Source organism: Aromatoleum bremense (genome assembly GCF_017894365.1).
Lineage (GTDB): Bacteria > Pseudomonadota > Gammaproteobacteria > Burkholderiales > Rhodocyclaceae > Aromatoleum > Aromatoleum bremense.
Genome location: NZ_CP059467.1, coordinates 1,479,371 through 1,937,717 on the forward strand (window position 1 = coordinate 1,479,371; position 458,347 = coordinate 1,937,717).

Sequence of the window (458,347 nt, forward strand, 5' to 3'; positions counted from 1 at the left end):
CCGCTGCTGTTCGAGGCCGAGCAGCCCGGCACCGAGATCCTGCATCCGGTCGCGGTCGTGATCTTCTCGGGCCTGATCAGCTCGACCCTGCTCGACACCTTTCTGACGCCGGCGATGGTCTGGCTCTTCGGCCGCAAACCGATCGAACGCCTCGTCGATGATTCGGGCAAGGATGCCTACTGATGTTTGCTTCGATTTCCATCCCCCGACACTCAAGGAGAAAATCATGAAAGCCCTGCACGCCCCTCTCGCCACCCTTCTCGCCACCGTCGCGATCCTGTCCGCTCCCGCCACCTTCGCCGGCGCCGGCCACGACCTCACGCCGAAACATGGCGGCACCGTCGTCGAAGTGAAGGAAGTCGTATACGAACTGGTGGCGACACCGGAGGCGCTGAGCCTTTACCTCGACGACCACGGCCAGAAGATCGACACGACCGGCGCAACGGCAAAGGTCACGCTATTGAACGGGACCGAGAAGAGCGAAGCGACCCTCGCGCCCGCTGGCGACAACAAGCTGGAAGCGAAAGGCACATTCAAGGTCACCTCCGGCACCAAGGCCGTCGCGGTGGTCACGCTGGCGGGCAAGGCGCCGGCGACGGTGCGCTTCGCGATCAAGTAAGGACGCGATCCGGGACCGGCTGTCGACGCTTCGCGCGGCTGCGGGTCATGATGACCGAAATGTAATCTTCGCGTCAGCCTCCCGTCGACCGGCGCGGGCTATGATGAATTCATCTTCAGCACGGGGAGTGCATCATGCACTTGCATCACTCGCCTGCCCACGCAACAGCCGAACGGGTTGACCCGGCCTGCACAAGTTCCCTGTTTGGTTCCGGCTACGCAGACTTAGGAGACAAATCATGAAAACGATCCTGACCGCACTCGCGATATCCCTGGTCGCGGCCCTTCCCGCCTACGCGGACGATGCGCATCACCCGGATCAGCCCCCGGCCGTCTCCGCCTCGACGCCTGAAACGACAGTGCAGAAGATGCGAGACAACACGACCACGATGCAGTCGCAACTCGAGGCCCTCGCCGCAGCCAAGAATCCCGAGGAGCGGCAGAAACTGCTGATGGAGCACATGCAGACCATGCGCGAAAACATGATGCTGGGCCAGCAGATGGCGGCGGGCCAGATGGGCTGCCCGATGATGGGTGACATGGGCATGATGCAGGGGATGGGAATGATGGGTCCGGGCGCGCCCTCAGCCGAGGCCCTCGCCAAGCGCATGCATCAGATCGAGCAGCGCATGGACAGGATACAGATGAGGATGGAACAGACGCCCTGACGCGCCAGGGAATGATCGTCGGTGGGCGGGGCGCCGTTTCATCGAGGACGGCGGTTGCTCCGCCCCCGCACGCACGGTTGAACGGAGGCCGCGATGCTCGACACGCTGAAGGACCTGCTGCTGCGATTACGGGCGTGGATGTCGGAGAACGAGCGCGCCCACCGGAACGCGAAGGCGAGCGCGTGCTGCAGCACACCGTCTGCCATCTACGCGGCGCAATACCGGGCGCGCGGAGAAAATCATCATGAGTAAAATCCGTCCCGCCCCGGCGCACGATCATCATCGCCATGACCGTCCCGAACATGCTACGCCCCCGCCTGCCCCGGCGACCGACCCGGTGTGCGGCATGACTGTGAAACCCGATTCACCGCACGTCGCGACGCACGACGGGCAGACGTACCGCTTCTGCAGCGCGAAATGCCGCGACAAGTTCGAGGCCGAGCCCGAGCGTTATGTGCGCCCCGGCGCGGAGAGCGCGCCGCCGATGCCGGTGGAAGTCGCGCCGGGCACCGAGTACACCTGCCCGATGCACCCCGAGATCCGCCAGATCGGACCGGGCACGTGCCCGAAATGCGGCATGACGCTCGAACCGGTGCTGCCGGGCGCCGAAGAGGCCGAGAACCCCGAGCTCACCGACTTCCGCCGGCGCTTCTGGTGGCCGTTGCCACTGACCGTGATCGTTACGGTGATCGCCATGTCGGGCGGGGCGTTCGATACGCTGCTCGGCGGCGCGCGCCCGTGGATCGAGATGTTGCTCGCGACACCGGTCGTGCTGTGGGGCGGCTGGCCGTTCTTCGTCCGCGGCGTGCAATCCCTGATTAACCGCAGCCCGAACATGTGGACGCTGATCAGCCTCGGCACCGGCGCCGCATATGTCTATAGCGTGATTGCTACCGTCGCGCCGGATATGTTTCCAGCGTCGTTCAGGATGGGCGAACACGTCGCGGTCTATTTCGAGGCAGCCGCGGTGATCATCTCGCTGACCCTGCTCGGCCAGGTGCTCGAACTGAAGGCGCGCTCCGAGACCGGGGCAGCGATCCGGGCATTACTTGGCCTCGCGCCGAAGACTGCACGTCGCATCCGCGACGACGGCACCGAAGAGGACGTCCCGCTGACGCACGTGCATCCGGGCGACCGGCTGCGCGTGCGTCCCGGCGAGAAGGTACCCGTGGACGGCGCGGTCGTGGACGGCTCGAGCTCGGTCGACGAATCGATGCTGACCGGCGAGCCGATGCCGGTGACGAAGCGCCCGGGCGACAAGGTCATCGGCGCGACGCTCAACACGAGCGGCGCGCTCGTGATGATTGCCGAGAAAATCGGCTCGCAAACCGTGCTGTCGCAGATCGTGCAGATGGTCGCCCAGGCGCAGCGCTCGCGCGCCCCAATGCAGCGGATGGCCGACCGCGTTGCCGGCTTTTTCGTCGTCGGCGTCGTCGCGATCGCGCTCGTGACGCTGTTCGTCTGGGGCTTCTTCGGCCCGCAGCCAAGTTGGGCGTATGGCCTGATCAACGCGGTCGCGGTATTGATCATTGCGTGCCCGTGCGCCCTCGGCCTCGCGACCCCGATGTCGGTGATGGTCGCGACCGGCAAGGCCGCAACCCAGGGCGTGTTGTTCCGCGACGCGGCCGCGATCGAGTCGATGCGGAAGGTCGACACGCTGATCGTCGACAAGACCGGCACGCTGACCGAGGGGAAGCCGGCGTTCCACAGCGTCGCGGCAGCGGCGGGGTGGACCGACACCGAAGTGCTGCGCATCGCCGCTAGCCTCGACCGGGGCAGCGAGCATCCACTCGCGCATGCGATCGTCGCGGAGGCGAAGAAGCAGAGGCTTCCCCTCGGCACTGCCGACGCATTCGAGTCCTCGTCCGGCATCGGGGTGCGCGGGAGCGTCGAGGGCCACTCGATCGCGCTCGGAAACACCGCGCTGATGGAAGACGAAGGCGTCGACTGGCGGCCACTCGAGGTGCGCGCGGAAGCCCTGCGCCAGGAAGGCGCGAGCGTGATGTTCCTCTCGGTCGACCGCAAGATCGCCGGACTGCTCGCGGTCGCCGATCCGATCAAGGCGACCACGCGGGACGCGCTCGACGGGCTGCGCGCGACCGGCCTGCGGATCATCATGGCGACCGGCGACGGGCACACGACCGCGCGCGCCGTGGGTCGCCAGCTCGGCATCGACGAAGTGCACGGCGAGGTCAAACCGAAGGACAAGGACGACCTCGTCGCGAAGCTGCAGGCCGACGGTCGAATCGTCGCGATGGCGGGCGACGGCATCAACGACGCGCCGGCACTTGCGCGCGCAAACGTCGGCGTCGCGATGGGCACCGGCACCGATGTCGCGATGAGCAGCGCGCACCTGACGCTCGTCAAGGGGGACCTGCGCGGGATAGCGACCGCCCGTGCGCTGTCGGTCGCGACGGTGCGCAACATGCACCAGAACCTGACGTTCGCGTTCCTCTACAACACACTTGGCGTGCCGATCGCGGCCGGCGTGCTGTACCCGGCCTTCGGGCTGCTGCTGTCGCCGCTGATCGCGGCCCTGGCGATGAGCTTCAGTTCCGCATCGGTCGTCGGCAACGCGTTGAGACTGCGCCGCGCGAGGATTTGAGCAGTGCGGTGAGGCCGGGGCCACCTGATGCAGCGACCGGCGCTCCGGGCGGCATCTCCCATCGGCTGCGAGGAGAAGGGTCATGAGAAATGGACACGAGCGAAGCGCTGGCCGTGTTCTTGCTTTTCACTGAGCACCGCGCCCACGTGCTCGGCTTCCTCCCCTGGCTGATATTGCTCGCGTGTCCGCTGATGCATCTGTTCATGCATGGCGGGCACGGCGGGCACGATCACGGGACAAAGCCGAAAAGTGTGGAAGGAGATGAAACATGAGCGACACACCCGCCTATGGCCTGTGGTCGCTGGTCGTGATCAATTCGCTGTTCTTCATCGCCTTCGCGTTCAGCTTCGCAAGGCCTCGCAGCAAGCGCGACTGGCGCTCGTTCGGTGCCTACTCGGCCTTCATCGTCGCCCTGTTCACCGAGATGTATGGCTTCCCGCTCACGATCTACCTGCTTTCCGGCTGGCTGTCGTCGCGTTTTCCGGGGGTGGATTTCCTCGCCCATGATTCCGGGCACCTGCTCGAGACGATGTTCGGCTGGCGCTCGAATCCGCATTTCGGCCCCTTCCACCTGCTCAGCACGGTATTCATCGTCGGCGGATTCTGGCTGCTCTCCAAGGCCTGGCCGGTGCTCTACGAGGCCCAGCGCGAGCACCGGGTGGCCGACAGCGGTCCCTATGCCAGCATCCGACATCCACAGTACGTCGCCTTCGTTCTCGTGATGTTCGGCTTCCTGCTGCAGTGGCCGACGCTGATCACGCTCGTGCTGTTCCCGATCCTGCTCGTCGTCTACGCGCGGCTCGCACGGCACGAGGAGCGCGACGCGGTCGCCGAACTCGGCGATGCGTACCGCCGCTACCTCGAACGCACGCCCGCGTTCATCCCCCGCCTGGGTACGCAGCAGTCCGGGGTGCCGCGGAACTGACGAAACGGGGTTTCGATCACACGGCCATCGAGGGAGATTGCGGCTTTGAACGATTCACGCACTTCGACCACTTCAGCGGCAACATGCAGTTGCTGCGGCGCGCTCATCGCGTCGCGGGACCGGCCGGAAACCGGCGATCCGCTCTGTGAGCGCTGTTTTCTCGAACCGCTCGCAGCGGGGTGTTCGACTTGCGGCGACCTGAACGCCAGTTTCGCCGAAGCGCTCGCCGAGGCGCTCGATCTGCGCGAACACGAGACTGTTCGCCAAGGCGGGCACTCTGCTGGAGACCGCCGGTGGCGCCGGCGATCCGGCTGCGCGCTTCAAGTACGAGGCCTTCATGTCCCTGCGCCAGTTGCCTTCGGACCTGAGCCGGGTGCTGCACGGCATTCGCAATCGCGGCATGGAGGTGTCGGTGGCACACCACGGTCTGGAGCCGCTCCAGGAGGAAATCGGCCGCAGCAGCCGGCGCGTGGCGCTGGCGCTGGTGACCCTGGGCCTGTACATCGCCGCCTCGCTGCTCATGCAGCACAGCCTGGGGCCGCGCTGGGGCGAGGTGCCGGTGCTGGCCGGCCTGGGCTATGTCCTCGCCCTGTGGCTGAGCTGGCGCCTGGTGCGCGACATCGGTGAGCATGACTGATGGCCGAGCGAAATGGCCCGCGATGCCTGCGGGCCATCCGGAACATGGCGCGCCGCGGCCGCGCCCCTTCTTTTCAGTTGCCGCGACGATCGTGATTCAGCACATCGTCGAGGCGCCAGACCTCGTTGCCCTTCATCATGATTTTCTGGCCATCCTTCGTCTCCATCGCATGGCCCTCCTTCATCGAGACAACCAGGCCGGCCTTGTTTTCCATGGCCATCTTGCCGTCCTTGAACACATACACCATGGAACCGTCCTTCAGTTCGTAGGACTTGGCGACGTTGACCTTGTCGGCGGCGAAAGCCGAGGTGGCAATCAGCACGGACGCGGCGGCAGCGGCGATTTTCATCAACATGATTTACTCCTTGTGAGTTGTGTTACTTCGGATCAAACCGGACGGGTAACGCCGTGTTCGAATCAGGCACTCGCGTTCGAGCGGCCCTGGACACATGCTAGGCGGACGCCACTGACCACAAGATGACTAGAGCATTACTTTTGCTTCACCTTCCGGTCATCTCCCGGACAGGCGGGGCGGGGCGTGACCCCGCGCATTCGGGAACGGCGGGATGGACCACGGTGTCCATAAACCGGATACCGCAGCGACGTGTCATTGCCGTTTCCACCGCTCAAACAGATACCGATCCGCGGCGGGAGCCGGAATATTCCGATGCAGTTAGAATGTCAGTCAGTCTGCATCCCCCGTACAGTGGTCTAGACTGACAGGAAACAAGGAGCTTGCGATGACCACCATCGGTCGGTTCCAGGTCGACTACACGCGCTTCCTCGATCCCCGGGGCGAAGCGACCCAGCCCTTGCCGGATTTCGCGCTCGATCCGGAAAAACTGATTCCCCTGTACCGCGCGATGGTCCTGACGCGCACTTTCGACACCAAGGCGATCGCGCTGCAGCGCACCGGCAAGCTCGGCACGTTCGCGTCGGCGCTCGGGCAGGAGGCGATCGGCATCGGCGTCGCCAGCGCGATGCGCGCCGAGGACGTGCTGGTGCCATCGTACCGCGACCACGCGGCGCAGCTGATGCGCGGCGTCACGATGGCCGAAAGCCTGCTCTACTGGGGCGGCGACGAGCGCGGCAGCGATTTCGCGGGACCGCGCGACGATTTTCCGATCTGCGTGCCGATCGCGACGCAGGTATGCCACGCGGCTGGCGCGGCCTATGCATTCCAGTTGCGCGGGGAAGCGCGCGTCGCGGTGTGCTTTCTCGGCGACGGCGGGACATCGAAAGGCGACTTCTACGAAGCGCTGAACTTCGGCGCGGTGTGGAAAGCGCCGCTGGTCGTGGTCGTCAACAACAATCAGTGGGCGATCTCCGTTCCGCGCAGCATGCAGACCGCGGCGCAGACGCTGGCGCAAAAGGCGATCGCGGTCGGGATCGAAGGCTGCCAGGTGGATGGCAACGACATCGTCGCCGTGCACCACGCGGCGCGGCAGGCGATCGAGAAAGCGCGCAGCGGCGGCGGCCCGAGCCTGATCGAGGCGCTCAGCTACCGCCTCGGCGACCACACCACCGCCGACGACGCGAGCCGTTACCGCGATCCGGCAGTGGTACAGGAGCACTGGACGTTCGAACCGCTCGGGCGCCTGCGCAACCACCTCGTGCGACTGAATGCGTGGGATCCGCAGCGGGAAGAACAACTCGTCAGGGAATGCAGCGAGGCGGTCAATGCGGCGGTCGAGAGGTATCTCGCGACGCTGCCGCCTACGCCCGAAGCCATGTTCGATCACCTGTACCGCACGCTGCCGGCGGCGCTGCAGGAACAGCGCGACATGGCACTGCGGTTCGCACCGCACGAGGGAGGCGGCCATGGCTGAGCTCAATCTGGTCGAAGCGATCAACCACGCGCTGGCGTACGAACTGGCCCAGGACCCGGCGGTCGTGCTGCTCGGCGAGGACATCGGCGTCAACGGCGGCGTCTTCCGCGCCACCGCGGGGCTGCAGCAGCGCTTCGGCGCGGCGCGCGTGGTCGATACGCCGCTCGCGGAGACCGCAATCGCCGGCACCGCCATCGGCATGGCGGCGATGGGGCTGAAGCCGGTGGCGGAGATCCAGTTCTCGGGCTTCATCTACCCAACGCTCGATCACCTCATCAACCACGCGTCGCGCCTGCGAAACCGCACGCGCGGCAGGCTGTCGTGCCCGCTGGTGCTGCGCTCGCCGTGCGGCGCCGGCATCCACGCGCCCGAACACCACTCGGAAAGCCCGGAGGCGCTGTTTGCACACGTGCCCGGGCTGCGCGTCGTGATCCCGTCATCGCCGTCGCGGGCCTACGGCCTGCTGCTGGCGGCGATACGCGACCCCGATCCGGTGATTTTTCTCGAACCGACGCGGCTGTACCGCCTGTTCAAGCAGGAAGTCGCCGACGACGGCGAAGCGTTGCCGCTCGACGTGTGCTTCACGCTGCGCTCAGGCAGCGACGTGACGCTGGTCAGCTGGGGCGCGATGGTGCACGAAACGCAGGCCGCAGCCGACGCGCTGGCGCAGCAGGGAATCATGGCCGAGGTCATCGACGTGGCGACGCTCAAGCCGCTCGACATGGCGACGATACTCGAATCGGTGGGGCGCACCGGGCGCTGCGTGATCGTCCACGAAGCCGCACGCACGGCCGGGTTCGGCGCGGAAATTGCCGCCAACCTCGCCGAAGAGGGCCTCTACACGTTGCTCGCGCCGGTGCGACGCGTCACCGGATACGACACGGTCGTGCCGCTGGCGCGCCTCGAATACCAGTACCTGCCGAGTGTCGAACGCATCGTCGCGGCAGTCCACAAGACGCTGGAGGGCGCATGAAGATCTTCAAACTGCCCGACCTGGGCGAAGGCCTGCAGGAAGCGGAGATCGTCGAATGGCACGTCGCGGCCGGCGACGAGATCGAGGCCGACCGGCCGCTGCTGTCGGTGGAGACGGCCAAGGCGATCGTCGAGATCCCTTCGCCGCATTCGGGCCGCATCGAGAAGCTGTTCGGACAGCCGGGACAGATCGTGCATGTCGGCGCGCCGCTGGTCGGCTTTGCCGGCACCGCCGAAGACAGCGACGCCGGCACCGTGGTCGGTGAAGTGCAGGTCGGCCACCAGCTCGCGCAGGAAGCGCCGGCAGCCGTCGGCGGCGGCGCGGCGGCGATCAAGGCGACGCCGGCGGTGCGCGCGCTCGCGCGCCAGCTCAATGTCGAGCTCGAGATGGTCACGCCCTCCGGTCCCGACGGCCTGATCACGACATCGGACGTGCAGCGGGTCGCGAAGATCCTCGCGGATGTGGGGCCGCCGGAGATCCTGCGCGGCGTGCGGCGGGCGATGGCGCGCAACATGACGCTCGCACAGAACGAAGTGGCCGGGGCGACGGTCGTCGACGACGCCGACATCGACGCGTGGCTGCCGGACAGCGACGTCACGATCCGCCTCGTGCGCGCGCTGGTCGCGGGCTGCCGCGCCGAGCCGGCGCTCAACGCGTGGTACGAGAGCCACACCATGGGACGCCGCGTGCTGGCGAAGATCGACGTCGGCATCGCGATCGACCTCGCGGAGGGGCTGTTCGTGCCGGTATTGCGCGACGTCGCCAACCGCGACGCCAACGACCTGCGCCGCGGCCTGGACCGCATGCGCGCCGACGTCATCGCGCGCAAGATCCCGGCCGACGAACTGCGCGGCAACACGATCACCCTGTCGAACTTCGGCATGATCGCCGGCAAGTACGCGGCGCCGATCGTCATGCCGCCGACCGTGGCGATCCTCGGCGCCGGCCGCGTGCACCAGCAGGTGCTCGCGATCGATGGCGCACCGGCCGTGCGCCGCGTGCTGCCGCTGAGCCTCACGTTCGACCACCGCGTCGTGACCGGCGGCGAAGCGGCCCGCTTCCTGGCCGCGGTGATCGCGGACCTCGCGCTGCCGGAGTGACTTCAGGACGCCGGCGCGTTGCCGTGCAGCTTGCCGTAGGCGGCAAGCAGGCGCTGGTGCATGTCGCTGCCGGCGAGGTTCAGCCCGAGCGCGGGCTGGTCGAAGAAGCGCAGTTCGCCGTCGAGCAGCGCGCTGGCCTGGCGCAGCGTGTCGGCGCCGTAGAGGCTGTGCAGCGCGGACGCGTAACGCCCGCCGTCGCTGTCGCTGTCCTCTTCGTCGAGCTTCAGCAGGCATTCGACGCAACGGTAGACGCGGCGCCGTGCCGCGTCGATCTGACCGAAATGGCGGATCCACTCGCAGCCTTCGGCGATCGCGTCCTCGTCGCCGACCGCGAGCGCCAGCAGCGTCTTCAGCTCGCCGACGCGCAGATCCTGCCAGAACGCGTCGTCGCCCGGCGCCAGCCCGATCAGCGCCGCGACCAGGCGCTCGTCGGCGAGACCGCTGTCGTTGAGCGTGTCGAGCAGCTCGCCGCATTCGTCGTCGTCGAGCTCGGACAGGTGCAGGATCGCTTCGCGGATGTCGTTGGCGACGCTGTTGTTCTCGAATTCCAGCTCGTCGATCGGGTAGATCTCCGACATGCCGGGGACGAGAATCCGGCATGCATAGACGCCGAGATGCGTGAAATCGGCGACGTAGATGTCGCGGCCGTCGGCGTGCAGACGGTCGACGAGCCACGCGTAGTCCTCGGCGGTCGTGGTGCCGAAGTTCCAGTCGTGGAACGCGAAATCCGGCTGCGTGCCGAGGAAGTTCCAGCTGATGATGCCGCTCGAGTCGACGAAGTGGATCTCGATGTTCGGCGAGCTGGCGATTTCGTCGAGGTCGAAGCCGGGTTCGGGGAAGCCGCCGAGCGCGTCGAGCGCGCGCCCCTGCAGCAGTTCGGTGAGCGCCCGCTCGAGCGCGATCTCGAAGCGCGGGTGGGCGCCGAAGCTCGAGAAGCAGCCCTGGTCGTGCGGATGCAGCAGCGTCACGTTCATCACCGGGAATTGCCCGCCGAGCGAGGCGTCCTTGACGAGGATGCCGAAGCCGGCCGCGCGCAGCCCGGCAATGCCGGCGGCGATGCGCGGATAGCGCGCGATGACTTCCTCCGGCACGTCGGGCAGGCACAGCCCTTCGCTGATGATGCGGAACTTGATGTGGCGCTCGAAGATTTCCGACAGCGCCTGGGTGCGCGCCTCGGCCGGCGTGTTGCCGGCGGACATGCCGTTGCTGACGTAAAGGTTGCCGATGATGTTGACCGGGAAATGGACAACCGCGTCGTCGCGCAGGCGCACGTACGGAATCGCGCAGATGCCGCGCTCGGCGTTGCCGGAATTGAAGTCGACGAGCGCAGCCGCGTGGATGCTGCCGTTCGGGTTGTAGAACTTCTGCAGCGCCGGCGTCAGCAGCGCTGCCGGCCATTGGCCATCGGCGCCGTGCTCGAACCACCGCTCCTGCGGGTAATGCACGAAACCGCGCCCCCCTTCGGCCAGGGCGCGCTCGGCATACTGTTCGCCGAGGTAGTAGTGGTTCCAGAAGTAGTTGCACGACAGGCGCTCGAAATACTCGCCGAGCGCACTGGCGAGCGCCGCGAGCTTCGAGGCACCCTTGCCGTTCGTGAACATCAGCGGGCAGTCGCGGTCGCGCACATGCACCGACCAGACGCCATCGACCGGATTGAGCCACGAGCGCTCCTCGATGTGGAAACCGGCGGCTTCGAGCCGGGCCTGCATCGTGCCGATCGAGGATTCGAGCGAGGCATCCTTGCCCGCGATGAAGCTTTCTGATTGCATGGGTACGTCCTGCTGAGTGCTGCGTGACAAGGAGAAGAAAAGCCCGCGGGCGCCGCCCGGGAGAGATTGCGGCGGGAGCGGGCCCGCGGAGGCCCCGCATTCTGGCGTGCTTGGCGACGCTCTACAATGAAAAGCCGATCCGGCCCGCCAGCCGTGCGTTTTGGCGCCTGTCGGCAAGGGCCGATAATCACTGCGGCGACCGATCGGGACGCGCTGCGCTCAACCGGCGGTTCGAGCCCCCAACCTGCATGAGGGACAAGCATGAATTACGAGACGATCCTTTACGACATGAAGGACGGCATCGCCGAGATCCGACTGAACCGCCCGCACCGGCTCAACGCCGTGACCCGGCAGCTGTATGACGAACTCAACGCGGCGCTGAGCCGCGCCGAAGCCGACGCGCAGGCGCGCGTCGTGCTGCTCACCGGAGAAGGCCGCGCGTTCTGCGTCGGCGCCGACCTCAAGGAACACAAGGCGGGCCGCACGCCGTTCGAGCGCCGCCAGTACCTGCAGGGCGAGCAGAAAGTGTGCAAGCGCCTGCTGCAGCTCGGCAAACCGGTGATCGCCGCGGTCAACGGCTTCGCGCTCGGCGCCGGGGCCGAGATGGCGATCGCGTCCGACTTCGTGCTGATGGCCGAAAGCGCGCAGATCGGCCTGCCGGAAATCTCGATCGGCAACTTCCTCGGCGGCGGCGTCACCTACCTGCTGCCGCGCCTGGTCGGGCTGGCGAAAGCGCGCGAACTGGTATTCCTCGGCGAGCGCATCGGCGGCGCGGAAGCCGTGCGCATCGGGCTCGCGAACCGCGCGCTGCCCGACGAAGGCTTCCTCGACGCCGCGCGCGACTTCGCACGCCGGATCGCGGGCAAGGCGCCGTTCTCGATGCAGCTCGCGAAGGAGCAGCTGAACATGGCAGCCGAGCGCACGCTCGACGCCGCCTTGACTGCCGAGCTCGAAGGCATGATGTTCGTCGGCACGACGCGCGACTGGCAGGAGGGCGTGGACGCTTTCGCCGACAAACGCACGCCCGTTTTCAGGGGAGAATGAGATGGACCTCGCCCCGCCCTTGCCCAGAACCAGCCCGCTGCACGATTTCCTCGCCCCCGGCTCGATCGCGATCATCGGCGCCTCGACCGACCCCACCAAGCGCGGCTACAAGGCGATGGTCGGGCTGATCAAGGATGGCTACCCGGGCGCGATCTACCCGATCAACCCGAAGGTGGACAATGTGCTCGGCGTTAGGACCTACGCGACGCTCGACGACGTCCCCGGCCCGGTGGACCTGGCGCTGATCTGCACGCCGGCCGCGACGGTGCCGGGCCTCGTCGCCGATTGCGGCCGGAAAGGCGTCAAGGGCGCGGCCATCCTCGCGAGCGGTTTCCGCGAGACCGGCCCGGCCGGCGCGCGGCTCGAACAGCAGGTGCTGGCCGCGGCGCGCGAAGGCGGCGTGCGCATCATCGGGCCCAACACCTCGGGCATGTTCAATCTGCACAAGAAGGTCAATCTGCTCGCACTGGCGAACGTCAAGCCGGGCAACATCGGCTTCATCTCGCAGTCCGGCAACATGCTGCTGTCGCTGGTGCTCGAAGCCGAGCACAACGGCCATGTCGGTTTCAGCACCTATGTCGGTCCGGGCAACCAGACCGATATCGGCTTCAACGACTATCTGCGCTACCTCGGCGAGGACCCGGACACGCGGGTCGCGACGTTCTACGTCGAAGGCTTCCGCGACGGCCAGCGCTTCCTGCACAACGCGCGCGAGATCACCGCCGTCAAGCCGGTCGTCGTGTACAAATCCGGCGCGACCGAGCAGGGCAAGAAAGCGGCGAGTTCCCATACCGGCGCGCTCGCCGGCAGCTACGCGATGACGGTCGACCTGCTGCGCCAGGTCGGCGTCAGCGTCGTGCAGCATTCCAACGAGATCCTGCCGGTCGCCGAAGGGCTGGGCCTGTTGCAGCAGGCGCCGGGCAAGCGCGTGGCGGTGGTCTCGGACGGCGGCGGCCAGGCGACGATCGCCTCCGACCGCCTCGTCGAAGCGGGGCTGGAGCTCGCGGAACTGGGCGAAGCGACGAAAAAGCGCCTCGGCGCGATCCTGCTGCCGCAGGCTTCGCTGGTGAACCCGGTGGACGTGGCCGGCAGCAGCGACGCCAACCCTGCGCTGCTTGCCGACTGCATGGCGATCGTCGCCGACGATGACAACGTCGACGCGGTGTTCCTCGTCGGCATGTTCGGCGGCTACCACATCCGCTTCGCCGAGGACCTGCTGGGCGGCGAAATGCGCGGCGCCGAGTCGATGATCGAGCTCGCCCGCCGGATCGACAAGCCGGTCGTGGTGTATAGCCTCTACGCGCCGGTCAAGCCCCCCGCGCTGCGCCGCCTGCACGAAGCGGGCCTGCCGGTGTACACATCGATCGAATACGCGGTGCGCGTCCTCGCGGCGCTCGGCGAACGCGGCGTGTATCTCAGGGATGCCGCAAGCCAGGCGCCGCTGCCGGCAATGGTGCCGAACGACACGACGCAGGCGATCTTCGCCGCCGCCCAGGCGGAGGCCCGCGACCTGTTCGAGTTCGAAGCCAAGGCGCTGTTGCGGGCGCACGGCGTCGCCGTGCCGTCCGAAGCGCTGGTCCACGATATCGACGAGCTCGACGAGATCGCCGCCCGCTTCGGCGACCAGGCGCTCGTGATGAAGGTCGTGTCGAAGGACATCCTGCACAAGTCCGACGCCGGCGGCGTCAGGCTGAACCTGCGCGGCAGGGCGGCCTTGCGCGAAGCCTTCGACCAGATCATCGGCTCCTGCCATGCGTACAAGCCCGCCGCCGACATCAAGGGCGTGCTGGTCACGCCGATGGCGCGCAAGGGCACCGAAGTCATCATCGGCGTCAGCCGCGATCCGATCTTCGGCCCGGTGCTGATGTTCGGCCTCGGCGGCATATTCGTCGAGATCCTCGAAGACGTCGCCTTCCGCGCGATTCCGCTGTCGCGTTATGCCGCCCGCTCGATGGTCGATCAGATCAGGGCGCGCAGGATCCTCGAGGGCGCGCGCGGCGAAGCGGCCGTCGACAAGGAAGCGCTCGTCGACCTGCTGCTGAAGGTGTCGAGCATCGTCGCCGCCTATCCGCAGCTCGCCGAGCTCGATCTCAACCCGGTCATCCTCTACGAGGACGGGTACGCGATCGTCGACGCGCGCGTGATCGTCAACCAGGCCGTGCTGAACCCGAAGGACGATGCCTGAAGACGCTGACGGCCTCCATCGAGGCGCGGCGCTGCGCCGAAAACCCCGGGCGTGACGAGGATCAACGCCAAATCGCGAGCCGGGGCTTGGTATTACGGCGCAAGCCCTTACACTCCCACCCTCCGGAGGGGCCCATCGCACTGCCGGCCTGTTCGCCCCCGTACATGTTCGGCGCCCTGCGCCGGACAGTTTTTCTTCCGCAGGTTTTCAAAGGTTATTCGATGCACCCCGTCCACGATGTTGATGCGCTCCTCTTGCTCGCCCTGGCCCTGTCTTCGAAACGACGGCCGGCCGAACTCGCCGAAATCATGGCCGCGGCCGATCTGATCCAGGGCGCCATTCCGTCCGAAACGAAACTGGGCGAGGCCTTTCACCGCCTCTCGACACACGGCCTGATCGGCGAGGTGGACGGCCGCTTTACGCTGACGCCGGACGCGCAGAAGATCATGGCCGGCCAGCCGAGGAAAGCCGAGACGGCAGAACGCATCTTCAATGTGCGGGAAAAGCTCTCGGCGTACGAGCCCGCGGGGAAACACGCACCGATCGTGCTCACCGAGGAGCAACTGGCGCAAGCGATCCTCGCGCACCGCAGCGCCGGACAAGACGCGGGCAAGAACATGCTGGTGCCCAAGCCCAAACCCAAGACCGCGGACGACGACGACAAGCGTCCGGACAAGCGCCCCGGTCAATGGCGCCGGCCCTTCGCGTCGCGCAAACGCAAGGCTTGAAGAGTTTCGTCCTGCACAACCTGCAGAGGGAACTCGCTCGCGCGCCCGAGTCCTGTCAATGCGACTGCTGGATGCCGGCGACAACCCAGCCGCGGCTGCCGTCGAGGGCTTTCGCGAGATGCCACCGCTCGTCGAACTCGACCGGCGCCGCCCCCGTTTCTTCGCGGATCAGGCCGTGGAAACGTACGCTGACGAGGTGACGCTGCGCCTCCTCGGCGTAGCCGACGACCTCGGCATGCAGGTCGACCACTTCGGTGCGCTGGACTGCGTCGCCGCGCTCCTGGATCTGCATTTGCAGCTCCGCAAACATCTCCGGCGCGACGAACTCCCGCAGGTCGTCGAGGTTGCGCGCGTCGTTCGCCGCCTGCAGCCGCACGAAGTTGAGCTTCGCCTGACGCACGAAGGCCTCCGCATCGAAACCCGCCGGAAGCATGCCGGCGCCGGAATGCGCAGCCGCCGCCACAGCCGGTGCCCCTGAAGCCTGGGCGGGCATCGCGACCGTGCCGCCGCCCGCCCCCGCTCCGGCGTACTGCATCGCCGGCGCTGTCGAGCGTTTGCGCATCACGAGACGGAAGACGGCGAAGGCGGCCATCGCCAGCAGCGCGATCATCAGGATGTTCGCAAGTCCTTCGCCCATGCCCAGATGCGAAGCGAGCGCCGCGAGACCGAGGCCTGCGGCAAGGCCGGCCAGCGGACCCATCCAGCTGTTCTTCTTCGCGGCCTGCCCCGCCGCCGCGGCGGCATTCGGGGCCGTGTCGGCGCTACGGGCCATCGGCGCGGCCGGAGCCTGCGTCGTCGCATCACGCTGGGTGCCGAAGGATTTCCCGCTGCCGAGACGTTTTGCCTCGGCGTCGGGCAGCGTCAGGCCCACGCTCAGCACGAGGGCGAAAAGGGTGAGGAAAAAGCGTTTCATGTAGCAGGCACTCCTGTGGGTGGAATTCGGGAAAACTGCAGGGCGCGATCCGCCTTCGCGGCGCATCGATCGCCCGTCATGCCGCGTACGTGCGCCGGTATTGCCGCTCGAGCCGGCGCGCCGCGCCTTTCAATGCGTCGTCGATCGACTGCAGCCAGTCGCGCGCGATGGCGCTGACCACGACATCCCGCGTGCCGACCACCTTCAGTCTGACCTCGCAGCACTTGTCCGGGCTTCCGGCCTCCCGCTCCAGGTCGGACAGGCGCACGGTCGCCTGGGGAACGAGCCATGACAGGCGGCGCAGCGCAAACCGCAGCCGGGCCTCGATCACGTTCCTGAACCGCACGCCGGCAGCGCGCCCGGATTCGACATGCACCTCCATCGCAATCCTCCTGTTGGGTGATGACCGGATGACGATAGTTCACATCGAACTTCCTTTGAAGCTTAATTTGACGTAGTTTTACTTCGTAAAAAAGGAAGTCCACGATGCATCCCCTCAACTTTCGCCATCTCTACTATTTCTGGGTCGCGTCCAAGGAAGGCGGGATCGCACGCGCCGCGGAGCGCCTCGACATGGCCATCCAGACCGTCAGCACGCAGGTGCGGGAGCTCGAGCATTCGCTCGGCCACGCCCTTTTCCGCTCGGCGGGCCGCGGCATCGAACTCACCGAAGCCGGTGCGACCGCCGTGCGCTACGCCGAGCAGATTTTCCAGCTCGCCGAAGCGCTGCCGGAGGCGGTGCGGGAAGCGGCCGCGGAGCCCGGCATCCGGCTCAGCGTCGGCATCGCCGACAGCCTGCCGAAGCTCGCGGTGCGGCACCTGCTGCAGCCGGCGGTGCAGACTCCCGGCCTGCGGCTGCTGTGCCACGAAAGCAGCTTCGACGATCTGCTCGCCGACCTCGCCCGTCACCGGCTCGACGTCGTGCTCGCCGACCGCCCGGCACCGACGAATCCGAACCTCAGGGTGTTCAGCCATCGCCTCGGAAAAGCTTCGCTCGCGTGGTATGCGCCGGCGACGCTGCTCGACGGTCGCGAAGGCGACTTCCCGGCCTGCCTCGCGCATTTGCCGCTGCTGCTGCCGACGACCCACTCCGCAGTGCGGGCGCGGCTCGACGACTGGCTCGCGCGGCACGGAATCCGCCCGAGGATCGTCGGGGAATTCGAGGACAGCGCGCTCCTCGCCACCTTCGGCGAAAGCGGGCTGGGCGCTTTCCCGGCACCCGAATGGTCGTTCGACGAACTGCCGCGGGCACGCGGACTCACGCTGCTCGGGCGCTGCCCCGACGTCGTCGAACATTTCTATGCAATCCTCGCGCACCGCAAGGTCGAACACCCGGTGGTGCGCAAACTGCTGCTTCCCGCCGAGCGGTCCTGACATTCGATCCCCGAGACGTTCGCTTCCCCGAGACGTTCGCTTCCCCGAGACGTTCGCTTCCAATTCCGCGTTGATTCCGCAATTCAGCTGTGCCAGATTGAACCTCCGCACTTTCGCCTGCATCGATTCCGGGACGCGTGCCCGGGCATTTCAGGAGGAATCGTCATGGGCATGAAGCAGCAGTTGAAACGCATGGCGCGCAGCGCGCTGGTGCCGCTGATCTATCGTTATCCACCCTTCGTGCTTGCCCCGGAACGTCTCTACCTGCTGCTGCATCACCTCATCGAGACGAAGGACGTGCCGGGCTCGGTGGTCGAAGTCGGCTGCAACCTCGGCGGCACGACGGTCATCGCGAAGAAGATGCTCGATCGGCTCGGCATCGCCAAACCCTATGTATGCATCGACACGTTCGACGGCTTCGTCGCGGAGCAATTCGCCAGCGACGTCGAACTCGGAACGCCGCTTTCCGACCAGGAAATGTTCTCCGGCAACTCGAAGGAACTCGTCGCGAGAATCCTGCGCCAGCACCAGTGCGACGACGTGGAGCTCATTCAGGGCGACATCGCGACGCTCGCGGTCGAGGCGCTGCCGGCCAAATGCTCGGTCGCGCTGATCGACGTCGACCTGACGGAACCGACGTACGTCGCCCTGAAGCGCCTGTGGCCGCGTATGGCCCCCGGCGGCGTGATTCTTGTCGACGACTGCCCGCCGGCTTCGAGCTGGAAGGCGCGCGATGGATACATGCGTTTCTGCAACGAATACGGGGTGGAGCAGAAATATCTCCACGGGATGGGAATCGTCGCGGGCTGAGAATCGGACGGTGAGGACACCCGACACCGCCCATCTGATGCCTGGCGAGACCGGGGTCAGGCTACCGGGATCGGCAAGGGCGCAAGGCATGCTGCATTGAGTCTGCCGATACGGCGCTGCCGCCGGGCCGGCGGAACCGGTCCGGCAAAACAGGTCGCAACAACGACACTCGCAGCTACTGCTGCTGCCGCGTTAGGTGTTGCCCCGACTCGACTTCCCTTGTCCCTGTTCCTGGCCGGGCTGCCTTTGAGTGCCCTGGCTTTGCTCTTCCTGCCTTTGACCACCCTGGCCGGCTTGCCCCTGGCCGGGTTGCTTGTGGGTGCCCATGCCTTGCTCGTGCTGTTGCTGGCCGCCCTGACCGCCTTGTCCCTGGCCGGGCTGCTTCTGGGTGCCCTGGCTTTGCTCCGGCTGCCTTTGCCCACCCTGCGTCTGGCCGCTCTGACCCTGGCCGGGTTGTTTCTGGATGTCCTGCTGTTGCTGCTCGCCCTGGTTCTGACCACGCTGCTTCTTCTGTTCCATGATTCTCTCCATGCACTGGGGCGACGGGAACGTCGCCTGTGGAACTCGCAGCAATGCACGGGCCCGGGAACGCGGATGTTTTGTTTCCTCACTGTCGCCGCCCCAGGAACAAGCTGACCGTCCCCGCCGGAGGTGTCGTCAGGACTGCCCGGACCGTGGCGTGAACTCGCGCTCCTTGGCCTCGAGCGAGCGGATCAGGCCGTCGATCCCGCCGAGGCGTATCTGCTGCGAGAACGTCCCGCGATAATTCGTCACGAGGCTGACGCCGGTTACGACGATGTCGAAAATCTTCCATCCGTCGGCGCGCTGCTCAAGGACGTAGTCGACGGTCACCGGCTGCCCTCCCGGCTGGCGGATCTCGGTCTGGACCTTGACGATCTTGTCCGAAGGACTCGCGCGCAGCGGGCGAACCTGGACCGTCTGGTCGCGATACTGCGTCAGCGCATTCGAATAGGTCCGCACCAGCATGTTGTAGAACGCATCCATCAGCCGCTTCTGCTGCTCGGGCGACGCATCGCGCCAGTCGCGGCCGACTGCCAGCATCGTCATTCGCCGGAAGTTGAAGTGCGGCAGCACCACCTGTTCGACGAGCCCGACGACCTGCGTCGTTTCGCCCGCGCGAAGCGACTCGTTGGTCTGGAGGATTTCCAGCACATCGCCGGAGAGTTTGCCGATCAACTGGTCGGGAGCCGGCCCGCCCGCCGAAACGCCGCTCGGCAGGAACGAGAGAACCGAGAAGTACAGTGCAAAGAAAGTCGATTTCATGTTGATTACCTCATCGTGAGCAAGGCCGGAAGCGGAATCGTTCCGGACATGCGGGTCAATCAGAGACGCTCGGCAGCCGAGCGCTCGTCACTTTTGGGTTGCGTCGCGGCAGGCACGAGCGATGCTTCCCCGTCGGGTTCGAAATCCTCGTATTCCATCGGCGGCTTGCCGTCGTGCACCTTGGCGCGGCGCTGCTGCAGATGGAAATTGCGGGTAAAGGTGTATTTGTCCAGCGTGCCTTCGTCGAGCGTCTTCTCGAATCCGAGCAGGCGGGCGCGTTTGTCGGCAATGCGCAGGCCGGCCAGCGTATTGCGCGTCGGGACGTGAGCCATCCGCCACACCGGGTCACCCGCGCCATCGAGCGGAAGCACCGCCGCGTCGCGCAACGTGCTCGGACCGAAAAACGGCACGACGAAATACGGCCCTTCGCCCACGCCCCATACGGCGAGCGTCTGGCCGAAATCCTCGTCGTTCTTCTGCAGCTCCATTTCGGACGCGACGTCCAGCAGTCCGAAAATCCCGAGCGTCGAGTTCACGAGAAAACGCATCCAGTCGGACACGCCGGCACCGACCTTGCCCTGGAGAATGTTGTTGAAACCGATCCAGATATCGGCGAGATTGCCGAAGAAATTGCCTACGCCGGTCTGCACTGGGGTGGGCGCGAGCGTGTCATAGACTGTCGCGAGCGGCCGGGCCACCGCCTTGTCGACCCGCTCGTTGAAGCTGAACATCACCTGGTTGTAGCGCTCGAGCGGATCGTCCGGGTTGCCCGGTACGCTCGCACATCCGCCCGCGACCAGCACCGCACAAGCGATGAGTAGCGCAAAAGCCCGCGACCGCGATTGGAATGCTCTCATGCTGATCTCTTCTTGTTCCGTTCATCACTTGAAAGGGGTAGCCGCAGATCTGGTACAGCGAGATGCATGCCAGAACATACAAATCGTTGATTTGCAATATATTGCCTAGATACATCTGGCAATGCACGATAATGCATCGTCGATGAGGACGTTCAATCTTGAACGTTCAGCGTTCAGTTCTGAACGTTCAGTCCGATATCGGCGGATGCACCGGCGTCGGCGGGCCGGGCAACGAGGGCCGCCAGGCGAAAGCTCACAAATTGGCAGGAATTCCCCGCGTCTGCCGTGGTCTCTTTGCACAGGCGAGCATCACGCCGGCAGTGGTCGCATAGCGACGAGGAGGTCAGATGAAATCGCGCAAGGGCGCTCTCGCTCTGGCCCTGCTGTTGGGATTGGCGGTACCCGAGGTGGCGTCGGCCGATCATGGCCGCGGCACTCATTCCTTCCAGCCGCGGCATGAGGCGTTCAAATACCGCCACGACAGGTTCGGATCCCGCGACGATTTCGCCAGACACCGTGGCCACAGCTTCAGCCGTAGCCACGACACGTTCAGGCGCGATCGTCGATCGCTGCATGCCCACCACAGCCACTCCCGCCTCGGGCTGTCCATCGGCGTGCCGCTATACTGGAACTGGCCGCCGCCGTATTACGCTTATCCGCCTGTCGTGACGATGCCATCCCCGCCGCCCGTGTACATCGAGCGCGGTTACGACGAGGCCGCGCGGGCCGAAGGCTACTGGTACTACTGCTACAGTCCCGAGGGTTACTACCCTTACGTCAGACAATGCCCCGGCGGCTGGGAACGCGTCTCGCCGACGCCGCCGCGCTAACGGAGAACCTCAGTGTCCGCACCGCTGAAAATCGCCCCATGGGTGGCCTTGCTCCTGGGTGGCTGCGTGTCGCTGCCTTCCGGCCCGAGCATGCTGGTGCTGCCCGGCACCGGGAAGAGCTTCGAGCAGTTCCGCGTCGACGATTTCTCATGCCGGCAGTATGCTCATGAGCAGATCGGCGGGCGCTCCGCCGAGCAGCTCGCGAGCGACAGCGGGGTGCGCAGCGCGCTGCTCGGCACCGCGATCGGTGCCGCGGCCGGAGCTGCCTTCGACGGCAGCCGGGGCGCCGCGGTCGGTGCGGGCACCGGCCTGCTGTTCGGCAGCGCCGCGGGAACAGGCGCCGCGCAGACCTCTGCCTATGGAGCCCAGCGCCGCTACGATTTCGCCTACCAGCAATGCATGTATGCGAGCGGGCACCGGGTACCGGTGTCGGGGCGGTATGTCGTCCAGCGCCCGGAAGGATACCGGCCCCCGCCTCCGCCTCCACCCCCGGGCACGCCGCCACCGCCACCGCCGGGAGTGCGCTGACTCGACCGGCGCACATCCTTTCCGCTCAGAACGGCACCGCGCTGTCGAAACTCGCCGGCACTCGCGTTTCCGGGTGGATGAAGGCGATGCCGGCGGCGTGCAGGTGCATGCGCGCGTGACGCGCCGCACTCTCGTCCGCAGCGTAGAGCGGGTCGCCGAGGATCGCGTGACCGATCGACATCAGGTGCACGCGCAGTTGGTGGGACCGGCCGGTGACGGGCTTGAGTTCGACGCGCGAAACGGCCTCGGCGCCTTCGCCGCTGCGCGCGATGACGCGATAGCGGGTCAGCGCGCGACGGCCGCGCACCGGGTCGACGATCTGGCGCGGGCGGTTCTCCGGGTCGTCGGCCAGCGGCAGGTCGATCTCGCCGCTGTCGTTCCCGATGTGACCATGCACCAGCGCGACATAGCGCTTGCCGACGATTCGTTTCTCGAAGGCGAGACTCATGCGCCGCAGCATCTCTTCACCGCGCGCGAGCAGGATCAGGCCCGACGTGGCCATGTCGAGACGGTGCACGATGAGCGCATCCCGATAGAGCGCCTGCACACGGATCGCCAGGCAATCCTGCCGCGCCTCGCCCCGTGCGGGGACGCAGAGCAGGCCGGCAGGCTTGTCGGCGACGATCAGTGCCTCGTCGGCGTAGAGGATGGTGGGCGTGAGGTGCGGCACGGCGTCGGAAGCGATGGCACGGCGGGGCGCCGATTGTACGGTGCGGATCCCGCCGCTTCCGCTCAACGGGTCATCTCCAGATATCGGTCGGAGATGTGCCCTGTCACTGCGTCGCGTCCGGGGTCGACGGGGACGGGCTCTGTTCGCGCATCGGGTCCGTTGCCGGGGTACCGCCCGGCGACGGCGTCCCGCTCCGGGGCTTCGACTCGTCCGGGGTCGGTTCAAACGCCGAAAACTCGCTGATCGGCCGGTCGGTCGGTTCCAGCTCGACATACTGCTCCGACTGGTACTCGGGCTTCGCCTTCAGTTCGTCCTCGGTGGCGCCGATGCGCAACTTGCCGTCCTGGTAGCTCAGTTGATCGAGCGGCACCGCGACCTTCTTGTCACCCATCCCGAGCACGCCGCCAACAGAAATTACTACCTGGATGTTCCGCTCGTCACGGCTGCGCACCACTTCCTTCACGGAGCCGATCTCTTTGCCGGTCTGACTGACGACATCCTTGCCTTCCAGCTCACGCGGCGTCATGTTCTGCAGCTGGGTGGCCGCGGCGGTACTCGCTCCGGTTCCGGCTGCCGCACCGGTCCTGCCCGGCTGGTTCATCTGCTGCGACGACGTGCCCGTTTCCGGGGCCTTTTCCGCCTTATCGCCTCCCGCCCAGACGGGCGTGGCGACGAATACGGAAATTGCACCGGCTATCAGCGACTTACGATAGATTGAGTTCATGTCACTCTCCTCTGTCAAGGTTTCCTGATCCGACCGGTCCACCCTGCGCAGGTTACGAAGGGTGCGGAACCGATCCGCGGGGAGTGTTGCAAAAACCGCTCCCGACCCTGCTCCGCCGCAGTACCGACGCCTGCAAAATGGGGGCCCGACCCGCGCGGAGCAAGCTGCCCCGCCAGTGCCCGGCGGCAGTGGGCTCATTAGTTCTGCCTTATGCGAAGCTTTCCATAAGGCCGGGATGGCTGCAGCGGAGGATCACCAAAAATGAATCGCAGTGTTGTGCATGCCCTCCTCGCGGCTGCCCTGTTCGGGGCGAGTACGCCCTTCGCCAAGTTGCTGGTCGGCGAGCTACTTTTCCACTGCGCCGTTCATCGGCGCGGCGGTCGCGCTGGGCCTGCCCGGTGAAACGGCTTCACCGGCCTTCTGGCTGGCGAGCGGACTGATGGGCTGGGGCGTCTGGCTGCATCTGACGGAGCACCATGAACACGAGCACAGCCATGAGCCGATGGCGCATGACCATCGCCACGTCCATGACGAGCACCACCAGCATGCCCACGACTTTGAATGGGAGGATGACAAGCCCCATGAGCACTGGCACCACCATGTCGCCCTGGTGCACAAACACCCGCATTTTCCGGATATCCATCACCGTCACCCGCACTGACGAACCGCCCGGACGGTAACAATCACTCCCCTGCTCACATCGTTCGCTGGAGTTGGGTATCCCTTTGTTTCCATGATGAAACGGCCGGATGGTGCGAAAGTACAATCGCCAACCGCGGCGTGGTCGCCGGTGATTCATGTGGAATGAGGAGAAACCTATGAATAGATCAATGATGCTGGGCATCGGACTGGGAGCGTTGAGCGTTACCGCAGGCGGTGCCGTCGCAACCTACAGTCTGGTTGACTTTGGCCCGAAATATGCCGATGTGCTTGAAGTGCAGCCACTCAAGGAATCGATCCGTACGCCGCGTGAAGTCTGCGAGGACGTCGCAGTAAGCCACCGAGCCCCGGTCAAGGATCAACATCAGATCGCCGGAACGGTGATTGGCGCGTTGGCAGGGGGTCTGCTGGGCAATCAGATCGGAGCAGGTAGCGGCAGGAAGATCGCCACCGTTGCCGGGGCAGCCGCCGGCGGTTATGCGGGAAACAAGGTGCAAAAAAACATGCAGGCCAGCGATGTCTACACCACCACCGAAACCCGCTGCAAAACGGTGACGGACACCAGTGAAAAGGTGGTCGGCTATGACGTCGAATATCGACTTGGCGAACAGATCGGACGCGTGCGCATGGACTACGAGCCCGGCCCGCGCATTCCTGTCAAGGATGGCCAGCTGGTCCTAACTGCAGGGCACAGTGCGACGGGGCGATAGTGCAGTGCTCGCGGTCATTGGTTTCGGCAAGCGGATAAGGCGATGCCCGGATGATTCGCTTTAACGGAAACCGGGACATGACAGGGAACTTCGATTTTGTCGTCGTCGGTGGCGGACTGGCCGGCGCGATGGCAGTGGAAACCTTGCGGACCGAGGGCGCGGAGGGGAGCATTTTCCTGCTGGCCACCGAGCCGCATCGCCCCTATGCGCCTTCTATTTGATCGCATTCGGCTTCCGCGATGCGCCAATCATCGGTCAATTTCCCCGAAATGGCGGCACTCAGCACCGTCTGCCGAAACCGCTTGAGCAAGGCAGGAATGGCGGCGATACGGTCGTTGCACGCCTGGATGAAAGCTTCGAGCTGGCGCAGGATGGCGGTTTCCAGGTCGGCTTCGTCGTGGCCCTGGCGCAGGCCGAGGAAGTCGAGGAAGTACGGGGCCTTGAAGACGACGGCCGGTGCTGTTTCGTCGGCACTCGGGGCGGTGAGGGCAGTGCCTTGTGCGCCGGCTATTTCGCTGCGCTCGAAGGCCTTTCGTTCAATCTGCCGGTGCAGTTCGCGCACGCTCCAGCGTTCGGCCATGCACTGCCCGGCGTAGAAGTGGCGGGCGGGCTCGGTCTTGAGCGGCAGCAATTGCAGGAAGTGGGTCCAGCTCAATTGTCGCATCAGTGATGCGACTTTCTCGGGGTCCGGAAAAGCCTGGGTGAACTGCACCATGCGGCGCAGGTTCTTGGGCTCGAAACCACGGCCAAATTCCTGGGCCAAGCGTTCGCCAAGGCGGTCCATCAGGTGGGTGCCGTAGCGGGCGCGCTCGCCGCCCAGTACTTCCGTTGCAAGACGCTGACCGATGCGCCAGTAGAGCAGCGTGAGTTCAGCATTGACCGTGGCTGCCAGACGTTGACGGCTGGCGGCGATCAGGTCGCGCAGTTCGTCGTGCAGGGGTCACCGCATCGTCCTCGACGCTGACCTCTTCACCGACTCGCCAGGTCATGCCGTGGGTGGACAGCTCAGTATGGATTTGCACCGGCGGTTCTCCAGCCAGATTGTGGTTTGCGTCGTTGCCGGCTTTGCGAATTTCGTGGAAGAGCCCGCCGACTTCGCGCGGTACGATGCCGTGGTCTTGCAGGCGGCGCAGCAGGTCAATCTGCCTTTCGTCCGCAGAAGTGTATATGCCGACCCGGGACGCCACCGACTGGGCCATGCCCTCCGCAAGCTGGCGAAGTTTCAGGAGGCAGGTATTCGGATCATCGGCGAAGTAACGCTCGGCAAGCAAGCCCAGTCGTTCAAGCTGCTCGTCGTGGGCCTTGAGTTGCGAAAAATTGCTTGGTTGACGAATACCGGGCATGCGTTTTCCCCTATCGCAACTCGTACCAGACGCCCCGGCCGGCGCCGTGCTGACTCAGGCCCGGAAATGTTGCTTGAGCGTGTTGCGATTGCCGTTGGTAAGCCGAATCGCCTCGCCCATGGTGATGCGCCCATGCTCGCGCGCGAACTCGACAATCTGCAATCACGTTTTCGAGCAAGCTATAGGGCACGTAGGCGTAGCCGGCTACCTCCCGTTCGTCCCGGGTTGAGAAAGACTTGATCTGCAGATTCGACAGCAGGCGCTCGACCTCGCGATCAGACAGCCTGCCACCTTCGATGCGGGTGGAGCAACTGATTAGCGACAGGCCTGAAGGCCGGGGTATTCAACCTCCGCACCTCCCTGAAGAGCGGGGTTTCAAACCGGAGTCAGTTTTACGATGAAGTCCTGCCAGGGTTACTCCACCGTGACCGACTTCGCGAGGTTTCTCGGTTTGTCGACGTCCGTGCCCTTCACGAGCGCGGCGTGGTACGACAGCAACTGCAGCGACACGACGTGCAGCACCGGCGACAGCATGCCGTAGTGTTCGGGCATCGGCAGGATGTGCACGCCTTCGGACTCGGCGATCTCGCTGCCGGCGTCGGCGAAGACGTAGAGTTCGCCGCCGCGGGCGCGGACTTCCTGCAGGTTCGACTTGAGCTTTTCGAGCAGTTCGTCGGCCGGCGCGATCGCGATCACCGGCATGTCGCGGTCGACGAGCGCGAGCGGGCCGTGCTTGAGCTCGCCGGCGGCGTAGGCCTCGGCGTGGATGTACGAGATTTCCTTGAGCTTCAGCGCGCCTTCCATCGCGATCGGCCAGTGGCGGCCGCGGCCGAGGAACAGCGCGTGGTGCTTGGCGGCGAAGCGCTGCGCCCAGGCTTCGATCTGCGGTTCGAGTTCGAGCACTTTCTGCACCGCGACCGGCAGGTGGCGCAGCGCAATGAGGTAGCGCGCCTCTTCGGCTTCGGGCAGGCGGCCGGCGAGCTTCGCGAGCGCGAGGGTCAACAGCGCGAGCGCGGCGAGCTGCGTCGTGAAGGCTTTCGTCGACGCGACGCCGATCTCGGGGCCCGCTCGCGTGATGAAGCGCAAGCAGGCTTCGCGCACGATCGCGGACTCCGGCACGTTGCAGATCGCCAGCGTGCGCGTCATGCCGAGGCTCCTCGCGTGCTTCAGCGCGGCGAGCGTGTCGGCGGTCTCGCCGGACTGCGAGATCACGACGACGAGGGTGTCGGGGTCGGGCACCGATTCGCGGTAGCGGTATTCGCTCGCGATCTCGACGGTGCACGGCACCTTCGCGACCGACTCGAGCCAGTAGCGCGCGACGAGGCCGGCGTGGTAGCTCGTGCCGCACGCGAGCATCAGCACGCGGCGCACGCCGGCGAACACCTCCGCGGCCTGGCTGCCGAAGAGCTGCGGGCTGATCGAACCGCCGCCGGCGATGATCTCGAGCGTGTTCGCGAGCGCCTGGGGCTGCTCGAAGATTTCCTTCTGCATGTAGTGGCGGTACTGGCCGAGTTCGACCGCGTCGGCCGACAGGCTCGACACGTGCACGTCGCGCTCGACCGGCGTACCGTCGGGCCGGACGATGCGATAAGCATCGACGTGCAGTTCGGCGAGGTCGCCGTCCTCGAGGTAGATCACGTTGCGCGTCACCTGCAGCAGCGCCGCGGTGTCGGACGCGGCGTACATGCCGCTGTCGCCGACACCGAGCAGCAGCGGCGAGCCGCGTCGGGCGACGATGACGCGCTCGGGCTCGGCTTCGGCGATCACGCCGATCGCGTAGGCGCCGACGAGCTCGTTCGTCGCCAGACGCACCGCTTCGAACAGGTCCGCTCCCGATTCGAGCTTGGCGTGGACCAGGTGGGCGATCGCCTCGGTGTCGGTCTCGGATTCGAAACGGTAACCGCGCGCCTGCAGCGCCTCCTTGATCGCCTCGAAGTTCTCGATGATGCCGTTATGCACGACCGCGAGCCCGCCGGAGATGTGCGGATGCGCATTGCGCTCCGAGGGCACGCCGTGTGTTGCCCAGCGCGTGTGCGCGATGCCGACGCTGGCCCGGAGTTCCTTCGACTCGGCGAGCGCCGCGAGTTCGGCGACGCGCCCGGTCGAGCGCAGGCGCTTCAGCCCGTCGCCGAGCACCGCGAGGCCGGCCGAATCGTAGCCGCGGTATTCGAGCTTGCGCAGGCCTTCGAGGAGGACCGGGACGACGTTGCCGGTCGCGATCGCAGTGACGATGCCGCACATGGTTATTCTCCCGCCCGTTTTTTGACCGGCCGCTTCCAGCCGGGAATGCTGATCTGTTTCGCGCGCGACACCGTGAGCTGGTCTTCGGGCGCATCCTTCGTCAGGGTCGTCCCGGCCCCCAGCGTCGCGCCGCGCCCGACCCGGACCGGTGCGACGAGTTGCGTGTCGGAGCCGATGAAGACGTCGTCCCCGACCGTCGTGCGGTACTTGTTCGCGCCATCGTAGTTGCAGGTGATCGTGCCCGCACCGACGTTCACGCGCCGGCCGATGTCGGCGTCGCCGATGTAGGCGAGGTGGTTGGCCTTCGAGTCGTCGGCGATCGCGCTGTTCTTGACCTCGACGAAGTTGCCCAGATGAACGCCGTCGCCGAGCGTCGTGCCCGGGCGCGTGCGCGCATACGGCCCGATGACGCAGTCGCGCCCGGTCACCGTGTCCTCGACGTGCGAGAACGGCGCGAGACGGGAGCCGGCGCCGATGCGGGCGTTGCGGATCACGCAGTTCGCGCCGATCTTCACGTCGTCGGCGAGCTCGACGCGGCCTTCGAACACGCAGTTGACGTCGATCTCGACGTCGCGGCCGCATTTGATCTCGCCGCGCACGTCGATGCGCGCCGGGTCGAACAGCGTGACGCCGTCCTCCATCAGCCGCGTCGCGATGTTGCGCTGGTGGATGCGTTCGAGTTCGGCGAGCTGCGGCTTGCTGTTGACGCCGAGCGTCTCCCACACCGCATCCGGCTGCACGGTGGTGACCTCGACGCCTTCGGCGACCGCCATGCCGATGATGTCGGTGAGGTAGTACTCGCGCTGCGCATTGTCGTTGCCGAGCCGCTCGAGCCAGCCGCGCAGACGCGCGACCGGAGCGACGAGGATGCCGGTGTTGACCTCGCGCACGCGGCGCTCGTCGGCGCTCGCGTCCTTTTCCTCGACGATGCGCACGACGCGCCCCGCGGCATCGCGCAGGATGCGGCCGTAGCCGGCCGGATCGGGGAGTTCGACCGTCAGCAGCGCGAGGCGCTCGCCGCCCGCGGCGGCTTCGAGCCGGCGCAGCGTCGGCACGCCGATCAGCGGCACGTCGCCATACAGCACCAGCGCCATGTCGCCGTCGGTCAGATGCGGCAAGGCCTGTTGCACCGCGTGGCCGGTGCCGAGCTGCGGCTCCTGCAACGCCCACTGCACGGGGACGTGTTGCAGCCGTGTCCGCACCGCTTCGCCACCGTGGCCATGAACGACGCAGATGCGCCGCGCCTCCAGCGTTTGCGCTGCGGCAATCACGTGCTCCAGCATCGGCCGGCCGGCAATCGGCTGCAGCACCTTGGGCAATGCCGATCGCATCCGCTTGCCCTGCCCTGCGGCGAGAATCACGACTTCCATGAACACTCCGGTAAGCGTCGAAAACCGCGCGGATTCTATCACGCAGCCCCACCCGGCCCCGGTTACCATGTGCGTCGCGAATGCCGCGTGCGACATTTTTTCCGCACCGCACCAGAAATAATCGCGAATGTCGCATGACGCCTGAACGCGCCCGCTAGAATTCCGCTTTTGCACCGCCAAAAGGACAGGACCGATCATGACGCAAGTCGCCACCCAGTTCATCCAGAACCGCGTCTTCGACGAGATCCAGGTAGGCGATCGCGCGGAGCTGGTGCGCACGCTGCGCCCGGATGACATCCATCTGTTCGCGATCATGTCCGGCGACGTCAATCCGACCCACGTCGATACCGAATACGCGCGCTCCAGCCAGTTCCGCGAAGTCGTCGGCCACAGCATGTGGGGCAGCACGCTGATCTCGACCATCCTCGGCACCGAGTTCCCCGGGCCCGGCACCGTCTATGTTTCGCAGGGGCTGAATTTCTGGCGCCCGATCACGATCGGCGACACGCTGACGATCACCGTGACCTGCCGCGAAAAGTTCGAGCACAACCACCACATCGTCTTCGACTGCCTCGCACTCAACCAGGACGGACTGAAAGTCATCGACGGCGTCGCCGAAGTCCAGGCGCCGACCGAAAAGGTCAAGCGGCCGCGCATCATGCTGCCGGAAGTGACGATTTCCGACCGCGAACTGCGCTACGGCCACCTGTTGTCGATCACTGCCGGCAGGGCGCCGATCCCGATCGCGGTGGCCCATCCGTGCGACGCGGAGTCGCTGCGCGGACCGCTGCAGGCGGCCGCGGCAGGACTCGTGGTGCCGGTGCTGGTCGGCCCCGAGGCGAAGATCCGCGCCGTCGCGGAACAGGAAGGACTGGATCTGAAAGGCTTTCGCATCGTCAATGTCCCGCATAGCCACGCCGCCGCCGAAGCGGCCGTCGCCCTCGCGCGCGACGGCGTCGTCGAAGCGCTGATGAAAGGCTCGCTGCACACCGACGAACTGATGAGCGCGGTGCTGTCGAAAGTCGGAGGTTTGCGCACCGCGCGCCGCATCAGCCACGTTTTCATGGCCGACGTGCCGACCTACCCGCACCCGCTCTTGATCACCGATGCGGCGATCAACATCGAGCCGACCCTCGAGGACAAGGCCGACATCGTCCAGAACGCGATCGATCTCGCGCACGTGCTCGGGCTCGCTGAGCCGAAAGTCGCGATCCTGTCGGCAGTCGAGACCGTGACCTCGAAGCTGCGCTCGACGATCGACGCCGCGGCGCTGTGCAAGATGGCCGACCGCGGCCAGATCAGGGGCGGCCTGCTCGACGGGCCGCTTGCGTTCGACAACGCGATCTCGCTCGTCGCCGCCAGGACCAAGGGCATCCACTCGCTGGTCGCCGGCAACGCCGACATCCTCGTCGTGCCCGACCTCGAATCCGGCAACATGGTCGCGAAGCAGCTCGAATATCTCGCCAACGCGCTGATGGCCGGCGTGGTGCTCGGCGCGCGCGTGCCGATCGTGCTGACGAGCCGCGCCGACACCGCCGAGACGCGCACCGCGTCGTGCGCGATCGTGCAACTGATGGCGCACAAGAAGCGCGAGGCAAGGCTCGGATGAAAGCGATCCTGGTCATCAACGCGGGCTCGAGCAGCGTCAAGTTCGCGCTGTACGCGACCGAACCGGAACTGGCCGCGAAACCCGCGCTGTCGGGGCAGATCGAGGGGATCGGCGCAACGCCGATGCTGTCCGCGCAGGACGCCGCCGGCCTTCGCTACCGGGAGCCGGTGCACACCGCGGGCGGGCAGGCCGAGCAGCATCGCGACGCCCTCAATCACCTGTTCGCATGGCTCGCCGCGCACAACCCGGCACTCGACATCGTCGCGGCCGGGCATCGCATCGTGCATGGCGGCGAACTCCACAGCGCGCCGGTGCGGCTGAACGAGTTCGTGCTGCGCGACCTCGACGGCTTCGTGCCGCTCGCGCCGCTGCACCAGCCGCACAATCTGCGGGCGGTGCGCGCGGTGGCCGTGCTGCTGCCCGGCATCCCGCAGGTCGGCTGCTTCGATACCGCCTTCCATCGCACGCAGCCGGCGCTCGCGCAGGCGTTCGCGCTGCCGCGTGCGATCACCGCCCGCGGCGTCAAGCGCTACGGTTTCCACGGCCTGTCGTATGACTACGTCGCCCGGCAGCTGCCCGACGTCATCGGCGCGCGGGCGAGCGGCGCGGTGCTGATTGCGCATCTGGGCAACGGCGCGTCGATGTGCGCGCTGCGCGACGGCAAGAGCGTCGCCTCGACGATGGGCTTCACCGCCGTCGACGGCCTGATGATGGGCACGCGCACCGGCAGCCTCGACCCGGGCGTGCTGCTGTACCTGATGGAACAGCAGCACATGGACGCGAAGGCGCTGACGAACCTGCTGTACAAGGAATCCGGCCTGCTCGGCGTGTCCGGCATCAGCCAGGACATGCGCACGCTGCTGGCGTCCCCGGCGCGCGAAGCGAAAGAAGCGGTCGACCTGTTCTGCTACCGCATCGCGCGCGAGATCGGCTCGCTCGCGGCCGCGGCGGGCGGGCTCGACGCGCTGGTATTCACCGGCGGCATCGGCGAGCACGCCGCGCCGGTGCGCACGCAGGTCGCGGAACTGTCGGGCTGGCTGGGAGTGAAAATCGACGCGCAGGCGAACGCCGCCCACGCCACCCGCATCGACGCCACGGACAGCCGCGTCGCGGTCGCGGTCGTGCCGACGAACGAGGAAAGGATGATTGCGCGCTACACGGCGGAGTTGCTTGCGCTGTAGCCGTTGACGACGAAGGCGGCCTTGCGGCCGCCCTCTCGTCGTTGCCTTCGCAGCGATTCCCGCCTCAGCGCGGCAACACGCTCTCGCCCATCAGGAACTGGTCGACTTCGCGCGCACATTGACGACCCTCGCGGATCGCCCACACGACCAGCGACTGCCCGCGGCGCACGTCGCCCGCCGCGAACACTTTCGGCGACGTCGTCGCATAGCAGCCTTCGCCGTCGGTCGTCGCCTTCGCGTTGCCGCGGCCGTCCTTGTCGACGCCGAACGCTTCGAGCAGGCTGGCGGCCGGGTTCGTGAAGCCCATCGCGAAGAACACGAGGTCGGCCCTGACGTCGAACTCCGAACCCGGCACTTCCGACATCCGGCCATCCTTCCATTCGAGGCGAACCGCCTGGAGACCCTCGACCTTGCCGTTGGCGCCGTAGAACGACTTCGTCGCAACCGCGAAGTCGCGCTCGCAGCCTTCCTCGTGCGACGACGAGGTGCGGAACTTGATCGGCCAGTACGGCCACGTCAGCGCCTTGTTCTCCTGCTCCGGCGGCATCGGCATCAGTTCGAACTGCGTCACGCTCGCCGCGCCGTGGCGGTTCGACGTGCCGACGCAGTCGGAGCCGGTATCGCCGCCGCCGATGACGACGACGTGCTTGCCGGTCGCCGAGATCGGGTTCGGCGCGCCGCCGGCGATCGCCTTGTTCTGCGGGATCAGGAATTCCAGCGCGAAATGCACGCCGTCGAGCTCGCGCCCGGGGACCGGCAGGTCGCGCGGCACTTCCGAGCCGGCAGCGAGGATCACCGCGTCGAATTCCTTCGTGATCGCCTCGGCACTGACGACTTCCTTCGCGTCACTGGCGATGCCGGCGGGCAGGTCCGCCGAGCCGACGACGACGCCGGTGCGGAAAGCCACGCCCTCGGCCTGCATCTGCTCGACGCGCCGGTCGATCAGCGACTTCTCCATCTTGAAGTCGGGGATGCCGTAGCGCAGCAGGCCGCCGATGCGGTCGTTCTTCTCGAACACCGTCACGTCGTGCCCGACGCGCGCGAGCTGCTGCGCGGCGGCGAGGCCGGCCGGGCCGGAGCCGACGACCGCGATCTTCTTGCCGGTCTTCGACTTCGGCGGGCGCGGCTGCACCCAGCCCTCTTCCCACGCTTTGTCGATGATCGCGTGCTCGATCGACTTGATGCCGACCGGGTCGGCGTTGATGTTCAGCGTACAGGCGGCTTCGCACGGCGCCGGGCAGATGCGCCCGGTGAATTCCGGGAAGTTGTTCGTCGAGTGCAGCACCTCGATCGCCTGACGCCACTGGTTGCGATAAACGAGATCATTCCAGTCCGGAATGATGTTGTTCACCGGGCAGCCGGTGTTGCAGAACGGGATGCCGCAGTCCATGCAGCGCGCGCCCTGCACCGCCGCCTGTTCGTCGCTCAGGCGCATGACGAACTCTTTGTACTTCTTCACCCGCTCCGCAACCGGCTCATAGGCCTCGGAAAGACGCTGGTACTCCAGAAATCCGGTGGGCTTCCCCATTTTTTATGCGGCCTCCAGTTGCTTCTGCTTCTGCGCGGCCATCTCGGCCAGCGCCCGACGGTATTCATGCGGCATCACCTTGACGAACTTGCAGCGCCAGGCGGTCCAGTTTTCGATAATCTCGCGCGCATGCGCGCTGCCGGTGTAGCGCACGTGACGCTCGATCAGGCCCTTCAGGATCAGCTCGTCGCCCATCTCGAGGTGATCGATGTCGACGCGCCCGTGCGACTCGAGGTCGTCGCCGGATTCGGAGCCCTTGCGCGCCTCGAATTCCTCCGGCACCGGCTCCAGCGCGACCTGCGCCATGTTGCAGCGCTGCTCGAACGTGCCGTCCTCGTCGAGCACGTACGCGACGCCGCCCGACATGCCGGCAGCGAAGTTGCGCCCGGTGGGCCCGAGCACGACGACCGTGCCGCCAGTCATGTATTCACAGCCGTGGTCGCCGACGCCTTCCACGACTGCGGTCGCGCCCGAGTTGCGCACTGCGAAGCGTTCGCCGCCGACGCCGGAGAAATACGCTTCGCCTTCGATCGCGCCGTACAGCACCGTGTTGCCGATGATGATGTTCTCGGTCGACGCGCCGCGGAACGACGACTGCGGGCGCACGATGACGCGCCCGCCCGACAGCCCCTTGCCGACGTAGTCGTTGCCTTCGCCGACGAGTTCGAGCGTCACGCCGCGCGCAAGGAAAGCGGCGAAGCTCTGGCCTGCCGTGCCGGTCAGCGTGACATGCACGGTGTCGTCCGGCAGGCCGGCGTGGCCGTATTTCGCCGCGACGCGGCCCGACAGCATCGCGCCGACAGTGCGGTTGATGTTGCGCACGGGAAGTTCGATCCGCACCGTCTCGCCGCGCTCGAGCGCCGGGCGCGCGAGCTCGACGAGGTGGTTGTCGAGCGCCTTCTCCAGGCCGTGGTCCTGCGTCTCGACCTGGCGGCGCGACACGCTCGCCGGCACGTCCGGGCGATGGAAAATGCGGCTGTAGTCGAGGCCGCGCGCTTTCCAGTGCTCGATGCCTTTCTTCATGTCGAGCAGGTCGACGCGACCGATCAGCTCGTCGAACCTGCGGATCCCGAGTTCGGCCATCAGCTCGCGCACTTCCTCGGCGACGAAGAAGAAGTAATTGACGACGTGTTCGGGCTGGCCGGTGAAGCGCTTGCGCAGTTCCGGATCCTGCGTCGCGACGCCGACCGGACAGGTGTTCAGGTGGCACTTCCTCATCATGATGCAGCCGCCGACGACGAGCGGCGCGGTCGCGAAGCCGAACTCGTCGGCGCCGAGCAAGGCACCGACGACGACATCGCGGCCGGTCTTCATCTGGCCGTCGACCTGAACGCGGATGCGGCTCCGGAGGCGGTTCAGCACCAGCGTCTGCTGCGTCTCGGCCAGACCGAGTTCCCACGGCGAGCCGGCGTGCTTGATCGAACTCCACGGCGAGGCGCCCGTGCCGCCGTCGTGGCCGGCGATCACGACGTGGTCGGCTTTCGCCTTCGCGACGCCGGCGGCGACAGTGCCGACGCCGATTTCGGACACGAGCTTCACGGAAATCGACGCCGCCGGATTCGCGTTCTTCAGGTCGTGGATCAGCTGCGCCAGATCCTCGATCGAGTAGATGTCATGGTGGGGCGGCGGCGAGATCAGGCCGACGCCCGGCACCGAATGGCGCAGGAAGCCGATGTACTCGCTGACCTTGTGGCCCGGCAGCTGGCCGCCTTCGCCTGGCTTCGCGCCCTGGGCCATCTTGATCTGGATCTGGTCGGCGTTGACGAGGTACTCCGCCGTGACGCCGAAGCGGCCCGACGCGACCTGCTTGATCGCCGAACGCAGGCTGTCGCCGGCCTTCAGTTCGAGGTCGCGCGCAATCCGGCCATCGCCGATGATCTGCGACATCCGCATCGCCTGCGTGACCGGCTTGAAGCGCATCGGGTCCTCGCCGCCTTCGCCGGTGTTCGACTTGCCGCCGATGCGGTTCATCGCCACTGCCAGCGTCGTGTGCGCCTCGGTCGAGATCGAGCCGAGCGACATCGCGCCGGTGGCGAAGCGCTTGACGATCTCCTTCGCCGGCTCGACTTCGTCGAGCGGGACCGGGGCCGCCGCGGGCTTGATCTCGAACAGGCCGCGCAGCGTCATGTGGCGTCGCGTCTGGTCGTTGATCAGCTGCGCGTATTCCTTGTAGGTGTCAGTCTTGCCGGAACGCGTCGCGTGCTGCAGCTTCGCGATCGCGTCGGGCGTCCACATGTGCTCGTCGCCGCGCACGCGGTAGGCGTAATCGCCGCCGGCGTCGAGCATGTCGACGAGCACCGGGTCATCGCCGAAAGCCCGCTTGTGCAAACGCAGCGCCTCTTCCATGACTTCGAACACGCCGATGCCTTCGACCTGGCTCGTCGTGCCGGTGAAGTACTTGTCGCACAGCGCCTGCTGCAGGCCGACCGCCTCGAAGATCTGCGCGCCGGTGTAGGACATGTAGGTCGAGATGCCCATTTTCGACATCACTTTCATCAGGCCCTTGCCGATCGCCTTGACGAAATGCTTGATCGCCTTGTCCGCCGCCTCGGCCGGATTTGGCGACTGGGCAGCAAGCTGCTGCAGCGTCTCCATCGCGAGATACGGATGCACCGCTTCGGCACCGTAACCGGCAAGCACGGCGAAATGATGGACTTCGCGCGCAGTGCCGGTCTCGACGACGAGGCCGGCGCGCGTGCGCAGGCCTTTCGTCACCAGGTGCTGGTGGATCGCGGACGTCGCGAGCAGCGCGGGAATCGCCGCGGTCTGCGCGTCGATCTTGCGGTCGGACACGATCAGGATGTTGAAGCCCTGCAGCACCGCGTCTTCAGCTTCGGCGCACAGCGTCGCGAGCCGCGCCTCGACGCCTTCCTTGCCCCACTCGGCCGGGTAACACACGTCGAGCTCGGTCGAGCGGAAGCGGCTGTCGGCGTACGCGGCGATGTTGCGGATCTTCGCCATGTCGGCGAAGTCGAGCACCGGCTGCGTGACTTCGAGGCGGTACGGCGGGTTGATCTCGTTGATCTCGAGAAGATTCGGCCGCGGTCCGATGAAGGACACGAGCGACATCACGAGCTGCTCGCGGATCGGATCGATTGGCGGGTTCGTGACCTGGGCGAAAAGCTGGCGGAAGTAGCTGTAGAGCGTCTTTTCCTTCGCCGACAGCACTGCGAGCGGCGAATCGTTGCCCATCGAGCCCGTCGCCTCTTCGCCGGTCTTGCCCATCGGATCGAGGATGAACTTGATGTCTTCCTGCGTGTAGCCGAACGCCTGCTGGCGGTCGAGCACCGATGCGGCGCACTGCGGCGCACCGGCGTCGGCAGGCGCCTGCAGCTCGTCGAACTTGATGTTGATGCGGCGAATCCATTCGCGGTAGGGCTTCGCCGTCGCCAGCGACTCCTTGAGCTCGCGGTCGTCGATGATGCGCCCCTGCTCGAGGTCGATCATGAACATCTTGCCCGGCTGCAGACGCCATTTCTTGACGATCTTGCTGTCCGGGATCGGCAGCACGCCGGATTCGGATGCCATGACGACGAAGTCGTCGTCGGTAACGAGATAGCGCGCCGGACGCAGGCCGTTGCGGTCGAGCGTCGCGCCGATCTGGCGGCCGTCAGTGAAAGCGACTGCGGCCGGGCCGTCCCACGGCTCCATCATCGCTGCGTGGTATTCGTAGAACGCGCGACGGCGCTCGTCCATCAGCGTATGCGACTCCCACGCTTCGGGGATCATCATCATCATCGCGTGCGCGAGCGAGTAGCCGCCCATCACGAGCAGCTCGAGCGCGTTGTCGAACGACGCCGAGTCGGACTGGCCCGGGTAGATCAGCGGCCAGATCTTCTCGAGATCGGCGCCGAGCAGCGGCGACGAGACGCCTTTCTCGCGCGCGCGCATCCAGTTGTAGTTGCCGCGCAGCGTGTTGATTTCGCCGTTGTGCGCGATGTAGCGGAACGGGTGTGCGAGGTTCCACTTCGGGAACGTGTTCGTCGAGAAGCGCTGGTGCACCAGCGCCAGCGCGGAGACGGCGCGCGGATCGGTGAGGTCGTCGTAGTATTCGCCGACCTGGGTCGCGAGCAGCAGCCCCTTGTAGTTGATCGTCCGCGCCGACATCGAGACGACGTAGAACTCCTTGCCGTGCTTGAGGTGCAGCGCATTGACCGCGTTCGCGGCGCGGCGGCGGATGACATAGAGCTTGCGTTCGAGGGCATCCGTAACGGTGACGTCGGGCCCGCGGCCGATGAAGACCTGTCGCATCACCGGTTCCTTGGCCTTCACGGTTGGCGACATCGGCATGTCGGGGTTGACCGGCACGTCGCGCCAGCCGAGCACGACCTGGCCTTCGGCGCGTACCGCGCGGCGGATCTCTTCCTCGCAGGCAAGGCGCGAAGCCTGCTCTTTCGGCAGGAACACCATGCCGATGCCGTACTCGCCGGCGGGGGGCAGCGTCACGCCCTGCTTCGCCATGTCCTCGCGGTACAGCGCGTCAGGGATCTGGATGAGGATGCCCGCGCCATCGCCCTGCAGTTCGTCGGCGCCCACCGCGCCGCGGTGATCGAGATTCTTGAGGATCTCGAGCCCTTGCGTGATGATTTCGTGGCTCTTGCTGCCCTTGATGTGGGCAATGAAACCCACGCCGCAGGCGTCATGTTCATTGGCCGGGTCGTACAGACCCTGCTTTTGGGGGAGATCCATCTCGTTGTTCCTCGACACGACACGTTTGCCGGACAAAACCGGCGTTCATCGGGCGACGGGCGGCGCCGCATGCAAAAAACGCACCAAAACTGTGCAGACGTCAAAAAAAGCCGGGTGCACTCGCACACCGGCTCTGTTCAGCCCGTGCGCACGCACACGGCCGCTACGTACCATCCAGCGGGCTAAAGAATATACCTGCCTGAAACTTGTGATTCAAGAATTTTTTGCGCTGCGGTAAGACTATGATGATTCAATGAATTTCGCCTACGGCGAAGAGCCGGCGATGCTCCTTCATTGCATAGCGATCTGTCATGCCGGCGATGTAGTCGGCGATCGCCCGCGGCTGGTCGGCCCGGGCGCGGAGCTGGTATTGCGGCGGCAGCAGCCTGACGTCGCTCATGAATGCGTCGAACAGGTCGCGCACGATGCGCCGCGCCTTGTCGGTCATCCGCAACACCTGGTAATGCAGATAGAGCTGGTCGCGGAGAAAAGCCTTCAGTTCCCGAAGCTGCGGCAACAGCGCGTCGGAGTACGCGACGAGGGGCGGCGCCCGGTACACGTCGGCGAGAGTGACGATGCCGGCGGCAGCGATGTTCGAGCGGGTCTTGTCGATCAGGTCGAGCGCCATCGCGTTGATCATGCGCCGGATCGTTTCGTGGATCAGCTTGCGCCCGGCGAGCTCCGGCCACTGCGCTTCGACTTCCCGCCTGCGGGTCGCGAAGATCCCGACCGCGTCGAGGTCGGCGAGCGAAATGAGGCCCGAACGCAGGCCGTCATCGACGTCGTGGTTGTTGTACGCGATTTCGTCGGCGAGGTTCGCCAGCTGCGCTTCGAGCGAAGGCTGGGTGCCTTCGATGAAGCGCCGCCCGAGCTCGCCGAGCTGCGCGGCATTGGCCCGTGAACAGTGCTTGAGAATGCCTTCGCGCGTTTCGTAGGTGAGGTTGAGCCCGTCGAACGCCGCATAGTGCTCCTCGAGCACGTCGACGGTGCGCAGTGACTGGAGATTGTGTTCAAACCCGCCGTACGCCTTCATGCACGCGTTGAGCGCGTCCTGTCCGGCGTGGCCGAAAGGGGTGTGTCCGAGGTCGTGCGCAAGAGCGATGGCTTCGGCGAGGTCCTCGTTGAGCGCCAGCACGCGCGCGATCGTGCGCGTGATCTGCGCGACTTCGATGCTGTGCGTGAGCCGCGTGCGAAAGAGGTCGCCTTCGTGATTGACGAACACCTGCGTCTTGTATTCCAGCCGGCGAAACGCCGTGCAATGGACGATGCGGTCGCGGTCGCGCTGGAACTCGCTGCGTATGCCCGGCGACGGCTCGGCGTGGACGCGTCCGCGCGAATTGCCTTCGCTGACCGCATAGGACGCGAGCGCGATCACCCGCAACGCGCCTCGATCGACGCGCCGATCACGTCCGGCGCCGCATCTGCATGAAGCACCGCCTTGCCGATCGAGCGCAGCAGGACCAGGCGCAGGCGCCCCTCTTCGACTTTCTTGTCGTTCGCCATCAGCTCGAGATAGGTCGCGACCGGCAGCGGCGGTCCGAGCACCGGCAGTCCGGCGCGCACGTGCAGCGCTTCGATGCGCGCGACGTCGGCAGCGCTCAACCAGCCCAGCCTGCGCGACAGCTCCGCAGCCATCATCGTGCCGGCAGCGACGGCTTCGCCGTGCAGCCAGTTGCCGTACCCCATGCCGGTCTCGATCGCATGGCCGAACGTGTGGCCGAGATTGAGCAGCGCGCGTTCGCCCTGTTCGGTTTCGTCTGCCGCGACGACTTCGGCCTTGTTCGCGCACGAACGCTCGATCGCGAACGCGAGCGCTTCGGGTTCGCGCGCGAGCACGCGCTCGAGGTGCGCTTCGAGCCAGTCGAACAGCGCCGGGTCGCGGATCAGCCCGTACTTGATCACTTCGGCGAGGCCGGCTTTCAGCTCGCGGTCCGGCAGCGTGTCGAGCGTTGCAGTGTCCGCAAGCACGACGCGAGGCTGATAGAACGCCCCGATCATGTTCTTGCCGAGCGGATGGTTGATGGCGGTCTTGCCGCCGACCGACGAATCGACCTGCGACAGCAGCGTCGTCGGAACCTGGATGAACGGCATGCCACGCTGGTACGTCGCCGCGGCGAAACCCGCCATGTCGCCGACCACGCCGCCGCCGAGCGCGATCAGCGTTGTCGAGCGCTCGCAGCGCGTCGCCAGCAGCATGTCGAAGACGAGATTGAGCGTCTGCCAGTTCTTGTGCGACTCGCCATCGGGAAGGATGACCGCGTCCACCCTGACGCCCCCCGCCTCGAGCGCGCGCTGCAGCCGCGCCAGGTAAAGCGGACCGACGACGTCGTTCGTGACGATCGCGACCCGCGCCGTCCTGAGGAAAGGCCGGATCAGGCTGGCATCGTCGAGCACGCCCGGTCCGATATGGATCGGGTAGGCACGGTCTCCGAGGGCGACGTTCAGTGTTCGCATGTTTTCTTGTGGAAATTCTGGATCGCTTTCTCGACCTGCCTGACCATTCCGCCCGGGTTGCCGCGCCCGCCATCGACGATGATGTCGGCGACTTCACGATACAGCGGATCCCGTTCGCGATACAGGCTCTCGATGCGCTCGCGCGGGTTCGACACCTGCAGCAGCGGCCGGTTGCGGTCGTTGCGCGTACGTTCCCACAGCACCTGCGTCGGCACGTTCAGGTATACGACGATGCCGCGCGCCGCCAGAACGGCACGGTTCGCCGGATCGAGCACGACTCCGCCGCCGGTCGCCAGGACCAGTCCCGTCTCATGGCTGAGCTCGTCGAGGAGCTGGCTCTCGCGACGCCGGAAACCCGCTTCTCCCTCGATTTCGAAGATGGTCGGGATCTTCACGCCGGTGCGAGCTTCGATTTCGTGGTCGCAGTCCACAAAGCGCATCTGATGCCGCTTCGCATACTCGCGTCCCACGGTGGTCTTTCCGGCACCCATCATGCCCACGAGAACGACTAACACGAAACCAGCATCCGAAACGTTGCGGGATCGGGCCCGCGCCCAGTGACGAGCACGCGAGCCTAACGCAGCGTCAGTGAGTCCGCAACTATCCGCGGTGTGATGAAGATCAGCAGTTCGGAGCGATTCGAGATCTTCGTCGTATTGCGAAACAGCGCACCGACGACCGGGACTTCACCGAGCAACGGAATCCGGGCGACCGAATCCGTTTCCTCCTCCTCGTAGATGCCGCCGATGACGACCGTGCCGCCATTCTCGACGAGCACCTCGCTCTGGATGTTCTTCGTTTCGATCGGCGGCACGCCGTTCACGCTACGGGAAAAGTCGGGACGATCCTTATGCACGATCACGAACAACTGCACGCGACCATCCGGCGTGATCTGCGGCTTTACTTTCAGCGACAGCACGGCTTTCTTGAACTTCGTGCTCGTCGCTCCAGAACTGGTTGACTCTTGGTACGGGATTTCCGAACCCTGCTCGATCGCCGCTTCGACCTGGTTCGCGGTCAGCACGCGCGGGCTTGAAATCACCCTGCCGCGTCCGTCCGACTCCAGGGCCGACAATTCCAGGTTCAGGAAGCGGGTCGCGGCGTTGTTCCACAACACTGCGGACAGCAGGCCCGATCCCGTCTGCGCAGGAAGGTTTACATTCAGACCGCCCGGCACTGCCGTCACCGGACTCTCCGCGTCGAAAGTTCCGGTTCCGACAACTTGCCCGGCATTCGCGGCCGTGCTTTCGAGACCGCCGCCGATTGTCGCCCGCCTGATCGGCCGGCCGTTCGCGTCGAACCCTACCGTCCTGCCGCCGACGCCGCCGACTCCGAGGCGCACGCCGAGGTCGCGCGCAAAGTCTTTGTTTGCCTCGACGATGCGCGCCTCGATCATGACCTGGCGCGGCAGCAGGTCGATTTCTCCGACGAGCCGCCGGATGGCATCGAGGCGCGACACGACGTCGGTGACGAACAGCTTGTTGCTGCGCTCGTCCATCACGACGCTGCCGCGCTTGGACAGCATCGTCTGGTCCTTGCTCTTCAGGAAATCGAAAATCTCTTTCGCCTTGTGGTAATTGATCTGGAAGCTCTCGGTCTGGACTGGCTCGAGGTCGCCGATCTGGGCCTGCGCCTCGAGCTGCAGCTTCTCGCGCATCGCGAGCTCTTCGCTGGGCGCAATCCAGATCACGTTGCCCGTCTTGCGCATGTCCAGGCCCTTCGCCTGCAGGATGATGTCGAGCGCCTGGTCCCACGGCACGTCCTTCAAGCGCAGCGTGAGGTTGCCCTGGACGGAGTCGCTGGTGATGATGTTGAAGTTCGTGAAGTCCGCGATGACCTGCAACACCGACCGGACGTCGATGTTCTGGAAATTCAGCGACAGCTTCTCGCCGCTGTACTGGCCGCGGCCGCCCTGGACCAGCTTGTTCGGATCCTCGACGACGCGCCGCACTTCGAGGACGAACTGGTTGTCGCTCTGGTACGCGTTGTGCTCCCACAAGCCGGTCGGCGCGACCAGCAGCCTGACGTTGTCGCCTTGCGGTTGGGCGGTCATCGACGTGACCGGAGTGGCGAAGTCGGTGACGTCCGAACGCCGCCGCAGGTGTTCGGGCAAGGACGTCCCGAGGAACTCGACGACGAGGTTTTCGCCTTGCCGGCGGATGTCGATGCCCGTCTCCGGACTCGACAGCTGCACGGCGATGCGCGCTTCGCCGTCCTTGCCGCGACGGAACGTGATGTCCCTGATGCTCCGCGTTTCAGCTGCGGCATCCTCTGCTTTCGGCGCCGCGAAGTTCGCCAGCGCCTGCGACACCGGCGTCGAGGCCACCGCATCGGGCGCGATCGGCGACAGCGTGATGATGACGTTGCGCCCTTCGACGCGCGCCTCGTACGGCGTCGCACGGGTCAGGTTGAGGACGAGCCGCGTGCGGTCGCCCGCCTGGACGATGTTCGCGCTGCGCAGGTCCCCCTGGCCGATGTCCTGCTGCGTGCGCCCGAGTCCGTTCGCGGTGCCGCGAAAGTCGAACGCGATGCGGGGCGGAGTCGCGACGCTGAAACTCGGCGGCGGGCTCGCCGGCGGTTTCGTGAGCGTGAGCCGGACATAGACGCTGCCGCCCTGCCGGGAAACCTCCATGCCCTCGATCCGGTTCGACATCTCGGCCACCGCTGCCGGCGCCTGGGCGAGCGCCATCGGGACGGTCGCCATCAGCGCCAGCACTGCGTAAAACAGCGCCATCATGCTCTTGCGTTTCATCGTTTCGCCTCCTGGCGCTCCTGCAACAGCAACTTGCTGGTGCGTTCCACCCAGTCGCCATCCAAGTCTTCAACGAGTTCTTTCAGGGTGAGCTCAGCGTCGGAAATGCCGCTCACCACACCGAAGTTCTGTCCCATGTAGTTGCCGACCCTGACCTGGTAGAGGCTCTTGTCGACTCGCACCAGTGCGTGCACCCGTTCGCCCTGCCGCATCACGCCCACGAGTTCGAGCGACTCGAGCGGAAATGCCTCGAGCGGTTCGCGCCGGCGGTTCAGGTCCGGTCCGCTGCCCGGCCCGTTTTTCGTTTCGGGCTCGAGCCGTTCCGGGGCGAACGGGGGTGTCCGGTCGGCCACGGTATATTCGACGACGGGAAAAGGCCTGACTTCGGGAAGCGGCTTGACCGAGCTGCGCATCCCTTTTTCCTGCTCCGTCATCCAGCTCCGGATGTCTTCCTGGTCGCTCGAACAGGCCGCGAGCACCGCCGCGCAGGCGAGAATCAGAAGGCGCTTCATAGACTTCTCACTCACTTGCGTCCCTTGGCGCTTTCGGCGGCCTTGGCCTGCTGCCGCTGCAGGGCGAGCTCCTCCTCGTCCAGGTAACGGTAGGTCGTCGCCCGGGCGTCGAGCTTGAGCGTTCCGTCCTTCTGCCCTTCGATCGCGATATTGTTCAGCGTGACGATGCGGGGCATGCTCGCCACGTCCTCGGCGAACGTCCCCAGGTCGTGATAGGCGCCGACGATGCGCACTTCGATCGGCATCTCGGCGTAGAAGTCCTTGACCACTTCGGCGCCGGGCTTGAACAGCTCGAACTGCAGCCCGCGCCCGAGCCCGGCCTGATTGATGTCGGAGAGCAGCGAGTCCATTTCCGCGCGGTTCGGCAGCTGCTTGAGGAGTGCGCCGAACTGGCGATCGGTTTCCTCGAGCTGAAGCTTGTAGGCGTCGAGATTGACGGCCAGCTTCTTCTTCGAGACCCAGCTCTGCCGCAGCTCGGCCTCCTCGGTCTCACGCGTCTCGAGCAGCGCGGCCTGGTCGCGCCAGTCGAACCACCAGGCTGCCGCGACCGTCGCGACCAGCAGCGCGACGAATACCGCGATGCGCGGCGCAAGCGGCCAGGCACCGGGATCGTTCGGGTCGAGCCCGCGGAAGTCCTGGGACAGGCGTTCGAAGTCGATTTGCCGCAGCCTGTCGAGTTTCACGGCTTCGCCCTCTTGTCTTCTTCGGCCGACGGGCTTTCGATGCCGATGTTGAGCGCGAACTCGCTGACGCGGCGATTGTTCAGCGTTGCCGATTTCACTTCGACCAGCCCCGGCTGCTCGAGAAACGGCGACTCGTCGAGATTGCGCATCAGGTGCGAGACACGCGAGTTCGACTGTGCATACCCGAGCAGCCCGATTTTCGGGCCGTTCTGCTTGATCGATTTCAGATACACGCCCTCCGGCATGTGCACGGCGAGTTCGTTCAGCAGGTGCACGGACTGCGCGCGCGTGCCCTGCAGCGACTCGATTACCTGCTTGCGCGCGACGAGCGCGTCGATCTGCTCGCGCAGGCGCTTGATCTCGGCGATTTCGGCGTCGAGTTTCTTGATTTCCGCGCTGAAGAAAGCGTTCCTTTGCTCCTGGCGCTCGACGCGGTCGACCATCACGACATGCACGAGCAGGCCGATTGCCAGGCCCGCGCTGACCATCAGGGCGGAAAAGACGTAGAACTGCTGGCGCCGCTCGCGGCGCTTCGACTCGCGGTGCGGCAGCAGATTGATTCGAATCATGGATCGAATCTCCGGAGCGCCAGTCCGCATGCGACCATCAGCGACGGGGCATCGGCAAGCAGGTTCCTGGCCCTCACGCGCGGCGACAGCGACATGGCGGCGAAGGGATTGGCGACGGTGGTGTCGACCTGGGTTCTGCCGCTCACGACTTCCGGCAGTCCCGCAATGACGGCACAGCCGCCCGCCAGCACGATCCGGTCGACCTGGTTGTACTGGGTCGATGTGAAGAAGAATTGCAGCGCCCGCGAGACTTCGAGCGCGAGGCTGTCCATGAACGGGCGCAGCAGGTCGCGCTCGTAATCTTCCGGCAGCCCGCCGGCGCGTTTCGCGGCTTCGGCGTCATCCGGGCTCATGCCGTACTGCCTGGCAATCTCCTGCGTGAGCTGATTGCCGCCGAACGCCTGCTCGCGGAAATAGATCTGCTGGCCGTTGCGCAGCACCGTGACATTCATGACGTTGGCGCCGATGTCGACGACTGCGACGATCAGATTCGCCGCGCCTCCGGGCAACTGTCGGGCGACGAGCTCGAAAGCCGCTTCGGCGGCAAAGGATTCGACGTCCACGACCACCGCCTTGAGGCCTGACGCCTCGACGACCGCGACGCGATCCTCGACTTTTTCCTTGCGCGACGCGGCGATCAACACCTCGACTTCGTCCGGACTGGCCGGCGAGGGGCCGACCGTCTGGAAATCGAGATTGACTTCGTCGAGCGCGAAGGGGATGTACTGGTTCGCCTCGGACTCGACATGGATCTCCATTTCCTGGTCCCGCAGCCCGGCCGGCAGAATCATTTTCTTCGTGATCACCGCGGACGCGGGCAGCGCGACCGCGACCAGCCTGACGCCCGAGCCCATGCGGCGCAGCGCGCGGCGGATCGACTCGCTGACGCCATCGATGCTGTTGATGTTGCCGTCGACGACCGCGTCGCGAGGGAGCGATTCGATCGCGTAGCGCTCGATCCGGTAGCCTTCCTTCTCGCCCCCCGACAGCTCGACCATCTTCACTGATGAAGATGAGATATCGAGCCCAGCCAGCTGGCGTACCTTAGGACGAAACAGGGATAGGTCGATCACAAGGAAAAAGCCTTGAATTTCTTCATGTTACGTACGATCGTCGAACAGATTCCAGGATGCTAGCAACAAGGGTGAAAGGTGTAAAGAAGTGTAACCCGGAAGGTGGCGCAAGGGCAGCCGGAACCGGCGCGTAGGCGGGCGATCGTATAATCGTTTCCCCACACCCTAATCTGGACTTTCGATGCGTTGGGTTTTCTACCCCGTTGCCGCGCTGATCGTTTTGGTCATCCTCGGCGTTGCAACCCTGGGAGCGATGTCTGCACTGGTCTGGCCAAACCTCCCGTCGCTGCGGGCGCTGACCGATTACCGCCCCAAAATTCCGCTCAGAGTATACACGGCGGACGGCCACCTCCTCGGCGAATTCGGCGAGGAACGGCGCGCGGTCGTGCGGATCGAGGCCGTCCCGATGCAACTCAAGCAGGCGATCCTCGCGGCGGAGGACGAGCGCTTCTACGAGCATCCGGGAATTGACGTGATCGGCATCGGCCGGGCAGCGCTGGCGAACGTGGTATCGGGCGGGCGCGGACAGGGCGCTTCGACGATCACGATGCAGGTCGCGCGCAACTTCTTCCTTTCGCGCGAAAAGACCTACAACCGCAAGCTGTACGAAATCCTGCTCGCGCTGAAGATCGAACGCAGCCTGGCCAAGGACCAGATTCTCGAGTTGTACATCAACCAGATCTACCTCGGGCAGCGGGCCTACGGCTTCTCGACCGCGTCCAGGACGTACTTCGGCAAGTCGCTGCAGGAGCTCACGCTTCCCGAGTCGGCGATGCTCGCCGGGCTGCCGAAGGCCCCTTCCGCATACAACCCGATCGCGAACCTGCGCCGCGCGACGCTGCGCCAGCAGTATGTGTTGCGCCGCATGGTCGAAGCCGGCTACATCGACAACGAGACCTACGAAAAGGCCCGCGACACTCCGCTGCAGATCACGACTGCGCGCTCCGCAACGAACCCGATGCGCGGCGATTACGTGTCGGAGATGGCCCGGCAGATCGCCGTCGAGCAGTTCGGCGATGAGGCCTACCACGCCGGCATCCGCATCATCACGACGGTGATGCACGAAGACCAGGTCGCGGCGCATCGCGCGGTGCGCCAGGGCGTGCTCGATTACGACCGCCGCCGCGGCTACCGCGGCCCTGAAGGCTTCGTCGATCTCGCCGGGGTCGCAGCCAACGACGAGGAGCGCCTCGACGAGTTGCTGTCGGAGTTCGAGGAGTACGACGACCTGCTCCCGGCGCTGGTTCTCGAGGCTTCGCCGAAGCGCGTCCGCGTCTATCGCCACGGCGAAACGATCACGATCAGCGGCAGCGGACTGAGTTTCGCGGCGCCGATGCTCAACCAGCGCGCGCCACAGAGCAGGCGGATCCGCCCGGGCGCCGTCGTTCGCATCCGCGACAACGGCGAGAAAGGCTGGGAAATCCTGCAGGTACCCGAAGTCCAGGCGGCGCTGGTGTCGCTCGACGCGAACACCGGCGCGGTTCGGGCGCTGATCGGCGGCTTCGACTTCGGCCACAGCAAGTTCAATCACGTGACGCAGGCATTGCGCCAGCCGGGCTCGAGCTTCAAGCCGTTCATCTATTCGGCCGCGCTGGAGCGGGGTTTTTCGCCGAGCAGCGTCGAAGACGACGCGCCGCTCTTCTTCCCTGCCGGCGTCACCGGCAGCAAGGACTGGGAACCGCGGAACTACGACGGCAAGTATGACGGACCAATGACACTGCGCGACGGCCTGGCGCGCTCGAAGAACATGGTCTCGATCCGCCTGCTGCAGTCGATCACGCCGCACTATGCGCAGGACTACGTCACGCGCTTCGGCTTCGACGCGGAACGCCATCCGCCGTACCTCACCATGGCCCTGGGCGCAGGCAGCGTGACGCCCTGGGAAATGGCGGGAGCCTATGCCGTGTTCGCCAATGGCGGCTACCGCATCGATCCGTACATCGTGAAGGAGATCATCGACGGCGACGGCCGCGTGGTGGCGAAAGTCGATCCTCCGGTCGCCGGCGAAAGCGCCCCGCGCGTCATCGACCCGCGCAATGCGTGGCTGATGAATTCGATGCTGCAGGACGTGATCCGGCGCGGCACCGGCACCCGCGCCCTGGCGCTCAAGCGCGGCGATCTCGCCGGCAAGACCGGCACCACGAACGATTACGTCGATGCGTGGTTCACCGGCTACAACCCCGACCTCGTCGCCGTAAGCTGGATGGGCTACGACCAGCCGCGCAATCTCGGCCGCGGCGAAACCGGCGGTTCCGCCGCCCTGCCGATATGGGTGAACTACATGCGGACGGCGCTCAAGGGAGTCCCGGAAAAGGCCCTCGCGCAGCCCGACGGACTGCTCGCGATCCACTTGCAAGGCAGCGGCCGCGAAGAGTACATCTACCGCGAAAACCTGCCGTCGCAGCCGCTGGAGGTTCCGACGCTGCCCGTCGGGCTCTTCCCGCCGGCCGAAGCGCCCGACGAGGCAGTGCCAGTGCCGCTCGCCTCGCCGGTCGAACCCATCTACGCTCCCGCGCCGGTCGTCGAACGCACGCCGACGCCGGTGAAGCGCTGAGCGGCCCGGGCCCTGTTCAGCCTCAGCCAGCCGAAAGGCTGACGGCGACTCCGGACTGCTGTCGCACCAGTTCGGACAGCATCGCGTACAGTTCCGCCCCGTCGCGCGTCGCCAGCCAGCGACCGCTGTCGGGGCGGAAGTGGAAGCATCCCGACTTCGCCGCGACCCAGATCTCGCGCGCCGCCGTATGGCGGTTGATGATCATCTTCGTGCCGTTCTCGAACTCGATCTCGAGCACGCCGCCAGGCTTCGGTTCGATGTCGATGTCGGCGCCGCAGCTTTCGAGGGCGGCTTCGATGCGCGCGAGTTCCGCATCGGCAAGAGCGTTGAATGCGGCTTCTTCCATGATCTCTCCTTCTGTTAGGATTCCCGTTTTTCCGATCGGCGACACCATGCGAGCGACTCTCATTGCGGCGGTGCTGGGCAGCACGCTGTTCCTGTCCGGGTGCGGCATCAAGGGGCCGCTGTACCTGCCCGAGATTCCGGTCGCACCGCCGCGTGCGGCACCCGCGATCGACGCCGATCATAGCAAAGCCTCTTCCGCCCCGAGCGACTCGAAATGAATTCCGACTTTCCGATCCCCACGCTGCGCCCCGGCCCCGACGGGCTGCAGATCGAAGACGTTCCGCTCGCGGCGATCGCCGAGCGCTTCGGCACGCCGATCTACGTCTATTCGCGCCAGGCACTCGAGCAGGCTTTTGACGCGTACCGTCACGCGCTCGCCGGACGCCGCGCGCTGGTGTGCTACGCCGTCAAGGCGAACTCCAACCTCGGCGTGCTCGCAATGTTCGCAAAACTCGGCGCCGGGTTCGACATCGTTTCGGGCGGCGAGTTGTCGCGCGTGCTGGCGGCGGGCGGCGACCCGGGCAAAGTGGTGTTTTCCGGCGTCGGCAAGAGCGGGGCCGAGATGCGCGAGGCGCTCGCGGCCGGCATCCGCTGCTTCAACGTCGAATCCGAGGCCGAGCTGGAGCGGCTCGACATGCTCGCGGGCGAGCTCGGCACGCGGGCGCCGATCGCGCTGCGCGTGAACCCGGACGTCGACCCCAAGACTCACCCCTACATTTCCACCGGACTGAAGAACAACAAGTTCGGTGTCGCGTTCGACACCGCGCTCGCGCTGTACCGCCGTGCCGCGGGGATGGCGAATGTCCGGATCAGCGGCATCGCCTGCCACATCGGGTCGCAACTCCTGGACTCCGGGCCGATCGCCGAAGCGGCCGAAAAAGTGCTCGGACTCGTCGATGAGCTCGCAGCGGAAGGGATCCATCTCGACCACATCGATCTCGGCGGCGGCCTCGGCATTCGCTACCGCGACGAGGCGCCCCCGTCGGTCGCAGCCTATCTCGCGCCGCTGCTGCGCCTGCTCGACGGCCGCAGCGAGGAGCTCTGCTTCGAACCGGGCCGCTCGCTGATCGGCAACGCCGGCCTGCTGCTGACCCGCGTCGAATACCTGAAGCCGGGCGCCGAGCGGAATTTCGCGATCGTCGACGCGGCGATGAACGACCTCGCGCGCCCCGCCCTCTACGACGCCTATCACGAAGCGGTCGCGGTGGCGCCGCGCGACGTGCCGGAATGCAATTACGAGATCGTCGGGCCGATCTGCGAAAGCGGCGATTTCCTCGCGCACGACCGCCCGTTGGCCGTCGCGGCCGGCGACCTGGTCGCGCTGCTGTCGGCCGGCGCATACGGCATGGCGATGAGTTCGAACTACAACACGCGCCCGCGCGCCGCCGAAGTCATCGTCGACGGTCCCCGCACACACCTCGTGCGACAGCGCGAAACAGTGGAGTCGCTCTACGCGCTGGAGTCGCCGCTACCCTGAAAAGGGGCCGCGCCGGGACTCTTCGATCAGCGCCCGGCCGAACGCTTTCCAGGCCGGCCCGCCATGCGTGTGCAGGCCCGTTTCAGCACTCTCCGTCATCGTGCGCAGCATCAGGACCGCGAACGCGAACAGCTCTCCCCTCGCCTTGTGCTGCGGGTCCGGATCGTGCAACAGCGCGGTGGTATGCTCGGCGCCGCCGTCGAGCGCCTCGCGCGCGAGCTGCCGCATCGCCGCCGCGTCCGCCCAGTCGAGCCCGAGCAGGATGCCGCGCTTCAGGATCTCGCGCTCGAGTTCGATCGCATCGCGCGCAAAGTGCTCGAAGCCGCTCATCGCGCCGCCCTCCCGGTGACGCTTCCGTCACCGCGCGCGCCTCCCCGCCGCTCACCGCCGGCGAGATCATCGAGGCAGCGCGCGAGCGCATCCTCCCATCGCGGCATGACGATACCGAAGCGCGCCTGCAGCTTGCCCGGGGCGAGGCGTGAATTGGCCGGCCGCGCGGCCGGCGTCGGATAGGCGGACGAGGGAATCGGCGTCACCGCGGCGACTTTCAGGCCGATGCCGGGCAGTTGCGCTCGCGCGGCGGCGAAGATTGTCTCGGCAAAACCGTGCCAGCTGGTCTCTCCGCGGGACGCGAGATTGAACACTCCCGACGAGAAACTGTGCTGCTGCCGCTCCGCCTGCGCCCGGGCGACCGCAAGCGCCGTCGCATCGGCAATGTTGCGCGCCCAGGTCGGCGCGCCGATTTGATCCGCGACGATTTGCAGGCTGTCGCGCTCGCCTCCCAGACGCAGCATCGTGCGCACGAAATTGCCGCCGCGCGCCGCGAACACCCAGGTCGTACGGAAGATCAGGTGGTCACAACCGCTTTCGCGAATTGCGAGCTCGCCCGCGAGTTTGCTGCGGCCGTAGGCGTTGATCGGCGCGACCGGGTCGTCCTCGTCGTACGGCGCGGGCTTTGTGCCGTCGAACACGTAGTCGGTCGAGTAATGCACCAGCAGTGCACCGCTACGCTTCGCGACGCGGGCCAGTTCGCCCGGCGCGGCGCCGTTGATCAGCGTCGCCGCCGTCTCGTCGCTTTCGGCGCGGTCGACGGCGGTGTAGGCCGCGGCGTTGACGATGACGTCCGGCGCGAGCTCCCCAATCAGCGCTGCGAGCGCAGCCGGCCGGGACAGATCGCAGCGGCTGCGGTCGAGCGCAATCACATCGCCGAGCGGCATCAGGCTGCGCGCGAGTTCCCAGCCGACCTGGCCGTTCGCGCCGGTCACCAGCAGCTTCATTCGAACACCTCGCAGGCGGCGAGCGGCTTGCCTTCGCGGTCCTTCCCCGACAGCAGCGGGGCGTCGAGCGGCCAGTCGACACCGACCGCCGGGTCGTTCCACAGCAGGCAGCGCTCGTGCTCCGGCGCGTAATAGTCGGTGGTCTTGTAGAGAAAATCGGCCGATTCCGACAGCACGACGAAGCCGTGCGCGAAACCGGGCGGAATCCACAGCTGGCGGTGGTTGTCCTCGGACAGCTCCACCCCTGCCCAGCGGCCGAAGCTCGGCGACGCCCGGCGCAGGTCGACCGCGACGTCGAACACCGCGCCGCGCACGACCCGCACGAGCTTGCCCTGCGGCTGGCGGATCTGGTAGTGCAGGCCGCGCAACACGCCGCGCGCCGAGCGCGAATGGTTGTCCTGCACGAAGGTCTCGTCGAGCCCGGTCGCGTCGCGAAAAGCCCGCGCGTTGAAACTCTCGAAAAAGAAGCCGCGCGCATCGCCGAACACTTTCGGCTCGATCATCAGCACGTCGGGAATCGAGGTCGGCACGGCCTTCATCAGAACACCCGCTCGTCGAGGAGCCGCTGCAGATACTGGCCGTAGCCGTTCTTCGCCAGCGGCCGGGCGAGCGCCTGCAGCTGGTCGGCATCGATCCAGCCCGCGCGCCACGCGATTTCCTCCGGACACGCAATCTTCAGCCCCTGGCGCTTCTCGATCGTCTGGATGAACAGGCTCGCGTCGAGCAGGCTCTCGTGCGTGCCGGTGTCGAGCCACGCATGGCCCCGCCCCATGACTTCGACATCGAGCGCGCCGGCCTCGAGATACTCGCGATTGACATCGGTGATCTCGAGTTCGCCGCGCGCGCTGGGCCTGAGCGAGCGGGCGATGTCGACGACGCGCTCGTCGTAGAAGTACAGGCCGGTCACCGCGTAACGGCTCTTCGGCCGCGCCGGCTTCTCCTCGAGGCTCACCGCCCGGCCGTCGGCGTCGAATTCGACGACGCCGTAGCGCTCCGGATCGTGCACCGGATACGCGAACACCGTCGCACCCTGCGCCCGCTGGCCCGCTTGCCGCAGCGAGTCGGAAAATTCGTGGCCATAGAACAGGTTGTCGCCGAGCACCAGCGCCGAGCGGCCGCCGGCGAGGAACTCCTCGCCGATCAGGAAGGCCTGCGCGAGCCCGTCCGGGCTCGGCTGCACCGCATACCGCAGGCTCAGCCCCCAGCGCTTGCCGTCGCCGAGCAGCTGCTCGAAACGCGGCGTGTCCTGCGGCGTCGAGATGATCAGGATGTCGCGGATGCCGGCCAGCATCAGCGTGCTGAGCGGGTAATAGATCATCGGCTTGTCATAGACCGGGAGCAGCTGCTTGGATACCGCGAGGGTGGCCGGATGCAGCCGGGTGCCGGAACCGCCGGCGAGGATGATGCCTTTGCGTGCGCTCATCGCGTCAAGTCCTTCCTATCGTTGGCCATAGTTGCGGTCGACCCACTCACGGTAGGCGCCGCTCTGCACATGCGCGACCCAGTCCTGGTGATCGAGGTACCACGCGATGGTCTTGCGGATGCCCGATTCGAACGTCTCGACGGGCCGCCAGCCGAGTTCGCGTTCGATCTTGCGCGCGTCGATCGCGTAGCGCCGGTCGTGTCCGGGCCGGTCGGCGACGTAGGTGATGAGCCGCGCATGCGGGCCGGCGGGGTCGGGGCGCAGCTCGTCGAGCAGCGTGCACACCGTATGCACGATGTCGAGGTTCGGCTTCTCGTTCCAGCCGCCGACGTTGTAAGTCTCGCCTGCGCGCCCGCGCGCGAGCACTTCGCGGATCGCCGCGCAATGGTCGCCGACGTACAGCCAGTCGCGCACGTTCTGCCCGTCGCCATAGACCGGCAGCGGCTTGCCGGCGAGCGCATTGGCGATCATCAGCGGGATCAGCTTCTCGGGGAACTGGTACGGGCCGTAGTTGTTCGAGCAGTTCGTCGTCACCACCGGCAGGCCGTAGGTGTGATGCCAGGCCCGCACGAGGTGGTCGGAAGCGGCCTTGCTCGCGGAATACGGGCTGTTCGGCTCGAAGCCTTTCGTCTCGGTGAACGCCGGGTCGGCGGGGCCGAGCGAGCCGTACACCTCGTCGGTCGACACATGCAGGAAGCGGAATCCCGCTTTCGCGTCGCCGTCGAGCCCGGACCAGTACGCGCGCGCCGCCTCGAGCAGCGTGAAGGTGCCTTCGACGTTGGTGCGGACGAACGCCGCCGGCCCGTGGATCGAGCGGTCGACGTGGCTCTCGGCGGCGAAATGCACGATCGCGCGCGGGTGATGTTCGGCCAGCAGGCGGTCGAGCAGCGCGCGGTCGCAGATGTCGCCGTGGACGAACACGTGGCGCGCATCGCCCGTCAGCGAAGCGAGGTTCTCGCGGTTGCCGGCGTAGGTCAGGGCATCGAGATTGACGACCGGTTCGCCGGTCTGGCCCAGCCAGTCGAGCACGAAGTTGGCACCGATGAAGCCGGCGCCGCCGGTTACCAGAATCATGGAACTCCCCTATGGACGGAATCGTCGTCCGCGCGGCAGCGTAGAATGCCGGGCCCGCGAACGATCAGGAGGCCGAATTGTATCCTGCCGACAAGCGGCACGCGCCGCGCCGGCCGCCAAAGCACCGCAATCCGGCATTCCGCCGATGACGAGCGCATTGTTGCGCGTGCTCGGCGCGCTGTTCCTCGGCGGCTGGCTCGCCACCGCCCACCCCTCCCACGCTTCCGCGCTGCCGGAGCCGGTCGCACAGGCCCTCGCTGCCGCGCACATTCCGCAATCGGCCGTCGCGCTGTGGGTGCAGGCCGTCGACGACGGCGAACCGCAACTGCGCGTAAACGCCGAGCGGCCGATGAATCCGGCGTCCGTGATGAAGCTCGTCACCGCGTTCGCCGCGTTCGAGCGCTTCGGCCCGGCGCACGTGTGGACGACTCGCGTCGCGGCGACCGGGACCATCCGCGCCGGCGTGCTCGAAGGCGACCTCTACCTGATCGGCGGCGCGGACCCGCTGCTGAGCGTCGAGCGGCTGTGGACGCTGCTGCGCAAGATCCGCGCGCTCGGCATCGAGACAATCCGCGGCGATCTCGTGCTCGACGGCTCGGCGCTGCGGCTGCCGCAGCACGACCCGGCGGCGTTCGACGATCGCGCGCTGCGCCCGTACAACAGCGGCGCCCACGGCCTGCTGGTGAATTTCAACACGCTGAATTTGACGCTGCTGCCCGCAGGCAGGCCGGGCGAGCGGGTCACGGTCGCGGCCAGCCCGCCGCTGAAAGGGCTCGACATCGACAACCGCATCGTCATCGCAGCGGGCGAGTGCGGGGTGTGGTACCGCGACCTCGACGCGTTGCTCGAAGCCGCGCCGGGCGGTCCGCGCCTGGTGCTGCTCGGCAGCCTGCCGGCGAGCTGCGGCCAGCGCGACTGGGCGACGGCGCCGCTGCCGCCGGAACGCTTCGGCGTCGCCGCCGTCGCCGCGCTGTGGGCGGAACTCGGCGGCAAGCTCGAAGGCGTCGCGAGGCCGGGCACAGTGCCCAGTGATGCCGCGCCGCTGCTGACCGGCAGCTCGCCGCCGCTCGCGGACGTCGTGCGCGAGATGAACAAATGGTCGAGCAACGTGATCGCGCGCCAGCTGCTCGCCACCCTCGGCGCCACCGACGCGACATCGCCCGACATGGTCGCCGGCGGCGCGGCGCTCACGCGGGCGCTGCTCGACGCGGCGGGCATCAGCACGGCCGGGCTGTTCGTCGAGAACGGCTCCGGCCTGTCGCGCAGCGAGAGCGTCAGCGCCCGAACCCTCGGCGAAATCCTGCTCACTGCGTGGCGGCGACCGTACATGCCGGAATTCATCGCCGCGCTGCCGGTCGCCGGCCTCGACGGCACCGCGCGCGGCCGGCTCCACGACAGCCCGGCGCGCGGCCAGGCGCATATCAAGACCGGCTCGATCAACGGCGTACGCGCGATGGCCGGCTACGTGCTGGACCGCAACGGCCGCCGCCATGTCGTCGCGATGCTGGCCAACGATGTCGCGGCGGGCAGCAGCCAGGCGGCGCAGGACGCGCTGCTCGAATGGGTGTGGGACGCGCGCTGAGCCTCGCCTCCCTGCCGCCGCCTCGCGCTGTCACCCCGGCGGCATCGGCATCATGCCGCGATGCAGGAGGCTCCACCACCCGCGCGCGACGCGGTAGACGACCCACAGGCCGGCGCCGGCGACGAGCGCCAGCGCGAGCGGGATGCCGATGATCGTGAACGCCAGCAGCAGGCCCGCGACGATCCACAGCGCCGCGAACCAGAACGTGCGGATCTGCCAGCGAAAATGGCTTTCCAGCCAGGTGCCGCGGACTGCGCCGCGCTTGAGATAGTTCAGCACCACGGCGACGATCGACGGCACGCTGGCAACGAAGCTGCCGATGATCGTCGCGCTGCCGACGACTCCGGTGACCACCGCGAACGCGTGCAGCGCGTAGATCAAGTGCGTCAGCGTGACGAGGTTGCCGAGATCGGCGCTGCGCACCGGGCCGCCGTCGGACGAATACTGGGTCATGCGGAACTCCTTTGCTGTTGAAGCGCATCGAGGATGCGACTGCGGACGGTGCGGTCCGTTCGCGCAGGCGCCCGATTTGTCCGCTACAGGCCGAGCTCGCCCCACATCGCGTCGACGCGCACCTTCACCGCGTCGTCCATGACGATCGGCCGGCCCCATTCGCGCGTCGTCTCGCCGGGCCACTTGTTCGTCGCATCGAGCCCCATCTTGCTGCCGAGGCTCGCGACCGGGCTCGCGAAGTCGAGGTAGTCGATCGGCGTGTTATCGACGAGCACCGTGTCGCGGCTCGCGTCGACGCGCGTCGTCAGCGCCCAGATCACTTCCTTCCAGTCGCGGATCGCGACGTCGTCATCGACGACGATGATGAACTTCGTATACATGAACTGCCGCAGGAAGCTCCAGATGCCGAACATCACGCGCTTCGCGTGGCCCGGGTACTGCTTCCGGATGCTGACCACTGCGAGCCGGTACGAGCAGCCTTCCGGCGGCAGGTAGAAATCGACGATCTCCGGATACTGTTTCTGCAACAGCGGCACGAACACTTCGTTGAGCGCGAGCCCGAGCATCGCCGGCTCGTCGGGCGGCTTGCCGGTGTAGGTCGAATGGTAGATCGGGTCCCTGCGCATCGTGATGCGTTCGATCGTGAACACCGGGAACTCCGAGACCTCGTTGTAATAGCCGGTGTGGTCGCCGTACGGCCCTTCGGCCGCGGTGTCGCCGGGGTGGATCACGCCTTCGAGCACGATCTCGGCCGACGCCGGCACCTGCAGGTCGGAGCCGAGGCATTTGACCAGTTCGGTCTTCGCGCCGCGCAACAGCCCGGCGAACTGGTATTCCGACAGCGAATCCGGCACCGGCGTCACCGCGCCGAGGATCGTCGCCGGGTCGCAGCCGAGCACGACCGCGACCGGGAACGCTTCGCCCGGATGCGCCTGTTGATGATCGCGAAAATCCAGCGCGCCGCCGCGATGCGCGAGCCAGCGCATGATCACCCGATCGCGGCCCAGCACCTGTTGGCGGTAGATGCCGAGGTTCTGCCGCTTCTTGCCCGGCCCGCGTGTCACGACAAGGCCCCACGTGATCAGCGGCGCGACGTCGCCGGGCCAGCAATGCTGGATCGGCAGCCGCGCCAGATCGACCTCCGCGCCTTCCCACACCACTTCCTGGCAGGGCGCCGAACGCACCTCCTTCGGCGCCATGTTCAGCACCTGGCGGAACACCGGCAGCTTCTCCCACGCGTCCCGGAATCCTTTCGGCGGCTCGGGCTCCTTGAGGAACGCGAGCAGCCTGCCGACTTCACGCAGCGGCGTCTGCCAGTCGCCGTCCGCGAGTTCCTCGCCCATGCCGAGCGCAACGCGCTGCGGCGTGCCGAAGAGATTCGCGAGCACCGGGATCGCCTGCGCCACCCCGCGCGTCACCGGCTGCTCGAACAGCAGCGCCGGCCCCCCGGCACGCAAGACGCGGTCGGCGATCTCGGTCATCTCGAGATGCGTGTCGACAGCAACGGCAATGCGCTTGAGTTCGCCGCGCTCTTCGAGCTGGGCGATGAAGTCGCGAAGGTCGTGGTATTTCATACGGTTTTTTTACTCGCCAGTGCGCGTTTCGAGCACGAAATGCCATCGCGATTCCGCCGTTTCAGTGCCCACTGTTGTCGGCGTGGTTGTCGAGTCGATCAAGAATGCCGAGCGCCTGGCGGACATCGCCCTGTGCGGCGAGCGCACGAAAGCGGTTTTCCGTGTCCCACGCGGCGAGCGCCTGCGCGCTCATTTCCTCGACGAGCTTGTTCACACTCAATCCTCGGCTGCGCGCCAGCGACTTCAGCCGCTCCGCCGTGTCATCGGGCAGCCGGATCGTCAATGTACTCATCGCAATACCTCCAAGCATTCGGCCGGCGTCATTACCCGCAACCCGCCCCACTTCAATTCACCTCGCCCGACATCCCGGATGTTGTGTGTCACGACAGCCGTCGCACCGCCCGCGAGAGCCAGCTCGATGAGATGGTTATCTGCCTCGTCAGGCAGATTGGGGCGCCAGCCGTAATACACCGTCACCCAACGTCCTACCCGGGCCAATGCGGCGAGCACCTGACGGCGCTCTTCGGGCGTCGTCGCGTCCGTCCACACCGGCCTGCCCAGCAGATCCTCGTATTCCAGCCACAGCGCATTACCAAACAACGGCTGACAAACCCCTCTCAGCGCAAGCCGAAGCACTTCACGCGAAGCGCCGCGCTCGGAGCGCATCGCAGCAACGAATACGTTGGTATCGATTACGATCGGGATCATGAGTGATAGCGTATACGCCATCATCGAGAAGCGCAATTCGCTTCCGTCGCCACGGCGCATTCATAGAAAAACCCCGCCTTCTTCCGAAGAGCGGGGTTTGAACAAGCGGGATGCGGGACTCGTTTAATTACGTGATCAAACCCTGATGTACTCTAAGGATTAACTGTCAGAGTGAAGGCCCTGCTTGCTGTCGAAGCACCCCGGACAACGGTCACATCCACCACGAAGGTACCCGCTTGTTCCGGCTTCCCAGAAATACCGCCGGCAGCGCTCATCGTCAGGCCCATGTCATTAGCCTGAATCACACCACCTTTAAAGAACTTCACGCTCCATGTGGTGGACTGACCTTCCTCACCGCCGGTTGCAGAAAACACGTGGACATAGTCTTGACTCACTTTCCCTGCAGTTATGTCATTGGCCCCATCGATCGTCAACTCAGCCGGCGGCTCGGGCGCGGGTTCTGGCTCGGGCTCTGGTTCGGGCTGAATCAGGATCGTATAAACGGCCTCCACCTCCTGCGCAGGGATCCCGGAATCTTTGACCCGCACGGCAAAACTGAAAGATCCTGCCTCCAATGGCATCCCCGTGATCACCCCATAAGGCTGCAAGGTTAAGCCAGACGGCAGATTGCTGCCGGGAGCTTTCGACCACTCGAAAGGCGGAATCCCTCCCGATGCATTCAGAATTACAGGCGAATAGTGAGTGCTCTGCTCAGCCTCCGGCAACGCCCCTGCTCCACTTATGGCTAAAGCCGCCTGCCCCACCGATTCAACCACCGAAATCTTTCTCATATTCGAGGTCAATTGGCTGATGCCATTATCCACGTTATTGTCGAGGCGGTCGGTCACCACTTCGACCAGCACATCGCCAATCGCCGCACCGCTAATCAGGCTGAACTGTGCTTGACCGTTGATCGAGCGCGCCCTCACCCAAGTATTGTCTCCACCCGTACCGCGCAGTTTGGCGTCGTCGTCTGCTGCACTACCCGTCGGAACGATACGTGCATAAAGATTGTTCACTCCGATCGCCGGATCTGGAACCCGCTGACCCACATCATCGAGAAGCTGTGCCTGAAGCAGCAACTGGGCAGGGCCGTTCGTGTTCTGCGCGAACAGGAAATTCGGCGCGCTCGTATTGATCACGATCTGCGACGCCTTGCCGGTCGCCTGGCCAACCGCCACCTGGAATTGCTCGCGGATATAGGAGATCGGAGTGCCGGCAAAGCGGGCGCCGATTTCGATCTTGTCGTCGTTGCAGGTGACGGTGGCGGTGTTCGGGTTCGGCACCGCGACTTCGATCGTCACGGTTCCGGCCTTGTTGGTCGAAGTCAGCAGCACGTTCCAGTTTCCGGACGACGAGCTGGTGAAAAACGTCGTGCTGCCACTCGTGGCGCCGGCGAGCAGCGGTGGAACCAGGAAGCCAGAAGCTGCGCCGCTGATGATGTTGAATTCGGCCGACCAGCAGTTGCCGCCCTCGGTGCCGCCGCCCGGCACGAAGCTGCCGCGAAGATTGATCGTCGAAGTGTAGGGGCTGCCGATCGCGGCGGCATCGCCTGCGATGTTCAGCGGCAGGGAAGTACGGTCCGCCGAGAATGTCAGCTTCAGCGTCTCTGCCGGATTGGGTATGAGAGGTGAATTGCCGCCGCCGTCGCTACCGCCTCCGCCACCCCCGCCGCCACATGCCACCAGCAGCGACGCCGTGACGCCGAGCGCCAGGCCCCTGAATATCCCTTTTGCCATTGAACGCACTGAACCCCCTTCGAGAAATTGCCAGCGGCCGACCTGTAACGAATCGTGAATCGGCCGGAATTGGACCGCATATTACCCACATTTGCAACCGCGATGGCGGCGGCATCATGGCATGCGCGGGCGATGCAGAACCGGGGGCGGGGATTCAGCGGTGGCGGTTGATGGCGTCCCGCGTGTCGAGGGCGGCGCGGCGGGCGGCGGCGGCGAAGTCGTGGTCCGCGCCGGCGTACAGGATCGCGCGCGACGAGTTGATCATCAGCCCGCTGCCGTCCGCGCTGCGCCCGGCCTGCACCGTCGCGGCGATGTCGCCGCCCTGCGCGCCGATGCCGGGCACCAGCAGCGGCATGTCACCGACGAGTTCGCGCACGCGCGCGATCTCGGCCGGGAAGGTCGCGCCGACGACCAGGCTGCAGTTGCCGCTGGCATTCCACTCGTCGGCAACCAGGCGGGCGACGCGCTCGAAGAGGCGCTCGCCGCCGCCGACGTCGAGGAACTGCAGGTCGCTGCCGCCGGGGTTCGACGTGCGGCACAGCAGGATCACGCCCTTGTCGGCGTAGTCGAGATAGGGCTCGACCGAGTCGCGGCCCATGTACGGATTGACCGTGATCGCGTCGGCGCCGAAGCGCTCGAACGCTTCGACGGCGTACTGCCCGGCGGTGCTGCCGATGTCGCCGCGCTTCGCGTCGAGGATCACCGGGGTGTCGGGATGACGGGCGTGGATGTGCGCGATCAGCGCTTCGAGCTGGTCCTCGGCGCGCTGCGCGGCGAAGTACGCGATCTGCGGCTTGAAGCAGCAGACGAGATCGGCGGTCGCATCGACGATCGCGCTGCAGAAGCGGAATATGGCGTCCGGTTGCCCGTGCAGGTGCGCGGGGAAACGCGTCGGGTCGGGGTCGAGGCCGACGCACAGCAGGCTGTTGCGCGTGCGCCAGGCGGCCCGGAGGGCGGTCATGAAATGCATGGAAGCGTCCAGAATGGTCCGGGCCGAATGATAAGCCGGCCGGCGGCTAGGGCGCACGACCGGCTTATCGATGCGCTGCGCGGCGAAAGACGCTGGGTGCCGCGCAACGCGGCCCCCATCTGGCGCCCGATCCGGCCCGATCAGGTTTCGATCTTCAGGATTTTCTTCGCTTTCTCGAGGGTATCGAGCGCTTCCTGGTGCTTGCCGGCCTTGTGCAGCGTTTCGCCTTCGGCGCGCAGCTGCTTCACTTCGGTCATTTGTTCGGCAGTGAGCATCGGGTTTTTCGCGAGTGCCTCGTCGATCTTTTTCATCTCGGCGGGACAGTGGAACGCGAATGCGCTGCCGGACAGCGCCATCGCCAGCAGGCCCGCAATCAGGCTCTTTTTCATCATGGTCTCCTTGGGGATCCGCGCGGTTTTCCGCGCCGTCATTCGACCGTGTGATCGCGGTCGGTTCACCCTAGTTCAGGCCGCGGGAAACGCAACGTAGTCGATGACGAGGGCGACGAACAGCGCCGCGCCGACCCAGTTGTTGTGCAGGAAAGCCCTGAAGCAGCGCGCACGGTCGCGGTGGCGGATCAGCGTGTAGTGGTAGATCGCGATCGCCGCTGCGACCGCGATCCCGCCGAAGAACCACGGCCCGCGCCCCGCCGCGACGCCGACGGCGGCGATCAGACCGAACGCGACCGTGTAGCACAGCATCACCGCGGCGACGTCGAAGCGGCCGAACGTGATCGCGGAAGTCTTGATGCCGATCTTCAGGTCATCGGGACGGTCGACCATCGCGTATTCGGTGTCGTACGCGATCGCCCAGAAGATGTTCGCGAGCAGCAGCAGCCACGCGAGCGCCGGCACTTCGCCCTGCACCGCGGCGAACCCCATCGGGATGCCGAAACCGAACGCGATGCCCAGGTAGGCTTGCGGGATCGCGAGGAAACGCTTCGTGTAGGGGTAGCTCACGGCGAGAAACAGCGCCGGCAGCGACAGCCACCGCACCAGCGGATCGAGCGGCAGGATCAGCACGAAGGACACCAGCGACAGCGCGGCGGCGAGCAGCAGCGCCTCGCGGATCGTCACCGCGCCGGTCGCCAGCGGCCGCGTCCGCGTGCGCTCGACGTGGCCGTCGAAGTCGCGGTCGGCGTAGTCGTTGATGACGCAGCCGGCCGAGCGCATCAGCGCCGTGCCGAGGACGAAGATCGCGACCACGTGCAGCGGCGGAAACCCGTCGGCGGCGAGCCACAACGCCCACAGCGTCGGCCACATCAGCAGCAGGATGCCGATCGGCTTGTCGAGACGCATCAGCCGCAGGTACAGCGGCAACCGGCCGGACAGCGTGGCGGGGGCAATCATCATGTCGGCAACTCCAGAATCGTGGGCAGGAACACTTCGCTGACCAGCAGCGTGCGGCCGCGCAGGCCGAACAGCGACCGGCGCGCCCACAGCGCGGGCGGCAGGCGGCGCGGCGCGACGGCGGCCGAAGCGCGATGATAGCGCGCGTCCCGGCGATCGAGACAGCTGCAGGCCAACGGCTGGCGGCGGATGCGCGGGTCGGCGAACAGCGCGGCGCCGAGCGGACGGGAGCCGAGCCCCTGGAACAGGATCCATGCTCCGCGCACGTTGTGCCGCGGCAGGATGCTGCGCGCGAACACTACCGGGACGCCGTCGGCGGCGAGCAACACTTCGCGCAGCCACGCGAGTTCGCCGCGGCGCAGCCCGAGCAGCGCGGCCTCGTCCGGGTGCGGGACGGCGAGGCGCTGGGCGAGCACCTCGACCGAAAACAGGCTGCAGCGACTGCGGATGCGCGCGGTCAGCGAACCTGGATCGGTGAGCCAGGGGCGCAGCTGCGGGAGCACCCGGGCGCGCGGCGGGCGTTCGAGCCAGGTTTCGGGGTGAGGTCGGATGCGCATGGAAAAGGACGCCGGCAGGACGCCGCGGGGCCACGCATGATACCGGGAACGGCAGGCCGGCCCAATCGCGGGACGTCGCGGGACGTCGCGGGACGTCGCGGGACGTCGCGGGACTTGGCGGCGGCGGCGGGACAGGGCGGGCGGCTGGCACCTCAGGCCCGCAGCAGCCCCTCGCGGCCGCCAAGCCAGCGCTCCATCACGCGCGCGGCTGTCTGCGGCGCTTCATCGAGCAGATGTTCGGCGAGCGAGCGTGCCGGCCCGAGCAGCTCCGCGTCGCGTTCGAGGTCGGCGTAGCGCAGCAGCGGCGTGCCGCTCTGGCGGGCACCGACGAATTCGCCCGGGCCGCGGATGTGCAGATCCTCGCGTGCGATCGCGAAGCCGTCGCTGTGTTCATAGATCACCTTCAGGCGCGCACGGCCGTTTTCCGACAGCGGCTGCGCGAACAGCAGGATGCACACGGACTCGGCGGTGCCGCGCCCGACGCGGCCGCGCAGCTGGTGCAGCTGCGCGAGACCGAAGCGCTCGGCGTGCTCGATGACCATCAGGCTCGCGTTCGGCACATCGACGCCGACTTCGATGACCGTCGTCGCGACCAGCAGATGCAGCTCGCCCGCAGCGAACGCGGCCATCGTCGCTGATTTTTCTTCGCCCTTGAGGCGCCCATGGACGAGGCCGATTCTCAGCTCCGGCAGCGCGGCGGTGAGGGTGTCGAACGTCTCGAGCGCGGTCTTCAGCTGCAGCGCCTCCGACTCCTCGATCAGCGGACACACCCAGTACGCCTGGCGCCCGGCCAGACACGCGTCGCGCACGCGGGCGACGACCTGGTCGCGGCGCAGGTCGGACACGAGCTTGGTGAGGATCGGCGTGCGCCCCGGCGGCAGCTCGTCGAGCACGGTGACGTCGAGATCGGCGTAGTAGCTCATCGCCAGCGTGCGCGGAATCGGCGTTGCCGACATCATCAGCATGTGCGGATGGCTGCCGCCCGCGCCCTTGTCGCGCAGCGCGAGGCGCTGGCGCACGCCGAAGCGGTGCTGCTCGTCGACGATCGCGAGGCCGAGCCGCGGCAGCAGCACCGGGTCCTCGATCAGCGCGTGGGTGCCGACCGCAAGCAGCACTTTGCCGCTCGCAAGACGCGCGAGCTCGGCGTCGCGTTCGCGCCTCCGGCGGCCGCCCGACAGCCACGCGATGTCGACGCCGAGCGGTTCGAGCCACGCGGCGAGTTTTTTCCAGTGCTGTTCGGCGAGGATCTCGGTGGGCGCCATCAGCACCGCCTGGAACCCGTTTTCGGCGGCCTGCAGCATCGCCAGCGCGGCGACGATCGTCTTGCCGCTGCCGACGTCGCCCTGCAGCAGGCGCTGCATCGGGTGTGGCACGGCGAGGTCGTGCGCGATCGCGGCGACCGCGCGGGCCTGCGCGCCGGTGAGACGGAACGGCAGCCGGGCGAGCAGCGCATCGCAGAGACGACCGGTGGCCTGCAGGGCCGGCGCGCGATGCGTGCGGCGGGCGTTGTACGCGCGGCGCAGCGACAGCTGCTGGACCAGCAGTTCCTCGAACTTGATGCGCCGCCACGCCGGGTGGTCGCGATCTTCGAGCGCGGCCGCGTCGACGTCCGGCGGCGGGTGGTGCAGCGTGCGCACCGCGTCGGCGAAGCCGGGCAGCCCGAGCCCGGCGAGCACCGCCTCGGGCAGGTACTCGTCGAGCGGGACGGCGTGCAGCGCGCGGGCGACGAGCTTGCGCAGCGCCGACTGCGCGAGCCCGGCGGTGGTCGGGTAAATCGGCGTCAGCGCCTGCGGCAGCGGCTCGCCGTCATCGACGGCATGCAGCCGCGGGTGCACCATCTCGTCGCCGAAGAAACCGCCGCGCACTTCACCGAACAGGCGCACGCGGCGGCCGGCGGCGATCTGCTTCTGCTGCGACGGGTAGAAATTGAGCCAGCGCGCGACGAGCATGCCGGACGCATCGCGAACGCGGGCGATGAGCTGGCGGCGCGGCCGCAGCACGATCTCGCTCGATACGACCTCGCCTTCGATCTGCACCGCGGTGCCGCCTCGCGCCGCAGCGATCGGCGTCACCCGGGTCTCGTCCTCGTAGCGCAGCGGCAGGTGCAACACCAGGTCCTGCGGCCGGCGCAGATCGAGCCTTGCGAGCCGGCCGGCCAGTTGCGGACCGACGCCGGCCCATCCGGCCAGCGCCGGTCGCGTTGCGGCATCAGGAGGCGACGGACCTTCGTGGATCAGCCAAGCACCAGTATCGCGTCGGCCTCGACGAGCGCGCCTTTCGGCAATTCCTTCACGCCGACCGCGGCCCGGGCCGGGTACGGTTCGGCGAAGTAGCGCGCCATCACTTCGTTCACCTTGGCGAAGTTCGCGAGGTCGGTGAGGTAGATCGTCAGCCGCGTCGCGTCGGCGAGCGAGCCGCCGGCCGCTTCGGCGACCGCCTTGAGGTTCTCGAACACGCGCACGGTCTGCGCTTCGAAGCCCTCGACCATCTGCATCGTCGCCGGGTCGAGGCCGATCTGGCCAGAGCAGTAGACGGTGCTGCCGGTCTTGACGGCCTGCGAATAGGTGCCGATCGCTGCGGGGGCGTTGGGGGTCGAAACGATGCTGCGGCTCATGGGCGGAATCCTTGAGTGGTGGGTGCCGGGCGACTCACAATGAGGCGATTGTAAGCCAGGTCGGCCGGAGGCCACATCATGAGCAGCTCGCAGCTTTCACGGATGCTTCCGCTCCTGCGCGAGGGCGCGCACCAGCGCAGCTTCGGCAACCGTGATGCCGCAGCGTTCGGCGATCGCCTCGACATCGAGTCCGCGTCGCGCAAACACCAGCGCCTCGTCATACTCAGGCGATGCGCCCGCTTTGGCGACGCCGCCGTCGAACTGCTCCTGCTGCGCCTGCTGCACCTGCAGCCGGGCCGTCAGGCTGGCGACCTCCCGGCGCTGCTCGGCGAGTTCGGCGCGCAACTGGGCGACGTCCCGGCGCAGCTGCTGCACCTCCAGCTCGACCTGGAAACCGTCGCGCCGCGACGACGGCGGCGGCCGCTCGAAGACGAATACCTCCTCATCGCCCGACGCACCGTCGGCTGAAGCCGGATGGCGCCGGGCGCCACGTGGACGGCGCAAGCGGCTGCGCAGCGCCTGGTACAGCCGGATCGCGACGTAGACGGCCAGCAGCGCGGCTGCGGACCACAGGATTTCGCTAATACCCATCGCGGACTACCTCGCCGCCCGTGCAGACGGCCGACGGCGCTCCGGCATGACGCGGGCGGGCGGCGGGGAACATGACGCGTGGATTGTCGCGGATAATACCCGCCTCATCCCCCTGCAACGACGCAACTGCTGACTCATATGACTTTCGACCTCGCTCTGATGCTGCTCTTCTGGCTGAAGAAACTCGTTTCGGCCTTCATGCTGCCGCCGCTCGCCCCGCTGCTGCTCATCGCACTCGGCCTGCTGCTCGTCCAGCGCTGGCGCCGCGCCGGACTGGCGCTCGCGTGGACGGGGCTCGCCGTAGCGCTGCTGCTCGTCTTGCCCGTCACCGTCGGCTGGATGCTCGACGGGCTGGAGACCGATCCGCCCCTGACGGCGACACCCGCCCGCCGCGCCGAGGCGATCGTCATCATCGGCGGCGGCAAGCGGCGCCACGCACCCGAATACGGCGGAGAGACCGTGAACCGGCTGACGCTCGAACGGCTGCGCTACGGCGCGCGCCTCGCGCACGGACTGCGCCTGCCGGTGCTCGTCAGCGGCGGAGCGGCGACCGGCGAGCGCCCGGAAGGCGAGCTGATGAAAGCCGCGCTCGAGACGGACTTCGGCATTATCCCGCGCTGGGTCGAGGCGAGCTCGCTCGACACCGGGCAGAACGCGGAATTTTCCGCGCCGCTGCTGAAAGCGGCCGGCGTGCGGCGTGTCCTGCTCGTCACGCACGCCGCGCACATGCGACGCGCCCGCGCCGAGTTCGAGGCCCGCGGCATCGAGGTGATCGCCGCGCCGACCGCCTGGCTCGGCAAGCACGACGCGAACGACCAGGTGCTGAGCGCGCTGCCGAGCGCGACCTCGGCCTATGCCGGCTGGTACGCGGCGCACGAATGGCTGGGGCTGCTCGCGCTGCGCCTGTCGCGCTGAACGCCACGCAGGGGATCGTGGCGTTCCCGCGGCAACTTCGGCAAGCCCGATCCCGCAAAGGCGGCTGCCAGCCGGGCCCGCAGCTCGCGAATCCGCAGGACGCGTCGGCGCTGTTCTACCCGGCGAGCGTTGTCGTCAGGCCGCCCTGCCCCGCGCGAGCGCGCTCGCGATCTCGGCGACATGGCGGCCCTGGAACTTCGCCATCTCGAGTTCGAGCTGGCTGGGCATGCGGCTGCCGTCGCCGCCGGCGATCGTCGCCGCACCATACGGCGAGCCGCCCAGGATCTCGTCCATCCCCATCTGCCGCTTCTCGCTGTAAGGCAGGCCGACGAGGACCATGCCCTGGTGCAGCAGCGTAATGTGCGTCGACAGGACCGTGCTCTCCTGCCCGCCATGCTGCGTCGCGGTGCTGGTGAATACGCTGCCGACCTTGCCGATCAAGCTCCCCTTCATCCACAACCCGCCCGTCTGGTCGAGGAAGTTGCGCATCTGCGCGCACATGTTGCCGAAGCGCGTCGGCGTGCCGAAGATGATCGCATCGGCCTCGGGCAGCTGCCCGGTCGTCGCCACCGGTACGTGCGCGAAGGCCTGCTGCGCCGCCTTCGCCCCGGACTTCTCGAGCACTTCGTCGGGCACCAGTTCCGGGACGCGAAACAGGCCGACTTCGGCACCGGCGACGCTGCGCGCGCCTTCCGCGACCGCTTCCGCCATGCGGAAAATGTGGCCGTACATGCTGTAGAAAATGATCTGGACTTTCATGTCGCAGCTCCGTGGGTGAAGGACAGAATGGCAGGGCACCGCTGCCGTTAGGCCAGCCTAGTCAACGGATCCGCCGCGTTCAACCGCGGCAATGGCGGGCCGCAAGCATGCCGCCGAGGTTTCAGTCTGCGGATCGCGCGAACCACACGCGGGCAGCGTGGGTCTCCTCAAGGACTGGCCGGGACGCGCGAACGAGCGTCCCGGCCGTGCCCGCCGTAGCGCCGGGCCCCGCGCCCGTATCGCCGTATTGGCCCGTATCGCCGCATCGTTATCTCACGTCGAGGAGAGCAGATGAACCCGAATGCATCGACATCCCCGCAGGACCCGCTGCCCGTCGAGACCGTCGTCGTGCCGCACGCGAGTGATCTGGGCGGCGGCTTCAAGGTGATGCGCGCGCTGCCGTCCGTGCAGCGGCGCATGGTCGGGCCTTTCGTGTTTCTCGACCAGATGGGGCCGGTGGAGCTTGCCGCGGGCAGCGGCCTCGACGTCCGGCCGCATCCGCACATCGGCCTCGCGACGGTGACCTATCTGTTCGACGGCGAAATCCTGCACCGCGACAGCCTCGGCAGCGTGCAGCCGATCCGGCCCGGCGAGCTGAACTGGATGACTGCGGGACGCGGCATCGTGCATTCCGAGCGCACGCCGCCCGAACTGCGCCCGTCCGGCCCGCGCCTCGCCGGACTGCAGGCGTGGGTCGCGCTGCCGGCGCGCGACGAGGAGAGCGAACCCGCGTTCGCGCACCACGGCGCGGCGGAACTGCCGGTCATCGACGCGCCCGGCCTGAGCGTCCGGCTGATCGCCGGCGAGGCTTTCGGCGCGCGCTCGCCGGTCGCGACGTGCTCGCCGCTGTTCTACGCCGACGTCACACTCGCCCCGCCGGCGCGCCTGCAGGTGCCGAGCGAGCATGTCGAGCGGGCCGCGTACATCGTCGCGGGTTCCATCGCCATCGACGGTGTGGCGTATTCGGCAGGCCAGCTGCTGGTCCTGCGGCGCGGCGCCGAAGTCGTCATCACGGCGTCGTCGGCGACGCGGCTGATGCTGCTCTGCGGCGAACCGCTCGACGGGCCGCGTCACGTGTGGTGGAACTTCGTCTCGAGTTCGCGCGAGCGCATTGAGCAGGCGAAGGCCGACTGGCGCGCCGGCCGCTTCGCGCCGGTGCCGGGCGAGACCGAATTCATCCCGCTGCCGGACAACCACCCGCCCCCGGTCCGGTATCCCTGAGGCCGGCACGGGCACCCCTCTCATCGGGCAAACCCTCGCGGAACGAGCACTCAGTCTGCTAGCTGACGCTGGCCGCCCTACATTCTTCGTCGCGTGATCGGCCTTTGCTCAAGGATGCGGTCGCGGGTTTCGGGGCAGGCTGACGAGCGGCGGGATCGCGCTTGAATGGCGAGAACGGTTGCCTATGTTGAATCATCGACCTGAAGTAGCCGCTTTCCTTGCGACGGCCGCGTCAGGACATTGAGCGACGAAGCTGGAGAAGGCAATGGCGACAAGACATGCAGCAGGATGGGCGGCATTCGTCAGTATGCTCGGCTTGGCGCCCAGCGATACGTTTGCGGCCGACGCTGCGGCCGCCGGGCTGAGCGACGCCGACACGCGTGCCGTCTTCAAGGCGGCCGGAGCGGTGCCACGCAAAGGGGGCTGGGTGATATGCACGGACGACCCCAACGCGTCCGACGCCATGATCGACAGCGTCCGCGATCTGAACGGCGACGGGCTTCCCGAGGTGGTGCTGACGGAAGGCGGCACCTATTGCTACGGCCACGCGGGAACGGGCTTCCAGCTATTGAGCAAGCAGCCCGGCGGCGGATGGAAGGTGATGGCGAAAGACAGTGGCATCCCCGAGTTTCTGAAGACCCACGGAGCGAATGGCTGGCCCGACCTTTCCGTCGGCGGCCCGGGCTTCTGCTTTCCGGTGCTGCGCTGGAACGGCAAACAATACACTCATCATCGCTTCGAATATGAAGGCAAGCGCTGCAAACCGCCGCGTTAGCGACGGCCAGCCACCCAGCCGCGTCAGGCCTTGCCGGCCGCCCCGCGATCACTCGGACTGAACGGCAGGTCTCGATTCCCTCGAACTCACCCTTTCGGCCCAAACAGCCGGTCCCGGCCAACACACGCGAACGCTCGGTCGCGGCGATGGGGGCCGGGCCGGCATCGGGAGCGTCAGCCGCGCCGAGCCGCTTCGATCGCAGCAATGTCAATCTTTCTCATCCCCATCATGGCTTCGAACGCGCGCTTGGCCGCCGCTGGATCAGGATCGGCGATCGCGTCCGTCAGGGCGCGTGGCGTGATCTGCCACGACAGTCCCCACTTGTCCTTGCACCAGCCGCATGCGCTTTCCTGCCCGCCGTTTCCGACAATCGCGCTCCACAAGCGGTCCGTTTCAGCCTGGTCGTCGGTTGCAACCTGGAACGAGAAAGCCTCGTTGTGTTGGAACGCCGGGCCCCCGTTCAGGCCGAGACAAGGGATGCCCATCACCGTGAACTCGACCGTCAAGACATCGCCCTGCTTGCCCGCGGGATAGTCGCCCGGCGCACGATGGACAGCTCCCACCGCGCTGTCCGGGAACGTCTCGGCGTAGAACTTCGCGGCGTCCAACGCGGTGCCGTCGTACCACAGACATATCGTGTTCTTGCTGACCATCATCTTCGTCCTCCTGAATTGGGAGAGATACGCGCATTCAAGCCGCGCAGGCAGCCACTACTTCAGCAACTTGCGTACCTTGGGGGGCGCGCGCATTGCTCAATAACCGATGAAGAGAGTAATACCGGCCATCTGCGGCCGTTGGTCATTGATGCCCGATAGCAGCCTGTCGCCGACACCTTGGACGTCAGAGCGGCCCCGTGGCAACGACGCGGCCCCGCGTGAGAGCCCCGTAGGTGCAGCGAGGTCGTTGCAAGGAAATTTTTCGGCGAGTTGCGGCGAGATGGCGAACTCGTTTATAAACCGTTTCCGGATATCGCATTTCCGATCGCCGCTGCGATCATTCCACGCACCCGCTGCATGCCCTGCGCTTCTGCAACCCGAGTTCGAGTTTTTCGCCGTCACGCGCCGCTTTTGGCGAGGCTGATGGTCGTGCTCGTGGCGCTGTTTCATGGCTGGGTGGCGTATGCGAGCGTTGTCTCCACCTCGCACGATCCGGTCAGCTGGCCCGAGCACCGCAGCGCACCGCTTGCGGCGCAATTCGACGACCACGGACACAGCCACGACGAGCCGGCGTCCGATGACCACGACCCCGGACATCGGCACGGTCACAATGCGGCGGACCACAGCCACGACAAACTCAATCTGCCGCGCACTGGCACGTACGCTGCAGGGATGTCGACGGACGTCTGGAGCACAGTGAATCAGGTGCAGGTCCATCCGGGCCCCTATTTCCCCTTCGAGCGTCCGCCCAAGGCCATTCCGATCCTCTAACGAAGCTGGTCCGTTGTTTGCGTAACAACGTGGCCCGTCCTCAATTTGATCGGAACTGACACATGACCCGACTGTTTCCCGTCGAGGGCCAGCCCATACGGCTGTCCCGTTTCGGAGCATTCCCGTACGCCCTTGCCGGCGTGCTGCTCTACCTGTTCTTCAGCGCGGCCGCCTACGCCCACGGCGTGGCCGAAGGCGACAAGGGCTATATCCAGGAGATCTCGGGCACGCAGCTCTTGCCCTTCACCTATCTCGGTGCCAAGCACATGGTCACCGGCTACGATCATCTGCTGTTTCTCGCCGGGGTGATCTTCTTCCTCTACAAGCTGAAGGACATCGCGCTCTACGTCAGCCTGTTCGCGATCGGCCACTCGGTCACGATGCTGTACGGCGTCTACGCCGGGGTTAACGTGAACGCTTACGTGATCGACGCGATCATCGGTTTGTCGGTGGTGTACAAGGCGCTGGACAACCTCGGGGCCTATCAGCGCTGGTTCGGCGTGCAGCCCGACACCAGGGTCGCGACGCTGGTGTTCGGCCTGTTCCATGGCTTCGGCCTCGCGGCGAAGATCCAGGAATTCGAGATCGCGCGTGACGGTCTCCTGCCCAACCTGCTGGCCTTCAACGTCGGTGTCGAGATCGGCCAGTTGCTCGCACTCGGCGCGATCCTGATCGCGATGGGCTACTGGCGGCGCACGACCGCTTTCCTCAAGCACGCCTACACCGCCAACGTCGCCATGATGTGCGCCGGCTTCATGCTGATCGGCTATCAGCTGACCGGCCTGTTCGTTTCCTGAATTCTGCGGAGTCCCGACCCATGTACAACACCGATCTTCCGACTCGCGCCGAACTGCCGGGCACGGGCAAATTGCTGCGTTCCACCGCCATCGCCGCGCTGATCGCGACCGGCCTGCTCATCACGACCATCCTGCCGGCGGAGTACGGCATCGATCCGACCGGCGCCGGCCGCGCCCTCGGCCTTACGCAGATGGGTGAAATCAAGATTTCGCTCGCGTCCGAAGCCAACGCCGGAGAAGCGGCGCCTGCAGGCGGCGTCGCGCCGACCGTGTCATCGCCCCCCCGGGCAGCCATAGCGGTCGCGACAGCCCCCGCTCCCCATGGTCACGAACATGAGCACTCAGCCGCTGCGGCGCCCGTCGTGACATCACGCTCCGAGCCGGCAGCAGCCGAGGTGGTCCCGGCGCGGCAACATACCGTGACGATCAGCCTCAAGCCCGGCAAGGCCGCGGAAGTCAAGCTGACGATGCAAAAGGACGCCAGCGTCCGTTACGAGTGGTCAACTGTCGGGGGAGCAGTCAATTACGATACGCACGGTGACCCAGTCAAAGCGCCAAAAGGCTTCTACCACGGCTACAGCAAGGGCAAGAACGAAACCGCCAATGCGGGCACGCTGCAAGCGGCTTTCGACGGCAAGCACGGCTGGTTCTGGCGTAACCGCTCGGCAGCCGAGGTTACCGTGACGTTGAAGACCAGTGGGGACTACGCGCAGATCGAACGCGTGCTGTAAGTCCTGCGTTCCCCCTCTCCATTCAGGCTGTTTGTCGCCGGCGCTGGGCCTGCTGCTCATGCGCGCGCTGCTGTCGCAGATGGACGTGCCGACCCGCTCAGCCTTCGTGATGGCGGTGGTCACGCCGCCGGAACGGGCGGCGGCGGCCAGCTTCACCGCCGTGCCGCGCAGTCTCGCGGCGGCGTTCAGCCCTTCGCTGGGGGGCGTGCTGTTTGCCGCCGGTTGGCTGGCAGCGCCGCTGGTGGCTTGCGGGATGCTGAAGATCGGCTACGATCTGGCCTTGTTCGCGGCCTTCCGCCGCAGCCAGAGCCAAGACGAGGCGCCTGACTGACCGCCGAAGCTGTGAGGGGCATGATCCTGTCAATGAGATCTAACGGTTATCGAAACGATGCATAGCGCCGTCGTCTATGCCCTGCTGGCTGCAGCCCTGTTCGGCGCAAGCACGCCATTCGCCAAGTTGCTGGTCGGCGAGCTTCCGCCCATATTGCTTGCCGGCCTGCTTTATCTGGGCAGCGGCACCGGTCTCATGCTTATTCGCCTCGTCCGGGATAGGGGCTGGAAGCCCTCCGGCCTTGCCCCCTCGGAATGGCCCTGGCTCTTGGGTGCCATCCTCTTTGGCGGGGTGCTTGGTCCAGTGGCCCTGCTGTTTGGTCTGACCTCGACGAGCGGTTCGGCCGCTTCCCTGTTGCTGAATCTGGAAGCAGTGCTCACCGCGGTTATCGCCTGGGTCGTGTTCAAGGAAAACGCCGACCGCCGCATTGTGCTGGGCATGCTCGCCATCGTTGCTGGAGGCGTCGTACTGTCGTGGCCGACTGGGGATGGAGGCATGACCGGTTGGATCGGCCCGCTCGCGATTGCGGGTGCCTGCCTGTGCTGGGCGATCGACAACAATCTGACCCGCAAGGTCTCGGCGTCGGATGCCTTGTTCATTGCGGGAAGCAAAGGGATGATTGCCGGCGCGGTGAACACTTCACTGGCGCTGTCGCTCGGGGCCGCGGTGCCAAACGCGACCATCGTGTTTGCGACGATGGGCGTCGGGCTCCTCGGCTATGGCATCAGCCTCGTCATGTTTGTGCTGGCCCTGCGAGGGCTCGGCACCGCGCGGACGGGGGCCTACTTTTCCACTGCGCCATTCATTGGCGCCGCGATGGCGCTGGTTTTGCTCGGCGAATCGACTTATCCGGCGTTCTGGTTGGCGGCTGGCCTGATGGGCTGCGGGGTGTGGCTGCACCTGACGGAACACCACGAACACGAACACGCGCACGAACCACTCGAGCACAGCCATCGTCATGTGCATGACGAACACCACCAGCATGAGCACGATTTCGATTGGGACAGTAGCGAACCGCATGAACATCGGCACAGTCACGGTGCCATGATCCATAAGCACCCGCATTTCCCGGATATTCACCACCGACACGCACATTGAAATGCCGTATGAGTTTGTCGTCCTGGGTACGGTGACCGCCGTTTCATCGCCTTGAGCGTCTGCTCTTTGCCGTAGCGACTGTCGACTGCCTGGCGAACGCAAACTGCGTGCTCGACCAGCTGATGGAAGCCGTGGAAAGCCTGGCACAGTTCCCCAAGCGAGGCAGCTACCCGAAGGAGTTGGTGCCGCTGGGCATCAAGGAATACCGGCAAACCACGTTCAAGCCTTACCGGGTGATTTACCGCGTGACGGGCAGCCAAGTCGTCGTTTACCTGATCGTCGATGGGCGCCGGGACATGCAGTCGGCGCCGGCTCGCCGATTGCTCGGCGCGTGAAGCCGCAGCAACCCGCGCCTGTGGACATGCGGCCGGCCTGTCACATCCCGCGGAACGCCGGCTTGCGCTTATCGAGGAAGGCGGTGATGCCCTCGACGAAGTCGCCGGTCGCGCTGCAGCGGCCGAACGCTTCGGCTTCGCTCTCCAGTTGCGATTCGATCTGGGCGTCGTACGAGCTCGCGACCAGGCGCTTGATTTCGCCATAGGCTTCGCGCGGCCCCGCCTGCAGCCGGGCGACGAGCTTGTCGGTTTCGGCGTCGAGCTCGGCGGACGGCAGGACGCGGTTGACGAGGCCGAGGCGCAGCGCTTCGGCGGCATCGAAACGCTCGGCGAGCAGCAGCAGTTCCAGCGCCTTGCGGCTGCCGACGATGCGCGGCAGGAAATACGTCAGGCCGCCGTCGGCCGCGAGGCCGATCGATGCATACGCGGTCGTGAATTTGGCGCTGTCGGCGCACAGCGCCAGATCGCAGCCGAGCATCAGCGACAGGCCGAAGCCGGCGCATGCGCCGCGCACTTTCGCGATGACGGGCTGGTGCAGCGACTGGAGCATCTCGACGGCCGGGTTGATGTGCTTCTCGATGATCGCGCGGAAAGCCACCATGCGCGCCTGCGGGCCGAGGTGGAACTGCGTCGCGAAGTCCTTCAGGTCGCCGCCCGCCATGAAATGATCGCCGGCGCCGGCGATGACAATGACGTCGACATCCTTGAGATCGCGCAACTCCCGCACGGCAAGCAGCAGGTCCTGCATCATCTCGATCGACAAGGCGTTGAGCTGCGCAGGGCGGTTGAGCGTGAGCGTGGCGACGCGGTTCGAGACGTCGAGCAGTACGGTATCGGCCATCGGGTTGAATCTCCAGGACAGGCGCTCGCGGGCCGGGGGTTTCTGGCCGCGGCACGCGACATATCGGGTAAAAGGGGCGGAAAGTCTACACCCGCTCGAACACTCCCGCTGCGCCCATGCCGGTGCCGACGCACATCGTCACCATCGCATAGCGCAGCTTCGGATCGCGCTGCATCGCGCTCATCACGGTCGCGGTGCGGATGGCGCCGGTCGCGCCGAGCGGGTGGCCGAGCGCGATCGCGCCGCCGAACGGGTTGACTCGCGCCGGGTCGAGCCCGAGCTCGCGGATCACTGCCAACGACTGCGCGGCGAACGCTTCGTTGAGTTCGATCCAGCCGACGTCGGCGAGACTCACGCCACCCGCGGCGAGCGCGCGCGGAATCGCTTCGACCGGGCCGATGCCCATGATCTGGGGCGGCACGCCGGCGACCGAATAGCTGACGAAACGGGCGATCGGCGTCGCGCCGTAGCGTTTCAGCGCCGCCTCGCTCATCAGCAGCACCGCGCCGGCGCCGTCGGACATCTGCGAGCTGTTGCCGGCGGTGACCGAGCCGCGCGCGGCGAACACCGGCTTGAGCTTCGCCAGCGCGTCGAGCGACGCGTCCGGCCGCGGCCCTTCGTCGGTGTCGCGGACACGCTCGACGACGCGCACCGCACCGCCGTCGCCAGGCAAGTGCGTGCGGACCGTATAAGGCGTGATCTCGGCGCGGAAATGCCCGGCGGCGATCGCCGCGGACGCGCGCTGGTTCGAATGCAGCGCGAAAAGATCCTGGTCTTCGCGGCTGACTTTCCACTGCTGCGCGACTTTCTCGGCAGTCAGCCCCATGCCGAACGCGATGCCGACGTTGTCGCGATTGGCGAAGATCGCCGGGTTCAGGCTGACCTTGTTGCCCATGATCTGCGGCATCGCGCTCATCGACTCGGTACCGGCGGCGATCATCACGTCGGCCTCCCCCAGGCGAATGCGCGCCGCGGCGTCCGCGACCGCCTGCAGCCCGGAGGCGCAGAAGCGATTGATCGTGATGCCGGGCACGCTGTCCGGCAGCCCGGCGAGCAGCAGGCCGATGCGCGCGACGTTCATGCCCTGCTCGGCCTCCGGCATCGCGCAGCCGACGATGACATCCGCGATCTCGTGCGCGTCGAGCGCCGGCACCTTGCCGACGACGGCCGACAGCACGTGCGCGAGCAGGTCGTCGGGCCGCACGTGCGCGAACATTCCGTTGCGCCGGGCGACGGGCGTGCGCGTCGCGGCGACGATGTAGGCGTCCTGGACTTGTCTGGTCATGTCATGCCCCTCTCAGTTGCGCAGCGGCTTGCCGGTTTCCAGCATGTGCGCGATGCGCTGCTGCGTCTTTTCGGTTTTCAGCAGCTCGACGAACAGCGCGCGCTCGACGTCGAGGATCCACTGCTCGCCGACCTGCGCATTCGTCTCGACTTCGCCGCCGCACAGCGCGGTCGCCGCCGCTTTCGCGACCTTGTAGTCGTGTTCCGAGATGAAGCCGCCTTCGGCCATGTTGACGAGCATCAGCTCGCAGGTCGCGATGCCGTTGCGCCCCGCGACCGTCACCGCGCGGTTGACCAGCGGCGGGCGCCAGCCGGCCTCAAACATTGCCCGCGCGCGGCGAATCGCGACGTACGGCAGTTCGCGCGCATGCAGCACGACATCGTCCGAGGGTTGCGCGAAGCCGAGCTGCACCGCCTCGAGCGCGCTTTTCGCGACGGTCGCCATCGCGATCGTCTGGAAGCTCTGCTGGATGTACGGGAACACGTCGCGGCCCGCCGCGTGCTGCGCGCGCCGGTGCGCCTGCAGCGCGAATTCCTTGCTGCCGCCGCCGGCCGGAATCAGGCCGACGCCGGCTTCGACGAGGCCGACGTAGCTCTCGAGCGCCAGCACGCGGTGCGCCGCATGCATCGCGAACTCGCAGCCGCCGCCGAGCGCCATCCCCTCGACCGCGGCGACGACCGGCACCTGCGCGTGGCGGATCGCCATCGACACCTGCTGGAATTTCGCGACCTTGCCATCGAGCAGTCCGAACTGGCCAGCCTTGCACGCGTCCGCGACCTGCCGCAGATTCGCGCCGACGGCGAATGGCGCGTCGTGCCACAGCACGACGCCGTCGAGATCCGTCTCGGCACGCGCGATCGCCTCGAGCAGCCCGTCGATGACTTCGTCGCCGATCGCGTGCAGCGTCGCCTTGAACGACAGGATGCCGATGCGCGCGTCGACGTCCGGGCGCGTCCACAGCCGCACGCCGTCAGCGTCGCCGCCGTTCTCCCACAGCGTTTCACCGCGGTCGGCAGGCGCTTCGCCGAGCAGCGCGTCGGGGTAGAGCTGGCGGCGATAGACCGGCAGCGTCGGGCGGGCCTTGAGGAGGTTGTCGCGCGCGGAATACGAGCCTGCCGCCTCGTGCACGCTGCCGCGCAGGAACACCCACGCCGGCAGCGGCTCCTTCGTCATTGCGCGGCCGGCGTCGATGTCCATCTGGATCGCTTTCGCGACGTCCGCCCAGCCCGCGGCCTGCCAGGTCTCGAACGGCCCGCGCGCCCAGCCGAAGCCCCAGCGCATCGCCAGATCGATGTCGCGCGCGCTGTCGGCGATGTCCTCGAGATGCACCGCGCAGTAATGGAACAGGTCGCGGAAGATCGCCCACAGGAACTGCGCCTCGGGCAGCCCGCTCGCGCCGAGCCACGCGAACTTCTCGGCAGTGTTCTTCGTCTGCAGCACCGCTGCCACTTCCGACACGATGTCGCCGCCGCTCGGCCGGTAGTCGCCGGCCTTCGGGTCGAGCACGAGGATCTTCTTGCCGTCCTTGCGGTAGATGCCGGCGCGCGTCTTCTGCCCGAGCGCGCCTTTCGCGATCAGCGCCTGCAGCCAGTCCGGCTGGCGGAACCAGGTGTGCCACGGGTCATCAGGCAGCGTCGCCTGCATCGTGTCGATGACGTGGGCGAGCGTGTCGAGACCGACGACATCCGCGGTGCGGTAGGTCGCGCTCTTCGGCCGGCCGATCAGCGGGCCGGTCAGCGCGTCGACTTCGTCGAAGCCGAGGCCGAGCCTTGTGGTGTGGTGCATCACCGCGAGGATCGAGAACACGCCGACGCGGTTCGCGACGAAGTTCGGCGTGTCCTTCGCGCGCACGATCGACTTGCCGAGCCGCGTCGTCAGCCACGCTTCGAGCGCGTCGAGCATCGCCCGGTCGGTCGCGGGGGCCGGGATCAGCTCGACGAGCGCCATGTAGCGCGGCGGGTTGAAGAAATGCACGCCGCAGAAACGCGGCCGCAGCGCTTCGGGCATGCCCTCGGCGAGCTTCCCGATCGACAGGCCCGACGTGTTCGACGCGAAGATCGCGTCGGCGCGCAGATACGGCGCGACCTTCGCGTAAAGGTCGAGCTTCCACTCCATCTTCTCGGCGATCGCCTCGATGACGAGGTCGCAGTCGCGCAGGCGTTCGAGATCGGTGTCGTAGTTCGCGGCGTCGATATGGCCGGCGCGCGCCGAAGCCGCGAACGGTGCCGGGTCGAGCTTCGCCAGGCCGGCGATCGCGCGTTCGATGACGCCGTTCGGCGGGCCGTCCTTCGCCGGCAGGTCGAACAGCACGACCGGCACATCGGCGTTCGCGCAATGCGCCGCGATCTGTGCCCCCATGACGCCGGCGCCCAGCACAGCTATCTTGCGGATGATCAGCTTGCTCATGCGAAGTTCTCCAGGTCCTGGCTTGCCCCGGCATGACCGGCCCGGGACGAGCCGATGTATGAAGGGGAATCCCGCCAATCGTTTCAGTGGAACCGGCCGGCCCTCGCCGGCACTGCGGGCGGCGGCGAAGCGTGCCGTCCGGGGATCGCCGCGGCGATCAGAACGCCATCGAGTATTGCGCGCCGAAGATCCAGACGTCGGACTCGTATTCGCCGGTGACGCGCCCGCGTCCTGCCGCGCTCTGGTCGTTGTCGATCTTCGTGTCGCGCACGTAGAGGTAAGCGCCGCCGACATCGAGCGTCGTCGTCTTGGTCGCCTTCCACTGCCCGCCGAGCGCAAACCAGGTGCGGTCGTTGTCCGGCAGCGCGACGAGCCGGCGGTCCCTGCCCCTCACCGGCGCCTGGTCGTAGGCGACGCCGAACTTCAGCTTCCACGCGTCGTTGAGCTTGTAGTTCGCGCCGAGCGCGACGCGCCAGCTGTCGCGGTAGTCGGTGTTCAGCGTCTGCACGGTGACGCCCGACAGCGGCCCCGAACGGCGGTCGATGTCGACTTTTTTGATGTTGCTCCAGCCCGTCCACGACAGATCGCCGAGCATTTCCCAGCGCTCGTCGAGCTGTTGCGCGACGCTCATGATCAGCGTGTCGGGCAGATCGACATCCGCGCGGGCCTTGCCGCTGGTCGTCTGCGGCACGGCGCCCGCGAGCGTCCCCTTGAGCTTCAGGTCGCCTTCGAGCTCGTGCTCGATCTTCGAACGGTACGAGACCCCGATTTTCATCGACGGCGACGGCGTGAACAACACGCCGATGTTCCAGCCCCACGCATCGGAGTCGACATCGAGCGTCGCGAACGTCGTGGCGAGGCCGGGCGCGACCGCGGCGATGCGCTCGTACTCCGCTTCGGCGCGCTGCCAGTTCAGGCCGGCACCAAGCGAGAGCTTGTCATTGACGCGATACGCGATCGACGGGTTGATGTTGTAGGTCTTGATCTCGAAGTTCAGCGACTGGGCGCCGCCGACCCACGACTCGTCGTAGTCGGTGACGAGGCCGAACGGAGCGCTCAGGCCGACGCCGACATACAAATCCTTGTTCAGCGCCCACGACAGGTAGGCGTTCGGCAGCGCCGCCCACCCGCCCGCGTCGTCGCCATTGCCGCGGAGCACGCCGCTCTGCGAGCCCTTGTCGCTGAACTCGAAGCTCGGCCGCACCGCCGCCACGCCGAACGACGCTTCGCGCGCCTGCAGCTGCGTCATGCCGGCCGGGTTGAAGAAGATCGTGCCGGCGTTCTCGGCGACCGCCGCGGAGCCCGCGTAGGCGTTGCCGAGCCCGCTGGCGTTCTGCTCCATCAGCTGGAAACCGGCGGCCGAGGCTACGCCGGAGGCCATCGCCAGCAGCGCTGCCGGGACTGCCCGGGCAATCATCGTCGTATGCATGTGTGTCGCCTCCTTGTCATGCCATCAGCAAGTCTAGCACTGCATTCGCAAGGTCGCGCCGGCTGCCCGGCGCCGCTCATTCGGCCGGCGGCACCGGTCGCTTGTTGCCGTGGTCGTCGAGCGCCACGTACGTCAGCTTCGCCTCGGTGACCTTCACCACGAACAAGCTCTCGGGATTGCGCTCGGCGAACACCTGGACATCGACGGTGATCGAGGTGCGCCCGACCGACACCACGTCGGCATAAAAGCTGACCAAGTCGCCGACCGACACCGGCTGCTTGAACGTGAAGGCGTTGACCGCGACCGTCGCGCAGCGGCCGCGCGCGCGGTAGTGCGCGGCGATGCCGCCCGCGATGTCGACCATCGACATGATCCAGCCGCCAAACACGTCGCCGGCGGGGTTGAGGTCCCCCGGCATCGGCATCACCCGCAGCGCCGGCTGGCGGTTCTTCGGCAATTTCACCGGGGTCGTTGAAACGTCGGACATCAGCTCGTTTTCCAGGAATTCATCGGGCAGGAACGATAGCATCATCCCGGCGTGCCGATGCCGCGTCGAGCGGTTTTTCCCCGGCGGACGCGAGATAGTGCAGCGGGCCGCCGGTGAAGGGCGCGAAGCCGGTGCCGAAGATCACGCCGGCGTCGGCGAGATCCGCATCGGCGACGACGCCCTCATTGACGCAGCGACGCGCCGCGGCGAGGAGCGGCGCGACGATGCGCGCGGCGAGCCCCGCGGGCACCGTGTCGACCGCGGCTTTCTGCGCCTTGCCGTCGCTCCAGCGGTAATAGCCCTGGCCGGACTTCCTGCCGAGATGGCCGGCGGCGACGAGCTCCGCGAGCCGTTTCGGCACTGCCACGGCGCCCCCGCCGAGCGCCTTGCCGGCGGCGAGCGCGATATCGAGTCCGACCGTGTCAACGAGCTCGACGGGCCCCATCGGCATGCCGAACGCGACCAGCGCCGCGTCGACGGCTTCCGGCGCGATGCCTTCCTCGACGCATCGCAGCGCTTCGAGCATGTACGGCCCGAGCACCGCATTGACGAGGAAGCCGGGGGCGCTGCGGACCGGCAGCGGCAGCTTGTCGAGGCGGCGGACGAACGCGGCGGCGCGGTAGAGCGCGTCGGCATCGGACGCCTCGCCGGCGACGACTTCGACGAGCGGCATCTGTGCGACCGGGTTGAAGAAGTGGATGCCGACGAGGCGCGCCGGGTGCGCGAGCCCGGCCGCGATGTCCTCGATGCGCAGGCTCGACGTGTTCGTCGCGAGCACGGCATCGGGGCTGGCGCGGCGCTCGAGGTCCGCGAACAAGGCGCGCTTCGCGTCGAGATTCTCGAAGATCGCCTCGATCACGACATCGGCGCGCCGCGCGCCATGGCCGTGCGGGTCCGGGATCAGCCGGTCGAGGGCGAAGCGCACCTGCCTCGCTTTCGTCGCCGCGTCGCCGCGCAGCTTGCGCTCGAAGAGCTTCGCGGCGCGGGCGACGGCCGGCGCGATGCGCTCGACGGCCTGGTCCTGCAGCGTCACCGTCATGCCCGCGAGCGCGCACACGGCCGCGATGTCGCCACCCATGACGCCGGCACCGACGACATGCACGCGGCGCGGGGCGAACTCACCGCGGTTGTCATCACTCTTGCCGAACGCCTTCAGCCGCTCCTGCAGGAAGAACACGCGGATGAGGTTCTTCGCCGTCGGCGAGCGCAAGATCGCTTCGAGCGACGCCGGGTGGCCGGCCGGCACCGCCAGCGCGTTGCCGCCGAAGCGCTGCCAGATGTCGACAATCGCGTACGGCGCCGGGTAATGCTCGCGCGGCGCCTTCGAGGCGACCTGCTTCCTCGCCCGGTCGGCGACGATCGACTTCAGCGGACCGTTCATCAGCCGCAACGCGAGGGGCGGCTTTCGCCGCCGCTGGCCGGACAGCACGAGCATGCGCGCGGCGTTCTCCATAACGCGCGGCGGCACGCACTCGTCGGCGAGCCCGAGCTGCTTCGCGCGGCGCGCGTCGACGCTCTTTCCGGTCAACATCAGGTCAAGCGCCGCCGGTGCGCCGATCGTCTCCGGCAGCCGCTTCATGCCGCCCCACGCGGGCACGATGCCGAGCATCACTTCGGGCAGTGCGAGTTTCGTCGCAGGCTCGTCGACGACGACGCGGTAGCGGCACGCGAGCGCGAGTTCCAGCCCGCCGCCGAGGCAATGGCCGCGAATCAGCGCGAGCGTCGGAAAGCGCAGGCGCGCGAGCCGGTTGAAGAGCTCCCAGCCACGGCCGACCAGATCGCGCGCCGCCTGCGGCGAGTCGAGGCGCGTGAATTCCTCGATGTCGGCGCCGGCGACGAAGCCGGCAGGTTTCGCCGAGGCGATGACGAGCCCTTGCGGCGGCTGCGCTTCGAGCGCGGCGAACACGGCCGCGAGTTCGTCGAGCACGTCGCGCGACAGCGTGTTCGTCGCCGCGCCGGCGCGATCGAGGTACAGCCACGCGAGGCCGCCCCCGTCTCCACCCACGTTTTCGCCCCCCTCGCCGTCGCGCACGAGGCGCAGGTGTTCGTAGTGCGTCCCCATCACACCGCCTCCACGAGCATCGCGCCGCCCTGTCCGCCGCCGATGCAGATGCTCGCGATGCCGCGCGCGAGCCTGTCGCGGCGCAGCCGCTGCACCAGATGCAGCACGATGCGCGCGCCGCTCGCGCCGACCGGATGGCCAATGGCGATCGCGCCGCCATCGACGTTCAGGCGCTCCTCGTCGAGCCGGCCGAGCGGCGCCGCGAGGCCGAGCTCGTCGCGACAATAGTCGGCGTCGTCCCACGCGCGCAGGCAGGCGATGACCTGCGCGGCGAACGCTTCGTTGATCTCCCACGCGTCGATGTCGTTCAGGCCGAGCCCGTGGCGCGCGAGCAGCGGCGTCGCCGCATGCACCGGGCCGAGCCCCATCTGCGCCGGGTCGAGCGCCGCCCATTCGCAATCGACGATGCGCCCGACCGGTGTCAGGCCGCGGCGCTGCACCGTCTCTTCGGACGCGAGGATCAGCCACGCCGCGCCATCGGTGATCTGCGAACTGTTGCCGGCGGTGACGCGGCCGTACTTGCGGTCGAAGAAAGGCTTGAGCTTCGCCAGCTTGTCGACGGACGAATCGCGCCGCACGCCGTCGTCGTCCTTGTACAGCGCACCGTCGCGGTCGATCAGCGGCACGATCTCGTCGAGATGCCCGGCATCCTGCGCCGCGGCGACGCGGCGGTGGCTGCGCACCGCGTATTCGTCCATCGCGGCACGCGAAATGCCGAAGCGGTGCGCAAGGTTCTCGGCGGTCTGGCCCATCAGCTGGCCGACCACCGGATCGGTCAGACCTTTCATGATGCCGAGTACAGGCGCGAGATCGGCCGGGCGGAAGCGGTGCAGCGCAGCCGCCTTCTGACCGATCGTCTTCGCGGCGTACCAGCCCGACAGCCAGCGCACCATCGCGTCGGAAAACAACAGCGGCGCGCGGGACAGCGCGTCGACGCCGCCCGCGAGCACGAGGCCCGAGCGTCCGGCGCGGAGGTTCATCATCGCCGAATCCAGCGCCTGCATGCCGGACGCGCAGTTGCGCATCACCGTCCAGCCCGGCACCTTGTGGCCGCAGCCGAGCCGCAACGCGACGACGCGGCCGATATTGACCTCGTCCGGCGACGGGCTCGCGCAGCCGAGGATGACTTCGTCGAGCTCGTCGGGCGCGAACGTCTGGCGCACGAGCAGCGCCGCACCGGCGGCGGTCGCGAGGTCCGACGCGGCGAACGGTCCGGGGCCGTTCCTCGCCTTCAGGAACGGCGTGCGGGCGCCGTCGATGATGTAGATGCCGGAGCTCATGCGCGGGCGGCTCCTCAGGCGACCGCACGCAGCGGGCGCGAATCGTTCGGCCCGACTTCGGCAAGCGCCTCGCGCAGGCCGAAGTCGTACGGGAAATCGTCGACGCGGATGACCTTGTCGCGCAGGACGTTGCGCCGCTCGACGAGCGCGAATTCGACGTCGCTGATGACGCCGGCCTCGAGCGCGCGGCGCCAGATCGCATCGACGCCGCCACCGACGATCAGGCCCGGGTCGAAGCGCCCCTGCCGGCGCGCCTCTTTCAGCTTCGCTTCGACCGGCTCGGCTTCGATCGTCGCGGCGAGCGCCGCTTCGAGCGCGGCGGCCGGCTCGTCGAGGTCGTCCGGCAGATACACGTCGGCAGTCAGCCGGTCGCGCGTCGGCGACGGCTCGATCAGCAGCTTCGCGACTTCGTGGCCGAGCGCGTCGGACGGCACGACGTACGGCCGCCCGAGCGGGAACACGACGAGCCGGCGCAGCACCGCCGCGAAGAACCGGTTCGGGAAGTTCGCGATCACGCCTTCGAACGCGTTCTGGGCCTTGAACATGCAGTCCCAGATCGCCCAGTGCATCAGCGGCGCATCCATCGCCTGACGCCCTTCGGCTTCGAAGCGCTTGAGCGTCGCCGACGCGAGATACATCAGCGACAGGATGTCGCCAAGCCGCGCGGAAAGCTTTTCCTTGCGCTTCAACGCGCCGCCCATCGTCCCCATCGAGATGTCCGCGAGGAACGCGAACGCCGCCGAGAAGCGCGTCAGCTGCTGGTAGTAACGGCGCGTCTCGGGCGCGATCTCATCTGCGTCACCTCCCGGTACGGCGACGAAATGCGAACCGGTGAGCCCCATCACCAACGCCCGCACCGCCGACGACAGCGTGTAGCCGACATGCCCCCAGAACGCGCGGTCGAACGCGGCGAGATCCCCTTTCTGCGCCGCGTGCATTTCGTCGAGCACGTAAGGATGGCAGCGGATCGCGCCCTGGCCGAACAGGATCAGGCTGCGCGTCAGGATGTTCGCGCCTTCGACGGTGATGCCGACCGGGATCTGCTGGTAGGCGCGACCGAGGAAGTTCTGCGGCCCGAGGCAGATGCCCTTGCCGCCGATGACGTCCATACCGTCATTGACCGTCTGGCGCGCGCGCTCGGTGACGTGGTACTTGACGATCGCCGACACTACCGACGGCTTCTCGCCCAGGTCGATCGCGCCGGCCGTCATGATCCGCGCGGCATCGGACAGGTAGGTGTTCGCGCCGATGCGGGTCAGCGCCTCTTCGACGCCCTCGAAGCGGCCGATCGCGGTCTTGAACTGGTGGCGCACGCGGGCATACGCGCCGACTGCGCGCGCGGTCATTTTCTGCATGCCGGTGTTCGAACCCGGCAGCGAGATCGAACGGCCCGCCGCGAGGCACTCCATCAGCATCCGCCAGCCCTGACCCGCCATCTGCGGGCCGCCGATGATGAAATCGAGCGGCATGAACACGTCACGGCCGCGCACCGGTCCGTTCATCCACACCGCGTTGAGCGGCAGGTGGCGCCGGCCGATGTCGACGCCGGGGTGATCGGCCGGCACCAGCGCGCAGGTGATGCCGAGGTCCGCGTCCGCGCCGAGCAGGCCGTCCGGGTCGTACAGCCGGAACGCGAGCCCGAACACGGTGCAGACCGGCGCGAGCGTGATGTAGCGCTTGTCGAACGTGACGCGCATGCCGAGCACTTCGCGGTCGCGCCACATGCCCTTGCAGACGACGCCGGCATCGGGGATCGACGCCGCGTCCGAGCCGGCCCACGGGCTCGTCAGCGCGAACGCCGGGATGTCGAGCCCTTGCGCGAGCCGCGGCAGGTAATGCGCTTTCTGCTCCGGCGTACCGTAATGCAGCAGCAGCTCGGCGGGTCCGAGCGAGTTCGGCACCATCACCGTGACCGCCGGCGCCGACGAGCGCGTCGACAGCTTCGTGATGACCTGCGAATGCGCGAACGCCGAGAAGCCTTTCCCGCCGTATTCCTTCGGGATGATCATGCCGAGAAAGCCGCGCTCCCTGATGTACCGCCACACTTCGGGCGACAAGTCCTGGCGCTGCGTCGCGGCCCAGTCGTCGGTGAGCCGGCACAGCTCGCTCGTCTCGTTGTCGAGGAAGGCGCGCTCCTCGGCGGTGAGCGCCGGCCACGGATACGCGAGCAGCTTCGCCCAGTCCGGCCTGCCGGCGAAGAGCTCGCCTTCCCACCACACGGTGCCGGCTTCGAGCGCGTCCTTCTCGGTCTGTGACATCGACGGCAGCGCGCCGCGGAAAGCTTTGAAGATGCGCGCCGTCACGAGCCTGCGGCGCAGCGGGCGGAGCAGGAACACGCCGGCGAGCGCGGCGTAGAGGACGAGGACCGTGACGAGCGCGCCGCCCGGCCATCCGGCCGCCCCCATGAAACCCGCGAGCCACGCCAGTCCGGCCCCCGCCCAGAGCGGGAAAGGTGCCCGCCGATAGGCGAGAACGCCCGCCACGACAGGGAGAAAAACGATCAACAGCCACGTCATTGTTGCCTCCTCACTATGCAGTCGGACGATCCGGCCGCGCCTCGGCCCGTGGTGCAGTCGTCGGCCGCATTCCGGATCGGGGCGCGCGGGTGCGCGGAGCGTGTTCCGTTCTTCACGCGGCCGCGCGCCCGGGCTGGTCGTCGCAAGCCTGCTCGAACCCGGCGAGCGGCGCGCGCAGGCCGCCGAGCAGGAAGGACATCAGCCGCGGCATCAGCCGCACCGGGTCCGCGTCGTCGAAGCGGCCGGCAAAAAGCTGCAAGCCGTCAGTGCCGGCGATCGCGTACGACATCGCGCCCATCATGAAGTGGAAGCGCCACAGGATCTCCTCGCGCGGCACGTCGGGCAGCGCCCGGTACAGCGCGGCGCGAAAGCGCTCGAGCACGCCGGCGTATTCCTCGGCGAGAAACTTGCGAATGAACGCGTTCGGCTCGGTGTAGGTGCGCCCGAGCAGGCGCATGAATGTGTGACCGCCGTGTTCGGTGTCCGCCGCGAGCTGCAGCGCGGTGCCGAAGTAGGCCTCGACGATCCGGCTCGGTTTCAGCGCCGCGCCGCCCGCATCGGCCTCGAGACGGTCGAGCGCGGCGAGCCGCTGGCGGTTCAGCTCGGTGAGGCGGCGGCGGAACACTTCCTGGATCAGCGCATCCTTGCTGCCGAAGTGGTAATTCACCGCGGCGAGGTTCGCGCGCGCCGCACCGGTGATCATCCGCATCGACGTCGCCTCGAAGCCGTGTTCGACGAACAGGACTTCGGCTGCGTCGAGGATGCGGTGGCGCGTCTCGGACGCGGAGGGAGACTTCGCAGGCAGGTTCATCGCTGCAGCCCTGATTCAAACGGTCGTTTTAATCATACGTTTCATCGATGGAGTGTCAAGGCCGCAGGAGCCCTGCCGGTAACGCAAGTGCCACGCTGCAGTCATGAGCATGAAATGGGGCATCCCTAGATTGGCCCCAGTCATCAAGAGAGCAATCACATGCTGCAAACTCGAAAGGTGGAGCGGCGCGTCAGCCGCAGCAAGCTTCATGTCGGGCTCGCGACCTGCGAAAGTGAGATTCATGAGGCCCAGAAGCTGCGCTACCATGTCTTCGCCGAGGAACTCGGTGCCCGGCTGCCGAGCCGTATCCCGGGTGTCGATCACGATCTCTACGACCCCTTCTGTGAGCATCTGGTGGTGCGTGACGAAAGCCAGGGCCGCATTGTCGGCACCTATCGCATCCTCTCGCCGCAGGCCGCGCTGCGCGTCGGCGGCTACTATTCCGAAACCGAGTTCGATCTGACTCGCCTGCAGCATCTGCGCCCGCGCATGGTCGAAATCGGCCGCTCGTGCATCCACTCCCAATATCGCAGCGGCGCGGCGATCGCGCTGCTTTGGTCGGCGCTGGCGCGCTACATGCAGGAGAATCGCCACGACTACCTGCTGGGATGCGCGTCGATCAGCATCGCCGACGGCGGGCATGCGGCGGCGAGCCTTTATGCCCGCCTGCGCGAACGCCACGAAAGTCCTCCGGAATACCGCGTCTTCCCGCGCTACGCGCTGCCGTTGCGCGCGCTGCGCAGCGACATTCCCGCCGAAATACCGCCGCTCATCAAGGGCTATCTGCGCGCGGGCGCCTGGATCTGCGGCGAGCCGGCGTGGGATCCGGATTTCAACACCGCGGACCTTCCGATCCTGATGCCGATGAACCGCATCGATCCGAAATACGCCCGGCACTTCGTGAAGCCATGCGACTGAGCGCTCCCCCGAAGGTCGTGACTCTGGTGCAATACTGGCGTCTCGGCCACCTCGCGCTGCATCTACTGCTGGGCGGGACGGCAACCTTGCTCGCATTTCCGCTCCTGCCGCCCGGCTGCCGGGCACGATTGCGTCAGCTGTGGTCGAGACGGCTGCTGGCAACGCTCGGGATACGGCTCGAAGGCAACGTCGAGGGCCCGCCTCGAGGCAGCCTGATCGTCGCCAATCACGTCTCCTGGGTCGACATCTTTGCGATCAATGCCCTGGCGCCGGCGGCTTTCATTTCGAAGGCGGAGGTGCGCAACTGGCCGCTCGTCGGGTGGCTCGCGGCGCGCAACGACACCGTCTTCCTGCGACGCGGCAGCGCGGGGCACGCGCGCGTCATCAACGCGGAAATCGCGGAGCTGATGGCGGCGGGAAACTGCGTGGCCGTATTCCCCGAAGGCACCACCACTGATGGCTCGCACATCCTGCACTTCCACTCGGCCCTGCTGCAGCCTGCGATTGCCGCCGGGCGTCCGATCGTGCCGGTCGCGATTCGCTACGAGGATGCCCGGGGAGCACCAAGCACGGTGGCCGCCTACGCGGGCGAGACCTCGCTGTGGCAATGTATCCGGGCCATCGCCGGCGCTCGCGGCCTGACACTCCGGCTCAGCCCCTGCACCCCTCTGACCGGCGCCGCAGCAGACCGAAAGCAGCTCGCCCGGCAGGCGCGAAGCGTGATTGCAGATGCGCTGTTCGACCGTCAGGGGCACCGACTCCGACACGCGGCGTAACTCGCCGGAGAGATGAGACCGGCGGCCGCGCGGGCCGGCGTTGCATTACCCCTTTCTCTTCCGTAATCAGATCTTCGTCACTCATGAGCGCGAGTTTCGAACGCCGGCATGACGCGAAGGTGATCGTCGGATTATCGTTGCGTGACGGCAATGCGAGTCCGCTCGCCAGTCACGAGCACGTAACGGAAGCGGCTTAACTTGGCCGGGGCCTTTCACAAGAAACTCCACAGAGGACCTGCCCATGACCGATCACCGTTCCCCCGGCCAGAACCGCCGCGACGACTCGACCAACCTCTCGGACAACCCCGGCTTCGACACCGTCCTGCAAGCGCGACTGTCGCGCCGGCGTCTGCTCGGCGGCGGGATCGGCGCCGCGGCGCTCGCGATGATCGGCGGCGGGCTGTCGACGGCCTGTGCCGCGCCGGCGGCGCAGGGCGCGGCGGCGCCCGGACGGAGCGCCGCGAAGCTCGGTTTTTCCCCTGTCGCGAAGAGTCTCGCGGATGTCGTCGCGCTGCCGGACGGTTACCGCCACAGTGTGCTTTACCGCCTCGGCGACCCGATTGCCGCAGGCGTCGGCGAGTACCTGAACAACGGCCAGGACGACGCCGCGAGCTTCGCGTTCCGCGGTGGCGATCACCATGACGGCATGCACTACTTCGGCCTCGGCCCGAACGGCAAACTTCACAAGAACGAATCGTCCCGCGGCCTGCTGTGCCTGAACCACGAAGCGATCACGCCGGCCTACCTGCACCCGAACGGCCCGACTGTAGTCAACGGCGTGCGCACCGTCGCCGACGAAGTGCTGCGCGAGTTCTACGCCCACGGCGTCGGCATCATCGAGGCCTTCAAGGCCGGCGACGGGTGGCGCTACGACCAGGACTCGCGCTTCAACCGCCGCATCCACACGCTGACCGAGATGGAGCTGTCCGGTCCGGCGGCGAAGACGCCGTACATGGTCACCAAGTACTCGCCCGACGGCAGCCGGACGCGCGGCACCGTCAACAACTGCGCCAGCGGCAACACGCCGTGGGGCACCTACCTCACCTGCGAGGAAAACTGGGCCGGTTACTTCCGCCGCATCGCCGCGATCGACAACCCGATGCGGACCGCGAAGGAACTCACCGCGCTCGCCCGCTACAGCGTCGCCGGCAACGGACGCGAGCGGTGGGCGACGCTCACGCCCGATACGCCGGACGACCTCTACGGCCGCTGGAACGCGATGAAGCTCGGCACCTCGGCCGACGGCAGCGACGACTACCGCAACGGCCCGAACACCTACGGCTGGGTCGTCGAGATCGATCCGTTCGCCCCCGCCTCGACGCCGAGGAAGCGCACCGCGCTCGGCCGCTTCGCGCACGAAGGCGCGTGGCTCGGGCCGGTGCGCAGCGGCGCGCCGCTGGTGTGGTACATGGGCTGCGATTCGCGCAACGAGTACATCTACAAATACGTATCGAACCAGCCGTGGAATCCGGCGGATGCCGACGGCGGCATCAAAGCCGGCGACAAATACCTGGACGACGGCAGGCTCTACGTCGCGCGCTTCGATGCCGACGGCAGCGGCCAGTGGATCGAGCTCGGCTTCGGGCTCGGCAACGTGACGCCGGCCAATGCAGCCTACGCTTTCGCCGACCAGGCGGACGTCGTGCTGCACGCGCGCCTTGCCGCTGACGCCGCCGGCGCGACGAAGATGGACCGCCCGGAATGGGGCGCGGTCAATCCGCACAACGGCGAAGTGTACATGGCGCTGACGAACACCAATGCCGCGAGCCGCCCGATCGACCAGCTCGATGCCGCGAACCCGCGCTTCTACAACGACCGCAAGACCACGGGCCAGAACCAGCTCGGAAACCCCAATGGCCACATCATCCGCTTCGCCGAAGCCAGCGGCGATGCCGGCGCGACGTCCTTCACGTGGGACGTGTTCCTGTTCGGCGCGCGCGCGAGTGCCGATGCGCAGAACGTCAATATCTCGGGGCTGACCGATGCGAACGATTTCTCCAGCCCCGACGGGCTGTGGTTCAGCCAGGCGACCGGTGTGCTGTGGATCGAGACCGACGACGGCGCTTATACCGACGTGACGAACTGCATGCTGCTGGCGGCAGTGCCGGGTACCGTCGGCGACGGTGCGCCGCGCACGATCGTCAGCACCGACGGCGTCACGACGAAGGCGGTCGACACCTACGTCGGCAAGCAGCCGGGCGAAGAGAACCTGCGCCGCTTCCTCGTCGGTCCGAAGGAATGCGAGATCACGGGCGTCGCGGAAACCCCGGACGGCAAGACGCTGTTCATCAACATCCAGCACCCCGGCGAAGACACGCGGCCCGACTTTGCGACCGACAGCTTCGGCAGCCACTGGCCGGACGGAGGGCTCGCCCGGCCGCGCTCGGCGACGATCGTCATCACGCGCGAAGACGGCGGCAGGATCGGCATCTGACGCGTCGGGAAGTGCACAGGCACGCAACCCCGGCGCCGGCCGGGGTTCGTTGCAGAAAAATGATCGCCCGTCGCCGCAGCGCGCGCCTCAATCCCGCGTGCTGCGGTCGTTCCTCGACCCTGGGCGACGACGCGGCGCGGCCGCCAGGCGCGCCCGTTGCAGCGCCAGGAACTCGAGCACGCCCCACACGACGGCGCTGCCGAGTGCAAGCACGGGCGTGCGAAGAATTTGTCGCACCACGCCGCTCATTGCGATGCCGCACGACCGACCGCCTTGCGCCCCCATGGATACAGCCAGTCGTCAACGAAGAGCTCATCGATGATTCCCTGCAGATCGAATAATTTCCAGTTCATGGACGCTCCCGGATGTCGGTGTTGATCGGCTTCGGCCACCCTATCAACCCAACATGGCAATCTCGTTGCAGCGCGCGACGAGGGCTGCGAGCGTGACGCCTCGTGCGATTCCCGAGCTGACCGAGCTCGAACACGTCATCGAGGCGGGAAGGGACCATCTCCAGACGCGCGTCGTCGCCGAAGTCGACGGCGGACCCGCAGGCCGATTTCCGATCTATGCGATCGGATTGGGCAATCCGGGCCGCGACGCGCCGGCGATCGGATTCTTCGGCGGGGTGCACGGCCTGGAAAGAATCGGGACGGACGTCGTCATCGCGTATCTGAGATACCTCGTGATGCGCCTGCGGTGGGACATCACCCTGCATCGACAGCTGGAATCGATGCGACTGGTATTCATGCCCCTCGTCAACCCGGGAGGCATGTGGCGCGAAACGCGCGCCAATCCGAACGGCGTGGACCTGATGCGAAACGCGCCGCTGGACGCCCTGGAACGCGTGTTGCCGCTGATCGGCGGACAACGGATCAGCGCCCGCTTGCCCTGGTTCCGCGGCCTGCAGAACGGCGCCATGGAAATCGAGAGCCAGGCGCTGTGCGAAATCGTCGCCACCGAACTCCTCGTGCGCGACTTCAGCATCGCGCTCGATTGCCACTCGGGGTTCGGGGTGAGCGATCGGATCTGGTTCCCCTATGCCCATACGCGCGCGCCGTTGCCCCACCTGGCCGAGATCCACGCACTGAAGGAGGTCTTTCGCCTGACGCACATCCACCACCCCTACATCTTCGAGCCACAAAGCCGTCAGTACTTGGCCCATGGCGATCTGTGGGACTTTCTGCACCTGCGTGCCTGCAGGACGGCCGACCGGGTTTTTCTGCCGCTGACACTGGAGATGGGCGCCTGGCTATGGGTCAAGAAGAACCCGCGTCAGCTGTTCTCCCGCCAGGGGATATTCAATCCGCGCATCGCGCACCGCCAGCAGCGCGTGCTTCGCCGCCACCTGTCGCTGCTGGATTTCCTGTCGCGCGCCACCTGCAGCCATCGACTCTGGGCGCCACGCGGTGAGGCGCGCGAGCAACAGCATGCGCAGGCCCTTGCCCAGTGGTATCGATGAACCGATGAAGACCTGGATCTTCCTGCGCGGACTCACCCGGGAAACTCGTCATTGGGGCGACTTCGTGGACACTTTCGAACGGATCGTTCCCGACGCCCGGGTCGTGACGATTGATCTTCCCGGTAACGGCCGCCTGAACCACCTGGTGAGCCCCTGCAGTGTGCGCGAAATGGCCACCTGCTGCCGGGAGGCCTTGATCCGCCGCGGCATCGCGCCGCCTTACAATTTGCTCGCGATGTCGCTCGGGGCGATGGTGGCGGTGGCGTGGGCCTACGCCTGGCCGGGCGAAGTCGGTCGCTGCGTGCTGATCAACACCAGCCTGCGCCCGTTCAGTCCGTTCCACCGGCGCCTGCGCCCCGACGCCTGCCTTGCGTTGCTGAAGCTGGCACTCGTGGGAGGGAGCGCTGCGGAATGGGAGGAGAGAATCCTCTTCCTGACGAGCCGCCTGCGCGGGGATGCCGCAAAGCTGCTGAGCGAGTGGGCCGGTTTCCGCACGGAGCATCCGGTCACACGGGCAAACGTGTGGCGGCAGCTGTACGCCGCCGCCCGCTATCGCGCGCCGGGCGAGAAGCCCGCGGCCGCGCTGCTGATCCTCGCGAGCCGGAACGATGCGCTGGTGCATGTCGGATGTTCGCAAGACCTCGCAGCCGCGTGGAACGGTGAGCTCAGAATCCATCCGCGGGCCGGGCACGACCTGCCGCTGGACGACGGCCAGTGGGTCGCGGCGCAGGTGGTGAACTGGCTTGCCGCTCGCAATCCCTCCTCCTGATCGCCGCAACATGCCGACGGTGGAGGTTCGGCGGCACGGAAAACAGGGCGCCGTCCGATCGAAACGGCATGCAAGCGTTTGACGGCGTCCGGTGCCGCCGACAGAATCGAACTCCCTTCACGACTGCGCACCCTCCATGCTTGCCCTCGACACCTTGCTGACCTTCCTTGCGATTTCCGCCGCGGTTACCGTCGCGCCCGGGCCGGACAACCTGATGGTGCTCGGGCAGAGCCTCGCGCGCGGGCGCATCGCCGGCTTCGGCATCGCCGTCGGCTGCGCGCTCGGCTGTTTCACGCATACGCTGTGGGCGACGCTCGGCGTCAGCGCCTTGCTGCTCGCGTCGCCGAACGCGTTCTTCGCGCTCAAGCTCGCCGGCGCGCTGTATCTCTTCTGGCTCGGCGTGCAGGCGCTCAGGAGCGGCGGGATCGCGGCGGCGCAGCGCGGCGAGGCGGCGGCGCTGCCGTGGCGCCGGTATGTTGCGCGAGGCTTCATCGCGAACGCCGTGAATCCGAAGGTCGCGCTGTTCTTCCTCGCCTTCCTGCCGCAGTTCGCGCACCCCGAGGCCGGCCCGGCGTCGGCGCAGATGCTGGTGCTCGGTGCGGTGTTCGCCGCGCAGACGGTCGTCGTGTTCGGCGCGATCGCGTTCGCCGCCGGCGGCATCGGCCGCCTGCTTGCGCGCCGGCCGCGGTTCGGGCCGTGGCTCGACCGGGTCACCGGCATGATCTTCATCGGCCTCGCCGCGAACCTGCTGCTCGGCGGTCGCCGGGGGTGACGGCGCGGCGCGTGCAGTAGAATCGGGCCATGAGACGCGCCCCCGCCACCGCCCTGCCCGGCCCCGAGCCGACCCACCGCCACGACTGGCAGACCCTCAAGAGTCTCGTCCCGTACATCTGGGCCTACAAGGGCCGGGTGCTGTTCGCGCTGTCGTGCCTGATCGCGGCGAAGGGCGCGAACGTCACCGTCCCGATCATCTTCAAGCACCTTGTCGACACGCTGTCGCTGACGACCCAGCAGGCCTTCATCGTCGTGCCGGCGGCGCTGCTGCTCGCGTACGGCGCGCTGCGCTTTTCGAGCTCGCTGTTCACCGAACTGCGCGAACTCGTGTTCGCGCGCGTCACGCAGGAGGCGGTGCGCGAAATCGCGTTGCGCGTGTTTCGCCACCTGCACGCACTGTCGCTGCGCTTCCACCTCGAGCGCCAGACCGGCGGGCTCACGCGCGACATCGAGCGCGGCACGCGTTCGATCGGGTCGCTGATCAGCTACACGCTGTATTCGATCCTGCCGACGCTGATCGAGATCGGCCTCGTGATCGGCATCCTGCTCGCGCAGTACGACGCGGTGTTCGCGATCATCACGCTCACGACGCTGACGATCTACATCACGTTCACGGTGAAGGTCACGAACTGGCGCACCGCGTTGCGGCGTCGGGCCAACGAACTGGATTCGGCCGCGAGCGCCCGGGCGATCGACAGCCTGCTGAACTTCGAGACGGTGAAATATTTCAACAACGAGGAGTTCGAGGCGCGCCGCTACGACGAACAGATGCAGAAATGGGCCAACGCGCAGGTCAAGAACCAGTTCTCGCTGTCGGCGCTGAACGTCGGCCAGGCGGCGATCATCGCCGTCGGCGTGACGTTGATGATGTGGCAGGCCGCGACCCGCGTCGCCAGCGGCGCGATGACGATCGGCGACATCGTGCTCGTCAATGCCTTCCTGATCCAGCTGTACATCCCGCTGAACTTCCTCGGCGTCATCTACCGCGAACTGCGCCAGGCACTGACCGACATCGAGCGCATGTTCGGGCTGATGCACGAGCACCGCGAGATCGCCGACGCGCCCGACGCGCTGGTGCTGCCGCCGGGTGCGGCGACGGTGCGTTTCGAGAATGTCAGCTTCGCGTACGACCCGAAGCGGCCGATCCTGCACGGCGTCGATTTCGAGATTCCGGCCGGGTGCACGCTCGCGGTCGTCGGCCATTCCGGCTCCGGCAAGTCGACGCTCGCGCGCCTGCTGTATCGCTTCTACGACGTGCAGGGCGGCGCGATCCGCGTCAACGGCCACGACCTGCGTCAGCTTACGCAGGCGAGCCTGCGCGCGGCGATCGGCATCGTGCCGCAGGACACGGTGCTGTTCAACGACAGCATCTTCTACAACATCCAGTACGGCCGCCCGGAAGCGAGCTGCGAGGACGTCGAAGCCGCGGCGCGCGCCGCGCAGCTCACCGACTTCATCGCGCGGCTGCCGGACGGATTCGAGACGTGCGTCGGCGAACGCGGCCTGAAGCTCTCCGGCGGCGAGAAGCAGCGCGTCGCGATCGCGCGCGCGCTGCTGAAGAACCCGGCGATCCTGATCTTCGACGAAGCGACGTCGGCGCTCGACTCGAAGACCGAGAAGGCGATCCAGGCGCAGATCGAACACGCGGCCGCAGGGCGCACCGCGCTGGTCATCGCACACCGGCTGTCGACGGTGATGAACGCCGACGAGATCATCGTGCTCGACCAGGGCCGCGTCGTCGAGCGCGGCACCCACGCCGCACTGCTCGCGCGCGACGGCGACTACGCGCGCATGTGGGCGCTGCAGCAGCAGGAAGGCGAGGAAGCCGCGAGCGCGGCATGACCGCGAAATTGCATGTACTTGACCATGCATGCATTCGTCTTGCGCACCGATTTGCACTGACCCGGTGCGCGGCAAGCCTCGGCCTTCAGGCCGGGGAAGGATGGCGCGGACGCCGTAGGCGTCCTTTCGCGGTCAATGCGGCGTCTGCTGCTGCTCGATGTACTGACGGATGATCCTGATGGGTGCGCCGCCGCAGCTTCCAGCGAAGCAGGACGGCGAGCACAGCGCACCGCCCCACAGCTTCTTGCGGAGGCTTGGGTAGTTCTTCTTGCGGATCATGCGGCTGGAGACGCCTTTCAAACTGTTCACCAGCGCCGAAACGGATACTTTTGGCGGGTAGCTCACCAGCAGGTGAACAGGGTCGTCTTCGCCGTCGACTCTGCCAGCTCCGCCTCGGAGTCGGCGCAGACGCTGGCGAAGATGCCACGCAAGTCGTCGAGGATAGTCTTGGTGAACACCTCGCGGCGGTATTTGGTCACGAAGACCAAATGTACATGCATCAGAAAGACGCAATGTCTTCCGCGCCTAATGTCGTTGTCGTTGCTCGTGGGTCAAGCCATACTGAGGTCATGCAACGACTCCAAGCCTTCAAATACGAACTGATGCCGACTGGCGGCCAGCGGCGCGACATGCGCCGCTTTGCCGGCTCATGCCGGTTCGTCTTCAATAAGGCATTGGCGTTGCAGAAGGAGCGCCACGAGCAAGGCGAGAAGAAGCTCGGCTACGTCGGGCTGTGCAAGCTGCTCACCGAGTGGCGCAACGGCATGGAAACCCCGTGGCTCAAGGACGCGCCGACGCACCCATTGCAGCAGGCGCTCAAGGACTTGGAGCGGGCCTATGCCAATTTCTTCGCCAGGCGGGCCGACTTTCCCCGCTTCAAGAAGAAGGGCCAGCGCGACAGCTTCCGCTATCCCGACCCGAAGCAGATCAAGCTCGATCAGGCCGATAGCCGCATCTTCCTGCCCAAACTCGGCTGGCTACGCTACCGCAACAGCCGGGATGTGCAGGGCACGGTGAAGAACGTCACCGTCAGTTCGTCAGGCGGCAAGTGGTATGTGTCGATCCAGACGGAGCGCGAAGTCGAGCAGCCGATCCCGCAAGGGGGTGCGGTCGGCATCGACATGGGGATCGTGCGCTTCGCAACCCTCTCGGACGGCACGTTTTACGCGCCGCTCAACAGTTTCAAGCGGCATGAAGACCGGCTGCGCCGCGCCCAGCAGGCGATGAGCCGCAAAACCAAATTCAGCAGCAACTGGAGACGCGCGAAAGCCAGAGTCCAGCGCATCCATTCCCGCATCGGCAACGCTCGCCGCGACTTCCTGCACAAGACCACGACCACGATCAGCCAAAACCACGCGATGGTGTGCATCGAGGACTTGCAGGTGCGCAACATGTCTAGATCGGCGGCAGGCACGGCAGAGGCGCCGGGAAGAAACGTTCGGGCCAAATCCGGCCTGAACAAAGCCATCCTCGATCAGGGCTGGTTCGAGTTTCGCCGCCAACTGGACTACAAGCTGGCGTGGAGCGGCAGGTATCTCATCGCCGTGCCGCCGCACAACACGAGCCGTACCTGCCCATGTTGCGGCTACGGGTCAAAGGACAACCGCCGCACGCAGGTGCAGTTTTTGTGCGTCGAGTGCGGGTTCGAGGAAAACGCCGATCTGGTCGGCGCGATCAACATTCTCAGGGCGGGACACGCCCGTTGCGCCTGTGAAGTGAGCGATGCTGTCAGGTCGCCAGCAGCAGGAACCCACCGAAGCGACTCATCCGAGCACGATGCCGGGGTGAGCACCGTAGGAATCCCCCGACTTTAGGCGGGGGAGGATGTCAATTGACCAGCATTTATCGGGGTCGCCGTACAAAGTACAGCGGCCGTGCACCGCAACTGCCGCCCGTCAGTCCTCGAACAGCTCAGAATGCGTACCCGCACGCACGAAGATGATGACATCGCCATTCAGCCGGTAGATCAGCAGAAAGTCGCCGCCGATGTGACATTCCCGGTGATCAGCCCAGTTCCCCTTCAGCGGATGATCGAGCCACTCGGGGCCCAGAGGCGAATCATTGGCGATGAGCAGCAGCATCGCCTCCTTCAGACGCTTGAGGTCGTAACGGCCCGAGCGGGAAAGGCGGTCCCAGTCCTTGAGGAAGGTCTTCGTGTAGTCGCACGCCCTGGGCGGCGTGGCCCGCTTACTGCCGGCGGGCCTTTTCGAGGTCATCGATCAGGGCATCAGCAGAGTCAAAACGCGCAGCGCGGGCCGTCATCATCGCGCGGGCTTCTTCCATCGCCTCACGGGTCTTTGCGTTCGGAACCTTGAGTTCCAACGGGAAAGCCTGATCGTTGACCACGCGCTTGAGCAGGATACGCACCGCATCCGACACGGACAGTCCCATGGCTGCCAGAGCCTCGCTGGCTTGCGTCTTGATTTCGTTGTCCACCCGGACATGCAGCATCGTGGAATGGGCCATAGCCGGATCCTCCCTTTCCACGCATTCTGTATCTCTGATGCGATACAGTCAAGTGACCAGGCAGGTCGTGGCCGTTATGCACAGCTGTTCATAACGGCCACAAGCAGCCATAGCGAGCGGGTTCCGGAAGCAGCCGTTCGATGATGAATCGATGGTTTGGGGTAGGAGATAGTGGATGCGTCGCGGTCCGTTCAGGGACCCCGACTTTTCGCTAGATGGGCAGCAGCGCGTCAAGCAGTGATCGCACTCCACCTTGCATACATTCACCAGCCAGGACAGAAAAGCCTCTACTTCGGCACAGCCCAACGTAACCGGATGCCGCAAATCGTGGAACTGAATGTAGGTGCGGACCCAGTGAGCATACGCCTGTTCGGTTCGTAAGTTATAATGCAAATAGCGTATGCGCTCACTCAATTTGTCGAGTACCCTGACCGAGCGCAATGGTGCAAAAAGGGCAGTGTCGGTTTTCAGGATCTGTTATGACTGCTATTTCTTACGGTCTATGCGTATCGCGTGCTGACGGCAAGCAGGTTTCACTACTGATGCGCCTGCTGCACGATTTCATTAACTACCGCAGCCAGTGCGGCATTAAAGACAGCCGCGAAGGTTGCCTCACCCTCACCGAGTCGAAAGCCTCAATCCACTGGGTGAAAGACGGCGATGGCGAGCTGCTGGCTGAGCAGCGGTGGGCGGCAGGGGAGCTCAAATGAATAATGACTTTGACGGCTTCCTGGACGGCTCTTTCGATGCCGCTTTAGATGCCATGGACCTGCCGTGGCTGCCGTGGGTAGGTAGCCGGTACCGTGAGGCCGAAGGCAAAACGATCATCCTTGGGGAGAGCATATACGTTTATGGTTCCGGAGATGAAACGGTCCTCCATAGAATTCTCAAGAAAGACAGCCTGCGGCAGAGGCAGATGACGCATGGCATTCTGGCGAAGTTCAAGAGTCGCTACCTCCGCAACTTTGAGCGCGCCGTGTTCCTGAAGAGGCGACCGGTTGCGGCGGAAAGGGCGCTCCTCTGGTCTCAGGTGATCTATCACAACCTCGTGCCGCGGCTTCTACCATCGAGGAAGGACCGCCCCACGTACGATGACTACACAAAGGGGTGGCGCGTTTTCTTGGAGCTTGCAGAGGTAGTTCAGGCGCAACGGTGCATCGTGTACGGACTCGAGTCTTTAAAGGTCAAGGCTCTGCTGGATCTGCTCTCCCGCGATGTAATTACAGAGCGAAGAAGGCTTCCTGCCGTCGGCCGCAATCGCCCTTTGGCTTTATCTTTCCTGCTCAATGGCCGTGAGATGAACCTTCTGTTCATGCGCCACCCGAGCGCTTTTTTCCGTTGGAGCAAGTGGGGCACAGTCCTGCGGGAGACGGGAATGATACCGATCGCGTTAGGAAGGAACGCAGGTGTTGTTACCCATCCTGCTTCCGTCTGAGCGAGAAATAGGAAGCCATCTTCTTGCTTATAAAGGATAAAAAGTTAACAAGCCGCTGGAGCCGGCGCCGCTGACCTCCGTCGTGGCGCGTCCGCTTTGCTTCAATATGTAGGGCAGCTTTGGGTCGTTCTGACACGTTCGGGCAGGCCCCTCCAGCGATCATCACCTTTGCAGAGTCTGATCGCATCGAATGCAAGTGACTGACCAGTAGCAATGCAAAACGGTGATCACGTGTCGCGCAATTTCGCGGCATGACGATACTGTTCCGTTACACTCGCGCGTCGCCCACCACTACAAGCCTCGGGTAATGGACGCCCACGCCGCTCCCGCATTCCTGCGCGAAATCATCCTGTTCCTCGCCCTCGCCGGAGTGCTGATCCCGCTGCTGCAGCGCAGCCGCATCAACCCGGTGCTCGGCTTCCTCGCCGTCGGCATGGTCGTCGGGCCGTTCGGCCTCGGGCGATTTACCGAGGCGACGCCGTGGCTCGGGTACCTGACGTTCGGGCGCACCGAGGATGTCGAGGTCTTCGCCGAGTTCGGCGTGATCTTCCTGATGTTCATGATCGGGCTCGAGATGTCGGTCGACCGGCTGTGGGCGATGCGGCGCCTCGTGTTCGGGCTCGGCAGCCTGCAGGTCGGCATCACCGCGCTCATCATCGGCGCGACCGCGTACGCGTTCGGCAACGGCCTGGAAGCATCGGTCGTGCTCGGCGGCGTGCTCGGCTTCTCGTCGACCGCGGTCGTCATGCAGCTGCTGTCGCAGCGACGCGAACTGGGCACGCCGCTCGGCCAGGCGACGTTCTCGGTGCTGCTGCTGCAGGACCTGGCGGTCGTGCCGCTGCTGGTGCTGGTGACGATCCTCGCGCAGGACGCGGGCGGCAACTTCGCCGGGCTGATCGGCATCGCCGCGGCGAAAGGGGCCGCGACGATCGCGCTGATCTATCTCGTCGGCCGGCGCGTCGTGCGCCCGGTGTTCCACCAGATCGCCGCGAACCGCCAGGCCGAATCGTTCATGGCGCTGACGCTGCTGACGACGCTCGGCGTCGCGCTGCTGACCCGCGCGGCCGGGCTGTCGATGGAACTCGGCGCGCTGCTCGCCGGCCTCCTGATCGCCGAGACCGAGTTCCGCCACGAAGTCGAAGTCACGATCGAGCCGTTCAAGGGCCTGCTGATGGGGGTTTTCTTCATGTCGGTCGGCATGGGCATCGACGTCACGGCGATTCTCGCCGAACCGCTGCTACTACCGCTCTCGGTCGTTGGCCTGATGGCGCTGAAGGCCCTGATCGTGTTCGCCCTGTTCAGGATCTTCGGCCTGACGTGGGGACGGGCGGCCGAAGGCGGCATCATGCTGTGCCAGGGTGGCGAGTTCGCGTTCATCGTCATCGGCATGGCCTTGGGGCTGGGGATCGTCGCGCACCCGATCGGCCATTTCATGCTGCTGGTCGTCAGCCTGTCGATGCTCGTCACCCCGCCGCTGTCGCTGCTCGGACACAAACTTGGCGACGCGATCGATGCACGGCTCGGCAGGAGCTCGACGATCGCCGAGGAGAACCTCGTCGAACTCAGCGGCCATGTCGTCATCGCCGGCTACGGCCGGGTCGGACAGATGATCGGCGAACTGCTCGACGAACAGGGCATCCCGCACGTCGCGATCGAAACCGATGCCAGGCTCGTCGCCCGCCAGCGCGCGAAAGGCGCGCCGGTGTATTTCGGCGACGCGAGCCGGCCCGAGCTGCTGCGCAAGTTCCACCTCGAGCGCGCCGTCGCGGTGGTGCTGACGATGGACCACACGGCGGCGGCCGTGCACGCGGTCAAGGGCATACGGACGACGTCGCCGAACATCCGCATCGCCGCGCGTGCCCGCGATGAAGCGCACGCCGCGACCTTGCGCGACGCCGGCGCATCGGTCGTGATCCCGGAGACGCTCGAATCCGGGCTGCAGCTCGCCGGCTCGGTGTTCGAGACGCTCGGCGTGCCGGGCGACGTCGCGACGCGCCTGCTCGACCAGGAGCGCAAGCGGCGCATCGAATCGTTTCTTTCGGCCTGAAGCCGGCCTCGTCACAGGCCGCCTCGTCACATGCCGTAGTCCTCGCCGCCGCCGGCGAGCGCGACGTCGATCATGCGGCGCGTCAGGTGCGGCGCGAACAGTTCGATGAACGCATACACGTAGCCGCGCAAGTAGGCATTGCGGCGCAAGCCGACGCGCGTCGTGCTCGATTCGAACAGGTGCGTCGCGTCGCTCATGCCGAGTGTCTTGTCGGCCGCGGGATCGAACGCCATCCGCGCGAGGATGCCGATCCCGAGATCCATCGACACGTAGGTCTTGATGACGTCCGAGTCGAGCGCGGTGAGCACGACGTTCGGGCGCAGGCCGCGGCCGAGGAAGGCCTTGTTGATCAGGCTGCGCCCGGTGAAGGCGTCGTCGTAGGTGATGATCGGGTAGCGCGCGATCGCCTCGAGGGTCAGCGGATGCTCCTTGAGGATCGGGTGGCGCGGCGTCGCGACGATGCAGCGGTTCCACTGGTAGCACGGCAGCATCACCAGTTCGTCGTAATCGGCGATCGCCTCGGTCGCGATCGCGACATCGGCTTCGCCGGACATCACCATGTCGCACACCTGGCGCGGGCTGCCCTGGTGCAGCGACAGCTTGACCTGCGGAAAGCGCTGCATGAAATCGCGGATGATGCGCGGCAGCACGTAGCGGGCCTGGGTGTGCGTCGTCGCAATCGAAAGACTCCCGGCCGACTCGTTGGTAAACTCGTCGCCCACCTGCCGCAGGCTGTCGATGTCGCGCAGCACCCGTTCGGCGAGCGCGAGAACCTGGCGGCCGGGATCGGTGACCGCGACGAGGCGCTTGCCGTGGCGCACGAACACGTCGACGCCGAGCTCCGTCTCGAACAGCCGGATCTGCTTGGATACCCCCGGCTGGGACGTGAACAGCGCCTCGGCAGCTTCCGACACGTTCAACCCGCGCCGGGCGACTTCGTAGATGTAACGCAATTGCTGGAGGTTCATCCAGGGACCCTTATAACCAATTCTTCTTAGAGTCTAACGTCAACTGGCTTTTTGCATCTAGCGATCCGTTTTACGATGCGCCGCACCATACAAGAAGACGCATCTCATGGACTTTGCCTACACCGTTGCCGGATTCGCAGTTGGCGCTATCGTCGGACTCACCGGCGTCGGTGGCGGCTCCCTGATGACGCCCCTGCTGGTGCTGCTGTTCGGCATCCACCCTTCGGTCGCGGTGGGCACCGACCTGCTGTACGCGGCGATCACGAAGACCGGCGGCACCCTCGCGCACGGGCTGAAGGGCACGGTCGACTGGCAGGTCACGCGGCGGCTCGCAAGCGGCAGCCTTCCCGCCGCGGTGCTCACGCTGCTGCTCGTCGGCACGTTCGCGCCCGGCGGTATGGATGGCGCCGCGGGTCTGATCAAGGTCGCGCTGGGCGTCGCCCTCGTGCTGACGGCGGTGGCGCTGATCTTTCGCAAGCAGATCCAGGCGTATGCGCTCGCGCGCTTCGGCGGCACGTCGAACCCGGTACGCACGGCACGACTGACGGTACTGGTCGGCGCGGTGCTCGGCGTGCTGGTGTCGATTTCCTCGGTCGGGGCCGGGGCGCTCGGCGTGACCGCGCTGTTTTTCCTGTATCCGGCGATGCCGGCGCTGCGCATCGTCGGCTCCGACATCGCCCACGCAGTGCCGCTGACGCTGGTCGCCGGCCTCGGCCACTGGATGCTCGGCAGCGTGGATTGGTTTCTGCTCGGCAGCCTGATCGTCGGCTCGCTCCCCGGCATCTGGCTCGGCAGCCATATTTCGACGAAAGTCCCGGACCGGGTGCTGCGCCCGATCCTGGCAACGATGCTGGTGCTGGTCGGCGCCAAGCTGATCAGCCACTGAGCTGCAACAAGTATTCAACGAGAGAGACGCGATGTACCGATACGACGACTATGACCAGCAGCTTCTCGACGAACGCGTCGTGCAGTTTCGCGACCAGATGCGCCGCCATCTTGCCGGCGAACTGAGCGACGACGAGTTCCGTCCGCTGCGGCTGCAGAATGGCCTGTACATCCAGCGCCACGCCCCGATGTTCCGCATCTCCGTGCCGTACGGTCACCTCGCGAGCCGCCAGTTGCGCAAGCTCGCACACCTCGCGCGCACCTACGACCGCGGCTACGCGCATTTCACGACGCGGACGAACGTTCAGTTCAACTGGTCGCCGCTGGAAGCCATCCCCGACATGCTCGGCGAACTGGCGACCGTGCAGATGCACGCGAACCAGACTTCGGGCAACGACATCCGCAACATCACCGCCGACGCGTTCGCCGGCGTCGCCGCCGATGAAATCGTCGATCCGCGCCCGTGGGCCGAGATTCTGCGCCAGTGGGCGACCTACAACCCGGAGTTCGCCTACCTGCCGCGCAAGTTCAAGATCGCATTGAACGGCGCGACCGAAGACCGCGTCGTGGTGCGGATCTACGACATCGGGCTCGACCTGAAGCGCGACGCCGACGGCAACATCGGTTTCCGCGTGCTGGTCGGCGGCGGCCTCGGTCGCACACCGATCCTCGGCGAGGAGATCGCGAGCTTCGTGCCGTGGCAGCATCTCGTCACCTACTGCGAGTCGATCCTGCGCGTCTATAACCGCTACGGCCGGCGTGACAACGTGTGGAAGGCGCGCATCAAGATCCTCGTCAAGGCGCTCGGCGCCGAGGAGTTCGCGCGCCAGGTCGAAGAGGAATGGGCGCACGTCAAGGACGGCCCGAACACGCTGACCGAAGAGGAAGTGCAGCGCGTCGCTGCGCACTTCGTCGACCCGGACTACGAGACGCTGCCCGAGCGCAATGCGCTCTACGAGGCGCAGCTCGCCGACAGCAAGCCGTTCGCCGCGTGGGTCAAGCGCAACGTGCGCGCGCACAAGGTGCCCGGCTACGCGTCGGTGACGCTGTCGCTGAAGAAGACCGGCGTGGCGCCGGGCGACATCAGCGCCGAACAGATGGACTTCGTCGCCGACTGGGCCGACCGCTTCAGCTTCGGCGAAGCGCGCATGACGCACGAGCAGAACGTCGTCCTCGCCGACGTCAAGCTGTCGGACCTGCACACGCTGTGGCAGCTCGCGCGCGACGCCGGCCTCGCGACGCCCAACATCGGCCTGCTGACCGACATCATCTGCTGTCCGGGCGGCGACTTCTGCAGCCTCGCGAACGCGAAGTCGATCCCGATTGCGCAGGCGATCCAGCAGCGCTTCGACGACCTCGACTATCTCTACGACATCGGCGACATCGACATCAACATCTCGGGCTGCATGAACGCCTGCGGCCACCACCACGTCGGCAACATCGGCATCCTCGGCGTCGACAAGAACGGCGAGGAGTGGTACCAGGTGACGATCGGCGGCGAGCAGGGCAACGCCACCGCGCTCGGCAAGGTCATCGGCCCGTCGTTCGCGCGCGCGCAGATGGCCGACGTCGTCGAGAAGCTCATCGAAACCTACATCGAATACCGCCACGAGGACGAGCGCTTCGTCGACACCGTGCATCGCCTCGGCATCGAGCCGTTCAAGCAGCGCGTGTATGGCGGCGAAGTCCAGAAGCAAAGGAAGGTGGCTCATGCCTAAGTTGATCAAGAACGGCCGGGTCGTTTCCGACGACTGGCAGATCGTCACGCTCGCCGAGGGCGAAACCGCCGCCAACGCCGTCGTGCCCCCCGGACGCGTGCTCGTCCCGCTCGCGGTGTGGCAGGCGCGTCGCGAAAAGCTTGCCGGTCGCGCCGACACCGGCGAGCTGGGGGTATGGCTCAACGGCAGCGAGGGGCCGGAGGCGCTCGCGGACAACGCCGCGCGCTTTGCGGTCATCGGCATCGATTTCCCGAAGTTCACCGACGGGCGCGGCTACTCGACCGCGACGCTGCTGCGCACCCGCTACGGCTACAGCGGCGAATTGCGCGCGATCGGCGACGTGCTGCGCGACCAGTTCAACTACCTCACGCGCTGCGGCTTCGACGCGCTGCAGCCGCGCGCCGGCCGGTACACCGACGAGCAGCTCGAAGCGGCGACCGCGAGCCTCGCCGATTTCACCGTGCCTTACCAGGCATCGGTCACGCATCCGCAGCCGCTGTTCCGCCGCGTCGCCCGCGGCATCCCGCCGCAGGTGAAATCGTGAGCGGCGCCGTGACGCTGTTGCGCCCCGCAGCGGCGAACCCGGCGACCCGCCCGGAACTGAGCGACGCGTTGCGCGCGAGCGTCGCGACGAAATCCGCCGCGGCGCTCGAGTTCCTGCGCGCCGCGGCCGCCGAGTTCGGTTCGGCCGGCGAGCTGACGTTCGCGAACAGCTTCGGCGCCGAAGACATGGTGCTGACCGACCTGATCCTGCGCGAGGCGCTGCCGATCGAGATCTTCTCGCTCGACACCGGCCGCCTGCCGACCGAAACCTACACGCTGATCGGCGAAGTGGAGCAGCGTTACGGCGCGAAGCTGAAGATCTTCTTCCCCGACGCGACGGCAGTCGAAAACCACGTCCGCACGCATGGCATCAACGCGTTCTACGACTCGGTCGAGCTGCGCAAGGCGTGCTGCGGCGTGCGCAAGATGGAACCGCTGCGCCGCGCGCTGACCGGGAAAAAGGCGTGGATCACCGGCCTGCGCGCGGCGCAGTCGGTCACTCGCACCGGCCTGCCGCTGCGCGAGTTCGATGCCGGCAATGGGCTCGAGAAGCTCAACCCGCTGTCGGACTGGTCCGAGGCCGAGGTGTGGGCCTACATCCGCATCCACGAAGTGCCGTACAACGCGCTGCACGACCAGTTCTACCCGAGCATCGGCTGCGCGCCCTGCACGCGCGCGATCGCACTCGGCGAGGACGTCCGCGCCGGGCGCTGGTGGTGGGAAGATCCCGCATCGAAGGAATGCGGGCTGCACGTCAAGAAGGGCTGAGCCATGAATCGCCGCCTCGACGACGCCACTGTGCACCTCTCGGCTGCCGCCCCGTACTCGCGTCCCGGCCTGCGCCGCCGCTTCTCGGCGCTGCGCGCCGGGCTGAAAGCCGCATTGCGCGCGCTGCGCGCCTCGAACATCAAACGTTAAGAAACGACCATGTCCACGCTCACCAGACAAACCCTGACCCATCTCGACTGGCTCGAAGCCGAGGCGATCCACATCCTGCGCGAAGTCGCCGGCCAGTGTTCGAACCCGGTGCTGCTGTTCTCCGGCGGCAAGGACTCGATCTGCATGCTGCGGCTCGCCGAGAAGGCCTTCCGCCCAGGCCGCTTCCCATTCCCGCTGATGCACATCGATACCGGCCACAACTACCGGGAAGTCATCGACTTCCGCGACAAGCGCGCCGCCGAGCTCGGCGAACGGCTGATCGTGCGCTCGGTCGAGGACTCGATGGCGCGCGGCACGGTGGTGCTGAAGACGCCCGACGAGTCGCGCAACAAGCACCAGTCGGTGACGCTGCTCGAAGCGATCGAGGAATTCGGTTTCAACGCCTGCATCGGCGGCGCGCGGCGCGACGAGGAAAAGGCGCGCGCCAAGGAGCGGATCATGAGCTTCCGCGACGAGTTCGGCCAGTGGGACCCGAAGAACCAGCGCCCCGAGCTGTGGAACCTGTACAACGCGCGCAGCCACAAGGGCGAGAACATCCGCGCGTTCCCGATCAGCAACTGGACCGAGCTCGACGTGTGGCAGTACATCGAGCGCGAGCAGCTCGAACTACCGTCGATCTACTTCGCCCATGTCCGCCCGGTCGTGCGCAAGAACGGCCTGCTGCAGCCGGTCACCGACGTCACCCCAGCCAAGCCCGGCGACGTCGTCGAGAACGTCCAGGTGCGCTTTCGCACCGTCGGCGACATCACCTGCACGGCCCCGGTCGAATCCGATGCCGACACCGTCGCGAAGATACTCCTTGAGACCGCGACGACGACGATCACCGAACGCGGCGCGACGCGGATGGACGACCAGACTTCGGACGCCTCGATGGAGCAGCGGAAGAAGGAAGGGTATTTCTGAGGGGCTGCGGGGAGTTTGTATTCGGAGTGCTGCTAATCGAGCGGAGCGGGGAATTTGCTCCGCGGCTGCGGAACTCGCCCTTCGGGCTCAGACAGTCCTCGCCGCTGCGCAAACACCCCGCCCCGCTCTGACAGTGTGCCGGCTCGGGCGAAAGGAATCAGGAGCGGTGGTTGATCGATGCCGGCGCAGTGAAGCTGACGAATTAACGACGCGGGGAAACGCAGCTCGAATCGGAAAACAGAACCCCGCATCCGGTTTTGCCCTCCCGCCCAACCCAGAACGTAGCCGGGGACGGGTGGGGTGTTCGTGGCGCGGGCGAGGACTGTCTGAGCGAGCGCAGCGAAGCGAGTTCCGCAGCCCGCAGAACGAATACCCCACCCGGCCCCGGCGGGCAGGCACCCCCCGAGACCGCATCGACCTTTAAGCCGCAACAGAAATTTTGGAAAGATCTGAAGGAACCATGACCATGTCCGCCCTTGAAAACCTGCCCGACACCGACCACGGCCTGCTGCGCTTCCTGACCTGCGGCAGCGTCGATGACGGCAAGAGCACCCTGATCGGCCGCCTGCTGTTCGACACCAAGACGATCCTCGCCGACACGCTCCACGCGATCGAAAAGACCTCGGCCAAGCGCGGCATGACCGCCGTCGATCTGTCGCTGCTCACCGACGGCCTGCAGGCCGAGCGCGAACAGGGCATCACGATCGACGTCGCCTACCGCTACTTCTCGACCGGCACCCGCAAGTACATCATCGCCGACGCGCCCGGCCACGAGCAGTACACACGCAACATGGTGACCGCCGCCTCGACCGCGAACCTCGCGATCATCCTCGTCGATGCGAGAAAAGGCGTGCTGACGCAGACGCGCCGCCACTCGTACCTCGCGAGCCTGGTCGGCATCCCGCACCTGCTCGTCGCCGTCAACAAGATGGACCTCGTCGACTACGACGAGGCCGTGTTCGAGCGCATCAAGGCGGACTACCTCGCCTTTGGGGCCAAGCTCGGCATCAAGGATGTGCGCTTCATCCCGTTGTCGGCGCTTAACGGCGACATGATCGTCGACCGCGGCGAACGGCTGTCGTGGTACGACGGCCCGACGCTGCTCGAGATCCTCGAGGCGGTGCCGGCGGCGCACACCGAACAGGCCGAGAACTTCCGCTTCCCGGTGCAGTTCGTCTGCCGCCCGCACGATTCGGCGAACCCGGAATTGCACGACTACCGCGGCTTCATGGGGCGGGTCGAATCCGGCGAGATTGCCATCGGCGACGCCGTCACCGTGCTGCCGTCGGGGCGCATCAGTTCTGTCCGCGACATCCAGATCGGCGGCGTGAGCCAGTTGCGCGCGATCCACGAACAGTCCGTCACGCTGCTGCTGGCCGACGAAATCGACATCTCGCGCGGCGACATGATCGTCAAGAGCGCCGAGCAGCCGCAGGCGCTGAAGGAGATCGACGCGACCGTGTGCTGGCTGTCCGAAACCCCGATGTCGCCGGCACGCACTTACCTGCTGCGCCACACGACGCGCGAAGTGAAGGCGAAGATCGCGAAAATCGACTACCGGCTCGACGTCAACACACTGGAACATGAACCCGTGACGACGCTCGCGATGAACGATATCGCGAACCTGACACTCAAACTCGCCCAGCCGGTTTTCGCCGATCCTTACACCGACAATCGCGCCACCGGCGCTTTCATCGTCATCGATGAAAGCACGAACAACACCGTCGGTGCCGGAATGATCCGCTGAACCTGCCCTGCCTGAACACCTGCATCCCCTGCCGCCCCTGGCGCCGTCACGGCGCCGGGGGCGCAACGCCTTCCCCGTCGACCCCCGGCGTGTGGGAAAATGGCGGCTTGCCCGATTTCCGGCTGCAGGGCACAGCGAGCAACATAGAAGACGAACATGAAATCTGTCGATGACTTTCGCCTGCGGTTCGGCAGCAGGGAATATGTGCCGATCATGATTGGCGGGATGGGCGTCGACATCTCGACGTCGGACCTGTCGCTCGAAGCCGCGCGACTGGGCGGCATCGGGCATATCTCGGACGCGATGGTCCCGACTGTCAGCGACCGCCGCTACGACACGAAGTACGTGCGCGACAAGCTCAAGTTCTACAAGTACAACGTCGCGAACGCCGACAAGTCCGAAGTGCAGTTCGACCTCGGCCTGCTCGCCGAAGCCACAGAAACGCATGTGCGCCGGACAATGGAGCGCAAGCGCGGCGACGGCCTGATCTTCATCAACTGCATGGAAAAGCTGACGATGAACGGGCCCAAGGACACGCTGCGCGTGCGCCTGCGCTCGGCGCTCGACGCCGGTATCGACGGCATCACGCTCGCCGCCGGCCTGCATCTGGGTTCGTTCGCGCTGATCGAGGATCACCCGCGCTTTCGCGACGTCAAGCTCGGCATCATCGTGTCGTCGCTGCGCGCGCTGCTGCTGTTCCTGCGCAAGTCGGCGCGCACCAACCGCCTGCCCGACTACGTCGTCGTCGAAGGCCCGCTCGCGGGCGGCCATCTCGGCTTCGGCATGGACTGGGCGAAGTACGACCTGCACGCGATCGTCGCCGAGATCCAGGATTACCTGAAGGCCGAAAAACTCGACATCCCGCTGATCCCGGCCGGCGGCATCTTCACCGGCAGCGACGCGGTGTCCTTCCTCGACGCGGGCGCCGCGGCGGTGCAGGTGGCGACGCGCTTCACCGTGTCGCACGAATGCGGACTGCCGCCGGCAGTGCAGCAGCACTACTTCGGAGCGCACGAAGAAGACATCGAGGTCAACAACACCTCGCCGACCGGCTACCCGATGCGCATGCTCAAGAGCAGCCCGTCGATCGGCGCCGGCATCCGCCCGAACTGCGAAGCCTACGGCTACCTGCTCGACGCGAACGGCAACTGCGCGTACATCACCGCCTACAACCGCGAGCTCGCCGCGCACCCGGACGCGCGGCGCCTGCGCGTGATGGACAAGACCTGCCTGTGCACGCACATGCGCAACTTCGACTGCTGGACCTGCGGCCACTACACGTACCGGCTCAAGGACACGACGCACAGGCGGCCGGACGGCACGTACCAGATCCTCAGCGCGGAACACATCTTCCACGACTACCAGTACAGCAAGGACAACCGCATCGCGTTGCCGCCGGCCGAACAGGCCTGAAGCCGCCCGGACCGCTTGAAGGGAGCGCACGCCCCGCGGCGGCCGCTCCCTTGTTCGTCTTTCGCCCACGGTCGCGCAGCCCGTCGTCGCCCTGTCAGCGGGAACGCTTCGCTCGCGCTACACTCAGACGAGCGGATGCATGACGCATTGCACCTCGCACGCATGCATCGGCGTTCGAAGGAACCGGCATGCACGCTGCGATGCGACGACTGGGCACCCTGCTTTTTCTGCTGTTCGGCCTCAGCTTGGGCCTCGGCGTGCCTGTCGATGGGCGGACGGCCGAAACTGCGGCCGCGAAAGTGGTCGCGCTGCGCCTGGACGGCGTCATCGGCCCGGCGACATCCGACTTCGTCAGCCGCGGCTTGGCGCGCGCGCGTTCGGAGAACGCCCGACTCGTCGTCATCGAGATGGACACCCCCGGAGGGCTCGACGCCTCGATGCGCGTCATCATCCGCGAAATCCTCGCATCACCGATACCGATCGCGACTTACGTCAGCCCCGGCGGCGCACGCGCCGCCAGCGCAGGCACCTACATCCTCTATGCGAGCCACATCGCCGCGATGGCGCCGGCGACGAATCTGGGCGCCGCGACGCCGGTCGCGATCGGTGCGCCGGGAAGCGGAAAACCGCCTGCCGAAGACGATGATCCGGCTGCCAGGCAGCCCGGCAAGGATGGCGACAGTGCCGACCAGGCCGCCGCACCGAAACCGCCGCGTGGCGACGCGATGAGGGCGAAGATCGAGAACGACGCCGCCGCCTATCTGCGCAGCCTCGCCCAGCTTCGCGGCCGCAACGCGGACTTCGCCGAACGCGCAGTGCGGGAGGCGGCGAGCCTGTCGGCCGACGAAGCGCTCAAGGGGGGCGTCATCGATGTGGTCGCGAGCGACCTGAAAGATCTGCTGGTGCGGATTGACGGCCGCACCGTGAAGCTCGACAGCGGCAACGTGGTGCAGCTGGCCACGACGGGCGCCGAGGTCGAACGGATCGTGCCCGACTGGCGCAACCGCCTCCTGTCGATCCTCTCGAATCCGCAACTCGCGCTGGTGCTGATGATGATCGGCATCTACGGCCTGTTCTTCGAATTCACCAGCCCGGGCTTCGGCGTCCCCGGGGTCGCCGGGCTGATCTGCCTGCTGGTCGCGCTGTATGCGTTCCAGTTGCTGCCGGTCAACTGGACCGGGGTCGCGCTGATCGCGATCGGCGCAACGCTGATGCTCGCCGAAGCCTTCCTGCCGAGCTTCGGCGCGCTCGGCGTCGGCGGCATCGTCGCCTTCGTCATCGGCGGCCTGTTCCTGATGGACACCGAGGCGCCCGGCTTCGGCATCCCCCTGCCGTTCATCATCGGACTCGCTCTCGTCAGCGCCGCGCTGATTCTCGCGGTCGGCAGCCTTGCCGCGCGAACCCGCAAGCGGGCCGTCGTCAGCGGCCGCGAAGCGCTGGTGGACAGCATCGGCACGGTCACGGTCGTGTCGGGCGACGGCAGCTGGGCGCAGGTGCAAGGCGAATCCTGGCGCGTCACGGCATCCGAACCCCTGGCACGGGGCGACCGGGTGCGCGTCGTCGGCATGAGCGGCCTGACACTGCAGGTCGAACGACTCGCACCCACCCATTCTGCGATCGAAAGGAGTTCCTGATGATGTACGACTTCAACCTCGGCCTCGGCACCGTGCTGCTGATCCTGATCGCGCTCGTCGTGGGTTCGATCCGGATCCTGCGGGAATATGAGCGCGGCGTGATCTTCATGCTCGGACGCTTCTGGAAGGTCAAGGGCCCCGGCCTGGTGATCGTGATTCCCGGCATCCAGCAGATGGTCAAGGTCGACCTGCGCGTCGTGACGATGGACGTGCCGAGCCAGGATGTGATCTCGCGTGACAACGTCTCGGTGAAGGTCAACGCGATCGTGTTCTTCCGCGTCGTCGACCCCGAGAAGGCGATCATCCAGGTCGAAAACTACATGGTGGCGACCAGCCAGCTCGCGCAGACGACGCTGCGCGCGGTGCTCGGCAAGCACGAACTCGACGAGATGCTCGCCGAACGCGAACGGCTGAACCTCGACGTGCAGCAGATCCTCGACGCGCAGACCGATGCGTGGGGCATCAAGGTCACGAACGTCGAGATCAAGCACGTCGACCTCAACGAGACGATGGTGCGCGCAATCGCCCGGCAGGCCGAAGCCGAGCGCGAGCGGCGCGCGAAGGTAATCCATGCCGAAGGCGAGAAGCAGGCGGCCGAAAGCCTGATGGAAGCGGCCGAGATGCTGTCGCGCCAGCCCGCCGCGATGCAGCTGCGCTACCTGCAGACACTGACGCAGGTCGCTGGCGAAAAATCCTCGACGATCGTCTTCCCGGTGCCGGTCGACCTGCTCAAGGGATTCCTCGAAGCCGGCGGCTCGCGCCCCGTCATGCCGACTCGGCCGCCGCAAGCCTGAAGCTGCGACGGCCGGACCCGCCGAGACCGCGCGGCTTGCCCACGGCGCAATACCCGAGTATTTTAATCAACATTAGCCACTCCCGACGGAGCTGCCGATGTCCTTGCCAGCCGACCGCTTCACCACCGAGCGCATCATCGCACTACGGCGCTGGACGCCGCATTTGTTCAGCTTCCGCACCACGCGCGACGCGGCGTTCCGCTTCGTGCCGGGGCAGTTCGCCCGCCTCGGGCTGCGCAAGGAGGACGGTTCGATCGTCTGGCGCGCGTATTCGATGGTCTCCGCGCCATATGACGAATACCTCGAGTTTTATTCGATCGTCGTGCCGGATGGAGAATTTACGAGCCGCCTCGCCCGCCTCGCTGAAGGGGACGAGATTTTCGTCGAGAAGATGAACTACGGCTTCCTGACGACGGATCGCTTCGAAGGCGGGCGCGACCTGTGGCTGCTCGCGACCGGTACCGGGCTCGCGCCGTTCATTTCGATTTTGCATGACCGCAGCACCTGGACCGACTATGAGCGCATCGTCCTCGTGCACAGCGTGCGCACCGCCGCCGAACTTGCCTACCGCGACGAGATCGCGCGCTTGGTGGACCACCCGCTGGTCGGCGACGTGGTGCACAAGCTGCACTACGTGCCGGTCGTCACCCGTGAGCGTGTCGCCGGGGCGTTGCGCGCGCGCATCACCACGCTGATCGAGAGCGGCGAACTCGAACGCGCAGTCGGCTTCCCGCTTGATCACGAACGCAGCCGCATCATGCTGTGCGGCAACCCGCAGATGGTCGATGACGGGCGCAAACTCCTCAACCGCCTAGGCTACAAGCTGTCGCGCCGCGCGGCGCCGGCGCAGCTCGTCGTCGAGAACATGTGGTGAGAAGGCTCAGGGCAGCACGATCGCCAGCGCGATCGGCAGGAAAACCACCGCCGCGACGTTGCCGATCAGCACCATCGACGCCACCGCCTGCGGCTCCTGGTGATAGCGCTCGGCGAAGATGTAGTTGAGCACCGCCGGCGGCAGGGCGCCGAACACCAGCAGCAGGGCTTCCTGTTGCGGCGGCAGGTCGATGAACAGCATCACCGCGTACGCAAGCATCATGCCGACGAGCGGACGCGCAGCGGCGCCGTAAAACCCCAGCCCGATCGACGAGATGTTCGAATCGGTGAGGCGCACCCCGAGCGCGAACAGCATCAGCGGGATCGACACGTCGCCGAGCATCTTGATCGCGAGCATCAGCGGCGGCCACACCGCGATGCCGGCAATGCCGACTGCGAGTCCGGCGAGCGTCGCCAGCACCGACGGCACTTTCCACACCGTCCACACCTTGATGCGATGGTCGAGCAGCCACGCGCCGAACGAGAAATGCAGCAGGTTCGATACCATGAACATCACCACCGCGGGCGCCAGCGCCGGTTCGCCGAAAGCCAGCACGGCGAGCGGCAGGCCGAGGTTGCCGCAGTTGTTGAACATGATCGGCGGCACGAAAGTCTTCGGCGCGATCCGCGATGAACGTGCGAGCGCCCAGCCGATCAGGCCCGAACCGATGACGATGACCAGCGTCGCGACGACCAGCGGCACGAACTCGACGATGCGAAAATCCTTGTTCGCCAGCGCCGCGAACACCAGCGCCGGGATAAAGACTTCCATGTTCAGCTTGTTCGCGTGCGACAGGTCGGGCTTCATCCGCCTGCCGACGAAATAGCCCAGCGCGGTGATCGCGAACAGCGGAAAAAGGATCGAGACGATGCGCACGAGCATGGCGAGGAGAATTCCGGCGCTCGCCGGCCGCGCAGGCCGGGCAAGCGGATGGGGAGCCGCGGCACGCCGGGAGCGTTCCCGCCGCGAGGTCCGCGAACGACGAACGGCGGCGCGCGACCGCCGTCTTGCGCCGTGCTAGAGCACGTAGCGCGCGAGATCCTCACGCTGCGCGAGAATCTCGAGCCGCGCGTCGACGTACGCGGCATCGACGAGAAGCTTGTCCAGGCCGATCTTGCCGGCCTCGAACGAGACTTCCTCGAGCAGCTTTTCCATCACCGTATAGAGGCGGCGCGCGCCGATGTTCTCGGTCTTCTCATTGACCTGGTACGCAATCTCGGCGAAACGGCGGATGCCGTCGTCGGTAAACTCCAGCGCCACGCCGTCGGTCGCGAGCAGCGCCTGGTACTGGCGCACGAGGCACGCGTCGGTCTGCGTCAGGATGCACTGGAAGTCCTCGACCGACAGGCTCTCGAGCTCGACGCGGATCGGCAGGCGCCCCTGCAGTTCGGGGATCAGGTCGCTCGGCTTGGCGAGGTGGAACGCGCCGCTGGCGATGAACAGGATGTGATCGGTCTTGATCATCCCGTACTTCGTTGAGATGGTCGTCCCTTCGACGAGCGGCAGCAGGTCGCGCTGCACGCCCTGGCGCGACACGTCCGCGCCCTGCCCTTCCGAGCGCGACGCGACCTTGTCGATCTCGTCGAGGAACACGATGCCGTTCTGCTCCACCGCACGGACGGCCTCGGCCTTGACTTCCTCGTCGTTGATGAGCCGCGCCGCCTCCTCGTCGGTCAGCGCCTTCAGCGCCTCGCCGATCTTCATCTTGCGCAGCTTCTTCTTGCCGCCGCCCAGATTCTGGAACATCCCCTGGATCTGCTGCGTGAGCTCTTCCATTCCCGGCGGGGCGAAGATCTCGGCAGTCATCCCCTGCGCGGCGACTTCGATCTCGATCTCCTTGTCGTCGAGTTCGCCTTCGCGCAGGCGCTTGCGGAATTTCTGCCGCGTGCTCGAATCCGCGGGTTCCGGCTCGTTGAGGCCGACCGGGCGGGCCGGCGGCAACAGCGCATCGAGCACGCGGTCCTCGGCGGCGTCGAGCGCGCGGTCGCGCACCGTGCGCATCGCGCGTTCGCGTCCGTCCTTGACGGCAATCTCGGCGAGGTCGCGGATGATCGTGTCGACGTCGCGGCCGACATAGCCGACCTCGGTGAACTTCGTCGCCTCGATCTTGATGAAGGGCGCGTTCGCGAGCCGTGCGAGCCGGCGCGCAATCTCGGTCTTGCCGACGCCGGTCGGGCCGATCATCAGGATGTTCTTCGGCGTGATCTCGCTCCTGAGCGGCTCCTCGACCTGCGCGCGGCGCCAGCGGTTGCGCAGCGCGATCGCGACGGCCTTCTTGGCCTTGCCCTGGCCGACAATGTGCTTGTCGAGTTCGGAGACGATCTCCGGGGGGGTCATCTGGGTCATCCCTCGAGTACCTCGATTACGTGGCTCTGGTTCGTATAGATGCACAGATCGCCGGCGATCTGCAGCGACTTCTTCACGATGTCTTCCGGCGGCAGTTCGGTATTCTCGAGCAGCGCGCGGGCCGCCGACTGTGCATACGCGCCGCCGCTGCCGATCGCGACGATGCCCTGCTCCGGCTCGAGCACGTCGCCGTTGCCGGTGATGACGAGGGAGTTGTCCGGATCGGCGACCGCGAGCATCGCCTCGAGCCGACGCAGCATGCGGTCGGTGCGCCAGTCCTTCGCCAGCTCCACTGCGCTGCGCAGCACGTTGCCCTGGTGCTTCTCGAGCTTCGCCTCGAAGCGCTCGAACAGCGTGAACGCGTCGGCCGTGCCGCCGGCAAACCCGGCGAGTATCCTGCCCTGGTAGATCGGACGCACCTTGCGCGCGGTCGCCTTGATGACGATGTTGCCGAGCGTGACCTGCCCGTCTCCGCCGAGCGCTACGCGCCGGCCGCGGCGCACCGAAAGGATAGTGGTGCCGTGATACTGTTCCATTGATATTTTTCCTTCGCAGCGCGGCAAGAACTCCGCCTCAAACGCGGAGCGTCACCTGCGCGACCTGATCGACGCTCATGACGCGCAGAAGTGCGGCGACCATGGCATTCACGTTTCTCAAAATCACCTGCGTACCCTGCGCCTGCAGGGTTGCGAGGACGTTGAACAGCGTGCCGGCGCTGACGAAGTCGAGCCGCCGCAGCTGCGCGCAATCGACCTCGAAGCGCTGGCGGCCCGCCGCGAAAGCGGCCAGCCGGCGAATGCTCTCGGTCATGGCGCTCGTCAGTTCGCCATCGAGGCTGAAGCCTTCGGCGGCGGCGACGGCCGCTTCGATCGCGGCGGTGGAGATCGCCTCGCGCTCCATCTTCGGTTCCCACGACGGCGGGGATTCCTCGAATGTTATCGCGTAATCGACCGCGATCTGTTCGAAGCGATCCTGCTCGCCGGTGTGCTGCAGCATCTCGAGCAGCAACAGCCAGCCGTCCCGTCCCTCCGGCCGGCCGACGTGCACCTGCCCCGCCAGCATGTCAGAAAGCTGCCCGCACTTGAGCAGCGACACCTTGACGCGCTCGGCGGCAAGTTCGCGCAACAGCTTGCGGAACAGCGTGCATCCGGCTTCATCCACCGAGCGCAAGCGGCTCAGCTCGACGCGGATCGCGCCGCTCTTCTTGCCGATGGTCCCGATCTGCTCGAACTGCGTCGTCGATTGCCCCGACAGTGTGCCGGAGAGGCTCAGCAACGGCACGGCCTTCGACCGACCTTGCCCGGGCGCGCTCGACAGGTCCTGCCAGGGAGGGGGGGAACGCTCGAAACGGGTCGCGTAATCGACCACCCGCGACTCGAAGCGCTGGCGCTGGCCGGTGAGGCGATAGAGATCGAGGAGCATCATCCACACCCCCTCGCCAGCCTGATGCGACGCGCTGTCGAGCACCGCACCGAGCACCGATTCGGCAGCGTCGGCACTGCCATTGGCATAGAGCACCGCGGCCTCCTCGTACGCCGCACCGAGACCGGCCCCGACCTCCGTCACCTCCATGAGCCCGGCGTACTGCGTGAGTGCGTGGTTCGCATCACCGGTGAAATCCAGTGTCGACAATTCCGCGGCGTGCTCGACCCGTGCAGACGAGGCCGGGTGCGTGCTGGCATCGCTGCCAGCCGGGGGGCCGGAGACGGACTTCTTGCCGAAAAATGGAAGGACCACGTCGCAGCCTGTCCAGGGAATATGGTTAGGTGAATCGTACCAAGCGGCAAAGAATAGCACTTCGGAAACGAAACGGGCATTGCGCAACTCGGGCCACTCCCCGGCGCATCGGGTCGATTTGCCCCTTCGCGCGGCGTCCCGGCAACGCCTTGCATTTTGAAAAAATGTGCCCGGAAACGGATTCGCAGCGCCGGTGCGAGTCGGCTAGAATGCTGCGATGCACACCGCTTGCCACCCTGCGATCGCAGCGGAAAAGACCGTTTTTTCGCTGCCGCTGAGGGTCTATTACGAAGACACCGATGCCGCCGGCGTCGTCTATTACGCCAACTACCTGCGCTTTTGCGAGCGCGCGCGCACCGAAACCCTCAGGGAAATCGGCTTCGAGCAGCAGGCACTGCTCACCGAACAACGGATCGCCTTCGTCGTGCGCTCGGTAAAGGCCGACTATCTGTCACCCGGATTCCTCGATGATGCGTTACACGTCGTGTCGAACATCGACACGGTTGGCGGCGCGAGCCTGGTTTTTGCGCAACGCGTGCTGCGCGACACCGAACTCCTGTTCGATGGCCGCTTCGTGATCGCCTGCGTCCATCTCGACAAAAAACGCCCCACCCCCTTCCCTGCCGAAATACGTTCCAGACTGGAAAAACTCGTTCAAGCATGACCCTCACCGAAAACCTCTCCATCATCAGCCTGGTCAGCCAGGCCAGCGTCCTCGTGCAGCTGGTGATGGCACTGCTCGCCAGCCTCTCCCTCATTTCCTGGTACTGGATTTTCCGCAAGTCGTTCCAGATCCGCTCGGCACGCAACAAGACCAACGGCTTCGAGCGCGACTTCTGGAGCGGCGGCGACCTCAACGGACTGTTCCAGTCGGCCGCCGCGGCGCGCCATCAGACGGGCGGCATGGAGCGCATCTTCGAATCGGGCTATCGCGAATTCACCAAGCTGCGGGCGAAAAGCCACGACCACGCGGCGACGATCGATGGCGCCCGCCGCGCGATGCGCGCAACCTACCAGCGCGAAATGGACGACCTCGAAGCCCACCTCGCGTTTCTCGCCTCGGTCGGTTCGGTCTCGCCGTATATCGGTCTGCTCGGTACGGTGTGGGGAATCATGAACGCGTTCCGCGGCCTGTCCAACGTCAGCTCGGCGACGCTCGCCCAGGTCGCGCCCGGCATCGCCGAAGCCCTCGTCGCCACCGCTATTGGCCTGTTCGCCGCGATTCCGGCGGTCGTCGCGTATAACCGCTTCGCCCACGACATCGACCGGATCGGCATCCGCTTCGAAAGCTTCATGGAAGAGTTCTCGAACATCCTGCAGCGCCAGCTGCGCTGAGCGCCGGAGGTTTTGCGATGCGCCAGCGCCGCCTGATGAACCAGATCAACGTCGTGCCGTACATCGACGTCATGCTGGTCCTCCTCGTCATATTCATGGTCACCGCGCCGATGATCCAGACCGGCAGCGTCGACCTGCCGACCGTCGACCAGGTGCCCCAGACCCCGCTCGAGGCGATGCTCGTCGTCGTCAAGCGCGACGGTTCGCTCGCCCTCAAGGCGACCGGCGGCTCGACAGAGCAGGCGATGAGCAATAACGAACTGCTGCGCGAACTGCGCCGGGCGATCGAGCGCAACCCGCTCCAGCCGGTCGTCATTGCCGCCGACCGGAAGGTCAGCTACGAGAAAGTCATGGATACGCTGAATGGCCTGCGCCAGGCGGGGATCCAGAAGGTCGGCCTGCAGACGCAGGCGGGCAGCAGCGGGCGATGAACGACGCAGTCCCGAATTCCCACCGCGACGAGCCGGGAAAATGGGCATCGCTCGCGCTGACGATTGCCGTCCATCTCGGCCTCATTGCGTTTCTCGTGCTGGGCGTGCGCTGGCAAAGCGCTCCGCCCGCGGCGCTGGAAGTCGACCTGGTGGCCGCAGTCCCGGCGCACCCCGCACCGCCAAAGCCGGAACCGGCGCCCGAACCGAAGCAGGAACCGAAGCCCATTCCCAAGCCGGAGCCGAAGCCGATTCCCAAGCCCGAGCCGAAGCCGATTCCCAAGCCCGAGCCCGAGCCGCCAAAGCCGGCCCCGAAACCCGAGCCGCCGAAAGCGCAGGCAAAGCCCGACATCGCCATGAAGGCGCCCGAGGCGAAGAAACCGGTCAAACCGGAACCCAAGCCCGAACCCCCGAAGCCGGAGCCGAAAAAACCGGAACCGAAGAAGCCGGAACCGAAACCGGAGCCCAAACTCCCGGAGCCGAAGAAACCCGAGCCGGAACCGGCGAAACCGCAGACCAGGAAACCCGAACCGGTCGTGCCGCCGAAAGATGACTACATGGCGCAGCGCCTGGCGCAGGAAACCGAACGCACACAACTCGAACGAATGATGCGCGACGACGTCGCCCATGCGGCGGCGGCCCGCAACCGTGCCGCCGGCGACGCCTACGAGAATGCCCTGCGGACCAAGGTGCGCGGCAATCTGCTGCGCCCCCCCGGCCTGAGCGGCAATCCGGAAGCCGTTTTCGAGGTGGACCAGCTACCGAGCGGCGAAGTGATTGCGATCCGTCTCAAGCGCTCGTCCGGCATCCCCGCGCTCGACGAGGCCATCGAACGCGCCATCCGCCGCTCGAGCCCACTGCCGCTGCCCGAAGCGAAGGAACTTTTCCAGCGCACGCTCGAACTGAAGTTCAAGCCTCTCGACGAGGACTAAGAGGTGCGTGTCATCTTCCCTGCGCCTGTTGTTCGGATTCGTTCGTTATAATTGCCAATTGACGGCCACCGCCACGCCATGAATATCCTCCTCTCCCGTTTCCGCCTGCTGCTCGCTGCCACCCTTGCGACCCTCTCGTGGGCCGCTCATGCGCAGCTCTCGATCGAAATCACGGGCGCGGGTGCAACGCGGTTTCCGGTCGCCATTCCGCTCTTCGAGAACGAAGGATCCCTGCCGCGGGGCATCACGGATGTGGTCCGCGCGGACCTGGAGCGCAGCGGCCTGTTCAGCCTCATCGACATGGGTCTCGTCGCGATGCCCGCAACCGCGGTGCCCGATCTCGCCGGCGTACGCGCTCGCGGCGCCGACGCAGTGCTTGCGGGGAGCCTCTACCCGCAAGCCGACGGGCGCTACGACGTGCGCTTCCGGTTGTTCGACACCCAGAAGCAGACCGAACTGGGCGGACTGTCGCTGCGCATGACTCCGGCGCAGAACCGCGCGACGGCGCATCGCATTGCCGACTTCGTGTACGAAAAGCTCACCGGCCAGCCGGGCTACTTCGCGACCCGCATCGCCTATGTCGTGAAGAGCGGCCCGCGCTACGAACTGCAGATCGCCGACGCCGACGGAATGAACGCGCAAACCGCGCTCGCGTCGCGCGAACCGATCATCTCGCCGGCCTGGGCGCCGGACGGCCAGCGGCTCGCCTACGTGTCGTTCGAGGCCAAGAAGCCCGTCGTGTATGTGCATACGCTGGCAACGGGCCAGCGCCAGGTCGTCGCGAATTTCAAGGGCTCGAACTCGGCGCCGACGTGGGCCCCCGACGGTCAGCGGCTCGCAGTCGTGCTGACGAAGGACGGCCAGTCCCAGCTGTACGTCCTCAACGCGGACGGCTCCGGCCTGCGCCGGATGGCGACCTCATCGGGAATCGACACCGAACCGGCCTGGTCGCCCGACGGAGAATGGATCTATTTCAGTTCCGATCGCGGCGGCAGCGCCCAGATCTACCGGATTCCGGCAACGGGCGGCAGTGCCCAGCGGGTGACTTTCGAAGGCAATTACAACGTGACGCCGCGCCTCTCCCCGGACGGCCGCAGCCTCGCCTTCATCACCCGCAACAACGGACGCTTTCAGGTCGCGGTGATGGACCTCGCGACCCGACAGACCACGATCCTCACCGACTCGTCACGCGACGAGTCACCCAGCTTCGCTCCCAACGGCCGCATGATCCTGTACGCCTCAGAAAGTGGCGGACGCGGAGTCCTCGCGGCAGTGTCGTCCGACGGCCGGGTGAAACAGCGTCTTTCGGTGCAGGCGGCCGATGTGCGCGAACCCTCATGGGGACCGCTCACTAGGTAAAACCACTGCTGTTCGTCTCATTACAAGGAAAATTCATGAAGAAATTCGTTCTGCCCGCACTGCTCGTCGCATTGCTGGCCGGTTGCAGCAGCACCGGGACTTTCGACCAGGCAGGCGGCACCGCTGTCGAAGACCGCTCGACGGGCGCCCCCGGCGTGGCCACGGTCACCGCACCGAGCATGGAGGGTTCGGGCATCGCCGCCCTGACCGACCCGAACAATATCCTGTCGAAACGCAGCGTGTTCTTCGACTTCGACCAGTTCGTCATCAAGCCCGAAGCTCGTCCGCTGATCGAGGCCCATGCACGTTTCCTCGTGCAGAACCCGCAGATGAAGATGCTGATCCAGGGCAACACCGACGAACTCGGCAGCCGTGAATACAACCTCGCGCTGGGCCAGAAGCGGGCCGACGCGGTGCGCCAGGCGCTGACGCTGCTGGGCGCGAAGGAATCGCAGATCGAGTCGGTCAGCCTCGGCGAAGAAAAACCGCGTTGCGGCGAAAGCAATGAATCGTGCTTCGCGCAGAACCGCCGCGGCGACATGCTGTATTCGGGCGAGTTCTGATGAAACGCCTCCTGCCGCTGGCAATGCTTGCCGCATTGTCGTCGATGGGGCCCGCGCAGGCGGGTCTTTTCACCGACGACGGGGCGCGGCGCGCGATATCCGACATGCGGATGGAATTGAACGGCCGCCTCGAGCGGCTGGAGGCGAGCAGCCGCGGGCAGCTCGAACTGGCGAGCCAGAACGAGCTGCTGAAGGCCGAGATTTCCCGGTTGCACGGTCAACTCGAAGTCCTGCTGCACGAAGTCGAATCACTCAAGCAGCGCCAGCGCGATTTCTATGTCGACCTCGACACTCGCGTGCGCCAGATCGAAAGCAGCCGCACCGCGTCCGCCACCACCACGGCGCCGAACGCCCCCCCGCCCGATCCTGCAGCCGAATCGGCGCAGTACGAGGCCGCGCTGAATCTCCTCAAGGAGGGCCGGTACAAGGACGCACTGACCGGTTTCGAGCAGTTCATCAGGGAGCACCCGCAAAGCACCTTCCTCCCCGGCGCGCACTTCTGGGCCGGTAACGCCGCGCTACAGGCCAAGGAAGTCGCCGCGGCAAGCACCTACTTCAACACCGTCCTCAAAACCTGGCCGCAGGACGCCGCCGCGCCGGACGCGATGCTCGGCCTGGCAAACAGCCAGCAAGCACTGGGCGATGCGAAGACCTCGCAGGAAACACTGAAAAAACTTGTCGAGCGGTTTCCCGACAGTTCCGCCGCGCAGGCGGCCCGTCAGCGGCTCGGCGTAAAGCGTTAAACGGTTCCACGATGCAGCAGGCAAGCGACAGCCACGACGTGAAGGTGCGGATCACCGAGATCTTCGCGTCACTCCAGGGAGAATCGACGCGAGTCGGCCTGCCCACCGTTTTCGTGCGGCTGACCGGATGTCCGCTGCGCTGTGTGTGGTGCGATACCGAGTACGCGTTCCAGGGTGGCGAGAGCCGCAGCATCGCGCCGATCGTCGAAGAGGTCCTCGGGCACGGCGTCGAACACGTCTGCGTCACCGGAGGCGAACCGCTCGCGCAGAAAGGCTGCCTCGCACTACTGGCCGCGTTGTGCGATGCCGGTTTTTCGGTGTCACTCGAAACGAGCGGCGCGCTGGACATCGCCGTCGTCGACCCGCGCGTGTCGCGTGTCATGGACCTGAAAGCACCCGGCTCCGGCGAGGTCGCGCGCAATCGCTGGGACAACCTCGCGCACCTGAACGAGCGCGACGAAGTGAAGATCGTCCTCGCCGACCTACGCGACTACGAGTGGGCCATCCAATGCCTCGCCGAACATCAGCTGGCGCAGCGCTGCACGGTCCTGCTTTCGCCCGTACAGGGGAAACTCGATCCCGCGCAGCTCGCCGAATGGATCGTGCGCGACCGCCTCCCCGTGCGCTTCCAGCTTCAGCTGCACAAGATTCTCTGGAACGACGCCCGCGGGCGATAGCGCGGACGCCGGCTGATGGGTCGCAGCCTCCTGTGCTGTGGGTGGGGCGATCCACGGTCCGGCGCGCCGCATTCCTCCCAACCGCTCGATGAGAACCTTCATCATGACTGAACCGAAACGCGCCATCGTGCTGCTCTCCGGTGGCCTGGACTCCGCAACCTGCCTCGCGATCGCCCGCGAGGCGGGCTTCGATTGCTACGCGCTGTCGATCGCATACGGGCAGCGCCACACCGCCGAACTGGCCGCGGCACGGCGCGTCGCGCAGAGCCTCGGCGCCCGCGAGCACCGGCTCGCTCACGTCAGCCTCGGCGAATTCGGCGGCTCGGCCCTGACGGATTCGTCAATTCCGGTGCCGATCGAAGGCGCGGTCGGCGGCATCCCCGTCACCTATGTGCCGGCACGCAACACCGTGATGTTGTCGATCGCGCTCGCGTGGGCGGAAGTCCTCGGCGCCCACGACATCTACGTCGGCGTCAACGCCGTCGACTACTCCGGCTACCCGGACTGCCGCCCGGAATTCATAGCGGCCTTCGAGGCAATGGCCAACCTCGCCACCAAGGCGGGCACCGAAGGCGCACGCATCACGATCCACGCACCGCTGATCCAGCTGTCGAAAGCCGGCATCATCCAGCGGGGAACCGCACTCGGCGTCGACTACGCCCAGACCGTCTCATGCTACCAAGCCGATGACGCCGGTCGCGCCTGCGGCGTGTGCGACGCATGCCGCCTGCGCAAAGCCGGATTCGAAGCTGCGGGCATACCCGATCCGACCCCCTACCAGTAGCCTGGCTGCGTCACAGGACTGTGCATTCCGGCCATGACTCCCGCATACGGCCTGCGCCCGATCGGGGTTGATGAGCAGCGCGACCCTTTCCACGCACCCCAGCAACATATCGCCTCGCGAAAATCGCAACCGAGAAAAGGGGGGGTGATCATCTTTATCATGCTTTATCAGCGATAACTTGACGCGCCCGGCAGCATTCCCTAGAATCGCAATCCTTCTGGGTTTGGGTCGTTAGCTCAGCTGGTAGAGCAGCGGACTTTTAATCCGTTGGTCGCAGGTTCGAATCCCGCACGGCCTACCAAAAAACACAGAACCGGGGGGTATAGCTCAGTTGGTAGAGCAGCTGACTCTTAATCAGTAGGTCGTAGGTTCGAATCCTACTGCCCCCACCAACAGATTCAAGCACTTAGGCCAGTTCTCGCGGACTGGCCTTTTGCTTTCTGGTCGTCGTGTAGCCACGGTGTAGCCAAATCCGGCAGGTGTAGCCGGGCGAGCCCCACAAACGAAAAACCCGGCGCGCGGCCGGGTCGGAGGTAGGGGGCGGGTCAAATCCTCAGGCGCTCAGGGATCGTTACCGCCGGGTTCCATCGCTTCGCACAGCCGCGAAATGCGGCGGTTTTTCAACGGACCGTCTTGGCTACTTGGCGGGCGTGCTTTGCGTCAGATAGGCGACAATCTCCGCCGGCTTCGCGCCTTGGGCCTTCAGGCGGGCCACATCGGCCAGCAGGCGGTTTTTGACCAGTTCCTCGTGTGCGAGTGCTTCGGCATGCGCCCGTCGGTTCAGGGCGCTTGCAATGGGTCGGGGAAGGTTCTGCATGATGCTGTTCTCCTGCGCGTGCGAGCGGATGTGCGCTCGGGAATTTTCCGGGTTAGGACTTGCATGGCTGGAACCAGCCGGTAACAGGGGGCGAAGTGCCAGAGATTCGATGCCCCCTACCCGTGTCCGGCCAGCTTGCTTGGATGTCGTCATGCCTGCCTGCTCCCACTTTGAATCTTCTGCTTGCGGCGATTCAGATCGTCCAGCCAGTCGCCCACGGTCGGCGGAATGCACACCTCCACCTCGAAGCCCTTGAGTGACAGCCGGTGCGCGGCGGCATAGGCGGCTTTCTGTCCGGCGAAGTTGGCGTCGTGGTCCGCAAAGATGACGATCTCCCGGACACCTTCCGGCGGCTCGAAGCTCTCGATGCCGGCAGTGCTGATGCAGGACCATGTGGGCACCTCGAACAGCTCGGATGCGGCAAGCGCAGTCTCGATGCCTTCGGCAATGCCCAGCACTTCGGAAACGGGCGTCAGGCGGATCGCAGCGCCGGCAAGTGGCAATCCCTGCATTAGCTTCTTCGGAGCGGCCACAGGCGCTTTCCGGGCGTCGTGAAGATATGTCCGATGCAAGCTGCGCGCTTTCCCGTCCGGCCCGGTCACGAGCGACACCATCGCCGGAAACATGCCGCTCGTTTCGTCGTCGCGGTAGTGCAGGGCGGGATGCAGGCGGATGGACTCGGGCAGGTCGTACAGCGCCAACCCCCGCCCAGCCAAGTAGCGATGTGCTTCATCCCCGCACTGGATCGGTGCCGACTCGCGGAATACCCGGCGTAGGGCGTCGAGTTTGTCGTCGTCGCTGCGCTCGGGGGTGCGGGTGACGGGCTGCACCACGCCTGCAAGCTGCTCGATGCGCCGCGCGGTTTCCACGAACGACAGGTCGGTGATGCCCATCGCAAGTTGCACGCCGTCGCCCGGGCGGCAGCCGGAACAGAAGTAGGTTCCTCGCCCATCCTTGTCATCGAAGCGAAAGCGATCCTTGCCACCGCACAAGGGGCAGGCGCAGTGCTTGCCGCTCAGGGTGCGCTCGTCGAGCCCCAGCGCCAGCAGGATGCCGCGCCACCGGCCTTTTGCGATCTGGCGCACGTCGAGTCTCTCAGACATTCGCGCGACCCTCCTGCGCCTTCTCGCGGCCCTTGAGGTAGGCGATGCGCTGTGACTTCAGCCAGCCTTCGATTTCCGGGGTCGGCGTCGCAGTCACTTCCCGCAGTCCGCGCGGCCACACGCCGAACATCGCGCGGTACTGGTTGCCTACCCATCCGGGCTTGTGCCCTTTCTTGCGGCAGATGTGCAGCAGTTGCGAATAGACATGCTGCTTGCGGTCCGGGGTCGCCGGCTTCTTGACCTTGCGATCGATCTTCACGAGTTCGCCCTCTGCGACCTCCACATCGTTCAGGCGTTGCGGCGCGAATCCGCAGGACGGGCAGGCATGCACGCCGGCCGGGCGGACGAACTTGCAGCTCGGGCAGGCTTTCGGCTCGGATGGCTTGCGCTCCTCCTTCTTGCGGGTGGATGCGTTCGCCTTGCCGTCGTCGAGTTCGAGGGGTAGATCGTCGGTCGCAAACCCCAGACGCAATACCGTCCCGCTGTGATCCAGCAGCACGGCGCGTTCCTTGCCCGGATGCGGCCTCAGCACGCGGCCCACCATTTGAATGTAGCGAATCAGGCTCTTGGTCGGGCGGGCGAGGATCATGCACTCGGTCGCCGGGCAGTCCCAGCCTTCGGCCAACAATCCCACGTTCGACAGGATCATGGTTTCACCGCGCGCGAAGCGATCCAGCACGGCGGCGCGCTCGTCGTCGTCGAAGTGGTAGTCGATATGCTCGGCGGCGATGCCGGCCCGGACGAACTCGGCGACGATGTGTTGCGAGTGCGCAATGCTCGTAGCGAACGCCACCGTCTGTTTCCCGCGCGCCAGCTTGAACCAGTGCGACACGATGTCGCCCACGAGAGCGGGCGTATCGACCGCCTCCGCGAGTTGCGTCTCGCTGTAGTCGAGTTCGCCACCGATGCCGCGCTGTGTCCGCACGCCGGTCAAATCAGGATCGGACGGGGCGTAGCACTCCACGTCGACCAGATTGCCGAGTTCGACCAGCTCGCGGATCGTCGCGCCGATGACAAGCTCCTCGAACAGCGGCCCCCGGAGTTCGTCGTAGTGCCTGCCCATCCCCGGACTGAACGGCGTAGCAGACAGACCGATGACGGGAACGCGGTTGTACCGGAACAGCAGGTCGCGGTACTTCTTCGATCCTGCGACCGCGTGCGCCTCGTCGATGATGAGGAGTCCCACATCGTCCGGGATGCCGCGCACGGCGATGGTGTCGATCGAGCACACCAGCACATGCGCGTGAAGATGGCGGGTGTTGTCACCTTGCAGGATGCCGTGCGCGATGCCGGCGCGGGTCAGGTGCGCGGATGCCTGCGCCACCAGTTGCTTCCTGTTGGCGATGAACAGCACTCGCTTTCCCTTGGCGACAGCTCCGCGAATCATGGCCTCGGCTGAAACCGTCTTGCCTCCACCGGTCGGCAGGTAGAGTGCCACCCTCCTAACCCCCCGGGCCAAGGCAGAGCGTGTCTCGTGAAGCGCCCTTTCCTGATACGGGCGTAGCTGGGTCGGGGCGGTCATGCCGCTTCCCCTATGCCCAAGCCACGTTCCGCGATCCGAACATCGTCCTCGAAGTCGCCTGAAACAAACTTGCTTGCCTTGGCCCGGGGCTTTGGTTTTTGGGCTTGGGGGGTTGGTTTTTGGCCGTTGCGGTTCTCTTTATTATTTAGGATCGGATTCGGACTCCGATTGCGATCCGATTCGGACTCCGATTCGGATACCTTTTTGCACTGTCCCCATCGTGCCGCGTTGGCCTTCTTGCCGGCCTGCGAAGCTCGATTGACGGCGTGGTAAGCCTGCTCCAGTTCGTCGTTCCAGTCCTCGCGCTGCCATTCGCCGTGCATCACGATGAACAGCGGCTCGATATCCCGGCGCAGCTTCTTCCACTCTGCCGGCGTCGTGCCGGTGATGCGTGTCAGTGCGTGGTTGTCGTCGGGGATGGGGCCCGTCCTCCACAGGTGCATCTTGAGCAGCAGCAATGCACCGCAGGCGGCGGCGGGGTTCGGCATGTTGAATACTTCGCGCTGCCATGCCGAAATATCCACCAGCAGGCGCAAGGGCGGCGTGATCTTGCTCATGCGAGCCACCCCAGCACAGTCGCCACCAGCGCGGCCACGGCCGGCGTGGAGACTGCCAGCAAGCCCATCAGGTGCGGCGCAATGAACCCTCGCTGCCCATGTGCTGCGATGCCTGCACGAGTCGGCGGGTCTTGGGGATCGATCCGGTACTCCGCGATGACGCGGCCATGAAAGGCGATGTCCTTGGACAGGACCGCCCATCCGTCATCGATCAATTCGTCGACATATGCGGCCAACCTCCACGAATGCGGGAACGTCGGCTGCGACACCGGGCCGGCGATGAGCGCGGCAAGCGCCTTGGCCTTGACGGTTCCGGCCTTCGGCAGGATCGGCGCACGGAATGCCGGGTTCAGTTCCGGGAAAAGGTCGGCGGAGGTAGAATGGCGCTTGTCGACGGCGCTCGGGACTGCGGTATGGGTTCCGGGCGTTTTCATGTCAAACGCCCTCGCCAGATGCGAGTGCATCAACCTTCGCTGCATCCCACAGTAGACGGCCCCCCGGAAGCTTGGCGGGGCGAATGCCATGGAAATGGCCCTTGAGGCACAGTTCGCGGCGCAGGGTTTGAGGCTGATACCGCACGACGGCGGCGGCCTCGGAAGTCGTATAACGGCGGGGGGTGTTGATTTGCATGGCACTCACTCCTTTTCAACGAGTGGTGCCACTTTGCTAAGCCGCTCTCACGGGTTCGCTAACCCATGATTGTCAGCCGTTGCGCTTCTTGCGCTCCTCGCTGGCGACAGTGCAGAACCGCGCGTAGCTCATGTTCATGTGGGGGCCAGCTTTCGGACCCTCGATATACCGTCCGGCTCGGTTGTCAAAAACCTGCCATCCCCTTGGCGGCTTCGCCTCGATGGCTTTCCAGAGGTCAGGATTCTTCAGTTCCGGCGACTTCGCCAGCAGTTTGGCGATTGCCTTGCGAACTGGCCCGGGCGTGTTTGGCTTTCTGCCGCGTTTGAATTTCACGCCTATTCGTGCTGCATCCAACATCCCGGCAGCCCGGCAGGCCATGTGCAATCCGCGCAAATGGGCCTCCATAAGTGCGATGTTTTTTCCGATGTATGCCTGCAATCCGTCGTGACGCATCCCGCGTAACAGATCAATCGTCTCTTCTGGCAGCGTTACACCGTGCAGCCCGTCAATGAAGTCATCTACGGCTTCAATCGGATAGTCAAACTGCGACATGCACACAAATTCGGCGTCGTCTTGGTCGAGATAGCGCCAGATTCCGTTTTCATTTACGCGGTTAGCTCTGCTTTCTGTCATCGTTCGCGCTCCATCGTGCGCACCATCGGAAAAGGTGCCGCGCCAGCCGGGCGATGGTGTCCCGGTTTTCCCTCCGTCGAGGTAGGCGCGGCATTGATCTGTCAGGCGCTCAGGGCCTCGATGACAGCGGCCGGATTGCGCTCGATGACGTTCAGCAGCACGAGTGCGGGGCCGTGTGGCGTGCGATCGCCTCGCTCCCAATGACGAAGGGTTGCAGTCGAGAAGCCGAAGCGGGCGGCGAACTGCTCCTGTGTCATGCCCACCTTGGCGCGTAATGCCTTCACGTCCACCGGGCGCGGCCGGTGAATGCGGGTTGCCGGGGCGCGGCCTTCGGCGTGATCGATGGCCTCCATCAAACCGCGCTTGATGCTTTCGAATGCGGTGCTCATGCTCGTTTCCCTCTCCATGCTTTGACCAGTAGCGTCGTCAATCCCGCCAGTTCGTTGCGCTCCGCCTTGCTCAGGTTGGCCCGGTCGCCCTTGGCGAACAGCGTCAGCAGGTACAGCGGCATGGCGTCGTCGTGGAAGTAGTAGATGACGCGAACGCCCCCGCTCTTGCCCTGCCCACCGCGCCGCCAGCGCAATTTGCGCACGCCTCCCGTGCCTTCCATTAGATCGCCGTCCTTCGGGTGCTCGGCCAGATAGCGGATGATGTCTTGCCGCTCTTCGGCGCTCAGCAGCTTGTCGGCGGTGCGGATGTACTCGGGCAGCTCGGCAACGGTTTGCATGGGTAAGAGTGTAATCCATTGGAACAGTTCAGGCACTGCGCAGGGTAACCACGTTCCCGGCCGGTTTCTCGCCTTTCTCGATGGCGTCGAGCCTCGCCTCCCACGCCACGAGTGCGGTGCGCTTCTCGTCGGTGTAGCTGTGCCGGTCGTAGTGCGTGGCTTGCACTCCGCTGATCCCATGCGAAAGCAACTGCGCCCGCGTGTCGCGCGATATGCCCATGCCGGCGAGCATCGTCTCGCAGGTGCGGCGGATGTCGCGCAGATCGAACGGCTCGCCCTTCATGGCGGCGCTGATTTCGGCCACGCGCTTGCCCGGTGTCGTGAAGGTCATCGCCACCTTGCCGTGCGTCGAGAAGAGCCACCTGCCGCCCACGTCGCCGGGGACTTCGCCGGCTGCTTCGGCGCGCTTCTGCTCGCGCTTCTTGGCCCGGGCCACCAGACCAGCAGCGAGTGCGGCGGCTTTCGGTGCCAGCGGTAGCAGATGCTCGCGTGCGCTCTGTCGCTTGCCCTTCCCATCCCACAGGCGAAGCGTTGCCGTGTCGGTGTCGAAGTCGCTCACCTTGGCGCGCAGCAGTTGCGCCATGCGTTGCCCCCCAGCCAGAAGCGCCAGCCGCAAGGCTTGGTCGGGCAACTCGTCCCCAAGGGCGTTGAGGTAGGCGCGCAGCTCGTCGGCGGACAGGGTGCGGTTTCCGGCCTGCACGGCGATGGCGGGAATGTTGTCGACCGGGTTGTGCTCGACACCGAAGGCGATTAGATCGGCAGGCATCGCGGAATCGAACGGCGCACGCTTGGCGGCGTTGTACGCGGCAGACAGGTAGCTGCGCAGTATCCCGGCGGCGCGCTCCTTGCCGGCCTCGCGCACCTTGCGCACCATCGCGGCGATCTGGTGCGAGGTCACTTCGCGGGCCGGGGCGGCGGCAATCGCTTCATGGGTGAAAACGTGGCACTTGAAGGCGGAACGGGTCGCTGCGGCGCTCTTGTCCTTGCCAGTGCGTTCGAGATGGCCCGTGTAGGCGTCGCACAGCGCGCGAAGGGTGTAGCGGCTCCGTTCGTCGGCGGTGCGCTTGGCGGCCTCTTGCGCGGCCTTGGCGGCGGCTTTCGCTTCGGCCTCCTTCCGGTCGAGTTCTCGTGGATCGGTGCCGGATTCGACCAGCACTTGCAGCCGGTTCGCTTCTGCGCGGGCGTCGTCGAGGTTCCACGCGCGCACGTCGCCTATCGTGCGGCGGATGGTTTGCCGGTTCATCTTCGCTTCGAAGATGTAGGACTTCGCGCCAGCGGTCGCACGCACGGCAAGGCGGGGCGCTACGGTGTCCCACAGGAAGGCTTGCTTCGTCCCGTCCGGGCAAGCGAAGCGGCGGATGCGGTCGGGGGTCAGGCGTTCGCGCTGCATGATATGTCCTCTGGGTTCTGGCTACACGGGGTAGCCGGCCTCTGATGACACCTGAGAATCTGGCTACATCGCTTCCCGTGTAGCCACGGTGTAGCCAGATTCTATCAACATCCATGCATGCGAATCAACGTTCTGACTCGTGTAGCATCAGTAAAAACAGTAACTTGAGCGATTGTGCATGTTGAACGGGATTGCTCGAAATACACGAAAATTGTGACTCTTAATCAGTAGGTCGTAGGTTCGAATCCTACTGCCCCCACCAGCAGATTCAAGCACTTAGGCCAGTTCTCGCGGACTGGCCTTTTTGTTGGCTGTCTTGCGGCGGCGGCACAGGCCGGCTCCGCCAGCTGCCGCACCCGGCACGTCCCCGGAGAACCCGCTCGATGCGTGCCCGATGCGCCACGAACTCGCTTACGGGAACGTGCCGCGGTGCTTCTTCTCCATGTCTTCGGTCTTGTGCTCGGGCGTCACGCCCATGCGCTGCTGATTTTCGCGCTGCTTTTCCTTGTCGCTCCGGGCATCCTCACCCTGCGTGCCGGGCTTCGGAGGGTTCGCCGCGGAGGACTGGGGATTGTCGGCTGTGTCCGACTTGCGCGTGTGAGGTTCGGCCATTTCTGCTTCCTCCTGTCTATGCTCCCCCGATTCCTTCAATGGCTACGCCGGTGCCGCCACACTCGCCGCAAGGTTTGCCGTCGATAACTCCGGTTCCCTTACAGGCGCGACAGGTGTTCTCGCCGGTTCAGGGAGTTCCGGGAGGTGCCTGGTCGCCGGGATGAGTCTCGGGTCGAGCCGGTTCGGTGTCCATCGCTTGCTGGGATCAGTCCGAATTCGACGGGACGCAAAGAGGCCGGTTCCGGTGCGTACATGCCGTTACATCGCTGCCACGGGCGGGAAACATGACCGGAGCAGGCGCACGGCCTGCGGTCTTTACAGCCAGTCCACGTTCGACGAGAACAGGTAGCCGGCGCCGTACACGGTCTTGATCAACTTGGGGTGAAGCGGGTTTTCTTCGAGTCGCTTGCGCAGCCGCGAGATGCGCAGGTCGATGCTGCGGTCGAGCGCCGCGACGTCGCGCCCGCCGAGGAGTTGCTCGCGGGTGAGGATCTGGTTGGGACGCTGGAGCAACGCGCCCAGCAGCCGGGCTTCGGCCATGCTCAGCGTCTCGGTTTCGCCGCCGGGCGAAGTGAGGGCGTTGTTGCCCGGCTCGAAGCGCCAGCCGGCGAATTCGGCGATGCGCACGCCGTTCGCTGCCGCATCGGCGGCAAGCGGTTCGCGATAGCGCCGCAGGATGCTGCGCACCCGGGCGATGAATTCGCGCGGCTCGAACGGCTTGACCATGTAGTCGTCGGCCCCCAGTTCCAGCCCCGTCACGCGGTCATGGGTGTCGCCGCGGCCAGTGACGATCAGCAGGCCGAAGCCGTGGCGGGAGCGGACATGGCTGAGGATGTCGAGGCCGTCCATGTCGGGCAGACCGAGGTCGAGGACGCACAAGCGCGGAGGGTCGGAATCAAGTCGTCGCAGGAAATCCGCACCGGTCGCGAAAAATTGCGCCTCGAAGCCGAATTTCTCGAGCGTCTGCGCCATCAGCCGGGCGACCGCAGGGTCGTCCTCGACGACGTGGATCGTTTCTTTCGGCTTGTTCAGCACGGCACGGACTCCGCAATTCGGTCAGCGACAGATTGCGTCCAGCATAGCCGACAGTCTCTCCTTGCTGAAGGGCTTCGCGAGCAGCGGGACGCCGAGATCTTTGGTGATCGCATCGGCCCTATCCACGTAGCCGCTCATCAGGATCACGGGGAGGCCCGGACGAAAGCGGCGAATGAAGCGCGTCAGCCCGCACCCGTCGAGCCCGCCGGGCATCACGACGTCCGACAGCACGAGCGAGATGGCCGTCACGTTCTCGACGATGTCGGCCGCTTCCTGGCCGCTTTCGGCCTCCAGCACCGAACAGCCGAGCGCGGCCAGCTGCTTGCGCACGACGGTGCGTACCTCGGGGTCGTCCTCGACGAGCAGCACCAGCTGTCCCGCAAGATGCGTCCCGCGTGCCGCGGCGCGGCCCGCCTCCCCGGCTGCTGCAGGACTCGCGACGGTGCGCGGCAGCAACAGCGCGACCGCGGTGCCGCAGGCCTGGCGGCTGCGGATGCGTACCGCTCCGCCCGACTGGCACGCGAAGCCATAGACCATCGGCAGGCCCAGCCCGCTGCCCATGCCGAAACGCTTCGTCGTGAAGAAAGGTTCGAACACGTGCGCGAGCGTCGTCGCATCCATCCCGGTGCCGGTATCGCGGACCGTCACCTGCACGTAGTCGCCCGGGGGAATATCCAGCTCCGCAGCGGCGCCCGCCTCGAGCGTCTCGACTGCGGACTCGATGCGCAGCTCCCCGCCATCGGGCATCGCGTCGCGTGCGTTGAGGGCAAGGTTGAGCAGCGCGCTCTCGAGCTGGTGTGCGTCGGTCATCGCAACCAGTTCGGCATTGCGGCTCGATGTGTGCAGCGCGATGGTTTCGGGCAGCGAGCGCCGGATCAGCTTCGCCATGCCCAGAATCAGCTCGTTGACTTCGACCGGGCGCGGCGCAAGCGGCTGCTGGCGCGAGAACGCCAGCAGCCGCTCGATCAACTGCGCGCCACCTTGCGCGGCCTGCATCGCCGGGGCGACGAATTCCTCGATCGCGGCGTCGTCCGGGCGCGCTTCCCGCAGGCCCGCGAGATTGCCCATGACGACGGTCAGCATGTTGTTGAAGTCGTGCGCGAGCCCGCCGCTCAACTGGCCGATCGCCTCCATCTTCTGCGCCTGCGCGAGCGCGCGCTGCGTCCGGCGCTGCTCGGTGATGTCCACCGCGTGCACGTAGCAGCCGAGCACTTCGCCGGCGGCGCCGATGTCGGGCACCAGGGTGCTGCGCGCGTGCAGCGTGCGCCCTGCCACATCGCTCATCGTGTATTCGTAGGTGACCTGCTCGCCGCCCAGCGCCCGGCCCAGCGGCTCGCGCACTGCGTCGAAAACCTCCGCGGGCACGACGTCCACGATCCGGCGCCCGACAACTTGGTTGCTTTCCCGTCCGAACCATATCGCGTACGCCTTGTTCGCGTAGCGATACGTCCAGCTGTCGTCGAAATAGGCGATATGCGCCGGAATTGCATCCATGATGTCGCGCAGGCGCCGGTTCTCGGCGGTCCGGTCCCCGGGCTGCGCCGAAGGCCTGTCGTCCATGTCCATACCTTTTCCCGTCGCGCGCCGCGATTGCCGCACGGCGCTTCATCCCTGTTCCGCCTGATTCTAGCGCCCGTCCCGACGCCGCCGGAGCGACGACAAGATTGAGTACATTTGCGCGCAATTTGCGACAAGGTTTGTTGCGATGCTTGATCGTGTCCGCTCACGTTCGCCGCTTGCGTGGGTCCGTCGGAACGATCGCCCCAGGAGGAATAATTGTCGAATAGCCCATATGCCCAAGGTCTGGCAAAGAACACCGCGAACTACGTCCCGCTGTCGCCGCTGAGCTTCATCGAGCGCTCGGCCCAGGTGTACCCGCAGCGCACCGCGGTAATCCATGGCGCGCGCCGCTTCACCTGGCAGGAAACCTATGCGCGTTGCCGTCGTCTCGCGAGCGCGCTGGTGCAGCACGGCGTCGGCCGCGGCGATACGGTCGCGGTGATGCTGCCGAACGTCCCGGCGATGTTCGAAGTGCACTTCGGCGTGCCGATGATCGGCGCGGTGCTCAACACCCTCAACACCCGCCTCGACCCGGAAGCCATCGCCTTCATGCTCGCGCACGGCGAAGCGAAAGTGCTGATCACCGACCCCGAGTTCGCGTCGCTCGTCAGGCCCGCGCTGGAGCGGTTCGACGGGCCCAAGCCGCTCGTCATCGATGCGCTCGACGCCGAATACCCGGGCACCGACCGCCTCGGCGCGATCGAGTACGAAGAATTCCTCGCCGCCGGCGACGCCGAGTTCGCCTGGAGCCTGCCGCCCGACGAATGGGATGCGATCGCGCTGAACTACACGTCCGGCACCACCGGCAACCCGAAGGGCGTCGTCTATCACCATCGCGGCGCGTACCTCAACGCGGCGTCGAACATCATCAGCTGGGGCATGCCGCAGCATGCGGTGTATCTGTGGACGCTGCCGATGTTCCACTGCAACGGCTGGTGCTTCCCGTGGACGATGGCCGCAAACGCCGGCATCAACGTGTGCCTGCGCAAGGTCGATGTCGCGCTGATCTACGAGCTGATCCGCACGTACAAGGTCAGCCATTTCTGCGGCGCGCCGATCGTGCACGGCATGCTGATCAACGCGCCCGAAGGCATGCGCGACGGCATCACGCACAAGGTTTCGGCGCTGATCGCCGGCGCTGCGCCACCGGCCGCGATCATCGAAGGCATGGAGCGCATCGGTTTCGACATCACGCACGTCTACGGGCTGACCGAAACCTATGGCCCGGCGTCGGTATGTGCGAAGCACCCGTCGTGGGACGAACTGCCGATCGACCGCCGCGCCGAGCGCAACGGCCGCCAGGGCGTGCGTTACCACATGCAAGAAGCGATTGCGGTGCTCGACCCCGAAACGATGGAGCCGGTGCCGGCCGACGGCGAGACGATGGGTGAGATCATGTTCCGCGGCAACCTCGTCATGAAGGGCTACCTGAAGAACGAGAAGGCGAGCGACGAGGCCTTCGCCGGAGGCTGGTTCCACACCGGCGACCTCGCGGTGATGCACCCGGACGGCTACGTCAAGATCAAGGACCGCTCCAAGGACGTCATCATCTCGGGCGGCGAGAACATCTCGTCCCTCGAAGTCGAGGAAGCGCTGTACCGTCACCCGGCAGTGATGACGGCCGCGGTCGTCGCGAAGCCCGACGAGAAATGGGGCGAAGTGCCGGCGGCATACATCGAGGTCAAGGACGGCGCGGCGGTCACCGTCGACGACATCATCGCCCACTGCCGCGAGCACCTCGCCCGCTACAAGGTGCCCAAGCACATCGAGTTCTGCGTGCTGCCGAAGACCTCGACCGGCAAGATCCAGAAATTCGTGCTGCGCGAGCAGGCCAAATCGGCCTTGGCGATCGACTGATCGAGCTTCCGGAGGAACCGGGCCGGGAATCTTTTCCGCGCGCCCGGGCCGGGATTGCCGGCCGGCGCATTTCGTTCGCATGGCGCCTTCCCGCCAGTTCGAAACGGTGCGTCGGCGCCGCCAGCACTGTGCCGCAAACGCCCGGCCGCAGCTCGCCCCAAGCAATCGGCATGCCCTTCGGCGGTGCCGGCGCTGCCGCCCGCGACCTGCCCGCAGCAGCCGCAAACCGCCATTCGATGCGGGTTCACCCCTATCCTCGTCGCGTTGACGCCCCCCTACCCCGGTGTTAGCTTAGTTCCGCCCGGAATTGAATCCCCATATACCTTGAGCATCAAGATTCATCGCTGGCGGGACTTGCGGTCCTGTCGGCGGTGATGCGATTGGCGTCGGCGCGGGCTCGCCGGCACAGTTCAGCTTCCCACGAGTGAGGCAGGATCTGTCAGACGCGATGAGCACGGACTTCATTCTTCAAACACGAGACCTGACGAAGGAATTCAAGGGTTTCGTCGCCGTCGACAAGGTCAATCTCAAGGTGCGCCGCGGCTCGATCCACGCGCTGATCGGGCCGAACGGAGCGGGCAAGACAACCGTCTTCAACCTCCTCACGAAGTTCCTCACGCCGACCCGCGGCACGATCCACTACAACGGGCAGGACATCACGCACGAAAAATCGGCGCAGATCGCGCGGCGCGGGATCGTGCGATCGTTCCAGATTTCAGCGGTGTTCCCGCACCTGAGCGTCCGCGACAACGTGCGCGTCGCGCTGCAACGCAAGCTCGGCACGACTTTCCATTTCTGGCGCTCGGAGAAAAGTCTCGACGTCCTGAACAGGCGCGCGATGGAACTGCTCGAGGCGGTCGACCTGCAGTCGTTCGCCGACACGGTCACCGTCGAACTGCCCTACGGGCGCAAGCGCGCGCTGGAAATTGCGACGACGCTCGCGCTCGAACCCGAGATGATGCTGCTCGACGAACCGACGCAAGGCATGGGCCACGAGGATGTCGGCCGCGTCGCGGACCTCATCAAACGCGTGTCGGCGAACCGCACCGTGCTGATGGTCGAACACAACCTCAGCGTCGTCTCGCACATCTGCGACACGATCACGGTGCTGCAGCGCGGCGCGGTGCTCGCCGAAGGGCCGTACGAGCAGGTGTCGCGGGACCCGCGCGTGCTCGAAGCCTACATGGGTACCGAACATGCCTGACGCCAGCGCCCGCCACAACCCCGACGTCGAGATGCTGCGGGTCAGCGACCTGCATGCGTTCTACGGTGAATCGCACATCCTGCACGGCATCGATTTCAACGTGAACCGCGGCGAACTCGTGACGCTGCTCGGGCGCAACGGCGCGGGGCGCACGACGACGCTGAAAGCCATCCTCGGGCTCACCGGCCGGCGCACCGGCTCGATCATGATCAACGGCCACCAGGTCATCGATCTGCCGACCCACCGCATCGCCCACCTCGGCGTCGGCTATTGCCCCGAGGAGCGCGGCATCTACGCGAGCCTGTCCGCCGAAGAGAACCTGCTGCTGCCGCCCGCCGTGAACAGCAGCGGCATGTCGCTCGACGAGATCTACGAGATGTTCCCGAACCTGCGCGAGCGCCGTCACAGCCCGGGCAGCCGGCTCTCCGGCGGCGAACAGCAGATGCTGGCGATGGCGCGCATCCTGCGCACCGGTGCGCGGCTGCTGCTGCTCGACGAGATCACCGAAGGCCTTGCGCCGGTGATCGTGCAGACGCTCGGCCGCGTCATCACGAGCCTGAAGGCAAAGGGGCTCACGATCATCCTGGTCGAGCAGAACTTCCGCTTCGCCGCGCCGCTCGCCGACCGGCATTACGTCATCGAGCACGGCCGCATCGTCGAAACGGTGACGAAAGATGAACTCGATTCGAAGATGCAGCTGCTGCAAAAACTGCTGGGCGTGTGAGCACGGTGGACCAACAAGGAGGAGAACAATGAAACCCAGGATTCTGGCATCAGCGATCGCCGCGGCAGCGCTGGCCGCGCAACCGATGCTCGCGCAGTCGGCGACGATCAGCGACGGCGTCGTCAAGCTCGGCGTGCTGACCGACATGTCCGGCACGTATTCCGACCTGGCCGGCCCGGGCGCGGTCGAGGCGACGAGGATGGCGATCGACGATTTCATCGCGAAGGAAAAACCCGATTTCAAGATCGAGCTGATCTCCGCCGACCATCAGAACAAGGCTGACATCTCGGCGAACAAGGCGCGCGAGTGGATCGATACCGCGAAGGTGGATGCGATCGTCGACCTCGTCACGACCTCGACGGCGCTCGCGGTCATGAAGGTCGCGAACGAGAAGAACCGCATCTCGCTGATCTCCGGCGCCGCCTCGACGCCGATCACGAACGAGCAGTGCAACGACACGACGGTGCACTGGACTTACGATACCTATTCGCTGCCGGTCGGCACTGCGAAGGCGGTCGTCAAGCAGGGCGGCAAGAGCTGGTACTTCCTGACCGCCGATTACGCGTTCGGCCATTCGCTCGAAAAGAACACCGCGGACGTCGTGACGGCGAGCGGCGGCAAGGTGCTCGGCAGCGTGCGCCACCCTTTCCCGGGCAGCGATTTCTCGTCCTTCCTGCTGAGCGCGCAGGCCTCCGGCGCGCAGGTCATCGGGCTCGCCAACGCCGGTAACGACACGATCAACTCGATCAAGCAGGCGCGCGAGTTCGGCATCACGCCGAAGCAGTCGCTCGCGGGGCTGCTGATGTTCATTTCTGACGTGCATAGCCTCGGGCTCGACGCGACTGCCGGCATGTACCTGACGACCGGCTTCTATTGGGACTACAACGACGAGACCCGCGCGTGGTCGAAGCGCTTCTTCGACAAGATGAAGCGCATGCCGACGATGGTGCAGGCGGGCGACTACTCGGCGGTGTACCACTACCTGAAGGCGATCAAGGCCGCCGGCAGCGACGAAGCGAAGGCGGTGATGGCGAAGATGCGCGAGATGCCGGTCAACGATTTCTTCGCGAAGAACGGTCAGGTCCGCATCGATGGACGCATGGTCCACGATATGTATCTGGCACAGGTCAAGAAGCCGTCGGAATCGAAGTATCCGTGGGACTACTACCACATCCGGCAGGTGATTCCCGGCGCCGAGGCATATATGTCGCTGGCCGACAGCAAGTGCCCGCTGGTGAAGAAATAGCCTTCCGACCCGGCTTCCGGCGTCCAGCCTGCGGCGCGCATCGCGCGCCTGGTCAGGCCGGACGTCCGGCGCCGCAACCAGGCCGCCCGCTATGGACATTTTCGGCATTCCGATCCAGGCCCTGATGGGGCAGCTGCTGATCGGGCTCATCAACGGCTCGTTCTACGCGATCCTGAGCCTCGGGCTGGCGATCATTTTCGGTCTGCTCAACATCATCAACTTCTCGCATGGCGCGCTGTACATGATGGGCGCGTTCGTCGCATGGATCGGCCTCACCTACCTCGGCATCAACTACTGGGTCGCGCTGGTCGCGGTGCCGGTGGTCGTCGGCATCTTCGGCATGATCATCGAGCGCACGATGCTCAAGCACCTGTACCGGCTCGACCACCTGTACGGACTGCTGCTGACCTTCGGCCTCGCGCTGATCATCGAGGGCCTCTTCCGCTATCGCTTCGGCATTTCCGGCGAAAGCTACCCGGTGCCCGAACTGCTTTCCGGCGGCTTCAACCTCGGCTTCATGTTCCTGCCGAAATACCGCGCGTGGGTCATCGCGGTGTCGCTCGTCGTGTGCTTCGGCAGCTGGTACATCATCGAGCGCACGAAGCTCGGCTCGTACCTGCGCGCCGGCACCGAGAACCCCCAGCTGCTGCAGGCCTTCGGCATCAACGTGCCGCTGATGATCACGCTGACCTACGGCTTCGGCGTCGCGCTCGCGGCGTTTGCCGGCGTGCTCGCGGCGCCGGTGTTCCAGGTGAACCCGGTGATGGGCTCGAACCTGATCATCGTCGTGTTCGCCGTCGTCGTCATCGGCGGCATGGGCTCGATCATGGGCTCGATCGTCACCGGCCTCGGCCTCGGGCTCATCGAAGGCCTGACGCGCGTGTTTTACCCGGAAGCTTCCGCGGTCGTGATCTTCGTCATCATGGGGATCGTGCTGCTGCTGCGGCCGGCCGGGCTGTTCGGGCGCGAGCGCTAGGCCGCGGAAGCCGGTGGCGCTGCCCCCTGTTCTCGACCGTCACCCAATCATCCAGACACCAGGATCGGCGCAATGAAAGGCAAACACATCGGCTGGATCGTCCTGATCGTTCTCGGGCTCGTCGCGCCGTTCCTCGTCTATCCGGTGCTGGTGATGAAGATCCTGTGCTTCGCGCTGTTCGCCTGCGCGTTCAACCTGCTGCTCGGCTACACCGGGCTGCTGTCGTTCGGCCACGCCGCGTTCCTCGGCTGGGCAGGCTACACCTGCGGTTACGCGATGAAGGAACTCGGGCTGTCGCCCGAACTCGGCCTGCTCGCCGGGACCGCAACGGCCGCGGTGCTCGGCTTCGTCTTCGGCAGCCTCGCGATCCGCCGCTCCGGCATCTATTTCGCGATGGTGACGCTCGCGCTCGCGCAGCTGGTGTATTTCCTCGCGCTGCAGTTCCCCTTCACCGGCGGCGAGGACGGCCTGCAGGGCGTGCCGCGCGGGCGCCTGTTCGGGCTCGTCGATCTCGCGGACACCATGAACATGTATTACTTCGTGCTCGCGGTGTTCCTCGGCGGGTTCTGGGTCATCGACCGCGCGATCCACTCGCCGTTCGGCCAGGTGCTGAAGGCGATCCGCGAGAACGAGCCGCGCGCGATCTCGCTCGGCTACGACGTCGACCGCTACAAGCTGCTCGCCTTCGTGCTGTCCGCAGCGCTCTCCGGCCTGGCCGGCGCGACCAAGACGCTGGTGTTCCAGCTCGCCTCGCTGACCGACGTGCATTGGCACATGTCGGGCGAGATCGTGCTGATGACGCTGCTCGGCGGCATGGGCACCGTGTTCGGCCCGATCGTCGGCGCGACGGTCGTCGTCGGTCTGCAAAACTACGGTGCCGAACTGGGACAGTGGGTCAGCGTGCTGACCGGCGTGATCTTCGTGATCTGCGTGCTCGCATTCCGCCGCGGCATCGTCGGCGAGCTGGCGGTGCTGATCAGGCGCTCGGGGATCCGCATGTAGAACGCAGCGCGACGATCGACCGGCCGCGCTGGCGCCCGGACGAGGCTTTTCGGCACCCAAGTGTTGTTTCGATCCGACCCGGCGCCGGCTGTCATAGAACTGCCCGATAATGTACGCATTACAACAATCGGGCGGAAACGTGTCCGAAACGATCCCCAAAAAAACGCCCGGGCGCCCGTGGCTGAAAATCATCACGCGCCTGTTTCTCGTCCTCCTGCCCCTCGCGCTGATCGCGTCAGCGGCATTCCTGGTCTTCGAAGTGCGCAGCTCCTGGTTCCAGGCGCGCGAAATCTCGCATTACGCCGAGAACCTCCGGTACCACGTCGAAGCCGGGCCCAGCGACTCGGTCCGCTTTCCCGCGCACGGCCCGTTCGACCTTCGCCTCGGCTACGCGAAGCTGCCCCGGTTCATCGAGCGGCTGCAGGCGCGCGACATGACGATCGTGAGCCAGGCGAGGTTCTCGCCGGAGCTGGTGGATTTCACCGAACGCGGCTATTTCCCGCCGTATCGCGAGAAGACTCGCGCCGGCCTCGAGATCGAAGGCGCCCACGGCGGATCCGAATTCGTATACCGCTCGTCATACCCCGTGCGCAGCTATCCCGCGTTCGAGCAGATCCCGGTCCGCATCGTGCAAAGCCTGCTTTTCATCGAGAACCGCAATCTGCTCGACCCGGCACGTCCCTACCTGAACCCGGCGATAGACTGGGTGCGCTTTGGCCGCGCCGCCATGGCGCAGCTCATCAAAATCGTCGATGAAGACCTGAACACGCCAGGCGGCAGCACGCTTGCGACGCAGATCGAAAAATACCGTCACTCACCCGACGGCATCACGCATTCACCGCAGGAAAAGCTGCGCCAGATGGTATCGGCGACGGTGCGTGCCTACCGTGAAGGGTGCGAAACCCTCCCCGTGCGGCGCGACCTCGTGCTCCACTACCTGAACACCGTGCCGCTGTCCGCCGCGCCGCTGTACGGCGAAGTCCACGGGCTCGGCGACGGGCTGTGGGTCTGGTTCGGCGCCGACTTCGCGCACACCAACCGGCTTCTCGCCGCGGCCGAGGCCGAAGGCGCGGTCCTCGAGGAACAAGGGCTCGCGCTGCGCCAGGTGCTCGCGCTGATGATCGCCCACCGCCGCCCGTCACACTACCTCGGGCTCGGCCGCGACGACCTCGCGCGACTCACCGACGCCCACCTGCGCATCCTCGCCGAGGCGCGCGTCATCGGCCCCGGGCTGCGCGACGCCGCGCTCGCCGCCCGGCTCGCGTTCCGCGATCCGCACCGCGCCCGGGCGCGCGCCCCGGTCGAGGCGGACAAGGGCGCGACCCTGATCCGTACGCGCCTTGCCGGGATGCTCGACGTATCACTCTACGACCTCGACCGGATCGACCTCAAGGCTTCTGCCACCCTCGACCAGAAGCTCCAGCAAGAAGTCAGCGACTACCTCGAGCTGCTGCGCGACGTCGACTTCGCGCGCCAGACGGGCCTGATCGGCGAGCGCCTGCTCACGCCCGGCCAGGTGCCGACGGTGAACTACAGCTTCACGCTGTTCGAGCGCACCCCGGACGGCAACCGCGTGCGAGTGCAGACGGACACCACCGACCAGCCGCTCGACATCAACGAGGGCAGCAAGCTCGAACTCGGCTCGACGGCCAAGCTGCGCGTGCTCGCGACCTATCTCGAGCTCGTTGCCGAACTGCACCAGCGCTACGCCAACCAGCCGGTGCAGGTATTGCGCGAGACGACGGTCGACCGGCACGACACGCTCACGCGCTGGGCGCTCGACTATCTGATCGAGGCCGGGAACCGCGACCTGCCGACGATGCTGCAGGCGGCTCTCGAGCGCCGCTATTCGGCCAGCCCCGGCGAATCGTTTTTCACCGGCGGCGGGCTGCACACCTTCAACAACTTCCGCCGCGAGGACAACGGCCGCACGGTGACGGTTCGCGAGGCGCTGCAGGCATCGATCAACCTGCCCTTCGTGCGCCTGATGCGCGACATCGTTCGTCACACGATGTACCAGGTGCCCGGCAGCACCGCCAAGCTGCTCGAAGACGACAGCGACCCGCGCCGCGGCGAATATCTGTCGCGCTTCGCCGACCGCGAGGGCCAGGTATTCCTGCGCCGCTTCTGGCGCAAATACCAGGGCCAGGACGCGGACGAGATCCAGGCGATGCTGCTCGATGGGCTGCGCCCCACCGCCGACCGCCTCGCCGCGGCGTTCCGCTATCTGAACCCCGACGCGGATGCCAAGCGCTTCGCCGCGTTCATGCGCGGTCGCCTGCCCAATTCCGAGCTCGGCGACGCACGCCTCGCAAGCCTTTACAGGCGTTACGCCCCGGGCACCTTCGACCTGCCCGACCAGGGCTACATCGCCCGCGTGCACCCGCTCGAATTGTGGCTCGCCAGCTACCTGATGGCGCATCCCGAAGCGGGCTTCAGCGACGCCGTCGAAGCGAGCAGCGAAGAACGCCAGGCCGTGTACCGCTGGCTGTTCCGTACCCGGGCGAAAAGCGCACAGGACCAGCGGATCTACACGATCCTCGAAGTCGAGGCCTTCCTCGAGATCCACCGCCGCTGGGCGCTCCTCGGCTACCCGTTCAATCACCTCGTGCCGTCGCTGGCGACCGCCCTGGGCAGCGCCGGCGACCGTCCGGCCGCACTCGCCGAGTTGATGGGGATCATCGTCAATGACGGCGTGCGCCAGCGCACCGCGCGCGTCGAGCGGCTCCATTTCGCCGCCGCAACCCCGTATGAAACGGTCCTCGCGCTGCGCGCCGACAAAGGCGAACGCGTGATGGCGCCGGAAGTCGCGGCGGCACTACGCAGCGCGCTGTCGGAAGTCGTCGAAGGCGGCACGGCGCGGCGGCTGGCAGGCGCGTTCGCGCTGCCGGACGGCACGCTGCTCGCGGTCGGCGGCAAGACCGGCACCGGCGACAACCGCATCGTCACCTCCGGCGCCCGCGGACAGGGACGCGGCGGAATCGCGCTCAACCGCACCGCGACCTTCGTCTTCCATCTCGGCCCGCGGCATTTCGGCACGCTGACCGCCTATGTCATGGGTCCCGACGCTGCGGCGTACCGCTTCACGTCGGGGCTGCCGGTGCAGATCCTGAAGTCGATGGCGCCGATCCTGCTGCCGTACCTGCACGGAGCGCGCCCCGTGCAGACGGTGCAGAGCAGCGAGCCGGCAACCTCGCCGGCGCCGTGAATCGGACGCGTCGCAGCCACCCCGGATGTTCCAGCCCGGATCATCCGGGGAGCGCCGCGTGAAGGTGTGTCAGGTGGCCGGCCCTGTCAGGCTCTTCTTGTGCGGAGGCCCGCCGCCAGGCCGGCGAGGCCGGTTCCGAGCAGGGCCAGCACACCCGGCTCCGGTACCGTGCTCGGCTCCACTTGCGATGGATCGCTCGGCGGAGCGTCCGCGGCGGAAGCCTCGAACAGGAACAGGTGATAGGTCGCCTGGAAGATTCCCTGCGTCACGCTGTCTACCCAACTTGCGCGATCCTCGGCATTCTCCGCGAGCACGAGGGCGCTCGCGACGTCGCCGATCGAGGGTCCGGCAAGGTCCAGGTCGCCGGGATCCACGTCAACCGGGTCGAGCCCGAGGTTGAAGACGTGCACTCCGAGACTCGACGGCGCGCTCCCCGCGAGCATCGTCCCGAAATCGACTGCAAAGAACGGCACCCCGGAGACCACCGTGAGCGGATAGGCGTGAGCATCGCCGCCCCCCGTCCAGCCCATCGCAAATGTCGTATTCCCGCTCGTGGCGCCGGCCGTGCCCGGGTGGGTCGCCGGCGCGGTGGGCCCGTTGCGGCTGATCGTGACGGTGGCCAGGCCGGCGTAGCTGCCGAGGCTTTCCAGGTCGGTCAGCACCAGCGCATTGGCCACGGAAGGCACGATCGCCGCCAGGGCGATTCCGGAAATCCTGATGTACGTTCGCATTGTCATTGTTATTTTCCTTGCATTTTTCGGATGGAATATATGCAGGCCTCCCTGCCGGATTTCCAAAGCACTTTCCGCGCCTGAATCTGGTTTGCCTTTCTTGACAAATATTTACAATTCAGCATCTAAGCACCGGAAAGAAAAGTGTAAATATTTTCGACAAATCGTAACAATGGTTTCGCGTATGCGTGAATCACGCTCAGCCGGCGATCCTTCGACTGAATTGCAAACAATTGTGCGCATCGTCATCGCCCGTCCCGCCCATACGTTGAATCCGGTACGAGGCCCGGCGCGTCACGCCCGTCGGCAGTGATCGCGGCCTCGTCGACCGACCTGCCACTCATCCCCTTCGGAGGGGTTTTCCGGGAGACACAACCAGATGTTCCGCGCTCTTCGCTTCCTCTTCGCGCTGCCGCTGGTCCTGCTTCTGGCGGGTAGCGCGTGGGCCGACCCGCCCGGCCGGGTCGGGCGCCTGGCGCTGATCGACGGCGAAGTCTCGCTGCGCCCGGCCGACAGCCGGCGGTGGGAAAGCGCCAGCGTGAACTGGCCGCTGACTTCGGGCGATGCCCTCAGCACCGAAGCGGGCAGCCGCGCCGAAGTCCGCATCGGGTCGAGCGTGCTGCGCCTCGACGGTTCGACGTCCATCGACATCCGCCAGCTCGATGACGAACGGATCCGCATCGAGCTCGAACGCGGCAGCGTCGCGATACGGATTCGGAGCCGCGAAGCGGCGTCGGCGATCGAAATCGAGACCCGCGACGGGCTCGTCGTCGCCGATAAGCCGGGTCAATACCGCGTCGATTACGAGGACGCCGCGACAGTCCTGACGAACTACCGCGGCGGCGAGCTCGATTTCCGCTCGGAGGACAGCGACGTCGTCGTGACCGAAGGGCGACGCGCGCGCGTCCTGTTTTCCGACCACACCGAAGTGCGCTGGAGCGACCCCGAGCGGGACGATTTCTCCGACTGGACGCTGGCCCGCGACGAGCACGACGACCGGCTCGGCGAGCCGCGCCACGTGTCGCCCGAGATGACCGGCGCCGAGGACCTGTATGAATACGGCGACTGGCGAACAGCCGACGATTACGGACCGGTGTGGTACCCGCGCAGCGTGCCGTCCGGCTGGGCCCCCTATCGTTCGGGGCGCTGGGTGCTGGTCCAGCCGTGGGGCTGGACCTGGGTCGACGAGGCGCCGTGGGGCTTCGCCCCGTTCCATTACGGCCGCTGGGTGCTGATCGGGGGAACATGGGGCTGGGTGCCGGGCGCCTACGTTCCGCGGCCGGTGTACGCGCCTGCGCTCGTCGTGTGGATGGGCCTGCCGGGCGTGAGCATCAGCCTCTCGTCCGGTTCGCTGCCGCACATCGGGTGGTTCCCCCTCGGGCCGCGCGAAGTCTACGTTCCCAGCTACCGCCACAGCACGACCTACGTGCGCCGGATCAACATCACCCATGTCACCAACGTCGTCCATATCGACCGGGCGGCGCGGGAACCGCGGCACGCCCGCTATGTGCATCGCGACCGGCGCGAAGCGGTGACGCTCGTGCCCGGCGAAGTCGTCAGGCATTCCCGCCCGGTCTTCCGTCATGCGGTGCGCGACGACGAGCGCAAAGGGCGCCCACCGCGCGCGGCGACCCCTGTCCCGCCGCTCGACCCTCGTCTCGTCGTCGAGCATGATCGCGTCGAACGCGCGACGCGGCCGCGGGACGAGGAGCGGCTGCGCGACGAACAGGCGCGGCGCAGCGTCCGCTTGCGCGAAGCGGTCGAAGAGCGCCGGCAGCGGGAACGTGCGTCGGGCCCGGGAGAACGGCGATTGCGCGACCTGCCCGAAGACGGACGCGGCCGCGAAACGTCCCCCGGGCGCCGCATCGACGGCAGGGAACAGGGACGACCCGGGACGGACGACGAGCAGCGGGTCGAACGCGAACGTCGATTCCCTTCCGCCCCCGAAGCGCGGCCACGCGACCCAATCCCGGACATGCCGCAACGCGCACCGCAGCAGAACGCACGGGAGCTGCAACAGCGCCAGCAGGAACAGGAACAGCAGCGCCAGCAGCGGATGCAGCAGCAACGGGACCAGGAACAGCAGCAACAGGAACAGGAACGCGCGCGCGAACAGTCGCTGCGTCAACGCGCGCTGGAGCAGCAGGAACAGCAGCGCCGCCAGGCCATGGAGCGGCAGGAGGAACTCCGGCAGCGCCAGTCGCAGCAGCGCGAGCGCCAGCAACAGGAACAGCTCCAGCGGCGGCAGCAGCAGGAGCGGATGCAACGGCAGCAACGGGAACTGGAGCAGCCGCGCCAGCAGGGGATACAACAGCAACAGGAACAGCAGCGTCGTCAGGCCATGGCGCGGCAGGAGGAACTCCGGCAGCGCCAATCGCAGGAGCTCCAGCGGCAGCAGCAGGAGCGGATGCAACAGCAGCAACGGGAACTCGAACAGCAGCGCCAGCAGCGGATGCAGCAGCAACGGAACCAGGAACAGCAGCGCAGCCAGGCCATGGAGCGGCAGGAGGAACTGCGGCAGCGCCAGTCACAGGAGCGCGAGCGCCAGCTGCGGCAGCAACAGGGCCAGCAACAGGACCAGTTGCAGCGGCAGCAGCGGCAACTGGAACGGCAGCGCGAGATGCAGGAGCGGCAGCAGAGCGAGCAGCGCAGCCAGATGGAACGACGGGCGACAGGGAATGAAGGCGATGCGCCGCGCGGCGAGCGGCGACGCCCGGGCGACGAGGGTAGGCCCGCCAATTGATGTACCTGCCCCGTTGCGCTGGCTGCGGCGAGGCTCTATCTTTGCCGGCTCCACGAACGTCGTCGCCCATGTCACCCCACCCCTCCGAATTCCGACCCCCACTGCGCTCTGTCCGCGACCGGATGCGCCAGGTCGCGCTGTTCGAGCTGGGCGGCCTGGCGCTGGTCACTCCGCCTTTCGCCTGGGCGAGCGGCGTGCCGCTCTCCGACTCGATCGGCCTGCTGGCGCTGATCGCGCTGCTCGCGGCGGTGTGGAATGCCGCGTACAACACCTGCTTCGACCGCATCGAGGCAAAGCTCGCCGGGCGGCCGGCCGATCGCCGGCCGCTCCCGCTACGCGTCGCGCACGCGATCGGCTTCGAAGGCGGACTGCTGCTGATGAGCCTGCCGATCATCACGGCCTGGACCGGCATGGGCTGGATCGAGGCGCTGGTCGCGGACCTGGGGCTCGCGACGGCCTACGTGCTGTACGCCTTCGCGTTCAACCTCGGCTACGACCGCACGTTCCCGATCGAACCGCAGCGCTGCGGATCGTTTTCCAGTGCCCGGTAACAGCGGCGCCGCGCCACTGCCGGCGCTCGAAACCCACGCCGACCTGCAGGCTCTCAACACTTTCGGGCTCCCGGCGCGAGCCGAGCGCCTCGCGATCATCGAGCATCCGGCGCAACTCGCCGCGCTGCTCGCGCAACCCGACTGGGCCAGGGCGCCGCGGCTCGTGCTCGGCGGCGGCAGCAATCTGGTATTGAGCGGCGATTTCCACGGGCTCGTACTGAAAGTCGCGATCGGCGGACGCCGGCTCGTCGGCGACGACGACGACGCGTGGTACGTCGAGGCCGGCGCCGGAGAAAACTGGCACGACTTCGTGCGCTGGACGCTCGCGCAAGGCTGGCCGGGGCTCGAGAACCTGTCGCTCATTCCCGGCACCGTCGGCGCGGCACCGATCCAGAACATCGGCGCGTACGGGCTCGAAATCGCCGAACGCTTCGCGTCGCTCGCCGCCGTGTCGCTCGAAACCGGCGCGAGCTTCCGGCTGGATGCCGCCGACTGCCACTTCGGCTATCGCGACAGCATTTTCAAGCACGACCTGGCGGGCCGCGCGCTCGTCACGTCGGTCACTTTCCGCCTGCCCAAGTGCTGGCTGCCGGTCACCCGCTACGCGGATGTCACCGAAGAACTCGCCGCGCGCAGGGGCGTCGCCCCGGGCCCACTCGACGTTTCCGACGCCGTGATCGCGATCCGCCGGCGCAAGCTGCCCGACCCGGCGGCACTCGGCAATGCCGGCAGCTTCTTCAAGAACCCGCTCGTCGACGCGGCCACGCTCGAACGCCTCGTCGCCGGCCACCCCGGCCTGCCGCACTACCTGCAGCCCGACGGCAGCGTGAAGCTCGCCGCCGGCTGGCTGATCGACCGCTGCGGCTGGAAGGGGCGCGACCTCGGCCCGGTCGGCGTGTATGAAAGGCAGGCGCTGGTGCTCGTCAACCGCGGCGGGGCGACCGGCGCAGACGTCCGGCGCATCGCGCAGGCGATCCAGGACGACGTTTCGCGGCGCTTCGGCGTGGATCTCGAACCCGAGCCCGTCTTCGTCTGAAACGCGGCGTTCCCGGCAAGCCGGGATTGAGTATCCGAATGTAATGGGCTCTTGAATGTAACCGAGTCTCTTCCATACTCTGCGCCCTATGGATACGCTCCAATGCTCATTCTGTAGCCACGAGAACCCGGCGACCGCGAAGTCCTGCAGTGCCTGCAATTGCTCGAGGAAGGCCAGGGTCGCGGAAAATAGTTCGGGCAGTCAGGAGCGGCCGGGTTAAGCTTTTCGACCGATGAGTCGCTCCTGTTCTGCCTGCGCCGTGCCGCGATGCCTTCCGAATTCGACCTGATCCGCCGCCACTTCACCCGCCCCGCCCGTCACACCGAGCTCGCCGTCGGCGATGACGCGGCGCTGTTCACGCCGCGTCCGGGCATGCAGCTCGCGACCTCGACCGACATGCTGGTCGCCGGCACGCATTTCTTCGCCGACGCGGACCCCGAGGCGCTCGGCTGGAAAGCGCTGGCGGTCAACATCTCGGATCTCGCGGCAATGGGAGCCGAACCGCGCTGGGCGCTGCTCGCGCTCGCGCTGCCGGCCGCCGACGAAGCGTGGATCGAGGCGTTCGCGCGGGGCCTGTTCGCGTGCGCCGGGCGGTTCGGCGTCGACCTCGCGGGCGGCGACACGACGCGCGGCCCGCTGAACCTGTGCGTGACGATCATCGGTGAAGTGCCGGCAGGCACGGCGATCACGCGCGCCGGCGCGCGCCCGGGCGACGACATCTGGATCACCGGCGAACCCGGCCGCGGTGCGCTCGGCCTCGCTTTCCTGCGCGGCGAGACGGCCCTCGATGCCGACGCCGTCGCGCCGTGCATCGACGCGCTGCATCGCCCCCAACCGCGCGTCGCGGCCGGCCTCGCGCTGCACGGTGTCGCCCACGCGATGCTGGACGTCTCCGACGGGCTGGTCGGCGATCTCGCGCACATCCTCGAGGCTTCCGGCACCGGCGCGGTCCTCGACCTCGCCGCGCTGCCGCTCGGCGCGCTGCTCGCGGTCGGCGCCGACGTCGAATTCGCGCAGCGCTGCGTGCTCGGCGGCGGCGACGACTACGAGCTGCTATTCACCGCCGCCGCGGCGCAGCGCGAGCACCTCGGCGCGCTCGCCCGGCGGCTGGATCTGCCGTTCACACGCATCGGCACAATCACCGGCGACACCGGCCGCTTGCTGCTGCGGCACGCCGACGGCAGCGAACGCCCGCCGGCGTGCCGCAGCTACGATCATTTCGCCTGATTTTCATTGACGCTCCCGATGCTGTCACCTTCCCCTGCGCGACAAGGGCCCACGATGATGCCCCCCTCGTACCGCCTGCTCCTGAGCCATCCGGCCCATTTCATCTCCCTGGGCTTCGGCGCGGGGCTCGCGCCGCGCGCTCCCGGCACTGCCGGCACGCTCGTCGCCTGGCTGCTGTACCCGCTGCTGCGGGCACCGATCTCTGACTTCGTGTTCCTCGCGCTGCTGGCGAGTTTCTTCGTCGCCGGCCTAATCGCCGCTGACCGCACCGGCCGGGCCCTCGGCGTGCCCGACCACGGGGCGATCGTCTGGGACGAGATCGTCGCTTTCTGGCTGGTACTATTCTTCACCCCGGCGAGCCTGCTCTGGCAGAGCCTCGCGTTCGTGCTGTTCCGCTTTTTCGATATCGTCAAGCCGCAACCAATCCGGTGGGTGGACAGTCGCATCAAGGGTGGCTTGGGCGTGATGCTCGACGACGTGATCGCGGCCGGCTACGCCATTCTCGCGCTGGCTCTGCTGGTGCGTTTTTTTGGATGAGATGATGGACAGGGAACTGGCTGCACTGTCGGCGGAAACCGGCACGTGGCTCGGTGCACGGGGCATGCGCCTTGCAAGTGCCGAATCGTGCACCGGCGGCTGGATCGCCGAAGTGGTCACGGCAACTGCCGGCAGTTCGACGTGGTTCGACTGCGGCTTCGTGACGTACTCCAACGAGGCCAAGCAGGATCTCCTCGGGGTGAGGGCGGCGACGCTGGCGGACTTCGGCGCGGTCAGCGAGGAAACCGTGCGCGAGATGGTTGCCGGTACGCTTGCACGCAGCCGTGCCGATCTCGCGCTGGCGGTGTCCGGCGTCGCCGGCCCGGGCGGCGGCACCGCGGCCAAGCCGGTCGGCATGGTGTGTTTCGCGTGGGGTCGGCGCGAGGCCGGGATCAGCAGCGAAACGCGGCATTTTTCCGGCGACCGCGAGGCGGTGCGGCGCCAAGCGGTGATCCGGGCGCTGCGCGGGATAATGACATATGATTTACCGGTGGGCCGCTGAAGCAGCGCCCTGCGTACCAGCAATCTCTGTGCCATAATTCGCAAAGTTTGAAAGGACAGGACATGGACGACAACAAGGCCAAGGCCCTCGCCGCCGCGCTCTCGCAGATCGAGAAGCAATTCGGCAAAGGCTCGATCATGCGGATGGGCGACGGCACCATCGAACGTGACATCCAGACGGTGTCGACCGGCTCGCTCGGCCTCGACATCGCGCTCGGTCTGGGCGGCCTGCCGCGCGGCCGGGTGGTCGAGATCTACGGCCCGGAATCCTCCGGCAAGACGACGCTGACGCTGCAAGTCATCGCCGAAATGCAGAAGCTCGGCGGCACCGCCGCGTTCATCGACGCCGAGCATGCGCTCGATGTCGGCTACGCCGAGAAGCTCGGCGTGAACATCCAGGACCTGCTGATTTCGCAGCCGGACACCGGCGAGCAGGCGCTCGAGATTGCCGACATGCTGGTGCGCTCGGGCGGCGTCGACATCGTCGTCATCGACTCGGTCGCGGCGCTGACGCCCAAGGCCGAAATCGAAGGCGAGATGGGCGACCAGCTGCCCGGCCTGCAGGCGCGGCTGATGAGCCAGGCGCTGCGGAAGCTCACCGCGAACATCAAGCGCACGAACACGCTGGTGATCTTCATCAACCAGATCCGCATGAAGATCGGCGTGATGTTCGGCAGCCCCGAGACCACGACCGGCGGCAACGCGCTGAAGTTCTACGCTTCGGTGCGGCTCGACATCCGCCGCACCGGCGCGATCAAGAAAGGCGATGAGGTGGTCGGCTCGGAGACGCGCTGCAAGGTCGTCAAGAACAAGGTCGCGCCGCCGTTCAAGGAAGCGCATTTCGACATCCTCTACGGTGAAGGCATTTCGCGCGAAGGCGAGATCATCGACCTCGGCGTGCAGCACAAGATCGTCGACAAGTCCGGCGCCTGGTACGCGTACGACGGTGAGAAGCTGGGCCAGGGCAAGGACAATTCGCGCGAGTTCCTGCGCGCGAATCCGGCGCTCGCGCGCGAGATCGAGAACAAGGTGCGCGCGCTCGTCGGCCTGAATGCGATGGCGGTCGAGACGGCTGGCGCAGGCGCGGCCCCCGTCGAGACCTGACGGCACGATGCCTGAAATCAGCTTGCGGGAACGGGCCGTGCGCCATCTGGCGCGGCGCGACCATTCCCGCGCCGAACTCGCCCGCAAGCTGGCGCCCCACGGCAGCGCCGAAGAAATCGACGACGTCCTGAACCGCATGCACGAACTGGAACTGCTCTCCGACCGGCGCTTTGCCGAAGCCTGGGTGCGCAGCAAGGCCGCCCGCTTCGGCACCGCCCGCCTGCGTCATGATCTGGCACAGCGCGGGGTGGCCCGCGAGACGATCGACGCCGCGCTGGCGGTCGAAGGGGGCTGCACCGACTTCGACCGCGCCCGCCAGGTGTGGTCGAGCAGGTTCGGCGCCGCCCCGGCCGACGCCCGCGAATGGGCGAAGCAGGCGCGCTTCCTGCAAGGCCGGGGGTTCGGCGGGGACGTGATCCGCAAGGTACTGAACGAGACGCCCGATGAGTCTGCTTAAGGTTGCCGGGCTGCAGAAGCGCTACAAAGCGCGCACGGTCGTCCACGACGTCGGCTTCGAAGTCGGCAGCGGCGAAGTCGTCGGCCTGCTCGGGCCCAACGGCGCCGGCAAGACCACCTGTTTCTACATGATCGTCGGGCTCGTGCGCGCCGACGGCGGCGACATCACGCTCGACGGGGCGCTTCTCACCCACCTGCCGATCCACGCCCGCGCGCGTCTCGGACTGTCGTACCTGCCGCAGGAAATGAGCGTTTTCCGCAAGCTCACGGTCGCCGAGAACATCCGCGCGATCCTCGAACTGCAGGCGCTCGCCGAGGAAGAAATCGCCGCGCGGCTCGAAAACCTGCTCGACGAACTCGGCATCGCGCACTTGCGCGACAACACCGCAATCTCGCTGTCCGGCGGCGAGCGGCGGCGCTGTGAAATCGCGCGTGCGCTCGCGACCCGCCCGCGCCTGATCCTGCTCGACGAGCCGTTCGCCGGCGTCGACCCGATCGCGGTGCTCGACATCCAGAAAATCATCCATTTCCTCAAGGACCGCGGCATCGGCGTTCTGATCACCGACCATAACGTGCGCGAAACGCTCGGCATCTGCGACCGCGCCTATATCATCAGCGAAGGCCGCGTGCTCGCCAGCGGGAAACCCGACGAAATCGTCGCCAACGAGCGGGTCCGCCAAGTCTATCTCGGCGAACATTTCCGTCTCTGAGTCAGATCGAGCCGCCTCCCGATGAAGCCGACCCTCCAGCTCAAGCTCTCCCAGCATCTCACGCTGACGCCGCAACTGCAGCAGTCGATCAAACTGCTGCAGCTCTCGACGCTCGAACTGAACCAGGAACTCGAACGCTTCCTGCTCGAGAATCCGATGCTCGAACGCGAGGACGGCGACGGCAGCGATTTTGCCCCCCCGCCCGCGACCGCCGCGGCGAGCAGCGAAGGCGCGAGCGAGAGCGACAATTCTCCGCCGGCCGACGAGCCGCACGCCGAAGCGGGTCCGGCGAACCTCGACGAAGCCGGTGAATGGTCGAGCGCGGGAAGCGGCTCAGCGAACCGCGACGACGAGGACGACAGCGACTACCAGGAGTTCCAGGCCGCCGAAACCAGCCTGCGCGATCACCTCGACCAGCAGGTCAGCCTGTCGCCTCTGTCCGATCGCGACCGCGCGCTGGTGCGCTTCATCATCGAGGCGCTCGACGACGACGGTTATCTGAACCAGTCGCTCGAAGAGTTGCTGCCGCTGCTGCCGCCGGAACTCGAATACGACCTCGACGACCTGTCGATCGCGCTGCACCATGTGCAGAACCTCGACCCCGCGGGTGTCGCGGCGCGCACGCCGCAGGAATGCCTCAGCCTGCAGCTGCGCGCGATGCGGCCGAGCCCGACGCGCGAGCTCGCGCTGAAGATCGTCGACCATCACCTCGAGCTCCTCGCCGAACGCAACTTCGTCCGCCTGAAGCGCCTGCTCGGCTGCGACGATGATGCGCTGCGCTGCGCGCACCTGCTGATCTGCAGCCTCGACCCGCACCCGGGATCGCAGCATTCGGTGCAGGAAACGCGCTACATCATGCCCGACGTCGTCGTGCGCAAGCAGCGCGGACGCTGGGTCGTCACGCTGAACCCCGAAGCGATGCCGAAACTGCGCATCAACTCGCTGTACGCGAGCATCCTGCAGCAGAACCGCGGCTCCGGCGGCGCCTTGACGAGCCAGTTGCAGGAAGCGCGCTGGCTGATCAAGAACGTGCAGCAGCGTTTCGACACGATCCTGCGCGTCTCCCAGGCGATCGTTGACCAGCAGCGGCAGTTCTTCGATTATGGCGAGGTGGCGATGCGCCCGCTGACGCTGCGGGAAATCGCAGACCAGCTGGAACTGCACGAATCCACCGTGTCGCGGGTCACGACACAGAAATTCATGGCCACCCCGCGGGGCGTGTTCGAACTCAAGTATTTTTTCGGCAGTCACGTCGCCACCGATACCGGTGGAGCGGCATCCTCAACGGCGATTCGCGCGCTGATCCGCCAGTTGGTCGAGGCCGAAGACAGAAAGAAACCTCTGTCCGACGCAAAGATTGCCGAATTGTTGGGCCAGCAGGGTATCGTGGTGGCGCGGCGCACCATTGCAAAATACCGTGAATCACTCAATATCCCGCCGGTCAGCCTGCGCAAGACGATCTGAAAAGAGGAATGATCATGAATCTCAACATCACCGGACATCACGTCGAAGTCAGCCCCGCGATCCGCGAATATGTCACGAACAAGCTCGATCGCGTGATCCGCCATTTCGACAACGTGACGAGCGTCGGCGTGATTCTTTCGGTGGAGAAGCTCAAGCAGAAGGCGGAAGTGACCCTGCACGTGCGCGGCAAGGACATCTACGTCGAGAGCGACGACGTCGACCTGTATGCGGCGATCGACTCGATGGTCGACAAGCTCGACCGGCAGGTCATGAAGTACAAGCAGAAAGCGTTCGACCATAACCACGACGCGCTGAAGCACCAAAGCACGGAACTCTGATCGAGTCCCTCTCTCTTCCCCGCTCCAGGGTGTGTTTATAATTCGCGGGCATCCGTCCCACGCCTGCGACACGCCCCACGACTTTTCCCGCGCGCGCGGCACCCCTCCGGCGCCGCGCGCGTCATGAGCAGCATGAGCCTCATTGCCGAACTCCTGCCACCTTCAAACGTGGTCATCGACCTCGACGCGAGCAGCAAGAAGCGCGTCTTTGAACAAGCCGGCCTGCTGTTCGAGAACAACCACGGCATCGCCCGCAGCGTGGTATTCGACAGCCTGTTTTCACGCGAACGCCTCGGTTCGACCGGGCTCGGCCAGGGGATTGCGATTCCCCACGGCCGCATCAAGGGCCTGAAGGACGCGGCGGGCGCGTTTCTGCGTCTCGCAACGCCGGTGCAGTTCGATGCGCCGGACGGGCGGCCAGTCAATATGCTCTTCGTGCTGCTGGTGCCGGAGCAGGCGAACGAGCGCCACCTGCAGTTGCTCTCCGAACTCGCGCAGATGTTCAGCGACCGCGACTTCCGCGAGCGCCTGCTCAATGCGCCCGATGCCGCCACGATCCACTCCCTGTTCGCCTCCTGGGGGCCCCATGCGACAGACGAACGTCGCGCTGCTGTATGAAGCCCAGCGCGAAAGGCTGGCGCTGACGCACGTCAGCGGACAGCTCGACCGTACGATTTCGGTCACCGAAGAGCGCATCTGGCCGGCAGACCTGATCGGCCACCTGAACCTGATCCACCCTGCGCGGCTGCAGATTCTCGGTGCCGCCGAGCAGGCGTGGGCGCAGCGTCAGTCGCGCGAAAAGGTTGCGCATCACCTGAACGAGATCGTCAGCGCCCGCCCCCCGGCGATCATCGTCGCCGACAAATGTCAAATCCCCCCGGTGCTGCGCAGCATCTGCGAGAACGCCGACATCGCGCTGTTCACCACGCCTCATCCGGCCGCCAGCGTCATCGACCAGCTCCGCCTGTACCTGTCGCGCGAGCTCGCCGAAAAGACCTCGCTGCACGGCGTGTTCATGGACGTGCTCGGACTGGGCGTGTTCATCACCGGCAATTCCGGCGCCGGGAAGTCCGAACTCGCGCTGGAGCTGATCTCGCGCGGCCATGGCCTGGTCGCCGACGACATCGTCGAATTCTCGCGCATCGCGCCGACCGTGCTCGAAGGCCGCTGCCCCGAAATGCTGAAGGATTTCATCGAGGTGCGCGGCCTGGGCATCCTCAATATCCGCACCATCTTCGGCGAGACCGCGTGCCGCCGGAAGATGCGCCTGCGCCTCGTGGTCCATCTCGAGCGGCGCCTGCCCGGCCAGACCGATCCTTCCCGGCTGCCGATGCACCGCGAAACCCAGGAGGTGCTCGGCGTGCCGATCATCCGCGCGATCCTGCCGGTCGCGGCCGGGCGCAACATCGCGGTGCTGCTCGAGGCGGCCGTGCGCTCGACGATCCTGCAGTTGCGCGGGATCGATTCGACGCAGGAGTTCATCGACCGGCAGCAACGCATGCTCGAAGGCGAGCCGGACCGGGACTGATCCCGCTGGACTGATCCCGCTTGCCGCCGTGCCGCACCGACTGCTACGCTCGTTCCCTTTGCTTCTCCCGCTCAGGGACCGCCGATGACTGCCGCAATTCCGGACTACCTGGAAAGAACCCTCAACGCCCGCGTCTATGACGTCGCGGAGGAAACCCCGCTCGATCTCGCCCCGAACCTGTCCGCACGCATCCACAACCGCATCTACCTCAAGCGCGAGGACATGCAGCCGGTGTTCAGCTTCAAGCTGCGCGGGGCCTACAACAAGATGGCGCACCTGCCGCCGCAGGCGCTCAAGCGGGGGGTGATCTGCGCCTCGGCCGGCAACCACGCGCAGGGCGTCGCGCTGTCGGCGCAGAAGCTCGGCGTGCGCGCGGTGATCGTGATGCCGACCTCGACGCCGCAGATCAAGGTCGACGCGGTCAGGGCGCGGGGCGGCGAGGTGGTGCTCGCCGGCGACTCCTACTCGGACGCCTACGCCCACTCGCTGGAACTGGAAAAGGCGGACAAGCTCACTTTCGTCCATCCTTATGACGACCCGGACGTCATCGCCGGGCAGGGCACGATCGGCATGGAGATCCTGCGCGCGCACCCCGATCCGATCCACGCGATCTTCTGCGCCGTCGGCGGCGGCGGGCTGATCGCCGGCGTTGCCGCCTACGTGAAGCGGCTGCGGCCCGAAATCAGGATCGTCGGCGTCGAGACGGTGGACGCCGATGCGATGACGCGCTCGCTCGCGGCGGGCGAACGCGTCGTTCTCGACCAGGTCGGCCTGTTCGCCGACGGCACCGCGGTCAAGCAGGTCGGCGAGGAGACTTTCCGCCTGTGCCGGCAGTATGTGGACGAGATGATCCTGGTCGACAACGACGCGATCTGCGCCGCGCTGAAAGACGTCTTCGAGGACACCCGCTCGATCCTCGAGCCGTCCGGGGCGCTCGCGATCGCCGGCGCCAAGGAATACGCGCAGCGCCACAACCTGCACGGCAAGTGCCTGGTGGCAGTGGCGTCCGGCGCGAACATGAACTTCGACCGCCTGCGTTTCGTCGCCGAACGCGCCGAGGTCGGCGAGCAACGCGAGGCGGTGTTCGCGGTGACGATCCCGGAGCGCCCCGGCTCGTTCCGCAAATTCTGCAGCCTCGTCGGCGACCGCCACATCACCGAGTTCAACTATCGCTACGCCGACCCGGAACAGGCGCACATCTTCGTCGGCGTGTCGGTGCACAACCGCGCCGAGGCTTCCCGCCTCATCGAGATGCTCGGGCGCCACGAGCTGCCGGCAGTTGACCTCACCGACGACGAAATGGCGAAGAGCCACATCCGCTACATGGTCGGCGGCCGCGCGCCGCACGTCGACAATGAGCTCGTGTACCGCTTCGAATTCCCCGAGCGCCCCGGCGCGCTGATGAATTTCCTCACCAACCTGCACTCGGACTGGAACATCAGCCTGTTCCACTACCGCAACCACGGCTCGGATTTCGGCCGCGTGCTGGTCGGCATGCAGGTGCCTCCCGGCGACAAGGCGGCATTCAGCGCGTTCCTCGACCGGCTCGGCTATGAATATGCCGACGAGTCCGGGAACCCAGCGTACCGCATGTTCCTCGGCTGAAGCCCCGCCTCAGGCGGCGTGCGGCCGCGCCGGGAAAGCCCCGGCTTCGGTCACGATCCACTGCATCGGGCGGTCATGGTGCTGCGGATACACCGTTTGCGCGCGCCCCAGCTCGAAGCCGACACCGACCGCGACCGGATCGATCAACGCCAGCGTGCGATCGAAATAGCCGCCGCCGTAGCCGAGTCGGTAGCCGGCGGCGTCGAACGCGTTGCACGGCACCAGCACCGCGTCCGGTACGATCGCCTCGCCGTCGGGTGGATGCGGGATGCCGTGGCGATCGAAAACCATTTCCATGCCCGGCGTCCACCTGCGGAACACCATCGGCGTTGCCTTTGCCAGCACCACCGGCAGCGCCGCGACGCGCGAGTGTCCGCCGACGAGCCAGCGACACATCCATGCACGCAGGTCGGGCTCGGCGCGATATGGCCAGCAGAACGCCAGCGCGTGCGGGGCGAGCCGCGCGAGCAAGCAGTCCAGATGCGCTTCAAGCTGCTCCGTGAGCGTCGCACGGCGCTCGTCCGGCAGCGCCAGGCGCTCGGCGCACGCGCGCTCGCGCAGCGCCCGCCGGATGCGGCCCGCCTCGTCGTCGGCAGGGGAAACGGATGTCGTCACTGTGCTAAGGTGAATCGAATCAAAAACAGGATGGTAAGGGATGATCAAGGGATTGTGGGCGGGCGTGGCCCTGGCGTTGGCGACCCTGAGCGCGGTGGTGCACGGCGACCCGGGGGATGAACGGATCCTGGCGGCGCGGGAGGCGCTGCGCACCGGCGACCGGGGCACGCTGGAGCAGCTCGACAGGGAACGCGGCTCGCACCCGCTCGACCCGTACGTCCAGTACTGGTTGCTGTCGAACAAGCTCGTGCGCCCTGACCCGGCCCCGATCATCGAGTTGACCGAGTTCCTGCTGCAGGACCCCGACAGCCTGCTTGCCGAACGCCTGCGCGCCGACTGGCTGCGCCGCACGGTGCGCGACGAGGACTGGTCGGGATTCCTGCGCCTTTACGCCGACCTGCGGGAACCGGACGCCGAGCTGCGCTGCCATTACCGGACCGCCCGGCTCAACCTCGGCGACACCGAAGTGCTGGCCGAAACCCGCGCACAGTGGATGGAATTGACCGACAGCCACGTCGCCTGCGAGCCGGTCCTGCGCGCGCTCGCGACCGGCGGCGCAGTCGGCGCGGACGAGCTGTGGTGGCGATTCCGCCGACAGATCGAGACGCGCAGCTTCGCCGCGGCGCGCAGCACGCTCGCCTGGCTCGCGGCCGGCGAAATGCCGAAGCTCGCCAGACTCGACCACGCGGTGAAGTCTCCCGAAGCGTACCTCGACCGCCTGCCCGCGAACTTCGCCGCGACCCGGCCCGGCCGCGAGCTGGCCTTGACGGCGCTGGTCAACCTCGCGCGCCAGGACGACCCGCGCGCTGCGCAGGTCCGCTTCCAGCGCATCAGCGACCGGCTCGATCACGGCGAACGGGCCTACGTCCACGCGATCCTCGGCCATTACGGCGCGCTCGCGCGCCTGCCGCAGGCCTCGGAGTGGTACCGCGCGGCCGGCGACGTGGCGATGAGCAGCGAGCAGCGCGCGTGGCGGGTGCGCGCGGCGCTGCGGGTCGAGGACTGGCGCATGGTGGAATCCTCGATCGAGGCGCTGCCGGCAGCCGAGCAGGCCCGCCCGGAGTGGATCTACTGGCTGGGCCGCGCACGGGCTGCCCTCGGCCGCGGGGACGAGGCCGCGGCGCTCTACCGGCGCATCGCCGGGGAGCCGCATTTCTACGGCCTGCTCGCAGCGGAAGAAGGCGGCGAGCTTTTCTCCGCGCCCACCGGCAACGGGGCGGTGACGGCGGGCGACACCGCGCGAGCCGCGGCCGACCCCGGCCTGCAGCGCGCCCTCGCACTGTACCGGCTCGACCTGCGCACCGAAGCAGCGCGCGAATGGAACTGGGCACTGCGCGGCCAGGATGAAGGCTTCCTCGTCGCCGCCGCGCGCCTCGCGCTGAATCACGAGCTCTTCGACCGCGCCATCAACACCGCCGAACGCACCGATGCGCGCGCCAACTTCGACCTGCGCTATATCACGCCGTATCGCCCGCTCATCGAGCCGCAGGTGCACGAGCGCGGGCTCGACATCGGCTGGGTATACGGGCTGATGCGCCAGGAAAGCCGCTTCAGCGCGCCGGCGCGCTCGAGTTCCGGCGCGCAGGGGCTGATGCAGGTGATGCCCGCGACCGGCAAATGGGTCGCCGGCAAGATCGGCCTGCCGAACTACCACCCCGGCATGCTCACCGATCCCAACACCAACGTCCTGCTGGGCACGAGCTACATGCGGCTGATCCTCGACGGACTCGACAATCATCCGGTGCTCGCATCGGCCGGCTACAATGCAGGGCCAAGCCGGGCCCGACGCTGGCGCGACCAGCGTTCGCTCGAAGGCGCGATCTATGCCGAAACGATTCCTTTCGATGAGACGCGCGACTATGTCAAGAAGGTGATGTCCAACGCGGTCATCTATGCGGCGATGCTCGAAGGCCGACCCCAGTCGCTGAAGCAGCGGCTCGGCACGATCGCTCCCCGCCCCGTCGAGGACCAGTGACCATCGCATCGTTGCCTGCACGGGAGCCTCAACATGAAAATCGAACGCGTCGTGCTCATCGGCGGCTCCGGCTTCGTCGGCAGCGCCGTTGCCAACCGGCTTGCCGAAGCCGCCGTCGAGGTCGTCGTTCCGACTCGCCACGAGAGCCGCGCGCGCCATCTGCTGCTGCTGCCGACCGTCGACGTCGTCGAGGCGGATGTGCATGACCCGGCGACGCTCGCGCGGCTGGTCGCCGGCGTCGATGCGGTCATCAACCTCGTCGGGATCCTGCATTCCCGGTCGGGCTCCCCGTACGGCCGGGATTTCGCGCGCGCGCATGTTGAATTGCCGCAAAAGATCGTCGCCGCGTGCCACGCCGCGCGAGTTCCCCATCTCGTGCATGTGAGCGCGCTCGGCGCCTCGCCCGACGGTCCGTCCGAATACCTGCGCTCGAAGGCCGCCGGCGAGGCGGCGGTACGCGCCGGCGGCGACGCCCCGGCCTGGACGGTGCTGCGTCCGGCGGTGATGTTCGGCCGCGGCGACCACTTCACGAACCTCTTCGCCAAGCTGGCGAGGCGATTTCCGGTTTTGCCGCTGGGCGGCGCACGCGCGCGATTCCAGCCCGTGTACGTCGAAGACGTCGCTTCGGTCATCTGCCACTGCCTGCGCGATCCGGCCGCCGCCGGCGAGACGTTCGAACTCGCGGGGCCGCGCGTCTATACGCTGCGCGAGCTGGTCGAATACATCAGCGATCTGGCCGGTGCACCACGCCCGATCATCCCGCTGCCCGAGGGGCTCGCGATGATGCAGGCGGCACTGATGGAATGGCTGCCGAACCCGATAATGAGCCGCGACAACCTGCGCTCGATGCGCGTCGACAACGTCGCGAGTGGCGCGCCGCTACCGTTCGGCATGACCCCGACGCCGCTGGAGGCCGTCGTGCCGGCATATATCGGCGACAGCTCGCAACGCGCCCGCTACTATTCGATGCGTAGCCACTCCGGCCGACCCCACGGCTGAAGGGCCGGACGATTCCCCACCCGACGGAGACTTCGCGCATGAAACTGATCATCGGCAACAAGAACTACTCGTCCTGGTCGCTGCGTGCGTGGCTCGCGGCGCGGGCCAGCGGCCGGCAGTTCGAGGAGATCCGCATCGCGCTGTTCATCCCCGGCAGCCGCGAGCGCATCCTGTCGCATTCGCCGTCCGGAAAAGTGCCGTGCCTGATCGACCATGGCCTGGCGATCTGGGATTCACTCGCGATCTGCGAATATCTCGCCGAAAAGGCGCCGGGACTGTGGCCGGCCGACACGGCGACGCGCGCGATCGCCCGCTCGGTCAGCGCCGAAATGCATTCCGGCTTCACCGACCTGCGCCAGCACATGACGATGAACATCCGCAAGGACTACACCGGCCAGGGGCGCAACACGGCGGTCGATGCCAACATCGCCCGCATCGAGGCGATCTGGAACGACTGCCGCGAGCGTTTCGGCACGCAGGCGAACCCAGCCGGGCCGTATCTGTTCGGCGCGTTCTCGGCAGCCGATGCGATGTACGCGCCGGTCTGCTTCCGCTTCAAAACCTACGGGGTGCGACCGGCCGCGGCCGCGGGCGAATATCTCGACGCGATGCTCGCGCACCCGCTGATGCAGGAATGGGAAACGGCGGCGAAGGCCGAAAGCGAATCGATCCCGTCCGAAGATCTTTACGGCTGATGCGTGTTTATGTCGTCGGCGGCGCGGTGCGCGACCGCCTGCTCGGCCTGCCGGTGCAGGACCATGACTGGGTGGTCGTCGGCGCGAGCGCGGATGAGATGCTCGCGCGCGGCTTTCGCGCCGTCGGCAAGGATTTCCCGGTGTTCCTCCATCCTCGCACCGGCGAGGAATATGCCCTCGCCCGTACCGAGCGCAAGAGCGGCCGCGGCTATACCGGTTTCACTGTGCACGCGTCCCCGGACGTCACGCTCGAAGAGGACCTGCGCCGCCGCGACCTGACGATCAACGCGATGGCGCAGGACGAGGACGGCACGCTGATCGACCCGTACGGCGGTCGCCGGGACCTCGAAAACCGTGTGTTTCGCCATGTCAGCGAGGCGTTCGCCGAAGATCCGGTGCGCGTGCTGCGCGTCGCACGCTTTGCCGCGCGCTTCGACGCGTTTTCCGTCGCGCCCGAGACGCTGGCACTGATGCGCACGATGGTCGACAACGGCGAGGTCGACCACCTGGTCGCGGAACGCGTATGGCAGGAGCTCGCGCGCGGTCTGATGGAAACCCGGCCTTCGCGGATGTTTGCCGTGCTGCGCGAGTGCGGCGCGCTCGCGCGCATCCTGCCCGAAGTCGATTGCCTGTTCGGTGTGCAGCAACCGCCGCAGCACCACCCGGAAGTCGACACCGGCATCCACGTGATGGCGGTCGTCGACCATGCCGCGGCCACCGCGCAGCCGCTCGCCGTCCGCTGGGCCTGCCTACTGCACGACCTGGGCAAGGCCGACACGCCCGTGCACCTATTGCCGCACCACTACGGCCACGAGGCGAAGAGCGCCGATCGCGCCCGGGCCGTGTCGGAGCGCCTGAAGGCGCCGCTCGATTGCCGCGACCTCGCCGTGCTGCTGGCGCGCGAGCACGGCATCCTGCATCAGGTACGTTCATTGCGTCCGATGACGATCGTGAAGCTGCTCGAACGCACTGACGCGCTGCGCCGCCCGGAGCGTTTCGGCCTGTTGCTCGAAGCCGCGGCATGCGATTTCCACGGTCGCCCCGGCATGGCCGAGCGCCCTTATGCGCAGGCCGCGATCTGGCACGCCGCGCTCGCCGCGGTCCGGTCGGTCGACGCGGGGGCGATTGCCCGCAGCTGCACCGACAAGGCAAGCATCCCGCAACGCGTGCACGAGGCCCGGGTTGCGGCCGTCAAGGCTCGGCACGCGGAAGAGGAAGAGGAAGAGGAAGAGTGACCCGCTGGCCGCCGGTTCGCAGGGAGCGACTCACAATGCCCGCAGCAGCGCCCACCCGAGAACACTCAGCAGTATCGTGCTGGTAAATGGCAGATGAATGGCACGGCCCCACAGGCGAAAATGAAGATCGCCCGGCAGATGGCCGAAGCGCAGGCGGCGCATGACGTCCGGCCTGAGCAGGCCGGTCAAGAGGACGATCAGCGCCACCACGACCAGCCACTTGAGCATTCCCATCTCCGCCCCAAATTCGCATTAGACCCCGCGAGGGGTGCGTCTCGCAACGCGGCCCTCGCCGCCATCGACGGAGCTTGTCCGATGATCACGCTTTACACCTGGACCATACCCAACGGCCGCAAGATCTCGATCGCCCTCGAGGCACGCGCGGCGCGGCCGGCAGTGCAGCGCGGCATGGCGGTGCCGCAATGAGCGCGCGGCATTTCGGCGAACTCGAGGTGATATCGCGCGCCCCCGCGGGCAAGGCGGTTTCGCCGGTCCCGCTGCTGTTCATCCACGGCGCCTACACCGGCGCATGGTGCTGGGACGAGCATTTCCTGCCGTATTTCGCCGCCGCCGGCTTCGACTGCCATGCACTGTCGTTGTCCGGACATGGCGCCAGCCGCAGGCGCGGGGGACTCGATTCGTTCTCGATCGACGACTACGTACGCGACGTCACCGAAATCGTCGCCACATTGCCGCGGACGCCGGCGCTGATCGGGCATTCGATGGGCGGGATGGTGATACAGAAGTACCTCGAACAGGCCGACGTCCCCGCCGCCGCGCTGCTGTGCTCGGTCCCGCCCCAAGGGCTGATGGGCTCCGCGCTGGGCCTGATGTTCAACAAGCCGCACCTCCTGGGCAACCTGAACCAGATGCTCGCCGGCAGCCAGCCCGACCCGGAAAGCCTGCGCGAAGCCCTGTTCCACCAGCCGGTCGATGACGATGCGCTGATGCGCTACTACCATCTGTGCCAGCCCGAATCCCACCGCGCGGTGTGGGACATGACGCTCTTCAACCTGCCGCAACCCGCACGCATGCACCGTCCGCCGATGCTGATCGTCGGCGCGGAACACGATCACCTTATCCCGCCGGCGCAGGTCGCGATGACGGCGACGCTCTACGGGCTCGATGCGACGATCATCCCCGGCATGGGGCATGGAGTCATGCTCGAGCGCGACTGGCAAAGTGTCGCGGAAATGCTCCGTGACTGGCTCACGGTACAACTTGTCTGAGTTTAGTGCTGGAAACTGTAATCATTTGGCGCCAAGATGAAAGTGCGGGGTCGCTCCGGAACCCCATCAGCCGTGTAACCACCGGGGTCGAACCCGGAGCGGGCGGCTGCAGACCATCGCGGCGCCCCGGTGCCTCCAGCATCTCCCGGTCCGCAAGACCGCCGCCGGGAAGTGGAAAGCCGGGAAACATCGCGGAAGCCATCATGGTGATCATCATGGAAATGTGCACAGGCAATGTGATCGGGAATCCCGATGAATACGGCGACGAAGTGCTCAATGCCAACTGGCTGCCGCCGCAACCCGAACCCGCACTCCAGTTGCAGCCCGTCGAACACGTCGAGGTGGCCGGGGATCCGCCGGTACCGCCGCTCGACGTCGACGACTTCCTGCGGGCGGTTTACCGCTACCAGGAATAGGAGCCGCGGGATTACAGCGCGTGCACCCTGTCGCCGCGCTGGAACCCGAGCAGGGGAGCGGGGATGCCTTTGCCCAGCGCAAGCACCTTGAAGAGCTCCCCCATCTCCTGCGGCGTCGTCAGCCGCTGGGCGGCGCGCGCCGCGCGGATGCAGTCCGCCGACGTCTCCGGCCCGCGCCGCGCGAGGCATTCGAGCAGCCCGCAGTTGAACAGGAACGCGGCCTGGTTGGTGTAGCCGAGCACGTCGAGCCCGGCGTCGAACGCAGCCTCGGCCACCGACGTGAAATCGACGAACGCGGTAATGTCGTTCAGCCCCGGCCAGAGGAAAGGGTCGGCGTGCGCGTGGTGGCGGTAATAGCACAGCAGCGTGCCGTTCGAGCGCGACGGCAGGTAATACTCGGCACGCGGATAACCGTAATCGACGAGCAGCAGCGCACCGCGCTCGAGCCGCTGTGCCCATTCGCCGACCCACGCCCGCGCGGCGAGGTTCAGTTCAGTGACGTATTCGCCGCTTTCCGGCAACGGCAGGTCGAGGGCGCGGGCCGCGTCGGCCACCGCTCCGCTCGCCGGCGAGTCCGCCCAGCGCAGCGTGCCGGCCGGATCGACGGCGACACCGCGCTCGAACAGCCCTTCGGGCCGCGACACGACAAGGTGCACCGGCATCACGTCGAGGACTTCGTTCGCGACCAGCGCACCGGAGAAGCGCTCCGGCAGCGCGTCGAGCCAGCGCACGCGACTCGCCAGACGCGGGGCTTTCTCGGCCAGCAGGTCGAACTGGCGCTCGCGCAGTTCGCCCGACAGTTCCAGGATGCCGTAGGTCTCGGGCAGGCACTCCCGCCGCTCGAGTTCGAGCAGCAGATCGGCGGCGAGCAGTCCAGTGCCGGCTCCCGCTTCGATCACGTGCGCGGCGGAGGCGCGCATCACCTGCTCGACCTGCGCCGCGAGCGCCTGGCCGAACAGCGGCGTCAGCTCCGGGGCCGTGATGAAGTCTCCGCCCGGGCCGAATTTCCTCGCCCCGCCGCTGTAATACCCCAGCCCCGGCGAATACAGCGCCAGTTCCATGTAGCGCGAGAAGGGAATCCAGCCGCCGGCCGCGGCGATGGATGCGGTGATCGAGCGTACCAGGTGGGCGCTTTGTTCGATCGCGTCGGCGGAAGGTTGAGGCAGGGACATGGGCGGCGACAATCGGGAAAACGCGTATTCTAGCGTCTGTCTCCAGCGGCCACGCGCGGGTGGCCAGAACCGAGGAATCCGGAACGATGAGCACCGCAGCCTCGCCAGTCATCCTGGTTACCGGCGCCGCCCGGCGGGTGGGCGCGGAAATCGCGCGCACGTTGCACGCCACCGGCGCGCATGTCGTGCTGCACTACCGCAACTCGGCGGCCGAGGCCCGTGCGCTCGCCGACGAGCTCGACCGCGTGCGCCCCGGCTCCGCATCGCTGATCCGCGGCGACCTCAAGGACGACGGCGTCCCCGCGGCATTGATCGACGCGTTGCTCGCGGCGCGCCACCGGCTCGACGCCGTCGTGAACAACGCGTCGAGCTTCTTCCCGACGCCGATCGGCAGCATCGACGCCGCGGCGTGGACCGAGCTGATCGGTTCGAACCTGAAAGGCCCGCTGTTCCTCGCGCAGGCCGCGGCGCCGATGCTGCGGCGCCAGCGCGGCGCAATCGTCAACATCGTCGATATCCATGCCGAGCGTCCCCTGCGCAACTACCCGCTGTATTGCGCCGCGAAGGCCGGGCTGCTGGGTCTCACCCGGGCACTGGCGCTGGAGCTGGCACCCGACGTGAGAGTGAATGGCGTGTCGCCCGGCGCGATCGAGTGGCCGGAGGACGGCCAGTTTCCATCTGAACAACGCGACGCCATCGTTCGCCACACATTGCTCGGGCGGATCGGAACACCTGCCGACATCGCCCGCACGGTCCGCTTTCTGCTGTTGGACGCTCCTTATGTCACCGGGCAGATCATCGCCGTCGACGGCGGACGCAGCGCGCACCTATGAATGCGGCAGGACCGCTTGCGCAGTGCACAAAGGTATAATTTCTTCCGTTTCCCGTGCAGGACGCCCAATCGTGACTCCCCTTTCCGCTGTCGCCACGGCGACTCCAGCCCCCGCCGAAGCCGACACCCGCTTTTCGAACACTTTCCTGCGGCTGAAGAAAAAGCTCGAACGCAGCGTCGGCAAGGCGATCGCCGACTTCAACATGATCGGCGACGGCGACACGGTGATGGTCTGCGTGTCCGGCGGCAAGGATTCGTACACGCTGCTGTCGTGCCTGCTCGCGCTGCGCGAACGTGCCCCGGTCGACTTCCGCATCATCGCGATGAACCTCGACCAGAAGCAGCCGGGCTTCCCCGCCGACGTGCTGCCGGCCTATTTCGAGTCGATCGGCGTCGAATATCGCATCGTCACCGAGGACACCTACTCGATCGTCAAGGACAAAATCCCCGCGGGCAAGACCACCTGCTCGCTGTGCTCGCGGCTGCGGCGCGGCATCATCTACCGCGTCGCACGCGAACTCGGCGCGACGCGCATCGCGCTCGGCCATCACCGCGACGACATGCTCGAGACGCTGTTCCTCAACCTGTTCTTCGGCGGCAAGATCAAGGCGATGCCGCCGAAGCTCGTCAGCGACAACGGCGAACACGTCGTGATCCGGCCGCTCGCGTACTGCACCGAGGCCGACATCACGCGCTTCGCGCGCACGATGGAGTTCCCGATCATTCCGTGCAATCTTTGCGGCTCGCAGGAAAACGCGCAGAGGAAGCAGATCAAGACGATGCTGCAGGGCTGGGCGCGCGAGCATCCGGGACGCATCGAATCGATCGCGACCGCGCTCGGCCAGGTCGTGCCGTCGCATCTCGCCGATGCATCGCTGTTCGATTTCCGCAACCTGACGCGCGACACGGTCGTTGCCGAGGGCGACATCGCGTTCGACCGCGTCGACGTGCCGTCCCCGTCCGCCGCGGTCATGCACCTCGCGGATCGCACGACGGACGGGGAGTAGGCGCCGATCCGCCGGACCCGCCCCACGGAGAACCTGACCATCATCCACGCGACACGCGCCGCCCCGGCCCGCCCGACACCGGGAACCGGCCGCCCACGTCACTGCCCCCGCACATGATCCAGCCGAAGAACGTCTGCGTCCTCGTTGCCGAAGTACCCGGGAGACGGCGCCTTGCCGAGGCTCTCGGCGCGCACGAGGTCAACCACGCGGTCGAGCGCTGCATGCACCGCATCGAACGGGCCGTCGAGGCGAACGCCGGGGCCCGGCTGCGCCGCGAGGCGGCACGCGCGTGCGCGACGTTCGAGTGCTGCGACGCCGCGATCCTCGCCGCCTGCGAAATGCTCGAGCGCGTCGAAAGCCTGCCGCCGCTGCGCGGCCTGCGCATGACGATCCGGGTCGGAGTGCACTATGGCGCGGCAGTGTCGGGCCAGCCGGTCAGCGCAGACGAGGCGCTCGCGATGCGCCTCGCCGATACTGCGAAACCCGGCCACATCCTCGCCAGCAATGCGGTCGTGATGCAGCTGTCGCACGGCGTCCGCCATCTCGCCTGCAACACGCCGCTGCAGGACCCGGCGCTCGACGGCCTTGGCTGGCCGGTGTTCGCGATTGTGCGGTCTTCCGGCATGATCACCTCGATCCCCGCCGCGGCACGAATCTCGCAACGGCTGAGGATTCATCACCAGCAGGACGTGCTGTTCGTCGAGGAGAACCGCCCCGTGGTGCTGCTGGGGCGCGAGATCGGCAACGACATCGTCATCATCGATCCGCGCACCTCGCGCCAGCACGCGCGCATCGAGCGCCGGCGCGAAGGTTTCGTCCTGATCGACCAGAGCACCAACGGCACATACGTCGCCGAAAATGGCGGCGCCGAGCAGTGCATCAAGGCCGGCGAACTGCCGCTGATCGGCCCGGGCCGCATCGGCTGCGGCTTCTCGGCGAACGACATCGAGCGCGACCTGGCGTTTTTCGAGATCGTCTAGGCGGCCGCGCCCGGCAACCGCTCACGACCTTCTTACGTCCGTTCCCGCACCCGCCGATGAGCTTCCTTTCGCTGCTCGACCCCGGCCCCGAAGCGGGCCTCGCGGCACTGTTCGTATCGAGCTTTCTTTCCGCGACGCTGCTGCCGGGCGGATCGGAACTCGTGCTCGCCGGCGTGCTCACGCTGCGGCCCGGGCAGCTCGTCGCCGCGCTGACGCTCGCGACGCTCGGCAACACGCTCGGCGGCATGAGCACCTGGGCGCTCGCCCGGCTGCTGCCCGGAAAGGCGGACACGGGCCGGCTCGCCTGGGTGCGCCATCACGGCGCGCCGATCCTGCTGCTGTCGTGGGCGCCGGTGATCGGCGACGCCCTGTGCGCCGCGGCGGGCTGGCTGCGCCTCGCGTGGCTGCCGTGCCTGCTGTGGATGGCGGCGGGCAAGCTGCTACGCTACGCTCTCGTCGCCTTCGCCGTCCTGTGAACCCGCCTCGTGCACGACGTCGGCGTCTCCGCGGACTGTCACCCGAAGTCTTCAGGACCCCTCGAGCCCGATTGACGCCACGGTACAAGCTGCTTGAAAATCAAGCCCCTACGCGGCGCAGGGACTTGACCGGCGTTCGTATTGCACCGCCGTAAGCTACAATTTGCGGCTTCCCCGCCGTCCTGGTATCGGAACATCTGATGACTCAACGCCTGCGCGAGATTCCCTATAACTACACGTCGTTCTCCGACCGCGAGATCGTCATCCGCCTGCTCGGCGCCGACGCCTGGCACGCGCTCGATGCGCTGCGCGAGGAGCGCGTCACCGGGCGCTCGGCGCGGATGCTCTACGAAGTGCTCGGCGACATCTGGGTCGTGCAGCGCAATCCCTACCTCCAGGACGACCTGCTGGGGAACCCGGAGCGGCGCCGCGCGCTGATCGAGGCGCTGCGCCACCGGCTGCGCGAAGTCGAGAAGCGCCGCGAGGAAAGCGCGGTGCAGGACCCGGAACGCAGCGACAAGGTCGCGCGCCTCATCGAGTCGGCGCACGACGCGGTCGACCGCTTCGCGCAGTTCTTCAGCGACACCGAGGTGCTGCGCAAGAAGACGCTGAAGACGCTGACGCGCCACACCGCGCGCGACAACATCTGCTTCGACGGCCACGCGCGCGTCTCGCACGTCACCGACGCCACCGACTGGCGCGTCGAGTACCCGTTCGTCGTCCTCTATCCCGACACCGAAGAAGAGATGGCGCCGCTCGTGAAATGCTGCATCGAGCTCGGCCTGACGATCATCCCGCGCGGCGGCGGCACCGGCTACACCGGCGGCGCGGTGCCGCTCGATGCGCGCTCGGCGGTCATCAACACCGAAAAGCTGATCGCGCTCGGCCCGGTCGAGGAACTCGCCCTGCCGGGCGCCGACGGCAGCGAAGGCACGCGCTACGCGACGATCCGCACCGGCGCCGGCGTCGTCACCGAACGCGTCGCCGAAGCGGCGGCGGCGGCCGGCCGCGTGTTCGCCGTCGACCCGACTTCGGCCAGCGCGTCGTGCATCGGCGGCAACATCGCGATGAACGCCGGCGGCAAGAAGGCCGTGCTGTGGGGCACTGCGCTCGACAACCTGGCGTGGTGGAAGATGGTCACGCCCGACGGCGACTGGCTCGAAGTCGAGCGGCTCGACCACAACTTCGGCAAGATCCACGAGCAGGAGACGGTCCGCTTCCGCCTGCGCCGGTTCGACCCGAGCGGCAGAAAGCGGACCGGCGAGGAGATCCTGACGCTGCCCGGCGCATCCTGCCGCAAGGTCGGCCTCGGCAAGGACGTCACCGACAAGTTCCTCGGCGGCGTGCCGGGCGTACAGAAGGAAGGCACCGACGGCCTGATCGTCGCCGCGCGCTGGGTGCTGCACAAGATGCCGCCGGTGACGCGCACGGTGTGCCTGGAGTTCTTCGGCCAGGTGCGCGAAGCGGTGCCGGCGATCGTCGAGATCACCGACTGGTTCAAGCCCGGCAAGGATGGCGAGCGCCTCGGCGTGCAGCTCGCCGGCCTCGAGCACCTCGACGAGCGCTACGTGAACGCGGTCGGCTACACGACGAAGGCGAAGCGCCACGGCCGGCCGAAGATGGTGCTGATCGGCGACATCGTCGGCCACGACGACGCGGCGGTGATGACCGCCGCGTCGGAAGTCGTGCGCATGTGCAACGTGCGCGGCGCCGAAGGCTTCATCGCGGCCAGCCCCGAGCAGAGGAAGCGTTTCTGGCTCGACCGCTCGCGCACCGCGGCGATCTCGCGCCACACCAACGCGTTCAAGGTCAACGAGGACGTCGTGATCCCCTTGCCGCGCATGGGCGACTACTGCGACGGCATCGAGCGCATCAACATCGAGCTGTCCACGCGCAACAAGCTCGAACTGTGCGACGCGCTGACCGGCCTGCTCGCCGGCGAGCTGCCGCTCGACCAGGGCGACGCGAACCTCGCGAGCGACGAGCTGATCGGCGACCGCCGCCAGGCCGCGGTCGACTACATCGCGAGCGTGCGGCGCCGCTGGCAGTGGCTGCTCGACAACCTCGACCTGCCGCTGGCGCAGGCCGAAGCGCAGTTCGACGAATTCGGCATCCACGCCGGCGAGCTGACCAACCGCGCCGCGAACCCGAAGCTCTTCCACCGCCTGCAGGACTATTCGGTGCGCACGTCGTGGAAGACCGAGCTCAAGCCGCGCCTCGACAAGATCTTCGACGGCGCGGTGTTCCGCCCGGTCGTCGCGCGCATCGAGGAAGTGCACAAGGAAGTGCTGCGCGGGCGCGTCTTCGTCGCGCTGCACATGCACGCCGGCGACGGCAACGTGCATACCAACATCCCGGTCAACTCCGACCACTACGCGATGCTGCAGACGGCGAACCGCGCCGTCGACCGCATCATGGCGCTCGCCCGCGCGCTCGACGGCGTGATCTCCGGCGAGCACGGCATCGGCATCACGAAGCTCGACTATCTGACCGACGCCGAGATGGCGAACTTCTGGGAGTACAAGCGCCGCGTCGACCCGCAAGGGCACTTCAACCGCGGCAAGCTGATGCGCGGGCTGGGCACGATGACCGGCAACCTCGACAACGCCTACACGCCGAGCTTCAACCTGATGGGCCACGAGTCGCTGATCATGGAGCAGACCGAGATCGGCGACATCGCGCACGACATCAAGGACTGCCTGCGCTGCGGCAAGTGCAAGCCGGTGTGCTCGACGCACGTGCCGCGCGCGAACCTGCTGTACAGCCCGCGCAACAAGATCCTCAGCACATCGCTCCTGATCGAAGCGATGCTGTACGAGGAGCAGACGCGGCGCGGCGTGTCGCTCGCGCACTGGGCCGAATTCGAGGACGTCGCCGACCACTGCACGGTGTGCCACAAGTGCGAGAAACCCTGTCCGGTCGATATCGACTTCGGCGACGTGTCGATCAAGATGCGCAACCTCTTGAGGAAGCAGGGCAAGAAGAGCTTCAACCCCGGCAAGGCCGCGGCGATGGCGTTCCTGACCGTGAAGGACCCGGCGACGATCAAGCTGATCCGCACCGGCATGATCGAATGGGGCTACAAGGCGCAGCGGCTCGCGCACCAGGTCGGCAAGTCGCTCGGCCTCGTCCAGCAACAGGTGAAACAGCCGCCGGCGACTCTCGGCAAGGCGCCGCTGCGCGCGCAGGTGATCCACTTCATCAACAAGCCGATGCCCGGCAACCTGCCCAAGCGCACCAGCCGCGCGCTGCTCGACATCGAGGACGGCAACGTCATCCCGGTGATCCGCGACCCGCACCTGAAGCGCGACGACTCGGAAGCGGTGTTCTATTTCCCCGGCTGCGGCTCCGAGCGCCTGTTCAGCCAGGTCGGCCTCGCAACGCAGGCGATGCTGTACCAAGTCGGCGCGACCACAGTGCTGCCGCCCGGGTATCTGTGCTGCGGCTACCCGCAGACCTCGGCCGGCGAGGACGACAAGGGCCAGCAGATCACCACCGACAACCGCGTGCTGTTCCACCGCGTCGCCAACACGCTGAACTACCTCGACATCAAGACCGTGATCGTGTCCTGCGGCACGTGCATGGACCAGCTGCAGAAATACCAGTTCGAGCAGATCTTCCCCGGCTGCCGGCTGCTCGACATCCACGAATACCTGATGGAGAAAGGCGTCAAGCTCGACGGCGTCACCGGCACGAAGTACATGTACCACGAGCCGTGCCACACGCCGATGAAAGTGCATTCGGGCATCAAGGTCGCGAACCAGCTGATGGGCACGCGCGTCGACCTCAACGACCGCTGCTGCGGCGAATCGGGCACGCTCGCGGTCGCGCGGCCGGACATCTCGACGCAGGTGCGCTTCCGCAAGCAGGAAGAGATCGAGAAAGGCGCCGCGGCGCTGCGCGAGGGCGCAGACCCGGTGAAGATCCTGACATCGTGCCCGTCCTGCCTGCAGGGCCTGACGCGCTACGCCAACGACGCCGGCGGCGTCGAGGCCGACTACATCGTCGTCGAGATCGCAAAGCACCTGCTCGGCGACAACTGGATGCCGGACTACGTGCAGCGGGCGAACAACGGCGGCATCGAACGGGTGTTGCTATAAGAAGCAAGGAGCGGCGGTTCAGGTCGTGTTGCATGTAACGTTGACAGTGACTATATTGTTTCATGTAACAGATGAAGGGCCCTTCATATGGCAAACACGCCCGTAAATGCGCGGGTTCAAAAGCACCGCGACGCGCTGCGCATGGCCGGGCTTCGCCCGGTGCAAATCTGGGTGCCGGATACGCGACGGCCAGACTTTGCAGAGGAATGCCGCCGCCAGAGCCGCCTTGCTGCCGAAGCGGACATGGCCGACACGGACATGCAGCACTTCATGGATGAAGCCCTGGCCGACGTTGACGGCTGGACGGAGTGATGATGCGGGGCGACTTCGTGACCATCGCCATGCAAGGCGATTTTGGCAAGCCAGGACTCGCCCTGGTGATTCAAGCCGACCCGTTTAGCGAGCACGCCACCGTCACGGTGCTGCCGGTAACAAGCGCGCTGGTCGCTGCGCCGCTGTTTCGCATCACTGTCCAACCCAGCGCAGAGAACGGCCTGCAGAAGCCTTCGCAGGTGATGGCGGACAAGGCCATCACCGTGAAACGCGCCAAGATAGGGCAAGCCTTCGGCCGTATTGATGCGGATGCGATGGTGGAGGTCGAGCGTTGCCTGGCCGTGTTCCTGGGGATTGCCAAGTGAAGCGAGGGCCTCGTCGTCACTGAGGACCGTAGGGCGGAAAAGCGCAGGGCCTTCCGCCGCATGGGAAACGGCGGCGCGGTTGGGAAACACCCCGCTCCTAGCAGTAGAGCTTACTGCGCGGCCTGACAGGTTGGTCCCAAGCGAATCAGCAGGAGGGTTTTCTTATATGTAAGGTACGGCACGAAGCGCGCCTGGGTACAATTCGCTAGCCATGCCAGTTTCTCCAGCAGTGGTTCGCGGACGAACAGAAGTGCGTCCTCGCCGGCGTGGGCCTGCACCTCGTCCACATTAAGCGCGGCGATTGACCGGCCGGCGTAATACACCAGACGCATGTCCGGTGTACCGAGGCTGTAGAGCGGCTGACTGGGGTAATCGACCAGCGTTTTCTTGATCTCGGGCAGTGCCTGCAGGCGGTGGACGAACACTCGGGCCTCGAACAGGGCGTAGAAGCCAATGAAGGCCAGCAGTAGCAGCGGCGGCAACCAGGTCATCAGGCCGTGCCGCCAGCCCTGCTGCACGTCCCGCACCGCGGTCCAGTGCCAAGCCAGCATCAGCGCCATGGCCGGGTAGGCAGGCAGCAAGTATTTGGCGTGCTTGTCGGTGAACAGGGAAAAGACCAGCAGCGGAAGCAGCACGCTGCTGGTCAGCAGCTGAAGCTCGGCACGCGCGCGAATCGCCCGCCATAGCTGCCGCGGCCGCACCAGCAACACCAGCCAGAACGGCGCGAAATCGCCGGCCAGGTACATCAGGTAGGCATACCAGCTCTCGCCGCTTTGCTCTCCGCTGACCTTTGCCATGATGTCCTGCTCGAGAATCGAGGACCATACGTCCCAGCCCAGCTTCAGACTGACGGCCAGATACCAGGAACCGCCGATCAGCAGTGCGAGCAGCCAGCCGGGTACGTCGCACAGATAGGCTTTAGCGCGGGGCTGGCGGAGGAATGCGAACACCAACAGGGGAGCGGCGACGAACAGCAGGCTGACCGGGCCCTTGGTCAGTAGGCACAGACCAATCAGGGCGAAGCTGAGCAGCACCCAGCGCCGACTGCCGTGGCGAAACAGGTAGTGCTGCGCATTCCGACGATCGTGACCGCTCATACCGACGAACGTGACCGGTGCTCTGTGCGCGCCAGCGTGGTGTTCAGAGTTTAACCGCGTCGGTCACGATCACGGTCATTTCGGGGCATGGCATAGGCTTATCCACAGGCGGCCGCCAGCGCGCCTCACACGCTGGCGGGCGGCCGGCTGTGGGTAAGCCGTACAGCACGCGCGGCCTCATGCCGTGGCCTTCTTTCGCATCGATTCGCCCTTCAGGGCGAGCTTGTGCGCGGCATGCACGATGCGATCGAGGATCGCGTCGGCGAAGGTCGGGTCGCCGAGGTAGGCGTGCCAGTGCTCGATCGGCAGCTGGCTGGTGATCACCGTCGAGCGGCTGCCGACCCGGTCGTCGAGGAGCTCGAGCAGATCGCTGCGCTCGGCCGCCGAAGGCGCCGCCAGGCCCCAGTCGTCGATCACGATCAGGTCGAGCCGGGCCAACTGCATGAGCCGTCGGCTGAAGCTGCCGTCGGCGTGGGCGAGGCGCAGCTCCTCGAACAGGCGCGGCAGGCGCACGTAGTAGGCCGACAGCCCCTGGCGGCAGGCGGCGTTGGCGAGTGCGCAGGCGAGCCAGGTCTTGCCGCTGCCGGTGGGGCCGGTGATCAGGCAGTTCTGCGCCTGGCGGATCCAGTGGCAGGTGCCCAGCGCGGCGAACTGGCTGCGCTCGAGCCCTCGCCCGGCGCGGTAGTCGACATCCTCCAGGCAGGCGCCGCCGACCTTGATACGGGCGGCCTTGAGCAGGCGCTCGATGCGCTTGCTGTCGCGCAGCAGCAGCTCGCGGTCGATGAGCTGGGCAAGGCGCTCGTCGAAGGTGAGCGCCTCGATGGCGGGATGGGCGTGTTGTTCTTCGAGGGCGCGCGCCATGCCCTCCAGGCGCAGGGCGCGCAGTTGGTCGAGGGTGGGGTGGGTGAGCATCGTGGTTTCTCCGGTGCGGGTGGTTAATGGGGTGGGTCGAGCCGTTACGGCGTAACGGCGCTGCGGATCAGTGGTAGTAGTGCGCACCGCGCAGGTTGGCGTGCGCATCGGGCAGGGCGAGTTCGGCCTGTTGCGGCGCACTCGCCGGCAGCGGTGCGCGATCGAGCCCGGTCTTGAGCATCGAGGCGAGGTTCTTGTAGCGCATCGCCCCGAGCGCGACGGCGCGGGTGGCGGCGGCCTCCAGCCGTGTGTTGCCGTACTGGCGGGCCAGGCGCATCAGCCCCAGGCAGGCGCGGTAGCCCTGTTCGGGGTGCGGCATGCGTTCGAGCTGGAAGGCGACCACGCGCTCGGTGTGCGGCCCCACCGTGGCGCCCCAGGCGATGAGCTTGCTGGGCGACCACTGGCGGTGGGCCTGGTGCGAGGCTGGCATGTGCTCGGTGAGCGTGCTGAAGGCGCCGCGCCGGTGGCTGCGGGCATGCACCGCCACGCGGCGTCCGCCGGCGAAGCACTCGATGCTCGAGAGCGTGACGCGAAGCTCCAGCACCTGCCCGACCAGCGCGTGGGGCACGCTGTAGTAGTGGCCGTCGAACTCGACGTGATAGTCGATGTTGGGCTTGGCCTTCTTCCACTGGGCGAACTGGAACGGCGTGGCGGGCAGCGCACGCAGCGCCGGCTGGTCGAGCGTCTCGAAGGCGCTGCGACGATTGCCCGGCAGGCGCTGGAAGGGGCGTGCGTTGAGATCCTCGAGCAGCTCGGCGATGGCCACGTCGAGCTCGGCCAGCGAGAAGAAGCGCCGGTGCCGCAGCCGCGCCAGGATCCAGCGCTGCACGATCTGTACGCCCACCTCCACCTTGCTCTTGTCCTGCGGCTTATAGGGGCGTGCGGGCAGGATCGCCACGCCGTAGTGCTGGGCGAACTCGGCAGTGGTGCGCTGCAATTGCGGCGCGTATCGGTCCGGTTCGCCGACCATGGAGCGGGTGTTGTCGGGGACGATCAGCTCGGGCACGCCGCCGATGAAACGCAGCGCCCGCCCCAGCGCCCCCAGCCAGTCGGCTTGTGACTGCGTGGCCGTGGCGCAGGCGAAAGTGTAGTTCGAGGCCCCGAGCACGGCCACGAAGATCTGCGCCCGAGAAATCTCGCCGGTCTCGGCGTCGACGATCGGCACCGTGTCGCCCGCGTAGTCGATGAAGAGCTTCTCGCCGGCGCGATGCACCTGGCGCATCGAGCGTTTGAGCCCCTTGGCGAAGTCCCGATAGAGGTCGCAGAAGCGCGAATACTGGTAGGTCGGCCCGGCCGTCGCCTGGACGTACTCCTCCCACAGCAGTGCGAGCGTGACGTTCTTGCGCTTGAGGCCTTGATGGACGCCGGCGAGATCGGGCATCCGGTAGCCCACCGCCGTCCCGCGCGGACGCGGCGTCCCGCCCAGCAGTGCGCGCAGGCGCGCCTCGTCGGCCGCCGCCAGTTCGGCCCAGCTCACGCCGCTGGCCTCAGCCGCCTTCACGTACTTGGCGACGACGCCCTTGGAAATCGACAGCGCGCGCGCGATGCGCTCATGCGAGAGCGCGCAGTCGTACTTGAGCCGTAACAGCTCCTTGATGTTGTGCATGGCAATCCGCTCCGCCGGCATCCCCTCGCTCCGTGCAAAGCGCGCAAGGGTAGCCGTGACAAAGGTGGTTGCCACGCTGGCCGCACAGGCCGTTCCGATTTGATCGTGACCGACGATTCCGACAACGTGACCGGTGATTCCGACGGCGGCCCAAATCGGTCACGATCAAATCGGAATCGCCGGTCACGACCTCGGAATCACCGGTCACACCCTTCTCGGAATGGGCGGTCACGATGGGTCGGAATACGCACGCCATCACCGGCCGCGATGAGAAAGCACTGGAACGCGCACGGGCGGAATTGGGCGGCAGCGTATTGGCGATTCGCTCGGACGCGGGGGACATCGGTGCGCAGTGCGAATTGGCGCGGGTACTTGCACAGCAGTGGCCGCGACTGGACGTGCTGTACGCCAACGCAGGCGATGTCACCCACCGGCCGCTGTCGGACTGGGACGAGACGGCCTGGGATTGGCTCATGGCGATCAACCTCAAAGGCCCGTTCTTCCTGATCCAATCGCTGTTGCCGCTGCTGGCCGATCCGGCATCGGTGATCCTGTGCGGATCGACCAGCGCCCATATCGGCCTGCCACAAAGCAGTGCCTACGCCGCCAGCAAGGCTGGCCTGCTGTCGCTGGCGCGCACGCTGTCGGCCGAACTGGCCGTGCGCGGCATCCGGGTCAATGGCTTGAGTCCAGGCCCGACCGAAACCCCGGCCCTTGGCAAGCTCGGGCTGTCCCCCGAGCAGCAGAGCGCCATGCAGGATGAAATCCGCAAGCTGGTGCCCATCGGCCGTATGGGAACGCCGTGGGAACTGGCGAAGGCGGCCGTCTTCCTCGCCTCGGACGAATCGCGCTTCGTCGTCGGAACGGAATTGCTGGTCGATGGCGGCGTGGCCAGTCTGTAGCTCGCCAGCCTGTGGCGCGATGCGCGACTACGGCGTGTCGCGTTCCTTCAATACGGCCTCAAGCTCCTGGCGCACCTGCGCCAGGAGCTGATCGGTCTTGCGCGTGCTGTCGCCAGCATAGGCCAGCGTCAGCAGCGTGAGCGGATGCACTTCCATCACCTCGCACAGTTCGTCCAGCTTGCTGATGGTCGGGCTTTTCAGGTCGCGCTCCAGCGTACTCATGTAGGTGCGGCTCGACACGTCGGAGAACGCTTCCTGGCTCAAGCCACGCGCTTTCCTGACCGTCTTCAATGCCCTCGCCAACCAGGGCGCATTGTGACTATTTCACTCTTACCTAAGACCTGTCCGGTCTGAAACCGCACTCTTGCGCCGAAGCGGAATCACTCTGCTGCAAACAGTTATGGTCTTTGGCGCGGACTGCGGCACGGTGTCCGATGCTGCCCGTCAATTCCTAGCGGCGCAGCCGTCGCATTCAGACGATTTTCGCAATGCACCGGAGCCAGTCGGTCTTGACAGCAACCGCTACAGCCTAACCCGATAACGATGACGCTTTGATGTTGAACCGGTAGCCCCGCATCACGAAAACCCAGCGCCTGCTGCTGATCGGCCGCCTGCAACGCTTGCAGCGCCTGGGTCTGGCCGACGAGATGCAGCTCGGCACCTGGGCCGTCCATGCGGACGCGGAGAAGACCTTGCGCGCCCTGGGCGAGCGCGGCGACATTCTCCGCGCGACGCAGCGGGCCATGCGCGGCGAGCCGCGCGAGCTGGGCGCTCCTGCCCGCTTGGTGGCACAGGATGGTGGCGCTCGCTCGCACCAGTGCGTGGTTGCACTCTCGCAGCAGGGGGACGAGTGGGTTCAGCGGCATAAGGGTTGATCCGGGTGAAGTCGAGCCTAAGGGCGATGCGAAAGAGCACTGTGCTCATCCTCTCGAAGCTGATCCGGCCACGCGCTTGGCGCTTGGTGACCTGGAAGGACCCATTCAGGGCTTCCAGGAGGCCGTCAGCCTGGTGGGGCTGTGTCCAGGCGACGATGCCCTCGAAGTAGTTTCGGATCAGCCAGGCGACGTCCCTCATCGGCTTGAGACCCCTACGACCGTTGCCACTGGCCACGAGTCCCCCAATTCTTCGCAGTTCCATTACCATTGAAAAGATCGTTCGTATGAACTATATTTTTATCGGAACAGCCGGAGGATGTATGCCAAATCATGCCGAGACAACCAGCGGCCACGAGGCCCGCAGTGCCAGGACCCGATCACAGTTGATCGAAGCGACGATTGATGTTGTCGCTGCCGTTGGCTACGAGGGGGCAACCACACGCGCCTTGTCCCAGGCGGCTAAAACCAAGCTGTCGGCCATTCCCTACCATTTCGGCAGCAAGAAGGAACTCTATCTGGCAGCAGCGGACATGATCGCCGAATATGCGGCCGATCGCTTCGGTGAGGCTGCGGCCCTGCTCGACGATACATCGGACGTTGAGCTTTCCGTTCGCTTCGAGCATGCGCTGATCCAACTGCTCCACACCATGCTGGAGGATGCCGAGCCGCATGCCTGGACGGCATTCGTGGCCCGTTGCGCTTACGACAACGACGACGCCTTCGCCCTGATTCATGAACGCGCGATCACTCCTCTGCAGGAACGTCTAGTACATGCCGCCAGCCAATTTAGCGGTCGATCCTCCAATGACGAGGGGCTGCGGCTGCGCGTCATCGCAATTCTGACGGCAATTTTCAGTTTCAGGTTTCTGCGGGGCGTGATGCTCCGTGGTATGGACTGGAAAAGCATGCGGAACCAAGCCACCAAGCAAATCACGGACATGATCCACGATCTCTGCCGAAGCGGCTTTCTTGCTGTTTGGCCGGCCGGTGACGGCACGGACCGAAAAACAGGCCCCGCCTGATTCCATTGATCTCTCTCCAATTGAAAGGAAATGCACCATGACTCTCCAATCCTACATACACCAGACCATCGCATGGGCGAAGCACCGTCTCGATGAGACTGATGCCATTCTTTCCCAGGTCGAGAAATCGACCGCCGATATCAAGGAAGATGCCCGCAAGCAAGCCGATGCAGCTCGCGCACGCCTCGCGGCGTCCCGCGCGAAACTACAGCAGTACTACGATGATTTGCGCGCCCAGGCGGACACCGCGAAGCAGGAAGCGGGCGAAATTCAGGATAAGCTCGAAGCCGAATGGATTGAAGTCGAGTCCGCCCTCCAGCAGTTTGTGACCACGACCGGCGACCAAGTGAAAACCGTGCGTAGCATTGTCGTCGTCCGTGCGCACGCACAGCGGCAAGCGTGGCAAAACTCGCTAAAGGATTTGCGTGACCAGGCGGCTGATGCCGTTGAGAAGGCCCGCGGCGAACTCGATACCGCGTTCGATCACCTTTCTACCGAGACCGAGAAGTTCCAGGAGCGTATCGGTGAGGTCAAGGACGCCGGCGATGAATCCTGGCGTGCCGTCAAGCAGGGGTTCGCCGATGCCAAGGCTGCTCACGCCGTCACGGTCCAGAAAATCAAGGATGCCTTTTCCAAGGTTATCTGAACCTAGACGCCACGTTGCTTTTGTTTTGGCTCATCAGGAGAAATCACCGTGAAACTTCGCTTTTCCACGATCGCCTTGGCGCTGCTTGCCCAAGCAGCGTTGTTGTCGGCTCATCCCGCCCTGGCGCAAAATGTAGGAGCACAGGCCGATTCAGCCGCCACACAGAAGGAGCCCTCAAGGGTTCACCAAGCACTGGCGTGGTCGCAGGATCGGCTGGCCCAGCTTGATGCCAACATTACCGCTTTGGAAAAAGATGCCAGCAGGCTCCGGGGCGAGGCACGCACCAAGGCCGATGCGGCGTTGGCGGATCTGCGCAAGCAGCGGGATGCCTATCGCCGCCGGGCTCAAGATGCTGCAGCCAACGCACAGAGCTGGAGCGATGCCCAGATTGCCGAAGCACGTCAGGGGCTCGACAATGATTGGGCCGCCTTTCAGGCCGCCCGAGACAAATATCTTGAACAAAGCAAGGCCAGCATCGCTACGCGCCGCGCCGTATTGGAGGCGGAACTTGAGGCGCAGCAGAAAGCGCTTGCGGGACTGCGAGCCGACGCGGCCAAGCTTGAGGCGGATCAGCGCACAGCCATTGAAGCGCGTATTGCTGCACTGAATGCAGATGTGGAGGAGACCAAGGCCCGGGTCTCAAAAGCCTCGGCCGAGGTATGGGAGACCACGAAAAAGAGCTATGGGGAAGCCCAGCGGCTCTTTTCCGAGACATATGCGTCCATCCGTCAGTCTATTGACGAAGCTTCGAAGTAAATTTCCTTACGCCGAAGACGTGGAGAGCCCCTAAATATTCCCGTCTCTGGCTCACGCCTCCGGTGAGGGGCGGGACGCATGGAACTTCGTCACTTGCGCTGTTTTCTGGCCGTGGCTGCGGCCAGTCCGAAACGCCACCGAAGGCCAACACCTCGGAAGCGAATATTCCAACGGTGGAAGAACTGGCTGTTCGCCGGCAGCCTGCGGGTGGAGGCGATGCGACACTGACCACAATTTTTCGCCTGGGTCAGCGAGACGTGGCTGTGTCTCGATTTGAGCTGTTGATCCCCGCTTATTCAGACTTGATTGAGAGATAAGGGTTGTTGGGCGGAATCTCGGCGAGCAACTGGGATGCATCTTCCAGCAGATAGCCATGCAGTCGGCGGGATTTTCTAGGACCAGTGACATCGCAAGTCCAGATGTTCAGGCCATTGGGATGTTTGCGATGAAGTTGTAGCCGCTCGAAGCGCTTTTGTACCCACTGCCAATCCTGCTGGTTGTCCTGTTTGGCAAGCGTTCCGACCCCCGGGTATTCTTGTGCATAGCGTTGGAACACGCCTGGGCTGACTAGATAGGCTGTGTCGCTCACCGTATGCACAAGCGCTTTCGCGTCATTGATGATGAGTCGGCGTGAGGTCACTCCCTGTTTCAGCCACGCCATGAAATGTTCGCCCGACGGGTGTGCTGCCTTCGAGGATGGTTCGGTGCGTACCGGATGTGCCGCGCCCGCGGCAGCCGTTGCTTCCTGTCGGGTGCCGGACGTGTCGCTCATGCCCACCGTGGCCAACATGTCCTCCATAACGTCAGGTACGGGCTGGGCTACGGGCGGCGAAGTGGGGGCGATGCTGCTGTCTTCCCAAGGCGAGATTTCCGCGCCGCTCGGGGCCGACTTCGCCACTGCCGAAGGTGGGATGGCTGGCGCACCGGCCTCGTTTTCCGCGGGTGTCGTATCGATCGCCACCGTGCCGGCAAAAGGCGACGGCCGCTTGCCAGCTTCCCAGATTAGCGCGGGCGCGAGACGCAACAGGGTGAACGAGTGGGACCAGCCATTGGAACTGGTCACGGTCGCCCGCCAAACCGCCTTGTCGTCCGGTGTAGGCTGCAACATGCCGTGATCCTGTAGCACGTTGAACACTGCGGTGTTGTTCGCAGGGATGCCATCGATGCCCTGGGCAAGCAGGTGAGCACGCAGCTTGTCGGAGACCGTCTTGCTCACCAGCCACAGCGCTTCCTCGGTGAGCCAGCCATCGGAGGCCTCGGGCTGATTCAGCTTCAACTCTTCCTTGAGCAGATAACGCAACCCGTCCAGCAGCTTGCGTTGCAGTGCGTGCTTGGGCGCTGCCATGGCGCGGGCCGGATCGCCGCCCAGTTCCTGAGCCACCGACGCCCGGTCTGCTTGCACGACGAGCTCTCCCAGGACACCGGCATGTTCGTACTGACCGGCCAGCACATAGAGCAGCGGTGCCCAGAGAGCCGGATAGTCGCTGAGCCAGTCCAGGACGTGGCGGTCGAGCAGTTGGCGATAGAGCAAGCCTGTTGCGGCGCTGTGCAGGCGGTACTCGCGGTCATCACGGTAGCGGAATCGGTACGCCTGGTGCAGCGGGCCATGCCACGGATGCCAAGTACTGCCGTCGGCCAGTTCGACGTGTAGATCGACGGCGATCTTGCCGATGTCATGCAGCAGCGCGGCATAGGCGACTGCAGCGGTCCAGGCCTCGGCTTGCGCCGCCTGGTCTTCGGGGCTGGCACCGATGGGCAGCAGATGGGACTGCCGCAGTTTCAGGCTGTAGGCGACGATCTCCAGGCCGTGGTCCAGCATGCCGCCCGGGTAGGCATGGTGATGCGCCTCGGAGGCCGGGAAGGCCTGGACCAGTTCGGCGTAGCGTTCCAGGGGCGTGCGGTACAGGGTGGCGAATTGCCTGCGTGAGAGCGAGGTGCGCTGCCAGATGTGCTCCAGCAGCTTCTGCCGGCGTGGGGTGGCCAGCAGCGATGCGGCCGACTCAGGACGCAGGAGCCCTTTCGGGATGGCGGTGACGGGTGGTGGCGTCGGTGCGGCAGCGACCGGGGGCCGTTTTCGCTGGAACAGGGAGAGCATGTGAGGTGTCCTAATGACGGGCCGACTGGGAGGCCTTTTGGCCTTTTCGAGGTAGGGCCTTTCCCCTTGCACCCCATTCCCTTGCCATTTCGGCCCTTTGGCCTTTAACCGTTTCGGTATAGCTGCGCATTCCGACGATCGTGACCGCTCATACCGACGAACGTGACCGGTGCTCTGTGCGCGCCAGCGTGGTGTTCAGAGTTTAACCGCGTCGGTCACGATCACGGTCATTTCGGGGCATGGCATAGGCTTATCCACAGGCGGCCGCCAGCGCGCCTCACACGCTGGCGGGCGGCCGGCTGTGGGTAAGCCGTACAGCACGCGCGGCCTCATGCCGTGGCCTTCTTTCGCATCGATTCGCCCTTCAGGGCGAGCTTGTGCGCGGCATGCACGATGCGATCGAGGATCGCGTCGGCGAAGGTCGGGTCGCCGAGGTAGGCGTGCCAGTGCTCGATCGGCAGCTGGCTGGTGATCACCGTCGAGCGGCTGCCGACCCGGTCGTCGAGGAGCTCGAGCAGATCGCTGCGCTCGGCCGCCGAAGGCGCCGCCAGGCCCCAGTCGTCGATCACGATCAGGTCGAGCCGGGCCAACTGCATGAGCCGTCGGCTGAAGCTGCCGTCGGCGTGGGCGAGGCGCAGCTCCTCGAACAGGCGCGGCAGGCGCACGTAGTAGGCCGACAGCCCCTGGCGGCAGGCGGCGTTGGCGAGTGCGCAGGCGAGCCAGGTCTTGCCGCTGCCGGTGGGGCCGGTGATCAGGCAGTTCTGCGCCTGGCGGATCCAGTGGCAGGTGCCCAGCGCGGCGAACTGGCTGCGCTCGAGCCCTCGCCCGGCGCGGTAGTCGACATCCTCCAGGCAGGCGCCGCCGACCTTGATACGGGCGGCCTTGAGCAGGCGCTCGATGCGCTTGCTGTCGCGCAGCAGCAGCTCGCGGTCGATGAGCTGGGCAAGGCGCTCGTCGAAGGTGAGCGCCTCGATGGCGGGATGGGCGTGTTGTTCTTCGAGGGCGCGCGCCATGCCCTCCAGGCGCAGGGCGCGCAGTTGGTCGAGGGTGGGGTGGGTGAGCATCGTGGTTTCTCCGGTGCGGGTGGTTAATGGGGTGGGTCGAGCCGTTACGGCGTAACGGCGCTGCGGATCAGTGGTAGTAGTGCGCACCGCGCAGGTTGGCGTGCGCATCGGGCAGGGCGAGTTCGGCCTGTTGCGGCGCACTCGCCGGCAGCGGTGCGCGATCGAGCCCGGTCTTGAGCATCGAGGCGAGGTTCTTGTAGCGCATCGCCCCGAGCGCGACGGCGCGGGTGGCGGCGGCCTCCAGCCGTGTGTTGCCGTACTGGCGGGCCAGGCGCATCAGCCCCAGGCAGGCGCGGTAGCCCTGTTCGGGGTGCGGCATGCGTTCGAGCTGGAAGGCGACCACGCGCTCGGTGTGCGGCCCCACCGTGGCGCCCCAGGCGATGAGCTTGCTGGGCGACCACTGGCGGTGGGCCTGGTGCGAGGCTGGCATGTGCTCGGTGAGCGTGCTGAAGGCGCCGCGCCGGTGGCTGCGGGCATGCACCGCCACGCGGCGTCCGCCGGCGAAGCACTCGATGCTCGAGAGCGTGACGCGAAGCTCCAGCACCTGCCCGACCAGCGCGTGGGGCACGCTGTAGTAGTGGCCGTCGAACTCGACGTGATAGTCGATGTTGGGCTTGGCCTTCTTCCACTGGGCGAACTGGAACGGCGTGGCGGGCAGCGCACGCAGCGCCGGCTGGTCGAGCGTCTCGAAGGCGCTGCGACGATTGCCCGGCAGGCGCTGGAAGGGGCGTGCGTTGAGATCCTCGAGCAGCTCGGCGATGGCCACGTCGAGCTCGGCCAGCGAGAAGAAGCGCCGGTGCCGCAGCCGCGCCAGGATCCAGCGCTGCACGATCTGTACGCCCACCTCCACCTTGCTCTTGTCCTGCGGCTTATAGGGGCGTGCGGGCAGGATCGCCACGCCGTAGTGCTGGGCGAACTCGGCAGTGGTGCGCTGCAATTGCGGCGCGTATCGGTCCGGTTCGCCGACCATGGAGCGGGTGTTGTCGGGGACGATCAGCTCGGGCACGCCGCCGATGAAACGCAGCGCCCGCCCCAGCGCCCCCAGCCAGTCGGCTTGTGACTGCGTGGCCGTGGCGCAGGCGAAAGTGTAGTTCGAGGCCCCGAGCACGGCCACGAAGATCTGCGCCCGAGAAATCTCGCCGGTCTCGGCGTCGACGATCGGCACCGTGTCGCCCGCGTAGTCGATGAAGAGCTTCTCGCCGGCGCGATGCACCTGGCGCATCGAGCGTTTGAGCCCCTTGGCGAAGTCCCGATAGAGGTCGCAGAAGCGCGAATACTGGTAGGTCGGCCCGGCCGTCGCCTGGACGTACTCCTCCCACAGCAGTGCGAGCGTGACGTTCTTGCGCTTGAGGCCTTGATGGACGCCGGCGAGATCGGGCATCCGGTAGCCCACCGCCGTCCCGCGCGGACGCGGCGTCCCGCCCAGCAGTGCGCGCAGGCGCGCCTCGTCGGCCGCCGCCAGTTCGGCCCAGCTCACGCCGCTGGCCTCAGCCGCCTTCACGTACTTGGCGACGACGCCCTTGGAAATCGACAGCGCGCGCGCGATGCGCTCATGCGAGAGCGCGCAGTCGTACTTGAGCCGTAACAGCTCCTTGATGTTGTGCATGGCAATCCGCTCCGCCGGCATCCCCTCGCTCCGTGCAAAGCGCGCAAGGGTAGCCGTGACAAAGGTGGTTGCCACGCTGGCCGCACAGGCCGTTCCGATTTGATCGTGACCGACGATTCCGACAACGTGACCGGTGATTCCGACGGCGGCCCAAATCGGTCACGATCAAATCGGAATCGCCGGTCACGACCTCGGAATCACCGGTCACACCCTTCTCGGAATGGGCGGTCACGATGGGTCGGAATACGCAATGGCACCGAGTGCAGTTGGTTCATGGTCGAGCCCTCCGATGGACTTCGATGGACGCTACGGCCCGGCTGACCTCCGGGTCGCCGTAGACCACATAGCGACGGTCGACCACGATCGCGGGAATCTTGACGACGCCCAGTCCCCAGGACTCGGCGACGCCTTGGTAGGCGCGTCCGATTCGGTGTTGGAGTTCCTCGCCTCCTTCGCGGAGGCGCTGCTGTATGACGGCCGCGGCCCTCACAGGATCGGAGGGCAGCCCCGCAGCCAGCTCGGCCTCGAGGCGAGCCGGCAAATCGAGTTCGATGACGCGCGCCTCGGCGGTCGGCTGCACGGGATGATGGCTGTCGGTGACGACAAGCACATCGGCCACGGCGAGCGGGCAGAACAAAGCCATGCACAGCCACGTAATCGCCGCGGCAGTCATGGGTCGCCACGAGGCGAGGGATGGAAGTAAGCGAAGGGGTGGAGCCGGCATATTGCGCCTCCGTGGTGTCGATGCGGGTCGTAGTCGAATTCAAGGGCGTCCGCGGAGCGACAGAGAATCCGAAGCCGGGATGTCCCGGTTTTGGGGGAGCGCTGTCGAAAGAAGGGGAGCCCGAAGGCTCCCATGGGGATGAACGGCGCATGCCGAGGCTACGAAGTGAACTGGCGCTGCTACAGCAGACCGGCTTCGGCGAAGGAGAATGGGCTGCCCTTGCCGACGATGAAGTGGTCCAGCACCCGGACATCGACGGTGGCCAGGGCGCTCTTCAGCCGCTCGGTGATCGCACGATCAGCGGCCGAGGGCTCGGTGTTCCCCGAGGGGTGCTGATGCGCCAGGATCAGCGCCGAAGCGTTGAGCGCCAGCGCACGCTGGACCACCACCCTCGGATACACCGAAGTCTGGTCGACCGTGCCCTTGAACAGCGGCTCAAAGGCGAGCACCTGGTGCTGGTTGTCGAGAAACACGACGGCGAAGATTTCGTTCGGTTCCGCGACCAGTTTCAGGCGCAGGTAGTCGCGCACGGCGGCGGGACTGCCCAGCGCCGGACCGGCCTTGAACACGCGGTTCTCCAGCAGGGTGATGGCCTGCCGGATGATCCAGTCTTCGTGCTGGGCGGCGATCAGGGTGAGCGACTCCGGGCGAGAGTCGGCGATGACAAGAGACATGGCGAACCTCCAATGGAAGAGATCGGAGGGCGCCTGCCCCTGGAGGGCAAACCCTCCTGGGGACGATGGGGATGGAACGGGTGACGAGCGGGCATCCACCACCGCGGATGCGGTGGCTGTTCGCGTCAAGGGATGCGATGCGAACGGGTTTCGATCAACGCGGACGAGCCGCGCCGCAGCCTTGAAGATCGATGGCTACCTGGGCATGTGAGTCACTCCGGCCTGAAGGCCGGAGCTTCCTCGCCACGATTCAGACGGAGCCTTCGGCTCCGAGGCAGCGCTTGTCTCGCTGACCCCGGCATGAATGCCGGGGCTTGCGCTCGACCCGTGGTCACCGGCGACGCCGGCGGGCATGTCTGGGGAATGGGCGGGTTCGGCTGCGGTCGTGCTGCTGGCGGCAAGCAGGTCGATGGCCGACAGCAAGGCATCGCCTTCGACGGGGCCGTGCAGAAGGAGGGTCTTGCCGGACTCGCGGTCGCGCAGTTGCAGAGCCGGCGTGGCCGCGATGCCCTGCTGTGCTGCTTCCGCCGCCTGGGCACGGATGACCGCATCGGGGCGATCGCTGTCGAGACAACCCTGCATGGCTGGCGTGAGGTCGGGATAGCGCAGGCCCTCCGGCAGGCCCTGGCCGTCGCCACGGGTGTGCGCGTAGAGCCACGCCACGGCTTGCCAGAACGTGGCATGTCCGCCGGTCTCACCCGCGCACTCGGCCAGGCGCGCCCCGGCAGTCGCGGCCGGCTCGTGCATGGACAGCGGCAGGTGGTGCCACTGCCAGTTCACCTCGGGATGGGCGTCGATCCAGCGCTTGAGCGCGGGGAAGTAGGCCCGGCAGTACGGACACTCCAGGTCGGCGTACCCGACCACCGTGAAGCGCGCATCGGCACGGCCATACAGCCAGGGCGGGCCGGCCGGTTTCGGCGCTTCGGACCCGGCGGCGACCAGGGACATGGACTCGGTTGCCGGATGCGGCGCGCGCAGCAGCATCCACGAGGCCACCGCAATCGTCGCCACGATCAGCAGACCGATCCGGGGATGACGGCGGGCGAAGGAAGGCATGCGCATCGTGTCGCTCCCGTCAGGCCAGCGTGTCCAGCGCCAGGGGTTCGATGCCCCGCGCACGGTCGATCTTCTCGGCCACGCGGAAGGCGGCATCCAGCTCGCTGATGCCGTGCTGCTGCATCAACTGGAAGCGTTCGGCCTTCTCTTCGGGCTCGGTCATTGCCATCGCCAGGTAGAGGCTGGGCGGCACCGCGCGGAACAACACTTCCATCGACTTGGACAGGATGACGCCCTCGCTGAACTTGCCGGCCTCCTTGCGTGCCGAGAGCATCAGCGCCTTCTGCGAAGCGTTGAGTTCGCGGAAGCGCGCGATCTTCTCGACTTCATCGGGCGGCATCGACAGGCAGATCCACCACTCGATCATGTTGAGCATGGGCTCGGCCGCCTTCGGCAGGTCGTCCAGGTTCTGCGTGGCGAGCCAGAACCAGGCGCCGAGCTTGCGCCACATCTTGGTGATCTTGACCACGTAGGGCGCGAGCAGCGGGTTCTTCGTGATGATGTGACCTTCGTCCGTCACGTTGATGATCGGTCGACCCAGGAACTGGTCGCGCTCGGCGATGTTGTTGACCGTGTTGATGAGCGAGATATAGGCAATCGAGAGTTGGGCGTTGTAGCCCTCGCGCGCGAAGGTGGCCAGGTCCACGATGGTGATGTCCGCCTCGGGCCACGGCGTGCCGGCGCGGTCGAACATCTCGCCGTCCACGCCCTGACAGAACATCTCCATGGCGTCAGCCATCTCCAGCAGCCGTGCGCGCCGCATCTCCGGCAGCGTGGCATCGCGTGCGCGCTCGCGCAGTGCGTCGCGCACATCGCGGGTCAGCACCGTGCGCCTCTCCGCTGCGCAGCACTGTGCCGCATCGAGAATGCACTGGCGGATCAGGCTGCGGTCGGCGCGTGTCATGCGCGCTTCTTCCTTGTCCTCGCCGCCGGTGATCATCAGTCGTGCTGTGATCTCCAACTCGCCGAGCACGTCGCGCTGCTCATCGCCTTCCATGGCCCTGCCGGCATCGGTCCGGTCGTCGTCGAGCGCATCGGCGTCCAGCGTCTGTACCTGGCTAGGCGTATCGACCAGGCGCCAGGCGTCGGCGAACGGAGCCAGACTGACGCCCGCGCCGGGCGCGAGCTTCACCCGATGCACGGTGAGACCCAGCCGTGCGGCGAAGTCGCCGAACAGGCCGAAGCTGTTGCCCGCCTCGACGATGAACAGGCGCGGCCGATAGATCGCCGTCACCTGATTCAGGATGTTGTTGAGCGTCGCGCTCTTGCCCGAACCCGTGGGGCCGAACAGGAACAGATGCGCGTTCATCTGCCGGTCGAGGCGGTTCAACGGATCGAAGGTGATCGGCCCGCCGCCGCGGTTGAAGAACGTGATGCCCGGATGCCCCGTGCCCTGGCTGCGGCCCCAGACCGGCGCCAGGTTCGCCGCATGTTGCGCGAACATGAGCTGGGTGTACCACTGGCGCTTGTCGGCCGCCGGATCGAACACGCACGGCAGCCAGCGCAGATAGCTGTTCAGCGGCGCCACCTCGTCCTCTTCGCGCACCGGCTGCAGGCCGGCGTTGAGCATCACGTTGACGAGCTGCAGGCCGCGCGCATCGAGCTGGGCCAGGTCACGGCCGCGCAGGTAGAACGCCAGCGCGCCGCGGTAGAGCTTGTGCGCACTGCCGATCAGGCCGCGCGCCTGCTGCACGTCCTGCCGGGTCTGCTCCGAGGCCAGGGTCTCGCCGACGGCCTTCCTGGCGAGGTGGTTGAGGTGTGCCTCCAGCACGTCCTGGGGCGTGGCGACCAGCGTCAGGCACATCACCGTGTCCTCGGGCATCTGGTCGAACAGCGCGTTCATGGCGTCGCCGCCCTTGCGCGTCTCGCCCGTCAGATGGCCCGTCACGGGTGGCGTGCGCAGGCGATCCATCACGATCACCCGATGCGGCATGCCGTCGAAGAACCACAGGCCGTTCGGCACGTCCGAGCGTGGCTGGCCGAAGAACAGGCGCTGCGCGAAGTCGGTGCCGCTGGCGAGTTCGATCTCGCCCTCCTCCCGCTCTTCCGGGTAGCGGGTCAGCGCGTAGAAGCGTTCCCGGTCTTCGGCAGTGGCGCCGAGCAAGGTCGGGTTCGGGTTGAACCAGCGCAGCAGCCAGGCGTGGATGTCCGCCGCGCCGAGACGCCGGGCCTTCACGCCGGCATTCGCCAGCCCGCCGACGAGGCGGTCGCAGATCGTGGTCAGCGCCTGCTCGGGCGACTGGCCGCGCCGCGAGGCCGGGGCGGCGGACGTGCGGCGGTAGACCACCATGCGCACGCGCCGGACCTGGCCGCGCCACGGCAGGCGCGTCACGGCAGTGTCCTCGAACAGGCCACCCGGCTTGGCGATGGCCCGCAGGTGATGGGCGAAGAAGCGCAGGTAGAAGTCACTGAATGCGCTGCCTTGCGCACGCGGCTGCAGATAGTTCGCCAGCGAGCACAGATAGTTGTCCCAGTTGGCCTCGTCCTGGGCATAGAGCTGCACCACCCAGGGGTTGTCGTCCAACTCGTCGAAGGAGTCCTGCAGGGCGTTCTCCAGCGCATCGCGCGCCTGCCACAGCCAGGCCATCTCGCGGCCCTCGGTGCCGACCGGAGCCAGCTCGAAGAAGGCCGCCACCGACTGGCCGTCTTCCAGCAACATGCACTTGCTGCCGGGCAGGTACTCGACCCAGGGCAGCAAGTCCGCGAACGACGGCGCGACGCCATAGAGCGCATCGTGGTCGGCCTGGGTGGCCGGCCTGCGCCGGCCCCGGCCGAGCGCGCTGCCCGGCTCGGCGACACCCTGTGCCGCCAAGGCCGTTACGTGTCGTGCCCAGGCATCATCGGTCGCATCCGCGGCGTCAGCAGGCGATGCGTCGGACTTGCGTGACCACGGCAGCGACCAGGCCATCAGTAGTCCTCCACGCGCTCACCCGGCATCGCGTACTGCACGCGCTGGTAGAGCGGGAACACCGTGCTGTAGCCGGGCACCGGCACCGGGTCGGTGCCCGCCAGGTGCGGGAACACGTACATCACCAGGTCGGGGTTCGGCAGGCGGTGGAACTGGCGGTAAATCTCGTTCTGCGCGGTGCGGGTGTAGCGCGCCTGCACGCCGGGCGCCGCCTGCACATCGGCATCGGCCAGCGGCCGGCGCAGGCCCTGGCGCGCGTCGAGCAGTTGCAGCACAGCCTGGCCCCGGCCCGCGCTGCCGCCGGTCTCCTGATGCCAGATGTCGAGCATGGTGCTGTCGCCGTGCGGCAGCAGCTTCTCCTTGCTGGTGGCGCAGCCGCCGAGCAGGGTGGCCGCCAGCAGCACGGCGGCCGCGTCAATCCAGATCCGAGGCATGAGCTTCTCCGGTGCGGTGGTGGACCCGACGCCCCTTGGCGTCGTAGTCGATGTCGAGCGGCTGCTCCAGATGCACGGCCACCCTGGCGCCGGGCTGCACGTAGACCGCCGCGAAGGCCTGGCCGTAGAGCTTGTTGACCCAATCGGCCATGTCGCGCACGCCGCCCGCGAGGATGCGGCCCATCGCTTCGTTGCCGCTGATGCCGACGGTGCCCAGCGAGCCGTTGCTGTTGGCGACCACGGCCACGCTGCCGTTGTCGGACTTGATGAGCGAAGCGGCGCCCGCGCCGGCCGCGGTGATGAGCGCCTGGCTGCCCAGGTACTGCTGGGCGTTGCTGCGCCGCTCGCCGCTGACGCAGGGAATGCCGTAGGGGTCGCTGATCCAGCCCAGACCGCCCTGGATGCTGGCGCCGTTGTGACCCGAGTTGCCGCCGCTGCTGCCGCCCTTGCCACTGTCCTCCGGCACCGTACGGATGGTGCCGTCCTGGAACACGAACGTGACCGAGCGGATTTGCCCGCGCACGCACGAGAGCGTCCAGTCGCCCGAGGCCGTGCCGCTGACCACGGCGCCGGCCACGTCGGGGATGTCGATGCCGTTGGCCGTGAGGTTGTCCGGGCCGATCAGCACCTTGAACGGGTACGGGTCGTTGACGGTTCCATCGATCGGCACGCGCCCGATCAGCGCCGTCATGGCAACCGACCCCATGAGCGTCGAGTTCGACGGCACGGTGTAGACGGCCTTCGTGGATGCGCCCACGGCGCGGCTGCCGACGTCGGCGACGGACTCCGCTGCGGCCGACAGGCTTCTCTGGGCCGGCCCGAAGCTCAGGGGAAAGCTCGGTTCCTTGCTGCCGTTCCTGGCGTCGACCTTGGCATCGTCGGGCTCGACCCACTGCGTGCCACTGGTGCCGCGGTTGAAGCGCTTGCCGTCACCCTCTTCCAGCCCCAGCCCGACGGGCAGGTCGGACGGGCCACCCTTGCCGGAAAGGCCGTCCAGTTGCCGCTGCAGATCCTGCAGCAGCCCCTGGGTCTGCTGCCTGTCGCTGGCCACCTGGCTGCGCTCCTGCTCCAGGCGGTTGCGTTCGCCTTCCAGCGCGCTCTGGATGCGGTGGTCGATCGCGCTTTCCCGGGCACGCAGGCGCTCGTTCTCGGCCTTGTGCTGCTTGTTGTCGCCGAGCGCGCTCTGCAGCTCGGTGCGCAACTGCTTCACCTGGGCCACCAGCGTGGCGACGGTATCGCGCGGCGTGTCGCCTGCGATGCCCAAGGCTTTCATCTCCTCGGGCGTGAGCGTACTGGCCGCGCCCTTGGGGGTGGGCTGGCCACCGGGGGCGCCGGAGAACAGTTTGATGCCGACGAACACCAGCAGCAGCGCCATCGGGATCAGCAGCCACTTGAGCAGCGGATTACTCTTCATCGCGCGCTCCTCCGGTCGAGCCGGCCGCGGCGGCCGGCGGCAGGTTCACGGTGGCGTCGATCGGGCTCAGCGCCGGCAGCAGCGACTCGGCCAGGCCGTGGCCGCGCGTGACCAGGTAGAGCACCGTGGTGTCGGACGGGGTGCCGGTCGGCCCCAGGTTCGGATGCTGGAAGGTCGCCGCCACGAAGTTCCCCTGCAGGGCGCGCGGGTCGAGGTCGAGCCAGCGCGCCGAGGTGTTGATGAGTCGAACGGCAGTCACCCACTGGTCTTCCAGGCGCCACGCGGCCAGCGCCCGCGCGCGCACCGGCAGGGCCGGCAGCAAGGTGTCGAGCACGAGGTCGCGGCGCAGGTTCACGCGGCCGATGCCGGCGACTGGCTCGACGGTGCGCAGCGGCGCATACAGGTTCTGCGCGGCATGGCGTGTCAGCACAACTGGGACCGGCGTTTCGCGCAAGGGAGCGGTCTTGTCCGCGGACGCATCGGGCGGCTCGTCTGCGCCGCGTGCCGCACCGCCACCGTAGCGCTTTGCTGGGGCCTCTGCTTCCACGATGCGCACCGGCTCGAGCGGCGCCTGGCCTTCCTTTGCCGGCTCGGCGGCGATGTCGATCAGGATCATCGCACCGGATTCAACATCCTGCAGTTGCAGCCGCGTGGGCGGAATCGGCTCGCTCGCCCGCAGGTAGATTGCGCCGCCCGCACTCTGCACGCGCAGGTGGTCGCCGACGCTGGCCGGTACGCCGACGCGCACGTTGCGGTCGATGAAGACCACGCGCTCCTCACCAACCACCAGCGGCACCGGCAGCGGCAGCCGCTCCCAGCGCAGGATTTCCACGGCATGGCCGACCGGTACGAACCCGAGGATCAGCAGGATGCCGGCCAAGGCCGACAAGGCAGCGGACTTCATGGGGCGTCTCCCTGCAGGCGGCCGGAAGCCTTGGCGGGTGTGCCCGCCTGGGCCGGCGTCGGCGGCGCCTCGATGCGCTGTGGTGCGCTGGCGTAGCAGTCCAGCGCCAGGCCGAAAGGGTTGTGCTCGGGGTCAATGTCCAGCCGGACGACCTTGATGGGGTAGCGCACCAAGGCGCGCTTGATCTGCTCGGGTCCGTAGTATTCGTCTGCGCTCACGTCGAGCGTGACAATCCAGTCCCGGGAGGAAACCACCTTGACGCGCACGGCCGGGTCTTCGCCGTAGCCGCGCCCGGGAATCTCGTAGATGCCGCGGACGCGCTGACGCAGCTCACCACTGGTACGCCGGTACTCGTAGTCCTGTTGCAGAAAGGTCCGACAGCCCGGCGTCAGGTAGGACGACAGCGCACGCAGGTTGCGTGCATAGTCCTCCTCGCCGTTCGTGGGCCAACGCTGCACCTGCTGCCAGATGTAGAACGTGAAGGCATACACACTCTCGGGCGGCACGTCCCACCACTTTCGCGTGCTGCCCGAGCGCAGATCCGGCGGCACATGGATGGTGAGATCCTTCGGCGCACTCCACCAACCGAAGCCGAGGAGCAGCGCCACCACGAACAGCGCGCCGGCCCCGAGGCGCAGCGTCTTCACGTGGGCCTGCAGGTGCGCGACCTCGCTCCTGAACCGGCTCATGGCGCCCCTCGATCAGCACTGCGCCCGGTCGTCCAGTAGCCCGAGCGGGTGATGAGACCCTGCCCGCCCAGGAGCGCCGCCAGCGCCGGGTACCGCAGGGCCAGCCGCCACTCGAGCTGCCGGTACAGCCAGGTATCGGGCCGGCCGCGCTTTTGCGCGCGCAGGAAGCCGCCGCCGACAAAGACGCCCAGCGCAATGCCGGCGACGATCAGCGTGGGCACCATGGCGATGCTGTGCGTGAGCCAGGCCAGCGGCAGGCCGAGCACAAACCCGGCTGCACCGGACAGGCCGGCGCAGATCCACAACTCGTCGGCGGTCAGCCCGCGCACGACCACCGGCTGGCGATTCAGCCGGTGCGGCAGGAAGGTCACCAGCGTGTCGCGCGGAGTCTCCGAAGGGAGGGCCATCGCTTGGTGCCCTCACAGCACGCCGGTGGCCTTGGTGAGCAGCCAGATGCCAACCACCAGCAAGAGCGCGCCCACGGCGACCGACAGGCCAAACTGGCCCCAGGTGGCGCGACCGGTATGGATCTCCGAGTAGCGTGTGTAGGCGTGATAGGACACACCGACGAACATCGAGGCGACCACGAGCAGCGCGACCAGTAGCACGATGTCGTAGCCGTAGTTCTGGATCGTCTGCATGATGCCGGTGCCGGCCCCCCGCGAAGGGTCCTCCATGGTGGGCAGGGCCGCCCAGGAGGCCGACGGCGTGGCCACGATGCCCAGTGGTGCGAGCACGGCGCCGAGGCGTACGGATGGGCGCGCGGTGGTGCGAGCAGCCGCGCGATGGGTAGTCGAAGCGTTCATGGCGGTACACCCTTTCATGGTGGTCAGGACAGGAGGAAGAAGCTCAGCACCAAGTACATCGCGACGAAACGCACGATGACGCCGAGGAACTGGCGTTCAGTCAGGCGGTGTTCCGCCCAGCCGACGTAGGCGGTACGCATCGCCCACACGCCCCACAGCAGCAATACGGCGAACACGAAAGCGAGCACCACGGCAGAGACGGCCGAAGGCGCAAAGCCGCCGGTGGCCTGGAAGGCGGCGACTTGATCGACAGAGGGGGTCACGGCGATGGCTCCTCGTCGTCGGCGCGGTCTCTGTGGACGTAATCGCCGGCCAACGGGACGGGATCGCGCGGCTGGGCGCGCTGGGGCACGAGGTAGTCCTGCAGGCCGGCGCGAACGCGCTGCAGGTCTGCGTGCAACCGGGCGTAGTCGAAGTGGTAGCGGGCGCGTTCCTGCGGAGCGGTATTGCCGGCGTGCTCGGCGAGGCGGTCGATCAGGTTGAGTTGGCGGGCGAGCGCGGCGAGCTGCTCGCGCTCCGAGGCGAGGCCATCGGCGGCCACGGCAGGCCGCAGCGCCGAGAACGTTACGGCCAACACCACGGCGAGCGCAGACCATGCGGATGTGCGGCGGTTACTGTGTCCCATCGTGCCCTTCCCGTTTGAAGCGGATGGACAGATGCTGTGGCGCGCGCTCAACTCGCGCCGCGGGGAATGGGAACTCAGGCTTGACCGGATTTATTGGCCACCCCAGAAAGGAGAAATCCCGGCGTTAAAGTTCAAACTTGGAGGCACTTGGCGCTTTCGCCGCTCGGATCTGGATCGCTGGCTCGTCGAAAGCATCGACAGGAAGGAGCCGGAGGCCGAGTGAGCGCGGATAAAGCCGCAGAGTCAGCTTCTGGGAAGAACGAGGAGAGGATCGGCGGTGAAAACACAGCAGCTTCTGACGCCGCACCAGAGCCAGTACTTTGCTTGATTGCTGACCAGCGCTCTACTTCTGTTCAGAGTTGGCCACGCATACCCGTGCTTGTAGCCGCATCTGTCGCAGCCGATTGAGGGAGAGCTGCTGATGTCCTTGGAATGCATCGCCTTGCTAGGCGCCCCAGCCTCGGAGGGAGGGTTGTCGTAGGCCCGAACGAAGCCGCCGGAGCGCCGAGCGCCCGCCCGGTTGGCTCAGGAACGCTGATTCATTGCACGCAGGCCGCACTCGTAGTCATCGCACTGAGCCATAATCCCAATGAGATGCGACAGAAGACGATGCCATGAGTCCGAAGGACAGACGAGGGGGCGTGATGGGATGCAACGCATGGAACCACCCTCCCGGCTGCAACTGTGGCTGGGGTGGGGATACGGGCGGCTCGTTCGCAGGAGGCGCTTACAATGCAGGTTACGCAGTTCCAGCGAGGAAGCCTGCGGTCACGGCGCCAGTGAAGACAAGAGCTGTCAGCGACGGTCGTTGGCAATCTGTTGACAACCGTGGTCCGAACGCGGAATGCCCGGTATGTGGTCAGTTAGTGTACTTCGTCCAGTTGGAGAATGGAGGCCGGGTCTTTTTCGATGAACTCGGTCCACCCTGGCCCAAGCACCCTTGCACCGACAACGGCCATGCCGTCTTCGCTCCACCAGCTTACGTCCAGCACCATGTCGGTTCAGATGCTTTCTCTGAGTGGCACTTGTTGACGTCACGGAAGTTTGGTAGTGGGAGTGGCGTCCGAACACTAGAGGGGTACTGCCCTGGACTTAATGTGTATCTTATGCTCACGGCGCCGGACAAAGGGCTAACTGCACCCCGAGCACCCGTGCTTGTCAAAATGGACGGAGACACGGGCACATATTTTTGTAGCTATTTGGCCGAATGCGCACAAGGACGTCTAGAGCCGGTTTCTGAGCGGTATTACCCGGTCGTAAGCTTGGTGCGGATGCTTGTTTGGGAGCGAGCATTCGAAGGCGACCCTTGGGCAGAGAACTCCATTGGATGGCACCACTCCTTTTTCTGGAACAACATCAAGGACGGAGGCAAGTTCAAGAATGCGTCCGTAGCGGAGTTCTGGTTTTCCAGGGCGGCTGAGCATGGCAGTCCAGAAGGCCGAAACAACCTGGCTGTATTGCTTCTTGATCGTGCTGCGGATGACCCAAGCGTCCTTTCAAAAGCATGGGCAGAGTTGATGCTCTCCGCACTCCAGATGACGCCCACTGCATTCGGGCATTTAGGGCGGATGCTGAAATCGGGGTACGGTGGCTTCGACAGGACACTCCTCGGAGGACTTCTCGAAGCCGTCGGCAGACAGCTCACGTTTGCACAGTACCTTGGTGATCAGGCGGACGACGAAGAGGACGAGGTGGCGGAAGACGAGAGCGACCCGATAGACACCCATGGGACTGGTGTCCGGTACTCGCGCCTCCCCATCAGGGGCTATTTCCATATCGAAACCGCGCGAAATATCGCCGGCTTGTCCGACTCCCTGCCGGCGTGGAATTTATTCTGGCTGTCTGTAGACGGAGCAGAGCCGGGCACTGAAGGCCCCGAAGCGTTCCATTGCCGACGGGACGCACCCGGAGCTCTGGTCGAGTCATTGGCATTTGACCTTGACCGTGAGCTTGGCCTCGGGGTGACACTGCGGGATGCGCTACGTATGCATCCGCGCAGGTTCCTTCACTACTTCGAGAGCGCCGATCTGGACTCGATGCGCTTGTCCAGAAGCCCCGGCTGGAGGGACCGAGTGATCCGCAAAGCGAAAGAGGCAGCCGATAGGTTGCCCGAGATAGCGGAAGAAGATGCCGCGAAAATCATTTCGTTGCCTCGGAAGCATCCGGGTTGATGGCTCATCCCGCTCCGTTCCACCCGGAAGGAGCCCGAAAAACACCCGCAGCCGCCCCCCTCCTCAGTCGCCCGCCTCGAACTCCGCATTCTTGAAACGCAGCACGTTGCAGTTCTCCTTGACTGCCCGCTGCAGCCCATCGTCGAAGCCTGCGTCTGAATCCGCCTGAATCTCGATGGCGATCTTCACCCGCACACCCTGGCGCACGGTGAACTGCTGGACCACCTCGTCCACCAGGTCGGCGAACTGCTTCTTTGCCTGGAAGGCGTCGAGGTCGATGCTGCCGTAGAAGTGCTTCTTCACCGCGGGGGCTGGGCTTGGCGTCCCGGTCGGGTAGCCGCCGTTGGCCGAGTCGCCGGCGTGAGGGGCCGGCGTGCCACCGCCGCGGGTGCTCGCGCTGCCCATGGCCCCTTGCGTTTCTACGCTGGTGGGCTGTGGCCGGGCAGCTTCTTCTGCAGCGCGTTCAGCCTGGAGGTAGGCCGCAGCCGTGACCGGTTCGATCAGCAGCAGTGAAGCGTCCATGAACAGGGAAGCACGCTTACCGTAACTGAAACCCAAGTAGCGCGCATCCTCCTTGCCCTGCGCGAAGCCGAAGAAGTCCCGGCTCTCCGCGCCGGCGCCCATGGCGGCCTGGAACACGGCGTCGTCCTTCAGGCGCGGCAGGTACAGCTGCTGGCAGGTCTGCTGCCAGACGGTCAGCGCGCTGGCCTCGGCGTTACCGTCCTTCCAGAACCAGGCCTTGAGCACGTTGTGAAGGTGGATCGGCGCCCACTCGGTGATCAGCAGCTCGTTCTCGCGCAGCACGCGCTCGAGCTCCTGCGTCAGGCTCTGCGCCCCGGCGTTGACCTGGAAGGCCTCCCACTGCAGCTCCGAGAGCCCCTTGCCGCGCTCGGCGAACTGGGCCGGCGCCAGCATCCAGCGGTAGCTCTCCTTCACCATGCCGCGCAGTGCATCGTTAGCGTCGTCCAGGCTGCGGCTTGCCTGCCGGGCTTGGTACTGGTCGAGGTTTAGCTTGAGGTCCTTGATGTCGGCGACGATCGACTGCCAAGCCAGCACCGAGCGCACCTGATCCTTCAGGCGGCTCACACTGTCCGCATCCGGGGCCAGGAAGATCAGGCGGTTCTGCTTGAAACGCGGCTGCTCACCGCGGTGCTTGAGGATCTCCGTTGCGTAGCGGATCGCCGATTGATCGCCGCTGCGGCTGTAGCCGGCCGTCGGCGGCAGCACGATCAGGCGCAGCGCCCAGTCGTCGGGAATGTCGGCGCTGGCCGTGAACACATGCACCCCGCTGAACACCCCCGGCGCCAGGGTGCGCTGCACGCGGTCGCGCACCGCAGGGATCACATCGTCCTTGTCCTGGAAGCGCCGCTTGCGGTCTTCCATCTCGCGGCGAAGGTTGGGCCGCGTGTCGAACCAGAAACGGTTGTTGCCCGAGTTGAGATAGTGCAAGCGGTCGTTCAGGCGGCGCAGCGCGTCCTTGAACACGCCGATCTGCTGCCCGGGCTGCACACATCCCAGCAATACCCGCTCGAGCTCGATGCCGCGCACCATCTGGCTGGAGGTCGTTGGCGCACTACCCAAGAAGATCGTCCGCGCCGTCCGTCGGCACGCCTGCACGCTGCCCAGGCGGGTATCCACGCTCTCCAGCTCGGTCGTCTCCGCGCGCTCGCCGTCGACGTCGCTTTCCAGCACCGGGTCCCAGCCCTGCGGCAGGTAGTAGATTGATTCGTTGCGGGTGTCGACGTCGTACAGCGGCAGGCTGCCCGGCATGATCAGCAGGTCGGAATTGTTGTCCTTCCAAAGCCGGTGGATGATCTTCGCCATCAGCTTCAGCACGCCGCGGGTGCGCTGGAAGTTGTCGAGCGAGGACCAGTCCTCGTACAGGCGCACGAACACCTCGGGGTGGATCGGGTAGGCGTGCATCAGGCGCTCGAAGTAGCGCGCCTCCTGGGTCTCGTGCGGCAGGTCGGCCGCGTTGGCGATGTAGTAGTCGGCAAAGGCCCGGCATACCGCCTCGGCGCCCAGCTTGTCACCGATGCTCGAGAAAAGCCGACGGCGCACGATCTCGAAGGCTTCTTCGGACGACACCGGCTTCCACAGCGCCTGGACCCGCCCGAAGTAATGCGACAGGGCAGCCAGCGCCTTCACGCCGCGCTGGCTGCCGGCTTCCTTGTCCGACTCGGGCAGCGAGGCCAGCAACACCGCCGTTGGCACTGCCTTGAGCGCCTCGGTCAGCGCCTGCAAGAAGCTCAGGTTCGAGTCGAAGGAACCGCCCGACAGCGTCTTGCCTTCCTCGAACTGGCGGATGTAGGCGACCAACTCGTCAATCAGGATCACGCACGGCGCGTAGCGGCCAAGCAGGTCCGCCAGCACGCCCTTGCCCGGCGAGGTGCCGGACTCGTCCGCCTCGCGCACCATGGTGTAGCCCTCGGCGCCACCGAGTTGCCAAGCCAGTTCGCCCCAGAGCGTGTTCACCGCCAGCCCATCGCGCTTCATCGGCTGGTTGGGCGACAGGCGGATGCCGTCGAGCACCGCGATGCGCGCCCGCGGCATCTCCACCACGCCGGCCGCGTTCAGGATCGCCGGAATGCCGGGCATGTCCGAGGCCGACACTTCGCCTTTGGCAAGGTGATACACCGCCAGCATCGTGTGCGTCTTGCCGCCGCCGAAGGCGGTCTGCAACTGGATCACCGGGTCGCCTCCTCGCCCGGTCAGGCGATGGACCACCGAGTCGAGCAGCAGGCGCATGCCTTCGGTGATGAAGGTGCGCTGGAAGAACAGCGACGGGTCCTGATACTCGGCCGTGGCCGTGCCCAGATGCACGCGCGACAGGTCGGCCGCGAACTCGGCCTGCTGAAAAGTGCCCTTGAGCACGTCCTCGTGCGGAACGGCGATTTCACGCCAAGGTTTCAGGTTCATTTTTATCTCCATCTCCCCCTGGTTCTGAAAAAACAAGGCCGGAGCAATTGTGCCGACACTGTCGGCACAATCTTTATGTCATCAAAAATCACGCCACATGCCACGGCAGCGCCGGCCTGGCAACGCCTTTCCCGCAACAGATCGCATGTGGATCGACGGCCCGTAGTTCGCGCCGGAACTGCGTGAGGGCGGTGCGCGGATCAACAACCTGCGGGAACAGGCGTGAAGCATGCGCCGGCTGGTTCAGATGCAAGGCAACCCGCAAACTGTCGCCATGAAGCGCCCGGTCGCAGAAAACGCGCTCTTGCGAGTCGTTGGCCCGCACCCGGGCGGTTGCCATGCCGGCCAGCGTTGCACGCACCTTGCCAGCCGTCTCGGCGAACACGCTTCCCGGCTTGCTGCGTCGATTTCGCCGGTAATCCTTCACCTCGATCAGCCAGCATTCCCCGGTCGGCGACAGCGCCACCGCATCCACCGCCTTTGCCCCACCGGCAAAGGACTGGAACTGATTGCGATGAAAGGCCGAATCGTCGTACTTCAACACCTGCCAGTCGTCAGGAAAATGAAAACGCTGCCCGTCGATGTCCAGCGACACGCTCATTCCAGCGTCTCCATGAATCGGTCCGACTGCGCGAGGTCTTCATCGAGCAGCACCAGCGGGTCACAAGCATCGATGCTGTCCCCGGCAGAGATCGAAACGCCCTTCTTCTCAAGACCCAGCGCAAAGTAACGAACCGGCGTTGCAGGCCGATCAGTCGGTTCTCCTCGTGACAGCACCTCAACCTCACGCAGCAGGAATAGGCTGTGCGTCGCGACAATCACCTGTACCCCCAAGCCGGCCAGCGCGAACAGCGCTTCAGCCAGCAGCCTGAGTGCGGCAGGATTCAGGTTGGCCTCGGGTTCGTCCCAGAACACGGTGGTGTTGCGCTCGATCACGCCGTAGCGCAGCAGATAGATCAGCAAGGCCAGCTTGCGGTGCCCTTCCGCCATCAGTTGTGATGCCAGGCGCGAACCGTCCTCGCGCTCGAACACCAGTTCGCCGTTCTCCAGCTTCAGGTTGCCGCCCAACAGTTTCTGAATGCGCTGCATTGCGTCCGGAAACAGTGAGGACGGCTCCCGCGGCACCAGCGTGGCCATGGCAACTGCGAGGTCACGATAAGTCTCGTCCAGTGGAAATTCCTGGTACTTGTCGAACAGCCCCACCAGCCCCTGGAACAGGGAAACCATCTCCTTGCTGGGCACAAAAACCTGCTGCGGCAAAAAGGCATTGGCAGCGGCCTGGTCGGGCACGACGGCAGGAAGCACCTGCGCCTTCAAACTGTCGGGGGTCGCCTTGCCGCGGCTGATCTGCACCTCCCACGGCATCCGCTCCGGCAAACCCGCCGACGTGAATTCAGGTTCGCCAGCCAAGCGGACTTGTACGGTGGGAATATGCCCGCCGACCTCAGCCAACAAATGCGCACCGCCTTTCGTACCTTGGCGCACCAGCACATCCAGATCGGACACCCGGAACAGCCCCAGCAACCGTTCTTCGAGATAGGACTCGGCGCGCTGTGCCGTCACTCGGGCGCGTTTGGCCGTCAGGTCCGACCAGGCGCGGCTGAACAGGTAGCCGAGTTTCAACACATGCGTCTTGCCCGTGCCGTTGTCACCCACGATCACGTTCAGACCGGGCGAAAACTCGAAACGGGCATCCTGGAAAACGGTGAAGTTCTTGATGTGCAAGGTGTTGAGCATGGGCTGCGCCTCCTCAAATATCCAGACTCGCCTGCGACCCCACATGCCCCGCCTCGCTCGCCCCGCGCTCAACCCCGCTCCAGGCGGTGATCAGCTCGTTGTAGGCGCGGGCGTCTTCGGCCCAGCCCTTGCGCTCGCACAGGGTGTAGAGGCGGTAGGCCAGCGCGCGGATGGGTTCGGCGCGGGCGGGCATGCGGGCGAGCAGGCTGCCTGCGGCGGTTTCGCCGTCCTGGTTCAGCGCGCGGATCATCTGGTGCAGGGCTTCCCACACCGGCACGCGGGTGTCGGTTTCCGGGTTCCAGTCGCGCGGCATCTCGGCCCATTTCAACAGGCGCAGGTCGCCCTTGCCGGATTCGACCACGCCGGCCTCCGTCAGGCCGGCCACGCTGGTGCCCTTGGCGCGGGCGAGCACGTCGGCCTCGCCATACTTGCCGGTGGCCCAGCCCTGGGTCTCGAACCAGTGCAGGCAGAACTGGGTGTCGTGGTCGAAGTCGTCTTCGGCGAGGAAGCGGTTGATGAGCTGCAGCGCGGTGCGCACGCTCATCGGCTTGCCGTCGGCTTCCAGCACTGCGGCGTACTGACTGAAGATCGCCATGCCCGGGCCGATGATGGCCTGCGACAGATCGACCGGCGCCACCGGGCTGTTGATGCCGCCGCGGGTCATGTCCATCAACGCCTCGGGCAGCACGGCGTTGAGTTCGCGGATGAACTCGCGACGGCTGACGGTGGCGGCATCGGCGTCGCGTTTGCGGCAGACGAGGATAATGCTCGACGCAAGCGCATTGTTGCCTTGGCCGATCATGCGACCGGCGCCCTCGGTCCTCATCGGCCAAGTCCCCGAAATGGCGAAACCCGCTCGGCTCACCGCCTCAAGGAAGGTTTCCCATCCGGTGCTTGATGTTCCTGCTTCGCCCTTTGTTTCGGCTTGCTTGAACGCGTAGTAGATCGTCACCGGGAAGCCTGGATGAGCAAGCTCTACCAAGTTGTGAATGGCACGAGTCATGCCGTCCAAGAAGAAGGCTTCAGCCTTCTCCTTGCTGCCATGACGGTAAGGCGTAGCCACCAGCTCTTCCGCTTTCGGAACCGCCAGCGTGGCGTAAAGGCCCGGGAAGATCGGCTTCAGGCTCTTGCGCAGCCACACGTAGAAAAAATCGGACAGATCTGCGTAACCGATGTTGTCGTAATAAGGTGGATCCGTTGAGACCAGTTTGTTCTTGCTGATTTCCTGCGACTGAGCATCTGCTTGCAGAGCCAGACCTTTGCCAGTCCGTGGAAAATCTCGAACGGACATTGCCCCTTTATCGATAGCCGTTCCTAGGCTTCCTCCCGCATCAGCAAACGGATTCGATTCAGCAAAATCCCAGACCATTGGGATTGCTTGTCGCGCAAACGTTTCGCGGAATGCCCCTCGGTCGTTCATCCACGACGCAATCGTCGATCCGATGTTCGCCACTTTGCTGATCGCGAATGCAAGGTAGATAGAAACCGCCTGCGCATACGCCGTCGCGCCGCAGCCGCTGGCATCCAGCCCGGTGCCGTCATCGGCCAATCCTGCGGCCAACGCGTCCTGACGGCATTTTTCGATGGCCTCCTGCACCAGATCGGAAAAGGTGGTCAGCGCCACCAGTTGGCGAGGAGTGAACAGATCGCCCCATTCTTTTAGGCCGTAAGGCACGCAAGTTCCGCCTGTGAGTCGGGCTGGCACATCTCCAGACGGCTTCCATGGTGGGCGTGCCTGCCGAGCAGTGCGCTCTTGCTCTTCCGGCGGAGTGAGATAAACCCGGCCACGCAAGCCCTCGGCAACGATCGCCATCAGCCGTGCTCCCATACGTCCAGCCTGACCTTCGGCCTTGATGTAATCGCCACTAATCGGCGTTCCCGAAAGCAAGCATTGGAAATTCGCACCTCGTCCGGCCGCCTTGGTGCCCGCTGTAGCTGCATCGCTCAGCCCCCCCACCTTCACCGTAAAGCGGTAGCTATCTCCTGCAACCACGGGTTCCACATACGCTTCTTTCCCCACCTTGCTAAACAACACGAAGGTCGAGGCCAGCGGCACCTCGGCATGGCTGAAGGCGGGGTTGGGGCTCTTCACCGTGCGTGCCCACAGCCACGCGATCACGGTGAGCTTCTGGCCGAGCAGCGGCTTCAGGTCCGGGCGCTCGGCGACCATCTCGGTGGTGACTTCGATCTTCGGGTACAGGTGGCCGATGCGTTTTTCCGCCTCCGCCCGCATCCAGGCGCCGTAGCGGCGCACGTCCTCGGCCAGACCCTTGGCGCCGGACCAGTCCTCGGCCAGCTTGCCCTGCTTGTCGCCGGGGATGCGCGGCCCCACCGGCTTACGGCCCGCAAAGCGCGGCGGGATCTCGATCATCGCCTTGTTGATCGTCACCGCGACCGGGTTGAGATCACTGGCGTAGCTCTCCAGCCCAAGGCGCTGCGCCTCCAGCGGCAGCGCGCCCCCACCCGCGAACGGATCATGGAAGGCGGGCAGCTTGTCCGGGTTGAAGAGTTCGGCCGCCTGCGGGTGGCCCTTGTTGAGCGCACAGGTCTCGCGCCAGCTCTTCCAGATCTCCTCGCGGGCGCGGGCGAGCACGTCCTCGTTGTTGGTGTTCTCCCACTGCACCAAGTCCTCGATGATCTTGAACAGGCGCTCACGCTCGATGGCCGCCTTTTCCTTGTTCGCCCCACGCCCCAGGTGGCGCTCGTAGCCGGGGTCATTGACCATCTGCGCAAAGATCACCGCCCGCGCCGCAGCCAGCGGCCGGCGCGCCCACCACAGATGCAGCGTGCTGGGGTGGCCGTGGCGGATCGACTTCTCGCGCGCCGCGGCGACGTTGATGGCGTCAAGCGGGAGGGCGACTTCGATGAGTTTTTTGGGGGTTTTGAGGGGGATCATGTCTCGGGGTGTCAGAAAGCGGTCGCCAGGATGTGCCGATACGGCGCGCTTTGGAGAAAGTCGGGGAAGTCTGCGGGAGCCTGCTGAAGGACTCCAATGGCACTGGCGAGCCAGCGCCTGCGTTCATCTACAAGATCGGAATCCTTGTTCAGGCCCAGCATGTCGCGCGTCTGGATGACGGCATGCCGGCGTCGCCGAGTGAGTTCGGGCAGCGGCTCGATGGTGCCGTCGGTGGACAGCGACCATTCGGCATTGCAGCCGGGGCCGGGTTCGATGGGCAGCAGGCCGTCTTGCTTCTTCTGCCCGCAGGTTTTCGGGTTGATGCAGCTGTGCGCGTAGTTGCGGTAGGCAAAGCACAACTCCGGTCTGGCATTTGCGCCCGCCTTGGGCTTGATGTGGTCGATCTGCCCTTCGGCCGGCTGCAGAGGCTTTTCACAATAGGCACACAGGCCCCCCTGATCCGCGTTGAGATCGGCTTTGACGGCCAACTTGACCGGCTGGAAGGCTCGGCTGTCGAAGTCGGCAGCGGCCAGCGCGGGATGGGCTCCGACAAAATCGGTCAGCGCCGGGGTTGGCGTGCTGCGGTGTTGCAGTTCAACCATTTTCAGCCCGCCTTGCCCAATTTGCGCGCCGCGAGAAAACGCCAGGTTGCCAAGTCGCTGTCGTGGAACTGGTAGCCCGCGTTTTCCAGCGAGTCGCGTAGTTTTTGCGCGTCCGGGCTGGGTTCCTGCCCGGTCCGCACCAGTTGCTCGTAGCGGCGGATGTCGTCTTGCAGGGGCAACTCAGGCTCGCGTTGGGTGCCCATGACTTTGGCCAGGGCATCGCCAGATTCGTGCGCCAGTGGGCTGAAATCGGGCTTGCTGGCTTCAAAGCCCGTTTCCGTGTACTGGAGAATCCGGATGTTGTCGCGGCTGACCGTGGTCAACACCTGCGGGCTGTGGGTGGTGACGATGAACTGGGTGAGCGGGAACGTGCGCATCAGGTCGCCAAGAACCCGCTGTTGCCAGGTTGGGTGCAAATGGAGGTCGATCTCATCGACCAGCATGATCGCAGGTGCGCCCATAGCGAGCGCCTGCTGGAACGGATTGACTGGCTCCAGACATGCAGAGAGCACATGGAGCTGATCTGCCTCCTCTAGCAGATCAAGAAACTGCGCCTGGAAATCGACACTGCCGTACTGAAGCTGCGGATTCGCAATTGAAAGCCGTCGCGCAAAATCCATCGCAAGGGCGAGCATGCTCTGATAACCCTGGCTGAGCTGGTTTACCAGGAGGTGTGCCCCGTCGGCTTTGCGTTCCAGGACAAACTTGTGGTCTCGGTTGAAATGCGGGTTCGAGTACGCCCCCCCCAGCATTTCTCCGATGGCAGTACGAACCGCGATGAGATTCGGCGACTCAGTGAAATCTTCGCCGGCGACGCCCTTGTTGGCTCTGAGCTCGGCAGCCTCTTCCTGATCGAACCAGGCCAGCATTTCACGGAAGTCGCTCATGGAATCCAGGGCGCCAAACAGTGCAGCTGCGGGATAGCCATAGTTCACCTTGGCTGCCCGCAGGCGCTGCGGAACCTCGATATACCCGCGCCTGGCTCCGTAGTAGGCCATGACGGGTGTCAAACGGGGGCGGTCGGAGGCATAGCTGTCGGAAATGCCTTGCAGACGTTGCTTGAGTTCGGTCTGACCAATTGAATGTTCGGGTTTCTTGCCTTTTGTCGAGGCGCGCCAAACATCCCAAGCCAACCCATCAACGGTTTCCACTTGCAGTTGGGTAACGTCCGCCATGCCCCAGCGTGCTTTGCCACCAAACTGCGGCCACTGTACGACGCGGAAGTCTGCGTCCTGAATGCCACGCCCAGTCAGCCGTTGATTGGCTGAAGACAGGTAAGTCAGCACGGGTGACAGGGCTCCCGCGATCGCGTCAAGGACAGCGGTCTTGCCTGCGCCGTTCTCGCCAACGAGCACCGTAAGGCGCGGGTGCAGATCCAATTCAAGGCGTTCAAAGCTTCGAAAGTTGCTCAGCCTGAGCTTGCTCAAGCGCATGGGGCCGTACTCCTGCCAAGCAGTTCGTTGAGGTCCAGATTGATACTGGTGACAGCCCAATCAGGCTCCTGGGTGAAGGGCCGGCGAATGTAGAACGGGCCTTCCACGTCGTCACCTTCGGCCAGCACGACCGCCAGGATGAACTTATCGGCCTGATTGAGCCCGTAGAGGATCTCGTTGCGGGTGACGGTGATGGTGGTGGCCCCCTTGACGCGCCCTTTGACCTCGATGTGGCGCGAGGGCGGGATGCGGCCGTCGATGGCCTTCGGGATGCTGGTCACGTCCCAGCCGCATTTTTGCGCGGAGACGTCGATCACCTCGTGGCCCAGCGCGCGCTCGGCGTCCATCACCGCCTGCATGGCGATGCGCTCGATACGGGCGCGGGCTTCGGCGTCAGCCGACCAGCCGCCGATTTCCTGCGACACGCCCTTGCGCTGCATCAGCAAGCCGGCAGGAATCACCAGGGCGCCGCCGAGTACGACCGGCGTCGCCGAGACGACGTGGCGCATCGCCAGTAGCTCTTTCTCGCGCGATGCGCGCCGGGCGGTGAGGTCGTCGATGGTGCGGCGCACGTTCTCCAGCGTCAGGCGCACATCCTTGCCGGCGGCCAGGTCGTCCTGCAGCTTGATGTAGCGGTCGGACCAGAAGTTGATCTCCTTCACCAGCCGCTCGTGGACGGCGGCCAGGGTCTTGTCGGCCGCTTTCTCGCGGCGCTGGCGCACCTCATCGAAGTGAGCCGGCACCAGTTGCTGAGAGGCGTGGGCCAGGGCGAGGCGTTCGAGGTCCTGCGCGATCCAGGGCGCGGCGAGCACGTCCGGGATCAGCGCCAGGTCGGCGGGCGCGATGGGCTCCAGGTCGAGGTACGGCGCCCAGCCGGCGTTGATCGCCTGGCCCTGTGGGTCGAGCTCGACGAACTGCATGCGCCGCGAGGCGATGCGGTTCGGATCGGCGCCTTCCTTGACCGCGTGATCCACGATGAAGAGCACCTTGGGCGTGACGCCCAGATCGCTCGGGTCGACCAGCACCGCGCCCTGCTTGAGCTTGTTGCGATGCGCTTCGAGCACGAGGTCAGTCACCGACTGCATCAGCGGGTGGCCGGGGTGAATGAGGCTGGCCATCGGCGCACCGACGCGGTCGGTGAGGCGCACGTACTGCTTCTCGAAGCAGACGCGTTCGTAGCGGCGAAGCACCGGGTCGGCATTGCGACGATCACGGCCAGTGACTCGGCGGTCGCGCTCGCGGATGAGTGCGGGGACGTTGGTAATCTCGAAGCGGCCTGGCTCGCGGGGGCGCAGTTCTCCGCCCAGTTGCTGGAAGGCCTGGGTGAAGAAGGCGCGGATGAAGAAGGGCTGCAGCTTGCGGGCCTCGGCCTTCTCCATTTCTTCCTTCACCGCGAAAAGGCGCTTCTCGTCCATCACCTCTTCGCACAACGCGTTGCGCTTGATGATGGTTTCGAGGTGCTGGGTGTCCAGCGCGCCTTCGATCTTGGTGAGCAGGCGCGCACGCACCGCCGGGTCGGCACCGTAGCGGATGGCCTCGATCAGCAGATCCTTGAGGCTGGCATCCTCGAACACCTCGCCCAGGATGTCGAACACCCGGCCACCCAGGGCCTCGCGCTCCACCTCCAGCTTCTCGAACAGGCGCTGGAAGACATCGCCCTCGCGGGTCTCGGCGGCGACCAGATTCCATAGGTGGCAAACCTCGGTCTGGCCGATACGGTGGATGCGGCCGAAGCGCTGCTCGAGGCGGTTGGGGTTCCAGGGCAGGTCGTAATTGACCATCAGGTTGGCGTTCTGCAGGTTCACGCCTTCGCCGGCGGCATCGGTGGCCAGCAGCACGCGCGCCGTGGGGTCGTTGCGAAAGAGCTCCTGCACCTTGCGGCGTTCCTCGCGCTTGACGCCACCGTGGATCATCACCACGGCCTCCTCGCTGCCGATGAGCCCCCGGACCTTCACCGCAAGGTAGTTGAGCGTGTCGCGGTGCTCGGTGAAGAGGATGAGCTTGCGCTGATGCCCGGCGACGTCGTGCATCTCCGGTGTGTCCTGCAGCAGGCGGGAGAGCTCGTCCCACTTGCGGTCCTGGCCGGAATGCACCACCTGGCGCGCCTGCTCCTCCAGGCCTTCGAGGATGATGATCTCGGCTTCCAGCTCCTGGATGGTCTGGGCTGCGGTGGCCTGATCGACGACCGCTTCCTCGAAGTGCTCGTAGTCCTCGGGCGAGAGGGCGTCGGCCGATTCCCACACATCCTCGGGCAGGCCGTTGGCGCCGTTAAGCGTCTCGGCAAGCGACTGACCCCGCTGGCGGAGCTTTTCTTCTTCGACGCGGCGCTTGAGCTTGTTGCGCCGGCGCTTGAGCGACTGGTAGATGGCCTCGGGGCTCGAGGCCAGCCGGCGCTGCAGCGAGGTGAGCGCAAACCCCACCGTGCCCTTGCGCCCGCCGTCAGCCAGCTTGTCAGCGAGGTTGAACTGCTCCTTCACGTAGTCGGTGACCGAGCCGTAAAGGGAGGCTTCGAGATTTGAGAGGGTGTAGTTGACCGTGTAGGCGCGGCGCTCGGGGAAGAGCGGCGTACCGTCGAACTTGAGCAGGTCTTCCTTGACCATCCGTCGCATCAGGTCGGTGACGTCGACCTTGTGCGCCCCGTCCCTGAACTTGCCATAGAAACGGTCGGCGTCGAGCAGCGACAGGAAGAGCTGGAAGTCCTCCTCCTTGCCGTTGTGCGGCGTGGCCGTCATGAGCAGGAAGTGACGGGTGATCGAGCCCAGCAGTTCACCAAGCTGGAAGCGCTTGGTCTTGTTGATCTTGTTGCCGAAGTAGTTGGCCGAGAGCTTGTGTGCTTCATCGACCACCACCAGGTCCCAGTGCGACAGGCGCAGCTTTTCCTGCAGGTCTTCGGCGCGGGCCAGCTGGTCGACGCGGGCGACCAGCAGATCGAAGTCGTCGAAGGGGTTGCCGCTGCGCGACTGCTCGACCTGCTCGCGCGAGAACAGCGAGAACGACAAGCCGAACTTCTCGAACATTTCGTCCTGCCACTGCTCGACCAGGCTGCCGGGCGCAACGATCAGCACGCGCTTGGCGTCGGCGCGCATCAGCAGCTCGCGGATGAAGAGGCCCGCCATGATCGTCTTGCCCGCGCCGGGGTCGTCGGCCAGCACGTAACGCAGGGGCTGACGTGGCAGCATGGATTCATAGACCGCCGTGATCTGGTGCGGCAGCGGTTCGACGTTGGAGGTGTGCACCGCCATCATCGGGTCGAACAGATGCGCGAGATCGATCCGCCAGGCCTCGGCGGCAAGCTTGAAGTCTTCGCCGGGGGCGTCGAACGCCCAGGGCCGGCCGGCTTCGGCCAGCGACAGATTGGGCTCGTCGGAGCGGAACAGCATGCGCTCGCGAACCTCGCCGTCCGGCCTCTTGTAGTAGACCGTGAGAGCGTTGTCACCGACCGGCTCGGTGGTGACGATGCGGACCACCTGCCCGGGCTCCAGGCCGGCGACGGCGGCGTTCTTCTTGATGTCTTCGAGTTTGAGCACGTTCAGTCCTCAGTGGCCTCGGCACCGTAGCCGGGCGCAAGCACGAGGTTGGTGACGCCATAGAGCGCCAGACGATTGCGCAGCCAGAGCTGGTATTCCGCCACTGTGAGGCTGTGGTCTTCGGTGCAGTCCACGTTCCAGCGCCGCAGCAGATAGCCCGCCATCGCGGCGCGGAGCTGGATCTTGAGCACACCGTTCTCCATGCCGTACTCGGCCTCGATGCTGTCGCGGTGCTGAACGTTGTCCGGGTGCGGCACGAGCTCGAGCTCGGCGATGCGGTTCCACTGGATGTCGCGATCGGCCCGCTCGTGCTCGGCCACCGCGCCGCGGGTGAGGCGCGCAGCCTCGAAGCGGCCGAGCGCAAAGTCCCGAAACGCCCCGCTGCGCCGGTCGAAGGCGCGGACGTGCCAGCGCAAGCCGCTGTCGGCCAAGGCGAAGGGGATGATCTCTCGGGTGGTGAGGCCACTCGATAGCGAGCGGTAGCTGACCTCGACCGGCTTGCCCTGGTGGATGGCGCGGCTGAGGACGGCGAGCAGCTCCAGGTCGAGCCGATAGGGCAAGCGGCTACCCTCGTGCGGCAGCGGCCCCTTCAAGCGGATGGGCTCCCCGTCGGCGTAGCCCTGAGCCAGCCAGCTCAGAACCCGCTCCGGCGCAAAGTCGAAAACCGGCTTGTACGGTGCGGCCCCGATGTAGGTTCTGGCCTTGGTGTCGTACTCGATGTTGCCGGGCGCAATCGCCCGGTACAGGGCCAGATCCCGCGAGGCTGCGGCGGTCTGGATGCCGAAGCGTGCCACCAGATCCTGCCGTCCGATCTCACCGATGAAGCGCGCCCGCAGCTCCACAAAGGCTAGGCGATCACGTTGCGGCCGGGTCAGGTCAGCAAGGGGGTTGGGCGGCAGCAGGGCAGGCTGTGAGTGCAAGTTTGCGGTGTATGACGAAGTGTTGCCCGGAGCTTATTCGACGCACTAGAATCTGTCCATCGCATCGCATCGATTCAGGCGCTCGTATCAGGATGATACGCACATCCCTAGCTGAAGCCAGCATGTGGTGGCCGGCGCAATTCGTTGGCAGGGGGGCGCTCACTGCCGCCATTCAAGCAACCGGGAAGGTCTTCCATGAAGGGCCGGGGCTACGTCATCTCAAATCAGACGGTCAGAGGGCTAGTCCGCATTGGCGTCCCCCTGAAGACCGAATCGCTTTTGCGGAAGCGCTTGATGAGGGTGGTCTGCCGTTTCCTCATGAGGTTGGGTAGGAGCGATTATCCGCGTGCTACTCGCCGGGGAAGAGAGCGGCCAGGCGCCCGCCCACCGCGTCCTTGATGCCCTCCACGACCGACGAGACCCGTGCCAGTCGGAAGAGACCTCCAACACCCATCAGGGCCACCACTGTGTTCGGCGTGGCCTCGGCGGCAATGGTTTTCTTGAAGCGTTCGACGAGGCCATGGACAGACCAAGTGACTTTTCCTGATTGATCCTAAAAATCTCAGTTGGTGATGTGCAGCTTGCTCGAACCGCTGGCAGGCTATGGGTTTGCTGTTGATCGAGGGAGTCACCCGATGGGTGAGTCGAAATTGAAGCATTTGCAGCGTGAGGAAATGCTTTTGTCGTGTGCCGGGGTGCAGACGGCGGGCGGTCGCGTGCGGGTTCGTTGGGAGACCGACAGTGCGGCCACGCCGATGGGGCAACTGGCCTACTTCATTGAATTTCTGACACTGACCGGGTTGTGGTCGTGTTGGCAGGATCGCTGCCCGCTGTCGTACTCGAGCCCGAACGCACCGACCAAGGCCGATGTGCTCGGTACCTGGCTGCTGTCGATTCTGTCGGGGCACCGGCGCTACTCGCACGTCACGACGATCCGCTGCGATGGGGTCAATCCGGGGCTGCTGGGGATGAACAAGGTGATCAGCGAGGACGCGCTGCGCCGGGCGCTGGTGGCGATTCCCGAAGACAATGGGGTGAGCTGGCTCGACGGCCACCTGCGCGAGAGCACCGCGCCCTTGCTCGATGTGCCCTGGATTCTGGACATCGACACAACTATCAAGCCGCTGTACGGCAAGCAGGAGGGGGCGGTCGTGTCGTACAACCCGAAGAAGCCGGGGCGGCCTTCGCACAGTTACCACACCTACCTGATGGCCGGGCTGCGCCTGGTGATGGGGGTTGAGGTCAAGGCGGGCAACGAGCACTCGGGCAGTCACACCTTGCCCGGCTTGCTCACGATCCTCGATGAGCTGCCCGCCCATCACAAACCGAAGATGGTACGCGGCGACTGCGGGTTCGGGTCGGACGGCATCATGCGCGAGCTCGAAGCGCGCGCACAGCCCTACCTGTTCAAGCTGCGCCTGTCGAAGAACGTCAAGCGCCACATTGAGCGCCTGTTCCGGGTCTCGGGCTGGTGTGATGCCGGTCAGGGCTGGGAAGGGATCGACAGCACGCTGGCACTCACCGGATGGGAAGACACGCGTCGCGTGGTCGTGCTGCGCCGCCCCCTGCGGGGCGAAATGCTCGTCGCCCAGGAGGACAACGGTCAGCAACTGCTGGGCTTCATTGAGGCCGACCGCAAGGGCGGAAAGCGCATCACCGGCTACGAGTACGCTGTGCTGGTCACCAACCTGGACCACGAAATCCTCTCGCTCGGCCAGCTCTACCGTGACCGGGCCGACGCGGAGAACGCCTTCGACGAACTCAAGAACCAGTGGGGCTGGGGCGGCTTCACCACGCACGATCTGCATCGCTGCCAACTGTCGGCGCGCGCGGTGGCCGTGATCTACAACTGGTGGAGCCTGTTTGTGCGCCTGGCCAACCCCGAAGCCCGGCTCGAAGCCATGACCAGCCGACCCTGGTTGATGTCCTCGGTCGGCCGACGCACCGAGCATGCGGGCCAGACCACGATCACGCTGACCGGGCAGCACGCCTATTTCGACAAGGCCCGCCAAGTGCTCATGCGCGTGTCCAGCCAGCTTCAAACCTGGATGAGCGAAGCTGCGGAGCAGTCCAACGCCCCATCGGTCTGGCTGCGCTGTTGCGACCATCTCAAGCGCACCATCGCGGCCATCGGACCACCGGCACCCCTTCGTTTGCTGATTCATCATGCAAACCGGGTGGGGTAACTGAGGTTCTTAGGTTGATAGCCAGTGAACCACTCAGGGCACTCGAAGTAGGCGTCGCGATAATCTCCCGGGGAAGACATTCGTAACATCCAGAGGCAGCCATTTTTGACCGGCCTCGAGCATGGGTAGGCGGAACTCGTCCATGTGCGCCCGCAGCCGCAACTCGTCGGCCTTTGTCATACACGGCGACGGTGACATGAATGGCTACCAGGCCAACCGGACTCAATCGCAGCCAGGCGCCCAGGTCAGAGGTACTTCTTGAACGTCGCCGCCGCGATGCACACCGCCACGCCGAGCAGTGCGGCGCTGGGCAGCAGGATCAGCAGCGGGTTCACGCTGACCGGCAGTGCCAGGTAAGTCACCCACGGCAGAACGGCCAGCGGGATCAGGCTGGCCCTGGCGCGGTGATAGATGAACCCCGATTCGCGTCCCGCGCCGAAGCGGCGGATGTCCCGGCGCACCAGGCCGTCCACCAGGCCGACGAAGGCGGCCATCAGGAACAGCGGCAGGGTCAGGCACAGCACCAGCAGCCGCACGAGGAAGACCAGCGTCGTGTAGGCCGCCGCGATCAGGTAGCTCTCCACGTTCACGTAGACCAGACCCAGGTAGTAGCGGAAATCCTTGGTCGGGCGGCGACTGCCGGCGCTGGCCTGCGCCGAGGCGTCGCGTATCCAGTCCAGCAGACCGCTTTTCACGAACAGCCAGTCGTAGCCCTGCTCGACCAGCCGGTGCGCGGTGCGCCCCGGCTCCTGCACCAGCGCGCTGCGCGTGAAATGCGTGGAGAGCTGATCCAGCTCGTAGTGCAGCATGCCCTGCGCGTGGCGCCAGCCCTGATCGGGCCAGAAGAAGTGCATGCCGACGCATTCGATCAGGATGCACAGCAGCAGCGCGCCGCACAGCACGCCGAAGAAGCGGAACGGCAGTGTGACCAGGCCGGCGATCAGGCCCTGCTGTCGTTGCTGCTGGCGCTGGGCCGCGACGGCCATATCGCTCATGCTTCGGCCTCTTCAACTGCGGCCATCTGCTTGAAGTCGTCCAGCAGGTCGTCGGGCAGCGCCTTGTCCTGCAGGCCGGGGATGCCTTGGTTCTCCCACCAGTCTCCTGCCTCGACGTAGTGCTGTCGCATGTAGCCGGCCAGCTCCTGCAGATCCTTCGGCATGGCTTCGTCGGAGTCGGGTGCCGGCAGCGGCATGCGGACTTTCCAGAGGTTGCCGCCCTCGATCAGCGCGAAGCATTGCCCCTTGGGCAGCGCCACGACATGCGCCGGCTCGATCAACGGCACGCTGGTCGTGCTGATGCGGTCCTGGGTGTTGGACGTGAACGCGGTATTGCCGTGCGGATCGGAGCTGTCGGTGGCGCCGCTCATCAGTGCCGTGGCGTACACCTCGACCTTGGGCAGTTGTCGCGTCAGCAGTTCGGCGGTGGCGGTCTCGCGCACGCGCAGCATAAAGAGGTTGTTGAAGTTGCCGACCACCTGGCCGGCCTTGGCTCGGTTGCCGATGCGGGCCTCGATGTCGCTCAAGGTCTGCGTGTAGGCCGTCACCTGCACGCCGGCACCGCCGCCCTTGTTGACCATCGGGATGAACTCGTCGCCCATGAGTTCATTGAATTCGTCGGCGTGGACGTTGATCGGAATCTTTGTGCCCGCCGCGGCGCCGGGCAGCCCGTCGTCGATGCCGAACTTGTAGATGTGGCCGGCGACCGAGACCAGATCGCTGAACATCGAGTTGCCCACCGCCGCCGCGACTTCGGCGTCGGACAGTGCATCCAGCCCCACGTAGACTACCGCGCGTTTGCGGATGACCTGCATCCAGTCGAAGATCGGCTGCGGGTCGGACAGGTCGGAATAGTTCGGCGCGAGCAGTTGCGCGATCTTGCCGGTGGTGAGCTTCTCCAGCAGCGGCAGCAGCGAAGCGACGATCTTGTCGAAGTACGTCCGGTCGTAGCGCACGGCGCTGCGCAGGCCGTCGAGCACCGGGTCATAGACGCGCACCTGGGACAGGTACTGTTCGAGGGCTATCACGCGCTTCTCGCGCCCGATCATGTTGCGCGGGATGTTCTTGTCGTTCAGCTTCGCTTCGAGCTGGACGATGATCTCCCAGGCCTTCGGCTCGTTCTTGGCGAAGTAGTGCTGGGCGTACTCGATGAACAGCGCGTCGATGTTGATGACGTGGCGCTGGATCAGCAGGTAGTCCGGCCGCTGCCCCAGCTCGACCAGGGCGCGCGCGATGATGTTGACGAAGCGCCAGGCGAATTCGCGGAAGGCGGCGCTGTTGCCTTCGCCCGAGAGCTGCCCGGCGATGCGCGTGGCCACCTCGGAGATCCGCCCGAACCGGCCCACGGCGTTGTAGCGCGCCGAGATGTCCGGCCAGCCCAGATGGAACACGTAGAACTCGCCTTCGCGCCCGGCGCGCTTGGCCTCGACGTACATGCGCTTCAACAGGTCCGCATCGCCCTTGGGGTCGAAGACGATCACCACCTCGTGCTCGCCGCGGACCTTGCGGCGGATGTCCTGGGTGATGAACAGCTCGGCCAGCCGCGTCTTGCCCACGCGCGTGGTGCCCAGCACCAGGGTGTGGCCGACGCGCTCGCCCAGCGGCAGGGTGACGTCGACCTCGGCCGGTTCGATGCCATGCAGGCGCGGCAGTCCGCCGACCGGCGGCAGCGGCCGCGCCGGGTTGAGCGGGCTGTCCCAGGCCAGCGCGCGCGCCAACGTCGAGACGGGAAATGGCGCGAACTCAAGCTGCTCCTCCAGCCGCCGGGCGACCCGGTAGATCGCCGTCGGCTCGACGTAGCGGCGGAACTCCGGCCGGTAGGTCTGCATCAGCCGGTGCGTGTGCCGCTGCTCCCAGCGAAAGCCCCGGCCGACGAACAGCCGCAGCTGACTCACCGGCACGTCGCGGCTGGTCATCACGTAGCGCGGCAGGCGGCGGATGTTCCGGCGATAGCGCAGGATCGCCCAGGCATCGCGCAGGCGAATCGCGCCGAAGGTCAGGAAAGCCAGCGCCGAGCCCAGACCGAGCAGCGGGTTCAGCGCGAGCGACCACGGTGCCACCAGGCACAGAATCGCGGCGCCGGCGCAAACCGCCACGGTGTAAAGCTCCACCGCTGGCCGCAGCAGCACCTCGACCGCATGCGGTTGGCCATTTGTGCACCTACTGCTCGACGCTGGTGGACGTGATGAGCACTGGGTAGTGGCGCAGGCCCAGGCGCTGGGCCAGGTCGTCGCCGGAGGCCGGCGAGAGGGTCAGGCCGGGAGCCAGCCTACGCAGCGCCGTCAGCGCGGCCATCGACTCCACGTTGACCACCAGGCCCACGGCCTGCAGCTCTCGCAGCGCCGCCTGCCGCTGCCGCAGCCAGGCGCGCGAACGCTCGTCATCGCCGATCAGGAACAGCGCCGTCAGGCCCGGCGCCCGGATGACGCGGCGCTGCACGTCGCCCGGCGACAGTTGCGTCGAGCGAACCGGCAGCATGGCGGCTTCGGCGTCGGCCGCGTTGCCCACGCGAGGGGCCGGCATCGGGGCCGGCGGTGTGGCCTGATCCGGCTGAGGATTCAGCGACCGGTAGTACGGCAGCGCGGAGTCGCCGCCGCGGTCTTCGACGACGATCAACGGCGCGGAGGCGGTCTGGGCGAAGACGGCGGTCGTGGACAGCAGCCCGATGGCGGCGATGAGGACGATGTGGTTCATGGCGTGGTGGCCTGAAGGGTCGGAACGGGAACGCCGGGGTCGAGCACGCGAGTCAGGTGCCGATGCACACTGCGCCGGTAGCGCGCCGCAGGCGCCCCGCCGGCGGGCCGGTGATAGCGGCCGATGGCAAGCAACCAGTCCTCGCCCGGCGTGTGCTGTTCGCGCAGTATTTCCGCAGCGATGGCGAGGTTGCGGTAGGGATCCAGCAGCTCGCAGGGCTGCGTGTAGCGATGCGTGTGATAGCCGAGATTGACCTGACCCAGGCCGGCATCGATGCGCTTGGCCGGCATGTCGGCCAGCGCCCGGTGCAGCCCGGCGCAGGCGTCGGCGCGGGTAGCGTAGCGCTGTGGCGCGCCGGCGACGTTGAGCGTCCACGGCCAGGGGATCAGGCGCCCGCGCAGCCTCGTGCCGCTCTCCTGCAAGGCCACTGCGTACAGCACCCTGGCTGGTACGTCTGCGCGATGCGCCGCCAGTTGATAGGCCGGAGGTGGCACATCACGCGCCAGCGCCGCCAACGACCAGCCCCCGCTCGCGAGCAGCAGCGCGGCACCGATCAAGCGGATGGCGACGCGGGACGGCCGACGCTCCCGGCCCGGAGTACCTATTGCCGCTGCCATTGGCCGTTCACCTCGCGCACCACGGCCGGCAGATCGCCGGGCAGGCCGAGCGACAGCCAGCGTCCCGCATCGTGGTTGAGCGTGATGGTGCGGGCGCGCACCCTGGCCGGGTCGATGCCCGCCTGGGTGGCCCACTGCCGGATGCGCGCGTCGTCCTGACGGCTGCCGACCATGTAGAGATCGAAGGCCGTACCGGCCGCCTGCAACTGCTGCACGCGCTGCGCACACGGTGCGCAGTCGGCCTTGACGAAGACCGCCAGGCGCCCGGAGCCGGTGTTGCCGGCACCCTGCGCCTTGGCGCCGGGCAGGCTCACGCGCGGCTGGCCGGGAAACAGGCGCTGCCACGCCGCGTCGTAGGCCCGCTGGTAGGCCAGCGTCTTGCCGACGCGCCGGGCCTCGGCCTGCACCTGCAACTCCGCGTAGCGCCTGCGCTCCTCCTCGCTGCGGGCCTCGATGCCCAGCGCCGTGAGCGGATCGAGCTGGGGCGAATAGACCCCGAGCGGCCCCTGCATCAGTTGCCGGTAACGGGCCCACTCCTCCGGGTGAAGCCCCCACTCCCGCGCCTGCCTCTCTTCGAGCGCGGCATCAGCGCCCGGCTGCACCTGGGCGGGCACCATGCGCGAGTTCGTCACCGGGGCCGGCTGGGCGGATGCGCCGAAAGCGGCGAACAGAACGACGGCAGCGAGCAACGACCGCAGGATCATGGTCAGCCTCCGCCGAGCCGCCTCAAGGAGGCTGAAGCCCCTCGGGGGGCAGCGAACGAAGTGAGCGTGGGGGTCATGGCATCTCCTACGGCACCGCGACGCGCTGCGTCTGGCCGTTCACCTGGAACACGCCCGCCTGCGCCTCGATGGACTGCAGTTGCCAGCCGCCCTCGGCATCGCCCTCGCGCAGCAGCCGGGCGCCCGCGAGCGAGGCCGCGGCGGTGGAGGTGATCGACAGAAAGCGCTCGCCTCCCCGCAGCTCCACGCCGAGCACCCGGAACGGCGGCTCCGGCACCTTGGGCTTCGTCGCAACCGGAGCGCGCGGGCGAGCGGCGGATGCCACCTGCCGGGCCTTCTCCAGGCGGGTTTCGATTCCGTTCACGCGCGCCTGCAGCGTCTGCAGGTCGACGGCCAAGGCCCTCGCCTCATCGGCCTCTTCGAGGCGCGTCATCCGTTCGTCCAGCGCCTGCCGCGCGGTGGCGAATTCGGCCTGGCTGATCGGCACCGGCCGGCGCTTGTCCGCATCGGCCTGTTGTTCGAGATCGGCCACGCGCTGGCCCAGCGCACTGACCTGCGCATCCTGTGCGCTGCTCTGGGTCTGCTCGGCGAGCCGCGACAGGCCGACGCTGTTGATGAGTGCCACGGCACTGATGAGCAGCAGCCAGAAGGCCGCGGAGATCTTGAGCCAGCGCGTGCGGGAATCGCGCTCGGATGGCGCCTGGGGAAAGGTCATGGCTGCATCTCCTCGGGCCGGTCGGCATCCGGCACGGGTGTGGCGGTGCCGGGCGGGTTGGCGGAAAGGAAGGTGGGTGCACCGTGCCGGCTGAAGCAGACCTGGCGGGTCAAGTCATCGACCGACAGCTCCCAGGCGGGGCCGGCAAGGGTCAGCAAGGCATCGCGCAGCATCAGCGGGCCCAGGCGCAGGTGTACGGCGGGCAGCGGCAGCGCGTAGAGCGTGGCGGCCTCGGCCGCATCGCAGAGCCGATAGCCGGAGCGCAGCAACACGTGGCGCATGGCATCGCCCACGCTGGCATCGAGCATGGGCGGAATAGAGACCTCCACCGCCTGCTGCAAGAGATCACGCTGCGCAGGTTCCGGCACCAGCTCGACCAGGGTGTAGCGGCCGTAGCGGGCCACGGGCACCAGTCGCTGCTCCGAAGCTGGCTCGTCGGGTGGCGGCGCTTCTATGTGGTCAGGGGTAGCCGGTGTCGTCGTGCAGCCGGACAGCAGGCCGCAGAGCACAACGAAGATGCAGAGGAAACGAGGCAAAGACGGCAGCATGTGGCACCCCACGGTGACGGGATGCCTTCACCATTGCAGAACCGTGCTGCGCGGGCTGCCGAAAATCCGAAACGCGAGGCGCCCCATTTCCCCAAGGAAGGGCGCTCGCTACACAGTTCGACCACTCAAACAAGGAGAAGGAAGTTGGCGAAAGACGATGCAGATAAAGCGGGCAGCACCGCCGCTGTCGAAAAAGGTCTTGGAGCGCTGGAGAGAGCCTGGGATGCCCACTGGGCGTTGCGGCTGATTTGCCTCGCCCTGTTCCTCGACATGGCCATGATGCTTCGTGCCGGTCGAGGGCTGTGGCAGTGGTCGCCTGGCGACAAGGCGCTACTGAGTGATGTGGGATGGGTCGCAGTCCTCGTCGTCGCCTTCAGCTTCGCGGTAGCCATCGTGATCCCCGTCGTCCTGATCGTGCTGCGTCAGATCAGCGTTATCGTCCTCAGTTGGCTGCCGGGCTTTCTCACGGCTTCGGCTGAGCCGGCCTACCAGAGGCCATTGGGATATGCACCTGCACGCGACTTCCGAAACCTGGCTCTGCGCGAGAAGGACAATTTCCTGTTCCGCATGTATGAGGCACATGAACAGAAGAAGCAGGCCGAGAGACTGGCTCGGGAGCGAGCCGGCGAGCTGACGGCGGCAGCCCTTCTGGCGGCGCTGGCGGATTGGCTGCTCGTGCAGTGGATCTCCGGTAGCGTCGGCTTGATCGGCGCGATCGTCGAGGCGCTGGCCGGCTGGGCGTCCATCGTCACGGCGGTCACTCTGCTGTGCGCTGGTTTCATCCTGAAGTGGGCCTGGTTCTCGGACACCCCTCCCGACGTGATCTACTACCCGCCGCTGGATCAAGAACTGCGGGACAAGGAACGGGAAGCCCGCGGGCTTTGTTGAAGAAAGCAGCGGCCCCCGAAGGGGCCGCCAAGTCCAGCAACGCTCAATGCACCAACTGCCGAGCCAGTGCCACCTCCACCGAGTCGCCATCCTGGTTCAGGACATCGAGTCCGGATTCAGGCACGTCGCCCGAGGTGGATTGCGACACCATGATCTTCCTGGCCATCAGCCCCAGGCAGGTCATCTGCGAGGAACTGGCATAGCCCAGGTAGATCACGATGGCTGTCGTGGGTTCTGGCGGTACTCGATGCCCTTCGTTTTTTTTCGGGGCAGAGGTTCGATCCGAAGATGCCCCGAGGTGGGAGTTCTCACCATGAGCATTACTTCCCCGGGATTCGGATGTCGTACACCCGAATCGAACCGACGCCGCTCGAGAACCGCTTCTCGTCGAATCTCTTCGGACTCAGATACCAAGTCTGTGAAACCTTTCGAACCGAACTCAGTATGGCGGAAGCAAGCGCCTGCATTTTCGTGCCCGTCAGGCCAAGTTCGAAGTTGGCTCCGCCCGTACCGTAGATTTCCAGATACTTCGCGTCGAGATACTCGACAAGCCCGAGCAGATCATCGTTTCCGAATCTGGTGACGGATGCATTTGGATAATTCTGACAAATGAACTCCGCAGCGTATGCGGCCACCTTGGCGTGCGGTGGGTCTCCCTCCGGAGTGACGATCTCGATTTGATCGAACTCGCGGCGATCCAGCAGGGAGAAGAGGCGTTCGTGCTTCGGCGATGCGAATGCAAGCAGGGCGCGGTTTCGGGACGGATCGGAGACATCATTAAGCAGCTTGATGTCCTTGTACGGTCCGTCTTCTCCAGTCAACAACTCCGCCAGGCTGTCAAGAAAGGCGACAGGATCGTCCGATCGTTCGGCGGCGAATAGTTTCTCGAGGTCTTCTTGGAGCGGATAGTGTCGCTCGGCCGACGCGTGACATACGAGGACTCGCCCTTTGGCGATCAGCTCACTGCGGACCGCCTTGAAGATCAAGGGCTTCGCGAGACCGGATATGTCCACGAGCGCAAGGCCGTCTAGACGCGGGAGGGCGGCGAGCGCCTCGTCATAAGCGGCCTCTACCACCGTTGTCCCCGATTTGCTCCACGCATTGAGGATATCCTGTGAACGCCCTTCCACCGGGTACCTAATCGCGTGTACGGTCTGCGGATGGAGTGCTCCCGAGAGGAATCTGTTCGACGCAAGCGTGCGGTCTTCAAACCCCAATCCCACCAGGGCCGAACTCACCGGGAGTGTGGCAAGCTCGTTCTCGGAAATTTGGCGGATCGAGACCGACACCTTGTCGGCCCACGCCTTCTGATCCGGAGACTTTGTGTCGCTCTCGAATGCGCCGAACAGATCGGCTTGCCCTGGCGCCGTCCTGCGGACGGAAGCTTGTACCGGCGCGGGGGGAGTTACAACAGGCTGTTCCTGGATAGCGACTTCGGATTCCTGGCTGGGTTGTCCGCTGCCCAGGGCGCCGGTTTCGTCAACTTCGTCGTTGATCTGGTTGCGCAACAGGATCTCCTTGGCGGCGGCCACATCGTCCAATTCTAGCCACCTGCTCAAGTCGTCTCCGGACAACTCGAAGCGATCCCTGTCGGCAAGGCCGATGAATGCGGCCAGGCCATAGATCTTTCGATAGCTCAGAATAAACTGCAGGATCGGGTCGGAGTCCTTCGTCTTGGTGCGCGGCGCTCCGCCAGCGAAAACGAAGACGCCGGCATCGATGAGGTCACGAAGTCTGTCGATCTGCTGCTTCTGGCTGTTCTCGTCCTCGGCGGTGACCCTGACGTAGATCGAAGAGTATTGCCTCAGGCGTGCTTTCGATTTTCCTTCCTTCGGCGCATTGCGATATGACCGCACCAGCAGGTCGTGCGCCGTTTGTGCGAACGCGAGGGCGTGGTTCTTGAGATTCCTTGAGTGGGTGGCGCGCCGGTTGAGATCGTAGAGCCGGCGTGCACTCATCTCTTGGAAGCACTCGGACTGGGTTTGATCCTCAATGGGATATGCGTTGGCGTTACTGCCTCGGCGAAGGATTTCTTCGTAGAGTTTGATGACATCGCCGATGTCACCGACGCAGACACTGGTAAGGCAGGACAGGCCCCTGTATACGCGCTTTTTCTGGCCCGCCCCTTCGCTTGAGGAGGCGATCTCTCTGGCAACCTGTTCCAAGGGTACGTCGCCGAGAATCACCCGCGGATCCCGCTGCCTGGGATGCTGTGCGTGGAGGTCGGCACGCAATTGAAGAATCCTGGCAATGAAGTCCTTGCCTGCGGAGCCGGGAGCACTGATGGTTTTGAAGACATCCTCACCAAGGTCGAACACCGTCAGGTCGCGATCGATTCGAATCGGGTGGTTTCTTCCAGGTGATCGGAGGCCGAGTTCGATCGTCTGCCATTCGGATGTGAACTTGAACGCGCAGATCGGGCTCTGGAAAAGGAGCGCGGAAAGGAGCGCCTCGATCTTGTCGAGCTCAAGATATCGAGTTGATACGTCATCCAGGAGATAGAAGATCGAGGCAGACTCAAACACCTCCGAGCATTCCCTGAGGCTGCTCGCCAGATGGTTGAACACCTCGGCGGGGGCTTGCTTGACAAGATGCTTCTCGTCGCCGCTGACTGTGAGAACGGCAATCCGTTGCAATCGTTGCTCGAGATCGTCAAGGGAAATGGAGTCTCGCAAGTCATCGACCCCCTCCAGGTAATCAGCGACGGCCGAAGCCAAACGCGTGTGTGCTCCGGGTGCGATGGCTGTTGAGTCGACATCACGGAGGTGCATCAGTGCGCGGGCGGCCTGCAGAGCGTAGGCGACGAAGAGCCGAGTTAGACGATATTCAAGCTTGAGGAGCGACTGCTCCCGTAAATCCAGCAACCTTTGGGCGGAAACAAAGAGTCCGACAAAGCGATCATTTCGGATGCGCTGGATGACCGCCTCGGCCGTTTCGTCCTTCCGTTGTGTTGCGCGGGCGTGGATGTCCAGCGCGCGGAGCAGCATCGTCTTGCCGCATCCCCGCATGCCGGTGATGATCTGCGGGCCGGGGCGGGTGATCTCGGTCAGCCAGCGGTTGGCCGGGTCAACCAGCAGCTTGGGGACATCCCACGATTCCAGTGTCTGGGCGTTGTAGTGGTCAGCGAATCCCTTCAAGCTGAGCGGATTCATCCACGGTCGCCAGTGGTGTGATGCTCTGTAGAAAGATTCTCGAACCTGAGCGACCATGTCGGCCGGATTTGGAAGGCGAAGGTTCTGGGGGTCCGCGCGCAGATTGCCGATGATGCCTTGCAGCGCCAGCGCAACCCGAAAATCCCGGTCCTCCATTTGATCTGGCCTTGCGAGCAGCCCGGCGAGAAGGGTGTTGACGTGCTCTGCGATGAACCCCAAATCCCCCTGTCGGTCGTCGGTACTCTTGCTCTCGTCGGAGACACTGCCGAGGTCGATTGCCATGACCTGCAGCATGGGATCAATCGCGTCAGGTCGTCGCGATTCAGGGCGGAGTCTCTCGACGATGAGGTTTTCGGAGTGCAGGTCGTTGTGGTTAAGTTTGTTAGCCTCCAGTTCGGCACGAAGCTGCAACAGATCGATTGCGACCTGACAGATCGACGCGGCACTGGGCGGTGTCCTGCTGTTGACGAAGTCCTTTAGAAGATCGCCTTCGACGTAGTCGAGCACGGTGACGTGGCACGGGATACTGGTCGCGGCGTCATCAGTAAAGACGACGGTCTCATCAGGGATCGCGTCGATGATGTCGACTGCATGCGTCGCGCTGGCCGCCAGTTCGGCGTGCAATCGGACCTCGTCTAGAAACGGTGTCTTCTTGAACGGCGCAAAACTATAAAAGGCGACAGGCGATATCTTGATGACGTACTTCTTCCCGACGAATCCGGCTTCCGCGACGTATGCGGCGCCGTAGAATCCCCTTCCGAGATGCTTCGTGATCCGGTAGTTGCCTATCTTGGTCGGCGGATGGTCCAGGACGAGGCCGTAGGTGCGCCCGCAGGATGGGCACTTGTCACCCAATTCCCTTTCCGCATAGTCCTTTGAAGGACAAAAGAAGCAGCAGTATTTAGCCATTGATTGCCTCGAAATCGGGTCCGTGCGGGAGACGGCTCGGAGTGCCGACTACCTCGTCGAGCCTGTGAATAACGTCCGGCATCAATGATTCGGGCGCCCTAACCGTCGCGATCGGAGTGCCGCCGGGAACCCATTGTCCCGGAGGGATGAGAAGAACGAGTCCAACCGGATCCGGAAAAGGTTCCTGTTCCGATATGAACATGCCCTGCCATTCGACAAGTCGGTCGCGAAGCAGGTCCAAGTGGTAGAAGCAGAATCCATCGTGTGCCGCCAGGACATGTCCGGTGTGGGCCTTTCTCGTGTCGCGTACAAGCGCATCGAAGTCGTCTGGATCTGCGCCTTGGGCGATGAGGTTGTCGTCGAAGTGCCGGCGGAGCGCTGCGGGGGATGCCTCTGCGACCCTCGCGCGAAGGTCGGCGGGAAGGCAGGCCAAGGCGAGCGTTCGGCAGGTCTCGACATGGCTTCCCAGCCAGGGGGAGCATGTTCCACGGAAGACATCGTCAAGCGCGAGCAGGGATTCCCGCCTTCCGAGATAGGGCTGGTATGGGTACCGGGCATCGGTCAGAACCGGTGACGCCTTTATGCCGAGAGTCCGTGCAGCCTGTACAAACAACCGTGCATTTGCTGCTGCGATGGTTTTGTTGTTGCCAAAATTGCCATGAGGAGCGACCCGGATGTCGAGACCTGCATGCTTGACGCCGACGGCAAGCTTCTTCGACAAAAGACTGCCGGCCACCAAAGACGGAATGGTTTGCGCATTCATGGCCTGCCGTAATTTGAACATCCGCCCGTCAAGCGGCGCCATCCGGCCCTTGGCGAGGAAGTGGGCGTATCCGGAAGCGTCGACAATCTGAAGTATCTCTCGAACGGATAGTTCAGTCCGATAGCCGGGGATCTGACCAAGGCAATCGATCCCACCGGCCGGCCGACCCGGTACGCCGAGTTTCGGAACGATCGCTCCTGCCGCACGGAGATATAGCGGCGTCAGAAGCGTACTTAGCGATGCAGGACCGCCCGTGGATGCGACGTCGGCGGAAACTGCCCCGTCTACGGTTATGCATTCGCCTGAAGCAGCCAGGATCGTCGCCAGTTCCGCCGCCACGGCGCCATCGTTCGGGAAGCGCGCGGCGATAATGGCAATTACCGTGCGTATATCGTCGTCCGAAGGATCTTGGAACAGTGAAGCGAGGAACCCGGTATCGGTCTCTGGGGCGTCCATCGTCGGTTCCTTATTGAGCGATATGGTTCTGTTCTGTTATCACGAGATCAGCCATGCAACCATTTTTGCAGACATTCGCGGATTGTAGTGAGGTCTGCATTGTCCTGCGGGATTTCGGCGATCTTGAATCGCGCAAGAGTGGTAACCTCCTCGGCGCTAGGCTCAATCTCTGCACTACCGGACAGTAGCTTCTTGAGTGCGGCCTTCGCGTCGATCGAGCCCGCATCGGAATGGCGTCGAGTAGGTTCAAACGCCTCCAAAATTATGTGTTCCGGCAGTTGTCTAGGGAAAAAGTCCAGATGTTTGCGTAGCCAAGCCAGATAGCTGAGTTGGGCCTTGATTTTCGCTTTCTTGTGAGCAGCCTCATCGCGTCCGCCCTGGATATGGTATTGAGGCTCAAATCCGAGCTCCTGCTTGATACGGCTATCCAATTGCGCATGCTCGGCGGGCGCTATCTGGGCAGGATCGCTGAATTCCTTCACTTTCTTCTGGTCGCCGTCGAGCAAGACGAAAACTTCATCACCGGAAACCATGGCAGCCGGCCCCAAGTACTTGAGAATGGACTCGGCGCCACCCGGAGCCACCTTGACCTCGAGTGTCTCGCGGTCGCCGGGATCAAGGCCTTTGGCCGCATGGAGAACAAGTTGCTCTGCCAAGGAATCCTCCACAAGCACTCGACGCTTGTTCTGCGGCGGTCTTCCAAGGCGGTTCAATGCCGCTGCGGGAGAGCTACGGGGGAGAATGCGGGATTGGGTTTTTCCGTTATCCTCGAACACCTTGATTGCTTCATGCGGTAGGCCGGTTAAAAACTCGCTCGAGTGAGTCGAGATAATTATCTGGTGCTTCTTCAGCTTGATCTGATCCAGCAAAAATCTGAGCATAGACCGCTGGGCTCCGGGGTGGAGAGACGTTTCCGGTTCATCGAGCAGAATAAGTGAGTACTCATCTGCGGCCAGGACGTCGACAACCGCGCTCACGGCAGCAATCTCGCCGCTCCCCGCAAACGCTTCGGAGTATTCCGCCCCACGTTTGAAAACGACGCTCAGATCTCTACCTCTATTGCCGGGGTAAAGGGAATGCCGAATGAGGTGAGCTGAATCATAGGAACGGCCGAGAATTCTGGATGCCTCGGTGAGCTCATAAGGCTTAAGCACGCGGTTCTCGAATATGCGCTCGCGGTGCCCCATCTTGTACGACTGCTTGATATCATCCGAGCCTCTTGCAAAAATCCCACTTCGGAATTGTGAAGCTGAGGCACTCGCCCGCCGGGAGCGAGATTTCCTCGTTGGCGAAGTCGGCAGGGCTTTTCGGCCAGGTCATTGGCATGTTCTTGCTATTTTTGGACGTAGGAGTCCTGCGTCATCGATGGCAGCGATGTCAGCGTAGGTGTCGCGGTGCGGAGTGTCATTGCCGCAATCGCATCAACTGATCAGCAGACAGCGCCAAGACACCGAACATCAGGTGCCCCATGACCTTGGTGCCGCCCTTGACCCGGAGAGTGTTGCCGCCGAACTCATCCTTGAGCCGCGCATTGCTGCGCTCGGCGACGGTGCGTTCGTTGTAACGGATCGCGTCAGCAGGCTCGAACGCCTCTTTCATCCCGCCACGCGGATTGTGGTCGATCAAGGGGACATGGCCGAGGCTGCGGCAGTGCTCATGCAACTCGAAGCTGCAATAGGCGGCATCCATGACGTCGTAGAGGTTGGTGACACGCTGCGCGCTGATCAGCGACAGGGGGATGGCAGCGCGGCTGTCGTGCATCGAGGCCGACGACAGCAGCGCCGCAATCGGCACGCCACAGTCGGCGGTGTCCAGGTGCAGCTTGTAGCCGTTCCAGCTGACTTTGTACCCTTGGGCATTGCACTTGGTGCCACGGTCGCACCCCGAGGGGATATCCTTGAGCATCTGCGCCAGGCTCTGCTGACGTTGGCGCTGGATGGGCGAAACCTTGGCAGGGGCACGGACTTTGCCGCGCCGGGGGCGGCCGCGGCCCCGTTTCTTCGCCGGAACCGCGGGCGTTGGCGCAGCCGGCGCCGCCTCGGTGATCAAGCACGATTGGGCCGCCGGCGCCGGCGCCGGGGTCGCCGCTGCACGCCGGCTCTGGGCCGGGCGCTCGCGCGCTTCGATCGCGGTGCCGTCGCGGCTGAGGTGCCCGATCAGTTCATTCCCAAGGTGTTCCTTGATGAGCGCCTCATGCACCCGTTCGGCCAGACGCGCCGCGGCGAACTCGTCAAACGCGCGCGAGAACGTGGACTCGGAGGGCAGTTTCCGGCACAGCGCAAAGCCACAGATGCGCCGCAGCGCACGATCGACCGTCAGACGCTCAATCAGCCCGACCGTGGTCGTCAGCCCCAACACGGCTTTGGCTACAAAGGCATTCGCCAGCCAGCTGCGCTCATGGGGCGGACGGCCCGTACCGCACCAGGATGCCGAAACGAATTCCTCGATGCGCACCCATTCCAGGGTGTGGATGACCCGCTCCAGCTTCGGCGTCAGTGCGCCCACCTCGTTCTTCAACTTGGGCAGCAGTTCGTGCTGAACCACATTCCACCGTTGCAGGATTACAGCGCGTCCGATAGCATCCATTTTGCGGGCGTTATGATGTTTGTGTGAGAACTTCATCATGCCAGAAATGGCCGCCCGCCCCCTCCGCCTTTGCCTCGCGCTGCAAAAAATTCCCCGCGCAGAGCGCTTTTTGCAAGAGGCTCATCCTTCACCGTCTTGAGTCGACGCGCCGCTCGCAGCATCACATCGCGCTTGTTTCCTCCGCCAAGGTCGTCATCGAAGTAAAAGTAGCGGTCGAAGGAACCAAACAACGCCCTGAAATTGATGTAGACGACCTTTCTTCGAACAGGATTCCAGCGATCCTTTGCCTTCCCCTCGAAGTCACCCTCCGGCATGGGTGCCATTCCGTCGCTCTTGCTCCAACGGTATGGCTCCCAATAGTCCTGCTTTTTCCCGATACGTGCTTTCCGAGTTTCAACAACCCCGCCGAAGCCCTCGTGCCAGTAGCCGTAGAAATAACGCTGAGGGTCCCTATTGCTATCCTCGATGGGATCTAAGTCGGTGGAGAACCAAAATTTGGACGTCGAGTGTCCGTACGGCATCCCCCATAGCGCATGTAGCAGCGAGCTCTTGCCGATCCCGTTAGCGCCGACAAGCGCGGTGAGGGGGAACTCGAAATCGACCCGTGTTCCCGACTCAATGTTTTTGAACCTGGGGAATGTCGCGTGAGTTATGTAGTGCTTAAGCGGCTTGCCCGGGGCGAAGTTCTTGAGCGTATCGACAAGCGCGATGATTTCTTCATTCTTTGACATTCGGCCACCGAGTCGTTGCCTGTCACTGCCCGGCCAAATGGCTCTTTATCGCCTCAGCCTGCATGCGCGAAAAAAGCGGAGGGAGGGCATTCCCGATCATCTCGGCGGCGGCGTACTTGCCCCGGCGCAGCGAGAACACATAGCCAGGCGGAAAGCTCTGCAGGAGCGCCGCCTCGCGAAGGGTGATGGCGCGGTCCTCCGTGGGATGAAGAAACCGCCCCTTCGAGGGGTTGATGCAGCCGCCGGTGATAGTGGGCGCAACGTCGTCCCATCGCATACGACCGTAGACGTCGTAGAACCCGTCCTGTTTTTCGTGGCATTTGAGGACCAGTCCTGGGGATAGAGCCGTCCTGCTGCCGCCGTCCTTCGGGATGGCCTTGATCAACTGACGCACGCGTTCGCTGCGCTGCTCACCCAGGCTGTGGAGAGGGTCATTTTTCAGGATATGATCCGGCAGCTTTCCGATCGTATCTCTTACCGTCTTACGCCCTTTCACCGGTTCGATGTGTGAGATTCGACCCAGCCGTGACGCGAGGACAACGAGTCGCTTGCGACGCTGGGGCACACCGAAATCAGCGACATCAAGGATCTGATCGGAGATTTCGTAACCAAGCTTGCGCAGATCCCTCTTGAAATCCAGATAGCGGGTATAGCGTGAGAGATTGGGCACATTCTCCAGCATCACGACTTTCGGCCGCATTTCGCCCACCACCCGGAGAACCTCATCAATAAGCCGGTTACGGGGATCGTCCATTCGCTCTCTCTTGTTGTTGAGTCGGATGCGGGAAAAACCCTGGCATGGGGGGCAGCCGGCCAGCAGGTCGAGTTCCCCCGTCGCGATGCCGCAGGCGTCCAAGATCTCGGAAGCCGAGATGTTGCGGATATCGGCATTGAAAAGCCTCACCTCGGGGTGATTGGCGGCATACGTTTCCGCGGCGAGTGCATCAATCTCCACGGCCGCGCCCACGGTGAAGCCCGCATCACGGAGGCCTTGGGTCAGGCCCCCGCAACCCGAAAATAAATCTATGGCCATGCGCATATTGGACTTCTTTTTCATCTTGACGGCTGCCGTGTGAATCACTCGTCTGTCGTGGTTGTAGCTCTCTTTTTTGCTCGGGAGGCGCCTTTCGCGCCCGGTTCCACTGGTATTCCCCTGCTCTCGCAGTAATTGATCACGAGTGTCTCGATCATGTTCGACAGTGTCCGGTGCTCCCGCTCGGCCGCGATCCGCAGCAGCTCCTTCATCCTTGGAGAAAACCGCAGGTTCACCGTCTCGGTCTTTCGTTCGACATCGCCCATTGATTGACCCTCATGCCTATCGCGTGGCATCCTATCGGAATGTAACGCAAATGTAAAGATGATGTGCGTCGACCGCACCCGATTCAAGCCGCCAAGTCGATGCGATGCAACGGAAGAAAATACGTAAACTCTACCCGCTGACCAAGTCGGAACAGATGGCACGCGTCCGCGGGGCGGATACGGGGCCGGAGATGGTCCTGCGCCGCGCTCTCTGGCGTGCCGGACTGCGTTACAGGGTGCGTCCAAGTGTTCCGGGGCGGCCGGACTTGGCCTTCGTCGGCTGCAAGATCGCGGTGTTTGTCGACGGCTGCTTCTGGCACGGTTGTCAAGACCACTACAAGCCCCCGGTCACCAAAGCATCGTTCTGGTCTGAGAAGATTGCGCGTAACCGGCAGCGTGATCGGGAGGTGGAGAACGCGCTTGGCGCGCTCGGCTGGACGGTTTTGCGCTACTGGGAACACGAAGTGGAAGGCGACCTGGCAACCGTCGTAGATCGCATACGAGCGGCGGTTGCTCGGTCTCGGGCGGACGGTGCTCGCATATTTCGCGAAGCGGGTCGCAAAGTACGCAGCAGCTGACAAGGAGAGCCATGGGGATCACGAAAAGATCGACTCGGTCCGCAGAAGGATTTGACCGACGCCCAGAACCGGGCAGTCTTTAACTGGCTGCTTGGGCTGAAGTCTCTCAAAGAGGCAACCGGAAAGGGCATTGGAGTCCGTCATTTCTATCGCAACGCGGAATGAGTAAAAGGAAACGGCCCCCGGAGGGGCCGCCAAAGACCGAGCAGAGCTCAGCGCATCAACTGCCGCGCCAGTGCCACCTCCACCGAGTCGCCGTCCTGGTTCAGGACATCGAGCCCGGACTCGGGCACATCGCCCGAGGTGCTCTGCGACACCATGATCTTCCGGGCCATCAACCCCAGGCAGGTCATCTGCGAGGAGTTGGCGTAGCCGAGGTAGATCACGCGCACCGGCTGCTTCTGGCCGATGCGCCATGAGCGCCGGGCGGCCTGCTGCAGCGAATACACGTTGTAGCCCGACTGGAGGAACACGATGGTCGGGAACTCCAGCAGGTCCAGGCCGGTTTTCACCAGCTCGGGATTGGTGATGAGCACGTCGATGCCGCGGTCCAACTGCTCTGCGATCCAGTCCTCGCGGCGGGAGGCATCGACGCTCGCGCGCAGCACCGCCACCTTGAAGCCTTCCTGCTCCAGCAGTACCTTGAGGCGCGACGTGGTATCGCGCGTGCCGGTGTAGACCGAATAGACCAGGGCCTTGCGGCCTTCCGCCTTCTCCTGCTTGCAGATGTCGATCAGCTCGCGCTCCTTGGGCATCACCTCCAACTCGTTGAACTGAGCCGGTACGAAGGCCAAAGTGTTGCGAGTACGCGGATGCACCACCGTTTCCGACCGGAAGCAGCAGTCCGGCCAGGCCAGCAGCACGTTGAGGACCACACCGAGCAGCGTCGTGTCGCGCTTCGCCAGGGCCTGCTTCAGCTCCTGGGTCAGCCGACCCGCCAGATCACGGTAGGCCGCGGCTTGCGCCGTGTCCATCGCGACTTCGCGGAATTCCTCGTCGTAGGGCGGCAGCACATTGCCGCCGATGTCCTTCAGCTTGAGGAAGACCGTGAACGGCAGGACGCAACGCAGCACGCCCTTGGGACCGAAACCCGGCGCCTTGACCGTGCGCACCGATACCTTGGTGCCCTTGGCCGTCTTGTGCGCCGTGCCGGTGCTCTCGGAATAGATGTCCTTGAGCACGCCGTGATCGCGCATGAACGCCATCGCGGCCGACGTCATGCTGCCGCTCTTCGTCGGCCGGTAGCCGTCTTCGATCATCCGCCCCGGCAGGGCTCGGAACAGCAGGTGGAACAGGTCGTCCCCGTAGCCGCCCATCAGTGTGCCGGTGAGCAGCAGCGTCTTGCGCGCCTTGGCCGCCAACACCCCCATGGCCTGGCCCTGGGCGGAGCCGCCGTTCTTGTACTCGTGCGCCTCGTCGGCGATGAGCAGGTCGAACGTACCTTGGGGAAGCTGCCTCTTGATGAACTCGGACGGCTGGTAGCCGCCCTCGCCGAATCCGAACTCCATGTTGGCCATCGCACGTTCCATGCGATGGGCTTGCCGGTCCGAGAAGACCAGCTCGCCGTTGCCATCCATCAGGTTGATGAACTCGTGGATGTTGTCCCCGAGCATCGACGCGAGGAATGCGTCACCGAACTTCTGCATGAGCTTCTGCGCGGTGACTTCGCCTATGGTCGGAATACGCTTCAGTGCCTTGAGCACGGTCGAGGACTGGTCGCTGGCGGACAGGCCTCTGGGACGGATCAACGACCACAGCGGTGCACGGCAGTGGCTGCACTTGCGGCGGGACTCCTCGGCTTCGAGTTCGACCGGGTTGATCGGCTCGCCGTCGAGGTCGGTGATGACATGCCCGCAATCCGGGCAGGCCCCCACGTCGCCGTGAGGCGCGCGCCGCCGAACGAAGACAGGTTTCCAGTGGAACCCCATCCGCATCCGCACGCGGCCCAGGACGAAGAACTCCTGGCCCTGCGCCGGCACGCCCAACTGCTCGCGCAGTTTCAGCAGCTTGACCAGCGTGTCCGGGCCATTGAGCACCCAGACCTTGGCACCGACCACCGTTTCCTGGATCTCGCGCCGCCACTTGTAGACCAGGTGGGGTGGCGAGAGCACCAGGGTGCGGCGGTAGCCTTCGGCGTTGAGCACGGCGGCCGTGGCGATGCCGACGGTCGTCTTGCCGCAACCCATCTCGCCATTGACGATCGCGGCGCGTTCGCCGCGGTCGACCAACAGCTCGGTGACGGCATGGACCACATCGGCTTGCGCCGGGAACAGCTTGCGCTTGAGCGCGGCGAGGATCAGTTGCCGATGCACCCGCACCTGGCCGGTGTAGACCGGAGGATTGGCGCGGTTCAGCGAATCGAGCAACTCGTCGCCGAACTCCGATACGAAGTCCTGCAGACTGAGCGTGAGGGGTGAAGCAGCCGTTTCGAGCAGGTCGCCCTGCACAGCGGTTTCGGGAACGGTTTCGAGATCGAGAGACATGGTGATGCTCCAAGGCAATGGGGCATGCACCTCCCCCACGGGGCGGTGACATGCCCCTGGGTGGGAAGAAAGATGCGGCATAGAAACGTGTAGGTGCCGCTGGATGCGGATCAGTATTCGCTGGGCAGCAGCAGTGTGGTGACGCTGCGATCCCATTCGGTGATGATCCAGAGCTTCAGGTCGCGCGTGACCTGGTAGGACGAGAACAGTCGATCCTCACCGGACTTCAGCGCGGCATCGTTCTGCCGTCGATCGCTGTCGTCCAGGTCGCCCCAATCGCCATGAAGATGGCGGCGCAGGTACGGCGTGGGGTTGAGCCGACCCTGTCGGACCAACTCGTCGACGCCGGCGGTCATGACCACCTGCCCGGGCGAAAAGCGTGCTTGTGACGCGAGGTTGAGGACTGCGAGTGCCATGGTGGTATCTCCTTCTGGAAGAAGGGGCCACGGCACCCCATCGGGGCAACGTGACCCCGGTGGGTGGATGAAAGCGACGACGAAGCGTCAGGGAACAGCGATCAGCGGATGGTCAGCACTTCGCCCCACGTGGGCGAGCCCAGCGTCAAATCCCATGCACGAATGACCGGCACGAACTTGTCGGTGAGGATGCGCGTCTCGGCCACTGAGCCGTCGTCGCGCTCGGTGTATTCCGTCTGGAGCGTCTTCTCCTTGTGGGTATCACCTTTGACGACCAGCACGCGCCCGGTCCTGGACTTCACCACGCCGGAGATCGCGCCTGCGGCCAAGGCCAGGGCGAGATGCCAGTGCGACAAGGCCCGCGCGGGCGGACGCAGCGATTGCTGCGCGGCGCCTAGTGCGTGTTATGAACTTGCTTCCAGTGCCAGCCAGAACGCGGCCTTGGGCAGCATGAGGATGCAGAAGACGACGAAATGCAATCCGGCCAGCACTTGCGGCATCCGCTCGAAATCCCGACTCAGTCGTCTGAATCGGGACAGCCACCCGAAACTGCGCTCGACGACCCAGCGCCGGGGCAGCAATACAAATCCCTTCTTCGCCTCGGGAAGTTTGACGATTTGAAGATCGATACCCGCCGCCTTGGCCGCTTTCCGAGCTTCGTCGCCCGTGTAGCCTTGGTCGGCCCACGCCACTTTGACCGTTTCACCCGTGGCTTGCTGCACCGCCTCGCACAGGTCCTTGACCTGCGCGCGCTCCTGTTCATCGGCCGGCGTGACGGTCAGCGCAATGAGTTGCCCCAGCGTATCCACGGCCATATGTACTTTGCTGCCCCGACGCCGCTTGTAGCCGTCGTAGCCGGCACGCGGCCCGCTTTCGCAGCTGCTTTGCAGCGTTCGCCCATCGAGAATCACGGCACTGGGCTGGGCCTTGCGACCGTCGCCGACTCGGATGATCGAACGCATGTCGCTCACCATCGCCTCGAAACAGCCCGCATCGTTCCAGCGGCGAAACTGCTGATACACCATCTGCCAGGGCGGAAAATCATTCGGCAAGAGTCGCCATGGCGCGCCGGCCCGAGCCAGCCAGCGCAACGCGTTGAACACTTCGCGCAAGGGGTAGCTGCGCTGCGGCGCCTGCTCGGTCATCAGCGTCAGATACGGCGCCACGAAATGCCACTCCTCTTCACTGACATCGCTCGGGTAGGGTTTTCTGCTCACAGTGATCAAAAAACATCAACTATATCAGCTGCATAAGTTCATAACACGCTCTAGGTGCGTATCGAGCGCCGGCCAGAGTCCTTGCAGCCGGCCGACTTCATCGGCGAACTGCTCGGGCTCCATCGTCACGCGATAGAAGTGCTCCGGCTCGGCCGGGCTGACGGGGACGGTGTACGGCAGGAACGGCCATTCGAGCGGCAGTTCCTCGGCTTCGGCGTCGCCTTGCCCGATCTGCAGCAGCAGACCACGCATGGCCTTGACCGACTCCGACGCCTGGTCGTGTTGACGAATCCTGCGACCGAAGATCACTACCTGCTTGAACTGCGTTTCCACCGCACGGTAGATGCGCAGGCCGGCAAAGTGGCGCGTCAGCCATCCGACCAGCTCGGCGTCGAGCACGTAGGACGGCACGATGAAGATCAGCACGCCGCCGTACTGCAGCAGCGGCAGCGCGCGCTGATAGAACAGCTTTTCCAGCCGCGCACGGCCCTGGCCTTGATAGCCGATGTTGCCGTTCACGTCCTTGCTCAGATCGCCATACGGCGGGTTCAGCCACAGCAGCCCGAAGGCCTGGCGCGAGATCAGCGTGTCCATCAGGTCACCGTGGATGCAGCGATCGACCAGTTGCCGTGCGTGGCGGGCACGCTCGGCGTCGTACTCGACGGCGAAGGCCTGGACCTGCTCGCGCCCGAGGGCGTGGGCGGCTTCGGCGATCGCCACGCCTTCGCCAGCGCAGGGATCGAGGATGGACATGGAGCCGGGAGACGGCGCCAGTGCGGACAAGGCCCGCTCCAGCGTCGGCTCGTCGGTGGGGAAGTAGCCGTTACGGATGAAATTGCGCGCCAGGCGCGGAAACATGAGTGCCATGGATTTCTCCTGATGATGGATGAGGGAAGGCGGGCACGCGCGGCGCGCATGCCCATGGGGATGGCTCACGCCACACGCCGAAGCGGTGCGTTCGCGGCCAGTTCGTACTGCGTGGCGCCGAGGGTGCCGTTGCGGATCAGCTCGCCCAGCGCCTTCGTCAGCGCCGGGACATCGAGGGCCAGCCGATGGCCTTCCAGCGGCCCGAGGGCCAAGGGAAGACCGGTCAGCATCCGCCGTGTCTGCAACAGCTCCAGCACGGTGTCGCGCCAGTGGTCGAGCAGTGGCAGCGGGCAGGTGTCCTGCACCAGCGTCCACAGCCGGTCGAGCCGGTGAGCGGAATCCCTGGGCAGAAGCGCCAGCGCGCTGGCGTTGGCCTTGTCTGGCTTCACGCAGCGACGATCGCACAGCCACACATTCGTCAGCGAACCGAACAGCGTTCGCCGGTAGGCGCGGGTGATGCGCTTTTCCAGGTTCTCGACGTTGCCGACGAAGACCGGGATGGATGCGCCCTGCTCGGTGATGACGTGGAACTGGTCCAGCCCCTGTTCATCCCGGCTGAGGGTCAGGCGGGCTAGGAACTCCTGAACGGCGGTGTCGCGCGCCCAGATCGAGAGAAAGACGAGATTGCCCTGCTCGTCACCGACGCAACCGTCGGCCATGAGATCGGGGCATTCGTCGATGCGGTGCAGCGGTTTCGCGGAAGAAGGTGCAGGCATGGTGATGTCCTCGAGGGAATGAAGGAGCAACCACAGCCCGCGGGGCAGTGCTCGCCCCGGTTGAGTGAAGGAAGATGCGTGCCGCTAGACAGCGCGTCCCGCGTGGAAGCGGTGAACCCGCTCGCGCCACTCGGAGCTTTGCACCGGCGCCATGTCGAGATAGCGCAGCGAGCACGAGTAGTAGTACGGATGCACGGACTCATCGAGGGACTTGTAGCCCCAATCGCCGCCCGAGCTTTCCAGCAGATGGCAGCCGATGTAGCAGACGGACTCACCGGCCGCGAGGCCCATGACGCCTGCGGAGCGATCAGCTCGCGGATCAATTGATCGCGCGTCTGACGAACGAAAGTCCAGCCCATGAAGGTCTCCTTGAAGAAATGGCCGGAGCCCTCCCCGTCGGGGGAGAACCCCGGCGGGTGGCGGAATGCCGCGCGAGGCGGCGGATGGATCAGGCAGCTTTGAGGTGCCAGTCCTGGGACAACGGAGCGAACTCGTAGCCGAGCTTGTCGAGACGGTCGCGCTGCTGACGCAGCACACGACGATCCACGGTCGCATCGAGCTTCACGGTCTCGCCCAGGGGCCACAAGGCACCGAACAGCGCCGCGTCGTCTGCCTCGGCCGAGGCCGCAGCGGACACGGGAGCCGGTTCGCTGCCGAACGGCGTGGTATCGACCAGGGGATCGCGCGGACTGCGCGGCTTCGCCTTCGGCTTGGCCGGGGGCGTTGCCGGCGCGGGCGCCTGCGCTTCCTCGTCGATCGGATCGACCTCCTGCGGACTCAGCCGGCGGGCTTCGTCGCGGCTCAGAGCGTCGATGTTGGACAGCGTCATCCCGCCCAGGTGGGCGCGGATTTCGATGACCATGCGGCCGTTGGCGGTGTACGTGGAGGGGCGAATCTCGGCAATGACGAAATCACCGTCGTATTTGCCCTCGTCGTACTGGTCGAGTTCGGCGTTCTTCACGACGAACTCGCCGATGGAGGTCGCCAGGCGGCCGACGTTGAAGTCGCCGTTCCTGCCGTGGATGGTCTTGATGGCCAGTTGGCCGGGGATGGTGATCATGAAGGTCTCCTGCTGACGAAGAGAAGACAAGGCCCCGGGGATGGGGCCTTGCGGATCAGAACGACTCGGCAACGGCCAATGCGGGGGCATCGGCAGCGTCGTCGGCAGCATCGGCGACGGGCTTGGAAGGCTCCGGTGCCGAGGCTTGCTGCGCGGCGGGCGCGTCGGACGTCACAGGGACTTCCGGGTCGCGCTCGTCGGTCTCGGTCGGCTTGGGTTCGGCCTTGTAGATGAGCTTGCCGTCGACCTTGATCCAACTGACGAACAGCAGGCGGGCCTTGAGGCTCACACCCTGCTCGCCGGCACGCTTGCCCTTGGAGTAGGTGAAGGTGTCGGTCCACAGGTCGCCCAGGCGGAAGCCGATCATCACCTTCTTCTCGGCGTCGACCGCCTGAATGCAGCGGCGCACCAGGTGCTGCGCTTCCGATCCCGATACGCGCGTGTCGAAACGCACATACGAGGCGTCATCGCTGGGACCGTTCAGGGCTGCGATGTCGCAGGCCAGGAACGCATCGCCTTTCTTGGGCTTCACTTCGCGGATGCGATTGAGATACCCGAGGCCGGTGATATGCAGATCGAAGTAGGACTTTTCGGTGGAAGTGGTCATGGTGAATCTCCTGCGAACAATGAGGCGGAGACACACCCGACCCAAGGCGGGGAAGGTGTGGAACCCCCGCGTGGGTTGATGGAACAGCTTGGTGGCATCGCCATCGAGAACCGATGGCCGTTCGCGCAGGGATGCCGGTGCGAACTGGGGTGATCAACGCGGTCGGAACCGCGTCGCAGCCTCGAAGATCGTGGCTGCCTGGGCATGTCGCTGATTGCAATCAGCGGGCATGACCTCAGCGTGTCGTGGTCAACAGCCAGAAGCGAGGGTGAATCCGGAATCGTGCGTTCCTCGTTCCTCGGGTCATCCAGTGGCTCGCCAACCCTCGACCTGAACCTTTGCCTGATCGACTGATGTTGTGGGCATCGATGAGGCACAGACGCGAACATGGGCTTACCATTCACCGGCGGGGTCTGCCTTGGCGACTTCGGAAAGCCGGCAGATGTTCTGCTGGTCAATCAAGATCATCTGAATCGCGACGGTCTCGCCCCATGCGCAGCATGAAGAATCCTGTGGATCTCATCCATGAAGCCATTGAAGACGAACGGTATCTGTTGCGTGGCTATGAGAAACCATCGGAAGCGCTGACCTTCGAGACGCTTCGCGCAATCGACTACGCATTCTGTCGTGAGCTGGTCCCGGAGCTGAAGGGATTGGATTATTCAGGGCGGCAGATGGAGAGCATTCGCAAGTACGCGATCAATGCCGCCCTGCAGCGAGTTCTACCTACCGAGCTGAAAGCCGATGCGCCCAGGATTTTCGCCTCCAACGCGAGGACGGCCGAACAAACGGACGAGTTCCTGCTGCGGATGGGCTGCCTCACGATGGCCGAGAAGCAATTGAACCTGTTGCGCTCCGGTGCGCTGAAGGGCGAAATCGATCAGCGCAGATTGAAGGGGATGAGGCTGCTCGTCCTTTCGGTCAATGACAGGACTGCCTACCGGGAGCAGATCGGGTTCCAAGGGCTGAACTGGCTCAGCGACATGACGATGGCGGAGGACCGCCCCAAGGAAACGGCCTTGGAGTGCCGCCATATGGAGGTGCTCCCTCGCTTGACCGGCTACTTGCGTGGCAACCGGTCTCCCGAGGAGCCACCCTTCGAGGACGTCGATGACTACTTCAGGGAGTGGGCGGTCCTGTATCTGCGCAGAATGTCCTTCAGGGATATGCTCGACGACGAGGATCGATTCGGCGGCCGCCCCTACTCGGCATATGTGGCCGTCTTGGAGGCGTTGTCTGCCATGTCTCAGCAAAGGCTCTGCTATGCCGGTCTGTTGAATGCAGACAACCCAGGGAACGGAATACGAAACCTGATGACCGGCGGCGCAGTTCATGGGGAACTGGTGGAAGGGGTGGCCATCTTTCTGGACGCGACGCAGCAGGAGGTGTCTGAACTTCTGGACCATCTCACATTGAGTCCTGCAAACGCCAGAGACCATCTGGATCGTGGAATGCCAGCGCTCGCTCCCATAGTCAGGACGAGTCGAGACTTGGTAGTGCTTCCAATGTACGGTTTGGAACTCAACCCGTTCGTCTTTCTCTGGACCGAGCTGCGCAGGCGGTACGAGAAGGATTGGTTTGATGCGGCGAATCGGCGAGAAGCGCGATGGGTTACTCAGCTGCGGACGCAGTTCCCTTCGCCTCGCTGGCACTGCATGGATGGCGTCAAGCTGAAGCGGAATGGCAAGGTGGTCACGGACATTGACTTCGTCGCCTACGATTCCGACTGCTGCAGTGTCATTCTCTTTCAGCTCAAGTGGCAGCAGCCATTCTTGAACGACGACAAGTTGCGTCGAAACAATGCAAGCAGTCTGGTTCGTGACAGCAACAAATGGATCGCGGATGTGGAGGGATGGATTGCGGCCTCCGATATGGAAGGGCTGAAGGAGCGTCTTTCGATCAAGGCCGATGGAGACCTTTCCATTCATCTCGTCGTTCTGGGACGCTACCACGCTCATTTCACCGCAGCTGAAGATCATGACGCGCGGGCGACTTGGTGTGATTGGGGTAACTTCCTGCGTCAGCGATCTCGGAGATCGAATGCATCGGCCAATGAGTTCGTTGCATTGCTTCGCGAATCGGTGGAGCACGCGACGGCCGACGTGGAACCCGATTCGTTCTTCTTCCCTCTGGGTGACATCATGGTATTGGTCAATCCCAAACGGATAGGTCCAGCGAAATGAAGCCGGGCTGGGATGGGAGAAGAAGAGAGTCTAGGGAAGTGCTGAAGTAATGGCAATTTTCGCGAATCCGACAGTGCCACCGTCTCGACGGGATGCGATTGCCATTGCCGGCACGCGGATTCGGCGGCACGAACCGGGAATTTCAAATGCCAGCCGTAGCCCTTTCTGCCGTTCGGCCACTTCAGGACGCTCCTTGGGCATGAAGCGCCCACAGGCGCTGGCGCGCCAGCACCAAGTTCGCAAAGCCGAACAGCGTGAAGAGCTGCGCGAGATTCTTCGCCAGTCCGCGATAGCGCGTCTTGCGATGGCGAAAGAGGTTCTTCACGACGTGGAACGGATGCTCGACCTTGGCACGAATCCGCGCCTTGGCCCGCTCGATCCCGTCGAGCAGCTGGCCCAGTTTGGTTTCGGGCAGCGCCCGACGCTTGCCCGGTTTCATGGCGACGTGCCAGGTGACTTGCGTGTCGGCGTTCTCGGGACGCTTCTCGACACCCTGGTAACCGGCATCGAGAAACACGTCCTTCTCGTCGCCATGCAGCAGCGCGTGTGCCTGTGTCACGTCGCTCACGTTCGCCGCCGTCGCGACCACCGTGTGCGTGAGGCCCGAGTCGGCATCGACGCCGATGTGCGCCTTCATGCCGAAATGCCACTGGTTCCCTTTCTTCGTCTGATGCATATCCGGGTCGCGGGCCTTGCCCTCGTTCTTCACCGAGGGCGGCGCAGCGATGATCGTCGCGTCGACGAGGCTGCCTTCGCGCGGCAGCAGGCCCTTGTCCGCCAGATGGGCCTTGATCGCCTCGAAGATTCGCTCGGTCAGCTTGTTCGCCTCGAGCAGGTGGCGGAAATTGAGCAGCGTCGTCGCATCCGGCACGTCGTCGCGGCCCAGGTCGATGCCGACGAAGCCGCGGATCGACTGGCTGTCGTAGAGCGCGTCCTCGATTCCCTCGTCGGAGAGTCCGAAGCACTGCTGCGCAACGTACATGCGCAGCATCCGAGGCAACGGAATCGGCGGCCGGCCACGACCGCCGCCCTTCGGATAGAACGGCTCAACCTCGGCGATCAGCGCCGCCCACGGCGTCACCGTTTCGATCTCGGCAAGGAATCGGTCGCGCCGCGTCCTCTTCTTCTTCGCCGCGAACTCCAGATCGGAGAAACTCGATTGCATCGTAATCACGCTCGCCCTGAACAGGGCATCATTGTCACAGCCTCAGATCGACCACGGTCATCTGAACGGAATAATTCAGCACTTCCCTAGTGAGGGGCTCGACTGGATGATCATTCTTCGTGCAGCGTCAGCCCGTCCCGGATCGACACATCGGCATTGAAGACCAGCATTCGGACGTTGGCGAGTGCAGCGAGGTGGAGTACCTCGAAACGCGATTCAAGTAGGCCTTTCTTCTGGGGTTCCTTCAGCCGCAGCGACCAGTGGGGACGGGGCATGGTTCGTTCCTGAGGAAAAGGAGGGACATGGCCCCGAACGGGGACGCATGTCCCTCGTGGGGTGGGATGAAAGGGCGGTGGGTTGCCAGGCGCGGCTCACCAGCCGTTGTAGTGCAGCGTGAGGTCGGCGATGACCTTGCGCCGTTCCAGATCGAGGCCGCCGAAGTCGGACAGCCCCTCGAAGCCGCAACGCTTGAGCATCGCGCCGCCTTCGCGGGAGTTGTAGAAGCTCACCATCGCGGACAGGAACATGCGTTGACCGCTGCTCAGCACACCCAGGGCGTCGTTGAGCATCAGCATGTTGGGCCGCAGGTCCCACTTGGTGGTGGCACGCTGCAGACCTTCGCGTGTGCCGTCGCCGAACCACTCGTGGCCGGCGATCTGCGCGCCGCGCTTCCAGGCCTCGAAGAAGGCCTGCGGTGCAGCGTCGAAATGCGCCTGTTCCAGCGCCATGTGATCGAGCACGTCTTCGGGCAAAGACAGATTCATGAGAGAACTCCTTGAAGGGTGGGAAATCAGGCGTGAGCGCGCTGCGTCCAGGCATGGGTATCCAGGGCGCGCTGTGCTGCGAGGTGGGTCGGGAAATACTCGACGGACTCCCGCGATACCGGGCCTTCGTCGTCTTGCGTGCCGATGTAGTGGCCGGCCGCGCTGCGCAGCACCTGTAGCGGCAGACGCTTGCCGGTCCAGGCCAGCGCCAGCGCACCACTGCGTACTGCGGTTGCAGAGGAAGATGCGGAGGGTTCAGACATGCCCTGCTCCTTGGGTGGGTCGGGGAGCACGCATCCCGCAGGGGATGGGGTTCCCCTCGGGTGGTTGAGAAAAGTGCATCGTCGCCAGGCCGGCGAGCGTCCGCGGTGGGCGATGCGAAGCGGACTGGATCGGTCAACGCGGCGAACCGCGTTGCAGTCTTGAAGACCGAGACTGCCAGGGCATGCCGCTGACGACTGTCAGCAACGCATGGCGTGAGGATGGGCGCGAAGCATGGCTGCCGTCGCAGGGAAAACCGAATCGCGGACGGCCCGCTTTTAGGGCAATGGCCCGCGTCACGGGACAAGGCAAAGACCAGGGCGCCGAAGGCCACGCGGGCCTTCGGCTGGAGAGGAAGGAAAACCACCTGTGGGCTGCGTCAGCGCAGGCCGTCGTCAAATCCGTTCGCTGCGTCAGCAATCGCACCCGGCCCGTTTCGTGGCTGGGGCCGGAAACCTTTGGCACGCATACGCGCACAAAGGGAGCCCGTTGTTCCGCCGGCGGGCACCGGCACGGAATACCCTCGGCCCAAGGGGCCTCCTCACGGCTCGCGCGGCGGCAAGGCGTCAGGAAGCCCCTCGTGGCCGAGGCAAGGCACACCGATCAAGGGAATGGCGGCGGGCGCGATTCGTGGAGCAATGACCTTCTCGCCCCGTCGCGCGATGGCGGGCAGACGGGGCGCGCACACCGTTGCAGAAGGAGACGCGCGCTTTGGAGTCCCGCGCGGTGCGGGACGTTTGCCTCGCCGCCAGTGAAGTGGCCGGCGCGGCAGGGGGGAAGCGAGGATCAGGACGCCTTGGAGGCAGCGCGCCGCTTGCGCGGTGCGCTGCGCCGGCCCGTCGGGGACTCGATCGGCAACGTGCCCTTGCAGTCCGGGTAGCGCGAGCAGGACCAGAACGCGCCGCTCTTGCCCGTGCGCTGCTGCATCGGTGCGCCGCACTGCGGGCAGGCCGGCGCCGGCGGCAGCTTGAGCGAGAGCGTTGCGCCGCGGTACTGCTGCACGAGCTGGCCGACCCACACGGACTGCTTCTCGATGAAGGTGTCCAGCGCCATCTGGCCGGCCTCGATCATGTCGAGCGCCTGCTCCCACACCGCCGTGGTGCCGGGGTCGGCGATGGCCGAGGGCACCGCGTCGATGAGCGTGAATGCAGCGTCGGAAGCGCGGACGGCACGGCCTTTCTTGACCAGGTAGCCGCGACCGATTAGGCCGTTGATGATGTTGGCGCGTGTCGCCTCGGTGCCGATGCCGGTGGTATCTCTCAGCTTCTGTTTCAGGCGCGGGTCGGTCACGAACTTGGCGACGGTCTTCATGGCCTTGATCAGCTCGCCCTGCGTGTAGGGCTTGGGCGGCAGCGTCTTCAGCGCCTTGAGATCCACCTTACCGACCGGGCAGGACAGGCCCGCATGCAGGGCGGGCAGCACCTGGCTGCGCTGCGCATCCTCGCCATCGGCATCGTCCGGCCCCGGCGTCGCCAGCACCTCGCGCCAGCCGGTGACGGCGATCTGCTTGCCCACGGCAGCCAGCGACTGACTGCCGCACGAGAACTGCGCCACCGTCCGGTCGAACTCATGGTGCGGGAGGAACTGCGCGAGGTAATGGGCGCGGATCAGCCGGTAGACGGCCAGTTCCTTCTCGTTCATGGCCGACAGGTTGGCGGGCTCCAGCGTCGGGATGATGCCGTGGTGAGCCGACACCTTGCCGTCGTTCCATGCACGCGAACGCTGTTGGCGATCCAGGCGCTCGATCAGCGGCCGCAGGCTGGGGTCGGTCTTGACCAGACTGTCGAGTACGGTCGGCACCTCAGCCAGCATGCTCTCGGGCAGGTAGCCCGAATCCGAGCGCGGATACGTTGTCGCCTTGTGCGTCTCGTACAGCGCCTGGGCAATGTCCAGCGTCTCCTGCACGTCGAGGCCCAACTGCTTGGAGCACACCTCCTGCAGCGTGCCCAGGTCGAACGGCAGCGGCGGCCCTTCGCGAACGCGCTCGGTTTCTACCGACAGCACCTGGGCGGAGCCGGCCGTGCGCAGGCGCTCGGCGGCCTGCTGCGCCACCGGCTGTTGCAGGCAGCGGCCCGCATCGTCGGTGCTGCCTTGCGGCGGCGTCCAGCTTGCGACGAAGGACTGGCCTGCATGCGATAGCGCAACCTCGATGGCCCAGAACGGTACGCAGACGAAGCGCGCGATCTCGCGATCACGATCGACGACCAACTTCAGCGTCGGCGTCTGCACGCGCCCCACCGACAGCACGCCGGTATAGCCGGCCTGGCGCCCCAGCAGTGTGAACAAGCGGCTCAGGTTCATTCCGATCAGCCAGTCGGCGCGCGATCGGGCTAGTGCGGAGAAATACAGTGGCAGCGTCTCCGCCGAGGGCTTGAGCGCGCCCAGTGCCTTGCGGATGGACGCATCGTTGAGCGCCGACAGCCACAGACGCTGAATCGGCCCGCGGTAGCCGCATAGCTCGATGATCTCGCGGGCGATCATCTCGCCCTCGCGGTCGGCGTCGGTCGCAATCACCAGCTCGCCCGCCTTGGCGACGAGCTGCTGCACGACCTTGAATTGCGCTGCGGTCGCCGCCTTGGGCTCGACACGCCAACGCTCAGGAAGAATGGGCAGTTGCTCGATGGCCCAGCGCTTGTATTGCTCGCCGTAGCCTTCGGGTGGAACCGCCTCCACCAGATGACCGATGCACCAGGTCACGACGACACCGGCGCCGCTGTAGCAGCCGTTGCCGCGTTGACCGGCACCCAGCACACGGGCGATGTCCTTGCCCTGGGACGGCTTCTCGCACAGGAACACGCGCATGAAGCCTCCGGGATCTGCGTGACGGTCATCGAATGACCCACAGCATTCCCGTCAGCCGCTCGCGCGGCAGCAAACAACGCGGAAGCGGTGAATACCCGCTTGTGCGGGTTCAGGTCGCAGCGTTTGCTGTTCGGCCTTGTCGGTCTATGCGATCGGTTGCAAACCTTGCTGAGCAGGGTGAGTCCAGCAACCGGGGCTCTCGCTGTCGAAGAACTCCACCTCGACATGCGCCCCCAAGGTGTCGTGGATCATCTGGAAGACCCGGTTGCAATAAGCCTGGTCTCCCCGAAACACCGACACCGCCACACGATTGATCCCCGTGTCTCTCATACGTTGCAGGAGATGGATGTCTTGATCGGCGAACCCCCAGCCGTAGATCACCAGTGTGTCCCGCTGGGACTTCAAGACCTCTCTGTAGACGGTGGACAGGTAGTAGCTGTTCTGGATGGACGCGACTTTTTGCTGCCACGTTCCTTCGCTGACGAACAACGGAACAACCCTTTCGCTCTGCCATAGCTGCAATATCGCTTCGAGGAGACCAGCATCCCTACTGTGGACTTTCAATTCCTGCTCGACCGGGTTTCTGCACAGTACAAGACTGCCGTGGGCATAGAACACGAGCGTGGTTGAACGATCCCCTCTGATCGGCTGCCTGAATCGCTGCCAGTCGTCGTCGAAGGCACCACCTCCCACGAAGCAATCCTTGAACGCATGCTGGTCGTCGATGTCCAGGCCATGGGTCATGGCCCAGTACACCACCAGGTCGTAGTTGAGGGAGATGACGGTTCTGAACCGTTTCAGGAACCGATAGATGCTCGGCAGGTGGGCGCTGACTTGATCGTGCTCAGGGTGAATGTCGCGGACGGTCTGGATGAGGCAGTCCCTGAGACTGACATAGGCGGCATGCGTTCGTTGGTCCGGTATCTGCAACGACCGATTGACGTTCGACGCCTGCCAGACGATCCGAAGAACCAACTCGAAATCGTTGGTCTGAAAGAACTCGAACAGCCGCTGAGCGTCCTCTGGGAGCAGATGCTGCTCGGCGGCATGCTGGAGCAGCGATGCGTAGGAGAAGCTCGGGCTGATGGAAATGCTGGCACCGTTGCCGAGCAGGATCGTGCAGCCGTAGTTCTCGGCGATCGCTTCCCAGGGTCTGATCTCAAACGGCATGTGTTGTCCCTTGCGTGTCCAGATCGGCGGCGCTCAAGGCCGGTGGGTTTGCGCAAGATGGTTCTTGAGCAGGAACCAGCACATATTCAGCGCGAAGGAGCGGCCAAGGCGCGTCATCTGGTCTTCCGGGATGCCGACCGGACGATGCGCGCCAGGGCTCAGGAAACCGAACACGCCGGCAAGTCCCTTCTCCTCCTCGGTCGTGATCTCGCCGCTACTGCGCAGGAACGAAAGCACCTCGCCCCACTTCGAGGGGTTGTAGGTCGCGGGACCTTGCAACCGTGAAGCAACGTCGGCGGCCACGTCACCCGCCAACGTCTCCAGCACCACGCGGGCATTCACGAGCGATGCGTTGTAGTCGGGTGGTGTCGCCCGGAAAGCGTCCGCCGAATCGTTGATCTTGGTGATGATGTCCTGTGCGCGCGGTGTGCTCGAGGTCCGCAAGGCCGTGATCAGGTCGTCCTCCAAGGGCGCGGCATCGGCGATCGACGGATCGGCCTGCAGAAGCTTCTTATCCTGGATGAGGTAGCCGTCCAGAAGCAGGCATTGCGCCAGGTCGTGCATGCGTTCATCGAACCGATACTTCGGATTGACCCTGGCCCGCAGGTCGCCCGATGTCGCGACTATCTCGGACAGGGCCAGCATGAGCGTGCGGTCATCGAGTTCACGCAGCGTGTTCAGCAGGTCGTGCAGCAGTTGTCCCGGAGACAGGGACAGGTGTTGTACATCGTGCTTGCCGAACAGCGCGATGGAAACAGCCGGCTCCTGCAGCTCAAGGAACTGCGCGAACGAGTAGCGGGTTCTCTTTCCGATCATGCCTCTTGCCTCTCGCGGAAGGTTTCAGGTGAGCGATGCGGCCTTCTTCCCGTGCCCGCCGATGGCACCGGACGCGACGGCACGCAGCAGGCGGCGAAAAGTCGGGCATTCCATGTGGCTCGGCGCGGGACAGGCGGCGGCATGCCGCAGTCCGTCGCGCATGGCGCTCAGCTTGCGGATGGTCTGATCGAACTCGTCCGCCTTGGCTGCGAGCATCTGCCGGTCGATGCGCGGCGGGCCGTTCGGGGTGAACATCAGCGCGATCTCGTCGAGCGACAGGCCCGCGGCACGCCCCAACCCGATCAACGCCAGCCGCTCCAGCACCTGCTCGCCGAACAGGCGGCGAAGTCCCCGCCTGCCGACCGAAACGATCAAGCCCTTCTCCTCGTAGTAGCGCAGCGTCGAGGCGGGGATGCCGGCACGTTGCACCACCTCGGCAATATCCAGCTCTCTCACCCTCTTGGCCTCAAGTCGACTTGAAGTGGCATGGTACTGCCATCACTGCTTCAAGGCATGCAACAGGAGGCACGATGAGCGACGAACGTCAGGTTTACGACGATCAGGAGAAACTCTGGAACGGCCCGGCCGGCCGGGCCTGGGTTGAGGCGCAGGACGTGCTCGACGGGATGTTCCAGCCCTTCGAGGACTGCCTGGTCGAGGCGGCCACCGCCTCTTCCGGTGGCCGGGTGCTCGATGTCGGCTGCGGCACAGGCAGCACCACAATCGCCATCGCACGGCGGCTCGGGTCGCAAGGCCGTGCGGTGGGCATCGACCTGTCGGCGCCGATGCTGGCCGTCGCTCAGGCGCGCGCTGAACGGGAAGGAGTACCCGCCAACTTCATCCGTGCCGACGCTCAGGCCCATACCTTCGAGCCGGCCAGCTTCGGCAGGATCGTGTCGCGCTTCGGCGTCATGTTCTTCGACGATCCCGACATCGCCTTCGCCAACCTGCGCCGCGCGGCCAGGGGCGGTGCCGAGCTGCGCTTCGTCGCCTGGCGGAGCGCCGCCGAAAATCCGTTCATGACCACGGCCGAGCGCGCCGCGGCTACAGCGCTGCCACAGCTTCCCGCTCGCCGGCCTGGCGCACCCGGACAGTTCGCCTTCGCTGACAGAAACCGGGTTCAGGCCATCCTCGAAGAAAGGGGCTGGTCCAGCATCGACATCCAGCCCATTGACGTGACCTGCACGCTGCCAGAGCAGGATCTGATTCGTTACTTGAGCTGGCTCGGCCCAGTTGGCGTAATGCTGCAACAGGCGGACGAGCAAACGCACAGCTCGGTGATCGCCACCGTGCGTGCTGCCTTCGAGCCCTATGTGTTCGGTGCGGAAGTTCGCTTCACCGCGGCCTGCTGGCTGGTGGGCGCCCAGGCATCGTGACCCGGACGTGGATGGAGCTATCCCCTGGGGATAGCTGGCCCAGGGAGGGCGACTGCTGGCTGTTGCACCCGCCCCCGGAGAACGCCTACTGCTCGGTCGGTGACTTGGCGCTGAGCGTCACCGACTCGATGCGGTACGGCAGGATGCCCACACGGCGGGCTTCGATCTTGAACGTGATGCGCTCGTTGTCGTCGGCGTCTTCCCACTCGTCCTTGACCGTGCGCCCTTCCACCAGCACACGCATACCCTTCTGGTACAGACCCGCCCAGCGTTCGGCGTCGCGGTGCCACAGCTCCACGGGCGCCCAATAGCCGCCACGGTCTTCGTAGCCGTCCTTCGTCGGCACTGGATTGTCGAAGTAGACGTTCAGGCGCAGCAGCCGGCGTGGCTCCTCGTTGCCGTTCGGAAACTCCCGGTATTCCGGCGCAGAGCCGATGTTGCCCTCGCCAACAAAGTGCGTGCTCATGGTGACTCCTTGGGGGTGGTGGTGCGGATGGGCGCGGCGTGCCCATGAACACGCCGCAGGTAAGCCGCTTCGGCCTGCGCGGCCTTGCTGGCGCATTCCAGGGCTTGGCGAGCGATGCTGTGGGTCAGGCTGATCTGCATGTTCAGCACGATGCGCTGCAGTTCGATCGAGTACAGCTCGTCGATCAGCGAGGCCGGCGTCGCGGGGTTGGCCAGCAGGGCCTCCCACAACGCCACGCCCATGGAGGAACGGTCGAGGTTGCGCCAGCGCAGGAAGGTCGTCCCTGCGCCAGTGGCCTGCTGGGCCAGTTGCACGTGGAGCAGGCTGAAGGGGTAGGCGCGCGCCTGGGGCAGCACGCGCCGCTGCGCCAGGCCAATCACGTCGTCGCGCAGCGCTGCGCACTGGCTGGCCCAGGTCTCCAGACTCCCCTTACCCTTAAAAGGCTGTAAAAGGCCTTTTAGGTAGCCTGCGTGTTCCAGCCGCTGGAAGTCCGCCTGTTCCAGCGCCACGAAGCGCGTGGAGTGGCTGATAGGGGGCGATGCTGTCATGCGCCAGCACCCTCATCGCCCGCGGCACCATCGGCTGCGCCACCCGTGGGAGCCTGCGCATCGGGCACGATGGCAGGTGCAGCAGGCGGCGTGCCGGGCTTGTTCGACCGCCTCGCGATGGGTGGCGCGAAGCGCGAGCGGCGCGTGCCTTCCAGCACGTCGTGCGGCAGCTCGCCGAACTTCTCCAGCGCCGCTCGCGCCGCCGCGTTCTTCGCCGCGAAGTCGTCGCGCGTCGTGCCCGAGTAGCGGTACTGCTGGGCCAGCGAGAACAGGCTGCGCAGCGCGTGCGCACCATCATTGAGCCAGCGCTCCAAGGTGCTGCGGTCGATCAGCGCCGTGTGGTGCGCCAGGATGAGTTTGCGTGCCAGGTCGTCGTAGTCGGCCAGCAGATACACCGCCATGAAGCCGAGCTGGGCGTTCACGAACAGCGGCAGCTTCACCGGCTGCACGTTCATGTTCTCGCCCAGGGACAGCGCCGCTGGCACGTCGGCCAAGGCCTGATCCACCTGTTCGCGCAGGGTCTGCAGACGGGTCTTGGTGTCGGCGAGCTTGTCCTCGATCCGCAGCATCCACCAGTCCGAGTACGGGTCGTCCTGCTCGGCGCCGCGCTTCATCTTGTTCATGGCGCCGATGAAGCCGTTGAGACCGATGATGCCTGGGCGCCCCTCGGTCGGCGCGCGGCCGTGCCAGATGCGCGAAGCGTGGTGCGTGTGCAGCGTCAGCGACATCGCGCTGCGCAGCGATCCGAGATTCAGTTGCAGGGGTTTTGTGCGTTCGTTGTCCATGGGAGCGACTCGCGGTGAAGGGGCGAGTCGCCAGCATCGGCATCGGCCGGAAGGCTGTCAGTCAACAAACCGCAGCCCATGCGCGCCCGGTTTGTTCCGCGCGGAAGGCTGTGTGTGCCGGCTATCCCCTGGGGATAGCTCGGCGGATGTGTTCGCGGCTCGCGCGGAGGTGAGACCGCGTTGCGGGGCTATGCCTCGCGAGGTCTGTACCAAGCGGCCCGTTGCCCCTCCACCTCACGGTAGCGAAGCTCGAACAAGCGGCACTCGTGCACCACCTGCCGCCAACTGCTGCAGCCGTACTTGGCTGGAAGCTGCTCGGGATGCCGGTCCGCGATCCAGCGGCCAGCGACGACGATGGGTGTCCAGCCCTCGACGGCCAACTGCGCGGCGGCCTCGCTCAGCGCGCGAACGATGCCGGCGGCCGGCCAGTCCACCGTGCCGTCCGGCGCGATGCCATTGACCACCAGGTCGTGGAACACATCCGACTGGACGAACTCCGCCGCAAGACGCCGCGCCTGATCCATGTGCTCGGCCCAGCCGCGCAGTTGCTCGAAGTGTTGATCGATGCGCGTGTAGGCGGACCCGAGTTCGTCCTGTGCAGCGCTGCACCCGTCCACGGTCCATAGATCGTGCTGGTCGATGAAGTGGTGCACCAGGGTGTTGCGCAGCGATACCAGGTCTTTGAGGTCGGCCTGGGTCTTGGCGTAGTCCTGCGCAGACAGGCTCAGTTGCACGCGCGTGCGAAAGGAAATCACGTCGCCGGGAAGATCGTCGTCGCGTTCCTTGCCACCATTTCCATCGGTGACGACATACGAACCAAACAATTGTCCGACCAACGTGCCCAGGGTCTTGGTCGCGGCATCTTCGATCCGCGCTGCGCGAATGGCCTCCTGTGAATGCGCCGGGCCTGAAATCTCGTGGTGCGCCACGATGGCTTTCATGAGGCGCTCGTATTGTTGAAGGCGCAACAGGCATCTGCCCAGCAAGCGTTGAACGTCTCGCTGTAGTGGTTGCAGTGCGTTTGTGGCGGGAGAAGTCGTCATGTCCATCGTCGGCCGGGCTCGTGCGTGGCTGTCCTCGTCTGATTCACAGGCGACAGTTTCGCCTGTCGTTCGGCGGGCGGCAATCGAGTACGGCGGAAGGGTGTCTGTTCCAGCTATCCCCTGGGGATAGTCAACATCAGCGATCACGCAAGGCTTCTCGGAGCTGAGCCAGGTAGGCACGTGCCACCTCGGGGTCAGCGGCACGGGATGCCGGCGGTGACGATGGCGCAGGTGGCGGGGGCGCTGGCGGCGCCGATGCACTTTCTCCGGCCCAGGCCTTGAACTCTCCGCGGATCGCCTTCTGGATGATGCCGAACAGATAGCCAGCCGGGTTGCGCACCGTGCTGTTGCGGCAGCGTGCGGTCCATTCGTCGAGCACGGCCTGCCGCTGGGCTTCCTCCACCTGTTGCAACGCCACCAGCGCGCCGGCCTGCTGCTCGTCCTTCAGGCGCAGGAAGCGCTCGGGCAGCCGCAGGTTCTGCAAGGCCCGCGCGCGCGGTACTGTACGTACTTCTTTTATACGATCATTACGTACTGTACGGTCCTCCTTCGGAATCCGAAGAGAGCCGTCCGGCGCGGGTTTCGGCCCTGCTTCGGATTCCGAAGACGGGCGCGCAGCATTCCGAAGAAGGGCTTCCTGGCCTTCTTCGGATTCGTGGTCGGCACCCTCCTGTGGATAACCTGGCGTCGTCCAGCCATGCCGCGCCATGCGCTGCGCCAGCACCTGCAAGCGGGTCGGCAGCGTGCGGCCGCTGAGCAGCGGGTCTTCGGCAATCTCCTTGAGCGTGTTCATGCCCACGATCTGTACCGCCTTGGCGGCATGGGTCAGCGCCTGACTGACCAGGCCGAGGTAGTCGGCATCGAGCTGCATCGCCTCGAAGGGCGACAGCGGTTCGTCGTGCAGCACGTAGAGGTTGCCTTGAATGCGGCCGGTCTTCGGGTCGCGCCGTCGTCGCACCAGGCTCAGCCAGCGTGTCAGCCGCAACAGCGTCAGGGCGCGCGCCACGGTCTCGTGCGAGGCTTGTGCCGCGCAGGGCATCGAGGCCAAGTAAGGGCGCAATTGGTCGTAGGTGGGAAAGGCGGTCACGCCGTCGTCGTTGAGCTGCAGGCGGAACACCTGCCAAGCGTTGCGCTCCAGCGGCGTCAGGCGTCGGTCGAGGAACAGCCTGCGCGGCACGCTCTCATGGCGGTTGCCGCTGTAGAGGAAACCGTCGGCGGCCGGCGCCGTGCCCTGCGCCGGTTCCTTCGACTCAAGGTGCCGCAGCGCCTCGTCGAACAACGCCGACAGCGCAACCGGGCCATCGCGCCGTGATGCGCTGCCCGTGGTCATAGCTACACCAGCCCCTGGTCGATCCAGTTCCGTATCGCCGACCAGATCACCGACATGGGCAGGGTCATGGCCTCGGCCAGGTCCATGGTCAGCGCCAGCATCGCCATGTCGTCGGTCGGGGCGACATGGCGCTCGGCGACGCCGGCCTTCCAGCGCTCCCACAAGGCCACGTCCTGCGCCTCGTCGAGCACCGGATGCCGGCCCTTGCGCTTGGGCAGCCCGAGGATGTCGCGGCGCAGCGCCACTTCCTGATGCGTGAGGCCGTAGAACTTGCTGACCATCTCCGTGCTCGACCCCAGGCGAAGCATGCGGTCCACCGTGGCGATCTCCCGCTCCACGTCGTGCACCTGGCTCAGCAGCCGCTTCAACACCTCCCGGTTCACCGACACCGAACACCACGACACCGTGGCATTCACCAGCATGCTCACGAGTTCGGGGTGCTTCAGCGCATCCAGCTCCTCCTCGCCGAAGCCCATGGCCTTGCAGCGGCGCAACTGGCCGTTGCGCAGGTCATGCAGGGCCTGGGCGATCACGGCCTGGTTGAGCGGGTGCGGTGCCGACATGCGGGAGCCTCCTGCGCTCAGGCTTCCTGGCCCGCTTCGCCGGCTTGCAGGTCCAGCAGCCGGCGCGCCAGGCGCAGCAGACGGAACAGCTTCACCAGCGCAGCATCGCTCAGGCGTGTGGCCGAGCCGCCATGGCCATGCAGCAGCGTCGCCAGCTCGTCGGCCAGCCGCGCGCGGTCCAATCCGTTCGCGGAGGGCGGAGCCGCACTCAGCGCATGCAGCAGGGTCAACACCGCCCGCGCGAACGCCGGCAACGCCTTCGCCTGGCCCACGGCCGGCGCCATGCAGACGAAGCCGATGCCGCCGTCGCTGGCCTCGATGTGATCGGCTACCGCCGCTTCCCCGGCGATCTCGCGTGCGAACTGCGCGATGTGCACGCGCAGGCGATCCGGCACGTCCAACCCCGGCTCGATGTACCAGACGTCCGAGATGGGATAGAGCCCGCCGGCCTGCACGGGGATCGCACTCAGCGCATCGGCCTCGAAGTCGGGCAGCTTGTCGCCGAGTTGATCTGCGACCATCCGTTGGATGGACTGCAGGCGCTCGGTGGTCGGGGCCGGTGTCACGATGTGCCCTTGCAGGCGCTCGTCGCGTGGCCCGTGCTGGTCCTCCGGCGCTTCGGACGATGCAGGCGGTGTCGCTGCTGGCGCCGCAGGCGCGACCGGCGTGGTGTCGCGGGGCACAGACGAGACGGGTGGCTGCTGAGGCGCGGAGACCGGTGCGGAAGGAGTAGCAGGCACGACAGGCGCTGCCGGAGGCGTCGGCGCCGCCGGTTCGCTGGTCAGCGCACGCTGGCGGCTTTCGCTGTCGTTGATCTCCAGCGCCAGCGTGTCGTAGTCCGCCTCCAGCAGCTCGGCCATCTGGCCCACCAGCTCGTCCTGCACCCTCTGCGGCGAGAAGTCATCCGGCTGTGTGTCGAACTGCGTCAGCACGTCCTGAAACAAGGTGGCGAAGTCCACGGCCACGGTGCGGCCCAGCGCACGCCGCTCCCAAGTGCGCTCGCACGCCTTGCGCAGCACCGCGAGCCGGTCCACCTGATGCCGGCCCAATCCGCCGTACAACAGCGTCGGGATCGCCGGAAGCAGATAGCGCACCGCATCGTTCATGCGGCTGATGTGTGACTGCGGCACCGGATAGCCGTCAGCAGTCAGCCGCCGCGCGAGTTCGCTCTGCGACAGCGACTGGCCGCTTTCCTGCTCGTAGAACTCGCGCGCCTTCTCGATGCCCAACGCCCGCTCGATGAAGGTCAGCCCGCCGCGCAGCTCGTTCTCGGCCAGATGCCCGGTCAGCGCCACGATTTCGCCGCGCGCCGGCCACGGGCGGAACAGGCACGCAATGCGGAAGAAGCGTTCCTCCTTGGTCTCGCTCCACAACTCGCGCAGGATCGCCAGCCGCGTGTTGCCGCCGTTGCGAATGATGTAGTGCGCCTCGCCCGGCCTGCGCGTGATCGCGGGGGGCGCGTCCAGCCCGCGTTCGCGGATGGACGCCTTGATCTCCGCATAGGCAGGGTTGCGCGTCACGCGCGGGTCGTGGTCGTAGGGCCGCAACTGGTCCAGCGTCACCACCATCGGCGTGTCGGCGATGGGGTCGCTCAAGGTCGCGGCCGAAGGGCCGCTGCGCTCGAAGCCGGTGGCCAGCAGCTTGGCAGCCATGTCCTGCGGCGTCAGCTCAGCCACGGCCGTTCTCCTGCGCCTGCCGGTCGGTGCGGCGAAGCTGCGCGCGGGCATTGCGGTCGGCACGGTGGTCGCTCGCAGTCGAGCTGGTGTAGATCGACGCGCAGCCTGGTTTCGTGAATTTCAGGTGCCCTCCGGACGTGCGCACCACGCGCCAGCCTTCGCCCAGCGCAAACTCGATCAGCGCGCGCAACCGTTCACGGCCGCGCGCCAGTTCATGCGCGCTCGCCATGGCCGGCCCCTCCCGCATCGGCCCGGCCGGTGACCAGCGCGAAGCGCTCCCGCCACACGGGGAACAGCTCGCTGGCCAGTGTGCGCATGGTCTCCAGCGCCGCGGGCGCGGTGCGCCCCGCCGGCTGCCGGTACTCCACCCGATGCACCGGCAATCCTCGTGTCGCAGCGCGCGGATAGGCTTCGATGGCCGGCACGTCGGTGCCCAGCACCTGCACGCCGGCCTGTTCCTGGAACACCTGTCGCAGCGCCTGCTGGACCAGCCGCGCGTTCGACGACACCGGATGCACACGGTTGATGAGCAGGCGCAGCGGTGGCGGCTCGATGCCCAGGTGCCGATACGGCGCGATGTCCTCGATCAGTTGCAGCGTGCCGCGCCGCAGCTCGCGCGCCGCGAGAATCTCCGGCGTCACCGGCGACAGCGCCAGGTCGGACGCCAGCACCGCCATCTCCAGCAGCACGCTGCGCGCGCCCTGGGTGTCGACCAGCAGCAAGTCATAGTGCGTGCGGAAGACGGGAAGCAAATGGCGCAGTCGCAGGCGCCCATCCGGAGCGTGCAGCAGCAGCGTGTTCAGTTCGCCGCGGTCGTCGTTGGAGAGCACCAGGTCTAGGCCCGCGATCGCGGTGCGCGACACCAGTTGCTCGATGCGCCGCTCGTTGAAGGCCAGCATCTCGTAGATGCCGCCGGGCGCGCGTACGTCCAGCGTGAAGTAGCTCGACAACGTGGGCTGCACGTCCAGGTCCAGCAGCAGCACGCGCAGCCCGGCATCGGCGATGAAGCCGCCCAGGTTGGCCGCCGTCGTGGTCTTGCCCACGCCGCCCTTGGTCGAAATGATGGACACCACCTGCATGAGCTTCTCCTCGTCGAATGGCATGAACCGAGAAGAAGCGTCAGGCGCGTTCTTTGAGGCGATCGGCGATCCACTGTTCGATCTCCACCGAGTCCCAGCCCACCGCGCGCACGCCCAGGCGCAGCGCCTTGGGGAACTTGCCTTCCTTCATCAGGCTGTAGATGTGCGCGCGCTTGAAACCGGTCTTGGCTTCGACCTCGGCGCGGCGCAGGATACGGTGCTCGGTCGGTGCCGCCGTGGCGGTGGTCTGCGAGGACATGAGGGTCACTCCTTAACGCTCAGTGGCGCTGATTGGCGTGACTCGAATTAAGAACGCCGCGTTGAAGAAAGACACCGCAAATGCGGTTTCCGCGACCGCAGATACGGTCTGGCATCGCTCAGGAAGTCGTGCTCTGCAGATTGCGCCGAGCCAGTGCGAATTTGGCCTGCAGGGTGCGCTCGGTGATGCCCATCGCGTTGCCATGGTGCGCCACCATCGCGCTGATGATGGCCTCCTGCGTCAGGAAGCTGGAATAGGGCATGCCGCTGGGCGACTTCCCCAGCAGTAGCGTCAGTAGCCCGCCAACGATGTTCAGGTAGGTCGATTCGCTGCGCGGCCCCGCCGTGTTAGCACGCTCCGCGTCGGCCGCGCAGGCGGCGTGCGTCTTCAGCAGCGCCTCGTGCTCGGCGCGCAACGTCTCGTGCACGCCCAAGTGTTCCGCCAGCCGTGCCTTGATCGCTTCCCGCTCGGCCAGCAATGCGCCCACTGTGTCCAGGCTGATCGCCGGGTGAAGCGCACGCTCGATCTCATCGAACAGAAACGCCGGTTTCTCGCCGGGGTAGTAGTGCGCCATCCAGGCTTTCAGGTCGACGTGCCGCACCGTCAGCGATGGGTCGTCCATCGCCAGGCCCTGCGTGTCCCGCACCAAGCCCTCCTTGCCATACGGCATCTCGCCGTGAGCCAGCGCATCGAAGATTCTTTCGGCGTTCAACCGCAGCATCGGCCAGCGCGGAAACTCCGTTGCCTCCGGCAGAGGCCGCTCTCCCAAGGTCGCCAGGATGCGCCGCTCGAAGCGCAGCAATCCGCTCCAGCGGATTGCCGCCTCGATCGGGCGGTAGTAGGTCTTGGCGCCATCGGCCAGGCTGCTCGACTTTGGCATATCGCGCGCCTCCATTCGTCATCGCACCGAGTCCAAGCACGCGCACCTGCCGTGCAGGCGGCGTGCGTGGCTGTCCAGGAATCTCCGGGCGAAACGAGCAGGTGGCGAAGCGGCGAAGACCGTGGCATCGGTAATGCCGCCGATTTCATTGCGAGATGTGCGCCTTGCTGCGCATGGCGCCATCACTCACAATTCGTAAGCACGCGAAACGTGCTGTCACCAGCGTCATTCGCGGGCACCATGCCTGACCCGGATAACCAGGCCAAAGTCTTTGCAGGGGAAAAGTCCCAGTAAAGTGCAATCAGCTCAACACGCCAGAGCCGATGTGCATACGGCAAGGACTGTTGCGCCGCGCGTCTTCGCTGTGACGCGACGCGATGGGCATACGAGTCTCATCGCAGGATGCCAACCGCAAGCGCGAGCAGCCTGAGTACAGCACGCCAGTGCACCGCGTCGATGGAATCCAACTATGACAAAACAGGTCTGGCGCCTTGACCAAAATGGCATCGCCTCAACCCGCCTAAAGCAGCCTCATGCGAGCCGTTGCGTATCCAACGGCATATGGCCGACACGCTGCGCACGGTCGCTGAAGTGGCGCAGCGGCTCCAACATCGCGCCCTCGGGATGTAGCAGGTAGGTCGTCAACGCCGCCGAATCTTCGTCCAACGGCCGTACGATCACGTCTGCCTGCCGGCATGCAACCGCTGCTCTCTACCCTACCTGCTGCGCCGTCAGCACGAACCCTCCGAGCCCATGTCGCGGTTCATCGAGCGGGAGAAAGACGGGGCCGCGCCGATCGACGACAAGCCCGTCCTTTGAGGACGGCAGCCCGCCTGTCCGTCGCGACCGATCGTGTCCCGTGGCGTGGTGTGCCAGTAGACAGATAGACTTCTGGATGAAATCCGATGCTCTGGCTGTTGGCGGATGTGCTTGGCTCGCTTTGGATCACCCGCAACGGTCCTGCATTGACCAGGCCGAAGACTTGAGTCCACAATCGAGTCCATTCCGTGACGCTTGGATCGGAAAAGACGTTCGTAATAGACGAGTTAGCGACCGGGTGCTGTTCCCATCGCCCGCTCCACTGCACACTTTCCACGGAGTTCCGTGGATGTCCAAGAAGCCACTCAAGTCGTTGATACAATACGCTTTTTAAGCGCAACGATGTTCCATGGACATCCACCGAAATCCACCTGAAGCCGCGACTTTTATGTCCATTATTGTGTCCATTTTTGCGGGCACGGCGGCTTCAGAATCCGGCCTCAGACCTCGACGTAGTGGCACTGCCGCTGCCCCTGTCAACCACAACCCGTTCCTGCGCATGGCCGACCTGCCCAAGCTGTTGCAGCGGCTGCGCAAGTACCTCGGCCGGCAGCAGACCCATCTCGGTCTACGGTTGCTGCTGCTGACCGGTGTGCGAACGGGCGAGTTGCACCAAGCAACGCCGGATCAGTTCGACCTCGATCGAGGTCTGTGGATCATCCCGCCCGACGTCGTAAAGCAACTGGTGGACATGCGCAAGAAGCGCCAGTTGCCCAAGGACATCCCACCCTACATCGTGCCGCTGTCGGTGCAGGCCCAGGAGATCGTCCGGCACCTGCTGGAGGAGGTCAAGCCGACCCAGCACTACCTGTTCCGGCACGACAGCGAAATAAAGATGCGCATGAGCGAGAACACGCTCAACAGCGCCCTCAAGCGCATGGACTGCCGCGACCTGCTGACCGGGCACACTGCACATGTCAATGAAATAGGGGTGTATCAGTTTTAAATCGGCATTGACAACGGTCGACAGGGGATGCACTTTCAGCTTTCCGGCATGTCTTCCGGCAAGTCGTGCGAGATCCCTTGGTGGCACTCGATGCAGGTCTGCTTTTCCTTGGCGGCCGCCTGGTGCTGCTTGCGAGCGCGCGGCTTCTGAGGCTCGAGGTCCATCGCTTCGAGCGTGTGGCAGTTGCGGCATTCGCGCGAGTCGCTCGCCTTCATCGACGCCCATACGCGCTGAGCCATGGCCAGGCGATTGGCCTCGAACTTCTCGGGGGTATCGATGGTACCGACGAGCTTGTGGAAGAGCTCGTTGGTCGCGCGCACCTTGCGTACGATCTTGGGGCCCCAGTCCTTGGGTACGTGGCAGTCGGCGCAGGTGACCCGGATTCCTTTCGGGTTGGAGTAATGGATTGTCTTCTGGTATTCCCGGTACACCTTCTGCTCCATCTCATGACACGAGACGCAGAACTCCATCGTATTGGTCGCCTCGAGCACGGTGTGGAATCCACCCCAGAAAATTATCCCGGCCAGGAAGCCGCCGCCCGCCAGGGTGAGCAGCGAGTAGCGGGCGCTGGGTCGTCGCAAGGCGTTCCACAGCCGGGTTGGAAGGTTTTTGCGGTCGTCGGACATGTTGGATCCTTTGCTCTTCGATGCGGCGCGCGGCGGAAGGGGGGCCATGGGAGAAGGGGGCCCGACCTTCCCCCTCGCTCATGGAGTCACTTGAGCTCCACCGCCTTGATATCGCCCTTGTCCGTGCCGACGCCCAGCGTGAGCGGGAAGCTCACGTGGTGGAAACGGGTGGTGACATTGTCGTCATGGACAGCCAGACCGATCGGATAGGTCTGGCCGGCAACGAGCGCAACGTCGTCCTTGTTGCCGGTGTCGAGCTTGCGCCACACGTACATCGTCCACATGCCGTCGGCCCAGGTGCCCTTGGCGTCCAGGTCGTCGGCCGAGCCCTCGGTCTTGGTGTTGAGGATGAAGCCGGGCAGGACGTCGCTGTCCTTCACCTTGGCCGGGTCGAAGGGGACGCTGTTGCTGTCGCTCAGCTTCGGCGCCTTCGGGTCGCGGAACTGCGCTTCGGTGAGCGCCACGCGGCCGCCGTTCTTCGCCGGGTCGAACATGAACTTGGGCTGCTTCTTCGCGCCATCCCAGTTGCTGTCGAAGGGTTTCTTGCCGGAGTCGAAGTTGCGATACTGGAAGACATGGGAGTCGTCGGCCTTACCCACGGGCAGCGAACGGTAGGCGCGCGCCTGCCACAGATCCAGGAAGGCGCCCTTGCCCATCAGGACGTCGAGCTCCGCTTTCGGCTTCACCTTGTCCCAGCCGCCCGCCTCATCCGTGGCGCTGCGCGTCGCCGGCAGGTACTTGCGGATGTCGGTGCGCTTCATCCCGTCCTTGCCCAGCATCGGGTGAGCCTCGACCTGCGCCTGGGTCGGCGCGTTGGGCATGTCGCGCATGGAGTTGTGACAGGTGACCCAGCAGCCCAGGTTGTTGAACTCCGGCACGCCCTTGCCGTCGCCGAGCAACACGTTGAAGCGATCCTCATACGACACCTTGGCCTTGCCGGCCTTGACATCCGTGTTGGTTCGGTTGCTGCCGTAGGTGACCCACTTGCCGTCCTTGAGCGCCTTGTAGTCGTGGAAGGCGCCGGCCTCCTTGAGAGACGTCGGCCAGCTCGCCTTGAGGTAGATCCGCTCCTTGTCATAGGCGGCCTGGATGGTCAGCTTCTTCGTGCCGTCCTTCCCGGCGATCGGGGTGGGCTCCAGCCGCTTGCCGGCGGCGAGCTTGTTGCCGATGTCGGCTTCCTCGTCCTCATGGCACTCCAGGCAGTTCTTCCCGTCCTTTATCCCCTTGGCACCGCCCTTCTTGTGCTCGGCACTGTGGATCCACTCGTAGGATGCCTGGCCCGGATAGAACAGCGTCACGGTCGCGGCCGGAACCTTCGACCAGTCGATGGTGGCGATGTCGGCGGCCAGCGCCGAACTCGTCGTCAGGGCCGCACCCAGCAGCACAGCATATCGCTTCATGATCGTTCCCCTCTTGTCATTGGACGGACTCGCCAAGGCAGCAGCAAACGGCGTACCACCTCTGCGGGATTGCTGATGGCGCGCGGAATGGGCGGGGATCCTGGCGCGATCCGAGCCGGGGCCGGGTGGTTGGAGTTGTCACCCGTTCGCGACAACTGTCACTTTTCATTGACGACTCTCCGACGCTTCATGTGCACGTGCGCGTCCTGCAGCCGGATGCCCGGCACACTCGTCGTCGCGAAGCGCTGCCGGGTTGCTCCGAGGCGGCCACTGGAGCAGCTGCGGGTATCGGGTCATCATCGACGGTGAGGACTCGGGCCCGCATCGGAGCCTGTCTCCGGAGAATGCTCCGGCAACCAGATTGCAAAGCGCGCGCCACCCTCGGAGCGGTTGGTGACATCCACCCGCCCTCCGTGCAGGAGGGCGACATGCAGGACCACCGGCAATCCCAGCCCGGTGCCTTCGGCGCGGGTGCTGAAGAACGGCGTGAATAAGTGATCCAGCACCTCGGGCGCAATCCCCGGCCCCTCGTCCTCGACGCTCAGGAGCCAGGCCGGGTCGCGGTCCGCGTCGGAGCAGGCCGGCAGCAGCGTGACCAGCACATGTCCCTCACCGCCCATTGCCTGGCCGGCGTTGGCCAGCAGGTTGAACAGGGCGTGGCGCAGCAAGATGGGGTCGATCACGAGGCGCACCTCGTACGGCAGCTCAACGTCGACGTCCACCCGGCGGCCAACGCTCTGGCGAAACAGCGAGACCGCTTCATTGACAAGTACGCCCATGTCGGTCGCTGTGCGCTGGAAGCGGGAAACCTTGCTGAAACCGAGCATGCGTTGGATGAAGCTGCTGCAGTCCTGCCCGGCACTGCGGATCTCTGCAAGCAGCTCGCGTACCCGCACCGGATCGTCGGCTTGCCGTTCGGCGAGTTGCGTCATGTTGACGACGCCCACAAGCGGATTGTTCAGCTGGTGGGCGATCTGGCCGATCATGGTGCCCACCGCCGAGAGCTTTTCCACCTGCACCATGCGCTGATGCTCGCTGCTCATGCGCAGCAGGCGCAGCTCGAGCTCGTACTGCCGCTCGTAGTCCCGCTCGACCTGCGCAAGCGAACCGCGGAAGAACAGGAAGACGACGAGGCCGGCAAGCATGCTGACGAGGGTCGCCACGATCAGGGAGCGCCGGAAGGTGCGCTCGAGCCTGGTCACGTCGCGCACCACCACCAGCCGGCCGATCTCGCGCCCGTCCGCCACGGTCAGGGGCACTCCGGCGAGGTAGAGGCTGCGCTCACCATCGGTCGCATTGCCCCCCGAAGTCCCGGCGAGGATCGCGGCAAGGCGCGTGCGCAGGCCCGCCGAGAACCGTTCCGGTGTCTGGCCGACGAGCGCGAACGCATCGAACGCTTCCCAGCGCCCCTCCCGGCCCAGGAGCGTCTGGCCCTTCTCCCACTGCGCTCGCGACATGAACCGCTTGTCGACGAAGGCGAACAGCTCCACGCCAAGGGTGCTCCGGATATCGACGAGCAGGTGCTCGATCTCCTCGCCCAGCTCGACGTAACCGACAGTGGCAGCGTCGCGGCGCCAGGGGGTGACGGTGCGAAGGGTAAGCGTGCCCAATGACCCGAGCTCGAGGCCGAAGCTGGTCTGGCCCCGCTCGCGCGCCTGCACGGTGGTGTAGCGGTCGATGGTGTCGCCAAACTGCTCGCGCTCATGGAGCCGCAACAGCGACACCAGATCGGGAGCGGTGAAATACAGGTGAGTCATGCCGTGCTCGGCGCGAATCGACTCGAACAGCGGCGCGACCAGGCGAAATAGCTCGTCCCGGTCCTGGTCGACGAGCGCCGCCTCGAGTTCGCGATTGCCGAACATCGCCATGACGATGCCGTGCATCACCTTCGCCTCCTTCTCCACCTTCTGTCGCAGCAGGGTATCCACGGCTGCGGCACTCTCGGTGAGGTCGGCTTCGAGGGTCTGGCGCTCGAGGAGATAGACGGTGACGAAAAAGGCGGCGACCACGAACAGGACGACTGCGGCAAAGGTGCCGAGGATCGAGGCCTTGACCTGCCTGCCCCGCCTGTCCCGCCTACCCTCGCTCATCGCCCCGCTCTCCTATTCAGCGCAGTGATGGCGGCGAGGGAGCCGCATGATCGCGCCGGGATACCCGGGCAAATGACGCGTATGACGCCCCCGCCCGGCTAGCCTCGAAGGCACACGATCCGCTACCGCGGATTCCCTCTGCCGCGGGGACCAATGGACGGGGACGCGTGCTGCGGGCAACGCCGCAAGGCGGGCACGAGGTACCCGCGCGCGGCGTTCCGGAGGCGCCGGCAGGCGCGAAATAACCTGCCCGCGCGAGCGATCAGCCCGCTGCAACCACCGCCGAACACTTCGAAGTCCTCCTGCCCTGGAATCAGAAACAGGCGCATCGACCACAGAGTAGCCCTCGCCGGAAAGACTGGGGTCTATGGATCGCTTACGGAATCTTCCAACGGTTGATTGTTGCCGGGTCCCCGGCGAGGGCCGAGCCCGCAGTGGGGACGACGACACATGCGATCACTACTGCGCTCTTGTTCATGACGGCCTCACGTTGTCGAAAGTCGGACAAGGGGGAGGCGCAATACCTGTGCCACTTCGAGGCTTGCCGATAGATCAAGGTGTTGCAGTCCGCGCAAAGACATCTCCTACGCATGAAGTTGTCACTGGGTAGTGACAACCGTCACTGATCGGTGACGAAGCCCCAACGCTTCATGCGCGTATAGAAATTCTGGCGCGGGATGCCGCTCATGCGCGCCGCCTCGGAGACATTGCCCCCCGCCGCCTCGATCATGCGCCGCATATACTCGCGCTCGAACTCGGCGCGGGCTTCCTGGTAGCCCACGGCCGCCCTGTGACTCGCGGCGGGCGCCACTGCGACGGCTTTGTCCGGACGGCAGGCGTTTCGCGCATCGCACGAGGGACACAAGTGAACGATGTCGATGGGGCCGCCCGGGTGGAGTGCCACCACGCGCTCGACGCAATGCTGCAGCTGACGCACGTTGCCCGGCCAGCGGCAGGACATCAGGGTGTCCACCGCGGCGGGGGTGAACGGGCCGCACTCCTTGCCGAACTTGGCGTTGAAATGGTCGAGGAAATGGGCGGCGAGGCGGATGACATCCCCCTCGCGCTCGCGCAGCGGGGGCAGGCGCAGCACCACCACGTTGACGCGGTAGTACAAGTCCTCGCGGAAGTTGCCGGCGGTGACCTCGCCGGCGAGCGGGCGGTTGGTGGCACAGATCAGGCGAAAGTCGGTGGCGCGCGACCGGGTGCTGCCGATGCGGGTGAAGTGGTGATCCTGCAGCACGCGCAACAGGCTGCTTTGCAGCTTGGGGCTCATGTCCGCGATCTCGTCGAGGAACAGGTTGCCGCCATCGGTCTTCTCGAAATAGCCGGGGCTGGTCACCGTGGCGCCGGTGAAGGCGCCCTTTTCGTGGCCGAACAACAGGCTCTCCAGCAACGTCTCGGCCAGCGCGCCGCAATTGACTTCCAGGTACGGCTTCGCGCTGCGCGGGCTCCAGGCGTGGATCAGCTTGGCGACGAGATCCTTGCCGGTGCCGCTCTCGCCTTCCAGCAGCACTGTCGTGTCGAGCCCCGCCACCTGCCGGATCTGGCCGATCAGCCGCTCCATGGCCGGCGACTTGCCCACCAGCGCCGGGGCCCCCGCCTCGGCCGCCAACCGCGCGCGCAGACCGCCGATCTCGCGGTAGGCGGCATCGAGCTCAAGCGCCTTGCCGATCACCGCCTCGAGCGCTTCCAGGTCTTCGAACGGCTTGGTCAGGTAGTCGAACAGGCCTTCGCGCACCGCCGCCACCGCATCGCGCACGTCGGCGTAACCGGTCATCAGGATCGCCACCATCTTGGGGCGCCGCACGCGGAACTCACGCAGCAGTTCGATCCCGTTGGCCCCCGGCAGGCGCTGGTCCATCAGCACCAGGTTGAAGTCCCCCTCGGCAAACAGTTGCCGTGCCTGCGCCCCGTCGGCGGCGACCTGCACCTCGGCGCCGGTCTCCAGCATCCGCTCGAGCAGGGTCCGGGTGTAGCGGTCGTCGTCGACCACGAGAATTCTGGGCAGCATGTCCGTTCTAGTCCGTTGCGTCGTGCGGCAGCCACAGCGCGAATCGCGCGCCGCCGCCGGGTTGGTTGGCTGCGTCCACACGCCCGTCATGGAGCAGCGCCACGTGCTGCACCACCGGCAGGCCGAGGCCGGTGCCGTCGCTGCGGGTCGTGAAGAAGGGCACGAAGAGCTTGTCCATCGCCGCCGCCGCGATGCCCGTGCCATGGTCGGTGACCGACAGACACCAGCCCGGCGCACCGTTGTCGGGATTGGCCGCGGGTTCCAGCACGATCACGATGGCGTCATCGCCCGGAGTGGCCTGCGCCGCGTTGAGCAGCAGGTTGAAGAGCGCATGGCGGATCAGGATGGGGTCGACGTCGAGCACCACCGGCGCCGCAGGCAAGCGGACCTCCACCGGCAGGTGGCGCGTTTCGGCCTGGCGGAACAGGAGGACCGTCTCGTCGATCAGCGGCCCCATCGGCGTCGGCATGCGCTCGAACGACGACCCCTTGGAGAAGGCCAGCATACGCCGCAGAAAGGCGTGGCAATCCTTGCCCGCGCGCCGGATATCGTCCAGCAGCGCGCGCGTGCGCGGCGGATTCTCCGCTTCCCGCTGGGCGAGCTCGGCCATGTTGACGACGCCCACCAGCGGATTGTTGAGCTGGTGGGCGATGCCGCCCACCATCGTACCGAGGGCCGACAGCTTTTCCAGCTGCAGGATGCGATGCTGCTCGGTGTTGAGGCGCAGCAGCTGATGCTCGAGGTCGTGCTGGCGCAGGTAATCCCGCTCCACGCGCGCCAGCGCGACGCCGAAGGCCCCCAGCACGCTGGCGGCGGCCAGCAGGCTCAGCCCGATGACGGTCACCGTCGACCAGCGGAACATCGATTCCAGCGCGGTGATGTCGCGGATCACCACCAGCTCGCCGATGTGGCGTCCGCCGGCATCGTCGAGGGGCAGGAGTGCGACGTGCAGCTTGCGCGCCTGCTCCTGCAGGCCCACCGTGTCGCCGGCGAGCAACTTGCCGAAGGTCCGGTCATCAAGGGCTGCCGGCAGCCGGGCGGTCGTCTGCGCCAGGGCGACATGAGTGTCGAAGCGGTTCCAGTCGCCGTGACGTTCCATCAGCGACATGCCGCGTTGCCACTGTTCGGGCAGCAGGAAGCGCTTTTCCACCAGCACCGCGAGACCCACCGACAGGCTGTCGCCGATCTCGTCGAGCAGGTGCTCGATCTCCTCGCCGATCTCGAGATAGCCGAGCACCTTTGCGTCGCGCCGCCACGGCGCCACCAGGCGCAAGGTGAGCGTACCGAGGGGACCCAGCTCGAGCCCGCGCACGGTCTTCTCCTGCTCCCTGGCCCTCACCATGGTCATGCGGTTGATCTGGTCGCCGAACTCGCCGGGGCTGTGCAGCCGATACAAGTTCACCAGGTCGGCCCCGGTGAAATAGAGGTGCGTGATGCGGTGCTCGGTGCGCAGCGTCTCGAACAGGGCCCCCCCTTGCCGCGCGAGGCCCTTGCGATCGCCCTTGACGAACGCGCGCTCCACCGCCTCGTTGGACATCACCGCCTGCAGCACCGCCCGCATCAGGTTGGTGTCCTTGTCCAGCTTCTGTGCGAACAGTTTCGCCACCGACGCCGATCGCTCGGCCAGATCCTGATCGCGGATGCGGTTTTCGACGAAGAAGATGGCCGTCGCGAACACCCCTACGATGAACGCCAGCATGATGGCAAAGGGGCCGATGAAGGCCGCTCTGACACGCCTGGGTTCTTTAGGGTGGGGGCCGGGATTCATCGGGCGAAAGTGTGCGCCGCGCTTTCCCGGGAGGCAACCCATGACAAAGGCGGTGGCGCAGGCGGCCCACCGGCGCGCCCGCTCGCCCAAGCTACTGCCAGCCGCCGCCCAGCACCCGGCACAGCGCCACCCGGTTACTCGCTTCGGCGAGGCGCGCCGCGATCAGCTCCTGCTCGGCGGCGTAGAGCGTGCGCTGGGCGTCGAGCAGGCCAACGGCGCAACCGCATTGAGTGTTGATTTACGCCGGTGGCCGGTGTATCGCAACGAGCGCCACCGGCACACGCGGTGACGTTCGGCCGCACCGCTTCAATCGCGCGCGAGCCGCCGGTAGGCGCCGCTGTGGAAAATCAGCGGCGGGTGGTCCTCGCGGTCGAAGCGGACGACTTCCGACAGGAACAGGAGGTGGTCGCCGCCTTCGTGGCGCACGGTGTTGCGACATTCGAAGCGGGCGCAGCAGCCGCGCAGCAGCGGCACGCCGTACAGGCCTTCGTCGATGTCCAGGCCGGCGAACTTTTCGTCGGAGCGCGTCGCGAAGAGCTGCGACAGGTGCTGCTGGTCTTCCGACAGCACGTTGACCGCGTAGTATTCGCAGGCTTCGAACACCGGCAGGCTCTGCAGGTGGCGCGCAAGGCTCCAGACGATCAGCGGCGGGTCGAGCGAAACGGAGTTGAACGAATTGACCGTCAGCCCGATCGCTTCGCCGTTCGCTGCCCGGGTCGTGACCACCGCGATGCCGGTGGCGAACATGCCGAGCGTGTCGCGGAAGGCGCGGGTGAATTCCTGGTGGGTGACGGGCGGCTGGGACATGGGCGGGGGCTGGGCGGCGGATCGCAGGTTCTCGCCCGCCGCACCTGAAGTGAATGGATCCGAGGATTATCGCTGCGCAGGCGGCATCGGGCAACGCAGACGAATGGAACAGCGGGCAATGGATACAGGCACGACTTTCGCCGCACGGCTCATCGACTGGCATCGCCACCACGGCCGACACGACCTGCCCTGGCAGCACACGTCCGGCCGCCCCCCCGATCCGTATCGCATCTGGCTGTCGGAAATCATGCTGCAGCAGACGCAGGTCGACACGGTGATCCCGTACTACGCGCGCTTTCTGGCGCGCTTCCCGGACCTGGCGACGCTCGCCGCGGCGCCGGTCGATGATGTGCTCGCGCTGTGGAGCGGGCTCGGCTACTACGCTCGGGCGCGCAACCTGCACAAGGCGGCGCAGGTGGTGGTCGACCTTCACGGCAGCGACTTCCCGTCGCACGCCGCAGCAATCGCCCGACTACCCGGCATCGGCCGCTCGACCGCGGCGGCGATCGCGGCATTCGCGTTCGGCGAGCGCGCGGCGATCCTCGACGGCAACGTCAAGCGGGTGCTGTGCCGGGTGTTCGGCGTCGACGGCTTTCCCGGCGAGCGGGCGGTCGAGGCGCGGCTGTGGGCGCTGGCCGAATCGCTGCTGCCCGACTCCGGCGTCGGCACCTACATCCAGGCGCAGATGGACCTGGGCGCGACGGTGTGCAGGCGCAGCCGTCCGGCGTGCGCACGCTGCCCGCTCGCCGACTCGTGTGTCGCGCGCCGCGAGGACCGCATCGCCGAACTGCCGGCGGCGCGTCCGCGCAAGGCCGTGCCGCAGCGTCGGGTGCGCGTCGCGGTGATTCATGCGGCAGGCCGCGTGTTGCTCGAGCGGCGTCCACCCGCCGGCATCTGGGGCGGCCTGCTCGCGCTGCCGGAAATTCCCGACAGCGAGCCGGACGCCGGGCGCTGGCTGCAAACGCGCTTCGGCCTCGCGCCACGCGCGAGCCTCCCGCTCGCCCCGCTGAACCACGCGTTCACGCATTTCCGCCTGGAGATCACGCCGATCCGCTTCGAGGTCTGCGAGGCGGGGCGCAATCTCGCCGAAGCCGGACATCGCTGGCTCGCGCTCGCCGACCTGGACGCGGCCGGGCTGCCAACGCCGGTGCGGCGCATTCTCGACGCGCTCGCCACCGGAGCGTGAGTCAGTTGCGTTTGGCGAAAAACGAAGCTTCAGTGCAGCCAAAAGCGCGGCGCCTTCCGCCGGTAAAGGCGGCGGCGACGCTTCGCAGCGGCACCATCATCGCCTCGAACGCGTCGGCCGCCAGCGGCTTGCCGATCAGGTAGCCCTGCAGGTAATCGCAGCCCAGCGCGCGCAGGAATTCGCGCTGTTCGGCCGATTCGACGCCTTCGGCGGTCACGCGCAGCCCGAGGCTGTGCGCCATGTTGATGATCGCTTCGACGAGGCTCGCATCGTTGCGGTCGTCCGGGCAGTCGCGCACGAAGCTGCGGTCGATCTTGACGATATCGACGGGGAAGCGCTTGAGGTAGGACAGCGACGAGAAACCGGTGCCGAAATCGTCGAGCGCGAAGCAGATGCCCTGCTCCTTGATGTCGCGCATGCGGGCCTCGACGTTTTCGCTGCCGCCCATCAGCACCGATTCGGTGATTTCGAGGATCAGTGAGTCGCGTGCGGCGTCGCACTCCGCGAGCAGCGTGCGCAGCAGCTCCGGCAGGCCGGCTTCGCCGAACTGCACGCCCGACACGTTCACCGCGAGGCGCAGCGGCGGATAGCCGCGCGCCAGCCAGTCGCGGCGCTGGCGCATGGCTTCGCGCAACACCCATTCGCCGATTTGGACAATCAGCCCGCAGTCTTCCGCCACCGGGATGAATTCGATTGGCGAGATCATGCCGCGCTCGGGATGGTTCCAGCGGATCAGCGCCTCGGCACCGACCAGCGTGCCGCTCGCGCTGTCGACGATCGGCTGGTAATGCAGCTCGAATGCGCGCTGTTCGATGGCAATGCGCAGATCCGCTTCGAGGTGCACGCGCGCGAGCGCGTCGGCCTGCATGTGATGGGCATAGAACTGGGCGCGGTTCTTGCCCGCCTGCTTGGCCTTGTACATCGCGATGTCGGCGTTGCGCAGCAGCGTCTGGACATCGTCGCCGTCGTCGGGAAACACGGTGATGCCGATGCTGCCGGAAATATGGTGGCACGCACCGTGCAGCGCGAAAGGCTCGCGCAGCACGGCGACGAGTTTGTCTGCGATTGCGCCGAGGTCCGCAGGGTCGACAAGGTTGTGCACGACGACCGTGAACTCGTCGCCGCCCAGGCGCGCGACGGTGTCCTCGTCGCGCACGCAGGTGTTGAGACGGCGCGCGACATCCACCAGCAATTCGTCGCCGACGTCGTGGCCGAGCGAATCGTTGATCCACTTGAAGCCGTCGAGGTCGAGGAACAGCAGCCCGACCTTGCACGCATGACGACGGGCCTGGGCGAGCGCGCGACCGAGGCGGTCCTGCAGCAGGCTGCGGTTGGCCAGCCCGGTGAGCGGGTCAAAGTTGGCCTGGCGCCACATCGCGACTTCCTGCTGCTTGCGCTCGGTGATATCGCTGAACAGCGTGACGTACTCCGCGACCTTGCCGTCGGTGTCGCGCACGGCGGTGACAGTGACCCACTGCGGATAAGTGCCGCCGTCCTTGCGCCGGCTCCCCACTTCGCCTGCCCAGCTGCCGCTCTCGACGATCGACGTCCACATCGCATCGAAGAACGTGGCCTCATGGCGTTCGGGCTTGAACATCGACGACTTGCGGCCGATGACTTCGGCCGAGAGGTAGCCGGTAATGGTGCAGAACGCAGGGTTGACGGACGTGACCACGCCTCGCGCATCGGTCGTCATGATGCCCTGGCTGCAGGCATTGAACACCACCATCGCCTGGCGCATGCGCTCCTCGACGCGTTTGCGTTCGGTGACATCCTGAACGACTGAGTAGAGCAGCTTCCTGCCGGCAATCTCGATCGGGCCGCTGGCCACCTCGACATCGCGCAATTCACCGCTGGCGAGCCGGTGACGGAAGCGGAACGTGTCGGCCTCGCGCGCCTGCGCCTGCGCCATCTCGCGCTGGATCTGCTCTCGACCCAGCACGTTGATGCCCCAGATCCTCATGCGCGTGAGCGTGGCCAGGTCGTAGCCGTAATATTCGCAAGCCTTGGCGTTCGCATCGACGATACTGCCGTCGACGGGGTCGATGACCAGCATCACGACGCGGCTGTTCGCAAACAGCTCGCGGTAGCGCAGTTCGCTTTCGACCAGCGCCTGTTCCATGCGCACGCGCTCGGTGATGTCGCGCACCAGCACGATGAACCCCTCCGGGGCGAGGCCGGCGCCGGCGAGCCGGCTGATCGATGCGTTGAAATGATGCCTGCCGCGCGGCAGGTCGAGCGTGTATTCGACCTGCCGCGGCTCCCCCGTGGCGGAAATTTCCTCCAGCGCCGCGTCGAGCTTCACGACCACCGCCGGCGGCAGCGTTTCGGCATACGAACGGCCGAGAAACTGCGCCGGTGCAGTCAGCAGCAGTCCGGGATCGGGGGCATGGAATTCTGCGATGCGCCGGTTCCGGTCGATGACGAACATCAGGTCCGGCAACGACGCAATCAGCGCGGCAAGCTTCACTTCACGCTCGCGCAGCTCGCGCTCGGCCCGCTTCTGCAGCGTGATGTCTTCCTTGACCGCGACAAAGCCCGAAATCGTCCCGTCATCCGCCCGGATTGGAGCAATCGAGGCCGTCTCCCAGTAATGCGTACGGTCCTTGCGAATGTTCTCGAATTCACCGCGCCACACGTGGCCGTGAGTGATCGTCGCCCACAGCACCGCGTACTCCTCCGCCGAACGATTGCCCGACTTGAGCACGCGTGGATTTTTTCCCACTACCTCTTGCGCGGTATAGCCGGTGCAGCGTTCGAATTGCGGATTGACGTACTCGATGTTTCCGCTGCGATCGGTGATCACGATCGAGGCCGGGCTGCATTCGATCGCGGTCGACAACTTGCGCAGCTGCTGTTCGCCGACGTACGCCACCGACTGGGCACGATCCAGCTCCGCCTCGCGCGCCCGCACTTCGGCGCTGCGCGCCGCCACCAGGCGCTGCAGGTCGGCCCGGTGCGCGCGCAGCTGCACCATCTGGTTTGCCAGCCAGCCGAGCAGCAGGCTGAACAGCAGCGCCACGGCGGCGTTCAACGACAGCACCAGGTTGTCGCCCAGGCCGGCCCCCGGCTCGGCGCTCGACAGCCAGGTGCCGAGCCGGTGATCGAGGCCCAGCACGAGGAAGCCGGAAACCATCCCGGCGATGAGGAAAGCGACGATCCCGACCACGAGCGGACGGCGCTGCCGAACGTACTCCGACCAGTTCGCCATGATCACTCCGGCCCCCGTCCGGGCGGCGCATCAGACACCAAGAGTTCCCTCACGCCGGCGCACTCCCTGAATTGACATAGGCAGATCGCCACTTTAGCGCGATGCCGCGAAATTTCGATGCCAATCACTTCACCAATGTCCCCGATTCAGGACGAACTGCGCGATGCCCGACCTGCCAGGCCCCTCGGGACGCAGCACGATCACCGCGACGACGACCGCTCCGAACAGCATTGTCTCGAGGCCCGCCGCAGCGGCGGCGAGGTTCGGCGGCAACACCTCCTCGCTCGCGAGCGAAATGGCCTGCGGAATCGCGATCACCACCAGCGCGCCCCACAACGCGCCCGCAAGACGGCGCGCGGCGATGCTATTCTCGCGCCCCATGATTCCGATCGATATTCTCGTCTATGGCATCGGCCTCGCCGGCGTCGCCGCCCAGGCGGCCGCCGGGGTGCTCGAAGCCGGACGCAAGCCTTTCGACCTCTTCGGCGTGGTCATCGTCGCGCTCGCGGCAGCGCTCGGCGGTGGTTCGTTGCGCGACCTGCTGCTCGACCGCACGGTGTTCTGGATCGCCGATCAGAGCTATCTGATCACCGCATTGACGGCCGGGCTTGTGACTTTCGCGCTGGTGCGCTTCGTGCGCCTGCCAGGCAAACTCTTCCTGCTGCCGGACGCCGTCGGCCTCGCGCTGTTTACCGTCAGCGGCACGCAGGCGGCCCTTGCGCTCGGCGCGCCGTGGCTCGTCGCGAGCCTGATGGGCGTCGTCACCGGCGTATTCGGCGGCATCGTGCGCGACGTGCTGTGCAACGAGGTGCCGCTGGTGTTCAGCGGCGAACTGTATGCGACCGCGTCCTGGGCCGGCGCACTGCTGCTGATCGCGATGAAGGCATCCGGAGCGACGCCCGGCACGTCGGCACTCGCCGCCGGCGTTCTGGTGCTCGTGATCCGCCTTGGCGCGATGCGCTTCGGCTGGCGCCTGCCGGTGTTCAGCGCGCGCCTGTAGCCGTATTCGCGGAAACGGGGCGGTCGGTCAGCCGCAGGCGCGCATTCTCGCTCACGAGCCCGCCGACCATCAGCCGGCCGACCCGCAGATCCGCCTCGACCGGCCAGTTGCGCCACCCCGTCATGTCCGCCGGTGCGGGCTCTGCGTCCGGCGGCGGCAGATAGCGATCGAGATTCAGCCGGTCGAGCGACAGCGCGACGCCGAGCGGCGGCACCGCGTCCGGCTCGAAGCGCCAGCGGCCGTCGAAACGGCTGTCGTCGAAACTGCCGGCGACGGTGCCGCGGACGGACGATCCTGCCGGATCGAAGCGCAGGTCGCACGAAAACGAAACCTTCAGCGGCGCCGGCTCGCCCCCCGGGTGCGGCAGCTCGACCGTGCCGCCCGCGATGCTCACGTCGATCGCGGTGCCGCCGGGCGCGGTGCCGGCAGCCGCCCGACCGGCCGTGCCGCTGACCGCGGCCATCTCCAGCGTCGCGAGACTGCCCTGCACCGCCAGCGCACTTTCGCCCGCCGCCAGATCGAGGGCGAACCGGCTGTCGCCGAGCCGCACGGTGCCGTCACGTTCCCGGCGCAGCTGCGCGACGTGCGCTTCGCCACGCTCGACGCGCCACTGCGCCGCGCTGCCCTGGGCGCTGAACGACAGGTTTTCCACTGTCGCAGCGCCTTCGTCGAAGCGATAGTCTCCGCCCGACGCGATCCGCAGATCCGCGGCGAACGCGGCACCGGACGTGGCGCGAGCATGCAGCTCGAACGTACCGGCCATGCCCGGGGCGAGCGGGCCTGCCGTGAGGCGCAGGTCCGATAGTTCGGCGAGCAGCTCGCCGCGGGCGCCGACGAGGCGAAGCGCCGTGTTCGCGACCACGAGCCTGCCGATCGGCACGGCAGCGCCGTCGCCCCCTGCCGCCGCGTCGGGGCGCAGCCAGCCTGCGAGGTTCCAGTGCCCTTCGTCGCCGCGCCGCAAAACGATGTCGGCCCCTTCGAGCGTTAGCGACGCCAGCACGACGCGACCGTGCAGCAGCGGCGCCGGCTCGAGCTCGACCGCCAAAGCGCGGATTTCGAGCGCGTCAGCTTCGCCGTCGCCCGCGACCCGTATGCCGTTGACGACCAGCCCCGGAGCCGGCCACAGCCGCACGCGAACGGGACCGTCGACGTGCACGGCCGGCACGACGCGGGCCTGCAGGCGGCGTTCGAACTCGGCCCGCAGCCATTCCCCGCCGAGGCGCACGCCGGCCGCGATGACGATCGCTGCCAGGGCGAGGAACAGCGCGAAGAAAACCGGCACGCGGCGCGCGCGAATCGACCCGTTCATGTCACGGAAGTATTGTCGTGCGGCGAACGCGGGTCGGGCAGGGGTGCTGTGCAGCGCCATTGGCAGGCGCTAAGATGGCGCAGGCATCGGTTTCGCGGCGCCATCCCGGGGACAACAACGACAGGGGAGTATCCGGAATGAGCTTTATGCGTGAGTTCAAAGAGTTCGCCATGCGCGGCAACGTCATCGATCTGGCAGTCGGTGTCATCATCGGCGCCGCGTTCGGCAAGATCGTCGATTCCCTCGTCAAGGACATCGTGATGCCGGTGATCGGACGGCTGCTCGGCGGCGTCGATTTCCGGCACTTGTACATCAATCTCGGCGACCAGACCTACGAGACGATGGAAGCCGCCGAGAAGGCCGGAGCGCCGCTGGTGAAATACGGGCAGTTCATCAACACGACGATCGACTTCCTCATCATCGCGTTCGCGATCTTCGTCGCCGTCAAGGCGATCAACCGCCTCAAGCGCGCGGAACCGCCGCCCCCGCCCCCGCCGCCGGTCGAGCCCGAAGAGGTCAAGCTGCTGCGCGAAATCCGCGACGCGCTCAAGCGCGGCTGAACGGGCGAGGCCGTCGGCACACCCTTGCGGGAACGGCCTCGCCCGCGCGGCCTCAGGCGTGATCGCCGACGTACGGGTTGCTGCGGCGTTCCTCGCCGAACGTCGAGGTCGGCCCGTGACCAGGGACGAACGTGATGTCGTCGCCGAGCGGAAAGAGCTTCTGCCGGATCGAGCGGATCAGCGTCGCGTGGTCGCCCTGGGGGAAATCCGTGCGGCCGATCGAACCCGCGAACAGCACGTCGCCGACGATCGCCAGCCGCGCATCGGCGTGGAAGAACGCGACGTGGCCGGGCGTGTGGCCCGGCACGTGGATGACGCGGAGCGTCTCGTCGCCGACCGTCACCGTGTCGCCATCGTGCAGCCAGCGATCGGGCTCGAAGCTCTCGGCGCCGGGAAAGCCGAACGTCTTGGCCTGTTGCGGGATGCCGGCGATCCAGAAAAGGTCCGCCTCCTGCGGTCCTTCGACGGGCACGCCGAGTTCGCGCGCGAGCTGCGCGGTGCCGCCGGCGTGATCGATATGGCCGTGCGTGATCAGGATCTTCTCGATCGTGACGCCGAGCTCCTTCGCTTTCGCGAGGATGCGCTCGAGGTTGCCGCCGGGGTCGACGACGGCGGCCTTGCGCGTCTTGTCGCACCACACGATGCTGCAGTTCTGTTCGAAAGGGGTCACGGGGACGATGCGCAGGTCGATCATGGCAGGCGGGGATCCGGGTTGAGCAGCGCGACAGTTTAGCCGTAAATTTCACTGCGCTAGCGCAGCAGCGCGACGCCCTTGACCTGCGCATACACGTCGCGGCCCGGCACGATGCCGAGCTGCGCGGCCGAACGGCGCGTGATGCGCGCCAGCAGCGCCGTGCCGGCAACGTCGAGACGCACCAGCGTGCGCCCCGGATCGGCCTCGTCGAGCGACACGACGCGCGCCGGCAGCACGTTGAGGATGCTCGAATCGTGGCGCTCGGTGAGCGCCAGGCTGACGTCGCGGGCGAGCACGCGCGCCCTGACGCGGGACGCGAGCGGCATGTCGAGGCCGGTGATCCACAGCGGCAGTCCGGCGAATTCGAGCCGCGTCAGCGCGTAGGCCTCGTCATGCGCGGCAACGCGGGCATCGATGACGACGAACGCATCCTCGTCGTGCGCGAACGGTAGATCGAGACGCGCCATCACTTCGCCGATCGGCCCGACGGCGAGCGCACGCCCGTCAGCGAGCAGCACGACGTGGTCGGCCAGCCGCGCGACTTCCTCGGGCGCGTGGCTGACATAGACAACCGGGATGTCGAGCTCGGCGTGCAGGCGTTCGAGGTAGGGCAGTATTTCCTGCTTGCGCTTCACATCGAGTGCCGCGAGCGGCTCGTCCATCAGCAGCAGCCTCGGACTCGTCGCCAGCGCCCGCGCGATCGCGACGCGCTGGCGTTCGCCGCCGGACAGGCGCCCGGGCATGCGGTCGAGCAGCGGCTCGATGCCGAGCAGCGCGATCGCTTGGTCGAGCGGGATGCGGCGCGACGCGGCCGGGACGCGCTTCAGGCCGAATTCGAGGTTGCGCCGCACCGTCAGGTGCGCGAACAGGCTCGCTTCCTGGAACACGTAGCCGAGCGGGCGCCGGTGTGTCGGCACGAAGAGGCGCTGCGCCTCGTCCTGCCACAGCTCGCCGCGCACCGCGAGATACCCGTCCGCGGCGCGCTCCAGTCCCGCGAGACAGCGCAGCAGCGTGGTCTTGCCCGACCCCGAATGGCCGAACAGCGCGATCACGCCGCGCCCGGGCAAGGCGAGGTCGACGTCGAGCCGAAAACCCGGCCAGCCGAGGCCGAAGCGCGCGCGGATCGCGGCCTCGTCACCCGCCATCGCGCCGGTTCGCGCGGCGCCGGGGCCGAACGGCGCAGCGCCGCTCACCGCACCGCTCCCTTCTTCTGCCCGTACAGCGCGAGCAGCACGACGAAGCTGAACACCAGCATGCCCGCCGACAGCCAGTGCGCCTCGGCGTACTCGAGCGCCTCGACGTGGTCGTAGATCTGCACCGAGACGACGCGCGTCTTGTCCGGGATGTTGCCGCCGATCATCAGCACCACGCCGAATTCGCCGACGGTATGCGCGAAGCCGAGGATCGTCGCGGTGACGAAGCCGGGCCGCGCGAGCGGCAGCACGACGCTGAAGAACGTGTCGATCGCGCCGGCGCGCAGCGTCGCCGCGACTTCGAGCGGACGCTCGCCGATCGCCTCGAACGCGTTCTGCAGCGACTGCACGACGAACGGCAGCGAGTAGAACACCGAGCCGACGACGAGCCCGGCAAACGTGAACGGCAAGAGGCCGAGTCCGAGCGCCTGCGTGAGCTGGCCGACCGGACCGTGCGGCCCGAGCGCGACCAGCAGATAGAAACCGATCACCGTCGGCGGCAGCACCAGCGGCAGCGCGACGACCGCGCCGACGACGGCTTTCCAGCGCGAACCGGTGCGCGCGAGCCACCACGCGACCGGCGTGCCGACGACGAGCAGAATCGCCGTCGTCGTCGCGGCGAGTTCCAGCGTCAGGCGGATCGCGGCGAGATCGGCTGCAGTGATCATTGCCGCCCCTGCGTCACAGCCCGTAACCGTAGGACTTGATGATCGCGACCGCCTTGTCGCCGCGCAGGTAGTCGGCGAGCGCCCGCGCGGCCGGCTTGTCGCGGCCCGCGGCGAGGATCACCGCGTCCTGGCGGATCGGGTCGTACAGCCCGGCCGGCACCTGCCAGGCCGAGCCGCCGGTCAGCTTGCCGTCGACCATCACCTGCGACAACGCGACGAAGCCGAGCTCGGCGTTGCCGGTGGCGACGAACTGGTAGGTCTGGGAAATGTTCTCGCCGGTCACGAGCCGCGCGGCGATGCCATCGGCGAGACCGAGCCGGCGCAGCACTTCCATCGCGGCCGCGCCATACGGCGCGGTCTTCGGGTTCGCGATCGCGAGGTGGCGGAAATCGCCGCGCCCGAGCACCTCGCCTTGGTCATCGACGACACCGGGCTGCGCCGACCACAGCACCAGCCGGCCGATCGCGTACGTGAAGCGGCTGCCGGGCACCGTTACGCCCTCCTCGTCGAGCCGCGTCGGGGTCTTGTCGTCGGCGGCAAGGAAGACCTCGAACGGCGCGCCGTTCTTGATCTGCGCGTAGAACTTGCCGGTCGCGCCGAACGCGAGCAGCGCCGTGTGACCGGTGTCGCGCTCGAACTCGGCGGCAATCTTCTGCATCGGCGCGGTGAAGTTCGCGGCGACCGCGACCTGGACTTCGGCTGCGTGGGCGGCGACGGCGGACGCGATGCAACTCGCGGCAACGAGCAGTCGCACGAAACGGAATTTCATAAAACCTCCCTGTGGATTTTGGGATTTTTCACACTTCCAGGTTCAGATCGAATATGCCCGGAAAGAAGCCTTGATTTCGTAATATTCGTGTCTATATTACGGTTTATGTTCCAGCCCTGTAAAGAGGGCACATCTTCGACGAATCGGGCACGGCGCAGGGGAAACGCGGACTGCACTCCGGGGATGCGACAACTGCGACCGGTTCCCGATATGCTTTCCGCCTCAGCATCAAACGGACATTGAGCATATGGCGCCGAAAGACAAGCCCATCGAGTTGCACGGCTCGATATGGATGACGGTCGGAGGGGAGAACCTCGGGGGACCGGGCCGCGTCGCCCTGCTGGCCAAGATCGCCGAATGCGGTTCCATCACCCAGGCCGCCAAGGCGATCAAGATGAGCTACAAGGCCGCTTGGGATGCCATCGACAACATGAACAATCTCGCCGGCGAGCCCTTGGTGGAGCGGCTGACCGGGGGCAAGGGCGGCGGCGGCACCCGATTGACCCGGCGCGGCGAGCAACTGGTGAAGAACTTCAAACTTATCGAGCGGGAGCATCGCTGCTTCGTCGATCGGCTCAGCCGACAGGCCGAGGGGATCGCCGACGATTTCTTGCTGCTCAGGAGAATCGACATGAAAACCAGCGCACGCAACCAGTTTCTGGGCAAGGTGACTCAGGTCAGGCAAGGGGCCGTCAATGACGAGATCGAACTGGAGGTCGCCGGCGGACAGAAGATCGTCGCGATCGTCACGCATGAGAGCACCGACGGGCTTGGCTTGCACCCGGGGGCAGACGCCTTCGCACTCATCAAGTCCTCGTCGATCATCATCGTCACAGACGATGAAGGCGCCAGATTTTCTGCCCGCAACCGGCTGACCGGCACCGTCTCGCGCGTGCAGCCGGGCGCAGTCAACACCGAGGTGGTCGTCGAGTTGCCGGGGGGAGGTACCGTGGCAGCCATCATCACCAACGAAAGCAGCAATGCGCTCGGGCTTGCCGTTGGCGCCCGCGTCACCGCAATTTTCAAGGCATCCAGCGTGATTCTCGGCATCCCGGCGTGAGCGGAATCAGGACGGCGCGCCGAGAAACCACTCGCGCGCTCGTAGCCGCGAACGGGAGGGAAATGAACGCCGAACGCCGCTAAATTTGCCCGCCAGCTTCGACCAGGCGGTCGATCAGGCCGCTTTCGCGCACGGTCGGCGTGCCGCACGCGGCGAGCAGCACCGCTTCCGGCCCCGCGAGCACGACTTTGCGCGCAGCGCGGGTGACGCCGGTGTAGAGCAGTTCGCGCGTCATCACTTTCACCGGCGTCGCCGGCAGCAGCACCAGCACTTTCGCGAACTCCGAGCCTTGCGCCTTATGCACCGTCATCGCGAACGCGGTGTCGTGGGCGGGCAGGCGCAGCGGCGCGAGTTCGCGCCAGCCGCCGGCAGGGTCGGGGAACACGACGCGCAGCTCGCCGTGCGCGTCCGGCAGGCAGATGCCGACGTCGCCGTTGTAGAGCCGCAGCAGGTAATCGTTCTTCAGCACGATTACCGGCCGGCCCGGGTACCACGGCGACGCAGCGACGGCGCCGGGTGCATGCGCGAGCGCGGCGCGCGCGTGGCGCGACAGCCGCTCGTTGGTCGCATCGATGCCGCGCGGCCCGCCGTGCACCGCGCACAGCACGCGAAAACGGTCGAACGCGGCGAACACCGGCGCCGGATCGCCGCCGTACGTGCGCAACGCGTCGAGATAACCGGCATAGCCCTGCTCCAGCCGTGCGAGCACCGCGGCGGCGGGCGCATCGCCCTCGTCCGCGAGCCATTCGACCGACGAATCGGCGCCCTCGCGCAGCCAGGCGAGCACTTCGTCGCCGGCACCCGCGTTGATGCCGGCGGCGAGCCGGCCGATGCCGGAGTCGGCGGAAAAACGATGGCTCTCGACGAACCACACGACGCTGCCGGCGAGCGGCGTCGCGCGGCGCGGCGGCGGCGGCGCGATGCGCCCGGCCGGCGTGCCGGTCAGCGCGGCGAGCCGCGCGACGCATGAAGCCTCGAGCGACGCGTCGGCGCACAGCTCGGCGAACACCGCGCCGGCCTCGACCGCGGCGAGCTGATCCTTGTCGCCGAGCAGGATCAGGCGCGCGTGCGGCGGCAGCGCGTCGACGAGCCGCGTCGCGAGCGCGAGATCGAGCATCGACGCCTCGTCGACGACCAGCACGTCGAGCGCGAGCGGATTGCCGGCGTGGTGGCGGAAGCGGCCGGGCTGCGGCGTCACGCCGAGCAGGCGATGCAGCGTGTGCGAGGTCTGCGGCAGCCGCCCGCGGACCTCTTCCGGCACGGAGGCGCTGCGCGCGCGCAGCGCGTCGAGCATGCGCGCGGCGGCCTTGCCGGTCGGCGCGGCGAGCGCGACCCGCAGTTCCGGTTCGGCACTCAAGAGGCATGCGAGCAGCGCCGCGACGGTCGTCGTCTTGCCGGTGCCCGGCCCGCCGCTGATGACGGTCAGGCGCCGTTCGAGCGCGAGCGCGACGGCGAGCTTCTGCCAGTCGGCGCGCCCGCCGAGCCGCGCGGCGTTGGCGGCGAAAAGTTCGCCGAGGCGCTCAACGGTGGCCCGCGGCGGCGCCGGCAGCGGGCTTGCGGCGCGCGCGACGAGCGCGGTCGCGAGACGCCGTTCCCAGTCGTAATGGCGGCGCAGGTACAGGCGGTCGGCCGCGTCGAGCAGCAGCGGCCGCGGCTCGGGCGCCGCCGCGCGGCCGACGACGCCGCTCGCGAGCAGCGCCTCGCGCAGCCCGGCAACCGTCTCGTCCACGGCGACGAGCTCGGCGAGCGGCACGCACACGTGCCCGGCGGCGACGGCGAGGCTCGCGCGCATCGCCGCCGCGCGCAGCCGCGGCAGGCAGGCGTCCGGTGCCCCGGCGGCGCGCGCCCAGCTCACGACATGCGCGGCAAAACCGTGCGCGAGCTCGGCTTCGGCAGTCAGGTCGGGGCGCAGGTCGAGAGGGTTCATCGCACGGATTCCGGGGCGGGGACGCCGCCGATCAGGCGGTCGAGGCTAGCGAGGGTTGCGGCGTCCGGGCGGTGGACATACACGCCTGCCGGATGCTCGCCGAGCCGCCAGCCGGGCCGTACGCCGCGCACGAAAAGATACAGCGCGCCGCCGAAATGGCGCTCGAAGTCGTAGCCCGGCAGCGTGCGCCCGAGATGGCGGTGCAGCGCGAGGCTGTAGAGCAGGTGCTGGAGATGGTAGCCGTGCGCGCGCATCGCCTCTTCGAGGCGCGCCGGCGCATAGTCTTCGGGCGTGAAGCCGAGGTGGTTCGATTTCCAGTCGAGGACGTAGAAACGCCCGTCATGCTCGAAGACGAGGTCGATGTAGCCTTTCAGGTAGCCCGCGAGCGCGCCGAACGCGAGCCGCGGCACCGCGTAGCCCGCGCGCGCGAGCCAGTCGTTCAGCGCTTCGGCCGACAGCCGCGGCGCCGGCAGGTGGAAACCGAGTTCGACGAGCGTGCGGCTGCGGGCCACGCGACCGAGCACGATGCCGCCGGGCAGCCGGGTCGCGAGCACGTCATCGACGAGGCGCTCGAGCATGCGTGCGAGCGGCGCGCCGGCGCCGCGCTGCGGATGCTCGGCGAGCGCCGCCGCGATGGCCGGCGCGCGGCTCGCCGGAGCGGGGAAATCGAGCCGTTCGAACACCGCGTGGATGCAGTCGCCGGCCGCAGGGCCGCGCGGGAAGAACAGGATGTCGTCGTCGCCGGGCGCTATGGCCGGCGCGATCGATGTCGCGCCGTCGATCGGCGCCACCAGCAGGGCGCGGGCGTCATGGTCCTGCGCCGCCGCATCATTGCCCGCGCCGTGGTTCAGTGCGCTGAAACTGCCGATCCGCCACGCGGACGGCAGGCGCGCCGGGGGCGGCAGCACCTGCAGCGCATCCGCGGCCGGTTCGGCGATCGCCAGCCGCCCACCGCCGCCTGCCGGCAGGTTGACGATCGCCAGATCGGGTTCGGCACGCTCGAGCAGCCGTGCCCACGCGGCCTCGATATCGTCCGTCGTCAGCTTGTGCCGGAGCCATTCCGCGTGGCTTGTGCCGGCGCCGGCGACGAGCCAGTTCAGCAGGCTGCGCGTGCTCTCGGTCGGCGACGCCGTCTTGCCGTTCTTCTTCAGGTAACAGCCGGCGACGAGATAGCAGCGGTACACCGCGCGCGTCATCGCGACATAGACGAGGCGCAGGAACTCGGCGTCGCGCTCGCGGCGCATCAGCGCCTTGACGTCGTCGTCGTCGCGCGCGGCGGGGCGAAAGTCGAGCAGCAACCCGCCATCCGCGTCGTGATAGACGCAGCCTTCGCCGTCGTCGCCGCGGCCGGCGAAGCCGTCCCACAGGAAAGGGCAGAACACGACGCCGTATTCGAGGCCCTTCGAACGATGGATCGTCACGATCTGCACGAGGTTGCGGTCGGATTCGAGCCGCACTTGCGTCGCCTCGCTCGCCCCCGCGTCGCGCCGCCGGCTCGCGAACCAGCGCAGCAGCGCGTCCGGCGACGGGTGTTCGACGCCCGCCGCGTGCAGGCATTCGGCCAGATGCAGCAGATTCGTCAGCCGCCGCTCGCCATCGTCGCGCGCGAGCAGGCGCACGTTGACGCTCTCCTGCACGACCCAGCGCCGCAGCATCACGCCGAGGCCGCGCGCGAGCCACACTTCGCGCAGCTCGGCGAAGCGGGCGATCACGCGCAGCAGCGCACCTTCGTCGGCGGCGAGCGCGTCGAGCGCGGCGGCGTCGAAGCCCATCAGCGCGGTCGCGAGCGCGGCCGACAGCAACGGCAGGTGCGCCGGCTCGGCGATCGCGAGCAGCACGCGTTCGAGCTCCTCGGCGTCCGTGCTGTGGAAAACGCTCTGCTGCGACAGCTCGACGCTGCCGACGCCGAGCGCGGCGAGCGCTTCACGCATCCGCGCGCCCTGGCTGTGGCTCTTGACCAGCACCGCGATATCGCCCGGGGCGAGCGCGCGGGGGCCGATCGTGATGCGTCCTGCAGCCCCTTCGCCGACGAGCCGGACGATCTCCGCCGCGGTCGCTGCCGCCGCCCGGGCGACGACCGCGGCGCGCAGCGGCAGCACGCCGTCAGCATCCGGCGCAATCCACCACACGCGCAGCGACGCCGGATCGGCCGCGGCCGACGAGTCGACGAACCGCTGGCGCGGTTTCGCGCCTTCGCTGACCGTCTCGTACGCCAACCCGTCGAGCACGAAAGCCGCCGGGTTCGCCGTGAACAGCGCGTTGCAGGCGCCGATCAGGCCGCCGACCGAACGCTGGTTGCGGCTCAGCGTGTAGCGCGTGTCGGCTTCGCCGCGGGCGTGCAGGTATGTGTGCAGGTCGGCGTTGCGGAAGCTGTAGATCGCCTGCTTCGGGTCGCCGACGAGGAAGAGTCCCCCGTGCCGTCCGCCGTCGGCGTAGATGCGGCGGAAAATCTCGAACTGCAGCGGATCGGTGTCCTGGAATTCGTCGATCAGCGCGACCGGGTAGCGCCGATGCAGCGCCGCGGCGAGCCACGGGTTGTCGTCGCCGGCGAGCGCTTCATGGACGTTGAACAGGATGTCGTCGAACGCGATCTGGCGCCGCTCGCGTTTCGTCTCGCGCAAGCGCGCCGAGCCCGTTTCGAGAAAGCGGCGCAGCAGCGCGAGGCGCGCGGCGTCGAGCGCGGCAATGACCTCGTCGCGCAACGCGAGCACGCGCGCCGCGGCGTCGAAGAAAGGGTGCTGCGGCGCGCTGCAGTGCTTCTTCACGCATTCATTGAGGCGCGTCACTGAGAACAGCGCGAACTTGCCGTCCTGCACGTCGAGCGGCGCGAGCGGGTCGCCGCCGGCGAGCCAGCTCGTCCAGTTTTTCGCTGCCAGCGCGACGCCGTCGGCCTTGTAGCTCGTCGCGCTCAGGCCCGGCAGGCCGGCAAGCAGCGCGTCATGGGCCTCGCGCCCGTTGCCGTTCCACAGCGCGCAGGCGTCGGCAAACGCCGGGAAAATAGGGGACAGACCACGTTTTTCTCCGAAAAACGTGGTCTGTCCCCTATTTTCATTTTCCGGCCAGCGTTTTTGCGCGAGCGGGCGGGCGAGATAGCGCCCGAGCAGCGCGGCCCAGCGCTCCGGGCTGTCGCCGCGCGCGATCAGCAGTTCGCCGAGTTCGGCCGGACAGTCGTCGCTGGCGATTTCGCGGCGCCAGAAGTCGCGCGTCGCCTCCAGGCGCAGCTCGAGGTCGTCTTCGGCGAGTTCGAGCGCGAACGGCAGCGCGGCGGCGAACGGCGTGTCGGCCAGCGCGCGCTGGCAGTAGCCGTGGATCGTGAAAATCGCCGCTTCGTCGAACGTCTGCAGCGCCAGGTCGAGCCGCTCGCGGATCTGCGCGCGCGCGATCGCCCGCGACTCGAGCGCGGCGACGAGTTGCGCCACGAACGGGTCGCCGTCGGCGGCGGTGCCGTCGAGATACGCGAGCGTGCCGGCGATGCGCTCGCGCACGCGGCTTTTCAGTTCGGCGGTCGCGGCGCGCGTGAACGTCACGACGAGGATCGCGTCGACCGGCAGTTCGCGCTCGACGAGCAGGCGCAGGAACAGGCCGCAGATGTTCCACGTCTTGCCGGTGCCTGCCGACGCTTCGATCAGGCGGATGCCGTCGAGCGGGCATTCGAAGACGTCGAGCTCGTCGGCGCGGGGAGTTGCGGCAGCCGGCAGCGCGGCGGCATGCATCGTCATGTCACAGCCTCGGGTCGTCGAGATGCGCGACGAGCGGCTGCAGCACCGTCGCGGCGTGGTCGTAGAACGCGTCACCGAGCGGGTCGGGCAGCCCGCGGAACGCGAGCCGGATCGCCGCGTCGCGGCATTCGCCAAACTCGGGCCGGCCGCCACCGCTCCATTTCTGCTCCGCCTTGTAGCGGTTGCAGTCATTGACGACCCAGGCCCACGCCGATTTCGGGAAGAACGGCAGCGGCCGCATCAGCCCTTCGCGGTACAGCGCAACCAGCGCTGCGAGCTGTCTGCGCGCGTCGTCGCAGTGCCGCAGGCGATAGACGCCATCGCGCGAATGCCATTCGGTGCACAGCTCCGCAGCGTCGGGGGCGGCCGCGCACAGCGCGAGATGCGCGATCCAGCCGGCGACATAGTCGTTCGCGCGCGCCTCGTCGTAGCGGTGGCGCACGAGGCCGGCCGGGCGCAGGTCGCCGAACGCGGCGTCGAGCGTCCAGCGTTCGCCACCGAGGTCGAAGTCGAGGTGCGCCTGCAGCGGCGGCAGCGGGTCGGGCGCGAGCGCCGTGCGCAGGCCGCCGGCATAGGCCTGGAGGACGCCGAGTTCGCGCTCGAGCAGGCGCTCGCCGAGCGGCCCGGCCGGGAATTCGCCGCCGGCGGGCGCGAGATTGCGCACCGCGTCCGGGTTGCGCCCCGCGAGCAGCGCCGGCAGCAGCCGCTCGGCGAGCGCCTGGCGCTCCGGCCACGCCGGCAGGAACGCTTCGTCGTCGATGAGCTCCTCGTCGCCTTCGGACACCCTCACGCCGAGCCGTTCGCGCAGCAGGAAGCGGACCGGATTGCGGAAGAAGCGGATCAGCCGGTCGAGCCCGACCGTTCGCCATTCGTCGGGCGGCGGCGGCAGCGACGCGACGAAGAACGGCGCCTCGCCGGCGTCGTCGGGTTCGCAGCCGTCTTCCTCGTCGCGCTCGCTGCCGCTATCACCGCAGACCGAACGTGCAGCGGGCAGCCCGCGCGCCGCCGCCTGCAGGCGGGCACGCAGCGCGTCGCAGTATTCGGCGTTGAAGCTCGCGAGCCGCGCGTCGCGCTGCGGGTCGGCGATGAAATAGTTGCGCGAGAACGCCTGCAGCGGATGGACGACCGTCAGCCGGCGCCGCGCAGCAACGTGCGACGCCGCGTCGAGCGGATCGGCGGCGCACGCGCGTGCGGCGTAGTCGAGCAGCTCGTCCACCAGCACCGAAGGCGGTTTTTCGCTGTTGTCGCGCACGCTGCGGCCTGCGTACGACAGATGCAGGCATTCGCGCGCGGCAAGCAGCAGGTCGAGGAACAGGTTGCGCTCGTCGTCGCGGCGCTGGCGGTCGCCGCGCGCGCCGTGCTTCGCCATCAAGTCGAACTCCACGGCCCGGTCGGCGCCGGGGAACGCGCCGTCGTCGAGGCCGATCGCGCACACCACGCGGTACGGCAGGCTGCGCAGGCTCGTCATCGCCGAAAACGTCACCGCGCCGCCGGGCACGCCGCCGCGCGCCGGATCATCGAGCAGCGCGGCGAGCGCGTCATGCACGAGCGCGAGCGGCACCGGGCTGCGCAGCCCGCCGGCCTGCATGTTCGCGTGCAGCTCGGCGCTCGCCGCGAGCACGGCGCCCCGGTCGTCGGCCCACTCGGCGTCGGGCGGGATCAGGCGGTCGAGCAGTTCGACGAGCAGCGCGCGCCAGCCGTCGGCGTCGTGCGGCCGGCGCGCCGCCGCCTCGAGCCACTGCAGCGTCTCGACGTAGCGCCACAAGCGACCCAATGCGAGCGCCTCGCCGCCTTCGGGATTGCCGGCGCCGAGGCGCCCGCCGAACAGCACCGGGCCACCGACATCGCCCTCCTCGCCGGGGCTTGCGCCTCCATCGCCGAGCGCATAGGCGAGAAACAGCCGGTGCAGGCCTTCGGCGAGGCTGTGGCGGTCGACGCCCGGCAGGCCGAGCCGGCGGCGATGCGCGCCATCGAGCCCCCAGCGCACGCCGGCCGCGCGCAGCCATTCATGCACCTGCTCCAGATCCGCGCCATCGAGGCCGAAACGGCGCGCGACCGGCGGCTGCTGCAGCAGGTCGAACACGCGGCTCGCCGGGAAGCGGCTCGCGGCGAGCGCGAGCGCGGCATCGAGCACGCGCGCGACCGGATTGATGCGCGTCTGGCCGAGGCCGGTGATCGTCCAGGGAATGCGGCGCGACGCCGGCGCGGTGCCGAACACCGCTTCGATCAGCGGCGCCGCGGCGTCGAGATCGGGCGTGACGACGAGGATGTCGTCGGGCCGCGGCGCGTCCGGGGCGGCGAGCAGCGCGAGCAGCCGGTCGTGCAGCACTTCGAGTTCGCGCGTAGCCGAATGGCACACATGCACCTCGACGCTGCGGTCGTCGTCGGCGAGCACGATGCTGCCGGGCGCGAGATCGACGAGGTCGAGCACCGCATCGTGCAGCTGCGCGAGCAGGCTCGCGCCGCCGGCCGGGACGAACAGGCTGTCCTCGATTTCCGGCGCCCCTTCGCCTTCGAACAGCAAATCGATGTGCGCCTGCGTCTGCCGTCCCCACGCGGCGAGCAGCCGGTTGCCGGATTCGAAATAGAGATCCTGTTGTTGGCCGGCGAGCCAGGCGAGACGTCGCGGCTCGACGATCTCGAACCAGTATTCGCGGCACGGATTGAGCACGTACAGGCGCACATCGACCCGCTGCGACAGTTCGCGCAGCACGTCACGGTACAGCGGCGGCATCGCCGGCAGGCAGAATACGTGCACCGACTCCGGCAGGATGCCGGGCAATGCATCGCCGGCTGCGGCGATCACGCGGAAAAAAGTTTCCGCCGGGTGCTCGCTGCGCGTCCCCAGTTCCGCCGTCAGCCGGCGCCACAGCCCGGCTTGCCAGGCTTCATCGGCGCGCGCGTCTTCCGGCAGGCCGGCGACCATCCTCCCTGCGGACCATTCGGCGAGCCAGCGCGGGCGGTACGTGAGGTAGTGGTCGAAGACACGTGCGACGCGTTCGGCGAGCTCGAAGCGCATCGTCGCGTCGGCTGTCCCGAGGTAACGCGCGAGCCGCGGGTGCGTGCCGGTCCAGGCGGCATCCTGGAACTGCTCGAAAATCCGCCACACGAGCAGCGCCGGTGCGAACGGCGATTGCTCCCCGACCGCGACCACCTTGCCGATCTGGCTCCACAGCCATTGCGCGAGGTACGAGAAGCGCAGGTTCGCCGCGACGCCTTCGCGCCGCGCGACCGCAAGCTCGACGCTGCGCCGCAGCGCTGCGCTCGGCACGACGATCTCGCGCATGCCGAACGGCCCCGGCTGCTCGTCGGCGAGGCGCGCGAGCAGCGTTTCGAGGAGCACTTCGTAGCGGTTCGAGAAGGCGAGCGAGAGCATCGGCACGGAGGCGAGGCGGATCAGGGCGTCATGTTACCCGCTCCGCGCGCTGCGGCGTCGCGCCGGCGGTGCGCGCGGCACCGCCGGGAGCTTCAGGGGTGTTCGCGCAGCTTCCCGATGCCGACCGCCTTCAGCACGACTTTTTCATAGATCGGCTCGGTCGTGCCCTTGCGCATCTTGTGCAGGAAATATTTCTCGAAGCCGACTTTCGCCAGGTGCACCCACTTGCCGTGCGCGACCCAGTTCACGTTGCGCGGCGGGATCTGAGGCAGTGCGACGAAAGCAGCGCCCGTGTCGCCGAAATCGGCGAGGCAGATCGCGTTCCACGTCGCCGTCTCGACCGGTTCGCGGCCGTCGATCAGCGCCCGGATGTTCTGCGCCGTCGCGGTCACCATCGACTCGATCATGTAGCCGGTCTTTGGCGTGCCGGTCGGGACCGGCGTCACCTCGACGGGCGGGATGGCGACGCAGACGCCGATCGCGAACACGTTCGGATACTTCGGGTTGCGCTGATGCCTGTCGATCAGCACGAAGCCGCGCGGATTGACGAGCCCTTCGATGCCGAACACCGCCTCCACGCCCCGGGCAGTTCGTGGCGGCGTTTCTCCTTGCCGTCCTCGTCATGCTCGATGACGTGCATCCTGCCGTCCTCGACGCGCTCGACCTTCGCGTTGCAGATCCACTTGATATGGCGGTCGCGGAAGATCGATTCCATCAGCCCTTTCGAATCGCCGACGCCGCCGAGACCGAGATGGCCGATGTACGGTTCAGAGGTGACGAACGTCATCGGCACGCGATCACGTATCTTGCGGCGGCGCAGGTCCGCGTCGAGGATCATCGAGAACTCGTAGGCCGGCCCGAAGCATGACGCGCCCTGCACCGCGCCGACGACGATCGGCCCGGGATCCTGCACGAACGCCTGCCACGCGTGCTCCGCGCGCACCGCATGATCGACATGGCATATCGACTGCGTGAAACCGCCGTGCGGACCGAGCCCGGGGATCTCGTCGAACGCGAGTTTCGGCCCGGTAGCGATGACGAGAAAGTCGTAGTCGAGGCGCCGCCCGTCATCGAGCTCGACGGCGTTCGCCGCCGGCTCGACGCGGCGAACGCCGACCGGGATGAAGTCGATATGCTTCTTCGCGAGCACCGCCGCGGGGTCGACCTCGATATCCTCGCGCTTGCGCCAGTTGACGGCGATCCACGGATTCGACGGCACGAAGTGGAAGCGCGGATCCTTCGCGACGACGGTGATCCGGTCCTGCGTGCGCGCGGCTTCGCGCATTTCGTAAGCCATCGGCAAGCCACCGAGTCCGGCGCCGATAATGACGATGTGAGCCATGTCTCCTCCCTGAGTACGCGGATCGGCCGACGAGCGGCGCCCGAACCCGCCGATCCGGTGGGGGCGCACGAGTGGCCATGCGCGCTGCGACACGACGCGGAGGCGGCATCCGGCGGCAACCCATGAAGTATATTAGGAACATCTAATTAATTAAGCAATGCGCGACTGCGCTCCGTGCGAGCGCCTCCGCAGCGCGCGAGTTGGTTCGGTGTCGAGCGTCAGCGCCGCCCCGTCGAGCAGCAGGCCGGTGAGGGGACGCCCTGTCGGCTCGTCGCTCAGCCTCCCAGACCCTGGCGCGGGTTGAACGCGAGCTCGCGCGCCATCCGCTCGTAGAACTGCCGCGCCGCTTCGGTGTCGGCTGGCGGCAGCACGATGTCGAGGACGAGGTACAGGTCACCCGGCTCGGTCCCCGGAATGCCGCGCCCCTTCAGCCGCAGCTTGCGACCGTTCTGCGAGCCCGGCGGAATCCGCACCGAAACCGTGCCGGCTGGCGTCGGCACGTCCACCGACGCGCCGAGCGCCGCCTCCCACGGCGCGACCGGCACCGTCTCGAAGACGTCCCGACCGTCGACGCGGTAACGCGGGTGCGGGCGAAAATGGACTTCGAGAAACAGGTCGCCCGCCGGGCCGCCCCCGGCGCCCGGGCGTCCCTGTCCGGCGAGCCGGATCTGCTGGCCGTCGCGCACACCCTTCGGGATGCGCACCTGCAGCGTGCGCTCTCGCGTCGTCACATGGCCCTGCGGGTCGAGCTCGGGCGCCCGCAGCCGGATCTCGCGCGTCGCACCGTGGAACGCGTCGTCGAGGTCGATGACGACCTTCGCATGGTGGTCCTCGCCGCGTGCGTGGAAGCCGCGCGAGTGGAACTGCGCGCCGCGACCGCCCTGCCCCATCTGGCCGAACAGGCTCGAGAAGAAATCGCTGAAGTCGCCCGCGTCGCCTCCCCTCCCGCCGCGCGTGAACTCGAAGCCGGCGTCCCAGTCCGGCGGCGGCCGGAAATCCTGGCCGGCGCGGAAGCCGCGGCCGAGCTGGTCGTACGCCGCGCGCTTTTCCGGATCGGACAGCACCGCGTTCGCCTCGTTGACCTCCTTCATGCGCAGCTCTGCGTCCGCCGCCTTGCTGACGTCGGGATGGTACTTGCGCGCGAGCTTGCGGTACGCGCGCTTGATCTCGTCGGCCGACGCATCGCGCCCGACGCCGAGCACCTGGTAGTAGTCCCTGAATTCCATGCGTTCCGATCTCCCAGATCATTTTCTGCGTGGCAATCGCCCCGCATATTGACTACAAGATAGGGGTGCCGGCACGGCTTGAAAAGGCTCTTGAACTCCGTCGCTCCGAACTCATATGGGGAGTGCAGGGCGACGGAGACGCCGCCCGGTTGCGGCGGATCGCAAAGTCCGCGACAAGTTGAACCTGGATGGATCAAGGAGGTTGCCATGTATGAGTCGCTTCTGAACTTCCCCGGCGGACTGTTCGCCGATTTCGACCGCCTGCAGCGCGAATTGCAGCAGGCGTTCGGCGCAGTTGGCCAGCCGAGCAGCATCCGCGCCGTCGCGAGCGGCACCTTTCCCTCGATCAACGTCGGCAGCACGCCCGGCTCGGTCGAGATTTACGCGTTCGCTCCCGGCATCGACCCGTCGAAGCTCGACGTGCAGATCGACCGCGGCGTGCTGACGCTATCGGGCGAGCGCCCGAGCGCGCTGCCTTCGGGCGACGAGCGCCAGGCGGTGTATGCGTCCGAGCGCTTCTCCGGGCGCTTCCGGCGCACCGTGAGCCTGCCCGAGGACATCGACCCGGACCGCGTCACCGCGAACTATCGCGACGGCGTGCTGCACATCTCGGTTTCGCGGCGCGAATCGGCGCAGCCGAAGCGCGTCGAGATCAAGTAAGCGATCGAACGGACGGAGGACATTGAGATGAACGACAAGCAGGAAGTCACGAAAGCGGAACGCCAGAGCGACACGCCCGCGCTGCTGCCACGCGTCGACGTCTTCGAGGACGGCACCGGCATCACGCTGCTCGCCGACCTGCCCGGTGTCGCGAAGGACAAGCTGACGCTGCGCGTCGAAGGCGACACGCTGCAGCTCGAAGGCGAGATTTCGCCGGAGACGCCCGCGAACATGGAAGCGGTCTATGCCGAGCTGCGCCTGCCGCGCTACCGCCGCGCCTTCACACTGAGTTCGGAGCTCGACACGGACAAGGTCAACGCGCAGTTCAAGGATGGTGTGCTGACGCTGCGCATCCCGAAGCACGCTCACGCGCAGCCCCGCAAGATCGAGGTCAAGATCGTATGAGCGCGGGCCGCGACGATCGACAGGAGGTGTCACGATGAACAGGATGGCCGAGTTCAAGCACGGTCTCGAGGAGGCATGGCAGTCGGTCGCCGACGGATGGCGGCAGCTGCGCGATCGCGCTGCCGGCGCGCTGACGCATTTCGGCCCGGGAAAGGCCGCGTCCGCCGCCGACGCGCGCGCGCCAGAATCTGCCCAGTTCCCGGCGGCGACCTGGGCGCTGCTCGCCGGCGACGTTTTCGAGGACGACGACAAGCTCGTCGTGCGCGTCGAGGCGCCCGGCCTCGAGAAGGACGACTTCGACCTCGAGGTGCGCAGCGACGTGCTCATCGTTCGCGGCGAAAAGCGCTACGAGCACGAGGCGACCGAAGGCCGCTACCGCGTACGCCAGTGCGCATACGGCAGCTTCCACCGCGCGATCCCGCTGCCGTCGCCGGTCGAGGCCGGCGGCGCGAAGGCAACTTACCGCAACGGGGTGCTCAGGATCGAGCTGCCGAAGGCCGCCCGCGCGAAAACGCGGCGCATCGAGATCCGCAGCGGCTGACGCGCACGGGCGGCGGGCCGGAGTACCATGCCCGCTGCCCGACACGCGACGGATCGAGCGGATGGCACGCATTTACCCGGAGGGATGGCGACAGATGCCCGCGAGCGGCAGGCTCGCGCGTGAGCTCGACACGCTCGCGACGCTCGCCGCCGGCCTGCCGGACGACCACGCGGTCTATCACGGCGTGCATTGGACGCGTGTCGAGCGCGAGCATGCGCTGTTCGGCGCGATCGACTTCGTCGTCCTCGGGCCGACCGGGCGGCTGCTGCTGATCGAGCAAAAATCCGGCTTCCTCGACGAGACGCCGCAAGGACTCGTCAAGACCTACGCGAAGGAAAAGAGCCACGTCGGCGTGGCGATGGCGCGCAGCGCCGGGCAGTTGCGCGAACGCCTCGCCGCTTTCCTCAAGGGCCACCAGGCGGACGTCGAGACGCTGCTGTACTGTCCCGACTACACCGTCCGCCAGCCCGGCAGCGCCGGCGTCGATCCGGCACGGATCGTCGACGCCGGCCGGCGCGAACATCTCGCCGCGATCGTGCAGAGCCTGTTGCGCGAAGGGCCGCGCGACCGCGTCGTGCTCGACAACGTCCACCGCTTCCTCGCGGACCAGCTCGAACTCGTGCCGGACGTCAATGCGTTCATCGGCCAGGCCGAGGCGCTGTACACGCGGCTCGCCGGCGGCCTCGCCGAATGGGCGCGGCGCATCGACATGGAACCGTTCCGGCTGCGCGTGACCGGCACCGCCGGCAGCGGCAAGACGCAGCTCGCGATGGCGGTGTTGCGCGACGCGCTCGCAGCCGGACGCCGGCCGCTGTACGTCTGCTACAACCGCCCGCTCGCCGACCACATCGCGCTGATCGCGCCGTCCGGCGGCGTCGTCGCGACGTACCATCAGCTGTGCGACCGCGTGCTGCGCGCGCACGGGAAAGTGCCGGACTTCTCGCAGCCGGACGCGTTCGCGCGTCTCGAACAGGCGTTCCGCGAACTCGAGCCCGGCGAGGACTGGCGGTTCGACGAGCTGATCGTCGACGAAGGCCAGGACTTCCGCGACGAGTGGCGCGACGCGCTGCTGCGCCTGCTGCGCCCCGGCGGGCGCGCGTGGTGGCTCGAAGATCCGCTGCAGAACCTCTACGGCCGATCCGAGGCCGCGCTGCCGGGCTGGGTGCGCATCACGAGCGAGCGCAATTACCGCAGCCCGTCGGACATCATCGATACGCTGAACCGCGCGCTGCCGCTGCCGCACGCGCTCGAAGCCGCCAGCCCGCTCGGCGGCTCGGGGGTCGAGATCCTGACGTGGAAAGACGAGACCGCGCTCGTCGAGCAGACCAAGCGCGCGATAACCCGCGCGATCGGCCTCGGCTTTCGCCGCGGCATGATCGCGACGCTCACGTTCCGCGGTCGCGAGCACTCGCTGTTCACGCCATACGAGCGGCTCGGCGCCCACCGCCTGAAAGCTTTCACCGGCAGCTACGACCTGCTCGGCAACCCGGTCTACTCGGAAGGCGACTTCCTGATCGACTCGGTGTACCGCTTCAAGGGCCAGGCCGCGCCGTGCGTGATCTTCACCGAGATCGACTTCGACGCGCTCGACGAACTGACGGTGCGCAAGCTCTTCGTCGGCGCGACGCGGGCGAGCATGAAGCTGATCCTGGTCACGTCGGAGAGGGCAGCGCGGCTGCTCGCGCAGCGGACGGAGTGACCCTGGCCCGGCCGCCATCAACCCGTCCGACGGGCGCTCCACGCGCGCGATCTCGCAGTATCCTTGCGGGCGCGCCGAAGGGCTCGCGACCACAAATCGATAGAACGTCATGGCCATCAAGAAATCCGAGCTTTACTCTTCCCTGTGGGCGTCCTGCGACGAGCTGCGCGGCGGCATGGATGCCAGCCAGTACAAGGACTATGTGCTGGTGATGCTGTTCATCAAGTACGTCAGCGACAAGTACGCCGAAGTCCCCTTCGCGCCGATCCAGATCCCGCCCGGCGCGTCATTCCGCGACATGGTCGCGCTCAAAGGGCAGGCCGACATCGGCGACCAGATCAACAAGAAGATCATTGCCCCGCTCGCGAACGCCAACAAGCTCGCCGACATGCCGGACTTCAACGATGCCGCCAAGCTCGGCAGCGGCAAGGAGATGGTCGATCGGCTCACCAACCTGATCGCCATCTTCGAGAACAAGGCGCTGGATTTCTCGAAGAACCGCGCCGACGGCGACGACATCCTCGGCGACGCCTACGAATACCTGATGCGCCACTTCGCCACCGAAAGCGGCAAGAGCAAGGGCCAGTTCTACACCCCGGCCGAAGTCAGCCGCATCATGGCCAAGATCATCGGCATCGGCGGCGCCGGCACGACCAACGACACCACCGTGTACGACCCGACCTGCGGCTCGGGCTCGCTGCTGCTGAAAGTGGGCGACGCCGCCAAGGCCGACGTCACGCTCTACGGCCAGGAGAAGGATGCGGCGACCAGCGGCCTGGCGCGCATGAACATGATCCTGCACGACAACCCCGGCGCGCTGATCATGCAGGGCAACACCCTGGCCGATCCCAAGTTCAAGGATGGCGAAGCGCTCAAGACCTTCGACTACGTCGTCGCCAATCCGCCGTTTTCCGACAAGCGCTGGGGCACGGGACTCGATCCGCTGCACGACCCCTTCGGCCGCTTCCAGACCTTCGGTGCGCCGCCGGCCAAGCAGGGCGACTATGCCTACCTGCTGCACATCGTCCGTTCGCTCAAGAGCACCGGCAAGGGCGCCTGCATCCTGCCCCATGGCGTGCTGTTCCGCGGCAACGCCGAGGCCGACATCCGCCGCAACCTGGTCAGGCGCGGCTACCTCAAGGGCATCATCGGCCTGCCGGCCAACCTCTTCTATGGCACCGGCATTCCCGCCTGCATCGTCGTGATCGACAAGGAAGATGCCCAGGCCAGGCGCGGCATCTTCATGGTCGACGCGAGCGGCGGCTACATCAAGGATGGCCCCAAGAACCGCCTGCGTGAGCAGGACATCCACAAGATCGTGGATGTGTTTACGCGCCAGGACGGCAGCGACCCCAAGTACGCGCGCATGGTCGGCCTGGCCGAGATCGAGAAGAACGACTACAACCTCAACCTGCCGCGCTACATCGACAGCAGCGAAGCCGAAGACCGGCAGGACATCGAAGGCCACCTGAAGGGCGGCATCCCGGTCGCGGACGTCGAAGCGCTGTCGCGCTACTGGGCGGTCTGCCCGCGGCTCAAGGCGAGCTTGTTCAAGGCTCGACGCCCGGGCTACCTCGACCTCGCGGTGGAGAAATCCGCCATCAAGTCCACCATCCACGGCCATGCCGAGTTCGCGGCCTTCATGGCCGGCATCGATGTGCACTTCGCGACGTGGTGCGCGCAAAGCGCCGCCGTGCTCAAGACCCTGGAGCCGGGCTTTCACCCGAAAGACCTGATCGAAGAGATGTCGGAGAGCCTGCTCTACGCGTTCGCCGACCGACCGCTGCTCGACCCCTACGACATCTACCAGCACCTGCTGGACTACTGGGCCGAGACCATGCAGGACGACTGTTACCTGATCGCCGCCGACGGCTGGCGGGCGGAAACTTACCGCGTGATCGAGACCGACAAGAAAGGCAAGCAGAAGGACAAGGGCTGGGCCTGCGACCTCGTGCCCAAGCGCTACCTCGTCGCCCGCTACTTCGCCGCCGAGCAGGTTGCAATCGAGCAACTGGGCGCCGACCTCGAAGCGGCTGCCGCCGAGCTCGCCGAACTCGAAGAGGAACACGGCGGCGAGGACGGCGTGTTCGCCGGCTTCGACAAGATCAACGCCGCCGGCGTCAAGGAACGCATCAGGGAAATCGGGAAACTGGGCGGCAAGGACGCCGACGCCGCCGACGAACTCGCCGTGCTCGAGCAATGGCTGCAACTCGCGGCGAACGAGGCCGCGCTCAAGAAGCGCCTCAGGGACGCCGAGGCCGAGCTCGATGCGCTGGCCTACGCCCACTATCCCAGGCTCGGCGAGGCCGAGATCAAGAGCTTCGTGGTCGATGACAAATGGCTGGCCGCGCTGGATGCAGCGATTCACGGCGAGATGGATCGCGTCAGCCAGTCGCTGACCCGGCGCGTCAAGGAACTCGCCGAACGCTATGAGACGCCGCTGCCGCAGATGGCCGGGCGCGTCGCGGAACTGGAAGCCCGTGTGGGCCGCCACCTCGAGAAAATGGGGTTCGCATGGAAGTGATGGAACCCAGCGCCAAATATTTGGCGAAGCCTGCCTACAAGCAGACTGAGGTGGGGGTGATTCCCGAGGAATGGGAAGTGAAAACCATTGGTGAATCCTTGCGGTTAATCAATGGCCGCGCATTTCGGCCAGATGAATGGCAACAAAGTGGCCTGCCAATCATCCGGATTCAGAATTTGAACGATACGGAATCCGCCTTCAACTATTTCGCCGGTCCAATAGAAGAACGACATCGAATTGAGCCTGGAGACCTGCTTTTTGCTTGGTCGGGCACAACAGGAACATCCTTCGGAGCCCGTCTTTGGGGTGGTCCGACTGGGGTACTAAATCAGCACATATTCAAGGTAGTTCCGAATCTCAAAAACTTGACAATGAGCTATGCGTTTCTCGTACTTCGCAAGGTTCAGGAGCAGATTGAAAAACAGGCGCACGGCTTTAAGGCATCGTTCGTACATGTCAAGAAGTCCGATTTGGTGGGTGTGCTCCTTCCGGTTCCCCCCTCTAAGGCCGAACAACAAGCCATCGCCGAAGCCCTGAGCGATGCGGATGCGCTGATCGAATCGCTGGAACAACTGCTCGCCAAGAAGCGCCAGATCAAGCAAGGCGCGATGCAGGAACTGCTCACCGGCCAAAAGCGCCTGCCGGGGTTTGCGGGAGGGTGGGCGGTGAAGCGGTTGGGGGAACTTGCGAGCATCCAGCGCGGGGCATCTCCACGCCCTATCGACAGCCCAGTTTGGTTCGATGAAAACTCGTCAGTGGGCTGGGTGAGAATTTCCGATGTAACACAGGCCGGCATGCACCTCACGGAAACCACCCAGCGTTTGTCGGCTCAAGGAATTCAGCATAGTCGTCCCGTTGCTAAAGACAGTCTGATCATGAGCATCTGCGCGACGGTAGGTCGACCAATCATTACGAAAATCGACACCTGCATTCACGATGGCTTCGTCGTGTTTGACAAGCTCTTGGCCGATCAGAAATTCTTGTACTACATGCTGAGTTCCATAGAAGACGATTGGTCGCGCCATGGTCAGACGGGGTCGCAGATGAACCTCAACACTGGGCTGATCAATTCCACTGCAGTGCCCATGCCGCCAACCGTTGAAGAACAAACCGCCATTGCCACCGTCCTCTCCGACATGGATGCCGAGATCGCCGCGCTCGAAACCAAGCTCGCCAAGGCCCGCAGCCTCAAGCAGGGCATGATGCAGGAATTGCTGACGGGGAGAATTCGCTTGGTATGAAGGAGAACCAGCACATCGAGTGGAAGGAGTCCTGGCGCGACGAATACCTGAAATGGATCTGCGGCTTCGCCAACGCCGAAGGCGGCGTGCTGGTGATCGGGCGCGACGACAAGGGCATGGCGGTCGGCGTCAAGGAGGCGAAGAAACTGCTCGAAGACATCCCGAACAAGGTGCGCGACGTGCTGGGCATCATGGTCGATGTGAACCTGCTGGTGGAGGCGGGCAAGGAGTTGATCGAAATCCGCGTCGATCCCTACCCGAGCCCGGTCAGCTACAAGGGCGAGTATCACTACCGCAGCGGCAGCACGAAGCAGGAGTTGAAGGGTGCGGCCTTGAGTCGCTTCCTGATGCGCAAGCAGGGCCTGCATTGGGATGGGGTGCCGCTGCCCGGCCTGTCGCTCGACGATTGCCAGGCTTCTGCGCTGCAATGGTTCAGAGGCAAGGCTGCCAAGAGCGGGCGGGTGGATGAGGCCGTGCTTTCTGACACCGACGCGGCGCTGCTGGCCAGCTTGCAGCTGCAGGAAGGCGCGTATCTGAAACGGGCAACCGCGCTGTTGTTCGGCCGGCAGCCGGAGCGTTTTGTGCTTGGCGCCTGGATCAAGATCGGCTTTTTCGTCACCGATGACGACCTGCGTTATCAGGACGAAATCCACGGCGACCTGTTTGCGCAAGTGGAAAAGACGCTGGAGCTTCTGCACACCAAGTACCTGAAGGCCTATATCAGCTACGAGGGCTTGCAGCGTCTGGAGACTTTCCTGTTTCCCCGGCAGGCCTTGCGCGAGGCGCTGCTCAATGCCGTGATCCACAAGGACTACAGCAGCGGCATCCCGATCCAGATCAGCGTGTATGAACATCAGATCGTGATCTGGAATTCGGGCCAGTTGCCCGAGCGCTGGACACTGGACAAGCTGCTGGGGAAGCACCCGTCCAATCCGTTCAACCCCTTGCTGGCATCGGCCTTTTTTCGCGCGGGTTATATCGAGTCCTGGGGCCGTGGCATCGAGAAAATCGCCAGCGAATGTCGCGCGCACGGCATCGATCCTCCAAACTATGATTTCGACATGTCCGGCCTGATGCTGACCTTTCGGGCGAATCCGGCACATTTGGCGGCGGCTTTGGGCGACCATACGGCGAAGGCGCTGTTGGAGCAGACCGGGGAAGCCACCGGGAAAGTTGTGACTGGGTCGGTAACTGGGTCGGTAACTGGGTCGGTAACTAGGTCGGTGACTGGGTCGGTGACTGGGTCGGCGGGTGATTCCCTGCATCGCGTGGTCCTGGCGATTGGTACTGCCGCCCTCGCGCCTTCGGAAATCCAGCATCGGCTGGGGCTCAGGCACCGGCCAACATTCCGCGAGAATTACCTGCGTCCGGCCTTGCAGCAAGGTTTGATCGAAATGACCCTGCCCGATAAACCTGGCAGCCGCTTGCAGCAATATCGACTAACAGACGCCGGCAAAGCCTTGTGGGCGGGCTTGACGCAGAAGGAACGGTCATGAGCGACATCGGCAAACCCGAACGCGCCACGCAGAACCGCGTCACCGCCCTGTTCCAGGACGAGTTGCAGTATCGCTACCTGGGCGACTGGAGCGACCGGGCGGGCAACAGCAACATCGAGGAAGGCCTGCTGACGGCCTGGCTGAGCGGCGCCGGCTACGCGCCCGCCCAGATCAGCCGGGCGCTCGACATCTTGCGCCGCGAGGCCGACAACCACGGCCGCACGCTCTACGGCAACAACCAGGCGGTGTACGGCCTGCTGCGCTACGGCGTGCCGGTGAAGACCGAAGCCGGCAAGCCGACCGAGACGGTGCACCTGATCGACTGGCGCGAACCGCAGAAGAACGACTTCGCGCTGGCCGAAGAGGTGACGCTGAAAGGCGGCCATGAACGCCGGCCGGATGTCGTGCTCTATCTGAACGGCATCGCGATCGGCGTGCTCGAGCTGAAGAGCAGCCGGGTCAGCATCGGCGACGGCATCCGCCAGAGCCTCTCCAACCAGCTGCCCGAATTCAACGCGTGGTTTTTCAGCACGGTGCAGTTCGTCTTCGCCGGCAACGATTCCGAGGGCTTGCAGTACGGCACCATCAAGACCGAGGAAAAGTACTTCCTGAAGTGGAAGGAAGACGAGGGCGACAACAGCCGCTTCAAGCTCGACAAGTACCTGCTGAAGATGTGCGAAAAGAAGCGGCTGATCGAGCTGCTGCACGATTTCGTGCTGTTCGACGGCGGCGTGAAGAAGCTGCCGCGCGTGCATCAGTACTTCGGCATCAAGGCCGCGCAGCAACATGTGCGGCAGAAGAAGGGCGGCATCATCTGGCACACCCAAGGCGCGGGCAAGAGCATCCTGATGGTGCTGCTGGCGAAGTGGATTCTAGAGACCAACCCGCATGCGCGCGTGGCGATCATTACCGACCGCGACGAGCTGGACAAGCAGATCGAGCGCGTGTTCACCGAGGCCGGCGAGACCATCTGCCGCAGCAGCAGCGGACGCGACCTGATGCGCCAGCTCGGGCAGGCGACGCCGCGGCTGCTGTGCTCGCTGGTGCACAAGTTCGGGCCGGATGCGCGCGGCAGGAAGGATCGCGAGTTCGACGCCTTCATCAAGGAGCTCGAGGCGCAGCCCAGCCCGACGGTGGGCGAGGTGTTCGTGTTCGTGGATGAATGCCACCGCACCCAGAGCGGCAGGCTGAATCGGGTGATGAAGGCGATGATGCCCCATGCCGTCTTCATCGGTTTCACCGGCACGCCGCTGTTGAAGCAGGACAAGGCGACGAGCCTGGAAGTGTTCGGCGGCTACATCCACACCTACAAGTTCAGCGAGGCGGTGGAGGATGGCGTGGTGCTGGACCTGGTGTACGAGGCCCGCGACATCGACCAGAAGCTGGGCGCCAGCGAGCAGATCGACCAATGGTTCGAGACCAAGACCAAGGGGCTGAACGACTGGCAGAAGGACGAGCTGAAGAAGCAGTGGGGCACGATGCAGAACGTGCTCAGTTCGAAGGCGCGCATGGACCGCGTGGTGGCCGACGTCATCTTCGACTTCGCCGTCAAGCCGCGCCTGTCGAGCGAGCGCGGCAACGCGATCCTGGTGGCCTCCAGCATCTACGAGGCATGCAAGTACTTCGCGCTATTCCGGAAGACGCCGTTCAAGGGGCGCTGCGCGGTGGTGACCTCGTACAACCCGCAGGCGAAGGATGTGACGCTGGAGGAAATCGGCGCCAACACCGAGACCGACAAGCAGTTCATCTACAACACCTACACCGAGCTGCTGAAGGACGTCGAGGCCAGTTCCGGCATGACCAGGACCGAGACCTACGAAGAGAAGGTCAAGGCGCTGTTCATCAAGGAGCCGGCCAACATGAAGCTCCTGATCGTGGTGGACAAGCTGCTGACCGGCTTCGACGCGCCGCCGTGCACCTATCTCTACATCGACAAGTCGATGCAGGACCATGGGCTGTTCCAGGCCATCTGCCGTACCAACCGTCTCGACGGCGAGGACAAGGACTTCGGCTACATCGTCGATTACAAGGATCTGTTCAACAAGGTCGAGAACGCGATTGCGGTCTACACGTCCGAGCTGGACCACAGCGCGGGCGGCGCCGACCCCGAGGTGATGGTGAAGGATCGCCTGAAGCTGGGCCGCGAGCGACTGGATGCGGCGCTCGAAGCCCTGGCGCTGCTGTGTGAACCGGTCGAGCCGCCCAGGACCGAGCTGGAGTACATCCACTACTTCTGCGGCAACACCGAGATGCCCTCCGATCTGGCCGAGCGCGGGCCGCGCCGTGCGGCGCTCTACAAGGGCGTGGTGGCGCTGATCCGCGCCTATGCGAACATCGCCGACGAACTGGAGCCGGCGGGCTATGGCGCCGCTGACATCGAACGCCTCAAGCGCATGCAAAAGCACTATCTCGACCTGCGCGAGATCGTGCGCAAGGCCGCCGGGGAAACGCTCGACCTCAAGCCCTTCGAGGCCGACATGCGCCACCTGATCGACACCTACATCGAGGCCTCGGCGCCGCGCAAGATTTCGCCTTTCGACAACATGGGCCTGCTCGACCTGATCGTGAACACGGGCATCGCGAGCGCCATCGCCAGCCAGCTCGGCGGGCTCAAGGGCAACAAGGACGCGATTGCGGAGAGCATCGAGAACAATGTCCGCAGCAAGGTCATCAAGGAGCACCTGACCGACCCCGCGTACTACGAGAAGATGTCCGCGCTGCTCGACGAGATCATCAAGCTGCGCAAGGAAAAGGCTATCGAGTACGAGGAATACCTGAAGCGCATCGCCGAACTGGCCGCCAAGGTGCAGGCCGGCAAGGCGCACGATGCCCCTGAGCAGCTCAATACGCCGGGGCGGTTGGCGCTCTACAACAACTTGAAGGATCACGCGCCGGCGAACAACGCAGCCCAATGTCGTGCGTCCTACGGCGACCAGGACCCCGCACTTGGACTGGCCCTGAGGATCGACGAGGTGGTGAAGCAGAAGCGGCCAGACGGCTGGCGCGGCGTGTCTGCGCGCGAGCAGATGGTGAAACAGGCCCTCTACGAAGTGCTCAGAGACATCGACGTCGTGAATCGCCTCTACCCGATCATCTTTGCGCAGAAGGAGTACTGATGGCGGCGCGAGTCGATCTGGGCGACATGCAGATCGAAGTGATCAGGAAGGACATCAAGAACCTGCACTTGAGCGTGCTGCCACCGCAGGGCAAGGTCCGCATTGCCGCGCCGTTGCACATGAACCTGGACACGATCCGTGTCTTCGCAATCTCGAAGCTCGCCTGGATCAGGAGCCAGCAGCGCAAGATGCAGGCGCAGGAGCGGGAAGCACCGCGCGAATACCTCGATCGCGAAAGCCACTACGTCTGGGGCAGGCGCTACCTGCTCGAGCGCGTCGAGAAGGACGGTGCGCCCTCCATCGAGCTCGAGCACAGCAAGTTGGTGATGCAAGTGCGCCCCGGCACGGACGAGGCGCACTGCCAGGCGATTCTGGAGGCTTGGTATCGCGAGCAGATCCGCGCTGCCGTGCCCGAGCTGATTGCCAAGTGGGAGCCCGTGATGGGCGTAAAGGTCGGGCGCGTATTCGTGCAGCGCATGAAGACCAAGTGGGGAAGCTGCAACCCGGCGTCGCGCGCGATCCGCCTCAATACCGACCTCGCCAGGAAACCAGCGCAGTGCCTCGAATACATCCTGGTGCACGAGATGACGCACCTGCTGGAGCCGACTCACAACGCCCGTTTCACGGCGTTGATGGCACTCTTCCTGCCGCAATGGGAGCACCTGCGCAAGCAGCTAAACCAGCTGCCGGTGCGGCATGAGGAATGGGGATATTAGAGCGTGTTATGAACTTGCTTCCAGTGCCAGCCAGAACGCGGCCTTGGGCAGCATGAGGATGCAGAAGACGACGAAATGCAATCCGGCCAGCACTTGCGGCATCCGCTCGAAATCCCGACTCAGTCGTCTGAATCGGGACAGCCACCCGAAACTGCGCTCGACGACCCAGCGTCGGGGCAGCAATACAAATCCCTTCTTCGCCTCGGGAAGTTTGACGATTTGAAGATCGATACCCGCCGCCTTGGCCGCTTTCCGAGCTTCGTCGCCCGTGTAGCCCTGGTCGGCCCACGCCACTTTGACCGTTTCGCCCGTGGCTTGCTGCACCGCCTCGCACAGGTCCTTGACCTGCGCGCGCTCCTGTTCATTGGCCGGCGTGACGGTCAGCGCAATGAGTTGCCCCAGCGTATCCACGGCCATATGTACTTTGCTGCCCCGACGCCGCTTGTAGCCGTCGTAGCCGGCACGCGGCCCGCTTTCGCAGCTGCTTTGCAGCGTTCGCCCATCGAGAATCACGGCACTGGGCTGGGCCTTGCGACCGTCGCCGACTCGGATGATCGAACGCATGTCGCTCACCATCGCCTCGAAACAGCCCGCATCGTTCCAGCGGCGAAACTGCTGATACACCATCTGCCAGGGCGGAAAATCATTCGGCAAGAGTCGCCATGGCGCGCCGGCCCGAGCCAGCCAGCGCAACGCGTTGAACACTTCGCGCAAGGGGTAGCTGCGCTGCGGCGCCTGCTCGGTCATCAGCGTCAGATACGGCGCCACGAAATGCCATTCCTCTTCACTGACATCGCTCGGGTAGGGTTTTCTGCTCACAGTGATCAAAAAACATCAACTATATCAGCTGCATAAGTTCATAACACGCTCTAGACAACCGGGAACGAGGATCCTTGGCGCTGTAGTATTCAGAGATGACCAGACTCAGTCCGAGTCAAGATTATGCGCGCGTATTGGCGCAGGATCAGAACCTTGGACTACAGCGGGATGCGCTGATCAAGGCCGGCGGATGCAAGGCGTCCTTTGAGGACAAGGGGAGTGGCACACGAGCCGACCGTCTCGGCTTGGCCAAGGCGCAAGCCGCAGCAGTTCATCGAACTGGCCGCACCCCTGCACCGACACGCGCCGGGCACGGTGCGCGAAATCGACTCATCCCCCTTCCCCGGTCCGCTTCCAGCAGCGGATCGTGCGTTGGAAGAAAAGGCTGTTCGGCACTCGCAGGACCGTTTCGGTCTGTTCGACGGGGATTTCCTGCAATGTCGTGTAGATCAGGTTGATATCGATCACGCGGCCCTTGAGGCCGGGTTTTTCGCCGTTTTCCAGCACCTCGATCTGATCGAAAAGACGAAACGGCCGGACGGTGAGGATCAGCAGCGCGCAGAAGATGTTGGACAGCACGCTCCACGCGGCGAAGAAGGCCACCGCTGCAACGGCGGCGAAGCCCGTCAGCGCCGTCCACAGGACGGTGGCCGATACGCCGACGCGATCAAGGATCAGCAGCAGCGCGCCGGAGTAGATGAGGAACGTGCTCCCTCTGCGGGCGCCGATGACCATTTCTGCCGGCAGGCTGTAACGCTCGCCGATCTGCCGGATCAGGCGTTTCACTACCATGCGCAGCACGCCCGCGCCGACGAAGATCAGAACGACCTGCAGGCCGAGGGTGATGGTGGCGAGCCAGGGAAGGACCCATTGGGGAAGAATTTCGGTCATCGGCGTCGGAAGGATCTGAACTGCGACCCGGGCACCGGCCGCGAGGCGCAGATTGTAGTCGACCGGCTCCGGGCGCTGCCGCGCGGGCACGGATCAACCTCATTAGGGAGGCACCGCGCCCTACCCCCGAGATTGGCAGCTAGGCTGCGCCCCGGGCGCAGCGGAAAGCGACGCGCCCGGCTTTAGCCCTTTTTCGCGAACTTCCCCAGCAACTGCTGCAGCTTCTCGGCCTTGCGGCGTTCGGCCTCCTCGGCCTCGCGCTTCGCCTTTTCGGCGTCGAGCGCGTCCTTCTTGCGCTTCGCGGACTCGGCGAAGCGCTCCTTCAGCGTCTGCTTCGCGTGCACGCGCTGCTCTTCGGTGACTTCGCCTTCCGGCTTGCCGTCGAGGTCGAAGCGCGCCGTCGCCTTCTCCATGACTTTCAGGTAGCGCGTCGAGGCAGTGTGCAGGCGCATCGCGCTGCGGATCACCTTGCGGTCGAGGTCGGGGAAGCGGGCGGCGATGGCCTTGTCGATGCGCAGCGCGAGCGGCTTGACGTCGCGGAAAGTCGGCGAGGCTTCCTGCAGCTTCAGCAGCAGGCCGCGTGCGTCGATCTGCGAGCGCTTCGTCGCGGCCGGCGGTGCCGCTTGCGCTTCGCTTTCGACGGTTCGCGCTTCGGCTTGGGCGGTTTGCGCCTCGGTTCCGACGGTCGGTGCCTCGGTTTCGGCGGTTTGCGTTTCGATATCGGCGGGTTGCGCGTCAAGCTGCGCTTCGGGATGGGTTTCGGTAGTCATGCGGGCACAGGGATGCTTCGGCGGCGGAAGGAGTCACGCATGATCTCATGAAACGTCCGCCGCTCGTGCCAGCGGATATGCAATCGCAGGCAGGGTGCACCCGGAAAGGCGGCCACTTCACGCGTCCAGGCCAAGGAAGTCACAGTGCGGCGCGGCGCGGACCGATACGCTGTCCGCTCGTCCATTGCGGGAAGTCCACATCCATGCCCGTGCTCCGATCCGGTCTTTTGCGCCATGCCCTGCTGGCGACGATCTGCGGTGTCTTTGCCGGCGCAGTGCTCGCGGACCCGGCCGCAGCCAGCCGTTTCTACGAGGATGGCCTGCTCAGATTCGAGCGCAACGACCTGCCGGGCGCGGTCATCCAGCTCAAGAACGCGCTGCAGCAGGATCGCAGTCTCCTTGCGGCGCAGCTGCTGCTCGCTCGCGTGCATTTACGTGCGGGCGAACTCGGGCCGGCCGAAGTCGCGTTCAACGAGGCCCTGCGGCTGGGTGTCGATCGCGCCGAAGTTGCCGTGCCGCTCGCCAGCATCTTCCTCGCACAAGGCCAGTCCGCGAAGCTGATCCGGGACGTGCCCGCCGAGGAGGGGCTGCCGCTCCCCGTCCGGGTGGAACTGCTGGCGCTGCGGGGTTCGGCCTACGCGCAGCTCGGCAAGGCGGCCGAGGCGCAGGCGAGCTTCGCGCTGGCGCGGCAGATCGATCCTGCTTCGGCGCTGCCGCTGCTCGCCGAAGTGCCGGTACTGCTCGCGAGCGGAGACGAGAAACGCGCCCGGGAAACCGCCGCGCGGGCGGTCGAGCTCGCGCCCGCGAACCCCCGCGCGTGGAACGCGCAAGCGTCGGTCGCGCACGCCGGCGGGGATCTTGATGGCGCGCTGCGCGGCTACCGCCGTGCGCTCGAACTGCAGCCCGGCCTCATCGACGCTCGCGTCGCACGGGCGGCTATTCTCGTCGATCTCGGCAGCGACGACGACGCCACGCGCGATCTCGCGCAGCTCGCGACCGACGCCCCGGCGGAGCCCCGCGCCGCGTACCTGCGCGCGCTGCTGGCGGGACGCCGGGGAGACGGGCGGGCGATGGCCGACGGCCTCAGCGCCGCCGCGAGCGCGATCGACGCCCTGCCCGCCGAGTGGATCACCGGCCAGGAGCAGATCCTCATGGTCGGCGCCCTGGTGCATCACGGGCAGGGACAGGTGCAGAAGGCGCGGACCTTTCTCGATACGCTGATCAAGCGCTATCCGCGCAATCCCGGCGCGCTCAAGCTGATGGCGAGTCTCGAGATCGACGCCAACAACCCGGCGCGCGCGATCTCCCTGCTCGAAAATGCGCTGCGGCTGCAGCCCGACGACGCGCAGGCGCTGTACCTGATGGGCAGGGCCTATCTGGCGAGGAAGCGTTACCTGCGGGCGACCGAATATCTCGAACGGGCCGCAGCGAGCGGCGCCGCAGATCCCCGGCTGCAGCTGCAGGCCTCGCTGGGCCTCGGGCAGATCGGCCTGGGCCAGGCGAGCCGCGGCCTGCAGAACCTCGAGGAGGCCTTCGGCGCGGCCCCGGCCGATCTCGGACTGGGCACCTACCTCGCCAGTCTGCACCTGGGCCGTGGCGAGACGGCGAAGGCGCTCAAGGTGGCCGGCGCGCTCGCGGCAGCGCTTCCCGCGGACGTCGCGGCGCGCAATCTCCTCGGCGTCGTACAGGCGGCGGGCGGCAACCGGACGGGCGCGCGGCAGTCCTATCAGGCGGCACTGCGCCTCGATGGCGGCTTCGTCCCGGCGCGGCTCAACCTCGTCCGGCTCGACATCGCCGAGGGGCACCACGCCGAGGCCCGGCAGGTGCTCCAGGGGATGCTCGCGACGAACCGCAACGATGCCGTGGCGATGTACGAACTGGGGTTGCTCGAACGTCGGACGGGCCGGCACGACGAGGCCGTGCGCTGGCTCGAGAAAGCCTCCGCAATCCGGCCCAGCGACCTGAAGATTGCGCAGGCATTGATCGAGATGCTGCAGGAGGCGGGCGACGTCGCGGCCGCACTGGAATGCGCCAAGGCGCTCGCAGCCCACCGCAACGGCGATGCCGCAACGCTGGAACTGCTCGGACGCGCGCAACTGCGGTCGGGCAACACGCAGGCGGCCCGTCAGACTTTCCGCGAGATATCCCGGCTCGCAGCCTTCGATCCGGCGGGCCAGCTACGCGCCGGCTATCTGCAGCTGGCCGCGAACAACCCGGACGACGCCGCGTACAGCAGCGAGAAGATCCTCGCGGGCGATCCCGACGAGCCCGCCGCGCTCGTGCTTGCGGCCGAGGCCGCGATCGCACAGGGCGACCCGGCGAAGGCCGACGGGCACGTGCGGCACCTGCGCGCGCGCCACCCCGAAAGGGTCGAAGGGTTTCGTCTCGCCGGCGACGTCGCGATGGCCAAACGGCAGTTCGCCGTCGCGGCGGATTTCTACCGCCAGGCCCTCGCCCGCCAGCAGGCGCCGGCGCTGGTGCTGCGTCATGGCAGGGCATTGCTCGAAGACAAGCGCGTCGACCGCGCGATCGCGCTTCTCGCGCAATGGCTCGTGGATCACGCCGCCGATGTTGCGGTGCGCCGGGCGCTCGCCGAATTGTTCGTGCTGGCGGGCGACCTGCCGGCGGCGCGGCGGGAGTTCGAGCGCCTTGCCGCCGAATCGAGTGGGGACGCGGCGGCGCTCAACAATCTCGCCAACGTGCTGCTGAAGCTCCGGGATCCGGCCGCCGTGGAGACGGCGCGGCGGGCGCACGCGCTGGCGCCCGACAATCCGGCCGTCATCGACACCCTGGGGTGGGTGCTGGCCGAGAGCGGACAGACCGACGAGGGGCTGCGCTACCTGCGGGACGCCCGCCTGCGGCAACCCGGCAATCCCGAAATCCGCTTCCACCTCGCGCGCGCGCTGATGGCGAACGGGCGCATCGACGAGGCCCGCAGCGAGATGCAGGCCGCCGTCGCCGCGCAGGGTGGCGCGGCGCTGCCCGAACCGGCGCGCGAACTGGCGCGCGAACTGGGGCTGTGACAACGGGCAACGTGTCGGCCGCCTTTACACCGGCACCGCAAACGTTTTTCCGCGTGAAATGTAACTCATTGTTTAATGCAACAAAATGATTTTTGGCCTGTTTATTGCTTGACAATTGCACGATCATCGGCAATTCGCCCGCAGGGAGAAAAAATGTCTTGCAAACAATTCATCGCGGCCGGCGCGGTCATCGGTACGCTGGTTTCGGCGACGGCGCACGCAAGCATGGTGTGGAGCCTGGGGTCGTCGAACGGCGGAAGCGCCAGCACCTGGGTCACCCAGCGGAACTATTCGACCGGTGGCGTCGATCTCGCCGCGACGGCGTGGGCCAACACCGGCGGCGCGGACGGTGGAGCGGGAGCAGTGCCCGCCGACCAGCAGACGATCCAGTCGGCCTACCTCGGCTGGTGGAGCGGCAATGGACTGGGCGTCGGGAACGCCGACGCCGGCACGGCTTCTTCCAAGGATCAGAATGAAGGCAATAACCCGGAGCACGCGACCGACAACAACCAGCGCTACGACAGCATCCTGTTGAGCTTCACGGAGGCGGTGAAGCTCGAAACGCTCAAGCTCGGCTGGTTCAACACCGACTCCGACGTCAGCGTGCTCGCCTATACCGGCAGCGCCAGCCCGCTGCCGCTCGCCGGCCTGAAATACCAGTCGCTGACGTCGAACGGCTGGAGTCTCATCGGCCATCATTCGAACGTCGGCAGCACCGACCCCGTCAGCATCAACGCCGCCGGCATCGTATCGTCGTTCTGGCTGATTGGTGCCTTCAATCCGCTGGTCGGTGCGGCGCAATCCTGGACGGTCGGCAACGATTACGTGAAGCTCGCCGCGGTGTCGGGCTCGACCGTGCCGACCCCACCGGCCGGCGTTCCCGAACCCGGTTCGCTGACGCTCGCCGCGCTCGCGCTCGGGCTCATCGCGCTAACGGGCTCGCGCCGCCCCGGGGCGCTGGACTTTGGCCCCCTGAACCGGACCGCCTGAACCGGACCGCAGCGCCGGCGCGCCCGGACCGGGCACGCCGTGGTCTCGCCGACGTCATCCCGCCGCGGCCTGCAGCCTGACCGCGCAGTACTTGAACTCCGGAATCTTGCCGAACGGGTCGAGCGCCGGCTGCGTCAGCAGGTTCGCCGCCGCTTCGACGTAGCAGAACGGCATGAACACCGAGCCGCGCTGCACCGCCTCGTCGGCGCGCGCTTCGAGCACGATCGCGCCGCGCCGCGTCTCGAGGCGGACACGTGCGCCGGACGCAAGCGCCTGCGCGGCGAGGTCGTCCGGATGCACCGAGCACCACGGCAGCGGTTCGAGCGCGTCGAGGACATCGGCGCGGCGCGTCATCGAGCCGGTGTGCCAGTGTTCGAGCACGCGCCCGGTCGTCAGCACCATCGGGTAATCGGCGTCGGGCAGTTCGGCCGCCGGCAGCGGCCCGACCGCGACAAAGCGCGCGCGGCCGTTCGAAGTCGGGAAATCGGCCTCGAACAGCACCGGCTGCGACGGCTCGTCCACGGCGAACTTCGGCGCGACGATGGCCTCTTCGATTTCGAGCGCCGCCCACGTGATGCCGGCGTAGCTCGGCAGCGCCCGGCGCAGTTCGTCGAAAATCTCCGCCGGGCCGGCGTAGTCCCACGCGAGGCCGAGGCGCTGCGCGATCTGCTGGATGATCCACCAGTCGGGGCGCGCATCGCCGGGCAGCGGCAGCACCGGGCGCGACAGCTGCACGAGGCGGTCGGTGTTCGTGAAGCTGCCGGTCTTCTCCATCAGGCTCGAGGCCGGCAGGATCACGTCGGCGAGCATCGCCGTCTCGGTAAGGAACAGATCCTGCACGACGAGGTGCTCGAGCCCGGCGAGCGCGGCGCGCGCGTGCGCGAGGTCGGGGTCGGACATCGCCGGGTTCTCGCCTTCGATGAACATGCCGCGGATTCTGCCTTCGAGCGCGGCGTCCATGATCTCGACGACGGTGAGGCCCGGCACGTCGGACAAGGGCGTCTCCCACAGCGCCTCGAACTGCGCGCGGATCGCCGGGTCGGCGACGCGCTGGTAGTCCGGGAACATCATCGGGATCAGGCCGGCGTCGGAGGCGCCCTGCACGTTGTTCTGGCCGCGCAGCGGATGGAGTCCCGTGCCGCGGCGGCCGATCTGGCCGGTCATCAGCGCGAGCGCGATCAGGCAGCGCGAGTTGTCAGTGCCGTGGATATGCTGCGAGATGCCCATGCCCCAGAAGATCATGCTGTTCGGGCCGCGCGCGTAGAGGCGGGCGACCTCGCGCACGGTCTCGGCGGCGATGCCGGTGATCGCCTCGACCCGCTCGGGCGGGTAGGCGAGCGCCGCAGCGCGGAACGCGTCGAAGCCGGTCGTGCGCGCCGCGATGAAGGCCTCGTCGGTGAGCCCTTCCTCGATGATCACGCACGCGAGCGACAACAGTAGCGTCACGTCGGCATCGGGGCGGAACTGCAGGTAACGGTACGCATGGCGCGCGAGCGGGGTTTCGCGCGGGTCCATCAGGACGAGCTTCGCACCCCGCTCGACAGCGTTCTTCATGAACGACGCCGCGACCGGGTGGTTCGACGCCGGGTTCGCGCCGATGACGATCATCACGTCGGCGAATTCGACGTCGCGCACCGGGTTCGACACCGCGCCCGAGCCGATGCCTTCGAGCAGCGCCGCGACCGAGGATGCGTGGCACAGCCGCGTGCAGTGGTCGACGTTGTGCGTGCCGAAGCCGGTGCGCACGAGCTTCTGGAACAGATACGCTTCCTCGTTGCTGCCTTTCGCCGAGCCGAAGCCGGCGAGCGCGTGCGGGCCGTGGGCGGCCTTGATGCGCGCCAGACCCGTGGCAGCGAAGTCGAGCGCCTCGTCCCACGTCGCCTCGCGGAACGCGGCGAGCGGGGCCGCCGGGTCGAGATCGACCGATTTCGGCATACCGGGCCTGCGGATCAGTGGCGTGGTCAGGCGGTGCGCGTGGCGCGGGTAGCCGAAGCCGTAGCGTCCTTTCACGCACAGCCGCCCGGCGTTCGCGGGACCGTCACGGCCTTCGACGTGGACGATCTTCGCGGCCGGGCCGTCGCCGGCGACGTGGTAGGTCATCTGGCAGCCGACGCCGCAGTACGGGCACAGGGAATCGATCGCGCGCATCGCGGGCTCGCCAACCAGCGCTGCCGGCTCGGCGGGCGCGGGGACCGGCGCCGGCTTCCCGGCGAAGGCACCGTGCACCGCGACGGGTTCGCCGGCGGTCTGCCCCGGAAAATCCGCGAGTGCCGCCGGCAGCAGCGCGCCGGTCGGGCAGGCCTGCACGCATTCGCCGCAGCCCACGCACGAGGACGTGCCCATCGGATCGTCGAAGTCGAACACGATCGCAGTAGCCGCGCCGCGCCGGGCGAGGCCGATGACGTCATTGACCTGCACTTCGCGACACGCGCGCACGCAACGCGTGCACTGGATGCATGCGGCGAGGTCGACCGCGATGCCGGGGTGGCTGCGATCGGGCAGCGGCTGCGCGCGCGGCGCGAAGCGCGAGCCGACGACGCCCAGTTCGTCGCACCAGTGCGCGAGCTCGGAGTCGGGTTTCTCGGCCGCGGCGGGCACATCGGCGCGCAGCAGTTCGAGCACGATGCGCTGCGACGCGCGGGCGCGGTCGCTTTGCGCGCTGACTTTCATGCCCGGCTTGGGGGCGCGGCAACAGGACGGCGCGAGCACGCGCTCGCCGTCGATCTCGACGACGCACGCGCGGCAGTTGCCGTCAGCGCGCATGCCGTCCGTGTAGCACAGGTGCGGGATATCGACGCCGGCACGGCGCGCTGCGAGCAGGATCGTCTCGCCGGGTTGCGCATCGATTTCGCGGCCGTCGAGTTCGAAGCGGACCGGGTTCGTCGGAGCGTTCATGCCGCGCCCTCCTTGTTCTCGCCGGCGACGCCGACTTCGTGCGGGAAAAAGCGCAGCACGGATTGCATCGGGTTCGGCGCAGCCTGGCCGAGGCCGCAGATCGAAGCGTCCATCATCGTCGTTCCGAGTTCGGTCAGCAGCGCGGCGTCCCACGCCGGCTGTTTCATCAGTTCGGCCGCTTTCGCGGTGCCGACGCGGCACGGCGTGCATTGGCCGCAGGATTCGTGCGCGAAGAATTCCATCGCGTTTTCGGCGAGCACGCGCGCGCGATCGAACTGCGAGAACACGACGATCGCCGCCGAGCCGATGAAGCAGCCGTAAGCGCCAAGGGTGTCGAAGTCGAGCGGCACGTCGGCGAGGCGCGCCGGCAGCATGCCGCCGGATGCGCCGCCGGGGAAATAGCCGTACAGCTCGTGGCCCGGCAGCATGCCGCCGCAGTGTTCATCGACGAGTTCGCGCAGCGTGATGCCGGCGTCGGTGACGACAACGCCGGGCCTCAAAACGCGGCCGCTGACGGAGAAGCTGCGCAGCCCCTTGCGACCGTTGCGGCCACGGCTCGCGAACGGGTCGGGTCCGCCCGCAAGCGCGGGTGCGACGATATCGCGCACCCACCACAGGGTCTCGAGGTTGTGTTCGAGCGTCGGGCGACCGAACAGGCCCACTTCGGCAACGTACGGCGGGCGCAGCCGCGGCATGCCGCGCTTGCCTTCGATCGACTCGATCATCGCCGACTCTTCGCCGCAGACATACGCGCCGGCGCCGCGGCGCAGCTCGATCGGCGACAGATCGGGCCACGCGGCGCGCACGCGGTCGAGCTCCCCGGCGAGCAACCGGCGCAGCGCCGGGTATTCGTCGCGGATGTAGATCCAGATGCCGTCGATGCCGACGACGTGCGCGGCGATCAGCATGCCTTCGATGAAGCGGTGCGGATCGGTCTCGAGGTAATGGCGGTCCTTGAACGTGCCCGGCTCGCCTTCGTCGATATTCACCGCCATGAGCCGCGGCGCGGGCTGCGCAGCCACCGTGCGCCACTTGCGCGCGGCCGGGAAGCCCGCGCCGCCGAGGCCGCGCAGGCCGGCGGCGTCGAGTGCGGCGATCACCGTATCACCTGCGATTTCACCGCTGCGCACGGCCTGCCACAGCCGGTAGCCGCCGGCCGCGCGGTACGCGTCGAAACGGATCGCGTCGGGCAGCGGCTCGTCGCGCTCGCCGCCCGCAACCGCCGCGGCGACGCTGTCGGCATCGGCGTGCAGCACCGGCTTCTGCCCGACGACCGCGACCGGCGCCGAGTCGCAGCGCCCGACACAGGGCACACGCTGCACGCGCACGTCGGCGCCGAGCCGGGTCGCGAGCGACGCGGCAAGTTCGACGCCCCCCGCCATCGCACAGCCGAGCGACTCGCACACGCGCACCGTCAGCGCCGGCGGCGCGGCTTCGCCGGCGCGGACGATGTCGAAATGGTGATAGAAGCTCGCGACTTCATAGACTTCGGCGCGTGCGAGCTGCAGCGCCTCGGCGAGCGCGGCGAGATGGTCGGCGAACAGCGCGCCATGCTCGTCCTGCAGGCGATGCAGGTATTCGATCAGGCGGTCGGCGCGAGGCGTCTCGCCGGCGAGCGCGGCCGATGCGGCGAGCCGTGCCGACGGCGGCAGCGGCTCGCGCCGTCGCGGCCGGTCCGCCGATCGTTCGCGGGATCCCTTGCCCGGGCGTGCGCCCGCGCTGCGCTGCTTCTCATCGATCATGCTCGTGCTCACGATTGCGCCTCATCCGGTCCTTCATTCGTGTGAAACCGTCCCGGGCTTTCAATCCTCGACGACGGTAAAGTTGTCCTTCGGCGTGCCGCAGTCCGGGCACACCCAGTCGGCGGGCACGTCTTCCCACTTCGTGCCGGGCGCAATGCCCTCGTCGGGCAGGCCGTCGGCTTCGTTGTACGGGAAATAGCACGCGGTGCATTGATACGTGGCCATGATGTCGGTCCTTGTCTCTGTCGTTCCAGGGGCGGGGGCGGGGGCGGGGGCGGGTCTGTTTCTGGTGTTGCTGATTTGTCTGCTTTGCGTTCGGGCTCAGGACGACGCGAGGAAGCGGCTGAAGCGCTCGCGCCATTCGCCTTCGATCGGCGTCGCGCGCGGCGCACCGCCGAGGTCGGCCCAGACGACGGTCTGCTTGGCGCGGAAGCGCACTTCGTCGCCCATCGCGGCGGTCGTCGTGATGTCCATCGACGTGTTGCCGATGCGGTTCACGACCAGCGTGAATGTCAGGTCGTCGCCGTGCATGCTCGGCGCGATGAAATCGACTTCGAGGTGGCGCATCGGCACGCCGCGCCGGATGTCGGCATGGAGCTTGTAGAAGTCGACGCCGATGCCTTCATCGAACCAGTCCTCGATGACTTCGTTGCACAGCACCAGGCACTGCGGATAGAAGACGATTCCGGCCGGGTCGCAGTGGTGGAAGCGGATGGATTTCTTGCATACAAATTCCATGTTCAGTCCTCGAGGATGCGGGAAACGAATTCGCCGACCGCGTCGATCACGGCGGCCGGCTGGTCCTTGTGCGGTGAATGGCGGCAATCGGCGAGCTTGACGAGTTCCACGTCGGGCGCCTGCGCGGCGATGCGCTCAATCTGCGCCATCGTGCCGTATTCGTCGTCCTCGCCCTGGATCGCGAACACCGGGCAGAGGATGCGCGGGACATATTCCTCGATGTTCCACGCGCGAAAATCCGGGTGCAGCCAGATGTCGTTCCAGCCCCAGAAGGCTGCCTCGACATCGGCGTGGTGCTTGGCCAAGCGCGTGCGCAGGTCGGTGGTGTGCCACGCGACTTTCGCCTGCGCGATGCTCGACACCGAGATGTCCTCGACGATCACGTGCGGCGCCATGACGATGACGGCGGTCAAAGGCGTCGCGGTGCCGCCGGCGCAGATCAGCGCGATCGAGGCACCGTCGGAATGGCCGAACAGGATCGGCCGCTCGAGCCCCAGCGCGGCGAGCAGCGCCGGCAATACGTGGAGGCCTTCGTCGTGCATGTAGCGCGTGTCGCGCGGTAGCCGGGCCGGATCGGAGCGGCCGTAGCCAGCGCGCGAATAGACGACCGCTTCGCAGCCGGTCGCGTCCGCGACTTTCTGCGGGAAGTCGCGCCACATCGCGACCGAACCGAGGCCTTCGTGCAGGAACACGATCGCCGGGGCGCCCTCGCGCGGATGCGCCGACGGCAGGCGGACATACTCGAGGCGCGTATCGCCGACTTGTACCTGTTTCACTTCAAACTCCCGATGTTTCCTGAACCTGTGATTATTGCCTGCCGCGCCGGGCAGCACGCGACATGCGTCGGGCCACCCCGCCCGGGGCCGCGTCGGACACCCGGAACATGCGGACCGGCGGGGATGAAAAAACGGGCGGCGCTTCTTACATGGAGCAGCCGCGCGCGGGATCGGCGAGCGCCTTCTGGGCGACGCCGACGAGCTTGTTCTCGCGGCCTTCGACCTTGCGCAGGTAGATGTCCTGCACCGGGTTGTGCGCCTTCGACATCGTGAACGCGCCACGCGGGCTGTCGATCTTCGCCGACTCCATCGCGGTGATCATCGCCGCTTGGTCGAGCTTGCCGCCCTTGACCGCCTCGAGGCCCGCGCGCAGCAGCTGCGCCGCGTCATAGCCGTGCACCGCATAGACGTCCGGCTGTGTGCTGTACGCCGCGGCATACGCCGTACGGAAGCTCTTATCCTTCGCGTTCGGCAGGTCGTCGGCATAGTGCAGCGTCGTCAGCACGCCTTCGCCGGCACCGTTCATCGCCTCGAGCGTGCCCTCGGTGAGGTAGCCCGTGCCGTACAGCGGAATCTTCGCCTTCAGCCCGGCTGCGTCGTAGTCCTTGACGAACTTCGCCGCGCCGCTGCCGACGAAGGACGCGAACACCGCATCGGGGCGCAACGACGCGACCTCGTCGAGCAGGTGCTGGAAGTCGACGCTCGGGAACGGCACGAAGAGCTCCTTCGCGACCTTGCCGCCGGCCTGCTCGAACGCTTCCTTGAAGCCGGCGGCCGACTGCTCGCCGAAGGAATACTTCCACGACACCGTGACCACGTTCCGGTGGCCGCGCTCGGCAGCGAGCTTGCCCATCGCATACGCCGGCTGCCACGTCGACATCGAGGTGCGGAACACGGTCGGCGCGCACAGCGACCCGGTCAGCTCGTCGCTGCCGGCGGTCGGGATGATCAGCAGCGTCTTCGTGTCGCGGGCGACTTTCGCCATCGCCAGCGCGGCGCCCGAATGCGCCGTGCCGACGAGCACATCGACGCCGTCGCGCTTGATCAGCTTGCTCGCGTTCTCCGTCGCCGTCGCCGGGTCCGACTTGTCGTCGGCGAGGAAGTACTCGACCTCGCGCCCGCCGAGCTTGCCGTCATGCTCGGCCACATGCTGCCTGAAGCCGTTCGCGATGGCGTTGCCGAGCGCCGCGTACGTGCCGGTGTACGGCAGCAGCAGTCCAACCTTCACCTTGTCGGCGCCCTGCGCGAGCGCCGGCAGCAATGCCACGGCGGCCAGGCTGGCTGCGGCGACTGCGCCGGCAAGGCCGCGCCACTGTCGTTGCGAATGCTTCACTGATCGTTCCTCCTGTCATCGGGATAATGGGACTATGCGGTCCCATTATCCTTTACGACCCGGTCGACGCGCCATCAACGCCCCGCGCCCTGCGCGCGCAGCTTGAAGCGCTGGATCTTGCCGGTGGCGGTTTTCGGCAGCTCGTCGACGAACTCCATCCAGCGCGGATACTTGTAGGGCGCCAGATGCGCCTTGACGTGCTGCTTGATCGATTCGGCGAGCGCCGGCGTGCCGCGCACGCCCGGCTTGAGGACGATGAAGGCCTTCGGCTTGATCAGCTGGTCGTCGTCCTCGTGCCCGACGACCGCCGCTTCGAGTACCGCCTCGTGCTCGATCAGGCACGACTCGACCTCGATCGGCGACACGTAGATGCCGCTCACCTTGAGCATATCGTCGTTGCGTCCGGCGTAGATGTAGTAGCCATCGGCGTTGCGCGAGTACTTGTCGCCGCTCCTCGTCCACGGTCCCTGGAACGTGTCGCGGCTCTTCGCGCGGTTGTTCCAGTACATCGCGGCGCTGGTCGGCCCGGCGATCTGCAGTTCGCCGGGTTCGTTCGCGCCCTCGATGACAAAGCCGGCGTCGTCGACGAGGCGCAGCTCGTAGCCCGGCACGGCCTTGCCGGTCGTGCCATAGCGGACTTCACCCGGGCGGTTCGACAGGAAAATGTGCAGCATCTCGGTCGAGCCGATGCCGTCGAGGATCTCGACGCCAAAGCGCTCGGTCCAGCGCCGGCCGATATCTTCGGGCAGCGCTTCGCCGGCCGAGGTGCAGACGCGGATCGCAAGCTCGCCCCCTTTCGGGCAGTCCGGGCTCGCGAGCATCGACGCGTACAGCGTCGGTACACCGTAGAAGATCGTCGGGCGGTGCTCACGCAGGCGCCTGAAAGCTGCCTCGGGCGTTGGCCGCTCACCCATCAGCACCGCGGTGGCGCCGGCCGCGAGCGGGAAAGTCAGGCCGTTGCCGAGACCGTAGGCGAAGAACAGCTTCGCCGCCGAGAACACGACGTCGTCCTCGCGGATGCCGAGGATCGGCTTCGCGTACAGCTCGAAAGTCTGGATCAGGCTCGAATGCACATGCACGGTGCCTTTCGGCGCGCCGGTCGAGCCGGACGAGTAGAGCCAGAAGCACGGCTCGTCGCAGGTCGTGGGCGCGGTGCGGAACTGGTCGGAGGCGCCATCCATCAGCGCGGCGAGCGAGTCGTCGCGCTGCTGCGCAGGGTCGACGCCGGCGATGACGAGGCGCTCGAGTGTCGGCACGCGGTCGAGCAGCGGCACGAACGTCTCGGCGAGCGGCGCGGACACGACGGCGATGCGCGCGCGGCTGTCGCCGAGCATGTATTCGTAGTCGGATGCGGTCAGCAACGTGTTGACCGCGACCGGCACGACGCCGGCCTTGATCGCGCCGAGGAACACCGTCGGGAAATCGATCGTGTCATGGACGCACACGAGGATGCGCTGCTCGCGCATGATGCCGAGCGCGCCGAGCGTGTTGGCGAAGCGGTTCACGCGCGCCGCGAGTTCATCATAGGTATAGCTGCCGCTGTCGTCGATGAACGCGACCTTGCTGCCGCGACCGGCGGCCAGGTTGCGTCCGATCAGGTCGTCAGCCGCGTTGTAGTCGCGGGGCAGGGTGACTTTCGGCGAACCCGCGCCGGGCTGCGCCGCACTGAGCGTGTGCATTCTGTCTTTCCTCCGTTTGCCCGGCTCGTGCCGGGTCGTGTCGTCCGTTACCAGTCCTGGCGCCGGTGCTTTCCCTGGTTTGAAGCCCTCGCCGGAAGCGATCCCGGCGGGCGTGGATGCGGTGCGGTTGCCGATCGGTCGCGCGGGTTCAGGCCGCCGCGCGGGTGAACTCGATCGCGCCCTGCGGCAGCAGGTACAGCACATACGCGCGGCCACCGCTGACGGTCGGGCGATGCACGCTGCCGGGGCCATAGACGAACCAGCCGACGCCGTGGCCGTCGAACTTCGCGTCGCCTTGGAGCGGCATGATCATGTCGATCTCGCCGTTCGGGTGCGCGTGCTGCGGCCCGACGACGTCCGACATCTCGACGACGTCGACGCTGAAGTCGTGGATCTCCGGGCACGGCTTGACGACACGGCCGAACTTGATGCCGCCGTGCTCGCGCTCGCACATCCAGCCGGCGGCGACGGCGTCGCGGCAGGCGGCGGCAATCGCCTCGAACTCCGCACCGCCGGGCGGAAAGCGTTCGTTGAGGAATGCTTCGAGTTGCTTGTCGAGCGGCCGGTCCTGGATCTGTGCGGTCACGTTCGCGATCAGCGCCCGGAAGTTTTCGGCTGTCATCGTCGGTATCTCCTGTCGGGATTGGAGGTGCAATTTATTATTTATAGCTGGTTTCAGCTGCCGAGCAGCGCGGCGTCGGCCGCGTCGCGCGACAGCGCTTCGAGCAGCGCCGGGCCGCCCTGGACGACACAGCGGCGGTGGTACGTCGCCAGCGCACGCAGGCCGCCGAGCTCCTCGCCGCCACCGGCGCGCCCCGGCCCGCCATGCAGGCAACTCGGCATGACGTTGCCGTGGCCGGTGTGGTTCGCGCCAACCGCCGCATCGACGACCATCACGCGCCCATGCAGGTCGGCGATGCCGGGGACGAGCTCGGCGAGGAACGCCGCGTCGCCCGAATACACCGACGCGACGAGCGAGCCGCGGCCACGGCGCGCAAGTGCGATCGCCTCTGCCGTGTCGGCGTACGGCACGATCGTCGCGACCGGCCCGAACACTTCGACGTCATGGACGTAGCGGGCGTCGAGTCCCTTGTCGCAGTACAGCAGCGTTGGCTGCACGAACGCCGAGACTGCCGGATCGGCATCGACCGGCGCGAAATCCGCGCCGCCGCCACCGAACACCGTCTCGCATTCCTCGCGCAGCTTCGCCAGTCCTTCGAGCGCCGCGGCCTGCTGCGCGCGGCTGACGAGCGGCCCGACGCGCACGCCTTCGCTCTTCGGATTGCCGACGCGGTACGAGGCGAGCTTCGCGGCGACCGCGTCGGCGAGCGGCCGGCTTGCCGCCGTGGGCACGAGGACGCGGCGGATCGCGGTGCATTTCTGCCCGGTCTTGATCGTCATCTCGCGCACGATCTCCTTCACCGCGAGATCGAACTCGGGCGTTCCGGGCTGCGCATCGGGCCCCAGGATCGCGGAATTGATGCTGTCGGCTTCGATGTTGAGGCGCACCGAGCGGGCGACGATGTTCGGATGCGTGCGCATGCGCGCCGCGGTGTCGGCCGAGCCGGTGAAGGAAACCACGTCGCATTCGCCGACGTGGTCGAGCAGGTCGCGCGCCGAGCCGCACACGATCGACAGCGCGCCCGCGGGCAGGATGCCGGCGCGCACGACGTCCTCGACCATGCGCTGCGTCAGCCACGCGGTCGGCGTCGCCGGCTTGACGAGCACCGGCACGCCGGCGAGCAGCGCCGGGGCGGCTTTTTCCCACAGGCCCCACGCGGGGAAGTTGAACGCGTTGATGAACACCGCGACGCCGGAGAGCGGCATCAGGAAATGCTGGCCCTGGAACGCGTCGGTCTTCGCCAGCGCGACGCGCGCGCCTTCCTTCAGATGGCGGGCGGGACCGAGCGCCTTGCCGGCGCGCGCGTAGCTTTTCAGCGTGAAGATCGCGCCATCGACGTCGAACGCGGCGTCCGCTTCCGTCGAGCCGGAGTTGCGCAGCGCAATGTCGAAATATTCTGCACGTTTCGCGCTCAGGACTTCGACGATCGCGCCGAGCAGCGCCGCGCGGCCTTCGTAGCCGAGCGCCCGCAACGCAGGTCCGCCGGTGTTCCGGGCGAATTCCAGCGCACGCGCGGTATCGATACCTTCGGATGAGACCCGCACCAGTTCTTCGCCGGTCACCGGGTCCTGCAGCGCGATGCCGTCGCCGGCCCCTTCGAGCCATTGCCCGTATACGTAATTAGCCAGTTTCACGTTGTCTCCTCGTCCTCTTGTTTCTGCATCGCACCCGGACGCTCAAGGGTCGATGACCGGTTGGGTGGTCGCGCGCCGGGCGCAACTCGTGGAAATAGAATACACGCGCCTTATCTTCCGTCAAGAACTTTACTGCATCATTTTGCTCGATAGCTCACTTCATACTGCACTTTTTATCGTCAAAGCAGCGCCATTTCCTGGCTCTTGCTATAGTTTCTGCAATCCACTTCATTATCGTGTAAAACAAAATGCACTTTACCTCTTGACGTCGCTTAACGCCTGCACTATTGTTCAACACAACAGCACAGGCAACCGCGCAACAGGAACCAATATGAGCTTCAAGACCGACCCTGATGCGAACCCAGTGGATCACCGTGACGACACCGTCGTCGGCGCCTCCACGCTGCTGCCGACGCTGGGCCGGCGGGTGCGCGAAATCCGGGACCGGCGCGGCATGACCCGCAAGCTCGTGGCCCGCGAGGCCGGCGTCTCCGAACGCCACCTCGCGCACCTTGAAGGCGGCGAAGGCAACGTGTCGATCGTGCTGCTCGACAACATCGCCCGTGCGCTGGACGTGTCGCTGACCGACCTGCTCGCGCCGGAAACCGAAGACACGGTCGAACGCCGCCTGATCCGCCGCTTTCTCGAGCGCCTGCCGCAGCACCGCCTCGAAGAAGTGGTGTTCCGGCTGATGCGCGACTTCGGCCACGACGAAGCGGTGCGCCGCAAGCGCATCGCGCTGATCGGCCTGCGCGGGGCCGGCAAGTCGACGCTCGGCGGACGGCTGGCGCGCGAGGAAGGCATGCCGTTCATCGAACTCGACCGCGAGATCGAGAAGGAAACCGGCATCCCGGGACGCGAGATTTTCGCGCTGTACGGCCAGTCGGGGTATCGCCGCATCGAGAAACGCACGCTCGAACGCGTCATCCGCGAGCATCCCCGCGCGGTGATCTCGATCGGCGGCGGCGTCGTATCACAGCCCGAGACCTTCGAGCTGCTGCTGTCGAACTGCCTGACGATCTGGGTCAAGGCACAGCCGGAAGAACACATGGCGCGCGTCATGGCACAGGGCGACCTGCGGCCGATGGCGGGCAACGACGAGGCGATGGATGACCTCAAGCGCATCCTCGAGGCCCGCGAGCCGCTGTATGCGAAGGCCGACACCGTCCTCGACACGGCGGGCGAGACGGTCGATCAAAGTTTCATGAAGTTGCGCCAGCTCGTAATGAGCTGACCCCCCCACGAGAGAAGAGGAGACAGAGATGGAAGCAGTCGCGAAGAACCAGGAAACCGCCGTCGAGCGCGTCGATTACCGTACCGAGCCGTCGAAGTACCGCCACTGGTCGCTGTCGACCGACGGCGCCATCGCCACGCTGACGCTCAACATCGACGAGGACGGCGGCATCCGCCCGGGCTACAAGCTGAAGCTCAACTCGTACGACCTCGGTGTCGACATCGAGCTGCACGACGCGCTGCAGCGCGTGCGCTTCGAGCACCCGGAAGTGCGCACCGTCGTCGTCACCTCGGGCAAGCCGAAGATCTTCTGCTCCGGCGCGAACATCTACATGCTGGGCCTGTCGTCCCACGCGTGGAAAGTGAACTTCTGCAAATTCACCAACGAGACGCGCAATGGCATCGAGGACTCCAGCCAGTACTCCGGCCTGAAGTTCCTCGCCGCGTGCAACGGCACGACCGCCGGCGGCGGCTACGAGCTGGCGCTCGCCTGCGACGAGATCGTGCTCGTCGATGACCGCAACTCGTCGGTGTCGCTGCCGGAAGTGCCGCTCTTGGGCGTGCTGCCCGGCACCGGCGGCCTGACGCGCGTGACCGACAAGCGCCGCGTGCGCCGCGATCACGCCGACATCTTCTGCACGATCTCGGAAGGCGTGCGCGGCAACCGCGCCAAGGAATGGCGCCTCGTCGATGACGTCGTCAAGCAGCAGCAGTTCGCCGACCACATCAAGGCGCGCGCCGAAGCGCTCGCCGCGCAGTCCGACCGCCCGGCCAACGCGAAAGGCGTGCAGCTCACCCGCCTCGAGCGCACTGACGACGAAAACGGCTACCACTACGAGTTCGTCGATGCCGCGATCGATGCGGCCGCGCGCACCGTGACGCTTACCGTGCGCGCTCCGTCCGCCGTCACCGCGAAGACCGCCGCCGAAATCGAGGCCGAAGGCATCAACTGGTGGCCGCTGCAGATGGCGCGCGAACTCGACGACGCGATCCTGAACCTGCGCACCAACCACCTCGACATCGGCCTGTGGCAGCTGCGCACGACGGGCGACGCCCAGGTCGTGCTCGACCTCGACGCGACGATAGTCGCGAACCAGGACAACTGGTTCGTCCGCGAGACCCTCGGCATGCTGCGCCGCACGCTGTCCCGGATCGACGTGTCGTCGCGCAGCCTGTACGCGCTGATCGAGCCGGGTTCGTGCTTCGCCGGCACGCTGCTCGAGATCGCGCTCGCCGCCGACCGCAGCTACATGCGTGACGCGGCCGACGCCGAAAACCGCATCGGCCTGTCGGCGATGAACTTCGGCCCGCTGCCGATGGCCAACGGCCTGTCGCGCATCGACGCGCGCTTCTACCAGGAAGAAGCGCCGGTCGCGGCCGCGAAGGCGAAAGAAGGCAGCCTGCTGACGCCGGCTGAAGCGCTGGAACTTGGCCTCGTGACCGCGATCCCCGACGACCTCGACTGGGCCGACGAGATCCGCATCGCGATCGAGGAACGCGCCGCGCTGTCGCCGGACGCGCTGACCGGCCTGGAAGCGAACCTGCGCTTCGGCCCGGTCGAGACGATGAACACGAGAATTTTCGGCCGCCTGTCGGCGTGGCAGAACTGGATCTTCAACCGCCCGAACGCGGTCGGCCCGACCGGCGCGCTGAAGCTCTTCGGTTCCGGCAAGAAGGCGCAGTTCGACTGGAACCGCGTGTAAACACAACGCAGCCCTATACGTACAAAATACCCTGAGGAGCACAGAGATGATCAACTACAGCGAACGGATCCCGAACAACGTCAACCTGTCGGAAAACAAGACGCTTCAGCGCGCACTCGAGCAGTGGCAGCCGTCGTTCCTGAACTGGTGGGACGACATGGGCCCGGAGAACTCGACGAACTACGAGGTCTACCTGCGCACCGCAGTCAGCGTCGACCCGAAGGGCTGGGCGGACTTCGGCCACGTCAAGATGCACGACTACCGCTGGGGGATTTTCCTCGCGCCGCAGGACGGCCAGAAGAAGATCACCTTCGGCGAGCACAAGGGCCAGGACGTGTGGCAGGACGTGCCGGGCGAATACCGCTCGACGCTGCGCCGCATCATCGTGACCCAGGGCGACACCGAGCCGGCCTCGGTCGAGCAGCAGCGTCATCTGGGGCTCACCGCGCCGTCGCTGTACGACCTCCGGAACCTGTTCCAGGTGAACGTCGAGGAAGGCCGCCACCTGTGGGCGATGGTCTACCTGCTGCACGCCCACTTCGGCCGCGACGGCCGCGAGGAAGGCGAAGCGCTGCTCGAGCGCCGTTCGGGCGATGCGGACAACCCGCGCATCCTCACCGCGTTCAACGAGAAGACCCCGGACTGGCTGTCGTTCTTCATGTTCACGTTCATCACCGACCGTGACGGCAAGTTCCAGCTCGCCTCCTTGGCCGAATCCGCGTTCGACCCGCTCGCGCGCACCTGCAAGTTCATGCTGACCGAGGAAGCGCACCACCTCTTCGTCGGCGAATCGGGTGTCGCCCGCGTGATCCAGCGCACCTGCGAGATGATGAAGGAGCTCGGCACCGACGATCCCGCGAAGCTGCGCGCCGCCGGCGTCATCGACCTGCCGACGCTGCAGAAGTACTTGAACTTCCACTACAGCGTCACCAGCGACCTGTACGGCGCCGAAGTGTCGTCGAACGCCGCGACCTACTACACGAACGGCCTGAAGGGCCGCTTCGAGGAAGAGAAGATCAGCGACGACCACCAGCTGCAGAACTCGGAATACGAAGTCATGGACGTCGCCGGCGACCAGATCCTGACCCGCCACGTGCCGGCGCTGTCGGCGCTGAACGAGCGCCTGCGCGACGACTGGATCGCGGACGTGCAGGCCGGCATCGACCGCTGGAACCGCATCCCGGCAAAATTCGGCTTCAACTTCCGCTTCACGCTGCCGCACAAGGGCTTCAACCGCCGCATCGGCATGTTCGCCGGCTCGCATGTCAGCCCGGAAGGCCGCCTGCTGTCCGAAGCCGAATGGACGCATCAGCACAGCAACTGGCTGCCGACCGAGAGCGACCGCCTGTACGTGCATTCGCTGATGGGCCAGTGCGTCGAGCGCGGCAAGTTCGCGAACTGGATCGCGGCGCCGGGTCGCGGCATCAACAACCAGCCGATCGACTTCGAGTACGTGCGTTTCAACTAAGCCATCGAAAAAACGGGGGACGGGCGCAGGCCCGCCCCCGCCCCAGTGGAGAGAGACAGTCATGAACGCGCCCGTAGAGCACGCAATCGCCAAGCAGCATCTGATCGACCCGGAAATCTGCATTCGCTGCAACACCTGCGAGGAGACCTGCCCGGTCGATGCGATCACGCACGACAACCTGAACTACGTCGTCAATTTCGATATCTGCAACGGTTGCCTCGCCTGCGTGCCGCCGTGCCCCACCGGCGCGATCGATTCATGGCGCAACGTCGAACGCGTCAAGCCATACAGCCTCGAAGAACAGTTCAAGTGGGACGTGCTGCCCGACACCACCGAGCTCGACAACGTCGACGCGCCGTTCGCCGTCGCGCGCCCCGACGAAGAGCTGCCGGCCGAAGTGCAGCACATCACCGACGTCGCCACCGCCGGCCAGGGCGGCCCGGCGCTCGCGCCGTGGTCCGCGTCGCATCCGTACGTGAACCTGTACGCGCCGACGCGCCCGATCACCGCGACCGTCACCGGCAATTACCGGCTCACCGACGCGGACGCTTCGAGCGACATCCATCACGTCGTGCTCGATTTCGGCTCGACGCCGTTCCCGGTGCTCGAAGGCCAGTCGATCGGCATCATCCCGCCCGGCACCGACGACAAGGGCCGCCCGCACCTGCTGCGCATGTACTCGGTCGCGAGCCCGCGCAACGGCGAGCGTCCGCACTACAACAACCTCGCACTGACGGTCAAACGCGTCACCGAGGACCATGAAGGCAAGCCCGCGCGCGGCGTCGCGTCGAACTACATCTGCGACCTGAAGAAAGGCGACAAGGTGCAGGTCACGGGGCCCTACGGCTCGACCTACCTGATGCCGAACCACCCCGGTTCGTCGATCATGATGATCTGCACCGGCACCGGCTCGGCGCCGATGCGCGCCATGACCGAGCGCCGCCGTCGCCGCCTCGCGCAGCAGGAAGGCGGCGAGCTGGTGCTGTTCTTCGGCGCGCGCGCGCCGTCCGAGCTGCCGTACTTCGGCCCGCTGCAGAAGCTGCCGAAGGACTTCATCGACATCAACTTCGCGTTCTCGCGCGTGCCCGGCGAGCCGAAGAAATACGTGCAGGATTCGATCCGCGAGCGCGCCGACAAGGTGTTCCGGATGCTCAACGACGACAACTGCTACATTTACATCTGCGGCCTGAAAGGCATGGAATCGGGCGTGCTCGAAGCGTTCCGCGACATCTGTCGCGCGAACGGCGCGGACTGGGAGGCGCTGCGGCCGAAGCTGCTGGCCAACGCACGCTTCCACGTCGAAACCTACTGACCATCAACGCAGAAGGAAAAGGAAAAGCCGCCATGACCCGCCCCGTCTATATCTGCGACGCGATCCGCACCCCGTTCGGCCGCTACGGCGGCACGCTGTCCGGCGTGCGCGCCGACGACCTCGCCGCGCTGCCGATCAAGGCGCTCGTCGAGCGCAACTCCGCCGTCGACTGGCAGGCCGTCGACGACGTGCTCTACGGCTGCGCCAACCAGGCCGGCGAAGACAACCGCAACGTCGCGCGCATGGCCGCGCTGCTCGCCGGCCTGCCGGTCGAAGTGCCCGGCAGCACGATCAACCGCCTGTGCGGCTCCAGCCTCGACGCGATCGGCATGGCCGCGCGCGCGATCGCTGCGGGCGAGGCCGAGCTGATGATCGCCGGCGGCGTCGAGAGCATGAGCCGGGCGCCGTTCGTGCTCGGCAAGGCGGACAGCGCGTTCTCGCGCACGGCGAAAATCGAGGACACGACGATCGGCTGGCGCTTCGTAAACCCGCTGATGAAAGCGCAATACGGCATCGACTCGATGCCCGAGACCGCCGAGAACGTCGCCACCGACTTCGGCGTCAGCCGCGCCGACCAGGACGCATTCGCGCTGCGCAGCCAGCAGCGCTGGGCCGCCGCTGCCGAGCGCGGCTTCTTCGAGCGCGAGATCGTGAAGGTCGAAGTGCCGCGCAAGAAAGGCGAGCCGCTCGTGCTGGCAGCCGACGAGCATCCGCGTCCGGACACGACGCTGGCGACGCTCGCAAAGCTCAAGGGCGTCGTGCGCCCCGACGGCAGCGTCACCGCCGGCAACGCGTCCGGCGTCAATGACGGCGCATGTGCGCTGCTGCTGGCTTCCGAAGCGGCGGTCAAGCGCCACGGCCTCACGCCGCGCGCCCGCGTCCTCGGCAGCGCCGCGGCCGGTGTGGCGCCGCGCATCATGGGCATCGGCCCGGCGCCGGCAACGCAGAAACTGCTTGCGCGGCTCGGCATGTCGGTGCGCGACTTCGACACGATCGAGCTCAACGAAGCGTTCGCCGCGCAGGGACTGGCGGTGCTGCGCCAGCTCGGTCTGCCGGACGACGGCACGAATGTGAACCCGAATGGCGGCGCGATCGCGATCGGCCATCCGCTCGGCGCGTCCGGCGCACGGCTTGTGACGACCGCGCTGAACCAGCTCGAAACCACCGGCGGGCGGTTCGGCCTGGCGACGATGTGCATCGGCGTCGGCCAGGGTATCGCGCTCGCGATCGAGCGGGTGTAATCCGTCCCGCCCGGGAAAAAAGGTCCAGCCGTGAAACCGGAAGCCATCCAGATCATCAGGGACGAGCACCTCGCGATCAGCGCGGTGCTGTATTCGCTGCGCTACCTCGTCAAGGAGATGCGCCGGGGAGCGGCGCCGAATTTCGCGGTGCTGCGCGCGATCCTCGACTACATCGTGTCCTATCCCGACCGCTGGCACCATCCCAAGGAAGACAAGTACCTGTTCGCTGCGGTGCGGCACCGCACGCGCGAAGCCGACGGCCTGATCGCGCGGCTCGAGCGCGAGCATGCGCTCGGCTATCCGATGGTCGACGAGTTGAAGAAGCAGCTCGTCGCTTTCCAGGGTGGCGACAGCGAGGCGCGCGACGCGTTCTTCGCTGCCGCCGACCGCTACGCGGAACTGGAATGGGAGCACCTGCGCACCGAGGAAGACGTCTTTCTGCCGATCGCCGAACGGGTGCTCGATGCCGAGCAGTGGGCCCAGATCGCGGCCGCGTTCCGCGAGAACGACAACCCGCTGTTCGGCATCAAGCCGCGGGAAGAAGCCGAAGCGTTATACCAACGGATCCTGAAGCTGGCGCCGGCGCCGATCGGTTTCGGCAGCAACGCCTGAACCGGTACTTCGTTAACAAATGTTGCAATGCACAAAACATCTTGACCCGTCGCGACTTGCGACTACAATGGAATTGTGCACTGCAGCAGGATGAGCCGCCCCGACGTCGGGCCTGCCTGCGATTGCCGAATGTTTCGACCCCTCCAGGAGCCTGCCATGACCAAGACCCCCGACCAGCTCAGCGCCCTCGCCAAGCCCGCGCTCGACACGTACCTGAAATCCGCGACCACCGCCTTCGAGTCCGTCGAACGCCTGATTGCCCTGAACCTGAACACGGCGCGTTCCGCGCTGGAAGACGGCAGCGGATTCGTCCGCGCACTGCTTGCGGCGAAGAATCCGAAGGAAATTCTGGACCTGCAGTCGTCGTTCGCCCAGCCGTTCGCGCAAAAATCGCTCGCGTACTATCGCAGCGGCTACGAGATCGTCGCGCAGAGTCTCGAAGAGTGCCTCAAGCCTTACGAATTGCAGTTCGCGGAAGCGAACAAGCTTGCGATCATTGCCATCGAGAAAGCGGCCCAGGCCGTGCCGGGGGGTGGCGAGGTGGCAGTTGCCGCGATGCGCTCGGCAATTGCCGCGGCGAACTCGACCTATGACAGCGTGACGAAGGCCACCCGGCAGGCGGTCGAAATCACCGAAGCCAACGTCGCCGCGACGGCCGACGCGGCGATCAAGGCGATCGAAACGAACGCTGCCGCGACGCACAAAAAGAGCGCCTGATTTTTCCGCGACGGCGGCCTCGCGGCCGTCGTCCTCAGCTGCGTTCGCACCTGCGTTCGACCCTCCGGCGCCTTCGGGCGCCGGAGCTTTTTCCGGCCGGATAATCATCGGCCGGAACCTCCCCGCTTCCGCCTGCGTCAAAACTGGTCGGGCTCGTTGCCCGGTGTTGCCTCGTCAGGAGCGCGACCGTGACCCAGCAGACCGCATCGGCGCACTCCGCGCCCAGCAACACCGCCCACGTCGTGCACAGGCCGGAGCACCGTCCGTGTCCCGCAGGGGAACGTGCGCCGGGTGTTTCTGCCCGGCGGCACGGGTGCTGAGCGACGCTGCGAGCCGCCGACGAATGTTTCACGCCCTTTCACTGCTGATCATGCTGCCGCTTCCGGTGATCCTGAATCCCGCCTCGGCGCAGATGCCGCCGATCGGGGCGGCTGCGGCCAGCGAACCGGCCGCCTCCTACCGGCTCGCCGTGCGCCTCGACCCCGCCCGGCAGGAACTGTCCGGCGAGGCCGAGATCACGATCGACAGCGAAGCCGCGTTCGAACTGCTGCTGAACCCCCGCTTCGAGGCGGGCCCGCTGCGCATCGACGGGGAGCCTGTCGAGCTTCGGCCGCACCGTCACGGCGCGCTGCAGCGGTGGTCGGTTCCCGCGGGAGTGGCCGGACGCACCCTTGCATTGTCCTGGCACGGCACGCTCGCGGGCCTTGCGCCCGACGTCGAACACCGCGACACGCTCGGCACGCAGGAACCCGTTGCGGATCCTCGCGGGAGCTTCCTGCCGTCATCCAGCGCCTGGTATCCGCTGGTCGCACGCGAAGGTCGCGCCCTGCTGCACGCGTTCACGCTGAGCCTCGACCTTCCCGCAGGGCAGCAGGGCCTCGTCGCGGGCCACCTGCAGTCGGAGTCCGCGCGCGGCGGGCGGGTTGTCGCCCGGTTCGATTTCCCGCACCCCGCCGAAGGCATCGACCTGATCGCCGGGCCGTACCGGATCAGCGAACAGCACGTGCGTTCGAGCGACGGGCGGCCGATCGTGCTGCGCACTTATTTCCATGGCGAGCTCGCGCCGCTGGCCGCCGGCTATCTCGACGCCGTGCGCGACTATCTCGCGCTGTACGAAAGCTGGATCGGCCCCTATCCCTTCACCAGCTTCGCCGTCGTGTCGAGCCCGACGCCGACCGGCTTCGGCATGCCGACGCTGACCTATCTCGGCATCGAGGTGCTGAAACTGCCGTTCATCAAGGACACGTCGCTCGGCCACGAGGTGCTGCACAACTGGTGGGGCAACGGCGTCTATCCCGACTACGCGAGCGGCAACTGGAGCGAAGGGCTGACGACCTTCATGGCCGACTACCATTACGCCGAGCGCGCCGGCGCCGACAAGGCGCGCGCGATGCGCCAGGGCTGGCTGAGGGACCTGTCGGGTATTCCATCGGGCGCCGACCGGCCTCTGGCGGCCTTCACCTCGCGCATGCACGGCCTCGACCAGGCGGTCGGCTACGGCAAGGCGGCAATGATGTTCGTGATGCTGCGCGACCGCATCGGCGAGCCGGCGTTCGATCGCGCCATCCGGCGCTTCTGGCAGACGCAGCGCTTCCGTGTCGCCGACTGGGACGACCTGCGCGTCGCGTTCGAAGCGGCCTCCGGCCAGTTGCTCGAACCTTTCTTCACCCAATGGCTCGATCGCACCGGCCTCGCCGAAATCGCGCTGAGCGGCGGACGCGATGCGGGCGACGGCGTCGGCGTGACGCTCGCGCAAAACGTCCCGCCGTACGTGCTCGAGGTTCCGCTGCGAATCGACACCCGCGCCGGGCCGACGCTGCGCCGCGTGCGTCTCGAGCAGGCACGGCAGGACTTCGAGATCGAGCTCGATCCGGGCGACAGCGCGACGCGCGTCACGCTCGACCCCGACAGCCTGATCCTGCGGCGCCTCCATCGCCGCGAAACGCCGCCGACCCTGCGCGAACTGCAGTTCGACCGGCGCACCGAACTGCTGACGCTCGGCGACGACGCGTTCACGTCGGCGGCACGCACACTCGCGGCCCGGCTGCTCGACCATGCCGCCGCCCCGCACGCGGCCGACGTCGCGCCCGGCCCCGACCCGCTGCTCGTGATCGGGGACGAAGCCCGGATCGGCCGCTGGCTGGCGCGCCACGATCTGCCGCTCGCGCCGCCTGAAGTCGCGCACCGCGGTACGGTCCGCGCCTGGACGCTGCGCCTGCCATCCGGCACCCCGCTGGGAATCGTCGCCGCCGACAGCGCGCAGGCACTCGCCAACGCGACCCGGCCGCTGCCCCATTACCGCCAGCAGAGCTGGCTGGTGCTGCAGGATGCCCGCACGATCGCACGCGGCGTGTGGCCGGCCGAACCGCTGTCGGTGCCGGTCACCCGGCACTGACGGAGAGCGCCGGCGCGCAGGCGCCCGTCGTGGCGCTGCGCCCCCCGCTGGCGGGCCCCGGAGCGTTCAGGGTCGGAGCGCCGATTTCCGTCATGCCTGCGGACCACTAGAATGCCGGTTTGCCAGACGCCCAAACCATGACCGCCAGCCCCCCGTTACGCCCGTCCCCCGAACTCCTTGCTCCCGCCGGTTCGCTGCAGATGATGCGCACCGCTTTCGCGTTCGGCGCGGATGCCGTGTACGCCGGCCAGCCGCGCTATTCGCTGCGCGTACGCAACAACAGCTTCGGCAAGATCGAGGCGCTCGCGCAGGGCATCGACGAGGCGCACGCCGCGGGCAAGGCCTTCTACCTCGTCAACAACATCTACCCGCACAACACCAAGGTCCGCAGCTTTCTCGCCGACCTCGAACCGGTCGTCGCGCTCGGTCCCGACGCGCTGATCATGGCCGACCCCGGCCTGATGATGATGGTGCGCGAGCGCTGGCCGGACGTCGCCATCCACCTGTCGGTGCAGGCGAACACGACGAACTACGCGGCGGTGCGCTTCTGGGCCTCGATCGGCGTCAAGCGGATCATCCTGTCGCGCGAACTGTCGCTCGACGAAGTGGCCGAGATCCGCGACGCCTGCCCGGAGGTCGAGCTCGAGCTGTTCGTGCATGGCGCGCTGTGCGTCGCCTACTCGGGCCGCTGCCTGCTGTCAGGCTACTTCAACCACCGCGACCCGAACCAGGGCAGCTGCACGAACTCCTGCCGCTGGGACTACAAAGTCCACGACGCGGCCGAGGACGACAGCGGCGACGTGCACCGCGTGCCGCAGGCCGCGGGACTCGGCGGCGGCCCGCGGCACGCGGCGAGCGAGCGCGTGTGGCTGATCGAGGAAGGCACGCGGCCCGGCGAGCTGATGCCGGTCGAGGAGGACGAGCACGGCACCTACATCCTGAACTCGAAGGACTTGCGCGCGGTCGAGCACGTCGCGCGGCTCGTCGCAATCGGCGTCGATTCGCTGAAGATCGAGGGCCGCACGAAAAGCCCGTACTACGTCGCGCGCGCGAGCCAGGCGTACCGCCGCGCGATCGACGACGCCGTCGCCGGCCGGCCGTTCGACCTGCGCCTGCTCGGCGAACTCGAAGGACTGGCGAACCGTGGCTACACCGACGGGTTCTACGAGCGCCATCACACGCCCGACCACCAGAACTACCTGCGCGGCCACTCCGAATCCGGGCGCAGCCTGCTGGTCGGCGAAGTGCTCGGCTTCGATACGGCGCGCGGCCTCGCCGAAGTCGAGGTGAAAAACGCTTTCGGCGTCGGCGACCGGATCGAGTTCGTGCATCCGGGCGGCAACGACACGGTGCGCCTCGAACGTCTCGAGGATGCTGCCGGCGCACCTGTCGGGCGCGTCCCCGGCGCCGGGCGGCGCGTATGGCTGCCGCTGCCGGCTGCTGTCCGCGGCGCGGCACCGTGCTTCATCGCCCGTTTTTTGTAGCGTACTCGCACGGCTAAGGCTGGTCGGGCTTGCCCGGCCGCCAGCCGGGCTTCGCCTGGCTCCACGCGAGCATGCCGGCAAAAAGCATCAGCGCGCCCACCAGCGCGAGTGCGAGCGCCGGGAACGTGAAGAGGAACACCGCCCACCGCAGTTCCCGGAACACCATCGCATCGCCCGGATCGGCGGGATTCACCCACACCGTGATTCTCGGCGAAGCCTGCAGATCGGCGACGATCGACTGGCTCGAGTCGTGCGCGTACTGCCCGTCGTGCGGGTCGTAGTGGACGCCGTCATGGTCGGTGTCCCCGACGCGGTAGCGATAGCGGATGTGCACCGAATCGAGCGGCGGATGCAGACTCGACGGCGGCCCATGCAGGCTCACCGATTCGATCGATGCCTCGACCGGCTGCCAGTCGCGACTGCGCAGCGACTCTACCGAGGGCAGGACGCCATATGACACGACCCCGAGCAGCCCCGCCATCAGCAATCCGACGCCGAACAGGGGCAGCCCGATGCCCAGGGCCACCGTGCGAAAGGCGGCAAGCGGGGAGGGCGGCAGCTGGCGGATCGGCGACATGCTGGAAGTTTGACGCCGACAACGCCGCGGCACCAGATCCGTATGCAAAAAATGGGCTCAGATTCCACACTGCGGCGGCGGCCCCGGCACGTCGCAACCTTCTGCGCTATAATGCAAAGCTTTGTTTTATCTGAAAATCAGGATTCGCCGTGCTCGTTGCAGCCAACATCACCATGCAGTTCGGGGCCAAGCCCCTGTTCGAGAATGTCTCCGTCAAATTCGGCGGGGGCAACCGCTACGGCCTGATCGGCGCCAACGGCGCGGGCAAGTCGACGTTCATGAAGATCCTGTGCGGCGAACTCGAGTCGTCCGCCGGCAACGTGTCGAAGGATCCGCATGAGCGCATGGCCTACCTCAGGCAGGACCAGTTCGGCTTCGAGGACGTGCGCGTGCTCGACGTGGTGCTGATGGGCCACGAGCAGATGTGGGCCTGCATGGTCGAGAAGGACGCGATCTACGCGAACCCCGAGGCGACCGAAGACGACTACATGCACGCCGCCGAGCTCGAAGGCAAGTTCGCCGAGTACGACGGCTATACCGCCGAGGCGCGCGCCGGCGAGCTGCTGCTCGGGGTGGGCATCGACACCGAGCTGCACAACGGCCCGATGAAGAACGTCGCGCCGGGCTGGAAGCTGCGCGTGCTGCTGTGCCAGGCGTTGTTCGCGAACCCGGACATCCTGCTGCTCGACGAACCGACCAACAACCTCGACATCAACACCATCCGCTGGCTCGAGGACGTGTTGAACCAGCGCGACAGCACGATGGTGATCATCTCGCACGACCGCCACTTCCTGAACCAGGTGTGCACGCACATGGCGGACCTCGACTACGGCACGATCACCGTGTACGCCGGCAACTACGACGACTACATGGAGGCGGCGACCCTCGCGCGCCAGCGCCAGCAGTCCGCCAATGCCCGCGCGAAGGAAAAGATCCAGGATCTGCAGGAATTCGTGCGCCGCTTCTCGGCCAACAAGTCGAAGGCCAAACAGGCGACGAGCCGCCTCAAGCTCATCGACAAGCTCAGGCCCGAGGACGTCAAGCCCTCGAGCCGCCAGTACCCGTGGATCCGCTTCGACTACGACGACAAGGACAAGCTGCACCGCCTCGCCTGCGAAGTGCAGAACCTGTCGTTCGCGTACGAAGGCATGGCAAAGCCGCTGATCGACAAGTTCTCGATCGCGATCGAGGCCGGCGAGAAGGTCGCGATCATCGGCGAGAACGGCGTCGGCAAGACGACGCTGATGAAGCTGCTCGTCGGCGGCGAGGCGGGGGGCCTCACTCCGCAGAAAGGCGCCGTGAAATGGGCCGAAAAGGCGAAGCCCGGCTACTACGCGCAGGACCATGCATCCGAATTCGCCGGCACGCAGAGCCTGACCGAATGGATCGCCGACTACGCGCGCGTCACCATCGACTCGCAGGGCGGCGATCTCGAGACGCTGATCCGCGGCACGCTCGGCCGGTTGCTGTTTTCCGGCGACGACGTGAGAAAGCCGGTCAACGTCATTTCGGGCGGCGAACAGGGCCGCATGCTGTTCGGCAAGCTGATGCTGTCGCGGCCGAACGTGCTGCTGATGGACGAGCCGACGAACCACCTCGACATGGAATCGATCGAGTCGCTGAACACCGGCCTCGAGAAGTTCTCCGGCACGCTGATCTTCATCTCGCACGACCGCGAGTTCGTGTCCTCGCTCGCGACCCGCATCATCGAGATCCGGCTCGACGGCACGATCACCGACTACCGCGGCACGTACGAGGAATACCTCGCGAGCCAGGGCCTCGAGTAAGACTCGGGACGGCAGCGGGCTGCGATCCGCTCCGCATTTCCGCTTGCGCTGAATAATCACATTCGTATATTCGCGGATGACGGACGGACCGCGCCAGCGACGAGCGGCGGCCGGTGTCGTGCCGGTCATGAAGACTTCGAATTCTGCTGCTCGCGCTGTCGGCCGTGCTCGCGCCACAGGCGGCGAGCACGGCACGAGCGCGACGGTGACCGGTCACCCGCCCGAGTACGTCCGCGGCGCGGGGGGTCGCGGCCTACCTCGGCGCAACCTGTCACAGCCTCTGACCCGCCCGCGGCGCTGCGCTCCTCAGAGGACCGATCCGGGTGGGCCCGCCTTCCCACCGATCGCGCGTATACATTTGTCGGAATACGTTCGATACAATTTCGCCTCGCGCAATTTCCCGAGCCGCTCGTCCGACGCGTCGGACTGCGGCGGTCCACACGTTCGCTCGAGCCCCGGTCCGGCGTGCGGCACCGGTCCCTACGCCCGCAGAGGAAAAAGGCCATGGCAGACAGTTCCACTCGCGCCGGCGCCCCCCCGCGCGTCCTGATCAATCCTCCGGTGTTCTTCGCGTCGAGCCTGTTGACGCTCGCGTTCGTCGGCTTCTGCGTCGCGGCGCCGGAGGTTGCGACCGAAATGTTCGGCGCGATGCGCGACTGGACGCTCGAGTCGGCCGGCTGGTTCTACGTGCTCGCCGTCGCCGGCTTCCTGATGTTCGTCGTCGTCCTCGCGCTGACGAACTTCGGCCGCATCAAGCTCGGCCCGGACCACAGCACGCCCGACTACAGCTACGTATCGTGGTTCGCGATGCTGTTCTCTGCCGGGATGGGCATCGGCCTGATGTTCTTCGGCGTCGCCGAGCCGATCATGCACTACACGACGCCGCCCGTCGGAGATCCCCAGACCGCCGCCGCGGCGCGTCAGGCGATGCGCATCACGTTCTTCCACTGGGGGATGCACGCGTGGGCGATCTATGCGGTCGTCGCGCTGTCGCTCGCATATTTCGCGTACCGCCACGACCTGCCGCTGACGATCCGCTCGTCGCTGTATCCGCTCGTCGGCGAGCGCATCCACGGCACGATCGGCCACGTCGTCGACATCTTCGCCGTGCTCGGCACGCTGTTCGGCGTCGCGACCTCGCTCGGCTTCGGGGTGATCCAGGTCAACGCCGGCCTCAGCTATCTGTTCGACGTGCCGACGTCGATCGGCGTGCAGGTCGTGCTGATCGCCGCGATCACCGCAATCGCGACGCTGTCGGTCGGGCTCGGCCTCGACAGCGGGATTCGCCGCATATCCGAGCTGAACATGGTCCTCGCGGTGTTGCTCGTCGCGTTCGTGCTCGTCGCGGGGCCGACGGTGTTCCTGCTGCAGACGCTCGTCCAGAACACTGGCATGTACCTGTCGAACCTGTTCGCGATGACTTTCAACCTGTACGCGTACGAGCCGACGGGCTGGATTGGCGGCTGGACGCTGTTCTACTGGGCGTGGTGGATCGCGTGGTCGCCGTTCGTCGGGATGTTCATCGCGCGCGTGTCGCGCGGGCGCACGATCCGCGAGTTCATCATCGGCGTGCTGCTCGTGCCGGTGGGCTTCACGTTCATGTGGATGACGTTCTTCGGCGACACCGCGATCCATCTCGTGATGATGCAGGGCGTCACGCAGCTCGCCGACGCGGTGGCCGCGGACACGTCGGTGGCGCTGTTCCAGTTCTTCGAGCACTTGCCGCTGTCCGGCGTCACGTCGCTGCTCGCGACGATTCTCGTCGTGACCTTCTTCGTGACGTCGTCCGATTCGGGTTCGCTCGTCGTCGACATGCTGACGAACGGCGGCCACGACACGTCGCCGCTTTGGCAGCGCGTGTTCTGGTCGGTCATCGAGGGCGTGATCGCCGCGGCGCTGCTGATCGCGGGCGGCCTCGGCGCATTGCAGACCGCGACCATCGCCGCCGCGCTGCCGTTCGCGATCGTGATGATCCTGATGTGCTGGGGCCTCGTGCGCGCGCTGCGCATCGAGATGGTCAAGCGGATGTCGCTGCGCGACGCGCGCGTGACGCCGCACGGTCCGCACTCGCCGCTCGGCTGGCAGCAGCGGCTGCGCACGATCGTGCATCAGCCGGGGCGCCAGGAAGTACGCCGCTTCCTTGCCGAGACGGTCCAGCCCGCGCTTGAGGAGGTCGCGGCGGAACTGCGCAAGCAGGGTCGGGACGCGCGCACGAGCGAGGACGACGCCGACGGTGGCCGGGTGTGGCTCGAGATCTTACACGGCGACGAGGTCGATTTCTTCTACTCGATCCACCCGCGCGCGTACGATCCCCCGTCGTTCGTGCTGCGCGACACCCGCGCGGACCGTGCCGAGGCGCTCAAGTACTACCACGCCGAGGTGCACCTGCGCGAGGGCGGCCAGGACTACGACATCATGGGCTGGAGCCGGCCGAGCATCATCAACGACGTGCTCGACCAGTACGAGCGCCACCTGCACTTCCTGCACGCGGTCCGCTGAACGCCTGCGCCGCTGGCCCGCGGGGAGTTGCACCGCGCGGGCCAGCACGCGTTCGTGGACGCGGTTCGCGGAATCGCCATCGTCGTCGGCTACAATCGTCGGAACCTATCGAGCGACGACCCATGATCGGCATCTTCCTCATCACGCACGGCACGCTCGGCGAATCGCTGATCCAGTGCGCGAGCCACGTGCTCAACAAACGCCCCAGGCAAACCGTACAGCTCGGCGTCTCCGCCCAGGACGATCCCGTCGACATGCTGCCGCTCGCGCGCCAGATGCTCGCGTGGGCCGACAGCGGCAACGGCGTACTGGTGCTGACCGACGTGTTCGGCGCGACGCCATCGAACATCGCGGCAAAGCTGGCGGTGCCGGGGAGCATCGAAGTCATCGCCGGGGTCAACGTGCCGATGTTGCTGCGCGTGCTGACCTACCGCGAACGGGACATGGACACGCTGGTGCAGCGCGCCGTCTCGGGCGGCTGCGACGGCGTAGTGCACATCCAGTGACCAGGCGGATCCGCGATGCCGAGAGCTGAAGCCGAAATCATCAACAAACTGGGCCTGCACGCGCGCGCGTCGGCGAAACTCACGCAGACGGCGAGCAGCTACGGCGCGGACATCTGGCTCGAGCGCAACGGCCGCCGCGTCAATGCCAAAAGCATCATGGGGGTGATGATGCTGGCCGCCGCGCAAGGATCGCGGATCGTCGTCGATACCTCGGGACGGGATGCGGACGCCGCCCTCGAGGCAATCCTGGAGCTGATTGCGGACCGATTCGGCGAGGGAGAGTAAGCCATGCCGTTCACGATCCACGGCCTGCCGGTTTCACAGGGCATCGCGATCGGCCACGTCCATCTCGTCTCGCACGCGATGCTCGAGGTCAATCACTACCACGTCGCGAGCAAATACCTGCCCGAGGAAATGGACCGCCTCGACGAAGCGGTGGCGACGGTGCAGGGCGAGCTGATCGGCCTCAAGGCCGCCGCGACCGCGGGCCAGTCGCACAGCGAGGTCGGCGCCTTCGTCGATCTGCAGCTGATGATGCTGTCCGATCCAATGCTTGTCGACGCCGCGCGCGAACTGATCGAAGCGCGTCGCTGCAACGCCGAGTGGGCACTCGTTCAGCAGATGGAGCACGTCGTCGAGCAGTTCGAGCAGATCGAGGATCCCTATCTGCGCGAACGCAAGGCCGACGTCGTGCAGGTCGTCGAGCGCCTCGTCAAGGTGCTGCTCGGTCATCCGGGTCACCTGCCGCCGAAACGCCGCGACGGGCTCGGCACGATCGTCGTCGCGCACGACCTGTCGCCGGCCGACACGATCGGTTTTCGCGACCACAACATCGGCGGCTTCGTCACCGACGTCGGCGGCCCGACCAGCCACACTGCGATCGTCGCGCGCAGCCTCCGCATCCCGGCGGTCGTCGGCCTGCACCACATCCGCCAGCTCGTCGAGGAGGACGAGCTCCTGATCATCGACGGCACGCGCGGCGTCGTCATCGTCGGACCCGACGAGCATATCGTCGAGGAATACCGGCTGCGCCGCACCGAGCTCGAAGTCGAGCGCTCGAAGCTCAACCGGCTCAAGGACACGCGCGCGACGACGCTCGACGGCGAGAACGTCAACCTGCTGGCGAACATCGAGGGGCCGAAGGACCTCAACCAGGTCAAGGCCGTCAATGCCGACGGCGTCGGCCTGTACCGCACCGAGTTCCTGTTCATCGGCCGCGACGCGCTGCCCGACGAGGAGGAACAGTACGAAGCCTATCGCGCCGTGCTGAAGTCGATGCCCGGCAAGCCGGTGACGATTCGCACGTTCGACGTCGGCGCGGACAAGGCGCTCAACGGCGTCGGCGCGCGCTTCGAACCGAATCCGGCCCTCGGATTGCGCGCGATCCGCTATTCGCTCGCCGAACCGCAGATGTTCAAGACGCAGTTGCGTGCGCTGCTGCGGGCCTCCGTCCACGGCCAGCTGCAGATCATGATCCCGATGCTCGCGCATGCGCACGAAATCGACCAGACGCTGATGCTGATCGACAAGGCCAAGGCCGAACTGCGCGCCGAACAGATCAACTTCGACGAACGGATGGCCGTGGGCGGCATGATCGAAGTGCCGGCGGCCGCGCTCGCCCTCGGCATGTTCATCCGGCGCCTGTCGTTCCTGTCGATCGGCACGAACGACCTGATCCAGTACACGCTCGCGATCGACCGCTCGGACGAGGCCGTGGTGCATCTGTACGACCCGCTCCACCCGGCAGTGCTGAAGCTGATCAGCGGCACGATCCAGGCTGGCGCACGCTTCGGCCTGCCGGTATCGGTATGCGGCGAGATGGCAGGCGACCCGGCCTACACGCTGCTGCTGCTCGGCATGGGCCTGCGCAATTTCTCGATGCATCCCGGCAACATCCTCGAGATCAAGCAGCAGGTGCTGCGCGCCGACGTCGGCGAACTCGCGCCGCGGGTGCAGCGCATCCTGAAGATGGACGAGCAGTCGAAGATACGCGAGGCGGTGCTGCGACTGCCAGGGTAAGGCGGCGCACTACCGCGACAACAGGGGGGAGCGGATTTGGGATTGCGGTGGAAATCGGGCCTGTGGCTCGCGGCGCTGCTCGCGCTGCTGTTGCTGTTCGCGCTGCTGGCCGGACGGGCTGGCCTCGACGCCTTCCGCGATCATTTCGGCGCCGGCTTCGCGCGCAACCACGCGCTGCTGCAGGCGCAGAAGCTGGTCACGCTGATCACGCGCGAATTGAGCCTGTCGCAGCGGCTCGCCGAACTCGAAAGCGTGCGGCGCTTCCTGCGCGGCGGAGACGCCTCGGGGCAGGCGGGCGTCGATGCGGAACGGTTCCGGCGCGCGTTCACCGACGCTTCGGTGTTCCTCATCGCCCATGACAGCGGGCACTACTACTTCAGCGACGGCACCGCGCCCGATGCCTGGGTGAAGCCGAGCTACACGCTGCAGCGCGGCGACCCCAAGGACGGGTGGTATTTCGCCACCGTCCGCGACGCACGCCCGTATGCACTGAACGTCAACGTCGACGAAAAGCTCAAGGTCACGAAAGTCTGGTTCAACGTGCTGGTGCGCGAAGACGAAGGCGGGCGCATTCTCGGCCTGGCCGGCTCCGGCCTCGACCTCACGCGCTTTCTCGCCACCTTCGTCGGCACCGTCGATTCGGGCGTCACGAACTTCATCATCAACGGCGACGGCGCGATCCTCGCCCACCCCGACGAGTCCCTGATCGAGTACGCGGCGCTGACCAAGGCGGCCCCCCGGCGCACGCTGCACGGGCTCGTCGAGGACGGCGCGGACCGCAAAGCGCTGGACGGCATGCTCGCGGGCCTGCGCGAGGCGCCGGGCAGCGGCGGCGGCGTCCTGCGCGTCGATCTGCAGGGCCAGCCGCGCGTCCTCGGTGCAGCCTACGTGCCGGAGCTCGACTGGTACGTGATCACCGCCGTCGACCTGGGCGCCGCGCAGGTCATCGACGAAACCGTGCTGTGGCCGCTCGCGCTCGGCGCGATCGCGCTGCTGCTGCTGTTCGCGGCCGCCGTCAGCATGGGCGTCGACCGGCTGATCCTGCGGCCCCTGGTGCGCCTGACCGACTCCGCGCGGCGCATCGCCGCGGGCGATTACCGCCAGCGCCTGCGTACGCGCCGCAGCGACGAACTCGGCTCCCTGACGCGCGCCTTCGACGACATGGCGCGCCAGATCGACGCCCACACCAGCGAGTTGGAAAGCCGGGTCGCCGAACGCACCCGCGACCTCGCGCAGGCGCACGACCGCATTGCCGCGACGCACCGGCAGATCCAGGACAGCATTCGCTACGCCGGCCTGATCCAGCACGCGATGCTGCCGCACCGTGAGCTGCTGCGCGCGCTGCCCGACGACCACTTTGTGCTGTGGCAGCCGCGCGACACCGTCGGCGGAGATTTCTACCTGTTCCGCGAGGCGCCGGGGCAGTTCCTCATCGGCATCGTCGATTGCGCAGGGCACGGCGTGCCCGGCGCGTTCATGACGATGATCGCGCACGCCGGCTTCGACCTGGCCGTCCAGGAACTCGGACTGTCGGATCCCGCGGCCCTGCTGAGGCGCATGGACAGCGCGACGCGTACGCTGCTGCCGGGCGACGCCGCGAGCCGCCACCTCGCGACCAACATGGACGTGGGCCTGTGCCACGTCGACCTCGCGACCGGCCGCGTAACCTTCGCCGGCGCGCACGCCGAGCTCTACCGCTGCGAGGGCACGCGGTGCGAGCAGATTCGCGGCAGCCGACGCAGCATCGGCGAGCGGCGGCGCGCGATTTACGAGAATGTCATCCTCGCCGACGGCCCCAGCTGCACGTATTATCTGACTACCGACGGGTTCCTGGACCAGGCCGGGGGCGAACGCGGCTACGGCTTCGGCAATCGCCGCTTCGCAGACGCGCTGGGCGGGATCGCGGCGCAGCCGATGAAGAGCCAGGAAGAAGCGCTGCGGCGACGCCTGGCCGATCACCAGGGAAGCTGTCCGCAGCGCGATGACATCGCGGTGATCGGTTTTCGTGTTCCCGGTCGGGCCGCCGCGCCCGACCCCGTTTCCGGGGGGTGAGAATGGAAGAGGTGGATGTGTTGTCCCTGCGCGAAGCGTTCTCGCGCCAGGGAATCATGCTGGGCTTCAACGGCCCGTTCTCGGCCACGCTGATGGAGGAGATCGGCAAGGCCCTGCGCAAGCACATGGAGGGGCTCGCCGAATCCCCCTCGGCGATCACCGACGTTTTTTCGGCATATATCGAGCTGAGCCAGAACATCCGCCACTACGCCGCGTCGAGCGGCGTGAGCGGGGCCGCGGCCGAAGCGACGATCATCGTTTCCCGCGACGAGGCGGGGCATTACGTGGTCAGTGCCGGCAATGTCGTGCTCCATGACGATGGCGAGGCGCTGGTCGCGCGCATCGGCGAACTCGCCGCACTCGACAAGGCCGCGCTGAAAGCCGCGTTCAAGACCCAGATGCGCAAACCCCGCGACCCGGAGGCGAAGACCGGCGCCGGACTCGGGCTGATCGACCTGGCGCGCCGCGCGAGCCAGCCGCTCGCCTGCGGCGTAAAACCCCTTGACTCCCAACACGCCTTCTTCAGCCTGCGCGTGGTGATTTGAACTGAGGTCCGAAGTGAACGATTTCGAGATTCCCGCCACCGAATCAACTCCCCTCATCCGCACCGACCGCGCAGCCGGGCGGCTGGAAATGAGCGGCGATTCCTATCCGGAAAATTCCTTCGAACTGTTCCAGCCGGTCCTCGACTGGATCGCCGGCTTTCTCGGCCAGCTCCTGCAGCCACTGACGCTCGAGCTGAAACTGCTGTATCTCAACACGAGCAGCGTGCGTGCGATGATGGACATCTTCGACGCCCTCCAGGACGCGCACGATCGGGGGCAGCCGGTCGAGGTGAATTGGCGCTACGACCGTGACAACGAGCGCGTCGCCGATCTGGCTGCCGAATTCAAGGAAGACTACAGCTTCCCCTTCGAGATCATTCCCGGTTCCTAGCGATGAGTTCAGGATTTCCCCTGCCGCCCGGCGAGCGCCCGCTGACCGAACGCATCGATGCGCTGCTGACCGATGCCGAACACCGGGACAATCCGTTGCGCGCGCCGCTCGCCGAGCTCTACAACGCCTTTTCCGACCACCTCCACCAACTCGAGCGCATCACCCGCATCAGCGACCGCTACCAGGCCGCGGAGCGCGACCGCGGCGCCGGCCATGCCGTCAATTACCGGCGTCAGCTGCGCAGGCTCGAAAAGATCGTGCGCATCAGCGACCAATACCAGAGCATGCTGCGCGAACTCAACCAGCGCCTCGAATGGCTGTCCCATCGCGACGCCCTCACCGGACTGCCGAACCGGCGCCATGCGCTGATGCGGTTGCGCGAGGAGCATGTCCGCGCCCAGAGGGGCGGCCGCTCGTTCGTCATCGCGATCATCGATATCGACCACTTCAAGGACATCAACGACACCTGGGGGCACGAGTTCGGCGACCAGGCGCTGACGGCCGTCGCCGCACGGCTCGCGGCGTCGGTGCGCGAGTACGACGTGTGCGCGCGCTGGGGTGGGGAAGAGTTCCTCGTGATGCTGCCGGACACCGGCCCTCATACCGCAGGCGACAACGCCCAGCGGCTGCGCGCCTGCGTCGGCAGCGATCCGTTCATCATCAGTGGCCGGGAGCTGCGCATCACCGTCTCGCTCGGCGTGGGCAGCTACCACCCGGGCGAGGATCTGACGGAATTCATGAAACGGGTCGATGATGCACTGTACCTCGCCAAACACGAGGGGCGCGACCGCATCGCGTTCGCCGCATGAGCCGGTCGTCCGGCGAATTTGACAATTGCGCACGGCCACGCTAATTTTTCGCCTTCACGCGCCGATTTGAACCACAGCTTGCGGGCGCTCAATAAATCCGGCTAAAGCGAGGGCGACCCAGTCCGCGTTTCCCAGCCGGCTGGGTTTTTTTGTCTACAGCGAACAACATGATCCAACCCCAATCCGTCGGCGCCGTCGTCCCGCAGCGGGCGCACTTCGCCGAGCCGCTGCCGCTGCGCAGCGGCGACGCCCTGCCCGAGTACGAACTCGTGTACGAGACCTACGGCGAGCTCAACGCCGCGCGCAGCAACGCCGTGCTGGTATGCCACGCGCTGTCCGGCTCGCACCATGTCGCCGGCCACTATGCGGACGACCCCGGCAACATCGGCTGGTGGGACAACCTCGTCGGGCCCGGCAAGCCGCTCGACACGCGCAAGTTCTTCGTCATCGGCGTCAATAACCTCGGCGGGTGCTACGGTACGACGGGCCCCGTCGCGGTCAATCCGGCGAGCGGCAAACCGTGGGGGGCGGACTTCCCGTTCGTCACCGTCGAGGACTGGGTCGCCGCCCAGGCGCGGCTCGCCGACCGGCTCGGCATCGAACGCTTCGCCGCGGTCCTCGGCGGCAGCCTCGGCGGCATGCAGGCGCTGTCGTGGGCGCTGCAATACCCGGACCGCATCGCGCATGCGGTGCTCGTCGCGTCGGCGCCGAGACTCACCGCGCAGAACATCGCCTTCAACGAAGTCGCGCGCCAGGCGATCCTGACCGACCCCGACTTCCACGGCGGCCATTACTACGAACACGGCGTGGTGCCGGCGCGCGGGCTGAAGCTCGCGCGCATGCTCGGCCACATCACCTACCTGTCGGACGACGCGATGGCCGACAAATTCGGCCGCACGCTGCGCCACGGCAAGGCGGTGTACAGCTATGACGTCGAGTTCGAGATCGAGTCCTACCTGCGCTACCAGGGCGACAAGTTCGCCGGCTTTTTCGACGCCAATACCTATCTGCTGACGACCAAGGCGCTCGACTACTTCGACCCCGCGTTCGAGCATGGCGGCATCCTGCGGGCGGCGCTGGCACGGGCGACGGCGGACTTCCTCGTCGTGTCGTTTTCGACCGACTGGCGCTTCTCGCCGGCGAGAAGTCGCGAGATCGTCTACAGCCTGCTGCACAACCGCCGCAACGTCAGCTACGCGGAGATCGAGAGCGACGCCGGGCACGACTCGTTCCTGCTCGACGACGCGCATTACCACGGGCTGCTTGCGGCCTATTTCGACCGCATCAAGGTTTGACGATGGCCTACCGCTACGACTACGAAGTGATCACGAAGTGGATTTCGCCGGGCGAGCGGGTGCTCGATCTCGGCTGCGGCGACGGGAGCCTGCTCAGGCACCTCGCCGAAGTCCGCCAGGTGCAGGGGTACGGCGTCGAGAACGACGCGGACAAGCTGCTGATCTGCCTGCGCAACGGCGTCAATGTGATCCAGATGGACATGGAAAAAGGCCTCGCCGGCCTCGAGGACGGTTTCTTCGACCACGTCATCATGAGCCTGTCGCTGCAGGCAATGCACAACACCCAGGGAATCCTCGCCGAGATGCTGCGCGTCGGTCGCGAAGCGGTCGTCAGCTTTCCGAACTTCGGCTACTGGCGCCACCGCCAGAGCATCCTCAACGGCCACATGCCGGTATCGGAAAGCCTGCCGCACCAGTGGTTCAACACGCCGAACGTGCGCTTCTTCACGATCGCGGATTTCGACGCGCTGTGCGCGATGAACGGCATCGTGGTGCGCGAGCGCCTGGCTTTCGACGAGAGCAGGCTGATCGAAGAAGAGCCCAACTTCCTTGCCAGCGTCGCCGTATATCGGCTCGGCCGCCCCGACTGAACCGGCCGCGATGTGCAGCGCGGCCGTACTGCGCGGCCGCTACGGCGCGCCGCAAGTGCTCAGCCGACGACGAAGTTCGCGACATCCACCTTGAGCACCGGGCGCCCGAGCGCGACGGCGGTGACTGCCGCGAAGCGCCGGGCCCACTCGCCGGCCTGCCTGAATCGCTCCTCGCCGCCATATTTCGCGACATTAAGGATCATGTCGAGCGCGAGAATCTTCCCCATCGGGTTCGACGGCGTGCATTCGAGCGTCTCGAACTCCTGCGACAACCAAGCACGCGCCTGATCCTTCGCCAGGCCCACCGTGTCGGCCTCATGCACCGTGAATTCGTATTCGCGTCCCGCGCCGAACGATACAACGACGTGCTGGCTCATGTTCGTCTCCCCTCTCAATGGTTATTGGATTGCCGCGAACCCGCATTCTCAGGCGCCGTGGTGCCGCCGGCAAGCCCATACGCAGGCGTATCGTTGCAGTGCAGGATTGTAAGCCTGGAAACTGGCTGTCAGAATCGCCCCAAACTGGGCTGGTCCTGCGCGGATGGGCTCCGGATGGCAACACCTCCCAACCGCTCATAACCTCCTGGCATGTTTTCGCACAAGACGGTTCTCCTTTCGTTCGCGTTGCCCGTCGCTCTCGCTGCACCGGCCGGTCTCATGCTCGCATCGGCCGCAGCGGCCATGGAGAGCGACGCCCCGGCAGCCCCCGCGCCGGCCGTCGCCGGTTTTGGCGCCGGGGCCCTGGCACTGGCGGTGCTGCTTGGCGGAGGAAGACCGATATATCGCCGCTATCGTCGCCGCCGCGAGGCCGCTACTGCCGGGCGGCTTTTCAGCGCAGGCAAGGCCGGCAACTCATGACCGCCAATACCGACGTCGCCACAGGCGGCCCCAGCACAGACGAAGTGGCCCAGCGCGCGGCGATGCTGCAGACGATCCTCGACAACATTCCGTGTGCCGTGTCGCTCGTCGACAACGAGCAGCAGCTCGTCGCATGCAACGAGGAATTCAAGCGCCTGCTCGATTTCCCGCCGGAACTGTTTACCTGCGGTCTGCCGTCGCTCGAGACGTTGTTCCGCTACAACGCCGCGCGCGGCGAGTACGGCCCCGGCGATCCGGACGAGGTCGTCGCCAATCTTCTCGCCCGCACGCTTCAGCCGGCTCCGCACAGCTTCGAGCGCCGCCGGCACGACGGCACGGTACTGCTCGTCCAGGGCCAGCCGCTGCCGCAGGGCGGCTTCGTCACGACCTACACCGACATCACCGCCCGCAAGCGCGACGAGGAGCGGCTCCAGCTCGCGGACAAGGTATTCGAGAACAGCCCCGAGGCGATCGTCATCACCGACCTCGGTCATCGCATCGTTTCGGTCAACCCTGCCTACACCGCGATCACCGGTGTCGCGGCCGCCGCGGCACAAGGCACCTGCTTCCGCCCCGGCAGTGATGACGGCGAGGGCGAGGGTGACGCAGGCGGGCCGGATTCGTGCACCGTGTGGGCAATCGTCGGCGCGCACGGTTCGTGGTCGGGGGAAACGACAGGCATGCGCTGCGACGGGCAGCGCTATCCGCGCACGTTGATGATCAACGGCGTGCGCGACCCCGAGACGCGGGAGATCACGCATTTCATCGCGATTTTCTCGGATATCACCGCCCGCAAGCGCGCCGAGGCGGATATTCAGCATCTGGCCTACCACGACACGCTGACCGGCCTCGCGAACCGCTTCTCGCTGACCGCCCGCCTGCAGCTGTCGGTCGCCGAGGCGCGCCGCAACGGACAGCGCCTGGCGGTGATGTTCCTCGATCTGGATCGCTTCAAGCACATCAACGACTCTCTCGGCCATCCCGTCGGAGACGAACTGCTGAAGCAGGTCGCGCGGCGCCTGCGGGACGCGGTGCGCGAAACGGACACCGTCGCGCGCCTCGGCGGCGACGAATTCGTCGTCGTGCTGCAAGGCATCGGCGGCGCCCACGACGTCACGCACGTCGCGGCGAAGCTGCTCGCGCGGCTCTCCGCCCCGTATTGCGTCGACACCACCGAGCTTCATACGACACCGTCGATCGGCATCAGCCTGTTTCCCGACGACAGCGCCGACCCGGCGGCGCTGATGCGCAACGCCGACACCGCGATGTATCACGCCAAAGCCGCAGGGCGCGCGAAGTTCCAGTTCTACACCGACGAGATGAACCGCGCCGCGACCGCGCGACTGGATATCGAGCGCAAGCTGCGTGGCGCCGCGGCACGCGGCGAATTCGAGCTGTGGTACCAGCCCCAGTTCGACTCGCGCCAGGGGCACCTCACCGGGCTGGAAGCGCTGGTGCGCTGGCGTCACCCGGAGGACGGGCTGATCGCCCCGCCGCGCTTCATCCCGCTTGCCGAGGAAACGGGGGTCATCGTCGAAATCGGCACGTGGGTTCTTCGCGAGGCCTGCCGGCAGGCGCGGCAGTGGCTCGACGCGGGACTGCCGCAGCTGCGCATCTCGGTCAACCTGTCGGTGCGCCAGCTGCGCGAAAAATGCCTCGTCGAGACGGTGTCGGCAGCGCTCGCGGCAAGCGACCTGCGCCCCGGGCTGCTGGAACTCGAAATCACCGAAAGCGCGGTCATGGACAACCCGGACGAAGCGGTCGCGCTGCTGCAGGCGCTGAAGGATCTCGGCGTGCGCATTGCAATCGACGATTTCGGCACCGGGCACTCGTCGCTGTCCTACCTCAAGCTGTTCCCGCTCGATCATCTGAAAATCGACCGCTCGTTCGTCTCCGACATCGAACACGATGCGAACGACGCGATGATCGTCGCCGCGGCAGTGTCGCTCGCGCACAACCTCGGGCTTTCGGTGATCGCCGAAGGTGTCGAGTCCGCGGTCCAGGTCGCGCGCCTGCGCGAACTCGGCTGCGACGAGCTGCAGGGTTTCCATTTCAGCCGCCCGGTGACGGCGGACGTCGTGGAAAACTCGCTGCGCACCGTGTGGCGGACCGCCTGACGGGGCTTCAACCGTCAACCCCGCCGCAGCACGGATCGCCGGCGCAATCTGGGATAATGCCCGCCACCCCTCGCCGAGTGTCCCCTCGTGTCCGAATTGCGCCGCCCCGCCTGGCTCGAAGTCCTGCTGAACCGCCGCATGCTGATCTGCATCTTCACCGGCTTCGCGTCGGGGCTGCCGCTGTACCTGCTGCTGAACCTCGTGCCGGCCTGGCTGAAGACCGAAGGCCTGTCGCTGAAGGCGATCGGCGCATTCGCGCTGATCCAGTTCCCCTACACCTGGAAGTTCCTGTGGGCACCGCTGCTCGACCGCTTCGGCATCCTGCCGTGGCTGGGCAGGCGCCGCGGCTGGATGCTGGTGTCGCAGCTCGGGCTGGTCGCTGCGATCGCCTGGCTCGGCCAGCTGTCGCCCGTCACCGACCTCGGCCTCGTCGTCGGGCTGACTGCCGCAATCGCGCTGCTGTCGGCGACGCAGGACATCGCACTCGACGCGTTCCGGCGCGAGATCCTCCCCGAGATCGAGCTCGGCCTCGGCAACGCGATCCATGTGAACGCGTACCGTGTCGCCGGCCTCGTGCCCGGCTCGCTGTCGCTGATCCTCGCCGACCACCTGGCGTGGGGTCCGGTGTTCGTGATCACTGCGCTGTTCATGCTGCCGGGCGTCGCGATGACGGTCTTCTCGAACGAGCCGCGCGAGGCTGCGGGCACCCCGCGGACGCTGCGCGCAGCCGTCGTCGAGCCGTTCCGCGAGTTCTTCGGCCGCCACGGCCTGCGTTCGGCGCTGCTCGTGCTCGCGTTCCTGTTCCTCTACAAGCTCGGCGACTCGCTGTGCACCGCGCTCGCGACGCCGTTTTATCTGGACATGGGCTACAGCAAGACCGACATCGGCATCGTCGCGAAGAACGCCGGCCTGTGGCCGTCGGTGATCGGCGGCATCCTCGGCGGGCTGTGGATGCTGCGGCTCGGCATCAACCGTGCGCTGTGGCTGTTCGGCCTCGTGCAGGTCGTCACGATCCTCGGCTTCGTCTGGCTCGCGTGGCTCGGGCCGATGCCGTCAGATGCGGGCCGCCTTGCCGTGCTCGCGATCGTCATCGCCGGCGAAGCGATCGGCGTCGGCCTCGGCACGACCGCGTTCGTCGCGTACATGGCGCGCACGACGCATCCCGCCTACACTGCGACGCAGCTTGCGCTGTTCACGAGCCTGATGGCGATGCCGCGCACGTTCATCAACGCCTCGGCCGGCTGGCTCGTCGAGCGCATGGGCTGGTACGATTTTTTCTGGGCATGCTTCTTCCTCGCTATTCCGGGCATGCTGCTGCTGCTTAAAGTCGCGCCGTGGAACGGCGAAGCGAAAGCGGTTGCCGCGATGCCGGGCCGCGCCTGACAGGCCACACGCCATGACAACCGACCCTTCCATCCGCGCCCTGATCGCCGCTGCCCGCGCGCTGTCCCGGGAAGTCGACGGCATGCGCTTCGCGCCCCCCGTCAGCCACGTCTACAACCCGCTCGCCTACGCGTGGACGATCCACGAGAACTACCTGCGCCGCTACGGCGCCGGGCGCAAGCGGGTGCTGTTCATCGGCATGAATCCGGGCCCGTTCGGCATGACCCAGACCGGCGTGCCGTTCGGTGAAGTCGCGGCGGTGCGCGACTGGCTCGGCCTGGCCGGCCCGGTCGGCAAACCGGCAGTGGAAAACCCGAAGCGTCCGATAGAGGGCTTCGCGTGCCCGCGCTCGGAAGTCAGCGGGCGCCGCCTGTGGGGACTGTTCCGCGAACGCTTCGGCACGCCGGAAGCGTTCTTCGCCAGCCACTTCGTCGCCAACTACTGTCCGCTGGCGTTTTTCGACCACGGCCGCAACCTCACGCCGGACAAACTCCCCCCCGCCGAATCCCGGCCGCTGCTCGCAGCCTGCGACGAGCACTTGCGCCGCGTCGTCGAGGCGCTCGAACCCGACTGGGTGATCGGCGTCGGCGCCTGGGCGGAAAACCGCGCCGCGGAGGTGCTCGCCGGCCGGGCGCTGCGGATCGCGCGGATCCTCCACCCGAGCCCGGCCAACCCGGCCGCGAACCGCGGCTGGGCCGAAGCGGCGACCCGCCAGCTCGAAGCACTCGACATCTGGACTCCCTAATCACTGCCGAGACGAAACGATGCACGAAATCGATCAGCTGTTCACCAACAACCGCAACTGGTCCGAGCGCATCCGCGGCGAGGATCCCGCCTATTTCCGCCGCCTCGCGAACCAGCAGTCGCCGCAATACCTGTGGATCGGCTGCTCCGACAGCCGCGTGCCGGCAAACCAGATCATCGGCCTCGCCCCGGGCCAGGTCTTCGTCCACCGCAACGTCGCCAACGTCGTCGTGCATACCGATCTCAATGCGCTGTCGGTCATCCAGTACGCCGTCGACGTGCTGCAGGTCAAGCACGTCCTCGTCGTCGGCCACTATGGCTGCGGCGGCGTCGGGGCGGCGCTCAACAACAGCCGGCTCGGCCTGATCGACAACTGGCTGCGCCACGTGCAGGACGTGCGCGACCTGCACGAGACGATGCTGGCGGCGATCGAGGACCCGTTGCTGCGCATCAACCGGTTGTGCGAGCTCAACGTGATGCAGCAGGTCGTCAACATCAGTCAGACCTCGGTGCTGCGCGAAGCCTGGGAACGCGGCCAGCCGGTGATGATCCACGGTTGGTGCTACGGCCTGTGCGACGGACTGGTGCGCGACCTCGGAGTCAGCGCGACGTGCCGCAGCGAAGCGCTGGAACGTTACCGCGACGCCGTGCGCGCACTGCGCACGAATCCCGGCTGAGAGCCGGGCGGCGGCTCTCAAGAAAACGCCGGGCCGCCCCAAGTTTTCTTGTCCCCCTCGGGGGGCGGAAACGGCAAAGCCGTTTCCTGGGGGCGCTCAGACTTCGAGCGGGTCGACATCGAGCTGCCAGCGCAGGTCGCGCGTCAGCCGCTGGGTGCGCAGCGCGTGGATCCAGCGGCCGACGAACTCCTGCAGCAGCGCCCGTTCCCCGGCCTCGACGAGCAGCTGCGCGCGCTCGCGGCGGGCGAGGCGGGTCATGCGCATCGGCACCACATCGAACACCTGCACACCTTCCGGCGCACTGTCCTGCGCGAGGCGACGGGCATGGGCGAGGAACTTCATCGCCTCGTCGAGCGCCGGCGCGTCGGCGCGCAGCATCGCCTGATGGGTGATGGGCGGGAACCCCGCCTGGCGGCGCTCGTCGAGCGCACGCGCGGCAAAGGCGTCGAAATCGTGGCGCACCAGGCAGCGGTACAGCGGATGTTCGGGATATTCGGTCTGGATCAGCACTTCGCCGGGCAGGTGCGCACGTCCGGCCCGCCCGCCAACCTGCATCAGCTGCTGGAACAGGCGCTCCGGCGCGCGGAAGTCGGCCGCGTGCAGCGAGGCGTCGGCGCCGACCACGCCGACCAGCGTGAGCTGCGGAAAATCATGCCCTTTCGCCATCATCTGCGTGCCGACCAGGATGTCGGCCTCGCCGGCGGCGATCGTCGCGAGCATGGCCTCCCACTGCTTCCGGGTGCGCGCCGAGTCACGATCGACACGCAGCACCCGGGCGCCGGGAAAAAGCTCGACCAGCCGCGCTTCGACGCGCTGCGTGCCGCGACCGAACGGCTGGATGTCCTGGTTGCCGCATACCGGGCAGACGCGCGGGATCGCGCTGTCGCAGCCGCAATGGTGGCAGCGCAGCCGGCGGTCGGCGAGATGCACGACCAGGTTCGCCGAACAGTGCGGGCACTGGCTGACCCAGCCGCAGGACGGGCACGACAGCACCGGCGCGTAACCGCGACGGTTGATGAACACGAGGCTCTGCTCGCCGCGCGCGAGGCGCTCGCCGATCGCCGCCTGCAGCGCCGGGCTGAGGCCCTCGTCGAGGCGCACGCGCCGCGTGTCGATGCGCCGCACCGCCGGCAGCGTGCTCGCCACCGCACGCGCGGATAGGCGCAGGCCGCGGTAACGCCCGGCACGCACGTGCTGCCAGCTCTCGAGCGACGGCGTCGCCGAGCCGAGCAGGATCGGCACGTCGCGTTGCCGGGCGCGCCACACGGCGACGTCGCGGGCCGAATAGCGCACGCCTTCCTGCTGCTTGTACGACGCGTCATGCTCCTCGTCGACGAGGATCAGCCCCAGCCGGGGCAGCGCGGCGAACACCGCGAGCCGCGTGCCGAGCACGATGTCGGCACGGCCTTCGAGCGCCTGCACGAAACCACGCGAACGTGCGCCTGCGGCGAGTCCCGAATGCAGGCTGATCACGGTTGCCGACGGGAAGCGGCCGGCCACCCGCGCTTCGAGCTGCGGCGTCAGCGCGATCTCCGGCACCAGCATCAGCACCTGGCACCCGGCCTCGAGCGTGCGGGCGGCGAGGCGCAGATAGACCTCGGTCTTGCCGCTGCCGGTGACCCCCTGCAGCAGCCACGGCACGAAGCCCGGCCCGGCGGCGAGCACGGCGTCGATCGCCGCGCCCTGCTCGGCCGTCAGCTGCGGCAGTTCGCCTGCGGCGTCGGCGGGATTGGCGCGCCGCACGGGGACGATCCAGCCACGGCGCAGCGCGTCGGCGAGCGCGTCACCGGACGGCAGCGCCCGCGCCACGCTGTGCCGCACGACGCCCAGCGCGACCAAATCACGCAGCAGCGCGAGCGCCCGGCTCGGCCGCCGCGGCGCCGCAAGGGCGGCGCGGCCTGCATCACCGACGTCGAGCAGCGGATCCGATTCGCGGTCGCTGACCGCGTCCGCGCGGCGCAGGCCCGGCGGCAGCGCCAGCGCGATGACTTCCCCGGGGGGCGCGTGGTAATAGCGCGCGACGAACGCGACGAGTTCGAGCCAGTCGCGTGGCAGGGGCGCGACTTCGCGCTGGATGTGGCGTACGGCTTTCAGCCGCGCGGGGTCGATCGCGGAATCGTCGGCGATCGCGACGATGACGCCGCTCTTCTCGCCGCGCCCGAACGGTACGCGGATGCAGCGTCCGATATCCCCTTCGGTCGCATCTTCAGACGTGTAATCAAAGAGTTGCGGCAGAGGAACCGGCAGGGAAACGCGAACGATCCGCATGTCTGATTCATACCTTCGTGGGTCTTTCTTTTGCCGTCAAAAACTTGCCGAAGGCAGTCATGTTGCCGCGTGGAAAATCGAAGCCGATCTCTACCGGATAACCCTTAAACGGCTTGTCCACATATTCTGTGGATAACTTTGTGAACAGCTTGGGTGAAACGCCCTGAAACCGGTACGCAGCAAGCCATTCAGTCACTTTGCCTTAACAGTGGGCAAATTTTTTCTTCATATTTTTCAGGAGCTTATTAGCGGCACGTAATATCGCGAACGCTTGTCGTGCAGTTTTCGGTCCGGAACGGCGCAGTGTGCATAAGTCAAGCTGTTTCTAAATATTTTCTCCTTGACAGCAGCCGCTCGACGCAAAGCAGAACCAGCCATTCCTTCGTCATCGAAGGCCGCCGCTGTCCGGAACGGAAACCACCCGAAGCAGCGCGGCAGGCGGGCGGGTGCGGCAGTTCCCGCTGCCGCCCTCAGCGTCCGCCGCGCAATTTGCGGCTGTGCTGATGCACGGTGTCGACGAGCACCGATACCGCCTCGGGCGGCGTGAACTGCGAGATGCCGTGGCCGAGGTTGAACACATGTCCGGGGTGCGGGCCGAACGCGTCGAGCACCCGCTTCGCCTCGGTCGCGATCACTTCGGGCGGCGCAAACAGGATCGCCGGATCGAGATTCCCCTGCAGCGCGACCTTGTCCCCGACGAGCGCGCGCGCGCGGCCGATATCCATCGTCCAGTCGAGGCCGACCGCATCGCAGCCGATCGCGGCGATGCTCTCGAGCCACAGGCCGCCACCTTTGGTGAACACGATGCTCGGTACGCGCTCGCCATCGCGCTCGCGGATCAGGCCGGCGACGACGCGCTCGAGGTACGGCAGCGAGAACTCGCGATAAGCCGCTTCCGACAGCACGCCGCCCCAGGAATCGAACACCATGACCGCTTGCGCGCCGGATTCGATCTGCGCGTTGAGGTAGGCGACGACCGAGTCGGCGGTGACGCGCAGCACGTGATGCAGCAGGTCGGGCCGGGTGTAGGCCATGGTCTTGATGCGGCGATAGTCGTCGGACGAACCGCCTTCGACCATGTAGCAGGCAAGCGTCCACGGGCTGCCCGAGAAACCGATCAGCGGCACGCTGCCACCGAGCGCACGGCGGATCTCGGCGACCGCATCCATGACGTATTGCAGTTCGGCGTGCGGGTCGGGCGCGACCAGGTTGCGGATTTCCCATTCGTCGCGCAGCGGGCGCTCGAAGCGCGGGCCTTCGCCTTCGGCGAAGTACAGCCCCAGTCCCATCGCATCCGGCACCGTGAGGATGTCCGAGAACAGGATCGCCGCGTCGAGGTCGTAGCGTGCCAGCGGCTGCAGCGTGACTTCGCACGCGAGCGCCGGACTCTTGCACAGGTTCAGGAAACTGCCGGCGCGGCGCCGCGTCTCGCAGTATTCCGGCAGGTAACGCCCGGCCTGGCGCATCATCCAGAGCGGCGTGTAGTCGGTGGGCTGGCGCAGCAGCGCGCGCAGGAAAGTGTCGTTCTGGAGACGGCTCACGGTTACATCCTTTAGTCTGCCGGTTCGGGGCAAAGCGCGATTATCCGCGTTTTGCGGCGTCATGCCGACCCCGACCTGCTGTGGCGCGGCGGGTGCGCCTCAACGCCGCCAGAAAACGGGCGTCAGCACGACGAGCAGCGTGAAGATTTCGAGCCGCCCGAGAATCATCGTGAACGCCAGGGTCGCGGTCTGGAAATCGTTGAGGCCGGCGTAATTGGACGCCGGGCCGATCGCGCCGAGTCCGGGGCCGGTGTTGTTGAGGCATGCGACGACCCCGGAAAAAGCGGTGATGATGTCGAGGCCGGTGGCCGCAAGCACCAGCGTCAACGCGACGATGCTGACCATGTACATGAAGCTGAAGCCCAGCACCGCGTGCAGGATGTCCTCCGACACCGGCTGGCTCCCGAGGCGCACCGGATGCACCGCGTTGGGGTGCAGCGAGCGGACGATCTCGCGATATACCTGCTTGTACAGGATGATCGCCCGCATCATCTTGATGCCGCCGCCAGCGGAACCGGAACAGGCGATGAAGCTGCCGAGGAACAGGATCCACATCTGCGCGAACATCGGCCACAGCGTGTAGTCGTAGGTCGCGAGCCCGAGCGAGGTGGACATCGACACGACATGAAACGCGACGTAGCGCAGCGTCGTCAGGAAATCGGCATGCGCCTCGACGCTCATCAGGTAGGCGGTCAGCACCGCGACGCTCGCGAGCAGCACGCCGAAATAGAACGGCAACTCGGGATCGGACAGGTACGGGCGCGGGCTGCTGCGCACCAGCGCGAGGTAGTGCGTCGCATAGTTCAGTCCCGCGAGCAGCGCGAACGCGATCGCGACCATCTCGACGGGCACGCTGTTGAAATGGCCGAGCGACGCGTCCTTGCTCGAGAAACCGCCGAGGCCCGTCACCGAGAACGCGTGGATCAAGGCCTCCCAGCCGTCGAGGCCGGCGAGCCACAGGCTCAGCCCGCAGGCGGCAGTGAGCAGGATGTAGGCCGTCCACAAGCCTTTTGCCGTCTCCGTGATGCGCGGCGTGAGGCTCGACTCCTTCATCGGCGTCGGCACTTCGGCGCGGAACAGTTGCCGGCCGCCGATACCCAGCAGCGGCAGGATCGCGACCACCAACACGATGACGCCCATGCCGCCGATCCAGTGCATGAAGGTGCGCCACAGGTTGATCGAGATCGGCATCTGGTCGAGGCCGCTGAGGACCGTCCCGCCGGTCGCGGTCAGGCCCGACACTGCCTCGAAGTAGGCGTCGATGACGGAGAGACCGGGTACATAGCCGAACAGCGGAATCGCGCCGAAGACCGGCGTCACGACCCACGTCAGCGCGACGAGCAGGAAGCCGTCGCTCGGTTTCAGGTCGCGCTTGACGCGGCGCGTCAGCGCCCACAGCACGACCCCGACCGCGCAGGTCAGAAGCACTGCGTCATCGAACGCGCGGGTCGCGCCGTCGTCGAGGAAAAACGACACTGCGAGCGGAAAGCCCATCAGCACGCCGAACATCGTCACGATCAGGCCGAGGGCGCTGAGGACCGGGAAGTAGCTGCGCATGGTCTACAGGAACGTGAAGCCGACCTGGAAAAGCTTCTCGACCTGGCGCACGAGCTTCTTGTGCGTGCAGAAGACGATCACGTGGTCGCCGCCTTCGATCACGGTGTCGTGATGTGGAATGACGACCCCGCGCCGCATCACCTTGCCGTCAGGGCGCAGCTCCTCGCGCACGATCGCGCCGATCGTCGCGCCCTTCGGCAGCGCGATGTCCTCGATCGCGCGGCCGACGACGTTCGAGTCCTTCTCCTTGCCGTGCGCGATGATCTCCAGCGCTTCGGCTGCACCGCGACGCAGGCTGTGCACGGCCACCACGTCGCCGCGCCGTACGTGCGCAAGCAGCGAGCCGATCGAGGTCTGCGCCGGCGAGATCGCGATGTCGATCGGCCCGCCCTGCACCAGATCGGCGTAGCTGCGGCGGTTGATCAGCGCCAGCGTGCGGCGCGCGCCCATCCGCTTCGCGAGCGACGTCGACATGATGTTGTCTTCGTCGTCGTTGGTCAGTGCGAGGAACAGGTCGATCTCGTCGATGCCTTCGTTCTCGAGCAGCTTCTCGTCGGTGGTGTCGCCGCGCAGCACCAGCGCCCGCCTCAGCTGCGTTGCGATGGCCTCGGCGCGGTGCTTGTCGACTTCGAGCACCTTGACGTTGTAGTCCGCCTCGATCGAACGCGCGAGCCGCAGGCCGATGTTGCCGCCGCCGGCGATCATGACGCGCCGCGTCACCCGGTCCGAGCGGCGCATTTCGCGCATCACCTGGCGGATATGCACCGTCGCGGCGAGGCAGAACACTTCGTCACCGGGCAGGATCGTCGTATCGCCTTCGGGGAGCAGCGGTTCGCCATGGCGGTAGATCGCGGCGATCCGCACCTCGACATTCGGCATGTGGTAGCGCAGCGCCTTCAGCGGATGGCCCACCAGTGGCCCGCCTTCGAACGCGCTGACGCAGATCAGGCTGAGCACCCCATCGGCGAATTCCAGCACCTGCAGCGCCTCCGGAAACGCGATCAGGCGCTTGATGTAGTCGGTGACGATCTGCTCGGGGCAGATCGAGAAATCGACCGCGAAGTTCTCGCTGTTGAGCAGCTCCGGATGCTCGACGAAATCGGTGGAGCGCAGTCGCGCGATGCGCGTCGGCAAGTTGAACACCGTCTTCGCGACGCGGCACGCACAGAGGTTCGTCTGGTCCGACTGCGTCACCGCGATCAACAGGTCCGCGTCATCGGCACCGGCGTCGCGCAGCACCTGAGGCGACGCCCCATTGCCGAGCACGGTACGCAGTTCCAAGCGATCGCGCAGGATTTCGAGATGCTCGGCGTTGGTATCGACGAGGGTGATGTCGTTGGCCTCGGAAACGAGGTTCTCCGCGACCGAGGCGCCGACCTGCCCGGCGCCGAGGATGATGATTTTCACCGCCGGGATCTCCTGTGGCGCATTGCGGGCACGCGCTCGTCATCGGCCGGGAAGCCGGATTTCGCCCCGCCGGCCGGGTTCAATTTTCCTCGCTCCGGCGTCCGGCCTGCAGGCCGAGCTGTTTGAGCTTGCGGTACAGATGGGTGCGTTCGAGCCCGCTTTTCTCGGCCAGCCGGGTCATGTTGTTGCCTTCGAGGCGTAGGTGATGCTCGAAGTACAGGCGTTCGAACGCTTCGCGCGCCTCGCGCAGCGGCTGGTCGAGGGACACGCCGACATGACCTTCGGTGGACGGGATCAGCAGCCGCCGAACGTCGGCGAGGCCGATCTCCTCTTCGAGCGTGCCGAGCGCAAGCGATTTCACTGCGGCGCGCAGTTCGTTGTATCCGCCGCTCCAGGGCTGCGCGCGCAGCGTGTTCAGGGCGCCGGTCGAAAACTGCCGGCGCGGCACCTCGCCCGCCTCGACCAGATGCAGCAGCAATTGCGATGCGAGTTCGGGCAGATCGTCGCGCACATCAGCGATCGACGGCGGCGCGAGGCTGACCTCGAACAGGCGCGCCACGAGCGACTCCTCCCACCCTTCGCGGACCAGCGCGTCGAGCGTGTGGTCGGTCGCGACGACGAGGCGCAGGTCGTAGCGCTCGAGGCGCTCGAGCGCGAACGCGAGGTTCTTCTGCTGGGTGCGCGCCAGCCGCGACAGTTCAGGCACGAACAGGACGCCGCCCTGGCAGGCCTGCAGCTGGTTGACGTCGAGCGGCGGCGAGACCGTGGACAGATCCAGCCAGGGCGCCCCTTTCGCCTGGAAGCTGCGCGCGGCGAGCTCCGCGAGACTGCCGGCGCCGATGCGCAGCAGCAGCACGCGCGACGTCACCGCGACCTGCTGGACCAGCCGCTGCAGCTCGCGCAGCGGCACCGAACGGGTAAAGGCAGCGAGCGTCAGCGGCGACGGCGCGCCCGGTGCGGCCGGGCGCTGCAGCCCGCGCTTCACCGCGGCGAGCAGCTTCTGCAGTCCGATCGGCTTTTCGAGGTAGTCGATCGCCCCGATGCGCGTGGCCTCGACCGCGGTGTCGATCGTGCCGTGGCCGGACATCATCACCACCGGCATCGTCAGCTGCCCGTTGGCGGACCACTCCTTCAGCAGCGTGATGCCGTCGGTGTCGGGCATCCAGATGTCGAGCAACACCAGGTCCGGGCGCGCGGCGTTACGCGCGGTGCGGGCCGCGGCAGCGTTCTCCGCGAGCACGATGTCGTGTCCTTCGTCGCTGAGTATTTCGAAGAGCAGCTCGCGGATGCCGACTTCGTCGTCAACTATGAGTATGTTCGCCATGGGTCACTTGTCGCTGGTCGGGGGTGCGAGCCGCAAGCGGATGCGGACTTCGGCACTCCCGGAGTCTCTGTTCAGCAGGCGGATTTCTCCACCATGTTCGTCGATGATCTTCTTCACCATCGCGAGGCCGAGGCCCGTCCCGCGGCTCTTCGTCGTGAAGTACGGCTCGAACGCGTGCGCCAGCACGGTCGCCGGGAAACCCGGCCCGTTGTCCCGTATCAGCAGCCCGGCGTGGTCCCCTTCCCCGCGCGTGACGAGCGTCACCACGCCGTCGTCCTGTTCGGCCAGCGCATCCTCGGCATTCTGGAGCAGGTTGTGGATGACCTGGCGCAACTGGGTCGCGTCGCCCGCCACGGAAGGCAGGCCGCGCTCGAGTTCGGCGCGCACGCGCACCGGCGAACTCTCGTAGAGATTCAGGATCTCGGCGATCAGCGCATTCAGGTCGACGCTGCCGATGACCGGACCCGGAAGTCTCGCATAGTCGCGGAATCCATTGACGAGATTCTTCATCGACTCGACCTGGTTGATGATCGTGCGCGTCGCCCGCTCGAGTATCTCCCGCCCTTCCGCATCGACCCGGTCGGCGAGCTTGTAGGCCAGGCGTTCGGCCGACAGCTGGATCGGCGTCAGCGGATTCTTGATTTCGTGCGCGAGCCGACGCGCGACCTCCGCCCAGGCTGCGGTCCGTTGCGCAGCGACCAGCCGGGAAATGTCGTCGAAGACGACGACGAGGCCGCCGCCGGAGGCGGTCGGCAGGCGCGCACCGTGGATCAGCAGCGTCTGCGTGCTGCCGTCGGCACCAGGGAATTCCACCTGCTCGTGCCAATCGCCGTCATGTTCGTCGAAACCTTTCAGCAGCGCGTCGCGGAAGCTCGGGTGGCGCGGCCACTGCGCCAGCGGCACCTCCTCGAAACCCGTCAGCTCGTCCTCGAGGATCGCCATCGCCCCGGCGTTCGCGGCGCGCAGCGTGCCATCCCCGGCGAACGCGAGCACGCCGGTCGACAGGTTCGCGAGCACGCTTTCGAGATAGGCACGCGCCGATTCGACTGCCGCGCGGTTGCGATCGGCAGAATCGCGCGCCTCGACGAGCTGGCGCGTCATGCGGTTGAACGACTGGGTCAGCACGCCGAGCTCGTCGTGCGCCGGCAGCGCCTGGCGCGGGCTGAAGTCGCCCTGCGCCACGGCCTGCGTGCCTTCGGCGAGGATCAGCAGCGGCGCGACGAGGCGACGTGACAGGACGAACGCGACCGCGACCGCGGCAAGGAGCGCGAGCAGCAGCGTCAGCGTCAGCGTCAGCGTGTAGATGCGGTTCAGTCCGGTACGGCCCAGCGTGAGCTGCTGGTATTCGCGGTACGCTTCCTGGACCGCTTCGGCGTGGCGCGCAAACGTTTCGGGGACCGGCTGCGTCAGCTGCAGATACTGCGACTCGGCACTGAGAATGCGCGACGGAATCGGCACCACGACGCGGATCCTGAGCCCGTCGCCGGGCCGGGTATCGACGATGTGATAACGCTGCGTCTGGCGCGCCTGGCGCAGCTGCGCGACCGTCGGGAGATCAGGCAGGAAACCGCCGAATTCGCCCGACACGGTCACCAGCACTTGGCCGTTGGAGCCAATCACCGAGGCGCTGCTGACGCCGGCGCGTTCGCGCAGGCGATTCAGCAAGGTCGGCAAAACGGGCGCCACGCCTTCGAGTTCCAGCGCCATGTCCTGGGCCTTGTCACCGATCTGCGAAGCCAGGTAATCGAGCGCGTTCTGCCCCAGCGCGATGCCGCCTTCGAGCGCGGAATCGACCCGCACATCGAACCACGACTCGATGCTGCGGACGACGAACTGCAGCGATACCGCATAGACGATGATGCCGGGGACCAGCGCCATCAAGGCGAACATCAGCATCAGCCGGTACTTGATCCGCGAGCCGAACTGGCGATCGCGGTACTCGCGCCACAGCGCGCGCAGCTGGAAACCGACCAGTCCGCCGAGGGCGACTGCGACCGCGCCGTTGATCGCGAGCAGATACGGATAGCTCTTGGCGAAGAGATCGGTGTTCGAACTCGCCGACGCCAGCAGAAACAGCGAGATGCCGGCGACCGCCGCGACGACGATCAGTAGGACACGTTTCATCCCGGGCCGCCGGCGAGGAACGTCCACCGCATCCAGTCGGTCTCCAGATTCCAGTCCCGGCTGCCGAGCGCGGTGACCTGGAACGGCTTCGGCAGCAGGCTCGTGTCGAGGAAAAAGCGCAACGCCGCGCGATAGGATTCGCCCGCATCGAGTTCGTCGACGGGGACGATCTGCCAGTTGCGGATCCGCAGCATCGTTCGCACGGCCGAATCCAGCGTGTCGAAACTCTGGTGGAAGTTGCCGACCGACAGACGGAAGTTGCGCGTGATCGCGTGGTACGAGAGGCGGAAGTTCAGCGCGCGCTCGACGACAACCTCGTCGAACCAGTACCAGCGCGGCTGCTCGACGATGAATTCGGCGGTGAAATACAGCGACACGCCATGGGTCACCGCATCGGCCAGCCGCTGGTTGAGGTCGAGGTCGATGTCGGCGTTGACCACGTAGCCCTCTTCGCTCGCGACGATCTCGGCGTAGCCGATATCCCCTTCCGCGGTCGCCGGCAGCGGCAGCAGGCCCAGGAGCAGCGCGAGCAGCGCGGCCCGCAGCAGCTTAGCGACGCTTGCCAAGGAGCGCGTAGAAAAAACCGTCATGGTCCGTATCGGGCAGCAACTGACGCTCGAGGCTGCCGTCGATCTCGAGCCGCTCGAGATCGGGATGGCGTGCACTCAGCCGCATGATCTGGGCTGTATTTTCTTCATCGAAAACGGAGCAGGTGACGTAAAGCATCCTGCCGCCGAGCGCCAGCGTCGGCCACAGTGCGTCGACGATCCCGGCCTGCTGGGCGGCGAAGCGGCGGACATCCTCGCGTCGCCGCAGCCACTTGATATCCGGATGCCGGCGCGCGACACCCGACGCCGAACAGGGAACATCAGCAAGGATGCGGTCGAACGGCCGGCCATCCCACCACGCGTCGAGGGCGCGGCAATCGGCAGTCAGCACCTGCGCGTGCAGGCCGAGGCGCTCGAGGTTGTCGCGGATGCGCTGGACGCGTTTCGGATCGAGCTCCAGCGCGACAAGCTCGACCGGCATCGTCTCGAGGATATGGGCAGCCTTGCCGCCTGGCGCCGCGCACGCGTCGAGCACCCGCTGGCCGGGCGCGAGATCCAGCCACCGCGCAGCCCACTGCGCCCCCGCATCCTGCACCGAGACGCGCCCGGCCGCGAAACCGGGCAGGCTCGCTACCGGCACCGGTTTATCGAGCACGAGCGCGTCGTTCGCGAGCCGCCGGCAGCCGATGCCGGCTTCGCGCAGTTCCGCTTCGACGGCCTCCACGCTCGCTCGCGTGCGATTGACCCGCAGCGCCATCGGGGGCCGCTGGTTGCCCGCTTCGAGCGCGGCTTCCCAGTCGTCGGGACAGGCGGCCCGCATCTGCGCCACCCACCACGCGGGATGGCGGTAGCGCGCCGCCTCGTCCGCCTCGACGATGCGCGCCAGCTCGTGTTCGTCGCGCAGGCGCTTGCGCAGCACGCCGTTGACGACGCCTTTCAGGCCCGGCGCGAGAACCGCGGCCGCATCGACCGCCTGGTCCACCACCGTGTGCGCCTGATCCGGACGGTGCTCGAGCCGGTGCAGCGCCACCAGCAGCAGGGCGTGCAGCGCAACCGGCAGGGGCTTGTGCAACAGGCGGCGCAGGACGGCGTCGCCGCGCCCGTAGTCGCGCAGCGTCCCCCACGCGAGATCACGAACCGCGCCGCGCGTCGCATCCGGCCAGCCGGGATTCGCGCGCAGCAGCCGTTCGTAGGCCTCTGTCAAATTGGCACCCCCGAGGACCGCCTCGACGAGAGACGCCGCCTGCAACAGGGCATAGCCGAGACCGTCGCTCGGAAGCGTGGGGCGGCCCTTGGCCGGTCGGGAGAAAATGGTCACGGGAATCGGAACTTTGCTGGATGGCACCCTGCCCCGCAAGCTACGCGAGGGGCAAAGTGCTCAAGTAATTTGGCAACATCTGTGTGATGCAGCGCGTCGCGCCATTGTAATACTGCAGCGCGGTAATTCCGCGTCCGGCAAGGTGTTTATCGGCGCGTCGATGAATGATGGCAATCCATCGACCTTCGGCCGCCTCACGGGGAACAGCATGAGCTGGCATGTGAAACCGGAGTCCGACATTCGAGCCGGACGGAACGAAGCGCAGAAACGTGTTCCACGTGAAACCTTCGCGTTGCGTCACCCGGCGGCGACATCGAACAACATTTTTCCGATCAGCACCGTCACGACACCGAGAAACATTTTTCGTACGAACGCCGCGCCGTGACGCAGCGCGAGCCGCGAACCGACGAGCGCGCCGGCGAGGTTGGAGCAGGCCATCACACCGGCGGCCTGCCACAGGATCGCGACGTGCGAAGTGAAGAACGCGATCGCCGCGAGGTTCGTCGCGACATTCACGATCTTCGCCGTCACCGACGCGCGGAGAAAGTCCATCGCCAGGAAGCGGACGAACAGGAAGATCAGGAAGCTTCCGGTTCCCGGGCCGAAGAACCCGTCGTAGAACCCGACGCTCGCACCAATCAGCACGGCCGGCGCGGTCGCGTGCTGCGGTTCGACCGTTGCATCTGCTGCGCCAAAGTCCTTGCGAATGAACGTGTAGATTGCGACCAGTATCAGCAGCAGCAGGATCACGGGCTTGAGCACCGCAGGCGACAAATATGCGACGGCACGCGCCCCGAACCATGCTCCGGCGAGCGCGGACGCCGCAGCCGGCAGCGCGACCCGCCACGGAATCGCAACCCGCCGCGCGTACTGTATCGCCGCACTGCTCGTGCCGACGATGCTCGCGAGCTTGTTGGTGCCGAACAGCGTCGCCGGCAGGCTCGCGGGGAAAGCCGTGAACAGCGCCGGGATCTGCACCAGCCCGCCGCCGCCGACCACCGCATCGACAAAGCCGGCAAGAAAGGCAGCAAGCCCGAGAAAGAACAGGAGCGTTTCGGGATCGCCCATCAATGTGGGCCTGTTTCACGTGGAACAGCAGGTCGCATGGGGACAACTGTCGTGCCGAATCGATTGGCCACTCCGCGCCGGCACCGAACGCCGATCACTTGCCGATGCAGAACCGCGAAAAAATCACCCCCAACAGGTCGTCGGACGAGAACTCTCCAGTTATCTCGCCGATGCAGACCTGGGCCAGCCGGAGTTCCTCCGCGAACAATTCGAGCGCGCCGCACTGCGATCGCGCCGCGACCACGTGCGTCAGTGCCTCGCGCAACGCAACAAGATGGCGTTCACGCGCAAGCACGACGTCGTCGCCATGCGCGTGCCAGCCAGCCACCCTCAGCAGCTCGCTGCGCAGCAGATCGACGCCGAGGCCGAGCTGTGCGGACAGATGGATCGCAACACCGTCGTCCTGCTGCAGCCGCGCCGGTTCGAGCCCGCACAGATCGATCTTGTTGAAGATCGTGATGCGCTCCACCCCTTCCGGCAGCGCCGCATCGATCGCCTCGTCACCCGGCTGCGGACCGACCCGCGCATCGACGATGCGCAGGATCACATCGGCGCGCGCGATCTCGCGCCAAGTCCGCTCGACCCCCAGGCGTTCGACCGGATCGGCCGTTTCCCGCAGTCCGGCCGTGTCGATGACATGGATCGGAATGCCTTCGATCGCGATCGTCTCGCGCACGGCGTCGCGCGTCGTGCCGGCGATGTCGGTGACGATCGCGCGCTCGTCGCCGGCGAGGCAGTTCAGCAAGCTAGACTTGCCGACATTCGGCTGGCCGACCAGGACGACGTTCATCCCGCTGCGCAGCAGCGCTCCCTGACGCGCGCGCTCGAGCACCCCTTCGAGCTTCACGCGGATCGCGTCGAGCCGCTCCAGGGCGCGGGCGTTTTCGAGGAACTCGACGTCTTCGTCGGGAAAATCGAGCGTCGCTTCGACGAGCATCCGCAGGTCGATCAGTGCGTCCGTGAGCCGATGCATTTCGTCAGAGAACGCGCCCGACAGCGAACGCACCGCGGAGCGTGCCGCCGCCACCGTCGACGCCTCGATCAGATCAGCAACCGCCTCGGCCTGGGCGAGGTCCATCTTCCCGTTCAGGAATGCGCGTCGCGAAAACTCGCCGGGCTCGGCCAGCCGGGCGCCGAGTTCGAGACAGCGTGCGAGCACGAGTTGCAGCACGATCGGCCCGCCGTGCCCCTGCAGTTCGATGACGTCCTCGCCGGTAAACGAATGCGGCGCCGGGAAATAGATCAGGATGCCTTCGTCGATCGGCTTGCCGCCGGCGTCGACGAAATGCGTGAACCCCGCGTGGCGGGGTTTCGAGTCCCTCCCCGTCAGCGCACGGGCAAACGGCGCGAGCGCCGCACCGGAGACCCGGACGACCCCGATGCCGCCGCGACCGGGTGCGGTCGCGATCGCCGCGATGGTGTCAGGCAGGCTTGGCGCCGGACTTCTCACCTTCGATCATCCGCGTGATCTGCCATTGCTGTGCGATCGACAGAATATTGTTCACGACCCAGTACAGCACCAGGCCCGACGGGAACCACAGGAACATGAAGGTGAAGATGACCGGCATCGCCATCATGACCTTGGCCTGGATCGGATCCGGCGGCGTCGGATTGAGCTTCATCTGGATCAGCATCGATGCGCCCATGATCACCGGCAGGATGAAGTACGGATCCTTCGCCGACAGGTCCTGGATCCAGCCGAGCCACGGCGCCTGCCGCATCTCGACGCTGCCGAGCAGCACCCAGTACAGCGAGATGAACACCGGGATCTGCACCAGGATCGGCAGGCAGCCGCCGAGCGGATTGATCTTCTCCTTGCGGTACATCTCCATCATTTCCTGCTGCATCTTCGCCTTGTCGTTGCCGTACAGCTCCTTCAAGCGTTGCATGCGCGGACCGAGCACGCGCATCTTCGCCATCGACTTGTAGCTCGCGGCCGACAGCGGGAAGAACATCAGCTTGATCAGGATCGTCACGATGATGATCGCCCAGCCCCAGTTGCCGACCACGCCGTGGATCCACGACAGCACCCAGAACAGCGGCGCGGCGATCACCGTCAGCCAGCCGTAATCGACGACCAGGTCGAGCCCGGGAGCGATGTCCTCGAGTTTGTCCTGTTCCTGCGGGCCAGCGTAGAGGCTCGCCTCGACGCGTCCGCTCTGTCCCGGCTGGATCGCCGCCACCGGCACGATCACCCCGGCCGAATACAGGTCGTTGCCGACTTTCTGCGCGAAAAACTCGCGTTCCGCCCCGCCCTGCGGCAGCCACGCGCTGACGAAATAATGCTGGACCATCGCAATCCAGCCGTCACCGGCTTTCTTGACGAACTTCGCCTTGCCTTCGGCGATTTCCTCGAATTGGACTTTCTGGAACTTCTCGGCATCGGTGTAGAACGCCGGGCCGGTGAAAGTCGTGACGCCGAACGCCTCGACCGACTCGGCCGGCTTGCCGTCGCGCGTGAGCTGGTAATACGCGTGGGGCGAAAGCGGGCGCTCGCTGCTGTTGACGATCTCGTAGGCAACGTCGACGACATAGTTGCCGCGATGGAAAGTCATCACCTTCGTGATCTTGACGCCATCCTGCTCCGGCGCCTCGAGCCGCACGACGAGACGGTCCTCGCCTTCCTTCAGGACCTGTTCGCCCTGCGGCAGACTGAACGTCGTCTTGTGGGTCGGCAGGTCCTCGCCGATCAGCCCGGACTGCGCCGCATACAGGTGGATCGTGCCGTCGTCGAACAGCGTGAAGTTCTTCGTCTTGTCGGCTGTCGATTTGTGCTTCGCCAGTTCGAGCCTGACGATGTCGCCGCCCTGCGCCGAAACTTCCGCGACCATCAGGTCGGTGCGCACCACCATGCGCGGCGCGGTCGAAGCGGTTGCCACGCCGGGCACGCCCGGCACGGCGGTCGCCGCCCCCGGCGCAACACCGGTCGTCGGAGTCGGCACGCCGGCACCCTCGACACCCGCGGTCGCAGTGACGGCGACCGGCGCGGGCTGGCTTTGCTTCAGCCAGGCATTCCACAGCATTACGAGGGAAAGGGAGAAGACGAGGAAGAGTACGAGGCGGCGCTGATCCATCGGATTATTGTTCGATCTGAAATTGTTCAGGGGACGGGATCATACCCGCCGGGATGGAATGGGTGGCAACGGCCCACCCGCTTGAGCGCAAGCCAGCCGCCACGCATCGCGCCGTGGCGCTCGACAGCTTCCTGCGCGTACTCGGAGCAGCAGGGATGAAAACGGCAGTTACGGCCCAGCATGGGACTGATCCCGTACCGGTAAACACGCAGCAGACCGAGCACCAGCGCTTTCATCACTCGCGAAACCGCCCGAGCAGATTCACGACATCGTCGTTGATCATCGCGCGCGTCGCCAGCTTCACCGGCGCATGCAGCCGCACGACGAGGTCATGGTGCGCAAGCGCGGGCCGCGCCTTGCGGAACTGTTCGCGCACGATACGTTTCAGCAGGTTGCGCACGTTGGCCCGTTTCGCAAGCTTCTTCGCGATGACGACCCCCAGGCGCGCCGTCCCGAGTTCGTTGGGACGATAATGGGCGATGAAAAACCGCCCCTTGAAGGCCCGCCGAAAAGCAAAAACGGATGAATACTCATCCGTTTTTCGTAACCTGTAGGCGTCGAGGAATCGCTGGTCAACGCCCGGCCGGCTGCTCACCTCAAACGGCGAGACGGTGACGGCCCTTTGCACGACGGGCGCGGATCACTGCGCGACCGCCACGGGTCTTCATGCGGACCAGAAATCCATGGGTGCGCTTGCGACGGACGACGGAAGGCTGATAGGTGCGTTTCATTTCGGTCTGCCAGTATTTGGGTCAAACGCGAGATTTAATTGGATAATGCACTGTTTGTCAAGCACAATTTTTGCCCAGACCTGTGGATAACTTTTGCGGCGGGGGGTAGAATCCGCGTTTCCGCTTTCGGTCGATCACAGAGCAGGGCAGCGTCCTGCACCGCGCTCTGCCTTCACCCCGCGAAAGCGTCCCTATAACCCACATCAAGCTGCCGCCGTCTTTTCGCCGCCTTGGTGAACAGTGGAGAGGGTACGCTTTGAAAACCGTGCCGCAAGCCCAAACCGCCGAACCCGTGAGCCCCGATCTCTGGTCCTTCTGCCTGTCGCGCCTGGAACATGAACTGCCGCAGCAGCAGTTCAACACCTGGATCAAGACGCTGCAAGCCGATGAGGAACATGCTGGCGCCGGCGCCGCGTTGCGGCTGGTCGCACCGAGCCGCTTCGTGCTGCAGTGGGTGCGGGAACGCTACCTGCGCCGGATCGGCGAACTCGGCGCCGAGTTCCATGGCACGCCGATCGAAATCGAACTCGTGCTGCCCGCGGCCGGCGCGGCGCGCCCGGCCGCGCGCCCCGTCGTCGGCAGCGTGTCCGTCGCTGCCCCGGCGCCGGCCCCCTCGCAGGCGCCTGCAACCACGGTTGCCGCACCGGCCGTCGTCACGCGCCCGGCCGAGCCCGAATCCGTCATCACCGCGTCGGACCTCGCCTACGAAAAGACGCGCCTGAACGCCGACTTCACGTTCGACACGCTGGTTACCGGCCGCGCCAACGACCTCGCGCGCGCCGCCGCGATGCAGGTCGCGCAGAACCCGGGCACGTCGTACAACCCGCTGTTCGTCTATGGCGGCGTCGGCCTCGGCAAGACCCACCTCGTGCACGCCATCGGCAATGCCGTGTACCGTCACAACCCGCGCGCGGTGATCCGCTACGTGCACGTCGAGGACTACTACGCCGACGTCGTGCGCGCCTACCAGCAGAAGAGCTTCGACGCCTTCAAGCGCTATTACCGTTCGCTCGATCTCCTGCTGATCGACGACATCCAGTTCTTCAACAACAAGAACCGCACGCAGGAAGAATTCTTCCACGCGTTCAACGCGCTGACCGAGGCGCGCAAGCAGATCGTCATCACCTGCGACACCTACCCGAAGGACATCCAGGGCCTCGAGGATCGCCTGATTTCGCGCTTCGACTGGGGCCTCACCGTGCAGATCGAGCCGCCCGAGCTCGAGATGCGCGTCGCGATCCTGCAGAAGAAGGCCGAGGCGCTACGCGTCGATCTGCACGACGACGTCGCCTTCCTGATCGCGAAGAACCTGCGCTCGAACGTGCGCGAACTCGAAGGCGCGCTGAACAAGGTCGTGGCGTTCGCGCGCTTCCACGGTCGCGGCATCACGCTCGAAGTCGCCAAGGACGCGCTGAAGGATCTGCTGAACGCGCACAACCGCCAGCTGACGATCGAGCACATCCAGAAGACCGTCGCCGACTACTACAAGATCAAGGTCGCCGACATGCACTCGAAGAAGCGCACGCGGGTCATCGCCCGTCCGCGCCAGGTCGCGATGTGGCTCGCGAAGGACCTCACGCCGATGTCGCTGCCAGCGATCGGCGAGGCCTTCGGCGGGCGCGACCACACCACCGTGATGCACGCCTGCCGCACGATCGCCGAGCTGCGCCTCGGCGACCACCAGTTGAACCACGACGTCCACGTGCTCACCCAGGTCCTCAGGGGATGAACACCGCAGCCCCAGCCCCAGCCCTTTTCATTGCGCCCCGCGCCAAGCCCGGAACAACCTAATCCAAACCGGAAAGACTCTGACGCCATGCTTCTGCTCACCACCACCCGCGACGCGCTCCTCGCCCCGCTGCAGTCGGTCGCCGGCATCGTCGAAAAACGCCACACGCTGCCGATCCTGTCCAACGTGCTGATCGAGAAGCACGGCGACCAGCTGACGCTGCTCGCGACCGACATCGAGATCCAGATCCGCACCACCACGGCCGGCCACATCGGCGGTGAAGACGCCTCGATCACCGTCGCCGCGAGGAAGCTGCAGGACATCCTGCGCGCGGTGCCCGAAGGCGACGTGACGGTCACGCTCGACGACAAGCGCCTCACCGTCAAAGCCGGCCGCAGCCGCTTCGCGCTGCAGACGCTGCCGGCCGCGGACTATCCGCGCATGAACCTGCCCGACGGCGACGCGACGCGCTTCTCGGTGAGCCAGAAGACCTTCAAGCGCCAGCTCGCCCAAGTCGCCTACGCGATGGCGCAGCAGGACATCCGTTATTACCTCAACGGGCTGCTGCTGATCGCCAGCGGCAGCGAACTGCGCATGGTCGCGACCGACGGCCACCGCCTCGCGTTCGCGGCGAACCCGTTGGCGGGCGATGTCCCGCACACCGAAGTGATCCTGCCGCGCAAGACCGTCATGGAGCTCGCCCGCCAGCTCGCCGACAGCGAGGACCCGCTCGAAGTGATCCTCGCCGGCAACCAGGTCGTGTTCCGCTTCGGCCCGATCGAACTGGTGTCGAAGCTGATCGACGGCAAGTTCCCCGACTACGAGCGCGTGATCCCGCAGAACCACCCGAAGCTGCTGACTTTCGACCGCGTGCCGCTCCTGGCGACGCTGTCGCGCGTCGCGATCCTGACCAACGAGAAATTCCGCGGCGTGCGCCTCGTGCTCGGCGACGGCAGCCTGAAGATCGCCAGCACGAACGCCGAACAGGAAGAAGCCCTCGAAGAGCTCGAAGTCGATTACCACGGCGACCCGCTCGACATCGGCTTCAACGTCACCTATCTGCTCGACGTGCTGAACAACGTCACCAGCGACAAGATCGAGTGGCGCTTCAACGACGGCAACTCGAGCGCGCTCGTGACGCTGCCCGGCAACGCCACGTTCAAGTACGTCGTCATGCCGATGCGGATCTGACCGACCCGGCGCAGCGCCGCCCGCAGACTTTTTCGCCCCCGTGCGTCCGGGGGCGCGTTCTTTGATGAATCACAGAGATGACCATGTCCGAACCGCAAGTCCTACCGCAAACTCCCGAACCCGGCGCCTACGACGAATCCAGCATCCAGCAGCTCGAAGGGCTGGAGGCCGTGCGCAAGCGCCCCGGCATGTACATCGGCGACACCTCCGACGGCACCGGCCTGCACCACATGGTGTTCGAAGTCGTCGATAACGCGATCGACGAGGCGCTGGCCGGCCATTGCGACGACATCGTCATCACGATCCACTCCGACAACTCGATCTCCGTCACCGACAACGGCCGCGGCATCCCGGTCGGCGTGAAGATGGACGACAAGCACGAGCCGAAGCGCTCGGCGGCCGAGATCGTCATGTGCGTGCTGCACGCGGGCGGCAAGTTCAACCAGAACAGCTACAAGGTGTCCGGCGGCCTGCACGGCGTCGGCGTGTCGTGCGTGAACGCGCTGTCGAAGTGGCTGCGCCTGACGGTGCGCCGCGACGGGCGCAAGCACCAGATCGAGTTCCACCGCGGCGTCGCGCAGGACCGCCTGATCCAGATCGTCGACGGCGTCGAGGTCAGTCCGCTGCGCGTCACCGGCGAGACGACGAAGCGCGGCACCGAAGTGCATTTCCTCGCCGACGACGAGATCTTCGGCGACATCGAATTCCACTACGACATCCTCGCCAAGCGCCTGCGCGAGCTGTCGTTCCTCAACAACGGCGTCAAGATCCGCCTCATCGACCAGCGCACCGGCAAGGAAGAGGACTTCGCCTTCGCCGGCGGCGTGAAAGGCTTCGTCGAATACATCAACCGCACCAAGAGCGTGCTGCATCCGACGGTGTTCTACGCCGCCGGCACGACGCGCATCCCGACCGGCCACGGCCACGACGCCGAGCTCGGTGTCGAGGTCGCGATGCAGTGGAACGACAGCTACGCCGAGCAGGTGCTGTGCTACACCAACAACATTCCGCAGGCCGACGGCGGCACCCACCTCACCGGCCTGCGCGCGGCGATGACGCGCGTCATCAACAAGTACATCGAAGAACACGAGATCGCGAAGAAGGCGAAAGTCGACATCACCGGCGACGACATGCGCGAAGGCCTCGCCTGCGTGCTGTCGGTGAAAATGCCCGACCCGAAGTTCGCCAGCCAGACCAAGATGAAGCTGGTCTCCAGCGAAGCGCGCCCGGCGGTCGAGGAAGTCGTCGCCAGCAAGCTCACCGACTTCCTGCAGGAAAACCCGCTCGACGCGAAAACCATCTGCGCCAAGATCGTCGAAGCCGCGCGCGCGCGCGATGCCGCCCGCAAGGCGCGCGAAATGACGCGCAGGAAGGGCCTGCTCGACGGCGTAGGTCTGCCGGGCAAGCTCGCCGACTGCCAGGAAAAAGACCCCGCGCTGTGCGAGATCTACCTCGTCGAGGGTGACTCCGCCGGCGGCTCCGCCAAGCAGGGCCGCGACCGCAAGTTCCAGGCGATCCTGCCGCTCAAGGGCAAGATCCTCAACGTCGAGAAAGCGCGCTTCGACAAGCTGCTGCAGAGCCAGGAGATCGCGACGATGATCACCGCGCTCGGCACCGGCATCGGCAAGGACGACTACAAGCCCGAGAAGCTGCGCTACCACCGCATCATCATCATGACCGACGCGGACGTCGACGGCGCGCACATCCGCACGCTGCTGCTGACCTTCTTCTACCGCCAGATGCCCGAGCTCGTCGAGCGCGGCCACATCTACATCGCGCAGCCGCCGCTGTACAAGATCAAGCACGGCAAGAACGAGATGTACATCAAGGACGAGAACGCGCTGAACCAGCACCTCTTGAAGCTCGCGCTCGACGGCGCGGTGCTGATGCCGCGCGAAGGCGCCGCGCCGATCGCCGACGAAGCCCTCGGCGGCCTCGCGCGCAGCTACCTGCTCGCCGAAGCCGTCATCAACCGCCTCGCCGGCTACGTCGACCCGGCGGTGCTGCACGCGATGCTCGCGCAGAACCTCGCCGTCAGCCTCGACGACGAAGCCGCCGCGCGCGACTCGGCCGCCCGCATCCAGCCGCACCTGCCGGCCAGCGTGACGATCCGTCCCGAATACCATGACGAAGCGGAAAGCTGGCGCCTCGCGATCGAGCGCATGCATCACGGCAACCTGCGCCTCGCGTGGATCGACGAGGAATTCCTCGTCACCGGCGACTACCGCAGCATCCGCACCGCCGCCGAAGCGATCTCCGACCTCATCGGTCCCGGCGCCGAAATCCGCCGTGGCGAAAAGAGCCACCCGATCACCCGCTTCTCCGAAGCGATCCGCTGGCTCCTCAGTGAAGTCGAGCGCGGCCTGACGAAGCAGCGCTACAAGGGCCTCGGCGAAATGAACCCCGAGCAGCTGTGGGAAACGACAATGGACCCGGCCGTGCGCCGCCTGCTGAAAGTCCAGATCGACGACGCCATCGCCGCCGACGAGATCTTCACGACGCTGATGGGCGACAACGTCGAGCCGAGAAGGGCGTTCATCGAGGGGAATGCGTTGTATGCGAGGAATATCGACGTGTGACACTGCCGGTTTGCCAGGCTGATGAAAAACTGGTGACAGATGTAATGAAAAAAGCTCCCGCGGGAGCTTTTTTCATGGCTGTCTTGCTGAGCTTGCGGTTTGGTTTTCGGCCATCCAGACCATTGCAGCCGTTGCGACGTCCTCCACATCATGTCTCCAGTGCGCCACTTACCCGGCGTTTGCTTGAGCGATGCTCGATCAAGAAGCCCAGACTACCCATCAGGGATTAGCTGCAGTTGTGCCACATTGATAAAATGGCCGGCTTATGCCAAGCCGATCAGGACATCCGAGATGAAGCGCTGCGTTGTCGGTATTCGTCGCCCCGGAGCGCAGGATGAGCTTCCTGGGGGGAAGGACGGGCCTACCGTGTGGTTTCCATCGATGGCCACCATGGCAGCAGTGCTGTCTGAGGACAACCAGGCCCTGCTGCGCCTCATCCGTGACAAGTGGCCCAAGTCACTGACGGAGCTGGCTGAGCTGACGGGCCGCCAAGTACCGAACCTGTCGCGCACGCTGCGGATGATGGAGGGCTATGGTCTGGTGGCGCTGAAGAAGAATGTTCGCGAGATCGAGCCCGTCGCGCTGGCGACCAATTTCAAGATCCTGATTGACTAAGGGCCGATGATGAAGGGGGAGGCAATGCGAGATGGCGTGATCACCGAAGCAGACACTTGCCGCGAATTCATCACCCCCAGGCTGGTCGAGGCTGGCTGGGGCGCGGCGCCTTACTCGATCGGGGAGCAACGCACATTCACCAACGGTCGCATCATCGTGGCCGGAGGCAAGGTCCGTCGCGGCAAGCAAAAGCGTGCCGACTACCTGCTGTACTACCGTCGCGACTATCCCCTGGCCGTGGTCGAGGCCAAGGAAATCGGCCTGCCGGCCGAAACCGGCGTGCAGCAGGCGCGCGAATACGCGGAGATCCTCGGTCTCAAGTTCGCCTACGCGACCAATGGCCACCGCATCATCGAAATCGACTACACCACCAGCACCGAACGTGAGGTGGATCGCTATGCGACGCCGGATGAGCTGTTTGCCCGCCTGACATCCGCGAACCATTTGCCCGAAGTGGCAGCTCCCCACCTGCTGGAGCCGTTCAATCTGGTTTCCGGCAAGGTGCCGCGCTACTACCAGCAGATCGCCATCCATCGCGTCATCGAATCCATCCTGCGCGGGCAGAAACGCATCCTGGCGACGCTTGCGACGGGCACCGGCAAGACCTGCGTCGCCTTCCAGATTTGCTGGAAACTCTGGAACAGCCGCTGGAACAACACAGGCGAATACCGTCGCCCCAAGATACTGTTTCTCGCTGACCGCAACATCCTGGTCGATGACCCGATGGCCAAGATGTTTGCGCCCTTCGGCGATGCCCGGCACAAGATCGCCGGCGGTGACGTCAGCCAGAGTCGGGACCTGTATTTCGGCATCTACCAGGCACTCACCACGGCCAGCGAAGACGTGTTCCGCCAGTATCGCCCGGACTTCTTCGATCTGATCATCATCGACGAGTGCCACCGGGGCTCCAGCCGCGACGAGAGCTCCTGGCGCGCGGTACTGGACTACTTCCAGCCTGCCGTGCAGTTCGGCATGACCGCCACCCCGCTGCGCGAGGAATCCCGCGACAGCTACGAATATTTTGGCAATCCGGTTTACACCTACAGCCTGCGCCAGGGCATCGAGGATGGTTTTTTGGCGCCGTACCGTGTGCACCGCGTGATCACGACGGTAGATGCCGCAGGCTGGCGACCGAGCAAGGACGAACTGGACCGCTATGGTCGCGAGGTTCCAGACGAGGAATACCAGACCAAGGATTTCGAGCGCGTCGTCGCGCTGCGTTCTCGCACTCGGGCGATGGCCAGGCACTTGACCGACTTCCTGAAAGGCACCGACCGCTTCGCCAAGACGCTGGTGTTCTGTGTCGATCAGGAGCACGCCGCCGAGATGCGCCAGGAACTGCTCAATCTCAACAGCGATCTGGTCAAGCAGTATCCCGATTACGTTTGCCGTGTCACGGCCGATGAAGGCGCCATTGGCCTGACCCATCTCGCGCACTTCCAGGACGTCGACAAGCCTGCTCCCGTCATCCTCACCACCTCGCAGTTGCTGACCACCGGCGTCGATGCCGAGATGGTCAAGAACGTGGTGCTGGCACGCGTCGTCGGCTCCCGTTCCGAGTTCAAGCAGATCGTCGGTCGCGGTACCCGGCTCAAGGTCGATTACGGCAAGGAATATTTCAACATCATCGACTTCACCGGCACGGCCACGCGTCACTTTGCAGACCCGGACTTCGATGGCGAACCGGCGCGCATCGAGGAAGTGACGGTCGACGAATCGGGGGAACAGGTCAGCCTGACGGAGACGGAACCTGAAACGCCGCACGATTTACCGCCGATTCAATACCAGGTGCCCGAGGAGCAAATCGGCCAGGACATTGGCGTGCTCATCAACGAACCGTCACCCGAGCCACGCAAGTTCTACATCGACGGCGGCGAGGTCGAGGTCATCGGCCATCTCGTCTATGACCTCGACACCGACGGCAAGAAGCTGCAGGTGGTGAAGTACACCGAGTACTCCGGCCGTGCCGTGCGCACCTTGTACCCGACGCGTGAGGCTTTGCAATCGGCCTGGGCCAACCCGGATACGCGCAGCGAAGTGCTGCGCGAGCTGACCGAGCGCGGCATCAGCTTCGAAGAATTGGCCGTCAGCGGCGAACAACCCGATGCCGACCCTTTCGACCTGCTGTGCCACCTGGCCTGGAATGCACCGCTGCTCACGCGCCGCCAACGCGCTGAGCTCGCCAGAAAGCAGGCGCAAGACCTGTTCTCGCATTACGGCGATACCGCCCGCGAAATTTTGACGCTGCTGCTCGACCGTTACATCGAGCGCGGCATCCTCCAATTCAACGCGCTGTCCGAGCTGATGAAAGTCCAGCCCTTCGACCGTTACGGCAGTCCTTCCGAGATCGCCATCCGCCACTTCGGCGGCGTGCGCGGCATGAAGGACGCCGTCTCCCGACTGCAGACCGCCCTGTACCCATAGCGAAAATCCGAACCAATGGCCAAAGCCGCATCCTCCAGCACCGCCGAAAAGAAGCCCCGCGCGAAGCGCTTGGCCAAGGCGCCTCTCACCACCCGCGAAAACCTCTCGGCACTGATCGGCACTGCCCGCAAGATCCTGCGCAAGGACAAGGGCCTCAATGGCGATGTGGACCGCCTGCCGCTGTTCACCTGGGTGATGTTCCTCAAATTCCTCGACGATCTTGAAATCGTTCACGAGGAAGAAGCCGAACTCGACGGCAAGCGCTACCAGCCCATCATCGAAGCCCCGTACCGCTGGCGTGACTGGGCCGCCCGAGAAGACGGCATCGCCGGTGACGAACTGCTGGCCTTCATCGGCCAGGACATCACCGTCCGGGCCGATGGCAGCACAGGCAAGGGCCTGTTCGCCTACCTGCGCGGCCTGGCCGGTGAAGGCGAAAAAGGCAGCCAGCGCGAAGTCATCGCCAATGTGTTCAAGGGCGTGCAGAACCGCATGGTCAGCGGCTACCTGCTGCGTGACATCCTGAACAAGATCAACGGCATCCACTTTTCCGCCAGCGAGGAAATCCACACCCTGTCGCATCTGTACGAGTCGATGCTGCGCGAAATGCGCGACGCGGCGGGCGATGCCGGCGAGTTCTACACGCCGCGCCCAGTGGTGCGCTTCATGGTGCAGGTCACCGGTCCACGCCTGAATGAGACCGTCCTCGACCCCGCTTGCGGCACCGGCGGCTTTCTGGTGGAAGCCTACGACCACGTTGCGCCCCAAGTCACCACGCCCGACGAGCGCCGTCGCCTGCAGCGCGACACCCTCTACGGGCAGGAAGCCAAGCCGCTGCCCTACATGCTGGCGCAGATGAACCTGCTGCTGCACGGCCTGGAGGCGCCGCAGATCGCCTACGGCAACACGCTGCACCGCAGGATCAACGAGATCGGCCACAGCGAGCGCGTGGACGCGATCCTCACCAACCCGCCGTTCGGAGGGGAGGAAGAAGCCGTCATCAAGGGAAATTTCCCGCCCAACATGCAGACGGCGGAAACCGCACTGCTGTTCCTGCAATACATCATGAGGAAGCTCCGGGTGGCTGGCGCGCCGGTGCCCGGTGGCAAACCTGCCGCACGCGGGGGCCGCGCCGCCGTGGTCGTGCCCAACGGCACCCTGTTTGGCGATGGCGTGTGCGCCGTGATCAAGGAGGAAATGCTCAAGGAATTCCGCCTGCACACCATCGTGCGCCTGCCGCAAGGGGTGTTTGCGCCCTACACCGACATCCCCGCCAACCTGTTGTTCTTCGAGCGTGGCGGCCCCACGGACACCATCTGGTACTACGAGCTGCCGCTACCCGAGGGCCGCAAGAAGTACAGCAAGACCGCGCCCCTGCAGTTCGAAGAATTCGCGCCGGCGCTAGCCTGGTGGAACGACCGCCAGGAGGGGCCGCAGGCGTGGAAAGTGGATTTCGCCACCAAACGTGCCGCCGCCGTCGAAGCCGCAACAAAGCACTGGCAGCGAGCGGAAAGCGAACGCAATGCGGCCATGGCCTTGGGCAAGCCCATCCGCGAGCTGGAGCAATCGGTTCAAGCGGCAGCCAATGGCGAAAAGCGCGCACTGCAAGAACAACTGCGCGCCTTGAAGGCTGAGCAGCAAGCCTTTGATCAGACCGCCCGATCCGCGCAGGCCGAGGGCGATGCCCTCTACTGGCCCATCTACAACCTGGACCTGAAGAACCCGAATGCCAAATCGGGTCTCGAGCATGCCGATCCGAAAGACCTGATCGCCTCCATGCGCAGCCACGAGGCCGAAGTGATGCGCCTGTTGGGCGAGATCGAGGCACTGGTCAACGAGGTGCAGGCATGACTGATTTGACCCCGGCCAGCGCCGATTACGTCGGCATCCACGGCGACATCGTCGCCCTGCTGGAAGCCGCCCGTCGCGCCGCCGCCCGCAGCGTGAATGCCCTGATGACGGCCACCTACTGGGAAATCGGCCGGCGCATCGTCGAGTTTGAACAGGGGGGGCAGGAGCGGGCCATCTATGGTGAAGCGCTGCTTACTCGTCTCGCCGCGGATCTCTCCAGCCGCTTTGGGCGGGGGTTCAGCCGACAGAACTTGCAGCAAATGCGGCTTTTCTACATGACTTGGTCCCTGGACCAGATTCGCCAGACACTGTCTGGCAAATCCGCCACCACCCCGATCTTGCAGGCAGTGTCTGTAAGATCGGTCAAAGACGAGATTTCCCAATCGCTGTCTCGGAATTCCATCGACTTGTCCTCTCTGGCCCGTGCCTTCCCACTGCCTTGGTCAGCCTACGTGCGCCTGCTGTCGGTCAAGAACCCGCAAGGCCGTGCCTTCTACGAAACCGAAGCTTTGCGCTGCGGCTGGTCCGTGCGGCAACTGGATCGCCAGATCAATAGCCAGTTCTACGAACGCATCGCCTTGTCGCGCAACAAGGCAGCAATGTTGCAAAAAGCCGAAGTGGCCCAGCCGGAAGACCTCGTTACCCCCGAACAGGCGATCAAGGACCCGTTCGTGCTGGAGTTTCTCAACCTCAAGGACGAATACTCCGAAGCAGAGCTGGAAGAAGCGCTGATCCAGCACCTCGCTGATTTTCTGCTCGAACTGGGCGACGACTTCGCCTTCGTCGGACGCCAGCGCCGCCTGCGGCTGGACGATTCCTGGTTTCGTGTCGATCTGCTGTTCTTCCACCGCCGGCTCAAGTGCTTGCTGATCATCGACCTCAAGATCGGCAAGTTCAGCCATGCCGATGCCGGCCAGATGCACCTGTACCTGAATTACGCCCGCGAGCACTGGATGAAGCCCGATGAAAACCCGCCCGTAGGCCTGATCCTGTGTGCGAGCAAAGGCAGCAACGAGGCGCATTACGCGCTGGAGGGCCTGCCCAACAAGGTGCTGGCCGCCGAATACCAGACCGTGCTGCCGGATGAAAAGCTGCTGGCCGAGGAGCTGGACAAGACACGGCGGGAACTGGAGGCGCGGCGGATCGGGCGCAGTGGCGATGCGGAGGGCGGCGAATGAAGGCGTGGCCCAAGGTTGCCCTGGGCGAATTGCTCCGTCGTTCCGATGAATCCGCAGCAATTGACCCGGCAGCTGAGTATCACGAGGTCACGATCAAACTTTGGGGTAAAGGTGTCGTGAGCCGGGGCAAGATTCGTGGCAGCGATGTTGTGTCTGTGCGTCGCGTCGTACGGCCTAATCAGTTGATCTTGTCCAAGATCGACGCGCGCAACGGTGCCATCGGCCTGATACCCCAGGAGCTCGACGGCGCTATTGTCAGTAACGACTTTCCGTCGTTTGAGTTTCGTGACCCTGACCGATGCGATGCGGCGTTCATGGGCTGGCTGGTCCGCTCGGCGCCTTTTGTCGAGTTATGCAAGGCCGCCAGCGAAGGCACCACCAACCGGGTACGCATCAAGGAGGACCGCTTCCTCGACCAGCCAGTCGCCCTTCCTCCGCTACCCGAACAACAAGCCCTCGTCACCCGCCTCGACACGCTGGCCGAGAAAACCCGGCAGGTCGAAGCGCATCTGGATGCCGTCGAGCGCGACGCCGAGCACCTGCTGGCCCTGCGTTTCCGCGACGCCATTGCCGACGCGCCGCTGCGGCCGATGGCGGAGGTGGCGCCGCTGGTTCGGCGTGAGCAGTCCATTGCCCTCGATGGCAGCTACCCCGAACTGGGCATCCGCTCCTTTGGCAAAGGCACCTTCCACAAGCCGCCACTGTCCGGCAGCGAGGTCGGCACCAAGCGACTGTATCGAATCGAACCGGGCGACCTCCTGTTCTCCAACGTGTTCGCCTGGGAAGGTGCGATTGCCATCGCCCAACCCGAAGATACTGGCCGCTTCGGCTCCCATCGATTCATCACCTGCCGGGCAGCCTCCGATCTGACTACAGCCGAGTTCCTGCGGTACTACTTCTTGACCGACGAAGGAATGCTGAAGGTCGGAGAGGCGTCGCCCGGTGGGGCTGGTCGCAACCGCACGTTGGGGCTGGAAAAGCTGATGGCCATCGAAGCACCCATGCCCCCGCTGGCCACGCAGCAAACCTTTGACCGCCTGCAGGCCGAGGTCGCCGCCCTCAAGGCCAAACACGCTGCCATCCGCAAAGCCAACGCCGCGCTGCTGCCCGCGACGCTGGAGCGGGTGTTTTCTTCGCAAACTACGGAAAAGGAACAACAAGAATGCTGTTGATCACCGGCGCCGGCGTCGATCGCAGCACTGGTGTTGATGCCGAGCTGCGTCCGCAGTCCAAGATCGCTATCGTGTGACAAGCCATGCTTCCGCTTCTCCACCAAGGGGCTACTCTTTAACGACGTCCGTTTCGAGTCGGGACAGGCCACGCCATCCGGCGGAGGAGGAAACGATGAAGCGAATGAACCTGGCAAAGTACCTTGCCCGGCTCGGCGCAGCACTGTTCGTCGCCACTGCGGTGCTGCCCCCGCTGGCGCTCGCGGCCGAGGACGGATCAGGACCCGCAACGTCGATCGGCGTGCCGCAAATCAACGCCGAGCGGGCTGCCGGCCCGTCGGCGGGAAGCACCGGTTCTTCCGGGGGCGTCGTTTCCGTGTCGCATCCACTCGCCGCCGCGGCCGGCGCGCGGATTCTCGAAGCGGGCGGCAACGCGATCGATGCGGCGGCCGCGATCCAGTTCGCGCTGAATGTCGTCGAGCCGCAATTTTCCGGAATCGGCGGCGGCGGTTTCATGATGGTGCATCTCGCCGCGGAGAACCGCACGTTCATCGTCGACTCGCGCGAGAAGGCTCCCGCGGGGGCAAGCGCCGACATGTTCGTCGGACAGACTTTCCTCGCCGCATCCACCAGCGGGCATTCGATCGGCGTCCCCGGCACCTTGAAGGGGATCGATTACGCGCTGCGCCAGTGGGGGACCATGACGCTCGCCGCCACCCTCGCGCCGGCGATCCGGCTCGCGGAAGAGGGTTTCCGCATCAACCGGTTCCTCGCGGCCGACACGTACAACCTGCGCACGACCCTGCAACCGGAGACGCGGGCGATCTTCCGCCTGCCGGACGGCAGCCCGCTGCCCGCAGGACATCTGCTCGTCCAGCCTGCGCTGGCGCAGACGTTCCGCCTGATCGCCCGCGACGGCATCGACCCGTTCTACAGGGGGGACATCGCCCGCGCCATCCTCGACGTGCAGCTGCGGTCGCAGATCGGCCCCGCCGGCGCGGGGCGCATGACGGCCAGCGATCTCGCGACGTATGACGTCGCCGTGCGCCAGCCGGTCGAAGGCAACTACCGCGGGTACACGATCAAGTCGATGCCGCCGCCCTCGTCCGGCGGCCTGTCGGTGATCATGATACTCAAGCTCCTCGAGCCGTTCCCGATCGGTAGCGGCGGCGAAGGCTGGCGCTTCGGCGGGCGCCATGCACTGCACGCGATGATCGAGGCAATGCGGCTGACCTTTGCCGACCGGGCGGTATGGATGGGCGATCCGGACTTCGTTCCCGTGCCTGCGAAGGGACTGCTGTCCGAATGCTTTCTCGCGACGCGGCGAGCCTTCATCGACGCCGGCTCGCGCATGGCCACACCGCTCCCCGGTGACCCCCGCGCCTGCGATTCGCCGATCCGCCGCCCTCACAGCCGGCTGCCGCAGGTGCCGGTGGAGGAGGAAAAGGGAATGCACACGACCCACTTCTCGGTCGTCGACCCGGCCGGCAACTTCGTCAGCTACACGAGCACCACCGAGAACACGTGGGGAAGCGGCATCCTCGTTCCGGGCTACGGTTTTCTGCTCAACAACCAGTTGACCGACTTCAACTTCACGCCGCAATCCAGCGCCTCCACCGGCAATCCGGGCGCCAACGATGCGGGGCCGTTCAAGCGGCCGCGCTCCTCGATGGCGCCGACGATCCTCTTCAAGGACGGCAAACCGCTCGCTGCCTACGGCTCGTCAGGAGGTCCGACGATCATCAACACGGTGCTGAACATCACCCTGAATCTTGTCGATCACCGCCTGGACATCCAGCAGGCCATCGACGCGCCCCGGCTGTCCGTCACCTCCGCAGCGGGAGCGGTGCGCTGCGAGGGCGGGCTGCCGCCGGATTCGTTGCGGCAGCTCGCCGAGCTCGGTCATGATCTGCCCGACGTGGCGGGCGTCTCTTTCTGCAATGAGTCGATCGGATCCGTACAGGCGGTCGTGGTCGACCTGCAAAACAGCAGGCGATACGGCGGCGCCGACCAAAGGAGCGAAGGCACGGTCATCACCTTGCCAAGACAGGGGCGCTGATCGAACCCGGTGAGTTTCGCTGCCTTTTTTCGCTGCCTTTGCGTGGCGCCGGCGTGGGAGCGGACCGGGAGTCGCCAGTCCCGGCCGGGACCCGTCGCCCCCGCCGGTCCGAAAGCGCTCCTTCGTGCCTGCGTCCTTTCACGCCGGTTGCGGCAAGTGCCGCCGAAACCACGCTGCCGCGTGCTGCGCGACCACCTCGAGCGTCCCGGGCTCCTCGAAGAGGTGCGTCGCGCCGGGGACGATCGTCAGCGCCTTCGTGCAGGAGAGCCTGGCGTACGCTTCCTGGTTCATGCGGATGACCGGCTCGTCCCGTCCGCCCACGAGGAGCAGCGTCGCTGCGCGCACCGCTTCGAGCGCATCGCCCGCCAGATCCGGCCGACCGCCGCGGGACACCACCGCTTTCACTTCGTCGCCGAGCGCAGCGGCCGCGACCAGCGCCGCGCCGCCGCCGGTGCTCGCGCCGAAATAGCCGAGCGGAAGATCGCCCGCGTCGGGCTGCCGCCGCAGCCAGCGCGTCGCTTCCCCGAGGCGGCCGGCGAGCAGCCCGATGTCGAAGCGCAGTTCGCCCGTCCGCGCGTCGACGGCCTCTTCCTCGAGGCTCAGGAGATCGAACAGCAGTGTGCCGATCCCCGCGTCGCACAAGAAGCGCGCGACGAAGCGGTTGCGCGGGCTGTGGCGGCTGCTCCCGCTGCCGTGGGCGAAAAGGACAATGCCCACCGCGCCCTCCGGAATCGTCAGCTCGCCCGCCAGCCGCACCGCTCCGATCGGAATCTCGACCGCCCGTCCCGCTCCCGATGACTTTTCCGTCCGACTTGTCATAGCTGCCTCCAAGGTGAGTAGCTCCCCTTCTATTGGGAGAGGAAGCGATGCAACCGCTGTGCCCGGCGAGAGCTGGCCGTGTTCGGGTTGCGACGCAGCATCGGAATCGTCTTCTTGCGCTGTCGCCGCTCATATCGCCATACATCCAGCTAATCGAGCCAACAGAAATTTTATGTTGCGTCGCACAATCAGCTTGGCTATTCTTCGCCTGTCTCCTCCACCCTCCTCCTTTGGTGTGGATTTCAGCCCGGGCTCGCAAGCGCTCGGGCTTTCTTTTTGCAGCTCGGGCCGGACCTCGGTGCGATCGGGCGGTCCGGGTGACATCGAAGAATTGGTGCCTTGGGCGAGACTCGAACTCGCACGGCTTTCGCCACTACCCCCTCAAGATAGCGTGTCTACCAATTTCACCACCAAGGCATCGATACGTCCTGACAGTGCGAGCCGCCGAGGGCGGAGCCAGGAACGCGAAAGGGGCGCGGATTATAGCCGCGCGGCCCCGGGGCGCGTCAATGGGGCGCTACGCTTTTTCAGGTGCGGATGCCGGGAGCGCCGCGCAGGCGTCCCGACCGCTGGCGACAGGGGAAGCGTTTACTCAAGCGTCACCGCCGTGCCGCTGACGGCGACCATCAGCATGCCGTTCTTTTCGCCCAACACCTCGTAGTCGATATCGACTCCGACGACGGCATTCGCGCCGAGCCGGCCGGCCGCTTCGGCGAGATCCGCGAACGCGGTTTCGCGGGCCGAGCGCAAGGTCTTTTCGTACGCGCCCGAACGCCCGCCGACGATGTCGCGCACTGCGGCGAACATGTCCTTGAAGACGTTCGCGCCGATGATCGCCTCGCCGGCGACGACGCCGTGATAGCTGCGGATCGTCCTACCTTCGATGGTCGGAGTCGTGGTCATCAACATGGCTTGCCTCTGTCGTGGTTGCAAAGCGGATGCAGGGATCGGGCAGGGGCTACGCGGCCCGTTTCTGCCGCGAGCTCGCCGACGTTTCGCGCGATCGTCGTGCCTCGTCGAGCAGGTAGCGCTGGTAGTCGTCCAGGTCGCCGTCGAACGGCTCGACGCCGCCGCGCGCGACCAGCCAGAACTCGTCGCACACCGCGCGCAGCAGCGCGCGGTCGTGGCTGACCAGCATGACCGTGCCTTCGAACTCGTTGAGCGCCACGCTGAGGGCTTCGCGCGTCGCCAGGTCGAGGTGGTTGGTCGGCTCGTCGAGCAGCAGCAGGTTGGGCCGTTGCCAGACGATCATGCACAGCACGAGCCGCGCCTTTTCGCCGCCGCTCATCGTGCCGACCGCCTGCTTGACCATGTCCCCGCTGAAGTTGAACGTGCCGAGGAAGTTGCGCAGGTCCTGTTCGCGCGCGGCGATCCAGCCGCTGCGCCCGCTGGCGAGGGTTTCCTTCGCGAGCCGTGTCATGTGCTCCAGCGGGGTGTCCTGCGGGCGCAGCACGTCGAGTTCCTGCTGGGCGAAATAGCCGATGTTCAGACCCTTGCCTTCGGTGATCTCGCCGCCGAGGACGTCGAGCGTGCGGGCGACCGTTTTCACCAGCGTCGACTTGCCCTGGCCGTTCGCGCCGAGGATGCCGATGCGCTGGCCGGCGTGCACCGAGCGGTTGATGTGGCGCACGATGACGACAGGCGCGGTGCCGGCCGCCGCATCCGGCGGCGGCGGATAGCCGAAGCTCGCGTCGTGCATCGACAGCATCGGGTTCGGCAGGTTGGCGGGTTCCTGGAATTCGAAGTTGAACTCCGCATCGGCGAGGACCGGCGCGATGCGCTCCATCCGCTCCAGCGCCTTGACGCGGCTTTGCGCCTGCTTCGCCTTGCTCGCCTTGGCCTTGAAGCGGTCGATGAACTTCTGCAGGTGGGCAATCCTGTCCTGCTGCCGGGCCAGCGCCGACTGCTGCAATGCCAGTTGCTCGGCGCGCATGTCCTCGAAAGCGCTGTAGTTGCCGCCGTAGCGCAGCAGCTTGGCGTTGTCGATGTGCAGCGTGACCTGCGTCACCGCGTCGAGGAACTCCCGGTCGTGGCTGATCACGACCAGCGTGCCGGCATAGCGCTTGAGCCACGCTTCGAGCCACACCAGCGCGTCCAGGTCGAGGTGGTTCGTCGGCTCGTCGAGCAGCAGCAGATCGGACGGACACATCAGCGCGCGCGCGAGCTGCAGGCGCATCCGCCAACCTCCGGAAAAGCTGTTGACCGGGTTCGCGAGCTCGGCGCTGCGAAAGCCCAGCCCGAGAATGAGCGCCTGCGCCCGCGCTTCGGCGTCGTGCGCGCCGGCGTCATGGAGCGCCATGTAGGCGTGGGCCATGCGCATGCCGTCGTCGCTGGCCTCGGCGGCGTGCACCTCGGAGCGGGCGGCCAGCAGGACCGTGTCGCCGTCGATGACGAAGTCGGTCGCGCTCTGCGCGGTTTCGGGCATGTCCTGCGCCACCTGTGCCATGCGCCACTGGGACGGGATCGAATAATCGCCGGCGTCCTCGTGCAGCACGCCGGTGAGCAGCCCGAACAGCGTGGATTTGCCGGCGCCGTTGCGGCCGACGAGGCCGACCTTTTCGCCGGGATTGAGCGTGACGGAAGCGGTGTCGAGCAACACCTTGGCACCGCGGCGCAGCGTGACATTCTTGAGCGTGATCATGGGCGGGCCTTCGTTGGACGTGGCGCATGATAACCACCGCAGCGCAGCATTTCGCTCTCGCGGCCCGCCCTCGCCGAAATATCGTCGCCCGGATCCCTATCCACCGGTTTCCCCCGGCCGATGCGCCGACGCCGCACCGTGGCCGCCGGCTTACCAGCTGCGCACGCGGCCCGTGTCGAGGTGGACGAACTGGTCGTGCGGATAGTAGCCGACGCCGCCGACCCCCAGAGACAGCGCCGCGTCGCGCAGATCGGCAAGCGGCGTGTCCGCGATGCGCACGTCGATCGCCTTGCCGTCCATGTGCAGGCTGCGCTTGGCGACGCCGCCGCCGCGCGTGTTGCGCAGCGTCGAATTGGTGGCCGGGCAGCGGTAGCCGGAAATCACCTGGAACGACTCGCGCGAGCCGAGCGTGAGCTTCAGCCGGTAGAGGAGATCGAAAAGCCTGGGGTCCATCTGGCCGACTTCGCCGGAGTAATGATCGCGCATGAAACGGTTGAGCGTCGTCAGCGCCTCGGGCACGTATCGCTCGCCGACGGCATAGACGATCGAGACGCGCTCGCCGGTATGGGTGTGGTCGAACGCGAGGCTGCGCGCGTCGCGCACCGCAGCGCTCGCCGGCCGCGCGAAAGGCAGCGCCGCGCCGGCGACGGCCAGCTTGGCGGATTGACGGAGAAAATGGCGTCGGGAATGCACGATCTGCTTCATCTTCGAAGTTCCAGGGTCAGGGTCGGGGTCAGGGTCAAGGTCGGGTATCGCGCCCTTTGTGCTGCGCAAGGGAGGGCGGGCCGCTTCGGGCGGACTGCCGCAGGGCTGCATCGAGCAATTTGTCGTGGCCGTAGATGTCCCGGAAAAAATAAACCAGACCGTCGCTTTTGACCAGGACCGTGCTGTAGGCAATCACCACCGGCAAAGGTTCGCGAAGCCGCAGCGTCTTCGACACGCCCTCGGCCATCGCTGCGCGGATGCGCTCTTCGCTCCACTCCGGGTCATCCTGCAGCACGAATCTCGCCAGCACCACCGGCTCTTCGACGCGAATGCAGCCGTGGCTGAAATCGCGCCGGTCCTTGCCGAAGAGGCGGGGGGTCGACGTGTGGTGCAGGAAGATGTTGTCGTTGTTCGGGAAAATGAACTTGATGTCGCCCAGCGCGTTGGCCGGTCCCGGGCGCTGGCGAATGCGCATCTCGCCGCGCAGCACCGCGTCCAGGTATTCCGGCGCGAACGTCGTGATCACCTGCCCGTCGCCGGCGACGAATTCGAAGCCCTGCTGGTGTAGATAGGCCGCATCGCGGCGCAGCCTGGGAATCGTCTCCGCCCGGGCGATCGACGGCGGGACGTTCCAGTAGGGACTGAACTCGATGAAGCGCATGTCCTCGTCGAAAAGCGGGGTGCGCGTGTCGAGCGCGCTGCCGACGATGACTTTCATGCTCGCCTTGACTTCGACCCGGCCATCACGCGCCTCGTAGGCCCGCAGCACGAATTCCGGGACATTGACGACGATCATGCGCGGCCCCTGCAGCAGCGGCGTCCAGCGCAGGCGCTCCAGCGTCAGCTCCATCTGCCGCACCCGCGCGGCTGGCGACACGTCGAGTTGTTCGAGTGTCGCCTTGCCGACGATGCCGTCCTCTACGAGTCCGTGGCGCCGCTGGAAGGCCTTGACGCCTTCGACGACCGCGCCCTCGTAGCGCAGCGGCACCAGCGTGGCGGCCGGCAGGTCGCCGAGCGCGACCAGGCGTTGCACCAGGACAGGCATTCCCGCATACGCTTGCCCTGGCTCCAGCTTCCGCTGCGGCGGACGCGGCAGCGCGGCGAGCCACGGCACGATCCCGGACGGATCGCGCGCCAGGTTGCGGTAGCGCCGCAGCGCTTCGCGCACGTTCGCGTAAAGCGGCAGCACAGGCGCGGCGCGGCGCACCGCGTCCGGCAGGCGGCGCTCGATCACGGCCGCGTACAGATAGGCGAGGGGATCGAAACCGTCCGCGGCCGGCGCGACGAAATTCGCATGGACCTGGCGCGGGTCGACGCGGCCGAAACGCAAGTCCATCAGGTAGCGCTGCATCGCCGCCGTCAGCGCAACATCGAGCCGCGCCACGTCCTCGTCTGCCCACGCCCACCCGTCGGCCGCATCGGCAACCGCGCGGCGCAGTGCTTCGCGCAGTGCTTCAGTATCGTAATCGCGCGCGTCGAGCCCGTCTTCGGCGGCCGCCGCCAGGATCTCGACGGCCTGCCACGCCTGCGCATTCGGCCGCCTGCCCTCGAACCACAGCGGCTCGGCCGCCGCCGCGCCCGCGCCGAGCACCGCGAGGCAGAAAACCACCGCGCGCCCGCATCCCGCACCCGCCACGCGGCTCAGGAAAACAGAAAAAAGTCCGAATATCCCGGATCGGCTCACCCTGGGTCATCTCCTTCTGGCGCGACAGCAACTGATGAACTCGGTCCGCGTCGCCTTCCAGCCAGTCTATCGTGCATGCCGCAGTCGTCTACGAGCGCTTTTCGCCACTCGCGTTCGCACCACCGCGCGGGCCGTCACTTGCGCCGCCGGCGCTTGACGACCTCCATGACTTTCTCGATGTGCCGCCGCGCCTGTTTGTTCGCGCGCTCCGACTTGACGTCCAGCGCTTTCTGCACGAGCGCATGGAACGCGACGAGATCGAGTAGCGGATAGTCGTCGAGCACGCCCTGGTCCTGGAAGAACTCGGCGATCCAGTGCGGATCGAGTTCGACCCTGCCCGTCTCGTGCAGGTATTCGGTGGCCGCCATCTCGACATACTCGGAAAGTTTCCGCATTCCTCGCTCCAGTCCCGCGCCGCCCGATGCAGGCGCACACCTTTTGACCTCGCCGCGGACGACTTGTCGCACGTATGCCGCCCCTCGCGATACTCGCGCACGCTCCGCCGGGCGGACGTCAAATTCCGCCTCTGTGCGTTCCATCACGGACATCGGGCGATTATTGCGCGCGGTCAAGACACTCCGGCAATAGCTGACTAGACTGCTCAGCTATTGCCCATTTTTTTCGATCGCGGAAAAACGCCATGCTGTTTGCGACCCACAAGAAAGCCTTTCATCAGGCCGAAACCCAACGGACAGCGCTTGCCGAGGAGAACGCCCGCCTGCAGGCGAGGCTCGCGGCGGTCGAAACCGAACGCACCACCCTTGCGGCCGAGCTGTCGGAACTGCGGCGGGAGCGCGCCACCCTCGGCGAGGTGTTCCGCAACCTCGGCTCGTTCGGCGAGTCGCTCGGCGGCGTGCGGCAGTCCTTTCTCGGCCTGACCGCGACGCTCAACGACCAGAAGCTCTCGGCCACCGAAGCGGCCGGACGGTCCGACGCGAACCGCGTCGCGTTCGAGCGCATGGCGACGAATCTGCAGGAAATGGTCACGCGCATCGGCGACGCGTCGCACAACGTCGAAGGGCTGTACCGCAGCGCCAGCGAGATCGGCGGCATCGTGCGCCTTATCAAGGAGATCGCCGACCAGACCAACCTGCTGGCCCTGAACGCCGCCATCGAGGCCGCACGGGCCGGCGATGCGGGCCGGGGCTTCGCCGTCGTCGCCGACGAGGTCAAGAAGCTCGCCGAGCGCACGGCGAGCGCGACCACCGAAATCACCGGCCTGGTCGGCACGATCCAGACCGAGACCGAGACCGCGCGCCGCGTCATGCAGTTGGGCGCCCAGGATGCGTCGCGCTTCTCGAACGAAAGCGAGCAGGCGATGCACAGCATGCAGCACCTGCTCGGGCTGTCGCAGCGCATCGAAAGCGCCGTGGCCGATTCAGCGCTGCTGGCCAACGTCGAGCTCGCGAACCTCGAAGAACTCACGCTGAAGCTCGAAGTATACAAGGTGTTTCTCGGCCTCTCCCGCGTCCGGCCGGAGGATCTGCCGGATCACACCGAATGCCGGCTCGGCCAGTGGTATTACGACGGCGAGGGCAAGTCGCGCCTCGCCCGCCTGCCCGGCTACGCCGCGCTCGAAGCCCCGCACCGCGCAGTCCACACGCACGCGCGCAGCGCAATCAGCCTGTACTACGCGGGCCGCTTCGACGAAGCGCTGCGCGCGCTCGCGGCGATGGAATCCGCGAACCTCGCCGTGATGGGCGGCCTCGCCGACATGCTCGGACAGAAAGCGGGGGCCGCGCGCTGATGATGGAGAATACGGCCCGCGAGCTGGGGTTGGACGCCGTCGAGATCGCCGAGCGTAAGCGTTTCCTCGATTTCGGCGAAGAGGACGTCGTACGCCTGCGCGCGATGGACGCGGGCGTCGCCGAAGCGCGCCGCGGATTCGCCGACGCCTTCTACGACTACCTGCGGAGTTATGCGCCGCTCGCCGCACTGCTCCACGACGAGAACGCGGTGAGCCGGCTCAAGGCCGCGCACGACCGCTATTTCGCCGAGCTGACCGAGGGCGAATACGGCTTCGACTACGTTCAGCGGCGCCTCAAGGTCGGGCTCGTGCATGCGCAGATCGGCCTCGAACCGAAATGGTACGTCGGGGCTTTCCGCAAGTACCTCGCCGACATGCTGCCGGCGCTGTGGGACCAGACCGGCGGCGAGCGCGACCGGTTTCTCGCCGCCTGCGATTCGCTGCTCAAGGTCGTCGTGTTCGACCTGTGCCTGACGCTCGACACCTATATCCATGCCGACAAGCGCAGCATCGCGCTGCGCGACCGCGCGATCGAATCCAGTGTCAACGGCGTGTTCATCGCCGACGCCAGCTGCGCCGACTACCCGCTGATCTACGTGAATCCGGCGTTCGAGCGCATCCTCGGTTTCGCCCCAGGCAGCGCCCTTGGCAGGGCCTGCATCTGCCGCGACGGCGTGCCCGGCGAAGTGTGCAACGGCTACACCGACATCTGCCAGGCGATCAGTCGCGGCACCGAAGGCTACACCGTGCTGAACCTGGAACGGGAGAACGGCGCGCAGCAATCAGTAGAACTGTTTCTCGCGCCGGTCGAGAACGAATCGGGCGACGTGACGCATTTCATCGGCGTGCTGAACGACGTCACCGCCCGCACCCGCGCCGAAAAACGCCTGATCCACCAGGCGAGCCACGACGCCCTCACCGGGCTGCCCAACCGCAACCTGCTCAACGACCGCATCACCCACGCCATCGCCCGCAGCCGCGGGCGGCTGACCGCGGTGATGTTCCTCGACCTCGACCGCTTCAAACTGGTGAACGACAGTTACGGCCACCCCGTCGGTGACGCCCTGATCCGTGAAGTGGCGAACCGTGTGTCGGCCTGCCTGCGGGCCGGTGATACCGTCGCGCGGTTGGGTGGCGACGAGTTCGTGGTCCTGCTGGAAGACCTCGCCAGCGTCGAGGACGCGGCACGCCTCGCAGCCAAGCTGCGTGACCGGCTGTCCGAAAGCGTGCGTATCGGCTCCCTCGAACTGCCGCTGTCGGCAAGCATCGGCGTCGCACTGGCACCGCGCGACGGGCGCGACCCGGAAACGCTGCTCAAGAACGCCGACATCGCGATGTACCGCGCGAAGGAACGCGGCCGCAACAACTACTGCTTCTACGGGCCGGAGATGGACCACCACGCCCGGCGCCGGCTGACCGTCGAAAGCGAACTGCGCCGTGCGCTCGCCGGCGGCGAACTGGAAGCCCATTACCAGCCGCAGGTGGACCTCGCGACGGGCGCGCTGACCGGCGCCGAAGCGCTGGTACGCTGGCGCCATCCCGAGCGCGGCCTGCTGCTGCCGGGCGAATTCATCGCGGTGGCCGAGGAGACCGGCCTGATCGTGCCGCTCGGCGAGCAAGTCCTGCGCGCCGCGTGCCGGCAGAGCACGCGGTGGCGCGAAGCGGGGCGGCCGGACCTGAAGGTGGCGGTGAATCTGTCGGGACACCAGTTCCGCCAGCACGATCTCGTCGAACAGGTCTGCGACATCCTCGCCGAGACCGGCGCCCACGCCGCACAGCTCGAACTGGAGATCACCGAGAGCGTCGCGATGGCCGATGCGGACGGCAGCGTCGCGACCCTCGCCGGCCTGCGCCGCCAGGGCATCGCGCTGGCGATCGACGATTTCGGCACCGGTTATTCATCGCTGTCCTATCTCAAGCGCTTCCCGATCGACACGCTGAAGATCGACCGTTCATTCATTCAGGGTATTCCGGCGGATGGCGACGACACCGCGATCGTCCAGGCGATCATCGCGATGGCGCGCAGCCTGCGCCTGTCGCTGCTCGCCGAGGGCGTCGAAACTCCGGCACAGCGCGAATTCCTCGTCGCCCAGGGCTGCAGGTCGGGGCAGGGTTTCCTGTTCGGACGGGCGATGCCGGCGGAAGACTTTCACCGCATCATCGCGCGCGCGGCCGCCGCCGGATGACGCGCAGCCGCTGAGCGCCTGCAGGCGCGCGTCACGGCCGACGCAACCCTCCGGCTGCGCCACACTGCCGGCCCGCGGGCGATCGCCGTCACCACGCGGGCCCGGTTCGGAGATAATCGCGAAAACGGCGTTTATCACCGTACCGCCACGGGCTTCACTGGAGAACATCATGGCATCACCGCACGAAACCGCCAGCATGGCGTTGTTCTGCGACTTCGAGAACGTCGCGCTCGGGGTGCGCGACGCCAATTACGAGAAGTTCGACATCAAGCGCGTGCTCGAGCGCCTGCTGCTCAAGGGCAGCATCGTCGTCAAGAAGGCGTATTGCGACTGGGACCGCTACAAAGGCTTCAAGGCGACGATGCACGAGGCGAACTTCGAGCTGATCGAGATCCCGCACGTGCGCCAGTCGGGCAAGAACTCGGCCGACATCCGGCTCGTCGTCGATGCGCTCGACCTGTGCTACACGAAATCCCACGTCAATACCTTCGTCATCATCAGCGGCGACTCCGACTTCTCGCCGCTGGTATCGAAGCTGCGCGAGAACGCGAAACAGGTGATCGGCGTCGGCGTCAAGCAATCGACGTCGGACCTCTTGATCGCGAACTGCGACGAATTCATCTTCTACGACGATCTGGTGCGCGAGAGCCAGCGTGCGGCGGCCAAGCGCGACACGCGGGAAGCGCAGCCGGCGGCGAAGCGCTCGCCCGACGAGGAAAAAGGCCGCAAGGAAGAGCAGGAAGCACGCAAGACGCAGGCGATCGAACTCGCCGTCGACACCTTCGACGCGCTCGTCGCCGAACGCGGCGACAGCGGCAAGATCTGGGCGTCGATGCTCAAGGAAGCGATCAAGCGCCGCAAACCCGGGTTCAACGAGTCGTACTACGGCTTCCGCGCGTTCGGCAACCTGCTCGAAGAAGCGCAGGCGCGCGGCCTGCTCGAATTCGGCCGCGACGAGAAGTCCGGGGCCTACGTCTATCGCAGCAACGGGACCGCTGCAGCCCATGAGGCGGGGGCCGAGCCGGCGCCGGTCGTCGTCGAGGTCGTCCCCGAGGCGCGCGCCCCGGCGAGCGCCGGCAGGCACGAGTCGCGACGCGGGCGGGGAGGCCGCAAGCCGGCCGCCACCGCATCGCTCGAAGTGCCGGTCTCGCCCGACGTCGTCGCCGAACCCGCCGTCGCCGAAGCGCCCGCCGTTGAGCCCCCTGCCGTCGAGGAGCCGGCCGTCCAGCACGAGCCGCGGCGCCGGACGCGCAGCGGTCGCAAGCCAGCCGTAAAGCCAGCGGCGGCGCCGGCCTTGGCGCAGGAGGCCGCAGAGCCGGAAACGCCTCCGGCGCCGGTGCAGGCACAGCCGTTCGCCGCGCAGCCGCCGCTCATCGTGGCCGAAGAACCTGCGACGATCCCGGCGCAGGAATTGACCGAATCGGCTATCGCGGATGAAACCCCGGTGCAGGTGGAAGCGCATCGCGAGCCGGAAGCACGGCGCAAGGGACGCGGCCCGCGCAAGCCTGCAGCAAAGAAGACCGAAGCGCTCGTGCCGCCGATCGCCGAAGCCCCTGCGGAAGCTGGCGTGCCGATCGAAAGCCCGCTCCCCGCGGAATCGCATGCTCCCGCAGCGACGACCGAAACGGTCGTCAAGGCGGCGCGCAAGCCCGCTTCGCGCAGTCGCCGTCCGCGCAAACAGGAAGTCACCGACGCCGAATAAGCACCTGGCCGGAGCGCGTCAGCGGCGGCGCGCCGGGCGGGTGAACATCCTGCCGGCTCACGCGCCGCACGCTGCCATTCGCGAGTCGGCCCATTGCCGGCATGGGCCGGGCTTGCGAGCGCCCGGTTGTCGATTACACCGAACGTCCCGGCTCCGGCGCCGCTTTGCCGGCCGGATGGGCGAGGAAAAAGCGCAGCATTTCCTTCGCCGCGTCCGGACCCTGCGGGTCGGTGTAGGAACCGCGGGAGCTGCCGCCGGACCACGCGTGGCCGGCGCCATGCACCGTCCATTGCTCGACGTGCGGCGAGCCGTTCGGGTGGTGGTATGTGGTCCGGGTGTAGGCGCGCCCGTTCGGCACCTGGCCCCGTTCGATGCTCGCACGCGGCTTCGACCCCACGCCGATTGATCCGGTGCGCACCCCCGCGGGCGCAAACTGCACGATCACCTGCTCGCCGTTGCGCGGATGGACCGTCGTGTCGCGGTCGCCGTGGAAGACGATGACCGGCACCGGGTGAGGCATTTCCCAGCTCGTCCCGGCGCCCGTCGCCCGGATACCGGCCGCGCGCGCGCTTCCCTGCTGCATCGCGGCGAGCGCCGACGGCAGATCGTGCGCGGCCGCATGCGGCAGGCCCGAATGGATGCCGGCAGCGGCGTAGAGATCCGGGTAGGTCGCCGCCATCGTCGTCGCCATCGCGCCGCCCGCCGACAGGCCTGCGATGTAGATGCGTTGCCGATCGACGTTGTGGCTTGCGGCGATTTCGCGCGTCATCCCGGCGATCAGCGACGGCTCGCCCTGCCCCGCGCGCTGGTCCGAAGGCTTGAACCAGTTCCAGCATTTCGACCCGTTCGCCCCCGCCGATTGCGCCGGATAGAGCACGAGGCAAGGCTCCTGCTCGGCCAGCTCGTTCATGCGCGTGCCGGCGGCAAAATCGTCCGGGTTCTGCGTGCAGCCATGCAGCATGACGACCAGCGGCACCGGCTCGCCGCCATAGTTGCTCGGCACATACAGCTTGTAGCAGCGCGTGCCGGCGGCGTTCGTGTAGGAGCCGCTGATGAAGCGCGCGCCGTCCGGCACGGTTTCGGGCGCGGCGCCGGGGACGATCGGCTCGAACGCCGGGACCGCGCCGCGAAACTTGAACAGTTTGTCGCGCAGCGCAGCGCCCAGGCGCGAAGCCAGCGGCGAGACAACAGCTTCTGCCGCCGGCGCGCCGGCTTTGGCGGTCGTGTCGGCATGATCCCGCTGCGCGGGCTGCGGCTCGGGGTCGGCGACGAACGGGCCGATGTCGATGACGCGGCAGCTGCCTTCGAGCGGCGGCTCCGCTGCCCGGTCCGCGGCCGGCGTATCGGGGGCTGCCGCATCGGCGGCAGGCGGCGGCGCGAACCGCCCGCCGAGGGCGCGCTGGATCAGCGCGGTCGCTTCGAGCAGCTGACCGGCACGCGTCAGCCGCGTGGCTTCGAGCAGGTCGGGGTTGAGCAGATTGGGGTTGAGTCTGGCATTCATGGGTTGAATCTCCTTGCGGACCGCGAATGCGGTCACCTGATTCGGTCTGCCAGCGCGGCCTTGACCGCTGCGCTGGCATGCAGGGCGCCGAGCACGACGATCGATTCGATCGTCGCGAGCGCGAGTTCGGGCGGCACGTCGGCGGCGATGCTCGCCAGCCCCAGCACCTGGATGTCGAGCCGCTCGCCGGCCGCCTGCACCGCCTCGAGATCACGGCGCGTGTAGTGCTGCAGGCCGAGGACGAAGGCCTTGCGGGCGACCGTGGCGCGGATCACTTCGTTATGCGTGACCAGCTGGTTGCGGATCGCCGTACGGATGAAGTCGGTGCGGTTCGAATAAAAGCCCTCCTGTACCAGCAGATCGATCTGCCCGAGGTCGACGACCCCGAGATTGATCGTGATCTTCTCGGTGGTCTCTCCCGCCTTCGGGCGCAGCTCATGCACGCTCATTACCATCTCCTTGACATCCATATGGATGGTATTGTGGCCTTCAAGGAGGGGAAGTCAAGGGGTTTTTCGGACTGCAGCAAAGAGGGCACGGCCGCCATCGACCGGAGCGCGCCGGGGCTGCAGGAGTTGCGGGAAGGGCGGGGAGTGCGGGATACGGCGGCACGGCCGCCCTTCGGCGTGCACCGGCCGGCCGGGAGCCTTGGGGCGCGCAGCCGGCGACGGTCAGCCTTGCCGGCTTTCGGTCATGCGCCCGCAGTAGGCCTTGAGTTCATCGGGCAGGCCCTGCGGACAGACGCCGCACTCGCGATTGCCGGGCACGGCGTAGTCGATGAACTTCGGGTAGGGCAGTTTCAGCTCGGCCATGATGCGGCGGAACTCGTCGAGCGTGCGCTCGCCGCCGAGGCGCGGGTTGCGGGCGCGTTCCTGCGCGATCGACGACACGCGGCGGCCCTGGTAGTCGTGCGCCGGATAGACGAGGTGCTCGTCGGGCAGCGTGAACAGCTTCTCGCGCACGCTGCGGTACAAGGCTGCCGCGTCGCCGCTCTGGAAATCGGTGCGGCCGCAGCCGTCGATCAGCAGCGCGTCGCCGGTGAAGACCCGGTCGCCGCACACGTAGGCGAAGTGGCCGTCGGTGTGGCCGGGGGTGTGCAGCGGCGCAAGCCGGACGCTGCCGACCGCGACCGGCCGGCCCTCTTCGACCGGCACCTCGACGCACGGCAGCCGGTCGATCGCGGGTGCGGCGATGCGGCTGCCGACGCGCTCCTTCAGGTGGCGCGCCGCAGTGATATGGTCTGCGTGGATGTGCGTGTCGAGCGTGAGTTCGAGCCGCAGCCGCAGCGCGGCGATCAGCGCGAGGTCGCGCTCGATCGCATTGACGACCGGGTCGATCAGCACGGCCGCGCCGGTATCCTCGCAGCCGAGCAGGTAAGTGTAGGTGCTCGACAGCGGTTCGAAGAGCTGCCGGAAGATCATCGCCGTCCTCCCTGCCGATCGAGGCGTCCCCGTCTGCCGCTTCGGGGCGCGAGCCGTGCCCATGTCATTCTGGTACACACCGCAAGCAAGTCAATGCGGAGCCGTCTCGCTGCGCCTCCGACCCCGACCGGCCGGTCGATCGCCTACCCCCCTCTCTTCGACGTGCCGAGGCTCTCGAGCAGTCCGTCGAGCTGGTCGAGGCTGCCGAAACGGATCGTCACTTCGCCGGCGCCTTTCTTGTTCGCCTTGATCCTGACGGTCGCGCCGAGCACGTCGGCGATTTCCTCTTCGATCCGCAGCAGGTCGCGATCGGGCTCGCGTTCGGCCTTCTTCTGCCGCGGATTCAGGCTCTGCTGCACAAGGCGCTCGGTGTCGCGCACCGACAGCCCGCGCGCCGCGACGTGGTTCGCAAGCTGGATCTGGCCGGCGCCGTCGAGCGGCAGCATCGCGCGCGCATGGCCCATGTCGATGTCGCCGGCCATCAGCAGCTCCTGCACCGGGCGGGCGAGATTCAGCAGACGCAGCAGGTTCGACGCCGCCGGCCGCGAACGCCCGACCGCATCGGCCGCCTGCTGGTGCGTCATGCCGAACTCGTCGATGAGGCGCTGGATGCCGCCCGCTTCCTCGAGCGGGTTGAGGTCCTCGCGCTGGATGTTCTCGATCAGCGACATCGCCAGCGCCGCTTCGTCCGGGATCTCGCGCACCAGGCATGGCACATCGGCGAGCTCGGCGATCTGCGCCGCGCGCCAGCGCCGCTCGCCGGCGATGATCTCGTACGCCGAGCCGTTGACCGGCCGCACGAGGATCGGCTGCATCACACCCTGCGCCTTGATCGACGCCGCGAGCTCCTCGAGCGAGCCCGGATCCATGCGCGTGCGCGGCTGGTACTTGCCGGGCCGCAGGTCGCCGACCGCGAGCGCCTGCAGTTCGCCGCGCTCGGCGTCGTCGTCCTGGTTCCCGGCGAGCAGCGCGTCGAGGCCGCGGCCGAGGCCTTTGAGTCTGGATCGGGTCATGAGCTTTGCCTGAGGAGTTTGTAGCGGATCACCGGGCGTTCACCCGTTCGATCATTTCCTGGGCGAAGGCCATGTAGGCCTGCGTCCCTTTGGCTGCCTTGTCGAACACGACGCCCGGCATGCCGTGGCTTGGCGCTTCGGCCAGGCGCACGTTGCGCGGCACGATCGCGCGGAACACCTTGTCGCCGAAATGGCTCTCGAGCTGCGCGGAAACCTGCTGCTGCAGCGTCATCCGCGCATCGAACATGACGCGCAGCAGGCCGGTGATGCCCAGCTCGCGATTCAGGTTCGAATGCACTTTCTTGATCGTGTTGACGAGGTCGGACAGGCCTTCGAGCGCGAAATACTCGCATTGCATCGGGATGATGACGCCGTGGGCCGCGCACAGACCGTTCAACGTCAGCATCGACAGCGACGGCGGGCAGTCGATCAGGACCAGGTCGTAGTCGGCGTCGAAGTCCCTGAGCGCGTCGCGCAGGCGGTTCTCGCGCCGTTCGAGGCCGACGAGTTCGACTTCGGCGCCGGCGAGGTCGCGGTTCGCCGGCAGCACATCGTAGCCGCCCGAAGGCGACGCGACACGCGCTTCGTCGAGCGTCGCGAGGCCGACGAGCACGTGGTACACCGACTTCGCCACGGCCCGCTTGTCGACACCGCTGCCCATCGTCGCGTTGCCCTGCGGATCGAGGTCGATGAGCAGCGTGCGCTGGCCCGCCTGGGCGAGTGCGGCGGCGAGGTTGATGCAGGTCGTCGTCTTGCCGACGCCGCCTTTCTGGTTTGCAACGCAGAAGATTCGGGCCATTCAGTTCCTTTCGAGGATGATCAGGTGTCGTTCGGCGCCGAGCCCCGGCACCGTCAGCGGGTGCACTTCGACGACGCGGAAACCCGCCGGCAGGCGCGCGATCTCGTCGCGAGGATACACGCCCTTCATCGCGAAAAAATGTCCGCCGGGGCGCAAGAGATGCGCGGTCAGGCCGACGAAATCCGACAGTTCGGAGAAGGCGCGCGAGATCACCGCGTCGAACTTTGCCTCCGGCCGGACGTTTTCGACGCGTTCGTTCACGACCGTGAAGTTCGCCAGCCCGAGTTCGATCTTCGCCTGCTGCTGGAAGCTCGCCTTCTTGTTGACGGTCTCGATCGACGTCACGGCGAAGGCGGGATGGCAATCCGGCGCGGCAAGCGCGAGCGGAATTCCCGGCAGGCCGCCGCCCGAGCCGACGTCGGCGAGCGTTGCGATGCCGCCCAGATGCGGCAGCACCGCGAGCGAATCGAGCAGGTGGTGCGTGACGACTTGCCCGGCGTCGCGGATCGACGTGAGGTTGTACACCCGGTTCCACTTCTGCAGCAGCGCGGCGAACGCGGCGAGCCGCGCCTGCGTTGCCGGCGAAAGGTGCAGGCCCAGCGCCGCGAGGCCCTGCTCCAGACTCACAGCGCTCATACCGAACGCATCCGTGGCGCGCCCGCGCCGTCCGTCGACGGCGTTCCGGCGTCGTCCGCACCCGCCGCCGCGGCCAGTTCGCGGCGCTTGAGCCACACCATCAGCAGCGAAATCGCCGCCGGCGTCACACCCTGGATGCGCCCGGCCTGGCCGAGCGTCTCAGGCTTGTGCAGGTTCAGCTTCTGCTGCACTTCCTTCGACAGGCCGCGCACCCGGCTGTAGTCGAGATCGGCCGGCAGCAGCGTCGATTCGGCCTGCAGCTGCTTCGCGACCTCGCCCTGCTGGCGGTCGATGTAGCCCTGGTATTTCGCCGCGATCTCGATCTGCTCGATGACTTGCGGGTCGGTCTCGGGGTTTTCCGGCGCGCCGGGAAGATTCATCAGGTCCGCGTAGCGCGTGTTCGGCCGGCGCAGCAACTCGAAGAAGCGGTATTCGCGCTCGAGCGCCTTGCCGACGACGCGCTCGGCGTCCGCAGCCGGCACGCGCGCCGGATGCGCCCAGGTCGCTCTCAACCGGGCGGTCTCGCGCTCGATCGCCTCGCGCTTGGTGCAGAACGCGGCCCAGCGCACATCATCGACGAGGCCCAGCTCGCGGCCCTTTTCGGTCAGGCGCAGGTCGGCGTTGTCCTCGCGCAGCGAGAGGCGATATTCGGCGCGCGACGTGAACATGCGGTACGGCTCCGAGACGCCGCGCGTGATGAGGTCATCGACGAGCACGCCCAGATACGCCTCGTCGCGGCGCGGACACCACGCCTCGCGCCCGAGCACCTGCAGCGCGGCGTTCGCGCCGGCCAAGAGGCCCTGCGCGGCCGCCTCCTCGTAGCCGGTGGTGCCGTTGATCTGGCCGGCGAAGAAAAGCCCGTGGAAGCTCTTCGTCTCGAGGCTGCTCTTGAGGTTGCGCGGGTCGAAGTAGTCGTACTCGATCGCGTAGCCGGGACGCAGGATAAACGCGTTCTCGAGGCCGCGGATCGAGCGCACGACGGCGAGCTGCACGTCGAACGGCAGCGACGTCGAGATGCCGTTCGGGTAGATCTCGTTGGTCGTCAGCCCTTCGGGTTCGAGGAAGATATTGTGGCTGGTCTTGTCGGCGAAGCGGTGGATCTTGTCCTCGATCGACGGGCAGTAGCGCGGCCCGACCCCTTCGATGACGCCGGAGTACATCGGCGAGCGGTCGAGGTTCGCACGGATGATGTCGTGCGTGCGCTCGTTGGTGTGCGTGATCCAGCACGGCAGCTGCTCCGGGTGCTGGGAGGCCTTGCCGAGGAAGCTGAACACCGGCACTGGGTCGTCACCGGGCTGCTCCTGCATCACCAAGAAGTCGATCGAGCGCCCGTCGAGCCGCGGCGGCGTACCGGTCTTCAGCCGCCCCTGCGGCAGCGCGAGTTCCTTCAGCCGCCGGCCGAGCGAGATCGCCGGCGGATCGCCCGCGCGTCCGGCCGAGTAGTGGTCGAGGCCGACATGGATCAGGCCGTTGAGGAAGGTGCCCGCGGTCAGCACGACCGCCGACGCCTCGAACGCGAGGCCGATCTGCGTGACGACGCCGGTGACGCGGTCGCCGGCGACGGTGAGGTCGTCGACCGCCTGCTGGAACAGCCACAGGTTCGGCTGGTTCTCGAGCCGGTGGCGGATCGCCGCCTTGTACAGCACGCGGTCGGCCTGCGCGCGCGTCGCGCGCACCGCCGGGCCTTTCGACGCGTTCAGGATGCGGAACTGGATGCCGCCTTCGTCGGTGGCCGCCGCCATCGCGCCGCCCAAGGCATCGACTTCCTTGACGAGATGGCCCTTGCCGATGCCGCCGATCGACGGGTTGCAGCTCATTTGCCCGAGCGTCTCGATGTTGTGCGTCAAGAGCAGCGTCTTCGCGCCGATGCGTGCGGCCGCGAGGGCGGCCTCGGTTCCGGCGTGGCCGCCGCCAACCACGATGACGTCGAAACGGGAGGGATAGAGCATGGGTGCGCGCCGAAAAGGCCGATCGAGCGGGAAGGGCGAGGATTTTACGCTGTTGCGGCGCGAAAGCACAGTGTTTCCCACCGCTGTTCCACGGAAAAACGTCGTCCAAACAGTCTGTTACCGTCTGCCGCGAGCCGACGCGCACGCCGCCGGCGCGGGGCGGGCGCTGCCGCTGCGCTTTGCGCGGCATAATCCGGCCGACGGTTTCATCCACCTCGCAAGGGAGCCGGACGGCATGGCGACAGGCGGCAGCGACAGCACCAGCGCGGAAGCGGTGCGCCGCATTCCTCCCGGCATCTGGGCGCTGGGCTTCGTCTCGATGCTGATGGACGTGTCGTCGGAGATGATCCACGCGCTGCTGCCGATATACCTCGTGACGACGCTCGGCGCCTCGACGCTCGCGGTCGGCTTCATCGAAGGGATCGCTGAAGCGACCGCGTCGATCACGAAGGTGTTCTCCGGCGCGCTGTCCGACTGGCTCGGCCGCCGCAAGCTGCTCGCGGCGATCGGCTACGGGCTCGCAGCGTTCACGAAACCGGTGTTCCCGCTCGCCGAAACGCTCGGCTGGGTCGTCGCGGCACGCTTCGTCGATCGCATCGGCAAGGGCATCCGCGGGGCGCCGCGCGACGCGCTGATCGCCGACCTCGCCCCGCCGAAGCTGCGCGGTGCCGCGTTCGGGCTGCGGCAATCGCTCGACACCGTCGGCGCGTTCCTCGGCCCGCTGCTCGCGGTCGGGCTGATGTGGCTGACGTCCGAGAACATCCCGCTGGTGTTCTGGGTCGCGGTCGTGCCGGCCTTCGGCGCGTTCGCGCTGATCGTGTTCGCGGTGCACGACGCGCCGCGACCCGCCGGGGCCCATGCCGTCCGCAAGCCGCTGTCGGCCGCCGAGCTGCGGCGCCTGCCGGCCGAATACTGGTGGACCGTCGCGCTGTCGGCGGTCTTCACGCTCGCGCGCTTCAGCGAGGCCTTCCTCGTGCTGCGTGCGCAGGAGATCGGCGTCGCGGCGACCCTCGTGCCGTTCGTGCTCGTGCTGATGAACGTCGTCTACGCGCTGTCGTCGTACCCGGCCGGCGTGCTCGCCGACCGCTTCGACCGCCCGCGGCTGCTCGCGCTCGGCTTCGCGCTGCTGGTGGCCGCCGACCTCGCGTTCGGCCTCGTCGACGGCCTCGCCGGGCTTGCGCTCGGGCTCGTGCTGTGGGGACTGCACATGGGGATGACGCAGGGGCTGCTCGCGGCGCTGGTCGCGGACGCGGCACCGGCCGCGCTGCGCGGCACCGCGTTCGGCCTGTTCAACCTCGTCGGGGGGCTCGCGCTGCTCGCCGCGAGCGTCATCGCCGGCGCGCTGTGGGATGCCTACGGCTCCGGTACGACCTTTGTCGCCGGCGCCGCGTTCGCGGCAATCGCGCTCGTCGGGCTGCTGCCGCTGCGCGGCCGCCGGCGGGCGTCCTGACGACTACTTCAGCGCGGCGAGCGCTGCGGCATAGTCCGGCTCGTCCTTGATCTCGCCGACGAGCTGCGAATGCAGCACGCGGTTGTTCTCGTCGAGCACGACGACGGCGCGCGCGGCAAGCCCCTGCAACGGCCCCGACGCGATCTCGACGCCGTAGTCGCTCAGAAACTCGCGCCCGCGCAGCGTCGACAGCGTGACGACGTTGTCGAGGCCTTCGGCGACGCAGAAGCGCTTCGCGGCAAACGGCAGATCACCCGAAATCACCAGCACGACAGTGTTGTCGAGCTTGCCCGCTTCGGCGTTGAACTTGCGGGTGGACGTCGCGCAAGTCGGCGTGTCGAGGCTCGGCACGATGTTCAGCACCTTGCGCTTGCCGGCGTACTTGTCGAGCGTGACGTCGGCGAGGTCGGCGCCGACCAGCGACAGCGGCGGCGCGGTATCGCCCGGCTGCGGGAACTTGCCGGCGACCTCGATCGGATTGCCACCCAGGGTAACTTTGCTCATCGATCTCTCCTCTGCTTGGATTGGGGCTTTCGGGTCACGGGGCATGACGTGGTGACGAAGTCATGGCGGACCTAGTCTAGCCGCGAATGCGGCGGATGGGAAAGACGGGAATCAGGTATCGCGCGGAGCCTGACGGCGTCCCCGCGCTACCTCGTGACTCAGGAATGGCGCGGCTTGCCGGCCTTCGCGTCCTCATACCACAGCGCGTGGTGCTCCTTCGCCCAGGTCTCGTCGACGTAGCCCGTCCGCATCGCCCGGTACGCGCCTTCCAGGCCGATCGTGCCGAGGTAGATGTGGCCGAGCGACAGCGCGATCAGCAGGATCGACGCGGTCGCATGGATGACGTTCGCCCATTGCATCGTCGCGCGGAGCTGGCCGAAGTTCGGGAAATCCAGCACCAGCCCGGAGCCGGCGACGATCAGGCCGAGAACCGCAACGCCGCCCCAAAACCACGCCTTCTCGCCGAAATTGAAGCGCCCCGACGGCACGTGTTCACCGCTGATCAAGCCGCCCGCCTTGCGGATCCAGACACGATCGCTCGCATGCCAGAGGTTGTCGCGGGCGAAGGCGAGGATCATCAGCACGGTGAACGCGAGGAACACCGGCCCGATGTAGTTGTGGATGTTCTTGCCGACGACGAGCAGCACGCCGAGCGCGTCGTGCCCGAGCAGCGGGGCGACGAGGTGCTTGCCGAACAGGATCGCGAGCCCGGTGACGGCGAGCAGCACGAAGGTGATCGCGGTGCCCCAATGGACGACGCGCTCGAACACGCTGAAGCGCTCGATGCGGCGGCCGGTCGGCGCGGCGTGCAGCCTGATCATGCCCTTCACGGCGTAGAACACCCCGATCGCGAGCGGCACGACCAGCAGCAGGACGCCGCCGTACTGCTTGATCGGGCCGTTGCGCATCTGGCGCCAGGTGTTGCCTTCGTCCTGGATCAGCACGCCGGTCTCCGGGCCGCGCACCGTCGTGAAGAACGCCTCGCCGGAGCGCGCCTGGCGCCACATCGGTGCGTCGTTCAGCGGTCCGGCCCGCTCCCGCTCGCGCTGCCGGGTCTGTTCACGTTGCCCGGCCTGTTCGCCCTGCCGGACTTGTTCACTTTGCTGGATCTCTTCGCCCTGCTGGATCTCTTCGCCCTGCTGGATCTCTTCGCCCTGCTGGAGCTGTCCGCGCTGACGGGTCTGTTCGCGCAGCTGGCGTTGCACCGGTTCGCCGCCCGGCTCGGCTTGCGCCAGCACCGGCGGCGCAGCCAGCGCCAGCAGCCACAGCGCGAGCGCCAGCAGCAGACCCCGGTCGCCGCGCCGCATCAGGCTCGTGCTCATCGCGCTCTCCTCACTCGACCCGCTGGTATTCGTTCTGGCTGCGGACGCGGTCGTGCAGCGCGCGCTCCCAGGCCGTCTTGTCGCCGTTGAACGCGCCGCCCTCCCACGGCCGCGCATCGGCCTTGCCCTGGTACCTGCCCTGCTCGTACTGCACGACCTGCGGCTCTTCGCTGCAGCCGGCCAGCAGCAGGAGCGCCGCCGCGGCTGCCGGCAGACCGATCGGAAAACGCGGTTTCATTTCGCTTCCTCCTTGTCCTTGCCATACGCCGTCATCCAGCCCCACGCCTCGAACCCTTTGCCGCGCCGCAGCGCGCGTTCGCGGAAGATGTCGGAAAGCTCGGCCGCGTCGCCGGCGAGCAGTGCTTTCGTCGAGCACATCTCGGCGCACAGCGGCAACTTGCCCTGGGCGAGCCGGTTGCGGCCGTATTTCTCGAACTCGGCGTCGGAGTGGTTTTCTTCCGGACCGCCGGCGCAGAACGTACATTTGTCCATCTTGCCGCGCGCGCCGAACGCCGCCGGGCCGTTCGGGAACTGCGGCGCGCCGAACGGACAGGCGTAGAAGCAGTAGCCGCAGCCGATGCAGCCGTCCTTGTCGTGCAGCACGACGCCTTCCTCGGTGTGGTAGATCACGTTGGTCGGGCACACCGCGATGCACGGCGCGTCCGAGCAGTGCATGCACGCGACCGACATCGAGCGCTCGCCCGGCACACCGTCGTTGATCGTCACGACGCGGCGGCGATTGACGCCCCACGGCACCTCATGCTCGTTCTTGCAGGCGGTGACGCAGCCGTTGCACTCGATGCAGCGCTCGGCGTCACACAGGAATTTCATGCGTGCCATCTTCTTCCCCTCCCCATCAGGCTTTGGCTACGCGGCACAGCGTCGTCTTGGTTTCCTGCATCATCGTCACCGAGTCGTAGCCGTAGGTCGTCGCGGTGTTGACCGCTTCGCCGCGCACGATCGGCGCCGCGCCCTCCGGGTAGTACTCAAGCATGTCGCGGCCCTGCCACCAGCCGGAGAAGTGGAACGGCAGGAACACCGTGCCGGGCGCGACGCGCTGCGTGACCTGCGCCCGCACCTTCAGCTTCGCCTTGGTCGGCGACTCGACCCAGATGTAGTCGCCGTTGCGAAAACCCGCGTCGTTGGCGTCCTTCGGGTTCACCTCGGCGAACATCTCCTGCTGCAGCTCGGCGAGCCACGGGTTCGAGCGCGTCTCCTCGCCGCCGCCTTCGTATTCGACGAGCCGCCCCGAAGTCATGATCAGCGGGTATTCCTTCGAGATGTCGCGGACCTTGTCCTGCAGCGTCTTGTACAGCGTCGGCAGGCGCCAGAACTTCATCTTGTCGTCGTGCGTCGGGTACTTCTCGACCAAATCCGGCCGCGGCGAGTAGATCGGCTCGCGGTGCAGTGGCACCGGGTCGGGGAAGTTCCACACCAGCGCGCGCGCCTTCGCGTTGCCGAACGGGTGCATGCCGTGGTTCTGCATCGCGACGCGGATGATGCCGCCCGACAGATCCGTCTTCCAGTTCCTGCCTTCGGCCGCGGTCTTCTCGGCGTCGGTGAGCTCGTCCCACCAGCCGAGCTTCTTCAAGAGCACGCCGTCGAACTCCGGATAACCCATCTGCAGTTCGGCGCCTTTTGACGCCGAGCCGTCCTCGGCGAGCAGCGACACGCCGTCCCGCTCGACGCCGAAGTTCGCGCGGAAGTTGCCGCCGCCTTCCATGACGTGCTTGGAGGTGTCGTACAGGTTCGGCGTGCCGGGATGCTTCAACTCCGGGTTCCCGTAGCACGGCCAGGGCAGCCCGAAATACTCGCCATCGCACGGTCCGCCGTTGGCGCGCAAGGTCTTCACGTCGAATGTGTGCATGTTCTGCATGTGCAGCTTCAGCCGCTCGGGCGACTGGCCGGTGTAGCCGATCGTCCACGTGCCGCGGTTGATCTCGCGCAGGATGTCCTCCGGCTCCGGCTCGTCCCAGCCCTGCTTGTCCTTGACGAGCTTGATGTTCTTCACGAGCTCGTCGGCGAAGCCGAATTTCCTCGCGAACGCGTACATGATGGTGTGGTCGGGCTTCGATTCGAACAGCGGCTCGATGACTTTCTCGCGCCACTGCAGCGAACGGTTCGACGCGGTCGCCGAGCCCGAGGTCTCGAACTGCGTCGCGGCCGGCAGCAGATACACGCCGTCCTTCCTGACCATCGCGGCCATCGATGCGGTCGCCGACGGGTACGGGTCGATGACGACGAGCGTGTCGAGCTTCTTCATCGCCTCGACCATCTCGGCGCCGCGCGTCTGCGAGTTCGGCGCATGGCCCCAGTAGACGACCGCGCGCAGGTTGCCGCCCGGCTGGTCGATCGCCTCGGGGTTCTCGAGCACGCCATCGATCCAGCGCGACACCGTGATGCCGGACTTCGTCATCAGCTCTTCGGACGCGTAGCGGCCCTTGACCCACTCGTAGTCGATGCCCCAGACGCGGCACCAGTGCTGCCACGAACCCGCGGCGAGCCCGTAGTAGCCGGGCAGCGAATCGGGGTTCGGGCCGACGTCGGTCGCGCCCTGCACGTTGTCGTGGCCGCGGAAAATGTTCGTGCCGCCGCCCGCGATGCCGACGTTGCCGAGCACCAGCTGCAGGATGCACATCGCGCGCACGTTCGCGTTGCCGACCGTGTGCTGCGTCTGTCCCATGCACCACACGACCGTCGACGGGCGGTTCTTGGCGAGCGTCTCGGCGATCGTGTAGACCTGCTCCTCCGCGATGCCGGTGACTTCGAGCACCTTGTCCGGCGTCCATTTCATGACTTCCTCGCGCACCTTGTCGAGGCCGTAGACGCGCTGGCGGATGTATTCCCGGTCTTCCCAACCGTTCTCGAAAATGTGGTACAGCATGCCCCAGATGAACGGGATGTCGGTGCCCGAGCGGATGCGCGCGTAATAATCTGCTTTCGCCGCGGTGCGCGTGAAGCGCGGGTCGACGACGATCATCTTCGCGCCGGTCTCCTTCGCATGCAGGATGTGCAGCAGCGACACCGGGTGCGCTTCGGCGGCGTTCGAGCCGATGAACAGCATCGCTCGCGCGTTCTGCATGTCGTTGTAGGAGTTCGTCATCGCGCCGTAGCCCCAGGTGTTGGCGACGCCGGCGACGGTGGTGGAGTGACAGATGCGCGCCTGGTGGTCCATGTTGTTCGTGCCGAAGAAGGACACGAACTTGCGCATCAGGTAGGACTGCTCGTTGCTGTGCTTGCTCGATCCGATCCAGTACACCGCGTCGGGGCCGGACTCCTCGCGGATCTTCAGCAGCCGGTCGCCGACCTCGTTTATCGCCTGCTCCCAGCTGATCTTCTGGTATTTGCCGTCGACGAGCTTCATCGGGTATTTCAGCCGGTGCTCGCCGTGGCCGTGCTCGCGCACCGACGCGCCTTTCGCGCAGTGCGCACCGAGGTTGATCGGCGAGTCGAACACCGGCTCCTGGCGCACCCACACGCCGTTCTTCACGATCGCGTCGATCGCACAGCCGACCGAGCAGTGCGTGCAGACGGTGCGGCGCACTTCCTCGCCGCCGGTCGCGGACTGCCCTCCCGCACTCGCAGCATCCGCGCTGCCGATCAGGTTGTACGGCAACTGCGCCGCGAGCACGCCCGCCCCGGCGCCGAGGCCGGACCGCCTGAGGAACGCGCGCCGGTCCATCGTCGCCCCGAGATGCCGGGCCATCGGGCTCGCCAACTGACGGAAGGCGTTGCCGGGCGCCGCATTCTTCTTGATGAGCATCGCGTGTTCTCCCTAGATCCGCGCGCTGCGGTAGTAACGGCGCATGTGTTCACTGACGCCAGCGTCGTGCGCGGAGGTCGCGACCGCCTCGACGACTGCCGCCGCTTCGGGCACCGTCTTCCCCGCTGCCGCAGCGACTGCGGCCGCTGCGGCAGCCCCTCCCGTGCCGAGCGTCAGCAGGAATTGGCGACGTTGCAGTGCGGGTTTCCTGTCGTCCCTGTTGCTTTCCATGTCCCTTTCTCCCAAAACCGGTTGCCGGGCGCGTTCGCCGGGTCCGAAGTCTGTAAACGCGGACTCGCGCAGCCTAATCCATTGCGAAAGCTTCGCTCTCGACATCGAAGAACGCCCGCGCCAGCGCGCCGACCCGGGCATAGAAAGACGCTTGCGGCGCCGCCGCCACCGCATCGGCCAGGCGGGCGTACCACGGTTGCAGATGGCGCGTGAAGAATGCCCGCTGGCGCGCGAGGCCGGCTGCATCCGCGCCGCTGACGACGAGATGGCGCATCACTTCGGCGAGCGCGGCGACATGGTCCTCGGTCTCCGTGACGCCGCCGCGGCGGGCGAGGCCGAGTCCGGCGAGATCGTCACGCAGATCAGCAAGAGGCTCTTCCATCAGGAAACCGGCGAGATAGAACGAGCCGTACAGCATCACTTCGGGCCGGCCGATGCCATGGAACAGCGCTTCGTATTCGTCGTGCACGCTCCGGGCGTCGGTTCGCCGTGCGGCGTCGGCAAGTTCCGCCCACGCGACGCCGAACGGCGAGGGGACGAATGGCGAGTGGGCGAGGGGCGAGTGGGCGAGGGGCGAAGGCGAATCGCCGACGCCAAAGACGTCGCCGGCAGCGACGAGCGCGGCGAGCAGCGGCGCATCGGGGGCGGCGAAAAACAGGCGGGCCAGCAACGCGTAGTGCTCGGCGCGGGCGGCGTCCTCGGCGCTCGCGGGCAGCGAAGTGGAAATGGCGGACTCGGGCTCGCGGAGGATGGCGGCTTGCGGTGCGTTCATTCGGTCATGTCCCAGGCCTTGATGCCGTTTTCGCTGTGCATCAGATCGACGACGCGGCAGTCGCCGCACATGTGCAGGCGGCGGCGCTCGGCCTCGCCGGCGAACATCGCGTGGCTCGCGAGGCGCGTGAACATCGCGTCGATGAGCGGCTTTGCGCCCATCGGCTTCGCACAGCGGACGCAATGGAAGATTTCGGCTTCCTTGAGCGGCACGGTGCGTCGTGCCGACTCGTCGAGGAGCAGGCGCGGCATGAGGGTGAGCGCGTTTTCCGGACAGGACACCGCGCACAGGCCGCACTGCACACAGCTCTTCTCGATGAAGCCCAGCCGCATCGCGTCGGTTGCCGCGCTCAGCGCACCGGTCGGGCAGGCACCGACGCAGGACATGCACAGCGTGCAGGCGTCGCTGACCGAAACCGCGCCGAACGGCGCGCCCGCGGCGAGCGAAATCTCCGCCACCGGCTGCGGCGCGACCGCGAGCAAATGCCGGATCGAGAGCTCCAGCGCGTCGCGCTTGCGGCCCGGCAGGTGGAACGCCGCAGGCCGGCTCGCCCCGCTTGCGGGAGCCCAGTCCCACAGCGCCGCCTCGAGCGCCGGCCAGTCGTCGGCATCGAGGACGCGGAAAGGCTCGCCGGCATAGCCGAGCCCGGCGAGGATCGTCGCGCCGTGCGCGGCCTGGGCGCGCAGCACGCCCGGATCGTGCGTGCCGGCCGCGAGCACCGCGACCTGGCAGGCCCCGAGCGCGATGCTGCCGAGCAGCAGCTCGAGGCCGACCGAATCGGCGCTCCAGGTTTCGAGCGGGATCACCCGCGCCGGCAGGCCCTTGCCGCGGCGCGCGAGCCGATCGATCAGCGCTCGCCCGGCGCCGGCCGAATGGAACAGCACACACGGCGCTTCGCCGCCGGCGTCGCGATACGCCGCGAGCACGGTCCTGACGCGCAGGCCGAGGTCTTCGACGCGCGGATATTGCGACGCCAGCGCGCCGCTCGGGCACACCGTCGAGCAGCTGCCGCAGCCTTGGCACAGGTACGGGTCGACGCGCACGGTATCGCCGGCGGACGAGATCGCCTCGGCCGCACAGGCTTCGACGCAGTTCGAACAGCCGCGCTTCCTCGAACGCCCGTGCGCGCAGAGCCGCGCATCGAGCGCGACATAGCGCGGCTTTTCGAACTCGCCGACGAGCTCGGCGAGCGCCTGCGCCGCAAGAGCCTGCTCGAGCGGATCACGCCCGGGCGCGGCGTAGCCCTGCGGCGGCTCGACGCGCCTGATCAGCGGCGCGGAGGAGAGGTCGAGCACGAGGTCGAAACGGCTTTCCCGCGTCGTGTCGCTGCGCGCGAAGTCGATCGCGCCGACGGTGCCGCACGCCGTCACGCAGCTGCGGTGCGACCGGCAGCGGGACGAATCGACCTGGTAGTCCCAGCCGATCGCCCCTTCGGGACAGGCGTGGATGCAGGCGTTGCAGCGCACGCACAGGTCGAGGTCGACCGGATTGTCCTGCGTCCAGGCGACGTCGAAAGCGCCCAGATGCCCGGCAATGCGGACGTCGCTACCCGACCAGACGGGATAACGGCGCTCGGCCGGCAATTCGGCGTCCGGCGTCGCGCCGGTCGCCAGCACCGCGACTTCGAAACGGGTCTGCAGGCGTTCGGCCCAGCCGAGCGCGGCGCCCGCCTCGCCGACGATCAGCAACGCATTGCCTGCCGCGAGCGTGACGCCCGGGACCGGATCGGCCTCGGGCAGCAGCGCCGCGGCGAGCAAGGCGGCGATCTTCGGCGTCGCCGCCGGCGCTTCGACCGACCAGGCGGCGTTTTCGCGCAGATTCAGGAAATCGATGCGTGACGGGGAGTCCGCGGCAATCTGCGCGAACAGCGCAGCCTCCTGCGTACAGCCGACCAGTACATCGCCGTCGGCGAGCGCAGACTCGAGCGCGCCGATCTCGCGCCGGCACAGTTCATGGTGCAGCGACAACGGACTGCCGTCACGTATCGTCGTTGCGAGCGCGGCTGCGTCAAGCGGCGAACCGCGATTGCAATCGCATAATTTAATTTGTTTTCCGCAGATTGGCATCGCTACTGCTTCTCGGTGTCCTTGAAACATAGCACCTGCCCTGCGTACGGCAACGACAGAATGCAGAGCGAAAAAAATTGTCCTCGTTCCGCACGCGGGCGGGTTATTTCGTTTCCCTCGGGTTCGTCACTCCCGTGGCAAGTTGACCGACATCTCGCAAGGCTCCGCCCTCAGGCGGCGCTCGGTCTTCGGCACCGTCCGGAGCAACGCCAGCTTCGCCGCCCGGGGCGGTTGCGCCGCGACCATCCTGCCGCGCCTCCGCGGGACTGCTGGCGGCGGACAATTCGGCGATTGCACCGACCGGTTCGGCCGGTGGCGAATCGTCTTCGAGGAAAGTCTTGAACTGCCGCAGGCGCTTCATGATGTCCGGAGGAATCGGGTCGGCGGCCGAATAGTCGCCGATGTACGTGTCGAGGCCGTCCATACGGTTGAAATGGGGATCGCTGAAGAGCTTGCGCAACGCCGCGCGACGCAGCGGCTCGCCGACTTCCTTCTTCAGGAAGCCGGTGAAATCGGCGTCGAGATCGAGCGTCTCGATCGGCGGCAGCGACGCTGCGGCGGCCGGACCGGAGAGCGCATCTGCGCCGCGCGCCGCTCCCGGGTGGGGCTCGCCGGCTTCGGCAGGAAGACTGCCTTCGGCCGGCGCTGCGGCTTCCTCGCCCGGCGCGATCTCATCGGGCGCGACTTCGGTCGACGCGGGCGCGCTGTCGCCGCGGCGCTTGAGCCGCGACCAGCGTTCGAGAAAGCGCGCCGGCGTCGTCATGGCTGTTCGCGATCCTGCGCGAGCGGATCATTGCGCCGGATCTTTTTGCGCGGCGCGGGCTCGTAGTGGCGGTTCACGAACGCGCCGACCCAGTCGGCAATCTCGCGCGACATCGGCACGCCGTCCACCTGCTCGCCGGAGTCGAGCAGCCGTGCCGCTTCGCCGTAGCTCACGGTGACCGTCGCCGGCCGCGCGACGCCGCCTTCCAGGCGCCACATCACGAACACTTTCGGTACCGGAGAGCTGAGATTGAGGAAATAGTTGGCGGCTTCATCACGGAACAGTTCGAGCGCGAAGCCGCCGACGCGGAACTGGTCGCGGTCGGTTTCGGCGACGATCTGTCGCATCGCCGGCTGCGCATCGTCGAAAGCCGGCACGACGCCGACGGCTTCCCAGGCCTCGTCGGCCCAGCGGTTGTCGAGGCGGCGGCGCTCGATGATCACGGCGATCGGAAAGCGGTCCATGGTCCTGCTCCGGCGTGGCGCGATGTTGCACAGCATACGTGAGCGGCGGCACACGGAAAATCGGCGTTGCGCGATCGCGGTTCCCGCTTGCGGCGAGGCGCCGCGTTGAGACTAGAATGGGACCTTCCCGTGCGACCTTGCGCCCTCGATGAGCAGCTCCCCCGATAAAGCCACGCGTCATCCGACCCTCAGCCACGCCAGACGGCCGCTGACGGTCACGATCCCGGCCCGCAACGAGGCCGGCGACGTCGTGCCGACGCCGATCGCCGGTGAATACCCGTTGACGCTGTACGTCGATCGCCGCGAGATCGTCACGCTGATGACGCTCGGCGCCGCGCCCGAGGCGCTCGCGATCGGCTGGCTGCGCAACCAGCGGCTCGTCGACAGCCTCGACGACATCGCCTCGGTGCAGGTCGACTGGGAAACCGACGCGGTCGCGGTGACGACGCGCTCCGGGATCAAGGATGCCGACGAACGCCTCGGCAGCCGCACCGTGACGACCGGCTGCGGCCAGGGGACGGTATTCGGCGGCCTGATGGACGAAATCGACACGATCCATCTGCCCCCTGACCGCCGCCTGTCGCAAGCGACACTGTACGCACTGATGGAAGCGGTGCGCCACCACGAATCGGTCTACAAGCAGGCGGGCGCGGTGCACGGCTGCGCGCTCGCCGCGGGCGAAGGCGACGGCTGCGGGATCCTGATGTTCGTCGAGGACGTCGGCCGTCACAATGCGGTCGATGCGATCGCCGGCCGGATGTGGCTCGAAGGGCTCGACGGCAGCGACAAGATCTTCTACACGACCGGCCGGCTGACGTCCGAGATGGTGATCAAGACCGCGCAGATGGGCATCCCGTTTCTCGTCTCGCGCTCGGGCCTCACCCAGATGGGCTGGGAGATCGCGCGCCGCATCGGGCTGACGATGATCGGCCGTGCGCAAGGGAAACATTACCTGCTGTTCACCGGCGAGGAGCGTTTCACACGATGAGCGGGAGTCGGGAAAAAGTAACCGGCGTCGTCCTCGCCGGCGGCCAGGGCCGGCGCATGGGTGGCGTCGACAAGGGTCTCGTCGAGTTGTGCGGCCGGCCGATGGTCGACTGGGTGCTCGAACGCCTGCGCCCGCAGGTCGATGAGCTGATCATCAACGCGAACCAGAATGCCCGGTGCTATGCCGCTTTCGGCTATCCGGTTTTCCCGGACGACATCGGCGGCTTCGCCGGTCCGCTCGCCGGACTGCATGCGGGGCTCGCGCGCGCGCAACATCCGCTCGTCGCGACCGCGCCGTGCGATTCACCGTTCCTGCCGGCCGATCTCGTCGGCCGGCTGCACGCCGCGCTTCTGGATGCCGGCGCCGAGCTCGCGGTCGCCCGCACCTTCGAGCAGCCGCATCCGGTGTTCTGCCTGTGCCGGCGCGAGGTACTGCCGCATCTGGAGGAATTTCTCGCCGCCGGCGGACGCAAGATCGAGCTCTGGTATGCGACGCTGAAAATCGTCGAGGTGCGCTTCGACGACGAGGAGGCGGCCTTCCGCAACATCAATACCCGCGACGAGCTCGCGCACGCAGGCGCTGCACCCGGGAGCACTGCGCCGTGAACGCCCGGCCGGCACACGCCACATTGCCGCGAAGCTAGGGCGACTGCCCGATGCAACCAGGGCGGCCGATCGTGAACTTTTTCACGCGCGGCAACCAGAATCCGATTGTCAAGGTCATGCGCCGGACGCACGGCGCAACGCGCCTTGAGTATGATGGTTGTGTGCGCATCATGCGCCGCCCCACTCCCGCGCATGCCGTTTGCCCTGCGCGTGGCGCTCGCCCCGCCCGGCTTGCGCCATGCCTGCCGGCCAAGGTCACGCGCCGCTTGCACGACCAAGGCTAATCTCGTGAAGATCAATCTTCCTGTCACCAACGTTGAAACCCTTCTTCCCGAAGGCCAATTCATCTACTCGCGGACCAACCTCAAGGGTGTCATCGAAGAAGCCAACGAGGCCTTCGCCCGCATCAGTGGCTACCCCCGCGAGGAGATGATCGGTCAGTCTCATAACCTCGTTCGCCACCCCGACATGCCGCCCGAGGCTTTCGCCGACATGTGGCGCGACCTCAAGACGGATCGCCCGTGGCGCGGGGTGGTGAAAAACCGCCGCAGCGACGGGGGTTTCTATTGGGTCGAGGCCAACGTGTCGCCGGTGCGTGAAGACGGCAAGATCGTCGGCTACCAGTCGGTGCGCAGCCGGCCGACGCGCCAGCAGATCGCCGCCGCGGAAGATGCCTACCGGCGTATCCGCGGCGGCGACACCACGCTACAGGTCGAGCACGGCCAGGTTTTCAAGCGGCGGCCGGCCTGGTTCCTCGCCCTGTCGTCGCTGCGCGCGCAATTGCTGCTGGCCGGCATGGGTGGGCTGGGCTCGGCCTTGCTGCTGCTGCTCGAAGCCGCCGGAGGTCTTTCCATGCCGGCTGGGGTGGGGCTGGTGGCCGGCGCCATCGGCGCCCTCATTTCGGCACATCTGCTGTTCGTCTACACACCGCGCACCGTGCGCGATCTCGACGCCACCGCCGCCTGGCTGGAGCAAGTGCTCCGTTCGGGCGATCTGCGCGCCCGTTTCGATCTGTCACGGCGCGATGCCATCGGCAGCGTCGCGCGCCGAACGAACGAGCTGCTGTCGGCGCTGCAGTCCACCATGCAGAACATTCAGGATGTCACTGGCGATATCGGCAACGCCATCGACGAAGTGGGTGCCGGCATGCATGACGTCGAACATGCGGCTCAGACTCAGCGCAGCGAAACGGCATCGGCGCAGCGCGCGATCGCGCACGTGGCGGGTTCCATCGACGGCGTTGTCGACCACGCCCGGTCGACGCGTGAAACAGCCGTGCGTGCCGGCGAAGTATCGCGCGACGGCGCCGAAGTCACCCATCGCGCCAGCAGAAATACCCAGGCGCTGGCCGACATCATCGGCCGTTCGGCCTCACAGGTGGAATCGCTGGGTCAGCGCTCGGACGAAATCAGCCGCATTGCGGGCGTCATCCACGACATCGCCAGCCAGACCAACCTGCTTGCGCTCAATGCCGCCATCGAAGCCGCCCGCGCCGGCGAACAGGGCCGCGGCTTCGCCGTGGTAGCCGACGAGGTGCGCAAACTGGCCGAGCGCACCGGCGCCGCCACCGGCGAGATCAACGCCATGATCGAAGCCATCCAGTCCGAAACCCGGGGCGCGGTCGGCAGCATGCGCGACGGCGCGGCACAGGTGGCCGAGAGCGTCAACCTGGCCAACGCCACCGAGGAGTCGCTGCGCCGGATCAACGAGGAAATGCAGGTCACGACCGAAATGGTGGGCCGGATCGTCGACGCCTCGGCCGAACAGCAGGCGGCGGTCAATGCGCTGACGCACAACGTGGAGCAAGCCGCCACGATGACCGAACGCAATCTCGCCGCCGTCACGCAGACCCAGGCGATGGTGGGTTATCTCGGCGCGGTGCGGATGCGCATGCACAAGGCGGTGCAGCAATACCGCCTGTAAGGCGCCGCCGCGATCGATTCCCACGCGGCGCCGCTGCCGGGGTCGCCCCCGTCTGCCGACGAATCAGCCGCCGCCCAGCACGCGGGCAACGATGAAATCCGCCACACCCGCGGGGTCATTGATGTCGAGGCGCGGCAGGGTGGTATCTACCGCCGCGTCGGTCGCAATCGCGATGATGTTCGGATCGTCCGGAAACAACAGCGGTTCGCCGACCGCTGTGCGGTAGACCTCGATCTTCGGAATCCCGGCACGCTTGAAACCCTCGACGAGCACGAGATCGCAGCCGGCGAGTTTGCCCAGCAACGCGTCGAGCGGCAATTCGGGTTCGCCTCGCAGTTCGTGCATCAGCGACCAGCGCCGGCTGGAGCTGATCAGCACCTCGCGACAGCCGGCGTTGCGGTGGCGCCAGGAATCCTTGCCTTCGTGATCGATGTCGAATTTATGGTGCGCGTGCTTGACCAGCGACACTGCGAGCCCGCGCGCCTCGAGCAAGGTGATGACCTGCTCGATCAGGGAGGTTTTGCCGCTCCCGGACCAGCCGGCGAAGCCGATGACTCTCACCGTTCAGGCCAGCGGTTCATGGGGCTATTGATGCTGCGATCCGGCATGCACGCAACGGCGGAACGGCATGCCGTCGCGGCGTGCACGGCCGGCCCATCGGGGCCTTCCCGCAACGCGACACGCATTTCGCAGAAGTCCAGCCAGCGGGCGGCAGGCAAAACGGGGCAAGAGGCTTACGCGCGGGCCATCCCGCGCAGGCGCGCGATGCGCTCCTGGGTCGACGGGTGCGTCGAGAACAGGCCGCGCAGGCCGCCGCCGGACAGCGGATTGACGATCATCATCTGCGCGGTTTCGGGGTGCGCCTCGGCCGCGTGCATCGGGATGCCTTTCGAGTAGGCCTCCATTTTCGCCAGCGCATCGGCGAGCGCGTCCGGGTCGCCTGAGATCGCCGCGCCGCCGCTGTCCGCGCCGAACTCGCGGGTGCGCGAGATCGCCATCTGGATCACCATCGCCGCCAGCGGCGCGAGGATCATCACCAGGATCTGCAGCACCGGATTGGGCCGGTCCTCGTCGCGGCCGCCGAAGAACATGCCGAACTGCGCGAGCATCGAGATCGCACCGGCGACGGTCGCCGAGATCGTCGAAATCAGGATGTCGCGGTTTTTCACGTGCGCGAGCTCGTGCGCCATCACGCCGCGCAGCTCGCGCTCGGACAGCATCCGCATGATGCCGCTCGTCGCCGCGACGGCGGCGTTCTCCGGGTTGCGGCCGGTCGCGAACGCGTTCGGCTGCGCCTCGTCGATGATATACACCTTCGGCATCGGCAGCTGGGCGCGGAACGCGAGTTCGCGGACCATGTTGTAGAGATACGGCGACGTCGTCTCGTCGACCTGGCGCGCCTTGTACATCCTGAGCACCATCTTGTCCGAGAACCAGTAGGCCCACACGTTCATCGCGCCGCCGAACAGCAGTGCCATCAGCATGCCCTGCCGGCCACCGATCATTGCACCGACAGCGCCGAACAGCGCGACGATGCCCGCCATGAGGATCGAGGTCTTGAGCCAGTTGCCGAACATGTTTCGTTTTCCTTCCTTGGACGTTGCAGGGGATTTGCCCCTTTATGTGGGGGCGGCTGCCGCGGTATTCAATCAGCGCGCCGCGGCGTCGAAGCGCTCGCCTGCAGTGACCGGGAATCCGCGCAGAAATTCCCCGGCAGCCAGGCGCCGGCTGCCCGGTTTCTGCAATTGCGCCAGGCGCACGGCCTGCGTCCCGCACGCGACCACGACACCGTCGGCATCCGCCGCGAGCACGGTGCCGGGTTCCCCGTGCCCGGCAACGGGTTCGGCGGACCAGATCTTGAGCGGCACCTGCCGCAGGCTCGCCACCGCGCCCGGGAACGGGTTGAACGCACGCACGGCACGGGCGATGGACGACGCGTCGCGCTGCCAGTCGATCACCGCCTCGGCCTTGCCGATCTTGCCCGCGTAGGTCGCGCCTTCGGCTGGTTGCGGCGTCGCGACGAGTTCGCCCGACGGCAGGCGGCGCAGCGCTTCGACGATCATCTGCGCGCCGAGCGCGGCCAGCCGGTCGTGCAACGTTCCGGTGGTGTCCGCCGGACCGATCGGCACGGCGCGCTTCATCAGCATCGGCCCGGTGTCGAGCCCCTCGTCCATCTGCATGATGGTGATGCCGGTCTCCGTGTCGCCGGCTTCGATCGCGCGGTGGATCGGCGCGGCCCCGCGCCAGCGCGGCAGCAGCGATGCGTGGATGTTGAGGCAGCCGAGCCGCGGCAGGTCGAGCACCGCCCGCGGCAGGATCAGGCCGTACGCCGCCACCACCAGCACGTCGGGCGCGCAGGCGGCAAGCGTCGCGCGCTGCTCTTCGCCGCGCAGGCTGGAAGGCTGGTCCACGGCGATGCCGCGGGCGAGCGCCAGCTGCTTGACCGGACTCGGGCTGAGCTTCATGCCACGCCCGGCCGGCCGGTCAGGCTGGGTCAGCACCAGCGGGACTTCGAAGCCTGCGGCAAGAATCGCTTCCAGCGCCGCCGCGGCGAACTCCGGCGTGCCGGCGAACGCGACCCTCGGGGCTGCGGCCGTCACGCCGTGATCCGCGCTTTCTTTGCCAGCCGCGCCTTGATCCGCCCGAGCTTGAGCGGCGAAAGATATTCGACGAAAACCCGGCCATCGAGGTGGTCGATCTCGTGCTGGATGCACACCGCGAGCAGGCCTTCGGCCTCGAGCTCGAACGGCTCGCCGTGCTCGTCGAGCGCCCGGACTTTCACCCGCTCGGCGCGCGTCACTTTCTCGTAGACGCCCGGCACCGAAAGGCAGCCTTCCTCGCACGTCTGCTCGCCGGACTTGTCCAGGATTTCGGGATTGATGAAAGCACGCAGCACGGACCTGTCCTCGCTGATGTCGATCACGACGACCCGCTTGTGCACGTCGACCTGCGTCGCCGCGAGACCGACGCCGGGCGCCTCGTACATTGTTTCGGCCATGTCCCTGACGAGCTGGCGGATCGAATCGTCGACCACGGCGACCGGCGCGGCGCGCTTGTGCAGCCGCGGATCTGGATAACGGAGAATTGGAAGTAGAGCCATGGATGCTTGCCGGGTTATGTCATTACGTGCAGAATTTCAAGTGCTTTGGCATGCTCGTCCGCGCGCCGTGGCATTCGAAATCAAGACCGCGGATTGGACCTTCGACCGGCCGCTGGCGTTCCGGTAGCGCAGGAATCCGGTCTGCTCTAATCGGAAACGAGCAATGATCCGCATTATATTCCCTCTGCTGTTCGGCATTGCGACCCTTCTGAGCGTGCCCGCGGTCGCCGACCAGGCGACGCTCGCGGACGATGCCCCCGACAGCTACACGGTCGTCCGCGGCGATACGCTGTGGGACATTTCCGGCCGTTTCCTCAGGCAGCCGTGGCGCTGGCCCGAAGTGTGGCGCCTCAACCGCGACCAGATCCGCAACCCGCACCTGATCTATCCGGGACAGATCATCGTGCTCGACCGCAGCGGCCCCTACCTGTCGATCGGGCGGCGGATCGGCGCGCCGCTCTATGAAAAGCGTTTCCCGCAGATCTATTCGGAAGAGGTCGACAGCGCGATCCCGAGCATCCCGATGCAGATCATCGAGCCTTTCCTGACGCGGCCGCTCGTCGTCGACGACGCGAAACTTGCCGGCGCGGGCACCGTCGTCGCCACCGAAACCAGCCGCGTCTTCATGGGCGCTGGCGACACGGTGTTCGCCACGGGCGTGACGGAAGGCAGCGACGTGTGGCAGGTATTCCGGCCCGCCCGGCCGCTCGTCGATCCGGTGACGAACGAACTGCTCGGCCACGAGGCGATGTTCCTCGGCACCGCGCGCGTCACCGAGCACGGCACGCCGGCGACGCTGAAGCTGGTCTCGAGCGTCGAGGAGATCGGCACCGGCGACCGCCTCGTCGTCAGCGAGCGGCCCGAGATTTTCTCCTTCATGCCGCATGCGCCCGACGCGGAAATCGAAGGGCGGCTGATCGGCATCTACCGCGGCGTGATCGAGACCGGGCGCCATAACGTCGTCACCCTCAATATCGGCAGCCGCGCCGGGCTGGAACGCGGGCACGTCCTCGCGTTGCACCGCGAGCGCGGCAGCGTCGTGTACAAGGACGACGAAGGCGGCAAGGAAACTTTCGATCTGCCGCAGCAGCGTTATGGCCTGGCCTTCGTGTTCCGCGTGTTCGACCGCGTCGCCTATGCGCTGGTGATGGATTCGGACGGCCCGGTGACGGTCGGCGACAGCGTGCGCAAACCCTGAGCGTGACGCCGATCGAGGACGAACTGGCCGGGTGGCTGCGGCTGACGCTGCGCCCCGGCGTCGGCGCCGAACGCCAGCGCGCGCTGCTGGCGGCGTTCGGACTGCCCGAGCAGATCTTCGCCGCCAGCCGCAGCGCCATCGCGTCCGTCGTCGGCGCCGAGGTCGCAGACCTGCTGCGCGCGCCGCCCGACAACGAGAAAGTCGACGCCGCGCTCGCGTGGGCCGCCGAACCCGGCAACCGCATCGTCACGCTCGCCGACCCGGAGTACCCGCGCGCGCTGCTCGATATCGCCGATCCGCCCGTCCTGCTGTATGTCAAGGGCGACCCGGCGCGGCTCTCCGGCACCTCGCTCGCGATCGTCGGCGCGCGCTCGGCGACCGCACCCGGCATCAGCAATGCCGCCGCGTTCGCGAAGAGCCTCGCCGAAGCCGGCCTCACGATCGTCAGCGGCCTCGCGCTGGGCATCGACGCCGCGGCGCACCGCGGCGCGCTGGCCCATCCGGACGGCATCACCGTCGCGGTGATCGGCACCGGTGCCGATCGCGTCTATCCGGCACGCAATCAGGCGCTCGCCCGGCAGATCGCCGAACGCGGCGTGATCGTCAGCGAATACCCGCTCGGCACGCCGGCGCTGCCGTACAACTTCCCGCGCCGCAACCGCCTCATCGCCGGCCTCGCGCGCGGCGTGCTGGTCGTCGAGGCCGCGGTCGGCAGCGGCTCCCTGATCACCGCGCGGCTGGCGACCGAGAGCGGCCGCGAAGTGTTCGCCATCCCAGGCTCGATCCATTCCCCGCTGGCACGCGGCTGCCACCGCCTGATCCGCGACGGCGCGAAGCTCGTCGAGACGGCCGCGGACGTGCTCGACGAGCTCAGCTGGGGCCTCCCGGCGAGCGCCCGTGCGGCCGAAGCGGACGCGCCGGCACGTCCGGTCCGCTCCGCGAGGACGCGCGAAACCGGGCCCGCCGATCCGCCGTTCGAGCCGCGAACGCCGCCTCCCGCGGCGTCCGCGGAGGAGATCCGGGTGCTCGACACGCTCGGCCACGATCCGCTGGATATCGATACCCTCGCAGCCCGTTCCGGCTTGACGCTCGATGCGCTGTACGCCATTCTGCTTGCGCTGGAGCTCGAAGGGCACGTGACCCGCTTGCCGGGAGGCCGGTTCCAGCGCCTTTGATTCTCTCGTGTGCCAAACATGTTCGACATCCTTGTCTACCTCTTCGAAAACTACCTCCACGCGGCAGCGTGCCCCGAATCCGAGCAGCTGGCGCGCAAGCTCTCCGCGGCGGGCTTCGAGGAGGACGAAATCACCGAAGCGCTCGACTGGCTTTCCGGTCTGCGCGCGATCGCCGTGTCGCCGCTGGCGAGGGTTCCGCAACCGGACTCGATCCGCCTCTACGCCGCGGAAGAACAGGCGAAGCTCGACGCCAGTTGCCGCGGCTTTCTCGCGTTCCTCGAAAACGCCGGCGCGCTCGATCCACAGACCCGCGAGCTGATCATCGAACGCACGATGGCGCTCGGCGGTTTCAACGTTAACCTGCACCGTTTCAAGGTCATCGTGCTGATGGTCCTGTGGCAGCAGGAGCAACCGCTCGACAGCCTGATCCTCGACGAACTGCTGACCGACGAAGCGGAAGAACTCGTCCCGGTCCTGCAGTAAAGCCTCCGGCCTGCGCTTGCACATGCCGCAGCGGCGTGCTTATCATGCGCCGCTCGATAACCCTCAACCGAAAACGCCCTGGCGATTTTCGAAGGCAGCCCTACCGGCATGAGCAAGCAACTGATCATCGCGGAAAAACCCTCAGTCGCGCAGGACATCGCCCGCGCGCTCGGCGGTTTCACGAAGGAAAAGGACTACTTCGAGTCGGACGAGTACGTGCTTTCGTCCGCCGTCGGCCACCTTCTCGAGCTGGTCGTGCCCGAGGAATACGAAGTCAAGCGCGGCAAATGGACGTTCGCGCACCTGCCGGTGATCCCGCCGCGCTTCGCGCTGAAACCGATCGAGAAGACCGATGACCGGCTGAAGCTGCTGACCCGCCTGATCAAGCGCAAGGACGTCACCGGGCTCATCAACGCGTGCGACGCGGGACGCGAAGGCGAGCTGATCTTCAGCTTCATCGTGCAGCATGCGAAGACCGACAAGCCGGTATCGCGGCTGTGGCTGCAGTCGATGACCGCAGGCGCGATCCGCGACGGCTTTGCGCAGCTGCGTTCGGCGCAGGAAGTCGAAGGCCTGCGCTCGGCGGCGGTGTGCCGCGCCGAGAGCGACTGGCTGATCGGCATCAACGGCACGCGCGCGATGACTGCGTTCAACTCGAAGACCGGCGGCTTTCACCTGACCACCGTTGGCCGCGTGCAAACGCCGACGCTGGCGATCGTCGTCGAACGCGAAGAGAAGATCCGCCGCTTCAAGCCGCGCGACTACTGGGAGCTCGAAGCGACGTTCGGCTGCAAGGCCGGCCGCTATGCCGGGCGCTGGTTCGACGAAGGTTTCCGCAAACCCGAAGGCGACGAACACGCGACCGCCTTCCGGTTGTGGGACCGCGCACGCGCCGACGCCATCAAGGCGAAATGCGACGGCAAGCCGGGCATCGCCAGCGAGGAATCGAAGCCGTCGACGCAGCTGTCGCCGCTGCTGTTCGACCTCACGAGCCTGCAGCGCGAAGCCAACGGCCGCTTCGGCTTCTCGGCGCGCGTGACGCTGCAGATCGCGCAGGCGCTGTACGAAAAGCACAAGGCGCTGACCTATCCGCGAACCGATGCGCGCGCGTTGCCGGAGGACTACGTCGGCACCGTCAAGGACGTGCTGCACGCGCTGCCTGACGACTACGCGCCGTTCGCCGGCGAAATCATGAAGCAGGGCTGGGTCAAGCCGAACAAGCGCATCTTCAACAACGCGAAGATCTCGGACCACTTCGCGATCATTCCGACCGGCACCGTGCCGAAGAGCCTGTCGGAAGCCGAACAGAAGATCTACGATCTCGTCACGCGGCGCTTCCTCGCGGTGTTCTACCCGGCCGCGGAATACCGCATCACCACCCGCATCACGCGCGTCGAGAACGAAGCTTTCAAGACCGAAGGCAAAGTGCTCGTCAATCCCGGCTGGCTCGCGGTGTACGGCAAGGAAGCGGCGAAGGCCGACGACGAGGGCGGCGCACAGCTCGTCGCCGTCGAACAGAACGAACGCGTCGCCACCGAGGACATCCTCGTCAAGGCGCTCGTGACGAAGCCACCCGCACGCTACAACGAAGCGACGCTGCTGTCCGCGATGGAAGGCGCCGGCAAGATGGTCGACGACGAGGAACTGCGCGCAGCGATGGGCGAGCGCGGGCTCGGCACGCCGGCCACGCGCGCGCAGATCATCGAAGGGCTGATCGCCGAGCAGTACCTGCACCGCGAAGGCCGCGAACTGATCCCGAGCGCGAAGGCGTTTTCGCTGATCACGCTGCTGAAAGGCCTCGACGTGTCGGCGCTGACGTCGCCCGAACTCACCGGCGAATGGGAGCACAAGCTCGCGCAGATGGAGCGCGGCCAGCTGTCGCGGCCCGAATTCATGCGCGAGATCGCCGAAATGGCGCGCGAGATGGTCGAACGTGCGAAGCGCTACGAATCCGACACGGTGCCGGGCGACTTCGCCACACTGTCGGCGCCGTGCCCGAAATGCGGCGGCGGCGTCAGGGAGAACTACAAGAAGTTCGCGTGCCAGGCCTGCGACTGGAGCGCGTGGAAGATCGTCGCCGGCCGCCAATTCGAGATCGACGAGATCGAGACGCTGCTGCGCGAACGGCGCGTCGGACCGCTGACCGGCTTTCGCAGCAAGATGGGGCGGCTGTTCAACGCCGAGATCCGCCTCAACGACGAGCAGCAGCCCGAGTTCGATTTCGGCCAGCCGAAGGACGACGGCGAAGGCGCCGAACCGGTCGATTTTTCCGCGCAGGAGCCGCTCGGTCCATGCCCAAAGTGCGGCGCGCGCGTGTTCGAACACGGCATGGCGTATGTCTGCGAGAAATCCGTCGGACCGGAAAAATCATGCGATTTCCGTTCCGGCAAGATCATCCTGCAGCAGCCGGTCGAGCGCGAGCAGATGGTGAAACTGCTCGCGGACGGACGCACGGACCTGCTCAAGGGTTTCGTCTCGACGCGCACGCGGCGCAAGTTCTCGGCTTTCCTCGTGCGCGGCGGCGACGGCAAGGTCGGGTTCGAATTCGAAGCGAAAACGCCGAAGGCGGGCGCCGCAAAAGGCAAGGGGGCAGCGGTCGCGGACGACGAAAAATCATCGGCCCTCGGCACGGCGACGACAACGGCGAAACCCGCGCGCGCGCCGGCCCGCAAGCGCAGCAGCGCCGCTTAAGGGGCCATACGGCACGGCTGCCTTTTCTCGCGACGGGGCACTGGCCGCATCGCAGCAACCCCTGCCGCGCGCCCCGGACCGGTTCAGCGGCCGAGCTCGCCGAGCAGGCGCTCGGCTGCGGCGACCTGGTCGCCGAGCAGCGCGAATCCCCGCAGCGCTCCGCGGCGGTCGCGGAACACTGCCCTGACGCCGCGCTGCGTCGCCGCCTCGTGCCATTCCCCGGCGAGCGGCGGCGGTTCGCAGACGATCACCGGGCAACTCTCCATCTGCAGGCGTCGTAGCCGCGCCTGCCACCGCATGCGCCGCTTTCTCCCGCACAGCACCTCGGCGAGCACCTGGGCGCCGGCTTCGATATCTTCCGCAAGCCTGAACAGGCGGCCGTCCATCTCGGCACATTCGCCCAGCGCAAAAATGTCCGGATCGGCGGTGCTCAATGCATGATCGACGACGATTCCGCGCGCCACGGCGAGTCCCGCGTCGCGTGCAAGTTCCGTCCGGGGAGCCGCGCCGCGCGCCAACACCATCAGGTCCGTCGAGAACCGCACGCCTGCAAGCGTCGTCAGCTCCAACTCGTCCGGACCCTGATCGATGCGCTGGATGCCGTCCTCGGTCATCACCTGTACTCCCGCAGCCTGCAGCGCCTGCGCGACGCGTTCGGCGCTGAGCGTCGGCAACGTTTCCGCGAGCAGCTGGTTCGCGGGTTCGAGGAGCGTCACGTGACAGCCGGAACGCGCAAGGTTGTCGGCCAGTTCGCAGCCGGCAAGGCTTCCGCCGAGCACGACGACGCGGCTTCGTCCGGCCAGTTCACTGCGCAGATAGGCATAGTCGGCGAGGCTTCCCAGTGTCAGCGCCTGCGACGCCGCCGTTCCCCGCAGCCCGGGCTGGCGCAGCGGCGCCGCGCCGGTCGCGAGCACGAGCTGTCCGTACCCGTACCGGCCTTCCCGCATCACCAGTTCATGGCGCAGCCGGTCGATCCGCAGGATATGGCGATGCGCGAAGATCGTCGCAGCGTAGCGGTGCGCCATCTGCTCGACGGTCGCGAGCACCAGGTCCCGGGCCCGCGTGCAGGTGCCGAGCGCGCGCGCAAGCCGGAATTTTTCGTAGGCCGCACCGTCGTCCCGCGTGATCAGCACCAGCGGCCGGTCGCCATCGATCTGCCGCAGCGCGCGCAGCAGCGCGTACCCGGCAGCCCCGGTGCCGACGATGACGAGCGGCGCGTTCATCCCGGCGCTCCTGCACGTCCGGCGCGCGGACGCTCGCGCGGACTTCGCTCGCCGGGCGCGACTGCCTTCACCGCCACGCCGGCCGCCCGCCGCGTGGCCGGCAGTGCATCGCCCGGAGGCTCATGGCGCTTCCGCCGTCTCGACCGTCGTGACCCGGCCGATCGGCCGGACCCCGGGCAGCGCGCTTTCGAGGATCGCGGTGCGCAACACGTCGATCGCGCCGCTGCGCGGGTACGTCACGCGCCACGCCAGCGCGACGCGCCGTGAAGGCTCTGGCGCCGCGAACGGACGGACCGCGACGAGCGGATTCTGCGCGGGGAGTTCGTCGGCTGCCGAGCTCGGCAACACCGTCACGCCGAGGCCGGTCGCGACCATGTGGCGGATCGTCTCCAGCGAGCTGCCCTCGAGCGTGCGCTGCAGGCCGCTGACGTTGCGGCAGTGCGGGCACACTTCGAGCACCTGGTCGCGGAAGCAGTTGCCGGCGCCGAGCAGCAGCAGCTGCTCTTCGGCGAGCATGTCGGGGTCGATCCGCTCCTGGCCGTGCCACGGATGCGCAGCCGGCATCAGGACACGGAACGGCTCATCGTAGACCGGCTGGGCGACGATCCCGGGCTCGGCGAACGGCAGTGACAGGATCACGACGTCCAGTTCGCCGCGCTTGAGCGCCTCGGCGAGGCGGGCCGTGTAGTTTTCCTGGATGATCAGTGGCATCCGCGGCGCGAGTCGATGCACGCGCGGGATCAGGCGCGGCAACAGATAAGGCCCGATCGTGAAGATGACCCCGAGCCGCAACGGCCCCGCCAGCGGATCCCTGCCGGCCGAGGCGATCTCCGGGATCTGGGCCGCCTCCAGCAGCACTTTCTCGGCCTGCGAGACGATGCGGCGTCCGGTCGCGGTGATCTTCACTTCGGTCGCACTGCGCTCGAACAGTTGTACGCCGAGTTCCTCTTCGATTTTCTTGATTGCAACCGACAGCGTCGGCTGGCTGACATGGCACTTCTCGGCCGCGCGGCCGAAGTGACGTTCACGGGCAAGCGCTATGAGGTATCGCAGGTCGGTTAGGGTCATCGCGTCGGTCTGCCCCGGAAAGGAGTATCAGGAAAGATATTACTCCGTACCCTGCCGGCGCAGACAAGCACCTCCGGCCGCCCCCGGATCGGTCCGTGCGCGAACGAACCCCCTGCCCGGCGCGACGGAACCCTGAAATCCGGCCGGAAATCGCTGCCCGCACCGGATCGCACGCCTGCTGCGCCGAATACGCAGGCGATGACGCACGGATCGTCGGCCAATTCATGCCGGGAACAATTTGCATGCCCTGCAAGTCCACCGGCGCAGGCAATTTTCTTCAGGGATACAGGAAAAACATGAGAAACCATCCGTTCAGCCGCCCGTTCGTCGTCGCCCTTGCCGCCATTGTGCCGGCCGCAATCGGCCTGCTCCCATCCCCGCAGGCGTTCGCCGCCGCGGAATCCGTGGCTCCGCTGGTCGCGCCAAACTCCCTCGGCCTGCCCGATTTCGGCGACCTCGTCGAGCGCGTCGGCCCGGCGGTCGTCAACATCAGTGTCGTGCAGGAACGGGCTGCGCCGGAAGCCGGAGCGCTTGCCGAAGACCCGTTCTACGACTTCCTCCGCCGCTTCGGCGTGCCGTTGCCCGGCATGCCCGGGATGCCGGGCAACGGCAGCCGCGGCCCGCAGATCAGCCGCGGCATCGGCTCGGGTTTCATCGTCAGTGCCGACGGCTACGTGCTGACCAATGCGCACGTCGTCGGCGCGGGTGAGGACGGAGTCGAATCGGAAGTGACCGTGCGGCTCATCGACAAGCGCGAATTCAAGGCGAAAGTGGTCGGCACCGATCCGCGCACCGACATCGCGCTGCTCAAGATCGATGCGAGCGGCCTGCCGGTGGTGCGCACCGGCAACGCGGACAAGGCACGCGTCGGCGAATGGGTGGTGGCGGTCGGTTCGCCGTTCGGCTTCGACAACACCGTGACGGCCGGCATCATCTCGGCGAAGGCGCGGCGCCTGCCGGACGAGAACTACGTGCCGTTCATCCAGACCGACGTCGCGATCAACCCCGGCAACTCGGGCGGCCCGCTGTTCAACCTCACCGGCGAAGTGATCGGCATCAACTCGCAGATCTACTCGCGCTCGGGCGGCTTCATGGGCATCTCGTTCGCGATCCCGATCGATGTCGCGCTGAACGTCAAGGACCAGATCATCAAGTACGGTCGCGTGCAGCGCGGCAAGCTCGGCGTCACGATCCAGGGCATGACGCGTGAGCTGGCACAGTCGTTCGGACTTGCCGAACCGAAAGGCGCCCTGGTCTCGAACGTCGAACCGGGCGGCGCCGCGGACAAGGCCGGCATCAAGGCCGGCGACGTCGTGCTCGGCGTCAACGGCACGAAGATCGAAGAGTCGGGCGATCTGCCGCGCATCATCGGCGACAAGCGTCCCGGCAGCGAGGTGAAGCTCGAACTGTGGCGCGACGGCCGCACCCGCACGGTGACGGCGACGCTCGGCGAGATGCGCGGCGAAGCGGTCGCGGAAGGCCGCGGCGAGCCGGGCGGTCCGCAGGGCGAAGACGCCGGTGGCAAAATCGGCCTCGTCATTCGCCCGCTGACTGCGGAAGAAGCAGCACTGCTGGGCGTGCGCGGCGGCATCGTCATCGAGCGCGCGGCCGGTCCGGCGCAACGCGCCGGCCTGCAGCGCGGCGACGTCATACTCGCACTGAACAACCAGCCGGTGTCGGACATCGCCTCGTTCCGCGCACTGATCGAAAAAGCCGGCGACCGCTTCGCGCTGCTGATCCAGCGCGGCGGTGCGCGCATCTTCGTGCCGATGCGCGTCAACTAGGCGGAAGCTGGCGTCGTTCCGGCCGCGCCGGCGGCGACGGCGTGGCGGGTGTACCCGCGGGCGCCGCGCTGCGCGCGGCGAGGAACTCTTTCAGGATCACCGCCGTGTGCGAAGCGGAACACTCGCACACGGCATCGACCGGGCCCTGCGCGACGATTTCGCCGCCGCCGTCTCCGCCTTCGGGCCCAAGGTCGATCAGCCAATCCGCTTCGGCCATGATGTCCAGATCGTGCTCGATCGCCAGCACCGTGTGGCCGGCGTCGGCGAGCCGCTGCAGCACCCGGATCAGCTTGTCGACGTCCGCCATGTGCAGGCCCACGGTCGGCTCGTCGAGGACGTACAGCGTGTGCTTTTCGGCCGGCAGCGGCCGTCCGGCGGTCGCCGCACTCATTGGGGTGCTGTCGCCGGCGCGGCCACGCACTTTCGCCAGTTCGGTGACCAGCTTGATGCGCTGCGCTTCGCCGCCGGACAGCGTCGGGCTCGACTGGCCGAGCGTCAGGTAGCCCAGGCCGACGTCCTGCAGCAGCGCGAGCGGGTGCGCGATCGACGGATGCGCGGCGAAGAACCCGACCGCTTCGTCGATCGGCATCGCAAGCACGTCGGCGACCGTCCTGTCGCGCCAGCGCACCATCAGCGTCTCGGGGTTGAAGCGTGCGCCGCCGCACGCGTCGCACGGCAGCTTGACGTCCGGCAGGAAGCTCATCTCGACCGTCGTCTGGCCTTGCCCTTCGCACACCGGGCAGCGCCCGGCGCCGGTGTTGAACGAGAAGCGCGACGCGCTCCAGCCGCGCGTGCGCGCTTCGAACGTGTCGGCGAAGAGCTTGCGGATCGCGTCCCAGAACCCGACGTAGGTCGCCGGGCACGAGCGCGGCGTCTTGCCGATCGGCGTCTGGTCGACTTCGAGCACGCGGCCGATCGCCTGCCAGCCTTCGATCGCGCGGCAGCCGACCGGCTCGACATCGCTGCGCTGCGGCTGCGCCTGGCCGCGGCGCCGGGCGCGCGCCGCGTCGGGGTCACCGAGCAGCTTGCGCAGGCTGGCGTGGATCACGTCGCGCGCGAGCGTCGATTTGCCTGAGCCGGACACGCCGGTGACGACCGTCAGGCGCGCCAGCGGCACGGCTGCCGACACGTCGCGCAGGTTGTGCAGGTTCGCGCCGACGACGCGGATCGCCGCATGCGCGTCGTCGAGCGGCCGGCGCGGGCGCAGCGGATGCTGCAGCGGCGCCCGCAGGAAGGCGCCGGTCGCCGATTCGGGCGCGGCGATCAGGTCCGCGAGGCGGCCTTCGGCGACGACGCGGCCGCCGCGCACGCCCGCGCCGGGACCGAGGTCGATGACATGGTCGGCGCGGCGGATCGTCTCCTCGTCGTGCTCGACGACGAGCAATGTGTTGCCACGGTCGCGGAGGCGCTCGAGGGTGTCGAGCAGCATGCGGTTGTCGCGCGGATGCAGCCCGATCGTCGGTTCGTCGAGGATGTAGCACACGCCGCGCAGGTTCGAGCCGAGCTGCGCGGCGAGCCGGATGCGCTGCGCCTCGCCGCCCGACAGCGTCGGCGCGCCGCGGTCGAGCGCGAGGTAGGCGAGCCCGACCTGCTGCAGGAAGTCGAGCCGGCCGCGGATCTCGGCAACGAGGTCGCGCGCGATGTCGATCTCGCGCCCGGCGAGCCGCAGGCCGTCGAAGAACGCGGCGAGCGCTGCGACCGGCTGCGCCGACAGTTCGTGGATGCCGCGCTCGCGGAAACGCACCGCGCGGGCGACCGGATTGAGCCTCGCGCCGTCGCACACCGCGCACACCGCGCCGTCCGCATGCTCCTGTTCGCCGAGATCGCCGAGGTCCAGCGCGTCCGGGTCCTCGATGCGACCGGACAGCGCGAGGCCGGTGCCGTAGCACGCCGGGCACCAGCCGTGTTTGGCGTTGTACGAGAACAGCCGCGGATCCGGTTCCGGGAAGCTGTCGCCGCAGCACGGGCAGGCGCGCAGCGTCGAGAACGTGACCGGACTCGCGCCGAGCCTGCCGAGCTCGAGCACCTTGACGACGCCCTTGCCATGTTCGAGCGCATCGGCGAGCTGCGCGCGCAGCGCCGCCTCGTGCTCCGGCGCGACGACGACCATGCCGACCGGCAGCTCGATCGTGTGCTCGACGTAGCGATCGAGGCGCGGCCATTTGGCGGTCGGCAAGTACTCGCCATCGACGCGCAGCTGCGCGTAGCCTTTGCCCCTCGCCCATTTCGCGATCGCCGTGTACAGCCCCTTGCGGTTTGTCACCAGCGGCGCCAGCAGTTCGACGGAGGTGCCGCGGTAGTCGCGCAGGAGCTGCGCCGCGATCGCGTCGAAGCTCTGCGGCGACACCGGCACGTCGCACTGCGGGCAGTACTGCGTGCCGAGCTTGACGTACAAGAGGCGCAGGAAAGGCTGGATCTCGGTAAGCGTGCCGACGGTGCTCTTGCGCCCACCGCGGCTCACGCGCTGCTCGATCGCGACGGTCGGCGGGATGCCGGACAGCGCATCGACATCGGGCCGCGCCGCCGGCTGGACGAACTGCCGCGCGTAGGCGTTCAGCGACTCGAGATAGCGGCGCTGGCCTTCGCCGAACACGATGTCGAACGCGAGCGTCGATTTGCCCGAGCCGGACAGGCCGGTGATCACGGTGAAGCGGTCGCGCGGGATCGACAGGCTGACGTTCTTCAGGTTGTGCTCGCGCGCATGGCGGATCCCGATCGCCGGCGCGGCGGCCGGGCGGTAACGCGCGGCGGGTTCGGCGGCCACGAGGCCATTCGCGGGTGACGCGCTGCCGGCCGCCTCCGCCGCGAATTCCGCGTCATACGCGCGCAACGCGCGGCCGGTATGCGATGCGGCGCAAGCCATGACGGCAGCCGGCCGCCCGGCAATGACGAGTGCGCCGCCGCCCTCGCCACCTTCCGGGCCGAGATCGATGATCCAGTCGGCGGCGCGCAGCACGTCGAGGTTGTGCTCGATGACAATCAGCGCATGGCCCGCGTCGAGGAGCTTTTCGAACGCCCGCAGCAGCGTCGCGACGTCGTCGAAATGCAGCCCGGTGGTCGGCTCGTCGAACAGGAACAGCAGCCGGCCGGGCGCCTGCGCCTTACCGCGCGCAGCTTTCCCGATCGATCGGCGGCCGGCGAGTTTCGCCGAATCGGCGAGATGGCCGGCAAGCTTCAGGCGCTGCGCCTCGCCTCCCGATAGCGTCGGCACCGGCTGGCCAAGGCGCAGGTAGTCGAGGCCGACGTCGGCGAGCGGCGCGAGCGCGGCCTGCACCGCCGGCTGGTCGGCAAAGAACGCCAGCGCCTCCGACACCGTCAGCGCGAGCACGTCGGCGACCGACTTGCCGCGCCACGCGAGCTCGAGCACTTCGGGCCGGTAGCGTTTGCCGTCGCAGTCGGGGCAGCGCAGATAGACATCGGACAGGAACTGCATCTCGACATGTTCGAAACCCGAGCCGTTGCAGGTCGGGCAGCGCCCGGTGCCGGCGTTGAAGCTGAACGTGCCGGGCGTGTAGCCGCGGCTCTGCGCCTCGGGCAGCGCGGCGAACAGCGCACGGATCGCGTCCCACGCACCGACATAGCTGACCGGATTCGAGCGCGCGCTCTTGCCGATCGCCGACTGGTCGACCATCACGACGCCGGCCAGCGATTCGACCCCTTCGAGGCGCCCGAACGCGCCGGCCGCGTCGCTGCCCTGGCCGAAATGCTTCGCCAGCGCCGGGTACAGCACGTCCTGGATCAGGCTCGACTTGCCCGAACCGGACACGCCGCTGACGCACACCAGGCGGCCGAGCGGAAAATCGACGTCGATGCCGCGCAGGTTGTGCTCGCGCGCACCGACGAGCCGCAGCATCGTGTCGCCCGGCGAAACCGGCCGCAACCGTCGCCCGGCATCGACGCGCTTGCGACCGGCGAGATAGGCGCCGGTCAGCGACGCCGGGTCGGCGGCGATCCCCGCCGGCGACGCGTAGCCGACGATCTCGCCGCCGCGCTCGCCGGGACCGGGGCCGATGTCGAGCAGGCGGTCGGCAGCGCGCATCAGCTGCGGGTCGTGCTCGACGACGACGAGCGTGTTGCCGGCGTCGCGCAGCCGCGTCATCACCGCGAGGATGCGGTCGATGTCGCGCGGATGCAGGCCGATCGACGGCTCGTCGAGGACGAACAGCGTATTGACGAGCGAGGTGCCGAGCGCGGTGGTCAGGTTGATGCGCTGCACTTCGCCGCCGGACAGCGTGCGCGACTGGCGGTCGAGCGTCAGATACGCCAGCCCGACGTTGGCGAGGTAGTCGAGGCGGCTCCTGATTTCGCCGAGCAGCAGTCCGGTCGCCTCGTCGAGGCCGGCCGGCAGTTCGATTCGGGCGATGAAATCGCGCACGCAGCTGACGGGAAGCGCCATCAGTTCGTGGATCGCGAGGCCGGGGCGGCGCGAATCCGCGGGGTTTCCGTCACCCAATCGCCACAGCAGCGCTTCCGGCTTCAGCCTCGCGCCGTTGCAGGCCGGGCACTCCGTGTAGCTGCGGTAGCGCGACAGCAGCACGCGGATGTGCATCTTGTACGCCTTGCTCTCGAGCCAGTCGAAGAAGTGACGCACGCCGTACCACTTGCGCGGCCAGGACGCGTCCCAGCTCTTCCACTCCGGATCGCCTTCGAGCACCCAGCGGCGGTGCTCGGGCGGCAGGTCGCGGAACGGGATGTCCATCGCCACGCCGTATTTCTTCGCCATCTTCGCCATGTCTTCCTGGCATTCGCGGTAGCTCGCCGTCTGCCAGGGTTTCACCGCGCCTTCAGCGAGGGTTTTCGATTCGTCGGGAATCGCCAGCGAGAAATCCACGCCGATGACGCGGCCGAAGCCGCGGCAAGTGTCGCATGCGCCGACCGGCGAATTGAACGAGAACAGGCCGGGGCTGGGGTCGGCGTATGGGATGTCGCAGTCGGCGCAGTGGAGACCGCTGCTGAAGCGCCATACCGTTTCACCCTCATCACCTTGCGCGCGCACCGCGACCCGGCCGTGGCCGTGGTCCATCGCCGTTTCGACGGCCTCGATGACACGGCCGCGCCCGGCGTTCGACAGGCGGAAGCGGTCCTGCACGACGTGCAGCATGTCACCGCCCGTGCCCCCATTGCCATGCTCGCGCGCGTGGATGCGTGTGTAGCCCTGCTGACTGAGCAGGTTCGTGACCTCGTCCTCGCTGAAATTCGCCGGCACCGGCACCGCGAACGTCAGCACCAGGCGCGGGTCGTCCGCGGCGCAGCGCTCGACGAGCGCTGCAAGGATGCTGTCCGGATCGTCACGCCGCACCGGCGCGCCGCAGCGCCGGCAATACAGCCGCGCGGCGCGCGCGTAGAGCAGCTTGAAGTGGTCGGCGAGCTCGGTCATCGTGCCGACCGTCGAGCGCGAGCTCTTCACCGGGTTGGTCTGGTCGATCGCGATCGCCGGCGGCACGCCTTCGATGCGATCGACCTGCGGGCGGTCCATACGATCGAGAAACTGGCGCGCGTACGGCGAGAACGTCTCGACGTAGCGCCGCTGGCCTTCCGCATACAGCGTGTCAAACACCAGCGACGACTTGCCCGAGCCGGAAACGCCGGTGACGACCGTGATCTCGTTCAGCGCGATATCGAGCGACAGGTTCTTGAGGTTGTTCTGGCGCGCACCGAAGATGCGGATGGGGTCGGACATGGGGGAAGCGGGCGATCCGGAGCGTGGGGGCGGCTTCCGCCGCTATTTCCCTTCGTCCGCGACGTCGTCGCGCCGTACCGAACGCACCGCTTCGCGGCCTGCTTCGGTGATGGCGGCAGCGGCATCACGCGTGACATCGAGGATCTTGCGCGTCGCTTCTTCGGTCGCTGCCTTCGCGTCGCGCGCGTCCACGTCCGGTTCGGCCTTGTCGCGATCCGTCAACGCTGCCGGCACCGCCATGGTGGCCGCTTCGTCGCGCTCGCGCGGCGCAGCTTCTTCGACCGGCGCAGCACTTTCGCCCGGCGGCACGGTTGCCCGCGGAATCTGCGCCGCCGGTTCCGGCACCTCCGGCGTCGTGACGGATTCGCCGCTCCCCTGCCCGGAACACGCGGCAATCGCGAAAGCCGCTGCGACACCCGCAAGGACAGAAATTATCCGGAACTTCATCGTTGCGCCTGGCCTGGATGCGTGGGCGTGAAAGTGTAGCGTGCCGGGCGTCCCGCGGGGGAGCCGCACGCTTCGGTTCAGTTCGTCACGATGCGGAGCCGCAAAAAATCGGGCCCCTGACGGGGCCCGGGCATGCGGCAAGGAACAGCTTACTTGACGCGGTTCTTGTACTCGTCGGTACGGGTATCGATTTCGATCTTGTCGCCGATCTCGACGAACGCCGGCACCGGCAATTCAAAGCCGCTGGCGATCTTCGCCGGTTTCATGACCTTGCCGGAAGTATCGCCCTTGACGGCGGGTTCGGTGTAGATCACTTCGCGGACCACCGAATTCGGCAGGTCGACCGAAATCGCCTTGCCGTTGTAGAACACGACTTCACACTGCAGCCCGTCTTCGAGGTACTTCAGCGCGTCGGTCATGTTCTCGGCTTCGACTTCGTACTGCTCGTAGTCGGCGTCCATGAACACGTACATCGGATCGGCGAAGTACGAGTACGTGACTTCCTTCTTGTCGAGCTGGACGACTTCGAACTTGTCGTCGGCCTTGTACACCGACTCCGAAGGCGCGCCGGTCAGGAGGTTCTTGAGTTTCATCTTCACGACCGCGGAGTTGCGGCCGGACTTGTTGTATTCGGCTTTCTGCACCACGAGCGGGTCGGCACCCACCATGATGACGTTGCCGGAGCGAAGTTCCTGTGCGGTTTTCATGCTGTTTCCTGTCGAACGGGTGCGGCCCGTAAATATTTAAAAACCGGTCATTTTACTGCGTTCCGCGAAAATTGCACCAGCGACGAAGCCAGATCCGGCGCGCTCGCGAGCGCATGTGCCCAAGACCGGTTATGGGTGCCGATCGCAGGTAACGCGGCCTCGAACGGGCGCCACGCCGAGGCGATACCGCCCCATCCGTTCCACGCGCGCCAGAACTGCCTGATTGCCGCTGCCGCGGGGCGTTCCATCGTCGCCGTGTAGCGGTCGAGAAAAGCCTCGAGCTTGACCCGGTGGGCGTCCTGCTCCTGCCGGTAAATGTGCCAAACAAACGGTCGGCCGGCCCACTGCGCGCGGACGAACGAGTCTTCGCCGCGGACGAAATTGACGTCGCACGCCCACAGCAGGCGGTCGTAACGCTCCTGGTCGACGAAGGGCAGGATGGCCGCAGTCAGCGCGCCTCTTTGACGGCACGCACCGGCTGCCGCCTCGTGTTCGCCGAAAAAACGCATCACGTCGCCGACGACGGGCCCTTCGGGCACGAGCAGCAGTACCGGCTCGTCGCCGTCCGCCCAGCGCGCGAGCAGCGCTGCCAGGGCGGGTTGCTCGTAGGCGAACAGCGATATCAGGCGCGTCCCCGGTCGCGGCGCCGCGACCCCCAGCGAGCGTAGCAGGGTCTCCTGCGCCGCCGACTGTGCCTGGAAACGGTCGCGTGCGTCGAGCAGGCCGCGTTCGCGCAACAGCCCTCCGGTGCGCGGCGAAAAACCCGGAAAGAAGAAATGCTTTACCAGCGGCAGGCGGGGATGCGGTGACGCCATGCGGTGGTAATCGCCGACCCAGCTTTCGGCCGACAGGTATTCGAGATTGACCCACGGCGGCGGCGACGGGCGCGCGGCCATCGCCGCCAGATAACTTTCCGGCAGCTCGCAGCCGAACGCCTCGATGACCGCGGCCGCCGGCTCGACGGACGGAAAGTCGGGATCCCAGCGACGAATTTCGACGCCCCCGGCGAGGATTCGCCCGCCGACCGTCGAAGTCCCCGGGCACAGCCGCGAGAATGCATCCAGGTCATCGATCCACAGGCGGACCGCGAGCCCATGATCGCCCGCAAGCCCTTTGGCCAGGCGCCAGCAGACACCGATATCCCCGAAGTTATCCACAACCCGACAGAAGATGTCCCAGTCGAAAAGGCGGTTATCAGCGCAAACGTTCATTTTGGTGGACAAGTACAGGGAACAAGCGTGAATGCATTGTGGGAAAAGGCCTTCAACGGCGGAAGTCCAAAATTCGACCACAATCCGCACACAGGTGAACAGCAGGTTTATCTACGGCTTTGTCCCGCGCCGAATCGCAAGGAACTGCTGGAGAAAGCTGACTTATCCACAGAAAAACGGGCACTGTATACTTCTTTATCTTTAATTAATCTTAAAAAACAGAAGAACAAAAACACGAACCTGCGAAATGCGGCAAAGGAAAACCCGCAGCGACTCCGAACCTTGGTGAAACCGCTTCGACCGGCGCTGGACGGCGCCCGGACTCTGCTGTACAAAGCGTCTTCAGCCAGGGGGAAAAAGGTTTGGCAGACAGGTCGCCGGGACTTGCCGATGAGGTTTTTTCAGTCTGCAGTGGTATCGAAATCGGTCAACCGGGCGAAATCGCCGTCGTCCAGCCAGCGCCACTGGCCGGGGGCGAGGTCGTCGGGCAGCATCAGGCCGCCGATGCCGCTGCGGTGCAGCGACTCGACGCGATTGCCGGCGGCAGCGACCATGCGCTTGACTTGGTGGTACTTGCCTTCGGTGATCGTCAGCTTTAGACTCCGCTCCCCCGTTCGTTCGCAAGCCGCCGCTGCGACCGGCTCGGGGTCGTCGTGAAGCTGCACGCCGGCGAGCAGCGCCTGGGTCATCGTCTCGCTGACGGGGTGACGCACGACGACTTCATAGATTTTCGGCACGCGTTTCCTGCCGGCGCTCCAGACGTGGATGAACTGTCCGTCGTCGGACAGCAGCAGCAGGCCGGTGGTGTCCTGGTCCAGCCTGCCGATCGCCTGGACGCCACGGTTCACCAGCGGTTCCGGCAATAGCGCGAACACCGAAGCATGGAACTGCGGCTGGCGCGAGCACTCGTAACCGGAGGGTTTGTGCAGCATCAGGTAGGCCTTGTCGCGAAACCGGCAGGTCTCGCGATCGACCGTGAAGACCAGGTCTTCGGCCGGAAAATCGGCAAAGGGGTTGTCCTGGACCTGGCCGGAAATCGTCACGCGGCCGGCGCGGATCAGGGCGCGGCAAACCTTGCGGCTGCCGAAGCCCTGGGAGTGGAGAATTCGTTCGATATGCATCGGTGGATGCTAACCGAAGCGCGTTAGACTGTTGCCCCCCGCGGTACCGGAGTGGAGTGTGAACTTTGAACATGTGGTGGTGGTGAATGACCCCGCCGACCCCCTGCTCACCGAGCTGAATCGCGAAGAAGTGTGGTTCGGGCTGCTGTGCCGGGCCGAGGATGCGCGGCCGTTCCTGCCCGGCCTCGAGGCGTGCACGATTGTCGAGCGGAGCACGAACGAGCTCGTGCGGGAACTGCGGTTCGGCAGCGCGCTGGTTCGCGACCGGGTCACGCTGATGCCCATGGAATCAATCTGCTTCGAGTCCGAGCGCACTGCGAGCCATCCGGGAGGCAGCCTGACGATCGCGATCGAGGAGCCGGCCGAGGGCGTCCTCGTGCTGCGTTTCCGCTACCTGACGACCTTGCCCGAAGAGGCGGGAAGTCCGGACCGGGCCTACGCCGAATATGTCAAGGCCGCCTATCATCAATCGGACCTCGACACCGTTCGCGTGATCCGCATGATTGCCGAGTCAGGGCGCATCCAGTAATCCTTCGTCATGCGCCGCATCGCTACGATGGCGCCGGCGCGACCGTCAGATCATCGAAAATCCGGAAAAATATTCATGTGGTTCAAGAACCTGCAGGTTTATCGCCTTCCCGTCGGCTGGGACATCAGCGCCGAGACGCTCGAGGACCAGCTCGCCCGCAAGCGTTTCGTGCCGTGCGGCAGCCAGGACCAGGAAACCCGTGGCTGGGTGTCGCCGACCGGTGACGAATTCCTGCTGCACCGCGTCGGCGGGCAGTGGCTGATCGCGCTCGGCCTGGAGCAGAAGCTGCTGCCGTCGTCGGTGGTCAAGCAGGAGGCCGAAGAGCGCGCCGAGGACATCGCCGCGCGCCAGGGCTACAAGCTCGGTCGCAAGCAGATGAAGGACCTGCGCGAACAGGTAATGCAGGAACTGCTGCCGCGGGCCTTCACGCGGCGCCGCAAGGTCTTCGCGTGGATCGACCCTATTGGGGGGTGGCTCGGCATCGATGCGCCGAGCCAGGCCCGCGCGGAGGACGTGCTGGAGGCATTGCGCCAGTCTCTCGATGCACTCCCGCTCGGTTTGCTGCGCACCGAGCGCTCGCCGACCAGCGCGATGGCCGACTGGCTCGCCGGCGGCGAAGCGCCGGCCGGGTTCACGATCGACCAGGATTGCGAGCTGCGCTCGGTCAGCGAGGACAAGGCGGCGGTGCGCTACGTCCGTCACCCGCTCGAAGGTGATGAAGTTCGCGGCCACCTCGCGGCCGGCAAGCTGCCGACCCGCCTCGCGCTGACGTTCGACGATCGCGTCAGCTTCGTGCTGAGCGAGAAGCTCGAGATCAAGCGCGTCGATTTCCTCGACGTCGTCAAGGAAAAGCTCGACGAGCAGGGGGCAGACGACGCGCGCGCGCTGTTCGACGGCGGTTTCGCGCTGATGACTGGAGAATTCGGCCGATTGCTGCCGGCACTCATCGAAGCACTGGGCGGCGAACTGAACGCCGGGGCGACCGGCGTCGAACTGCGACCGGCGGCGTGACCGGCGACGGCGCGGCTAGCGGGCCTGTTGTGCGAGCAGCTGCGCGAAATCCTCGGCCGACAGCGGGCGGCTGAACAGGTAGCCCTGGTACGCGTCGCAGCCCTGCTCGGTGAGGAACGCGAGCTGCGCGTCGGTTTCAACGCCCTCGGCGAGCACCTTGATGTTGAGCTTGCGCGCCAGCGCGATGATCCCGGCGGTGATCTCCATGTCGTTGCGGTCATTGGGGATGTGGCGGATGAAGCCCTGATCGATCTTCAGCATTTCGATCGGGAAGTTCTTCAGGTACGCGAGTGACGAGTAGCCGGTGCCGAAATCGTCGATCGCCAGCCGCATCCCCATCGACTTGAGCAGGCCAAGACGCTGCTCGGCCTGGGCTTCGTGCCCCATGATCATGCTCTCGGTGAGTTCGAACTCGAGACATTCCGGCGGCAGCCCGGTGCGTTCGAGGATCGCCGCGATGCGGTCCGGCAGCTCGGCCTGCCACAGCTGGCGCGCCGACAGATTCACCGCCACCACCAACGGCGCGAGGCCCGCGTCGCGCCATTGACGCGCCTGCCGGCAGGCGGTCTCGAGCACCCATTCGCCCAGCGGCACGATCAGGCCGCTTTCCTCGGCGAAAGGGATGAAGCGGTTCGGCGACACCGCGCCTTCTTCCGCATCGGGCCAGCGCACCAGGGCTTCGCAGCCCACCACGCGGCCGCTGAAGATGTCGATTTGCGGCTGGTAATGGACCACGAACGCCTGCTGCTCGAGCGCGACGCGCAGGCGGCGCTCGAGGTCCACGTGCCGCTGCGCCGCTTGGCTCAGCGCCTCGGTGAAGAAGCGGAAGGTATTGCGTCCCTGCACCTTGGCCTGGTTCAGCGCGGCGTCGGCGTGCTGGATCAGTTCGGCGGCGCTCGTGCCGTCCTGCGGATAGAGGCTGATGCCGACGCTCGCGCCGACATACACGACCTCGCCGTCGGGCAGCGAGAACGGTTCGCGCATCAGGTCGATCAGGTTCTGCGCGACGCTGGCCGATTCGTCGGGTTTCCTGAGGTTGTCGATGATGACGAGGAACTCGTCGCCGCCCCAGCGCGCCAGCGTGTCCTCCGGTCGCAGCCGCGTGCGCAGGCGCCACGAGATTGCGACCAGCAGCTCGTCTCCGCTGGCGTGGCCGAGGCTGTCGTTGATGTTCTTGAAGCGGTCCAGGTCGACGAACAGCACGCCGAGGCCGAGCTGCTGGCGGCCGGCCTGCTCGATCGCGTGTTCGAGGCGCGACTGCACCAGCAGGCGGTTCGGCAGGTCGGTCAGCGGGTCGTAATGCGCGAGGCGCTCGAGCTGGGCTTGGGACTGCTTCAACTGGCTGATGTCGGTCATCACGCCGACGTAGCGGACCGGGCTGTGGTCCTCGCCGTAGACGGTGCTGACGCTCAACCACTGCGGATAAAGCTCGCCGTTCTTGCGCCGGTTCCAGATCTCGCCCTGCCAGTGGCCGGTGCGCGCCACCGCGTTCCACAGCTGGCGGTAGAACCCGTCGTCCTGCAGGCCGGATTTGAGCATGCCGGGAGTTTTCCCGAGCGCTTCCTCTTCGGAGAAGCCGGTGATTTCGCACCACGCCCGATTGACGCTGACGATGCGCTGCGACAGGTCGGTGACCATCACGCCGTCACGCGTGCTCTCGATGACCGCCGCCGTCTGGCGCAACGCTGCCAGGACGCGGAATTTTCGCACCGCGAGCGACGTCAGGGCCGAGAATTCGCCAATCAGTTCGACTATCGCCGGGTCGACGGGGCGCGGCCGGTAGAAATAGACAGCGAAGGCGCCGAGCAGCTTGCCGCCGTCGTCGCGGAACGGGAAGGACCAGCAGGCACGAAAATTCGCCCTGCGTGCGAAGTCGTGATAAGCGTCCCAGTCCGGATCGGCGAACACGTCTTCGGTGAACACCGGTTCGCCGCGGGCCATCGCGGTGCCGCAGGACCCCTGTCCTTCCGCCACGTCGAGGTTTTCCACCGCGTCGACGTAAAAGGCGGGGAGGCTCGGCGCGGCGCCATGGACGAGGCGGGTACCCGATTCGTCGAGGAGCAGGATCGAGACGCGCATTTCCGGTGCCAGGCTTTCGAGCCGCCGCGCGACATCGTCAAGGATCACCGGCAGCGGATCGTCGCTGACCAGCCGGTTCAGCACAGCGCTGCGCGCGGCTTGCAGCAGCTCGGTCTGCTTCTGCGCCGTGATCTCGGTCCAGGTGCCGACCACTTCGACCGCCGCGCCGCTGTCGTCACGCAGGACGCGCGAGTCGTCGCGGATCCAGATCGCCTGCTCCTTGCCGCTGAGCAGGCGGTATTCGTAGCTGCGATGCCCTTCGCGCAGCAGTGCCGTCTGGGTCGCGACCCACGCCGCACGGTCGTCCGGATGCACGTGCGCGAGCCACCAGCCCGGTGAAAGGGCATCCGCGGGGGGGACGCCGAGGATCGACATGATGTTGTCGCTGACCCAGCTTGCCTGCGCCTTGCCGTCGTCGCGGATCTGCAGCGTGTAGAGCACCGTCGGGCTCGCCGACAGCAGGTGCGCGAGATGGGCCGTGGTCGCCCGCAGTTCGGCCCGTTCGTGGATCAGTTCGGCGCGCTCGCGCACTTTTTCCAGCGTCGCCGGCAGCACGTGCAGGTAGCCGGGGTATTTCGCGATGAAATCATCGACGCCCAGTTCCATCGTCCGCGCGACGAGGTCTTCGCCGTCGTGGGCGGAGATCAACACGATCGGCAGGGCGAGGCGGTGCTGGTGCCGCACGATGCGCGCGAGTTCCAGGCCGTCGAAGCTGCAGGCGGCGTGATCGAACAGCAGCACGTCGAAGTCGGACGCCGCGTCGGGACCGGCCGGCAGGCGTGCCAGCACTTCGGGGGCGCTCGCCGCAATGGTCAGGCGGATCTGTGGCGCATAGTGCGCGAGGTGGCGCTGGGTTCGCAGCGCCTCGAGTTCGTCATGTTCGCCATACAGCACGCGCAGCGGGCGGGTGCGCCGCGCAGCCGGATCGCGAAATCGCGCCAGTGCGCCGCGCAGCGTGGTGGGCAGCTGTTCGAGATAGTCGTCGCGCTTGACCTGGTATGCATCCGCGCCGGCTTTCAACGCCGCCATTGCTGCCTCGTGGTTGCCTGCGCCGGTCAGGACGACCACCGCGACCGGCAGATGATTCATGCGCACGTGCGCAAGCAGTTCGAGGCCGCTGCCGTCGGGGAGATGGAGGTCCGACAGCACGACGTCGAACGGCGGCGGTTGCGCGGCGAGGCGGGACAGCCCGCGCTGCAGCGTCGTGACCACTTCCAGCGCGATATCGGGAGCCCGCTGCGCGAGCTTGCGCCGCGCGAGATCCGCATCCGCTTCGGAGTCCTCGATGTAGAGGACGCGCATCGTCTTCACCTCTGGCTGTGGTTCAAGGTGCACCAGTACAGCTTGATCTGCTCGGCCACCGCGATGAATTTGCCGAAATCGATCGGTTTGACGATGTAGGAATTCACGCCGGCATCGTAAGCCGTCCTGACATCCTCGTCTTCGGCCGACGAGGTCAGCATCACCACCGGGATGCGCCGGAAGCGCTCGTGCGTCTTGAGCTTTTGCAGCACTTCGAGGCCGCTGACGCGCGGCAGCTTGTTGTCGAGCAGGATCACCGCCGGCGTCGGGTGGCCGCTTTCCCAGCGCGGCAGGAAGGCGAGCGCCTCTTCGCCGTCGCGTGCAACCTCGATCGCGATCGGGCTGGAGCGGTCGCGGCGCGCGAAGGCGCGCAGCGCGAGATCGAGGTCGACGTTGTTGTCCTCGACGAGGAGGATCGGGCCGGAAACGGCTTCAGTGGTCATAGGGGAAACTCCACGAGGAAGATGGCGCCTTTGCCGGGCTCGCTTTCGGCCCGCACGGTCCCGCCCATGCGTTCGATCGCCTTGCGCACCAGCGCCAGGCCGACGCCGGTACCGGGGTAGTCTTCGGCGCGGTGCAGTCGCTGGAATATGCCGAATATGCGGTCATGGTATTTCATGTCGAAACCGATGCCGTTGTCGCGAACCCGCAGCAGCATCGTGCCTGCTTCCTCGCGGCTGCTGATCCCGATGTGCGGTGGGGCCGCGTTGCGGCTGAACTTCAGCGCGTTGCCGACGAGATTGCGCAGCACCAGCGCGAGCCCGCTGCGGTCGATCGAGAGTTCCGGTCCGCGCACGTCGACGTCGATCTTCGCGCCGAGCGCGGCGATTTCGTGGGCGTAACTGTCGAGGACCTCGTCGACGAGCTGCTGCAGCGACACCGGCTCGGGCTGGGGCGCCTGGCGCTCGATGTGCGCATACGCGAGCAGGTCCTCGATCAGTTCGTGCATCTGCGCGACGCCGCGGCGGATGTTGGCAAGGAACTGCCGCCCCTCGTCGTCGAGCCGGTCGCGGTAGTCTTCGAGCAGGATCTGGCTGTAGCCGTCGATGCCGCGCAGCGGTGCCTTGAGATCGTGCGAGACGGCGTACGAGAACGATTCGAGCTCGCGGTTGGCCGCCTCGAGCTGCGCGGTGCGCTCGACGACGCGCGCTTCGAGCGTCGCGTTGAGGCGTAACAGCGCCTCCTCGGTTTCCTTCAGCGAGGTGACGTCGAGCAGCACGCTGCGGATGTGCGTGACCCTGCCGCCCGCGTCGCGGATCAGCCAGGTGCGGCTGTCGAGCCAGATCCACTGGCCGCTCACATGGCGCACGCGGTGTTCCCCGCGGTAATCGTCCGGACCGTCGGCGAGATGGCGGGCGAGGTTGGCGCTGATGCGCGCGCGATCTTCCGGATGAATCAGGTCGCGGTAGCGGACCGCGCCGGACAGCAGCTCCTCCGGCGTATAACCCCATCGCCTGACGCTGTCGCTGACATAGGTGACGGGCAGGCCGGGTTCCTTGCGCCACTCGATCGCGACGACCGGCGAACGGTTGATCAGGGTGGACAGTTGCTCGAGGTTGGCGTGGCGTGCCTTGAGATCGGCGGCCATGCGGTCGAGTGCCTGGCCGATCTGCCCCAACTCGTCGTGCCCGGTCAGGCCGCTGCGCGCATCGAACCGCCCTTCCCCGATCGCGGCGACCGCCGCGGTGAGCCGGGCGCTGCGGCCGAACCACAGCACATGCAGCAGTATCGCGAGCGCCGCGGCAAACAGCAGGATCAGCGCGGTTTCCCGCCAGAGCTCCTGGTGGCCCGCGGCGGTGCGCAGCGCCAGCGGAATGCCCAGATCGCTGCGCACGATCAGCGTCATGTCGGGACGGATCGCAACCCGGCCCAGCAGCGCGAAATCGCCGGGCGGCTGGACGATCTCGATCCCCTTCCCCTGGCCCGAAGCGATCGCCAGCAGGCCGGCGCGAACCGCCGGAGCCTCGGATGCGATCGCATCGGTGAGGGGGCGGTAGAGCCGCGTGCGAAACAGTGTGCCGACAACCTGGCCGTTGGCATCGATCAGCAACGCATTCGTGATCGCGGACCGAAGCCCCATGCTGGCGACGATACGGCTGACGTGGAAACGGCTTCCCAGTCCGGCCTGGATCTCGAGCCGGTTCTGTTCGAAGTTCAGGATCTCGGTGAGGCGCCGCCGCTGGTCGCTGGCGACCTGGTGGCGGAACTCCTGCATCTGGATCACGTAATTCAGTGCGGACCCGAGCAGCGCAAACCCGGCCAGCAGCAGCGGAGCGAGGATGCGGCCGGGCAAGAGCGTGAGGCCTCCCCAAGTCATGGGCCGCTTTCCGTCCGTTTCATGGCCGCGCGCGCCGCAGTGTCGACGATCAGCGTTCGCCAGTCCGGCGGCCCGTCGATCATCTCGAGATCGACCATCAGTTTTGCGAGTCCGGTGTGACGGGCGGCGAGCGGCGCCGGCTGGCCGGAGAGGAGTTCCGTGCTCTGCTCGAGGGTCACGAACGTCAGCCCGTCGAGCGCCGCGCGGTATTGCGCCGGGGTGAGGCTGGTGCTCGGGGCGAGCAGGTCGGCGAAGGCCTCGGGGGTCGTGTGCAGCGCGGTGACGCCCCGTTGCCAGCCCGCCAGCAGGTCCACGATGTCCTCGAGACGACGTTCCAGTACGTCCGCACGCACGACCAGCACATCGATGATCTCGCCGGGCATCGCGCTGCTGTCAAATATCACCTGGTAGCCATCGCCCTGCAGGCGCGACTTCATCGGTTCGAACGTGACGATCGCATCGACCCAGCCGTCGCGCAGCGCGTCTTCCTGCTGTGAAGCTTCGAGCCGCAGCAGCAGCACGTCGTTCGATCGAAGCGGGCTCGTCTCCATCATCCGTGCGAGCACCAGCCTGCCGGCTGAGCCGTCCTCGATGCCGATGCGCTTGCCCTTGAGCTGCGCCGGCCTGGTGATCGGTGAGCGCGCGACGATTGCGTCGGCGCCGTGCGACATCGCGAGCACGGCGACGATGCGGATCGCCGCGCCCTTGTCCGCGAGCCGCAGCGCCTCGTCGAGCGTCAGGGCCGCCGCATCGAGCAGGCCGTTGTCGAGCGTGCGCAACGCCTGCGAACTCGACGCGAGTTCGACGACCTTGACGCGGCTGCGATCAACGTAGCGGCGCTCGTAGGCGAACACGAAGGGATCGTTGCCGATCCACGGACTGACACCGACGCTCAGCGGCAGCGGGGGCGCCTCGCTGCAGCCGGCAAGAAACATCATCGCGATGCCGAAGGCCGCCGCGACAAAGGCGTTGTACATCCACTCATCCTCGCCTGAAATCGGTTCCGCACCGGCCGGTCCGGCGCCCCTGCTCGAGTTCGATCGCTCAGATCGGGATTCTACAAGCGAAATCCCGGGCCCGATTGGGTGACGCTGCGGCAGCACGACCTGTCAACCGTTGGGCTCGATGGTGAATCGGCGGCGTGACGCGGGGCGTCACGACGTGCTCAAATCACGTTGTCATTCCTCAGGCGGGCGATGCGCTCGGCCGGCAGGGCCAGCAGCGAGGAGAGAATTTCGTCGGTATGTTCGCCGAGGAGAGGCGGCGGGCGGCGGTATTCGACCGGTGTCGCCGACAGGCGCATCGGGCTGGCGACCTGCGGCACGTTGCCGGCGAGCGGATGCGGCAGGTCGACGCGCAGCCCGCGCGAGCGCACCTGCGGGTCGGCGAATACGTCGGCGAGCGTGTTGATCGGTCCGCAGGGCACGCCGAGCGCTTCGAGCCGCGCGATCCAGTCGGCCGTCGTGCGCCGGATCGTCAGCTTGTTGAGCAGCGGAATCAGCACCGCGCGGTGTCCGACGCGGGCCTTGTTGGTGGCGAATCGGGCGTCGGCCGCGAGCGAGGCGTCGCCGGCCGCTTCGCAGAAGCGCGCGAACTGCGCGTCGTTGCCGATGGCGAGGATCATGTAGCCGTCGTCGGTCGGGAAGTCCTGGTACGGCACGATGTTGGGATGGGCGTTGCCGAGCCGGCCAGGTGACACGCCGGTGGTGAGGTAATTCATCGCCTGGTTCGCGAGGCAGGCGATCTGCACGTCGAGCAACGCCAGGTCGATGTGCTGGCCTTCGCCGGTCCTGTCGCGCGCGGCGAGTGCCGCCTGCACCGCGTTGGCCGCGTACAGGCCCGTCAGGATGTCGGTCAGCGCGACGCCGACTTTCATCGGGCCGCCGCCCGGCTCGTCGCCGGGCCGTCCGGTCAGGCTCATCAGGCCGCCGAGGCCCTGGATCAGGAAGTCGTAGCCGGCGCGTGCCGCGTACGGTCCATCCTGGCCGAAACCGGTGATCGAGCAATACACGAGGCGCGGATTGACGGTTTTCAGCGACGCGTAGTCGAGGCCGTGGCGCGCGAGCCCGCCGTGCTTGAAGTTCTCCAGCACGACGTCGCACTTGCCGGCCAGATCGCGCAGCAATTGCCGGCCGTCCGGCTTCGTCATGTCTACCGTGATCGAACGCTTGTTGCGGTTCGCGCAGAGGAAATACGCGGCAACGTCGGTGTCGTTGCCGTGCGTGTCCTTGAGGAACGGCGGACCCCAGTGGCGGGTGTCGTCGCCCTCGCCCGGACGCTCGACCTTGATGACGTCGGCGCCGAGGTCGGCGAGGATCTGGCCGGCCCACGGGCCGGCCAGAATCCTCGACAGGTCGAGCACCCGGATATGCGACAGGGCGCCCGACATGGGGTGGATCAGTTCGAGAACGCCGCGATGTCGGTGATCGCGCGGCCGAGGATCAGCGCATGCACGTCGTGCGTGCCCTCGTAGGTATTGACGACTTCGAGGTTCACGAGGTGACGCGCGACGCAGAACTCGTCGGAGATGCCGTTGCCGCCGAGCATGTCGCGGGCCATGCGGGCGATGTCGAGCGACTTGCCGCAGGAATTGCGCTTCATGATCGACGTGATCTCGACCGCGGCGGTGCCTTCGTCCTTCATGCGGCCCAGGCGCAGGCAGCCCTGCAGCCCGAGCGTGATCTCGGTCAGCATGTCGGCGAGCTTCTTCTGGATCAGCTGGTTCGCGGCGAGCGGGCGGCCGAACTGCTTGCGGTCGAGCGTGTACTGGCGCGCGGTCTCGTAGCACGCTTCGGCGGCGCCGAGCGCACCCCAGGCGATGCCGAAGCGCGCCGAGTTCAGGCACGTGAACGGGCCCTTGAGGCCGCGCACCGTCGGGAAGGCGTTCTCTTCCGGCACGAACACTTCGTCCATGACGATTTCGCCGGTGATCGACGCGCGCAGGCCGACCTTGCCGTGGATCGCCGGAGCGGACAGGCCTTTCCAGCCTTTTTCGAGGACGAAGCCGCGGATCTGGCCTTCGTCGTCCTTGGCCCAGACGACGAACACGTCGGCGATCGGGCTGTTCGTGATCCACATCTTCGCGCCGGACAGGCTGTAGCCGCCATCGACCTTCTTCGCGCGGGTCGCCATGCTGCCGGGATCGGAGCCGTGGTTCGGCTCGGTCAGGCCGAAGCAGCCGACCCATTCGCCGGTCGCGAGCTTCGGCAGGTACTTCTTCTTCTGCGCTTCGGTGCCGAATTCGTTGATCGGCACCATCACCAGCGACGACTGCACGCTCATCATCGAGCGATAGCCGGAATCGACGCGCTCGACTTCACGCGCGATCAGGCCGTAGCACACGTAGTTCATGCCGGAGCCGCCGTACTCCTCGGGGATCGTCGCGCCGAGCAGGCCCAGTTCGCCCATCTCGTTGAAGATCGCGCGGTCGGTCTTTTCATGGCGGAAAGCTTCCTGCACGCGCGGCAGCAGGCGTTCCTGGCTGTACGCCCGCGCGGTGTCGCGCACCAGGCGCTCGGTTTCGGTCAGCTGCTCGTCGAGGTGCAGGGGATCTGCCCAGTTGAAGGTCACGCGGTTCGTTGCCATTTAAAAAGTCTCCTCAATGCTGCGGATGTTCGAATATGCGCCGGCGCGATGCGAAGGTGCGCCACGCTTTGCCTGTGCCTGCACTGTAGCGAATCGACGACGTTCGGGACAACCGAAAATTCCGTCACACGTTGTGCAGAAAAATCACTCCGTGAATTGTCGAGAACGCCGACGCGGGTAAGATGCAACCATGAAACCGTGCGCTTCCGGGCGTTCCCGCGTCACCCGGCGCCCGCTCGTAAGCGTCTGGCTTGCACATCGTGCATTTTCAGGAGGTTCGCGAATGCGACGCAGGATCCCCAGTACCGCGGCGCTGCTGGCTTTCGAGCTCGCGGCGCGGCATGAAAGCTTCACGCGCGCGGCCGAGGAGCTGTCGCTGACGCAGAGCGCGATCTGCCGCCAGATCGCCGGGCTCGAGGAATTTCTCGGCCTGCGCCTGTTCCGGCGCACGAAGCGCGGCGTGACGCTGACCGAGGCCGGGCTGTCGTACAGCCGGCAGATCACGGCGCGGCTCGATGCGGTCGAGCGCGACACGCTGTCGGTGATGGCGCACCACGGCCGCGGCGCGACGATCGAGCTCGCGGTCGTGCCGACGTTCGCGACGCGCTGGCTGCTGCCGCGGCTCGGCGGCTTCCTCGCCAGCCATCCGGGCGTCACGGTGAATCTGACGAACCGCAGCCGCCCGTTCCTGTTCGCCGAGACCGAGCTCGACGCGGCGCTGTATTTCGGCGACGCCGGCTGGCCCGGCACCGAGGGACATTTCCTGATGCGCGAAAACCCGGTGCCTGTCTGCAGCCCGCGCCTGCTCGCCGGCAAGACCAGCCTCGCGCCGGACGAGATCGCCGCGCTGCCGCTGCTGCAGCAGACGACGCGGCCGTACGCGTGGCGGCTGTGGTTCGAGTCGCTCGGCCTGCGCGTCGCGCACGATCTGACCGGCGCGCGCCACGAACTCTTCACAATGCTCGCGCAGGCCGCGATGTACGACATGGGGGTCGCGCTGATCCCGCCGTTCCTGATCCAGGAAGAACTCGACAGCGGCCGCCTCGTGATCCCGTTCCGCCACGGCTACGTCAGCGACAAGGCGTACTACCTGATCATTCCCGAGCGCAAGGCCGAAACGACTGCGCTCGCGGCGTTCCGCGACTGGCTGCTGGAGGCGGCGGCCGAATACTGTGCCGAGGCGGGGCTGGAATGAGCCGCGACCGCGACCGCGGCAGCCGAAGTGCGCAGCGCCGCCCCGCTGCCGGGATCGCGACGAAGCCTACTCCACGCCGCCCATGCACAGATACTTGATCTCGAGGTAGTCCTCGATGCCGTATTTCGAACCTTCGCGACCGAGGCCCGATGACTTCATGCCGCCGAACGGCGCGACTTCAGTCGAGATGATGCCGGTGTTGATGCCGACGATGCCGTATTCGAGCGCGCCGGACACGCGCCACACGCGGTTCATTCCTGCGGAATAGAAATAGGCGGCCAGGCCGAACTCGGTGTCGTTCGCCATGCGGATCGCCTCGGCCTCGTCCTTGAAGCGGAACAGCGGTGCCACCGGGCCGAACGTCTCTTCGCGCGCGACCTTCATCTGCGGCGTGACGTCGGCGAGGATCGTCGGCTCGAAGA

At 66.4% G+C, this 458,347-nt stretch carries 412 protein-coding genes, 3 tRNA genes and 7 pseudogenes (2 of these 422 cut by a window edge); 183 read left to right on the top strand and 239 right to left on the bottom strand.

The annotated features are described in order from the left end of the window. From pbN1_RS06980 to pbN1_RS07010, 7 genes are all read left to right on the top strand, one after another. A protein-coding gene (locus pbN1_RS06980) for an efflux RND transporter permease subunit (RefSeq protein ID WP_169203190.1) crosses the window boundary here: on the top strand, positions 1–183 show its 3' portion. Its footprint begins 2,937 nt before the window's first position; only the last 183 of its 3,120 coding nucleotides appear in the window; its start codon lies beyond the left edge, outside the window; the stop codon is at positions 181–183. Between the two features lie 43 nt (positions 184–226). Beyond that, positions 227–619 carry a hypothetical protein gene (locus pbN1_RS06985; protein ID WP_169203189.1) on the top strand — a complete coding sequence of 131 codons (393 nt, stop codon included), beginning with the start codon at positions 227–229 and terminating at the stop codon, positions 617–619. A 238-nt stretch (positions 620–857) separates the two neighbouring features. Next, complete coding sequence (locus tag pbN1_RS06990) at positions 858–1,286, top strand: hypothetical protein (RefSeq protein ID WP_169203188.1); 429 nt, start codon at positions 858–860, stop codon at positions 1,284–1,286. A gap of 93 nt (positions 1,287–1,379) precedes the next feature. Then, on the top strand, positions 1,380–1,538 hold the full coding sequence (locus pbN1_RS06995) for a hypothetical protein (RefSeq protein ID WP_169203187.1): 159 nt from the start codon (positions 1,380–1,382) through the stop codon (positions 1,536–1,538). Next, positions 1,531–3,891, top strand: coding sequence for a heavy metal translocating P-type ATPase (locus pbN1_RS07000; protein WP_169203186.1), 2,361 nt, complete (start codon positions 1,531–1,533; stop codon positions 3,889–3,891). The genes pbN1_RS06995 and pbN1_RS07000 overlap by 8 nt, the downstream gene beginning before the upstream one ends. An 89-nt stretch (positions 3,892–3,980) precedes the next feature. Next, positions 3,981–4,163, top strand: a complete 183-nt coding sequence (locus tag pbN1_RS07005; RefSeq protein ID WP_345790550.1) for a DUF2933 domain-containing protein — start codon at positions 3,981–3,983, stop codon at positions 4,161–4,163. After that, complete coding sequence (locus pbN1_RS07010) at positions 4,160–4,816, top strand: methyltransferase family protein (protein WP_169203185.1); 657 nt, start codon at positions 4,160–4,162, stop codon at positions 4,814–4,816. Before pbN1_RS07005 ends, pbN1_RS07010 begins: the two co-directional genes overlap by 4 nt. A 72-nt stretch (positions 4,817–4,888) precedes the next feature. Here pbN1_RS07010 and pbN1_RS07015 read toward each other — a convergent pair whose 3' ends face one another. Beyond that, on the bottom strand, positions 4,889–5,068 hold the full coding sequence (locus tag pbN1_RS07015; protein ID WP_169203184.1) for a hypothetical protein: 180 nt from the start codon (positions 5,066–5,068) through the stop codon (positions 4,889–4,891). 85 nt (positions 5,069–5,153) lie between these two features. Here pbN1_RS07015 and pbN1_RS07020 point away from each other — a divergent pair, with 85 nt between their 5' ends. Then, a complete protein-coding gene (locus pbN1_RS07020; protein ID WP_244857189.1) occupies positions 5,154–5,453 on the top strand; it encodes a hypothetical protein in 300 nt (99 codons plus the stop codon). A 73-nt stretch (positions 5,454–5,526) separates the two neighbouring features. Here the strand turns inward: pbN1_RS07020 and copK are convergent, their stop codons facing one another. Further along, positions 5,527–5,808 carry a periplasmic Cu(I)/Cu(II)-binding protein CopK gene (gene copK / locus pbN1_RS07025; RefSeq protein ID WP_169203183.1) on the bottom strand — a complete coding sequence of 94 codons (282 nt, stop codon included), beginning with the start codon at positions 5,806–5,808 and terminating at the stop codon, positions 5,527–5,529. A 385-nt stretch (positions 5,809–6,193) separates the two neighbouring features. Between copK and pdhA the strand changes: the two genes are divergently transcribed. From pdhA to pbN1_RS07040, 3 genes are read left to right on the top strand one after another with little or no spacing between them, the layout of a single operon-like run. After that, on the top strand, positions 6,194–7,282 hold the full coding sequence (pdhA, locus tag pbN1_RS07030; RefSeq protein WP_169203182.1) for a pyruvate dehydrogenase (acetyl-transferring) E1 component subunit alpha: 1,089 nt from the start codon (positions 6,194–6,196) through the stop codon (positions 7,280–7,282). Beyond that, the gene (locus pbN1_RS07035; protein WP_169203181.1) at positions 7,275–8,255 is read left to right on the top strand and encodes an alpha-ketoacid dehydrogenase subunit beta; all 981 of its coding nucleotides are present in this window, start codon (positions 7,275–7,277) and stop codon (positions 8,253–8,255) included. The genes pdhA and pbN1_RS07035 overlap by 8 nt, the downstream gene beginning before the upstream one ends. Beyond that, on the top strand, positions 8,252–9,355 hold the full coding sequence (locus pbN1_RS07040) for a dihydrolipoamide acetyltransferase family protein (RefSeq protein WP_169203180.1): 1,104 nt from the start codon (positions 8,252–8,254) through the stop codon (positions 9,353–9,355). The genes pbN1_RS07035 and pbN1_RS07040 overlap by 4 nt, the downstream gene beginning before the upstream one ends. 2 nt (positions 9,356–9,357) lie before the next feature. On the opposite strand, the gene ycaO is transcribed toward pbN1_RS07040, so the two are convergent. Beyond that, entirely contained in the window at positions 9,358–11,124 is a 1,767-nt protein-coding gene (ycaO, locus tag pbN1_RS07045) for a 30S ribosomal protein S12 methylthiotransferase accessory factor YcaO (RefSeq protein WP_169203179.1), read from the bottom strand. A 261-nt stretch (positions 11,125–11,385) separates the two neighbouring features. On the opposite strand from ycaO, the gene pbN1_RS07050 reads away from it, so the two are divergent. From pbN1_RS07050 to pbN1_RS07060, 3 genes are all read left to right on the top strand, one after another. Then, entirely contained in the window at positions 11,386–12,168 is a 783-nt protein-coding gene (locus pbN1_RS07050) for an enoyl-CoA hydratase/isomerase family protein (protein ID WP_169203178.1), read from the top strand. Position 12,169: 1 nt separating this feature from the next. Next, complete coding sequence (locus pbN1_RS07055) at positions 12,170–14,353, top strand: acetate--CoA ligase family protein (RefSeq protein WP_169203177.1); 2,184 nt, start codon at positions 12,170–12,172, stop codon at positions 14,351–14,353. 164 nt (positions 14,354–14,517) lie between these two features. Further along, positions 14,518–15,081: a hypothetical protein gene (locus pbN1_RS07060; protein ID WP_244857190.1), complete on the top strand. Its 564-nt coding sequence runs from the start codon at positions 14,518–14,520 to the stop codon at positions 15,079–15,081. Between the two features lie 55 nt (positions 15,082–15,136). Here pbN1_RS07060 and pbN1_RS07065 read toward each other — a convergent pair whose 3' ends face one another. Continuing rightward, a complete protein-coding gene (locus tag pbN1_RS07065; RefSeq protein ID WP_169203176.1) occupies positions 15,137–15,994 on the bottom strand; it encodes a Tim44 domain-containing protein in 858 nt (285 codons plus the stop codon). A gap of 76 nt (positions 15,995–16,070) precedes the next feature. Next, positions 16,071–16,376 (bottom strand): HPF/RaiA family ribosome-associated protein, encoded by a 306-nt coding sequence (locus pbN1_RS07070; RefSeq protein ID WP_169203175.1) that lies wholly within the window; start codon positions 16,374–16,376, stop codon positions 16,071–16,073. Positions 16,377–16,480: 104 nt separating this feature from the next. On the opposite strand from pbN1_RS07070, the gene pbN1_RS07075 reads away from it, so the two are divergent. The 3 genes from pbN1_RS07075 to pbN1_RS07085 all read left to right on the top strand — a co-directional run bounded on the left by pbN1_RS07075 (position 16,481) and on the right by pbN1_RS07085 (position 18,814). Then, positions 16,481–17,368, top strand: a complete 888-nt coding sequence (locus tag pbN1_RS07075; protein ID WP_169203174.1) for a LysR family transcriptional regulator — start codon at positions 16,481–16,483, stop codon at positions 17,366–17,368. A 165-nt stretch (positions 17,369–17,533) separates the two neighbouring features. After that, positions 17,534–18,178: a TylF/MycF/NovP-related O-methyltransferase gene (locus pbN1_RS07080; RefSeq protein WP_169203173.1), complete on the top strand. Its 645-nt coding sequence runs from the start codon at positions 17,534–17,536 to the stop codon at positions 18,176–18,178. 219 nt (positions 18,179–18,397) lie between these two features. Next, on the top strand, positions 18,398–18,814 hold the full coding sequence (locus pbN1_RS07085) for a hypothetical protein (RefSeq protein WP_169203172.1): 417 nt from the start codon (positions 18,398–18,400) through the stop codon (positions 18,812–18,814). Positions 18,815–18,835: 21 nt separating this feature from the next. Here the strand turns inward: pbN1_RS07085 and pbN1_RS07090 are convergent, their stop codons facing one another. Together pbN1_RS07090 and pbN1_RS07095 are read right to left on the bottom strand one after the other, a co-directional pair. Next, positions 18,836–19,462 (bottom strand): MlaC/ttg2D family ABC transporter substrate-binding protein, encoded by a 627-nt coding sequence (locus pbN1_RS07090; protein WP_169203171.1) that lies wholly within the window; start codon positions 19,460–19,462, stop codon positions 18,836–18,838. Between the two features lie 59 nt (positions 19,463–19,521). After that, positions 19,522–20,319 (bottom strand): MlaA family lipoprotein, encoded by a 798-nt coding sequence (locus pbN1_RS07095; protein WP_169203170.1) that lies wholly within the window; start codon positions 20,317–20,319, stop codon positions 19,522–19,524. Between the two features lie 347 nt (positions 20,320–20,666). Here pbN1_RS07095 and pbN1_RS07100 point away from each other — a divergent pair, with 347 nt between their 5' ends. Together pbN1_RS07100 and pbN1_RS07105 are read left to right on the top strand one after the other, a co-directional pair. Beyond that, positions 20,667–21,149, top strand: a complete 483-nt coding sequence (locus pbN1_RS07100) for a hypothetical protein (protein WP_169203169.1) — start codon at positions 20,667–20,669, stop codon at positions 21,147–21,149. Positions 21,150–21,161: 12 nt separating this feature from the next. Further along, positions 21,162–21,677 (top strand): glycine zipper family protein, encoded by a 516-nt coding sequence (locus pbN1_RS07105; protein ID WP_244857191.1) that lies wholly within the window; start codon positions 21,162–21,164, stop codon positions 21,675–21,677. 25 nt (positions 21,678–21,702) lie between these two features. Here the strand turns inward: pbN1_RS07105 and pbN1_RS07110 are convergent, their stop codons facing one another. Next, positions 21,703–22,347, bottom strand: a complete 645-nt coding sequence (locus tag pbN1_RS07110) for an RluA family pseudouridine synthase (RefSeq protein ID WP_244857249.1) — start codon at positions 22,345–22,347, stop codon at positions 21,703–21,705. A gap of 103 nt (positions 22,348–22,450) precedes the next feature. Further along, positions 22,451–23,071 carry a PRC-barrel domain-containing protein gene (locus pbN1_RS20750; protein WP_244857192.1) on the bottom strand — a complete coding sequence of 207 codons (621 nt, stop codon included), beginning with the start codon at positions 23,069–23,071 and terminating at the stop codon, positions 22,451–22,453. Between the two features lie 280 nt (positions 23,072–23,351). Here pbN1_RS20750 and pbN1_RS20940 point away from each other — a divergent pair, with 280 nt between their 5' ends. The 3 genes from pbN1_RS20940 (at position 23,352) to pbN1_RS07125 (ending at position 24,662) form a co-directional block, all read left to right on the top strand. Further along, positions 23,352–23,732 carry a sulfite exporter TauE/SafE family protein gene (locus pbN1_RS20940; protein WP_280516179.1) on the top strand — a complete coding sequence of 127 codons (381 nt, stop codon included), beginning with the start codon at positions 23,352–23,354 and terminating at the stop codon, positions 23,730–23,732. A gap of 157 nt (positions 23,733–23,889) precedes the next feature. Continuing rightward, positions 23,890–24,441: a glycine zipper 2TM domain-containing protein gene (locus tag pbN1_RS07120; RefSeq protein WP_169201783.1), complete on the top strand. Its 552-nt coding sequence runs from the start codon at positions 23,890–23,892 to the stop codon at positions 24,439–24,441. A 50-nt stretch (positions 24,442–24,491) separates the two neighbouring features. After that, entirely contained in the window at positions 24,492–24,662 is a 171-nt protein-coding gene (locus tag pbN1_RS07125) for a hypothetical protein (protein WP_169201784.1), read from the top strand. Here the strand turns inward: pbN1_RS07125 and pbN1_RS07130 are convergent. The 4 genes from pbN1_RS07130 to glmU all read right to left on the bottom strand — a co-directional run bounded on the left by pbN1_RS07130 (position 24,644) and on the right by glmU (position 29,395). Continuing rightward, a complete protein-coding gene (locus pbN1_RS07130; RefSeq protein WP_210147738.1) occupies positions 24,644–25,378 on the bottom strand; it encodes a DUF1016 N-terminal domain-containing protein in 735 nt (244 codons plus the stop codon). The two genes, pbN1_RS07125 and pbN1_RS07130, sit on opposite strands and share 19 nt — an antisense overlap. Then, a complete protein-coding gene (locus pbN1_RS07135) occupies positions 25,311–25,784 on the bottom strand; it encodes a DUF4145 domain-containing protein (protein WP_169201785.1) in 474 nt (157 codons plus the stop codon). Before pbN1_RS07135 ends, pbN1_RS07130 begins: the two co-directional genes overlap by 68 nt. Positions 25,785–26,198: 414 nt before the next feature. Next, complete coding sequence (gene glmS / locus pbN1_RS07140) at positions 26,199–28,025, bottom strand: glutamine--fructose-6-phosphate transaminase (isomerizing) (protein WP_169201786.1); 1,827 nt, start codon at positions 28,023–28,025, stop codon at positions 26,199–26,201. Positions 28,026–28,027: 2 nt separating this feature from the next. Beyond that, positions 28,028–29,395 carry a bifunctional UDP-N-acetylglucosamine diphosphorylase/glucosamine-1-phosphate N-acetyltransferase GlmU gene (gene glmU, locus pbN1_RS07145; RefSeq protein ID WP_169201787.1) on the bottom strand — a complete coding sequence of 456 codons (1,368 nt, stop codon included), beginning with the start codon at positions 29,393–29,395 and terminating at the stop codon, positions 28,028–28,030. 196 nt (positions 29,396–29,591) lie between these two features. On the opposite strand from glmU, the gene pbN1_RS07150 reads away from it, so the two are divergent. Next, positions 29,592–31,004 (top strand): bifunctional enoyl-CoA hydratase/phosphate acetyltransferase, encoded by a 1,413-nt coding sequence (locus pbN1_RS07150; RefSeq protein ID WP_169201788.1) that lies wholly within the window; start codon positions 29,592–29,594, stop codon positions 31,002–31,004. Then, positions 31,001–32,185 carry an acetate/propionate family kinase gene (locus pbN1_RS07155; protein ID WP_169201789.1) on the top strand — a complete coding sequence of 395 codons (1,185 nt, stop codon included), beginning with the start codon at positions 31,001–31,003 and terminating at the stop codon, positions 32,183–32,185. Before pbN1_RS07150 ends, pbN1_RS07155 begins: the two co-directional genes overlap by 4 nt. A gap of 64 nt (positions 32,186–32,249) precedes the next feature. Here pbN1_RS07155 and pbN1_RS07160 read toward each other — a convergent pair whose 3' ends face one another. The 10 genes from pbN1_RS07160 to pbN1_RS07205 all read right to left on the bottom strand — a co-directional run bounded on the left by pbN1_RS07160 (position 32,250) and on the right by pbN1_RS07205 (position 46,445). Next, the gene (locus pbN1_RS07160; protein ID WP_169201790.1) at positions 32,250–33,713 is read right to left on the bottom strand and encodes a glutamate synthase subunit beta; all 1,464 of its coding nucleotides are present in this window, start codon (positions 33,711–33,713) and stop codon (positions 32,250–32,252) included. A 3-nt stretch (positions 33,714–33,716) separates the two neighbouring features. Next, positions 33,717–38,402: a glutamate synthase large subunit gene (gene gltB / locus pbN1_RS07165; protein WP_169201791.1), complete on the bottom strand. Its 4,686-nt coding sequence runs from the start codon at positions 38,400–38,402 to the stop codon at positions 33,717–33,719. A 250-nt stretch (positions 38,403–38,652) separates the two neighbouring features. Then, positions 38,653–39,777 carry a deoxyguanosinetriphosphate triphosphohydrolase gene (locus tag pbN1_RS07170; protein ID WP_169201792.1) on the bottom strand — a complete coding sequence of 375 codons (1,125 nt, stop codon included), beginning with the start codon at positions 39,775–39,777 and terminating at the stop codon, positions 38,653–38,655. Further along, positions 39,774–40,856 carry a 3-dehydroquinate synthase gene (aroB, locus tag pbN1_RS07175; RefSeq protein WP_169201793.1) on the bottom strand — a complete coding sequence of 361 codons (1,083 nt, stop codon included), beginning with the start codon at positions 40,854–40,856 and terminating at the stop codon, positions 39,774–39,776. The genes pbN1_RS07170 and aroB overlap by 4 nt, the downstream gene beginning before the upstream one ends. Then, positions 40,844–41,350, bottom strand: coding sequence for a shikimate kinase (locus pbN1_RS07180; protein WP_169201852.1), 507 nt, complete (start codon positions 41,348–41,350; stop codon positions 40,844–40,846). Before pbN1_RS07180 ends, aroB begins: the two co-directional genes overlap by 13 nt. A gap of 80 nt (positions 41,351–41,430) precedes the next feature. Then, complete coding sequence (locus tag pbN1_RS07185; RefSeq protein ID WP_210147689.1) at positions 41,431–43,608, bottom strand: type IV pilus secretin PilQ; 2,178 nt, start codon at positions 43,606–43,608, stop codon at positions 41,431–41,433. Then, positions 43,605–44,120 (bottom strand): pilus assembly protein PilP, encoded by a 516-nt coding sequence (locus pbN1_RS07190; protein WP_169201794.1) that lies wholly within the window; start codon positions 44,118–44,120, stop codon positions 43,605–43,607. The genes pbN1_RS07185 and pbN1_RS07190 overlap by 4 nt, the downstream gene beginning before the upstream one ends. An 11-nt stretch (positions 44,121–44,131) precedes the next feature. Then, on the bottom strand, positions 44,132–44,803 hold the full coding sequence (locus pbN1_RS07195) for a type IV pilus inner membrane component PilO (RefSeq protein ID WP_169201795.1): 672 nt from the start codon (positions 44,801–44,803) through the stop codon (positions 44,132–44,134). Then, complete coding sequence (locus pbN1_RS07200) at positions 44,800–45,372, bottom strand: PilN domain-containing protein (RefSeq protein ID WP_169201796.1); 573 nt, start codon at positions 45,370–45,372, stop codon at positions 44,800–44,802. Before pbN1_RS07200 ends, pbN1_RS07195 begins: the two co-directional genes overlap by 4 nt. Next, the gene (locus pbN1_RS07205) at positions 45,369–46,445 is read right to left on the bottom strand and encodes a pilus assembly protein PilM (RefSeq protein WP_169201797.1); all 1,077 of its coding nucleotides are present in this window, start codon (positions 46,443–46,445) and stop codon (positions 45,369–45,371) included. The genes pbN1_RS07200 and pbN1_RS07205 overlap by 4 nt, the downstream gene beginning before the upstream one ends. A 181-nt stretch (positions 46,446–46,626) precedes the next feature. Here pbN1_RS07205 and pbN1_RS07210 point away from each other — a divergent pair, with 181 nt between their 5' ends. Continuing rightward, positions 46,627–48,999, top strand: a complete 2,373-nt coding sequence (locus pbN1_RS07210) for a penicillin-binding protein 1A (RefSeq protein ID WP_169201798.1) — start codon at positions 46,627–46,629, stop codon at positions 48,997–48,999. A 22-nt stretch (positions 49,000–49,021) separates the two neighbouring features. Here pbN1_RS07210 and cyaY read toward each other — a convergent pair whose 3' ends face one another. Then, positions 49,022–49,345, bottom strand: a complete 324-nt coding sequence (gene cyaY / locus pbN1_RS07215; RefSeq protein WP_169201799.1) for an iron donor protein CyaY — start codon at positions 49,343–49,345, stop codon at positions 49,022–49,024. A gap of 46 nt (positions 49,346–49,391) precedes the next feature. Here cyaY and lptM point away from each other — a divergent pair, with 46 nt between their 5' ends. Together lptM and lysA are read left to right on the top strand one after the other, a co-directional pair. Further along, entirely contained in the window at positions 49,392–49,562 is a 171-nt protein-coding gene (lptM, locus tag pbN1_RS07220) for an LPS translocon maturation chaperone LptM (RefSeq protein WP_169201800.1), read from the top strand. Beyond that, on the top strand, positions 49,559–50,821 hold the full coding sequence (gene lysA, locus pbN1_RS07225) for a diaminopimelate decarboxylase (protein WP_169201801.1): 1,263 nt from the start codon (positions 49,559–49,561) through the stop codon (positions 50,819–50,821). Before lptM ends, lysA begins: the two co-directional genes overlap by 4 nt. Here lysA and pbN1_RS07230 read toward each other — a convergent pair. Genes pbN1_RS07230 through rfbB form a run of 5 tightly spaced genes read right to left on the bottom strand, consistent with a single transcriptional unit; the run spans position 50,813 to position 54,595 of the window. Next, positions 50,813–51,151, bottom strand: coding sequence for a hypothetical protein (locus pbN1_RS07230; protein ID WP_169201802.1), 339 nt, complete (start codon positions 51,149–51,151; stop codon positions 50,813–50,815). The two genes, lysA and pbN1_RS07230, sit on opposite strands and share 9 nt — an antisense overlap. After that, positions 51,148–52,098: a dTDP-4-dehydrorhamnose reductase gene (gene rfbD / locus pbN1_RS07235; RefSeq protein WP_169201803.1), complete on the bottom strand. Its 951-nt coding sequence runs from the start codon at positions 52,096–52,098 to the stop codon at positions 51,148–51,150. Before rfbD ends, pbN1_RS07230 begins: the two co-directional genes overlap by 4 nt. After that, positions 52,095–52,637 carry a dTDP-4-dehydrorhamnose 3,5-epimerase gene (rfbC, locus tag pbN1_RS07240; RefSeq protein WP_169201804.1) on the bottom strand — a complete coding sequence of 181 codons (543 nt, stop codon included), beginning with the start codon at positions 52,635–52,637 and terminating at the stop codon, positions 52,095–52,097. The genes rfbD and rfbC overlap by 4 nt, the downstream gene beginning before the upstream one ends. Then, entirely contained in the window at positions 52,637–53,521 is an 885-nt protein-coding gene (gene rfbA / locus pbN1_RS07245) for a glucose-1-phosphate thymidylyltransferase RfbA (protein WP_169201805.1), read from the bottom strand. The genes rfbC and rfbA overlap by 1 nt, the downstream gene beginning before the upstream one ends. A gap of 15 nt (positions 53,522–53,536) precedes the next feature. Then, positions 53,537–54,595 carry a dTDP-glucose 4,6-dehydratase gene (gene rfbB / locus pbN1_RS07250; RefSeq protein ID WP_169201806.1) on the bottom strand — a complete coding sequence of 353 codons (1,059 nt, stop codon included), beginning with the start codon at positions 54,593–54,595 and terminating at the stop codon, positions 53,537–53,539. A 145-nt stretch (positions 54,596–54,740) separates the two neighbouring features. Here rfbB and dacB point away from each other — a divergent pair, with 145 nt between their 5' ends. After that, positions 54,741–56,177, top strand: a complete 1,437-nt coding sequence (gene dacB, locus pbN1_RS07255) for a D-alanyl-D-alanine carboxypeptidase/D-alanyl-D-alanine endopeptidase (protein ID WP_169201807.1) — start codon at positions 54,741–54,743, stop codon at positions 56,175–56,177. Positions 56,178–56,207: 30 nt separating this feature from the next. Here dacB and pbN1_RS07260 read toward each other — a convergent pair whose 3' ends face one another. The 12 genes from pbN1_RS07260 to pbN1_RS07315 all read right to left on the bottom strand — a co-directional run bounded on the left by pbN1_RS07260 (position 56,208) and on the right by pbN1_RS07315 (position 66,732). Next, entirely contained in the window at positions 56,208–56,630 is a 423-nt protein-coding gene (locus pbN1_RS07260; protein WP_169201808.1) for a DUF4870 family protein, read from the bottom strand. An 83-nt stretch (positions 56,631–56,713) separates the two neighbouring features. Then, positions 56,714–58,204 (bottom strand): 4-hydroxy-3-polyprenylbenzoate decarboxylase, encoded by a 1,491-nt coding sequence (ubiD, locus tag pbN1_RS07265; RefSeq protein ID WP_169201809.1) that lies wholly within the window; start codon positions 58,202–58,204, stop codon positions 56,714–56,716. 61 nt (positions 58,205–58,265) lie between these two features. After that, a complete protein-coding gene (locus pbN1_RS07270; RefSeq protein WP_169201810.1) occupies positions 58,266–58,496 on the bottom strand; it encodes a ribbon-helix-helix protein, CopG family in 231 nt (76 codons plus the stop codon). Continuing rightward, positions 58,493–58,912, bottom strand: coding sequence for a PIN domain-containing protein (locus pbN1_RS07275; protein WP_169201811.1), 420 nt, complete (start codon positions 58,910–58,912; stop codon positions 58,493–58,495). The genes pbN1_RS07270 and pbN1_RS07275 overlap by 4 nt, the downstream gene beginning before the upstream one ends. Before the next feature lie 152 nt (positions 58,913–59,064). Beyond that, on the bottom strand, positions 59,065–60,651 hold the full coding sequence (locus tag pbN1_RS07280) for a putative Ig domain-containing protein (RefSeq protein WP_169201812.1): 1,587 nt from the start codon (positions 60,649–60,651) through the stop codon (positions 59,065–59,067). A 154-nt stretch (positions 60,652–60,805) separates the two neighbouring features. Then, on the bottom strand, positions 60,806–61,621 hold the full coding sequence (gene pyrF, locus pbN1_RS07285) for an orotidine-5'-phosphate decarboxylase (RefSeq protein WP_169201813.1): 816 nt from the start codon (positions 61,619–61,621) through the stop codon (positions 60,806–60,808). Positions 61,622–61,761: 140 nt separating this feature from the next. Continuing rightward, positions 61,762–62,010 (bottom strand): hypothetical protein, encoded by a 249-nt coding sequence (locus pbN1_RS07290; RefSeq protein WP_244857193.1) that lies wholly within the window; start codon positions 62,008–62,010, stop codon positions 61,762–61,764. A gap of 75 nt (positions 62,011–62,085) precedes the next feature. Next, a complete protein-coding gene (ubiA, locus tag pbN1_RS07295; protein ID WP_210147690.1) occupies positions 62,086–62,973 on the bottom strand; it encodes a 4-hydroxybenzoate octaprenyltransferase in 888 nt (295 codons plus the stop codon). Further along, entirely contained in the window at positions 62,970–63,527 is a 558-nt protein-coding gene (locus pbN1_RS07300; RefSeq protein ID WP_169201815.1) for a chorismate--pyruvate lyase family protein, read from the bottom strand. The genes ubiA and pbN1_RS07300 overlap by 4 nt, the downstream gene beginning before the upstream one ends. A 152-nt stretch (positions 63,528–63,679) precedes the next feature. Further along, positions 63,680–65,716, bottom strand: a complete 2,037-nt coding sequence (recG, locus tag pbN1_RS07305) for an ATP-dependent DNA helicase RecG (protein WP_210147740.1) — start codon at positions 65,714–65,716, stop codon at positions 63,680–63,682. Between the two features lie 44 nt (positions 65,717–65,760). Further along, a complete protein-coding gene (locus tag pbN1_RS07310; RefSeq protein ID WP_169201816.1) occupies positions 65,761–66,141 on the bottom strand; it encodes a RidA family protein in 381 nt (126 codons plus the stop codon). 96 nt (positions 66,142–66,237) lie between these two features. Next, on the bottom strand, positions 66,238–66,732 hold the full coding sequence (locus pbN1_RS07315) for a DUF2802 domain-containing protein (protein ID WP_169201817.1): 495 nt from the start codon (positions 66,730–66,732) through the stop codon (positions 66,238–66,240). A 138-nt stretch (positions 66,733–66,870) separates the two neighbouring features. Between pbN1_RS07315 and pbN1_RS07320 the strand changes: the two genes are divergently transcribed. Beyond that, positions 66,871–67,647 (top strand): YdcF family protein, encoded by a 777-nt coding sequence (locus pbN1_RS07320; protein ID WP_169201818.1) that lies wholly within the window; start codon positions 66,871–66,873, stop codon positions 67,645–67,647. A 135-nt stretch (positions 67,648–67,782) separates the two neighbouring features. On the opposite strand, the gene wrbA is transcribed toward pbN1_RS07320, so the two are convergent. After that, on the bottom strand, positions 67,783–68,406 hold the full coding sequence (wrbA, locus tag pbN1_RS07325; RefSeq protein WP_169201819.1) for an NAD(P)H:quinone oxidoreductase: 624 nt from the start codon (positions 68,404–68,406) through the stop codon (positions 67,783–67,785). 291 nt (positions 68,407–68,697) lie between these two features. Between wrbA and pbN1_RS07330 the strand changes: the two genes are divergently transcribed. After that, positions 68,698–69,627 (top strand): pirin family protein, encoded by a 930-nt coding sequence (locus pbN1_RS07330; RefSeq protein WP_169201820.1) that lies wholly within the window; start codon positions 68,698–68,700, stop codon positions 69,625–69,627. A 265-nt stretch (positions 69,628–69,892) separates the two neighbouring features. Then, complete coding sequence (locus tag pbN1_RS07335; protein ID WP_210147691.1) at positions 69,893–70,402, top strand: hypothetical protein; 510 nt, start codon at positions 69,893–69,895, stop codon at positions 70,400–70,402. Positions 70,403–70,575: 173 nt separating this feature from the next. Here pbN1_RS07335 and pbN1_RS07340 read toward each other — a convergent pair whose 3' ends face one another. Then, on the bottom strand, positions 70,576–71,055 hold the full coding sequence (locus pbN1_RS07340; RefSeq protein WP_169201857.1) for a VOC family protein: 480 nt from the start codon (positions 71,053–71,055) through the stop codon (positions 70,576–70,578). Positions 71,056–71,481: 426 nt separating this feature from the next. Here pbN1_RS07340 and pbN1_RS07345 point away from each other — a divergent pair, with 426 nt between their 5' ends. The 6 genes from pbN1_RS07345 to pbN1_RS07370 all read left to right on the top strand — a co-directional run bounded on the left by pbN1_RS07345 (position 71,482) and on the right by pbN1_RS07370 (position 75,121). Next, positions 71,482–71,829, top strand: coding sequence for a hypothetical protein (locus tag pbN1_RS07345; protein ID WP_169201821.1), 348 nt, complete (start codon positions 71,482–71,484; stop codon positions 71,827–71,829). Between the two features lie 62 nt (positions 71,830–71,891). Next, positions 71,892–72,626, top strand: a complete 735-nt coding sequence (locus pbN1_RS07350; RefSeq protein WP_169201822.1) for a HupE/UreJ family protein — start codon at positions 71,892–71,894, stop codon at positions 72,624–72,626. A 20-nt stretch (positions 72,627–72,646) separates the two neighbouring features. Continuing rightward, positions 72,647–73,357, top strand: a complete 711-nt coding sequence (locus tag pbN1_RS07355) for a transmembrane anchor protein (RefSeq protein ID WP_169201823.1) — start codon at positions 72,647–72,649, stop codon at positions 73,355–73,357. A 58-nt stretch (positions 73,358–73,415) separates the two neighbouring features. Beyond that, positions 73,416–73,688, top strand: coding sequence for a hypothetical protein (locus pbN1_RS07360; protein ID WP_244857195.1), 273 nt, complete (start codon positions 73,416–73,418; stop codon positions 73,686–73,688). A 57-nt stretch (positions 73,689–73,745) separates the two neighbouring features. Beyond that, the gene (locus tag pbN1_RS07365) at positions 73,746–74,786 is read left to right on the top strand and encodes a DMT family transporter (protein ID WP_169201824.1); all 1,041 of its coding nucleotides are present in this window, start codon (positions 73,746–73,748) and stop codon (positions 74,784–74,786) included. Positions 74,787–74,845: 59 nt separating this feature from the next. Then, positions 74,846–75,121 carry a type II toxin-antitoxin system RelE/ParE family toxin gene (locus tag pbN1_RS07370; protein WP_280516184.1) on the top strand — a complete coding sequence of 92 codons (276 nt, stop codon included), beginning with the start codon at positions 74,846–74,848 and terminating at the stop codon, positions 75,119–75,121. A gap of 40 nt (positions 75,122–75,161) precedes the next feature. Here the strand turns inward: pbN1_RS07370 and pbN1_RS07375 are convergent, their stop codons facing one another. The 9 genes from pbN1_RS07375 to pbN1_RS07415 all read right to left on the bottom strand — a co-directional run bounded on the left by pbN1_RS07375 (position 75,162) and on the right by pbN1_RS07415 (position 88,238). After that, the gene (locus tag pbN1_RS07375; protein WP_169201825.1) at positions 75,162–75,962 is read right to left on the bottom strand and encodes an enoyl-CoA hydratase/isomerase family protein; all 801 of its coding nucleotides are present in this window, start codon (positions 75,960–75,962) and stop codon (positions 75,162–75,164) included. An 85-nt stretch (positions 75,963–76,047) separates the two neighbouring features. Beyond that, positions 76,048–77,247: an acetyl-CoA C-acyltransferase gene (locus pbN1_RS07380; protein ID WP_169201826.1), complete on the bottom strand. Its 1,200-nt coding sequence runs from the start codon at positions 77,245–77,247 to the stop codon at positions 76,048–76,050. Between the two features lie 12 nt (positions 77,248–77,259). After that, positions 77,260–79,653, bottom strand: a complete 2,394-nt coding sequence (locus tag pbN1_RS07385; protein WP_169201827.1) for a 3-hydroxyacyl-CoA dehydrogenase/enoyl-CoA hydratase family protein — start codon at positions 79,651–79,653, stop codon at positions 77,260–77,262. 157 nt (positions 79,654–79,810) lie between these two features. Continuing rightward, positions 79,811–81,082: an OmpP1/FadL family transporter gene (locus pbN1_RS07390; protein WP_169201828.1), complete on the bottom strand. Its 1,272-nt coding sequence runs from the start codon at positions 81,080–81,082 to the stop codon at positions 79,811–79,813. A gap of 76 nt (positions 81,083–81,158) precedes the next feature. Next, positions 81,159–81,569, bottom strand: coding sequence for an acyl-CoA thioesterase (locus pbN1_RS07395; protein WP_011237128.1), 411 nt, complete (start codon positions 81,567–81,569; stop codon positions 81,159–81,161). Positions 81,570–81,588: 19 nt separating this feature from the next. Next, the gene (locus tag pbN1_RS07400; RefSeq protein WP_244857197.1) at positions 81,589–83,631 is read right to left on the bottom strand and encodes a 3-hydroxyacyl-CoA dehydrogenase NAD-binding domain-containing protein; all 2,043 of its coding nucleotides are present in this window, start codon (positions 83,629–83,631) and stop codon (positions 81,589–81,591) included. Then, on the bottom strand, positions 83,631–84,911 hold the full coding sequence (locus pbN1_RS07405; protein ID WP_169201829.1) for an acetyl-CoA C-acetyltransferase: 1,281 nt from the start codon (positions 84,909–84,911) through the stop codon (positions 83,631–83,633). Before pbN1_RS07405 ends, pbN1_RS07400 begins: the two co-directional genes overlap by 1 nt. Positions 84,912–84,925: 14 nt before the next feature. Continuing rightward, on the bottom strand, positions 84,926–87,427 hold the full coding sequence (locus pbN1_RS07410; RefSeq protein ID WP_169201830.1) for an acyl-CoA dehydrogenase: 2,502 nt from the start codon (positions 87,425–87,427) through the stop codon (positions 84,926–84,928). A 112-nt stretch (positions 87,428–87,539) separates the two neighbouring features. Continuing rightward, entirely contained in the window at positions 87,540–88,238 is a 699-nt protein-coding gene (locus tag pbN1_RS07415; protein WP_169201831.1) for a TetR/AcrR family transcriptional regulator, read from the bottom strand. Positions 88,239–88,397: 159 nt separating this feature from the next. On the opposite strand from pbN1_RS07415, the gene pbN1_RS07420 reads away from it, so the two are divergent. From pbN1_RS07420 to pbN1_RS07430, 3 genes are all read left to right on the top strand, one after another. Beyond that, on the top strand, positions 88,398–89,156 hold the full coding sequence (locus pbN1_RS07420; protein ID WP_169201832.1) for a GNAT family N-acetyltransferase: 759 nt from the start codon (positions 88,398–88,400) through the stop codon (positions 89,154–89,156). Positions 89,157–89,173: 17 nt separating this feature from the next. Next, entirely contained in the window at positions 89,174–89,932 is a 759-nt protein-coding gene (locus pbN1_RS07425) for a lysophospholipid acyltransferase family protein (protein WP_244857198.1), read from the top strand. Positions 89,933–90,173: 241 nt separating this feature from the next. After that, a complete protein-coding gene (locus pbN1_RS07430; protein ID WP_169201834.1) occupies positions 90,174–92,366 on the top strand; it encodes a PhoX family protein in 2,193 nt (730 codons plus the stop codon). Positions 92,367–92,453: 87 nt separating this feature from the next. Here pbN1_RS07430 and pbN1_RS07435 read toward each other — a convergent pair whose 3' ends face one another. Further along, a complete protein-coding gene (locus pbN1_RS07435; RefSeq protein WP_169201835.1) occupies positions 92,454–92,603 on the bottom strand; it encodes a hypothetical protein in 150 nt (49 codons plus the stop codon). Between the two features lie 208 nt (positions 92,604–92,811). Between pbN1_RS07435 and pbN1_RS07440 the strand changes: the two genes are divergently transcribed. The 4 genes from pbN1_RS07440 to pbN1_RS07455 all read left to right on the top strand — a co-directional run bounded on the left by pbN1_RS07440 (position 92,812) and on the right by pbN1_RS07455 (position 97,213). Further along, positions 92,812–93,828, top strand: a complete 1,017-nt coding sequence (locus pbN1_RS07440) for a M14 family zinc carboxypeptidase (protein WP_210147692.1) — start codon at positions 92,812–92,814, stop codon at positions 93,826–93,828. A gap of 4 nt (positions 93,829–93,832) precedes the next feature. Beyond that, the gene (locus tag pbN1_RS07445) at positions 93,833–94,597 is read left to right on the top strand and encodes an alpha/beta fold hydrolase (RefSeq protein ID WP_169201837.1); all 765 of its coding nucleotides are present in this window, start codon (positions 93,833–93,835) and stop codon (positions 94,595–94,597) included. 136 nt (positions 94,598–94,733) lie between these two features. After that, positions 94,734–95,369, top strand: coding sequence for a LysE family translocator (locus pbN1_RS07450; RefSeq protein WP_169201838.1), 636 nt, complete (start codon positions 94,734–94,736; stop codon positions 95,367–95,369). A gap of 29 nt (positions 95,370–95,398) precedes the next feature. After that, positions 95,399–97,213, top strand: coding sequence for an ABCB family ABC transporter ATP-binding protein/permease (locus tag pbN1_RS07455; RefSeq protein ID WP_169201839.1), 1,815 nt, complete (start codon positions 95,399–95,401; stop codon positions 97,211–97,213). Between the two features lie 132 nt (positions 97,214–97,345). On the opposite strand, the pseudogene tnpA reads toward pbN1_RS07455, so the two are convergent. Next, positions 97,346–97,713, bottom strand: a pseudogene (tnpA, locus tag pbN1_RS07460) (IS200/IS605 family transposase). On the opposite strand from tnpA, the gene pbN1_RS07465 reads away from it, so the two are divergent. Next, a complete protein-coding gene (locus pbN1_RS07465) occupies positions 97,702–99,027 on the top strand; it encodes an RNA-guided endonuclease InsQ/TnpB family protein (protein WP_244857199.1) in 1,326 nt (441 codons plus the stop codon). The pseudogene tnpA and the gene pbN1_RS07465 overlap by 12 nt on opposite strands. Positions 99,028–99,108: 81 nt before the next feature. Here pbN1_RS07465 and pbN1_RS07470 read toward each other — a convergent pair whose 3' ends face one another. The 3 genes from pbN1_RS07470 to pbN1_RS21130 are packed head-to-tail and all read right to left on the bottom strand — an operon-like array spanning position 99,109 to position 100,120. Continuing rightward, complete coding sequence (locus pbN1_RS07470) at positions 99,109–99,429, bottom strand: type II toxin-antitoxin system YafQ family toxin (protein WP_169201841.1); 321 nt, start codon at positions 99,427–99,429, stop codon at positions 99,109–99,111. After that, on the bottom strand, positions 99,401–99,679 hold the full coding sequence (locus pbN1_RS07475) for a type II toxin-antitoxin system RelB/DinJ family antitoxin (protein WP_169119549.1): 279 nt from the start codon (positions 99,677–99,679) through the stop codon (positions 99,401–99,403). Before pbN1_RS07475 ends, pbN1_RS07470 begins: the two co-directional genes overlap by 29 nt. Positions 99,680–99,727: 48 nt before the next feature. After that, positions 99,728–100,120, bottom strand: a complete 393-nt coding sequence (locus tag pbN1_RS21130; protein WP_425305756.1) for a phage integrase N-terminal SAM-like domain-containing protein — start codon at positions 100,118–100,120, stop codon at positions 99,728–99,730. 38 nt (positions 100,121–100,158) lie between these two features. Between pbN1_RS21130 and pbN1_RS07485 the strand changes: the two genes are divergently transcribed. From pbN1_RS07485 to pbN1_RS07495, 3 genes are all read left to right on the top strand, one after another. Further along, positions 100,159–100,389 (top strand): hypothetical protein, encoded by a 231-nt coding sequence (locus tag pbN1_RS07485; protein WP_169201842.1) that lies wholly within the window; start codon positions 100,159–100,161, stop codon positions 100,387–100,389. Further along, positions 100,386–101,114 carry a hypothetical protein gene (locus pbN1_RS07490; RefSeq protein WP_169201843.1) on the top strand — a complete coding sequence of 243 codons (729 nt, stop codon included), beginning with the start codon at positions 100,386–100,388 and terminating at the stop codon, positions 101,112–101,114. The genes pbN1_RS07485 and pbN1_RS07490 overlap by 4 nt, the downstream gene beginning before the upstream one ends. Before the next feature lie 307 nt (positions 101,115–101,421). Next, complete coding sequence (locus pbN1_RS07495; RefSeq protein ID WP_169201844.1) at positions 101,422–103,161, top strand: cation:proton antiporter domain-containing protein; 1,740 nt, start codon at positions 101,422–101,424, stop codon at positions 103,159–103,161. A 26-nt stretch (positions 103,162–103,187) separates the two neighbouring features. Here the strand turns inward: pbN1_RS07495 and cysB are convergent, their stop codons facing one another. Continuing rightward, positions 103,188–104,129 (bottom strand): HTH-type transcriptional regulator CysB, encoded by a 942-nt coding sequence (cysB, locus tag pbN1_RS07500; RefSeq protein ID WP_169201845.1) that lies wholly within the window; start codon positions 104,127–104,129, stop codon positions 103,188–103,190. 106 nt (positions 104,130–104,235) lie between these two features. On the opposite strand from cysB, the gene pbN1_RS07505 reads away from it, so the two are divergent. From pbN1_RS07505 to pbN1_RS07555, 11 genes are all read left to right on the top strand, one after another. Next, positions 104,236–105,015, top strand: a complete 780-nt coding sequence (locus pbN1_RS07505) for a sulfite exporter TauE/SafE family protein (protein ID WP_169201846.1) — start codon at positions 104,236–104,238, stop codon at positions 105,013–105,015. A 31-nt stretch (positions 105,016–105,046) separates the two neighbouring features. Then, positions 105,047–106,732, top strand: a complete 1,686-nt coding sequence (locus tag pbN1_RS07510) for a nitrite/sulfite reductase (protein ID WP_169201847.1) — start codon at positions 105,047–105,049, stop codon at positions 106,730–106,732. Next, complete coding sequence (locus tag pbN1_RS07515) at positions 106,725–107,276, top strand: DUF934 domain-containing protein (RefSeq protein WP_169201848.1); 552 nt, start codon at positions 106,725–106,727, stop codon at positions 107,274–107,276. Before pbN1_RS07510 ends, pbN1_RS07515 begins: the two co-directional genes overlap by 8 nt. Beyond that, complete coding sequence (locus pbN1_RS07520; RefSeq protein ID WP_169201849.1) at positions 107,273–108,043, top strand: phosphoadenylyl-sulfate reductase; 771 nt, start codon at positions 107,273–107,275, stop codon at positions 108,041–108,043. Before pbN1_RS07515 ends, pbN1_RS07520 begins: the two co-directional genes overlap by 4 nt. Positions 108,044–108,046: 3 nt before the next feature. Further along, on the top strand, positions 108,047–108,193 hold the full coding sequence (locus tag pbN1_RS07525; protein ID WP_169201850.1) for a hypothetical protein: 147 nt from the start codon (positions 108,047–108,049) through the stop codon (positions 108,191–108,193). Between the two features lie 9 nt (positions 108,194–108,202). Further along, a complete protein-coding gene (gene cysD, locus pbN1_RS07530) occupies positions 108,203–109,117 on the top strand; it encodes a sulfate adenylyltransferase subunit CysD (protein WP_169201851.1) in 915 nt (304 codons plus the stop codon). A gap of 466 nt (positions 109,118–109,583) precedes the next feature. Then, on the top strand, positions 109,584–110,864 hold the full coding sequence (gene cysN / locus pbN1_RS07535) for a sulfate adenylyltransferase subunit CysN (RefSeq protein ID WP_169202157.1): 1,281 nt from the start codon (positions 109,584–109,586) through the stop codon (positions 110,862–110,864). Between the two features lie 156 nt (positions 110,865–111,020). Next, positions 111,021–112,277 carry a nitronate monooxygenase gene (locus pbN1_RS07540; RefSeq protein ID WP_169202158.1) on the top strand — a complete coding sequence of 419 codons (1,257 nt, stop codon included), beginning with the start codon at positions 111,021–111,023 and terminating at the stop codon, positions 112,275–112,277. A gap of 188 nt (positions 112,278–112,465) precedes the next feature. Next, complete coding sequence (locus pbN1_RS07545) at positions 112,466–113,911, top strand: NfeD family protein (protein ID WP_169202159.1); 1,446 nt, start codon at positions 112,466–112,468, stop codon at positions 113,909–113,911. Further along, positions 113,911–114,705, top strand: a complete 795-nt coding sequence (locus pbN1_RS07550; RefSeq protein ID WP_169202160.1) for a slipin family protein — start codon at positions 113,911–113,913, stop codon at positions 114,703–114,705. The genes pbN1_RS07545 and pbN1_RS07550 overlap by 1 nt, the downstream gene beginning before the upstream one ends. 97 nt (positions 114,706–114,802) lie before the next feature. Next, positions 114,803–115,579, top strand: coding sequence for a ferredoxin--NADP reductase (locus pbN1_RS07555; protein ID WP_169202161.1), 777 nt, complete (start codon positions 114,803–114,805; stop codon positions 115,577–115,579). 6 nt (positions 115,580–115,585) lie between these two features. Here the strand turns inward: pbN1_RS07555 and pbN1_RS07560 are convergent, their stop codons facing one another. The 4 genes from pbN1_RS07560 to pbN1_RS07575 form a co-directional block, all read right to left on the bottom strand. Beyond that, entirely contained in the window at positions 115,586–116,461 is an 876-nt protein-coding gene (locus pbN1_RS07560) for an AEC family transporter (RefSeq protein WP_169202162.1), read from the bottom strand. Between the two features lie 135 nt (positions 116,462–116,596). Next, positions 116,597–117,925, bottom strand: a complete 1,329-nt coding sequence (hslU, locus tag pbN1_RS07565; RefSeq protein WP_169202163.1) for an ATP-dependent protease ATPase subunit HslU — start codon at positions 117,923–117,925, stop codon at positions 116,597–116,599. Further along, on the bottom strand, positions 117,922–118,461 hold the full coding sequence (gene hslV, locus pbN1_RS07570) for an ATP-dependent protease subunit HslV (RefSeq protein WP_169118640.1): 540 nt from the start codon (positions 118,459–118,461) through the stop codon (positions 117,922–117,924). The genes hslU and hslV overlap by 4 nt, the downstream gene beginning before the upstream one ends. 37 nt (positions 118,462–118,498) lie before the next feature. Continuing rightward, positions 118,499–119,662: an STAS domain-containing protein gene (locus pbN1_RS07575; RefSeq protein WP_345790546.1), complete on the bottom strand. Its 1,164-nt coding sequence runs from the start codon at positions 119,660–119,662 to the stop codon at positions 118,499–118,501. 217 nt (positions 119,663–119,879) lie between these two features. Between pbN1_RS07575 and ybgC the strand changes: the two genes are divergently transcribed. The 11 genes from ybgC (at position 119,880) to pbN1_RS07630 (ending at position 126,875) form a co-directional block, all read left to right on the top strand. Then, positions 119,880–120,326: a tol-pal system-associated acyl-CoA thioesterase gene (gene ybgC, locus pbN1_RS07580; protein ID WP_169118639.1), complete on the top strand. Its 447-nt coding sequence runs from the start codon at positions 119,880–119,882 to the stop codon at positions 120,324–120,326. Further along, positions 120,323–120,997 carry a protein TolQ gene (gene tolQ, locus pbN1_RS07585; RefSeq protein ID WP_169202164.1) on the top strand — a complete coding sequence of 225 codons (675 nt, stop codon included), beginning with the start codon at positions 120,323–120,325 and terminating at the stop codon, positions 120,995–120,997. The genes ybgC and tolQ overlap by 4 nt, the downstream gene beginning before the upstream one ends. Positions 120,998–121,014: 17 nt before the next feature. Further along, positions 121,015–121,428, top strand: a complete 414-nt coding sequence (tolR, locus tag pbN1_RS07590; protein ID WP_169118637.1) for a protein TolR — start codon at positions 121,015–121,017, stop codon at positions 121,426–121,428. After that, the gene (locus pbN1_RS07595; RefSeq protein WP_169118636.1) at positions 121,425–122,357 is read left to right on the top strand and encodes an energy transducer TonB; all 933 of its coding nucleotides are present in this window, start codon (positions 121,425–121,427) and stop codon (positions 122,355–122,357) included. The genes tolR and pbN1_RS07595 overlap by 4 nt, the downstream gene beginning before the upstream one ends. Before the next feature lie 78 nt (positions 122,358–122,435). Then, positions 122,436–123,716: a Tol-Pal system beta propeller repeat protein TolB gene (tolB, locus tag pbN1_RS07600; protein WP_169118635.1), complete on the top strand. Its 1,281-nt coding sequence runs from the start codon at positions 122,436–122,438 to the stop codon at positions 123,714–123,716. A 35-nt stretch (positions 123,717–123,751) separates the two neighbouring features. After that, the gene (pal, locus tag pbN1_RS07605) at positions 123,752–124,279 is read left to right on the top strand and encodes a peptidoglycan-associated lipoprotein Pal (protein WP_169202165.1); all 528 of its coding nucleotides are present in this window, start codon (positions 123,752–123,754) and stop codon (positions 124,277–124,279) included. Then, positions 124,279–125,022, top strand: coding sequence for a tol-pal system protein YbgF (ybgF, locus tag pbN1_RS07610; protein ID WP_169118633.1), 744 nt, complete (start codon positions 124,279–124,281; stop codon positions 125,020–125,022). Before pal ends, ybgF begins: the two co-directional genes overlap by 1 nt. An 11-nt stretch (positions 125,023–125,033) precedes the next feature. After that, positions 125,034–125,699, top strand: a complete 666-nt coding sequence (queE, locus tag pbN1_RS07615; RefSeq protein ID WP_169202166.1) for a 7-carboxy-7-deazaguanine synthase QueE — start codon at positions 125,034–125,036, stop codon at positions 125,697–125,699. A 103-nt stretch (positions 125,700–125,802) separates the two neighbouring features. Then, positions 125,803–126,483, top strand: coding sequence for a 7-cyano-7-deazaguanine synthase QueC (queC, locus tag pbN1_RS07620; protein WP_169202167.1), 681 nt, complete (start codon positions 125,803–125,805; stop codon positions 126,481–126,483). A gap of 225 nt (positions 126,484–126,708) precedes the next feature. Then, positions 126,709–126,784 (top strand) — tRNA-Lys (locus tag pbN1_RS07625). Between the two features lie 15 nt (positions 126,785–126,799). Next, a tRNA-Lys gene (locus pbN1_RS07630) sits at positions 126,800–126,875 on the top strand. Positions 126,876–127,120: 245 nt separating this feature from the next. Here pbN1_RS07630 and pbN1_RS07635 read toward each other — a convergent pair. From pbN1_RS07635 to pbN1_RS07695, 13 genes are all read right to left on the bottom strand, one after another. Further along, a complete protein-coding gene (locus tag pbN1_RS07635) occupies positions 127,121–127,300 on the bottom strand; it encodes a hypothetical protein (protein ID WP_169202156.1) in 180 nt (59 codons plus the stop codon). 149 nt (positions 127,301–127,449) lie between these two features. Continuing rightward, positions 127,450–128,403: a DUF7146 domain-containing protein gene (locus pbN1_RS07640; RefSeq protein WP_169202168.1), complete on the bottom strand. Its 954-nt coding sequence runs from the start codon at positions 128,401–128,403 to the stop codon at positions 127,450–127,452. Beyond that, a complete protein-coding gene (locus pbN1_RS07645; RefSeq protein WP_169202169.1) occupies positions 128,396–129,925 on the bottom strand; it encodes a DEAD/DEAH box helicase in 1,530 nt (509 codons plus the stop codon). The genes pbN1_RS07640 and pbN1_RS07645 overlap by 8 nt, the downstream gene beginning before the upstream one ends. Further along, a complete protein-coding gene (locus pbN1_RS07650; protein ID WP_169202170.1) occupies positions 129,922–130,482 on the bottom strand; it encodes a DUF1376 domain-containing protein in 561 nt (186 codons plus the stop codon). The genes pbN1_RS07645 and pbN1_RS07650 overlap by 4 nt, the downstream gene beginning before the upstream one ends. Continuing rightward, entirely contained in the window at positions 130,479–130,916 is a 438-nt protein-coding gene (locus pbN1_RS07655; RefSeq protein ID WP_210147693.1) for a hypothetical protein, read from the bottom strand. Before pbN1_RS07655 ends, pbN1_RS07650 begins: the two co-directional genes overlap by 4 nt. Position 130,917: 1 nt before the next feature. Continuing rightward, positions 130,918–131,112, bottom strand: coding sequence for a hypothetical protein (locus pbN1_RS07660; RefSeq protein WP_169202172.1), 195 nt, complete (start codon positions 131,110–131,112; stop codon positions 130,918–130,920). 72 nt (positions 131,113–131,184) lie between these two features. Further along, on the bottom strand, positions 131,185–131,745 hold the full coding sequence (locus pbN1_RS07665; protein ID WP_169202173.1) for a hypothetical protein: 561 nt from the start codon (positions 131,743–131,745) through the stop codon (positions 131,185–131,187). Between the two features lie 101 nt (positions 131,746–131,846). Then, complete coding sequence (locus pbN1_RS07670; RefSeq protein WP_169202174.1) at positions 131,847–132,134, bottom strand: helix-turn-helix domain-containing protein; 288 nt, start codon at positions 132,132–132,134, stop codon at positions 131,847–131,849. Further along, positions 132,131–132,472, bottom strand: a complete 342-nt coding sequence (locus tag pbN1_RS07675; RefSeq protein ID WP_041645992.1) for a type II toxin-antitoxin system RelE/ParE family toxin — start codon at positions 132,470–132,472, stop codon at positions 132,131–132,133. Before pbN1_RS07675 ends, pbN1_RS07670 begins: the two co-directional genes overlap by 4 nt. 28 nt (positions 132,473–132,500) lie before the next feature. Next, positions 132,501–133,862: an integrase family protein gene (locus tag pbN1_RS07680; RefSeq protein WP_169202175.1), complete on the bottom strand. Its 1,362-nt coding sequence runs from the start codon at positions 133,860–133,862 to the stop codon at positions 132,501–132,503. Between the two features lie 411 nt (positions 133,863–134,273). Beyond that, a complete protein-coding gene (locus pbN1_RS07685) occupies positions 134,274–134,474 on the bottom strand; it encodes a hypothetical protein (protein ID WP_053420442.1) in 201 nt (66 codons plus the stop codon). Positions 134,475–134,789: 315 nt separating this feature from the next. After that, positions 134,790–135,509, bottom strand: a complete 720-nt coding sequence (locus tag pbN1_RS07690; RefSeq protein ID WP_169202176.1) for a response regulator transcription factor — start codon at positions 135,507–135,509, stop codon at positions 134,790–134,792. A 21-nt stretch (positions 135,510–135,530) separates the two neighbouring features. Beyond that, positions 135,531–137,069, bottom strand: a complete 1,539-nt coding sequence (locus tag pbN1_RS07695; protein ID WP_244857201.1) for a PAS domain-containing sensor histidine kinase — start codon at positions 137,067–137,069, stop codon at positions 135,531–135,533. A gap of 216 nt (positions 137,070–137,285) precedes the next feature. Here pbN1_RS07695 and pbN1_RS07700 point away from each other — a divergent pair, with 216 nt between their 5' ends. The 7 genes from pbN1_RS07700 to pbN1_RS07730 all read left to right on the top strand — a co-directional run bounded on the left by pbN1_RS07700 (position 137,286) and on the right by pbN1_RS07730 (position 147,286). Next, positions 137,286–138,926, top strand: a complete 1,641-nt coding sequence (locus pbN1_RS07700) for an acyl-CoA synthetase (RefSeq protein ID WP_169202178.1) — start codon at positions 137,286–137,288, stop codon at positions 138,924–138,926. A 448-nt stretch (positions 138,927–139,374) separates the two neighbouring features. After that, positions 139,375–140,130 (top strand): ABC transporter ATP-binding protein, encoded by a 756-nt coding sequence (locus pbN1_RS07705; RefSeq protein ID WP_169202179.1) that lies wholly within the window; start codon positions 139,375–139,377, stop codon positions 140,128–140,130. Next, a complete protein-coding gene (locus tag pbN1_RS07710; protein ID WP_169202180.1) occupies positions 140,123–140,854 on the top strand; it encodes an ABC transporter ATP-binding protein in 732 nt (243 codons plus the stop codon). Before pbN1_RS07705 ends, pbN1_RS07710 begins: the two co-directional genes overlap by 8 nt. 28 nt (positions 140,855–140,882) lie before the next feature. Continuing rightward, on the top strand, positions 140,883–142,100 hold the full coding sequence (locus pbN1_RS07715; protein WP_169202181.1) for an ABC transporter substrate-binding protein: 1,218 nt from the start codon (positions 140,883–140,885) through the stop codon (positions 142,098–142,100). Between the two features lie 91 nt (positions 142,101–142,191). Further along, positions 142,192–143,076 carry a branched-chain amino acid ABC transporter permease gene (locus pbN1_RS07720; RefSeq protein ID WP_169202182.1) on the top strand — a complete coding sequence of 295 codons (885 nt, stop codon included), beginning with the start codon at positions 142,192–142,194 and terminating at the stop codon, positions 143,074–143,076. A 72-nt stretch (positions 143,077–143,148) separates the two neighbouring features. Continuing rightward, complete coding sequence (locus pbN1_RS07725; protein ID WP_169118619.1) at positions 143,149–144,078, top strand: branched-chain amino acid ABC transporter permease; 930 nt, start codon at positions 143,149–143,151, stop codon at positions 144,076–144,078. A 109-nt stretch (positions 144,079–144,187) separates the two neighbouring features. Beyond that, on the top strand, positions 144,188–147,286 hold the full coding sequence (locus pbN1_RS07730; protein WP_169202183.1) for a transglycosylase domain-containing protein: 3,099 nt from the start codon (positions 144,188–144,190) through the stop codon (positions 147,284–147,286). A gap of 86 nt (positions 147,287–147,372) precedes the next feature. Here pbN1_RS07730 and pbN1_RS07735 read toward each other — a convergent pair whose 3' ends face one another. After that, a complete protein-coding gene (locus pbN1_RS07735; protein ID WP_244857202.1) occupies positions 147,373–148,017 on the bottom strand; it encodes a PEP-CTERM sorting domain-containing protein in 645 nt (214 codons plus the stop codon). Between pbN1_RS07735 and pbN1_RS07740 the strand changes: the two genes are divergently transcribed. The 15 genes from pbN1_RS07740 to ilvA all read left to right on the top strand — a co-directional run bounded on the left by pbN1_RS07740 (position 148,004) and on the right by ilvA (position 161,817). Continuing rightward, positions 148,004–148,330, top strand: coding sequence for a hypothetical protein (locus tag pbN1_RS07740; RefSeq protein WP_169202185.1), 327 nt, complete (start codon positions 148,004–148,006; stop codon positions 148,328–148,330). The two genes, pbN1_RS07735 and pbN1_RS07740, sit on opposite strands and share 14 nt — an antisense overlap. Positions 148,331–148,396: 66 nt before the next feature. Then, positions 148,397–150,760 (top strand): DUF6600 domain-containing protein, encoded by a 2,364-nt coding sequence (locus pbN1_RS07745; protein WP_169202186.1) that lies wholly within the window; start codon positions 148,397–148,399, stop codon positions 150,758–150,760. A gap of 68 nt (positions 150,761–150,828) precedes the next feature. Then, on the top strand, positions 150,829–151,311 hold the full coding sequence (locus pbN1_RS07750; protein WP_169202187.1) for a PACE efflux transporter: 483 nt from the start codon (positions 150,829–150,831) through the stop codon (positions 151,309–151,311). Then, positions 151,301–152,347 (top strand): UDP-N-acetylmuramate dehydrogenase, encoded by a 1,047-nt coding sequence (gene murB / locus pbN1_RS07755; protein WP_169202188.1) that lies wholly within the window; start codon positions 151,301–151,303, stop codon positions 152,345–152,347. Before pbN1_RS07750 ends, murB begins: the two co-directional genes overlap by 11 nt. A 267-nt stretch (positions 152,348–152,614) precedes the next feature. Further along, complete coding sequence (thiL, locus tag pbN1_RS07760; protein WP_169202189.1) at positions 152,615–153,574, top strand: thiamine-phosphate kinase; 960 nt, start codon at positions 152,615–152,617, stop codon at positions 153,572–153,574. Between the two features lie 57 nt (positions 153,575–153,631). Next, the gene (locus pbN1_RS07765) at positions 153,632–154,111 is read left to right on the top strand and encodes a phosphatidylglycerophosphatase A family protein (RefSeq protein WP_169119730.1); all 480 of its coding nucleotides are present in this window, start codon (positions 153,632–153,634) and stop codon (positions 154,109–154,111) included. 1 nt (position 154,112) lies between these two features. Continuing rightward, positions 154,113–154,613: a nicotinamide-nucleotide amidohydrolase family protein gene (locus tag pbN1_RS07770; protein WP_169119725.1), complete on the top strand. Its 501-nt coding sequence runs from the start codon at positions 154,113–154,115 to the stop codon at positions 154,611–154,613. Positions 154,614–154,675: 62 nt separating this feature from the next. Then, a complete protein-coding gene (recA, locus tag pbN1_RS07775) occupies positions 154,676–155,716 on the top strand; it encodes a recombinase RecA (RefSeq protein ID WP_169202190.1) in 1,041 nt (346 codons plus the stop codon). A 7-nt stretch (positions 155,717–155,723) separates the two neighbouring features. Continuing rightward, positions 155,724–156,173: a recombination regulator RecX gene (gene recX, locus pbN1_RS07780; protein WP_169202191.1), complete on the top strand. Its 450-nt coding sequence runs from the start codon at positions 155,724–155,726 to the stop codon at positions 156,171–156,173. Next, positions 156,160–156,882 (top strand): LPS export ABC transporter ATP-binding protein, encoded by a 723-nt coding sequence (gene lptB / locus pbN1_RS07785; protein ID WP_169202192.1) that lies wholly within the window; start codon positions 156,160–156,162, stop codon positions 156,880–156,882. Before recX ends, lptB begins: the two co-directional genes overlap by 14 nt. 21 nt (positions 156,883–156,903) lie before the next feature. After that, on the top strand, positions 156,904–158,346 hold the full coding sequence (locus pbN1_RS07790; RefSeq protein ID WP_169202193.1) for an RNA polymerase factor sigma-54: 1,443 nt from the start codon (positions 156,904–156,906) through the stop codon (positions 158,344–158,346). A gap of 14 nt (positions 158,347–158,360) precedes the next feature. Continuing rightward, positions 158,361–158,684, top strand: a complete 324-nt coding sequence (gene hpf / locus pbN1_RS07795; RefSeq protein WP_169202194.1) for a ribosome hibernation-promoting factor, HPF/YfiA family — start codon at positions 158,361–158,363, stop codon at positions 158,682–158,684. A 132-nt stretch (positions 158,685–158,816) separates the two neighbouring features. After that, positions 158,817–159,302: a PTS IIA-like nitrogen regulatory protein PtsN gene (gene ptsN / locus pbN1_RS07800; protein ID WP_169119729.1), complete on the top strand. Its 486-nt coding sequence runs from the start codon at positions 158,817–158,819 to the stop codon at positions 159,300–159,302. After that, a complete protein-coding gene (hprK, locus tag pbN1_RS07805) occupies positions 159,271–160,212 on the top strand; it encodes an HPr(Ser) kinase/phosphatase (protein WP_169202195.1) in 942 nt (313 codons plus the stop codon). The genes ptsN and hprK overlap by 32 nt, the downstream gene beginning before the upstream one ends. An 84-nt stretch (positions 160,213–160,296) precedes the next feature. After that, on the top strand, positions 160,297–161,817 hold the full coding sequence (gene ilvA, locus pbN1_RS07810) for a threonine ammonia-lyase, biosynthetic (RefSeq protein ID WP_169202196.1): 1,521 nt from the start codon (positions 160,297–160,299) through the stop codon (positions 161,815–161,817). Between the two features lie 9 nt (positions 161,818–161,826). On the opposite strand, the gene pbN1_RS07815 is transcribed toward ilvA, so the two are convergent. Next, positions 161,827–162,432 carry a 5-formyltetrahydrofolate cyclo-ligase gene (locus tag pbN1_RS07815; RefSeq protein WP_244857203.1) on the bottom strand — a complete coding sequence of 202 codons (606 nt, stop codon included), beginning with the start codon at positions 162,430–162,432 and terminating at the stop codon, positions 161,827–161,829. 40 nt (positions 162,433–162,472) lie between these two features. Between pbN1_RS07815 and pbN1_RS07820 the strand changes: the two genes are divergently transcribed. From pbN1_RS07820 to pbN1_RS07835, 4 genes are read left to right on the top strand one after another with little or no spacing between them, the layout of a single operon-like run. After that, complete coding sequence (locus tag pbN1_RS07820; RefSeq protein WP_169202197.1) at positions 162,473–164,407, top strand: lytic transglycosylase domain-containing protein; 1,935 nt, start codon at positions 162,473–162,475, stop codon at positions 164,405–164,407. A gap of 33 nt (positions 164,408–164,440) precedes the next feature. Beyond that, positions 164,441–165,406: a complex I NDUFA9 subunit family protein gene (locus pbN1_RS07825; RefSeq protein WP_169202198.1), complete on the top strand. Its 966-nt coding sequence runs from the start codon at positions 164,441–164,443 to the stop codon at positions 165,404–165,406. Between the two features lie 38 nt (positions 165,407–165,444). Next, positions 165,445–166,101 (top strand): glutathione S-transferase family protein, encoded by a 657-nt coding sequence (locus tag pbN1_RS07830; RefSeq protein WP_169202199.1) that lies wholly within the window; start codon positions 165,445–165,447, stop codon positions 166,099–166,101. Next, positions 166,101–167,336 (top strand): multifunctional CCA addition/repair protein, encoded by a 1,236-nt coding sequence (locus tag pbN1_RS07835; RefSeq protein WP_169202200.1) that lies wholly within the window; start codon positions 166,101–166,103, stop codon positions 167,334–167,336. Before pbN1_RS07830 ends, pbN1_RS07835 begins: the two co-directional genes overlap by 1 nt. A gap of 30 nt (positions 167,337–167,366) precedes the next feature. Here pbN1_RS07835 and pbN1_RS07840 read toward each other — a convergent pair whose 3' ends face one another. After that, on the bottom strand, positions 167,367–167,564 hold the full coding sequence (locus tag pbN1_RS07840) for a DUF2905 domain-containing protein (RefSeq protein WP_169202201.1): 198 nt from the start codon (positions 167,562–167,564) through the stop codon (positions 167,367–167,369). Positions 167,565–167,758: 194 nt separating this feature from the next. Between pbN1_RS07840 and pbN1_RS07845 the strand changes: the two genes are divergently transcribed. Further along, positions 167,759–168,565: an alpha/beta hydrolase gene (locus pbN1_RS07845; RefSeq protein ID WP_169202202.1), complete on the top strand. Its 807-nt coding sequence runs from the start codon at positions 167,759–167,761 to the stop codon at positions 168,563–168,565. Between the two features lie 203 nt (positions 168,566–168,768). After that, positions 168,769–168,981: a hypothetical protein gene (locus pbN1_RS07850; protein WP_169202203.1), complete on the top strand. Its 213-nt coding sequence runs from the start codon at positions 168,769–168,771 to the stop codon at positions 168,979–168,981. An 11-nt stretch (positions 168,982–168,992) separates the two neighbouring features. On the opposite strand, the gene pbN1_RS07855 is transcribed toward pbN1_RS07850, so the two are convergent. Beyond that, positions 168,993–170,153 carry a class I SAM-dependent methyltransferase gene (locus tag pbN1_RS07855; protein ID WP_169202204.1) on the bottom strand — a complete coding sequence of 387 codons (1,161 nt, stop codon included), beginning with the start codon at positions 170,151–170,153 and terminating at the stop codon, positions 168,993–168,995. Positions 170,154–170,239: 86 nt separating this feature from the next. Between pbN1_RS07855 and pbN1_RS07860 the strand changes: the two genes are divergently transcribed. From pbN1_RS07860 to pbN1_RS07890, 7 genes are all read left to right on the top strand, one after another. Next, positions 170,240–170,986 (top strand): pteridine reductase, encoded by a 747-nt coding sequence (locus tag pbN1_RS07860; RefSeq protein WP_169202205.1) that lies wholly within the window; start codon positions 170,240–170,242, stop codon positions 170,984–170,986. Between the two features lie 70 nt (positions 170,987–171,056). After that, the gene (ttcA, locus tag pbN1_RS07865; protein WP_169202206.1) at positions 171,057–171,992 is read left to right on the top strand and encodes a tRNA 2-thiocytidine(32) synthetase TtcA; all 936 of its coding nucleotides are present in this window, start codon (positions 171,057–171,059) and stop codon (positions 171,990–171,992) included. Between the two features lie 113 nt (positions 171,993–172,105). Next, positions 172,106–172,972 (top strand): FHA domain-containing protein, encoded by an 867-nt coding sequence (locus pbN1_RS07870; RefSeq protein ID WP_169202207.1) that lies wholly within the window; start codon positions 172,106–172,108, stop codon positions 172,970–172,972. Positions 172,973–173,028: 56 nt separating this feature from the next. After that, complete coding sequence (locus pbN1_RS07875; protein ID WP_169120474.1) at positions 173,029–173,448, top strand: YqaA family protein; 420 nt, start codon at positions 173,029–173,031, stop codon at positions 173,446–173,448. A 200-nt stretch (positions 173,449–173,648) separates the two neighbouring features. Further along, positions 173,649–177,548 (top strand): DUF3683 domain-containing protein, encoded by a 3,900-nt coding sequence (locus tag pbN1_RS07880; protein ID WP_169202208.1) that lies wholly within the window; start codon positions 173,649–173,651, stop codon positions 177,546–177,548. A gap of 87 nt (positions 177,549–177,635) precedes the next feature. Further along, positions 177,636–177,860 (top strand): antitoxin MazE family protein, encoded by a 225-nt coding sequence (locus tag pbN1_RS07885; protein WP_169202209.1) that lies wholly within the window; start codon positions 177,636–177,638, stop codon positions 177,858–177,860. Next, positions 177,860–178,186 carry a type II toxin-antitoxin system PemK/MazF family toxin gene (locus pbN1_RS07890; protein ID WP_210147694.1) on the top strand — a complete coding sequence of 109 codons (327 nt, stop codon included), beginning with the start codon at positions 177,860–177,862 and terminating at the stop codon, positions 178,184–178,186. The genes pbN1_RS07885 and pbN1_RS07890 overlap by 1 nt, the downstream gene beginning before the upstream one ends. A gap of 110 nt (positions 178,187–178,296) precedes the next feature. On the opposite strand, the gene pbN1_RS07895 is transcribed toward pbN1_RS07890, so the two are convergent. From pbN1_RS07895 to istA (pbN1_RS07905), 3 genes are all read right to left on the bottom strand, one after another. Next, positions 178,297–179,283 (bottom strand): ArnT family glycosyltransferase, encoded by a 987-nt coding sequence (locus tag pbN1_RS07895; protein WP_169202210.1) that lies wholly within the window; start codon positions 179,281–179,283, stop codon positions 178,297–178,299. 177 nt (positions 179,284–179,460) lie between these two features. Next, a complete protein-coding gene (gene istB / locus pbN1_RS07900) occupies positions 179,461–180,195 on the bottom strand; it encodes an IS21-like element helper ATPase IstB (RefSeq protein ID WP_169204293.1) in 735 nt (244 codons plus the stop codon). 67 nt (positions 180,196–180,262) lie between these two features. Then, positions 180,263–181,822, bottom strand: coding sequence for an IS21 family transposase (gene istA / locus pbN1_RS07905; protein WP_169204294.1), 1,560 nt, complete (start codon positions 181,820–181,822; stop codon positions 180,263–180,265). Positions 181,823–181,965: 143 nt separating this feature from the next. Between istA (pbN1_RS07905) and pbN1_RS07910 the strand changes: the two genes are divergently transcribed. Then, the gene (locus pbN1_RS07910; RefSeq protein WP_280516185.1) at positions 181,966–182,703 is read left to right on the top strand and encodes an SDR family oxidoreductase; all 738 of its coding nucleotides are present in this window, start codon (positions 181,966–181,968) and stop codon (positions 182,701–182,703) included. Between the two features lie 27 nt (positions 182,704–182,730). Here the strand turns inward: pbN1_RS07910 and pbN1_RS07915 are convergent, their stop codons facing one another. Next, positions 182,731–183,006, bottom strand: a complete 276-nt coding sequence (locus pbN1_RS07915; protein WP_082321452.1) for a helix-turn-helix domain-containing protein — start codon at positions 183,004–183,006, stop codon at positions 182,731–182,733. Between the two features lie 344 nt (positions 183,007–183,350). Between pbN1_RS07915 and pbN1_RS21135 the strand changes: the two genes are divergently transcribed. Then, positions 183,351–183,578 carry a DUF3363 domain-containing protein gene (locus pbN1_RS21135; RefSeq protein WP_425305768.1) on the top strand — a complete coding sequence of 76 codons (228 nt, stop codon included), beginning with the start codon at positions 183,351–183,353 and terminating at the stop codon, positions 183,576–183,578. 100 nt (positions 183,579–183,678) lie between these two features. Here the strand turns inward: pbN1_RS21135 and pbN1_RS21140 are convergent. Further along, positions 183,679–183,846: pseudogene (locus tag pbN1_RS21140) on the bottom strand (hypothetical protein); the annotation flags it as partial. 16 nt (positions 183,847–183,862) lie between these two features. On the opposite strand from pbN1_RS21140, the gene pbN1_RS07925 reads away from it, so the two are divergent. The 3 genes from pbN1_RS07925 to pbN1_RS07935 are packed head-to-tail and all read left to right on the top strand — an operon-like array spanning position 183,863 to position 186,002. Next, positions 183,863–184,600 carry a CerR family C-terminal domain-containing protein gene (locus tag pbN1_RS07925; protein ID WP_223123710.1) on the top strand — a complete coding sequence of 246 codons (738 nt, stop codon included), beginning with the start codon at positions 183,863–183,865 and terminating at the stop codon, positions 184,598–184,600. Positions 184,601–184,637: 37 nt separating this feature from the next. Continuing rightward, the gene (locus pbN1_RS07930; RefSeq protein WP_003296513.1) at positions 184,638–185,246 is read left to right on the top strand and encodes a sll1863 family stress response protein; all 609 of its coding nucleotides are present in this window, start codon (positions 184,638–184,640) and stop codon (positions 185,244–185,246) included. 48 nt (positions 185,247–185,294) lie between these two features. Further along, the gene (locus pbN1_RS07935) at positions 185,295–186,002 is read left to right on the top strand and encodes a hypothetical protein (RefSeq protein WP_003296512.1); all 708 of its coding nucleotides are present in this window, start codon (positions 185,295–185,297) and stop codon (positions 186,000–186,002) included. Positions 186,003–186,294: 292 nt separating this feature from the next. Here pbN1_RS07935 and mobH read toward each other — a convergent pair whose 3' ends face one another. The 15 genes and pseudogenes from mobH to pbN1_RS08010 form a co-directional block, all read right to left on the bottom strand. Beyond that, positions 186,295–188,097 carry a MobH family relaxase gene (gene mobH, locus pbN1_RS07940; RefSeq protein WP_003296511.1) on the bottom strand — a complete coding sequence of 601 codons (1,803 nt, stop codon included), beginning with the start codon at positions 188,095–188,097 and terminating at the stop codon, positions 186,295–186,297. Positions 188,098–188,426: 329 nt separating this feature from the next. Next, a complete protein-coding gene (gene istB, locus pbN1_RS07945) occupies positions 188,427–189,161 on the bottom strand; it encodes an IS21-like element helper ATPase IstB (RefSeq protein ID WP_169204293.1) in 735 nt (244 codons plus the stop codon). 67 nt (positions 189,162–189,228) lie between these two features. Next, positions 189,229–190,788, bottom strand: coding sequence for an IS21 family transposase (gene istA / locus pbN1_RS07950; RefSeq protein WP_169204294.1), 1,560 nt, complete (start codon positions 190,786–190,788; stop codon positions 189,229–189,231). A gap of 250 nt (positions 190,789–191,038) precedes the next feature. Further along, positions 191,039–191,440: a TIGR03757 family integrating conjugative element protein gene (locus tag pbN1_RS07955; RefSeq protein WP_244857204.1), complete on the bottom strand. Its 402-nt coding sequence runs from the start codon at positions 191,438–191,440 to the stop codon at positions 191,039–191,041. Between the two features lie 230 nt (positions 191,441–191,670). Beyond that, positions 191,671–192,165, bottom strand: a complete 495-nt coding sequence (radC, locus tag pbN1_RS07960; protein WP_169202986.1) for a RadC family protein — start codon at positions 192,163–192,165, stop codon at positions 191,671–191,673. 330 nt (positions 192,166–192,495) lie between these two features. Further along, positions 192,496–193,227 (bottom strand): annotated as a pseudogene (locus pbN1_RS07965) (DsbA family protein); the annotation flags it as partial. Positions 193,228–193,240: 13 nt separating this feature from the next. After that, a complete protein-coding gene (locus pbN1_RS07970; RefSeq protein WP_169202987.1) occupies positions 193,241–196,129 on the bottom strand; it encodes a conjugative transfer ATPase in 2,889 nt (962 codons plus the stop codon). Further along, positions 196,129–196,563 carry a TIGR03751 family conjugal transfer lipoprotein gene (locus tag pbN1_RS07975; RefSeq protein WP_169202988.1) on the bottom strand — a complete coding sequence of 145 codons (435 nt, stop codon included), beginning with the start codon at positions 196,561–196,563 and terminating at the stop codon, positions 196,129–196,131. The genes pbN1_RS07970 and pbN1_RS07975 overlap by 1 nt, the downstream gene beginning before the upstream one ends. Beyond that, entirely contained in the window at positions 196,544–197,977 is a 1,434-nt protein-coding gene (locus pbN1_RS07980; RefSeq protein ID WP_169202989.1) for a TIGR03752 family integrating conjugative element protein, read from the bottom strand. Before pbN1_RS07980 ends, pbN1_RS07975 begins: the two co-directional genes overlap by 20 nt. Then, a complete protein-coding gene (locus pbN1_RS07985; RefSeq protein WP_169202990.1) occupies positions 197,967–198,881 on the bottom strand; it encodes a TIGR03749 family integrating conjugative element protein in 915 nt (304 codons plus the stop codon). Before pbN1_RS07985 ends, pbN1_RS07980 begins: the two co-directional genes overlap by 11 nt. Continuing rightward, complete coding sequence (locus pbN1_RS07990; protein WP_169202991.1) at positions 198,878–199,570, bottom strand: PFL_4703 family integrating conjugative element protein; 693 nt, start codon at positions 199,568–199,570, stop codon at positions 198,878–198,880. Before pbN1_RS07990 ends, pbN1_RS07985 begins: the two co-directional genes overlap by 4 nt. Next, positions 199,567–199,977 (bottom strand): TIGR03750 family conjugal transfer protein, encoded by a 411-nt coding sequence (locus pbN1_RS07995; RefSeq protein WP_169202992.1) that lies wholly within the window; start codon positions 199,975–199,977, stop codon positions 199,567–199,569. The genes pbN1_RS07990 and pbN1_RS07995 overlap by 4 nt, the downstream gene beginning before the upstream one ends. A 12-nt stretch (positions 199,978–199,989) precedes the next feature. Further along, positions 199,990–200,376 carry a TIGR03745 family integrating conjugative element membrane protein gene (locus pbN1_RS08000; RefSeq protein ID WP_169202993.1) on the bottom strand — a complete coding sequence of 129 codons (387 nt, stop codon included), beginning with the start codon at positions 200,374–200,376 and terminating at the stop codon, positions 199,990–199,992. A gap of 23 nt (positions 200,377–200,399) precedes the next feature. Continuing rightward, positions 200,400–200,639, bottom strand: a complete 240-nt coding sequence (locus tag pbN1_RS08005; RefSeq protein ID WP_169202994.1) for a TIGR03758 family integrating conjugative element protein — start codon at positions 200,637–200,639, stop codon at positions 200,400–200,402. Further along, positions 200,636–201,001: an integrative conjugative element protein, RAQPRD family gene (locus pbN1_RS08010; RefSeq protein ID WP_169202995.1), complete on the bottom strand. Its 366-nt coding sequence runs from the start codon at positions 200,999–201,001 to the stop codon at positions 200,636–200,638. Before pbN1_RS08010 ends, pbN1_RS08005 begins: the two co-directional genes overlap by 4 nt. 31 nt (positions 201,002–201,032) lie before the next feature. Here pbN1_RS08010 and pbN1_RS21035 point away from each other — a divergent pair, with 31 nt between their 5' ends. Beyond that, a complete protein-coding gene (locus pbN1_RS21035; protein ID WP_169202996.1) occupies positions 201,033–201,224 on the top strand; it encodes a helix-turn-helix domain-containing protein in 192 nt (63 codons plus the stop codon). A 928-nt stretch (positions 201,225–202,152) separates the two neighbouring features. After that, a complete protein-coding gene (locus pbN1_RS08020; RefSeq protein WP_169202997.1) occupies positions 202,153–203,172 on the top strand; it encodes a sel1 repeat family protein in 1,020 nt (339 codons plus the stop codon). Positions 203,173–203,235: 63 nt separating this feature from the next. Here pbN1_RS08020 and pbN1_RS08025 read toward each other — a convergent pair whose 3' ends face one another. From pbN1_RS08025 to pbN1_RS08060, 8 genes are all read right to left on the bottom strand, one after another. Then, positions 203,236–206,091, bottom strand: coding sequence for an ATP-binding protein (locus tag pbN1_RS08025; protein WP_169202998.1), 2,856 nt, complete (start codon positions 206,089–206,091; stop codon positions 203,236–203,238). A gap of 88 nt (positions 206,092–206,179) precedes the next feature. Then, complete coding sequence (locus pbN1_RS08030; protein ID WP_169202999.1) at positions 206,180–206,692, bottom strand: hypothetical protein; 513 nt, start codon at positions 206,690–206,692, stop codon at positions 206,180–206,182. After that, positions 206,689–207,828, bottom strand: coding sequence for an AAA family ATPase (locus pbN1_RS08035; protein ID WP_169203000.1), 1,140 nt, complete (start codon positions 207,826–207,828; stop codon positions 206,689–206,691). Before pbN1_RS08035 ends, pbN1_RS08030 begins: the two co-directional genes overlap by 4 nt. Positions 207,829–207,841: 13 nt before the next feature. Then, entirely contained in the window at positions 207,842–210,724 is a 2,883-nt protein-coding gene (locus pbN1_RS08040) for a DUF1156 domain-containing protein (RefSeq protein WP_169203001.1), read from the bottom strand. A gap of 11 nt (positions 210,725–210,735) precedes the next feature. After that, positions 210,736–211,326 (bottom strand): retron system putative HNH endonuclease, encoded by a 591-nt coding sequence (locus pbN1_RS08045; protein ID WP_169203002.1) that lies wholly within the window; start codon positions 211,324–211,326, stop codon positions 210,736–210,738. Positions 211,327–211,328: 2 nt separating this feature from the next. After that, a complete protein-coding gene (locus pbN1_RS08050; protein WP_169203003.1) occupies positions 211,329–212,759 on the bottom strand; it encodes an AAA family ATPase in 1,431 nt (476 codons plus the stop codon). Beyond that, on the bottom strand, positions 212,750–216,226 hold the full coding sequence (locus pbN1_RS08055; RefSeq protein WP_244857205.1) for a helicase-related protein: 3,477 nt from the start codon (positions 216,224–216,226) through the stop codon (positions 212,750–212,752). Before pbN1_RS08055 ends, pbN1_RS08050 begins: the two co-directional genes overlap by 10 nt. Positions 216,227–216,288: 62 nt before the next feature. Then, a complete protein-coding gene (locus tag pbN1_RS08060) occupies positions 216,289–217,206 on the bottom strand; it encodes a helix-turn-helix transcriptional regulator (protein WP_244857206.1) in 918 nt (305 codons plus the stop codon). A gap of 635 nt (positions 217,207–217,841) precedes the next feature. On the opposite strand from pbN1_RS08060, the gene pbN1_RS08065 reads away from it, so the two are divergent. Then, positions 217,842–219,392 carry a transposase gene (locus tag pbN1_RS08065; protein WP_169203005.1) on the top strand — a complete coding sequence of 517 codons (1,551 nt, stop codon included), beginning with the start codon at positions 217,842–217,844 and terminating at the stop codon, positions 219,390–219,392. Between the two features lie 245 nt (positions 219,393–219,637). On the opposite strand, the gene pbN1_RS08070 is transcribed toward pbN1_RS08065, so the two are convergent. From pbN1_RS08070 to pilL2, 7 genes are all read right to left on the bottom strand, one after another. Continuing rightward, on the bottom strand, positions 219,638–220,387 hold the full coding sequence (locus tag pbN1_RS08070) for a TIGR03747 family integrating conjugative element membrane protein (protein WP_169203006.1): 750 nt from the start codon (positions 220,385–220,387) through the stop codon (positions 219,638–219,640). Further along, positions 220,384–222,516: a type IV conjugative transfer system coupling protein TraD gene (traD, locus tag pbN1_RS08075; RefSeq protein WP_169203007.1), complete on the bottom strand. Its 2,133-nt coding sequence runs from the start codon at positions 222,514–222,516 to the stop codon at positions 220,384–220,386. Before traD ends, pbN1_RS08070 begins: the two co-directional genes overlap by 4 nt. A 31-nt stretch (positions 222,517–222,547) precedes the next feature. Next, positions 222,548–223,081: an integrating conjugative element protein gene (locus tag pbN1_RS08080; protein WP_169203008.1), complete on the bottom strand. Its 534-nt coding sequence runs from the start codon at positions 223,079–223,081 to the stop codon at positions 222,548–222,550. Beyond that, positions 223,078–223,698 carry a lysozyme family protein gene (locus tag pbN1_RS08085; RefSeq protein WP_169203009.1) on the bottom strand — a complete coding sequence of 207 codons (621 nt, stop codon included), beginning with the start codon at positions 223,696–223,698 and terminating at the stop codon, positions 223,078–223,080. Before pbN1_RS08085 ends, pbN1_RS08080 begins: the two co-directional genes overlap by 4 nt. After that, positions 223,683–224,402 (bottom strand): TIGR03759 family integrating conjugative element protein, encoded by a 720-nt coding sequence (locus pbN1_RS08090; protein WP_169203010.1) that lies wholly within the window; start codon positions 224,400–224,402, stop codon positions 223,683–223,685. Before pbN1_RS08090 ends, pbN1_RS08085 begins: the two co-directional genes overlap by 16 nt. 85 nt (positions 224,403–224,487) lie before the next feature. Beyond that, positions 224,488–225,135 carry a hypothetical protein gene (locus tag pbN1_RS08095; protein ID WP_169203011.1) on the bottom strand — a complete coding sequence of 216 codons (648 nt, stop codon included), beginning with the start codon at positions 225,133–225,135 and terminating at the stop codon, positions 224,488–224,490. Next, positions 225,132–225,683 (bottom strand): PFGI-1 class ICE element type IV pilus protein PilL2, encoded by a 552-nt coding sequence (gene pilL2, locus pbN1_RS08100; RefSeq protein WP_169203012.1) that lies wholly within the window; start codon positions 225,681–225,683, stop codon positions 225,132–225,134. Before pilL2 ends, pbN1_RS08095 begins: the two co-directional genes overlap by 4 nt. A 144-nt stretch (positions 225,684–225,827) precedes the next feature. Here pilL2 and pbN1_RS08105 point away from each other — a divergent pair, with 144 nt between their 5' ends. Continuing rightward, a complete protein-coding gene (locus pbN1_RS08105; protein ID WP_169203013.1) occupies positions 225,828–226,571 on the top strand; it encodes a hypothetical protein in 744 nt (247 codons plus the stop codon). A gap of 43 nt (positions 226,572–226,614) precedes the next feature. On the opposite strand, the pseudogene pbN1_RS08110 reads toward pbN1_RS08105, so the two are convergent. From pbN1_RS08110 to pbN1_RS08145, 8 genes and pseudogenes are all read right to left on the bottom strand, one after another. Then, positions 226,615–226,788: pseudogene (locus tag pbN1_RS08110) on the bottom strand (hypothetical protein); the annotation flags it as partial. Positions 226,789–226,891: 103 nt separating this feature from the next. Next, positions 226,892–230,578: a protein kinase family protein gene (locus pbN1_RS08115; protein WP_169203014.1), complete on the bottom strand. Its 3,687-nt coding sequence runs from the start codon at positions 230,576–230,578 to the stop codon at positions 226,892–226,894. Positions 230,579–230,624: 46 nt separating this feature from the next. Continuing rightward, the gene (locus tag pbN1_RS08120; RefSeq protein WP_169203015.1) at positions 230,625–231,851 is read right to left on the bottom strand and encodes a hypothetical protein; all 1,227 of its coding nucleotides are present in this window, start codon (positions 231,849–231,851) and stop codon (positions 230,625–230,627) included. Positions 231,852–231,898: 47 nt separating this feature from the next. Further along, the gene (locus tag pbN1_RS08125; protein ID WP_169203016.1) at positions 231,899–233,038 is read right to left on the bottom strand and encodes an ATP-dependent nuclease; all 1,140 of its coding nucleotides are present in this window, start codon (positions 233,036–233,038) and stop codon (positions 231,899–231,901) included. Positions 233,039–233,255: 217 nt separating this feature from the next. Beyond that, positions 233,256–234,437, bottom strand: coding sequence for a transposase (locus tag pbN1_RS08130; RefSeq protein ID WP_169204315.1), 1,182 nt, complete (start codon positions 234,435–234,437; stop codon positions 233,256–233,258). Between the two features lie 35 nt (positions 234,438–234,472). Continuing rightward, positions 234,473–235,168 carry an AAA family ATPase gene (locus tag pbN1_RS08135; protein WP_169204221.1) on the bottom strand — a complete coding sequence of 232 codons (696 nt, stop codon included), beginning with the start codon at positions 235,166–235,168 and terminating at the stop codon, positions 234,473–234,475. 22 nt (positions 235,169–235,190) lie between these two features. Further along, on the bottom strand, positions 235,191–236,225 hold the full coding sequence (locus pbN1_RS08140) for a DNA cytosine methyltransferase (protein WP_043743331.1): 1,035 nt from the start codon (positions 236,223–236,225) through the stop codon (positions 235,191–235,193). Positions 236,226–236,245: 20 nt separating this feature from the next. Then, a complete protein-coding gene (locus pbN1_RS08145; RefSeq protein WP_043743333.1) occupies positions 236,246–236,467 on the bottom strand; it encodes a hypothetical protein in 222 nt (73 codons plus the stop codon). Positions 236,468–236,571: 104 nt separating this feature from the next. On the opposite strand from pbN1_RS08145, the gene pbN1_RS08150 reads away from it, so the two are divergent. Continuing rightward, positions 236,572–237,045, top strand: a complete 474-nt coding sequence (locus pbN1_RS08150; RefSeq protein WP_169204220.1) for a very short patch repair endonuclease — start codon at positions 236,572–236,574, stop codon at positions 237,043–237,045. Between the two features lie 212 nt (positions 237,046–237,257). Here the strand turns inward: pbN1_RS08150 and pbN1_RS08155 are convergent, their stop codons facing one another. The 9 genes and pseudogenes from pbN1_RS08155 to pbN1_RS08195 form a co-directional block, all read right to left on the bottom strand. Continuing rightward, complete coding sequence (locus pbN1_RS08155) at positions 237,258–239,528, bottom strand: helicase-related protein (RefSeq protein WP_169204219.1); 2,271 nt, start codon at positions 239,526–239,528, stop codon at positions 237,258–237,260. Between the two features lie 110 nt (positions 239,529–239,638). Beyond that, entirely contained in the window at positions 239,639–239,944 is a 306-nt protein-coding gene (locus pbN1_RS08160; RefSeq protein WP_024889622.1) for a hypothetical protein, read from the bottom strand. Between the two features lie 101 nt (positions 239,945–240,045). Next, positions 240,046–240,342, bottom strand: a pseudogene (locus pbN1_RS08165) (DUF6094 domain-containing protein); the annotation flags it as partial. A 6-nt stretch (positions 240,343–240,348) separates the two neighbouring features. Then, on the bottom strand, positions 240,349–241,161 hold the full coding sequence (locus pbN1_RS08170) for an IS5-like element ISAzo23 family transposase (protein ID WP_210147695.1): 813 nt from the start codon (positions 241,159–241,161) through the stop codon (positions 240,349–240,351). A 51-nt stretch (positions 241,162–241,212) separates the two neighbouring features. Then, positions 241,213–242,028: pseudogene (locus tag pbN1_RS08175) on the bottom strand (DUF6094 domain-containing protein); the annotation flags it as partial. Between the two features lie 65 nt (positions 242,029–242,093). Further along, positions 242,094–242,744: a hypothetical protein gene (locus pbN1_RS08180; protein WP_169203261.1), complete on the bottom strand. Its 651-nt coding sequence runs from the start codon at positions 242,742–242,744 to the stop codon at positions 242,094–242,096. 84 nt (positions 242,745–242,828) lie between these two features. Then, positions 242,829–243,035 (bottom strand): hypothetical protein, encoded by a 207-nt coding sequence (locus tag pbN1_RS08185; RefSeq protein ID WP_425305757.1) that lies wholly within the window; start codon positions 243,033–243,035, stop codon positions 242,829–242,831. A 157-nt stretch (positions 243,036–243,192) separates the two neighbouring features. Further along, the gene (locus pbN1_RS08190; protein WP_169203262.1) at positions 243,193–243,804 is read right to left on the bottom strand and encodes a DUF3275 family protein; all 612 of its coding nucleotides are present in this window, start codon (positions 243,802–243,804) and stop codon (positions 243,193–243,195) included. 55 nt (positions 243,805–243,859) lie between these two features. Continuing rightward, positions 243,860–244,411 carry an STY4534 family ICE replication protein gene (locus tag pbN1_RS08195; RefSeq protein WP_169203263.1) on the bottom strand — a complete coding sequence of 184 codons (552 nt, stop codon included), beginning with the start codon at positions 244,409–244,411 and terminating at the stop codon, positions 243,860–243,862. 491 nt (positions 244,412–244,902) lie between these two features. On the opposite strand from pbN1_RS08195, the gene pbN1_RS08200 reads away from it, so the two are divergent. After that, positions 244,903–246,594 carry a hypothetical protein gene (locus tag pbN1_RS08200; RefSeq protein ID WP_169203264.1) on the top strand — a complete coding sequence of 564 codons (1,692 nt, stop codon included), beginning with the start codon at positions 244,903–244,905 and terminating at the stop codon, positions 246,592–246,594. Between the two features lie 181 nt (positions 246,595–246,775). Here pbN1_RS08200 and pbN1_RS08205 read toward each other — a convergent pair whose 3' ends face one another. From pbN1_RS08205 to pbN1_RS08240, 8 genes are all read right to left on the bottom strand, one after another. Continuing rightward, positions 246,776–247,759, bottom strand: a complete 984-nt coding sequence (locus pbN1_RS08205; protein WP_169203265.1) for an IS5 family transposase — start codon at positions 247,757–247,759, stop codon at positions 246,776–246,778. 110 nt (positions 247,760–247,869) lie between these two features. After that, positions 247,870–248,034, bottom strand: a complete 165-nt coding sequence (locus tag pbN1_RS08210) for a hypothetical protein (protein ID WP_169203266.1) — start codon at positions 248,032–248,034, stop codon at positions 247,870–247,872. Between the two features lie 96 nt (positions 248,035–248,130). Continuing rightward, positions 248,131–248,523 carry a hypothetical protein gene (locus pbN1_RS08215; RefSeq protein WP_169203267.1) on the bottom strand — a complete coding sequence of 131 codons (393 nt, stop codon included), beginning with the start codon at positions 248,521–248,523 and terminating at the stop codon, positions 248,131–248,133. A 26-nt stretch (positions 248,524–248,549) separates the two neighbouring features. Further along, the gene (locus pbN1_RS08220) at positions 248,550–248,786 is read right to left on the bottom strand and encodes a hypothetical protein (RefSeq protein ID WP_169203268.1); all 237 of its coding nucleotides are present in this window, start codon (positions 248,784–248,786) and stop codon (positions 248,550–248,552) included. 784 nt (positions 248,787–249,570) lie between these two features. Continuing rightward, positions 249,571–251,586, bottom strand: coding sequence for a DNA topoisomerase III (locus pbN1_RS08225; protein WP_169203269.1), 2,016 nt, complete (start codon positions 251,584–251,586; stop codon positions 249,571–249,573). A 144-nt stretch (positions 251,587–251,730) separates the two neighbouring features. Then, positions 251,731–252,756, bottom strand: coding sequence for a DUF4917 family protein (locus tag pbN1_RS08230; protein WP_169203270.1), 1,026 nt, complete (start codon positions 252,754–252,756; stop codon positions 251,731–251,733). A gap of 33 nt (positions 252,757–252,789) precedes the next feature. Continuing rightward, complete coding sequence (locus pbN1_RS08235; RefSeq protein WP_169203271.1) at positions 252,790–253,572, bottom strand: hypothetical protein; 783 nt, start codon at positions 253,570–253,572, stop codon at positions 252,790–252,792. 24 nt (positions 253,573–253,596) lie between these two features. Then, positions 253,597–254,028, bottom strand: coding sequence for a helix-turn-helix domain-containing protein (locus pbN1_RS08240; RefSeq protein ID WP_169203272.1), 432 nt, complete (start codon positions 254,026–254,028; stop codon positions 253,597–253,599). Between the two features lie 74 nt (positions 254,029–254,102). On the opposite strand from pbN1_RS08240, the gene pbN1_RS08245 reads away from it, so the two are divergent. After that, positions 254,103–254,948, top strand: a complete 846-nt coding sequence (locus pbN1_RS08245; RefSeq protein ID WP_169203273.1) for a class I SAM-dependent methyltransferase — start codon at positions 254,103–254,105, stop codon at positions 254,946–254,948. 85 nt (positions 254,949–255,033) lie between these two features. Here the strand turns inward: pbN1_RS08245 and pbN1_RS08250 are convergent, their stop codons facing one another. From pbN1_RS08250 to pbN1_RS08300, 11 genes are all read right to left on the bottom strand, one after another. Beyond that, positions 255,034–255,414 (bottom strand): single-stranded DNA-binding protein, encoded by a 381-nt coding sequence (locus pbN1_RS08250; protein ID WP_169203274.1) that lies wholly within the window; start codon positions 255,412–255,414, stop codon positions 255,034–255,036. Continuing rightward, positions 255,411–255,962 (bottom strand): DUF3158 family protein, encoded by a 552-nt coding sequence (locus tag pbN1_RS08255; protein WP_169203275.1) that lies wholly within the window; start codon positions 255,960–255,962, stop codon positions 255,411–255,413. Before pbN1_RS08255 ends, pbN1_RS08250 begins: the two co-directional genes overlap by 4 nt. Then, entirely contained in the window at positions 255,959–256,747 is a 789-nt protein-coding gene (locus tag pbN1_RS08260; RefSeq protein WP_169203276.1) for a PFL_4669 family integrating conjugative element protein, read from the bottom strand. Before pbN1_RS08260 ends, pbN1_RS08255 begins: the two co-directional genes overlap by 4 nt. A gap of 188 nt (positions 256,748–256,935) precedes the next feature. Next, the gene (locus pbN1_RS08265) at positions 256,936–257,688 is read right to left on the bottom strand and encodes an OST-HTH/LOTUS domain-containing protein (RefSeq protein WP_169203277.1); all 753 of its coding nucleotides are present in this window, start codon (positions 257,686–257,688) and stop codon (positions 256,936–256,938) included. 238 nt (positions 257,689–257,926) lie between these two features. Continuing rightward, a complete protein-coding gene (locus tag pbN1_RS08270) occupies positions 257,927–259,120 on the bottom strand; it encodes an STY4528 family pathogenicity island replication protein (protein WP_169203278.1) in 1,194 nt (397 codons plus the stop codon). Between the two features lie 2 nt (positions 259,121–259,122). Further along, positions 259,123–259,683 carry a DUF2857 domain-containing protein gene (locus tag pbN1_RS08275; protein ID WP_169203279.1) on the bottom strand — a complete coding sequence of 187 codons (561 nt, stop codon included), beginning with the start codon at positions 259,681–259,683 and terminating at the stop codon, positions 259,123–259,125. A 17-nt stretch (positions 259,684–259,700) separates the two neighbouring features. After that, on the bottom strand, positions 259,701–261,359 hold the full coding sequence (locus pbN1_RS08280; RefSeq protein WP_169203280.1) for a ParB family protein: 1,659 nt from the start codon (positions 261,357–261,359) through the stop codon (positions 259,701–259,703). Then, a complete protein-coding gene (locus pbN1_RS08285) occupies positions 261,352–261,588 on the bottom strand; it encodes a type II toxin-antitoxin system HicA family toxin (RefSeq protein WP_169203281.1) in 237 nt (78 codons plus the stop codon). Before pbN1_RS08285 ends, pbN1_RS08280 begins: the two co-directional genes overlap by 8 nt. Beyond that, the gene (locus pbN1_RS08290; RefSeq protein WP_169203282.1) at positions 261,572–262,438 is read right to left on the bottom strand and encodes a ParA family protein; all 867 of its coding nucleotides are present in this window, start codon (positions 262,436–262,438) and stop codon (positions 261,572–261,574) included. Before pbN1_RS08290 ends, pbN1_RS08285 begins: the two co-directional genes overlap by 17 nt. Positions 262,439–262,478: 40 nt before the next feature. Further along, positions 262,479–262,697, bottom strand: coding sequence for an AlpA family transcriptional regulator (locus pbN1_RS08295; RefSeq protein WP_016446183.1), 219 nt, complete (start codon positions 262,695–262,697; stop codon positions 262,479–262,481). Between the two features lie 118 nt (positions 262,698–262,815). Continuing rightward, positions 262,816–263,592, bottom strand: coding sequence for an ATP-binding protein (locus tag pbN1_RS08300; RefSeq protein ID WP_425305758.1), 777 nt, complete (start codon positions 263,590–263,592; stop codon positions 262,816–262,818). A 1,153-nt stretch (positions 263,593–264,745) separates the two neighbouring features. Here pbN1_RS08300 and pbN1_RS08305 point away from each other — a divergent pair. Beyond that, entirely contained in the window at positions 264,746–265,342 is a 597-nt protein-coding gene (locus pbN1_RS08305; protein ID WP_425305759.1) for a tyrosine-type recombinase/integrase, read from the top strand. A 35-nt stretch (positions 265,343–265,377) separates the two neighbouring features. Here pbN1_RS08305 and pbN1_RS08310 read toward each other — a convergent pair whose 3' ends face one another. From pbN1_RS08310 to pbN1_RS08330, 5 genes are all read right to left on the bottom strand, one after another. Continuing rightward, complete coding sequence (locus tag pbN1_RS08310; RefSeq protein ID WP_169203283.1) at positions 265,378–265,968, bottom strand: NapC/NirT family cytochrome c; 591 nt, start codon at positions 265,966–265,968, stop codon at positions 265,378–265,380. 86 nt (positions 265,969–266,054) lie between these two features. Continuing rightward, complete coding sequence (locus pbN1_RS08315; protein WP_169203284.1) at positions 266,055–267,368, bottom strand: ethylbenzene dehydrogenase-related protein; 1,314 nt, start codon at positions 267,366–267,368, stop codon at positions 266,055–266,057. 296 nt (positions 267,369–267,664) lie between these two features. Beyond that, complete coding sequence (locus tag pbN1_RS08320; RefSeq protein ID WP_169203285.1) at positions 267,665–269,458, bottom strand: ATP-binding protein; 1,794 nt, start codon at positions 269,456–269,458, stop codon at positions 267,665–267,667. Between the two features lie 619 nt (positions 269,459–270,077). Continuing rightward, on the bottom strand, positions 270,078–271,472 hold the full coding sequence (locus pbN1_RS08325; RefSeq protein ID WP_169203286.1) for a sigma-54-dependent transcriptional regulator: 1,395 nt from the start codon (positions 271,470–271,472) through the stop codon (positions 270,078–270,080). A 7-nt stretch (positions 271,473–271,479) separates the two neighbouring features. Next, positions 271,480–273,171 carry an ATP-binding protein gene (locus pbN1_RS08330; RefSeq protein ID WP_210147696.1) on the bottom strand — a complete coding sequence of 564 codons (1,692 nt, stop codon included), beginning with the start codon at positions 273,169–273,171 and terminating at the stop codon, positions 271,480–271,482. 109 nt (positions 273,172–273,280) lie between these two features. Here pbN1_RS08330 and pbN1_RS08335 point away from each other — a divergent pair, with 109 nt between their 5' ends. After that, positions 273,281–273,529, top strand: a complete 249-nt coding sequence (locus pbN1_RS08335; RefSeq protein WP_169203288.1) for a hypothetical protein — start codon at positions 273,281–273,283, stop codon at positions 273,527–273,529. A 17-nt stretch (positions 273,530–273,546) separates the two neighbouring features. On the opposite strand, the gene pbN1_RS08340 is transcribed toward pbN1_RS08335, so the two are convergent. After that, a complete protein-coding gene (locus pbN1_RS08340) occupies positions 273,547–274,047 on the bottom strand; it encodes a flavin reductase family protein (RefSeq protein WP_169203290.1) in 501 nt (166 codons plus the stop codon). Positions 274,048–274,165: 118 nt separating this feature from the next. On the opposite strand from pbN1_RS08340, the gene mutY reads away from it, so the two are divergent. After that, positions 274,166–275,233 (top strand): A/G-specific adenine glycosylase, encoded by a 1,068-nt coding sequence (gene mutY / locus pbN1_RS08345; protein ID WP_169204184.1) that lies wholly within the window; start codon positions 274,166–274,168, stop codon positions 275,231–275,233. Position 275,234: 1 nt separating this feature from the next. Here mutY and pbN1_RS08350 read toward each other — a convergent pair whose 3' ends face one another. Together pbN1_RS08350 and pbN1_RS08355 are read right to left on the bottom strand one after the other, a co-directional pair. Beyond that, on the bottom strand, positions 275,235–278,444 hold the full coding sequence (locus pbN1_RS08350; protein WP_210147697.1) for a sensor domain-containing protein: 3,210 nt from the start codon (positions 278,442–278,444) through the stop codon (positions 275,235–275,237). A gap of 129 nt (positions 278,445–278,573) precedes the next feature. Beyond that, positions 278,574–278,825, bottom strand: coding sequence for a hypothetical protein (locus tag pbN1_RS08355; RefSeq protein WP_210147698.1), 252 nt, complete (start codon positions 278,823–278,825; stop codon positions 278,574–278,576). On the opposite strand from pbN1_RS08355, the gene pbN1_RS08360 reads away from it, so the two are divergent. Continuing rightward, entirely contained in the window at positions 278,824–279,444 is a 621-nt protein-coding gene (locus pbN1_RS08360; RefSeq protein WP_169204185.1) for a trimeric intracellular cation channel family protein, read from the top strand. The two genes, pbN1_RS08355 and pbN1_RS08360, sit on opposite strands and share 2 nt — an antisense overlap. Here pbN1_RS08360 and pbN1_RS08365 read toward each other — a convergent pair. Continuing rightward, on the bottom strand, positions 279,428–280,753 hold the full coding sequence (locus tag pbN1_RS08365) for an AsmA family protein (protein WP_169204186.1): 1,326 nt from the start codon (positions 280,751–280,753) through the stop codon (positions 279,428–279,430). The two genes, pbN1_RS08360 and pbN1_RS08365, sit on opposite strands and share 17 nt — an antisense overlap. A 137-nt stretch (positions 280,754–280,890) precedes the next feature. Between pbN1_RS08365 and mscL the strand changes: the two genes are divergently transcribed. Next, positions 280,891–281,313 carry a large conductance mechanosensitive channel protein MscL gene (mscL, locus tag pbN1_RS08370; RefSeq protein ID WP_169117345.1) on the top strand — a complete coding sequence of 141 codons (423 nt, stop codon included), beginning with the start codon at positions 280,891–280,893 and terminating at the stop codon, positions 281,311–281,313. 52 nt (positions 281,314–281,365) lie between these two features. Here the strand turns inward: mscL and pbN1_RS08375 are convergent, their stop codons facing one another. From pbN1_RS08375 to modA, 4 genes are read right to left on the bottom strand one after another with little or no spacing between them, the layout of a single operon-like run. Then, entirely contained in the window at positions 281,366–282,007 is a 642-nt protein-coding gene (locus tag pbN1_RS08375) for an MBL fold metallo-hydrolase (RefSeq protein WP_169203485.1), read from the bottom strand. Between the two features lie 56 nt (positions 282,008–282,063). Next, positions 282,064–283,200, bottom strand: a complete 1,137-nt coding sequence (gene modC / locus pbN1_RS08380; protein WP_244857207.1) for a molybdenum ABC transporter ATP-binding protein — start codon at positions 283,198–283,200, stop codon at positions 282,064–282,066. Continuing rightward, entirely contained in the window at positions 283,197–283,868 is a 672-nt protein-coding gene (gene modB, locus pbN1_RS08385; protein WP_169203484.1) for a molybdate ABC transporter permease subunit, read from the bottom strand. The genes modC and modB overlap by 4 nt, the downstream gene beginning before the upstream one ends. Positions 283,869–283,881: 13 nt before the next feature. Continuing rightward, a complete protein-coding gene (gene modA, locus pbN1_RS08390; RefSeq protein ID WP_169203483.1) occupies positions 283,882–284,637 on the bottom strand; it encodes a molybdate ABC transporter substrate-binding protein in 756 nt (251 codons plus the stop codon). 247 nt (positions 284,638–284,884) lie between these two features. On the opposite strand from modA, the gene pbN1_RS08395 reads away from it, so the two are divergent. Then, positions 284,885–285,697 carry a TOBE domain-containing protein gene (locus pbN1_RS08395; RefSeq protein ID WP_169203482.1) on the top strand — a complete coding sequence of 271 codons (813 nt, stop codon included), beginning with the start codon at positions 284,885–284,887 and terminating at the stop codon, positions 285,695–285,697. Positions 285,698–285,776: 79 nt separating this feature from the next. Here pbN1_RS08395 and recD read toward each other — a convergent pair whose 3' ends face one another. The 6 genes from recD to pbN1_RS08420 all read right to left on the bottom strand — a co-directional run bounded on the left by recD (position 285,777) and on the right by pbN1_RS08420 (position 297,287). Further along, a complete protein-coding gene (gene recD, locus pbN1_RS08400) occupies positions 285,777–287,624 on the bottom strand; it encodes an exodeoxyribonuclease V subunit alpha (protein ID WP_210147699.1) in 1,848 nt (615 codons plus the stop codon). Continuing rightward, positions 287,621–291,343: an exodeoxyribonuclease V subunit beta gene (gene recB / locus pbN1_RS08405; protein ID WP_244857208.1), complete on the bottom strand. Its 3,723-nt coding sequence runs from the start codon at positions 291,341–291,343 to the stop codon at positions 287,621–287,623. Before recB ends, recD begins: the two co-directional genes overlap by 4 nt. 1 nt (position 291,344) lies before the next feature. After that, positions 291,345–294,719, bottom strand: coding sequence for an exodeoxyribonuclease V subunit gamma (gene recC, locus pbN1_RS08410; protein ID WP_169203486.1), 3,375 nt, complete (start codon positions 294,717–294,719; stop codon positions 291,345–291,347). A 92-nt stretch (positions 294,720–294,811) separates the two neighbouring features. Then, on the bottom strand, positions 294,812–295,288 hold the full coding sequence (locus pbN1_RS20775) for an NAD(P)/FAD-dependent oxidoreductase (protein WP_244857209.1): 477 nt from the start codon (positions 295,286–295,288) through the stop codon (positions 294,812–294,814). Continuing rightward, complete coding sequence (locus pbN1_RS08415; protein WP_244857210.1) at positions 295,243–296,061, bottom strand: NAD(P)/FAD-dependent oxidoreductase; 819 nt, start codon at positions 296,059–296,061, stop codon at positions 295,243–295,245. Before pbN1_RS08415 ends, pbN1_RS20775 begins: the two co-directional genes overlap by 46 nt. A 275-nt stretch (positions 296,062–296,336) precedes the next feature. After that, the gene (locus pbN1_RS08420; protein ID WP_169117337.1) at positions 296,337–297,287 is read right to left on the bottom strand and encodes a DnaJ C-terminal domain-containing protein; all 951 of its coding nucleotides are present in this window, start codon (positions 297,285–297,287) and stop codon (positions 296,337–296,339) included. A gap of 207 nt (positions 297,288–297,494) precedes the next feature. On the opposite strand from pbN1_RS08420, the gene pbN1_RS08425 reads away from it, so the two are divergent. The 9 genes from pbN1_RS08425 (at position 297,495) to pbN1_RS08465 (ending at position 309,685) form a co-directional block, all read left to right on the top strand. Continuing rightward, positions 297,495–297,947: an Hsp20/alpha crystallin family protein gene (locus pbN1_RS08425; protein WP_169117336.1), complete on the top strand. Its 453-nt coding sequence runs from the start codon at positions 297,495–297,497 to the stop codon at positions 297,945–297,947. 27 nt (positions 297,948–297,974) lie between these two features. Next, the gene (locus pbN1_RS08430) at positions 297,975–298,352 is read left to right on the top strand and encodes an Hsp20/alpha crystallin family protein (protein ID WP_169203481.1); all 378 of its coding nucleotides are present in this window, start codon (positions 297,975–297,977) and stop codon (positions 298,350–298,352) included. A 34-nt stretch (positions 298,353–298,386) separates the two neighbouring features. After that, positions 298,387–298,893, top strand: a complete 507-nt coding sequence (locus pbN1_RS08435; RefSeq protein ID WP_169117334.1) for an Hsp20/alpha crystallin family protein — start codon at positions 298,387–298,389, stop codon at positions 298,891–298,893. Between the two features lie 61 nt (positions 298,894–298,954). Continuing rightward, a complete protein-coding gene (locus tag pbN1_RS08440) occupies positions 298,955–300,592 on the top strand; it encodes an ATP-binding domain-containing protein (RefSeq protein ID WP_169203480.1) in 1,638 nt (545 codons plus the stop codon). 109 nt (positions 300,593–300,701) lie between these two features. Continuing rightward, positions 300,702–303,116: a type I restriction-modification system subunit M gene (locus tag pbN1_RS08445; protein ID WP_169203479.1), complete on the top strand. Its 2,415-nt coding sequence runs from the start codon at positions 300,702–300,704 to the stop codon at positions 303,114–303,116. Then, positions 303,107–304,357, top strand: a complete 1,251-nt coding sequence (locus pbN1_RS08450; protein WP_169203478.1) for a restriction endonuclease subunit S — start codon at positions 303,107–303,109, stop codon at positions 304,355–304,357. The genes pbN1_RS08445 and pbN1_RS08450 overlap by 10 nt, the downstream gene beginning before the upstream one ends. Further along, complete coding sequence (locus pbN1_RS08455) at positions 304,354–305,853, top strand: Fic family protein (protein WP_169203477.1); 1,500 nt, start codon at positions 304,354–304,356, stop codon at positions 305,851–305,853. Before pbN1_RS08450 ends, pbN1_RS08455 begins: the two co-directional genes overlap by 4 nt. After that, positions 305,850–308,969, top strand: a complete 3,120-nt coding sequence (locus pbN1_RS08460) for a type I restriction endonuclease subunit R (protein ID WP_169203476.1) — start codon at positions 305,850–305,852, stop codon at positions 308,967–308,969. Before pbN1_RS08455 ends, pbN1_RS08460 begins: the two co-directional genes overlap by 4 nt. Beyond that, positions 308,969–309,685: a M48 family metallopeptidase gene (locus tag pbN1_RS08465; protein ID WP_169203475.1), complete on the top strand. Its 717-nt coding sequence runs from the start codon at positions 308,969–308,971 to the stop codon at positions 309,683–309,685. Before pbN1_RS08460 ends, pbN1_RS08465 begins: the two co-directional genes overlap by 1 nt. Before the next feature lie 6 nt (positions 309,686–309,691). On the opposite strand, the gene pbN1_RS08470 is transcribed toward pbN1_RS08465, so the two are convergent. Further along, positions 309,692–310,504 (bottom strand): IS5-like element ISAzo23 family transposase, encoded by an 813-nt coding sequence (locus tag pbN1_RS08470; RefSeq protein ID WP_041646779.1) that lies wholly within the window; start codon positions 310,502–310,504, stop codon positions 309,692–309,694. A gap of 95 nt (positions 310,505–310,599) precedes the next feature. On the opposite strand from pbN1_RS08470, the pseudogene pbN1_RS20780 reads away from it, so the two are divergent. Beyond that, a pseudogene (locus pbN1_RS20780) lies at positions 310,600–310,773 on the top strand (recombinase family protein); the annotation flags it as partial. A 61-nt stretch (positions 310,774–310,834) separates the two neighbouring features. On the opposite strand, the gene pbN1_RS08475 reads toward pbN1_RS20780, so the two are convergent. Both pbN1_RS08475 and pbN1_RS08480 read right to left on the bottom strand, forming a co-directional pair. Continuing rightward, complete coding sequence (locus pbN1_RS08475) at positions 310,835–311,485, bottom strand: mechanosensitive ion channel family protein (protein ID WP_244857211.1); 651 nt, start codon at positions 311,483–311,485, stop codon at positions 310,835–310,837. 92 nt (positions 311,486–311,577) lie between these two features. Then, positions 311,578–312,165 carry a ProQ/FINO family protein gene (locus pbN1_RS08480; RefSeq protein ID WP_169204055.1) on the bottom strand — a complete coding sequence of 196 codons (588 nt, stop codon included), beginning with the start codon at positions 312,163–312,165 and terminating at the stop codon, positions 311,578–311,580. A 203-nt stretch (positions 312,166–312,368) separates the two neighbouring features. On the opposite strand from pbN1_RS08480, the gene prsT reads away from it, so the two are divergent. Then, entirely contained in the window at positions 312,369–315,188 is a 2,820-nt protein-coding gene (prsT, locus tag pbN1_RS08485) for an XrtA/PEP-CTERM system TPR-repeat protein PrsT (protein ID WP_169204054.1), read from the top strand. Between the two features lie 153 nt (positions 315,189–315,341). After that, on the top strand, positions 315,342–316,178 hold the full coding sequence (xdp1, locus tag pbN1_RS08490; RefSeq protein ID WP_169204053.1) for an exosortase-dependent surface protein XDP1: 837 nt from the start codon (positions 315,342–315,344) through the stop codon (positions 316,176–316,178). A 54-nt stretch (positions 316,179–316,232) separates the two neighbouring features. On the opposite strand, the gene fdhF is transcribed toward xdp1, so the two are convergent. From fdhF to pbN1_RS08535, 9 genes are all read right to left on the bottom strand, one after another. Beyond that, complete coding sequence (gene fdhF / locus pbN1_RS08495) at positions 316,233–319,073, bottom strand: formate dehydrogenase subunit alpha (RefSeq protein WP_169204052.1); 2,841 nt, start codon at positions 319,071–319,073, stop codon at positions 316,233–316,235. Further along, positions 319,070–320,815: an NADH-ubiquinone oxidoreductase-F iron-sulfur binding region domain-containing protein gene (locus pbN1_RS08500; RefSeq protein WP_169204056.1), complete on the bottom strand. Its 1,746-nt coding sequence runs from the start codon at positions 320,813–320,815 to the stop codon at positions 319,070–319,072. The genes fdhF and pbN1_RS08500 overlap by 4 nt, the downstream gene beginning before the upstream one ends. 60 nt (positions 320,816–320,875) lie before the next feature. After that, a complete protein-coding gene (locus tag pbN1_RS08505) occupies positions 320,876–321,040 on the bottom strand; it encodes a rubredoxin (RefSeq protein ID WP_169204051.1) in 165 nt (54 codons plus the stop codon). A 96-nt stretch (positions 321,041–321,136) separates the two neighbouring features. Next, positions 321,137–321,553, bottom strand: coding sequence for a benzoyl-CoA thioesterase (locus pbN1_RS08510; protein ID WP_169200933.1), 417 nt, complete (start codon positions 321,551–321,553; stop codon positions 321,137–321,139). Positions 321,554–321,555: 2 nt separating this feature from the next. Beyond that, complete coding sequence (locus pbN1_RS08515; RefSeq protein WP_169200932.1) at positions 321,556–322,329, bottom strand: alpha/beta fold hydrolase; 774 nt, start codon at positions 322,327–322,329, stop codon at positions 321,556–321,558. 145 nt (positions 322,330–322,474) lie between these two features. Further along, a complete protein-coding gene (locus pbN1_RS08520; RefSeq protein ID WP_169200931.1) occupies positions 322,475–323,662 on the bottom strand; it encodes an ABC transporter substrate-binding protein in 1,188 nt (395 codons plus the stop codon). Between the two features lie 74 nt (positions 323,663–323,736). Beyond that, positions 323,737–325,341, bottom strand: coding sequence for a benzoate-CoA ligase family protein (locus tag pbN1_RS08525; protein ID WP_169200930.1), 1,605 nt, complete (start codon positions 325,339–325,341; stop codon positions 323,737–323,739). 148 nt (positions 325,342–325,489) lie between these two features. After that, positions 325,490–325,963: a 4-hydroxylaminobenzoate lyase gene (locus pbN1_RS08530; protein WP_169200929.1), complete on the bottom strand. Its 474-nt coding sequence runs from the start codon at positions 325,961–325,963 to the stop codon at positions 325,490–325,492. A 53-nt stretch (positions 325,964–326,016) separates the two neighbouring features. Beyond that, positions 326,017–327,597: a 3,4-dehydroadipyl-CoA semialdehyde dehydrogenase gene (locus pbN1_RS08535; RefSeq protein WP_169200928.1), complete on the bottom strand. Its 1,581-nt coding sequence runs from the start codon at positions 327,595–327,597 to the stop codon at positions 326,017–326,019. A 331-nt stretch (positions 327,598–327,928) separates the two neighbouring features. Between pbN1_RS08535 and pbN1_RS08540 the strand changes: the two genes are divergently transcribed. The 9 genes from pbN1_RS08540 (at position 327,929) to trhP (ending at position 339,762) form a co-directional block, all read left to right on the top strand. Next, positions 327,929–328,831 carry a helix-turn-helix transcriptional regulator gene (locus pbN1_RS08540; RefSeq protein WP_169200927.1) on the top strand — a complete coding sequence of 301 codons (903 nt, stop codon included), beginning with the start codon at positions 327,929–327,931 and terminating at the stop codon, positions 328,829–328,831. Positions 328,832–328,859: 28 nt separating this feature from the next. Next, positions 328,860–330,533 (top strand): 2,3-epoxybenzoyl-CoA dihydrolase, encoded by a 1,674-nt coding sequence (gene boxC / locus pbN1_RS08545; RefSeq protein ID WP_169200926.1) that lies wholly within the window; start codon positions 328,860–328,862, stop codon positions 330,531–330,533. Between the two features lie 46 nt (positions 330,534–330,579). After that, positions 330,580–332,001, top strand: coding sequence for a benzoyl-CoA 2,3-epoxidase subunit BoxB (gene boxB, locus pbN1_RS08550; protein WP_169200925.1), 1,422 nt, complete (start codon positions 330,580–330,582; stop codon positions 331,999–332,001). Positions 332,002–332,062: 61 nt separating this feature from the next. After that, positions 332,063–333,313, top strand: a complete 1,251-nt coding sequence (gene boxA / locus pbN1_RS08555) for a benzoyl-CoA 2,3-epoxidase subunit BoxA (RefSeq protein ID WP_169200924.1) — start codon at positions 332,063–332,065, stop codon at positions 333,311–333,313. Between the two features lie 32 nt (positions 333,314–333,345). Continuing rightward, positions 333,346–334,554: a 3-oxoadipyl-CoA thiolase gene (gene pcaF / locus pbN1_RS08560; protein ID WP_169200923.1), complete on the top strand. Its 1,209-nt coding sequence runs from the start codon at positions 333,346–333,348 to the stop codon at positions 334,552–334,554. Between the two features lie 30 nt (positions 334,555–334,584). After that, positions 334,585–335,166 carry a hemerythrin domain-containing protein gene (locus tag pbN1_RS08565; protein ID WP_169200922.1) on the top strand — a complete coding sequence of 194 codons (582 nt, stop codon included), beginning with the start codon at positions 334,585–334,587 and terminating at the stop codon, positions 335,164–335,166. A gap of 156 nt (positions 335,167–335,322) precedes the next feature. Beyond that, positions 335,323–335,883, top strand: coding sequence for a phasin family protein (locus pbN1_RS08570; RefSeq protein WP_169200921.1), 561 nt, complete (start codon positions 335,323–335,325; stop codon positions 335,881–335,883). Between the two features lie 343 nt (positions 335,884–336,226). After that, positions 336,227–338,278, top strand: a complete 2,052-nt coding sequence (locus tag pbN1_RS08575) for a M1 family metallopeptidase (protein WP_169200920.1) — start codon at positions 336,227–336,229, stop codon at positions 338,276–338,278. 137 nt (positions 338,279–338,415) lie between these two features. Continuing rightward, positions 338,416–339,762 carry a prephenate-dependent tRNA uridine(34) hydroxylase TrhP gene (trhP, locus tag pbN1_RS08580; protein WP_169200919.1) on the top strand — a complete coding sequence of 449 codons (1,347 nt, stop codon included), beginning with the start codon at positions 338,416–338,418 and terminating at the stop codon, positions 339,760–339,762. A 13-nt stretch (positions 339,763–339,775) separates the two neighbouring features. Here the strand turns inward: trhP and pbN1_RS08585 are convergent, their stop codons facing one another. Next, on the bottom strand, positions 339,776–340,339 hold the full coding sequence (locus pbN1_RS08585; protein WP_169200918.1) for a DUF3592 domain-containing protein: 564 nt from the start codon (positions 340,337–340,339) through the stop codon (positions 339,776–339,778). A gap of 149 nt (positions 340,340–340,488) precedes the next feature. On the opposite strand from pbN1_RS08585, the gene pbN1_RS08590 reads away from it, so the two are divergent. The 11 genes from pbN1_RS08590 to metW all read left to right on the top strand — a co-directional run bounded on the left by pbN1_RS08590 (position 340,489) and on the right by metW (position 352,832). After that, a complete protein-coding gene (locus pbN1_RS08590; RefSeq protein ID WP_169200917.1) occupies positions 340,489–342,126 on the top strand; it encodes an ABC-F family ATPase in 1,638 nt (545 codons plus the stop codon). Positions 342,127–342,630: 504 nt separating this feature from the next. Further along, positions 342,631–344,625, top strand: a complete 1,995-nt coding sequence (locus tag pbN1_RS08595) for a BCCT family transporter (protein ID WP_169200916.1) — start codon at positions 342,631–342,633, stop codon at positions 344,623–344,625. A 122-nt stretch (positions 344,626–344,747) separates the two neighbouring features. Next, the gene (locus pbN1_RS08600) at positions 344,748–345,131 is read left to right on the top strand and encodes a PTS sugar transporter subunit IIA (protein WP_169200915.1); all 384 of its coding nucleotides are present in this window, start codon (positions 344,748–344,750) and stop codon (positions 345,129–345,131) included. 15 nt (positions 345,132–345,146) lie between these two features. Then, a complete protein-coding gene (locus tag pbN1_RS08605; protein ID WP_169200914.1) occupies positions 345,147–345,416 on the top strand; it encodes an HPr family phosphocarrier protein in 270 nt (89 codons plus the stop codon). 3 nt (positions 345,417–345,419) lie between these two features. Then, the gene (gene ptsP, locus pbN1_RS08610) at positions 345,420–347,150 is read left to right on the top strand and encodes a phosphoenolpyruvate--protein phosphotransferase (protein WP_169200913.1); all 1,731 of its coding nucleotides are present in this window, start codon (positions 345,420–345,422) and stop codon (positions 347,148–347,150) included. Positions 347,151–347,192: 42 nt separating this feature from the next. Next, positions 347,193–349,202 carry a biofilm regulation protein phosphatase SiaA gene (siaA, locus tag pbN1_RS08615; RefSeq protein ID WP_244857212.1) on the top strand — a complete coding sequence of 670 codons (2,010 nt, stop codon included), beginning with the start codon at positions 347,193–347,195 and terminating at the stop codon, positions 349,200–349,202. Positions 349,203–349,204: 2 nt separating this feature from the next. Beyond that, positions 349,205–349,747 (top strand): biofilm regulation protein kinase SiaB, encoded by a 543-nt coding sequence (siaB, locus tag pbN1_RS08620; RefSeq protein ID WP_169200911.1) that lies wholly within the window; start codon positions 349,205–349,207, stop codon positions 349,745–349,747. A gap of 13 nt (positions 349,748–349,760) precedes the next feature. Beyond that, the gene (siaC, locus tag pbN1_RS08625) at positions 349,761–350,138 is read left to right on the top strand and encodes a biofilm regulation phosphoprotein SiaC (RefSeq protein WP_169117301.1); all 378 of its coding nucleotides are present in this window, start codon (positions 349,761–349,763) and stop codon (positions 350,136–350,138) included. A 2-nt stretch (positions 350,139–350,140) separates the two neighbouring features. After that, entirely contained in the window at positions 350,141–350,947 is an 807-nt protein-coding gene (gene siaD / locus pbN1_RS08630; protein WP_169200910.1) for a biofilm regulation diguanylate cyclase SiaD, read from the top strand. Between the two features lie 167 nt (positions 350,948–351,114). Beyond that, the gene (gene metX, locus pbN1_RS08635; protein WP_169200909.1) at positions 351,115–352,242 is read left to right on the top strand and encodes a homoserine O-succinyltransferase MetX; all 1,128 of its coding nucleotides are present in this window, start codon (positions 351,115–351,117) and stop codon (positions 352,240–352,242) included. A gap of 2 nt (positions 352,243–352,244) precedes the next feature. Then, positions 352,245–352,832 carry a methionine biosynthesis protein MetW gene (gene metW, locus pbN1_RS08640; protein ID WP_169200908.1) on the top strand — a complete coding sequence of 196 codons (588 nt, stop codon included), beginning with the start codon at positions 352,245–352,247 and terminating at the stop codon, positions 352,830–352,832. Positions 352,833–352,891: 59 nt separating this feature from the next. On the opposite strand, the gene pbN1_RS08645 is transcribed toward metW, so the two are convergent. Beyond that, positions 352,892–353,209, bottom strand: a complete 318-nt coding sequence (locus pbN1_RS08645; protein ID WP_169200907.1) for a hypothetical protein — start codon at positions 353,207–353,209, stop codon at positions 352,892–352,894. Between the two features lie 476 nt (positions 353,210–353,685). Between pbN1_RS08645 and pbN1_RS08650 the strand changes: the two genes are divergently transcribed. The 4 genes from pbN1_RS08650 (at position 353,686) to can (ending at position 358,610) form a co-directional block, all read left to right on the top strand. Beyond that, a complete protein-coding gene (locus tag pbN1_RS08650; protein WP_244857213.1) occupies positions 353,686–355,806 on the top strand; it encodes a putative bifunctional diguanylate cyclase/phosphodiesterase in 2,121 nt (706 codons plus the stop codon). A gap of 87 nt (positions 355,807–355,893) precedes the next feature. Continuing rightward, positions 355,894–357,189 (top strand): AmpG family muropeptide MFS transporter, encoded by a 1,296-nt coding sequence (locus pbN1_RS08655; RefSeq protein WP_342343977.1) that lies wholly within the window; start codon positions 355,894–355,896, stop codon positions 357,187–357,189. A gap of 13 nt (positions 357,190–357,202) precedes the next feature. Then, the gene (locus pbN1_RS08660) at positions 357,203–357,934 is read left to right on the top strand and encodes a uracil-DNA glycosylase family protein (RefSeq protein ID WP_169200905.1); all 732 of its coding nucleotides are present in this window, start codon (positions 357,203–357,205) and stop codon (positions 357,932–357,934) included. A gap of 19 nt (positions 357,935–357,953) precedes the next feature. Then, on the top strand, positions 357,954–358,610 hold the full coding sequence (can, locus tag pbN1_RS08665; protein ID WP_169200904.1) for a carbonate dehydratase: 657 nt from the start codon (positions 357,954–357,956) through the stop codon (positions 358,608–358,610). Positions 358,611–358,706: 96 nt separating this feature from the next. Here the strand turns inward: can and pbN1_RS08670 are convergent, their stop codons facing one another. From pbN1_RS08670 to rpmH, 14 genes are all read right to left on the bottom strand, one after another. Further along, positions 358,707–360,878, bottom strand: a complete 2,172-nt coding sequence (locus pbN1_RS08670; RefSeq protein WP_169200903.1) for a primosomal protein N' — start codon at positions 360,876–360,878, stop codon at positions 358,707–358,709. Positions 360,879–361,348: 470 nt separating this feature from the next. Then, the gene (gene hemE, locus pbN1_RS08675) at positions 361,349–362,419 is read right to left on the bottom strand and encodes a uroporphyrinogen decarboxylase (RefSeq protein WP_169200902.1); all 1,071 of its coding nucleotides are present in this window, start codon (positions 362,417–362,419) and stop codon (positions 361,349–361,351) included. 99 nt (positions 362,420–362,518) lie between these two features. Then, complete coding sequence (locus pbN1_RS08680; protein ID WP_169200901.1) at positions 362,519–363,976, bottom strand: TrkH family potassium uptake protein; 1,458 nt, start codon at positions 363,974–363,976, stop codon at positions 362,519–362,521. A gap of 3 nt (positions 363,977–363,979) precedes the next feature. Continuing rightward, the gene (trkA, locus tag pbN1_RS08685) at positions 363,980–365,383 is read right to left on the bottom strand and encodes a Trk system potassium transporter TrkA (RefSeq protein WP_169200900.1); all 1,404 of its coding nucleotides are present in this window, start codon (positions 365,381–365,383) and stop codon (positions 363,980–363,982) included. 79 nt (positions 365,384–365,462) lie between these two features. Next, positions 365,463–366,707, bottom strand: a complete 1,245-nt coding sequence (locus pbN1_RS08690; protein ID WP_169200899.1) for a sigma-54-dependent transcriptional regulator — start codon at positions 366,705–366,707, stop codon at positions 365,463–365,465. Between the two features lie 3 nt (positions 366,708–366,710). Next, positions 366,711–368,831: a sensor histidine kinase gene (locus pbN1_RS08695; protein WP_169200898.1), complete on the bottom strand. Its 2,121-nt coding sequence runs from the start codon at positions 368,829–368,831 to the stop codon at positions 366,711–366,713. Further along, a complete protein-coding gene (locus pbN1_RS08700; RefSeq protein ID WP_425305760.1) occupies positions 368,828–369,421 on the bottom strand; it encodes a DUF4390 domain-containing protein in 594 nt (197 codons plus the stop codon). The genes pbN1_RS08695 and pbN1_RS08700 overlap by 4 nt, the downstream gene beginning before the upstream one ends. Next, positions 369,381–370,691 carry a 16S rRNA (cytosine(967)-C(5))-methyltransferase RsmB gene (gene rsmB / locus pbN1_RS08705; protein WP_169200944.1) on the bottom strand — a complete coding sequence of 437 codons (1,311 nt, stop codon included), beginning with the start codon at positions 370,689–370,691 and terminating at the stop codon, positions 369,381–369,383. Before rsmB ends, pbN1_RS08700 begins: the two co-directional genes overlap by 41 nt. 303 nt (positions 370,692–370,994) lie before the next feature. After that, positions 370,995–371,765, bottom strand: a complete 771-nt coding sequence (locus pbN1_RS08710) for a sulfite exporter TauE/SafE family protein (protein ID WP_169200897.1) — start codon at positions 371,763–371,765, stop codon at positions 370,995–370,997. Positions 371,766–371,859: 94 nt separating this feature from the next. Continuing rightward, entirely contained in the window at positions 371,860–373,215 is a 1,356-nt protein-coding gene (gene mnmE, locus pbN1_RS08715) for a tRNA uridine-5-carboxymethylaminomethyl(34) synthesis GTPase MnmE (protein ID WP_169200896.1), read from the bottom strand. Beyond that, positions 373,187–374,839 (bottom strand): membrane protein insertase YidC, encoded by a 1,653-nt coding sequence (gene yidC, locus pbN1_RS08720; protein ID WP_169200895.1) that lies wholly within the window; start codon positions 374,837–374,839, stop codon positions 373,187–373,189. The genes mnmE and yidC overlap by 29 nt, the downstream gene beginning before the upstream one ends. A gap of 26 nt (positions 374,840–374,865) precedes the next feature. Further along, positions 374,866–375,075 (bottom strand): membrane protein insertion efficiency factor YidD, encoded by a 210-nt coding sequence (yidD, locus tag pbN1_RS08725; RefSeq protein ID WP_169200894.1) that lies wholly within the window; start codon positions 375,073–375,075, stop codon positions 374,866–374,868. After that, positions 375,075–375,467 carry a ribonuclease P protein component gene (gene rnpA / locus pbN1_RS08730; RefSeq protein ID WP_244857215.1) on the bottom strand — a complete coding sequence of 131 codons (393 nt, stop codon included), beginning with the start codon at positions 375,465–375,467 and terminating at the stop codon, positions 375,075–375,077. Before rnpA ends, yidD begins: the two co-directional genes overlap by 1 nt. Beyond that, a complete protein-coding gene (gene rpmH, locus pbN1_RS08735) occupies positions 375,436–375,570 on the bottom strand; it encodes a 50S ribosomal protein L34 (protein WP_002926183.1) in 135 nt (44 codons plus the stop codon). The genes rnpA and rpmH overlap by 32 nt, the downstream gene beginning before the upstream one ends. Positions 375,571–375,862: 292 nt before the next feature. Here rpmH and dnaA point away from each other — a divergent pair, with 292 nt between their 5' ends. From dnaA to ggt, 9 genes are all read left to right on the top strand, one after another. Beyond that, complete coding sequence (dnaA, locus tag pbN1_RS08740) at positions 375,863–377,299, top strand: chromosomal replication initiator protein DnaA (protein WP_244857216.1); 1,437 nt, start codon at positions 375,863–375,865, stop codon at positions 377,297–377,299. An 87-nt stretch (positions 377,300–377,386) separates the two neighbouring features. After that, a complete protein-coding gene (gene dnaN / locus pbN1_RS08745) occupies positions 377,387–378,490 on the top strand; it encodes a DNA polymerase III subunit beta (RefSeq protein ID WP_169200892.1) in 1,104 nt (367 codons plus the stop codon). A gap of 83 nt (positions 378,491–378,573) precedes the next feature. Continuing rightward, the gene (gene gyrB / locus pbN1_RS08750; protein WP_169200891.1) at positions 378,574–381,069 is read left to right on the top strand and encodes a DNA topoisomerase (ATP-hydrolyzing) subunit B; all 2,496 of its coding nucleotides are present in this window, start codon (positions 378,574–378,576) and stop codon (positions 381,067–381,069) included. A gap of 291 nt (positions 381,070–381,360) precedes the next feature. After that, on the top strand, positions 381,361–381,684 hold the full coding sequence (locus tag pbN1_RS08755; protein WP_210147701.1) for an HVO_A0114 family putative DNA-binding protein: 324 nt from the start codon (positions 381,361–381,363) through the stop codon (positions 381,682–381,684). A gap of 24 nt (positions 381,685–381,708) precedes the next feature. Beyond that, positions 381,709–384,108 carry an EcoAI/FtnUII family type I restriction enzme subunit R gene (gene hsdR / locus pbN1_RS08760; RefSeq protein WP_211161293.1) on the top strand — a complete coding sequence of 800 codons (2,400 nt, stop codon included), beginning with the start codon at positions 381,709–381,711 and terminating at the stop codon, positions 384,106–384,108. Positions 384,109–384,123: 15 nt separating this feature from the next. Continuing rightward, entirely contained in the window at positions 384,124–385,959 is a 1,836-nt protein-coding gene (locus pbN1_RS08765; RefSeq protein WP_169200889.1) for a class I SAM-dependent DNA methyltransferase, read from the top strand. Further along, positions 385,956–387,137, top strand: a complete 1,182-nt coding sequence (locus tag pbN1_RS08770; protein WP_169200888.1) for a PDDEXK nuclease domain-containing protein — start codon at positions 385,956–385,958, stop codon at positions 387,135–387,137. The genes pbN1_RS08765 and pbN1_RS08770 overlap by 4 nt, the downstream gene beginning before the upstream one ends. Then, complete coding sequence (locus pbN1_RS08775; protein ID WP_169200887.1) at positions 387,134–388,309, top strand: restriction endonuclease subunit S domain-containing protein; 1,176 nt, start codon at positions 387,134–387,136, stop codon at positions 388,307–388,309. Before pbN1_RS08770 ends, pbN1_RS08775 begins: the two co-directional genes overlap by 4 nt. 172 nt (positions 388,310–388,481) lie before the next feature. Then, the gene (ggt, locus tag pbN1_RS08780) at positions 388,482–390,365 is read left to right on the top strand and encodes a gamma-glutamyltransferase (RefSeq protein WP_169200886.1); all 1,884 of its coding nucleotides are present in this window, start codon (positions 388,482–388,484) and stop codon (positions 390,363–390,365) included. 138 nt (positions 390,366–390,503) lie between these two features. Here ggt and pbN1_RS08785 read toward each other — a convergent pair whose 3' ends face one another. The 7 genes from pbN1_RS08785 to pbN1_RS08815 form a co-directional block, all read right to left on the bottom strand. Continuing rightward, positions 390,504–391,184, bottom strand: a complete 681-nt coding sequence (locus pbN1_RS08785; protein WP_169200885.1) for a dienelactone hydrolase family protein — start codon at positions 391,182–391,184, stop codon at positions 390,504–390,506. Positions 391,185–391,516: 332 nt separating this feature from the next. Further along, positions 391,517–391,601 (bottom strand) — tRNA-Leu (locus pbN1_RS08790). Positions 391,602–391,772: 171 nt separating this feature from the next. Beyond that, positions 391,773–392,093, bottom strand: a complete 321-nt coding sequence (locus tag pbN1_RS08795; RefSeq protein WP_169200884.1) for a heavy metal-binding domain-containing protein — start codon at positions 392,091–392,093, stop codon at positions 391,773–391,775. Between the two features lie 49 nt (positions 392,094–392,142). Next, entirely contained in the window at positions 392,143–393,825 is a 1,683-nt protein-coding gene (locus pbN1_RS08800) for an ABC-F family ATP-binding cassette domain-containing protein (protein ID WP_169200883.1), read from the bottom strand. A gap of 150 nt (positions 393,826–393,975) precedes the next feature. Continuing rightward, positions 393,976–394,530: a peptidoglycan L,D-endopeptidase MepK gene (mepK, locus tag pbN1_RS08805; protein WP_169200882.1), complete on the bottom strand. Its 555-nt coding sequence runs from the start codon at positions 394,528–394,530 to the stop codon at positions 393,976–393,978. A 34-nt stretch (positions 394,531–394,564) separates the two neighbouring features. Beyond that, the gene (locus pbN1_RS08810; RefSeq protein WP_244857217.1) at positions 394,565–396,139 is read right to left on the bottom strand and encodes a L,D-transpeptidase family protein; all 1,575 of its coding nucleotides are present in this window, start codon (positions 396,137–396,139) and stop codon (positions 394,565–394,567) included. A gap of 209 nt (positions 396,140–396,348) precedes the next feature. Next, entirely contained in the window at positions 396,349–396,609 is a 261-nt protein-coding gene (locus pbN1_RS08815) for a hypothetical protein (protein WP_169200880.1), read from the bottom strand. Between the two features lie 245 nt (positions 396,610–396,854). Here pbN1_RS08815 and pbN1_RS08820 point away from each other — a divergent pair, with 245 nt between their 5' ends. The 3 genes from pbN1_RS08820 to pbN1_RS08830 all read left to right on the top strand — a co-directional run bounded on the left by pbN1_RS08820 (position 396,855) and on the right by pbN1_RS08830 (position 401,849). After that, on the top strand, positions 396,855–397,961 hold the full coding sequence (locus tag pbN1_RS08820) for a methyl-accepting chemotaxis protein (protein ID WP_169200879.1): 1,107 nt from the start codon (positions 396,855–396,857) through the stop codon (positions 397,959–397,961). Continuing rightward, the gene (locus pbN1_RS08825) at positions 397,961–400,147 is read left to right on the top strand and encodes a putative bifunctional diguanylate cyclase/phosphodiesterase (protein WP_244857218.1); all 2,187 of its coding nucleotides are present in this window, start codon (positions 397,961–397,963) and stop codon (positions 400,145–400,147) included. Before pbN1_RS08820 ends, pbN1_RS08825 begins: the two co-directional genes overlap by 1 nt. Positions 400,148–400,316: 169 nt before the next feature. After that, positions 400,317–401,849 (top strand): NYN domain-containing protein, encoded by a 1,533-nt coding sequence (locus pbN1_RS08830; RefSeq protein ID WP_169200878.1) that lies wholly within the window; start codon positions 400,317–400,319, stop codon positions 401,847–401,849. Between the two features lie 133 nt (positions 401,850–401,982). Here the strand turns inward: pbN1_RS08830 and pbN1_RS08835 are convergent, their stop codons facing one another. The 7 genes from pbN1_RS08835 to mnmG all read right to left on the bottom strand — a co-directional run bounded on the left by pbN1_RS08835 (position 401,983) and on the right by mnmG (position 409,168). Then, complete coding sequence (locus pbN1_RS08835; RefSeq protein WP_169200877.1) at positions 401,983–403,350, bottom strand: extracellular catalytic domain type 1 short-chain-length polyhydroxyalkanoate depolymerase; 1,368 nt, start codon at positions 403,348–403,350, stop codon at positions 401,983–401,985. 32 nt (positions 403,351–403,382) lie between these two features. Further along, a complete protein-coding gene (locus pbN1_RS08840; RefSeq protein ID WP_169200876.1) occupies positions 403,383–403,799 on the bottom strand; it encodes a CopG family transcriptional regulator in 417 nt (138 codons plus the stop codon). A 222-nt stretch (positions 403,800–404,021) separates the two neighbouring features. Beyond that, the gene (locus pbN1_RS08845) at positions 404,022–404,771 is read right to left on the bottom strand and encodes an MBL fold metallo-hydrolase (RefSeq protein ID WP_169200875.1); all 750 of its coding nucleotides are present in this window, start codon (positions 404,769–404,771) and stop codon (positions 404,022–404,024) included. A gap of 143 nt (positions 404,772–404,914) precedes the next feature. Continuing rightward, positions 404,915–405,784 carry a ParB/RepB/Spo0J family partition protein gene (locus pbN1_RS08850; protein ID WP_169200874.1) on the bottom strand — a complete coding sequence of 290 codons (870 nt, stop codon included), beginning with the start codon at positions 405,782–405,784 and terminating at the stop codon, positions 404,915–404,917. A gap of 28 nt (positions 405,785–405,812) precedes the next feature. After that, complete coding sequence (locus pbN1_RS08855) at positions 405,813–406,583, bottom strand: ParA family protein (RefSeq protein WP_169200873.1); 771 nt, start codon at positions 406,581–406,583, stop codon at positions 405,813–405,815. After that, a complete protein-coding gene (gene rsmG / locus pbN1_RS08860; RefSeq protein WP_169200872.1) occupies positions 406,584–407,219 on the bottom strand; it encodes a 16S rRNA (guanine(527)-N(7))-methyltransferase RsmG in 636 nt (211 codons plus the stop codon). Continuing rightward, entirely contained in the window at positions 407,216–409,168 is a 1,953-nt protein-coding gene (gene mnmG, locus pbN1_RS08865) for a tRNA uridine-5-carboxymethylaminomethyl(34) synthesis enzyme MnmG (RefSeq protein WP_169200871.1), read from the bottom strand. The genes rsmG and mnmG overlap by 4 nt, the downstream gene beginning before the upstream one ends. Before the next feature lie 235 nt (positions 409,169–409,403). On the opposite strand from mnmG, the gene pbN1_RS08870 reads away from it, so the two are divergent. Then, positions 409,404–410,618 (top strand): MFS transporter, encoded by a 1,215-nt coding sequence (locus pbN1_RS08870; protein ID WP_169200870.1) that lies wholly within the window; start codon positions 409,404–409,406, stop codon positions 410,616–410,618. A gap of 3 nt (positions 410,619–410,621) precedes the next feature. Here the strand turns inward: pbN1_RS08870 and tpx are convergent, their stop codons facing one another. The 10 genes from tpx to pbN1_RS08920 all read right to left on the bottom strand — a co-directional run bounded on the left by tpx (position 410,622) and on the right by pbN1_RS08920 (position 420,503). Beyond that, positions 410,622–411,122, bottom strand: a complete 501-nt coding sequence (gene tpx / locus pbN1_RS08875; RefSeq protein ID WP_169200869.1) for a thiol peroxidase — start codon at positions 411,120–411,122, stop codon at positions 410,622–410,624. A 158-nt stretch (positions 411,123–411,280) separates the two neighbouring features. Next, positions 411,281–412,444, bottom strand: coding sequence for a formate dehydrogenase subunit gamma (locus tag pbN1_RS08880; protein ID WP_169200868.1), 1,164 nt, complete (start codon positions 412,442–412,444; stop codon positions 411,281–411,283). A 10-nt stretch (positions 412,445–412,454) separates the two neighbouring features. Next, complete coding sequence (locus tag pbN1_RS08885; RefSeq protein ID WP_169200867.1) at positions 412,455–412,682, bottom strand: hypothetical protein; 228 nt, start codon at positions 412,680–412,682, stop codon at positions 412,455–412,457. Further along, on the bottom strand, positions 412,679–413,284 hold the full coding sequence (gene fdh3B, locus pbN1_RS08890) for a formate dehydrogenase FDH3 subunit beta (protein ID WP_169116914.1): 606 nt from the start codon (positions 413,282–413,284) through the stop codon (positions 412,679–412,681). The genes pbN1_RS08885 and fdh3B overlap by 4 nt, the downstream gene beginning before the upstream one ends. A gap of 16 nt (positions 413,285–413,300) precedes the next feature. Then, complete coding sequence (locus pbN1_RS08895; RefSeq protein WP_169200866.1) at positions 413,301–416,207, bottom strand: formate dehydrogenase subunit alpha; 2,907 nt, start codon at positions 416,205–416,207, stop codon at positions 413,301–413,303. Between the two features lie 12 nt (positions 416,208–416,219). Beyond that, positions 416,220–416,438: a hypothetical protein gene (locus pbN1_RS08900; protein ID WP_011237490.1), complete on the bottom strand. Its 219-nt coding sequence runs from the start codon at positions 416,436–416,438 to the stop codon at positions 416,220–416,222. A 73-nt stretch (positions 416,439–416,511) separates the two neighbouring features. Continuing rightward, on the bottom strand, positions 416,512–417,210 hold the full coding sequence (locus pbN1_RS08905) for a TorD/DmsD family molecular chaperone (protein WP_244857219.1): 699 nt from the start codon (positions 417,208–417,210) through the stop codon (positions 416,512–416,514). Further along, a complete protein-coding gene (locus tag pbN1_RS08910; protein WP_169200865.1) occupies positions 417,207–419,276 on the bottom strand; it encodes a 4Fe-4S binding protein in 2,070 nt (689 codons plus the stop codon). The genes pbN1_RS08905 and pbN1_RS08910 overlap by 4 nt, the downstream gene beginning before the upstream one ends. 103 nt (positions 419,277–419,379) lie before the next feature. Continuing rightward, a complete protein-coding gene (locus tag pbN1_RS08915) occupies positions 419,380–420,039 on the bottom strand; it encodes a DUF3306 domain-containing protein (RefSeq protein ID WP_169200864.1) in 660 nt (219 codons plus the stop codon). Next, the gene (locus pbN1_RS08920) at positions 420,036–420,503 is read right to left on the bottom strand and encodes a DUF3305 domain-containing protein (RefSeq protein ID WP_169200863.1); all 468 of its coding nucleotides are present in this window, start codon (positions 420,501–420,503) and stop codon (positions 420,036–420,038) included. The genes pbN1_RS08915 and pbN1_RS08920 overlap by 4 nt, the downstream gene beginning before the upstream one ends. A gap of 148 nt (positions 420,504–420,651) precedes the next feature. On the opposite strand from pbN1_RS08920, the gene pbN1_RS08925 reads away from it, so the two are divergent. From pbN1_RS08925 to pbN1_RS08935, 3 genes are all read left to right on the top strand, one after another. Further along, positions 420,652–421,491: a formate dehydrogenase accessory sulfurtransferase FdhD gene (locus pbN1_RS08925; RefSeq protein ID WP_169200862.1), complete on the top strand. Its 840-nt coding sequence runs from the start codon at positions 420,652–420,654 to the stop codon at positions 421,489–421,491. Continuing rightward, positions 421,488–422,096: a molybdenum cofactor guanylyltransferase MobA gene (gene mobA / locus pbN1_RS08930; RefSeq protein WP_169200861.1), complete on the top strand. Its 609-nt coding sequence runs from the start codon at positions 421,488–421,490 to the stop codon at positions 422,094–422,096. Before pbN1_RS08925 ends, mobA begins: the two co-directional genes overlap by 4 nt. A gap of 288 nt (positions 422,097–422,384) precedes the next feature. Further along, on the top strand, positions 422,385–424,019 hold the full coding sequence (locus tag pbN1_RS08935; protein ID WP_169200860.1) for a methyl-accepting chemotaxis protein: 1,635 nt from the start codon (positions 422,385–422,387) through the stop codon (positions 424,017–424,019). Positions 424,020–424,082: 63 nt separating this feature from the next. Here the strand turns inward: pbN1_RS08935 and mobB are convergent, their stop codons facing one another. The 4 genes from mobB to def all read right to left on the bottom strand — a co-directional run bounded on the left by mobB (position 424,083) and on the right by def (position 427,119). Continuing rightward, a complete protein-coding gene (gene mobB, locus pbN1_RS08940) occupies positions 424,083–424,580 on the bottom strand; it encodes a molybdopterin-guanine dinucleotide biosynthesis protein B (protein WP_169200859.1) in 498 nt (165 codons plus the stop codon). Between the two features lie 173 nt (positions 424,581–424,753). Next, the gene (gene htpX, locus pbN1_RS08945) at positions 424,754–425,596 is read right to left on the bottom strand and encodes a zinc metalloprotease HtpX (RefSeq protein ID WP_169200858.1); all 843 of its coding nucleotides are present in this window, start codon (positions 425,594–425,596) and stop codon (positions 424,754–424,756) included. Positions 425,597–425,668: 72 nt separating this feature from the next. After that, the gene (gene fmt / locus pbN1_RS08950; protein WP_169200857.1) at positions 425,669–426,619 is read right to left on the bottom strand and encodes a methionyl-tRNA formyltransferase; all 951 of its coding nucleotides are present in this window, start codon (positions 426,617–426,619) and stop codon (positions 425,669–425,671) included. Further along, positions 426,616–427,119: a peptide deformylase gene (gene def, locus pbN1_RS08955; protein WP_169200856.1), complete on the bottom strand. Its 504-nt coding sequence runs from the start codon at positions 427,117–427,119 to the stop codon at positions 426,616–426,618. The genes fmt and def overlap by 4 nt, the downstream gene beginning before the upstream one ends. Before the next feature lie 163 nt (positions 427,120–427,282). On the opposite strand from def, the gene pbN1_RS08960 reads away from it, so the two are divergent. The 4 genes from pbN1_RS08960 (at position 427,283) to pbN1_RS08975 (ending at position 432,666) form a co-directional block, all read left to right on the top strand. Next, positions 427,283–428,317, top strand: coding sequence for a LysM peptidoglycan-binding domain-containing protein (locus tag pbN1_RS08960; RefSeq protein WP_169200855.1), 1,035 nt, complete (start codon positions 427,283–427,285; stop codon positions 428,315–428,317). A 2-nt stretch (positions 428,318–428,319) separates the two neighbouring features. Next, complete coding sequence (gene dprA, locus pbN1_RS08965) at positions 428,320–429,492, top strand: DNA-processing protein DprA (protein ID WP_169200854.1); 1,173 nt, start codon at positions 428,320–428,322, stop codon at positions 429,490–429,492. A gap of 18 nt (positions 429,493–429,510) precedes the next feature. Next, positions 429,511–429,975, top strand: coding sequence for a Smg family protein (locus pbN1_RS08970; RefSeq protein ID WP_169200853.1), 465 nt, complete (start codon positions 429,511–429,513; stop codon positions 429,973–429,975). 108 nt (positions 429,976–430,083) lie between these two features. Continuing rightward, entirely contained in the window at positions 430,084–432,666 is a 2,583-nt protein-coding gene (locus pbN1_RS08975; RefSeq protein ID WP_169200852.1) for a DNA topoisomerase III, read from the top strand. Between the two features lie 83 nt (positions 432,667–432,749). Here the strand turns inward: pbN1_RS08975 and pbN1_RS08980 are convergent, their stop codons facing one another. Together pbN1_RS08980 and pbN1_RS08985 are read right to left on the bottom strand one after the other, a co-directional pair. Then, positions 432,750–433,889: an FAD-dependent oxidoreductase gene (locus pbN1_RS08980; protein ID WP_169200851.1), complete on the bottom strand. Its 1,140-nt coding sequence runs from the start codon at positions 433,887–433,889 to the stop codon at positions 432,750–432,752. Positions 433,890–434,009: 120 nt separating this feature from the next. Next, complete coding sequence (locus pbN1_RS08985; protein ID WP_169200850.1) at positions 434,010–434,957, bottom strand: hydrogen peroxide-inducible genes activator; 948 nt, start codon at positions 434,955–434,957, stop codon at positions 434,010–434,012. Between the two features lie 296 nt (positions 434,958–435,253). On the opposite strand from pbN1_RS08985, the gene pbN1_RS08990 reads away from it, so the two are divergent. Next, complete coding sequence (locus pbN1_RS08990; RefSeq protein ID WP_169116886.1) at positions 435,254–436,741, top strand: DegQ family serine endoprotease; 1,488 nt, start codon at positions 435,254–435,256, stop codon at positions 436,739–436,741. Here pbN1_RS08990 and uvrA read toward each other — a convergent pair. The 5 genes from uvrA to pbN1_RS09015 form a co-directional block, all read right to left on the bottom strand. Continuing rightward, positions 436,734–442,421 carry an excinuclease ABC subunit UvrA gene (gene uvrA / locus pbN1_RS08995; RefSeq protein ID WP_169200849.1) on the bottom strand — a complete coding sequence of 1,896 codons (5,688 nt, stop codon included), beginning with the start codon at positions 442,419–442,421 and terminating at the stop codon, positions 436,734–436,736. The genes pbN1_RS08990 and uvrA overlap by 8 nt on opposite strands. Positions 442,422–442,463: 42 nt before the next feature. Next, the gene (locus tag pbN1_RS09000; protein ID WP_169200848.1) at positions 442,464–442,868 is read right to left on the bottom strand and encodes a hypothetical protein; all 405 of its coding nucleotides are present in this window, start codon (positions 442,866–442,868) and stop codon (positions 442,464–442,466) included. Between the two features lie 149 nt (positions 442,869–443,017). Continuing rightward, positions 443,018–443,575 carry an elongation factor P gene (efp, locus tag pbN1_RS09005; RefSeq protein ID WP_053420616.1) on the bottom strand — a complete coding sequence of 186 codons (558 nt, stop codon included), beginning with the start codon at positions 443,573–443,575 and terminating at the stop codon, positions 443,018–443,020. A 47-nt stretch (positions 443,576–443,622) separates the two neighbouring features. Further along, positions 443,623–444,786: an elongation factor P maturation arginine rhamnosyltransferase EarP gene (earP, locus tag pbN1_RS09010; RefSeq protein WP_169200847.1), complete on the bottom strand. Its 1,164-nt coding sequence runs from the start codon at positions 444,784–444,786 to the stop codon at positions 443,623–443,625. Positions 444,787–445,187: 401 nt separating this feature from the next. Then, entirely contained in the window at positions 445,188–445,907 is a 720-nt protein-coding gene (locus pbN1_RS09015; protein ID WP_169200846.1) for a 16S rRNA pseudouridine(516) synthase, read from the bottom strand. Between the two features lie 58 nt (positions 445,908–445,965). Between pbN1_RS09015 and pbN1_RS09020 the strand changes: the two genes are divergently transcribed. Beyond that, a complete protein-coding gene (locus pbN1_RS09020) occupies positions 445,966–446,436 on the top strand; it encodes an SRPBCC family protein (protein ID WP_169200845.1) in 471 nt (156 codons plus the stop codon). A gap of 75 nt (positions 446,437–446,511) precedes the next feature. Then, positions 446,512–447,447: a recombination-associated protein RdgC gene (locus tag pbN1_RS09025; RefSeq protein WP_169116881.1), complete on the top strand. Its 936-nt coding sequence runs from the start codon at positions 446,512–446,514 to the stop codon at positions 447,445–447,447. Positions 447,448–447,462: 15 nt separating this feature from the next. Here the strand turns inward: pbN1_RS09025 and pbN1_RS09030 are convergent, their stop codons facing one another. The 6 genes from pbN1_RS09030 to pbN1_RS09055 form a co-directional block, all read right to left on the bottom strand. Then, positions 447,463–450,828 carry an EAL domain-containing protein gene (locus pbN1_RS09030; protein ID WP_169200844.1) on the bottom strand — a complete coding sequence of 1,122 codons (3,366 nt, stop codon included), beginning with the start codon at positions 450,826–450,828 and terminating at the stop codon, positions 447,463–447,465. 5 nt (positions 450,829–450,833) lie between these two features. Then, a complete protein-coding gene (locus tag pbN1_RS09035; RefSeq protein WP_169200843.1) occupies positions 450,834–451,271 on the bottom strand; it encodes a response regulator in 438 nt (145 codons plus the stop codon). Next, on the bottom strand, positions 451,268–453,145 hold the full coding sequence (locus pbN1_RS09040) for an ATP-binding protein (protein ID WP_169200842.1): 1,878 nt from the start codon (positions 453,143–453,145) through the stop codon (positions 451,268–451,270). Before pbN1_RS09040 ends, pbN1_RS09035 begins: the two co-directional genes overlap by 4 nt. Then, positions 453,142–454,122, bottom strand: a complete 981-nt coding sequence (locus tag pbN1_RS09045) for an ABC transporter substrate-binding protein (RefSeq protein WP_169200841.1) — start codon at positions 454,120–454,122, stop codon at positions 453,142–453,144. The genes pbN1_RS09040 and pbN1_RS09045 overlap by 4 nt, the downstream gene beginning before the upstream one ends. Before the next feature lie 188 nt (positions 454,123–454,310). Then, positions 454,311–455,534, bottom strand: a complete 1,224-nt coding sequence (locus tag pbN1_RS09050; protein ID WP_169200840.1) for a CaiB/BaiF CoA transferase family protein — start codon at positions 455,532–455,534, stop codon at positions 454,311–454,313. 8 nt (positions 455,535–455,542) lie between these two features. Next, positions 455,543–456,730, bottom strand: coding sequence for an acyl-CoA dehydrogenase (locus pbN1_RS09055; protein ID WP_169200839.1), 1,188 nt, complete (start codon positions 456,728–456,730; stop codon positions 455,543–455,545). A gap of 283 nt (positions 456,731–457,013) precedes the next feature. Between pbN1_RS09055 and pbN1_RS09060 the strand changes: the two genes are divergently transcribed. After that, a complete protein-coding gene (locus tag pbN1_RS09060) occupies positions 457,014–457,925 on the top strand; it encodes a LysR family transcriptional regulator (protein ID WP_169200838.1) in 912 nt (303 codons plus the stop codon). 66 nt (positions 457,926–457,991) lie between these two features. Here pbN1_RS09060 and gabD read toward each other — a convergent pair whose 3' ends face one another. Further along, positions 457,992–458,347, bottom strand: partial view of an NADP-dependent succinate-semialdehyde dehydrogenase gene (gene gabD / locus pbN1_RS09065; protein WP_169200837.1) — the 3' portion only. It continues 1,105 nt past the right edge of the window; only the last 356 of its 1,461 coding nucleotides appear in the window; the start codon falls outside the window, past its right edge — the gene reads right to left on this strand; the stop codon is at positions 457,992–457,994.

Bases quoted from the DNA above. Each gene is read 5' to 3' on its own strand.
- pbN1_RS06985 (WP_169203189.1), top strand. From the start codon at position 227: ATGAAAGCCCTGCACGCCCCTCTCGCCACCCTTCTCGCCACCGTCGCG.
- pbN1_RS06990 (WP_169203188.1), top strand. From the start codon at position 858: ATGAAAACGATCCTGACCGCACTCGCGATATCCCTGGTCGCGGCCCTT.
- pbN1_RS06995 (WP_169203187.1), top strand. From the start codon at position 1,380: ATGCTCGACACGCTGAAGGACCTGCTGCTGCGATTACGGGCGTGGATG.
- pbN1_RS07000 (WP_169203186.1), top strand. From the start codon at position 1,531: ATGAGTAAAATCCGTCCCGCCCCGGCGCACGATCATCATCGCCATGAC.
- pbN1_RS07005 (WP_345790550.1), top strand. From the start codon at position 3,981: ATGGACACGAGCGAAGCGCTGGCCGTGTTCTTGCTTTTCACTGAGCAC.
- pbN1_RS07010 (WP_169203185.1), top strand. From the start codon at position 4,160: ATGAGCGACACACCCGCCTATGGCCTGTGGTCGCTGGTCGTGATCAAT.
- pbN1_RS07020 (WP_244857189.1), top strand. From the start codon at position 5,154: ATGTCCCTGCGCCAGTTGCCTTCGGACCTGAGCCGGGTGCTGCACGGC.
- copK (WP_169203183.1), bottom strand. From the start codon at position 5,808: ATGTTGATGAAAATCGCCGCTGCCGCCGCGTCCGTGCTGATTGCCACC.
- pdhA (WP_169203182.1), top strand. From the start codon at position 6,194: ATGACCACCATCGGTCGGTTCCAGGTCGACTACACGCGCTTCCTCGAT.
- pbN1_RS07035 (WP_169203181.1), top strand. From the start codon at position 7,275: ATGGCTGAGCTCAATCTGGTCGAAGCGATCAACCACGCGCTGGCGTAC.
- pbN1_RS07040 (WP_169203180.1), top strand. From the start codon at position 8,252: ATGAAGATCTTCAAACTGCCCGACCTGGGCGAAGGCCTGCAGGAAGCG.
- ycaO (WP_169203179.1), bottom strand. From the start codon at position 11,124: ATGCAATCAGAAAGCTTCATCGCGGGCAAGGATGCCTCGCTCGAATCC.
- pbN1_RS07050 (WP_169203178.1), top strand. From the start codon at position 11,386: ATGAATTACGAGACGATCCTTTACGACATGAAGGACGGCATCGCCGAG.
- pbN1_RS07055 (WP_169203177.1), top strand. From the start codon at position 12,170: ATGGACCTCGCCCCGCCCTTGCCCAGAACCAGCCCGCTGCACGATTTC.
- pbN1_RS07060 (WP_244857190.1), top strand. From the start codon at position 14,518: ATGTTCGGCGCCCTGCGCCGGACAGTTTTTCTTCCGCAGGTTTTCAAA.
- pbN1_RS07065 (WP_169203176.1), bottom strand. From the start codon at position 15,994: ATGAAACGCTTTTTCCTCACCCTTTTCGCCCTCGTGCTGAGCGTGGGC.
- pbN1_RS07070 (WP_169203175.1), bottom strand. From the start codon at position 16,376: ATGGAGGTGCATGTCGAATCCGGGCGCGCTGCCGGCGTGCGGTTCAGG.
- pbN1_RS07075 (WP_169203174.1), top strand. From the start codon at position 16,481: ATGCATCCCCTCAACTTTCGCCATCTCTACTATTTCTGGGTCGCGTCC.
- pbN1_RS07080 (WP_169203173.1), top strand. From the start codon at position 17,534: ATGGGCATGAAGCAGCAGTTGAAACGCATGGCGCGCAGCGCGCTGGTG.
- pbN1_RS07090 (WP_169203171.1), bottom strand. From the start codon at position 19,462: ATGAAATCGACTTTCTTTGCACTGTACTTCTCGGTTCTCTCGTTCCTG.
- pbN1_RS07095 (WP_169203170.1), bottom strand. From the start codon at position 20,319: ATGAGAGCATTCCAATCGCGGTCGCGGGCTTTTGCGCTACTCATCGCT.
- pbN1_RS07100 (WP_169203169.1), top strand. From the start codon at position 20,667: ATGAAATCGCGCAAGGGCGCTCTCGCTCTGGCCCTGCTGTTGGGATTG.
- pbN1_RS20750 (WP_244857192.1), bottom strand. From the start codon at position 23,071: ATGAACTCAATCTATCGTAAGTCGCTGATAGCCGGTGCAATTTCCGTA.
- pbN1_RS20940 (WP_280516179.1), top strand. From the start codon at position 23,352: ATGCCCTCCTCGCGGCTGCCCTGTTCGGGGCGAGTACGCCCTTCGCCA.
- pbN1_RS07120 (WP_169201783.1), top strand. From the start codon at position 23,890: ATGAATAGATCAATGATGCTGGGCATCGGACTGGGAGCGTTGAGCGTT.
- pbN1_RS07125 (WP_169201784.1), top strand. From the start codon at position 24,492: ATGATTCGCTTTAACGGAAACCGGGACATGACAGGGAACTTCGATTTT.
- pbN1_RS07135 (WP_169201785.1), bottom strand. From the start codon at position 25,784: ATGCCCGGTATTCGTCAACCAAGCAATTTTTCGCAACTCAAGGCCCAC.
- glmS (WP_169201786.1), bottom strand. From the start codon at position 28,025: ATGTGCGGCATCGTCACTGCGATCGCGACCGGCAACGTCGTCCCGGTC.
- glmU (WP_169201787.1), bottom strand. From the start codon at position 29,395: ATGGAAGTCGTGATTCTCGCCGCAGGGCAGGGCAAGCGGATGCGATCG.
- pbN1_RS07150 (WP_169201788.1), top strand. From the start codon at position 29,592: ATGACGCAAGTCGCCACCCAGTTCATCCAGAACCGCGTCTTCGACGAG.
- pbN1_RS07155 (WP_169201789.1), top strand. From the start codon at position 31,001: ATGAAAGCGATCCTGGTCATCAACGCGGGCTCGAGCAGCGTCAAGTTC.
- pbN1_RS07160 (WP_169201790.1), bottom strand. From the start codon at position 33,713: ATGGGGAAGCCCACCGGATTTCTGGAGTACCAGCGTCTTTCCGAGGCC.
- gltB (WP_169201791.1), bottom strand. From the start codon at position 38,402: ATGGATCTCCCCCAAAAGCAGGGTCTGTACGACCCGGCCAATGAACAT.
- aroB (WP_169201793.1), bottom strand. From the start codon at position 40,856: ATGCGAACACTGAACGTCGCCCTCGGAGACCGTGCCTACCCGATCCAT.
- pbN1_RS07180 (WP_169201852.1), bottom strand. From the start codon at position 41,350: ATGATGGGTGCCGGAAAGACCACCGTGGGACGCGAGTATGCGAAGCGG.
- pbN1_RS07185 (WP_210147689.1), bottom strand. From the start codon at position 43,608: ATGAAACGCAAGAGCATGATGGCGCTGTTTTACGCAGTGCTGGCGCTG.
- pbN1_RS07190 (WP_169201794.1), bottom strand. From the start codon at position 44,120: ATGAAGCGCCTTCTGATTCTCGCCTGCGCGGCGGTGCTCGCGGCCTGT.
- pbN1_RS07200 (WP_169201796.1), bottom strand. From the start codon at position 45,372: ATGATTCGAATCAATCTGCTGCCGCACCGCGAGTCGAAGCGCCGCGAG.
- pbN1_RS07210 (WP_169201798.1), top strand. From the start codon at position 46,627: ATGCGTTGGGTTTTCTACCCCGTTGCCGCGCTGATCGTTTTGGTCATC.
- cyaY (WP_169201799.1), bottom strand. From the start codon at position 49,345: ATGGAAGAAGCCGCATTCAACGCTCTTGCCGATGCGGAACTCGCGCGC.
- lptM (WP_169201800.1), top strand. From the start codon at position 49,392: ATGCGAGCGACTCTCATTGCGGCGGTGCTGGGCAGCACGCTGTTCCTG.
- lysA (WP_169201801.1), top strand. From the start codon at position 49,559: ATGAATTCCGACTTTCCGATCCCCACGCTGCGCCCCGGCCCCGACGGG.
- pbN1_RS07230 (WP_169201802.1), bottom strand. From the start codon at position 51,151: ATGAGCGGCTTCGAGCACTTTGCGCGCGATGCGATCGAACTCGAGCGC.
- rfbD (WP_169201803.1), bottom strand. From the start codon at position 52,098: ATGAAGCTGCTGGTGACCGGCGCGAACGGCCAGGTCGGCTGGGAACTC.
- rfbC (WP_169201804.1), bottom strand. From the start codon at position 52,637: ATGAAGGCCGTGCCGACCTCGATTCCCGACGTGCTGATGATCGAGCCG.
- rfbA (WP_169201805.1), bottom strand. From the start codon at position 53,521: ATGAGCGCACGCAAAGGCATCATCCTCGCCGGCGGTTCCGGCACCCGG.
- rfbB (WP_169201806.1), bottom strand. From the start codon at position 54,595: ATGATTCTGGTAACCGGCGGCGCCGGCTTCATCGGTGCCAACTTCGTG.
- dacB (WP_169201807.1), top strand. From the start codon at position 54,741: ATGACGAGCGCATTGTTGCGCGTGCTCGGCGCGCTGTTCCTCGGCGGC.
- pbN1_RS07260 (WP_169201808.1), bottom strand. From the start codon at position 56,630: ATGACCCAGTATTCGTCCGACGGCGGCCCGGTGCGCAGCGCCGATCTC.
- ubiD (WP_169201809.1), bottom strand. From the start codon at position 58,204: ATGAAATACCACGACCTTCGCGACTTCATCGCCCAGCTCGAAGAGCGC.
- pbN1_RS07270 (WP_169201810.1), bottom strand. From the start codon at position 58,496: ATGAGTACATTGACGATCCGGCTGCCCGATGACACGGCGGAGCGGCTG.
- pbN1_RS07275 (WP_169201811.1), bottom strand. From the start codon at position 58,912: ATGATCCCGATCGTAATCGATACCAACGTATTCGTTGCTGCGATGCGC.
- pbN1_RS07280 (WP_169201812.1), bottom strand. From the start codon at position 60,651: ATGGCAAAAGGGATATTCAGGGGCCTGGCGCTCGGCGTCACGGCGTCG.
- pyrF (WP_169201813.1), bottom strand. From the start codon at position 61,621: ATGCATTTCATGACCGCCCTCCGGGCCGCCTGGCGCACGCGCAACAGC.
- pbN1_RS07290 (WP_244857193.1), bottom strand. From the start codon at position 62,010: ATGAAAAAGAGCCTGATTGCGGGCCTGCTGGCGATGGCGCTGTCCGGC.
- ubiA (WP_210147690.1), bottom strand. From the start codon at position 62,973: ATGATGATTGCCCCCGCCACGCTGTCCGGCCGGTTGCCGCTGTACCTG.
- pbN1_RS07300 (WP_169201815.1), bottom strand. From the start codon at position 63,527: ATGCGCATCCGACCTCACCCCGAAACCTGGCTCGAACGCCCGCCGCGC.
- pbN1_RS07310 (WP_169201816.1), bottom strand. From the start codon at position 66,141: ATGAGCCGCAGCATCGTTTCGACCCCCAACGCCCCCGCAGCGATCGGC.
- pbN1_RS07315 (WP_169201817.1), bottom strand. From the start codon at position 66,732: ATGGGTATTAGCGAAATCCTGTGGTCCGCAGCCGCGCTGCTGGCCGTC.
- pbN1_RS07320 (WP_169201818.1), top strand. From the start codon at position 66,871: ATGACTTTCGACCTCGCTCTGATGCTGCTCTTCTGGCTGAAGAAACTC.
- wrbA (WP_169201819.1), bottom strand. From the start codon at position 68,406: ATGAAAGTCCAGATCATTTTCTACAGCATGTACGGCCACATTTTCCGC.
- pbN1_RS07330 (WP_169201820.1), top strand. From the start codon at position 68,698: ATGAACCCGAATGCATCGACATCCCCGCAGGACCCGCTGCCCGTCGAG.
- pbN1_RS07335 (WP_210147691.1), top strand. From the start codon at position 69,893: ATGGCGACAAGACATGCAGCAGGATGGGCGGCATTCGTCAGTATGCTC.
- pbN1_RS07340 (WP_169201857.1), bottom strand. From the start codon at position 71,055: ATGGTCAGCAAGAACACGATATGTCTGTGGTACGACGGCACCGCGTTG.
- pbN1_RS07345 (WP_169201821.1), top strand. From the start codon at position 71,482: ATGGTCGTGCTCGTGGCGCTGTTTCATGGCTGGGTGGCGTATGCGAGC.
- pbN1_RS07350 (WP_169201822.1), top strand. From the start codon at position 71,892: ATGACCCGACTGTTTCCCGTCGAGGGCCAGCCCATACGGCTGTCCCGT.
- pbN1_RS07355 (WP_169201823.1), top strand. From the start codon at position 72,647: ATGTACAACACCGATCTTCCGACTCGCGCCGAACTGCCGGGCACGGGC.
- pbN1_RS07360 (WP_244857195.1), top strand. From the start codon at position 73,416: ATGCGCGCGCTGCTGTCGCAGATGGACGTGCCGACCCGCTCAGCCTTC.
- pbN1_RS07365 (WP_169201824.1), top strand. From the start codon at position 73,746: ATGCATAGCGCCGTCGTCTATGCCCTGCTGGCTGCAGCCCTGTTCGGC.
- pbN1_RS07375 (WP_169201825.1), bottom strand. From the start codon at position 75,962: ATGGCCGATACCGTACTGCTCGACGTCTCGAACCGCGTCGCCACGCTC.
- pbN1_RS07380 (WP_169201826.1), bottom strand. From the start codon at position 77,247: ATGACCAGACAAGTCCAGGACGCCTACATCGTCGCCGCGACGCGCACG.
- pbN1_RS07385 (WP_169201827.1), bottom strand. From the start codon at position 79,653: ATGAGCAAGCTGATCATCCGCAAGATAGCTGTGCTGGGCGCCGGCGTC.
- pbN1_RS07390 (WP_169201828.1), bottom strand. From the start codon at position 81,082: ATGCATACGACGATGATTGCCCGGGCAGTCCCGGCAGCGCTGCTGGCG.
- pbN1_RS07395 (WP_011237128.1), bottom strand. From the start codon at position 81,569: ATGTCCGACGTTTCAACGACCCCGGTGAAATTGCCGAAGAACCGCCAG.
- pbN1_RS07400 (WP_244857197.1), bottom strand. From the start codon at position 83,631: ATGGGGACGCACTACGAACACCTGCGCCTCGTGCGCGACGGCGAGGGG.
- pbN1_RS07405 (WP_169201829.1), bottom strand. From the start codon at position 84,911: ATGAGCTCCGGCATCTACATCATCGACGGCGCCCGCACGCCGTTCCTG.
- pbN1_RS07410 (WP_169201830.1), bottom strand. From the start codon at position 87,427: ATGACGTGGCTGTTGATCGTTTTTCTCCCTGTCGTGGCGGGCGTTCTC.
- pbN1_RS07415 (WP_169201831.1), bottom strand. From the start codon at position 88,238: ATGAACCTGCCTGCGAAGTCTCCCTCCGCGTCCGAGACGCGCCACCGC.
- pbN1_RS07420 (WP_169201832.1), top strand. From the start codon at position 88,398: ATGCTGCAAACTCGAAAGGTGGAGCGGCGCGTCAGCCGCAGCAAGCTT.
- pbN1_RS07430 (WP_169201834.1), top strand. From the start codon at position 90,174: ATGACCGATCACCGTTCCCCCGGCCAGAACCGCCGCGACGACTCGACC.
- pbN1_RS07445 (WP_169201837.1), top strand. From the start codon at position 93,833: ATGAAGACCTGGATCTTCCTGCGCGGACTCACCCGGGAAACTCGTCAT.
- pbN1_RS07450 (WP_169201838.1), top strand. From the start codon at position 94,734: ATGCTTGCCCTCGACACCTTGCTGACCTTCCTTGCGATTTCCGCCGCG.
- pbN1_RS07455 (WP_169201839.1), top strand. From the start codon at position 95,399: ATGAGACGCGCCCCCGCCACCGCCCTGCCCGGCCCCGAGCCGACCCAC.
- pbN1_RS07465 (WP_244857199.1), top strand. From the start codon at position 97,702: ATGTACATGCATCAGAAAGACGCAATGTCTTCCGCGCCTAATGTCGTT.
- pbN1_RS07470 (WP_169201841.1), bottom strand. From the start codon at position 99,429: ATGACCTCGAAAAGGCCCGCCGGCAGTAAGCGGGCCACGCCGCCCAGG.
- pbN1_RS07475 (WP_169119549.1), bottom strand. From the start codon at position 99,679: ATGGCCCATTCCACGATGCTGCATGTCCGGGTGGACAACGAAATCAAG.
- pbN1_RS07485 (WP_169201842.1), top strand. From the start codon at position 100,159: ATGACTGCTATTTCTTACGGTCTATGCGTATCGCGTGCTGACGGCAAG.
- pbN1_RS07490 (WP_169201843.1), top strand. From the start codon at position 100,386: ATGAATAATGACTTTGACGGCTTCCTGGACGGCTCTTTCGATGCCGCT.
- pbN1_RS07495 (WP_169201844.1), top strand. From the start codon at position 101,422: ATGGACGCCCACGCCGCTCCCGCATTCCTGCGCGAAATCATCCTGTTC.
- cysB (WP_169201845.1), bottom strand. From the start codon at position 104,129: ATGAACCTCCAGCAATTGCGTTACATCTACGAAGTCGCCCGGCGCGGG.
- pbN1_RS07505 (WP_169201846.1), top strand. From the start codon at position 104,236: ATGGACTTTGCCTACACCGTTGCCGGATTCGCAGTTGGCGCTATCGTC.
- pbN1_RS07510 (WP_169201847.1), top strand. From the start codon at position 105,047: ATGTACCGATACGACGACTATGACCAGCAGCTTCTCGACGAACGCGTC.
- pbN1_RS07515 (WP_169201848.1), top strand. From the start codon at position 106,725: ATGCCTAAGTTGATCAAGAACGGCCGGGTCGTTTCCGACGACTGGCAG.
- pbN1_RS07525 (WP_169201850.1), top strand. From the start codon at position 108,047: ATGAATCGCCGCCTCGACGACGCCACTGTGCACCTCTCGGCTGCCGCC.
- cysD (WP_169201851.1), top strand. From the start codon at position 108,203: ATGTCCACGCTCACCAGACAAACCCTGACCCATCTCGACTGGCTCGAA.
- cysN (WP_169202157.1), top strand. From the start codon at position 109,584: ATGTCCGCCCTTGAAAACCTGCCCGACACCGACCACGGCCTGCTGCGC.
- pbN1_RS07540 (WP_169202158.1), top strand. From the start codon at position 111,021: ATGAAATCTGTCGATGACTTTCGCCTGCGGTTCGGCAGCAGGGAATAT.
- pbN1_RS07545 (WP_169202159.1), top strand. From the start codon at position 112,466: ATGCACGCTGCGATGCGACGACTGGGCACCCTGCTTTTTCTGCTGTTC.
- pbN1_RS07550 (WP_169202160.1), top strand. From the start codon at position 113,911: ATGATGTACGACTTCAACCTCGGCCTCGGCACCGTGCTGCTGATCCTG.
- pbN1_RS07555 (WP_169202161.1), top strand. From the start codon at position 114,803: ATGTCCTTGCCAGCCGACCGCTTCACCACCGAGCGCATCATCGCACTA.
- pbN1_RS07560 (WP_169202162.1), bottom strand. From the start codon at position 116,461: ATGCTCGTGCGCATCGTCTCGATCCTTTTTCCGCTGTTCGCGATCACC.
- hslU (WP_169202163.1), bottom strand. From the start codon at position 117,925: ATGACCCAGATGACCCCCCCGGAGATCGTCTCCGAACTCGACAAGCAC.
- hslV (WP_169118640.1), bottom strand. From the start codon at position 118,461: ATGGAACAGTATCACGGCACCACTATCCTTTCGGTGCGCCGCGGCCGG.
- ybgC (WP_169118639.1), top strand. From the start codon at position 119,880: ATGCACACCGCTTGCCACCCTGCGATCGCAGCGGAAAAGACCGTTTTT.
- tolQ (WP_169202164.1), top strand. From the start codon at position 120,323: ATGACCCTCACCGAAAACCTCTCCATCATCAGCCTGGTCAGCCAGGCC.
- tolR (WP_169118637.1), top strand. From the start codon at position 121,015: ATGCGCCAGCGCCGCCTGATGAACCAGATCAACGTCGTGCCGTACATC.
- pbN1_RS07595 (WP_169118636.1), top strand. From the start codon at position 121,425: ATGAACGACGCAGTCCCGAATTCCCACCGCGACGAGCCGGGAAAATGG.
- tolB (WP_169118635.1), top strand. From the start codon at position 122,436: ATGAATATCCTCCTCTCCCGTTTCCGCCTGCTGCTCGCTGCCACCCTT.
- pal (WP_169202165.1), top strand. From the start codon at position 123,752: ATGAAGAAATTCGTTCTGCCCGCACTGCTCGTCGCATTGCTGGCCGGT.
- ybgF (WP_169118633.1), top strand. From the start codon at position 124,279: ATGAAACGCCTCCTGCCGCTGGCAATGCTTGCCGCATTGTCGTCGATG.
- queE (WP_169202166.1), top strand. From the start codon at position 125,034: ATGCAGCAGGCAAGCGACAGCCACGACGTGAAGGTGCGGATCACCGAG.
- queC (WP_169202167.1), top strand. From the start codon at position 125,803: ATGACTGAACCGAAACGCGCCATCGTGCTGCTCTCCGGTGGCCTGGAC.
- pbN1_RS07635 (WP_169202156.1), bottom strand. From the start codon at position 127,300: ATGCAGAACCTTCCCCGACCCATTGCAAGCGCCCTGAACCGACGGGCG.
- pbN1_RS07640 (WP_169202168.1), bottom strand. From the start codon at position 128,403: ATGTCTGAGAGACTCGACGTGCGCCAGATCGCAAAAGGCCGGTGGCGC.
- pbN1_RS07645 (WP_169202169.1), bottom strand. From the start codon at position 129,925: ATGACCGCCCCGACCCAGCTACGCCCGTATCAGGAAAGGGCGCTTCAC.
- pbN1_RS07650 (WP_169202170.1), bottom strand. From the start codon at position 130,482: ATGAGCAAGATCACGCCGCCCTTGCGCCTGCTGGTGGATATTTCGGCA.
- pbN1_RS07655 (WP_210147693.1), bottom strand. From the start codon at position 130,916: ATGAAAACGCCCGGAACCCATACCGCAGTCCCGAGCGCCGTCGACAAG.
- pbN1_RS07660 (WP_169202172.1), bottom strand. From the start codon at position 131,112: ATGCAAATCAACACCCCCCGCCGTTATACGACTTCCGAGGCCGCCGCC.
- pbN1_RS07665 (WP_169202173.1), bottom strand. From the start codon at position 131,745: ATGACAGAAAGCAGAGCTAACCGCGTAAATGAAAACGGAATCTGGCGC.
- pbN1_RS07670 (WP_169202174.1), bottom strand. From the start codon at position 132,134: ATGAGCACCGCATTCGAAAGCATCAAGCGCGGTTTGATGGAGGCCATC.
- pbN1_RS07675 (WP_041645992.1), bottom strand. From the start codon at position 132,472: ATGCAAACCGTTGCCGAGCTGCCCGAGTACATCCGCACCGCCGACAAG.
- pbN1_RS07680 (WP_169202175.1), bottom strand. From the start codon at position 133,862: ATGCAGCGCGAACGCCTGACCCCCGACCGCATCCGCCGCTTCGCTTGC.
- pbN1_RS07685 (WP_053420442.1), bottom strand. From the start codon at position 134,474: ATGGCCGAACCTCACACGCGCAAGTCGGACACAGCCGACAATCCCCAG.
- pbN1_RS07695 (WP_244857201.1), bottom strand. From the start codon at position 137,069: ATGGACGACAGGCCTTCGGCGCAGCCCGGGGACCGGACCGCCGAGAAC.
- pbN1_RS07705 (WP_169202179.1), top strand. From the start codon at position 139,375: ATGAGCACGGACTTCATTCTTCAAACACGAGACCTGACGAAGGAATTC.
- pbN1_RS07710 (WP_169202180.1), top strand. From the start codon at position 140,123: ATGCCTGACGCCAGCGCCCGCCACAACCCCGACGTCGAGATGCTGCGG.
- pbN1_RS07715 (WP_169202181.1), top strand. From the start codon at position 140,883: ATGAAACCCAGGATTCTGGCATCAGCGATCGCCGCGGCAGCGCTGGCC.
- pbN1_RS07720 (WP_169202182.1), top strand. From the start codon at position 142,192: ATGGACATTTTCGGCATTCCGATCCAGGCCCTGATGGGGCAGCTGCTG.
- pbN1_RS07725 (WP_169118619.1), top strand. From the start codon at position 143,149: ATGAAAGGCAAACACATCGGCTGGATCGTCCTGATCGTTCTCGGGCTC.
- pbN1_RS07730 (WP_169202183.1), top strand. From the start codon at position 144,188: ATGTACGCATTACAACAATCGGGCGGAAACGTGTCCGAAACGATCCCC.
- pbN1_RS07740 (WP_169202185.1), top strand. From the start codon at position 148,004: ATGTACGTTCGCATTGTCATTGTTATTTTCCTTGCATTTTTCGGATGG.
- pbN1_RS07735 (WP_244857202.1), bottom strand. From the start codon at position 148,017: ATGCGAACGTACATCAGGATTTCCGGAATCGCCCTGGCGGCGATCGTG.
- pbN1_RS07745 (WP_169202186.1), top strand. From the start codon at position 148,397: ATGTTCCGCGCTCTTCGCTTCCTCTTCGCGCTGCCGCTGGTCCTGCTT.
- pbN1_RS07750 (WP_169202187.1), top strand. From the start codon at position 150,829: ATGTCACCCCACCCCTCCGAATTCCGACCCCCACTGCGCTCTGTCCGC.
- thiL (WP_169202189.1), top strand. From the start codon at position 152,615: ATGCCTTCCGAATTCGACCTGATCCGCCGCCACTTCACCCGCCCCGCC.
- pbN1_RS07765 (WP_169119730.1), top strand. From the start codon at position 153,632: ATGCCCCCCTCGTACCGCCTGCTCCTGAGCCATCCGGCCCATTTCATC.
- pbN1_RS07770 (WP_169119725.1), top strand. From the start codon at position 154,113: ATGATGGACAGGGAACTGGCTGCACTGTCGGCGGAAACCGGCACGTGG.
- recA (WP_169202190.1), top strand. From the start codon at position 154,676: ATGGACGACAACAAGGCCAAGGCCCTCGCCGCCGCGCTCTCGCAGATC.
- recX (WP_169202191.1), top strand. From the start codon at position 155,724: ATGCCTGAAATCAGCTTGCGGGAACGGGCCGTGCGCCATCTGGCGCGG.
- lptB (WP_169202192.1), top strand. From the start codon at position 156,160: ATGAGTCTGCTTAAGGTTGCCGGGCTGCAGAAGCGCTACAAAGCGCGC.
- pbN1_RS07790 (WP_169202193.1), top strand. From the start codon at position 156,904: ATGAAGCCGACCCTCCAGCTCAAGCTCTCCCAGCATCTCACGCTGACG.
- hpf (WP_169202194.1), top strand. From the start codon at position 158,361: ATGAATCTCAACATCACCGGACATCACGTCGAAGTCAGCCCCGCGATC.
- ptsN (WP_169119729.1), top strand. From the start codon at position 158,817: ATGAGCCTCATTGCCGAACTCCTGCCACCTTCAAACGTGGTCATCGAC.
- hprK (WP_169202195.1), top strand. From the start codon at position 159,271: ATGCGACAGACGAACGTCGCGCTGCTGTATGAAGCCCAGCGCGAAAGG.
- ilvA (WP_169202196.1), top strand. From the start codon at position 160,297: ATGACTGCCGCAATTCCGGACTACCTGGAAAGAACCCTCAACGCCCGC.
- pbN1_RS07820 (WP_169202197.1), top strand. From the start codon at position 162,473: ATGATCAAGGGATTGTGGGCGGGCGTGGCCCTGGCGTTGGCGACCCTG.
- pbN1_RS07825 (WP_169202198.1), top strand. From the start codon at position 164,441: ATGAAAATCGAACGCGTCGTGCTCATCGGCGGCTCCGGCTTCGTCGGC.
- pbN1_RS07830 (WP_169202199.1), top strand. From the start codon at position 165,445: ATGAAACTGATCATCGGCAACAAGAACTACTCGTCCTGGTCGCTGCGT.
- pbN1_RS07835 (WP_169202200.1), top strand. From the start codon at position 166,101: ATGCGTGTTTATGTCGTCGGCGGCGCGGTGCGCGACCGCCTGCTCGGC.
- pbN1_RS07840 (WP_169202201.1), bottom strand. From the start codon at position 167,564: ATGCTCAAGTGGCTGGTCGTGGTGGCGCTGATCGTCCTCTTGACCGGC.
- pbN1_RS07845 (WP_169202202.1), top strand. From the start codon at position 167,759: ATGAGCGCGCGGCATTTCGGCGAACTCGAGGTGATATCGCGCGCCCCC.
- pbN1_RS07850 (WP_169202203.1), top strand. From the start codon at position 168,769: ATGGTGATCATCATGGAAATGTGCACAGGCAATGTGATCGGGAATCCC.
- pbN1_RS07855 (WP_169202204.1), bottom strand. From the start codon at position 170,153: ATGTCCCTGCCTCAACCTTCCGCCGACGCGATCGAACAAAGCGCCCAC.
- pbN1_RS07860 (WP_169202205.1), top strand. From the start codon at position 170,240: ATGAGCACCGCAGCCTCGCCAGTCATCCTGGTTACCGGCGCCGCCCGG.
- pbN1_RS07870 (WP_169202207.1), top strand. From the start codon at position 172,106: ATGATCCAGCCGAAGAACGTCTGCGTCCTCGTTGCCGAAGTACCCGGG.
- pbN1_RS07875 (WP_169120474.1), top strand. From the start codon at position 173,029: ATGAGCTTCCTTTCGCTGCTCGACCCCGGCCCCGAAGCGGGCCTCGCG.
- pbN1_RS07880 (WP_169202208.1), top strand. From the start codon at position 173,649: ATGACTCAACGCCTGCGCGAGATTCCCTATAACTACACGTCGTTCTCC.
- pbN1_RS07885 (WP_169202209.1), top strand. From the start codon at position 177,636: ATGGCAAACACGCCCGTAAATGCGCGGGTTCAAAAGCACCGCGACGCG.
- pbN1_RS07890 (WP_210147694.1), top strand. From the start codon at position 177,860: ATGATGCGGGGCGACTTCGTGACCATCGCCATGCAAGGCGATTTTGGC.
- pbN1_RS07895 (WP_169202210.1), bottom strand. From the start codon at position 179,283: ATGAGCGGTCACGATCGTCGGAATGCGCAGCACTACCTGTTTCGCCAC.
- istB (WP_169204293.1), bottom strand. From the start codon at position 180,195: ATGCTCACCCACCCCACCCTCGACCAACTGCGCGCCCTGCGCCTGGAG.
- istA (WP_169204294.1), bottom strand. From the start codon at position 181,822: ATGCCGGCGGAGCGGATTGCCATGCACAACATCAAGGAGCTGTTACGG.
- pbN1_RS21135 (WP_425305768.1), top strand. From the start codon at position 183,351: ATGCAGCTCGGCACCTGGGCCGTCCATGCGGACGCGGAGAAGACCTTG.
- pbN1_RS07925 (WP_223123710.1), top strand. From the start codon at position 183,863: ATGAACTATATTTTTATCGGAACAGCCGGAGGATGTATGCCAAATCAT.
- pbN1_RS07930 (WP_003296513.1), top strand. From the start codon at position 184,638: ATGACTCTCCAATCCTACATACACCAGACCATCGCATGGGCGAAGCAC.
- mobH (WP_003296511.1), bottom strand. From the start codon at position 188,097: ATGCTCTCCCTGTTCCAGCGAAAACGGCCCCCGGTCGCTGCCGCACCG.
- istB (WP_169204293.1), bottom strand. From the start codon at position 189,161: ATGCTCACCCACCCCACCCTCGACCAACTGCGCGCCCTGCGCCTGGAG.
- istA (WP_169204294.1), bottom strand. From the start codon at position 190,788: ATGCCGGCGGAGCGGATTGCCATGCACAACATCAAGGAGCTGTTACGG.
- pbN1_RS07955 (WP_244857204.1), bottom strand. From the start codon at position 191,440: ATGACTGCCGCGGCGATTACGTGGCTGTGCATGGCTTTGTTCTGCCCG.
- radC (WP_169202986.1), bottom strand. From the start codon at position 192,165: ATGTCTCTTGTCATCGCCGACTCTCGCCCGGAGTCGCTCACCCTGATC.
- pbN1_RS07970 (WP_169202987.1), bottom strand. From the start codon at position 196,129: ATGGCCTGGTCGCTGCCGTGGTCACGCAAGTCCGACGCATCGCCTGCT.
- pbN1_RS07975 (WP_169202988.1), bottom strand. From the start codon at position 196,563: ATGCCTCGGATCTGGATTGACGCGGCCGCCGTGCTGCTGGCGGCCACC.
- pbN1_RS07980 (WP_169202989.1), bottom strand. From the start codon at position 197,977: ATGAAGAGTAATCCGCTGCTCAAGTGGCTGCTGATCCCGATGGCGCTG.
- pbN1_RS07985 (WP_169202990.1), bottom strand. From the start codon at position 198,881: ATGAAGTCCGCTGCCTTGTCGGCCTTGGCCGGCATCCTGCTGATCCTC.
- pbN1_RS07990 (WP_169202991.1), bottom strand. From the start codon at position 199,570: ATGAGCCGGTTCAGGAGCGAGGTCGCGCACCTGCAGGCCCACGTGAAG.
- pbN1_RS07995 (WP_169202992.1), bottom strand. From the start codon at position 199,977: ATGGCCCTCCCTTCGGAGACTCCGCGCGACACGCTGGTGACCTTCCTG.
- pbN1_RS08000 (WP_169202993.1), bottom strand. From the start codon at position 200,376: ATGAACGCTTCGACTACCCATCGCGCGGCTGCTCGCACCACCGCGCGC.
- pbN1_RS08010 (WP_169202995.1), bottom strand. From the start codon at position 201,001: ATGGGACACAGTAACCGCCGCACATCCGCATGGTCTGCGCTCGCCGTG.
- pbN1_RS21035 (WP_169202996.1), top strand. From the start codon at position 201,033: ATGCTGTGGCGCGCGCTCAACTCGCGCCGCGGGGAATGGGAACTCAGG.
- pbN1_RS08025 (WP_169202998.1), bottom strand. From the start codon at position 206,091: ATGAACCTGAAACCTTGGCGTGAAATCGCCGTTCCGCACGAGGACGTG.
- pbN1_RS08030 (WP_169202999.1), bottom strand. From the start codon at position 206,692: ATGAGCGTGTCGCTGGACATCGACGGGCAGCGTTTTCATTTTCCTGAC.
- pbN1_RS08035 (WP_169203000.1), bottom strand. From the start codon at position 207,828: ATGCTCAACACCTTGCACATCAAGAACTTCACCGTTTTCCAGGATGCC.
- pbN1_RS08040 (WP_169203001.1), bottom strand. From the start codon at position 210,724: ATGATCCCCCTCAAAACCCCCAAAAAACTCATCGAAGTCGCCCTCCCG.
- pbN1_RS08045 (WP_169203002.1), bottom strand. From the start codon at position 211,326: ATGGTTGAACTGCAACACCGCAGCACGCCAACCCCGGCGCTGACCGAT.
- pbN1_RS08050 (WP_169203003.1), bottom strand. From the start codon at position 212,759: ATGCGCTTGAGCAAGCTCAGGCTGAGCAACTTTCGAAGCTTTGAACGC.
- pbN1_RS08065 (WP_169203005.1), top strand. From the start codon at position 217,842: ATGGGTGAGTCGAAATTGAAGCATTTGCAGCGTGAGGAAATGCTTTTG.
- pbN1_RS08070 (WP_169203006.1), bottom strand. From the start codon at position 220,387: ATGAGCGATATGGCCGTCGCGGCCCAGCGCCAGCAGCAACGACAGCAG.
- pbN1_RS08080 (WP_169203008.1), bottom strand. From the start codon at position 223,081: ATGAACCACATCGTCCTCATCGCCGCCATCGGGCTGCTGTCCACGACC.
- pbN1_RS08085 (WP_169203009.1), bottom strand. From the start codon at position 223,698: ATGGCAGCGGCAATAGGTACTCCGGGCCGGGAGCGTCGGCCGTCCCGC.
- pbN1_RS08090 (WP_169203010.1), bottom strand. From the start codon at position 224,402: ATGATCCTGCGGTCGTTGCTCGCTGCCGTCGTTCTGTTCGCCGCTTTC.
- pbN1_RS08095 (WP_169203011.1), bottom strand. From the start codon at position 225,135: ATGACCTTTCCCCAGGCGCCATCCGAGCGCGATTCCCGCACGCGCTGG.
- pilL2 (WP_169203012.1), bottom strand. From the start codon at position 225,683: ATGCTGCCGTCTTTGCCTCGTTTCCTCTGCATCTTCGTTGTGCTCTGC.
- pbN1_RS08120 (WP_169203015.1), bottom strand. From the start codon at position 231,851: ATGGACGCCCCAGAGACCGATACCGGGTTCCTCGCTTCACTGTTCCAA.
- pbN1_RS08125 (WP_169203016.1), bottom strand. From the start codon at position 233,038: ATGGGGCACCGCGAGCGCATATTCGAGAACCGCGTGCTTAAGCCTTAT.
- pbN1_RS08130 (WP_169204315.1), bottom strand. From the start codon at position 234,437: ATGGATGCTATCGGACGCGCTGTAATCCTGCAACGGTGGAATGTGGTT.
- pbN1_RS08135 (WP_169204221.1), bottom strand. From the start codon at position 235,168: ATGTCAAAGAATGAAGAAATCATCGCGCTTGTCGATACGCTCAAGAAC.
- pbN1_RS08140 (WP_043743331.1), bottom strand. From the start codon at position 236,225: ATGAAAAAGAAGTCCAATATGCGCATGGCCATAGATTTATTTTCGGGT.
- pbN1_RS08145 (WP_043743333.1), bottom strand. From the start codon at position 236,467: ATGGGCGATGTCGAACGAAAGACCGAGACGGTGAACCTGCGGTTTTCT.
- pbN1_RS08150 (WP_169204220.1), top strand. From the start codon at position 236,572: ATGCAACGGAAGAAAATACGTAAACTCTACCCGCTGACCAAGTCGGAA.
- pbN1_RS08155 (WP_169204219.1), bottom strand. From the start codon at position 239,528: ATGTCTCTCGATCTCGAAACCGTTCCCGAAACCGCTGTGCAGGGCGAC.
- pbN1_RS08160 (WP_024889622.1), bottom strand. From the start codon at position 239,944: ATGGCACTCGCAGTCCTCAACCTCGCGTCACAAGCACGCTTTTCGCCC.
- pbN1_RS08180 (WP_169203261.1), bottom strand. From the start codon at position 242,744: ATGCCTGCACCTTCTTCCGCGAAACCGCTGCACCGCATCGACGAATGC.
- pbN1_RS08185 (WP_425305757.1), bottom strand. From the start codon at position 243,035: ATGGGCCTCGCGGCCGGTGAGTCCGTCTGCTACATCGGCTGCCATCTG.
- pbN1_RS08190 (WP_169203262.1), bottom strand. From the start codon at position 243,804: ATGATCACCATCCCCGGCCAACTGGCCATCAAGACCATCCACGGCAGG.
- pbN1_RS08195 (WP_169203263.1), bottom strand. From the start codon at position 244,411: ATGACCACTTCCACCGAAAAGTCCTACTTCGATCTGCATATCACCGGC.
- pbN1_RS08200 (WP_169203264.1), top strand. From the start codon at position 244,903: ATGCGCAGCATGAAGAATCCTGTGGATCTCATCCATGAAGCCATTGAA.
- pbN1_RS08205 (WP_169203265.1), bottom strand. From the start codon at position 247,759: ATGCAATCGAGTTTCTCCGATCTGGAGTTCGCGGCGAAGAAGAAGAGG.
- pbN1_RS08210 (WP_169203266.1), bottom strand. From the start codon at position 248,034: ATGCCCCGTCCCCACTGGTCGCTGCGGCTGAAGGAACCCCAGAAGAAA.
- pbN1_RS08215 (WP_169203267.1), bottom strand. From the start codon at position 248,523: ATGAATCTGTCTTTGCCCGAAGACGTGCTCGATCACATGGCGCTGGAA.
- pbN1_RS08220 (WP_169203268.1), bottom strand. From the start codon at position 248,786: ATGTCTGAACCCTCCGCATCTTCCTCTGCAACCGCAGTACGCAGTGGT.
- pbN1_RS08225 (WP_169203269.1), bottom strand. From the start codon at position 251,586: ATGCGCGTGTTCCTGTGCGAGAAGCCGTCCCAGGGCAAGGACATCGCC.
- pbN1_RS08230 (WP_169203270.1), bottom strand. From the start codon at position 252,756: ATGCCGTTTGAGATCAGACCCTGGGAAGCGATCGCCGAGAACTACGGC.
- pbN1_RS08235 (WP_169203271.1), bottom strand. From the start codon at position 253,572: ATGATCGGAAAGAGAACCCGCTACTCGTTCGCGCAGTTCCTTGAGCTG.
- pbN1_RS08245 (WP_169203273.1), top strand. From the start codon at position 254,103: ATGAGCGACGAACGTCAGGTTTACGACGATCAGGAGAAACTCTGGAAC.
- pbN1_RS08250 (WP_169203274.1), bottom strand. From the start codon at position 255,414: ATGAGCACGCACTTTGTTGGCGAGGGCAACATCGGCTCTGCGCCGGAA.
- pbN1_RS08255 (WP_169203275.1), bottom strand. From the start codon at position 255,962: ATGACAGCATCGCCCCCTATCAGCCACTCCACGCGCTTCGTGGCGCTG.
- pbN1_RS08260 (WP_169203276.1), bottom strand. From the start codon at position 256,747: ATGGACAACGAACGCACAAAACCCCTGCAACTGAATCTCGGATCGCTG.
- pbN1_RS08265 (WP_169203277.1), bottom strand. From the start codon at position 257,688: ATGAAAGCCATCGTGGCGCACCACGAGATTTCAGGCCCGGCGCATTCA.
- pbN1_RS08270 (WP_169203278.1), bottom strand. From the start codon at position 259,120: ATGACCACGGGCAGCGCATCACGGCGCGATGGCCCGGTTGCGCTGTCG.
- pbN1_RS08275 (WP_169203279.1), bottom strand. From the start codon at position 259,683: ATGTCGGCACCGCACCCGCTCAACCAGGCCGTGATCGCCCAGGCCCTG.
- pbN1_RS08285 (WP_169203281.1), bottom strand. From the start codon at position 261,588: ATGGCGAGCGCGCATGAACTGGCGCGCGGCCGTGAACGGTTGCGCGCG.
- pbN1_RS08290 (WP_169203282.1), bottom strand. From the start codon at position 262,438: ATGCAGGTGGTGTCCATCATTTCGACCAAGGGCGGCGTGGGCAAGACC.
- pbN1_RS08295 (WP_016446183.1), bottom strand. From the start codon at position 262,697: ATGTCCTCGCAGACCACCGCCACGGCGGCACCGACCGAGCACCGTATC.
- pbN1_RS08300 (WP_425305758.1), bottom strand. From the start codon at position 263,592: ATGGAGGCGCGCGATATGCCAAAGTCGAGCAGCCTGGCCGATGGCGCC.
- pbN1_RS08305 (WP_425305759.1), top strand. From the start codon at position 264,746: ATGGACATCCACCGAAATCCACCTGAAGCCGCGACTTTTATGTCCATT.
- pbN1_RS08310 (WP_169203283.1), bottom strand. From the start codon at position 265,968: ATGTCCGACGACCGCAAAAACCTTCCAACCCGGCTGTGGAACGCCTTG.
- pbN1_RS08315 (WP_169203284.1), bottom strand. From the start codon at position 267,368: ATGAAGCGATATGCTGTGCTGCTGGGTGCGGCCCTGACGACGAGTTCG.
- pbN1_RS08320 (WP_169203285.1), bottom strand. From the start codon at position 269,458: ATGAGCGAGGGTAGGCGGGACAGGCGGGGCAGGCAGGTCAAGGCCTCG.
- pbN1_RS08325 (WP_169203286.1), bottom strand. From the start codon at position 271,472: ATGCTGCCCAGAATTCTCGTGGTCGACGACGACCGCTACACCCGGACC.
- pbN1_RS08330 (WP_210147696.1), bottom strand. From the start codon at position 273,171: ATGCTGGCGTTCATCGTAGGGGTGTTCGCGACGGCCATCTTCTTCGTC.
- pbN1_RS08335 (WP_169203288.1), top strand. From the start codon at position 273,281: ATGACAAAGGCGGTGGCGCAGGCGGCCCACCGGCGCGCCCGCTCGCCC.
- pbN1_RS08340 (WP_169203290.1), bottom strand. From the start codon at position 274,047: ATGTCCCAGCCGCCCGTCACCCACCAGGAATTCACCCGCGCCTTCCGC.
- mutY (WP_169204184.1), top strand. From the start codon at position 274,166: ATGGATACAGGCACGACTTTCGCCGCACGGCTCATCGACTGGCATCGC.
- pbN1_RS08350 (WP_210147697.1), bottom strand. From the start codon at position 278,444: ATGGCGAACTGGTCGGAGTACGTTCGGCAGCGCCGTCCGCTCGTGGTC.
- pbN1_RS08360 (WP_169204185.1), top strand. From the start codon at position 278,824: ATGATTCCGATCGATATTCTCGTCTATGGCATCGGCCTCGCCGGCGTC.
- pbN1_RS08355 (WP_210147698.1), bottom strand. From the start codon at position 278,825: ATGGGGCGCGAGAATAGCATCGCCGCGCGCCGTCTTGCGGGCGCGTTG.
- pbN1_RS08365 (WP_169204186.1), bottom strand. From the start codon at position 280,753: ATGAACGGGTCGATTCGCGCGCGCCGCGTGCCGGTTTTCTTCGCGCTG.
- mscL (WP_169117345.1), top strand. From the start codon at position 280,891: ATGAGCTTTATGCGTGAGTTCAAAGAGTTCGCCATGCGCGGCAACGTC.
- pbN1_RS08375 (WP_169203485.1), bottom strand. From the start codon at position 282,007: ATGATCGACCTGCGCATCGTCCCCGTGACCCCTTTCGAACAGAACTGC.
- modB (WP_169203484.1), bottom strand. From the start codon at position 283,868: ATGATCACTGCAGCCGATCTCGCCGCGATCCGCCTGACGCTGGAACTC.
- modA (WP_169203483.1), bottom strand. From the start codon at position 284,637: ATGAAATTCCGTTTCGTGCGACTGCTCGTTGCCGCGAGTTGCATCGCG.
- pbN1_RS08395 (WP_169203482.1), top strand. From the start codon at position 284,885: ATGGCGCCGAAAGACAAGCCCATCGAGTTGCACGGCTCGATATGGATG.
- recD (WP_210147699.1), bottom strand. From the start codon at position 287,624: ATGAACCCTCTCGACCTGCGCCCCGACCTGACTGCCGAAGCCGAGCTC.
- recB (WP_244857208.1), bottom strand. From the start codon at position 291,343: ATGACGATGCATGCCGCCGCGCTGCCGGCTGCCGCAACTCCCCGCGCC.
- recC (WP_169203486.1), bottom strand. From the start codon at position 294,719: ATGCTCTCGCTCGCCTTCTCGAACCGCTACGAAGTGCTCCTCGAAACG.
- pbN1_RS08415 (WP_244857210.1), bottom strand. From the start codon at position 296,061: ATGGCTCACATCGTCATTATCGGCGCCGGACTCGGTGGCTTGCCGATG.
- pbN1_RS08420 (WP_169117337.1), bottom strand. From the start codon at position 297,287: ATGGAATTCAGGGACTACTACCAGGTGCTCGGCGTCGGGCGCGATGCG.
- pbN1_RS08425 (WP_169117336.1), top strand. From the start codon at position 297,495: ATGTATGAGTCGCTTCTGAACTTCCCCGGCGGACTGTTCGCCGATTTC.
- pbN1_RS08430 (WP_169203481.1), top strand. From the start codon at position 297,975: ATGAACGACAAGCAGGAAGTCACGAAAGCGGAACGCCAGAGCGACACG.
- pbN1_RS08435 (WP_169117334.1), top strand. From the start codon at position 298,387: ATGAACAGGATGGCCGAGTTCAAGCACGGTCTCGAGGAGGCATGGCAG.
- pbN1_RS08440 (WP_169203480.1), top strand. From the start codon at position 298,955: ATGGCACGCATTTACCCGGAGGGATGGCGACAGATGCCCGCGAGCGGC.
- pbN1_RS08445 (WP_169203479.1), top strand. From the start codon at position 300,702: ATGGCCATCAAGAAATCCGAGCTTTACTCTTCCCTGTGGGCGTCCTGC.
- pbN1_RS08450 (WP_169203478.1), top strand. From the start codon at position 303,107: ATGGAAGTGATGGAACCCAGCGCCAAATATTTGGCGAAGCCTGCCTAC.
- pbN1_RS08455 (WP_169203477.1), top strand. From the start codon at position 304,354: ATGAAGGAGAACCAGCACATCGAGTGGAAGGAGTCCTGGCGCGACGAA.
- pbN1_RS08460 (WP_169203476.1), top strand. From the start codon at position 305,850: ATGAGCGACATCGGCAAACCCGAACGCGCCACGCAGAACCGCGTCACC.
- pbN1_RS08465 (WP_169203475.1), top strand. From the start codon at position 308,969: ATGGCGGCGCGAGTCGATCTGGGCGACATGCAGATCGAAGTGATCAGG.
- pbN1_RS08480 (WP_169204055.1), bottom strand. From the start codon at position 312,165: ATGACTACCGAAACCCATCCCGAAGCGCAGCTTGACGCGCAACCCGCC.
- prsT (WP_169204054.1), top strand. From the start codon at position 312,369: ATGCCCGTGCTCCGATCCGGTCTTTTGCGCCATGCCCTGCTGGCGACG.
- xdp1 (WP_169204053.1), top strand. From the start codon at position 315,342: ATGTCTTGCAAACAATTCATCGCGGCCGGCGCGGTCATCGGTACGCTG.
- fdhF (WP_169204052.1), bottom strand. From the start codon at position 319,073: ATGAACGCTCCGACGAACCCGGTCCGCTTCGAACTCGACGGCCGCGAA.
- pbN1_RS08500 (WP_169204056.1), bottom strand. From the start codon at position 320,815: ATGATCGATGAGAAGCAGCGCAGCGCGGGCGCACGCCCGGGCAAGGGA.
- pbN1_RS08505 (WP_169204051.1), bottom strand. From the start codon at position 321,040: ATGGCCACGTATCAATGCACCGCGTGCTATTTCCCGTACAACGAAGCC.
- pbN1_RS08510 (WP_169200933.1), bottom strand. From the start codon at position 321,553: ATGGAATTTGTATGCAAGAAATCCATCCGCTTCCACCACTGCGACCCG.
- pbN1_RS08525 (WP_169200930.1), bottom strand. From the start codon at position 325,341: ATGCACACGCTCAGTGCGGCGCAGCCCGGCGCGGGTTCGCCGAAAGTC.
- pbN1_RS08530 (WP_169200929.1), bottom strand. From the start codon at position 325,963: ATGACAGCCGAAAACTTCCGGGCGCTGATCGCGAACGTGACCGCACAG.
- pbN1_RS08540 (WP_169200927.1), top strand. From the start codon at position 327,929: ATGAGCTTCAAGACCGACCCTGATGCGAACCCAGTGGATCACCGTGAC.
- boxC (WP_169200926.1), top strand. From the start codon at position 328,860: ATGGAAGCAGTCGCGAAGAACCAGGAAACCGCCGTCGAGCGCGTCGAT.
- boxB (WP_169200925.1), top strand. From the start codon at position 330,580: ATGATCAACTACAGCGAACGGATCCCGAACAACGTCAACCTGTCGGAA.
- boxA (WP_169200924.1), top strand. From the start codon at position 332,063: ATGAACGCGCCCGTAGAGCACGCAATCGCCAAGCAGCATCTGATCGAC.
- pcaF (WP_169200923.1), top strand. From the start codon at position 333,346: ATGACCCGCCCCGTCTATATCTGCGACGCGATCCGCACCCCGTTCGGC.
- pbN1_RS08570 (WP_169200921.1), top strand. From the start codon at position 335,323: ATGACCAAGACCCCCGACCAGCTCAGCGCCCTCGCCAAGCCCGCGCTC.
- pbN1_RS08575 (WP_169200920.1), top strand. From the start codon at position 336,227: ATGTTTCACGCCCTTTCACTGCTGATCATGCTGCCGCTTCCGGTGATC.
- trhP (WP_169200919.1), top strand. From the start codon at position 338,416: ATGACCGCCAGCCCCCCGTTACGCCCGTCCCCCGAACTCCTTGCTCCC.
- pbN1_RS08585 (WP_169200918.1), bottom strand. From the start codon at position 340,339: ATGTCGCCGATCCGCCAGCTGCCGCCCTCCCCGCTTGCCGCCTTTCGC.
- pbN1_RS08595 (WP_169200916.1), top strand. From the start codon at position 342,631: ATGGCAGACAGTTCCACTCGCGCCGGCGCCCCCCCGCGCGTCCTGATC.
- pbN1_RS08600 (WP_169200915.1), top strand. From the start codon at position 344,748: ATGATCGGCATCTTCCTCATCACGCACGGCACGCTCGGCGAATCGCTG.
- pbN1_RS08605 (WP_169200914.1), top strand. From the start codon at position 345,147: ATGCCGAGAGCTGAAGCCGAAATCATCAACAAACTGGGCCTGCACGCG.
- ptsP (WP_169200913.1), top strand. From the start codon at position 345,420: ATGCCGTTCACGATCCACGGCCTGCCGGTTTCACAGGGCATCGCGATC.
- siaB (WP_169200911.1), top strand. From the start codon at position 349,205: ATGGAAGAGGTGGATGTGTTGTCCCTGCGCGAAGCGTTCTCGCGCCAG.
- siaD (WP_169200910.1), top strand. From the start codon at position 350,141: ATGAGTTCAGGATTTCCCCTGCCGCCCGGCGAGCGCCCGCTGACCGAA.
- metX (WP_169200909.1), top strand. From the start codon at position 351,115: ATGATCCAACCCCAATCCGTCGGCGCCGTCGTCCCGCAGCGGGCGCAC.
- metW (WP_169200908.1), top strand. From the start codon at position 352,245: ATGGCCTACCGCTACGACTACGAAGTGATCACGAAGTGGATTTCGCCG.
- pbN1_RS08645 (WP_169200907.1), bottom strand. From the start codon at position 353,209: ATGAGCCAGCACGTCGTTGTATCGTTCGGCGCGGGACGCGAATACGAA.
- pbN1_RS08650 (WP_244857213.1), top strand. From the start codon at position 353,686: ATGACCGCCAATACCGACGTCGCCACAGGCGGCCCCAGCACAGACGAA.
- pbN1_RS08660 (WP_169200905.1), top strand. From the start codon at position 357,203: ATGACAACCGACCCTTCCATCCGCGCCCTGATCGCCGCTGCCCGCGCG.
- can (WP_169200904.1), top strand. From the start codon at position 357,954: ATGCACGAAATCGATCAGCTGTTCACCAACAACCGCAACTGGTCCGAG.
- pbN1_RS08670 (WP_169200903.1), bottom strand. From the start codon at position 360,878: ATGCGGATCGTTCGCGTTTCCCTGCCGGTTCCTCTGCCGCAACTCTTT.
- pbN1_RS08680 (WP_169200901.1), bottom strand. From the start codon at position 363,976: ATGCGCAGCTACTTCCCGGTCCTCAGCGCCCTCGGCCTGATCGTGACG.
- pbN1_RS08690 (WP_169200899.1), bottom strand. From the start codon at position 366,707: ATGGCGAACATACTCATAGTTGACGACGAAGTCGGCATCCGCGAGCTG.
- pbN1_RS08695 (WP_169200898.1), bottom strand. From the start codon at position 368,831: ATGAAACGTGTCCTACTGATCGTCGTCGCGGCGGTCGCCGGCATCTCG.
- pbN1_RS08700 (WP_425305760.1), bottom strand. From the start codon at position 369,421: ATGACGGTTTTTTCTACGCGCTCCTTGGCAAGCGTCGCTAAGCTGCTG.
- pbN1_RS08710 (WP_169200897.1), bottom strand. From the start codon at position 371,765: ATGGGCGATCCCGAAACGCTCCTGTTCTTTCTCGGGCTTGCTGCCTTT.
- yidC (WP_169200895.1), bottom strand. From the start codon at position 374,839: ATGGATCAGCGCCGCCTCGTACTCTTCCTCGTCTTCTCCCTTTCCCTC.
- yidD (WP_169200894.1), bottom strand. From the start codon at position 375,075: ATGAAAGCGCTGGTGCTCGGTCTGCTGCGTGTTTACCGGTACGGGATC.
- rpmH (WP_002926183.1), bottom strand. From the start codon at position 375,570: ATGAAACGCACCTATCAGCCTTCCGTCGTCCGTCGCAAGCGCACCCAT.
- dnaN (WP_169200892.1), top strand. From the start codon at position 377,387: ATGCTTCTGCTCACCACCACCCGCGACGCGCTCCTCGCCCCGCTGCAG.
- gyrB (WP_169200891.1), top strand. From the start codon at position 378,574: ATGTCCGAACCGCAAGTCCTACCGCAAACTCCCGAACCCGGCGCCTAC.
- pbN1_RS08755 (WP_210147701.1), top strand. From the start codon at position 381,361: ATGAAGCGCTGCGTTGTCGGTATTCGTCGCCCCGGAGCGCAGGATGAG.
- hsdR (WP_211161293.1), top strand. From the start codon at position 381,709: ATGCGAGATGGCGTGATCACCGAAGCAGACACTTGCCGCGAATTCATC.
- pbN1_RS08765 (WP_169200889.1), top strand. From the start codon at position 384,124: ATGGCCAAAGCCGCATCCTCCAGCACCGCCGAAAAGAAGCCCCGCGCG.
- pbN1_RS08770 (WP_169200888.1), top strand. From the start codon at position 385,956: ATGACTGATTTGACCCCGGCCAGCGCCGATTACGTCGGCATCCACGGC.
- pbN1_RS08775 (WP_169200887.1), top strand. From the start codon at position 387,134: ATGAAGGCGTGGCCCAAGGTTGCCCTGGGCGAATTGCTCCGTCGTTCC.
- ggt (WP_169200886.1), top strand. From the start codon at position 388,482: ATGAAGCGAATGAACCTGGCAAAGTACCTTGCCCGGCTCGGCGCAGCA.
- pbN1_RS08785 (WP_169200885.1), bottom strand. From the start codon at position 391,184: ATGACAAGTCGGACGGAAAAGTCATCGGGAGCGGGACGGGCGGTCGAG.
- pbN1_RS08795 (WP_169200884.1), bottom strand. From the start codon at position 392,093: ATGTTGATGACCACGACTCCGACCATCGAAGGTAGGACGATCCGCAGC.
- pbN1_RS08800 (WP_169200883.1), bottom strand. From the start codon at position 393,825: ATGATCACGCTCAAGAATGTCACGCTGCGCCGCGGTGCCAAGGTGTTG.
- mepK (WP_169200882.1), bottom strand. From the start codon at position 394,530: ATGAAGCAGATCGTGCATTCCCGACGCCATTTTCTCCGTCAATCCGCC.
- pbN1_RS08815 (WP_169200880.1), bottom strand. From the start codon at position 396,609: ATGCGGAAACTTTCCGAGTATGTCGAGATGGCGGCCACCGAATACCTG.
- pbN1_RS08820 (WP_169200879.1), top strand. From the start codon at position 396,855: ATGCTGTTTGCGACCCACAAGAAAGCCTTTCATCAGGCCGAAACCCAA.
- pbN1_RS08825 (WP_244857218.1), top strand. From the start codon at position 397,961: ATGATGGAGAATACGGCCCGCGAGCTGGGGTTGGACGCCGTCGAGATC.
- pbN1_RS08830 (WP_169200878.1), top strand. From the start codon at position 400,317: ATGGCATCACCGCACGAAACCGCCAGCATGGCGTTGTTCTGCGACTTC.
- pbN1_RS08835 (WP_169200877.1), bottom strand. From the start codon at position 403,350: ATGAATGCCAGACTCAACCCCAATCTGCTCAACCCCGACCTGCTCGAA.
- pbN1_RS08840 (WP_169200876.1), bottom strand. From the start codon at position 403,799: ATGAGCGTGCATGAGCTGCGCCCGAAGGCGGGAGAGACCACCGAGAAG.
- pbN1_RS08845 (WP_169200875.1), bottom strand. From the start codon at position 404,771: ATGATCTTCCGGCAGCTCTTCGAACCGCTGTCGAGCACCTACACTTAC.
- pbN1_RS08850 (WP_169200874.1), bottom strand. From the start codon at position 405,784: ATGACCCGATCCAGACTCAAAGGCCTCGGCCGCGGCCTCGACGCGCTG.
- pbN1_RS08855 (WP_169200873.1), bottom strand. From the start codon at position 406,583: ATGGCCCGAATCTTCTGCGTTGCAAACCAGAAAGGCGGCGTCGGCAAG.
- rsmG (WP_169200872.1), bottom strand. From the start codon at position 407,219: ATGAGCGCTGTGAGTCTGGAGCAGGGCCTCGCGGCGCTGGGCCTGCAC.
- mnmG (WP_169200871.1), bottom strand. From the start codon at position 409,168: ATGCTCTATCCCTCCCGTTTCGACGTCATCGTGGTTGGCGGCGGCCAC.
- pbN1_RS08870 (WP_169200870.1), top strand. From the start codon at position 409,404: ATGGCGACAGGCGGCAGCGACAGCACCAGCGCGGAAGCGGTGCGCCGC.
- tpx (WP_169200869.1), bottom strand. From the start codon at position 411,122: ATGAGCAAAGTTACCCTGGGTGGCAATCCGATCGAGGTCGCCGGCAAG.
- pbN1_RS08880 (WP_169200868.1), bottom strand. From the start codon at position 412,444: ATGAGCACGAGCCTGATGCGGCGCGGCGACCGGGGTCTGCTGCTGGCG.
- pbN1_RS08885 (WP_169200867.1), bottom strand. From the start codon at position 412,682: ATGAAACCGCGTTTTCCGATCGGTCTGCCGGCAGCCGCGGCGGCGCTC.
- fdh3B (WP_169116914.1), bottom strand. From the start codon at position 413,284: ATGGCACGCATGAAATTCCTGTGTGACGCCGAGCGCTGCATCGAGTGC.
- pbN1_RS08895 (WP_169200866.1), bottom strand. From the start codon at position 416,207: ATGCTCATCAAGAAGAATGCGGCGCCCGGCAACGCCTTCCGTCAGTTG.
- pbN1_RS08900 (WP_011237490.1), bottom strand. From the start codon at position 416,438: ATGGAAAGCAACAGGGACGACAGGAAACCCGCACTGCAACGTCGCCAA.
- pbN1_RS08905 (WP_244857219.1), bottom strand. From the start codon at position 417,210: ATGAACGCACCGCAAGCCGCCATCCTCCGCGAGCCCGAGTCCGCCATT.
- pbN1_RS08910 (WP_169200865.1), bottom strand. From the start codon at position 419,276: ATGCCAATCTGCGGAAAACAAATTAAATTATGCGATTGCAATCGCGGT.
- pbN1_RS08915 (WP_169200864.1), bottom strand. From the start codon at position 420,039: ATGACGACGCCGGCGCGCTTTCTCGAACGCTGGTCGCGGCTCAAGCGC.
- pbN1_RS08920 (WP_169200863.1), bottom strand. From the start codon at position 420,503: ATGGACCGCTTTCCGATCGCCGTGATCATCGAGCGCCGCCGCCTCGAC.
- pbN1_RS08925 (WP_169200862.1), top strand. From the start codon at position 420,652: ATGAGCAGCTCCCCCGATAAAGCCACGCGTCATCCGACCCTCAGCCAC.
- mobA (WP_169200861.1), top strand. From the start codon at position 421,488: ATGAGCGGGAGTCGGGAAAAAGTAACCGGCGTCGTCCTCGCCGGCGGC.
- htpX (WP_169200858.1), bottom strand. From the start codon at position 425,596: ATGTTCGGCAACTGGCTCAAGACCTCGATCCTCATGGCGGGCATCGTC.
- def (WP_169200856.1), bottom strand. From the start codon at position 427,119: ATGGCTCTACTTCCAATTCTCCGTTATCCAGATCCGCGGCTGCACAAG.
- pbN1_RS08960 (WP_169200855.1), top strand. From the start codon at position 427,283: ATGATCCGCATTATATTCCCTCTGCTGTTCGGCATTGCGACCCTTCTG.
- pbN1_RS08970 (WP_169200853.1), top strand. From the start codon at position 429,511: ATGTTCGACATCCTTGTCTACCTCTTCGAAAACTACCTCCACGCGGCA.
- pbN1_RS08975 (WP_169200852.1), top strand. From the start codon at position 430,084: ATGAGCAAGCAACTGATCATCGCGGAAAAACCCTCAGTCGCGCAGGAC.
- pbN1_RS08980 (WP_169200851.1), bottom strand. From the start codon at position 433,889: ATGAACGCGCCGCTCGTCATCGTCGGCACCGGGGCTGCCGGGTACGCG.
- pbN1_RS08985 (WP_169200850.1), bottom strand. From the start codon at position 434,957: ATGACCCTAACCGACCTGCGATACCTCATAGCGCTTGCCCGTGAACGT.
- pbN1_RS08990 (WP_169116886.1), top strand. From the start codon at position 435,254: ATGAGAAACCATCCGTTCAGCCGCCCGTTCGTCGTCGCCCTTGCCGCC.
- uvrA (WP_169200849.1), bottom strand. From the start codon at position 442,421: ATGTCCGACCCCATCCGCATCTTCGGTGCGCGCCAGAACAACCTCAAG.
- pbN1_RS09000 (WP_169200848.1), bottom strand. From the start codon at position 442,868: ATGAAGTTCCGGATAATTTCTGTCCTTGCGGGTGTCGCAGCGGCTTTC.
- efp (WP_053420616.1), bottom strand. From the start codon at position 443,575: ATGAAAACCGCACAGGAACTTCGCTCCGGCAACGTCATCATGGTGGGT.
- earP (WP_169200847.1), bottom strand. From the start codon at position 444,786: ATGAACGTTTGCGCTGATAACCGCCTTTTCGACTGGGACATCTTCTGT.
- pbN1_RS09015 (WP_169200846.1), bottom strand. From the start codon at position 445,907: ATGCATATCGAACGAATTCTCCACTCCCAGGGCTTCGGCAGCCGCAAG.
- pbN1_RS09025 (WP_169116881.1), top strand. From the start codon at position 446,512: ATGTGGTTCAAGAACCTGCAGGTTTATCGCCTTCCCGTCGGCTGGGAC.
- pbN1_RS09030 (WP_169200844.1), bottom strand. From the start codon at position 450,828: ATGCGCGTCCTCTACATCGAGGACTCCGAAGCGGATGCGGATCTCGCG.
- pbN1_RS09035 (WP_169200843.1), bottom strand. From the start codon at position 451,271: ATGACCACTGAAGCCGTTTCCGGCCCGATCCTCCTCGTCGAGGACAAC.
- pbN1_RS09040 (WP_169200842.1), bottom strand. From the start codon at position 453,145: ATGACTTGGGGAGGCCTCACGCTCTTGCCCGGCCGCATCCTCGCTCCG.
- pbN1_RS09045 (WP_169200841.1), bottom strand. From the start codon at position 454,122: ATGTACAACGCCTTTGTCGCGGCGGCCTTCGGCATCGCGATGATGTTT.
- pbN1_RS09050 (WP_169200840.1), bottom strand. From the start codon at position 455,534: ATGTCGGGCGCCCTGTCGCATATCCGGGTGCTCGACCTGTCGAGGATT.
- pbN1_RS09055 (WP_169200839.1), bottom strand. From the start codon at position 456,730: ATGGCAACGAACCGCGTGACCTTCAACTGGGCAGATCCCCTGCACCTC.
- pbN1_RS09060 (WP_169200838.1), top strand. From the start codon at position 457,014: ATGCGACGCAGGATCCCCAGTACCGCGGCGCTGCTGGCTTTCGAGCTC.